This window comes from Acinetobacter bereziniae LMG 1003 = CIP 70.12 (assembly GCF_000368925.1).
Lineage (GTDB): Bacteria > Pseudomonadota > Gammaproteobacteria > Pseudomonadales > Moraxellaceae > Acinetobacter > Acinetobacter bereziniae.
On record NZ_KB849756.1, the window covers coordinates 2,382,416 to 2,843,788 of the forward strand.

General features: G+C 38.7%; 441 protein-coding genes, 15 tRNA genes, 3 pseudogenes and 1 riboswitch (1 of these 460 running past the window's edge). Of the genes and pseudogenes, 264 read left to right on the plus strand and 195 right to left on the minus strand.

The window, feature by feature from the left end:
* The 6 genes from F938_RS20895 to F938_RS20920 form a co-directional block, all read left to right on the plus strand.
* On the plus strand, positions 1-2,397 hold a 2,397-nt coding region (locus F938_RS20895; RefSeq protein WP_005034932.1), incomplete at its 5' end, for a YadA-like family protein.
* Between the two features lie 64 nt (positions 2,398-2,461).
* On the plus strand, positions 2,462-3,256 hold the full coding sequence (gene tpgA / locus F938_RS20900) for a trimeric autotransporter adhesin/peptidogylcan-associated protein TpgA (protein ID WP_005034935.1): 795 nt from the start codon (positions 2,462-2,464) through the stop codon (positions 3,254-3,256).
* Positions 3,257-3,851: 595 nt separating this feature from the next.
* Positions 3,852-5,681 (plus strand): dihydroxy-acid dehydratase, encoded by a 1,830-nt coding sequence (gene ilvD, locus F938_RS20905; RefSeq protein WP_005034938.1) that lies wholly within the window; start codon positions 3,852-3,854, stop codon positions 5,679-5,681.
* Between the two features lie 254 nt (positions 5,682-5,935).
* Positions 5,936-7,291: a hypothetical protein gene (locus tag F938_RS20910; RefSeq protein ID WP_005034940.1), complete on the plus strand. Its 1,356-nt coding sequence runs from the start codon at positions 5,936-5,938 to the stop codon at positions 7,289-7,291.
* A complete protein-coding gene (locus F938_RS20915) occupies positions 7,269-7,559 on the plus strand; it encodes a chorismate mutase (protein ID WP_004825764.1) in 291 nt (96 codons plus the stop codon). Before F938_RS20910 ends, F938_RS20915 begins: the two co-directional genes overlap by 23 nt.
* 56 nt (positions 7,560-7,615) lie before the next feature.
* Positions 7,616-7,993, plus strand: coding sequence for a surface-adhesin E family protein (locus F938_RS20920; protein WP_005034942.1), 378 nt, complete (start codon positions 7,616-7,618; stop codon positions 7,991-7,993).
* A gap of 136 nt (positions 7,994-8,129) precedes the next feature.
* Here F938_RS20920 and F938_RS20925 read toward each other — a convergent pair whose 3' ends face one another.
* The gene (locus F938_RS20925; protein WP_010590824.1) at positions 8,130-9,509 is read right to left on the minus strand and encodes a glutamine synthetase family protein; all 1,380 of its coding nucleotides are present in this window, start codon (positions 9,507-9,509) and stop codon (positions 8,130-8,132) included.
* Positions 9,510-9,716: 207 nt separating this feature from the next.
* On the opposite strand from F938_RS20925, the gene F938_RS20930 reads away from it, so the two are divergent.
* On the plus strand, positions 9,717-10,460 hold the full coding sequence (locus F938_RS20930) for a sulfite exporter TauE/SafE family protein (protein WP_004825767.1): 744 nt from the start codon (positions 9,717-9,719) through the stop codon (positions 10,458-10,460).
* Positions 10,461-10,514: 54 nt separating this feature from the next.
* Here the strand turns inward: F938_RS20930 and F938_RS20935 are convergent, their stop codons facing one another.
* Positions 10,515-11,435: a LysR family transcriptional regulator gene (locus F938_RS20935; protein WP_009585431.1), complete on the minus strand. Its 921-nt coding sequence runs from the start codon at positions 11,433-11,435 to the stop codon at positions 10,515-10,517.
* 313 nt (positions 11,436-11,748) lie between these two features.
* Here F938_RS20935 and F938_RS20940 point away from each other — a divergent pair, with 313 nt between their 5' ends.
* Positions 11,749-12,438, plus strand: a complete 690-nt coding sequence (locus tag F938_RS20940) for an aspartate/glutamate racemase family protein (protein WP_005034947.1) — start codon at positions 11,749-11,751, stop codon at positions 12,436-12,438.
* 72 nt (positions 12,439-12,510) lie between these two features.
* Here the strand turns inward: F938_RS20940 and F938_RS20945 are convergent, their stop codons facing one another.
* From F938_RS20945 to ribF, 4 genes are all read right to left on the minus strand, one after another.
* Positions 12,511-12,996 carry an FKBP-type peptidyl-prolyl cis-trans isomerase gene (locus tag F938_RS20945; protein ID WP_005034950.1) on the minus strand — a complete coding sequence of 162 codons (486 nt, stop codon included), beginning with the start codon at positions 12,994-12,996 and terminating at the stop codon, positions 12,511-12,513.
* On the minus strand, positions 12,989-13,528 hold the full coding sequence (gene lspA, locus F938_RS20950) for a signal peptidase II (RefSeq protein WP_004825774.1): 540 nt from the start codon (positions 13,526-13,528) through the stop codon (positions 12,989-12,991). The genes F938_RS20945 and lspA overlap by 8 nt, the downstream gene beginning before the upstream one ends.
* Positions 13,521-16,361 carry an isoleucine--tRNA ligase gene (gene ileS / locus F938_RS20955; RefSeq protein WP_005034952.1) on the minus strand — a complete coding sequence of 947 codons (2,841 nt, stop codon included), beginning with the start codon at positions 16,359-16,361 and terminating at the stop codon, positions 13,521-13,523. Before ileS ends, lspA begins: the two co-directional genes overlap by 8 nt.
* A 62-nt stretch (positions 16,362-16,423) precedes the next feature.
* The gene (ribF, locus tag F938_RS20960; RefSeq protein WP_004825776.1) at positions 16,424-17,425 is read right to left on the minus strand and encodes a riboflavin biosynthesis protein RibF; all 1,002 of its coding nucleotides are present in this window, start codon (positions 17,423-17,425) and stop codon (positions 16,424-16,426) included.
* Positions 17,426-17,632: 207 nt separating this feature from the next.
* Between ribF and F938_RS20965 the strand changes: the two genes are divergently transcribed.
* Positions 17,633-18,769 carry a TDT family transporter gene (locus tag F938_RS20965; RefSeq protein ID WP_005034955.1) on the plus strand — a complete coding sequence of 379 codons (1,137 nt, stop codon included), beginning with the start codon at positions 17,633-17,635 and terminating at the stop codon, positions 18,767-18,769.
* A gap of 171 nt (positions 18,770-18,940) precedes the next feature.
* Positions 18,941-19,654 (plus strand): nucleotidyltransferase family protein, encoded by a 714-nt coding sequence (locus F938_RS20970; RefSeq protein WP_005034957.1) that lies wholly within the window; start codon positions 18,941-18,943, stop codon positions 19,652-19,654.
* Between the two features lie 46 nt (positions 19,655-19,700).
* Here F938_RS20970 and F938_RS20975 read toward each other — a convergent pair whose 3' ends face one another.
* The 3 genes from F938_RS20975 to F938_RS20985 form a co-directional block, all read right to left on the minus strand.
* Positions 19,701-21,005: a solute carrier family 23 protein gene (locus F938_RS20975; RefSeq protein ID WP_005034960.1), complete on the minus strand. Its 1,305-nt coding sequence runs from the start codon at positions 21,003-21,005 to the stop codon at positions 19,701-19,703.
* Between the two features lie 335 nt (positions 21,006-21,340).
* A complete protein-coding gene (gene ppc, locus F938_RS20980; RefSeq protein ID WP_005034962.1) occupies positions 21,341-24,031 on the minus strand; it encodes a phosphoenolpyruvate carboxylase in 2,691 nt (896 codons plus the stop codon).
* Between the two features lie 495 nt (positions 24,032-24,526).
* Positions 24,527-25,144: a TetR/AcrR family transcriptional regulator gene (locus tag F938_RS20985; protein ID WP_004825785.1), complete on the minus strand. Its 618-nt coding sequence runs from the start codon at positions 25,142-25,144 to the stop codon at positions 24,527-24,529.
* Positions 25,145-25,480: 336 nt separating this feature from the next.
* Between F938_RS20985 and F938_RS20990 the strand changes: the two genes are divergently transcribed.
* The 4 genes from F938_RS20990 (at position 25,481) to dnaJ (ending at position 31,450) form a co-directional block, all read left to right on the plus strand.
* Positions 25,481-26,581, plus strand: a complete 1,101-nt coding sequence (locus tag F938_RS20990) for an efflux RND transporter periplasmic adaptor subunit (RefSeq protein WP_005034965.1) — start codon at positions 25,481-25,483, stop codon at positions 26,579-26,581.
* A 2-nt stretch (positions 26,582-26,583) separates the two neighbouring features.
* Positions 26,584-29,730 (plus strand): efflux RND transporter permease subunit, encoded by a 3,147-nt coding sequence (locus tag F938_RS20995; protein ID WP_005034967.1) that lies wholly within the window; start codon positions 26,584-26,586, stop codon positions 29,728-29,730.
* Positions 29,731-29,866: 136 nt separating this feature from the next.
* Positions 29,867-30,244 carry a hypothetical protein gene (locus F938_RS21000; RefSeq protein WP_004825792.1) on the plus strand — a complete coding sequence of 126 codons (378 nt, stop codon included), beginning with the start codon at positions 29,867-29,869 and terminating at the stop codon, positions 30,242-30,244.
* Positions 30,245-30,337: 93 nt separating this feature from the next.
* Complete coding sequence (dnaJ, locus tag F938_RS21005) at positions 30,338-31,450, plus strand: molecular chaperone DnaJ (protein WP_004825793.1); 1,113 nt, start codon at positions 30,338-30,340, stop codon at positions 31,448-31,450.
* Positions 31,451-31,509: 59 nt separating this feature from the next.
* Here dnaJ and F938_RS21010 read toward each other — a convergent pair whose 3' ends face one another.
* Positions 31,510-31,716, minus strand: coding sequence for a hypothetical protein (locus F938_RS21010; protein ID WP_005034970.1), 207 nt, complete (start codon positions 31,714-31,716; stop codon positions 31,510-31,512).
* Between the two features lie 396 nt (positions 31,717-32,112).
* Positions 32,113-32,304, minus strand: coding sequence for a hypothetical protein (locus F938_RS21015; RefSeq protein ID WP_005034973.1), 192 nt, complete (start codon positions 32,302-32,304; stop codon positions 32,113-32,115).
* A gap of 290 nt (positions 32,305-32,594) precedes the next feature.
* Between F938_RS21015 and dapB the strand changes: the two genes are divergently transcribed.
* Together dapB and F938_RS21025 are read left to right on the plus strand one after the other, a co-directional pair.
* Complete coding sequence (gene dapB / locus F938_RS21020) at positions 32,595-33,416, plus strand: 4-hydroxy-tetrahydrodipicolinate reductase (RefSeq protein WP_004825798.1); 822 nt, start codon at positions 32,595-32,597, stop codon at positions 33,414-33,416.
* Positions 33,417-33,466: 50 nt separating this feature from the next.
* On the plus strand, positions 33,467-34,117 hold the full coding sequence (locus F938_RS21025; protein ID WP_005034978.1) for an START domain-containing protein: 651 nt from the start codon (positions 33,467-33,469) through the stop codon (positions 34,115-34,117).
* A gap of 112 nt (positions 34,118-34,229) precedes the next feature.
* Here the strand turns inward: F938_RS21025 and F938_RS21030 are convergent, their stop codons facing one another.
* Together F938_RS21030 and dkgB are read right to left on the minus strand one after the other, a co-directional pair.
* Positions 34,230-35,396 carry an MFS transporter gene (locus F938_RS21030; RefSeq protein WP_005034981.1) on the minus strand — a complete coding sequence of 389 codons (1,167 nt, stop codon included), beginning with the start codon at positions 35,394-35,396 and terminating at the stop codon, positions 34,230-34,232.
* Between the two features lie 253 nt (positions 35,397-35,649).
* A complete protein-coding gene (dkgB, locus tag F938_RS21035) occupies positions 35,650-36,462 on the minus strand; it encodes a 2,5-didehydrogluconate reductase DkgB (protein ID WP_005034984.1) in 813 nt (270 codons plus the stop codon).
* A 123-nt stretch (positions 36,463-36,585) separates the two neighbouring features.
* Between dkgB and F938_RS21040 the strand changes: the two genes are divergently transcribed.
* The gene (locus F938_RS21040; RefSeq protein ID WP_005034987.1) at positions 36,586-37,476 is read left to right on the plus strand and encodes a LysR family transcriptional regulator; all 891 of its coding nucleotides are present in this window, start codon (positions 36,586-36,588) and stop codon (positions 37,474-37,476) included.
* Here the strand turns inward: F938_RS21040 and F938_RS21045 are convergent.
* The gene (locus F938_RS21045; protein ID WP_004825812.1) at positions 37,436-37,843 is read right to left on the minus strand and encodes a hypothetical protein; all 408 of its coding nucleotides are present in this window, start codon (positions 37,841-37,843) and stop codon (positions 37,436-37,438) included. The two genes, F938_RS21040 and F938_RS21045, sit on opposite strands and share 41 nt — an antisense overlap.
* Positions 37,844-37,953: 110 nt before the next feature.
* On the opposite strand from F938_RS21045, the gene F938_RS21050 reads away from it, so the two are divergent.
* On the plus strand, positions 37,954-39,390 hold the full coding sequence (locus F938_RS21050; RefSeq protein ID WP_005034989.1) for an aminotransferase-like domain-containing protein: 1,437 nt from the start codon (positions 37,954-37,956) through the stop codon (positions 39,388-39,390).
* Positions 39,391-39,645: 255 nt separating this feature from the next.
* Here the strand turns inward: F938_RS21050 and ahr are convergent, their stop codons facing one another.
* From ahr to F938_RS24020, 8 genes are all read right to left on the minus strand, one after another.
* Entirely contained in the window at positions 39,646-40,668 is a 1,023-nt protein-coding gene (ahr, locus tag F938_RS21055) for an NADPH-dependent aldehyde reductase Ahr (protein ID WP_005034992.1), read from the minus strand.
* Positions 40,669-40,697: 29 nt separating this feature from the next.
* Positions 40,698-41,252 (minus strand): DNA-3-methyladenine glycosylase I, encoded by a 555-nt coding sequence (locus F938_RS21060; protein WP_005034994.1) that lies wholly within the window; start codon positions 41,250-41,252, stop codon positions 40,698-40,700.
* Between the two features lie 28 nt (positions 41,253-41,280).
* Positions 41,281-41,526, minus strand: coding sequence for a hypothetical protein (locus F938_RS21065; RefSeq protein WP_004825820.1), 246 nt, complete (start codon positions 41,524-41,526; stop codon positions 41,281-41,283).
* A gap of 29 nt (positions 41,527-41,555) precedes the next feature.
* Entirely contained in the window at positions 41,556-42,104 is a 549-nt protein-coding gene (locus F938_RS21070; protein ID WP_005034996.1) for a M23 family metallopeptidase, read from the minus strand.
* Positions 42,105-42,202: 98 nt separating this feature from the next.
* Positions 42,203-43,237, minus strand: a complete 1,035-nt coding sequence (gene mutY / locus F938_RS21075; RefSeq protein ID WP_005034998.1) for an A/G-specific adenine glycosylase — start codon at positions 43,235-43,237, stop codon at positions 42,203-42,205.
* Positions 43,238-43,439: 202 nt separating this feature from the next.
* Positions 43,440-43,808 carry an HIT family protein gene (locus F938_RS21080; protein WP_004825828.1) on the minus strand — a complete coding sequence of 123 codons (369 nt, stop codon included), beginning with the start codon at positions 43,806-43,808 and terminating at the stop codon, positions 43,440-43,442.
* 46 nt (positions 43,809-43,854) lie between these two features.
* Positions 43,855-44,592, minus strand: coding sequence for a dienelactone hydrolase family protein (locus tag F938_RS21085; RefSeq protein ID WP_005035000.1), 738 nt, complete (start codon positions 44,590-44,592; stop codon positions 43,855-43,857).
* A 198-nt stretch (positions 44,593-44,790) separates the two neighbouring features.
* The gene (locus tag F938_RS24020) at positions 44,791-44,949 is read right to left on the minus strand and encodes a DUF1328 domain-containing protein (protein WP_004825834.1); all 159 of its coding nucleotides are present in this window, start codon (positions 44,947-44,949) and stop codon (positions 44,791-44,793) included.
* A 190-nt stretch (positions 44,950-45,139) separates the two neighbouring features.
* On the opposite strand from F938_RS24020, the gene F938_RS21095 reads away from it, so the two are divergent.
* From F938_RS21095 to F938_RS21110, 4 genes are all read left to right on the plus strand, one after another.
* Entirely contained in the window at positions 45,140-45,592 is a 453-nt protein-coding gene (locus tag F938_RS21095; RefSeq protein ID WP_026040264.1) for a YcgN family cysteine cluster protein, read from the plus strand.
* Between the two features lie 82 nt (positions 45,593-45,674).
* The gene (locus F938_RS21100; protein WP_005035002.1) at positions 45,675-46,604 is read left to right on the plus strand and encodes an alpha/beta hydrolase; all 930 of its coding nucleotides are present in this window, start codon (positions 45,675-45,677) and stop codon (positions 46,602-46,604) included.
* A gap of 70 nt (positions 46,605-46,674) precedes the next feature.
* On the plus strand, positions 46,675-47,949 hold the full coding sequence (locus F938_RS21105) for a replication-associated recombination protein A (RefSeq protein ID WP_005035003.1): 1,275 nt from the start codon (positions 46,675-46,677) through the stop codon (positions 47,947-47,949).
* Positions 47,950-48,079: 130 nt separating this feature from the next.
* On the plus strand, positions 48,080-50,431 hold the full coding sequence (locus F938_RS21110; protein WP_005035004.1) for a glycerophosphodiester phosphodiesterase family protein: 2,352 nt from the start codon (positions 48,080-48,082) through the stop codon (positions 50,429-50,431).
* A 19-nt stretch (positions 50,432-50,450) separates the two neighbouring features.
* Here the strand turns inward: F938_RS21110 and F938_RS21115 are convergent, their stop codons facing one another.
* From F938_RS21115 to copM, 6 genes are all read right to left on the minus strand, one after another.
* Entirely contained in the window at positions 50,451-50,813 is a 363-nt protein-coding gene (locus tag F938_RS21115) for a hypothetical protein (RefSeq protein WP_005035006.1), read from the minus strand.
* A gap of 274 nt (positions 50,814-51,087) precedes the next feature.
* Positions 51,088-51,234 (minus strand): hypothetical protein, encoded by a 147-nt coding sequence (locus F938_RS24390; RefSeq protein ID WP_005035009.1) that lies wholly within the window; start codon positions 51,232-51,234, stop codon positions 51,088-51,090.
* Positions 51,235-51,418: 184 nt separating this feature from the next.
* Positions 51,419-53,821: a TonB-dependent receptor plug domain-containing protein gene (locus tag F938_RS21120; RefSeq protein ID WP_005035012.1), complete on the minus strand. Its 2,403-nt coding sequence runs from the start codon at positions 53,819-53,821 to the stop codon at positions 51,419-51,421.
* 258 nt (positions 53,822-54,079) lie between these two features.
* Positions 54,080-54,268, minus strand: a complete 189-nt coding sequence (locus F938_RS21125) for a heavy-metal-associated domain-containing protein (protein WP_004825842.1) — start codon at positions 54,266-54,268, stop codon at positions 54,080-54,082.
* Positions 54,269-54,351: 83 nt separating this feature from the next.
* Complete coding sequence (gene fdx, locus F938_RS21130; protein ID WP_005035016.1) at positions 54,352-54,690, minus strand: ISC system 2Fe-2S type ferredoxin; 339 nt, start codon at positions 54,688-54,690, stop codon at positions 54,352-54,354.
* A 102-nt stretch (positions 54,691-54,792) separates the two neighbouring features.
* Positions 54,793-55,383 carry a CopM family metallochaperone gene (copM, locus tag F938_RS21135; protein ID WP_005035018.1) on the minus strand — a complete coding sequence of 197 codons (591 nt, stop codon included), beginning with the start codon at positions 55,381-55,383 and terminating at the stop codon, positions 54,793-54,795.
* A gap of 557 nt (positions 55,384-55,940) precedes the next feature.
* Between copM and F938_RS21140 the strand changes: the two genes are divergently transcribed.
* The gene (locus F938_RS21140) at positions 55,941-56,495 is read left to right on the plus strand and encodes a DUF4303 domain-containing protein (RefSeq protein WP_005035021.1); all 555 of its coding nucleotides are present in this window, start codon (positions 55,941-55,943) and stop codon (positions 56,493-56,495) included.
* Between the two features lie 68 nt (positions 56,496-56,563).
* On the opposite strand, the gene purC is transcribed toward F938_RS21140, so the two are convergent.
* The 3 genes from purC to dapA are packed head-to-tail and all read right to left on the minus strand — an operon-like array spanning position 56,564 to position 58,841.
* Positions 56,564-57,283 (minus strand): phosphoribosylaminoimidazolesuccinocarboxamide synthase, encoded by a 720-nt coding sequence (gene purC / locus F938_RS21145; RefSeq protein WP_004825848.1) that lies wholly within the window; start codon positions 57,281-57,283, stop codon positions 56,564-56,566.
* A gap of 37 nt (positions 57,284-57,320) precedes the next feature.
* The gene (locus F938_RS21150; protein WP_005035025.1) at positions 57,321-57,929 is read right to left on the minus strand and encodes a hypothetical protein; all 609 of its coding nucleotides are present in this window, start codon (positions 57,927-57,929) and stop codon (positions 57,321-57,323) included.
* Positions 57,930-57,944: 15 nt separating this feature from the next.
* Positions 57,945-58,841, minus strand: a complete 897-nt coding sequence (gene dapA, locus F938_RS21155; RefSeq protein ID WP_004825854.1) for a 4-hydroxy-tetrahydrodipicolinate synthase — start codon at positions 58,839-58,841, stop codon at positions 57,945-57,947.
* A gap of 627 nt (positions 58,842-59,468) precedes the next feature.
* Between dapA and pncA the strand changes: the two genes are divergently transcribed.
* Together pncA and F938_RS21165 are read left to right on the plus strand one after the other, a co-directional pair.
* Positions 59,469-60,110 (plus strand): bifunctional nicotinamidase/pyrazinamidase, encoded by a 642-nt coding sequence (gene pncA / locus F938_RS21160; protein ID WP_005035028.1) that lies wholly within the window; start codon positions 59,469-59,471, stop codon positions 60,108-60,110.
* 97 nt (positions 60,111-60,207) lie between these two features.
* Complete coding sequence (locus F938_RS21165) at positions 60,208-61,161, plus strand: bile acid:sodium symporter family protein (RefSeq protein ID WP_005035029.1); 954 nt, start codon at positions 60,208-60,210, stop codon at positions 61,159-61,161.
* 61 nt (positions 61,162-61,222) lie between these two features.
* Here F938_RS21165 and F938_RS21170 read toward each other — a convergent pair whose 3' ends face one another.
* Together F938_RS21170 and F938_RS21175 are read right to left on the minus strand one after the other, a co-directional pair.
* Positions 61,223-61,696, minus strand: a complete 474-nt coding sequence (locus tag F938_RS21170; RefSeq protein WP_005035030.1) for a 2-thiouracil desulfurase family protein — start codon at positions 61,694-61,696, stop codon at positions 61,223-61,225.
* Complete coding sequence (locus F938_RS21175; protein WP_005035033.1) at positions 61,693-62,211, minus strand: GNAT family N-acetyltransferase; 519 nt, start codon at positions 62,209-62,211, stop codon at positions 61,693-61,695. Before F938_RS21175 ends, F938_RS21170 begins: the two co-directional genes overlap by 4 nt.
* Before the next feature lie 105 nt (positions 62,212-62,316).
* On the opposite strand from F938_RS21175, the gene F938_RS21180 reads away from it, so the two are divergent.
* Together F938_RS21180 and F938_RS21185 are read left to right on the plus strand one after the other, a co-directional pair.
* Positions 62,317-62,583, plus strand: a complete 267-nt coding sequence (locus tag F938_RS21180) for a DUF4031 domain-containing protein (protein ID WP_026040265.1) — start codon at positions 62,317-62,319, stop codon at positions 62,581-62,583.
* A gap of 119 nt (positions 62,584-62,702) precedes the next feature.
* Positions 62,703-63,023, plus strand: a complete 321-nt coding sequence (locus F938_RS21185) for an ArsR/SmtB family transcription factor (RefSeq protein WP_005035035.1) — start codon at positions 62,703-62,705, stop codon at positions 63,021-63,023.
* Between the two features lie 420 nt (positions 63,024-63,443).
* Here F938_RS21185 and F938_RS21190 read toward each other — a convergent pair whose 3' ends face one another.
* The 9 genes from F938_RS21190 to F938_RS21230 all read right to left on the minus strand — a co-directional run bounded on the left by F938_RS21190 (position 63,444) and on the right by F938_RS21230 (position 73,072).
* A complete protein-coding gene (locus F938_RS21190; protein WP_005035037.1) occupies positions 63,444-64,409 on the minus strand; it encodes a cation diffusion facilitator family transporter in 966 nt (321 codons plus the stop codon).
* A gap of 255 nt (positions 64,410-64,664) precedes the next feature.
* Positions 64,665-66,503 carry a glutamine--fructose-6-phosphate transaminase (isomerizing) gene (glmS, locus tag F938_RS21195; protein ID WP_005035040.1) on the minus strand — a complete coding sequence of 613 codons (1,839 nt, stop codon included), beginning with the start codon at positions 66,501-66,503 and terminating at the stop codon, positions 64,665-64,667.
* A 12-nt stretch (positions 66,504-66,515) separates the two neighbouring features.
* A complete protein-coding gene (gene glmU / locus F938_RS21200) occupies positions 66,516-67,880 on the minus strand; it encodes a bifunctional UDP-N-acetylglucosamine diphosphorylase/glucosamine-1-phosphate N-acetyltransferase GlmU (RefSeq protein WP_005035042.1) in 1,365 nt (454 codons plus the stop codon).
* Positions 67,881-67,901: 21 nt separating this feature from the next.
* Positions 67,902-68,378, minus strand: a complete 477-nt coding sequence (locus F938_RS21205; protein WP_009585439.1) for a phosphatidylglycerophosphatase A family protein — start codon at positions 68,376-68,378, stop codon at positions 67,902-67,904.
* A 22-nt stretch (positions 68,379-68,400) separates the two neighbouring features.
* Positions 68,401-69,318: a thiamine-phosphate kinase gene (thiL, locus tag F938_RS21210; protein ID WP_005035044.1), complete on the minus strand. Its 918-nt coding sequence runs from the start codon at positions 69,316-69,318 to the stop codon at positions 68,401-68,403.
* Between the two features lie 11 nt (positions 69,319-69,329).
* The gene (gene nusB, locus F938_RS21215; RefSeq protein ID WP_004825937.1) at positions 69,330-69,779 is read right to left on the minus strand and encodes a transcription antitermination factor NusB; all 450 of its coding nucleotides are present in this window, start codon (positions 69,777-69,779) and stop codon (positions 69,330-69,332) included.
* Positions 69,780-69,782: 3 nt separating this feature from the next.
* Positions 69,783-70,253, minus strand: a complete 471-nt coding sequence (gene ribH, locus F938_RS21220; protein ID WP_004718750.1) for a 6,7-dimethyl-8-ribityllumazine synthase — start codon at positions 70,251-70,253, stop codon at positions 69,783-69,785.
* A 101-nt stretch (positions 70,254-70,354) separates the two neighbouring features.
* Positions 70,355-71,476, minus strand: coding sequence for a bifunctional 3,4-dihydroxy-2-butanone-4-phosphate synthase/GTP cyclohydrolase II (gene ribBA / locus F938_RS21225; RefSeq protein WP_004825939.1), 1,122 nt, complete (start codon positions 71,474-71,476; stop codon positions 70,355-70,357).
* 291 nt (positions 71,477-71,767) lie between these two features.
* Positions 71,768-73,072 (minus strand): hypothetical protein, encoded by a 1,305-nt coding sequence (locus tag F938_RS21230; RefSeq protein WP_094195001.1) that lies wholly within the window; start codon positions 73,070-73,072, stop codon positions 71,768-71,770.
* 59 nt (positions 73,073-73,131) lie between these two features.
* Here F938_RS21230 and serB point away from each other — a divergent pair, with 59 nt between their 5' ends.
* The 3 genes from serB (at position 73,132) to F938_RS21245 (ending at position 75,786) form a co-directional block, all read left to right on the plus strand.
* A complete protein-coding gene (gene serB / locus F938_RS21235; protein WP_005035050.1) occupies positions 73,132-74,352 on the plus strand; it encodes a phosphoserine phosphatase SerB in 1,221 nt (406 codons plus the stop codon).
* Between the two features lie 425 nt (positions 74,353-74,777).
* A complete protein-coding gene (gene aciT, locus F938_RS21240; protein WP_004825944.1) occupies positions 74,778-75,092 on the plus strand; it encodes a ciprofloxacin tolerance protein AciT in 315 nt (104 codons plus the stop codon).
* A 214-nt stretch (positions 75,093-75,306) separates the two neighbouring features.
* Complete coding sequence (locus F938_RS21245) at positions 75,307-75,786, plus strand: SCP2 sterol-binding domain-containing protein (RefSeq protein ID WP_004825947.1); 480 nt, start codon at positions 75,307-75,309, stop codon at positions 75,784-75,786.
* Between the two features lie 77 nt (positions 75,787-75,863).
* Here the strand turns inward: F938_RS21245 and dtd are convergent, their stop codons facing one another.
* Positions 75,864-76,304, minus strand: coding sequence for a D-aminoacyl-tRNA deacylase (gene dtd, locus F938_RS21250; protein WP_004825949.1), 441 nt, complete (start codon positions 76,302-76,304; stop codon positions 75,864-75,866).
* Positions 76,305-76,576: 272 nt separating this feature from the next.
* Here dtd and pncB point away from each other — a divergent pair, with 272 nt between their 5' ends.
* From pncB to asd (F938_RS21265), 3 genes are all read left to right on the plus strand, one after another.
* Positions 76,577-77,788: a nicotinate phosphoribosyltransferase gene (gene pncB / locus F938_RS21255; RefSeq protein WP_004825951.1), complete on the plus strand. Its 1,212-nt coding sequence runs from the start codon at positions 76,577-76,579 to the stop codon at positions 77,786-77,788.
* 107 nt (positions 77,789-77,895) lie between these two features.
* The gene (locus F938_RS21260; RefSeq protein WP_010590830.1) at positions 77,896-78,744 is read left to right on the plus strand and encodes a sulfurtransferase; all 849 of its coding nucleotides are present in this window, start codon (positions 77,896-77,898) and stop codon (positions 78,742-78,744) included.
* A complete protein-coding gene (gene asd / locus F938_RS21265; protein WP_005035058.1) occupies positions 78,741-79,592 on the plus strand; it encodes an archaetidylserine decarboxylase in 852 nt (283 codons plus the stop codon). Before F938_RS21260 ends, asd (F938_RS21265) begins: the two co-directional genes overlap by 4 nt.
* A gap of 911 nt (positions 79,593-80,503) precedes the next feature.
* Here asd (F938_RS21265) and F938_RS21270 read toward each other — a convergent pair.
* The 4 genes from F938_RS21270 to F938_RS21285 all read right to left on the minus strand — a co-directional run bounded on the left by F938_RS21270 (position 80,504) and on the right by F938_RS21285 (position 83,998).
* Positions 80,504-80,935 (minus strand): hypothetical protein, encoded by a 432-nt coding sequence (locus F938_RS21270; protein ID WP_004825956.1) that lies wholly within the window; start codon positions 80,933-80,935, stop codon positions 80,504-80,506.
* 16 nt (positions 80,936-80,951) lie between these two features.
* Positions 80,952-82,310, minus strand: a complete 1,359-nt coding sequence (gene phoR, locus F938_RS21275; protein ID WP_004825958.1) for a phosphate regulon sensor histidine kinase PhoR — start codon at positions 82,308-82,310, stop codon at positions 80,952-80,954.
* 25 nt (positions 82,311-82,335) lie between these two features.
* A complete protein-coding gene (gene phoB, locus F938_RS21280; protein ID WP_004825961.1) occupies positions 82,336-83,046 on the minus strand; it encodes a phosphate regulon transcriptional regulator PhoB in 711 nt (236 codons plus the stop codon).
* Positions 83,047-83,320: 274 nt separating this feature from the next.
* Complete coding sequence (locus tag F938_RS21285) at positions 83,321-83,998, minus strand: TetR/AcrR family transcriptional regulator (RefSeq protein WP_005035061.1); 678 nt, start codon at positions 83,996-83,998, stop codon at positions 83,321-83,323.
* A 213-nt stretch (positions 83,999-84,211) separates the two neighbouring features.
* On the opposite strand from F938_RS21285, the gene F938_RS21290 reads away from it, so the two are divergent.
* Positions 84,212-85,057 carry an SDR family NAD(P)-dependent oxidoreductase gene (locus tag F938_RS21290; RefSeq protein WP_004825964.1) on the plus strand — a complete coding sequence of 282 codons (846 nt, stop codon included), beginning with the start codon at positions 84,212-84,214 and terminating at the stop codon, positions 85,055-85,057.
* Between the two features lie 205 nt (positions 85,058-85,262).
* Positions 85,263-87,548 carry a YncE family protein gene (locus F938_RS21295; protein WP_005035063.1) on the plus strand — a complete coding sequence of 762 codons (2,286 nt, stop codon included), beginning with the start codon at positions 85,263-85,265 and terminating at the stop codon, positions 87,546-87,548.
* A gap of 61 nt (positions 87,549-87,609) precedes the next feature.
* Here the strand turns inward: F938_RS21295 and F938_RS21300 are convergent, their stop codons facing one another.
* On the minus strand, positions 87,610-88,977 hold the full coding sequence (locus F938_RS21300; RefSeq protein WP_005035066.1) for an MATE family efflux transporter: 1,368 nt from the start codon (positions 88,975-88,977) through the stop codon (positions 87,610-87,612).
* A gap of 124 nt (positions 88,978-89,101) precedes the next feature.
* Positions 89,102-90,256 carry a methionine aminotransferase gene (locus tag F938_RS21305; protein WP_005035069.1) on the minus strand — a complete coding sequence of 385 codons (1,155 nt, stop codon included), beginning with the start codon at positions 90,254-90,256 and terminating at the stop codon, positions 89,102-89,104.
* Between the two features lie 364 nt (positions 90,257-90,620).
* Here F938_RS21305 and F938_RS21310 point away from each other — a divergent pair, with 364 nt between their 5' ends.
* From F938_RS21310 to F938_RS21330, 5 genes are all read left to right on the plus strand, one after another.
* Positions 90,621-92,024 carry an AAA family ATPase gene (locus tag F938_RS21310; protein ID WP_005035072.1) on the plus strand — a complete coding sequence of 468 codons (1,404 nt, stop codon included), beginning with the start codon at positions 90,621-90,623 and terminating at the stop codon, positions 92,022-92,024.
* Positions 92,014-92,652, plus strand: coding sequence for a hypothetical protein (locus tag F938_RS21315; RefSeq protein WP_005035074.1), 639 nt, complete (start codon positions 92,014-92,016; stop codon positions 92,650-92,652). Before F938_RS21310 ends, F938_RS21315 begins: the two co-directional genes overlap by 11 nt.
* 162 nt (positions 92,653-92,814) lie before the next feature.
* Positions 92,815-94,140 carry an ISNCY family transposase gene (locus tag F938_RS21320; protein ID WP_081313053.1) on the plus strand — a complete coding sequence of 442 codons (1,326 nt, stop codon included), beginning with the start codon at positions 92,815-92,817 and terminating at the stop codon, positions 94,138-94,140.
* Positions 94,141-95,172: 1,032 nt separating this feature from the next.
* Positions 95,173-95,457, plus strand: a complete 285-nt coding sequence (locus F938_RS21325) for a CopG family ribbon-helix-helix protein (RefSeq protein ID WP_004825980.1) — start codon at positions 95,173-95,175, stop codon at positions 95,455-95,457.
* Positions 95,457-95,729, plus strand: coding sequence for a type II toxin-antitoxin system RelE/ParE family toxin (locus F938_RS21330; protein ID WP_005035081.1), 273 nt, complete (start codon positions 95,457-95,459; stop codon positions 95,727-95,729). The genes F938_RS21325 and F938_RS21330 overlap by 1 nt, the downstream gene beginning before the upstream one ends.
* 172 nt (positions 95,730-95,901) lie before the next feature.
* Here F938_RS21330 and F938_RS21335 read toward each other — a convergent pair whose 3' ends face one another.
* Positions 95,902-98,103, minus strand: a complete 2,202-nt coding sequence (locus tag F938_RS21335) for a calcium-binding protein (RefSeq protein WP_005035083.1) — start codon at positions 98,101-98,103, stop codon at positions 95,902-95,904.
* 674 nt (positions 98,104-98,777) lie between these two features.
* The gene (locus tag F938_RS21340; protein ID WP_005035086.1) at positions 98,778-99,023 is read right to left on the minus strand and encodes a hypothetical protein; all 246 of its coding nucleotides are present in this window, start codon (positions 99,021-99,023) and stop codon (positions 98,778-98,780) included.
* A 246-nt stretch (positions 99,024-99,269) separates the two neighbouring features.
* Here F938_RS21340 and F938_RS21345 point away from each other — a divergent pair, with 246 nt between their 5' ends.
* The 9 genes and pseudogenes from F938_RS21345 (at position 99,270) to F938_RS21380 (ending at position 105,021) form a co-directional block, all read left to right on the plus strand.
* Positions 99,270-99,824: a PAAR domain-containing protein gene (locus F938_RS21345; RefSeq protein WP_005035088.1), complete on the plus strand. Its 555-nt coding sequence runs from the start codon at positions 99,270-99,272 to the stop codon at positions 99,822-99,824.
* A 3-nt stretch (positions 99,825-99,827) separates the two neighbouring features.
* Positions 99,828-100,634: a hypothetical protein gene (locus F938_RS21350; RefSeq protein ID WP_005035093.1), complete on the plus strand. Its 807-nt coding sequence runs from the start codon at positions 99,828-99,830 to the stop codon at positions 100,632-100,634.
* A gap of 11 nt (positions 100,635-100,645) precedes the next feature.
* The gene (locus tag F938_RS21355; RefSeq protein ID WP_005035095.1) at positions 100,646-101,077 is read left to right on the plus strand and encodes a hypothetical protein; all 432 of its coding nucleotides are present in this window, start codon (positions 100,646-100,648) and stop codon (positions 101,075-101,077) included.
* 147 nt (positions 101,078-101,224) lie between these two features.
* Positions 101,225-101,644, plus strand: coding sequence for a hypothetical protein (locus tag F938_RS21360; RefSeq protein WP_005035096.1), 420 nt, complete (start codon positions 101,225-101,227; stop codon positions 101,642-101,644).
* Between the two features lie 22 nt (positions 101,645-101,666).
* Positions 101,667-101,771, plus strand: a pseudogene (locus tag F938_RS25055) (DUF2515 family protein); the annotation flags it as partial.
* Between the two features lie 96 nt (positions 101,772-101,867).
* A complete protein-coding gene (locus F938_RS21365) occupies positions 101,868-102,893 on the plus strand; it encodes an IS30-like element ISAba125 family transposase (RefSeq protein WP_004994718.1) in 1,026 nt (341 codons plus the stop codon).
* 59 nt (positions 102,894-102,952) lie between these two features.
* Positions 102,953-103,738: a hypothetical protein gene (locus F938_RS21370; protein WP_005035098.1), complete on the plus strand. Its 786-nt coding sequence runs from the start codon at positions 102,953-102,955 to the stop codon at positions 103,736-103,738.
* Positions 103,739-103,851: 113 nt separating this feature from the next.
* The gene (locus F938_RS21375) at positions 103,852-104,367 is read left to right on the plus strand and encodes a hypothetical protein (protein ID WP_005035100.1); all 516 of its coding nucleotides are present in this window, start codon (positions 103,852-103,854) and stop codon (positions 104,365-104,367) included.
* A gap of 18 nt (positions 104,368-104,385) precedes the next feature.
* Positions 104,386-105,021: a hypothetical protein gene (locus F938_RS21380; RefSeq protein ID WP_005035102.1), complete on the plus strand. Its 636-nt coding sequence runs from the start codon at positions 104,386-104,388 to the stop codon at positions 105,019-105,021.
* Positions 105,022-105,093: 72 nt separating this feature from the next.
* Here F938_RS21380 and F938_RS21385 read toward each other — a convergent pair whose 3' ends face one another.
* The 3 genes from F938_RS21385 to F938_RS21395 form a co-directional block, all read right to left on the minus strand.
* Positions 105,094-105,585, minus strand: a complete 492-nt coding sequence (locus tag F938_RS21385; RefSeq protein ID WP_004825996.1) for a flavin reductase — start codon at positions 105,583-105,585, stop codon at positions 105,094-105,096.
* Positions 105,586-105,789: 204 nt separating this feature from the next.
* Positions 105,790-106,818: a methionine synthase gene (locus F938_RS21390; RefSeq protein WP_005035105.1), complete on the minus strand. Its 1,029-nt coding sequence runs from the start codon at positions 106,816-106,818 to the stop codon at positions 105,790-105,792.
* A 23-nt stretch (positions 106,819-106,841) separates the two neighbouring features.
* Complete coding sequence (locus F938_RS21395) at positions 106,842-107,822, minus strand: DUF1852 domain-containing protein (RefSeq protein ID WP_005035107.1); 981 nt, start codon at positions 107,820-107,822, stop codon at positions 106,842-106,844.
* 540 nt (positions 107,823-108,362) lie between these two features.
* Here F938_RS21395 and F938_RS21400 point away from each other — a divergent pair.
* Entirely contained in the window at positions 108,363-108,800 is a 438-nt protein-coding gene (locus tag F938_RS21400) for a hypothetical protein (protein ID WP_005035109.1), read from the plus strand.
* Between the two features lie 200 nt (positions 108,801-109,000).
* Here F938_RS21400 and F938_RS21405 read toward each other — a convergent pair whose 3' ends face one another.
* Positions 109,001-109,438, minus strand: coding sequence for a GNAT family N-acetyltransferase (locus tag F938_RS21405; RefSeq protein WP_005035111.1), 438 nt, complete (start codon positions 109,436-109,438; stop codon positions 109,001-109,003).
* A gap of 151 nt (positions 109,439-109,589) precedes the next feature.
* Between F938_RS21405 and F938_RS21410 the strand changes: the two genes are divergently transcribed.
* Positions 109,590-110,348 (plus strand): SIMPL domain-containing protein, encoded by a 759-nt coding sequence (locus tag F938_RS21410; protein ID WP_004826006.1) that lies wholly within the window; start codon positions 109,590-109,592, stop codon positions 110,346-110,348.
* Between the two features lie 140 nt (positions 110,349-110,488).
* Here the strand turns inward: F938_RS21410 and F938_RS21415 are convergent, their stop codons facing one another.
* Together F938_RS21415 and F938_RS21420 are read right to left on the minus strand one after the other, a co-directional pair.
* Positions 110,489-111,808 carry a DUF445 domain-containing protein gene (locus F938_RS21415; protein ID WP_005035114.1) on the minus strand — a complete coding sequence of 440 codons (1,320 nt, stop codon included), beginning with the start codon at positions 111,806-111,808 and terminating at the stop codon, positions 110,489-110,491.
* A gap of 29 nt (positions 111,809-111,837) precedes the next feature.
* Positions 111,838-112,404 carry a CC0125/CC1285 family lipoprotein gene (locus tag F938_RS21420; RefSeq protein WP_005035116.1) on the minus strand — a complete coding sequence of 189 codons (567 nt, stop codon included), beginning with the start codon at positions 112,402-112,404 and terminating at the stop codon, positions 111,838-111,840.
* 211 nt (positions 112,405-112,615) lie between these two features.
* Between F938_RS21420 and F938_RS24835 the strand changes: the two genes are divergently transcribed.
* Both F938_RS24835 and F938_RS24840 read left to right on the plus strand, forming a co-directional pair.
* Complete coding sequence (locus F938_RS24835) at positions 112,616-112,867, plus strand: dihydrofolate reductase family protein (RefSeq protein WP_005035119.1); 252 nt, start codon at positions 112,616-112,618, stop codon at positions 112,865-112,867.
* 28 nt (positions 112,868-112,895) lie between these two features.
* Positions 112,896-113,144: a dihydrofolate reductase family protein gene (locus F938_RS24840; RefSeq protein ID WP_005035122.1), complete on the plus strand. Its 249-nt coding sequence runs from the start codon at positions 112,896-112,898 to the stop codon at positions 113,142-113,144.
* A 38-nt stretch (positions 113,145-113,182) separates the two neighbouring features.
* Here F938_RS24840 and F938_RS21430 read toward each other — a convergent pair whose 3' ends face one another.
* Positions 113,183-113,722 (minus strand): DUF924 family protein, encoded by a 540-nt coding sequence (locus F938_RS21430; RefSeq protein ID WP_004826015.1) that lies wholly within the window; start codon positions 113,720-113,722, stop codon positions 113,183-113,185.
* Positions 113,723-113,933: 211 nt separating this feature from the next.
* On the opposite strand from F938_RS21430, the gene gshA reads away from it, so the two are divergent.
* The 3 genes from gshA to F938_RS21445 all read left to right on the plus strand — a co-directional run bounded on the left by gshA (position 113,934) and on the right by F938_RS21445 (position 116,637).
* On the plus strand, positions 113,934-115,511 hold the full coding sequence (gshA, locus tag F938_RS21435) for a glutamate--cysteine ligase (RefSeq protein ID WP_005035124.1): 1,578 nt from the start codon (positions 113,934-113,936) through the stop codon (positions 115,509-115,511).
* A 29-nt stretch (positions 115,512-115,540) separates the two neighbouring features.
* Positions 115,541-116,035 carry a disulfide bond formation protein B gene (locus tag F938_RS21440; RefSeq protein ID WP_005035126.1) on the plus strand — a complete coding sequence of 165 codons (495 nt, stop codon included), beginning with the start codon at positions 115,541-115,543 and terminating at the stop codon, positions 116,033-116,035.
* A gap of 86 nt (positions 116,036-116,121) precedes the next feature.
* Positions 116,122-116,637 carry a hypothetical protein gene (locus F938_RS21445; RefSeq protein WP_227567162.1) on the plus strand — a complete coding sequence of 172 codons (516 nt, stop codon included), beginning with the start codon at positions 116,122-116,124 and terminating at the stop codon, positions 116,635-116,637.
* 53 nt (positions 116,638-116,690) lie between these two features.
* On the opposite strand, the gene F938_RS21450 is transcribed toward F938_RS21445, so the two are convergent.
* Positions 116,691-118,022 carry a PGAP1-like alpha/beta domain-containing protein gene (locus F938_RS21450; RefSeq protein ID WP_005035129.1) on the minus strand — a complete coding sequence of 444 codons (1,332 nt, stop codon included), beginning with the start codon at positions 118,020-118,022 and terminating at the stop codon, positions 116,691-116,693.
* Between the two features lie 243 nt (positions 118,023-118,265).
* Here F938_RS21450 and F938_RS21455 point away from each other — a divergent pair, with 243 nt between their 5' ends.
* From F938_RS21455 to urtE, 7 genes are all read left to right on the plus strand, one after another.
* Positions 118,266-118,850, plus strand: coding sequence for a YqiA/YcfP family alpha/beta fold hydrolase (locus tag F938_RS21455; RefSeq protein WP_005035131.1), 585 nt, complete (start codon positions 118,266-118,268; stop codon positions 118,848-118,850).
* A 16-nt stretch (positions 118,851-118,866) separates the two neighbouring features.
* Positions 118,867-120,747 (plus strand): DNA topoisomerase IV subunit B, encoded by a 1,881-nt coding sequence (gene parE / locus F938_RS21460; RefSeq protein ID WP_004826028.1) that lies wholly within the window; start codon positions 118,867-118,869, stop codon positions 120,745-120,747.
* Positions 120,748-121,354: 607 nt separating this feature from the next.
* Positions 121,355-122,644, plus strand: a complete 1,290-nt coding sequence (gene urtA / locus F938_RS21465) for an urea ABC transporter substrate-binding protein (protein ID WP_005035133.1) — start codon at positions 121,355-121,357, stop codon at positions 122,642-122,644.
* 97 nt (positions 122,645-122,741) lie between these two features.
* Positions 122,742-124,391 (plus strand): urea ABC transporter permease subunit UrtB, encoded by a 1,650-nt coding sequence (urtB, locus tag F938_RS21470; protein WP_005035136.1) that lies wholly within the window; start codon positions 122,742-122,744, stop codon positions 124,389-124,391.
* 4 nt (positions 124,392-124,395) lie between these two features.
* A complete protein-coding gene (urtC, locus tag F938_RS21475) occupies positions 124,396-125,466 on the plus strand; it encodes an urea ABC transporter permease subunit UrtC (RefSeq protein ID WP_005035138.1) in 1,071 nt (356 codons plus the stop codon).
* Positions 125,466-126,302, plus strand: a complete 837-nt coding sequence (gene urtD, locus F938_RS21480; protein ID WP_004826035.1) for an urea ABC transporter ATP-binding protein UrtD — start codon at positions 125,466-125,468, stop codon at positions 126,300-126,302. The genes urtC and urtD overlap by 1 nt, the downstream gene beginning before the upstream one ends.
* 13 nt (positions 126,303-126,315) lie before the next feature.
* A complete protein-coding gene (urtE, locus tag F938_RS21485) occupies positions 126,316-127,014 on the plus strand; it encodes an urea ABC transporter ATP-binding subunit UrtE (protein WP_005035141.1) in 699 nt (232 codons plus the stop codon).
* Positions 127,015-127,077: 63 nt separating this feature from the next.
* Here the strand turns inward: urtE and F938_RS21490 are convergent, their stop codons facing one another.
* The 3 genes from F938_RS21490 to F938_RS21500 form a co-directional block, all read right to left on the minus strand.
* Positions 127,078-127,818 (minus strand): hypothetical protein, encoded by a 741-nt coding sequence (locus tag F938_RS21490; RefSeq protein ID WP_005035144.1) that lies wholly within the window; start codon positions 127,816-127,818, stop codon positions 127,078-127,080.
* 162 nt (positions 127,819-127,980) lie between these two features.
* Entirely contained in the window at positions 127,981-128,499 is a 519-nt protein-coding gene (locus F938_RS21495) for a GNAT family N-acetyltransferase (protein WP_005035146.1), read from the minus strand.
* 111 nt (positions 128,500-128,610) lie between these two features.
* Positions 128,611-129,333, minus strand: a complete 723-nt coding sequence (locus F938_RS21500; protein ID WP_004826043.1) for an outer membrane protein OmpK — start codon at positions 129,331-129,333, stop codon at positions 128,611-128,613.
* A gap of 499 nt (positions 129,334-129,832) precedes the next feature.
* Here F938_RS21500 and F938_RS21505 point away from each other — a divergent pair, with 499 nt between their 5' ends.
* The 4 genes from F938_RS21505 to F938_RS21520 all read left to right on the plus strand — a co-directional run bounded on the left by F938_RS21505 (position 129,833) and on the right by F938_RS21520 (position 132,500).
* Positions 129,833-130,186 carry an HPF/RaiA family ribosome-associated protein gene (locus F938_RS21505; protein WP_004826046.1) on the plus strand — a complete coding sequence of 118 codons (354 nt, stop codon included), beginning with the start codon at positions 129,833-129,835 and terminating at the stop codon, positions 130,184-130,186.
* Positions 130,187-130,362: 176 nt separating this feature from the next.
* A complete protein-coding gene (locus tag F938_RS21510; RefSeq protein WP_005035149.1) occupies positions 130,363-130,905 on the plus strand; it encodes an ankyrin repeat domain-containing protein in 543 nt (180 codons plus the stop codon).
* 15 nt (positions 130,906-130,920) lie between these two features.
* Positions 130,921-131,688, plus strand: coding sequence for a transporter (locus F938_RS21515; RefSeq protein ID WP_005035152.1), 768 nt, complete (start codon positions 130,921-130,923; stop codon positions 131,686-131,688).
* A gap of 128 nt (positions 131,689-131,816) precedes the next feature.
* Entirely contained in the window at positions 131,817-132,500 is a 684-nt protein-coding gene (locus F938_RS21520) for a glutathione S-transferase family protein (protein ID WP_005035155.1), read from the plus strand.
* A 9-nt stretch (positions 132,501-132,509) separates the two neighbouring features.
* Here F938_RS21520 and F938_RS21525 read toward each other — a convergent pair whose 3' ends face one another.
* The 3 genes from F938_RS21525 to F938_RS21535 form a co-directional block, all read right to left on the minus strand.
* Complete coding sequence (locus F938_RS21525) at positions 132,510-133,697, minus strand: GGDEF domain-containing protein (RefSeq protein ID WP_005035157.1); 1,188 nt, start codon at positions 133,695-133,697, stop codon at positions 132,510-132,512.
* A gap of 174 nt (positions 133,698-133,871) precedes the next feature.
* A complete protein-coding gene (locus tag F938_RS21530; RefSeq protein WP_005035160.1) occupies positions 133,872-134,477 on the minus strand; it encodes a GGDEF domain-containing protein in 606 nt (201 codons plus the stop codon).
* Between the two features lie 674 nt (positions 134,478-135,151).
* Positions 135,152-136,060, minus strand: a complete 909-nt coding sequence (locus F938_RS21535) for an alpha/beta hydrolase (protein WP_004826058.1) — start codon at positions 136,058-136,060, stop codon at positions 135,152-135,154.
* A 159-nt stretch (positions 136,061-136,219) separates the two neighbouring features.
* On the opposite strand from F938_RS21535, the gene F938_RS21540 reads away from it, so the two are divergent.
* The gene (locus F938_RS21540; RefSeq protein WP_004826060.1) at positions 136,220-136,651 is read left to right on the plus strand and encodes a DUF2147 domain-containing protein; all 432 of its coding nucleotides are present in this window, start codon (positions 136,220-136,222) and stop codon (positions 136,649-136,651) included.
* Positions 136,652-136,722: 71 nt separating this feature from the next.
* Here the strand turns inward: F938_RS21540 and F938_RS21545 are convergent, their stop codons facing one another.
* Both F938_RS21545 and F938_RS21550 read right to left on the minus strand, forming a co-directional pair.
* Positions 136,723-137,079: a Spx/MgsR family RNA polymerase-binding regulatory protein gene (locus F938_RS21545; RefSeq protein WP_004826062.1), complete on the minus strand. Its 357-nt coding sequence runs from the start codon at positions 137,077-137,079 to the stop codon at positions 136,723-136,725.
* Between the two features lie 502 nt (positions 137,080-137,581).
* On the minus strand, positions 137,582-138,400 hold the full coding sequence (locus F938_RS21550; RefSeq protein WP_004826064.1) for an exodeoxyribonuclease III: 819 nt from the start codon (positions 138,398-138,400) through the stop codon (positions 137,582-137,584).
* A gap of 40 nt (positions 138,401-138,440) precedes the next feature.
* On the opposite strand from F938_RS21550, the gene pyrE reads away from it, so the two are divergent.
* On the plus strand, positions 138,441-139,091 hold the full coding sequence (gene pyrE / locus F938_RS21555; protein ID WP_004826066.1) for an orotate phosphoribosyltransferase: 651 nt from the start codon (positions 138,441-138,443) through the stop codon (positions 139,089-139,091).
* Positions 139,092-139,166: 75 nt separating this feature from the next.
* On the plus strand, positions 139,167-139,700 hold the full coding sequence (locus F938_RS21560) for a hypothetical protein (protein WP_004826067.1): 534 nt from the start codon (positions 139,167-139,169) through the stop codon (positions 139,698-139,700).
* A 190-nt stretch (positions 139,701-139,890) separates the two neighbouring features.
* Here F938_RS21560 and F938_RS21565 read toward each other — a convergent pair whose 3' ends face one another.
* From F938_RS21565 to F938_RS24845, 5 genes are read right to left on the minus strand one after another with little or no spacing between them, the layout of a single operon-like run.
* Positions 139,891-140,610, minus strand: a complete 720-nt coding sequence (locus tag F938_RS21565; RefSeq protein WP_005035164.1) for a VanW family protein — start codon at positions 140,608-140,610, stop codon at positions 139,891-139,893.
* 24 nt (positions 140,611-140,634) lie between these two features.
* Entirely contained in the window at positions 140,635-141,330 is a 696-nt protein-coding gene (locus F938_RS21570; RefSeq protein WP_004826071.1) for a class I SAM-dependent DNA methyltransferase, read from the minus strand.
* A gap of 33 nt (positions 141,331-141,363) precedes the next feature.
* Positions 141,364-141,555: a DUF3565 domain-containing protein gene (locus F938_RS23465; RefSeq protein ID WP_051084258.1), complete on the minus strand. Its 192-nt coding sequence runs from the start codon at positions 141,553-141,555 to the stop codon at positions 141,364-141,366.
* On the minus strand, positions 141,556-142,812 hold the full coding sequence (locus tag F938_RS21575; protein ID WP_005034183.1) for a transposase: 1,257 nt from the start codon (positions 142,810-142,812) through the stop codon (positions 141,556-141,558).
* Positions 142,809-143,027 (minus strand): hypothetical protein, encoded by a 219-nt coding sequence (locus tag F938_RS24845; protein ID WP_228129523.1) that lies wholly within the window; start codon positions 143,025-143,027, stop codon positions 142,809-142,811. The genes F938_RS21575 and F938_RS24845 overlap by 4 nt, the downstream gene beginning before the upstream one ends.
* A 92-nt stretch (positions 143,028-143,119) precedes the next feature.
* Here F938_RS24845 and gshB point away from each other — a divergent pair, with 92 nt between their 5' ends.
* From gshB to lpxC, 8 genes are all read left to right on the plus strand, one after another.
* Positions 143,120-144,064: a glutathione synthase gene (gshB, locus tag F938_RS21585; RefSeq protein WP_005035167.1), complete on the plus strand. Its 945-nt coding sequence runs from the start codon at positions 143,120-143,122 to the stop codon at positions 144,062-144,064.
* A 321-nt stretch (positions 144,065-144,385) separates the two neighbouring features.
* Positions 144,386-145,483 (plus strand): undecaprenyldiphospho-muramoylpentapeptide beta-N-acetylglucosaminyltransferase, encoded by a 1,098-nt coding sequence (gene murG, locus F938_RS21590; protein WP_010590909.1) that lies wholly within the window; start codon positions 144,386-144,388, stop codon positions 145,481-145,483.
* A 13-nt stretch (positions 145,484-145,496) separates the two neighbouring features.
* Positions 145,497-146,945 carry a UDP-N-acetylmuramate--L-alanine ligase gene (gene murC / locus F938_RS21595; RefSeq protein WP_004826079.1) on the plus strand — a complete coding sequence of 483 codons (1,449 nt, stop codon included), beginning with the start codon at positions 145,497-145,499 and terminating at the stop codon, positions 146,943-146,945.
* A gap of 83 nt (positions 146,946-147,028) precedes the next feature.
* Positions 147,029-147,958, plus strand: a complete 930-nt coding sequence (locus tag F938_RS21600) for a D-alanine--D-alanine ligase (RefSeq protein ID WP_004826080.1) — start codon at positions 147,029-147,031, stop codon at positions 147,956-147,958.
* Positions 147,959-147,961: 3 nt separating this feature from the next.
* Entirely contained in the window at positions 147,962-148,816 is an 855-nt protein-coding gene (locus tag F938_RS21605) for a cell division protein FtsQ/DivIB (protein WP_004826081.1), read from the plus strand.
* A 63-nt stretch (positions 148,817-148,879) separates the two neighbouring features.
* On the plus strand, positions 148,880-150,142 hold the full coding sequence (gene ftsA / locus F938_RS21610) for a cell division protein FtsA (RefSeq protein WP_004826082.1): 1,263 nt from the start codon (positions 148,880-148,882) through the stop codon (positions 150,140-150,142).
* 163 nt (positions 150,143-150,305) lie between these two features.
* The gene (gene ftsZ, locus F938_RS21615) at positions 150,306-151,499 is read left to right on the plus strand and encodes a cell division protein FtsZ (protein WP_004826084.1); all 1,194 of its coding nucleotides are present in this window, start codon (positions 150,306-150,308) and stop codon (positions 151,497-151,499) included.
* A 125-nt stretch (positions 151,500-151,624) separates the two neighbouring features.
* Positions 151,625-152,527 (plus strand): UDP-3-O-acyl-N-acetylglucosamine deacetylase, encoded by a 903-nt coding sequence (gene lpxC, locus F938_RS21620; RefSeq protein ID WP_009585483.1) that lies wholly within the window; start codon positions 151,625-151,627, stop codon positions 152,525-152,527.
* A gap of 98 nt (positions 152,528-152,625) precedes the next feature.
* Here lpxC and F938_RS21625 read toward each other — a convergent pair whose 3' ends face one another.
* The gene (locus F938_RS21625) at positions 152,626-153,075 is read right to left on the minus strand and encodes a hypothetical protein (RefSeq protein WP_004826088.1); all 450 of its coding nucleotides are present in this window, start codon (positions 153,073-153,075) and stop codon (positions 152,626-152,628) included.
* Positions 153,076-153,180: 105 nt separating this feature from the next.
* On the opposite strand from F938_RS21625, the gene F938_RS21630 reads away from it, so the two are divergent.
* From F938_RS21630 to F938_RS21705, 16 genes are all read left to right on the plus strand, one after another.
* Positions 153,181-153,858 carry a M23 family metallopeptidase gene (locus F938_RS21630; protein WP_004826089.1) on the plus strand — a complete coding sequence of 226 codons (678 nt, stop codon included), beginning with the start codon at positions 153,181-153,183 and terminating at the stop codon, positions 153,856-153,858.
* A 282-nt stretch (positions 153,859-154,140) separates the two neighbouring features.
* Positions 154,141-156,849 carry a pyruvate dehydrogenase (acetyl-transferring), homodimeric type gene (gene aceE / locus F938_RS21635; RefSeq protein WP_005035172.1) on the plus strand — a complete coding sequence of 903 codons (2,709 nt, stop codon included), beginning with the start codon at positions 154,141-154,143 and terminating at the stop codon, positions 156,847-156,849.
* Between the two features lie 2 nt (positions 156,850-156,851).
* Entirely contained in the window at positions 156,852-158,840 is a 1,989-nt protein-coding gene (locus tag F938_RS21640; RefSeq protein ID WP_010590908.1) for a 2-oxo acid dehydrogenase subunit E2, read from the plus strand.
* A gap of 134 nt (positions 158,841-158,974) precedes the next feature.
* A riboswitch (yybP-ykoY riboswitch) is annotated at positions 158,975-159,132 on the plus strand.
* Positions 159,133-159,220: 88 nt separating this feature from the next.
* On the plus strand, positions 159,221-159,799 hold the full coding sequence (locus F938_RS21645; protein ID WP_004826097.1) for a TMEM165/GDT1 family protein: 579 nt from the start codon (positions 159,221-159,223) through the stop codon (positions 159,797-159,799).
* A gap of 216 nt (positions 159,800-160,015) precedes the next feature.
* Positions 160,016-160,813 carry an oxygen-binding di-iron domain-containing protein gene (locus tag F938_RS21650; RefSeq protein WP_004826099.1) on the plus strand — a complete coding sequence of 266 codons (798 nt, stop codon included), beginning with the start codon at positions 160,016-160,018 and terminating at the stop codon, positions 160,811-160,813.
* A gap of 90 nt (positions 160,814-160,903) precedes the next feature.
* Positions 160,904-161,269: a YkgJ family cysteine cluster protein gene (locus F938_RS21655; protein ID WP_026040289.1), complete on the plus strand. Its 366-nt coding sequence runs from the start codon at positions 160,904-160,906 to the stop codon at positions 161,267-161,269.
* Positions 161,270-161,570: 301 nt separating this feature from the next.
* The gene (guaB, locus tag F938_RS21660; protein ID WP_004826103.1) at positions 161,571-163,037 is read left to right on the plus strand and encodes an IMP dehydrogenase; all 1,467 of its coding nucleotides are present in this window, start codon (positions 161,571-161,573) and stop codon (positions 163,035-163,037) included.
* A 117-nt stretch (positions 163,038-163,154) separates the two neighbouring features.
* Complete coding sequence (gene glmM, locus F938_RS21665) at positions 163,155-164,486, plus strand: phosphoglucosamine mutase (RefSeq protein ID WP_004826105.1); 1,332 nt, start codon at positions 163,155-163,157, stop codon at positions 164,484-164,486.
* 33 nt (positions 164,487-164,519) lie between these two features.
* Complete coding sequence (gene pdxH, locus F938_RS21670; protein ID WP_004826106.1) at positions 164,520-165,176, plus strand: pyridoxamine 5'-phosphate oxidase; 657 nt, start codon at positions 164,520-164,522, stop codon at positions 165,174-165,176.
* Positions 165,177-166,880 (plus strand): single-stranded-DNA-specific exonuclease RecJ, encoded by a 1,704-nt coding sequence (gene recJ / locus F938_RS21675; RefSeq protein ID WP_005035180.1) that lies wholly within the window; start codon positions 165,177-165,179, stop codon positions 166,878-166,880.
* 320 nt (positions 166,881-167,200) lie between these two features.
* Entirely contained in the window at positions 167,201-167,743 is a 543-nt protein-coding gene (locus F938_RS21680; RefSeq protein WP_005035183.1) for a PadR family transcriptional regulator, read from the plus strand.
* 22 nt (positions 167,744-167,765) lie between these two features.
* Entirely contained in the window at positions 167,766-168,161 is a 396-nt protein-coding gene (locus F938_RS21685; protein ID WP_004826112.1) for a Fur family transcriptional regulator, read from the plus strand.
* 18 nt (positions 168,162-168,179) lie between these two features.
* Positions 168,180-168,482, plus strand: coding sequence for a DUF3861 domain-containing protein (locus tag F938_RS21690; RefSeq protein ID WP_004826114.1), 303 nt, complete (start codon positions 168,180-168,182; stop codon positions 168,480-168,482).
* A 34-nt stretch (positions 168,483-168,516) separates the two neighbouring features.
* Complete coding sequence (locus F938_RS21695; RefSeq protein WP_005035187.1) at positions 168,517-168,798, plus strand: DUF2798 domain-containing protein; 282 nt, start codon at positions 168,517-168,519, stop codon at positions 168,796-168,798.
* Between the two features lie 264 nt (positions 168,799-169,062).
* Positions 169,063-170,010, plus strand: coding sequence for a pirin family protein (locus F938_RS21700; protein ID WP_004826117.1), 948 nt, complete (start codon positions 169,063-169,065; stop codon positions 170,008-170,010).
* Positions 170,011-170,159: 149 nt separating this feature from the next.
* On the plus strand, positions 170,160-170,558 hold the full coding sequence (locus F938_RS21705; protein WP_005035190.1) for an OsmC family protein: 399 nt from the start codon (positions 170,160-170,162) through the stop codon (positions 170,556-170,558).
* Positions 170,559-170,646: 88 nt separating this feature from the next.
* Here F938_RS21705 and F938_RS21710 read toward each other — a convergent pair whose 3' ends face one another.
* Positions 170,647-171,093: a surface-adhesin E family protein gene (locus F938_RS21710; protein ID WP_005035193.1), complete on the minus strand. Its 447-nt coding sequence runs from the start codon at positions 171,091-171,093 to the stop codon at positions 170,647-170,649.
* A 149-nt stretch (positions 171,094-171,242) separates the two neighbouring features.
* Between F938_RS21710 and F938_RS21715 the strand changes: the two genes are divergently transcribed.
* Both F938_RS21715 and F938_RS21720 read left to right on the plus strand, forming a co-directional pair.
* Positions 171,243-171,884, plus strand: a complete 642-nt coding sequence (locus F938_RS21715) for a glutathione S-transferase family protein (RefSeq protein ID WP_005035195.1) — start codon at positions 171,243-171,245, stop codon at positions 171,882-171,884.
* 28 nt (positions 171,885-171,912) lie between these two features.
* On the plus strand, positions 171,913-172,524 hold the full coding sequence (locus F938_RS21720) for an alpha/beta fold hydrolase (RefSeq protein ID WP_005035197.1): 612 nt from the start codon (positions 171,913-171,915) through the stop codon (positions 172,522-172,524).
* Here the strand turns inward: F938_RS21720 and dinB are convergent.
* The 4 genes from dinB to mdtD all read right to left on the minus strand — a co-directional run bounded on the left by dinB (position 172,516) and on the right by mdtD (position 176,847).
* Positions 172,516-173,571 carry a DNA polymerase IV gene (gene dinB / locus F938_RS21725; RefSeq protein ID WP_010590907.1) on the minus strand — a complete coding sequence of 352 codons (1,056 nt, stop codon included), beginning with the start codon at positions 173,569-173,571 and terminating at the stop codon, positions 172,516-172,518. The two genes, F938_RS21720 and dinB, sit on opposite strands and share 9 nt — an antisense overlap.
* Positions 173,572-173,687: 116 nt before the next feature.
* Positions 173,688-174,431, minus strand: a complete 744-nt coding sequence (locus F938_RS21730) for a glycoside hydrolase family 25 protein (protein ID WP_009585484.1) — start codon at positions 174,429-174,431, stop codon at positions 173,688-173,690.
* 13 nt (positions 174,432-174,444) lie between these two features.
* Positions 174,445-175,413: a hypothetical protein gene (locus tag F938_RS21735; protein WP_005035201.1), complete on the minus strand. Its 969-nt coding sequence runs from the start codon at positions 175,411-175,413 to the stop codon at positions 174,445-174,447.
* 42 nt (positions 175,414-175,455) lie between these two features.
* Positions 175,456-176,847, minus strand: a complete 1,392-nt coding sequence (gene mdtD, locus F938_RS21740; RefSeq protein WP_005035203.1) for a multidrug transporter subunit MdtD — start codon at positions 176,845-176,847, stop codon at positions 175,456-175,458.
* 324 nt (positions 176,848-177,171) lie between these two features.
* Here mdtD and F938_RS21745 point away from each other — a divergent pair, with 324 nt between their 5' ends.
* Positions 177,172-178,980 carry a choice-of-anchor I family protein gene (locus tag F938_RS21745; RefSeq protein WP_005035205.1) on the plus strand — a complete coding sequence of 603 codons (1,809 nt, stop codon included), beginning with the start codon at positions 177,172-177,174 and terminating at the stop codon, positions 178,978-178,980.
* 121 nt (positions 178,981-179,101) lie between these two features.
* Here the strand turns inward: F938_RS21745 and tenA are convergent, their stop codons facing one another.
* Positions 179,102-179,773: a thiaminase II gene (gene tenA / locus F938_RS21750; protein ID WP_005035207.1), complete on the minus strand. Its 672-nt coding sequence runs from the start codon at positions 179,771-179,773 to the stop codon at positions 179,102-179,104.
* A gap of 237 nt (positions 179,774-180,010) precedes the next feature.
* Here tenA and F938_RS21755 point away from each other — a divergent pair, with 237 nt between their 5' ends.
* The 3 genes from F938_RS21755 (at position 180,011) to ssb (ending at position 183,233) form a co-directional block, all read left to right on the plus strand.
* Positions 180,011-181,093, plus strand: a complete 1,083-nt coding sequence (locus F938_RS21755) for a DUF475 domain-containing protein (protein ID WP_010590906.1) — start codon at positions 180,011-180,013, stop codon at positions 181,091-181,093.
* A gap of 139 nt (positions 181,094-181,232) precedes the next feature.
* Positions 181,233-182,597: an MFS transporter gene (locus F938_RS21760; RefSeq protein ID WP_010590905.1), complete on the plus strand. Its 1,365-nt coding sequence runs from the start codon at positions 181,233-181,235 to the stop codon at positions 182,595-182,597.
* 51 nt (positions 182,598-182,648) lie between these two features.
* Positions 182,649-183,233: a single-stranded DNA-binding protein gene (ssb, locus tag F938_RS21765; RefSeq protein WP_004826134.1), complete on the plus strand. Its 585-nt coding sequence runs from the start codon at positions 182,649-182,651 to the stop codon at positions 183,231-183,233.
* Positions 183,234-183,381: 148 nt separating this feature from the next.
* Here the strand turns inward: ssb and F938_RS21770 are convergent, their stop codons facing one another.
* On the minus strand, positions 183,382-184,287 hold the full coding sequence (locus F938_RS21770; RefSeq protein WP_005035213.1) for a DMT family transporter: 906 nt from the start codon (positions 184,285-184,287) through the stop codon (positions 183,382-183,384).
* A gap of 182 nt (positions 184,288-184,469) precedes the next feature.
* On the opposite strand from F938_RS21770, the gene F938_RS21775 reads away from it, so the two are divergent.
* Entirely contained in the window at positions 184,470-185,345 is an 876-nt protein-coding gene (locus tag F938_RS21775; protein WP_005035215.1) for an AraC family transcriptional regulator, read from the plus strand.
* Between the two features lie 173 nt (positions 185,346-185,518).
* On the opposite strand, the gene F938_RS21780 is transcribed toward F938_RS21775, so the two are convergent.
* Positions 185,519-185,854 carry a hypothetical protein gene (locus F938_RS21780; RefSeq protein ID WP_004826157.1) on the minus strand — a complete coding sequence of 112 codons (336 nt, stop codon included), beginning with the start codon at positions 185,852-185,854 and terminating at the stop codon, positions 185,519-185,521.
* Between the two features lie 199 nt (positions 185,855-186,053).
* Between F938_RS21780 and ahpC the strand changes: the two genes are divergently transcribed.
* A complete protein-coding gene (gene ahpC, locus F938_RS21785) occupies positions 186,054-186,617 on the plus strand; it encodes an alkyl hydroperoxide reductase subunit C (RefSeq protein ID WP_005035218.1) in 564 nt (187 codons plus the stop codon).
* Positions 186,618-186,682: 65 nt separating this feature from the next.
* Here ahpC and F938_RS21790 read toward each other — a convergent pair whose 3' ends face one another.
* Together F938_RS21790 and ycaC are read right to left on the minus strand one after the other, a co-directional pair.
* Positions 186,683-187,606 (minus strand): LysR substrate-binding domain-containing protein, encoded by a 924-nt coding sequence (locus F938_RS21790; protein ID WP_005035221.1) that lies wholly within the window; start codon positions 187,604-187,606, stop codon positions 186,683-186,685.
* A 117-nt stretch (positions 187,607-187,723) separates the two neighbouring features.
* A complete protein-coding gene (ycaC, locus tag F938_RS21795; protein ID WP_005035223.1) occupies positions 187,724-188,350 on the minus strand; it encodes an isochorismate family cysteine hydrolase YcaC in 627 nt (208 codons plus the stop codon).
* 276 nt (positions 188,351-188,626) lie between these two features.
* Between ycaC and F938_RS21800 the strand changes: the two genes are divergently transcribed.
* The 3 genes from F938_RS21800 to F938_RS21810 all read left to right on the plus strand — a co-directional run bounded on the left by F938_RS21800 (position 188,627) and on the right by F938_RS21810 (position 192,390).
* Positions 188,627-189,502: a pirin family protein gene (locus F938_RS21800; RefSeq protein ID WP_005035224.1), complete on the plus strand. Its 876-nt coding sequence runs from the start codon at positions 188,627-188,629 to the stop codon at positions 189,500-189,502.
* Between the two features lie 719 nt (positions 189,503-190,221).
* Complete coding sequence (locus F938_RS21805; protein ID WP_010590904.1) at positions 190,222-191,520, plus strand: FAD-dependent oxidoreductase; 1,299 nt, start codon at positions 190,222-190,224, stop codon at positions 191,518-191,520.
* A gap of 54 nt (positions 191,521-191,574) precedes the next feature.
* Positions 191,575-192,390 (plus strand): SAM-dependent methyltransferase, encoded by an 816-nt coding sequence (locus tag F938_RS21810; RefSeq protein WP_005035228.1) that lies wholly within the window; start codon positions 191,575-191,577, stop codon positions 192,388-192,390.
* 113 nt (positions 192,391-192,503) lie between these two features.
* Here F938_RS21810 and F938_RS21815 read toward each other — a convergent pair.
* Together F938_RS21815 and F938_RS21820 are read right to left on the minus strand one after the other, a co-directional pair.
* Positions 192,504-192,579: transfer RNA gene (locus F938_RS21815), tRNA-Thr, on the minus strand.
* A gap of 667 nt (positions 192,580-193,246) precedes the next feature.
* A complete protein-coding gene (locus F938_RS21820; protein WP_004826172.1) occupies positions 193,247-193,474 on the minus strand; it encodes a hypothetical protein in 228 nt (75 codons plus the stop codon).
* 255 nt (positions 193,475-193,729) lie between these two features.
* Here F938_RS21820 and F938_RS21825 point away from each other — a divergent pair, with 255 nt between their 5' ends.
* Positions 193,730-194,077: a hypothetical protein gene (locus F938_RS21825; protein ID WP_005035231.1), complete on the plus strand. Its 348-nt coding sequence runs from the start codon at positions 193,730-193,732 to the stop codon at positions 194,075-194,077.
* 161 nt (positions 194,078-194,238) lie between these two features.
* Here the strand turns inward: F938_RS21825 and F938_RS21830 are convergent, their stop codons facing one another.
* The 6 genes from F938_RS21830 to F938_RS21845 form a co-directional block, all read right to left on the minus strand.
* Positions 194,239-194,823 (minus strand): hypothetical protein, encoded by a 585-nt coding sequence (locus F938_RS21830; RefSeq protein ID WP_005035234.1) that lies wholly within the window; start codon positions 194,821-194,823, stop codon positions 194,239-194,241.
* Between the two features lie 48 nt (positions 194,824-194,871).
* Positions 194,872-195,096, minus strand: a complete 225-nt coding sequence (locus F938_RS21835; protein WP_005035236.1) for a hypothetical protein — start codon at positions 195,094-195,096, stop codon at positions 194,872-194,874.
* On the minus strand, positions 195,097-195,225 hold the full coding sequence (locus F938_RS24895; protein ID WP_009585514.1) for a hypothetical protein: 129 nt from the start codon (positions 195,223-195,225) through the stop codon (positions 195,097-195,099).
* A gap of 3 nt (positions 195,226-195,228) precedes the next feature.
* The gene (locus tag F938_RS24035) at positions 195,229-195,483 is read right to left on the minus strand and encodes a hypothetical protein (RefSeq protein WP_080740844.1); all 255 of its coding nucleotides are present in this window, start codon (positions 195,481-195,483) and stop codon (positions 195,229-195,231) included.
* 646 nt (positions 195,484-196,129) lie between these two features.
* On the minus strand, positions 196,130-196,570 hold the full coding sequence (locus F938_RS21840) for a hypothetical protein (protein WP_005035237.1): 441 nt from the start codon (positions 196,568-196,570) through the stop codon (positions 196,130-196,132).
* Positions 196,571-196,583: 13 nt separating this feature from the next.
* Positions 196,584-197,939, minus strand: coding sequence for an MvaI/BcnI family restriction endonuclease (locus tag F938_RS21845; protein WP_005035239.1), 1,356 nt, complete (start codon positions 197,937-197,939; stop codon positions 196,584-196,586).
* Positions 197,940-198,226: 287 nt separating this feature from the next.
* Between F938_RS21845 and F938_RS21850 the strand changes: the two genes are divergently transcribed.
* Entirely contained in the window at positions 198,227-199,813 is a 1,587-nt protein-coding gene (locus F938_RS21850) for a DNA cytosine methyltransferase (RefSeq protein WP_005035240.1), read from the plus strand.
* Positions 199,814-200,052: 239 nt separating this feature from the next.
* Positions 200,053-201,129 (plus strand): hypothetical protein, encoded by a 1,077-nt coding sequence (locus F938_RS21855; RefSeq protein WP_005035243.1) that lies wholly within the window; start codon positions 200,053-200,055, stop codon positions 201,127-201,129.
* A 128-nt stretch (positions 201,130-201,257) separates the two neighbouring features.
* Here the strand turns inward: F938_RS21855 and F938_RS24900 are convergent.
* A pseudogene (locus F938_RS24900) lies at positions 201,258-201,344 on the minus strand (DUF4102 domain-containing protein); the annotation flags it as partial.
* 181 nt (positions 201,345-201,525) lie between these two features.
* A tRNA-Ser gene (locus tag F938_RS21865) sits at positions 201,526-201,616 on the minus strand.
* Positions 201,617-201,736: 120 nt separating this feature from the next.
* On the opposite strand from F938_RS21865, the gene F938_RS21870 reads away from it, so the two are divergent.
* Positions 201,737-203,617: a potassium transporter Kup gene (locus tag F938_RS21870; RefSeq protein ID WP_004826198.1), complete on the plus strand. Its 1,881-nt coding sequence runs from the start codon at positions 201,737-201,739 to the stop codon at positions 203,615-203,617.
* Positions 203,618-203,665: 48 nt separating this feature from the next.
* On the opposite strand, the gene F938_RS21875 is transcribed toward F938_RS21870, so the two are convergent.
* Positions 203,666-204,013, minus strand: a complete 348-nt coding sequence (locus F938_RS21875; RefSeq protein WP_010590901.1) for a hypothetical protein — start codon at positions 204,011-204,013, stop codon at positions 203,666-203,668.
* Between the two features lie 336 nt (positions 204,014-204,349).
* Here F938_RS21875 and F938_RS21880 point away from each other — a divergent pair, with 336 nt between their 5' ends.
* Together F938_RS21880 and F938_RS21885 are read left to right on the plus strand one after the other, a co-directional pair.
* On the plus strand, positions 204,350-205,396 hold the full coding sequence (locus tag F938_RS21880; protein WP_005035248.1) for a DNA/RNA non-specific endonuclease: 1,047 nt from the start codon (positions 204,350-204,352) through the stop codon (positions 205,394-205,396).
* A 190-nt stretch (positions 205,397-205,586) separates the two neighbouring features.
* Positions 205,587-205,832 (plus strand): hypothetical protein, encoded by a 246-nt coding sequence (locus F938_RS21885; protein ID WP_005035250.1) that lies wholly within the window; start codon positions 205,587-205,589, stop codon positions 205,830-205,832.
* Between the two features lie 115 nt (positions 205,833-205,947).
* Here the strand turns inward: F938_RS21885 and aqpZ are convergent, their stop codons facing one another.
* Together aqpZ and F938_RS21895 are read right to left on the minus strand one after the other, a co-directional pair.
* Positions 205,948-206,640 (minus strand): aquaporin Z, encoded by a 693-nt coding sequence (aqpZ, locus tag F938_RS21890; protein WP_005035252.1) that lies wholly within the window; start codon positions 206,638-206,640, stop codon positions 205,948-205,950.
* A gap of 284 nt (positions 206,641-206,924) precedes the next feature.
* The gene (locus tag F938_RS21895; protein WP_005035254.1) at positions 206,925-207,929 is read right to left on the minus strand and encodes an AraC family transcriptional regulator; all 1,005 of its coding nucleotides are present in this window, start codon (positions 207,927-207,929) and stop codon (positions 206,925-206,927) included.
* Positions 207,930-208,145: 216 nt separating this feature from the next.
* Here F938_RS21895 and F938_RS21900 point away from each other — a divergent pair, with 216 nt between their 5' ends.
* Positions 208,146-208,784 (plus strand): sterol desaturase family protein, encoded by a 639-nt coding sequence (locus F938_RS21900; RefSeq protein WP_005035256.1) that lies wholly within the window; start codon positions 208,146-208,148, stop codon positions 208,782-208,784.
* 636 nt (positions 208,785-209,420) lie between these two features.
* Here the strand turns inward: F938_RS21900 and F938_RS21905 are convergent.
* Positions 209,421-209,690: an oxidative damage protection protein gene (locus tag F938_RS21905; RefSeq protein ID WP_004826212.1), complete on the minus strand. Its 270-nt coding sequence runs from the start codon at positions 209,688-209,690 to the stop codon at positions 209,421-209,423.
* An 11-nt stretch (positions 209,691-209,701) separates the two neighbouring features.
* Entirely contained in the window at positions 209,702-211,132 is a 1,431-nt protein-coding gene (argH, locus tag F938_RS21910) for an argininosuccinate lyase (RefSeq protein WP_004826213.1), read from the minus strand.
* Between argH and F938_RS21915 the strand changes: the two genes are divergently transcribed.
* The 29 genes from F938_RS21915 to F938_RS22055 all read left to right on the plus strand — a co-directional run bounded on the left by F938_RS21915 (position 211,123) and on the right by F938_RS22055 (position 240,249).
* Positions 211,123-212,283: a sensor histidine kinase gene (locus F938_RS21915; RefSeq protein ID WP_026040288.1), complete on the plus strand. Its 1,161-nt coding sequence runs from the start codon at positions 211,123-211,125 to the stop codon at positions 212,281-212,283. The two genes, argH and F938_RS21915, sit on opposite strands and share 10 nt — an antisense overlap.
* 52 nt (positions 212,284-212,335) lie before the next feature.
* Positions 212,336-213,073: a LytR/AlgR family response regulator transcription factor gene (locus tag F938_RS21920; RefSeq protein WP_004826215.1), complete on the plus strand. Its 738-nt coding sequence runs from the start codon at positions 212,336-212,338 to the stop codon at positions 213,071-213,073.
* Between the two features lie 96 nt (positions 213,074-213,169).
* A complete protein-coding gene (gene hemC, locus F938_RS21925) occupies positions 213,170-214,096 on the plus strand; it encodes a hydroxymethylbilane synthase (protein WP_026040287.1) in 927 nt (308 codons plus the stop codon).
* Positions 214,097-214,106: 10 nt separating this feature from the next.
* The gene (locus tag F938_RS21930) at positions 214,107-214,889 is read left to right on the plus strand and encodes a uroporphyrinogen-III synthase (RefSeq protein WP_005035260.1); all 783 of its coding nucleotides are present in this window, start codon (positions 214,107-214,109) and stop codon (positions 214,887-214,889) included.
* Positions 214,886-215,719, plus strand: coding sequence for a hypothetical protein (locus tag F938_RS21935; RefSeq protein ID WP_005035263.1), 834 nt, complete (start codon positions 214,886-214,888; stop codon positions 215,717-215,719). The genes F938_RS21930 and F938_RS21935 overlap by 4 nt, the downstream gene beginning before the upstream one ends.
* A gap of 1 nt (position 215,720) precedes the next feature.
* Positions 215,721-216,914 (plus strand): YfgM family protein, encoded by a 1,194-nt coding sequence (locus F938_RS21940; protein ID WP_005035264.1) that lies wholly within the window; start codon positions 215,721-215,723, stop codon positions 216,912-216,914.
* Positions 216,915-216,923: 9 nt separating this feature from the next.
* Positions 216,924-217,361: an acyl-CoA thioesterase gene (locus tag F938_RS21945; RefSeq protein WP_004826221.1), complete on the plus strand. Its 438-nt coding sequence runs from the start codon at positions 216,924-216,926 to the stop codon at positions 217,359-217,361.
* 226 nt (positions 217,362-217,587) lie between these two features.
* Positions 217,588-217,914, plus strand: coding sequence for an H-NS histone family protein (locus tag F938_RS21950; RefSeq protein WP_004826222.1), 327 nt, complete (start codon positions 217,588-217,590; stop codon positions 217,912-217,914).
* Positions 217,915-218,077: 163 nt separating this feature from the next.
* Positions 218,078-218,821 (plus strand): type II secretion system protein N, encoded by a 744-nt coding sequence (gspN, locus tag F938_RS21955; RefSeq protein ID WP_005035267.1) that lies wholly within the window; start codon positions 218,078-218,080, stop codon positions 218,819-218,821.
* Positions 218,821-219,672, plus strand: coding sequence for a type II secretion system protein N (locus F938_RS21960; protein ID WP_005035269.1), 852 nt, complete (start codon positions 218,821-218,823; stop codon positions 219,670-219,672). The genes gspN and F938_RS21960 overlap by 1 nt, the downstream gene beginning before the upstream one ends.
* A gap of 41 nt (positions 219,673-219,713) precedes the next feature.
* Positions 219,714-221,960, plus strand: a complete 2,247-nt coding sequence (gene gspD, locus F938_RS21965; RefSeq protein WP_005035271.1) for a type II secretion system secretin GspD — start codon at positions 219,714-219,716, stop codon at positions 221,958-221,960.
* Between the two features lie 173 nt (positions 221,961-222,133).
* Positions 222,134-222,892, plus strand: a complete 759-nt coding sequence (locus F938_RS21970; protein ID WP_026040286.1) for an FHA domain-containing protein — start codon at positions 222,134-222,136, stop codon at positions 222,890-222,892.
* 128 nt (positions 222,893-223,020) lie between these two features.
* Positions 223,021-223,689, plus strand: coding sequence for an HAD-IA family hydrolase (locus F938_RS21975; protein WP_005035275.1), 669 nt, complete (start codon positions 223,021-223,023; stop codon positions 223,687-223,689).
* Positions 223,690-223,818: 129 nt separating this feature from the next.
* Complete coding sequence (gene trpE / locus F938_RS21980; RefSeq protein WP_005035277.1) at positions 223,819-225,312, plus strand: anthranilate synthase component I; 1,494 nt, start codon at positions 223,819-223,821, stop codon at positions 225,310-225,312.
* 98 nt (positions 225,313-225,410) lie between these two features.
* Positions 225,411-225,486: transfer RNA gene (locus F938_RS21985), tRNA-Thr, on the plus strand.
* Positions 225,487-225,540: 54 nt separating this feature from the next.
* Positions 225,541-225,624 (plus strand) — tRNA-Tyr (locus tag F938_RS21990).
* A gap of 34 nt (positions 225,625-225,658) precedes the next feature.
* Positions 225,659-225,734 (plus strand) — tRNA-Gly (locus F938_RS21995).
* Between the two features lie 12 nt (positions 225,735-225,746).
* Positions 225,747-225,821: transfer RNA gene (locus F938_RS22000), tRNA-Thr, on the plus strand.
* A gap of 144 nt (positions 225,822-225,965) precedes the next feature.
* Complete coding sequence (tuf, locus tag F938_RS22005) at positions 225,966-227,156, plus strand: elongation factor Tu (RefSeq protein ID WP_004718491.1); 1,191 nt, start codon at positions 225,966-225,968, stop codon at positions 227,154-227,156.
* 51 nt (positions 227,157-227,207) lie between these two features.
* Positions 227,208-227,283: transfer RNA gene (locus F938_RS22010), tRNA-Trp, on the plus strand.
* Positions 227,284-227,357: 74 nt separating this feature from the next.
* Positions 227,358-227,798 carry a preprotein translocase subunit SecE gene (gene secE, locus F938_RS22015; protein WP_004826233.1) on the plus strand — a complete coding sequence of 147 codons (441 nt, stop codon included), beginning with the start codon at positions 227,358-227,360 and terminating at the stop codon, positions 227,796-227,798.
* Between the two features lie 7 nt (positions 227,799-227,805).
* Positions 227,806-228,339, plus strand: coding sequence for a transcription termination/antitermination protein NusG (nusG, locus tag F938_RS22020; protein WP_004718486.1), 534 nt, complete (start codon positions 227,806-227,808; stop codon positions 228,337-228,339).
* Positions 228,340-228,456: 117 nt separating this feature from the next.
* Positions 228,457-228,885 (plus strand): 50S ribosomal protein L11, encoded by a 429-nt coding sequence (gene rplK / locus F938_RS22025; RefSeq protein ID WP_001074682.1) that lies wholly within the window; start codon positions 228,457-228,459, stop codon positions 228,883-228,885.
* A gap of 3 nt (positions 228,886-228,888) precedes the next feature.
* Entirely contained in the window at positions 228,889-229,584 is a 696-nt protein-coding gene (rplA, locus tag F938_RS22030; protein ID WP_004826236.1) for a 50S ribosomal protein L1, read from the plus strand.
* A gap of 362 nt (positions 229,585-229,946) precedes the next feature.
* Positions 229,947-230,453: a 50S ribosomal protein L10 gene (gene rplJ / locus F938_RS22035; RefSeq protein ID WP_004826238.1), complete on the plus strand. Its 507-nt coding sequence runs from the start codon at positions 229,947-229,949 to the stop codon at positions 230,451-230,453.
* A 48-nt stretch (positions 230,454-230,501) separates the two neighbouring features.
* Entirely contained in the window at positions 230,502-230,873 is a 372-nt protein-coding gene (gene rplL, locus F938_RS22040; RefSeq protein ID WP_004826239.1) for a 50S ribosomal protein L7/L12, read from the plus strand.
* 307 nt (positions 230,874-231,180) lie between these two features.
* Positions 231,181-235,269 carry a DNA-directed RNA polymerase subunit beta gene (gene rpoB, locus F938_RS22045; RefSeq protein ID WP_004826241.1) on the plus strand — a complete coding sequence of 1,363 codons (4,089 nt, stop codon included), beginning with the start codon at positions 231,181-231,183 and terminating at the stop codon, positions 235,267-235,269.
* A gap of 144 nt (positions 235,270-235,413) precedes the next feature.
* Positions 235,414-239,607 carry a DNA-directed RNA polymerase subunit beta' gene (rpoC, locus tag F938_RS22050; protein ID WP_004826243.1) on the plus strand — a complete coding sequence of 1,398 codons (4,194 nt, stop codon included), beginning with the start codon at positions 235,414-235,416 and terminating at the stop codon, positions 239,605-239,607.
* An 84-nt stretch (positions 239,608-239,691) separates the two neighbouring features.
* On the plus strand, positions 239,692-240,249 hold the full coding sequence (locus F938_RS22055) for a hypothetical protein (RefSeq protein WP_005035283.1): 558 nt from the start codon (positions 239,692-239,694) through the stop codon (positions 240,247-240,249).
* Positions 240,250-240,336: 87 nt separating this feature from the next.
* On the opposite strand, the gene F938_RS22060 is transcribed toward F938_RS22055, so the two are convergent.
* A complete protein-coding gene (locus F938_RS22060) occupies positions 240,337-241,701 on the minus strand; it encodes an amino acid permease (RefSeq protein ID WP_004826246.1) in 1,365 nt (454 codons plus the stop codon).
* 266 nt (positions 241,702-241,967) lie between these two features.
* Here F938_RS22060 and F938_RS22065 point away from each other — a divergent pair, with 266 nt between their 5' ends.
* Positions 241,968-242,324, plus strand: coding sequence for a hypothetical protein (locus tag F938_RS22065; protein WP_004826248.1), 357 nt, complete (start codon positions 241,968-241,970; stop codon positions 242,322-242,324).
* A gap of 137 nt (positions 242,325-242,461) precedes the next feature.
* Here the strand turns inward: F938_RS22065 and F938_RS22070 are convergent, their stop codons facing one another.
* Positions 242,462-242,950 carry a PaaI family thioesterase gene (locus F938_RS22070; RefSeq protein ID WP_005035285.1) on the minus strand — a complete coding sequence of 163 codons (489 nt, stop codon included), beginning with the start codon at positions 242,948-242,950 and terminating at the stop codon, positions 242,462-242,464.
* Positions 242,951-243,070: 120 nt separating this feature from the next.
* Here F938_RS22070 and F938_RS22075 point away from each other — a divergent pair, with 120 nt between their 5' ends.
* The 3 genes from F938_RS22075 (at position 243,071) to F938_RS22085 (ending at position 246,044) form a co-directional block, all read left to right on the plus strand.
* Positions 243,071-243,940, plus strand: a complete 870-nt coding sequence (locus tag F938_RS22075; protein ID WP_005035288.1) for an alpha/beta fold hydrolase — start codon at positions 243,071-243,073, stop codon at positions 243,938-243,940.
* 130 nt (positions 243,941-244,070) lie between these two features.
* Positions 244,071-245,486 (plus strand): Na+/H+ antiporter family protein, encoded by a 1,416-nt coding sequence (locus F938_RS22080; protein ID WP_005035290.1) that lies wholly within the window; start codon positions 244,071-244,073, stop codon positions 245,484-245,486.
* Positions 245,487-245,648: 162 nt separating this feature from the next.
* Positions 245,649-246,044 carry a hypothetical protein gene (locus F938_RS22085; protein WP_005035291.1) on the plus strand — a complete coding sequence of 132 codons (396 nt, stop codon included), beginning with the start codon at positions 245,649-245,651 and terminating at the stop codon, positions 246,042-246,044.
* Positions 246,045-246,121: 77 nt separating this feature from the next.
* Here F938_RS22085 and F938_RS22090 read toward each other — a convergent pair whose 3' ends face one another.
* Entirely contained in the window at positions 246,122-246,325 is a 204-nt protein-coding gene (locus F938_RS22090; RefSeq protein ID WP_227549151.1) for a hypothetical protein, read from the minus strand.
* 593 nt (positions 246,326-246,918) lie between these two features.
* Between F938_RS22090 and F938_RS22095 the strand changes: the two genes are divergently transcribed.
* The 4 genes from F938_RS22095 to F938_RS22110 all read left to right on the plus strand — a co-directional run bounded on the left by F938_RS22095 (position 246,919) and on the right by F938_RS22110 (position 250,525).
* Positions 246,919-247,530, plus strand: a complete 612-nt coding sequence (locus F938_RS22095; protein WP_005035293.1) for an OmpW/AlkL family protein — start codon at positions 246,919-246,921, stop codon at positions 247,528-247,530.
* A gap of 163 nt (positions 247,531-247,693) precedes the next feature.
* On the plus strand, positions 247,694-248,035 hold the full coding sequence (locus F938_RS22100) for a lysozyme inhibitor LprI family protein (protein ID WP_005035295.1): 342 nt from the start codon (positions 247,694-247,696) through the stop codon (positions 248,033-248,035).
* Between the two features lie 93 nt (positions 248,036-248,128).
* Positions 248,129-250,060, plus strand: a complete 1,932-nt coding sequence (htpG, locus tag F938_RS22105) for a molecular chaperone HtpG (protein WP_005035296.1) — start codon at positions 248,129-248,131, stop codon at positions 250,058-250,060.
* 60 nt (positions 250,061-250,120) lie between these two features.
* Complete coding sequence (locus F938_RS22110) at positions 250,121-250,525, plus strand: hypothetical protein (protein WP_005035297.1); 405 nt, start codon at positions 250,121-250,123, stop codon at positions 250,523-250,525.
* 80 nt (positions 250,526-250,605) lie between these two features.
* Here F938_RS22110 and F938_RS22115 read toward each other — a convergent pair whose 3' ends face one another.
* Entirely contained in the window at positions 250,606-251,757 is a 1,152-nt protein-coding gene (locus F938_RS22115; protein ID WP_005035298.1) for a hypothetical protein, read from the minus strand.
* 644 nt (positions 251,758-252,401) lie between these two features.
* Positions 252,402-253,103 (minus strand): DsbA family oxidoreductase, encoded by a 702-nt coding sequence (locus F938_RS22120; RefSeq protein ID WP_004826262.1) that lies wholly within the window; start codon positions 253,101-253,103, stop codon positions 252,402-252,404.
* 177 nt (positions 253,104-253,280) lie between these two features.
* On the opposite strand from F938_RS22120, the gene F938_RS22125 reads away from it, so the two are divergent.
* Positions 253,281-254,030: a hypothetical protein gene (locus F938_RS22125; RefSeq protein ID WP_005035299.1), complete on the plus strand. Its 750-nt coding sequence runs from the start codon at positions 253,281-253,283 to the stop codon at positions 254,028-254,030.
* A 23-nt stretch (positions 254,031-254,053) separates the two neighbouring features.
* Entirely contained in the window at positions 254,054-254,905 is an 852-nt protein-coding gene (locus tag F938_RS22130) for a DKNYY domain-containing protein (protein WP_227567128.1), read from the plus strand.
* 118 nt (positions 254,906-255,023) lie between these two features.
* Here F938_RS22130 and F938_RS22135 read toward each other — a convergent pair whose 3' ends face one another.
* Positions 255,024-255,377 (minus strand): MerR family transcriptional regulator, encoded by a 354-nt coding sequence (locus F938_RS22135; RefSeq protein WP_005035301.1) that lies wholly within the window; start codon positions 255,375-255,377, stop codon positions 255,024-255,026.
* A 659-nt stretch (positions 255,378-256,036) separates the two neighbouring features.
* On the opposite strand from F938_RS22135, the gene F938_RS22140 reads away from it, so the two are divergent.
* A complete protein-coding gene (locus tag F938_RS22140; RefSeq protein ID WP_005035302.1) occupies positions 256,037-256,546 on the plus strand; it encodes a hypothetical protein in 510 nt (169 codons plus the stop codon).
* An 85-nt stretch (positions 256,547-256,631) separates the two neighbouring features.
* Here F938_RS22140 and F938_RS22145 read toward each other — a convergent pair whose 3' ends face one another.
* The 4 genes from F938_RS22145 to fadB all read right to left on the minus strand — a co-directional run bounded on the left by F938_RS22145 (position 256,632) and on the right by fadB (position 261,330).
* Positions 256,632-257,138 (minus strand): DUF4189 domain-containing protein, encoded by a 507-nt coding sequence (locus F938_RS22145; RefSeq protein WP_005035303.1) that lies wholly within the window; start codon positions 257,136-257,138, stop codon positions 256,632-256,634.
* Positions 257,139-257,222: 84 nt separating this feature from the next.
* Complete coding sequence (locus F938_RS22150) at positions 257,223-257,717, minus strand: DUF4189 domain-containing protein (RefSeq protein ID WP_005035304.1); 495 nt, start codon at positions 257,715-257,717, stop codon at positions 257,223-257,225.
* Positions 257,718-257,991: 274 nt separating this feature from the next.
* On the minus strand, positions 257,992-259,164 hold the full coding sequence (gene fadA, locus F938_RS22155) for an acetyl-CoA C-acyltransferase FadA (protein WP_005035305.1): 1,173 nt from the start codon (positions 259,162-259,164) through the stop codon (positions 257,992-257,994).
* Between the two features lie 12 nt (positions 259,165-259,176).
* Positions 259,177-261,330 (minus strand): fatty acid oxidation complex subunit alpha FadB, encoded by a 2,154-nt coding sequence (fadB, locus tag F938_RS22160; RefSeq protein WP_005035306.1) that lies wholly within the window; start codon positions 261,328-261,330, stop codon positions 259,177-259,179.
* A gap of 433 nt (positions 261,331-261,763) precedes the next feature.
* Here fadB and F938_RS22165 point away from each other — a divergent pair, with 433 nt between their 5' ends.
* The 3 genes from F938_RS22165 (at position 261,764) to F938_RS22175 (ending at position 264,437) form a co-directional block, all read left to right on the plus strand.
* Positions 261,764-262,753, plus strand: coding sequence for a hypothetical protein (locus F938_RS22165; protein WP_005035308.1), 990 nt, complete (start codon positions 261,764-261,766; stop codon positions 262,751-262,753).
* Between the two features lie 215 nt (positions 262,754-262,968).
* Complete coding sequence (lpxO, locus tag F938_RS22170; RefSeq protein WP_005035309.1) at positions 262,969-263,913, plus strand: lipid A hydroxylase LpxO; 945 nt, start codon at positions 262,969-262,971, stop codon at positions 263,911-263,913.
* Positions 263,914-264,017: 104 nt separating this feature from the next.
* On the plus strand, positions 264,018-264,437 hold the full coding sequence (locus tag F938_RS22175; protein WP_005035310.1) for a PH domain-containing protein: 420 nt from the start codon (positions 264,018-264,020) through the stop codon (positions 264,435-264,437).
* Between the two features lie 19 nt (positions 264,438-264,456).
* Here the strand turns inward: F938_RS22175 and F938_RS22180 are convergent, their stop codons facing one another.
* Positions 264,457-265,482 carry an IS30-like element ISAba125 family transposase gene (locus tag F938_RS22180; protein WP_004994718.1) on the minus strand — a complete coding sequence of 342 codons (1,026 nt, stop codon included), beginning with the start codon at positions 265,480-265,482 and terminating at the stop codon, positions 264,457-264,459.
* Positions 265,483-265,863: 381 nt separating this feature from the next.
* Between F938_RS22180 and F938_RS22185 the strand changes: the two genes are divergently transcribed.
* The 6 genes from F938_RS22185 to F938_RS24405 all read left to right on the plus strand — a co-directional run bounded on the left by F938_RS22185 (position 265,864) and on the right by F938_RS24405 (position 271,618).
* Positions 265,864-266,418, plus strand: a complete 555-nt coding sequence (locus tag F938_RS22185; RefSeq protein WP_227567129.1) for a hypothetical protein — start codon at positions 265,864-265,866, stop codon at positions 266,416-266,418.
* A gap of 128 nt (positions 266,419-266,546) precedes the next feature.
* On the plus strand, positions 266,547-268,346 hold the full coding sequence (gene uvrC / locus F938_RS22190) for an excinuclease ABC subunit UvrC (protein WP_005035317.1): 1,800 nt from the start codon (positions 266,547-266,549) through the stop codon (positions 268,344-268,346).
* A 142-nt stretch (positions 268,347-268,488) separates the two neighbouring features.
* Positions 268,489-269,283 carry a thioesterase family protein gene (locus F938_RS22195; RefSeq protein WP_005035319.1) on the plus strand — a complete coding sequence of 265 codons (795 nt, stop codon included), beginning with the start codon at positions 268,489-268,491 and terminating at the stop codon, positions 269,281-269,283.
* A gap of 106 nt (positions 269,284-269,389) precedes the next feature.
* A complete protein-coding gene (gene pgsA / locus F938_RS22200) occupies positions 269,390-269,977 on the plus strand; it encodes a CDP-diacylglycerol--glycerol-3-phosphate 3-phosphatidyltransferase (RefSeq protein WP_004826293.1) in 588 nt (195 codons plus the stop codon).
* A 332-nt stretch (positions 269,978-270,309) separates the two neighbouring features.
* Positions 270,310-271,473 (plus strand): hypothetical protein, encoded by a 1,164-nt coding sequence (locus F938_RS22205; RefSeq protein ID WP_005035322.1) that lies wholly within the window; start codon positions 270,310-270,312, stop codon positions 271,471-271,473.
* Entirely contained in the window at positions 271,466-271,618 is a 153-nt protein-coding gene (locus tag F938_RS24405; RefSeq protein ID WP_154652949.1) for a hypothetical protein, read from the plus strand. Before F938_RS22205 ends, F938_RS24405 begins: the two co-directional genes overlap by 8 nt.
* Positions 271,619-271,821: 203 nt before the next feature.
* On the opposite strand, the gene F938_RS22210 is transcribed toward F938_RS24405, so the two are convergent.
* From F938_RS22210 to F938_RS22225, 4 genes are all read right to left on the minus strand, one after another.
* Positions 271,822-272,040, minus strand: coding sequence for a hypothetical protein (locus F938_RS22210; RefSeq protein ID WP_004826300.1), 219 nt, complete (start codon positions 272,038-272,040; stop codon positions 271,822-271,824).
* Positions 272,041-272,232: 192 nt separating this feature from the next.
* Complete coding sequence (gene blhA, locus F938_RS22215; protein ID WP_005035326.1) at positions 272,233-272,856, minus strand: cell division protein BlhA; 624 nt, start codon at positions 272,854-272,856, stop codon at positions 272,233-272,235.
* Between the two features lie 30 nt (positions 272,857-272,886).
* On the minus strand, positions 272,887-273,294 hold the full coding sequence (locus tag F938_RS22220) for a DNA polymerase III subunit chi (RefSeq protein WP_005035328.1): 408 nt from the start codon (positions 273,292-273,294) through the stop codon (positions 272,887-272,889).
* Positions 273,287-274,735, minus strand: coding sequence for a leucyl aminopeptidase (locus tag F938_RS22225; protein WP_005035330.1), 1,449 nt, complete (start codon positions 274,733-274,735; stop codon positions 273,287-273,289). The genes F938_RS22220 and F938_RS22225 overlap by 8 nt, the downstream gene beginning before the upstream one ends.
* 144 nt (positions 274,736-274,879) lie before the next feature.
* Here F938_RS22225 and lptF point away from each other — a divergent pair, with 144 nt between their 5' ends.
* From lptF to F938_RS22245, 4 genes are all read left to right on the plus strand, one after another.
* Positions 274,880-275,980 (plus strand): LPS export ABC transporter permease LptF, encoded by a 1,101-nt coding sequence (gene lptF, locus F938_RS22230; RefSeq protein WP_010591214.1) that lies wholly within the window; start codon positions 274,880-274,882, stop codon positions 275,978-275,980.
* On the plus strand, positions 275,980-277,050 hold the full coding sequence (gene lptG / locus F938_RS22235; RefSeq protein WP_004826310.1) for an LPS export ABC transporter permease LptG: 1,071 nt from the start codon (positions 275,980-275,982) through the stop codon (positions 277,048-277,050). Before lptF ends, lptG begins: the two co-directional genes overlap by 1 nt.
* A 166-nt stretch (positions 277,051-277,216) precedes the next feature.
* Positions 277,217-278,764 carry a 2,3-bisphosphoglycerate-independent phosphoglycerate mutase gene (gene gpmI, locus F938_RS22240; RefSeq protein WP_005035335.1) on the plus strand — a complete coding sequence of 516 codons (1,548 nt, stop codon included), beginning with the start codon at positions 277,217-277,219 and terminating at the stop codon, positions 278,762-278,764.
* A 28-nt stretch (positions 278,765-278,792) separates the two neighbouring features.
* Entirely contained in the window at positions 278,793-279,965 is a 1,173-nt protein-coding gene (locus F938_RS22245; RefSeq protein ID WP_005035337.1) for a S41 family peptidase, read from the plus strand.
* 98 nt (positions 279,966-280,063) lie between these two features.
* On the opposite strand, the gene F938_RS22250 is transcribed toward F938_RS22245, so the two are convergent.
* Genes F938_RS22250 through gacA form a run of 3 tightly spaced genes read right to left on the minus strand, consistent with a single transcriptional unit; the run spans position 280,064 to position 283,737 of the window.
* On the minus strand, positions 280,064-281,479 hold the full coding sequence (locus F938_RS22250) for a sigma-54-dependent transcriptional regulator (protein WP_005035339.1): 1,416 nt from the start codon (positions 281,477-281,479) through the stop codon (positions 280,064-280,066).
* Between the two features lie 17 nt (positions 281,480-281,496).
* Positions 281,497-283,065 (minus strand): sensor histidine kinase, encoded by a 1,569-nt coding sequence (locus F938_RS22255; protein ID WP_004826317.1) that lies wholly within the window; start codon positions 283,063-283,065, stop codon positions 281,497-281,499.
* A gap of 36 nt (positions 283,066-283,101) precedes the next feature.
* Entirely contained in the window at positions 283,102-283,737 is a 636-nt protein-coding gene (gacA, locus tag F938_RS22260) for a response regulator transcription factor GacA (RefSeq protein ID WP_004718392.1), read from the minus strand.
* 232 nt (positions 283,738-283,969) lie between these two features.
* Between gacA and pbpG the strand changes: the two genes are divergently transcribed.
* A complete protein-coding gene (gene pbpG, locus F938_RS22265; RefSeq protein WP_004826319.1) occupies positions 283,970-285,022 on the plus strand; it encodes a D-alanyl-D-alanine endopeptidase PBP7/8 in 1,053 nt (350 codons plus the stop codon).
* Between the two features lie 221 nt (positions 285,023-285,243).
* Here the strand turns inward: pbpG and thrC are convergent, their stop codons facing one another.
* The 4 genes from thrC to xerD form a co-directional block, all read right to left on the minus strand.
* Positions 285,244-286,383 (minus strand): threonine synthase, encoded by a 1,140-nt coding sequence (thrC, locus tag F938_RS22270; protein ID WP_005035341.1) that lies wholly within the window; start codon positions 286,381-286,383, stop codon positions 285,244-285,246.
* Between the two features lie 153 nt (positions 286,384-286,536).
* Entirely contained in the window at positions 286,537-287,841 is a 1,305-nt protein-coding gene (locus F938_RS22275; RefSeq protein ID WP_005035343.1) for a homoserine dehydrogenase, read from the minus strand.
* A 125-nt stretch (positions 287,842-287,966) separates the two neighbouring features.
* A complete protein-coding gene (locus tag F938_RS22280) occupies positions 287,967-288,779 on the minus strand; it encodes a DsbC family protein (protein WP_004826328.1) in 813 nt (270 codons plus the stop codon).
* Positions 288,780-288,904: 125 nt separating this feature from the next.
* Positions 288,905-289,822: a site-specific tyrosine recombinase XerD gene (gene xerD / locus F938_RS22285; RefSeq protein WP_005035345.1), complete on the minus strand. Its 918-nt coding sequence runs from the start codon at positions 289,820-289,822 to the stop codon at positions 288,905-288,907.
* A gap of 166 nt (positions 289,823-289,988) precedes the next feature.
* Between xerD and F938_RS22290 the strand changes: the two genes are divergently transcribed.
* From F938_RS22290 to F938_RS22300, 3 genes are read left to right on the plus strand one after another with little or no spacing between them, the layout of a single operon-like run.
* The gene (locus F938_RS22290) at positions 289,989-290,258 is read left to right on the plus strand and encodes a FeoA family protein (RefSeq protein ID WP_010591216.1); all 270 of its coding nucleotides are present in this window, start codon (positions 289,989-289,991) and stop codon (positions 290,256-290,258) included.
* Complete coding sequence (feoB, locus tag F938_RS22295) at positions 290,255-292,117, plus strand: ferrous iron transport protein B (protein WP_005035349.1); 1,863 nt, start codon at positions 290,255-290,257, stop codon at positions 292,115-292,117. Before F938_RS22290 ends, feoB begins: the two co-directional genes overlap by 4 nt.
* A 44-nt stretch (positions 292,118-292,161) precedes the next feature.
* Positions 292,162-292,413, plus strand: a complete 252-nt coding sequence (locus F938_RS22300) for a DUF6587 family protein (RefSeq protein ID WP_005035351.1) — start codon at positions 292,162-292,164, stop codon at positions 292,411-292,413.
* A 702-nt stretch (positions 292,414-293,115) separates the two neighbouring features.
* On the opposite strand, the gene F938_RS22305 is transcribed toward F938_RS22300, so the two are convergent.
* On the minus strand, positions 293,116-294,918 hold the full coding sequence (locus tag F938_RS22305; protein ID WP_005035352.1) for an ABC transporter ATP-binding protein: 1,803 nt from the start codon (positions 294,916-294,918) through the stop codon (positions 293,116-293,118).
* A 127-nt stretch (positions 294,919-295,045) separates the two neighbouring features.
* Here F938_RS22305 and F938_RS22310 point away from each other — a divergent pair, with 127 nt between their 5' ends.
* Positions 295,046-295,675 (plus strand): alpha-ketoglutarate-dependent dioxygenase AlkB family protein, encoded by a 630-nt coding sequence (locus tag F938_RS22310; RefSeq protein ID WP_010590788.1) that lies wholly within the window; start codon positions 295,046-295,048, stop codon positions 295,673-295,675.
* 45 nt (positions 295,676-295,720) lie between these two features.
* Here F938_RS22310 and F938_RS22315 read toward each other — a convergent pair whose 3' ends face one another.
* Positions 295,721-296,419: an NAD(P)H-dependent oxidoreductase gene (locus F938_RS22315; protein ID WP_005035356.1), complete on the minus strand. Its 699-nt coding sequence runs from the start codon at positions 296,417-296,419 to the stop codon at positions 295,721-295,723.
* Between the two features lie 318 nt (positions 296,420-296,737).
* Entirely contained in the window at positions 296,738-297,541 is an 804-nt protein-coding gene (locus F938_RS22320) for an IclR family transcriptional regulator (protein WP_004826344.1), read from the minus strand.
* A 495-nt stretch (positions 297,542-298,036) separates the two neighbouring features.
* On the opposite strand from F938_RS22320, the gene F938_RS22325 reads away from it, so the two are divergent.
* The 3 genes from F938_RS22325 (at position 298,037) to F938_RS22335 (ending at position 301,409) form a co-directional block, all read left to right on the plus strand.
* Entirely contained in the window at positions 298,037-300,121 is a 2,085-nt protein-coding gene (locus F938_RS22325) for an FUSC family protein (RefSeq protein WP_005035359.1), read from the plus strand.
* Between the two features lie 2 nt (positions 300,122-300,123).
* A complete protein-coding gene (locus F938_RS22330; protein ID WP_005035361.1) occupies positions 300,124-300,330 on the plus strand; it encodes a DUF1656 domain-containing protein in 207 nt (68 codons plus the stop codon).
* Positions 300,331-300,398: 68 nt separating this feature from the next.
* Entirely contained in the window at positions 300,399-301,409 is a 1,011-nt protein-coding gene (locus tag F938_RS22335) for an HlyD family secretion protein (RefSeq protein ID WP_005035363.1), read from the plus strand.
* A 53-nt stretch (positions 301,410-301,462) separates the two neighbouring features.
* On the opposite strand, the gene F938_RS22340 is transcribed toward F938_RS22335, so the two are convergent.
* From F938_RS22340 to recN, 4 genes are all read right to left on the minus strand, one after another.
* Positions 301,463-302,176 (minus strand): SDR family NAD(P)-dependent oxidoreductase, encoded by a 714-nt coding sequence (locus F938_RS22340; protein ID WP_005035365.1) that lies wholly within the window; start codon positions 302,174-302,176, stop codon positions 301,463-301,465.
* Between the two features lie 14 nt (positions 302,177-302,190).
* Positions 302,191-302,634 (minus strand): Holliday junction resolvase RuvX, encoded by a 444-nt coding sequence (gene ruvX, locus F938_RS22345; protein ID WP_004826353.1) that lies wholly within the window; start codon positions 302,632-302,634, stop codon positions 302,191-302,193.
* A complete protein-coding gene (locus tag F938_RS22350) occupies positions 302,627-303,181 on the minus strand; it encodes a YqgE/AlgH family protein (RefSeq protein WP_005035367.1) in 555 nt (184 codons plus the stop codon). Before F938_RS22350 ends, ruvX begins: the two co-directional genes overlap by 8 nt.
* A 256-nt stretch (positions 303,182-303,437) precedes the next feature.
* The gene (recN, locus tag F938_RS22355; RefSeq protein WP_005035369.1) at positions 303,438-305,099 is read right to left on the minus strand and encodes a DNA repair protein RecN; all 1,662 of its coding nucleotides are present in this window, start codon (positions 305,097-305,099) and stop codon (positions 303,438-303,440) included.
* 528 nt (positions 305,100-305,627) lie between these two features.
* Here recN and ppnP point away from each other — a divergent pair.
* The 3 genes from ppnP to F938_RS22370 all read left to right on the plus strand — a co-directional run bounded on the left by ppnP (position 305,628) and on the right by F938_RS22370 (position 307,808).
* Positions 305,628-305,951 (plus strand): pyrimidine/purine nucleoside phosphorylase, encoded by a 324-nt coding sequence (gene ppnP, locus F938_RS22360; RefSeq protein ID WP_004718357.1) that lies wholly within the window; start codon positions 305,628-305,630, stop codon positions 305,949-305,951.
* A 143-nt stretch (positions 305,952-306,094) separates the two neighbouring features.
* Positions 306,095-306,847 (plus strand): 23S rRNA (guanosine(2251)-2'-O)-methyltransferase RlmB, encoded by a 753-nt coding sequence (rlmB, locus tag F938_RS22365; protein ID WP_005035372.1) that lies wholly within the window; start codon positions 306,095-306,097, stop codon positions 306,845-306,847.
* Between the two features lie 40 nt (positions 306,848-306,887).
* Entirely contained in the window at positions 306,888-307,808 is a 921-nt protein-coding gene (locus tag F938_RS22370; protein ID WP_005035375.1) for a DMT family transporter, read from the plus strand.
* Positions 307,809-307,854: 46 nt separating this feature from the next.
* Here F938_RS22370 and coaE read toward each other — a convergent pair whose 3' ends face one another.
* From coaE to pilB, 4 genes are read right to left on the minus strand one after another with little or no spacing between them, the layout of a single operon-like run.
* A complete protein-coding gene (gene coaE, locus F938_RS22375) occupies positions 307,855-308,454 on the minus strand; it encodes a dephospho-CoA kinase (RefSeq protein ID WP_005035377.1) in 600 nt (199 codons plus the stop codon).
* A 25-nt stretch (positions 308,455-308,479) separates the two neighbouring features.
* A complete protein-coding gene (locus F938_RS22380) occupies positions 308,480-309,361 on the minus strand; it encodes a prepilin peptidase (protein WP_005035380.1) in 882 nt (293 codons plus the stop codon).
* A gap of 2 nt (positions 309,362-309,363) precedes the next feature.
* Entirely contained in the window at positions 309,364-310,593 is a 1,230-nt protein-coding gene (locus F938_RS22385; RefSeq protein WP_005035382.1) for a type II secretion system F family protein, read from the minus strand.
* 27 nt (positions 310,594-310,620) lie between these two features.
* Entirely contained in the window at positions 310,621-312,336 is a 1,716-nt protein-coding gene (pilB, locus tag F938_RS22390; protein WP_026040257.1) for a type IV-A pilus assembly ATPase PilB, read from the minus strand.
* Between the two features lie 278 nt (positions 312,337-312,614).
* Between pilB and tpiA the strand changes: the two genes are divergently transcribed.
* From tpiA to F938_RS22480, 18 genes are all read left to right on the plus strand, one after another.
* Positions 312,615-313,409 (plus strand): triose-phosphate isomerase, encoded by a 795-nt coding sequence (gene tpiA, locus F938_RS22395; RefSeq protein WP_005035386.1) that lies wholly within the window; start codon positions 312,615-312,617, stop codon positions 313,407-313,409.
* Positions 313,410-313,418: 9 nt separating this feature from the next.
* Complete coding sequence (gene secG, locus F938_RS22400) at positions 313,419-313,760, plus strand: preprotein translocase subunit SecG (protein WP_005035388.1); 342 nt, start codon at positions 313,419-313,421, stop codon at positions 313,758-313,760.
* A gap of 53 nt (positions 313,761-313,813) precedes the next feature.
* A tRNA-Leu gene (locus F938_RS22405) sits at positions 313,814-313,898 on the plus strand.
* A 44-nt stretch (positions 313,899-313,942) separates the two neighbouring features.
* Positions 313,943-314,019 (plus strand) — tRNA-Met (locus F938_RS22410).
* Between the two features lie 75 nt (positions 314,020-314,094).
* Positions 314,095-314,171: transfer RNA gene (locus F938_RS22415), tRNA-Met, on the plus strand.
* A gap of 103 nt (positions 314,172-314,274) precedes the next feature.
* Positions 314,275-314,351, plus strand: a tRNA-Met gene (locus tag F938_RS22420).
* A 201-nt stretch (positions 314,352-314,552) separates the two neighbouring features.
* Positions 314,553-315,077, plus strand: coding sequence for a ribosome maturation factor RimP (rimP, locus tag F938_RS22425; protein ID WP_004826368.1), 525 nt, complete (start codon positions 314,553-314,555; stop codon positions 315,075-315,077).
* A 34-nt stretch (positions 315,078-315,111) separates the two neighbouring features.
* Positions 315,112-316,596: a transcription termination factor NusA gene (gene nusA / locus F938_RS22430; RefSeq protein ID WP_005035390.1), complete on the plus strand. Its 1,485-nt coding sequence runs from the start codon at positions 315,112-315,114 to the stop codon at positions 316,594-316,596.
* A 10-nt stretch (positions 316,597-316,606) separates the two neighbouring features.
* On the plus strand, positions 316,607-319,315 hold the full coding sequence (gene infB / locus F938_RS22435; RefSeq protein ID WP_004826372.1) for a translation initiation factor IF-2: 2,709 nt from the start codon (positions 316,607-316,609) through the stop codon (positions 319,313-319,315).
* The gene (locus F938_RS22440) at positions 319,315-319,710 is read left to right on the plus strand and encodes a ribosome-binding factor A (protein ID WP_004826375.1); all 396 of its coding nucleotides are present in this window, start codon (positions 319,315-319,317) and stop codon (positions 319,708-319,710) included. The genes infB and F938_RS22440 overlap by 1 nt, the downstream gene beginning before the upstream one ends.
* Positions 319,711-319,961: 251 nt before the next feature.
* Entirely contained in the window at positions 319,962-320,552 is a 591-nt protein-coding gene (locus F938_RS22445; protein ID WP_005035393.1) for a LemA family protein, read from the plus strand.
* 77 nt (positions 320,553-320,629) lie between these two features.
* Positions 320,630-321,754 carry a TPM domain-containing protein gene (locus F938_RS22450; protein ID WP_005035395.1) on the plus strand — a complete coding sequence of 375 codons (1,125 nt, stop codon included), beginning with the start codon at positions 320,630-320,632 and terminating at the stop codon, positions 321,752-321,754.
* A complete protein-coding gene (locus F938_RS22455) occupies positions 321,748-322,308 on the plus strand; it encodes a TPM domain-containing protein (RefSeq protein WP_005035397.1) in 561 nt (186 codons plus the stop codon). Before F938_RS22450 ends, F938_RS22455 begins: the two co-directional genes overlap by 7 nt.
* Positions 322,309-322,531: 223 nt before the next feature.
* Complete coding sequence (locus F938_RS22460; RefSeq protein ID WP_005035399.1) at positions 322,532-323,017, plus strand: pilin; 486 nt, start codon at positions 322,532-322,534, stop codon at positions 323,015-323,017.
* Between the two features lie 57 nt (positions 323,018-323,074).
* Positions 323,075-324,238: a serine hydrolase domain-containing protein gene (locus F938_RS22465; protein ID WP_151801030.1), complete on the plus strand. Its 1,164-nt coding sequence runs from the start codon at positions 323,075-323,077 to the stop codon at positions 324,236-324,238.
* Between the two features lie 98 nt (positions 324,239-324,336).
* On the plus strand, positions 324,337-324,765 hold the full coding sequence (locus tag F938_RS22470; RefSeq protein WP_005035403.1) for a pilin: 429 nt from the start codon (positions 324,337-324,339) through the stop codon (positions 324,763-324,765).
* 48 nt (positions 324,766-324,813) lie between these two features.
* On the plus strand, positions 324,814-325,551 hold the full coding sequence (tfpZ, locus tag F938_RS22475; protein ID WP_005035405.1) for a TfpX/TfpZ family type IV pilin accessory protein: 738 nt from the start codon (positions 324,814-324,816) through the stop codon (positions 325,549-325,551).
* Between the two features lie 60 nt (positions 325,552-325,611).
* Positions 325,612-327,261, plus strand: a complete 1,650-nt coding sequence (locus tag F938_RS22480; RefSeq protein ID WP_005035407.1) for a PglL family O-oligosaccharyltransferase — start codon at positions 325,612-325,614, stop codon at positions 327,259-327,261.
* A gap of 797 nt (positions 327,262-328,058) precedes the next feature.
* Here F938_RS22480 and bfr read toward each other — a convergent pair.
* The 6 genes from bfr to gmk form a co-directional block, all read right to left on the minus strand.
* Positions 328,059-328,523: a heteropolymeric bacterioferritin subunit Bfr gene (gene bfr, locus F938_RS22485; RefSeq protein WP_004826395.1), complete on the minus strand. Its 465-nt coding sequence runs from the start codon at positions 328,521-328,523 to the stop codon at positions 328,059-328,061.
* 312 nt (positions 328,524-328,835) lie between these two features.
* Positions 328,836-329,030 carry a bacterioferritin-associated ferredoxin gene (locus F938_RS22490; protein WP_004718308.1) on the minus strand — a complete coding sequence of 65 codons (195 nt, stop codon included), beginning with the start codon at positions 329,028-329,030 and terminating at the stop codon, positions 328,836-328,838.
* Between the two features lie 197 nt (positions 329,031-329,227).
* Positions 329,228-329,611, minus strand: coding sequence for a RidA family protein (locus F938_RS22495; RefSeq protein ID WP_004826398.1), 384 nt, complete (start codon positions 329,609-329,611; stop codon positions 329,228-329,230).
* A gap of 91 nt (positions 329,612-329,702) precedes the next feature.
* Positions 329,703-331,814, minus strand: a complete 2,112-nt coding sequence (locus F938_RS22500; protein ID WP_005035409.1) for a RelA/SpoT family protein — start codon at positions 331,812-331,814, stop codon at positions 329,703-329,705.
* Between the two features lie 210 nt (positions 331,815-332,024).
* A complete protein-coding gene (gene rpoZ, locus F938_RS22505) occupies positions 332,025-332,306 on the minus strand; it encodes a DNA-directed RNA polymerase subunit omega (RefSeq protein WP_004718302.1) in 282 nt (93 codons plus the stop codon).
* A gap of 112 nt (positions 332,307-332,418) precedes the next feature.
* On the minus strand, positions 332,419-333,039 hold the full coding sequence (gmk, locus tag F938_RS22510; protein WP_005035411.1) for a guanylate kinase: 621 nt from the start codon (positions 333,037-333,039) through the stop codon (positions 332,419-332,421).
* 134 nt (positions 333,040-333,173) lie between these two features.
* Between gmk and ispH the strand changes: the two genes are divergently transcribed.
* The 12 genes from ispH to rplS all read left to right on the plus strand — a co-directional run bounded on the left by ispH (position 333,174) and on the right by rplS (position 344,341).
* Positions 333,174-334,124, plus strand: a complete 951-nt coding sequence (gene ispH / locus F938_RS22515; RefSeq protein WP_005035414.1) for a 4-hydroxy-3-methylbut-2-enyl diphosphate reductase — start codon at positions 333,174-333,176, stop codon at positions 334,122-334,124.
* A 141-nt stretch (positions 334,125-334,265) separates the two neighbouring features.
* Positions 334,266-334,766 (plus strand): GspH/FimT family pseudopilin, encoded by a 501-nt coding sequence (locus tag F938_RS22520; RefSeq protein WP_005035416.1) that lies wholly within the window; start codon positions 334,266-334,268, stop codon positions 334,764-334,766.
* On the plus strand, positions 334,767-335,315 hold the full coding sequence (gene pilV, locus F938_RS22525) for a type IV pilus modification protein PilV (protein ID WP_026040258.1): 549 nt from the start codon (positions 334,767-334,769) through the stop codon (positions 335,313-335,315).
* The gene (locus tag F938_RS22530; RefSeq protein ID WP_171067105.1) at positions 335,291-336,307 is read left to right on the plus strand and encodes a PilW family protein; all 1,017 of its coding nucleotides are present in this window, start codon (positions 335,291-335,293) and stop codon (positions 336,305-336,307) included. Before pilV ends, F938_RS22530 begins: the two co-directional genes overlap by 25 nt.
* Positions 336,304-337,134 (plus strand): PilX N-terminal domain-containing pilus assembly protein, encoded by an 831-nt coding sequence (locus F938_RS22535; RefSeq protein ID WP_005035422.1) that lies wholly within the window; start codon positions 336,304-336,306, stop codon positions 337,132-337,134. Before F938_RS22530 ends, F938_RS22535 begins: the two co-directional genes overlap by 4 nt.
* Before the next feature lie 15 nt (positions 337,135-337,149).
* Complete coding sequence (locus tag F938_RS22540; RefSeq protein WP_005035424.1) at positions 337,150-340,929, plus strand: VWA domain-containing protein; 3,780 nt, start codon at positions 337,150-337,152, stop codon at positions 340,927-340,929.
* Positions 340,917-341,516 (plus strand): type IV pilin protein, encoded by a 600-nt coding sequence (locus F938_RS22545; RefSeq protein WP_005035426.1) that lies wholly within the window; start codon positions 340,917-340,919, stop codon positions 341,514-341,516. Before F938_RS22540 ends, F938_RS22545 begins: the two co-directional genes overlap by 13 nt.
* Positions 341,516-342,001 carry a type IV pilin protein gene (locus F938_RS22550; protein ID WP_005035428.1) on the plus strand — a complete coding sequence of 162 codons (486 nt, stop codon included), beginning with the start codon at positions 341,516-341,518 and terminating at the stop codon, positions 341,999-342,001. Before F938_RS22545 ends, F938_RS22550 begins: the two co-directional genes overlap by 1 nt.
* 145 nt (positions 342,002-342,146) lie before the next feature.
* Complete coding sequence (gene rpsP / locus F938_RS22555; RefSeq protein WP_004826436.1) at positions 342,147-342,404, plus strand: 30S ribosomal protein S16; 258 nt, start codon at positions 342,147-342,149, stop codon at positions 342,402-342,404.
* Between the two features lie 22 nt (positions 342,405-342,426).
* On the plus strand, positions 342,427-342,975 hold the full coding sequence (gene rimM / locus F938_RS22560) for a ribosome maturation factor RimM (RefSeq protein WP_005035430.1): 549 nt from the start codon (positions 342,427-342,429) through the stop codon (positions 342,973-342,975).
* Positions 342,976-343,015: 40 nt separating this feature from the next.
* Entirely contained in the window at positions 343,016-343,765 is a 750-nt protein-coding gene (gene trmD, locus F938_RS22565; RefSeq protein ID WP_005035433.1) for a tRNA (guanosine(37)-N1)-methyltransferase TrmD, read from the plus strand.
* Positions 343,766-343,969: 204 nt separating this feature from the next.
* Positions 343,970-344,341: a 50S ribosomal protein L19 gene (gene rplS, locus F938_RS22570; RefSeq protein ID WP_004826442.1), complete on the plus strand. Its 372-nt coding sequence runs from the start codon at positions 343,970-343,972 to the stop codon at positions 344,339-344,341.
* A gap of 434 nt (positions 344,342-344,775) precedes the next feature.
* Here the strand turns inward: rplS and F938_RS22580 are convergent, their stop codons facing one another.
* The 5 genes from F938_RS22580 to F938_RS22600 all read right to left on the minus strand — a co-directional run bounded on the left by F938_RS22580 (position 344,776) and on the right by F938_RS22600 (position 350,488).
* Complete coding sequence (locus F938_RS22580) at positions 344,776-345,738, minus strand: lipase family alpha/beta hydrolase (RefSeq protein WP_005035435.1); 963 nt, start codon at positions 345,736-345,738, stop codon at positions 344,776-344,778.
* Positions 345,739-346,167: 429 nt separating this feature from the next.
* Positions 346,168-347,133, minus strand: coding sequence for a lipase family alpha/beta hydrolase (locus F938_RS22585; RefSeq protein WP_005035437.1), 966 nt, complete (start codon positions 347,131-347,133; stop codon positions 346,168-346,170).
* Positions 347,134-347,398: 265 nt separating this feature from the next.
* A complete protein-coding gene (locus F938_RS22590; RefSeq protein ID WP_005035439.1) occupies positions 347,399-348,370 on the minus strand; it encodes an esterase/lipase family protein in 972 nt (323 codons plus the stop codon).
* A 68-nt stretch (positions 348,371-348,438) separates the two neighbouring features.
* Positions 348,439-349,422: an esterase/lipase family protein gene (locus F938_RS22595; RefSeq protein ID WP_005035440.1), complete on the minus strand. Its 984-nt coding sequence runs from the start codon at positions 349,420-349,422 to the stop codon at positions 348,439-348,441.
* Between the two features lie 31 nt (positions 349,423-349,453).
* Entirely contained in the window at positions 349,454-350,488 is a 1,035-nt protein-coding gene (locus tag F938_RS22600; RefSeq protein ID WP_005035442.1) for a lipase secretion chaperone, read from the minus strand.
* Between the two features lie 135 nt (positions 350,489-350,623).
* Between F938_RS22600 and truB the strand changes: the two genes are divergently transcribed.
* The 3 genes from truB (at position 350,624) to F938_RS22615 (ending at position 353,017) form a co-directional block, all read left to right on the plus strand.
* The gene (truB, locus tag F938_RS22605; RefSeq protein WP_005035446.1) at positions 350,624-351,529 is read left to right on the plus strand and encodes a tRNA pseudouridine(55) synthase TruB; all 906 of its coding nucleotides are present in this window, start codon (positions 350,624-350,626) and stop codon (positions 351,527-351,529) included.
* A gap of 82 nt (positions 351,530-351,611) precedes the next feature.
* Positions 351,612-352,379 (plus strand): sulfite exporter TauE/SafE family protein, encoded by a 768-nt coding sequence (locus tag F938_RS22610; protein ID WP_005035448.1) that lies wholly within the window; start codon positions 351,612-351,614, stop codon positions 352,377-352,379.
* Positions 352,380-352,555: 176 nt separating this feature from the next.
* The gene (locus F938_RS22615; RefSeq protein WP_004826456.1) at positions 352,556-353,017 is read left to right on the plus strand and encodes a hemerythrin domain-containing protein; all 462 of its coding nucleotides are present in this window, start codon (positions 352,556-352,558) and stop codon (positions 353,015-353,017) included.
* Between the two features lie 118 nt (positions 353,018-353,135).
* On the opposite strand, the gene F938_RS22620 is transcribed toward F938_RS22615, so the two are convergent.
* Complete coding sequence (locus F938_RS22620) at positions 353,136-354,014, minus strand: EamA family transporter (RefSeq protein WP_004826457.1); 879 nt, start codon at positions 354,012-354,014, stop codon at positions 353,136-353,138.
* Between the two features lie 169 nt (positions 354,015-354,183).
* Here F938_RS22620 and F938_RS22625 point away from each other — a divergent pair, with 169 nt between their 5' ends.
* The 3 genes from F938_RS22625 to F938_RS22635 all read left to right on the plus strand — a co-directional run bounded on the left by F938_RS22625 (position 354,184) and on the right by F938_RS22635 (position 358,603).
* Positions 354,184-355,620 carry an SEL1-like repeat protein gene (locus tag F938_RS22625; RefSeq protein WP_005035451.1) on the plus strand — a complete coding sequence of 479 codons (1,437 nt, stop codon included), beginning with the start codon at positions 354,184-354,186 and terminating at the stop codon, positions 355,618-355,620.
* Positions 355,621-355,635: 15 nt separating this feature from the next.
* Positions 355,636-356,355 (plus strand): metallophosphoesterase, encoded by a 720-nt coding sequence (locus tag F938_RS22630; protein ID WP_005035454.1) that lies wholly within the window; start codon positions 355,636-355,638, stop codon positions 356,353-356,355.
* Between the two features lie 244 nt (positions 356,356-356,599).
* The gene (locus tag F938_RS22635; protein WP_005035457.1) at positions 356,600-358,603 is read left to right on the plus strand and encodes a PKD domain-containing protein; all 2,004 of its coding nucleotides are present in this window, start codon (positions 356,600-356,602) and stop codon (positions 358,601-358,603) included.
* Positions 358,604-358,646: 43 nt separating this feature from the next.
* Here F938_RS22635 and F938_RS22640 read toward each other — a convergent pair whose 3' ends face one another.
* Both F938_RS22640 and serA read right to left on the minus strand, forming a co-directional pair.
* A complete protein-coding gene (locus F938_RS22640; protein WP_005035458.1) occupies positions 358,647-359,516 on the minus strand; it encodes an EamA family transporter in 870 nt (289 codons plus the stop codon).
* A gap of 151 nt (positions 359,517-359,667) precedes the next feature.
* Positions 359,668-360,900, minus strand: coding sequence for a phosphoglycerate dehydrogenase (gene serA / locus F938_RS22645; RefSeq protein WP_005035460.1), 1,233 nt, complete (start codon positions 360,898-360,900; stop codon positions 359,668-359,670).
* 371 nt (positions 360,901-361,271) lie between these two features.
* Here serA and F938_RS22650 point away from each other — a divergent pair, with 371 nt between their 5' ends.
* The 6 genes from F938_RS22650 (at position 361,272) to F938_RS22675 (ending at position 367,186) form a co-directional block, all read left to right on the plus strand.
* Positions 361,272-362,681: an FAD-binding oxidoreductase gene (locus F938_RS22650; protein WP_005035462.1), complete on the plus strand. Its 1,410-nt coding sequence runs from the start codon at positions 361,272-361,274 to the stop codon at positions 362,679-362,681.
* Between the two features lie 138 nt (positions 362,682-362,819).
* Entirely contained in the window at positions 362,820-363,638 is an 819-nt protein-coding gene (locus F938_RS22655; RefSeq protein ID WP_005035464.1) for a DMP19 family protein, read from the plus strand.
* Between the two features lie 78 nt (positions 363,639-363,716).
* The gene (locus tag F938_RS22660; protein ID WP_004826467.1) at positions 363,717-364,088 is read left to right on the plus strand and encodes a hypothetical protein; all 372 of its coding nucleotides are present in this window, start codon (positions 363,717-363,719) and stop codon (positions 364,086-364,088) included.
* Positions 364,089-364,143: 55 nt separating this feature from the next.
* Positions 364,144-365,241: a D-alanine--D-alanine ligase gene (gene ddlA / locus F938_RS22665; RefSeq protein ID WP_005035467.1), complete on the plus strand. Its 1,098-nt coding sequence runs from the start codon at positions 364,144-364,146 to the stop codon at positions 365,239-365,241.
* A 268-nt stretch (positions 365,242-365,509) separates the two neighbouring features.
* Positions 365,510-366,274: a nucleotidyltransferase domain-containing protein gene (locus F938_RS22670; protein ID WP_005035469.1), complete on the plus strand. Its 765-nt coding sequence runs from the start codon at positions 365,510-365,512 to the stop codon at positions 366,272-366,274.
* Between the two features lie 30 nt (positions 366,275-366,304).
* Entirely contained in the window at positions 366,305-367,186 is an 882-nt protein-coding gene (locus tag F938_RS22675; RefSeq protein WP_005035471.1) for a pirin family protein, read from the plus strand.
* Positions 367,187-367,219: 33 nt separating this feature from the next.
* On the opposite strand, the gene F938_RS22680 is transcribed toward F938_RS22675, so the two are convergent.
* A complete protein-coding gene (locus F938_RS22680; protein WP_005035473.1) occupies positions 367,220-367,612 on the minus strand; it encodes a hypothetical protein in 393 nt (130 codons plus the stop codon).
* Between the two features lie 344 nt (positions 367,613-367,956).
* On the opposite strand from F938_RS22680, the gene craA reads away from it, so the two are divergent.
* Complete coding sequence (gene craA / locus F938_RS22685; protein WP_004826478.1) at positions 367,957-369,198, plus strand: chloramphenicol efflux MFS transporter CraA; 1,242 nt, start codon at positions 367,957-367,959, stop codon at positions 369,196-369,198.
* A gap of 59 nt (positions 369,199-369,257) precedes the next feature.
* On the opposite strand, the gene F938_RS22690 is transcribed toward craA, so the two are convergent.
* The 3 genes from F938_RS22690 to yccS all read right to left on the minus strand — a co-directional run bounded on the left by F938_RS22690 (position 369,258) and on the right by yccS (position 372,528).
* Positions 369,258-369,545, minus strand: a complete 288-nt coding sequence (locus F938_RS22690) for a DUF3817 domain-containing protein (RefSeq protein WP_005035475.1) — start codon at positions 369,543-369,545, stop codon at positions 369,258-369,260.
* Positions 369,546-369,793: 248 nt separating this feature from the next.
* Positions 369,794-370,348, minus strand: a complete 555-nt coding sequence (locus tag F938_RS22695; protein ID WP_005035477.1) for a hypothetical protein — start codon at positions 370,346-370,348, stop codon at positions 369,794-369,796.
* Between the two features lie 29 nt (positions 370,349-370,377).
* Entirely contained in the window at positions 370,378-372,528 is a 2,151-nt protein-coding gene (yccS, locus tag F938_RS22700) for a YccS family putative transporter (RefSeq protein ID WP_005035479.1), read from the minus strand.
* Between the two features lie 182 nt (positions 372,529-372,710).
* On the opposite strand from yccS, the gene F938_RS22705 reads away from it, so the two are divergent.
* Positions 372,711-373,934 (plus strand): DUF2252 family protein, encoded by a 1,224-nt coding sequence (locus tag F938_RS22705; protein ID WP_005035480.1) that lies wholly within the window; start codon positions 372,711-372,713, stop codon positions 373,932-373,934.
* Positions 373,935-374,082: 148 nt separating this feature from the next.
* Here the strand turns inward: F938_RS22705 and F938_RS22710 are convergent, their stop codons facing one another.
* The 4 genes from F938_RS22710 to F938_RS22725 form a co-directional block, all read right to left on the minus strand.
* Entirely contained in the window at positions 374,083-375,051 is a 969-nt protein-coding gene (locus tag F938_RS22710; protein ID WP_005035482.1) for an omptin family outer membrane protease, read from the minus strand.
* A gap of 1,013 nt (positions 375,052-376,064) precedes the next feature.
* Positions 376,065-376,619 carry a superoxide dismutase family protein gene (sodC, locus tag F938_RS22715; RefSeq protein WP_005035485.1) on the minus strand — a complete coding sequence of 185 codons (555 nt, stop codon included), beginning with the start codon at positions 376,617-376,619 and terminating at the stop codon, positions 376,065-376,067.
* 201 nt (positions 376,620-376,820) lie between these two features.
* Complete coding sequence (locus tag F938_RS22720; RefSeq protein ID WP_005035487.1) at positions 376,821-377,942, minus strand: AI-2E family transporter; 1,122 nt, start codon at positions 377,940-377,942, stop codon at positions 376,821-376,823.
* 101 nt (positions 377,943-378,043) lie between these two features.
* Complete coding sequence (locus F938_RS22725) at positions 378,044-378,688, minus strand: ParA family protein (protein ID WP_004826486.1); 645 nt, start codon at positions 378,686-378,688, stop codon at positions 378,044-378,046.
* Positions 378,689-378,816: 128 nt separating this feature from the next.
* On the opposite strand from F938_RS22725, the gene F938_RS22730 reads away from it, so the two are divergent.
* The gene (locus tag F938_RS22730; RefSeq protein ID WP_005035489.1) at positions 378,817-379,284 is read left to right on the plus strand and encodes a Holliday junction resolvase-like protein; all 468 of its coding nucleotides are present in this window, start codon (positions 378,817-378,819) and stop codon (positions 379,282-379,284) included.
* Here the strand turns inward: F938_RS22730 and F938_RS22735 are convergent.
* Positions 379,281-379,904 carry a class I SAM-dependent methyltransferase gene (locus tag F938_RS22735; RefSeq protein ID WP_005035492.1) on the minus strand — a complete coding sequence of 208 codons (624 nt, stop codon included), beginning with the start codon at positions 379,902-379,904 and terminating at the stop codon, positions 379,281-379,283. The genes F938_RS22730 and F938_RS22735 overlap by 4 nt on opposite strands.
* 178 nt (positions 379,905-380,082) lie before the next feature.
* On the opposite strand from F938_RS22735, the gene F938_RS22740 reads away from it, so the two are divergent.
* Together F938_RS22740 and F938_RS22745 are read left to right on the plus strand one after the other, a co-directional pair.
* The gene (locus F938_RS22740) at positions 380,083-380,673 is read left to right on the plus strand and encodes a hypothetical protein (RefSeq protein WP_004826492.1); all 591 of its coding nucleotides are present in this window, start codon (positions 380,083-380,085) and stop codon (positions 380,671-380,673) included.
* An 80-nt stretch (positions 380,674-380,753) separates the two neighbouring features.
* Positions 380,754-381,158: a protease inhibitor I42 family protein gene (locus F938_RS22745; RefSeq protein WP_004826493.1), complete on the plus strand. Its 405-nt coding sequence runs from the start codon at positions 380,754-380,756 to the stop codon at positions 381,156-381,158.
* Positions 381,159-381,661: 503 nt separating this feature from the next.
* Here F938_RS22745 and F938_RS22750 read toward each other — a convergent pair.
* On the minus strand, positions 381,662-382,216 hold the full coding sequence (locus tag F938_RS22750) for a hypothetical protein (RefSeq protein WP_004826494.1): 555 nt from the start codon (positions 382,214-382,216) through the stop codon (positions 381,662-381,664).
* Positions 382,217-382,245: 29 nt separating this feature from the next.
* Positions 382,246-383,022 carry a class I SAM-dependent methyltransferase gene (locus F938_RS22755; protein ID WP_005035496.1) on the minus strand — a complete coding sequence of 259 codons (777 nt, stop codon included), beginning with the start codon at positions 383,020-383,022 and terminating at the stop codon, positions 382,246-382,248.
* A gap of 116 nt (positions 383,023-383,138) precedes the next feature.
* Between F938_RS22755 and F938_RS22760 the strand changes: the two genes are divergently transcribed.
* The gene (locus F938_RS22760; protein WP_034715533.1) at positions 383,139-384,401 is read left to right on the plus strand and encodes a hypothetical protein; all 1,263 of its coding nucleotides are present in this window, start codon (positions 383,139-383,141) and stop codon (positions 384,399-384,401) included.
* Between the two features lie 181 nt (positions 384,402-384,582).
* Here F938_RS22760 and F938_RS22765 read toward each other — a convergent pair whose 3' ends face one another.
* A complete protein-coding gene (locus tag F938_RS22765) occupies positions 384,583-385,014 on the minus strand; it encodes a hypothetical protein (RefSeq protein ID WP_005035499.1) in 432 nt (143 codons plus the stop codon).
* Between the two features lie 125 nt (positions 385,015-385,139).
* Positions 385,140-386,243: a fatty acid desaturase gene (locus F938_RS22770; RefSeq protein ID WP_005035502.1), complete on the minus strand. Its 1,104-nt coding sequence runs from the start codon at positions 386,241-386,243 to the stop codon at positions 385,140-385,142.
* 82 nt (positions 386,244-386,325) lie between these two features.
* Between F938_RS22770 and F938_RS22775 the strand changes: the two genes are divergently transcribed.
* A complete protein-coding gene (locus F938_RS22775; protein WP_004826499.1) occupies positions 386,326-387,027 on the plus strand; it encodes a TetR/AcrR family transcriptional regulator in 702 nt (233 codons plus the stop codon).
* Between the two features lie 146 nt (positions 387,028-387,173).
* The gene (locus tag F938_RS22780; protein ID WP_005035504.1) at positions 387,174-388,130 is read left to right on the plus strand and encodes a 2-hydroxyacid dehydrogenase; all 957 of its coding nucleotides are present in this window, start codon (positions 387,174-387,176) and stop codon (positions 388,128-388,130) included.
* A 109-nt stretch (positions 388,131-388,239) separates the two neighbouring features.
* Here F938_RS22780 and F938_RS22785 read toward each other — a convergent pair whose 3' ends face one another.
* From F938_RS22785 to F938_RS22815, 6 genes are all read right to left on the minus strand, one after another.
* The gene (locus F938_RS22785) at positions 388,240-388,905 is read right to left on the minus strand and encodes a hypothetical protein (protein WP_005035506.1); all 666 of its coding nucleotides are present in this window, start codon (positions 388,903-388,905) and stop codon (positions 388,240-388,242) included.
* A 211-nt stretch (positions 388,906-389,116) separates the two neighbouring features.
* Positions 389,117-389,836, minus strand: coding sequence for a hypothetical protein (locus F938_RS22790; RefSeq protein WP_004826503.1), 720 nt, complete (start codon positions 389,834-389,836; stop codon positions 389,117-389,119).
* Between the two features lie 747 nt (positions 389,837-390,583).
* Positions 390,584-390,967: a hypothetical protein gene (locus F938_RS22800; protein WP_005035510.1), complete on the minus strand. Its 384-nt coding sequence runs from the start codon at positions 390,965-390,967 to the stop codon at positions 390,584-390,586.
* A gap of 251 nt (positions 390,968-391,218) precedes the next feature.
* Positions 391,219-393,288, minus strand: a complete 2,070-nt coding sequence (gene glyS, locus F938_RS22805) for a glycine--tRNA ligase subunit beta (RefSeq protein WP_005035513.1) — start codon at positions 393,286-393,288, stop codon at positions 391,219-391,221.
* A complete protein-coding gene (gene glyQ, locus F938_RS22810; protein ID WP_005035515.1) occupies positions 393,288-394,265 on the minus strand; it encodes a glycine--tRNA ligase subunit alpha in 978 nt (325 codons plus the stop codon). The genes glyS and glyQ overlap by 1 nt, the downstream gene beginning before the upstream one ends.
* Before the next feature lie 106 nt (positions 394,266-394,371).
* Complete coding sequence (locus F938_RS22815; RefSeq protein WP_005035518.1) at positions 394,372-394,767, minus strand: hypothetical protein; 396 nt, start codon at positions 394,765-394,767, stop codon at positions 394,372-394,374.
* A gap of 259 nt (positions 394,768-395,026) precedes the next feature.
* On the opposite strand from F938_RS22815, the gene F938_RS22820 reads away from it, so the two are divergent.
* Entirely contained in the window at positions 395,027-396,505 is a 1,479-nt protein-coding gene (locus F938_RS22820; RefSeq protein ID WP_005035520.1) for an FAD-binding oxidoreductase, read from the plus strand.
* Here the strand turns inward: F938_RS22820 and F938_RS22825 are convergent.
* Positions 396,474-396,836, minus strand: a complete 363-nt coding sequence (locus tag F938_RS22825) for a hypothetical protein (RefSeq protein WP_227559280.1) — start codon at positions 396,834-396,836, stop codon at positions 396,474-396,476. The two genes, F938_RS22820 and F938_RS22825, sit on opposite strands and share 32 nt — an antisense overlap.
* Positions 396,837-396,953: 117 nt before the next feature.
* Here F938_RS22825 and F938_RS22830 point away from each other — a divergent pair, with 117 nt between their 5' ends.
* Both F938_RS22830 and F938_RS22835 read left to right on the plus strand, forming a co-directional pair.
* The gene (locus tag F938_RS22830; RefSeq protein ID WP_005035525.1) at positions 396,954-397,367 is read left to right on the plus strand and encodes a lysozyme inhibitor LprI family protein; all 414 of its coding nucleotides are present in this window, start codon (positions 396,954-396,956) and stop codon (positions 397,365-397,367) included.
* Between the two features lie 121 nt (positions 397,368-397,488).
* Positions 397,489-398,589, plus strand: a complete 1,101-nt coding sequence (locus F938_RS22835; RefSeq protein WP_005035527.1) for an HPP family protein — start codon at positions 397,489-397,491, stop codon at positions 398,587-398,589.
* Positions 398,590-398,671: 82 nt separating this feature from the next.
* Here F938_RS22835 and F938_RS22840 read toward each other — a convergent pair whose 3' ends face one another.
* Entirely contained in the window at positions 398,672-398,932 is a 261-nt protein-coding gene (locus tag F938_RS22840; protein ID WP_005035529.1) for a PspC domain-containing protein, read from the minus strand.
* Between the two features lie 345 nt (positions 398,933-399,277).
* Between F938_RS22840 and F938_RS22845 the strand changes: the two genes are divergently transcribed.
* The gene (locus F938_RS22845) at positions 399,278-399,940 is read left to right on the plus strand and encodes a hypothetical protein (protein ID WP_005035532.1); all 663 of its coding nucleotides are present in this window, start codon (positions 399,278-399,280) and stop codon (positions 399,938-399,940) included.
* Positions 399,941-399,963: 23 nt separating this feature from the next.
* On the opposite strand, the gene F938_RS22850 is transcribed toward F938_RS22845, so the two are convergent.
* The 6 genes from F938_RS22850 to F938_RS22875 all read right to left on the minus strand — a co-directional run bounded on the left by F938_RS22850 (position 399,964) and on the right by F938_RS22875 (position 406,317).
* Positions 399,964-400,039 (minus strand) — tRNA-Lys (locus F938_RS22850).
* Positions 400,040-400,200: 161 nt separating this feature from the next.
* Positions 400,201-400,276 (minus strand) — tRNA-Lys (locus F938_RS22855).
* Between the two features lie 90 nt (positions 400,277-400,366).
* Positions 400,367-400,442, minus strand: a tRNA-Lys gene (locus tag F938_RS22860).
* Between the two features lie 88 nt (positions 400,443-400,530).
* Positions 400,531-400,606: transfer RNA gene (locus F938_RS22865), tRNA-Lys, on the minus strand.
* Between the two features lie 130 nt (positions 400,607-400,736).
* Positions 400,737-402,578: a long-chain-acyl-CoA synthetase gene (locus F938_RS22870; protein WP_005035534.1), complete on the minus strand. Its 1,842-nt coding sequence runs from the start codon at positions 402,576-402,578 to the stop codon at positions 400,737-400,739.
* Between the two features lie 331 nt (positions 402,579-402,909).
* Positions 402,910-406,317, minus strand: coding sequence for an Rne/Rng family ribonuclease (locus F938_RS22875; protein ID WP_005035536.1), 3,408 nt, complete (start codon positions 406,315-406,317; stop codon positions 402,910-402,912).
* A 767-nt stretch (positions 406,318-407,084) separates the two neighbouring features.
* On the opposite strand from F938_RS22875, the gene F938_RS22880 reads away from it, so the two are divergent.
* From F938_RS22880 to F938_RS22895, 4 genes are all read left to right on the plus strand, one after another.
* Positions 407,085-408,023 carry an RluA family pseudouridine synthase gene (locus F938_RS22880; protein ID WP_004826533.1) on the plus strand — a complete coding sequence of 313 codons (939 nt, stop codon included), beginning with the start codon at positions 407,085-407,087 and terminating at the stop codon, positions 408,021-408,023.
* A gap of 200 nt (positions 408,024-408,223) precedes the next feature.
* Positions 408,224-408,892: an HAD-IA family hydrolase gene (locus F938_RS22885; RefSeq protein ID WP_005035539.1), complete on the plus strand. Its 669-nt coding sequence runs from the start codon at positions 408,224-408,226 to the stop codon at positions 408,890-408,892.
* 73 nt (positions 408,893-408,965) lie between these two features.
* Positions 408,966-409,676, plus strand: a complete 711-nt coding sequence (locus F938_RS22890; RefSeq protein ID WP_005035541.1) for a helix-turn-helix transcriptional regulator — start codon at positions 408,966-408,968, stop codon at positions 409,674-409,676.
* Between the two features lie 48 nt (positions 409,677-409,724).
* Positions 409,725-410,330: a glutathione S-transferase family protein gene (locus F938_RS22895; RefSeq protein ID WP_005035544.1), complete on the plus strand. Its 606-nt coding sequence runs from the start codon at positions 409,725-409,727 to the stop codon at positions 410,328-410,330.
* A gap of 156 nt (positions 410,331-410,486) precedes the next feature.
* Here F938_RS22895 and F938_RS22900 read toward each other — a convergent pair whose 3' ends face one another.
* From F938_RS22900 to F938_RS22910, 3 genes are all read right to left on the minus strand, one after another.
* Positions 410,487-411,164 carry a DUF1345 domain-containing protein gene (locus tag F938_RS22900; RefSeq protein ID WP_005035546.1) on the minus strand — a complete coding sequence of 226 codons (678 nt, stop codon included), beginning with the start codon at positions 411,162-411,164 and terminating at the stop codon, positions 410,487-410,489.
* 290 nt (positions 411,165-411,454) lie between these two features.
* Positions 411,455-412,360, minus strand: a complete 906-nt coding sequence (gene hcaR, locus F938_RS22905) for a DNA-binding transcriptional regulator HcaR (protein ID WP_005035548.1) — start codon at positions 412,358-412,360, stop codon at positions 411,455-411,457.
* A gap of 291 nt (positions 412,361-412,651) precedes the next feature.
* Positions 412,652-413,101, minus strand: coding sequence for a GNAT family N-acetyltransferase (locus F938_RS22910; RefSeq protein WP_005035550.1), 450 nt, complete (start codon positions 413,099-413,101; stop codon positions 412,652-412,654).
* Between the two features lie 128 nt (positions 413,102-413,229).
* Between F938_RS22910 and F938_RS22915 the strand changes: the two genes are divergently transcribed.
* The 4 genes from F938_RS22915 to F938_RS22930 all read left to right on the plus strand — a co-directional run bounded on the left by F938_RS22915 (position 413,230) and on the right by F938_RS22930 (position 416,544).
* Complete coding sequence (locus F938_RS22915) at positions 413,230-414,168, plus strand: cation diffusion facilitator family transporter (RefSeq protein ID WP_004826547.1); 939 nt, start codon at positions 413,230-413,232, stop codon at positions 414,166-414,168.
* 2 nt (positions 414,169-414,170) lie between these two features.
* On the plus strand, positions 414,171-415,301 hold the full coding sequence (locus F938_RS22920) for an MBL fold metallo-hydrolase (RefSeq protein WP_005035552.1): 1,131 nt from the start codon (positions 414,171-414,173) through the stop codon (positions 415,299-415,301).
* A gap of 24 nt (positions 415,302-415,325) precedes the next feature.
* The gene (locus F938_RS22925; RefSeq protein WP_005035555.1) at positions 415,326-415,826 is read left to right on the plus strand and encodes a hypothetical protein; all 501 of its coding nucleotides are present in this window, start codon (positions 415,326-415,328) and stop codon (positions 415,824-415,826) included.
* Positions 415,827-415,893: 67 nt separating this feature from the next.
* Complete coding sequence (locus F938_RS22930) at positions 415,894-416,544, plus strand: hypothetical protein (protein WP_005035556.1); 651 nt, start codon at positions 415,894-415,896, stop codon at positions 416,542-416,544.
* Positions 416,545-416,546: 2 nt separating this feature from the next.
* Here the strand turns inward: F938_RS22930 and F938_RS22935 are convergent, their stop codons facing one another.
* From F938_RS22935 to F938_RS22950, 4 genes are all read right to left on the minus strand, one after another.
* Positions 416,547-416,945, minus strand: a complete 399-nt coding sequence (locus F938_RS22935; RefSeq protein WP_005035558.1) for a DoxX-like family protein — start codon at positions 416,943-416,945, stop codon at positions 416,547-416,549.
* Complete coding sequence (locus F938_RS22940; RefSeq protein ID WP_005035560.1) at positions 416,923-417,378, minus strand: thiol-disulfide oxidoreductase DCC family protein; 456 nt, start codon at positions 417,376-417,378, stop codon at positions 416,923-416,925. The genes F938_RS22935 and F938_RS22940 overlap by 23 nt, the downstream gene beginning before the upstream one ends.
* 91 nt (positions 417,379-417,469) lie before the next feature.
* Positions 417,470-418,990 carry a catalase gene (locus tag F938_RS22945; protein ID WP_004826559.1) on the minus strand — a complete coding sequence of 507 codons (1,521 nt, stop codon included), beginning with the start codon at positions 418,988-418,990 and terminating at the stop codon, positions 417,470-417,472.
* Positions 418,991-419,518: 528 nt separating this feature from the next.
* Positions 419,519-420,154: a TetR/AcrR family transcriptional regulator gene (locus F938_RS22950; protein ID WP_005035562.1), complete on the minus strand. Its 636-nt coding sequence runs from the start codon at positions 420,152-420,154 to the stop codon at positions 419,519-419,521.
* Between the two features lie 81 nt (positions 420,155-420,235).
* Between F938_RS22950 and F938_RS22955 the strand changes: the two genes are divergently transcribed.
* Positions 420,236-421,894, plus strand: a complete 1,659-nt coding sequence (locus F938_RS22955) for an acyl-CoA dehydrogenase family protein (RefSeq protein WP_005035564.1) — start codon at positions 420,236-420,238, stop codon at positions 421,892-421,894.
* Positions 421,895-422,106: 212 nt separating this feature from the next.
* Here F938_RS22955 and F938_RS22960 read toward each other — a convergent pair whose 3' ends face one another.
* Positions 422,107-422,301 carry a hypothetical protein gene (locus tag F938_RS22960; RefSeq protein WP_004718119.1) on the minus strand — a complete coding sequence of 65 codons (195 nt, stop codon included), beginning with the start codon at positions 422,299-422,301 and terminating at the stop codon, positions 422,107-422,109.
* 385 nt (positions 422,302-422,686) lie between these two features.
* Complete coding sequence (locus F938_RS22965; RefSeq protein WP_005035567.1) at positions 422,687-423,712, minus strand: OmpA family protein; 1,026 nt, start codon at positions 423,710-423,712, stop codon at positions 422,687-422,689.
* Positions 423,713-424,039: 327 nt separating this feature from the next.
* On the opposite strand from F938_RS22965, the gene F938_RS22970 reads away from it, so the two are divergent.
* On the plus strand, positions 424,040-424,228 hold the full coding sequence (locus F938_RS22970) for a DUF7230 family protein (protein WP_004826569.1): 189 nt from the start codon (positions 424,040-424,042) through the stop codon (positions 424,226-424,228).
* 18 nt (positions 424,229-424,246) lie between these two features.
* Here F938_RS22970 and ptsP read toward each other — a convergent pair whose 3' ends face one another.
* Both ptsP and F938_RS22980 read right to left on the minus strand, forming a co-directional pair.
* A complete protein-coding gene (gene ptsP / locus F938_RS22975; RefSeq protein WP_004826571.1) occupies positions 424,247-426,541 on the minus strand; it encodes a phosphoenolpyruvate--protein phosphotransferase in 2,295 nt (764 codons plus the stop codon).
* 81 nt (positions 426,542-426,622) lie between these two features.
* Positions 426,623-427,123 (minus strand): RNA pyrophosphohydrolase, encoded by a 501-nt coding sequence (locus tag F938_RS22980; RefSeq protein WP_005035569.1) that lies wholly within the window; start codon positions 427,121-427,123, stop codon positions 426,623-426,625.
* Between the two features lie 184 nt (positions 427,124-427,307).
* Here F938_RS22980 and F938_RS22985 point away from each other — a divergent pair, with 184 nt between their 5' ends.
* Together F938_RS22985 and F938_RS22990 are read left to right on the plus strand one after the other, a co-directional pair.
* The gene (locus tag F938_RS22985) at positions 427,308-427,958 is read left to right on the plus strand and encodes an HAD family hydrolase (protein WP_005035571.1); all 651 of its coding nucleotides are present in this window, start codon (positions 427,308-427,310) and stop codon (positions 427,956-427,958) included.
* A gap of 353 nt (positions 427,959-428,311) precedes the next feature.
* The gene (locus tag F938_RS22990; protein WP_005035573.1) at positions 428,312-428,554 is read left to right on the plus strand and encodes a DUF2789 family protein; all 243 of its coding nucleotides are present in this window, start codon (positions 428,312-428,314) and stop codon (positions 428,552-428,554) included.
* 65 nt (positions 428,555-428,619) lie between these two features.
* Here the strand turns inward: F938_RS22990 and F938_RS22995 are convergent, their stop codons facing one another.
* Complete coding sequence (locus tag F938_RS22995; protein WP_005035575.1) at positions 428,620-429,477, minus strand: LysR family transcriptional regulator; 858 nt, start codon at positions 429,475-429,477, stop codon at positions 428,620-428,622.
* 208 nt (positions 429,478-429,685) lie between these two features.
* On the opposite strand from F938_RS22995, the gene F938_RS23000 reads away from it, so the two are divergent.
* Positions 429,686-430,555: a glycine-rich domain-containing protein gene (locus F938_RS23000; protein ID WP_005035577.1), complete on the plus strand. Its 870-nt coding sequence runs from the start codon at positions 429,686-429,688 to the stop codon at positions 430,553-430,555.
* 24 nt (positions 430,556-430,579) lie between these two features.
* Here the strand turns inward: F938_RS23000 and F938_RS23005 are convergent, their stop codons facing one another.
* Positions 430,580-430,822 carry a DUF2061 domain-containing protein gene (locus tag F938_RS23005; RefSeq protein ID WP_004826583.1) on the minus strand — a complete coding sequence of 81 codons (243 nt, stop codon included), beginning with the start codon at positions 430,820-430,822 and terminating at the stop codon, positions 430,580-430,582.
* A gap of 531 nt (positions 430,823-431,353) precedes the next feature.
* On the opposite strand from F938_RS23005, the gene leuC reads away from it, so the two are divergent.
* The 4 genes from leuC (at position 431,354) to leuB (ending at position 435,255) form a co-directional block, all read left to right on the plus strand.
* Positions 431,354-432,787, plus strand: a complete 1,434-nt coding sequence (leuC, locus tag F938_RS23010) for a 3-isopropylmalate dehydratase large subunit (protein ID WP_004826584.1) — start codon at positions 431,354-431,356, stop codon at positions 432,785-432,787.
* Between the two features lie 20 nt (positions 432,788-432,807).
* A complete protein-coding gene (gene leuD / locus F938_RS23015; RefSeq protein ID WP_005035580.1) occupies positions 432,808-433,458 on the plus strand; it encodes a 3-isopropylmalate dehydratase small subunit in 651 nt (216 codons plus the stop codon).
* 106 nt (positions 433,459-433,564) lie between these two features.
* Entirely contained in the window at positions 433,565-434,134 is a 570-nt protein-coding gene (locus F938_RS23020; protein ID WP_004826588.1) for a hypothetical protein, read from the plus strand.
* 41 nt (positions 434,135-434,175) lie between these two features.
* Positions 434,176-435,255, plus strand: a complete 1,080-nt coding sequence (leuB, locus tag F938_RS23025) for a 3-isopropylmalate dehydrogenase (protein ID WP_005035582.1) — start codon at positions 434,176-434,178, stop codon at positions 435,253-435,255.
* 71 nt (positions 435,256-435,326) lie between these two features.
* Here leuB and F938_RS23030 read toward each other — a convergent pair whose 3' ends face one another.
* Both F938_RS23030 and infA read right to left on the minus strand, forming a co-directional pair.
* Positions 435,327-435,734 (minus strand): hypothetical protein, encoded by a 408-nt coding sequence (locus tag F938_RS23030; protein ID WP_005035585.1) that lies wholly within the window; start codon positions 435,732-435,734, stop codon positions 435,327-435,329.
* Between the two features lie 379 nt (positions 435,735-436,113).
* Complete coding sequence (infA, locus tag F938_RS23035; RefSeq protein WP_004718087.1) at positions 436,114-436,335, minus strand: translation initiation factor IF-1; 222 nt, start codon at positions 436,333-436,335, stop codon at positions 436,114-436,116.
* Between the two features lie 228 nt (positions 436,336-436,563).
* On the opposite strand from infA, the gene F938_RS23040 reads away from it, so the two are divergent.
* Positions 436,564-437,574: an AraC family transcriptional regulator gene (locus F938_RS23040; RefSeq protein WP_004826594.1), complete on the plus strand. Its 1,011-nt coding sequence runs from the start codon at positions 436,564-436,566 to the stop codon at positions 437,572-437,574.
* Positions 437,575-437,667: 93 nt separating this feature from the next.
* Here the strand turns inward: F938_RS23040 and truA are convergent, their stop codons facing one another.
* The 5 genes from truA to asd (F938_RS23065) all read right to left on the minus strand — a co-directional run bounded on the left by truA (position 437,668) and on the right by asd (F938_RS23065) (position 443,651).
* Positions 437,668-438,465 (minus strand): tRNA pseudouridine(38-40) synthase TruA, encoded by a 798-nt coding sequence (gene truA, locus F938_RS23045; RefSeq protein ID WP_004826595.1) that lies wholly within the window; start codon positions 438,463-438,465, stop codon positions 437,668-437,670.
* A gap of 8 nt (positions 438,466-438,473) precedes the next feature.
* Entirely contained in the window at positions 438,474-439,448 is a 975-nt protein-coding gene (locus F938_RS23050) for an asparaginase domain-containing protein (RefSeq protein ID WP_005035588.1), read from the minus strand.
* A 93-nt stretch (positions 439,449-439,541) separates the two neighbouring features.
* Complete coding sequence (locus tag F938_RS23055) at positions 439,542-440,852, minus strand: hypothetical protein (protein ID WP_005035590.1); 1,311 nt, start codon at positions 440,850-440,852, stop codon at positions 439,542-439,544.
* A gap of 48 nt (positions 440,853-440,900) precedes the next feature.
* A complete protein-coding gene (locus tag F938_RS23060) occupies positions 440,901-442,370 on the minus strand; it encodes a type IV pilus assembly protein FimV (RefSeq protein WP_005035592.1) in 1,470 nt (489 codons plus the stop codon).
* A 162-nt stretch (positions 442,371-442,532) separates the two neighbouring features.
* Positions 442,533-443,651: an aspartate-semialdehyde dehydrogenase gene (gene asd / locus F938_RS23065; RefSeq protein WP_005035594.1), complete on the minus strand. Its 1,119-nt coding sequence runs from the start codon at positions 443,649-443,651 to the stop codon at positions 442,533-442,535.
* A 185-nt stretch (positions 443,652-443,836) separates the two neighbouring features.
* On the opposite strand from asd (F938_RS23065), the gene F938_RS23070 reads away from it, so the two are divergent.
* The 3 genes from F938_RS23070 to F938_RS23080 all read left to right on the plus strand — a co-directional run bounded on the left by F938_RS23070 (position 443,837) and on the right by F938_RS23080 (position 446,134).
* The gene (locus F938_RS23070; protein ID WP_005035596.1) at positions 443,837-444,976 is read left to right on the plus strand and encodes an endonuclease/exonuclease/phosphatase family protein; all 1,140 of its coding nucleotides are present in this window, start codon (positions 443,837-443,839) and stop codon (positions 444,974-444,976) included.
* Positions 444,977-445,289: 313 nt separating this feature from the next.
* Positions 445,290-445,607 (plus strand): hypothetical protein, encoded by a 318-nt coding sequence (locus tag F938_RS23075; protein ID WP_004826606.1) that lies wholly within the window; start codon positions 445,290-445,292, stop codon positions 445,605-445,607.
* A gap of 77 nt (positions 445,608-445,684) precedes the next feature.
* Positions 445,685-446,134, plus strand: a complete 450-nt coding sequence (locus F938_RS23080) for a membrane lipoprotein lipid attachment site-containing protein (protein WP_227565884.1) — start codon at positions 445,685-445,687, stop codon at positions 446,132-446,134.
* A 97-nt stretch (positions 446,135-446,231) separates the two neighbouring features.
* On the opposite strand, the gene F938_RS23085 is transcribed toward F938_RS23080, so the two are convergent.
* Positions 446,232-447,167 (minus strand): LpxL/LpxP family acyltransferase, encoded by a 936-nt coding sequence (locus F938_RS23085; protein WP_005035602.1) that lies wholly within the window; start codon positions 447,165-447,167, stop codon positions 446,232-446,234.
* A gap of 115 nt (positions 447,168-447,282) precedes the next feature.
* Here F938_RS23085 and F938_RS23090 point away from each other — a divergent pair, with 115 nt between their 5' ends.
* Positions 447,283-447,834 (plus strand): O-acetyl-ADP-ribose deacetylase, encoded by a 552-nt coding sequence (locus tag F938_RS23090; protein ID WP_005035604.1) that lies wholly within the window; start codon positions 447,283-447,285, stop codon positions 447,832-447,834.
* 33 nt (positions 447,835-447,867) lie between these two features.
* Positions 447,868-448,845, plus strand: coding sequence for an acyltransferase family protein (locus tag F938_RS23095; protein WP_005035606.1), 978 nt, complete (start codon positions 447,868-447,870; stop codon positions 448,843-448,845).
* A gap of 124 nt (positions 448,846-448,969) precedes the next feature.
* On the opposite strand, the gene F938_RS23100 is transcribed toward F938_RS23095, so the two are convergent.
* Entirely contained in the window at positions 448,970-449,185 is a 216-nt protein-coding gene (locus F938_RS23100) for a hypothetical protein (protein ID WP_010590781.1), read from the minus strand.
* Positions 449,186-449,576: 391 nt separating this feature from the next.
* Between F938_RS23100 and F938_RS23105 the strand changes: the two genes are divergently transcribed.
* Genes F938_RS23105 through F938_RS24565 form a run of 4 tightly spaced genes read left to right on the plus strand, consistent with a single transcriptional unit; the run spans position 449,577 to position 452,616 of the window.
* Positions 449,577-450,107 (plus strand): PAAR domain-containing protein, encoded by a 531-nt coding sequence (locus tag F938_RS23105; RefSeq protein WP_005035611.1) that lies wholly within the window; start codon positions 449,577-449,579, stop codon positions 450,105-450,107.
* 11 nt (positions 450,108-450,118) lie between these two features.
* Positions 450,119-451,132 carry a hypothetical protein gene (locus F938_RS23110; protein ID WP_005035612.1) on the plus strand — a complete coding sequence of 338 codons (1,014 nt, stop codon included), beginning with the start codon at positions 450,119-450,121 and terminating at the stop codon, positions 451,130-451,132.
* Positions 451,133-451,150: 18 nt separating this feature from the next.
* Positions 451,151-452,446 carry a type VI immunity family protein gene (locus tag F938_RS23115; RefSeq protein ID WP_005035615.1) on the plus strand — a complete coding sequence of 432 codons (1,296 nt, stop codon included), beginning with the start codon at positions 451,151-451,153 and terminating at the stop codon, positions 452,444-452,446.
* Complete coding sequence (locus F938_RS24565) at positions 452,443-452,616, plus strand: hypothetical protein (RefSeq protein WP_005035617.1); 174 nt, start codon at positions 452,443-452,445, stop codon at positions 452,614-452,616. The genes F938_RS23115 and F938_RS24565 overlap by 4 nt, the downstream gene beginning before the upstream one ends.
* A gap of 135 nt (positions 452,617-452,751) precedes the next feature.
* Here F938_RS24565 and F938_RS23120 read toward each other — a convergent pair whose 3' ends face one another.
* On the minus strand, positions 452,752-454,659 hold the full coding sequence (locus tag F938_RS23120; RefSeq protein WP_005035619.1) for an ATP-binding cassette domain-containing protein: 1,908 nt from the start codon (positions 454,657-454,659) through the stop codon (positions 452,752-452,754).
* A 35-nt stretch (positions 454,660-454,694) separates the two neighbouring features.
* Here F938_RS23120 and F938_RS23125 point away from each other — a divergent pair, with 35 nt between their 5' ends.
* The 7 genes and pseudogenes from F938_RS23125 to F938_RS23155 all read left to right on the plus strand — a co-directional run.
* On the plus strand, positions 454,695-454,940 hold the full coding sequence (locus F938_RS23125; RefSeq protein ID WP_004826619.1) for a SlyX family protein: 246 nt from the start codon (positions 454,695-454,697) through the stop codon (positions 454,938-454,940).
* A 126-nt stretch (positions 454,941-455,066) separates the two neighbouring features.
* Positions 455,067-455,978, plus strand: coding sequence for a LysR family transcriptional regulator MumR (gene mumR, locus F938_RS23130; RefSeq protein ID WP_004826621.1), 912 nt, complete (start codon positions 455,067-455,069; stop codon positions 455,976-455,978).
* 339 nt (positions 455,979-456,317) lie between these two features.
* Positions 456,318-457,569 (plus strand): annotated as a pseudogene (locus F938_RS23135) (NRAMP family divalent metal transporter).
* Between the two features lie 35 nt (positions 457,570-457,604).
* Positions 457,605-458,363, plus strand: a complete 759-nt coding sequence (locus F938_RS23140) for a LamB/YcsF family protein (protein ID WP_005035622.1) — start codon at positions 457,605-457,607, stop codon at positions 458,361-458,363.
* Positions 458,364-458,375: 12 nt separating this feature from the next.
* A complete protein-coding gene (locus F938_RS23145) occupies positions 458,376-459,182 on the plus strand; it encodes a putative hydro-lyase (RefSeq protein ID WP_005035624.1) in 807 nt (268 codons plus the stop codon).
* An 18-nt stretch (positions 459,183-459,200) separates the two neighbouring features.
* Entirely contained in the window at positions 459,201-460,781 is a 1,581-nt protein-coding gene (locus F938_RS23150; protein WP_005035626.1) for a 5-oxoprolinase subunit B/C family protein, read from the plus strand.
* Position 460,782: 1 nt separating this feature from the next.
* Positions 460,783-461,373: the 5' portion of an acetyl/propionyl/methylcrotonyl-CoA carboxylase subunit alpha gene (locus F938_RS23155; protein ID WP_005035627.1), read on the plus strand. 1,149 nt of this gene lie beyond the right edge of the window; 591 of the gene's 1,740 nt are visible here — the first part of the coding sequence; the start codon lies at positions 460,783-460,785; its stop codon lies off the right edge, out of view.

Here is a 461,373-nt window from a genome sequence, read left to right on the forward strand (position 1 = left end):
GCTGGGGATAATGTTGTCGTTACATCGGGTACCAATGCAGATGGCTCAACAAACTATGAAGTTGCGACAGCGAAAGACGTTAACTTTGACAAAGTAACTGTGGGTAATGTTGTTGTTGATAAGGCAAATGACACGATCCAAGGTTTGAGCAATAAAGATCTAAATTCAAGTGATTTTGCGACCAAAGGTAGAGCTGCGACTGAAGAACAGTTGAAAGCAGTGATTACCAGTAATATCACGGAAGTCGTGGATGGTAATGGCAACAAGGTGAATATTATTGACCAAGTTGTAAATACTAAACCTGACAATAAGAACCAAGATTCATTGTTCTTAACGTATGACAAACAAGGTCAAGAAACCACAGATCGCCTAACGATTGGTCAAACGGTACAGAAGATGAATACTGATGGTATTAAATTCTTCCATACCAATGCCGATACATCAAAAGGTGATTTGGGTACAACAAATGACTCAAGTGCAGGTGGTTTAAACTCTACAGCAATTGGTGTAAATGCGATTGTTGCGAATGGTGCAGATAGTTCAGTTGCTTTAGGTCATAACACCAAAGTCAATGGTAAACAATCAATTGCAATTGGTTCTGGTGCAGAAGCTTTAGGCAATCAATCGATCAGTATTGGTACAGGTAACAAAGTCACTGGTGATCATTCGGGTGCGATTGGTGATCCAACTATTGTAAATGGTGCAAACAGCTACTCTGTGGGTAATAACAACCAAGTACTTACAGATGACACTTTCGTACTTGGAAACAATGTCACCAAAACTGTTGCTGGTTCAGTAGTATTGGGTAACGGTTCAGCTGCAACGACAGGTGCTGGTGAGGCAGGCTATGCCTTATCTGTAGCAACAAATGCAGATAAAGCCGCGATCAATAAAACTACGTCAAGCACTGGTGCTGTTGCAGTTGGTGATGCGTCGAGCGGTATTTATCGTCAAATTACCGGTGTTGCTGCGGGTAGCGTAGATTCAGATGCTGTGAACGTTGCACAGTTAAAAGCGGTGGGTAACCAAGTTGTAACGACTCAAACTACATTGGTGAACAGTTTGGGTGGTAACGCTAAAGTAAATGCAGACGGTACGATTACAGGACCAACTTATAATGTTGCTCAAGGTAATCAGACCAATGTTGGTGATGCATTAACTGCGCTTGATAACGCAATTAATACTGCGGCAACAACATCTAAATCGACTGTTTCTAATGGTCAGAATATTGTTGTCAGCAAGAGCAAAAATGCAGATGGTTCAGACAACTATGAAGTATCAACAGCAAAAGACTTGACAGTTGATTCTGTCAAAGCGGGTGATACGGTTCTGAATAATGCAGGTATTACAATTGGCAATAACGCAGTTGTATTGAACAACACTGGATTAACCATTAGTGGTGGACCAAGTGTTACTTTGGCAGGCATCAATGCAGGTAATAAAACCATTCAAAATGTTGCGAATGCAGTAAATGCAACAGATGCAGTCAACAAAGGACAATTGGACAGCGCAATTAACAATGTGAATAACAATGTTAATGAGCTTGCCAACAACGCTGTTAAATATGACGATGCATCAAAAGATAAAATCACACTTGGTGGTGGGACAACTGGTACAACGATCACCAATGTGAAAGATGGTACGGTTGCGCAAGGTTCTAAAGATGCTGTGAATGGCGGTCAATTGTGGAATGTTCAACAACAAGTAGATCAGAACACAACTGATATTAGCAATATCAAAAATGATATTAACAACGGTACTGTTGGTTTGGTTCAACAAGCAGGTAAAGATGCACCAGTGACGGTTGCAAAAGATACTGGCGGTACAACGGTGAACGTCGCTGGCACAGATGGCAACCGAGTAGTAACAGGTGTTAAAGAAGGTGCAGTGAATGCAACATCTAAAGATGCTGTCAATGGTAGTCAATTGAATACAACCAACCAAGCGGTAGTCAATTATCTTGGTGGTGGGGCAGGTTATGACAACATTACAGGTAGCTTCACAGCTCCAAGTTATACGGTAGGTGACTCGAAATACAACAATGTTGGTGGCGCAATTGATGCATTAAACCAAGCAGATCAAGCATTGAATAGCAAAATTGACAATGTCAGTAACAAGTTGGATAACGCATTCCGTATTACCAACAACCGTATTGATGATGTAGAGAAAAAAGCCAATGCTGGTATTGCCGCTGCGATGGCTCTGGAATCAGCACCATATGTACCAGGTAAATATACCTATGCAGCAGGCGCAGCTTACCACGGTGGTGAAAATGCGGTAGGTGTGACTTTACGTAAAACTGCAGACAATGGTCGTTGGTCGATTACAGGCGGTGTAGCTGCAGCGTCTCAAGGCGATGCAAGTGTGCGTATCGGTATCAGTGGTGTGATTGACTAATTCACTCGACAGGGAAGATCTTCGGGTCTTCCTTTTTCTTCGAAAATTTTTTAAGAGAGAAAAAATGAAAGCATTTAACAAAAAAATTATGTTTGGTGTATTCAGCGGTCTTGTGATGTCATTGAGCCATGCTGCTGAAGTCGAAAGTGCAAATACGCAAGAAATCCATTTTCCTGAAATCAAAGACAGCTATTTAAAACAAGTGAACCGTTATGAATATGACGATGTCGCACGTTTAGACAAGGGATTAACCAAAGATCAGATTCGCCATATTTTGGGAAATCCTCAATTCTCTGAAGGTCTTTTTGCGGTTAAGACATGGAATTATGTATTGGATATTCGTGAGCCTAACTCAAACCAATATAAGCGTTGCCAATTACGCATAGATTTTGATAAGCAATACCGTTCAGACAATCTATATTGGAAAGGTGAACAATGCCAAGGCTTAATGGCTTGGGGGATTAACAATCAGTCTGAGACGGAGCAAACGACTCTAGCCCCTGGTGGGCAGTCTGCAAGTGTTTTGTTTTATTTTGATCATGCGGATAAAAATGGTGTAAAGAACGCTGAAGTGATTCGTAAAATCGCAGATCAGATTAAACAATCTGGTGCGAATAGCCCTGTTTTTGTGGCTGGATATACTGATCGTTTAGGATCATTTCAGTATAACCAACGTTTATCTGCCCAAAGAGCGAATACAGTCGTTGAACTCTTGAAACAACAAGGCATTCGTGGCGAGCAAATTCAGTACAGTGCAGAAAATAAAACAGATGTGTACCAAAAGTGCACAGGGATTAATAAAAAGATCCAGCTGGTTGAATGTCTAGCACCTAACCGTCGTGTGAATATCACTTGGTAAGTCGTACTGCTCCACTATAAATTTCGGTAACGAAAGCAAGAAACGATATGTGTTCCACATTATCGTTTTTTGTTTTTTGAGCAGGTGTTGATTAAAAAATCAAGAAGCTGATGAGATTGCAAAAATTTCCAATTGATTTAAAACAATAAAGTACGCAAATGATGAAAAAACAGTTGTGTTAATGATTGGCTTGGGGTTTACCTTTCTGGCACAAGCATTTGATAAAAAAGTAATGATATTTCGATTATCAATATTTGAGCTTCTATGAATAGAGACCTTTTATAAAATTAAATTTAGTGATTATTGTTAAATGATAAATATTATTTATTAAAAAATAAAAAATTATTCATAGAAGTTTTGTGTCTAATCTGGCGTGTTAGCGTTATATTAAATATCAATATTCATTTATCTCTAAACCCTGTTGAAATATAAGTAAACATGTCTTGTTTAAAAAAAGATCATACTCAAGGTCATTGGTTCTACGTTAACTTATAGTATGATGTGTACATATTTCGACTGATTTATTGCTATATCAGTTTTATTTAGCCAGAGTGAATCTGATTCATTTCAAGCTCAAACAATGTTGGAAATACAAATGCCTGACTATCGTTCAAAAACATCGACACATGGAAGAAATATGGCTGGTGCACGTGGCTTATGGCGTGCAACAGGAATGAAAGATGAAGATTTCGGTAAGCCGATTATTGCGGTAGTCAACTCATTTACCCAGTTTGTGCCTGGTCATGTCCACCTTAAAGATTTAGGTCAACTGGTTGCGGAACAAATCCAAGCAGCTGGTGGTGTGGCAAAAGAATTTAATACCATTGCCGTGGATGATGGTATTGCAATGGGGCATGATGGCATGCTGTATTCATTGCCTTCACGTGATTTGATTGCAGACTCTGTCGAATATATGGTCAATGCACACTGCGCAGATGCCATGGTGTGTATTTCAAACTGTGACAAAATTACCCCAGGAATGTTAATGGCAGCGATGCGCTTAAACATTCCAGTGGTGTTTGTGTCGGGTGGGCCAATGGAAGCGGGTAAAGTTAAAATCCGTGGTACAGAACGTGCAATTGACTTAGTTGATGCGATGGTGGTTGCAGCCGATGATAATTTTACAGATGAAGAAGTAAAAGAATACGAGCGTTCAGCATGTCCAACATGTGGTTCATGTTCTGGGATGTTCACAGCAAATTCGATGAACTGTTTGACAGAAGCATTGGGGTTGTCGTTACCAGGAAATGGTTCAACATTAGCAACGCATGCTAACCGTAAGAAACTATTCGAAAAAGCAGGTCAATTGGTTGTTGAATTGGCAAAACGCCATTATGAACAAGATGATTACACGGTATTACCACGTTCGATCGCAACCAAAGCATCTTATGAAAATGCCATGACGCTCGATATTGCGATGGGTGGTTCAACCAATACCGTATTGCATTTATTGGCTGCTGCCAGTGAAGCAGGTGTTGACTTTACCATGGATGACATTGATCGTTTATCGCGTAAAGTGCCTGTTTTATGTAAAGTTGCTCCTGCAAAGCAGGATGTGCATATGGAAGATGTGCATCGTGCCGGTGGCATCATGTCCATTCTCGGTGAATTGGATCGTGCAGGTTTATTAGATACATCGGTACACACTGTGCATGAGCACACCTTAAAAGATGCATTGGATAAATGGGATATTATTCGTACAGAAGACCCAGTGGTATATGAGTTCTTCCGCTCAGCGCCAGGTGGTGTTCCAACTCAAACTGCATTCTCACAAAATCGTTATTACCAGACTTTGGATGGCAATCGTGAAACAGGTGTGATTCGTAATGCTGAACATGCTTTCTCTAAAGATGGTGGCTTGGCAGTATTGTATGGCAACATTGCTGTAGATGGCTGTATTGTTAAAACAGCAGGTGTTGATGATTCAATTTTAAAATTTAATGGAACTGCACGAGTATTTGAAAGCCAAGATGCTGCAGTAGATTCAATTTTAGGACATGAAATTAAAGCTGGTGATGTGGTTGTGATCCGTTATGAAGGACCACGTGGTGGACCGGGTATGCAGGAAATGCTTTATCCGACTAGTTATTTAAAATCAAAAGGCTTAGGTAAAGAATGTGCTTTACTGACAGATGGACGCTTCTCTGGAGGTTCTTCTGGCCTTTCAATTGGTCATGTATCACCTGAAGCTGCTGAAGGTGGTGTGATTGGATTGGTTGAAGATGGTGATTTGATTGAAATTGATATTCCAAATCGTACCATCAATCTTGCTGTTGATGAGGCGACCTTAGCTGCAAGACGTAAGGTTCAGGACGAGAAAGGTTGGCAGCCTGCTGAACAACGTCCACGCAAGATTTCAAAAGCCTTGAAAGCTTATGCTATGCATACCACCAGCGCTTCAAAAGGCGCAGTACGTGAAATCTAGGCGCTAAAATAAAATAGATCATTAGTTTAAGGTAAGAAGCATCCATAAATGGGTGCTTTTTTATTGAATTGACTTAATGGTTTAAATTTTATCAGGTTTTGGGATATTGATCATTCAGAACCGAATTGTTATAAATTTGCTTATGACTGATCAGCATCAATTTTTTCAGCATCTTCATTGAATGAATGGTATGCTTGAGCGAGTTTCAGTCAGTTTTCTCTCATTTATTTAGTGCTTATTTTGAGGCCCTTCCCATGTCACTGCTACGCCGTTGGTTTGATCCAATCCGATCGAGTTGGTTTTACCAAAAACCGGTTCGCCAAGAGGTGTTATCTACGGAACAAGGGCTGAGTATCTATCTGCGTTTAGATGATGTGTATAGTTATCTTGCGGTACAACAATTAACGCAATTGGATGATATTTTAGCTGATGATTTAAAACCCTTGAAGGTGATTATTTCCAATACATCGGCAGAACCCCCCAATGGGATGACGGTAGAAGAATGGCGCAATTATTGTTTAGAAGATGCCAAAATCTTAGCCAACCAACACCGTTTTAGTTATGATGATGAAAAACCAGAACAACCCTCTCCAGAAGCATTAAAACAAGCAGAAATCATTCTGAGAAATACACCGCTTACAGGTCAGAACTTTCTTTATTTACTCGAAGACGTCTTTCATATGCTGTGGCAACAACAGTATGGAAAATTACGAACGTTGTTTGTTATGGCGAGTCAGCACCAAAAACCACAAAATTTTCCTGAACGCATTTTTAGTCATACTCCTATTTTAGAAAGCTATTTTGAATTTGGTGGGCGAAAGTATCATGCGGTGGATGATTTATTGCGTTTGACTCGCCGTCTAAAACAACAAAAATTATTGACGGGTAATCCGATTTTCTTAATCAATCACATCGAATGGCGTGAGCATTTGATGAGTGATGCAGAAGAGCTTGCTGAAATCCAGTCCATGCATCCAGAACTCGATTTATATATTGCTTTAGAAGACCCAATCAGCTGGTTATTGCTGGCTTATATTAAAGAAGAACTTGCTAATTATTATAATATTCAATTGAATTTGTATCCGTTGAGCTATCACGGTCGAGATGCTTTTGACTGGAGTTTGGCAACACGTCTTTCCAAGCGTTCTGAAGTGAAATTTACACCATTTTGTCGTCCAACGGCTGAAAGCACTTTAAATATGGCACGGCTATATTACAGTGTGCCCGAAGAACAGCGCATAGATGTCATGTATGACATATTGCAAGCTGTGTGGACCAAAGGGCGTGATTTGTCCTTTAAACCTCACTTGCAGCAAATCCAGCAAGACTTAGCAATCGAAAACTTAACAGAGATTGACGTTGAAGCTTTATTAAAAGTGAATGATCAGCAATGCGCTGAAAAGCATCAGCCCGATTTTCCAGTTTTAGAATTGCGTATTGAAGGAAAGCGTTACGTATTTAATAGTCTATATCGCGTTTGGATGATTGAAAGTATTTTTAGTAATGTGTTAGAACATAAATATAAAACTGAAAATGCGTTAGAACGAGCTCAACACATGAGCGAAGCACAGGATGTAGAAAAAACCAATGATCAAAAAAGAGAAGTGTGAATCTTTAGAACAAGTCCGTGATCGAATTGATCACTTGGATCAAGAATTGATTGAATTAATTGCAGCACGCCAATATTATGTGGATCAAGCGGTTCGATTTAAACGTACAGCGGAAGATGTACAGTCACCAGAACGTGTACAGCAGGTGATTAATAAAGTACGTCAAAAAGCCATTGATGTTGGAACGAATCCTGATTTGATCGAAATGCTTTATCGGGAAATGATTCAGCATTTTATTCAGCGAGAATTAAAAGAAATTCGCCCATAATTGTGCAAGAATTTTAAGTTTTATATTTCATCATTTATTTTACTTTAGAGAACGGTATGAAAAAAATTATTTTAATCTGCATAACAACAATGTTGAGTCAGTATGCACTTGCGGAAAATTGGAAATTAATTATTAAAGATCCAGATGGAAGCTTTTATTTAGATACGGATCGCCTGGTGAAAAAAGGCAAAACAGTCGATTATTGGGCAAAGTTTGTTGCTGATGCCGATAATGAAGAACTCGAAATGAAAAAAGGTGACTATACTTTATCGCATAATTTAGACCATTGTGTAGAGCGCACGACCAGCATTAGTTTAGTCGAAGATTACTTAAAAAATGGTGAATTGATTAACCGAGATGATCAAGCTTCTGATCCTAGCACGGTGGATGATGATGAAATCAATTTGGCTTTCTTTCAATCAGTCTGTAAATAATCATAGAAAATCTAGATTCATTTTAACTTTTCAGTATATTTGAAAAAAATCCCTTTTTTAAAAAGGGATTTTTTTATGAATCAATATCCAAAAAATTAATGGATCTAAGCAAGGCAATATTCTTTAGAGTGTGTAATTAAATTCCCCAATCTAGCTCTGTTTGGGTAATTTTATTGATCACGGTTTGATATTCAAATCTTTTACATGCACACCACAACTGCATGAACTCTGTACCAAAATATTGTTTAAAAACAGCATTTTTTTCGAACAACTGCAATGCTTCAAGCTGATGGGTTGGTAAGAAATGTGGTGTATCGATGCCCTGCAATTGTGGGCTAGGTTTGGGTAAGTCGAGTGGGGTATGTAGCCCATGGAGTATACCGACCAATAGGGTTGCGACACAAAGATATGGATTGACATCTGCCCCTGCAACACGATATTCAAGCCGTTGATTGTCTTGATCTGCACAGGGGATGCGAATGGCAACATTACGATTATTCAATCCCCAATTGGCTTGTAGCGGTACATGATGCCCAAATTGGAATCTTCGAAAGGAATTGACATTGGGTGCCAAAATCGCCATGGATGCAGGCATCAAACCAATTAAACCTGCAATGACTTTTTGCATGATCAGGTTCGGTTTTTTAGCTGCATCTAATTGAAAAATATTTTCTTGCCATTGGTTGAGTAGACTCATATGAAAGTGCATACCACTGCCTGCTTTGGACATATTCGGTTTTGCCATAAAACTGGCTTGCAAATGGTGCTCTACAGCAATTTGTCGAATCATGCGTTTAATTGCCATGATGTCATCACAGAGTTTTAAAATATTGTGGCTATGCTGAATATTCAGTTCAAATTGTCCAGAAGCACTTTCAGCCACAATTGCAGTGAGCTCGATATTTTGGCGCTTTGCTTCAAGCTCAATGTGTTGAAGAATACGATGAAAATCATGTGGTGTATCTACATCGAAACATTGGGTCTGATGGGCTTGATTATCTTGTTGTTGATTTGATAAATAAAACTCGATTTCACCTGCCATGACAGGAAAGTAATGCATTTGGTGCAGTGTAGTTAAGATTTTTTTGAGTAGATTACGCGGTTCTAACATACAGTCTGAGCCATCATCCGACTGCATACTTAATAACAGTTGAGCATGTTGGGTGGGCTGATCTGCACAAGGTTTTAAACTGCCTAAAACGGGCATACATAAGCGGTCAGGCTCTCCGATATATTTGCCTAAACCGCTTTCTTCCACCACCTGACCATTTAAATTCATTGCATAAATCGACAATGGGAAATAACAACCTTTGTACAGTGAGTGAAGTGCATTCACCTCAATACGTTTCCCACGAATATGCCCATTCAAGTCATGTAAGCAAATATCAATAAAACGTGTTTCTGGATAATTTTCTAAGTATCGTTGCGTTTCGAGATAAAAATCATTGTTGTCCTGATGCTCACATAATAATGCTGTGGGGAAAATTTTTGTAGAACTGGCAATCGGCATATTCATGGTCAATACATCCAAAATGGGATGGAAAAAGTATAGAAAGCTTGGGTTGAGCAGTAACGTAAAATGATCGTAAATTCTTTGTCTGAGAAAAAGTCTGTCCATGAGGATAGAGCCTCAATATTTAATTGAGGCTCTATCCTAAAAACAGTGATATTTCAAATCCACAGATTGGCGTAGCATGACCTCAGCATAGAGAGGTAAAGCGACATGATGGGATTTGTCATAGGTGTGTTTGCAATTGCAGGGATGATTAAGGGAACGATTGGGCTAGGTTTACCTGCGGTATCGATGGGTTTATTGAGTTTAGTCATCAGCCCATTCCAAGCTGCGACACTGCTGATTATTCCTTCAATGGTCACCAATTTTTGGCAATTATTTGCTGAGGGCAATGTGTGGCGGTTGGTGTGTCGTTTTTATCCATTGCTATTGGGAATCATTGTTGGTTCAATCTGGAGCATTTTCCCGACCTTAGGGCATTCTCATGGCAGCTTTCATAGTGAGGCACTGTTAGGCGCAATGTTGGCTTTGTATGGGCTTTACGGCTTATTTGCCAAGCGAATGCCAAATCTTGCTCCACATGAAAAATGGCTTTCTCCAATCATTGGATATTTAGGCGGTGCTTTGACTGTTGCAACAGGTGTTGTAGTGATTCCAGTTGTACCTTATTTGCAATCTTTGCATTTAAAGCGTGATGATTTGGTACAGTCTTTAGGTTTAGCTTTTACTGTTTCAACAATATGCCTTGCCGTTTTTTTACATCAGAATCCTGTTGAAGATACCCCGATTGACTATAAATTATCACTGATTGCGTTGATTCCATCATTGCTTGGCATGTGGGTGGGGACAAAAATTCGTCATCGAATTCCAGAGCAAAAATTCCGTAAAGTTTTCTTTTGTGGTTTGGTGATTTTTGGGTTGTATTCTGTATTACATCAATTTGGCGTGCTGTAAGTGTCTTTTCCAATGACTTTTTGAGCTGCCGAGCTCAACATGCACTCGTTCAATTTAAGGCTGAGGCATCTCATCCAAAATCAGTTTAGTTTTTTGTGAAATTAAAAATTGCACAAAATGTTGGTAAGCTGTAGGAAGCTCATCAAAATTTTGTGCAGCCAATTGCAATTGGCGCTTTGCCCATTCGCCCACCAATTCGATTTGATGAAATGGATAATGCTGGTTTAACCGGATTGCAGCACGCTTTGGCATAATTGCAATTCCAACGCCGTTGGCAACTACCTGAGCAATTGCGGCAAAATTTGGTAATCTTAATCGATACTGAATGGCACAATTGAGTAATTTTGCTTGATTTTCAATAGATTGTTGTAGTGAATGATATTGCATTAGACCTACGAATGGATAATGCATCGCATCGATTAATTTTAATTGCTGCTGTTGCCCAAGCTCATGATTGGCTGGACAAATCAGCACCAATGGATCATCTGAAAATTCAAGTGTTTGCAACTGATGGTGATTAAAAAAGCTGGAAATTAAGCCCAATTTCGCATTACCTTTTTCAATCGTCTGGATAATTTCATTGCTTTCTGCTTCTCTTAGATCAATCTGGATCTGTGGATTTTCAACTAAATATTGAGGTAACAGTAGCGGTAAATATTCACTTTGCGCAGACGAATTACACCATAAGGTCATATGGTTACTGAGCCCCTGTGTATAGGGTGACATGGCTTGTTCAAGCTGTTTAGCTTGTTGGATCAACCTTAAAGCTTGCTCTGCAAAAGTTTGTCCTGCAATAGTCAGTTTGACACCTGAGGCATGGCGAGTAAAAAGGCGAGTTGTATAGTGTTGTTCAAGTTTTTTAATGCGTTCACTTGCTGCTTGCAATGAAATAGACGAGCGTTCAGCACCTTTGGTTAGGCTTCCTGTGTCCACGATATTGATAAAAAGTTGCAAATCGAAGAAGTCTAGGCGCATGCGAATCATGAAAGGCTGAAATAAGATGAAAGTATAGCTGAATCATCATACAAATATACGCTATCGTAGCGATTGTTTCTGGAATCAATCAGGCGAGATTTCAATTGAAACAATGATAGCGTGATCACGATCGTATTGGATGAGAGTGACGAGATATTTTAAATGATTGTCATGGTGAATACAGGTGCTTTAAGACTTCCAATGAATCATATTGATCATTATTTTATTTGCTCTGTCCTCGCCCAAAACGCAATCCATTGATGAAATATCAACAGATCTTAGAATAGATAAAAAATCTTTGAGAGCAAAAACAGTGAAAACGATTGGTTTATTGGGTGGAATGAGTTGGGAGTCTACAGATTTATACTACCAACAGTTGAATAAAAGCGTGCAACAAAAATTAGGAAAATTACACTCTGCGAAAGTCGTTTTAATCAGTGTTGATTTTGCTGAAATCGAAATATTACAGCGTCAAGGCTTATGGGAGGATGCAGGAATATATTTAAAAGAGAAGGCCGTTCAGTTGGAGCAAGCAGGGGCAGAGGGCATTTTACTGTGTACCAATACCATGCATAAAGTTGCGTCCTATATTGAGCACTCGATTTCTATTCCTTTCATTCACATTGCGGATGCGACAGCGAAAGAAATTTTAAATCAGAACATTCGCAAAGTCGGTTTGTTAGGTACTCGATTTACCATGGAACAAGATTTCTATAAGCAGCGGTTGGAACAGCAAGGCATCAATGTACTCATACCTCACCAAGCGCATCGAAAGATTGTTCACGATATTATTTATGATGAATTGTGTTTAGGCGTGATTAATGAACTATCTCGTCAGAAATATATCCAAATTGTTGAGCAACTCATATTAGAGGGTGCAGAAGGAATTATTTTGGGGTGTACAGAAATTTGTATGCTAATTGGAGACACTCCGTTTTCTGTTCCACTATTTGATACAACATCGATCCATACACAAGCTGCTGTGGATTTTGCTTTGTCGTGAGCTTTTAAAACGCAGTATGGGTATCAATAAAAAAGCTCCAGATGGAGCTTTAATATTGCTATTAGCAAAGGCTTACATGATTTTCACACCTTGCTGACCTGCAGGGGTAACTTTGAAGATTTCAACTTCAAAGGTAATGTTTTTACCTGCAAGTGGATGGTTAAAATCGACTTCGGTGATGTCTTCACCTACAGTTTTAACCACACCAAATAGGCTTTGTTTGGCTTTATCTTCAAACTCAATCATATGCCCTTCTACAGGACGCTGTTCGAATTTTACCGTATCAAACTTTTGTACGTTTTCAGGATTCCACGGACCGAAAGCATCTTCAGGAGGTAAGCTGACAGTACGACGGTCACCAGCACGCAGACCAAATAAGGCTTTTTCAAACCCCGGTAATAAGCTGCCATCACCCATAACTAAACTGACAGGTTCTTCACGGCTACGGGTATTATCAATTTCAACACCACTTTCAATCGCAACAGAAAAGTGCAGTTCTACTTTTGATCCATCCGCAATGCGTGTTTCGTCATTGGGATTAATAATTTGTTCAGTCATTTTGCGCTTCCGCACGTTGAATACGATGCTTTTCTAAAAAGAAGGTATCAATTAACAATAAAATGGTACCGAGGGTAATCGCACTGTCTGCAATATTGAATGCAGGAAAACTACTTCCTTGATAATGCAAATGAATAAAATCAACCACATAACCCAGTGTCATACGATCAATCAAATTGCCTAATGCACCACCAAGAATCAATGCGATTGCAGCAGGTAAAATCAGTGTTGTTTTTGGCATACGCATCAGCCAAAAAATAAAGACGATAGAGACGATACCCGCCAGTCCCGTAAATAAATAATGTTGCCATCCACCTGCATCGGACAAGAAGCTAAATGCTGCGCCGTAATTATGCAGTAATGTCCAGTTCAAAAAAGGCAGTACAGGTACAGGCTGAGCATAAGTCAGATGTGTACTTGCAATGTTTTTTGTCCATTGGTCAATGATAATGGCAAGGACAGACAGTCCAAGCCACATCAAATTATGAGGATAAAACTGGAATAAGCCCTTTTTATTTTGCGGATTAGGCATATTTTCTCTCTTCGCCTTGACCTGTAGGAAGGTTGATAATACAACGAGAACATAGACCTGGATGTTCAAGATGTGTATTTACATCTGGAAGTACATGCCAGCAACGTGCACATTTCTCACCTTCAGCCACCGAAACCTTAACTCGTAAGCCTTCAATATCCGTTACTTCACCTTGTTCAGCATAGTCATAAACAATGGCTTGTGAGGTAATTAAGACAAAACGAAGTTCATCACCCAATTGGTTCAATACTTTTTGTAGATCCGCATTTGCCCAAAGTTCAACCTTAGCTGACAGGTTACTACCAATCAGTTTCACATTACGCGCAACTTCAATCTGTTTATTGACCGCAGATTTAACTTCAATCAAAGTCTGCCAATCCGCTTCAGAGATCAAGTTGCTATTGGATGCAACTGGAATATCATACCAATTTGCAGTAAATACATATTTTTCAGTTTGTTCTGGAATCAACGGCCAAGCTTCTTGTGCAGTAAAGCTCAAGATAGGGCTCATCCAACGAACAAAGGCTTGAACCAAATGATACAACGCAGTTTGTGCTGAATGGCGAGCTGCTGAATCAGCCTTGGTGGTGTATTGACGGTCTTTGATGATGTCTAAATAGAATCCACCTAAGTCATTGATACAGAAATTCGTCAAAGCATTGGTCACGACATGGAAATTCATATCTTCATAAGCTTGTTGAATGGTTTTCTGTACATCAGCTGCACGTTGTAAGATGTATTGATCAAGGGCAATCAATTGATCAACTGGCAAGGCATCTGTTGATGGTTTAAACCCATTTAAGTTTGCCAACAAGAAACGCAAAGTATTACGAATACGACGATAGCTATCACTTACACGGCTAAAGATTTCATTACTTGCCGCAATTTCATAACGATAGTCACTTGAAGCAACATATAGACGTAAGCCATCTGCACCTAACTGTTTGATGATGTCTTCAAGCGGGATAAAGTTACCCAATGATTTTGATAATTTACGACCTTTTTCATCTACTGTGAAACCATGGGTCAACAACGCTTTATATGGCGCACGTTTATGAATCGCAATCGACGTTAACAATGAAGACTGGAACCAACCACGATGTTGATCTGAGCCTTCAAGATATAGATCTGCTGGGTCTTCAAGTTCTGCACGTTCACGTAACACAGCATAATGGGTTGTGCCTGAGTCGAACCAGACATCCAAAGTATCACGGACTGCATTGTACTGTTCAGCATCATCACCGATAAATTCTTTGGCTTCACGGTTATACCAACCATCAATCCCTTCTTTTTCAATCAGTTTTGCAACTTCTTCAATTAATTCAGGAGTACGAGGGTGTAATTCATTGGTATCTTTGTGTACAAAGAATGGGATTGGCACACCCCAAGTACGCTGACGAGAGATACACCAGTCTGGGCGACCTTCGATCATAGATTTGATCCGGTTTTTACCCCAATCAGGGACAAAACCGATGTCATTTTCGATGGCATTTAAAGCATCTTGACGTAGACCATTTGCATCCATGCTGATAAACCATTGTGGCGTTGCACGGAAGATAATCGGTGTTTTATGACGCCAGCAATGTGGGTAGCTGTGCTTAATTGGCAGATGCGCCCATAATTTACCGATACTTGATAAAGTCTCGATGATTTTTGGATTTGCCTTATAGATGTGTTCACCAGCAAAAAGCGGTGAAGTTGGTAAGTAGACACCATTTCCACCTACAGGGTTTTCTACTTTTAAGTTATAGCTTAGACCTACTTTATAGTCGTCTACACCATGTCCAGGCGCTGTATGTACAGCACCAGTACCACTGGTCGCAATAACATGCTCGCCTAAGATGACAGGCACTTGGCGATCAGTAATCAATGGATGTTGTAGTTGTAAATTCTCAAGTTTTGCACCAACAAAATCAGCCAATACTTTTGGATTTTCAAGCTTGTAACGTTCACATGCAGACTCAACCAAATCTTTGGCTAAGATGAGGTTTTGAGTACCACGTTCAGATTGTACTTCAACCAATTGATAGTCTATTTCAGCATGCAGTGCCACCGCCTGGTTGGCAGGCAATGTCCAAGGTGTTGTGGTCCAGATCACGATATCGGTTGGATGAGTAACAGTCAGTCCAATTTTTTCAGATAAGTCAGTCAGGCTGACCACACCAAAGCCGACATCAATTGCATCCGATTTTTTATCTTCGTATTCAACTTCTGCTTCAGCCAGTGAAGAACCACAGTCCATACACCAGTTCACTGGTTTTAAACCCGGTTCAATATGACCTGCTTTGGCGATTTCACCCAAGGCACGGACAATGTCGGCTTCTTGCTTAAAATTCATGGTGAGGTATGGGTTATCCCAGTCACCAAACACACCCATACGGATGAAGTCTTTTTTCTGTAATTCGACTTGGGTATAAGCGTATTCACGACAAGCTTTACGGAAGGTTGAAGCATCAACTTTTACGCCCACTTTGCCGACTTTTTCTTCAACTTTTAATTCGATCGGCAAACCATGACAGTCCCAGCCCGGAACATAGGGTGCATCCATACCATCTAAAGTACGGCTTTTTACAATAATATCTTTTAAGACTTTATTGACCACATGACCTAAATGCAATGAACCATTTGCATACGGAGGACCATCATGCAAAATATATTTTTTCTTACCAATACGCGAAGCACGAATCTGCTGATAAATGTTGTCGGCATACCACTCTTCTAACCATTTTGCTTCACGTACTGCGAGATTTGCTTTCATTGCAAATTCAGTACCTGGTAGGTTTAGCGTGGCTTTATAATCCACTGCATTTTCAGAAGTTTGCTTATCGCTCATGCAAGTTGTCATCCAATATTATCAGCACCATTGCTGACGCGTTTTACAATAAAAAATTAAGTTTAAAAAGGAAATTTGGGGGTGTTTTTACGAAACTCAAGCAATCGTTCGACATCATCATCAATCCCCGCCTGAAGCGCTTCAAGAGATGGGTAATTTAATTCACCATGTAAATAGTCGAGGAAAGTGACTCGCATCAACAGACCATACAGATTAGCAGAAACATCAGGAAAATGTACTTCTAATCGCCATTCTGGGTGCTCTTGCTTAATTGCAGGGCGTGTGCCTACATGACCTGCACCATATAAAGCATCGGTGTGATAGCCAAGGATGCCTTTTTTATCTGGGGATTCCGCTTTAACCTTTTCTGTTAAAGAGGTCGTTTCACAAATCACTTCTACGCCATAGATACCACTTAAACAAGGTCTATGACGCCCAACACGGACATTAATGGTGGGGAAGTTTAAGGTGCGACCAATTTGATCACCGTATTGCACACGACCAATCATGCTATAGGGACGACCCAATAATTTTGCAGCAAGTGAGAGATCACCTGCATGAAGCACTTGGCGAATACGAGTTGAACTCACGCGTTCACCATTAAACTCAATCGTTTTTAAATTCGTGACATCAAAACCGTATTGTTTTAAAAATTCGCTATTTCCTTGACGGTCTTTACCAAAATGAAAGTCGTCACCCAAGATCAAGCTTTGAGCATTGAGTTTGTTTTTTAATAAATCAGCGAAGTTTTCGGCACTTAAACTGCGAAATTGATTATCAAATTTGGCAATAGCAATATAGTCGACACCCAACTCAGTGAGATATTCGACTTTTTCTCTCAGTGAGGAGATGCGAGAGGGCGCTTCATAACCTTTGAAAAACTCTAAAGGTTGAGGCTCAAAGATCATCACCAAGGTTTTTAAGTTATGTGTTTTTGCAACGTCTTTCAGTTGCGAAACCATGGCTTGATGTCCCAAATGGACACCATCAAAATTGCCAATCGTCACTGCGGTTTGGGGCAATTGGAAATTTGGTGCTAAGGCATTTAGACGTAACAGCTGCATGGTTTCAAAATAAGCTTAAAATTTGAAAGGACTATATATTGCCATAATCTCACAGTTTCGTCTTGTTGTTGTGTTTTTATCCAGAAAAAAATATTGAGAATAATTTTTTATATCAGTTAAATTGATTCATTTTATGAAAATAAATCAATTTTATTTATTAATAAGTGATTTTATAATCAATTTATCTGCTGAAATGAGGATGAAGCGATGAAAAAGCCATTTTACCAACTCGAACAAACACGAGATGTGATCCGACAGTTTACGCCAAATTGGTTCACCATGACCATGGGGACAGGCGTTGTGGCACTCATTTTACCTGAATTTCCATTTGCTCAAGGTTTTTTGTGGCAATTGGCAACCCTGCTGTGGCAATTTAACATACTGGTATTTATCACATTTATGACGCTCTATGTTCTGCGCTGGCTGATTTATCCTCAAGAAGCGAAGCAGATCTTTTCCCATCCTGCGATGGCACTTTTTTTAGGTGCAATTCCAATGGGTTTGGCAACGATTTTAAATGGCTTTTTAAAATATGGCGTTGCAATATACGGTGATGCTGCAATCCAAATCGCACAACTGTTGTGGTTTGTTGATGTCATTTTGGCGGTAGGGATTGGGATTCTTGTACCATTTTGTATGTTCCATAAACAAGAGCATCAATTGCACACAATGACTGCAATGTGGTTGTTGCCGATTGTCGCCTGTGAGGTTGCAGCAACCTCAGGTGGTTTGTTGTTAGCGCATATGGAAGCGAGTCAGCAAGCTATCGGTATTTTATTCGCCAGTTATATGCTGTGGGGAATGTCTGTATTGCCAGCGTTTGGGATCCTGACGATTTTGATGTTGCGTCTGGCATTACATAAATTACCAAGCAAAGAATTGGCAATCACAGGTTGGTTGGCTTTGGGACCAATTGGTACTGGCGCATTGACACTCTTGGTTTTAGGTGCTCAAGCACCTCAAGTTTTGACTTTGATCCACTTAGAAAGCCTCGGTGTGTTCTTTCAAAACGCAGGTATTGTCGCAAGTTTTATGTTACTGGGTTTTGGTGTGTGGTGGTTTGCAATAGCTGTTTTAACCACATTGAAGCACGCTGCGACAGAATTACCTTTTAACTTAGGTTGGTGGGGATTAACCTTTCCATTGGGCGTCTTTACTTTAGCGATATTGAATGTAGGGCATCAGTTACAGGTTAATTTTATTGTCGATACAGGTTTAGCATTTGCTGCAATTCTCATGATGCTTTGGCTAATGGTTATGGGCAAAACCGTACAAGGTATTTATCAAGGCAATTTGTTTTTTTCACCTTGTTTAAAAGCATGGTTGGAGCGAGAACAAGCTTAAAAATGCAAAGCTGACATAGACATAGCAATAGATAAAAAAATTAGCTTTTTTAGCAAAATCAAGCCGTACAGGATATAAAAAAACAGTACGGCTTTTTTAATGCTAAGCCGTTTGATATAAATCAGATCTTATGATTTTCTATTCAATCACTCCGTTATATCGACATCTCTCATGATTCAATCTGAATTTGAACCTGTTTTAATGCAAGTGATAAACGTCTTTTGCACCGAATTTCCGACTGAACTGCATAGTGTGTATGTCTATGGAAGTGTGGCAAAGGGCACAGCTGTTATTGGACAGTCTGATCTCGATTTATGTGTGGTCTTTGTTCAGCCAGTCGATGATGTAGAACGAAAAATTTCGCAGATTAAGTCGGATATTATGGCTTTAACCAGCTTTTTTTCTAAAGTTGATGTTGATATTGGTGTATTACAAGATGTTTTAAACGAGAACAATCGAAAAAGTTGGGGAGCATGGATCAAATTCTTTTGCCATCCTCTTTATGGCGATAATTTATCCAGACAGTTTGAAAATGTTGAAATTGATCGAAGTGTGATTCTCGCGATAAATCAGGGATATGATCAAGAGATACAACATTATTTCGAGATGTTGGCGACTACGCGGTTCGACTTACAAGACAGCGTCAATTTAAAAAAATCTTTATTGAAAAGAATCATTCGCTTATTGCCACTGACATGGCTTGAGATCGAACAATGGCCTGTAAATTTAGACAATACTGTACTGCAAGCTCTCCAGAAATATCCAGAACAAAAGCCAATGTTTGAATATCTGTTAAAAGAACTGGAAAATCCTGATGTACTCAGTTGTGATTGTTTGGATCAAGTGCAAGAAATTTATTTGTGGGTCTGTCGTCATATAAAATAGAAATAAAAAAAGCAGCCTTTCGGCTGCTTTAAATATCTTCAATTAATTATTCTGATTTATCGTTTAAACTAAAGAACCAGTTGAGAATCAGTGCCGCAAAGGTTGCAGTACCAATACCACCGAGATTGAAATCACCAAATTGAAGGGCAAAGTCACCTGTACCCAAAATAATGGTCACAGCAGCCACCATCAGATTTTTATTTTTGGAAAAATCGACTTTGTTTTCAATCCAGATTTTTGCGCCCGCAATGGTAATTAAACCAAACACCACAATCGAAGCACCGGTTAAAATCGCAGTTGGGATAGTATGGATAATTGCACCAAACTTTGGTGAAAAGCCTAAGAAAATGGCAAAAACACCCGCAATGACAAAAATAATCGTCGAATAAACACGGGTGACCGCCATCACACCAATATTTTCGCCGTAAGTGGTCATGCCCGGAGCACCCACACCACCTGAAAGTGTTGTTGCAATACCATCAGCAACAAACGCTTTACCAATTTGAGGGTCTAAATTTTCTCCAGTCATGGCACTAACAGCTTTGATATGACCTAAGTTCTCTGCAACAAGAATTAAAGCGATCGGTGCAATGATCAACATGGCATTGATATCAAAAACAGGCGAGTGGAATGTGGGAGTACCAAACCAAGCTGCTTGTTGAATTGGGGTAAAATTGATTGGTGTACCATTCCCCATCACATTGGCAACAATGAAATAGATCAAATAAGCCAACAATAAACCAACCAATAGCAGTAAACGTTGTAATAAACCTTTTGTGAATACAGCAATTGAGCCCATACAAAGTACAGTCACCAACGCCATCCACATATTAAAGTTATTGCCTGCAACCCCTTTTACTGTGACTGGCGCAAGGTTTAAACCGATAATCATGACCACAGCCCCTGTAACCACAGGAGGCATCAGCTTTTCTATCCATTTGGTCCCTGTTGCCATCACAATCAAACCAAAGATTGCATACAACACGCCACACGCCATAATACCGCCTGCTGCATGGGCAATATTTAAATTTGGTGTACCCGTGCCAGAAGCAGCATAACCCGTTGCAGCGATGACGACACCAATAAAGGCGAAGCTTGAACCCAAATAACTTGGGACACGACCACCCGTTACAATAAAAAATAGGATCGTACAGATCCCTGACATCAAAATAGCCAAGTTCGGGTCAAAGCCCATTAAGAAAGGTGCAAGTACAGTTGCGCCAAACATTGCAAAAGCATGTTGAATCCCTAAAACAATGCTTTGTGCAGGAGGTAAATACTCACTGGTACCGACAGGTCTTGCATCAATGCTGCCAGAATACGGACGCCATTTGGGAAACCAGTTGGACATAAATTGAGCACTCGAAAGACAAATTGGACACATCATACGCTTTCTTTTCGAGAGTTTTAATCATTTTAGTCAAACTAAACGCTTGCATTTATTAGGGAAAAAGATTGTTTTGTACCATTTGGTCAAATAATTAAGCGATGTTACTGCGTAAAATCAAAGTATTAAAAAAATTTAATATTAAAAAAAATAAAAAATTAGATGCTTTTTGATTGATTAAAAAAAGTGATTGGTCACTTAAAATATTTGAATCAGTTGGCATTTTTATAAAAACTTAGGAGAATGACAAATGCCATTCTCCTAAACGGGATATAACAAGTGATGAGATCTTCAGTAAATTAACCTGTGTTTCGTAAACCCGCCGCAATACCAGCAATACTCACCATCAGTGCATGATCTACAGGGGTATGTTCAGCCTGAAATTCAGCCAAATAAGCACGACGACGTTTCATGAGCTCAGCTTGCAATAAGTGTAACGGCAACAGATATGGTTTACGTACTTTCATTGCTTGATCAAGCACTTCATTGGAACTGAGAAGTGCTGACTCGCCTTTCATGGCTAAAAGTGTTTGAACAGCATCATGGAGACGTTGACGTAATTCAGCACCGAGCACTTTTAAATCTTCATCATCTGTTAAATGAGATTCGTAATACAGGGCAATATTTGAGTCCGCTTTAGACAGCACCATTTCTAGCATATCAATTAAGGTTTGGAAATAAGGCCATTCAGACAGCATTTCATCCAAAACAGCTTTCTGACCTTGATCAATCACTTGATTGATGGCTGCCCCTGTACCCAACCAAGCAGGAAGCATCAAACGAATTTGTGTCCAAGCGAAAACCCAAGGAATAGCACGTAAGGATTCAATTCCTCCACTGACTTTACGCTTCGCAGGGCGTGAGCCAAGCGGCAACATTTGTAACTCAAGTTCTGGGGTAACGGTGCGTAAATATTTTACAAAATGAGGATTTTCACGCACGGTCTGACGATACACTTGAACAGACAAGTCGGTCATGTTGTGCATCAAATCTCGCCATGCTTGTTTGGGTACAGGTGGCGGTAATAAGGTTGCCTCTAATGTCGCAGCAGCATAAATTTCTAAATTTTGTAAGGCGATTTCTTCCAAACCAAATTTAAAGCGAATCATTTCACCTTGTTCAGTTACTCGGATTGCACCAGAAATTGAGCCAGGTGGTTGAGAAAATAGTGCCTGTTGAGTAGGCGCACCACCACGACTGATGGAGCCGCCACGACCATGGAACAAGGTCAATTGTACGCCGTGTTGTTTTGCAATCGCAGTTAACTCTTCTTGGGCACGATACTGAGCCCAGTTTGCCGACATAAAGCCTGCATCTTTGGCAGAGTCAGAGTAACCAATCATCACCTCATGTTTGCCTTGAATATGCTGTTTATACCAATGCATATTAAATAAGGTCGTCATGGTACTTGCAGCACCATCTAAATCCTTCAAGGTTTCAAATAATGGCACTACACGTAAGGGATGTTCAATTCCCGCTTCTTTTTGAAGTAGCAGTACCGCCAATACATCACTCGGATATTCCGCCATTGAAATGATATAAGCACCTAAACTTTCTTTGGGTTGCTCTGCCAATGTACGCATCGTTGCAAAGACTTCTTGAACATCAGGATGTTCAATCAGGCTATTGGCTGGCTCGTTTAAGTGTTTTGGTAATAATGGGCGCTTGCTTTGTAATTCTTGCAATAAGAAGTTTTGGCGGGCTTGTTCAGTCCATGTCTCAAAATTACCCAAACCAAGATATTCGGTAATTGCGGAGATGGCTTGACGGTGACGACCTGATTCTTGACGAATGTCCAGCTTTAATAATTCAATTCCAAAACAATTGACACGATAGATAAAGTCGAGCAATTTCCCATTGGCAATTTCTGGCAAATTACATGCCATGAGCGAACGATAGCAAAGCAATAGTGGCTGTAATAATTCATCTTTATGACGAATGATTAAACTACGGTCAACGTCTGAGTGCTGACCACGTAATTTATCTGCCAACCATTGACGGGTAGCTTTTAAGCGTTCACGAGTTGCACGTAAATATTCACGATATGGCTCTGGATGGCTATAGCCTAAAGCTTGATGTAATTCATTGGAATACGCCTCAATTGAAAGCTCCCAACGCAAATCTTCTATATCACGAAGATATAAATCGGCGGCTTTCCAGCGAGATAGCCACAAAACCTCTTGTGTAATGTTATGCGTGACATTCGGGTTTCCATCACGGTCGCCTCCCATCCACGATGCAAAGCGAATTGGTGAAATGTCCAAAGGTAAGGCTTGAGCACAGTTGTCTTGAACAAGGTCATCCAACTCACGGATAAATTTGGGTACTGCATTCCACAACGTTTGTTCAATGGTGGTGAAGCCCCATTTTGCTTCATCAATCGGCGTAGGACGGTGTTGACGAATCTCATCCGTTTGCCATGCTGAACAAATCAGTTGTTTTAAATCAGTCAGTACCTCAGCACGTTGTTTAGGCGTGAGTTTTTGCTGATCAAATGTTGAAAGACAGTGATTAATCCCATCATATTTTTGAATTAAAGTACGACGACTGACCTCAGTTGGATGCGCGGTGAGTACCAACTCAATTTTTAATTCACAGATTTGCTGATAAAGCGTTTCAGCCGAAATTTGCTGATCTTTAAACTTGCTAAATAAATGGTCGAGAACATTGGGTGATGGGGCATGTTCATCACATTCACTTTGGCGACGACTACGCACCACATGATATTGTTCTGCGATATTGGCAAAATTTAGAAAGTGTGAGAATGCACGGGTCAGAGGCAGAATTTCATCATCTTTTAAATTTAAAAATAATTGTTCAAGTTGTTTTTCTGCTTCAATTTGACCATCACGGGCGCCTTTGCCTAAAGCGCGAATCTGTTCAATTTGATTAAACAAATCTTGTCCTGCATGTTCTTTTAAGGTTTCACCTAAAAGATTTCCGAGTAAGCGTACATCTTCACGCAGTGGAGCATCAATTTGTTGAACCATTTGTCACTCTCCAGTTCTTGTTATCTTGAATATAACGTGATTCCATCACAATCCAAGGGACTCCCTACAAAAGTATGTAAGTGACTGTGCAAGAAGTCGACTTTGATTTGTTTTTCGTTCGGTTTTATTAGGGTCTGTAGACATTTCATAAATGGCTTGTGTTGTAGGTTAAAATTGAACAGGCATGAGGAGTATACTCTGCAAGGAAACAAAGAGAATAGCGAGACTATTTTCAAGTTTCATAACGTAGCCTGAGATAATTTTAGCCACAACCCTTCGGGACTAGCGTGTTTTTTGCCGCTTCTTCGTTCCGAACTACTTATTTAGAATGACTAAATTTCGTATTTCGCGCCTAGAATCGCCTAAAAAACACACGTAGTCGCAAACATAGACGAATTGTCAACAGACCCCAACTTTTTGGGTCAATTTGCCTATGACACCTTCGAGTATGCCTGAAACAGCAATTGCACATTATTTAGTTTTTTAATAGCACCATCACGGTTTATATTTCAGCATAAATAAATCAATGCTTTCTTTGATGATTTGCTGCTTTTCTTGATCTGTTGGCGTTGGGCGAATTCCCAACAAGACCTCATGATGACGAACACCGAGCAATAATGACAAAATTAAATTGGTCTGTTTTTCGATCTGGTCTGCTTGAATAAATTTCAGGCTCGTGGCTTGTTGAAAAAAGTCTTGCCATACCGAACACATTCTCTGATGAGACGAATTATAGAATTGTAGCGCTAAAGGGTTCTTTTCTGCGGCAAGTTCCAATAGTAAATGATCTAATTTAATAGCTTCAGGCAAATTAATCACATTCATTGCCAATTCACAGGCTTGAAAAAAATGTGCATAAAAATCACTTTCAGCATTGAGACGCAATGGTCGGGCATTAATTGACTGTTCGCAAGTTTCTTCAATGGCACAGCTAAATAAAGTTTCTTTATCTTGAAAATGGTTATATACGGTCAGTTTTGTTACACCTGCTTCTTTGGCAATCTGATTCATACTGGAACCGTGATAGCCAAGCTTTAGAAACAGTTTTTTTGCTGCTTCTACAATGTGTTTACGTTTTTCTAAGTCCTTTGGACGGCCAACTGTTGTTTGCACAATAATTCCCAAAAAAACAAAATTAGGTCAATTACTCAAAACATGATTCACAATTATTGTACCATGCAGTATATTAATTAAAAAATGAGCAACAAACGGGCTTTTGACATTTCATCAATGACTTGTGTCGTTCAGTAAAACTAAGCGGGCAAAGCGTGAAACCTAGAAAATTACTTTTTCAGTTTCGGCATGCTGGCTAAGATTATTTTAACGCCAACCTGCGCAAGAACAAAGTATGGTTTTGTTTGTTTTGCAAGGTGCTAGATGAATCGTCACATGGTCTCAATATCTCATTCTCATTTGCCTGAAAAGGGCATTTAAATAAGAGCCTTGCCTATGCGTAGTATAAAGTTAGTGATCACGAGCCTATTGGTATCGTGTAGTGTCATTCTGGTGGGATGTAGTAAGCCAGCGCCTGAAGTGGAACAGATTCCCTTGGTGATGGTTGCCCAACCGCTGACTTCCCAAGAAGATCAGAAAAGCTATGCAGGCGATGTACAGGCACGGCAGCAAACTGCGTTAGCCTTTCGGGTTGCTGGACAGATCACTGCACGTTATGTCGAGGTTGGCGACCGCGTTAAAGTTGGGCAGGTTTTGGCCAAGCTAGATGTCAAAGATGCCGAATTACAATTGAACTCTGCAAAAGCACAGCTTGAAAGTGCTCAATCCGCTACGAAACTTGCAGCAGATGAGTTTAAACGTTTTCAACAATTATTACCCATCAATGCCGTCAGTCGTTCCCAATACGATAGTGTTAAAAATCAATATGACGCAGCACAGGCAAGCCTTAAACAAGCACAATCCAACTATGATGTCAGTGCCAATCAGACAGGTTATAACCAACTGATTGCCAATAAAAATGGGGTCATTACCCAACGTAATATTGAAATTGGACAAGTGGTTTCGGCAGGGCAAGCGATTTATCAATTGGCGATTGATGGTGATCGTGAGGTGGTTATCGGGGTTCCTGAACAGGCGATTTCTGAAATTAAAGTTGGACAAAGCGCATGGATTACCTTGTGGTCAAAGCCTGAAGATAAATTTGCAGCCTATGTCCGTGAGATTTCTCCTGCCGCAGATCAATCGCGGACATTTACAGTGAAAGTGGCTTTAAAAGAAGCACAGTCGGTCATTCAACTGGGGCAAAGCGCACGTGTGTTTTTCAATCAAAATGTTCAAAATATTTTGAGTGTACCGCTGAGCAGTGTCTCAGCCAATAATAATCAAGCATATATTTGGGTGGTTAATCCTGATCAGACTATTCGTAAAGTCTCTGTGACTTTAGGACCTTACGGGCGTGACAATGTCACGGTATTGAGTGGTTTAAATGCGGGGCAATGGGTGGTGGTCGGCGGTGTTCACTTACTCCGTGACAAGCAAAAAATTAAACCAATAGATCGTGAAAATCGTGCTGTAACTATCCAAAAAGGGGCATGATCATGAGTCTATTTAACTCCTTTAATTTGTCAGAATGGGCGCTCAAAAATAAAGGCTTAGTGCTTTATTTTATGATTTTGCTGGGGATTGTCGGGTTATTTTCTTATTCCAAACTGTCTCAAAGTGAAGATCCTCCTTTTTCCTTTAAGGTGATGGTGGTGCAAACCTACTGGCCGGGTGCAACAGCACAGGAAGTCTCTCTGCAAATCACCGATAAAGTTGAAAAGGAGCTCATGAGTACAGGGCTCTATGACAAGATTATGGCGTACTCTCGTCCTGGAGAGTCCATGGTCATGTTTATGGCAAAAGATTCGTTAGTATCCAATGAACTTCCAAATGTTTGGTACCAAGTACGTAAAAAAGTCGGTGACATCAAGACCCAGTTGCCTTCTGGTGTTCAGGGTCCGTTCTTTAATGATGAGTTTGGCGATACATTCGGGAATATTTATGTTTTAACAGGCAAAGACTTCAATTATGCCACACTCAAAGAATATGCCGATCGGCTACAACTTCGCTTACAGCGAGTAAAAGATGTCAGCAAAGTCAATTTGGTTGGATTACAAGATCAAAAGATTTGGATTGAGATTTCCAATACTAAAGCAGTGCAGATGGGGGTGCCTGTTACAGCAATCCAAGAAGCTTTGGCAAAACAAAATAGTGTGACCAGTGCAGGTTTCTTTGAAACAGGTACAGACCGTATTCAAGTCCGTGTCAGTGGCGCATTAAAAAGCATAGACGATCTGAAAAAAATGCCGTTGCTGGTGGGAAATAAAACTATTCAACTGGGCGATGTGGCTGAGGTTTATCGTGGTTTTAGTGAGCCTGCTCAACCGCGTATGCGCTTTATGGGAGAAAATGGTATTGGTCTTGCTGTATCCATGCGTAAAGGTGGGGACATCATTGCATTGGGTAAAAATCTAGAGACTGAATTTCAAACCCTACAAAAGACTTTACCTTTGGGCATGGAACTGAAAAAAGTTTCAGATCAGCCTGTTGCAGTACAACGTAGTATTCATGAATTCGTCAAAGTATTGGCTGAGGCTGTGATCATTGTTTTACTGGTCAGTTTCTTCTCATTGGGTTTCCGAACAGGATTAGTGGTTGCCTTCTCGATTCCATTGGTGCTTGCCATGACCTTTGCAGGGATGAATCTGTTTGATGTTGGCTTGCATAAGATTTCTTTAGGCGCATTGATCCTCGCATTAGGACTTTTGGTCGATGATGCCATTATCGCGGTCGAAATGATGGCGATCAAAATGGAGCAAGGCTATAGTCGAATGAAAGCCGCAGGATTTGCATGGACCAGTACCGCATTTCCAATGCTAACGGGTACATTAATTACCGCTGCGGGATTTTTACCGATTGCGACCGCTGCATCAAGTACAGGTGAATATACCCGTTCGATTTTCCAAGTGGTTACTATTGCTTTAGTTGTGTCATGGTTTGCCGCGGTGATTTTTGTACCTTATTTAGGTGATAAATTACTGCCTGATTTTAGTAAAGAAGCGCAAAAAGCGCCGTGGTATCAGCGTCTTTATGCAAGATTGCGTAAACAACCTGAACCGCAACCTGTGATTCATCATGCTGGTGAGCATTTTGATCCCTACCAATCGAAATTTTATCAAAGCTTTAGAAAGTTGGTGAATTGGTGTGTGACCTATCGAAAAACGGTGATTTCAATCACTGTGGGGGTATTTGTACTGTCGGTGGTGATGTTTAAGTTTGTACCACAACAGTTTTTTCCACCGTCAAACCGTGCCGAAATTCTGGTCGATTTAAAATTGGAAGAAGGCGCTTCACTCACCGCAACTGAAAATGCTGTGAAAAAAGTGGAAGCGTTCTTATCCAAACAAGAAGGTATTGATAATTATGTCGCTTATGTTGGTACAGGCTCGCCACGTTTTTACTTGCCACTTGATCAACAAATGCCACAAGCCAGTTTTGCACAGTTTGTGGTGTTGGCGTCATCACTTGATGATCGCGATGAAATTCGTAAATCCTTAGATACTCAAATTCGCCAATTATTGCCACAAGTTCGAACCCGTGTCTCATTGTTGGAAAATGGTCCTCCTGTGGGCTATCCATTGCAGTATCGGGTATCTGGTGAAGACATTGCTGTAGTCCGTCAGGAAGCCCAGAAAGTTGCTCAACTGCTGAGCGAAAATCCCAATACAGGCAATGTACATTTGGATTGGGGTGAGCAAAGTAAAATCATTTCTTTACTGATCGACCAAGATCGTGCGCGTCAAATGGGTGTGAGTTCTGAAGATTTGGCGAATTTCTTAAACAGTTCGATTTCAGGTGCGATCATCAATCAGTATCGTGAAAAACGTGAATTGATTGATGTACGTATCCGTGGGGACCAGGCTGAACGGATAAATGTGGAAGCATTATCAAGTTTGGCTGTACCGACAAGCAATGGCACTACAGTACCATTGGCACAAATCGCTACACTACAGTATAAGTTTGAAGATGGTCTAATCTGGCACCGCAATCGTTTACCAACCATTACGGTACGTGCAGATATTCGGAGCAAGTTACAACCCGCAACTGTTGTAAATCAAATGGCAGAGAAAATGGATCAACTTCGCGCAACATTACCAAGTGGTTATTTGGTTGAAGTGGGCGGAACAGTAGAGGAGTCTGCCAAAGGACAAAGTTCTGTGAATGCAGGTATGCCTCTATTCCTAGCAGTGGTATTTACGCTCCTCATGATTCAGCTGAAAAGTATTTCACGCTCTTTCATTGTGTTTTTGACTGCGCCATTGGGTTTAATCGGTGTGGTTTTATTCCTGTTGTTATTTAACAAACCGTTCGGCTTTGTGGCAATGCTCGGTACGATTGCACTATCTGGCATGATTATGCGAAATTCTTTAATTCTGATTGATCAGATTGAGCAGGATATTCGAGCTGGGCATAATCAATGGGATGCAATTTTGGACGCAACAGTACGCCGTTTCCGTCCAATTATTCTTACTGCATTGGCTGCTGTTTTGGCGATGATACCACTGTCACGTAGTATTTTCTTTGGTCCGATGGCTGTTGCGATTATGGGTGGATTAATTATCGCTACACTTTTGACCCTATTTTTCTTACCTGCGCTATATGCGACTTGGTTTAAGATTAAAAAAACTACAGAAAATACATAATTTGTTGTGAATATTAGGTGCGAAAAATTGAAAACTTCAATATAGTAGCACTTAATCTTTAACAGAAAATAACATAGGAAATTTCATTGCATAATAAGTCAATCGGTATGCAATGAATTTGAGGTCAAAAACACCCATGGGGCAAACAAATCCGGAACAGCATCGTAAGTTCATTACGAGCTCTTATTTGTTTATGTTTCTTGCATTATTTACGGTAATTACAGCAGTGCTCGCATATTGGTTAGCGCGCAAAGTAGCAGTAGCAAATGATGCAGAGGTATGGATACATGCACAAGCATTGTGGATTATGCGCAATGCTGTCATTTTTTTGATTTTAGCGGCTTTTGCTGCATTGTGGTTTATCCCTTTAATGTTTTTCTATTGGGACAGTTTCATCTGGGTAAAAGCATGTACGGTGGCAGGTGTCGTATTTAGTGCGATTGCATGGCTATATTTACTCAATATTTGGCTTAAAGGTTTTACAAAATATTTACAGAAAAAAGCAGTTTTTTAAAAAAAACTAGATTTCAAACTTGTAAAAAATAACATCGCCCCCAATTTACTCTGCATAGAAGTATTATCAAATTTTTGTGGAGCATCGCCAATCATGGCTAAACGTGATTATTATGAGGTTTTAGGTATTGCTAAAACCGCTAGTGATGATGAAATTAAAAAAGCCTACCGTAAGTTGGCGATGAAGTATCATCCAGATCGCAACCCTGACAACGCAGAAGCTGAAGAAAAGTTCAAAGAATGTGCAGAAGCTTACGAAGTGCTTTCTGACAGTGAAAAACGCAGCATGTATGACCGTATGGGGCACAATGCCTTTGAAGGTGGTATGGGCGGTGGCGGCTTCGGCGGTGGATTCAGTGCCGAAGATATTTTCAGCCAGTTTGGTGATATTTTCGGTGGTGCTTTTGGCGGCGGTGGTCGTGGTCAACAACGTGCACGTCGTGGCTCAGATCTCCGTTATGTCATGGAATTAACGCTTGAAGAAGCTGTGAAAGGGGTGAAAAAAACCATTACTTTCACTGCACCAGCACCTTGCGATGCCTGTGATGGAAAAGGTTCAAAAAATCCGAATGATGTTGAAACGTGTAAGACTTGTCATGGTGCAGGTCAGGTGCGTATGCAACAAGGGTTTTTCTCAGTCCAACAGACTTGTAGCACTTGTCGCGGACAGGGCAAAATCATTAAAAACCCATGTAATAAGTGTCATGGTTCTGGGGTTTCAGATCGTCAACAAACCCTTGAAGTGACCATTCCAGCAGGTGTGGACAATGGTGATCGCGTACGCTTAACTGGTAAAGGTGAAGCAATTCGTGATGGTCAGTCTGGAGATTTATACGTTGAAGTGGTTGTGCGTGAACATGACATCTTCCAACGTGATGGTGCAGACCTCTATATGGATGTGCCTGTGAGCATTGCTGATGCTGCCTTAGGTAAGGAACTTGAGATTCCAACTTTAGACGGTCGTGTTAGTTTGAAAGTGCCTGAAGGTACACAAACCGGTAAAATGTTCCGTTTACGTGGTAAAGGCGTGAAACCTGTACGTAGTAGCATGCAAGGTGATTTACTTTGCCGTATCGTAGTAGAAACACCAGTGAATTTGACGAGTCGCCAACGTGAGCTGTTGAAAGAACTTCAAGCGACCATGGAAAGCGATGACAATAAATCTTCGCCGAAGAAAAAATCTTTCTTTGATCGTTTATTCGACTAATTAATCTGAACGATTAAATCAATAAAAATGGAGCAACAGTGAGCTGTTGCTCCATTTTTTTATTTTGTCGGTTGATCCGATGAGGATTGGTCAAATTCATGATCATCTGGCGCAGCATCGATTGAATTGTCATCTTGTGGAAGAATCAATGCCGGAGTGGATGAGGCAGCTGTCTGAGGTTCAGCGGGGGCAGTAGAGTCTTGTGCCCAACTGAGCGAAACAGTTGTGGTCATCATTAGCCCTAAAATCATGGTTTTAATTTGCATTATATTTCCTTAAATCTCTCTATTATTTGTATGACTTCCACGCTTTAGAATATTCATTTATTAAGCTTAAATTTTATTTAAAATTGTTTCGTTATTTTAGGGTTTGTGGGCAATTCGTCTATGTTTGCGACTAGGTGTGTTTTTTAGGCGATTCTAGGCGCGAAATACGAAATTTAGTCATTCTAAATGAGTCCTAATTGTAGCTTCAAAATATAATTTTTTTTGATCAATAAAATTGATGTTATGAAAATATTGTTGAATGAGATAAAACTTTCATTGCCACGTTTTACATCTAAAGTTTCAATAGATTAGCGTAGATCATATTGTGAATCTGTGCAGTGATTTCAAGATAGAGGATATAACCCCATATCCTCTAACGCTAAAAACAACCCAAAATTATTCAAGAATCGGAGCGTCAATATCTTCGACACGAACTTCAGTTTGTGTTTCTGAAGGCGTAGTCGCGTTGCCTTGAGAGACCGTTTTTTCTTCAGCAAGTGTAACGGCTGGAGTTGGTGCAGATTCAGCCCAAGCACTGGTCATCATTGTTGCTAATACAAATGCAAAAACCATTTTATTCGAATGCATATTGATCTCCTTATAATCCATATTGTTTTCATTCGTGGCAGTAGTCTGCTGTGTGATTCTTGCACTTTGATGAAATAGATTGAGCAATATTTTAAATTTTTTCAAAGTTTTATCGATATATTTTTTAGTCTTGATCTATTTTTTCGTTGAGTCTACTTTTTTGACCTTAATTGCCGAAGACTTAAAAGAAATCAGAAAGTTCGCAGTATTTTTTAAATGGAGTCGTGGTCTTGGAACTGAGTTTTGTTATAGTAGAGCCAAATTTTCAAATTCAGATTTAGGAAGATCGTATGTCAGCAGCTCCACGTATTGGTATTTTAGGTGCAGGCGGTCGTATGGGCCGTACATTGATTCAAGCGGTACAACAAGCAGGTTATCAGCTTGCGGCAGCGGTAGAGCGTCCAGAAAGTACGTTGATTGGTGCAGATGCAGGGGAACTTGCTGGAATTGGTGCTGTAGGTATCAAAGTCGTGGGCAGTTTGGAAGACATTTTAAAAGATGTTGATGTGGTGATTGATTTCACTGCCCCAGTTGCAACAGAAAGCCATCTAAAATTATGCCGTGATGCTGGTGTTGCAATGGTGATTGGAACAACGGGTTTTTCAGATGAGCAAAAAACCTTGTTAAATCAATCTGCGACACAAACACCCATTGTGTATGCTGCAAACTACTCAGTGGGTGTCAATGTTTCAATTAAATTGCTCGAGCTGGCTGCCAAAGTTTTTGGTGATACAGTGGATATTGAGATTATCGAAGCACACCATCGTCACAAAGTAGATGCACCATCTGGAACTGCTTTGATGATGGGGGAAGCGGTTGCGGAAACTTTAGGTCGTGATTTGAAGAAAGTGGCGGTTTATGGTCGTGAAGGTCATACAGGTCCACGTGAACGTGAAACGATCGGTTTTGAAACGATTCGTGGTGGTGATATCGTCGGTGAGCATACTGTGATGTTCATAGGCGAGGGTGAGCGTGTCGAAGTGACACATAAAGCGACCAATCGTATGAACTTTGCAGCAGGCGCTGTACGTGCAGCAGCTTGGGTTGTCGGAAAAGATGCAAAAAAATACGATATGAAGGACGTTTTAGGCTTAAATGATATTCAAGCTTAAAACATGTTGCGCTAAAATTATAACAATGAGTCAAATTTTGAACATAAAAAATGAAAAAAACAGTGATGTTACTTACTTGTGTAGTCAGTGCTTTTAGCCTGACTACACAAGCAGCTTTACCGAGCAATGCCAAATTGAGTCTAAACAAAAACAACATTAAGGTTTGGACTTATAAAGATACCAATAACCCTGTTCTGTCCTATAAAGCAGAAACAACAATAGATGTACCGATCGAACGGGCTGTTGCTTTAGTTCTGGATGTCAATAATTCACCTAAATGGGTACCCAATGTTGCTAAAGCAGAAGTGCTGTCTCGAGATGATAAAAAGGGCGAATTCAGTATTTATATGGTTTTAGACTTTCCATTTCCTCTAAAAGATCGTGACATGGTGGTGAAAGGAACGATGTCTAAAGACGCGAGTGGCACGATTTATATTAAAAACTCTGCGGTTCAACAAGGCAAAGCACTGAACTCAGATTATATTCGTTTAAAAGATTATGCGGGCGATTGGACATTTCAAAAACTTGGTCCCAATAAAGTGAAAGTGATCACTTCTGGACATGCCAATCCTGAAGGTTCAATCCCGGCAAGTGTGACCAATATGCTGGTTGAACAGCAACCTTATCAAATGCTGCAAAAGATGAAATCTGAATTGGCAAAGAATACCAAGCTTGTTGCCTTACCTGAAATTTTAAAATAATCATTGATTCAGGATGCGTTATTTATAGCTATTTTGAACCCTACACCCTATGAAGGTGCAGGGAAATGAACAATATAATCAATTCAGTCGCAGATGATTTGGTAAGTTAACATTAGCTGAATTGATGCACGGGTTCTTGGCTCATTTTCATTTGGATAAATACCAAGAGCAATCCTAATGCAGTAAGTACTGCGCCTGCAATTGAAACGGCTGAATAACTCATACCCATACTGAGAACTGCACCACCTACGGTTGCGCCTAAAGCATTACCTAAATTAAATGCACCAATATTCACTGAAGAGGCTAGTCCTGGTGCTTCATGCGCAACAGACATCACCCGCATTTGGAGTGGAGGCACAACGGCAAAGGCTGCTGCTCCCCAAACAACAAGCGCCAAAGCTGCACCAAGCGGTGTTTGTGCCAAGATCGGGAACAGTAACATGGACAGCATTAATAACACTAAAAAGCCTGTCAATGTCTTATTCAGTGATCGATCTGCGAACTTCCCACCGAGATGATTCCCAATTGAAAAACCGATTCCGATTAAGACCAACATCAGTGTGATAAACATTGGACTGGCATGGGTGATATTTTGCAAGCTCGGTGCAATATAGGTGTAGAGCGTAAACATCGCTCCTGCACTCATCACAGTCGTCAATAAGGCAAAAAGCACAGGCAAGCGAGTCAAAACTTTCAGCTCAGCTTTTACATTTGGACGCAAACCTGCCACATCTACAGGCAAGGCTTTCCATAATGCCAACATGGTGATGACACCCAAGATCGCAATTGCGGCAAAGGACATACGCCAACCAATATTTTGTCCAATCCATGTTGCTAGAGGTACCCCCCCAATATTGGCAATTGTGAGTCCCATAAACATCATGGCAACAGCACTGGCCTGTTTGTCTTTAGGCACAACACTGGTGGCAACAATTGAGCCAATCCCGAAAAATACACCATGATTAAGACTGGTAATTATTCGAGCTCCCATCAGCCCCCAATAGTTCGGTGCAATGGCTGCAAGAATATTGCCCATAGTGAAAATACTCATGGCCAATATCAGTGCTTTACGCCGTGAAAAATGTCCAAACCACAATGTCATAATCGGAGCACCGATCATTACACCTAGTGCATAAGCCGTAATGAGCATCCCCGCAGTGGGAATCGAAATGTTGAGGTTTTCTGCAATTTGAGGTAGAAAACCCATTGGAGAAAATTCAGTTGTTCCTATTGCAAAAGCGCCTATGGCTAGTGCAAGTAAGGGAAAATTTAATTTCATGAGAGATCTCAAATATACAGAAGATTGAAAAAAGACCGAGTACAGTGGTGCAATCATCAGACCAATATCACAAGCACAATTTTTTGATGTTGATTTCAACAAAAACTTTTAGATCACATTTTGTTTGAGTCAAACACACATCAAAGCTTCGCAACAAAAGATATTGCGAAGCAATTGATGCCTTTCAATCGATCAGAAATGAACAGTGAAAATGTGAGAATAGATTTAGCTGTGATTAAACTGAGCAGCTAAATTAAATATCCCACTTCGGTGCTAAATTTTCTGGATCAACTTCACGACCACTGCGCTCCAATTGTGCAATCATCTGCATTTCTTCAGTAGAGAGTTGAATCTCTTGGGCTTTTAAGTTCGTCATTAAGTTTTCACGCTTGGTTGATGATGGAATAACCGCAAAACCTTTTTGCAATGCCCATGCCAACGCAATTTGTGCTGTTGAAGCTTGATGTTGTTGAGCGATTTCAGCCAATACAGGATCATTTAAAACTTTGCCATAAGCTAAAGTCATGTATGACGTCACATCAATATGTTGTGATTGTAAGAAATCCACTAACTTTGAGTTTTGTAAATAAGGGCTGAGCTCAATTTGGTTTGTTGCAATATTTTCAAGCCCAACAGCATCAATCGCTTGTTGTGACAAGTCAATATTGAAGTTTGAAATACCAATATGTTCAGTTAAGCCAAGCTTTTTAGCTTCTAAAAGGTTATGCATCATTTCAGCAACAGAAATACCTAAACTTGGTGCAGGCCAATGGATCAAAGTCAGATTGACAGCATCAGTGCGCAGTTTTTGTAGGCTCTCTTTCAAGCTTGGAATAAGTTTGTCTGCTTGATAATTGTCAGTCCATATCTTTGTTGTGATAAACAAATCATCACGATGAATATGACTTTCAGCAATCGCCTGACCAACTTCGGCTTCATTGCCATAGATTTGTGCTGTATCTACAGCACGGTAACCCACATCTAAGGCAGTTTTGACTGAGTCAATCACCGTTTGACTGGTTAAACGAAAAGTACCTACACCAAATTGAGGAACGATATTTGTCATGATATGCTTCACTTTATTTTCGGGGATTAGCGCTATTTTGCTACTTTAATTGTTGCGGAAAAATACAGGAATATGCAAAATATTATTGACTATTAATCAATAATAAATCGTGATATTACAGAGATGAAATCGACCTTAGAAGAGTTACAGGCATTTATCAATATTGTGGATAGTGGTTCGATTGTTGCTGCTGCAAGACATCTTGAACAAACGACTTCGGGCGTGAGCCGAGCTTTGCAACGGCTTGAGTCTAAACTGAATGTGACTTTACTTGAGCGAACTACGCGGAAGCTTAAGTTAACTCAAGAGGGGCAATTATTTTTAGAAAAAGCCCGTAAAATTGTGCATGATCTGAATGAAGCTGAAGATGCTTTATTGAAGTCGGACAGCGATACTTCAGGTTTGATCCGTGTCGATTCGGCGACTCCTTTTGTGTTGCATGTGATTGCACCCTTAATGCAAGAGTTTTCTCAGCTTTATCCAGACATTGAAATTGAATTAAACAGTAATGATCAAATTATTGATTTATTGGAACATAAAACGGATGTCGCAATACGTTTTGGAGAATTAAATGACTCCAGCCTACATGCGAGATTGCTGTGTAAAAGTCGTTTATACATTGTTGCCAGCCCTGAGTATTTAGCACGAAATGGTTATCCTGCAACCCCACTCGATATCCTCAATCATGTTCAAATCGGATTTAGTAAGGTCAGTCATCTCAATACTTGGCCCATCCGTGTGAATGGTGAAAAATTGACTGTACAACCTAAAATCAAAGCATCTAGCGGTGAAACAGTACGTCAACTTTGTCTACGTGGGCATGGTATCGCCAGACTTTCAGCATTTGAGGTGCTTAAAGATCTCAGAGCGGGAAGGTTGATCGCGCTATTTGAAGATCAAATAGAAATTTACGAGCAACACATCCATGCAGTTTATTATCAACAAGAACATTTACCTAAACGTGTACGTCTATTTATTGAGTTTTTAGCGCAAAAGCTGTCAAGGTTTCGATAGTCTTTTGTGGTGGTAGATCTAGACTCAATAATGGGGCAGTGTTGGGCTGTTGCGGTGTCACCAAATGAATTTCAAAATGCTGGGCGGAGGTTTGTTGGCATTGGAATTCCAAATTTTTTTGAACAGGCATATTTATTTTAACAGCCTGATCTCCACTGGCACGATAGTGATAATGTCTGACCGCGACAGCCTGATGCAAGGTTGGCTGTAGATGATCAAGCTGATAATTACCCAAACGTTGTGTCTTCAAAAAACCTTCAATCAAAGATTTGCATACAAAATGTTGTTGCTGAGCTGCTTTATTGACTTGTTGAGGCTGGCAGGCGCTGAGTACCAAAGCAAGGCTGATTAGGGCGATGATTCTCATTATTTTCTCCTTTCAAATCAATTATGTTTTAAAAACTGGCTGTAAAAGAAGCATAAATCTGTTAGGTTTACAGATACAGATACAACAAATATTAAAATTTGGGTACAGATATGGCTTTCCAATATCAGATCTTGGCACAACAGATCGCGCAAAAAATTTATTGTGGGGAGCTCGCAGTCGGGCAACGACTGAGTTCTTTGCGTCAATTTGCTGAACTACAAAAAGTGAGTTTGAATACGGCAAAGAGTTGTTATGAATTGCTTGAAGCTCAAGGCTTGATTTTTGTCAAAGAAAAGTCAGGTTATTTTGTACAGGCTTTGCCAAATTCCCCGCAGATTGCTGTACCTGACCATCCAGATTTTCAGTCTAGACCAAGGGAAGTTTCTAATCTGGAATTGCAAATTCAAATTCATGAGGCTGCGATCAATAATAAATTGATTCATCTCGGTTCGATTCAATTGTCACCTAATCTGGTTCCTATCGAAGCCTTACGTCGTTCAATCCAACGTGCTTTAAAGCACAGTAAACCGGAAGATTTTTTATATAACGATCGTCAAGGACATCTGCAATTGAGGGAGGCTTTGTCGGCACACTGGGCTGAAGATGGTTTTTATATTGCAAAAGAAGATATTTATATCAGTAATGGCTGTATGCCTGCACTGTCGATCATGATTCAGAGCCTTACACAAGTTGGTGATAGCGTGATTGTGCCGACACCAAACTATAATGGGCAGTTGCAGTTATTGGCTTTGTTGAAGCGAAAAATTATCGAAATCCCAGCCAATACAGAAGGTTTTGATCTAGATCGTTTAGAGCAAGAAATGCAAAGTCCAGGGGTAAAAATCTGCTTATTGACGGCTAATTTTCAAAATCCTCTGGGTTTTTGCCTCAGCAATGCTGAGAAAGAACGTATTGCACAACTTGCGGCGAAATATCAATGCTATGTGATTGAAGATGATATTTATGCAGAATGTAGTTTTAATGCCAAACGTCCTTTACCTATTAAATATTGGGATCAACAGGGTTATGTGGTGTATTGCAGCTCAGTCTCAAAATCTCTATCAACCTCTTATCGTGTAGGCTGGTTTTGCTTACCGCAGCGCTTACAACATTTACATGCAAGACTCATTTTACAGAATGTTTCGGTGAATACGCCTTTGCAATTGGGGCTTGCTGATATGATTTATAGCAGAGCCTATCGTCAACATCTGAGTGAATTACGTCCTAAACTGATGGCACAGGTTGAGCAGTATCGACAATTTATTCAACAGGCTTTTCATGGCGTGAGTATCCGTTTGAATCAACCGCAGGGGAGTTATGCGCTTTGGCTGCAATTCCCTGAACAAGTAGATAGTTTGGCGTTGTATTACTATGCGCAGCAATACAGTATCAATATTGTTCCGGGTATTATTTTTGGTGAAGATCATCGTTATAACAATTGTATTCGTTTAAATGCAGGACATGAATTGTCTCAGGAGGTTCAGGATGCCATCATGTTATTGGCAGATTGGGTCAGAGGCGAATTGTCAACCAAGAGTGTGGCATAAGCGCACTCAACATGATGACATTCATATCGCCTCACGTTAGAAAAAAACAGTGATGATCCAAAAAATTAAAAATAAATGAATGACCAAGATCTTCTAACACATTCTATAAAAACATAAATTTAATCAGATATGCGTGATTGAAATCAAAGCACTAGTCCGAAGAATCCGACAGTTTGACTAAGGTTTACAAACGGCATGATCCATTGCCCCATTGACGATGATGAATGTCAACGTAAATGGGGTATATTGCATAGATTAAAAATCAGCTTTTAACACAATACGATAACGTGCTTTTCCTGAATGGAGGCGTTCCAAAGCATCATTAATTTTTGACATTGGATACACTTCGATTTGAGGAGCAATATTTTTACGCGCTGCGAATTGCAATAATTGACGTAATGCAAAAGGGGAGCCTGTTGGAGAGCCAGTTACTGATTTTGCACCACTGATCAATGTACCTGCAGGAATGGGCATAGGTTCAAGCACCATGCCTAACATATGAATAGTGCCATTGGGTGCAAGTGTATTCAGATAAGCTTTCCAGTCTAAGCTCACATTCACCGTACAGAGTAACAAATCAAATTTACCACGTTGTGCTTTTAAATCATTTGCATCACGGCTATTGACGATATGGTCTGCGCCCATCGCTCGCAGTTCATCTGACTTATCTAAATTAGAGGTGAATGCGGTAATTTCACAGCCCCACGCTTTGAGTAATTTAATTGCCATATGACCTAAACCACCAATCCCAATGACACCTACATGATGAACAGCTTGAATTTGGTGTTTTAAAATCGGATCAAAAACAGTGATTCCTCCACATAATAGTGGACCTGCACTTTCAGGGTCTAAGTTTTCAGGAAGTGGAATAATCCATTGCCAACCAGCACGAACCTTATCTGCAAAACCGCCAGCATGACCAACGATGGTGGCTTTTTTTTCGCCAGTGCAAAGCACTTGTTGTCCACTGACACATGGGTCACAGTGCTGACAGCTTTCTGCTGTCCAACCGATACCAACACGTTGTCCGACTTTTAAACCTTTTGCTTCTGAACCCAACTGAGTGATCGTTCCAATAATTTCATGACCACCCACTACAGGGAAAACTGCATTTCCCCATTCATTGTTAATCACGGAAACATCAGAGTGGCATAAACCGCAATATTCAACTTTAACTTCAACTTGATGTGGTGCTAAATCGCCAGCATCAAATTGATAGGGTACAAGTTCAGCGCCTGCTTCTAGGGCTGCATAGGATTGAATGATATTGGCTGACATATGAATCCTTCCTGTTTTTTGAGCGAAATTTAGCGCGACATACAATCATTTTCATGGTCATTGACCATTCCAACCGCCTGCATGAATGCGTAGCATGTTGTTGGACCGACAAACTTAAAGCCGTTTTTCTTCAAAGTTTTAGATAACTTTAGGCTGGCTTCAGTTTGCGCAGGTGCTTGTCGATAATCAGGAACATCATTCAGCTGTACCTGTTGATCAACAAAATCCCAAAGCCAATCTACCATATCAATATTTTTTGCTTTCATGTTTTGCCATGCAATGGCATTGTCACGAATAGCGGTAAGTTTACCAATATGACGAATGAGCCCAGTATCTTGGCATTTCAATGCCAAATCTTGTTCAGTCAAGTCAGCAATGGTTTGAATTGAATGATTAAAAAAATGTGTACGATAAGATTCACGCTTTTTTAAAACAGTAATCCAAGATAATCCTGCTTGTTGCCCTTCGAGACACAACATTTCAAATAAATGTTGCTCATTGCGATTTGGTTTACCCCATTCATGATCATGGTATTCGATATAAATTGGATCATCCGAACACCAGCCACAGCGTTTATTGATCATGAAAGATGCTCCATTTTTTTTGATGTAATTAGAGTTTAAATTCGACCCATTGATCTTGTTTGTTATCCCAATATGAAAGTTGGGCAGTTTCTAGGTCAGTAAAATTTATCCAAATATCTTTACCCGCTTTATCTGCAAAGCCAGTACTGATCATGAGGGACTCATTGGTGATTTCCATAATCCAGCCTTGATGGCTTTGCCCTTTGAGGACAATTTTTTGTTGATTGCCTGATTCTGCAAATTCAACTAAACGCTCAAGCAATGCTTCTGACATGGAATATTCCTAAATATCTAATTTAAAATTTAACGTAAATACGGATAAGGATTCACTGCACCTTGTCCCTTACCTCTTAAGTATAGTCCATAGTGTAAATGAGGTGCAGTATGTCGTGCATTTCCTGTATTGCCGACATACCCAATTAATTCACCTTTTTTAACGTAGTCTCCTTCTTTTAAACCACGTCGGTGATCATTGAGATGTGCATAATAATGATAAGCACCACCAGGTCCCATTAACCAAATCACATTACCGCCTAAGTTGTTACTTTTTAAACTGGTAATCACTCCTTCAGTATTACTGTACACTTTGGTTCCACGTGAAGCCATGATGTCAATGCCCTCATGTGCGCGTCCAGCACTTCGGGACGCCCCCCACGTATCGGTGAGATTTTGTGGTTTGACACCATCGACAGGGATCGCCAACCGTGTTGGAAGCGGCATTGCTTTTAATCGGTTAATTTGAGCTTGCGGAAGATGCGGTCTTGTACCACTGGGCTTTTTTGGTGCGGTGGTACATGCGCTCAATATGATTGTAAACAGGGCAATCACACAATATTGGATACGATGCGGCACGAGACATCCTTTTTTTCTAGTTTCAAATTTCAGCTTTGAGGTTTAAAAAGGGTAAATTAAAATTGAAAAAATGATCAGAATACCCGTGCCTGACTATGTCATATTTTGATTGCTGAGATCAATTTTTTCATGGCTGTTGGTATGCCCATTTGTGTAGCTTTTTGTGGCGTGAGCCATTCACCGCCCAGTTCTGCTTGGAGATATTCAGCTTGGTCTTTTTCAACATGAATGATGTGTGCGGTTAATATCCAAGTAAAATGAGTGAAACTATGCGAAATTTGCACAGATTCAACGTTTGAAACCAGCTTTAAACGTTCACAGATCTGTTGCAGTTCAGCCTCACTTGCAAAAATTGGTAAACTCCATAATCCACCCCACAAACCACTATTAGGACGTTGCTCCCACAACCATTGCCCTTGAGACTCAATGAGCAAGACTTTGCCAGTTTTCACTGGAACAGGTTTTTTGGGTTTTTTATAAGGGAGTTCTGTTTCTAACCCTTGCTGATGGGCTTGGCAATGTTGCTGCATTGGGCAATACAGACATAATGGTTTTTTAGGGGTGCAGATGGTTGCACCTAAATCCATAATAGCCTGAGTATAGTCATGATTACGTTCAGTAGGGCACAAACTTTCGGCCAATTTCCACATTTCCCGTTCATGTACAGGTTTACTGAGATCATCTTCAATGGCAAAAAATCGCGATAAAACACGTTTTACATTGCCATCCATAATGACACCATATTGGCGTAACCCAAGTGACATAAGTGCACCTGCGGTAGAACGTCCAATACCTGAGAGCTCCATCCATTGTTCCAGAGTGTTTGGAAAATGTCCTTGTTGACTGACAACCGTCGCAGCTTTATGTAAGTTTCTGGCGCGTGCGTAATAGCCCAAGCCTGCCCAATAAGGTGCAACATCATCCCATGACGCCTGACCCAAATCATCAACGGTAGGGAAGCGTTGAATAAATTTGTCAAAATATTGCAGCACTGTTTTGACTTGAGTTTGTTGCAACATAATTTCAGAGACCCAAACTTTATAAGGATCATCTGCCACTTGCCAAGGCAGATCATGGCGTCCGTGTTGATCAAACCAAGTCAGTAATGCGTCTGAAAATGAAAATTGCGACATATCAATCTAGGGCAAAAATAGGTGGCTCAGTATAACCAAATTCGAATCGATTACAGAAAATTATCTGAATACTGTGCATGAGATTTGTGTGAGTTAAGCCATTTCGAATAGTCAGAATTTAATTTTAAAGTCAAGTTGAATGAAGCAATATATTGAACTAAAAAAGACGCAGTAGCGTCTTTTTTAGTTGACTGGCAAAGGATTAATTTTCGTTGATGATACCCCAACGCTGATCCAGTTTAAGCGGTTCATTTTTATAGCGTGGAATGATATGAATATGAAAGTGTTTATTCTGTTCTTGACCAAAAACATCACCATCATTAAAGGCAATGTGAAAGCCTTCTGGTTGATGACGGAGTTTGAGTTCATTACGTGCCAACTCTAACAACGAAGAAAGACTTTTACGCTCTTTTTCTGAAACCTCAAAAAAAGAATCGATATGGCGCAATGGGATAATGACTGAATGCCCTTTAGACAAAGGATTTTGTTCAGGCAAAATTGCACCAAATTCATTTTTATCAATGATGTCAAATTCTTCAAATTCACAATAAGGGCATTTTATCTCAGTCATTTTAAACTCCTTGTTTACTGGTTGAGTTCATACATCAGATTTAAAATCAAACCAATGTACGATTTAACAACTGATACATAGCAGTTAATCCTGCGCTTTCAGCTTCTGCGTTATAACCTAGATCTACACCATTGGCTTTGGCACGTTCATCTGCTTGTGGGTTACTAAAGCCATGTTTGGCATCTTTAAGGATGATCACTTCAGATTTTACTTGGGCATGATTCATTTCTTGTTTGAAGGATTCAACATCTGCCAAAGACACCATTGAGTCTTTTTCACCATGTAAAACTAAAACCTCAGCTTTAAATTTTCCTGATTGTGCTGGGTTTTGTGCGGAAAGGTTGGCGTGGAAAGTAACGACTGCTTTTAAGTCAGCACCAGAACGAGCTAAATCGAGCATGACTTTTCCGCCATAGCAAAAGCCAATAGCAGCTAAACGATCTCCATCCACCTCAGGTTGAGCAGCAAGTGTAGCAAGTGCAGCAGAGGTACGATCTACAATGGTATCGGCATCTTGGAAAGTTTGCATCATCCATTCATTGGCTTGTGTCGCAACGGTTGTCACTTTTTTATCGCCATACATGTCGATTGCTAAAGCAGCAAAGCCATGTTCTGCAAGCTCTCTAGCGCGTTGCTCAGTATATTCATTGCGTCCCCACCATTCAGGACCCACGATGACACCTGCAACAGGTTGTGTAGATTCAGGGGCAGCAAAATAACCGATTAAAGTTGTTCCATCTTTTGCTTGGTATTGAATTTCACGAGTTTTAATTGCAACAGCCATCTGTTCAATCCTTTTATATTTTTGAGAGCGACATTGATTAAAGCATAAATATAAAGGATTCAAATGGCTAATTTAGGAATATTGAGTATAGAAATGTGAGAAATTATGAATGATGGAATGGGTGCAGAAATGAAAAAAGAAGGACCTAGGACCTTCTTGATCATAAACAGAGACTGTCATAAAAATGTTGAGAAAAGCTTAAACTTTCCCTCTGGAAATAAATCCGACAATTGCAAGAATAACGGCAACAACAAGAAGAATTACTGCAAAGTCTTTAGACATTCCTGCGACACCGCCAAAACCAAATAAACTTGCAACTAACGCGATCACAGCGAAAATTATTGCCCAACGGAACATGATATCCACCTCCATATTGTTTTTATGCAGTTTCAGTATAAGGAGAAAAACGACACGGTCTTGTGAAGTTATGTTTGAAAAGTGTGATAAATAAAGCATTATGTAACTGATTTGTGATGTTTTTTTATTCTCTAGTTCATGTTCTTATGCTGATATAATAACAACATCTCATATGACTTCACTTTATATCATGAGCCTCGAAATACGCCCCCAATTTTGGAAAAACTATCATTTGTCTGAACTCAATCAGGCGGAATGGGAGGCCTTATGTGATGGTTGTGGTTTGTGCTGCTTGGTTAAACTCGAAGATGATGAAACACATGAAATCGCTTATACCAAGGTGTCTTGTAAACTACTGGACTGTCAAACAGCACAATGTTCAGACTATGCTAATCGCTTGAACTATGTCCCAGATTGTATTCAATTGAGTCCTGAAAAATTAGCGCAAATAAATTGGTTGCCTTCAAGTTGTGCCTATCGGCGTGTCAATGAAGGTAAAAACCTTCCGTCTTGGCACTATTTAATTACAGGCTCCAGACAAAATGTGATTAAAGCCAGAAAATCTGCAGCAGGGCGCTGCATCTCAGAGACAGAAGTTGATGAGGAAGAAATTGACGAATATATTGTGCGTTGGGTACGTTAGAAAATGACCATAATTTGGAATTGATAATCATTATCAAATAGTAATATGATAAACCAGCTTTCATGATGTGATCTCATTTAAAATGTCTGGTTTATTTACACGATTGAAAAAAATTACAATGTGCCTATGTGCGATCAGTCTAAGCTTTGTTGCGTGTTCCCTTGCTTATGCCAAGCCTGATCTAAAGCCCTTAGGACCGAATATTGCAGATCATGGTTCAAGTTATTATCAGTTTCAAGTTCACAGCTTTCAGTCAGCCGATCAGCAACGACATTATAAAGTTTGGTTAGGTATACCTAAACAGATCAATAAAAATCAGCCCCGTCCCGCTATTTTTATGCTGGATGGTAATTCAGTCATGGCGCGTTTAGATGAAGCATTATTAAAGCAATTATCAGAACAAGATAGCCCCGTTTTAGTGGCGATTGGCTATCAAACTCAGTTGCCGTTTGAATCTGCTTCACGTTCCGTGGACTATACGCCAGCAGATGAGTCTGGAAAAATATCAGTTGATCCCCGAAATCCTGAGCGCATGTCAGGAGGAAGTCCGCAATTTAGACAAATGATTTTTGAAAAAATCATGCCTTGGGTTTACTCGCAGGTGAAATTGGATGCTCAGCGCACTGCATTGTGGGGACATTCTTATGGGGGCTTATTTGTATTAGATACATTATTGAATCGCCAGCAACATGAGCAGAAATTTTCGCATTATTTTGCAGCAAGCCCATCTTTAACTTGGGCAGATTCCCGATTATTGAAAGCAGTTGAGCAGGTAAAACCTGAATCAGTTAAAGATCAAAAGCTATTGGTGATGGAAGGTGATCTTGTTCCATCTAGCACAGCGAAAATCAGCCCGAATGCTGATCGGGACATGAACCAAAACAATCGAAAATTGGTTCTAGACTTAGCCAGCAAAGGTGCAAATACCAAGCTTTTATTGTATCCACATCTCAGTCATGGTGAAGTGTTTCAGGCTTCACTGATGGATATTTTACAGAATCGATTATTTTAAAATTGAAAGTACAATATTGAATGCTTTCCATAGTAGACTAAGCTCAGCATTCATCAATTAAAAAAGCAGTATGTCAGACACTCAAATTCCACTTCCAGAACGTTTACGTCCACGTGATTTGTCTGAAATTATTGGACAAGATCATTTGCTTGGCGCTGACGCCCCATTACGTCAAATGATTGATCAAGGGCATTTGCCTTCGATTATTTTCTGGGGACCACCTGGTGTTGGAAAAACCACAATTGCATTATTATTGGCACAAGCTGTGGATCGTCCATTTGTCAGTTTATCTGCATTAAACACAGGTGTGAAAGAACTGCGCGAAGTGATTGCTGAAAGTGGTGATTTACTAACACCAGTGGTATTTATTGATGAAATTCATCGTTTCAATAAGTCACAACAAGACGCACTTTTGAATGCTGTTGAAAAAGGTAAAATTACCTTGATTGGGGCAACAACAGAGAATCCCTCTTTTGAAGTCAACAGTGCATTACTATCACGTTGTCAGGTATATACGCTGAATGCGCTCAGTAATGAAGCAATTCAAGAACTGATTCTTCGGGCGATTCAACAGGATAAGTTTTTACAAGAGCGTCATATTCAGATTGAAGAGTTTGATGCCTTAATTCAATTCGCCGCAGGTGATGCACGTAAAGCATTGAATTTAATTGATCTCATTGCCAGCACTTTTGAGTCAGATATTGAAAATATTGTGACAAATGCGATCGTCGTTAAAGTTGCCCAACAAAATATCGCACGCTATGACAAGTCAGGTGAACAACATTATGATCTTGTGTCTGCGTTTATTAAGTCGATTCGTGGGAGTGATCCAGATGCAGCGTTATATTGGATGGCACGAATGCTAAAAGGTGGAGAAGATCCAGTTTTTATCGCTCGACGTATGCTGATTGCTGCCTCAGAAGATATTGGCAATTCAAATCCTAATGCATTGTTGTTGGCAGGAGAGTGTTTCCGCTCGGTTCAAGCCATTGGGATGCCTGAATGCAGAATTATTTTAGGGCAATGTGCCGTTTATTTGGCAACCAGTGCCAAAAGTAACAGTACCTACTTAGCCATCAATAAGGCACTAGAGTTGGCTGAGAAAACCTCGAATCTACCTGTACCTCTACATTTACGTAATGCACCAACCAAATTGATGAAGCAACAGGGCTATGGGGTAGATTATCTCTATCCGCACAATTATCCAGAACATTTTGTGCTACAAGACTATTTGCCACCTGAGTTAAAAGGGACAAAATTATACGAGTCTGCACGAAATAAAAGGGAGGTTGAAGGGGAGCGCTTACAACAACGCCGTTGGCAGCAGGAACAGCAGCAACAATAATTTTCATGTTGGCTTTAAAGTAGCTGATCTATGACAGATAAAGGTTTAAAATATCGGCAAAATTTAAATTAGGCTGATGCCTTTAAAATGTAACTTGCTCAAAATACGTTTTAAATGCGCTAGAAATTTTATGAAACTTTCTATTTTGTCTTGTGCTGTTTTAATTACTTTACCTATGCTCAGTTATGCTGAATTGACAACAAAAATTTCGGCAAAAACTCAGCCTAAAATTACTCCTCCAAAATCTAGAATGTTGTATCAATTGAACTTCGCTCAGGAAGATACAATTCCTCAAGGTTGGCGTATTCCAGGAAATAATCCAGGTCATATTTATATCGAAAATGGCGTATTAAATATTGATGGACGGGCAAATGCAATGAGCCCAACCACAATTTTGTTACCTCAAGGATTTGAAAAATATAAAAATTATAAAATAAATTTTAATTTTACTTTAGATCAACCATTAAATGCTTCTCGTTGGGGAAGCGTGATTTATGATGTCACAGAAACGCAGGGTGTGGTGCCAAGTAGTTACTATCAATTTACCTTAAGGGCAGATACTACAGCGAAAAATGGCACTGAATTTGGTCGTCATAAAGCCAATGCACAATGGGAAGTTAATCAAACTAAAGGGTTTTATGAAAACATTAAAGCGAATCAATGGTATACCGCCAGTGTAGTGGTCTCAGGACAACGGGTTCAACACTATTTAAACCATCAGTTAATGCAGGATGTAGAACTTGACCAAGAATCTACAAAAGGCGGCATTGGTTTTTCCGCTTCAGGTATTGTTTTAAAAATTAAAAATATTCAAGTGTCTGAACAGCTCACTGCCTTACCTGAGCTTACCCATAATAAAGTTACGCAAGTACAAGAAATTCAAACTCATGTAGCTTTAGCACCCACCATTATTCAAAAAATAAAACACCCAAATAGTGCATTAAATTCAAGTAATCAAAAATATTATCAATTAGATACAAAGTTAAATTTACTAGATCAAACTGGGCAAGTGGTCGAAACCTTACAACATTATTTATCCAATCCTCAGCGTAAAACTATTCCTGTGCTAGAGATTAAAGACCCTAAAAGTATTGAAGCATTAAAATTACTGTCTAAATCTCAGGATATTAGTGATATTACGGTGTTATCAAAAAGTGATGACCTGCTTAAATCTGCACATCAAATTATACCGATGGTTCGAACAGCATTGGATTTAAGTCGAGAAAATCTTCAAGATCGTCATCAAGATCTGGTTGAAATTATCCGTCGCAGCAATCAAGCTTATGCACGAATTGTCGTGGTTCCTCAAAGCCTGAGAGAGAAAGCATCGATCAGTTTTATTCAACGTCATCTGATGACAGTTTGGGTGGATACATCTGCTGTTGAAGCTCAGGATGTAGCGCGCGTGTTGACCACAGGTGTAAATGGGGTGATCACCACGCAAAGTACGGTTTTTTCCAGTATATTAAAACAATTTCCAAAAAATACTTTATTGCGTAAACCTTTTATTATTGGGCATCGGGGTGTACCCAGCTTAGAGGATGAAAATACTTTAGAAAGTGCCAAACATGCAGTCGCTTTGGGTGCAGACATTGTTGAAAATGATATTTATTTGACTAAAGATCAGCATCTTGTGGTGATGCATGATGCAACCGTTGATCGTACAACGCGTTCAACTGGAAAAATTGAAGAGATGAATCTTGCGCAGGTTCAACAATTACAATCTAAGCATAAAGCTTATAAAATACCGACCCTTGCAGAGTATTTTAACTTTTTAAAACAGCATCCAAATGTTGTACTGATGATTGAAATGAAAAGTGCCAATCCAGCGTTGGTGGCAAAAATGCAGGATGAGATTAAAAAGTATCAAATGGAAAGCCAAGTGGTCACGACATCATTTAATACCGATCAAATTGTACGTGCACAAACTCAAATGACTGAGATTCCTCGAGGTTTGTTAGTAGGGAATATGCCAAACAGTCGTAACAATTTGGTCAATACTAAACAAATCAATAGCGATGTCCAAAAGTATAACTCTAGTTATAACCCTGCTTATCGGTCTGATTTGATCAATATTTTAGAAGCCTCAAAACATCGTGGCATCAGTTTCTGGCCTTGGGCTTTGAGTGATGACACATTTAACAAGTTGTATGTGGCAGGAACCAATGGGATCACCACCAATTCAGCACAGCTTTATTCTAAATATATCGTGGATATACAAGCACCGAAAAATATTAAAGCCAGAGTAGGACAAGCTGTTTTAATTGATGCTCAAACGACTCAACAAGACGGAGAAAAAGCCAAATTGCAAGTCAACAATTTTGTGGTTTTAGCTGGTTCTCCAAAGCATGAGCTAAAAAATGGGCAGTTGCGTTTTGTTGAACAAGGAATAGCTTATGTTTTGGCGGGCTACAAATATCAGATTGACCCACAAAATGACTATCAAATCTTTTCAGTACCTATCAAGGTGGTGGTGAAATAACTTATCGGGCTGTATGAGTTTAAAAAGGTACTTTGACATTTTTAGGGAAATTGGGAAAAAGAATAAAAAGCATTTTAGGATTTTTCTGTAGTCCTGAACCGTCTAAGTAAGTCCATTGATGTGAATGCTGTGAGCGGATCGCGACCATAAAAGAAGGCGATGCCTTGACTGTTTTGCCTGCCACTTTCATCGTGATGGTTTTTGGCACAAAACAAATTTCTTCTTGGTCGACGATATAGCTGTAGAGAGGTGGATTGGACTCAACCTTTTGAATTTCTAGTTTGGATTCTGCAAACATATTTTGGGCATATTTGAGCAACTTTTGGTAGTTTTCAGGACCACCGACATAATTGATCAGTGAAGGATGGGTTTTTTGTTGCATAAAAGCGTAGGGTCTATTGACACTTCGTCTATGTTTGCGACTATGTGTGTTTTTTAGTCGATACTAGGCACGAAATACGAAATTTAGTCATTCTAAATAAGTAGTTCGTAACGACGAAGCGACAAAAAACACGCTAGTCCCGAAGGGTTGTGGTTAAAATTATCTCAGCCTACGTTATGAAACTTGAAAATAGACTCGCTATTCTCTTTGTTTCATGCCTTGCCTGCTCAATTTTAACCTACAACGCAAGCCATTTATGAAATGTCAATAGACCCTAATCATTATTCTTTAAATCTTGTCCTAAGCGCTGTAGGTCAGGTGCAATGATTTTAGGGTAGTCCTGTTGGCAACTTAATTGTTGTGCGTGGGCAGGGGCTAAAATGGTCAAGAATAGAACGCACGCATAAATTGTTTTTATCATGTTGGATTAAATCCGCATATGTGTTGTTTTGAGTATATAAGTTTGTCAAAAAAAGTTCATCAATCATCCAGACTTAATGATACTTACCTATAGCATATCTAGATTTCGATGGTTATCACTAAGACAATAAGCATCAAACCGAGTTGTTTAACTCGGTTTGATGCGCTTTAACAAGCTTTAGACCTTACCACTTATAATTAATTTTGCCGTAATAGAATGCGCCATTAAAGCCAAAAGGTGAGAACTGACTGTACTGTAGGCTTCCACCCGTTGGTTTGTTGATGTCATAAACATCTTTATCTGGATAAACATTGGTAATGTTGTCACCGCCAAGGGTAAATTTCCAAGCTTTCAATTGATAGCTGAGGGCTAAGTCTAAAAGCCATTTTGCAGAGAATTTCTGATCGCTGGCTGAACCAGAGTTACTGAAAGTTTTGAAGCTGCCATAACGCGTGATATTGGTGTTAATACCAAAATTTCCAATTTTATAATCATTGGCTAAACTGAATTTATGTTCAGGTGTACTGCCTGCCAGTAAACCATATTGTTCACGACGGTCTAAGCGTGTCAAATTGACACCCAATGCATTTAAAATGTCAGGATTTTTATCTACATTGGTGACTTCATTGCGATTAAAGTTATAAGCTAAAGATGTGGTTAACTCTCCATAAGGTAGATTCTGCCATTGATAGTTTGCAACCAAATCCACGCCACGTGTACGTGTATCACTGGCATTATTGAAGAAACGTACACTGCTAAAGTTGGTATTGGTGATGCCTTTTGAGATCAGATAATCACGTACAGCAGGGCTGCTGGCATTGATATTCGAAGACAAGCTAATACGATCATCAATATCGATTTGATAGGCATCTAAAGTCACATACAGATTTGAAGTTGGGGTAAACACAAAGCCAAGACTGTAGTTTTTGGATTTTTCAGCTTTTAAATCCTCAGCACCGAGTAATTGCGCAACTTGAGATGAGCTTGGGAATGTACCTGCTTCAACGAATTGCCCATTGACCAGTTGAGAGGAAGTTTGGGTAAAATACTGTTGTGCTAGACTTGGCGCTCGAAACCCTGTAGAAACTGAACCACGTACAGCAACTTGCGGTAAAAGTTTATAACGTAAGGACAGTGAAGCATTATTGGTATCCCCAAAATCATCATATTTCTCATAACGATATGCGCTAGAAGCAGAAAGCTTTTGGGTAATATCCGTTTCTAAATCTAGATATCCTGCATAACTGTCTCGCGTCCATTTGCCTGCATCAGCTTGACGAAAACCAGATAAACCCGAAGATCCGCTTTTATAATAAGAACCTGGATCTCCTGCTTTAATTTGATATTGTTGGTTTAAATACTGGGCACCAAATGCAATATTCAAAGGGCTTGCAAATGCAGATATGTCATATTCTTTAGAAAGATCAATATTAAAAATAGACTGGCTATTTTTCAGCTTGCCATTATGAAATGAATTGGGTGTTGCCCCTGTGTCTTTGTAGAGATCAACATTAATGGTTCGGGTATTTACATCATATTGGTTCAAACCATAATTTGCAGAAACATCATAACGCCAATCCGCGGCTTCTCCTCGTAGACCTGCAACAGCACTAAAGTCGTCTAATTGACCTCGGATCAGAGGTAAGTAGCCATTCGGGAACAATGCTGGAACATTGTTTGAGGCATTGCTTAAACGATAAAATCCAGCAGTTTCAGCATTTCGATGGCTATAGGTAGAGAAACCATATAATTCGACGGTATCACTAAGGTCAAAGCCAGCATTGAAAGCAGCTTTTACTTCGTCTGATTTTGGGTCACCAAATCGAAATGTCCTTTGCCCATATGTGGTTGCATTTGGGTCACGTAAGTCTAAGCCAGCACGATTGGTTGCTTGATTGTCCTGCCATTCACCTGAAAAAATGGCATAACCATAATCGCCAAGTCGAGTTCCGCCTGAAACATAGGACTGCTTTTGCTCACCATCACCTTTATCATAAATACCGTAGCGTATACCCGCTTCACCCGTCCTAGGGTCAGACTTTAAGATGATATTGACGACACCTGCAATTGCATCTGAACCATAACGTGCAGAAGCACCTTCTCTGAGGACTTCAATACGGCTAATTGCGGAAACAGGTATTGCATTTAAGTCGGTGGGTGCTGAACCACGACCAATTGTTCCGCCCAAGTTAATAAAAGCGCCAGTATGGCGACGTTTACCATTCACCAAAACCAAGACTTGATCTGGGGAGAGTCCTTTCAGTTGTACAGGACGAACCAGTTCCGTCCCATCAACGACAGTCGGGCGGGGAAAATTAATGGAAGGAATAATTTTACTCAGTGCTGTGCCTAGCTCACTGGAACCTGTTCGTTCAGTAAGTTCCTGTGCACTAATCACGTCAATCGGTTGTAGAGAATCAGTCTTAGAACGCTTTAATGAGCGTGTCCCAGTCACCACAATCGTATCTAATGTTTTAACTTCGGGAGATGTATTCAGTTGTTCTTCAGCATGTGCTTGTGGGTACAGTAAGGCTAAGATCAAACTTGCTGTGAGACTGAATGAATATTGTTTTGATAATTTACGCATAACTCTATTTTGAAGCTCTTTTTGTAACTATTTGTAGTGATCATAGTGAGCTTGGCAAGATTTAGAAAACAACTTTTAAAAATATCAATAGAACAAAATCTGCAAAGAGTCTTGTTATTTAAAGCTTTCTATTCATGGCTAAAGCCAATTTTATCAGTCGTGTAGATTGATCACTGGAGCTTGTTTTAGCGTGGGACTGTAGAGGTGTAAAAAAGGCTGTCATCATGACAGCCTCCAGTAAAAAGAATTTTGCACCCTTTAACGTGGTGGAAACCCTGCTTCGGTTAAGGCATCCGCAACTTGTTGCTGTGTTGCTGATGTTTCAACTTGAACACTGCGATTTGGTGGATCAGCAATGACTTTTGCATTTGCATCTACAGATTGGACTGCTTTGGTGACACCACGTGCACAACCGCCACAGGTCATATTTTCAATATAAAATTCCATATCTCACCTGTTTGAAGAAGATTTAAAACCAATATAAACCTTACCATAATTGTAAGGTCAAGCTTTAATACTTGAACTTTCTCTTAATGCTTTTCAGAAACATAGTTTATGGTGTACTTGGGTATTTCTATTTCTAATGGTTCTTCTGGAACTTTTACCTGACAAGAGAGTCTGGATTCAGGGGTAAGCCCCCATGCACGATCTAATAAATCTGCTTCGATATCATCCATTTCAGTTAATTGATTAAAGCCTTGCTTTATCACTACATGACAGGTTGTACATGCGCCAGATAAATCACATGCATGTTCGATGGGTATGCCGTGATCTAATAAGCTTTGGCATAAATTACTTCCACTTTCCACTTCTAAGGTTGCACCATCTGGGCAAATTTTCTCATGGGGAAGTACTTTAATTTTTGGCATACATAACATCCTGAAATAAACCTATAGCTTGCAAATAAGGTGCTTAGCCATCTTATTTTCACTAGAGTGAGCAGAAAAATGATAAGCAGAAACGTGATATTTTTACTGATGATGACTGAGCCAGTTGAGCATCATATTAATTTCAGCCTCTTGTGCAAGAACTACATTCTCAGCAAGTTTGCGCACTTCAGGATAATGACCGTATTGCAATTCTATTTTCGCCATATCAATTGCACCTTGGTGGTGAGGAATCATACCGCGCATAAAATCAATATCTGCATCTCCCGAAAATGAAATCATCATATCCGCATGCATCTTGTCATTTGTTTGACGAAAAGCATCTATAGCAGCTTGAACATGGTTAAGTTCAGAAAGCTGAGCATTGTTTTCTAACCATCTTTGCATGACTTCGATTTCTAGCTCTTGGTCGATAACAATATTTTCAGCTAAGCGCCGTAATTTGGCATCAGCGCCATATTGTAGAACAACTTTTGCCATATCAATGGCACCCTGATGATGCGGAATCATCCCTTTCATGAAATCCATATCTGCATTTCCAGTGAAATCAATTTGCATTTGTGTATGCATACGGTGGTTCACGATCATATAGGCATTGATAGAAGCTTGATTCGGCAGATTTGATCCATTCATATCATGGCGTTGAGAATGGTTTTTGGGGTTATTATTACTCATTGAAGTTCCCTTTAAGTTTTAGATAAAATTTTGCATATTAAAAATCACTGTATCTATCACAATTTTTAGAACAGAAATTTTATGGAGATTGATATTTACCGTAATGATGGAAGTTGTTGATTACTCCATGAACGGTCTCAGGACTCTAGATAATTTAGAGTTGCTTAATGTTTAGTCATCCTAATCTTTACAATCATGTGAAGGTCAAGCACAAAATAATTTGCTTTAAACGTCGCAACAGCGTTTCTTATAAAGTGATGTTTTTAGGTAATTGGCAAAGCACTTTATACCGAATAAGTCATGAAACTTATCCAATACCTGAGCAATGAATTGATGTGTTTTTAAAAGATAGCAATAGCACACTTTATTTTGAATATTGCAAGCTTGGTCTAAGCTTAGTTTGATTGTATAGAGATAAAACCTCATACAATTGATCAATACTTAATTTTTGGAGCGACTTTATTAAAGTCAGTCTTGATTCAACCAAAGCAGATATACAAAATTTGAGCATTGATAGTAAACTCTGGTCTTAAACTTTAGCGCATAAGAACAGGACCATGAGAGAAGATCATTTATATTCAGTTATTTATCAAGATATTCAAGAGGCTTTGGCTGAAATTCAACAATTAACACAAGATCAGCATCTATGCGCCCTTGGTTTGGGAATGGTTGAAGATTTATGTGGTTTCTTTTATGTGGGATGCACCATAGAAAACCTTAAATCTTTTGAAGATGTGTACGAAGCATGGTGGATTTCAGAATGGCAATATTCAAGTACTGCCAATAATCATACACATGATGCGATCATGGCACTCTATGAAGCATTGGGTAAACAATGTACTGATGAACAATATATTGCTTTGAGAGAGCATTATCAAAATACCATCATCCAAGCATTACAAGATTTAAGAGATGCAGGAAAATTAAAAAATAAGCAGGGCGAAGAAATCATGGTGATTATTCAGTATGCTGATTCATTTGATGAGGACTTTGAGGAGAGTAGCTTCGCTCAGATCAATCCTGAGTTTTTGGTACCACTCTTTAAAAATCGCTTTAAACAAAAATCAGGTGAAAATTTATATGATTATCTGTTGCAAAAAATAGCAGTTTAAACACATTTAAAGCGCAATAAAAAAGCTGAGTTCAACAACTCAGCTTTTTTATTGCGACATTATTGATCTTAAAGATCTGAAAGATCAACACCAATACGTGCAGCAACTTCTTCATAAGCTTCAACCACACCACCTAAGCCTTGGCGGAAACGGTCTTTATCGAGTTTTTTCTTAGTGTCTTTATCCCATAGACGGCAACCGTCTGGAGAGAACTCATCACCTAAAACAATACGGTCATGGAACACACCAAATTCAAGTTTGAAATCAACAAGAAGCATGTTGCCTTGAGCAAATAAGTCTTTAAGTACCACATTCACTTTTTGAGTCAATTCTTTCATTTGAGCAAGCTGTTCCGCATTTGCCCAACCTAAAGCAATCGCTTGAGACTCATTGACCATAGGGTCGCCTAAAGCGTCATCTTTAAAGAACAATTCAAAAGTTGGTGGAACAAGTTCTAAACCTTCTTCAACACCTAGACGACGGCATAATGAACCTGCTGCATAGTTACGCATGACGCACTCTACAGGAATCATTTGCAATTTTTTAACCAAAACTTCAGTTGGAGAAAGAAGTTTTTCAAAATGAGTTTCGATACCCGCCGCTGCCAATTTTTCCATGATAAAGGCATTAAAACGGTTGTTCACCTTACCTTTACGATCTAGTTGCTCTATTTTTTCGCCATTGAATGCAGATGCATCATCACGGAAAACTAGAATTAGATGATCCGCGCTATCTGTTTCATAAACAGATTTCGCTTTACCAGTATAGAGCAAGGTTTGTTTTAACATGGGGGAACCTTTTGCAAAAAAAAATTGCCTAGAACGACTAGGCTGGCCAGTTTTGGTAAATCTGGGTCAATAATCCTGCAGCTTTTTCTTTATCTGCAAAACTATTGTCTGCGTTAAACACAGCAAGTGTGTTGCTTGAACCTACTGAGCTAAGTCTGAGTATATAAGTTGAATTATCGATTTTCACAGTTGCCTCATTGGCATTTTTGCTTTGACCGATTAGCTTATAATTTAGACTACTGAGGGTTGCAAGTGTGTACTGCCAAATTGTAGCAGAATTTCCATCAATTTTGATCAATGGATTGCCATTTCCGTCAGTTAAAATTTGAGGTCTGCCCACAGTTTCGGTGCTTGTTGCACTTCCATCTGTTGATGTGTTGACTTGAGCAACTTCTGGGCGAGGCACGTCATAACGATTGCCTTTTTTATTTTCAAATTTAGGTGCATGCTGAAGCGCCAGCGGGTCAACAATAGGAGCTGGATACATAGGCGTTGCAGGTCTAACTGTTGAACCTTCAGGGTACTTAAGCGGCTCTACTGTGGTCGTATTTTTATAATCTAAAGAACCATTATTGATTCCAAGGGAACTACAACCCGCCAAACTTAAAGCTGAAATGGCAAGAGTTAAACCTAAACGTAATTGCATAATACTAAGCTCTTATTAAATGAGACCTACTGCTTTGAGTTCTTCACGCAGAGGCGCACGGTATTTTTCTGCAAGTGGAGTTAATGGTAAGCGAATACCTGTACCAATTAATTCCATTTCATGAAGTGCCCATTTCACTGGAATTGGGTTCGATTCGCAAAATAGAATATTGTTTAATTTTGCAACTTGGTCATCTTTAACTTTTGCAGTACTTGCATCACCAGCAAGTGCAGCCGCACAAAGTTCACTCATGATTTTAGGAGCAATATTGGCAGTCACAGAGATATTGCCTTTTGCGCCTAACTGCATCAGTTCATTTGCTGTCGCATCATCACCAGAATACACCAACATGTTTTTACCTTGTAAACCATCAATCAATTGTTTACCACGTGGTACATCGCCTGTTGCATCTTTAATTCCAACGATTTGAGGAATATCTGCTAAACGAATGGCAGTATCATTATGTAAATCAACGCCTGTACGACCTGGAACATTGTAAAGAATGATCGGTAAATCAACAGCTTCTGCAACTGCTTTATAATGTTGGAATAAGCCTTCTTGTGTTGGCTTGTTATAATAAGGGGTCACTAAAAGTGCGGCATCTGCGCCGAGCTGTTTAGCTTCTTTGGTGAGTTCGATCGCTTCGTGTGTCGAGTTTGCACCAGTACCGGCAATAATTGGAATACGTTTATTGGCTACACGGATAATTTCTTTAATTACTTCTGTGTGTTCTGCCATGCTAAGAGTAGATGCTTCACCAGTTGTACCGACAGCAACAATACTATTAGTGCCTTGTTCTATGTGCCACTCAACGAGCTTCTCGAGACCCTTCCAATCTACGCTGCCATCTTCAAACATAGGGGTGACGATTGCGACAATTGAGCCTTGAATGGTCTGTGCTTGCTGAGTCATTTTAAAAAAATATCCTATTTTTCCATCCGCATGCGTTTGAGTAAACAAGGATTGGGATGGTTGCAGTATTTTGATTTGAGCGAAAAGCAATCATTCGAAAGATTGCATAATGCTTACCCAAATTATGACTGATTCAGCGAGACAGAACAATATGCTTTAGTCAAAGCTTGGAAATTCTTTAAAAAAAGCAACAATTCACTCACATTTAAGTTGAATAAATTTTATTTTTAAATTTTTTATGCCGAAAATACAGGTGATTTTTTGCATATATACTTGCATGAAATTTATACCAGCCTAAGTTTCAAAAATAAAACCCTAAGACATTCTATAGACTGTTTTGTATTCGGTTGTTGGGTTATTGAGAGTTTATTATCGAGTATTGAAATTGTCTTATCAGATTATTAATACACTGGACATACTTTGAAGCTGAGTTTGCTGTGGTGATAGATGCAATGATGGTGTAAATACTTCACCACTTTGAGATCATTTGATCAAGCTGCAAAACTGAATCCTTGATTTTGATAAGAAGCTCGCAAAAGTGAGCTTTTTTATTGTATGTTAGGTCATCAACGCGTGTCATATTGATCATTAGAATAGCTGAGATTTAGCCAGTATAAGGATAGGGAAATGTTGCAAACTGAGCGTAGCGTCTTAATTGTTGTCGATGTGCAAAATGGTTTTACTTCAGGGGGAAACCTAGCGGTTGCCCAAGCAGAAAGAATCATACCGACCATCAATCAATTGGCAGATCATTTTGACAATATTGTACTGACACAAGACTGGCATCCTGCAAACCATATTTCTTTTGTTGAACAACACCCTCAACATAAAGCTTATGATGTCATTCAACTGGACTATGGTCCACAAGTGCTGTGGCCCTCTCATTGTGTGCAAGACACAGAGGATGCTGAATTCCATCCTGATTTAAATATTCCTACTGCGCAATTGATTATTCGTAAAGGTTTTCATTCGCACATTGACAGTTACTCAGCTTTTATGGAAGCAGATCATAAAACCACAACAGGTTTGACAGGGTATTTGCGAGAACGTCAGATCGACACTGTATATATTGTTGGCATTGCGACAGACTTTTGCGTCGCGTGGACTGCAATGGATGCGGCTAGATTAGGGTTTAAGACCTTTGTGATTTCTGATGCAACCAAAGCAATTGATCTACATGGCTCATTACAACATGCATGGCAAGAAATGCTGGCTGCTGGCGTAAAGCGTATGGTTTCAAAAGATATTCTTGATTACCCTCAATCATAAATGACTGCATAAATTTGAGCATTTGAGAAAAGTGATACTGATTTAAACGACATGCTTTAAGATAAGCCTTGATTTTAAACCTATTTGGGTAGGGACAATGTCAGCAATTTTACGCTTTAGTCAGTTTGTGCAAAAAACTTTTGCACTTTGGGTCGTTGTATTTGCATTCATCGCATTATGCTTTCCCGATGCATTTGTATGGATGAAAGCTTATATTCCATGGGTTCTTGGCATCATTATGCTAGGGATGGGAATGACCATGACAGTCGATGAGTTTAAAAATGTATTGTCCAATCCAAAAGCAGTGGTGATCGGTGTGGTGGCTCATTTTGTGGTGATGCCAAGCGTAGCATTCTTTCTCTGTAAGATTTTTAATTTACCGCCGGAAATCGCTGTAGGGGTAATCCTCGTTGGATGTTGCCCAGGAGGGACTGCTTCCAATGTGATTACTTATATGGCAAAAGGCAATACCGCTTTATCTGTCACATGTACTTCTGTTTCAACATTTTTAGCGCCTATTTTAACACCTGCTATTTTCTATGTTTTGGCAAGCCAATGGATTCCGATTGATGCAGGTTCAATGTTTATAGATATTCTTAAAGTGGTGATTTTCCCCATCATCTTGGGTGTGATCTTAAGAAGTGTGTTCAAACAAAAGACTGAACAGTATATCCAAGTGATGCCATTGGTCTCTGTAATTGCGATTGTCGTCATCGTCGCAGCAATTATTGCTGCCAGTAAGGCATCTATTTTGCAATCAGGTTTGCTGATTCTTGGTGTGGTTATTCTACATAACGGACTAGGTTTTTTACTGGGCTATTGGGCAAGTCGTTTATTCAATTTGTCTTACCCAGATTCCAAAGCTGTAGCGATTGAGGTGGGTATGCAAAACTCAGGCTTAGGGGTAACCTTGGCTGCGCTTCATTTTGCTGCGTCTCCTGTGACTGCTGTTCCCAGCGCAATTTTCAGTTTATGGCATAATATTTCGGGTCCAATCTTAGCCACATACTGGGCAGCGAAAGCGGATAAAATGTCGGAAAATAAACCCTAATACCGTACAACTTTAGCGCTCATTTAGAGCGCTGAATTTTAGTTTTTTTATTTACAGTGATTTATTCACTATCGAGTTGTTTTAAAAACTCATCTTCAGTCAGTACAACAAATCCATGTTGTTCCAAGAGGGCAGTCGTGACACCTTTGCCTTGCACTTTTTGCCCAGAGAATGAACCATCATAAATCATATTTGAACCGCAAGAAGGGCTATTGGCTTTTAAAACAATGTGTGTAACTTGATGTTGTTGTGCAAGTTTAAGTGTTTTTTCTGCACCCTGAATAAATGCTGAAGAAACATCGTCACCATTGGCATCTTGTACTTTAGCTTGCCCCAATAAAACAGCATAACCATCACCACCCACAATTTCAGCAGATGGTCGAGGTGTACTTAAACCACCTGAAACTTCAGGGCAAATCACAACAGCTTGTTGATTGTCGAGCAACTGTTTAAGTTTATCGTGTAAACAGTTTTGAGCATCATAACGGACATTTTCACCGACAAGACATGCACTGATCAGGTATTTTGGGGTCATCTTGAGTTTAATTCGAGCTGCATTAAATCCATGCCAATATCATATAAATCAGTTTTAAAGTCGAGACTTAATTGTTCTGTAAAGGCAAATTTTTGATAGAATTTTTTTGCACGCGCATTGGTTTTTAACACTTCTAAGAAGATATAGGCTTGATGATGTTGATTTGCAATCTCAATCATATATTGCATTAAATGTGCGGCTATATGTTTTCCAATGACATCTTTGAGTAAATAAATTTTCTGTAATTCAGCACCCATACGCGCTAAATTGGGCTGGTATTGATTAAGGTTGAGTTTGGCGTAGCCGATCAGTTGAGCATGCTCATTTTCAGCCAATATCCAAATTTGTTGCGGGTCCGCTAGAGATTTCGATAAGTTTTCAAGACTAAAATCTTGGTTGAGAAAATTTTGTAATCCTTGTTCTGTCCAAATATCACTAAAATGTTGGCGATATGTTGTGTTGCCTAGTGCATAAAGTTGATTTGCATGGAGCATCGTGGCTTGGTAAATTTTCATGATGTTTTATCTTAAAATGATGGCTTATTATGATTTGATGCGATGTTCAATCATTGATGATTTTCATGTGATAATCAATCTGAAATATGGGAAATGAATGTTGCTATGAGCGTTTATGTGGATCGTGCAAAAGTACCGTTTAAAGGCAAAGAATGGTGTCATCTCATGGCAGATACACTAGAGGAATTACACCATTTTGCAAACATGTTAGGCATAGATTCGCGTTTATTTCATCGTTCTGCATCTTATCCTCATTATGATATTACTCTGCAAATGCGGGTCATCGCCATTGCGCATGGGGCAATTGATGCTGATCGGAAAACCATTATTGCTTGTGGAAAGCAGCTTAAACTTCAATTAAATCAATCTTGATAAATATTGTGTAGAGAGAACATTTATCAAGATACTTTTCTAGAGATTCAGTCTTGTTCTGATGAGGAGCGCAAGGGTAGAATCTTTGATGACGATCAATGATGAACAATGACAGAAATATGAGTGTTAAAGAAGGTCCAACAGAAATATCACAGGACGACATTATTATTTTGGCTGAAACTTTTCGGCTTTTAGGTGATGCGTCACGTCTGAGAATTCTTATGTTCTGTATGCGTGGACCTCGCCCTGTAGGTGATATTTGTGAGGCACTGGACTTGTCTCAATCCTTGGTCAGCCACCATTTACGTTTATTACGTTCTGCACGATTGGTTAAAAGTGAACGTCAGGCGAAGCAAGTCTTGTATGAAATTGCAGATACACATGTGAGTCATGTTTTGTCTGATATGGCAAAACATATTGCAGAAGAGCAGTGTGGTTAATGTTGGTATTCTAGTTTTTAGAAAATTATACCAATCAATATGATTAACTTAATATAAATGAAAAGGTACGAAAGATTATTTTTATCTTTTCATCTCTAAAAAGTAAAACATCGGCTACACAAATCGATTCAAACTTTAGAAGCATAGGGTAGTATTGCAAGCTTTATACCGTCAAATAACATGTATCATATTGATTTTATTGGTCTAAATTTCATATTTGCTGTGTGATTTTTGAATTGATTGACTATGTTATGCTAGTTTTTTTGATTTGAATCTTTATTTTTATTCATATTTTTGAGTTGGATTTAAACACGAAGAATAAACAAAGACGCTTCAAAACATAGATCCTAAGTTTGAACGTTAACGCCACATGGTTAATGTAATTCCCTTGTGGCGTTGTGTGGTTGATTGATGCAGAACTTAGTGACTATGCCCAGCATGAGGATCAATTTTGACAGGCTTTTCAAGGCTACATGAGCTATCGCCTTGCCAATCAATGGCAACAGTGGGATGTTCAATATCAAATTTGGTTTTTAATTCATGTTCAATTTGTTCGGTGAGGATCTTGATATCTACACCCGCTTCAGGTTGGACGTGTAATGTTGCCATTGCTCTTCCAGACGTGATCATCCATACATGAATATGGCTAATTTTCTGAATGCCTTGAACAGATTTTAATAAGTGCGTGGTGATATCTGTAGTACTGGCATTTGCAGGAGCACCTTCTAATAGGATATGAATTGTTTGTTTAAACAATGCCCATGCGCTACGTAATACCAGTAATGAGACAAGAACAGACAAAATAGGATCAATCGGGGTCCAACCTGTGTACCAGATCACAATCGCCGCGATAATTGCAGCAACAGAACCCAATAAATCACCCATCACATGAAGAACTGCACCCTTAACATTCACATGATCTGTGTCATTACGTGTCAGATACCATAATACAAAGATATTTACCAACATTCCGATAATAGCCACAATGAACATGGGTCCCGCAAGAACGGGTTGAGGTGATTGAAAGCGTACAACAGCTTCATAAACGATCCAACCCACAATCCCAAACAAAGTTAGAGAATTGATTAACCCTGCAATCACTTCGAATCGCATATAACCAAAAGTACGGGATTTATCTGCGGTGCGGCGACCAAAGCGAAAGGCTGCGTAAGCTAAGCCTAAAGCAAGTGCATCTGTCATCATATGTCCTGCATCCGCAAGAAGTGCCAGTGAACCAGATATGATTCCTCCAGCAGCTTCGACGAGCATGAAACTAAAAATAATGAAAAATGAAATTAGAATTTTTTTCTCATTTCCACCATTCGCTTCAGGCGCATGGTCATGATCGCTATGGCTGTTATGGATATGATTGTGATTATGTCCCATAAGGACCTCTACATTATTAGATTGCTTACATATGAATATATGTTCATATGTTTGTTTTGTCAAATGTGTTTATGTTAACTGCTCTATTTTATTATTGATCAAAATATTTAAAGTCTGATGTACTTCTATACAGGCTTATATAAAAAAATCCACACATCCATGCCATTTTCATGCATGAATTGTGTGGATCTTTTACTATGGGTATATATTAGATTTTATCAATCAGATACATATACTCAATATCTAAAATATGAATTATTCAACAGTGACTGATTTAGCCAAATTACGTGGTTGATCTACATCTGTACCACGTAAAACAGCAACATGATAAGACAACAACTGTACTGGCACACTGTAAACAATCGGCGCTAACCATCCGTTGACTGCAGGTACATTAACAACATGTTGGCGGTCTTTATTGACGATTCCACTGTTCTCATCGGCAAACACAAATAATTCACCGCCACGCGCTTGAACTTCTTCCATGTTGGATTTGAGTTTATCCAACATATCATCATTCGGTGCAAGAATAACCACAGGCATATCATTGTCAACCAAAGCCAATGGACCATGTTTCAATTCGCCAGCAGCATAACCTTCAGCATGGATATATGAAATTTCTTTAAGCTTTAAAGCACCTTCCAAAGCGATCGGGAATTCTGTACCGCGACCCAAGAATAAACAGTGTTGTTTCTCTTTGAACAGGTCTGATAAACGTAAAATTTCCGCATCATTTTGTAAGGTATCAAGAATAACCTTTGGAATATGCCATAACGCAGAGGTAATTTGTTCAATAGATTCTGCACTGATACTTTGTTTAACTTGACCGAGTTTTAGCGCTAACAACATCAAAGCGGCAAGCTGAGTGGTAAATGCTTTGGTAGAAGCAACACCAATTTCAGGGCCAGCAAGGGTTAAAAGATGATGGTTGGTTTCACGAACCATTGACGATGTTGCAACATTACAAATGGTCATGGTGCAAATATTTAAGCCTTTTGCCTGCGCGCGTTTTTGGGTGTCACGCAAGGCGGCTAAAGTATCCGCTGTTTCACCTGATTGAGAAATACAGATATACAGGGTATTTGCTACAATCACTGGCGAGCGATAACGGAATTCGCTGGCAATTTCAACTTGGCATGGCAAATCGATCAGTTGTTCAAACCAATATTTTGCAATCATCCCTGCATGATAGCTGGTACCACAAGCAAGAATTTGAATTTGTTGGACATTTTTGAAATCTAATTCAGCATTTTGTAAAAAGTCTTCACGCAATGCATTGCCGTTTAAGGCTTGAGAAATGGTTTGCTGAATTGCTTCAGGCTGCTCATAGATTTCTTTGAGCATATAATGCTTGTATTCACCTTTTGATGCATTGCTTACTGCGGCATCTAACTCCTTAACAGGACGCTTAACCAATTGATCTTTAACAAAAACCTCAATGGTTTCACGGGTTAAACGTGCAATATCACCTTCTTCAAGATAAATAAAACGATTGGTGACAGGTAAAAGCGCCAATTGATCAGAACTGATAAAGTTTTCGCCAATACCTACACCGATGACTAAAGGTGAACCTTCACGCACAGCGATCAATTCATCAGGAAAATCAGTATGTACGATACCCAATGCATAAGCACCTTTCAGTTGAGGAACAACCTCTTCAACTGCTTTCAGTAAACTTGGCGTTGATTTGAGTGCTTCAGAAATTAAATGTGCAACAACTTCAGTATCTGTTTGTGAAGTGAATATATAACCAAGCGCTTCAAGATCATCTTTGAGTTCTTGGTAATTTTCAATAATACCATTATGTACAACAGCCACATGCCCAGAAATATGTGGATGGGCATTATTTTCAGTAGGTTTACCGTGAGTTGCCCAACGCGTGTGTGCAATACCCAGTGAACCTAAAATATTTGATTCAGAAATTGCCCCTTCTAAATTGGCAACTTTACCAACACGACGTTCACGCAAGATTTGACCTTGGTCAACAAGGGCAACACCAGCAGAATCATAACCACGATATTCAAGGCGTTTTAGACCTTCAATTAAAATATTTGTAATGCTTCTTTCAGCAACGCCACCAACAATACCGCACATATTAATATCCTCTTATTTCTTGACCTTTTGGGGACGTTGATAATTTTCTTTAGAAATTTGTTTTGCACGTTCAAATGCAAGACTGTTGTCAGCGACGTCATGGGTAATCACAGAACCAGCACCTGTGGTTGCGCCATGACCAATCTTGATTGGGGCAACCAGAGAATTATTGGTGCCGATAAAGGCATTATCACCAATGATTGTTTTGTGCTTATTGGCACCATCATAGTTACAGGTGATGGTACCTGCACCAATATTGGAGCCTGCACCAATTTCAGCATCACCTAAATAGGTAAAATGATTTGCTTTTGAGCCTAGACCAACTGTGGAGTTTTTAACTTCTACAAAGTTTCCAATATGCACTTCGTCTGCGAGTTGAGCGCCTGGACGAAGGCGTGCAAATGGACCAATCAATACATTCGAACCCACCACAGCATCTTCAAATACGCTATACGCTTGAACTTTAGTGCCTGCAGCGATTTGAGTATTTTTAATCACACAGCCTGCACCGATTTCAACACCATCACCAAAGCTACAATTGCCCTCGATAATCACATTGATATCAATACGAACATCGGTACCCACTGTGAGTTGACCACGTAAGTCAAAACGTGATGGATCGATTAAATGCACACCTTGTTGCATCAACTGTTTGGCCTGATAGTTTTGAAATTCACGTTCCAAAGCCGCAAGTTGGATACGATCATTAACGCCTTCAACTTCAAATGCCAATTCAGGTTGAATTGAGGCAATTTCCATTCCGTCAGCCAATGCCATTGCAACGATGTCAGTCAGGTAGTATTCACCTTGCGCATTGTCATTACTGAGTTGAGGTAACCATTCATGCAGTTTGGCATTGCTGACACAATAAATACCTGTGTTAATTTCTTTAATCTGGCGTTGTTCTTCAGAAGCGTCTTTATGTTCAACGATTGCTTGAATTTTTCCATCTTTACGAACAATACGTCCATAACCGGTTGAATCTTCAAGCGTCAATGTAACTAAGCCAATACCTGTTGTCGTGGACACATCGATTAAACGTTGCAAGGTACTGTGTTGGACACAAGGTACATCACCAGAAAGGATTAACGAAATTCCATCTTTAGGTAAAACAGGTAAGGTCACTTTAACGGCATGCCCTGTACCCAATTGCTCAGTTTGTTCTACCCATTCAACGTTTTCTTGTGCAAATGCCTGTTGAACCAGATCACCGCCATGCCCAAAAATGGTAATAATATTTTTTGCTTGTAATTGTTTTGCTGTTTCAATTACATGACCGAGTAATGGACGTCCTGCTAAAGGTTGAAGTACCTTCGGTAAACGTGAGCGCATACGCGTTCCTTTACCCGCCGCAAGAATGATCACAGTTGTAGACATATCACACCTAACAGATCTGGCTTAAGCCATTTTAAAATATAAATAAATCATGATACATATTGCTGCCCAGACCCCTGCAATAATGTCGTCGAACATGATGCCAAAACCGCCATCGACTTTTTCATCAATAATGCGAATTGGCCAAGGTTTCCAAACATCAAATAAGCGGAACAATGCAAATCCAACCACCACCCATATCCAATTCATTTGTCCAATATAGATCAAGGGAAGAAATGTAATAGATTGCCCTGCAAACTCATCCCAAACGATTCGACCATCATCATGCACATGAATAATGTCTGCCGTTTTTCCACAAATCCAGATGCCGACCAAAGACATAATGATGATTGCCAATATGGCGCCATAAAAGCCAATTGCAAGCCAAATCGGGATAAACAATAGGGCAAAAGCAGAGCCGAAAGTGCCTGGTGCTTTGGGTGCTAAACCAGAACCAAAGCCTACACCACAGAACACAATAAAGCGTTCTGTCCATGTCATATTTTTAAAGACAATCGGAGGTTTATGCAAAGTGTTGGTACCCTTGAAGTTGCAATGAATGGTCTAAGCCATCTTTCTCAAATGCAATGCCACATTGTTGTGTAACTTTTCCAATAATTGTAGTGATTACATTGGGTTGTAATTGCAAAAGTTTATCATAATTTTGCATACTTATTGTAAAGCATAATTCATAGTCATCTCCGCCAGCCAAAGCATATTTCCATTGCTGATTTTCACTTAAATCCCTTAAAGCAGGATTAATCGGGAGTTGATTTAAATTAATTTTAGCACCGACCTTAGAAGCGTCCAAGATGTGCCCAAGGTCTTGAGCTAAACCATCTGAAACATCAATCATGCTTGACGCTAAACCTTTGAGCATTGCGCCAAGTTCACAACGAGGCGTTGGGTAGTCTAGACGTTGTTGAAGGGGATGCCCTAAATGTTGTAGCGCAAATGCGGCATCACCTATGGAACCACTGACCACAATCAGATCATCCACTTGTGCTTGCGCACGCGTCACAGCTTGACCAGTTTCAATCCAGCCAAGTGCGGTTACGGTGATGGTCAGCTGAGGGCTTTGTGTGGTGTCACCACCAATTAAACGTACCCCAAATTGATCACAACAATCATATAAGCCCTGACTAAAATCTTTTAGCCAGTCATGATCGATTTGGGCTAAGCTCAATGCCAGAAGAATGCTATGCGGTTTTGCACCCATGGCAGCAATGTCTGAAAGATTGACAGCGACAGATTTCCAACCAATGGCATGGGCAGAAGTATCTAAGGGGAAATGCCGTCCTGCGACAAGTGTATCTGTACAAATCACCAGTTGGTGATTTAAAGGCGGGGTGAGCAGGGCTGAGTCATCTCCAACACCTAAGTCAACATCAGACTGTTGCTGACGATTGAAATAGCGTTCAATAATTGAAAACTCAGCCATGTAAAAACAACTTATTTCGCTTGTTGTTTTTCTGCTTCACGCAGGCTTGTTGCTAAACGGTCTAATACACCATTGATGTATTTGTGACTGTCCGCACCACCAAAGTGTTTTGCCAATTCAATGGCTTCATCCAGTACCACGCGATATGGAATTTCAAGATGATCTTTGAGTTCATATGCGCCTAAACGTAATGTAGCAAGTTCTACACCGTCTAATGCATCAATCTCACGATCAAGTACTGGAATAAGTAAAGCATCCAATGCTTCATGGTTTGCGATCACAGTAGTGAGCAACTCATGATAATAGCTCAGATCCACTTTATGCATAGCATTTTCAGCACGTGTACGTGCTTCGATTTCATGCACTGGGTTGTGGCTCATTTGCCATTCATAAATCCCTTGTACAGCAAAGCGACGTGCTTTACGTTTCGCTGCATAAGTAGCTTGGAGTGTTTGCGACATGCTTTAAATTGCCTTTAACAGGTTAACCATTTCAATTGCAGTAAGGGCAGCTTCACCACCTTTATTACCTGCTTTTGTACCAGAGCGTTCAATCGCCTGTTCAATACTATCCGTAGTCAATACACCATTAATTACAGGTAAACCAGTATCTAAACCAACTACACCTAAACCTTTGGCACATTCACCTGCAACGAAGTCGAAATGTGGAGTACTTCCACGAATCACTGCGCCAAGAGCGATCACTGCATCAAACTTACCTGAAGCTGCAAGTTTTTTAGCGACAACAGGAAGTTCCCATGCGCCAGGTGCATGAACGACAGTGATATTATCGTCGCTTACACCATGACGATGCAATGTATCAATCGCACCTTCTAATAAATGTTCAACAACAAAGCTGTTAAAACGACCAACTAAAATCGCGTAACGGTCTTCGCTCGCGAGATGTAATAAACCTTCAATTCGGCGAATCGCCATAGCAACCTCGATAATTTTACAGATAAGTTATTTTACAGATTTCTTTGATCAAATGCTTTCTTTCATGGAATCACCCAGATCAAAGAGATCAATTGAAACAATTATGAATCAATCTCTTGTTCAGCGGTAATATACTCAACCACTTCCAGATTAAATCCTGATAATGCATTGAAACGGAGTGGTGAGCTTAGCAACTTCATTTTTTCTACGCCCAAATCACGTAGAATCTGAGCACCTACACCAATCGTTTGATATTGCTGAGAAAGTGCGGCATTTGATTTGGTCGGCTTTGGTTTGCCCAATGCTTCTAACGCTGGACCTAAATCAGATAAATGACGTTGCCCGATCCAGACCAATACACCACGATCACTATGGGCAATCGTTTTCAGTGCTTTATCTAGATTCCACGCAGGCTCACCATCTTTTTTATTGAGTTTAAGTAAGTCGCGAGCAGGATTGAAACCGTGTACACGTACAGTGGTTACACCTTGTTTAGGTTCACCTTTCACCAAAGCCAAATGAATATCTGGGTTACCGATTTCACGGTAACGGTAAAGATCAAATGTTCCATATTCAGTATCAATGCTTTGCTGATCCAAACGTTCTACCGTTTGTTCATTGGTCATTCGATAATGGATGAGGTCTGCAATCGTGCCAATTTTCAAACCATGTTTTTCTGCAAACACTTCAAGATCTGGACGACGTGCCATTGTACCGTCTTCATTGATGATTTCGCAGATCACTGAAGCTGGTTCTAAGCCTGCCAAACGAGATAGGTCACAACCTGCTTCGGTATGCCCAGCACGGTGAAGTACACCACCTGGTTGAGCCATCAATGGGAAAATATGACCTGGTTGTACAATATCAGAAGGTTTGGCATGTGCAGCAACCGCAGTCTGAATGGTATGTGCACGTTCTGCCGCAGAAATACCTGTTGTAATACCGTTTGCCGCTTCAATTGAAAGCGTGAAGTTTGTGCTGTGTTGTGCACCGTTGTGATCGACCATCAATGGTAAATCCAGTTGCTTACAGCGATCACGACTCAAGGTCAAGCACACTAGACCACGTGCATGTGTAATCATAAAGTTGATGTCTTCAGGACGTACATGTGTTGCAGCAATCACCAAATCGCCTTCATTTTCACGATCTTCGTCATCCATCAGGATAACCATTTTCCCTGCACGGATATCTGCTACAAGCTCTTCAACGGTATTGAGCGGCATCAACCTTCACCTTTTTGTTCTGTCGTGTGACATTTTCATTGGATTCATTCGGCACATAGTCTAACGCGTTTTTACGTATTTTGCCTATGCTTATCATCTTCCTTTACCGCTCATAGTTATACACAAGCTTATAGGGGTATGAAAAGAGAAGGAAAATTGATTTATGCAGATTTTGAACAAACATTAAACGCTTATTTCGAAAAAAATAAGATGAGCTTATGAGTATTAAAGCAAGTAAAAATAAAAAAGCGCTCTACCTTTATGGGTAGAACGCTTTTATGCTGATTTGAATTATAGGTCTGAAACAGGTTCAGAACTGACGCTTTGTTTTTTACCTTTTAAAATTTCTGTACGAATATTTTGTGCAAGCTCAGCACACTCATTATTCATTCCATTAATCATAAAGGCGTGGCGTGTCAGTACATTGGTAGGATTTGGCAAAGCGACCAATTGATAGCAATCACCAATATGTTTGAGTTGATCATTGCTTAAGTACAGTGCCATTTCTTTAGCAATTAAATGATTCACCAAACGTTCTGCTGCATGTTTAGCATCCAACTGCATTGCTTCTACAGAAGTGGTCACGGCACAGCGTGTTTGTAAAACGAAGCGTTTGTCTTCGCGATAACGTTTGTACAGAACCTCAGACAGCAATTGGAACACTGAACCAATCATCAGTATGGATTGTGCAGCATCGGGCTTTTCAGCATCAATACTCAAGATCGCCCCGTGTTGATTAAACGCTTGATGAATGACGAAATCTTTAGAATTGAGTTTGAAATGTTGTGCACAAAGTTCAATGCTTTTATTCAGGAAAATCTGACATAAGTTAAAATAAGGTACAGATACAGATTGATTGACGGTATTCATCAATTGTTTTGGATCATAATACTGAATATTCAATGCAAGAATTTCTTGATCATCATCGACAGTAGAAGTGACCGCAACTTTAGGTTCAGGTTTAACTTTGTTTTGAGCCTGTTGCTGTGCCTGAGCAATTGCTAAGGTGCGATTGGCTTTTTCAGCCTCCAAAGCTTCTGTTAATTGTTGAATTTCGTGTTTTAAGCGCGCCTCATTATTGATACGTGCCAAATATTCACTACGCGTTGGGCGTGCAATTGCGCGATAAGCCAACCAAAGAAAAGCGTGGATCAAAAGTGAAACTAAAATCGCAAGCCATTGGGTCCGTAAAATTTCACCAATACTCGGTTTGATTAACGTAATTTCAATCGTTCCGACTTTTTTCTCGTTCTGCAATGCATCACGAACAAATACTTCGCCTTGGCGAGTTTTTGCCATGCCGCTGGTTGCAAGCACTTGTTTTTTAGCATCAAGTATTCGAATCGAAGCAACGCTTGGATTGGTCGCATAACGATTTGCCAACAGTGCCAATGAAACTGTATTCGCAGGTTCAAGCTCAGACAGGCTGTCTGTGACCAGTTGACTGGTCATCAGTTGCCCTTGACTGGCACGGTTTTCATTTAACTGATGTGTTGTTGCAACTACCAATAAAAAGGTATGAAATGCAAAACTTACAATAAGTAGGCTAGCAAATAGCCCTTGTCTTGGCGCATTCAACGTAAACTTCCAAAGCAAAAAATTTCGATTTCGATTATGATTCTTCCAATTGTTGTAGCTCAGACCCGAGTCAATTCATGCGAGAAATCATTCTTATTTCATTTTTAGGACCTGACCAACCCAATCAGTTTACTCGATTAATGCAAGTGTTGTCCGTACATTCTTTGCAAATATTAGATGTAGGGCAGGCGGTCATTCACAATCAATTGACTTTAGGTATTGTAGTGTCGTCAAACGACCAGACTGCAACAGCTTTAGCAATGAAAGACATCCTTATTTTAGCACATGATATTGGTCTTACCGTTCGTTTTAAACCAATTTCAGGTACAGAATATGACCAATGGGTAAGCGAAGGTGGACGTACCCGCTATATCGTGACGGCATTGGCACCTGAATTAACTGCTGCACACTTACAAGCTGTAACAAATATTGTTTCAAGTCAGGGATTTAATATTGAAACAGTGACTCGTTTGTCAGGTCGTCCTGAGCGTGATGGGCATCAAGATATACTCAAACGTTCATGTGTCCAATTTGGTTTAAGTGGACAGATGCTAGATGCACAAGCGATGCGTGCAGCATGTTTACGTCTTTCGGCTGAATTAAACATTGATGTCGCTGTGCAGGAAGACAATGCTTACCGACGTAATCGCCGTTTAGTTTGCTTTGATATGGACTCAACTTTAATCGAACAAGAAGTTATTGATGAGTTGGCGAAAGAAGCAGGTGTTGGAGACAAGGTTGCTGAAATCACCGAACTTGCCATGCAAGGTGAATTGGATTTTCAGCAAAGCTTCCGTGCACGTGTAGCCTTGTTGAAAGGCTTAGATGCTGAGGTTTTACCAAAAATTGCCGCACGTTTAACCATTACTGAAGGGGCGGAGCGTTTAATTTCTACCCTGAAGTCTTTGGGCTATAAAACTGCAATTTTATCGGGTGGTTTTCAATATTTTGCAGAATATCTACAAGAGAAATTAGGTATTGATGAAGTTCATGCCAATATCCTTGATGTTGAAAATGGTCAAGTCACAGGTGAAGTGAAAGGACATATTGTAGATGGTGCACGCAAAGCATATTTATTGACTGAATTGGCTGAAAAAATGGGAATTTCACCAGAGCAGGCGATCGCTGTGGGTGATGGTGCAAATGACTTGCCGATGCTGTCTATCGCTGGTTTAGGCGTGGCATTCCGTGCTAAACCTTTGGTTCGTCAAAATGCCAATCAAGCCATTTCAAGTGTTGGTTTAGATGGTGTACTTTACCTCTTGGGTGTTCATGATAAAGACCTCACTCGTGCTTAAATGCTTTAAATAAGATTGCCAGAACATGAAAAATAGCGACATAATGTCGCTATTTTTGTTTGAAAATGAACCACTTTGCTGTCATCAAATCTAAATAATACTTTTTGAAAAAGAGATTCGTTTTAAAACTTAAATTTTTTTATTTCTATAGAAAAACAACATGTATTTTTTTGTAATGACACTGCATGATTGATGGCAATTAGATTTTGAGAAAAACAGGATTCTTAAAAAATGTAATGACAAATGCATGTTGCGACAAAGTGTGTCGTTTACCCGAAAAACAGCACTTTCCTTCTCATAAAAACCATACATAATGCAATGCATAAGCTTCTATAAGATGGTTAAAGAAAAATTATAAAGCTTGAACTTGTTGTGAAACACCACTTAGACGGTTTATGAGAGACATCATTTTGACGGAGGTTGTTATGGTATCAGCGACATTTGCAACATTGATTGGATTCGCTCTAATTGCTGCAGCGTTGGCTACTGTTTTCTTTTCCCCTTATCGTCATTGGTTAGGGTTTATGTTTGCGGGTATGATCTTCTGGGGCACTCTAGAAGCAATGCGTTACAGCGTACAGAATATTTTCGATCTTTCGGTAGCATATAGTTATTTAACGGCAATCATGCTTGCAATGTCTGCATTGATTGCGTTGTTATTACGTGAAGACAGCCGTGCCCAAAAAGCACTGGCAAATCGTCAATATATTGAACATACCCCAGTCTATGAAGATGAATAAGTATTGAGTGAACAGAATGACAATATGCAAACCAAGATAACAATAGTGACTTTAATTACACGAAAAAAATCAATTTAGACATTTTAAGGTATATCAAAATGGTATACCTTTTTTCAGTTTATACTTTGTTCTCAAAGCCATGTCTAAGAATTGACAAGTTATGCTAGGATGAGCAAATTCGGATCTAATTTAAAAAACAACAGGCTTAAATGTCATGAAACTTTCTGCAATTCCAGTTGTGAAGTTACCAATCGTTGATGCAAGTACAGATCCATTGGATTTACTTGTATTGGGTTTAGCGCTTCGTATGAAACAATTGGCGCGTACCAGCCCAAAATTTATTGAATTGACCCATGATCGTCAGTTCCGTATCCAGATTGGTACAGACTTAGGCGTGGCTCGCCAAATTATTGTCAATAACGGTCAAATTGATACAGTTTCAGGTGCTGAACAAAAAGCGGATTTCGTTTTACAGTTTGCTGACAGTGATCAAGGTGTGAAAACTTTGGTCAAAGGTGATCCAACTGCATTTATGACGGGTATGCAAAACGGCACGATTAAAATGGAAGGTGATTTTAGTTTGCTGGTGTGGTTTAACCAAGTTGCTAAGTTAATCCCACCGAAAGTACCAAAACCTGTCAAAGAAAAAATCAAATTGGCACGTCAGTTCTTAAAGGAAAAGACAGGTCGATAATTGTTTTTCAAACATTAAAAAAGCCCATTCGGGCTTTTTTATATTTTAAACAGTGATTTTGTGTTGTGTATGTGAGCTTATTCGACCTCTAGGTTGAAGGTCACAGGTCCGTCATTGACCAAATGCACTTTCATATCTGCGGCAAAGATTCCTGTTTGTACATTTTCAAATTGTGATTGCGCATATGCAACCAGTTGTTCATACAGTGCTTTGGCTTCAGTGGGTGGCATTGCTGGTCCAAAGTCGGGACGCAAGCCTTTTTGCGTTTGTGCCATTAAGGTAAATTGCGAAACCAGCAAAAGTCCACCATTGGCTTGGCTGACGTTCCAGCCCATTTTTCCTTGTTCATCATCAAAAAATCGATATTTTAAAATCTTATCAATCAGTTTTTGACCCTTTTCAAAGTTATCCTCTTTACCTAAACCTAAAAAAACCAAAATTCCTGTTTGGATTTCTCCTGTGACTTGACCATCAACCACGACTTTGGCTTCTAACACTCGTTGTAATAATGCACGCATAAGAACAATAAGACTAAAATATGATAAGACCATTCTAACAGTTATAGAACAGCAAGATTGTCTAAAAAAGTCCATCTTTAAAACATTATAAATATTTGAATAAGCATGGCTTTTGTTTGATTATTCAGCATTTTCCGATATGAAAAAGACCTAGGTGTTCGATTTTTAAACACTGTTAAATTGCAAATATAGCCATTCACAGCGAAATGATTACGTTATGCACTTCAAAAATATGCTTTAATAAAAAAAGCATAGCGAAATTACAAACAGATATGGCGCCAATCATTCAATCTTTGCTGGATACCGATTTATATAAATTTACCATGTTGCAAGTGGTACTGCATAAATTTCCCCAAACTCACAGTGTCTACCATTTCCGCTGCCGTAATCTGGATGATACCGTTTATCCATTAACGGATATTTTGGAGGATTTGAATGAACAATTGGATCATCTTTGCTTACTAAAATTTAAAGAAGACGAATTACAATATTTACGCAGCATGCGTTTTATCAAAAGTGATTTTGTTGATTATTTAGAATTATTCCAACTGAAACGCCGTTTTATTAAAGCGGGTATAGATGAAGAAGGTCGTTTGGATATTTGGGTAGAAGGTCCAATGGTTCAAGCGATGATGTTTGAAATTTTTGTTCTTGCGATCGTCAATGAGCTTTATTTTAGCCGTATTCGCAATGATGAGGTGTATGCTGAAGGCGAACGACGTTTACAAGCCAAAGTTGAGTTATTAAAGAAACTTGAACAGCAGCAACAGACGGATAAGCCCCCATTCTTGGTATCTGACTTTGGTACGCGTCGTCGTTATAGCTTGGACTGGCAGCGACATGTCATTCAAACGTTCCATGCAGCGGTACCCAATGTTTTCAGAGGAACCAGTAATGTTCTCTTGGCAAAAGAATTAAATATTTATCCAATTGGAACAATGGCACATGAGTTTTTGCAAGCTTTCCAAGCTTTGGATGTGCGTCTAAGAGATTTTCAAAAAGCCGCTTTGGAAACTTGGGTACAAGAGTATCGTGGAGATTTAGGTATCGCCTTGACCGATGTTGTTGGTATGGACGCATTCCTACGAGATTTCGATCTGTATTTTGCCAAACTATTTGATGGTTTGCGCCATGACAGTGGTGACCCTTTTGAGTGGGGTGATAAGGCGTATCATCATTATCGTAAATTAAAAATTGATACCAAAGCGAAGATGTTAACCTTTAGTGATGGTTTAGATATCGAAAGAGCTTGGGCATTGTACCAATACTTCAAAGACCGTTTCCAAGTCAGTTTTGGTATAGGAACCAATTTGACCAATGATATGGGACAAACTCCATTGAACATTGTTTTAAAATTAGTGGAGTGCAATGGCCAGTCTGTCGCGAAAATTTCTGATAGTCCAGGAAAAACCATGACAGATAATGATACATTTTTGGCGTATCTGCGACAGGTCTTTGAAATACCAGAAGTTGTCGAAGCATAGAAAATTCTTATCTGATTTTTTGCTAAAAGAATGTGAAAAATCAGCTTATTGGAAAAAAACACTGTGCTAAGATCATGCATATTCAGGGTCTTAAAATAGAAAAACTTATGACTACACCTGCCTTTAATTTTGAATTACTCATCGAAGCAGAACAACTCGTGCCTTTTTTAGGACACGATAAGATTCGTATCGTCGATTTGAGTCGTAGTTCTGTCTACGAACAATTACATATTCCTCATGCTTTACATGTTAAACCACAATTGTTGGTAAGACAGGAAGAACAAGCTTCAGGGCTTTTACCTGATGAAGACGGTTTAAATGCGTTGATTGAATATTTAAATATTTCTCCTGAGCATCATGTTGTGGTTTATGATGATGAAGGTGGCGCTTGGGCTGGACGTTTGATTTGGAATTTGCATTGCCTTGGCTTTTACAATACCAGTTTATTAAATGGCGGTATTCATGCATGGTTGGCAGAAGGTTTTCCAACCTCATCTGACGTTGAAGTGTTTGAACCAGTAGAAACATTGGTTCCAGTCAATTTAAATCACCTTGAGCAACATCGTATTGAATATGCAAAATTGTTGGAAAAGGTTCAGCAACAAAGTATTCAAGTCTGGGACTGTCGGACATCCGAAGAATATACAGGACAACGTTTGGCAGCTAGACGCGGCGGTCACATTCCAAATGCACAACATTTTGAGTGGAGTACTGCAATTAACCGTCAAAATCATTTAAAATTGCATCCTCTAGAGCGCACGCAACAACGTTTAGAACAATTAGGCTTTCAATTTGATCAACCTGTGGTGGTGTACTGTCAGTCGCATCATCGTTCAGGCTTGGCTTACATTTTAGGTCGGTTATTGGATTGGAATATCCAAGCCTATGATGGTGCGTGGAGTGAGTGGGGCAATCGCCTCGATAGTCCAATTATTACTGGAGAATCACCTGCGTGAGTCTTACATCAAACTTAAAAAAACAAATTTTTATCCAAGCTCAAAAAGTTGTTCCACAGCAACAACTCAGCCGTGTCGTAGGTAAAGTTGCAGCCAGTGAAAATCCGATTATTAAAAATATAGCGATTCAAGCGTTTAAAGCTCAGTACGGGATTGACCTGTCGATCGCTGAACAAACGGATGCATTGAAATATAAGTCGTTTAATGAATTTTTTACGCGTGCCTTAAAACAGGGTGTACGTGAAATTGATACAGACCCGAGTAGTATTGTTTCCCCTGCTGATGGTGCAATTTCACAGTTGGGTAAAATTAAAGATGGAGATATCTTTCAAGCCAAAGGTCAGAGTTTTACTGTAGACCAATTGATTGGTGACCCAAAGTTGGCTGCACCTTTTGTGCAAGGTGAGTTTGCCACAGTGTACCTATCACCACGCGATTATCACCGTGTGCATATGCCATTCGCAGGAACACTGACAGAAACTTTATATATTCCAGGTGAATTATTTTCAGTCAATCAAACCACGGCTGAAAATATTCCGGGCTTGTTTGCACGTAACGAACGTATGGTGTGTTTGTTTGATACTGAACTCGGTCGTATGGCTGTTGTTTTAGTGGGTGCGATGATTGTGGCAGGTATTGAAACTGTGGCAACGGGTAAAGTGAAGCCAACTGGGCGCTTAGAATTAAATCATCATGAATTAGCACTAGAAAAAGGTGCTGAGCTTGGACGTTTCTATTTAGGCTCAACTGCAATTGTATTGTTTGAGCAAGATAAAATGAATTGGGATGCACAATTTAAAGCCAACTCCGTTGTTGTGATGGGTGAAGCTTTAGGGCATACACTTTAATTTGCTTTATTTATAAGGGGTTGTGTTTTTTCATGTAAGAAATACAACTCTTCTTAAATGTTACAGTTGCCTATATAAAACCAAACGTCAAAATAAGTTAACCTGAGTTTGATAAAAATCCTTGATGAAAGATGGTACAGCCAAACCGCCTGATTATTCATACAAGTGATTTGGATGATTCATTTATTTTGTACTTTTGAATCATAGATGGTCTTGCGATCTTGAGGCGACATGGATGTCGCCATGTTGAGTGGGGGTATGAGGATGTACCCTCGCTCAACGAAAGATTTTTGTCACTTTTCATCTCTGAAAAGTGAGGCTCGCCTACGCAAAACAATTTAAACTTTAGAAGTAAAGCGTGGTAGTGCAAGCTTTAGATCATCAAACAATCTATTGATCGCTTTCATTTTATTGATCAAGAGAAATGAAACGCTATTGATGGTTGCGCTTGCGGAGCTCCGCTCCTCATCCTAAAATTTGATGAAAACGCAGCAAGACTCCATAGAGATTTATTATTTTTCAATGAGTTGAAGATTTAATTACATCGAACTCAGGTTAAGTTAAATTCATCAATAGTATGATTGAGAACTTGTATCGTTTAGAGAAGGTATTTTCATAGCCTCATATGTTGAGAAAATTTTTGATCGTTCGCGTAGACGATGCCTCACTTTTCTCACCCCTTTTTTTGTTTAAGCACGTTCTTGTTCATATACCCCTGCTAAACATGGCGAGCCGCAGGCTGATCCAAAAAATGGATGGAAACCCAGCAAGGATCCGGAAAGACTTATTGTTTTTCAATGGGTTGAGATGTAGTTGCATCGAACTCACATTATTTAAATTATGTCGAACTCACGTTAAGTGGATAATATTGATTGGTCTCATATAAAACTTGTTTTAGTTTTTAGAATAAATCAAAATCCATGTGCTTTTAAATAAGACAGTTTTAAAGCCTGTGCATCTGCTAAAGCGTTGTGTGGGTTTTGAGAAGGTACATGAGTTTCGATCGGATCTTGCATCCAAAGTTGCATGGAAAGTGGTGGTGTTCGTATACATTTTCCTGCTGAAAGCACTAAACTCCGCATAAATAAAGCGAAATCTTCAGGCCAATCTGCAATGATTTCAATCTGATCATATTGAAATAGAAAAATCTGCAAACGACTTTGAAATTTTTTGAATTGAATGGGTGGTTGGTTTAAACGTGGTATCACATGATCGTTTACCCAAGGTACAGGGTTTGGGCATTCTAAAACTTCATAAAAAGATTGATGCTGTTCATCGACCAATGCCAATGAAATCAGTTCACCACCAAAACCATTAAATTCACAATCTAAAAATAATTTCATTTGGATTAATCAAAAATCAGCCTGCAAAATCAAGGCGCTCTTTCGGGAACACCACTCTAAAAACTGAACCTTGGTTTTCTTTAGAATCAATTTCAAGATAAGCATTATGTTGCATTAAAACATGCTTTACGATCGCTAAACCTAGACCTGTTCCACCTGTTTGTCGGCTTCTCGCACTGTCTACACGATAAAAACGTTCAGTTAGACGTGGAATATGTTTGGGATCAATCCCAATGCCTGTGTCTTCAACTGTAAAATAACCATGTTCAGTGTCATCATGCCAACCAATCGTCACAGTACCGCCTTTAGGTGTGTATTTAATGGCATTGGTAATTAAGTTACTGAAAGCACTGGCGAGTTCTGCATCTGAACCAATCAGGTCACAATGACTGTCAATATCCAGATTTAAAGTATGTCCATAATCGACGTTATAGGCTTGCGCATCATCAAAAAGCTGATTCATTAAATTGGGCATATCAATAATTTGATTTTTCGCGACCTGTTTATTGCCTTCTAATCGCGAAAGTAACAATAAATCATTCACCAAAGCATTCATACGTCGCGTTTGTGACTGCATCTGTTCAAAGGCGCGTTTCCAACGAGGATTTAGGTCTTCTTGGTCGGTAAAAGTTTCAATATACCCACTGAGTACAGTCAAGGGGGTACGAAGCTCATGTGAGATGTTATCGACAAAGTCTTTACGCATCTGCTCAAGATTATGCACACGGGTTACATCATAAGCGACCAACAAGCGACTTTCACTGCCAAAGCGAGTCAGTTTGATTTGTACATAATGTTCTTCATAGACCGAAGACTTTATTTTTATACCATCAGGTGATTGGTCAATATTATTAAAGTATTCAATAAAACTCGGCTGGCGGATAATGGTTAAAATATTACGACCACGATCTAAAGGTTGAATACCTAAAAGTTTTTCCGCAGCAGGGTTCCACCATTCGATTTGATGGAGTTCATCTGTTAAAACGACAGCTTCAGCCAAAGCCACTAAGGAGGATTGTGCACGATCAATCAAGCCAACCATTTCAGCTTGAACAACGCGTTCTTGGCGTTGTGCGCGATAGACATTAAATAGAAGCGCTCCCCAAATACCTTCGAGATTTGGTGGAGAATCATAAGGACGGTTGGAAATCCATTCATTGACCAAATACAAAGAGCGCAATTGAAATATAAAAAAAACGGCAAAACCGATGGAAATACAAATCCAAAAATAACCGATCCCTAAACCAATAAATCCGCCAATCACCAGTAAAAAAGCCAACAGGCGTAAGTCTTGTTTTGCAAACTCCCATAAACTGCTGTAGCGAAACTTTTTATGTTCACGTGCAAGATCTGGGACGGGATAGGGTTCATACATAGAAATTTATTTACCTTAACAGTGCTTAACCTATAGCGACATCTGCGCGCGTAGAGAAGCGATAACCTGTTCCACGAACAGTTTGGACATAGCGATCTGCGCCATAAGGTTCAAGTACTTTGCGTAAGCGACGGATATGGACATCGATGGTACGGTCTTCAATATAGACATTTCCACCCCAAACTTGGTCAAGTAATTGGGCACGTGTATAAGCACGTTCTGGATGGGTCATAAAGAAAGCCAACAAACGGTATTCTGTTGGTCCCATATCTAAAATACTGTCACCAAAACTTACTCGTTGGCTGACAGGATCAAGCACTAAGCCGTTCGCATCAATGGTTTTTTCACCACTCAATGCATTGGCACGACGAAGTACAGCTTTGATACGAGAAACTAATTCCCGTGTTGAAAATGGTTTGGTCATGTAGTCATCCGCACCTGCATCAAGACCTTGAACTTTATGGTCTTCTTCGCCACGTGCAGTTAACATAATCACTGGAATTTCTGCTAGATTTTCATCTCGTTTTAAGCGGCGACACAAATCTACGCCACTTACACCACCGGGCATCATCCAATCGAGTAAGATTAATGATGGTCGTTGGTCTACGATCATTTGATGTGCTTGTTTTGCATCTTCAGCTTGCAGGCATTGAAAACCTGCCATATCCAGTGAGGTATGGATCATTTCTCGAATCGGAAGCTCGTCATCGACGATTAATATATAGTCATCTTTCACAACGCAATATCCTATGTATGAACGGTGTACCGTCTTTTATTTATGACAGGCTTATTACAAAGATTAATTATGACAGTATCATTGCAAAAACAAGATGTAGACGAATTTTTGCAAAAAAATGTGACAAAAAATGGGCGATGTGATGAAAATTAGATGACATTTTTAAATAATCTTTGCAGCTTCAACTTAAAAAGAACATCAAATTGGTGACTAAAAATGCAAATATGACAGTTTGATGACACTGTTATACTTACTTCACACTACTCAAATCAGTCTAGGGCTGAGGAGCAAAGGTATTAATCAATGACACAAAGACCACTTCACATGCTGAAACAATTTCGTCTAAGGACTGTTTAAAACCACCCATCACCCAACGCACAGCAATTTGTGTAACATAACCATTTAGACCAGTCGCAACCAATGAAATTTCCTGTTCACTTCGTTCAATATGCGGCATCATCAGCGTCACAAAAGAGTGAATTAAGCGATCAAAACGTCCCATAGTTTCGTGAATAGTCGCATGATTATGTAATTCTTGAACCAGCATGGCATCGATATAAATAATACGAGCAACACGTGGGTCATTTTTTAACATGGTAAAAATCGCTGTCAAACCGCCTTTGATCATATTTTTAGGCTCTGGCGCACCTTGCATCACGCCTTGCATCACGGTTTGTTGTAACTGTTCAATCAATTGTAAAAAAATAACTTGAAACAGCTCCTCACTCTTTTTAAATGACTCATAGAAGTAGCGTTCAGTAAGTTTTGCTTCATTACAAATATCTTTAACAGTCACGGAAAAGAAACCATGTGTTCCATATGCCGCGATGCCTGCTTCAATCAATTTTTCGCGACGGGCGAGCTTTCTTTCAGACAAGGACATACCTTTGAATTGGCGTTCTTTTGTGGTTTTATTTATGGTTTTCTTTTCAGTTAAGCGAGATTCAGTCATTGTAAAAAATTACTCGTGTCATGTTCGATTGTCACAAAGAAGTGGTTATTTTAGCAATAAAAGTCATTGAAACCTATTTAAGATTTTTTGTATAAAAAAACAACTGCTCATTCACAATATAATATTGACAATAGTTATTGTCAAAATTATATTGAGTAGGTGAGCTGCACATTATCAGTATTATTGTGTGCGGATTTTAATAAAGGATAGACAATGAAAAATTTTAAAAACAAAGTCGCTGCAATTACAGGTGCTGGCTCTGGTATGGGACAACAGCTTGCGATTTTACTGGCAAAAGCAGGCTGTCATTTATCAATCAGTGATGTGAATGAAAAAGGTTTAGCAGAAACGATCGAATTGGTTAAGCCTTATAATGTTCGTGTTACTTCTAAGAAAGTGAATGTGGCAAATGTCGAAGAAATGCGTACATGGGCTGCTGAAACCGTACAAAATCATGGCTCTGTAAACATGATTTTCAATAATGCTGGTGTTGCTTTAGGTTCGACGGTAGAAGGCGCGACCTATGAAGAGCTTGAATGGATTATGAATATCAATTTCTGGGGTGTGGTATACGGAACCAAAGAGTTTCTACCATATATCAAGAAAACAGGTGATGGTCATATTATCAATATTTCAAGCTTATTTGGTCTAACGGCTCAGCCGACGCAATCTGCATATAATGCATCAAAATTTGCGGTACGTGGTTTTACTGAATCTTTACGTCAAGAATTAGATATCGAAAACTGTGGTGTATCTGCATTATGTGTACATCCAGGTGGTATTCGTACCAACATTGCCAATGATGCACGTATGAATGACAGTTTACGTTCTTTGGGCATGAATCCTGATAAGTCAGCAAAAGCATTTAATAAATTATTACGTATGCCTCCAGAAGATGCTGCTCAACAAATGCTTGATGCGGTGCTCAAAGATAAACGTCGTTTATTGATTGGTAATGATGCAAAAACGTTAGATTTGATTCAGCGAATCTTACCAACGGGTTATCAAAAATTGACAGGTTTTGCGACTAAATTTAGTAAAAAATTAGAACCAAAATAAACCTTTCTATAAAAAGCCGTCAAATTTGGCGGCTTTTTACTTTCTCAGGAAATGTGTCAAGTTCCTTGATTGTTAATAAAAATCTTCATACTTTTACTGTACCGATCATCTACGGATTGGGATTGATAAAATAATTTGTTAAACTGACTTAGAAAATATTAAATTTTTTATTTTTATTATAAAGATAATTTGAATTGAGCATTTTATGAAAAAAGCCATTTTAAGCCTCAGTATAGGTATGATTTTATTTGCATCACATTTAGCCTATGCGTCTACTGATCAAGAGAATGCCAGTATTTTAGATAGCATTGCAGGTGTACCAGAGCATTCAAGCCCTGCTCCAGCAGACGATAAAGAACTTTATAGAGTAGAAGTGGAGCGACTCTATCCACAATATATCAAAGAGGACGAAGGGGATCAGTTATATTCAACGTTCTTAGCAGATTATCAATATAGAAAATTTTGGTCAGCATATTTTGATCGCTCTGTACAATATTTAGATTTATATCAAAGCTTAATTCAACAAGAGCAATTGCGTAAAATCGATCCTGAGCTTTCTAAGCTGGATGCGATGTTATATGCAGATTTAACCCGTATTTATCAGTCACTTGATCAGATTCAAAATCACTTAAAACCCGTGGTTGATTTTAACCGTGTGATTGTCGATCAGATTAAATTTGATCAGCCTTATCCATTGCTGGACGTGGAACAAGGCAGTGCCTATCGTTCGGCATTACGTAACATGAATGATGTTCAGAACGCAGAGAAAAAACAACTCGTTTTACTCGTCCAAATGATCGATCAGTACCAAGATCGAGTAGATGAGTTTGCAAAGATTGTATCAAAACGCGTAAAAAAACAGCATCAGAAAAATATCGATGTGTTGAATCGAAAAGTGGCATTGATTGGGCATTATTTATCTGCTCAACTGCAAGGCTACGATGCATTTAAGGCGACCTATAGTGTATTAGATTCCTATGATGCTGAAGCGCATCCAGCCTATGCTAAAAAATACCAACATGCTGCGCAGTCTGAGCAGAACCTAAAAAAAGTAAATGCGATCATGGCGGTGATTGCTCAAGAACAAAGTCCAGATACAGCGTCATCTGAAGCGCCAGATCAGGTCGGGGCTTTACAGGATTCTAGTCAATATTGTAATTATTTATGGAATGGTGAAGAAAGGGATGAGATTGCAGGTTACTTAGGAAAAACCCAACAGCAATATATTCGGGATTGTCAGGAACAAAAGACCAAGATTCAACAATTTTATAAAAGTCAGGTCTTTTTGGAAGCAGTCCCACAGCAAACTGTTACTTTACCCAATATGAATGCAATGGGAGATTTTCGTCGATATGGGGATGATCTTTACTATACCGAAACAGAGAAAAATGCAGTCTATCGATTTAATCTTATTTCATTCAAAGAGGAACTGCTTTACCAATATGCTTTAGCTGATGATGAAAGCGGTTGTATGCACAATATGTGCCGTGGTGTGGGGGCAACCGATGTGGTGTTAAGCCACGATGGTCAAATTATCTATGTAGCATCTTTAGATTATGACCAAGTTTTTGCAATTGATTTAAAGACCAAGCAGATATTGCAAAAGTTTAAAGTTGAACGTTATCCCCGCAAACTATTATTGGATCAACAGGGTGAAAATTTATATGTTTACAATGGTGTAGGAAACAGTATTTCACGCATCCAGTTGAAATCAGGCAAAATCACCACAGCCGCATTGCCAGCAAATTATCAGGAACACTTTTGTCGTGAAATCGATATGGTATTTGAACCAGACCAAAAAAGCATTCGTATTTTAGGTGATTGGGCAAATCGTCCTTTTATCTATATGAATACTGCCGATTTAAGCTTTTTTGAACTGAATTTTGATGTACCACAAAAAGTGCTCTATACAGTCGATGACTATCGTTCAGTGGTGGAGTTTTATCAAGACTCGGAAAATCAGATCGGAATTTATGACCAACGGATTGCAGATTTGGTCAGTGTGATCAATGTGCAGGATGCACCCTCTCAAGATCAAGATCAAGATCAAGATCAAGATGAGCAAGAAGACAATCGCTATACTTATCGAGATGTCTATACCAGAAGCATACCAGTGATGATGGGATATTTAGCGGATCAATATTTTTATTATGCTGAGAAGGCAAACTTTAATCGATTTAATTCATTAAATAGTGCCTTAGATCAGCAAGACTTAGATATTTATCTGCTGAATCTTGTTGACCAAACTCAAGAAAATCGCCAAAAAGTAGCATTTAAACTGCCGAGCAAACCTCAGCACATCGAACTGCTGGAAAATGGCAAAATTTTAATCTTGTTTGCTGAAAGCTATCTCAATGATCAGAAAATTTTACCGCAAGCCTTAGTCTTTGATCCAAATGATCCTGCAACGCAACAAGTCTTTGCACGCAATAAAACCAAACGCTTAGCACAATCGGAACTGAAAGTGATCAAGCTTCATCAAGAAGATTAAAATCATCTTGGGGTGAGATCATCATGGCTGATTTAAATGCATGAGCACAGGGCTGATGCATTTAAATCAAAATTTCGATGGTTTTCTTTTTCCAAACGAATTGATAATACAGACCTTGCATTACACAGAGGCTGAAAAAGGTTAGCGCAAGTGCATACCAGATGCCTTGTAAGCCAAACCACTGACTAAATAAATAAGCACAAGGCACTTCGATCAGCAAGATCGATAAAATGTTAAAAATCATCGGCACAGTGACCGTACCACTGGCACGCATGATAGAGGCAAAAATGGCACTTGCACCAAAAAATATAATCGACCACAACACAATAAATAACAATTGCTGACCCAGTTCAATCACGGATGGATCGGTAATAAACAACGCCATCAAATATTTTGAACAAATATAGGCCAACAGTACCAATGAACCTGTAATCGCAATATTGCTGACCAGCGCTGTACGGGTTACTTTTGCCAGCAATTCGGATTTGCCTGCACCAATGGCTTGTGCTGCAAAGATTGAGCCTGCAATCGCAATGGATAAGGCAGGAAATTGAATATAGTTAAGCACTTGGTTGACTGCACCATAGGCAGCTGTGGCATGTGCACCATGTTGGTTGACCAGTCCGATCACCACCAAACCTGCAACAGAGTTGGTGACCATTTGGATACCTGTCGGTATGCCTAAACGTAAAATACTGCGGCTAAACTGCGGGTGAAAGCGCACATGTTCGATTAATGCCACATCGGGCTTCAAAGCATGGTCTTTTTTATTTAAATAGACAATCAGAAACGCGAGGGTAGAAATAAAACCTAAACCACTGGCAATCGCTGGGGCAATAATTCCTAGTTTTGGCATACCCAAATAACCCCCAATCAATACAGGAGTGACGATTACACCGACAATAATGGTGAGGCTGGAAGCCATAAGAGGTGTGGTGCTGTCACCGACCCCACGCAAAATGGAGGTATAGGTGATATAGATAAATAAAAATGGGCTACTCATTAACATCCATTGCACATATGGTAGTGCAAGATGCATGATTTTCGGGTCGATTCCCAACAGCAATAAAATCTGCTTCGCGAAAAGCACGCCTAAAAAGGCAATAATGGTTCCGCCAATCAAAGTCATAAATAACAATGCGCCAACAATGGTACGCACTTTTTCAATATCTTTGGCGCCCCAAGCTTGTCCCACCAACACAGTTGCCCCTGTCGAGAGACCAATCACAAAAGCCAGCAATAAAAATAGGATCGGAAAAAAAACTGAAATCGCAGCAATTGCTTCAACACCCAGCATTTGCCCGACAAAAATAGTGTTAATTGTCCCTGACAGATTTTGCAATATATTGGTTAAGATCAATGGACCCAAGAAGATTAAAAAAACCTTCCAGAATTTGGGTTGGTGGAGCATGTCGGGACGAGCTGGCATCTTTTTTTCTACTGTCTATTTTCGAGTATCTTTATCTTATTGATAATATACAACTACTCAGTAAAAAGCCTGAGTATTTGAGTAACTCAAGCTTTATTTTATGAAAATTCAGAATTTATTCGGTTTAAATTCGATTTAAAATTTCACATGCCTGTACTAAAGTTTGATCTTTTTTGGCAAAACAAAAACGAATTAAACGTAAGTTTTCAGGGGCTTTCTGATAAAAAACAGAGACTGGAATTGCCACGATTTTGTGTTCTTCTGCAAGGAATTTACACATCTCGACATCATTTAAATCTGGACGAATTTGGCTGTAGTCAACATTTTGGAAAAACGTTCCTTTGGATGGAATAAAGCTAAATTTTGAATCTTGAATACCTGAATTAAATAGATCGCGCTTTTGTTGATAAAAACTGGCTAAGCCATCGATATGTTCAGGGTGCTGTTGCATAAAATTGGCAAGTGCCATTTGTACAGGTGTGACACCACAGAAGTTGGCAAATTGATAAATTTGACGAAACACCTTCATCAGCTCATGCGAGGCAATGCAATAACCGGTTTTCCAACCCGTCACATGAAAGGTTTTTCCAAAAGAACCCACGACAAAACTACGCTCTCTAAGCGCTGGAAATGACAACGCTGAATAATGCTTTTCGCCGTCAAAAATCAGGTGTTCATAAACTTCATCTGAGAGCACGATGATATTTTTATCTTGAATCAGTTCAATTAAATTCAGCCAGTCTTGCTTAGACCAAATTGCTCCAGTTGGGTTGTGCGGGGTATTTACGATGACCATTCGGGTTTTATCAGTGATTGCAGATTTGACTTGATCCCAATCTACAGAAAACTCAGGTGCATGAAGTGGAATATGAACCGCTTTGCCACCAACCAATTGTACGCTAGGTGCATAACTGTCATAGCTTGGATCAAAAATAATCACTTCATCATCTGGATTGATGATGGCCTGTATGACACTGAAAATCCCAATCGTTGCGCCCGGTGTAATGGTAATTTCTGTAAGTGGATCAAGGTGTAATTGATCTCGTTTTAAAAACAGTTGAGCCAGTTGTTGTCTAAGCTGCAGTAAGCCATCACCCGCTGCGTATTGGTTAAAACCATCTAATGTAGCTTGGCTCAGCGCCTGTAGTAATGCAGGCGGTGCATCAAAGTCAGGAAAGCCTTGTGATAAGTTTAGCGCATTGAGCCGTTGTGCCATTGCGGTCATGATACTGAAAATGGTGACGCCTTGAGCAGGAAGTTTGGAGTGGATTTCGATCATGACCAGACTGTTTTAATGAGGTTTGTAGAGCTGAGTGTAGCAGGTGATTTTTAGTAGCAAAATAGGTTGTTGTGATTTGTGGTGGATCGGAAGGAGTTTGATAGAAGGTAAATTAGAACTAACTTTTGAAACATTTTATTACAATATATACTAAAAGAATTTAAGGTAATCTGAATAGTGGGAGGCCTATAATTTAAAGGGAGATGTAGACTTCGTATAAGAGATTTTATGTTAAATAAGGATCTTGAAATGAGAAAAATTTGTTATAAAAAAAACAAATACGATTGATTAGACATGGATGAAATGATCTAAATGTAAGTAGATAAGATATACTAAAAACCAAATTAAGGTGTACACATAAGTTATGAATTTATTTTTTGAAAATATTGGTGATATCAAACAAGCGTCCATAAATTTTAAGAATTTAACAGTTATTTCTGGTCAAAATGATGTCGGAAAAAGTACTGTTGGGAAATTAATGTTTGCCCTTATTCAATCATGTAATACTTATACTGAGGTTTTTCAAAGAGAAAACCCTAGAAGCAATCTATTATATAATTGGATTTATACCAGATTAAGAGATCATTCATCTTTATCTGAGAATAGAGAAGTTATAGCTTTCTTTTCTAGAATGCGTATGGATTCTAGGAGATATGATCATGAAAAAATTTTAGATAAAGTAGATTATTTTATATTTAATACGAATGATGGCGAAGAAAAAAATTTTCTAGAAAAATTGAAATATATTATCAGTGATTTTTATGAAAAGGATATAAACCATGAATATCGATCATCAGATGGATTATTTGATATTATAAACAATGAATTTCGAAACAATGCTGTTAGATATGGATCTAAAAACTCTAATATTGTTTTAAAATCTATCGAAAATAATGATGAAAATGATAGTTTTTTATTACAATTTAAATTTTCTAGACGGAATCAAACTTTATATGCACGTAATGGTGCACCTAATTTTAGAGATGTAACTATTGTAGAAAACCCAGCAATATTACAATATTTACCAACTATTTTTTCTAACTCTATTCTAAACTCGCTTGGAACCAATAAAAAATTTAGAAACATTGGTGTTCCTTATCACGTAATGGATTTATGGAAAAAATTAAAAAATTCATCTATTCAAGAAGGTCAAGAAATATCTGATGATTTATTTACGCTTCAACTAGAAGATGGATTCTCAATTTCTAAAATAGAGAGTGCGGTTGATTTAGATAAGGATATCAAAAAATCAAAAGACAATGATAAACTAAATACAAGATTTATAAATGATTTTTTTGATGGAAGTTTGTATTACATGCAAAAAGAACATGGATTTGTATTTAAGAAAAAAGATAATAAAATTTTTGATATTAATAATATTTCTTCCGGTGTTAAATCTTTAGCTATTCTAGACTTATTGCTTAATGGTGATTATATAAATAATGATACTTTACTGATTCTTGATGAACCAGAGACGAATTTACATCCAGCTTGGCAAAAAAAATATGCAGAAGTAATAGCTAAATTATGTAGTTCTGGGGCTAATATCTTAATAAATACTCATAGTCCTTATATGGTTGAATCTTTAAGGGGCTATTCAGAAAAATATAACTCACCTGTTAATTTTTATTTAGCTCAACGAGATTGTGATAATAATGAAATTATTTTTTCTGAAAAAAATAAAGATATTTCTCAGATAATTAATGTACTTGCACAACCTTTAAGAGATTTGAATAATGAGTTATCAGGGTTAAAAGATGACTACTAAAGCTAAATTAATTTATGATGAGTTATGTAAGGATTTTTCAATAGGTCCTAATGAAAATATAACTAGTTGTAGTTATGATGATGATAATGATCAGCATTTTATAGAATGTGATGTTGGTATTTTAGATTTTGATAAGATTGATAATCAATGTCAGAATTTAAAGAATAGTAAAAGTAAAAATAGATCTGCAGATTGTCTTATTTATAGAGCTTCTAATGATACGCTTTACTTTTTAGAGTTTAAGTCAGGGAGCTGTAAATATAAAGATATTAGATATAAGGTTATTGATGGATTCACAAATCTATATCATTATGCACTCAAGAAGAAAATTATTTCTTCTAGAGAAGAATATATGGAAATTAATTTTAGATTCTGTTTAGTCAGAAGAAATGCTAGAGAAATTTATTTAAGAGATACAATTTTAGGTGATTTAGAAAGTGGAGAAGAGCTTAGAGGAACAGAAGCATTCAATGATCTTGAAGATTTTTTCCTAAAGAAAGTCTCCATAGTAATGACTCCAGAGAAGGTTCCAGATTTACTTTATACTATTACTGATGGGGTCATTAAGGATATTAACTATCATTATACTGATAAAGTGGTTAAAAAATTAACTACAGCTTTATCTTAGACTATTTCTTAAGATTACCTAAAATTAACATAATACGCCTTATACGAAATGCTTGTGTAACTCCAAAATAGAAATGTCCGGTTTCTCCAAAGTAAAAATGTCCGCTTTTAGAATATGCACTTCTGCAATTTCCTTAGCGGACGGTTTGATATGTTGGTGTCTATGTCGGATAAAGAACTTAAACGATTGTCGGTCTTGCAGGAAATCTGCGATCAACGCATAACTCAATCCCAGGCTGCTCAGCTACTTCATATTTCAGAACGTCAGATCAGACGCTTACTGCAGAAATACAAAGCTCAAGGTCCATCTGCATTAGCCCATGCCGGTCGTGGCCAAATCAGCAATTCTAAACTTCCTGAAGAACTCAGACTCAAGTGCCTCAATATTGTTTCTGACCAACTGCATGGTTTCGGACCCACTTTAGCGCATGAAAAGCTCACCACCGTACATGGATTCGATCTTTCAGTAGAAACCCTGCGTTCTTGGATGATTGCAGCTGACTTATGGATGCCTCGATCCAAGCGCCTGAAACGCCCGTATCAGCCTCGTTACAACCGGGATTGCTTTGGTGAACTGATCCAAATTGATGGCTCACACCATGACTGGTTTGAAGGACGCGCTGCTAAATGCTGTCTGCTGGTGTTTATCGATGATGCTACAGGAAAATTGCAGCATTTACGCTTCTGTGAGTCAGAATCAACCTTTGACTATATGATTTCAACACGCTTATATGTCGAACAGCACGGTAAGCCTTTAGCGTTTTACAGCGACAAACATTCAGTCTTTAGAGTGAATCAAAGCAGCAAGAAAGACACCAAGATTACCCAGTTTGGACGTGTACTCAGCACCCTGAATATCGATATCATCTTCGCTAATTCACCGCAGGCCAAAGGCCGTGTGGAACGGGCCAACAGAACCCTTCAGGACCGTCTGATCAAGGAGATGCGCCTGAAAGGCATCTGTTCGATTGAGCAAGCGAATGTCTGGCTACCCTGCTTCATTGAGCAGTTCAATCAGAAGTTCGCCAAGATGGCTTTTAATCCTAAGAATCTACATCGGTCTATCACTGAAACAGCCGAAGAATTAGATGATATTTTTACTTGGCGTGAACCCCGCAGAGTCACGAATAGCCTGACGATTACTTATGATAAATGCGTATATCTCCTGGAAAACACCGAAGAAAATCAAAGGTTGATCGGTAAGTATCTTGAGTTCCTTGAATACCCGGATGGTACTGTAGCCATCATGCATAATAGCCGAAAGATCAATTACAGCCTCTTCGATAAATTAAGTCAGCTGAATCAGCGAGAGATTGTTGAGAATAAACGGTTGGGTGCTGTTCTGAATCATATTCAACAACAGCATGAAGAACTGGAACAGCAAAACAAACGTAATCGTTCTCAAAAGATGCCAAGCAGACGTGCACAGAAAACAGCAATTCAAGAACGAAATCTAAATCCTGTGCTTGACTTGGAAATGTCCATATAGGACATTTCTATTTGGTTATTAGGTAGGACATTTCTACTTGGGAATAACAGCTTGAACTTTTCATTTTGTATCAATATCTTAATCAAATCCGTTCTAGTATTCAGCGTACTGGAACGGCTTTTTCATGATAATTCACGTTTCACACTTTATTAATCAAATTGTTACAATGTTTAAAAGTATTTAAATCTTTTATGTTACTCAATATTTTCAACATATGATGTCAAAAAAGAACTGTATGATCGCCATGTATATGGCTTAGTTATCAGCCTTTTTACTTCTAAAGGTTCATCCTGAGTATTGGGGACATGCTCAAAGAAATATTTATCCTTACTTTGGAAGAAAATATCAAAGCTTTGACTCATGAGTGGATCACACTGGCTTTGCTTCTGATAAATCACTGCTATTCGATTGATGTAATGATTGATCCAATCCGTTTCATTGTTAAAAGCTGAGTAGTCATTGAGGTCTCTATTAATATGTTGTAAGTCAGTCGTTGTGCCATTGCGGTCATGATACTGAAAATGGTGACGCCTTGAGCAGGAAGTTTGGAGTGGATTTCGATCATGACCAGACTGTTTTAATGAGGTTTGTGATTGTGAGTGTAGCAGGTGATTTTTAACAGCAAAATATATAGTAGGTCTGAGTTGGTAAAAATGTGATGAAACCTATAAGTAAAAGGAAGATGTAGGCTTCGTGTATGACCATTATGTTAAATAGGAGTTCTTAATGTCTTTCATCTTTTTTTAATTTTTCCCATTCAACTGCTGTTCCTCCTCCTTGCTTGTGCCATTTTTGATGTAATGCTCTATCGGCTGGGTCAAGATTTTTGGGATCAGCCATTTTTTTGGTGCATAATTAACTGATTCTTATAATGAACATCTATTGGGCTAAACCAGTCCATATTTTTAATTTTAATCATGAGGGATCAGGGTTCTAGCTGTAGATAGGCCGATTCCTAACTGTTGTTTTGACATGTCATGTTTTTTGTTGTGTTATAATAGAATTCAAATGTAACACATTGGAGTCAAAGCCATGACAGAATCGACTTTCACATTCCGAGTGGATGAATCTTTGAAGCAAGAATTTTCTAGTTTTGCCAAAGATATAGACCGTAGCGGAGCGCAATTATTGCGTGACTTCATGCGTGATTTTGTGAAGCAACAGCAAGAAGCCGCATCTTACGATGCGTGGTATCAAAAACAAGTCCAAATTGGCTTAGACGAAGCAGATGCAGGGCAATTGGTTCCTCAAGAAGAAGTGAAATCCCGTTTTGAAGAAAAACGTGCAAGCCTACTCGCTAAATTGGCAGCTAAATAATGAAAGTGTTTTGGACACCAACTGCTTTAGACGATTTAGAGAGAATTATTGATTACATTACTGAGCGTAATTTGGTTGCTGCAATTGAATTGCACGATCTGATTGAGGAAAAAACAGATTTACTTTCTCACAGCAGCTTGATGGGGCGCTCTGGTCTGGTCAAAGGGACTCGTGAATTAGTGGTTCATTCACACTATGTTGTAGTGTATGACGTTAAAGATACGGTTCGTATTTTAAGAGTTTTGCATACATCACAGCAGTGGGAAGCTTAAAACTTCCATTTTTTATTTGCAACAAGACTTAAGCGTGTATCCAAAATAATAAGATTTACAGGGCAGTTTAGTATCTACGACCTTGCTTGAAGATTCTGAATACACGAAAAATTATTTTCAAATTGAGTCAATATCAACCAACAAAAAATTGAAAAATTTACTTTAGGATAAATTAGAAGTAATAGTGTTGTTGATACTCTAAAGTTTGTAAATCTAAACGATCACCACTACTAAATTGAATAGATTCAACCTGATACTGACTACCCTTAGCAGCATCTTTAATCGTAATTTGATCTGTAGATCCTTTTACTGAAATCACTTGATTTGAGCCAATATATGAAACAATTAAATCATCTATATTAATATCTTTACCGAATTTAATAGTATCGTTACCTCCAGTCTCCTGAATAATATCCTTACCAAAACCTCTTTCAAATTCGTAGGTTTCGTTACCTGAACTACCAATCAATTTATCATTGCCTGTTCCACCATTTAGAACATTAAATAAACCTCCAGTAGCTTCTAGAGTATCATCACCTCCAAATCCATAAAGATGATTGCTTCCAGTATTTCCTTTAATTATATTATTCAATTCGTTACCCGAGCCAGAAATGTCTGTATTGCCTGCTAATGTAAGATTTTCCACATTTTTTGTTAGAAAAAAATGCTTAGCTGAACTAATGACAGTATCAATACCTTCATTATTATGTTCTAAAACAAAATCAGAGTTTGATTGAACATAATAGGTATCATTACCCTTACCCCCAACCAAAACATTAACTCCTGATCCCCCATCTAGAATGTCATTACCCCAACCACCAAATAATAAGTCATCTCCTTTACCACCGTATAACTTATCATTGCCTATTCCACCATTTATGACATCATTACCATTTTTTCCAGTTAATGTTGCACCGAAAGGAGATAATGTAGAAATCACATTGGTATTAGGATTAAGGAAATTAGTCACTACAGCAACTGGTCCAGCTAAATCACCCGCATATGCATAAGCAATTTGAGTAAGTGTATTGACCAATTGATCTTTAGAAGAAAAACCGTTTTGAAATACTTCTCCTTGTATCAATAAATCAATATAATTCAGACCTTCTTTTGTGAATTGACTGATTACATCAATTAAACTTGCTCCACTTTTTAGCGTTTCCTTAACCACATCACCTAATAATTCTAAATACCATGATATGGGACGACTATCTCCACCATTTAGTTCTGAAGTATCAACACCTAAGATATGATCTAAAAGACCAAAAGGTGTAATCCCAGACCAATCTGAAAGTGTGCCACCTAGATTTTGTAGTGCTTGAGTTGCATCCATATGTACAAGACCAAATGTTCCTGCTGCACTTGGAACATAACCAGCAGGAATTATAAGATTGCCATCTGTATCATTCACGCCATACAGTAAATTATCAGCCAGCGTTTTAACTAAAATATTCGATGCTTTATAAAATTCACCATCCGCAAAATAAATCCCTTTATCCCCTAAAGCTTTTTCAGTCCCTAAGCGTACATATTGGTAAAGAATATTTGTCGGATCTGTTGTTGCAACAGCCTCAGCCACATGGAACCAATTGAGAGTGCCTGGATCGATGCCTTCTTTGCCTTTTAGGTCATTAGCAATTAATGAATAAATTGGGCGCCATAAATTATTAACATATTGCGAAGGAGCTTGCTCAAATTGCTGATAGAGTTCAGCCACTTTGTTTAAAACACTGGAGCTTACTTGATAACTTGTTTGTCCATTTTTTTCGTATATTAGTACATGTTCAGCTTGGCTTTGATTTCTCCATTCATTTTCATAATGGTTGTTTTGAGCAGATAAAGTTCCTCCAATACCTTTTCCAGTATTAACAATAATATTTGAAATTTGATTAATAAAAGCATCACCAGCCTTATGTATGGTTTCGAAACCTTTACCAAATATATTATTACCAGCAAGACCTAATGGAGCGACTGTATTCAACAAATCATTCGCAAGATTAGTTCCACCAATTAAGGCATTACCAATTACTTCGCTAGGAACATTTAACAGACCTTTAGTTGTAAGCTCTTTATCTATCCATTCATTTTTGAAATGTGTATCAGCAGGTTTTACTGTTGCGCCTAAAGAAACACCAATATTTGATACAACATTAGAAATTGAACCAATAACTTTATCACCCACTACATGAGCAATTTCAAATGGAGCACCGAAAATTTTATTTCCTGCTAAACCAATTGGAGATGTAATATCAAGAATAGTATTAATGGTATTTGCAGCAGTGACTAACCCATTGGCTACTAATTGAAGTGGGATAGTAAATACTGAACTAAATTTGAAGTTTGGTAAGTATTGATATGTATTAAATAATTTCATGTGATTTCCTTTTATTAATTTTAACTAATAAACAAAAAAATAAAGCAGCACGATATTCACATACAACTCAAAAAGGTGTTTTATTTCTGTAAGACAATTTGGATATAAATTTATATAGATGAAAAATTATAAATCGTAAGAATTTTAATTTTTTATATGATATATAACATAGTTATTGAACTAATATTTTATTTTAAAAATAATAGACATAAATGTATTTTAAAATAATATATCTTTAAGGTTGAAGCATTAAAATAGTTAAAGATGTTCATAAGTTATTTATTAATTTGGAGTTTTATTTATAAAAAACATCTAAAAAATTGGATGCTATTTGAAAAAAAAGCTTGGTGATAAAATTCAGAAGTTATTTTTCAGTTGTTTAATATCATCTTATTATAGTAAAAATTTTTCAATACGAAATCTACAATCTATTACGGATAAAAAGATTTTTTATAGAATTGGTATAATATGTTTCACATGAAATTTTTTAAATTTTATTTTATATATCAATTGATTTTTAAAAAATTTCTTTATAGTATTTAGTAAATTGAATCGGATTATTAGTTGATTTTTTATTTGAATTCTTAGAATTTCTAAAAATTCATAAATTCTTTTGTTACTAAATATTTTTCAAACATACGATTTCAAAACATCGAACTGTATAACGTTCATACTTATGGCTTAGTGACCAGTCTTTTTACTTCTAAAGGCTCATCTTGAGTATTGGGCACATGCCCAAAGAAATATTTCTCCTTACTTTGAAAGAAAATATCAAAGCTTTGACTCATGAGTGGATCACACAGGCTTTGTTTCTGATAAATCACTGCGATTCGATTGATATAATGATTGATCCAATCCGTTTCATTGTTAAAAGCTGAGTAGTCTTTGAGATCTCTATTAAGATGTTGTAAGTCAGTCATTGTGCCATTGCGGTCATGATACTTAAAATGGTGGAGCCCTAAGCAGGGAGTTTGGGGTGGATTTCGATCATGACCAGATTAATTTAATATTTTATTACAAAATATATTATAGGAGACAGAAGGTAGGTATAACGTGAAGTCTATAAGCTGAATGTAAATATAACTTGGAGAGAGTCTTTCAAAGTTTTGTATCTCCTATTTCTTTATGTTTTAATAAAGTCATTATTAATTAAATATAAAATATAAATGAAGGCATTAATTACAATCGGTTGTAAAACAGACCATGGTGGAATCATTATTTTAGGTGATCCATCTTTTTTAGTCGAAGGTAAAGCTGTACACCTTGATGGAATGACACACTTTTGTCCAAAATGTAAAGTTCAATCGCGAGCAATTGCTTCCAATCAAGGCTTTATGATCGTTGGTGGTAAAAGTATTGTCGCTGCTGGTGATACTTCAAGTTGTGGTTCCAAGTATTTAAAAATTTCTGATTTAGCAGTGATGGACAATGGATCTGGTAGGGTAAATTCAAATTTGAACCCAATAGCCGCTCAAAGGAATAGCTTTGTTGATGACGAAAGTAATTTTTATGATGAACAAATACAATTAGAAAATACAAATGGCGAACCTTATGCAAATGTCGAGTATATAGTCACTTTTGAAGATGGTTCTATCTGTAATGGCGTAACTGATAATAATGGTAATACTGAAAGACTAAAAACAAAAACTTCATTGGGAATAGTTTCTGTTGATTTAATTATTGATAGTAATTGCAATGAATCTTGCTCTTGTGGAGAATAAAAAATGGATTTTAAAGTCGTGCCAGATCTACATTTACCAGAAGTTCCCGGATTTAAGCTACCTAATATGCCTGAGTTACCATCAGGAAAATCAGTTATTAGATTTGTAACTGATAAAATCATGACAAATACAACAGCAAAGTCTAAAGTTATTCTTAGAGAGGATCAATCAAAAAAATATAGAACATTGACTGTCGGTGAAATAGCAATGTGTAAAAAAATATTTAAAGACTCGATAGATTACAATAAAGTAAAAATAATAAATAAAGCATTTTTACCAAAACAACAAGTTCCAATGACACCAAGGGGACATGCTCACTATCCAGATGGTCTAGTTGGATCAGATATTTATCAAGATGATTTTTCTGAACCTAAATTTAAAGATAATCCAATTAGGGCGAACGGTAGTGATCTAAGAATTAGGGCAAAGCTAACATTCATTCATGAAATGACTCATGTATGGCAATATCAGAAAGGAATGAATATTTTAGGTAAAGGTTTAATATTACAAAGTTTAGAGTGGACTTTACCTGATTCAATTTATGATCCTTATAACTATGAATTAGCAATAGATACTGACTTTAAAAAATTGAACCCTGAACAACAAGCGAGTATAGTCTCTGATTATTTTGGGCTAATTGAGGGCTATAAAGATATCAACCTAAGTTCTGCTTGGATAAAGCATAGGGATAATAATCTTCAATATATAAAACAGGTGATGCAACCAATCATTAATGATCCAGTGGGATATAAATTAGTTTCAAATATTACTATAATTCCAGCAGTTTCATTTATTTTTTTAATTTACTAAAGTGCATCATAATGAAATATATGGTTTTTTTAGCTGTTTTATTATCAATAGCTGGTTGTAAAGATAAAAAGGTTGATTCTTTTCAATACGAAATTGTAAATAATGAGATAATTTGTTCATTGAAACCGAAAGAAGTTTTTGAGTCTAAAGAATTTGCAAGATTCGATACATTTTTTAAAGATCTGAATGGAAATCCTAATGATGAATTATCAAATAGTATTTATACACAAAGTTTAAAGAATTTATCAAATAAAAAGAGTAAATATATTTTTTGTTTTTCAAAAAAAGACATGAGATCAGATTTTTTAGAAACATATATTCAAGTTGAACTACAAAGAGGAAAAACATTTCGGCAATACGAATTTAGAAATTATTTTTGTTTAAAAAATAATAAGTTAATAAATTTTAGTGATAGAGAAAAAAGTATAGAAATGTGCCAATAATCTAGAATTTAGATATCAATAAGCTCTAGAGAATATCATAACAATATCTTTTTTAAATACAACTTTGTTAGCTTTAGAGTGTAGTAAAAGCTAAAAATTTCAACTGAAAACAAAGATATTTAGTCTTAAAGTTTATAGAGATATAAAATGAAAATTAAATTTATCCTTTTGGCTTTCATATTTTTTGATTTAATAGGTTGTAAAAAAAAATATGAAGATACCTTTGAATATAAAATATTAGATCAAAAAATATGTGCTACAAAAAGTAAAACTATAGGAAATGCTAATAAAATAAACTGGTTATTTCCTGAAGTTAGAAATTTTAATGGTGAAGTGATAAGTGGAAATTTAAAATTTGATAAAGATGACAAAAATTATCTATTTTGTTATAACCTAGACGAATTTAAAAAAGAAGTTGGAAAAGGACCAATTCAATCAGATATTGGCATAGAAATAGATTTAACTTCATCAGTACAAGAATATAATTTAAGAAATTATTCTTGTATTCTTGATAATAGAATAAAGTTAAATATATCTAAAACAGATTTAGCAGAGATTTGTATTTAGTAAAATTAATATAAAAATCTTAAAAAGACGTACTTTTTTAGAAAAAGAATTAGGAATTATTGCGGGATGGGGCGATAGTAAGGCTGACTTCATCGTTAAAAGAGACAGTAATGATGGGAAAATTTAAACATTCTACTTATTCCATAATTATTATTTTTATATGTGGGTAGGCAGAGTAAAACTTGAAGTGCGACATAAACCACCTAATTAATTTAAAGGGTTTATGGAGTATATAAAATTGTCATACCATCATCTTAACTTTGAAGATCGTACTGCATTAATGCTTGAGTCAAGAAAAGAAGGCTTTTCAGCCAGAAAATTTGCTGAACTCATTAAAAGACATCCTAGTACGATCTATCGTGAGCTTAAAAGAAATAGCATCAATGACGTTTATCAAGCTCGATATGCTTCTGATAACACCTTCGCTAGACGTAGACGTGGTCACAGAAAACTCAAAATCGATTCAATCCTCTGGAAATTTATTGTTGAAGCGATCCGTTGTTTATGGTCTCCTCAGCAAATAGCAAAGCGTTTAAAGACATTTCCTGATTTGGATCAAACAATGAATGTAAGCCATACAACGATTTATTCAACGATACGAGCATTACCAAAGGGTGAGTTGAAAAAAGACTTATTATCCTGTCTGCGTCATGAAAATAAAAAGCGAAAAGCTAACGGTGAACCTAAAAAAGATTCTATATTACAGGATATTAAAACTATTCATGAGCGCCCAGCCGAAGTTCAAGAAAGAAAAATACCGGGTCATTGGGAAGCTGATTTAATTAAAGGTAAAGACAATAAAAGTTCGATAGCAACACTTATTGAACGAAATACACGGCTCTGTATCTTGGCAACATTACCTGATGCAAAGGCAGAATCAGTGCGCAAGGCTTTAACTGAAGCTCTGAAATATTTACCTGCAGAACTGCGTAAAACGTTGACCTATGACCGTGGACGCGAGATGTCAGAACATAAAATACTCGAAGAAGATTTAGGCATAGATGTATATTTCTGTGACCCACATTCACCTTGGCAAAAAGGCACATGCGAAAATATGAATGGTTTAATTAGGCAATATTTACCTAAAGGGATTGATTTAAATCAGGCAGATCAGCATTATTTAAATCAAGTTGCCATGTCACTGAATACTCGTCCTAGAAAGGCGTTAGATTGGCTTACACCATTAGAGAAATTTGCTCAGCTTGTTGATTATCATATGGCTTTTGAAACTGTCGCACCTCATGTTTGAATTCGCCGTACTTACTCACGGCATGCCAACCAAAGGCAAAAGACATCGAGAATAACGCAATGAATCAACAGACTTACATTTTGCATTTTGGTCAACAAGGTGTTCAAGATTTTTTGAAATATAATGATGGACAGGTAGATCATCAATCAGCAGGCGCGAGCTTTAGAGAATTAGATTTTTCTCCTCCAAGTCTAGGTCAAATTAAAATAGAAAATGGAACAAATAGCCTAGTCATTGACCATGTTTTTTCCGTACTAGGGACACAATGGAATACAACTGATGGAATTCAAATATTTGATATTGATGCTGGTTTAAATAAGGAAGAATTCGTAAGCCCTGAGCAAGCTTATCACGGTTATGTTGAGTTAATGAAACGCTTAAATCAAGCAGGATGGAATACTTATTTTGCTAGATATAACCCAAGAGTAGCAAAAGAGGACAATATTAGATATTTAATGGAAGGGCATGACATCGTTGATATGAGTTATATATTTAATTTTGAAGAGTGGAAAAAAATTATAAACTCTATAGCAGGTAAAACGATAGGTTACCGTTTATACGCAAATGGTATTCTACTAGATATTAGCCTAAAACAAACTAAAAAAAATGAAGAAGGTAAAGAACAATATATTGTACGTTATAGCTTTCAAACAGTCCGTTATAATGAAAGAAACCTAATGTCTGATACCGATAAGATGACACCTCAAGAATTAGAGAATGCATTCAAACAAAGTTTAATTAAAGATAAACGGTCAAGAGGAATAGATGAAAAAGATATGAGATCTAAAGGTTATCATATAGATGAAAGCTATATAGATCCTGATGTTTGGTTGTATGTTAAATAGTTGATTTTATTTGTGTTAAAAAGATTTATTTATGTTGTCTTTATATTAATGTATTGGTCAGAATCGTTTGTAGGTCTAGTATAATAAACCCCTAAACGAATAAGGATTTAATCATGTTTTTTAAAATTCTTATCGTTCTTATCATAGTAGTTATAACAAATTCATGCTCAAAAATATCTTCACAGAATTATGAAACAAAAGTAGATGTTATCTTTGATAAATCCATAGATAATAAAGATTTAAAAATTGTGGTGAATCCGTATGGATATCTCTTGGATGGATATGAGTTAAAAAAATATATAGGAAAAACTAACAATTATACTGTTTTATTTAAAGAAGGAAGAATGCAAAATTATAAAAAAGAAGATATAAATACTTTTAGTGATTATTATATCTACGCAAAATATAAAAATCAGTATGCAAAAATGAAATATACCAATAGTTTGGTAATGGGAAGTAATCAAACTGATATAAGAATTTTTATTAATATCTTTGATAACCTAGTGTATTTATCTTCAAGTGAAACTGTTTTAAGCCCCGAAGCTATTCATCAAAATTCATTTAAAAATAAACAAGATTTTGATCAAGTTGATACAAAATTTTTAAAAATTTTGGATGATTTAAATTAAGAAAGGTATTTAAGTTTTATGAAAATATTAATTTTGATAGTCATATTCTTATTAGGATGTTCAGAACATATCAAAGAATCTACTCGCTTAAATTTTAACGTGGAAGATCAAGCAAGTTCAGAAAACTTAAATATAAATTTATATACGTATAAAAACTATTTAAATTCAAGGTGGTATGGTTTGGTTAAGAAAGAAACCATTATTAACCAAGGAAAATTGGTGAAAAAGTCTTCACTAAATTCAAATATTTTTTATTATGAATTTTATATATTTACACCTGAATTTAATAAAATTCAGCATACAGAAAATATTTTTAAAGACATAAATGTCGAAAATGACTATGTTTTTGCAAAAGATCATTTAAGTTTTAAAGTTTATAAAAATAAAGAGTTATTTAGCTCTGGTATTTTGTATTACAAAAACTTTGAAAACTCTGGAGTAAAAAAATTTACTTACTATGATCCGAACAAAGCAAAGTTTGAACTTACACAATTAGAGCCTGAGACAATTGCGACTCTAGAATCTATGACATTTGAAGAGTTGTTAGAAACAGACAAGCTATTAAATAAAGATATTTTAAAATTAAAAAATATATCTATGAATGAAAAGAAGAAATTAATAGAAGTGCATAGTTTGAAAAAATTTGAAAATTAACATCTTAACTGCATTTATATAACACAGAAGTCTTTAATCATTTTAATATCACACTACAAATCAGCAAACACACTAAGCAATTTCCGTCTGTCCCACATGGTGGTAAGCACGATTAAAATAAACCAAGCTTTGATCATGTTGGCTCTGTTGAATCGCAACAATACGACAAATCAAGATCGTATGCGTGCCAACTTCTTGCATTTGCTCAATTTCACAATCGAAATTCACCAAAGCATCTTTTAAAACAGGTGCGCCGGTTTCTAACTCGGTCCAAACACCATGTTTAAATCTTTCTTCTGGGCTTAACTTAGACGAAAAAGCTTTAGAAATATGCTGATGATGTGCGCTGAGTACATTGACAGTTAAAATTTTATTTTCAATAAAATGTGCGTGTGAACTAGATGCCTTGTTCATACATACCAGTAAGGTTGGTGGTGTATCAGTCACGCTACATACAGCTGATGCAGTGAATCCGTAACGACCCGACAAGCCCGTTGTTGTAATCACACTGACCGCACTGGTGAGCAAAGACATTGCATCTCTATAGTTTTTTGCTTCAATCATTACATCATTCCTAAATTGAACCGTACCACTTTTAGATTTAGCGATACCTTGCTATTGCGTCTTGTCGACCATTTTAACTGGATCAGATATGCGTAGGGCGGATAATTACACAGGATTAAAAATGGGGGTTATCAGTTTGCGTAGAAATATATATCCAAACAAACTGAAATGGTTCCCCTTTATACCGAATACTACGAATGAAAACTAGCGAGAAAGCTCTTTACGCACAATTTCTGCACCTGCACTTAGGGCATTCAGTTTACCTCGTGCGACTTGACGAGAGAGTGGTGCCATTCCACAGTTGGTTGAAGGATAAAGCTTATCCGCATCGACAAACTGCAGTGCTTTACGCAGTGTATTGGCAACTTCTTCTGGCGTTTCTATGTTGTTGGTCGCAACATCAATCGCACCCACCATCACTTTTTTACCACGGATCAATTCAATCAAATCCATGGGTACACGAGAGTTTTGACATTCTAAAGAGACAATATCGATTTTAGACTGTTGAAGTTTAGGGAATGCCTCTTCATATTGGCGCCATTCTGAACCCAACGTCTTTTTCCAATCTGTATTGGCTTTGATACCATAACCATAGCAAATGTGCACCGCAGTTTCACATTTAAGTCCTTCAAGCGCTCGCTCTAAAGTTGCAACACCCCAGTCGTTAACTTCATCGAAAAATACATTAAATGCAGGCTCATCAAACTGAATAATATCTACACCTGCGGCTTCTAACTCTTTCGCTTCTTCATTGAGAATCTTGGCAAATTCCCAAGCCAGTTTTTCACGGCTTTTATAATGCGCATCATAAAGCGTATCAATCATGGTCATTGGACCAGGCAACGCCCATTTAATCGGTTGCGAGGTTTGTTGACGTAAAAACTTCGCATCTTCAACGAAAACTGGTTTTTGACGAGACACTTCACCTACGACTGTAGGGACACTCGCATCATAACGATTACGGATACGAACAGTTTCACGTTTCTCAAAATCGACACCATTAAGGTGTTCAATAAAAGTCGTTACGAAATGCTGACGAGTTTGTTCACCATCACTGACGATATCAATACCCGCGTGTTGTTGCTCTTGCAATGACAAACGCAAAGCATCTTGTTTACCTTCAATTAATTGCTCATCTTGTAATTTCCAAGGTGACCAAAGTTTTTCAGGTTCTGCAAGCCAAGACGGTTTTGGTAAGCTGCCAGCAGTTGAAGTCGGTAATAAAATTTTCATAATCGATATCTTGTCTATTTAGGTTATACAGCAACGTAGTTTGAAGACCACTGCTCAAGGATGCTTTTGTACGGCTTGATGAATTGTTCTTCAGTAAATTTGCCTTGCTTAATGGCCAACTGGCTGCGCTCTTCTCGGTCATACACAATACGGGTCAGTGAATAATCCTGATGCTTTAAGCTTGGTTGATAAGTCTTTCCAGCAACAGAGTTTGCATTGTAAATTTCTGGGCGATAAATTTTTTGGAAAGTTTCCATGGTGCTGATGGTACTGATCAACTCAAGGTTGGTGTAATCACTGAGTAAATCACCACGGAAATAGAATGCTAATGGCGCAACACTATTCGGCGGCATAAAATAGCGAACCTGCAAACCCATTTTTGCAAAATACTCATCTGTTAGAGAGTATTCATCTTGTTGATATTCAACGCCTAAAACAGGATGTTGATTTGCAGTTTGGTGATAGGTTTTGCTGCTAGAAACACTCAAACAAATTACTGGTGCTTTACTAAAATTATCTTTATAAGTATTCGAATGAACGAATGAATTAAAAATGTTACCGTGAAGCTCACCATAGTTGTCTGGAAGGCTAAATTCAGCTTTATCTTTATTATGTTCTAACAGAAGTACACTAAAATCATAGTCTCGCACATAAGAGGAAAAATTATTTCCAACAATACCTTCAATACGTTGATTGTTTTTGTGATCGATAATATTGGTTTTCAAAATTTCTATTGTTGGGAAAGTTTCACCATTGCCTTCAATATCAATATCCACTGAAATAATTTCAAGTTCGACAGCGTAACGGTCTGCTTTCGGGTTATCCCAATGTGCCAAAGCATTGAAACGATTGTTGATCATCTTCAGAGTATTGCGCAAGTTGTCTTGACGACTCTCACCTCTTGCTAAATTTGCAAAGTTGGTTGTAATGCGCGTACTGTCAGCTGGATGATAGTTTTCATCGAAACTAATGCGCTTAATCGTAAATGTAAACTCTTTACTCATTGTGATAACCCTAATTTCTGAGATAAAAACCTGAATTTATTTCATGCTCTTGTCGACTACCTCAAAGTATTGTTGAAACTTATTCATCCATAGTTTTTCAATATTTTCTTATCTGAACTGCATGAAAAATTGAAAATCAATGCTGATATGGTCTGTAGCGAGGAGCATGGTGTAATTTATACCCCAAACCAGACATGAATAAAAATGATATTAATTCATAAAAAGTTGAATAAAATTCATGATTGATAATTTTATTCAATTAAGAAAGACTTGCGTGATCAAATAGTCTTATCACATCTGAATATTTCACAGCTTAAAACAATGGAATCATTACAAATGAGTCATATACTGAACTGGGTGACTGAATATGTATACAATGATATTTGAGAGGTTTCTTTGCTGAGTGATTGAACGGTTGATTAGGGGATAATAATTTAAGACCATTGATGCTCAGGATCTAAGTCAATAATAATGACATTTTGTCTCTGTAAAATGAGAACTGAAATAGAAAACATATACTTATAAAAGGAGGGTTACTTCATGCATTTCGTTAAGCTATTGATGGGCTGTTTCGTTTTTATCTTAAGTAAACTTGCTGTAGCTGCGGATTTTCCAATCTATCAGCTCAAAGCTGCACAAAATCTTCAAGATGGAATTTGGAGCTGGAAATCAACCATGCGACCACATAAGTCTACAGCAGCAGACCATACTGAACGTGGTTGTATCAAGATTAAAGATTTCATCAAACAACAAACAGATGAGATGCGAGAAAGCATTCCTCAAGAATGTAAAACTCAAATTACCAGTGATCAGCCGAATGAGGGGCGTATGGCTTTACAATGTTCAGGTGCTTTCAGTGTATTTAAAGTCAATTATCGAGTACAGCGTGTTTCAGCAAATCATTTAATTGTTGAAGCGAAAATGCCATCCAATACAACATTAATTCATGAATATAAACGAGAAGGTGTATGTAAATAGTTGATGATTTGAATAAAGAATTTAATCTATCCCAATCCATTACCTTAAAGAAAAATATAGTCATAATTTATTTGTTATTGCTTATATTGATGATGAAGGCGTTAATTATATACAGCCATGATGTTTACGATTCTTTAATCCAAGCTGAATCTGATTTTTAGAATAAACGTCAGATTCATGTATAAATAAATACAATCAAATTATTTTATCCAATGCATTAAAAATTCTTTTGAATTGGTTTCTAAATCGATACCTTCTTCTAAAATTTCAAAACCTAAAGTCTTATAAAATTGTACACTTTTTGGATTTTCTTGATAGACATTTAATTTTAGTTCAGTCCGTATGGCTTGAGCGTATTGGATCAGCCCTGTACCTATACCTTTTTCCTGATATTGCGGTGAGACAAAAATTGCGGCTATTTGGGTGTCTAGTAAAGCAATAAATCCACAGATTTGTTGGTTATGTTCTGCAAGATAAACTTCGGACATAGGAAGATAAACATGCTGCATTTTGAGCTTATGCGCTTTCCAATATGTTTCTGGAATAAAATGGTGAGCGATTAATGATGCTTCAAGCCAGATTTCGGATAAAATATTAAAATCTTCAATATCGGCTTTTCTTATATTAATTAAACTCACTAATTTTCTCTCCGAATTTAAATAAGCATTTATTTTAGCTAGGATACAAGAAGACGATTTATTTAGCATCTTATTCAGTATCATATATGGTTGACTTAGTGCTCATTTATTATTATAAAATCTATATGATAATTTTGATGAAATTAGAATAATGGAAAATAAATCAATTACATATAAAACCTTATGGGTTTTTGCACTGATCCTGAGTTTAGGTTTTATTATTTCGGCAAGTGTATTGGGATATGCTTTTAAGCAATTTGGTGGTGAAAAAAATTCAATTATTGTGAAAGGTTTGGCAGAAAAACCTATCCAAGCAGATTCTGCACGTTGGGAAATCAACCTTCAAACCAGTCGTGCGACGGACAGTGTGACAGCGTCCTATCAATTACTTGATCAAGAAATAAAGACCTTACAATCGTTCTTTGTTGAACATGGTTTTAAAGCCACAGAAATGAAATTAGGCAATAAAAGTTCGCAACCCTATTATCAAGATGTAGATCAGGGTGATGGAAAAACAATTCGTGAATTTAGAGGTTATGTTGCGATGCAGTCGTTGGTGATCAATACCCGCGATATTCAAAAAATTGAAAAAGCTGCAAAAGATGCATACCTACTGGATGAAAAAGGTATTTCAATTGAACAAAAACCACAGTATTTGGTTTCTAATCTAGAAGAAATAAAGATGTCATTGATTGCCAATGCCACAAAGAATGCTCATAGCCGTGCCAATGAATTTGCAAAAGTGGGTGGTGTGAAAGTGGGTGCAATGCGCTCTGCAAGCCAAGGTGCGTTTTATATCTTGCCTGAAAGTGGCTCAGACGATGACAGTGATTATGGCGGTGCATATGACAAAAATACCATCAATAAAATTGCTCGTGTCGTCGTCACGATTAATTATTCAATTGATTAACCAACCCTTAAAAGCTCAATTTGAGCAAATTATGTCTTAACATCATCAATGTTTAAGTAAAAAGAATGGGAGCTCAGCTCCCATTTTTAATTCATTTTATACTTGTGATTGAATGGATTTCATCGTATGCATTGTCATCGTTAGATCGCAAAATCAATCACAGCGCGAATGACACCTAAACTCAAACCAATAAATGCACCTACGACCACACCATTCACGCGTATCATGTGTAAGTCGCCACCGACTTCATTTTCAATTTTAGCAATCATCTCTGTAGAGTCCCATTCATGAATTCGTTGACTAATAAACGTAATCACTTTTTCACTATATTGATCGCTTAGATTGACAGCAATACCGCTGATTCGGTCGTTGAGCAGGTCACGAACCGATTGGTTTTGTACGAGGTTTTCTCCCACTTGTTGAATTGCAACACGCAGGTTCATCGCAATACCTGAGTCTGCTTTAAGCAGGTCAGATTTAATCGCATCACATAAAATAACCACTGCACCAGTAATAAAATTCAAAACAGGTTCACTGTCTAAAAGGGCATTTTTGGTTTCGTTTAAACGTATGCTGGCATTGCTATTATTATCTGCCAATTGCACCATCAGTTGATGTGCTGCTTGTTCTATTTTTTGGCGGATTGGATGCTCTTCATCTGCCAGCATCGACTCAACTTTTTCAATAATTGAATCAATGGTGCGTTGCTCAACATCAATCCCAATCCAGCTTGCACCTTTGGCAAGGCGTGAAACGCCCAGCTCTTTAAACAGAGTTTGTGTGAGTTCACGTGTTCTTTCAGGATGGGTCATCATCCATTCATGGGCAATGTCGAGTCCACGTTGTAACACATCTTGATGGAAATCATTGTCTAAAACTGCACGAAGCATTTCACTGGCAAGTTGGTTCATACGGGTATTACGAACCCATTGCACGCTGTTATTTTGGATAAAACGTCCAATTTGATCCTGACCAACAAATTCAAAAATTTTCGGTACTGTTTGTTGAATCACATCCACCACTTGACCGTTATTTTTTGGATGTGCCAACCATTGACCTACGGCTAAACTCAGGTCAGTATTTTTTAAACTCCGTTCAACGATTTGGGGAGAAAGAAAGTTTTCCTGAACAAATTTACCCATCGATTCCGCAATACGTGCCTTATTACGTGGAATAATTTCAGTGTGATCTTTTAAAAACTTAGGAATAGGGATTTTCCCAAAGGGATTGCGGAACAAGACCGTAATTGCATACCAGTCGGCTAGACCACCAACAACTCCAGCTTCAGCACCTAACATGAGGATATGAATAAACCATGCATATTCAGGGAGCAACTTGGCAGAAATGATTAAAGCAATCCACGCCACGACTGCCACAATCAATGCAATTGTGGCAAAGCGTTTGCTTCGATCTAGGCTGGGAATACTGTTGGCGATTTCACTGTGTTCAATTCCGCTCATTCATTTTCCTAAAACAAGTGTCTTTATCTTTATTGCTTTGATGTTACCGTATCAGGTTGTGGTTGTAGTACCTGTCCTGTCGGACTAACCCCATATTTAGGTCCTAAAGATTGCAAAATCAGACGAGCGTCAAAAGCATCGTTGGGTGATGATTTCTTATCTTTATAACATTCAATCGTATAGGAAATCTGTACGGGATCAATATTGACGACTTGTGGCATATCGTAAAATGGGTCATTCCAGAACATTGGGTGGCGACGATACCCCCAACCATATGGATAGTAGTTTGTGGATGGATAGACCACAGCTTTACGAGGAGGTTGCTGACTTCGATTGCTCGGATCATCTAGAACTTTAAAGTATGTAAAACCATTTAATAGGGTGGTTTGAGCAGCTTTGACGAGATTAATTTCTTCAGCAGTTCCAAAACTCATATTACTATTGCCTTGAAAACTAATGCGATAGCTATGATCATTGAGTGGAACTGTGGTGTATTGTCCAAGTTGGTCAAAGGTGCGTGGTTTGCTTGGTGTAGTGGCACAACCCGTAATGGTGAGTACAGCTACAATTGTCAGACCAATCAGTATTTTTTTCATCTGTTGCTCCTTGTCCATTTTGTGGGATGGAAGTGAATAAATTTCTAAGTGCTATAGTGTTCTAAGTTGATGGACTGACAATGAATTTCAAGAAGATTTTTGTTAAATCGCCATAGAGAAGATTGTAATTTGAAATTAGCTCAATTCTGAAATTGCCCTATGCGCCTATCAAAAGTTGAATATTAAACATAAATTATGTGTAGAGAATTAAATGACGATTCAAATTAGAGGTTATATTGCCACCAGTGCAGATGGATATATTGCAACGCTTGATGGATCCGTGGAGTTTTTGACACCATTTCAAAGTATTGACTGTGGCTATGATGATTTCATCAAGGAGATTGATATTATTCTGATGGGGCGTAAAGCTTATGAGGTGATATGCTCTTTTGGTACTGAATGGCCTTACCCTAATCAAAAAGGGTTTATTGTAAGTTCCAATCCCCCATTTAACATTATGTGATTCATCTCTTTCAGTATGGACAAATGGAGTGAGTGCTTTAATTGATCATCTTCAGCAGAATTATTCTGGCAATGTGTGGGTGGTTGGAGGAACTCAATTACAAAATACATTAATAGAACAAAATCTTATCAATCAGTTAGATGTCTTTATTATGCCTGTTTTATTGGGAAGTGGTATTCCTCTATTTCCTCGCTTTAATACAACTGAACGCCAATTAAAGTCATTACAGGCGGAAATGATTGAAAATAAAATCATTAAGCAAAGCTATGTTTTTTAGTGGCTGATGCAATATGAATTTTACATCAGCCACAGCGATTAAAAACTGCTATTCGGTTGTTTTAAAAACTCAATTTCTTCAGCAGTTGAGGTTCTTCCCAAAATTTGATTACGATGTGGGTAACGTCCAAAACGGTCAATAATCAGTTTATGCTTTTTCTCGAAGTCCAAATTGATTGGATTACCCAACGTTTCAAAAAGCTGTAAAGCCTGAGCATGAATGATTTTCGATTCACTGTGCATAAATGGCATATATAAGAATGAACGTTGTTCAGGCTTTAACGCTTGATCTAATTTAAGCTGAATCGCTTCTTGTGCCAATGCGAGTGCCAAAGCATCCTGAGCAAATGCATTGGCTTGATCTCGATATAAATTACGAGAAAATTGATCTAGAACAATAATTTCAGCAAGGCGACCTTCGGCTGTTGCCCGCCATGTCCATAATTCACACTGTTTGGCTTGATCTAAGGTATGTGCAAAGCGCTCATCTAAGGTTTGATCAAATGCGTCACTTTTGGCGAACCAAAAAGGTTGCGTTTCTGCACTAAACCAAAAATCGATAATTTCTTGATAATTCATAATGTTTACAATTCTTTAATGGTGATTTTTCTATACAAACACAAATTTTTGATGTCTTGTAGTCGAACTTTGTGATAAAAACTTTTTTCGAAATAAAGTGAATAATTGATTTAAAACAACGATGGTTATACGTGTATATCGATAAATAACGTTATACTGCGCGCATCCAAATATTTTATTTTAAAAAATTCTTTAAGATAAGTGAGTAAGTATGAGTCAACCCGAAATGATTTCCCAATTTATCGTGCCAGATTGGGTGGATTCTACCTTATTCAAAGGGATGTTACGTGGCATTGAACGGGAAAGCCTGCGTATGCAAAATAATGGCTTTTTATCACAAGCCGATCATCCGCTGTCTTTAGGTTCTGCTTTGACGCATCCGCATATCACAACAGATTATTCGGAAGCGTTGATGGAATTTATTACGCCTCCAAAAGAAAGTATTGCTGAAGCGCTAAATTTTTTAACGGATATACATGCTGTGGTACATCGCCATTTAGAAAATGGTGAAAAGCTTTGGACATTGTCTATGCCATGCATGTTGGATGAAAAAGAAGAAAATATTCGTTTGGCACAATACGGCACATCCAATATTGGTAAATTTAAAACCCTGTATCGTCATGGTTTGGGTATTCGCTACGGTCGCCGGATGCAGACGATTTCAGGCGTGCATTATAATGTCTCGTTTCCTGATGCTTTATTTGAACAACTACAACAACATGAACAAGACGATGCATTAAAAGCATTGAGTTTACAAGACTATCGAAGCCACCGTTACTTGGGTTTAATTCGTAATTTTATTCGTTTAACGCCGTTAGTGATGTATTTGGTGGGCGCGAGCCCGTCGGTATGTAAATGTTTTATGACCGGACGTGAGCACCAGTTATTGCCATTAATCAAAGGCACTTTATTTTTACCTTATGCGACTGCATTGCGTATGGGACGTTTTGGTTATCAAAATTCTGCTCAAAAACAATTAGGCATTCACTATAACAATTTAGACAGTTATGTGGCTGAATTACAGAAAGCGGTGAATTCACCTTATGCGCAGTTTAGTCATTTGGGGCTAAACAATGCCGAAGGTGAGCCGATCCAAATCAATGATCATGTCTTACAGATTGAAAATGAATACTATAGTCTTGTTCGACCTAAGCAAGTTCCACGAGCAGGGGAAACCCCATCTCAAGCATTGGCAGATCGGGGTATTGGTTATGTTGAATTACGTGCTGTAGATGTCAATCCGTACAGCGCAATCGGGATCAATGAAGATACCGCAGGCTTCTTGGAAGTGGTTGCCTTATATTGTTTACTGCAAGATAGCCCAGATTTATGGGATGAAGAGCAAGATGTGATTGAACAAAACCAAACTGAGGTGGTCAATCGTGGACGTGCGCCGAATGCCAAAATTATTGAGGCAGGTGCTGAATATCCATTGTTAGAATGGTTACAACAACATCTCAATGCCATGCAACCGCTTGCAACTTTACTGAATCAAAGCTATTCGACCGATTTGTATCGTCAAGCGCTCAATGTGATGCAAACACGGATTGATGATGTTGATGAGACTTTATCAGCACAAGTGATTGCCGATACCATGGAGCAAGGTGGGACATGGAGTTTTGGCAGTTATATGGCAAATCAGCATATCGAAAGTTACGAACAACATGTATTAAGTCCTGAAACTTTAGCGTATTTTGAGGGTCTTACTCAAACTTCTCTCGCAGAACAACAGCAACTTGAACAAGATACAAGTATAAGTTTTGAAGATTATCTGAGTAAATTTAGATAAGGCATTGATTATATTAACGAGGAAGCTCCATGCAATGGCGTAGTTATCGCTTCGTAAGTGGTCTTTTATTTTTAGCAAGTGTGGCCGGGATGTCTTTTGCACTCTATTTAGAGCATGTGCAAGGGCTTGAACCATGTCCACTTTGTGTTTTTCAACGTATTGGGTTGATCGGTCTTGGACTGATCTCTTTAATCGCATTTTTACATCATCCTAAAAATAATGTATTGAAACGCATTTATAGTTTCTTGGGTTTAGTGACAATCTCTTGGTCAGTCGGTGTTGCTGCTCGTCATGTGTGGCTGCAAAACTTACCTAAGGATCAAGTGCCAAGTTGTGGTCCTGGTTTGGACTACTGGGTAGATACTTTGCCTTTAAAAGCTGTTTTTGAAAATGTTTTAAAAGGTTCTGGTGAGTGTGCAATGGTGGATTGGACCTTTTTAGGTCAGTCTTTACCTGTATGGTCATTATTGTTCTTTAGTGTTTTGGCACTGATTAGCTTATGGCAGTTGTTTAGAAAGTACTAAAAGCACTATAAAAAAGAGTTGGTATTGCTCAGCTCTTTTTTATGATCTTATTTCATTACAATCACAGTCAATATCGTCTTATTAAAATGATGAAGTCTAAAATATATTTAAGTTGTCTTGGCGCAATTGCGCTTTGTGTATCTACACCCGTTTTAGCCAAGACACCACCACTTGCCAGTCAAGATGTATCCTGTCACTTTAAATCCGAATTTGATGACACCATCCCAGCAGATGTTTCTTATGTCAAATTTGGTGCCCAACCTTTTAAAATGTTTAAGACCAATCCTGATTATTTTTCGAGTCATGTTGAAGACTGCCAATTACATCATGGTCGATACTATGTGTTGTCTGTATCTCAGAGCCATCCAGCAAGAACATTGGCACAGTCTTTGATTGAAGTGACACAATTCGACTTAAACGGTAAAAAAGTTGATCAGAAATTTTATAATCAAGGTTGGACCTGTGAGTTAACACAAGGCTTGATTGCAAAAAATCAAAAATTATTCATTGATACACAATGTACAGAAAAATCAAATTTTGATGAATATGGTGAAATGCTTGACCCTAAGAAAACCAAGTCCTATCGAGTCGAAATCAAATAATCTAAAAAAAGCTGATTAAACATCAGCTTTTTTTAGGGCTAGGTTTTTTACCTTTATGTTTCTACAATGCCCTGCATGCTTTCTAATTTAATCAAATATTTACGGATTTGTTCTTCCGCCAATTCATCATGGCGTGGGTAGAACCACTTGGCGATCTGTTCTGAAACCAAAGGGTGATATTGAATATCAAAATGGTTAAGACCATAGAACACCGCTTTGTGCGATTCTGGCAGTTTTAATTGAAAGCGTGGATTAGGGTGTTCGCCTAAAGCACTCTTTAGACTGACCAAATAATCGCCAATTACTTTTAAGGTTCGATTTTTTCGATTCTCAAACTCTAAGGTGCCAGCAATTAAAAAGGTGTTGATGTGTGAGGGCAGTGGCGCAGGTTTACGGTTATCGTCCATTAAACCGATACGCGCATTATTATGTTCCCAATCATCATCACGAACACTACCATAGCGCAAGTCTAAAATCCCATTACTGCGAATATTCACAACATGGCTGATGATTTTGACGATGGGGAAATGTCCAATCTTTTCTTGGATTGCAAAACCAAAGCGTTCCAACACCGCGCCATGATGCGGAGAACCAATACATACTAGGTTTTCAACCATATGAAACCATTGGTGCATATTCTGCTTGCCATAGAATAAGGCACTACGACAAACCAAACCTCCCATACTGTGTCCAATCAAATCAATACTGGTAATACGTGGATTACGTTTGATGAGGTCTTCTAACAGATTGGCTAACGAGCGTCCATTGGCTGAAATTCTGCGCCCAGTATTGTAGTGAAAATAGAGCATGGTGTTGTTATCACGTTGTGCCAGTAATTTTTCTCCAATACCGCCATTGCCACGGTTGCTCCAATCCTGATAAGTCATACACAAACCGTGTGCGAAAATCACCACACGACCTGCCAGATCACCTTGTTGTAATGCACCGTAATGATCATAAAGTACCGGTGAAAGTGCCAATGGATTATGTGTCGCCAAAAGGTAATCGCCCAGCACACCATTTAAAGCACTGACTAAAAAAGTCATATGCGCATTAAGTGGTTTATCATGTAGATTTGGGAAACGTTCAATGGTTTTACGAAGTACAGGCGCCAACAGGTGACTACCATAATTTTGTAAAGCGTTATAACCGAATTTATAGAATTTATCGACGATTGGACGTGACTGAAAACGTTTAGCTTTTTGCTTACTTAAACCAAAAATACTCAGTAACATTTCACGCTGAATCGACTGGATGAAGTCCTGAACGACACCACTAAGCGGTGTACTCACTAACTGTGCTAAGCCTTCTAATACGTCTGCCTGACTCGGAGGCGAGCGATCCCACTTACAATAGGTTTCGTGTAAAGGGGTTAAACTTGGCATTGTTATTTCCTCATCCATATTGATCTGGAACAAAGACTTTATTTTTGCTCTAGATCCATGTATAAATTCTTAGGCAATCATCTTATCTTGTTCATCCTGAACACTATTTAAAATACCGATAATTGCATTAAAGTTTTAATTTTTTGTCGGACAAGATTCCCAAACATACAAATTAAAACAATTCTGTGATTTGAGTCACATTAAAAATTAAAACATTAGTGGTGAAAAAGCAATCTATTTTCAATGAATATTATTTATTTACATGGTTTTAAAAGTAGCTCGTTGTCTATTAAAGGGCAACAACTGAATGATTACTGTCGATGCCATTCATCGCATAATGTGCATTTACCTGATTTAAATCAACATCCAAAAGATGTGTTGGCGAAAATTTCAGCATATATTGAGCAATGGTCAGATGTAGTCTTGGTTGGCAGCAGTCTAGGGGGGTTTTATGCGACACAGTTGGTCGCAAAATACGGTGTACCCGCTGTTTTAATTAATCCAGCTATGCGACCATGGGAATTGTTTCGTCGTCTTTTTGGAACTGAGCATATGCCTTATCAGGTGACAGAACAATGGACACTGGATCATGCTCAATTGGCGTATTTGGAAGATATTGCTGTACCGTTTGTGCAAGATGCAGACAAAATAATGGTGTTATTGCAACAAGGTGATGAAGTTTTGGATTATCGTGAGGCTGAACGGTATTATAGTACAGCTCCACACACATCCTTGATCATGACAGAAATGCATGGTAATCATGCGATGGAAGATTTTGCAGATAAAATTCCCATGATTGTGGAGTTTTTATCTTACTCCGTAAAATAAAAGGAAAAACTTAAACGTGTCTCAATATACGGCTCAATCACTTGAAGTATTATCTGGCTTAGACCCTGTGCGTCGTCGTCCAGGCATGTATACAGATACCACGCGTCCAAATCATTTGGCGCAAGAAGTTATTGATAATGCGGTCGATGAGGCACTTGCAGGGCATGCCAACAAAATCACTGTCACGGTATATAAAGACGGTTCTTTATCTGTTGAAGACAATGGTCGTGGTATGCCAGTCGATATTCATCCTGAGTATGGACAAAGTGGCATCGAAATTATTCTGACCAAACTGCACGCAGGTGGTAAGTTCAGTACAGACAATTATCAGTTTTCTGGCGGCTTACATGGGGTCGGGATTTCTGTGGTAAATGCCTTGTCTGATCGTGTTGAGGTTGAGGTTCAGCGCCAAGGCAATCTCTATAAAATGGCTTTTGAGCGTGGTGAACCTGTCGCACCTTTAGAAGTTTTAGAAGGTAAAGTTGCTAAACGTGCAACAGGCACAACGGTACGTTTTTGGCCTGAAGCTAAGTATTTTGATTCGCCTAAATTTGCGCTTAAAGCGTTAAAGCACAATTTAAAAGCTAAAGCTGTTTTGGCTGCAGGTTTGCAGATTAATTATATTGATCAGATTAATGACGAGAAAATCGAATGGCAATTTGAAAATGGTTTAGTCGACTATTTGATGGATGAATTGCAAGATCGTGAAATTATTCCTGAACCTGCTTTTGTTGCAACAGGCGAAGCTGAGCGTGCCAGTGCTGAATTTGCAATTTGCTGGAATATCGAAGGTGGAGAGCAGATTCAAGAAAGTTATGTCAACTTGATTCCAACAGCACAAGGCGGTACACATGTGAACGGTTTACGTTCAGGTGTTACCGATGCGATGCGTGAATTTTGTGAATTGCGTAACTTATTGCCACGTAATATGAAATTGTCAGCAGAAGATGTTTGGGATGGTGTGAATTTCATTCTCTCACTTAAATTCCAAGAACCACAATTCTCAGGTCAAACCAAAGAACGTCTTTCTAGTCGTGAAGCATCCAATATTGTCTTGAATATTGCCAAAGATGCTTTTGCCCTGTGGCTCAATCAGAATGCCGAAGTTGCCATGCAATTGGCTGAAATCGTGATTGCCAAAGCTGGTCGACGTTTAAAAGCAGCAAAGAAAGTTGAACGTAAAAAAATCGTTGCTGGACCTACACTACCTGGGAAATTATCAGATTGTGTTGGACATACGCTTGAAGAATCAGAACTTTTTATTGTGGAAGGGGATTCAGCTGGCGGTTCTGCCAAACAGGCGCGTGATAAAAACTTCCAAGCCATTATGCCGATTCGTGGCAAAATCTTAAATACATGGGAAGTGTCTTCGGATGAGGTTTTAGCTTCTCAAGAAGTTCACAATATTGCGATCGCGATTGGTGTGGATCCTGGAAGTGACGATCTTTCAGAATTACGTTATGGCAAAATTTGTATTCTTGCCGATGCGGATTCTGATGGTTTACACATCGCAACGTTGTTGTGTGCTTTATTCGTGAAACATTTCCCAGCAATGGTGGATGCAGGGCATTTATACGTAGCGATGCCGCCTTTGTATCGAATCGACGATAATAAAGATGTTTATTATGCATTGGATGATGATGAGTTAGAAGCTATCTTAAAGAGAGTAAAGTCTAAGAACCCGCAGATCACCCGATTTAAAGGATTGGGAGAGATGAACGCGAGCCAATTGCGTGAAACAACTTTAGACCCAAACACTCGACGTTTGGTTCAGTTGGATTTAGATGATGCACATCATACCGCAGGCTTATTGGACAAATTACTGGCAAAAAAACGTGCCAGTGATCGCAAAGACTGGTTAGAGCAAAAAGGTAATCTCGCAGATTTAACTGTTTAAACAGCATATGCTTTGATAAAAGCTCTTGTAAAAAGATGAGGTCTAGAAGACCTCATCTTTTTTTATCCGCTTTTAAATCCATATTGCCCAACCTATAGTCAAACTGCTTGATTATTCATAAGCGCTAAAGCGTGGCAATAAAAGCTTTAGATCATTCAACAATAAATTCATCGCATTGATTTTATTGATCAAGAGAGGTTCTATTTTACGGTATGAGTTTTCAACAGATTGACGATATTGACTTTTTAAAAGTACAGGAATTGTCCGTTTTTATCCTAACTTATCACACTCAATCTGCACTCTCTTTGCTCATTTTTAAGCGGAAAAATCGCACTTAATTTGATCAGTGTGGACTTTAATCTCGCATTTTTAGATTCGCTATCTCTCCTTTTCTATCCTATTGGATAGGTATTTGTAGAGCATAATTCATCTGCTTTAGAGAAAAAAATAGTACTGATAGTCTTATTAATTTTCAATATGTTATTGCTTTAAGAAAGCTATTCAAAAAAATTAAATTTTCCACTTGGCATAGAAATTGAATCCAGCCTGTTAGGTATAAACAAAATCATGCATTTAAAAATGCACCAAAAGGTTTGGAGAAAAAATCATGTTCCAACAAAAAATGTTTTCAAAAACACTGTTAGTTGCTGCAATGATGGGGAGCATGGTATTGACGGGGTGTTCAAAGCCTGCTGATAAAACTGACGCGAAACCCACTACCGCTGAAAACAAGGCACCTGCTGCAAGTGGCGACACGATCAAAGTGGGTATTTTACATTCACTGTCAGGAACTATGGCGATCTCAGAAACTTCGCTTAAAGACACGGCATTGATGGCAATCAATGAAATCAATGCAAGCGGTGGTGTGATGGGGAAAAAACTTGAACCTGTCGTGGTTGACCCAGCATCAGATTGGCCACTATTTGCTGAGAAAGCGCGTCAGTTGATTACCCAAGATAAGGTGGCGGTGATCTTTGGATGTTGGACATCCGTTTCACGTAAGTCGGTATTACCTGTTGTTGAAGAGCTCAATGGTTTGTTGTTCTATCCTGTGCAGTATGAGGGTCAAGAGCAATCTAAAAATATTTTCTATACAGGCGCCGCACCGAATCAACAAGCGATTCCAGCGGTTGAGTATTTGATGAGTGATGAAGGTGGAAAGGCGCAACGTTTTGTTCTGTTAGGTACGGACTATGTTTATCCACGCACCACCAACAAAATCTTGCGTGCATTCTTAAAGTCTAAAGGCGTCGCCGATGCAGACATTATGGAAGAATACACACCTTTTGGTCATAGTAACTATCAAACCATTGTTGGAAATATCAAAAAATTTGCTGCGGGTAAAAAAACCGCTGTGATCTCAACTATCAATGGCGATTCCAATGTGCCGTTTTATCGTGAATTGGGCAATCAGGGAATCAAAGCTTCGGATATTCCAGTGATGGCATTCTCAGTCGGAGAAGAGGAATTACGAGGTATTGATACCAAACCTTTGGTCGGGCATCTGGCATCGTGGAACTACTTCATGTCGGTGAAGAATCCAGTAAATGCAGAATTTATCAATAAAATGAAACAGTACGCAGTGGAATACAAACTACCGAATGCAAGCAAATTAGTCACCAATGATCCAATGGAAGCAACTTATGTCGGTATCCATATGTGGAAACAAGCCGTTGAAAAGGCTGGAACAACGGACGTGGATAAAGTGCGTGATGCAATGGCAGGTCAAACTTTCAAAGCCCCTTCTGGTTATACATTAAGCATGGATGCCACCAATCATCACTTACATAAGCCCGTCATGATTGGGCAAATTCGCGCCGATGGGCAGTTTGATGTGGTGTATAAGAGCCCTCAACCGATCAAAGCAGAGCCGTGGAGTCCGTATATTCCTAAATAGGCATTTTAAACCCCGAAGCTTGCTGTGTTTCAGCAAGCTTAACCCATGACCAAGATCTAGCGTCATTGTATTTCAACAAGAATAGGGGGAGTTGCGTATGTCGATCAGACTAAGTTTTGCAACACTTTTTTTTATGATTTCCCAGTTGTTCCTGATTCAAACTATTTCTGCTGAATCCTCACATACAGCGCCAATGGGAGCTGCATTAACCACACAAAAAGCTGCATCTCATGATGATGCAATTCAGCAATTTGTACGCGGAGATTTCGCCAGTCGCCGTGCAATGCTCAATCAATGGCCTGCCAGTATTGAACAACTTGACCAGTTGGTTGCTTATGTTGAAAAAGATCAACTCTACACCGATAGTTCAGGCAATACTTATTTGATGAAAGAGGGGGATAAATTATTCAGTTATCCCGATGAGCAAGCAATAACGGATTGGCCGGGTGATTTAAATCAAGTGACTTTGGTCAATACCCTACACAAAGCCTTGAGCTTTGCTCAAGCAAAAATCAAATTACAGTCTACAGATGTTTCACAGCGTCTTGCCGCGATTGATATTCTAGAAAACAACTTAGATGAGCTGGATATAAAAATGATCAATCAGCTTTATCTAGATGAAAACAATAATAAAGTCAAAGCACGTTTAGCACAGCTAAAGGCCAGAATGGATTTTAATAGCCCTGATACTTTGACCAAAATTCAAGCTGCAAAAACCTTAAAAGATTCTAATCGCCCTGATGTTTTAGCCATCGTTGAACAAGCGCTGACACAACCAAACTTAAACCCAGAATTAAAATCAGTATTGGTCAGTGCACAAAGCAGTATCAAAACACGAATCCAGGTCAGTGAATGGACTGGACATGTTTTTTCAGGTTTAAGTACGGCAAGTATTTTACTGCTTGCTGCTCTTGGGCTTGCGATTACCTATGGCTTACTGGGCGTCATCAACATGGCGCATGGTGAGTTGATCATGATCGGTGCTTACACCACTTATGTGGTGCAAAGCTTTTTTAAAACACATTTAGGTGCATATCTGGATTGGTATTTGATTGCTGCCATTCCTGCGGCTTTCCTTGTTAGTGCCTTGATTGGCATGTTGATAGAACGAACCGTGATTCGCCCTTTATATGGTCGTCAATTGGAAACATTATTGGCAACTTTTGGTGTAAGTCTCATCTTGATGCAATTGGTTCGAATGATCTTTGGTGCTCAGAATGTTGAAGTATCAAATATTTCATGGCTTTCAGGCGGTATTTCAATCACACCAAGTTTAATGCTGCCATACAACCGTATTGCGATTATCGTCTTTACCATTGCTGTACTGCTGTTACTGGTCTATCTACTCAATAAAACTCGGTTTGGCTTATTTGTTCGTGCAGTCACGCAAAATCGTCAAATGGCACGGGCTGTCGGGATTCGCTCGGCACGTATCGACATGATGGCATTTGGCTTAGGTTCAGGGCTTGCAGGACTTGCAGGCTGTGCTTTGGCACAAGTAGGTAATGTCGGTCCAGATTTGGGGCAAAACTACATTATTGATGCTTTCCTTGTCGTTGTGGTTGGTGGCGTCGGGCAGGTTTGGGGAGCAGTTTTGGCGGCGCTGGGACTTGGTGTCAGTGGAACAATTCTCGAAATCGGCATGGGTGCTGTGCTGGCTAAAATTATTCTCTTGGTGCTTGTGATTTTGTTTATTCAAAAACGTCCACAAGGTTTATTTGCCATCAAAGGTCGTTTTGTGGAGTAAATATATGAAAATCACTGCATTACTTTCAGATAAACCCTACAGTGCAATCGCGATCGCAATATGCTTTGCAGTGATGCTGATTTTACCGTGGTTCCATGTACTGCCACAGGATTCAAGTCTACATCTTTCAGCGTATTGGGTCACTTTGATTGGCAAAATCATGTGCTTGGCTTTGGTCGCACTGGCGTTGGATTTGGTGTGGGGTTATGCCGGCATTCTAAGTCTGGGGCATGGGCTTTACTTTGCTTTGGGCGGATATGCTTTTGGTATGTACTTGATGCGAGAGTCGGCAGGGGATCAACTTCCCGATTTTATGCGGTTTCTCAGTTGGACTGAATTGCCTTGGTATTGGGTTGGGACTCAACATTTTGTTTGGGCCTTGGTGTTGGTTGTTTTAGTCCCAGGTGTAATTGCCTTTATTTTCGGATTTTTTGCTTTTCGTTCCAAAATCAAAGGGGTGTATTTTTCAATTATTACCCAAGCCATGACCTTTGCAGCAGCATTGTTATTTTTCCGCAATGAGACAGGGTTTGGTGGCAACAATGGTTTTACTGGTTTCAAAACGATTCTCGGAATGGATATTACCTCCGCTTCTATGCGAGCTAGCTTATGCTTCCTGACGGCTGTGGTATTACTCCTGAGCTTTATAGGTTTACGCAGTTTAATGAATAAACCTTATGGTCGAGTACTGGGTGCGATCCGTGACAGTGAAAACCGTTTGCAATATCTAGGTTATCGAACACTTTGGTATAAGTTATCTGCATGGGTCATTTCAGCAGTTATTGCTGGAATTGCAGGTGCATTGTATGTACCGCAAGCAGGCATTATTAATCCAAGCGAAATGAACCCTGTCAATTCAATTGAAATGGCTGTCTGGGTTGCCGCAGGTGGACGGGGTACTCTGATTGGTCCGATTCTCGGTGCAGGATTAATTAATGGGGTAAAAACCTATTTTACAGTTGCCTATCCAGAAGCATGGTTATTGATTCTAGGTGCATTGTTTATTGTTGTGACTATTTTCCTCCCGAAAGGTGTGATCGGGTTATTTGAACGTTTCAAAAAAGGAGATCACTAATGTCAGCACTGTTATCAGACTTAGGTTTAAATGCTCAACATGGTGGTCAAATTGGTGAAGGTTACGGTCGCCCTAAAGCCGAAGGCGCCGATTTTAGCCATGGTATTGCACTGTATTTAGAAAAAGTCAGTGTGTGGTTTGATTCCTTTCGTGCCTTAAATGATTTGTCTCTTTATATTGAAGAAGGTGAATTACGCTGCATCATTGGTCCAAATGGTGCTGGCAAAACCACCTTGATGGATGTCATCACAGGCAAAACACGTCCAACAGAGGGTTCGGCTTTTTTTGGTCAAAACTATGATTTAGCCAAAATGAGTACCGAGCAAATTGCTGAAGCTGGGATTGGTCGTAAGTTTCAAAAACCGACTGTATTTGAAAATTTTACGGTCATGGAAAATCTGCTCCTTGCTGCACCTAAAGATAAAACGGTGAAAAAAAGTTTCTTCAGCAAATTAAGCCCTGATGCACAGTTGGCATTAGATGAATCTTTGCAGCAAATTCGTTTACAAGAGTTTATTCAAAAGCCAGCAGGTTTATTGTCACATGGGCAAAAGCAGTGGCTTGAAATCGGGATGCTATTAATGCAACGCCCAAAACTGATTCTGCTAGATGAGCCTGTTGCAGGCATGACCGATGCAGAAACCGAGCGTACTGCTGAATTATGTTTGGAGTTAAAAAAGAATCATACTTTGTTGGTGGTTGAACATGATATGAGCTTTATCGATACCATTAGTGAAAAAGTCACCGTGCTTGCACAAGGTGCAATACTCGCCGAAGGCACATTGGCAGAAGTTCAGGCGAATGAAGACGTGATTGAAAAGTATTTAGGGCGCTAAGGGGGGACGTATTATGTTGGAAGTTAAAAACATCAATCAATTTTATGGCGGAAGTCATATTCTCCGTGATGTTAGCCTCAATGCGCCAATCGGTGAATGCTCGGTGGTTTTGGGCAGAAATGGTGTAGGAAAAACCACCTTATTAAAATGTTTGATGGGGATCTTACCAATTAAGTCAGGACAGATTCTTCTAGATGGTCAAGATATTGCCAAAATGAATCCTGAACAACGGGTGAGAGCAGGGTTGGCTTATGTTCCACAAGGGCGGGATATTTTTTCTACGCTGACTGTGGAGGAAAATATTTTGATCGGCATGGCAAAATTTTCTGGCGCAAAAACCCGTAAAGTTCCTGAGCACTTATATGAAATTTTTCCAGTTCTCGATGAAATGAAACATCGCCGTGGGGGCGATTTATCAGGAGGACAGCAACAACAATTAGCCATCGCACGTGCTTTGGCTTCCGAACCTAAAGTGTTGATCTTAGATGAGCCTACGGAAGGTATTCAACCCTCAATTATCAAAGACATTGGACGAGTGATTCGAAAATTAGCGGATCGTGGAGAAATGGCGATTGTATTGGTCGAGCAATTTTATGATTTTGCTGAGGAGTTGGCGGATAATTATACGGTGATGGCACGTGGGCAGGTGGTGGCACAAGGTATTGGTGAAGAAATGCCTGAAAAGGGGATTCGAGATTTAGTTGCCATTTAACAAAATCTAGAAAACATTTTGCCCACCTCCCTAAGTGAAGAGAGGTGGGGATTAAGCCCTATATTATCGAGGTTCAACTTTCTGATAATAGCCCGTTGATGAAACATTCATACCAAAGCCACAATCGGTCTGTTCAGTTAATTGTTCCACTTCAATAAAATTTCCTAAAGACGGGCTATAAGTAAAATTGATGGCAATTCGACAATTTTTATAACGATAGCTTGCTTTCTTCGCTTGAAGAGGCATTTCTGTTTCAAACTCACCAATATTAGGACCATAAATTAGGCTTCGAGGTCCCATCCATAAACCAGTGAATTCGATGTGATATTTCTGATCACGCTTTTTAACATTAACCCGATTCCACTCACCAAAACCAGCATAACTGACATATTCTCCGGTAAAGTCACTATTTGCTTGAGGGACTGCTAACTTTTTTAAATTAAATTGACTGGTTTTTGTGGGTTTAATTTGAAACCATGCTCTTGCCCATAAGGGTTGATTGAGTTTGCTATAGGTTAAACCCACATTATTATTGGCAATGTCGATGTCATTGTCTGAAACTTGGACGCCAGTCTCTTCTTGACCAACCGACTGACAAAAATCGCTCCATGATGCTTGCTTTTGAAACTGATCAAGTGCCTTTTTATAGTTTTTCTGGTCGTAAAATTTTTGTCCCAATTTACGATATTGACTAAGTTTGGCACACCCTTGTTTGACATTTGGGTCAACATAGTCAGCAGCGTAACTTGATGTATGAAGGATCAGAGCCAATGGTGCCAGTAGGCTGATTATAATTTTATTCATAGATGCTCAGAAAGTAGGCAATATTATTCATTGTTATACAACAGATTTTGGAAAAGCCAAAAACAAAATGTGTGATTTTTCATCTTGAATTAACATCCAATTCTAATCAAGCGCTTTGGCTATAGAGATATATTTAATTTGCAAGAAACTTATTTTTTAATTTCACATGCTTAATGCTTCATCAAAATTAAGTTGCATCCACACCAAATCACGCCACATGCCAAATTTCTGACCAACCTGAGGCATATAGCCAGTTTGGATGAATCCGAGTTGCTGATGTAGATAGATTGATGCTGCATTTTCGTGATCGATTGCAGCAACCATGACATGTATGCCTTGTTGTTGTGCATGTTCAATGAGTTTGATCATGAGGCGTTTACCCAGTCCTTGCCGTGCATAGCTTGGATCAATATAAACAGAATGCTCTACAGTTTGTTTATAGCCATTGATTGCTCTGAAACTCGCATAATCGGCATAACCTGCAATCGCGTGAGTAGAGGTTTCTTCTGCCACAAACACGGGGAATCGATTTTGTTCCAGTTCTAAAAACCATTGTTGATAATCTTCTAAGGTTTTTAATTGACTATTCCAAGTGGCTAAACCTGTTTTAATTTCTTGATTATAAATATGCATGATCTCAGTCAGGTCTGAGGTTTTCGCAGGGCGGATCTGAAAATTCATGAATGTCGATCAAAAGAAAATTTGTCTGTTTATTTTAAAAAGATTTATTTTTAAGGGCAATAAAAAAGCAAGGTTGAACCCCTGCTTTTTTATCAATACCTAGACGATCAATTAAAAGTGATATTTCACAAGTGCGCTGACGTTATTTTCATCTTTGCCAGGAACGCCATATTTGTTATGCCATACAGAATGTTCAACACCAAGATATAGGCGAGTATCTGGAGAAATGTGTTTACCAGCATTCCATTTCCATTGTGTTGTCCAGTTTAATTCACTTGAGTGAGCAACTTGATCTTTTTCTGCAGTTGACCAATCTAGGAAACCATCTACTAAGAATTCTTCAGAAGCAATTTTGAATGGAATTCCATAAGTGAATGTCAATTGATAGTCATCTTCTTGGATTTCGTTATTGGCACGGTAGAAGTTTAATTGTGCATATTGGAAATATGGAATCGCTAAATCTACGCCAACACCATAGAGGTAGTTGTTCATATCTTTACCACCTTCCCAAGTGGTTGCGATCAATACATCTTTGATTGGACCAAGTTCAAGTTTTTTCCCTGAAACTGCACCTAAACTGAGGCGTGGTGAAACTTCAAAATAAGTGTCTGATTGACCACCACTGTTAGTACGGTCTGCAAATGCAAAAAAATCGCCGTATTTTAGCTTTGCTGCATACTCAAACGTAATTGTAGATTGTTTTTCATCTGGCGTTAATTCATAGTTTTCACCATAAAGACCGGTAATACTAAAATCTTGCCAAACTGGCGCAGCTTGAGCCATAGTTGCAGTTGAAGCGATTGCACAAATCGCAGCGAGATGTGTAAGTTTCATGAAAAATCTTTCCCCCAAGAAAAGCGCTTCAAGGATACAGATTCCGCGATAAAAATAAAGCTAAAAATAGATGGAATGTAAATAAATATGTAAACATCAAGTAGGGAAGTGTGTTGAAAAAGTGAATCTAAAAATAAATTAGAAAATGAACTTTTATATTCACGCAATCATCATCCTTTTATATAGAGTTGATTAATTTACTCAGGATTAATGCTAAAAAATTTAAAAAAATCATTAAATTATAAAGTAAAGTAACAAGATGTCATTTTTCATATTGTTTTCATAAAAAAGTTAAAAATCCGCTTGCATATTTTTCAATATAGCCTGATATTGAAGATATAAGAACACCTATCTGCAGATCATTAAAAGTGTTCATCTTTGCAATAGAGGAGTTAAGGTTCCAATTTATTGAAGGTGAAAAGCTGTTTTAAACAGTAGGCTTTGAATGAGCCAAAAATATAAGTTTTGCACTGTTTTAGATGAAAAAAGAGGTTTTTTTATGAATATTGAAATCCGTACAGATAAAAATATTAGAAATAGTGATCGTTTAATTACTTATGTACGCGACGAGCTAAATCAAGAATTCCAACGTCATAGTGAGCGTATTACCCAATTTTCAGTTCATATCAGTGATGAAAATGGGGACAAAGGTGGGGATGATGATATTCAATGTATGATCGAAGTGAAAGCAGCAGGTCTAAAACCGGTGGTGGTAAAACATCGAGCTAAAAATATAGATCTCTCGTTACATGGTGCGATCGATCGCGTAAAACGTAGCTTAGAGCATGTTTTGGAGAAAACTGAAAATCCACGTGGTGGTAAGTTAGAACTTGCAGATGCGGATGAAGCATGAGTAGAAAAAAGGCCTTAGGGCCTTTTTTTATGAATCAAAACAAAAAATGCGATGCACTTTGTCATAAGTTAACAATAAATGCCATTTAAACCAAAAAAATGAAGTATTAAATTTTTTCAAAGCTATTTTTAAAATATTCGTCATAATGTTGATAGGAATAGAATAGTGAGATCAAAATGTTATCAGCACAACAACAAGTCTTTATACAGGCTTTAGAAGATTTAGACCTTGCTCAAGTGAAACGTTTGCTCGCAGATGGGTTTGACCCTAACTTTATGGAGCCAGAAAAAGGTCCAGCAGTATCTATCTGGTCAGATGGATTATTTAAATGGTGGGAAAAAATCTGTGATGCTTATGAAGCAGGGCAGCCCCTAAGTGCGGAACAAAAAGCTCAAGATTTACAACCACATTTAGACATTTTAAATGCTTTGATTGATGCTAAAGCAAATTTTTATTTATGGGATGCAGAAGAGTGTTATGGTCCTTTATGGGATGCAGCAAGCGCAGCGTGTGTGCCGGTAATTCAAAAGCTGTTAGATCATAAAGTTGATCCTAATACCAAAGATGATGAAGGTAAAACCATTTTGTCATCGATCAGTGATTTGTTTTTTGATTGTGAATTTGATCAAATAGATTGGTCTCAGGCTTTACCTGAAGAGAAAGAATCTTTAGAGTTACTACGTAGTCGCGGTGCGAAAATGTCCAAAGAATTACCTTAAATTTTGAGTCTTCATATGGCAATTTTAAATAGAATCACATTAGCCCTTGCTTCGAGCCTAAGTATAAGCGCAATGGCAGCAGAATTTTCTTTTGATCGTCCTGGATCAGGTTTTGGAACAGGAATTACTCCAGTAGGTCAGTTGGCTTGGGAGCAAGGTCTACCAAGTGCAACCTACACTGAAACCCGAGTAGATGGCGCAAAAGCAAAAACTGTAACCCTCAATGGCGATATGCTACTTCGTACAGGTTTAACCTCAAGTATGGAATTGCAGTTAGGTTGGCAAGGTCCAGCTTGGACACAAACCAAGTATAGAGGCGTGAAAGACGATGACTCTGGTTTGGGTGATGTTTCTATTGGGATTAAAAAAGCCATTGATTTAAAAGATGATAAGTTGTCTATGGCGATCTTGGCAAAAGCATTGATTGCAACGGGCAATGAAGGTTTTTCTGAAGAAGACGATATTTACAGTATTGGAACATCTTTAGCTTACCAGTATAACGATTTGGTTAATACGGGTATCACTATGGACTATGCGGTGCAAGATGGTCATTGGTCAGTCACAGCTATTCCTACAATAGGCTATAAAATTGCAGGCAATCTTTCAGGTTTTTCTGAATTCGTTTATTCAAAAACTGAAAGCAAAAATTATGAATATGGTCTAGGTTCAGGTTTGATCTATGCTGTGAATGAACGCACTCAGCTTGATGGCAGTGTCGGTGTTGATTTAAACGGTCGCGATCGTAGCTATAAAGCAGGTTTTGGTATTTCCTATTTATTCTAAACCAGACCATTCAGAAAAAAGGAGCAGTTAAACTGCTCCTTTTTTTGTTGCCGAGTTTTTATGCTTTTAGATAGGCAAAAACTTGGTTATGCTCTTTTTAAAATGTAAATAAATAGAGGAGGATAAAAATGTTAGAACTCTTTATTGGTGATAAAAACTATTCAACTTGGTCTATGCGTCCTTGGCTTGTGATTCAACATTTTAACATTCCGTTCAAGGAGCGTTTAATCCCGTTTGATCACTTCGACATGGATAGTCAATTTAAGCAAAGTATTTTAAAAATTAATCCTACAGGCAAAGTGCCTGCTCTGGTTGATGATGGCTTTTTAATTTGGGACTCCTTGGCGATTTGTGAATATCTTGCTGAGAAGTTTCCTGAAAAACAGTTATGGCCACAAGAGATCAAACAGCGCGCACGGGCTCGGTCGATGTCTGCGGAGATGCACAGTAGCTTTACTGCGCTACGCAGTACATGTGGTATGAATATTGATGCGGATTTAAAAGATATTGGTTTAAAACTTTGGCAAGATCATCCAGCGCTACAGCAAGATGTGCATCGTATTGTACAACTGTGGTCGGAACGTCCACAGTTGGATGGTTTCTTATGTGGGGAGCATTTTAGTATTGTGGATGCATTTTATGCGCCAGTGGTAATGCGTTTTATGACCTATGGAATTCCTGTAACAGACAACAGTGAACGCTATATTCAAAAAATGTTGACTGTACCAGCGGTGCAACAATGGATTGCTGAAGCACAGGCTGAGTTTAGATTTGTGGCATGTGAAGAACAATATCGAACATTGTCTGACTAAATACCAAAGTTAAGCGATTTCATTGATCGGCGCGTGATACAAGTGCACTTGATTACGCCCAGATTGTTTTGCGCGATATAATGCTTTGTCTGCCAGATGAATAATTTTACTGATATTGTCATCATCTATAGAGGTGGCAATCCCGAAACTTGCAGTCAGTTGCACATAATGATGATCAAGTGACTCAATGACTTGATTTTGGATCGCCAATCGACAACGTTCAGCAAATGCTTGAGCGCTGTCCAATGTGGTGTCAGGTAAAGCAATAATAAATTCTTCACCACCATACCGCGCCACGATATCGGAATGGCGAATTTGTGAAGAGAGCAGTTTGGCAACTTGGCATAATGCTTCATCACCAAAGTGGTGCCCATATAAGTCATTGATATCTTTAAAATGATCAATATCAATTAAAATAATGGCATAGTGGGTTTTTTTGCTTTGCATTGCATCGAGTTTTTCATTAAAAAAACGACGATTATATAAATTGGTGAGTGGATCCGTTTCGCTGAGTTTTTTGATTAAAGACTCTCTATGTCGCCACTGTGACAATAAAATTTCACATAAAATTAAACACACCATTAAAATGGGGATAATAAAATACAACATCGTTCCTACCCAGAACAGATTGTCATGACGATTATTCTCTAATATGCGTATGCTAAAGATGGGTGCATAAGGAATGATGTGCCAATAGGTAAAGAACATCATTGAAATATAAATCACTAGGGCCGTGATGAGTTGAATATAAATAATTTTTCGATTGAATAAAATGAGCCCCAAACCTGAAATACACACGAATGCAAATACTGTTGCAGGGCTATAAATTCCGACTAAAAAACCATCAGTGAGCATTAACATAATAAAAATACTGATGACGATATGGGGTAAGATGGTGTTCGCCCATGTTTTATGTTGGAAAAAATAACAAAATAGGATCAGAAAAAAAAGCAGTAGTGTTGAACCAAGATTGACCATCAACTGCGATTGAATCAAGCTGATATTGACCCATTGCCAAGTTTCTGGGGTCAAAAGGATAAAAACTTTCCATGCAATCCAGGAGAGATGCAGCGCCATAGTGAGGATGAGAATCAGAATACACTTATGCAAACTGCTCCAATTCATAATGATGTTTGAATCAAATTGTGTTTTCAGTTTTTTAAAAAAAAGATTAATGCCTAAATTTGATTCTGCCATCCATATTTATTCCTCTATTCTGTTAGTCAGTCATCATTGTATATTGATCACATTTTCTAAATTATAATGACTAAAATTTATGTTAACAAAACATTATTATGCATGATTTGTTAAAAATTTTTTATAAAAATACACACATTAAAAACAGTGCTTCGATGATTTAAAAACGTTTTGTTAAGATTGAACTCCTGTACTTGAATAAAATTGATGGCGATTGTTTTTTGCCATGTAGAGTGCTTCATCAGCCTGTTGTAAGACTGTACTGCTCATACTGTCTCGCCCCGAGACGGAGACACCACAACTGGTTTTAAGCGACAGGACTTTGTTGTTAATTTTAAACTCATGATTGTTAATCAAATCTGTTAAACGCAATGCAATTTGTTGCGCTTGCGTTTGATTGACATCACTTAAAATTAAAATAAATTCGGACTCACTATAGCGACCGATCAAGTCTGTTTCACGGATATTTTGTGATAGTTCATTAGCAATCGCAGCCAAAGCTTTATTTGCTGTCTTTAAATTATATTGAGTTTTAATCGTATTTAAATTATCGACGCTCAGCAAAATAATCCCATAATAAGATTCACTTTGTGGGTGCAATTCTTTTAAATAGCTATTAATGGCAAATTGGTTATATATGCCTGTTTGTGAGTCAATTTCTAAATCATGATTGACTTGGTTTTTGTGAATAAGCTTGGCAATAAAAGAGTGTTTCAACACTTGATTGAATAATGAGTGAATTTTACGCCGTCTTTCAGAATAAATTTTATTACGCATCATTTAATCCATCCGTGCTTGGATTTTTATTGTGTGATTCTGAGAATGTAGCAATTTATTCAGCCAAACTCAAATTTAAGTTGATGTAAATAATTGATGAATATAAACATAATTTATAAAAGGGTGACTAATTTTGCAGTAAAATTTAACAATATAGTCAAACCATCTGATTATTGATACGAGTAATTTGATTTCAATCATGCATATTCAATATATTTCAGGCTTTTATAAAAATTATTAGAAGCGTTTAGAAATTCATTTATTTTTGTATTTTTGAATCATAGATGGTCTTTCTATCGAGAGAAGGCATGGATATCGCCATGTTGTGTGGGGGATATAAAAAAACAAAGCACTGCTTTGTTTGCAGCGCAAGAATATGGTTAAACAAAAAATGGTTGAGCAATGAGTCTCATTACCTACGCAAATCTATTTAAACTCTAAATATAAAGCATGGCAATGAAAACTTTAAATCATTCAATAATATATTCATCGCATTGGTTGTATTGATCAATAGAAATTATATTTTTACTGTATACTTTTTTAAGCAGATTGACGATAAAAATAGTGTTGAAGCTGTTTGGGTAAGGCTTAAATTTCGTGATTGATATAAATAAAAAAAACAACAGTGAATTCTGCATATTCTCTGTTGTTTTTGGTCTGAGGCAGGGGTTTAAGGGTTAATCTTGATCAATTTTATGTGCAAATTCTGCGAGATCTGCTAAAGATTGCTTTGCTTCCTCAAACCATGGGCTAAACATCTGAAAATTGTGCCACATGCCGGTGTAGAGTTTGTAATTAACCTGAACATTTGCTTCTTTGGCTTTTTCTTCAAAACGTTGTGCATCCGAAAGCAAAATTTCTTTGGAACCAATTTGTACAAGTGTTGGAGGAAGACCTTCAAAATCGCCAAAAATTGGGGATAGCGCTGGCAAAGAACGATCTAGATGTTTCGGAACATAAAAATCAATGCCAGATTCAAGCGCTTCTATAGACAGCAGTGCATCATGCTTTTGGTTATAACGCAAAGACTCTCCTGTGAGCGTTAAGTCTAGAAATGGAGACATCAGGATTAATGCGCTTGGAAGTTGTTGTTTATTTTCTGCTTTAATTCTTAACGCTAATGCCAGAGCTAAATTTGCACCACAAGAATCACCTGAAATGATGATGTCTTTGGGTTGAATGCCTTGATCCAAAAGTTGTTGATAAACATCATAAATGGCGTCACCCGCTTCAGGGAACTTATTCTCAGGTGCGAGAGGATAATCCAGATGTAGCACTTGCATTTGTGTTCGTGCTGCAACTTCGGAAAGAAAAGCACGATGCGTTTTAAGCGATCCTACAAAAAAAGCGCCACCATGGATATGTAGAATCATTTGAGTTGATTGTGCTTGAGGTTTGATCTCTTCTGCTCGAATCCCTGCAATCCGTAAAGGACGTATTTGTACATCTTTACGTTGTGGGAAAACGCGTGCAAGTTGCTCTATCGCAAAGCGCGCTGTAGCAGGAGGAAGATTAAAGCGACTTGGAAATTTGAAGCTGGATTTAAGAATAGATTCTGTAAGATATTGTTTCAGGGCTGAGTTCATCTTCACGTTTATTCCATATTGTTAAATTTTCGACTTTATTTTTGTTGATTTACCAACATTTGTTACAAGGGTACACTATATAGTCACATAGAAGAATTGCTTAATTGACGCAAGTTTTTGATACTATAGATTGTCAATTAGACTAGGGAAAACAAAACAATGAAAAAAATTGTACTCGCATTAGGCGTATTATCGGCAACAGTTCTTGCAAACGCTGCAGATCCACTCAATGGAACAGTTTGGAAAACAATTGATGATACGACGAAACAACCAAAGGCAATTGTAAAATTCACTGAACAAAAAAATGGAACATTGACGGCAACGATCCAAAGTGTTTTAACACCAGGTGAAGAAAACTCGTGCAGCAAATGTGAAGGACCTTATCACAATAAATCATTGAAAGGCGTGACCATTGTTCACGGACTACAAAATGTCGGTGGTAAGAGTTATGACAATGGTACGATTCTTGATCCTAAAAATGGCAAAACCTATAAACTGAAAGGCGAACTCGCTGGGAATCAATTAAAGTTACGTGGCTATATGGGCATCTCGGCTTTAGGTCGTAACCAAACATGGGTACGTGCAAACTAAGACGGACGTTTCTATCATCTAAAAAAGCCTGATCAATCGATCAGGCTTTTTTATAGTTTAGCGTAGAACGTTTATACAGCAGTTTTTAAGGCTCTAATTTGGTCTTCATCATAACCCACCACAAATTGACCATTCTGTTCAATCACAGGACGTTTAATTAAACTGGTATGGGTTGTGAGTGCATCAATTAAATTTTGATCACTGGATAAGGCAAGCTGTTGCTCTTGTTCACTGAGTTTTTTCCATGTTGTCCCCTTTTTATTCAGCACCACATCTTTTCCTAAGCGATCTAGCCATAACTGAACCGTATCTTTGTCGATACCTTGCTTCTTATAATCATGAAACTCATAACTCAAGCCAAGTGTTGTGAGCAAATCAAAAGCTTTCTTCATTGAGTTACAATTTTTGATCCCGTAAATTTTCAACATGTCTTAACCTAACTTACAATTGTGTGATTTAACTGAAAGAGTAACAAAATTGTCGATCTAGACTGTATAGAATAGATAAAATATTTTAAAGCAGAGGGTGTTCTGTCATAAAAAATTAATATAGTAGGATTAATCTTTTGATTAAGTTGGCATGAGATCGACTGAGATAAAAGATTTTTAAAATAACTCAAAAACAAAAAAGCAAAAATAAAAAAGAGAAAACCCGCATCTAATCATCCTGATTATGCGGGTCTCATTACAACGTCCAATGTCACATCCTTGCAAAATAAATATTCAACATATTTATTTCTTTTCGTCCTACGGCGTCCTATCCCTTTGCTGTCATCCTGACAATGTCCCTGTGCCGTGGAAGGTATAATGCGCTTATTGCAGTGAAGAAAATATACGATAACACGACAAATTTTGTAGGTTTTTACCGCATATTCAGTGCACACTTGTAAACTTATTGAGTGGATTTTGAATAAAAACCACTCAAATTGGCTTAAATTTTGTAGTCAATGACCACTGGAGCATGGTCGCTATACCATTCATCTTTATACACCCAAGCATTGACGGTACGCTCTTTCCAGTCAGGTGAGCAAGCATGATAATCAATTCGCCACCCGACATTTTTTGCCCGAGCTTGTCCGCGATTGGACCACCAAGAATATAGTTCAGCTTCTTTACGTACTTCTCGGAAGGTGTCGACATAACCTAAATCATCATAAATATGATCAAGCCAAGCACGTTCATGAGGTAAGCAACCCGAAGATTTTTGATTACCCGACCAATTTTTAATGTCGATACGTTTATGCACAATATTGTAATCACCACAAACAATGATTGATCTGTCTTCATCACGCCATTGTTTTAAAATTTTTGCATATTCTTCTAAGAAATGGTCTTTACGCGCCTGAGCTTCATCACCAGATGAACCTGAAGGGAGATACAATGAGCAAATTTGTACTGGTTTATCTAAACCAAGATCAAATTCAGCTTGGATAAAGCGACCTTGACTGTCTGCAAGCTCAAAACCTAGACCATTGCTGATCGATTTAAAAGGCAAACGACTATAGATTGCAGTACCTGCATAACCTGATTTTTGCGCAGGAAACAGATGGGTAAACCAACCCTCTGGTTTAAATTTATCTGTCCATTGCTCGTGTGTAATGCGGCTTTCTTGGATACAGATTACGTCGGCATCCGACTTTTCCATCCATTCGAGTAAGCCTTTGGTGACGGATGAACGTAAGCCATTTACGTTAATTGAGACAACTCTTAAAATTTTTTGATCACTTGGATAGCTACTCTTTGGTATCATGCGCAGTCATAACCTCAATGTATGAATTTTGGAGCACCTCATGTCAACGCCAGCTCAGTTTAACCCACAAGCTTTTATCGAACTCGCATTATCACGTGGTGTGCTTAAATTTGGTGAGTTTACTTTAAAATCAGGTCGTGTGAGCCCTTATTTTTTTAATGCAGGTTTACTCAACGATGGTGAAGCATTATCGCTTTTAGCTCAAGGTTATGCAGATAAATTAACACAATGTAACAACGTCGAAGTAATTTTTGGACCAGCGTATAAGGGGATTCCTTTCGTTGCTGCGACTGCTGTAGCGCTATCTCAAGTTCACAATCAGAGTGTACCTTGGGGGTTCAATCGCAAAGAAGCAAAAGATCATGGTGAAGGTGGTGTTTTGGTGGGTGCTTCAGTTGAAGGCAAAAAAGTTTGGATTATTGATGATGTGATTACCGCAGGTACTGCGATTCGTGAAGTTGTCACGATTCTTAAAAATGCAGGTGCAACAATTGCAGGTGTATTGGTTGCACTTGATCGCCAAGAAAAAGGTCAAGGTCAGTTGTCTGCGATTCAAGAAGTTCAGAAAGAGCTTGAGATCCCAGTTCATGCTTTAATTACCATGAAAGACTTGATGGATTATCTGGATGCGAAAGGCGACAAAGATGCTTTAGCGAAAATGGAAGCTTACCGTGTGAAATATGGTATATAAGCTGAAAAATTAGATAAGATAAGGAGCATCAGCTCCTTATTTTTATGGTCAATGAAGGATTAGGTACCATATTCAATGTTAATTCTTGTGATAATCGTTGTTGTGGCTGTATTAGGCATTATTTTTGCCAAACAGATCGACCAACGACGCTGGCAACGATACCAATTTGAAAGAGATATTTATTTTCGACAATATCCTTTTCAGTGGAAAGGTTTAGAACAGTTTGAACTGGTTCTAAATATCAATGCGCAAGCGCAAAAAAAATTGATCAACCAACTGATGTTAAGACCGTCAAATGACAGCTATATCAGAAAATCATCCATACAGCGTGAACCAGAATATCCAAGACAACATTATACGATCAAAGTGATGGTACAAGATTTCACGATTGGCTATTTAGAAACAAAATACGCTGAATTATTCGGAGCGAGTCTCGATCAAACGGATTTTGAAATTGGTCGCCCAATTGAATTAAATGCTGAAATTATTGTTTTTGAAAGGGATAATGAAGTTTCCTGTCGTGTAAAACTAGATTTGCCTCGTAATCCAAAAACTGCATATCAATATTTAATTGAAAATAACCAACAACAATTTAAAGAAAAAAATTAAAAATAAAAACAGAGGAAAAGAAGCATCGGGCTGTGACTACGACAGTCCTGCATCACGCTCTTTAATTTGAAACAAGATTTTTTTGATCAACGCAAGGATTTCTATCTGTGTGATTAAGCTCGCACATAGCCTCTCACTGCTTGTAAGGCTCTATTTCGCACAGATAAAGTGTTGGCATGAGCTAGAGAGATTATCTCTCATCATCCATATGTGAATTGAGCAAATAAATACTTTGAACAATATGTTTCTGATTTTGAAAGGTATGGGCGACACGGTGTGTCTGAAACTCTTCAATGGTGAAGTTTAATGTGTATTCTTGAATAACGTCTAAACTCACCAAGTGCGTGATCAATTGATTGTGTTGTCTTAAAACTTGGATTTGAAGAGGAATGTTGAGATTGTTTTGAAACTGCAAATCCTTGTATCCATAGACCACAGTGGCATCACTGCCTAAAGGTGTAAAACGTTCATGTTCTTGATAAATATCTATAGAATGTGAATGCCTTTCTACAATCACTAAACCAGCTTTTAATGCACTGATATAGAGTGAAGACGAAATTTGGCAAATTCCACCTCCAAGATCTTCTGAAATGACCCCATTCACTAGATTGCGTCCTGCTTTATAGCCATTTTTTAAGGTGGGTGCTTTCACCAAATGCCAAAATGAAAAAATCTGCTGTGGTTGAATGATCACGCCATTTAAGGTTTGGATGGCAAGATCAATATTGTGGATTTTATTTGAGAAATAAGCATTCGATTTGATTTCCTGCGACGTTGAAATTTGGTATTCCGATAGCCATAAATTTTGTTGTGTCAACGCAAAATTTGCTGAGGAAAATAGATGTTCTCGGCTATACCTTCGCAACTGCTGATAACGTAATTTCCATGATTTAGGTAAATATTTTTTCATGTAGAGTTATGCTAGTGGGTGAGGTTAAAGAGAGGATTGTTTTTCTAAAACAACAACCAAGTAAGACGCATATTCTTTTAAAAATGAACGGCAGAATAGATTATCCAAGCTTCTGAATAGTGGACGCAAGCGTTTGGGAATACGATGAATGGGGAAGAATAAGAACCCCTGACTGGCAATCAATTTCCACTGGGTGCCTGCAATTTTTTCAATTTCCGACAAAGTCATTTGATGTCCTGCATGCCAGTTTTCTTGTTGGTGTTTGACCACTTGTCTACGCTTGGCGGAAGGAAAGTCAAAAATAAGCTGACCTTTTGATTTTAATTTTTGATGTGCCTCATTTAAAAATTGGATGGTGGTTGCATGATCTTGATGCATGATCACATGAAAGCTATAGATGGCGTTTAAGCGATGGTTAGCTATTGGTATTTCAGTTAAACGACCTTCGAGCAAGTCTTTGTTTGGATATTTTGCTTTAGCAACTTTAAGCATTTCAGGGCTAAAATCCACGCCATAATGGGCATAATCCAATAAACGACCTGTACCACAACCCAGATCCATACACTGCTCAGGTGGTATGGTTTTAAGTATTCGATTGAGAAAATCTCGTTCCTGTTGGTCTAAATACTGCCCATAACTGTTGTTAAAACGATTGTTGTCATAGTCTTCAGCGAGTTTGTTGTAGTAGGTTTTTATTTCTAATTCAGAATGATTCGACATGGGTAGCTCTTTTTATTCGGCGAATAAATTAATTTATAAACTATTTTTGGGGAAATCACACTGTTTACAATCTATAGGCGTTGCAATTTTTTCCTGACGACCTTGTGCACTCATCACCCAAGGTCGATTTTGCCAAGGCGGAAGATGGCGCATATGTTGGCGGTGCCCCATATGCGCCGAGTTAAGCCATAATAACTCTTCAATTATTTGAATTTCATCATAAATTCATTTGATCATAAACTGTAATTTCCGCTTTCGCCTGCGTTCTGACAGGCTATAAAGTATATCCTCTGTAAATTCAGAGCGCATCGGAAACAATGCCATCAAACCTGCTTTAACTTGATTTTGTATTAGAGTGAGTGGTCGCCAAAGACTTAACGGACGTTCATTCCAAAACTCAAATAAAGTTGTATGCGGAAATTTTTGCACAATCAATTTTTCTAATAAGACCGCATAGAGTAACTTACCCAATAAATAAACCTCTGCAAGCATACTTCCTTTCTTAGCGCGTAACTTATCAATATTTAATATACTTTTCAGTCGTTTAAATGCTATTTCAATCTGCCAACGTGCTTGGTAAATATTCTTGATTTGTTCTGCCGAAAGACGTGTTGGTGGCAAAGTACTGATGATCAACATCCAATTAGCCAAATACAATGTGATCGCTTTTGGTGGGTTCTTTGCACACCTTTTACTGGATTGCCTCTTAATTTTTCGACGTACTTGCTCTGCGTCTGCTTCACTTCTAGGAAATGCATGAATATATACTTTGTAGTATTTTTGCTCTGTTTTCGTTCCTCCTATCATCCAAGCTTCTATCACTTGCGGTTGATTAGAATTTTGATTTAATTTTTCTTGCCAATCTATTTGTTTGAACTCTATATGATCGTTTTTTATTATTTTTTCATAAGTCAGCATCGAATTTGGGTTGTACCGAATCACTATTTCTACCCCCATATCAACAACAGGAAGGATGGTTTTTGTGCGACTGTAGCCACGATCGGCAATCACCACATCTCCTTTCTCAAACCTATGATGTTGTAAACTTTCTGCGACTTTACGAGTACTGAGTACAACTTCAAGTAAAGATAAATTCCATAAGTCCATTGCTGTATGTAAGCGATATGTCGCTCCATCTGCACCGCGTTCTTGGATGCTTGTACTATCAACGATTACAAAACGTAAGCTGTCGTCACTTTGTCGGTGTGTGATTTTAAACATATGAATTATGAGTGATTTAATCCAGTTTATGCTCTTACATAATCGTTCTTTAATCGCATCATCGGACAGACGACCATATGTTTGAGCAAACACGCCTGCACAGCTTTTCAATGATAAATCGTGTACACAATACAACATGATAATTTGAAAAAGTTCTTCAGGGCTTTTGATTTTTCTAATGCGTTGAAATGCTTCATGTTGGTAAGCGAGTTCGGAAAAATGAGTAGGAAGGGCTTGCATTAATTGTTCAAATACATTCATGATTGTGACTTAATGATGGTTGTTGGTAAATATTCACAGTAAGAGGTTAATATCTGCCACACCATCATCACAAATTTATTAATGTTTTCCAATGCTTTAACTCTTAACTCGGCGCATATGTGGCGGTGCCCACAAGAAAGCAAAGCAACATAATGATATTCTTCATCTATTTCAAAACCAAGGATAGTTTGCAACATTTTGATGGTCTTATTCACAATTATTGCCAATAGTTTAGCGAAATTTCGAAAAAGAACGGCATAATCTCCGCTATACTGCATGCAATCCAAAAATTTATCAGAGTATCAAAATGCGTGTACTTGTTGTGATGGATCCCATCGAAAGTGTAAACCTCAAAAAAGACTCAACTATGGCGATGCTGTGGGCTGCATCACGTCGTGGACATGAATTGGGTTATGCATTGCAACAAGATTTATATATTGATCAAGGCAAAGCATTTGGTTTGATTTCACCCCTTAAAGTTTTTGAAGACTACAGTCATTATTATGAGTTGGGTGAAAAAACCAAAGAGTCTATCGCTGCTTATGATGTGGTGTTGATGCGTAAAGACCCACCTTTTGACATGAACTTTGTTTATACCACGTATATTTTAGAGCAGGCAGAACGGGAAGGTGCGTGGATCATCAACAAACCACAAAGTTTACGTGACTGCAATGAAAAACTTTTCGCAACACAATTTCCTGATTTACAAGTACCAACCTTAGTCAGCTCACAACAGCGTTTAATTCGTGAATTCTTAAAGGAACATGGTGATGTGATCGTTAAGCCTTTAGATGGTATGGGGGGAATGGGGATTTTTCGTTTATACCAAGATGGGGTAAACATTGGTTCAACCATCGAAATTTTAACTGAAAATGGTACACAACCGATTATGGCGCAACGCTACATTCCTGAAATTGTAGAGGGCGATAAACGCATTTTAATGATCAATGGTGAACCAGTACCTTATTGTTTGGCGCGTATTCCACAAAATGGCGAAGTACGCGGAAATTTAGCTGCTGGCGGTTTAGGTGAAGCGCGTCCATTAACAGAAAATGATAAAGCCATTGCTGCAAAAGTTGGTCCATTTTTAAAAGCAAAAGGTCTGGTCTTTGTTGGCTTGGATGTGATTGGTAATTATGTTACTGAGATCAATGTGACCAGCCCAACCTGTATCCGTGAGATCGATACTCAATTTGGTACTTCAATCGCAGATGATCTGTTTGATGTACTGGAGGCGGGTAAATCTGCTTAAACATCATATTTAGTGGAATGACATTTTATAGTGAGATGATCGATTTATTTTTAAATGATGCTAAAAAATAGAGTCTAGACAGACTCTATTTTTTTGGGTTGAACTGGATAAATCATGCAAAAATAAAAAAAATAACATTGAATTCTACTTTTTTTAGCAGATTAATGACAAAAGTAGTTTAAACTTTCAAAACAGTAGAAAAAAACAATGAAAGGCTTGGTGAAAAAAAGTAAATAAACTTTTCCCCATAGCGGATTGTGATTACAATTGGTTGTTTAAAATATTCGTTAAACATTTATTTTTGCATTGAAGAATTAGACCGTGACCAAACCTCAGCAAAGCACACCGAAACACGTCATGATGATGGCGGCGGGTACAGGCGGACATGTATTTCCTGCACTGGCAGTTGCAAAAGAATTGCAGCAACAAGGCAGCCAAGTGTCTTGGTTGGCAACACCAACAGGTATGGAAAACCGACTTTTAAAACAACACGATATTCCAATTTATCAAATTGATATTCAAGGTGTACGCGGGAACGGAATTGTACGTAAACTGGCTGCGCCCTTTAAAATTTTAAAAGCAACCTTAAGCGCGATGCGTTATATGAAACAGCTCAAAGTTGATGCTGTTGCCGGTTTCGGTGGTTATGTGGCAGGTCCAGGCGGTTTAGCTGCACGCTTATTGGGGATTCCAATTCTGATCCACGAACAAAATGCTGTTGCAGGGTTTACCAATACCCAATTATCACGAATTGCTACAACGGTATGTGAAGCTTTCCCAAATACATTCCCCCAAAGTGCGAAGATTGTGACGACTGGAAATCCTGTACGTGCAGAGATTACGGGGATTTACAATCCATCTTTTCGTTATAAAGAACGAGAAAATGCGCATGAACCATTACATATTTTAATTGTCGGTGGCTCTTTGGGAGCGCAGGCATTGAATGAATGTTTGCCTGAAGCTTTGAAACAGCTCAATGTGCCATTAAACATATTTCATCAATGTGGTCAAAATAAACAAGATACTACCCAAGCGTTATATGCCAATGCTCCCGATAATATGCAGGTTGAGGTTCAACAATTTATCGAGGATATGGCACAGGCTTACAGCAATGCAGATTTAATTATCTGCCGTGCAGGAGCGCTAACAGTGACTGAGGTAGCAACAGCAGGTGTGGCGGCGATATTTGTTCCATTGCCAAGTGCCGTGGACGATCACCAAACTGCCAATGCCAAATTTTTGGAAAAAACGGGTGCTGCGAAAATTTGTCCACAAAGTACCATGACACCAGATTCCCTAAAAGATTTACTCACGCCGTTGATGAACCGTCAGTTATTGATGGAAATGGCAGTTAAAGCCCGTCAACAAGCTCAACCAGATGCGACACAACGTGTGGTTGGTTTAATTCAAGATTTGTAAGTTAGAGTTGATTATGTCTCCAACAAGCCCAGCTGATAAAGCAAAGAACCTGATTAAAATTCCAGAAATGCGCCGTATTAAGCATATCCATTTTGTGGGTATTGGTGGTGCAGGTATGTGTGGTATTGCAGAAGTATTAAAAAACCAAGGTTATAAAGTTTCTGGTTCTGACATTAAAGCATCCAAAACGACAGTACAGCTTGAAGAGAATGGTATTAAAGTTTTTATTGGGCATGCAGAAGACAATATCAAAGGTGCAAATGTACTGGTGGTATCCACAGCAATTGATCCTGAAAACCTAGAAGTCAAAGCAGCAATTGAAAATCGTATCCCTGTGGTACGTCGTGCTGAAATGCTGGGTGAGTTAATGCGCTATCGTCATGGTATTGCTGTTGCTGGTACACATGGTAAAACTACAACGACAAGTTTGGTTACTTGTATGTTGGCAGAAGAAAACATGGACCCAACCTATGTGATTGGTGGTTTGTTAAATCGCACAGGCGTGAATGCTGCATTGGGAGCAAGTCGTTTTATCGTTGCTGAAGCCGATGAATCAGATGCTTCATTCCTTCATTTAGAACCAATGGCTGCGATTGTCACCAATATCGATGCAGACCATATGGACACTTATGGCGGTAGTTTTGATGTATTGAAAGATACTTTCGTGAAGTTCTTACAAAAAATGCCGTTCTATGGTTTGGCTGTGGTGTGTGGCGATGATGCCAATATTCGTGAAATCATGCCACGGATTGGTCGCCCTGTGGTGACCTATGGTTTCAATGAAGATAATGATATCCGTGCGATTGACATTGACCAAACGGGTATGCAGTCAAGCTTCACCGTATTGCGTAAAGGACGTGAACCTTTACGACTAACAATTAACCTTCCTGGTTTACACAATATTCTCAATGCATTGGCTGCGATTGGTATTGCCACTGATGAAGGTGTATCAGATGCGGCGATTGCACGCGCATTAGAAAGCTTCAGTGGGGTAGGGCGCCGTTTTCAAGTTCAAGGCGAATATCCACTCGATGAAGGCACCGTGAAACTGGTAGATGATTATGGTCATCATCCAAAAGAAGTAGAGGCAACGATTAAAGCCGCTCGAGCGAGTCATCCAGATCGTCGTTTAGTCATGATGTTCCAACCGCATCGTTTTAGTCGTACCCGTGATTGTTTTGATGATTTTGTCGATGTGTTGTCACAAGTCGACCAATTGTTATTATTAGAAGTATATCCTGCAGGTGAGAAGCCAATTGTTGGGGCAGATAGTCGCTCTTTGGCACGTAGTATTCGTTTGCGTGGTGAAGTTGAACCGATTTTAATTGACCCTGTAGAAGGTAATTTGCAGAACGTGATACAAAAAGTGTTACAAGCGAATGACTTGTTATTAACACAAGGTGCAGGTAACGTGGGAGCAATTTCTGTAGAATTGGCTCAAAACCAACTGTATTTAAAATAATTGATTTGGCTTTGTTTAAATTTGGATTTGAATAAAGCCTTAAAAATTGAAATTGACTAACTTATAAGTTTAAGGATTTAAACGTGTCAAATGCTTCTAAATTCGGCAAAGTAGCGGTGTTGCTTGGTGGTAAATCTGCTGAGCGTGAGGTGTCATTAGATAGTGGTAAAGCTGTTTTAGAAGCATTATTACGTTCAGGTGTGAATGCAGAGGCTTTCGACCCGCAAGAGCGTAGTGTGACGGAACTTGTGGACTATGATCGTGCATTTATTGTATTGCATGGTCGCGGTGGTGAAGATGGTCAAATCCAAGGTGCCTTGGAATGGATGAATGTACCTTATACAGGGACAGGCGTACAAGGTTCTGCGATTGGTATGGATAAAGTCAAAACCAAACAGATCTGGCAAGGTTCAGACTTGCCGACCGCACCTTATCGTATTATTTCAAAGGATTCTGATCTTAATGAAGTGATTGAGAGTCTTGGATTACCTTTGATCATTAAGCCCGTTCACGAAGGTTCAAGCGTGGGAATGAGTAAGGTTGAAAAAGCAGAAGACCTTATTGCCGCAATTGAAAAAGCCACTGTACATGACGCAGTCGTGATGGCTGAAAAATGGATTACAGGGCGTGAATATACCATTTCCTTTCTGAATGGTTTGCCATTACCAGTGATTCGTTTACAACCTCCAGCAGATGTAGCATTCTATGATTACGAAGCCAAATACAATCGTAATGACGTGGAATATGGTATTCCATGTGGTTTAAGCGAAGCTGAAGAAAAGAATCTTCAAGCGCTCTGTTTGCGTGCTTTCCAAGCTGTAGGTGCTAGCGGATGGGGGCGTATTGATGCGATGTTGGATGAGCAGGGTAATTTTTGGTTATTAGAGGTGAATACTGTTCCGGGGATGACCAGCCACTCTCTTGTACCTAAAGCTGCAAAAGCAGTTGGTTATAGTTTTGATGAATTGTGTGTTGCGATCTTAGCGCAAACACTCACGGAACAAGCTCACTAATTTATGGCTCAACTTCCTGCTTCGATGCGTCGCAAACGTGCGGCGATTACATCAATACACGATAAGCCACCGACACGTCAGGATAAGCTTCTGAACGTGGGTAGCTGGTTGCTTATGGTTGTTGCTATAGCTGTATTATTTGCAGGAATCTATGGTCTTTACAAAGTGATCACCGATGCGCGAGTTGCAACACTTGAAGTGGTGGGGACGAGTTCATCGGTCGAATCGCAAGCGATTACACAACACCTAAAACCTGTTGTGAAAGATAATTATTTCACTTCGGATTTGGAGCAAATTCGAGATAAAGCACTGGAAGTATCATGGGTAGACCGTGTTGTGGTATCACGCGCATGGCCAAATGGTATTCGAGTGCGCGTTATGCCGCGTCATGCAATCGCACGTTGGGGAACAGGGCGATTACTCAGTGATGCTGGAGATGTCTACAGTGAAGCAGTGGTGACCAATCATTCCAATTTGCCATTGCTCCATGGACCACTCAGCCAATCCAAAGTCATGATGCGTCGCTATAATGAAATTAACCAATTATTTCACCCAGTCAATTTACGTTTAAAAGAGCTTTATCTCACTGAACGGATGACTTGGTTTATGCAGTTTGATTCAGGTCTACGTGTGATTGTCGACCAAGATCAAACGATGAGTAAGCTACAACGTCTCAGTCACTTGGCACAAACAGACTTAAAACCCGTGTGGTCGAATATTTCTGCAATTGATTTGCGTTACCGAAATGGTCTGGCAATTCAGTGGAAAAATTCAGTTTCACCCAAAATTACCAACGGTCAGTTTGTTGTAACCAGTAATGACATAGGCGTTGCAGGTGGGATGGTTGCACAGCCATAATATGTGGCTTGAAAAAGAGGCGTAGAGCCAAACATAAACAATGAAGATAATGGTAGCAAAGCGATGAATGAAGCTGTTCCCTCAGTTGTTGCAATTGACATTGGGACACATAAAGTTTCAGTACTGATTGGTAAAGTACATGCCCCTGATAATATTCAGGTTATTGGCATGGCAAGCGCACGTAATAAAGGAATGAATAAAGGCAAAATTGTGAGCCTTGATAAAGTCACAAATGCAATTAAACAAGCCGTTCAAGAAGCTGAAGATATGGCTGAATGTCGTATACATTCAGCATGGGTGTCGATTCCAAGTACTGAATTACAAAGCCATTATGCAATTGGACGTACCCCGATTTCAAACGCAGAACGTACGATTACCACAACTGAGGTGGTACGTGCTCTAGAGTTGGCAAAAGCCAGTCATATGGCAGCTGATCACTATTTGGCGAGTGCTGTACCTTTAGGATTTGAGTTGGATGACTCAACTGAATGGGTACAAAATCCGATTAACTTATCTGCCAATAGTATGACTGCACATTATCAATTGATGATGATGCCGATCAGTACCATGCAGAACTTAGATCGCGCTATGAAAGGTGCCAATATTTCTGTTGAGAAAATGGTGGTTTCGTGTTTGGCAACTGCTGAAGGCAGTTTGCTGAAAGATGAAAAAGAATATGGTGTTTGCCTACTCGATATTGGTGCAGGTACCACCAATATCGCTGTTTATATAGAAGGTCATTTGGCTCTAGCCAGCACCATTCAATGTGGTGGTGAAAATGTCACACGTGATATTGCGACAGTGTTGCAGACCACCACTGAAGAAGCTGAACGGATTAAGTTGCTTCATGGCTGTGTCGATATCCATCAGGTCAAACCTGATCACATGATTCAGTTTGAGGCAATTGATGGTCCGCAAACCATCAGTCGCATAGAACTTGCTGAAATCATTATTGCACGTTATGAAGATATTTTAACTAAAGTGCGCTACGAACTAGAGCAGCGTGGTGCCTTGCAAAGCTTGTATCATGGTGTTGTACTGACAGGTGATGTTTGTCAAATTGAAGGCATGGTGACTTTGGCGCGTCGTATGTTGGGCGTTTCTGCACATCTAGGCAATCCACCTTTACAAGTGGTCACTGACGATCAGAACTTACCTTCATTACGTCGTTCAATGTATGCTACAGCGGCAGGCTTACTTTTATTTAGTCAAAGTGACATGCAAGAGGCGATTGAGGAGCCTGAAGTTCAAGGGGGAAGACCATTCTTTGACCGAATTGTGAATGGTTGGAATGCCTTGAATAACAAATTAAAAGGTATTTTTTAGGTGTATTTTTTTTGGGAATATTGTTAGGAAGTTGTAAGTGTTCTATCCAATACTTGACAAGCTCTGTAATGAACAGCATCCTAAAAACAATTTTTATTATTGAAGATCAAGGCAGTATACGGGCTTAAGTGACTGCCACATTATATTAGGAAATCTAAAGGTCATGGCCTCATTTGAATTTTTAGACGATGGACAAACCGATAACAACGGTCAAGCCCGTTTTACTGTGTTTGGTGTTGGCGGCGGCGGTGGTAATGCTGTACAACACATGGTGCAATCTGACATTAAAGGGGTGAAATTTGTCTGTGCAAATACAGATAAACAAGCCCTAGATCGTATGAATGCACCTTTTAAAATGCAACTTGGGGAGCAAAGTACGCGAGGTCTAGGTGCGGGTGCGAATCCAGATGTAGGTCAAATTGCTGCTGAAGAAAGCCGCGAGCAAATTCGTCAGCACCTTGAAGGTGCAGATATGGTGTTTGTCACTGCCGGTATGGGTGGTGGTACGGGCACAGGCGCTGCACCAGTTGTTGCTGAAATTGCTCAGGAAATGGGAATTTTAACTGTAGGTGTTGTGACTACGCCATTCAATTTTGAAGGTCGTCGTCGCCAGCGTTCAGCTGAAAAAGGCATCGAAGCATTAGAACAGCATGTTGATTCTTTAATTATTATTCCGAACCAACGTCTGCTCAGTGTATATGGTGACATCTCTATGCAAGATGCTTACCGTAAAGCCGATGACGTATTGTTGAATGCGGTTCGTAGTATTTTTGATTTAGTGGTACGTCCAGGTCATATTAACCTTGACTTTGCTGACTTAAAAACTGCAATGAGTACCCGCGGTTATGCCATGATGGGTGAAGGCAAAAGCAGTGGTCCAGATCGTGCTGAAGAAGCTGCACGTTTGGCGATTCGTAGCCCATTGCTTGATAACGTTAACATCATGAACGCTAAAGGTGTGTTGATCAATATCACTGGCGGTGCAGATGTGACATTACGTGAAACAGAAGTGATCACGGATGTTGTCAACCAGATCGTTGACCTTGAAGAAGGTGAAGTGTTCTTTGGTACTGTGTTTGATCCCGATGCGCGTGATGAAATTCGTGTGACAGTGATAGCTACAGGTTTGACGCGTAACGCAAGTGATGCGACTGAAGCGAAACGTAGAACACATGTAAATAGTGCTGCTCAAGCTCATTTACAACAAGCACAACATCATGCTGTAGATGAAGATGATATTCCTGCGATCAATAAACAGCGTCAGGAAGAGGGTGCACCTGTGACGGCGCCGAGTTCAAATGGTCGTTCTACGCCAATGAGTATTCAAGATTATTTGAAAAACCAACAGCGTAAATAATTGATAAATATTAATAATATTTAATATTGTCGAAAAAGGTAGTGAGATTCATTACCTTTTTTGTTTTTTATCAATGGCTAAATGTGCTAACGTATAGCGGATTTGAGAACGAAGACCGAATTAGCATGTTGAAACAACGTACCCTGAAGCGAGTCGTTAAAGCGAGTGGCATCGGACTACATAGTGGACAAAAAGTCATGATTAACTTTTTGCCTCATGTGGCGGATGGGGGTATTGTATTTCGACGCATCGATTTAAATCCACCTGTCGATATCCCTGCGGATGCCATGCTGATCCAAGAAGCATTTATGTGTTCAAACTTGGTCAGTAAAGAAACTAAGGTGGGCACGATTGAGCATGTCACCAGTGCGATTGCGGGATTGGGGATTGATAACCTGATTATCGAAGTCTCAGCGTCTGAAATTCCGATTATGGATGGAAGTGCAGGTCCATTTATTTACTTACTCATGCAAGGTGAGTTGGTTGAACAAGATGCACCAAAGAAATTTATCCGAATTTTAAAACCTGTTGAAGCACTGATAGACGATAAGCGTGCAATTTTTTCTCCTCATGATGGGTTCCAAATCAACTTTACCATCGACTTTGATCATCCAGCCTTTGCTAAAGAATATCAATCCGCAACCATTGATTTTTCAACTGAAACATTTGTATATGAAGTTAGTGGTGCGCGTACCTTTGGCTTTATGAAGGATTTAGATTATTTAAAAGCCAACAATCTAGCATTGGGGGCAAGTTTGGATAATGCTGTGGGTTTAGATGATACTGGCGTCGTCAATGAAGAAGGTTTACGTTTTGCTGACGAGTTCGTGCGTCATAAAATTTTAGATGCTGTTGGTGATTTATATTTGCTTGGACATCAAATTATTGCCAAATTTGATGGTTACAAATCGGGTCATGCACTAAATAATCAACTTTTACGCAATGTGAAAAGTGATCCAAGCAGCTATGAAATTGTAACATTTGATGACGAGAAATTGTGTCCAATTCATTTCGTCAATGTGACATAAGTCATTGTGTTCTCTAGATTGTGTTATAGTGTAACATTAATAAGTGTGAATTGAGTCATATTTTAAACAGTTTCAAATCTTAATTTTATCTATTCTGTTTACTTTTTATTGCTTGCCAAACGTAGTAGAGCTTGGCTAAGCTTAGGGTCGTTCACAAAACTAGCGGCATTTTGTAACATTTCGGATGTTGCGGGTTGCATCGAGCTTACCGTTTTATGGGGTTGTAAGGACGTTTCAGTATTGGTATTTTCAATATGTAATCGGACTTGTAGTTTTTGTAAATCACGTAGTTCATTGATTTGTGATAATTGAGAAATATACTGCTTTTGAAGATAACCGAGTTGACTAATCATGGCTTGATTTTCACCGGTAATCGTCAAAATACCGTATTGATAACAGACAACTCGCCAATTCTCAGGTTGAGGAAGTAGCGGTTGAATTAATTTAGTAAGTTTTTGCCATTCAGCAACTTGCTTTGTAAGAAACGATAAGTTTCCTGTTTTTAAGTGTTGTCTTGTTGGTTGGAAGACGTTTTTGGGTTCAGACATACATTGTTCCTACATATTTATGTCCTATCTTAAGCGCTCGTTTCACCGGATATCAAGGATGAGATCACACAAGAAACTTGACTAAGAACAGTTAAAGAGGTTTTTATGCACACGCGACGTATTTTATTAGCTTTTACACTAGCTGCTTCAGCTGCTACTGCGACATTTGCAGACTTGATTCAAACTCCAGATCGTTTAGAAAAATTATCCAAGACACTTTCTCAAGGTTCTTACAATCCAGATGATTTAGACCTTCCTGCTTCAGCAAAGATGAATGTCACGCTACGTAGTTCAGATGCTCCAATCGAGTTAAACAATGCAAGCATTGCTAAAAAATACGGTTCTAGCTCAAATTCTACTTCTCGTTATTCAGCAAGTTCTCCATATTCATGGTTAGTCACGCATCCTCTTCCAGACATGAAGCGTGTGAGTTCTGATTTTGGTGGTCGTACCATGGGTGGTCGCGCTGAACATCATTCAGGTTTAGACCTTTCTGCACCAAGTGGTACACCAATCTATGCTACAGGTCCTGGTATTGTAACCAAATCAGGTTGGGGTACAGGCTATGGTCAATATGTTGAAATCAACCATGGCAATGGCTATATCACACGTTATGCACATGCCTCACGTCTGATTGCGCGTGTAGGTGATCAAGTCAAAGCAGGTGAGCATATTGCCAATGTAGGCTGTACAGGTCGTTGCACAGGTCCACATTTACATTATGAAGTTGTAAAAGATGGTCAACGCAAGAACCCTTCTTCTTACTTAGCGATGTTGCCATAAAACAATCACGTAATTCATTGAGTGTCTATGTTGGATATTGAGGATGATATTCAGTGTCGCGTTGAATTAAATCCTGTATTCAGACTAGCATTAAATTGAATTTATATTGTATAAAAAACCGCCATTATTGGCGGTTTTTTGTTATTTTAAGTGTCATTTAGTCAACAACTATTTAGTTCCTAAATAATACCTACAATCTGCATTCGTCTGTAACGATAACTTAACAGGGCTAAAACATGATACATATAATATATAGAAAATTATTCAAGGAGTAAGTGGAAAATGGCGTATTACGGTGATAGCGACGCTCAGGAAACACAAGAATGGCAAGATGCCTTTGATTCAGTGCTCCAGCATATGGGGACTGAACGTGCTGCGTTTTTATTAGAAAAATTATATCAGCAAGCCATTTCAAAGCATGTTCCCATTCAGCGTCTAAATACTCCTTACTTAAATACCATTCCTGTAGAAGAGTCTCCAGCAATGCCGGGCGACCAAGATATGGAACGTCGCATTCGTGCATTGATCCGTTGGAATGCCTTGGCAATGGTATTGCGTGCCAATAAAACAGGTGATGACTTAGGTGGTCACTTGGCAAGTTTCGCTTCATCTGCAACTTTATATGATGTTGGTTTTAACCATTTCTTCCGCGCCAATAGTGATAGCTTTGGCGGCGATATGATTTATTACCAAGGGCACTGTGCGCCTGGGATTTATGCGCGTTCATTCTTAGAAGGTCGTTTAACTGAAGATCAATTGAGTAACTTCCGTCGTGAAGTGGGTGGTCAAGGTCTTTCAAGCTATCCGCATCCCTATTTAATGCCTGATTATTGGCAGTTCCCAACGGTTTCGATGGGTCTTGGTCCAATCATGTCGATCTATCAAGCACACATTCAAAAATATTTAATGAATCGTGGTTTGATCAAGGAAGAAAACCGTAAGGTTTGGGCTTATCTTGGCGATGGTGAAATGGATGAGCCAGAAAGCTTGGGTGCGATTTCGCTGGCAGGTCGTGAAAAACTCGATAACTTAATCTGGGTGGTTAACTGTAACTTACAACGCTTAGATGGTCCTGTTCGTGGTAATGGTAAAATTATTCAAGAGCTTGAATCGTTATTCCGTGGCGCTGGCTGGCGTGTGATTAAAGTGGTTTGGGGACGCCATTGGGACCCTCTACTTGATAAAGATACTTCTGGTGCTTTAAAAGCATTAATGGATGAAACTTTAGATGGCGAATATCAACGTTACCAAGTAAAAGGCGGTGCGTATACTCGCGAAAAATTCTTTGGCAGATATCCTGAAGCTGCGGAATTAGTGAAAGGCTTGAGCGATGAAGATATTGATAATCTAAATCGTGGTGGTCATGACCCATATAAAGTTTATGCGGCTTATGCAGCAGCAATGACCAGTAACGGTCAACCTACAGTGATCTTGGCGAAAACTGTAAAAGGTTATGGTTTGTCTGATGAAATCGAAGCAGTCAACAAAACGCATCAAATCAAGAAAATGCAACTTGATTCATTAAAATATGTGCGTGATCGCTTCAATTTGCCATTCAATGATGAACAGCTTGAAGAGTTACCATTCTATCGTCCTGGTGAAAACTCGCCTGAATTGAAATATATGAAAGCTCGTCGTGAAGCTTTAGGTGGTTATCTACCTGCACGTCGTAAAGAAAGCGAAGCTTTGGCGATTCCTGAACTTTCAGTATTTGATGGTGTATTGAAAGGCAGTGGTGGTAAAGAACAATCTACGACGATGGTGATGGTGCGCTTGATTGCAGCATTGTTAAAAGAAAAAGCCATTAAAGACCGTGTTGTTCCAATTGTACCTGATGAAGCTCGTACTTTCGGTTTAGAAGGGATGTTCCGTCAGTTGGGTATCTACGCTGCACATGGACAAAACTATACGCCTGAAGACCAAGAACAGCTCATGAACTATCGTGAAGCAAAAGATGGTCACATGTTACAAGAAGGGATCAATGAAGCAGGTGCGATGAGTGCTTGGTCAGCATTGGGTACCAGTTATTCCACCAATAACTTGCCAATGATTCCAATGTATATGTACTACTCTATGTTTGGTTTCCAACGTATTGGTGATATTGCATGGGCTGCAGGTGACTCTCAAGCACAAGGTTTCTTGTGTGGTGCAACAGCAGGTCGTACAACTTTGAATGGTGAAGGCTTACAACACCAAGATGGTCATTCACATATCTTGGCAGCAACTATTCCAAACTGCGTGGCTTATGATCCTTGCTTTGGTTATGAGTTGGCTGTGATTGTGCATGATGGTTTACAACGCATGTATGTCAATCAAGAACGTGTGTTCTACTACTTGACGCTCATGAATGAAAACTATGATCAACCTGCATTGCCTGAAGGTGCTGAAGAAGGCATCAAGCGTGGTATGTATCTATTCAACCAAGATGAAAAAGCCACAGTTCAGTTGTTGGGTTCAGGTGTAATTCTACGTGAAGTCATCAAAGCGGCACAAATTTTACGTGATGAATACCAAATTCATTCTAATGTGTGGAGCGTAACAAGCTTCAATGAGTTAGCACGTGATGGTATGGCTGTTGAAGAATACAATCGCTTGCACCCACTTGAAGATGGTAAAGAATCTTGGGTGTCTCAGCAGTTACGTGATACCGATGGTATTGTCGTTTCAGCAACAGATCATATGCGCGCATATAGCGAACAGATCCGAGCTTACCTTCCAGATAGCCGTCCATATGTAACTTTAGGTACAGATGGTTATGGTCGTTCAGATACACGTGGCAACTTGCGTAGCTATTTCGGTGTAGATGCTGCTCATATCGTGGTTGCAACATTGAAAAAACTTGCCGATGAAGGTGAAGTGGACGCACGTTTAGTGAAAGATGCGATTTCTTCGTTTGAACTTGATGTTGACCGTCCAGTTGCATGGTTACCTCAAGCACATCCATCTGTGCAAGAAGTTGCAGCTTATACTGAATCTACTGAGGAGAAATAATGATGCAAATTACAACTCCTGATATTGGTGTAGATAAGGCAACGGTTGCCGAAATCCTCGTCAAGGTCGGCGATACGATCGCTGTAGATGACAGTATCGTTTTGCTGGAATCTGATAAAGCCTCTGTTGAAGTGCCTAGCACTTCAGCAGGTGTAGTAAAACGTATTGCGGTTGCTGAAGGTGATGAAGTTTCAGAAGGTGCAGTATTGATTGAAGTTGAATCTGCTGATGCAACTGTGACAGAAGCCGCTGAAGCACCTGCTCAAGAGCCAGCAAAAGCAGAAGCTGTTGTAGAAGTTAAAACAGAGTCTGCGGCGCCTGTGGCAAATTCAGCATCTACAAATACGACATCACAAACAGTTGAAGTGAAAGTTCCAGATATTGGTGTGGAAAAAGCTTTAGTAGGCGAAGTGTTAGTAAAAGTTGGTGATGAAATTGCTGTGGACGATAGCATTGTTGTTGTCGAATCAGATAAAGCAACAGTTGAAGTTCCAAGTACAGTCGCAGGTACAGTTGAAAGTGTTGTGGTGAAAGAAGGTGACAGTGTTAAAGAGGGTGTAGTACTCATTACAGTGAAAACTGAAGGTGGGGCAGCAGCATCAACAGCATCGTCCGTTGAGATAGCGCCACAGCAAACAACGCCAGTACCTCAAGCTGCTGCACAAGAACAGTCCGCTGTGACTCAATCAGGTAAAGTTGAGGTCACTGTGCCAGATTTGGGCGTGGACAAAGCGACTATTTCTGAAATTTTAGTCAATGTGGGTGACCGTGTTGAAAAAGATCAGAGTCTTTGTGTTGCAGAATCTGATAAAGCATCTGTAGAAGTACCAAGTACAGTTGCAGGTGTGGTCAGTGCCATTCATGTGGAATTGAATCAGTCTGTGACTCAAGGTACCGCTTTGGTGACCATTGAAGCAGAAGGTCAAGCAACACCAGCTCCTCAAGCGAAACCTGCAACTCAATCATCGCAAGAAACAGCACCAGTCGCAGCTCAAGCACCGACCACTGCATCTGCAAAAGTTGAGACGCTTACTGCTGTAGACTCATGTGAGAAATTATCAAAAGCACAGCAAGCTGAAAATGCTAAAGTCTATGCGGGTCCAGCTGTGCGTAAACTTGCACGTGAATTGGGCGTTATACTTTCTCAAGTTCAAGCTTCTGGTCCACATGCACGTGTGATGAAAGACGATGTTTTTGCTTTTGTTAAAGCGAAACTGACTGCACCACAAGCAGCGCCACAAACTACAGTTGCTCAGGTTGCTTCAGGTTTACCTGCTTTACCAGACTTCAGCGCATTTGGTGGTAGTGAAATTGCGCCAATGACACGTTTACAGCAAGTGTCTGTACCGCAGTTGTCACTGAACAATTTTATTCCGCAAGTGACACAATTTGATTTGGCGGATATTACTGAGCTTGAAGCTTGGCGTGGTGAACTCAAAGGTAAGTTTAAGCAAGACGGTATAAGCTTAACCATTCTTGCTTTTATTGCGAAAGCTGTAGCGTTCTTGTTGAAAGAAGAACCTTATTTTGCAGGTCATCTTGCTGACGATCAAAAGTCAGTGGTGTTACGTAAGGAAATTCATATGGGAATCGCAGTGGCGACACCAGATGGATTAACTGTTCCTGTATTGCGCAATCCTGACCAAAAATCAATTAAGCAAATTGCGATTGAATTGGGTGAGTTGAGTAAAAAAGCACGTGATAAGAAACTTTCTCCGAAAGATTTGCAAGGTGCCAACTTTACAATTACCAGCTTAGGTTCAATTGGTGGTACAGCATTTACACCTTTGGTGAACTGGCCACAAGTTGCAATCTTGGGAATTTCACCTGCCACCATGCAGCCAGTTTGGAATGGTTCAGGTTTTGATCCGAAATTGATGTTGCCACTGTCATTGTCTTATGACCATCGTGTGATTAATGGTGCGGATGCGGCTCGATTTACCAATAAATTAACCAAGTTGTTATCGGACATTCGTAACATCTTGCTTTAAGTTTTAAAGATGAGGAAACCTCGCTTTATGCGGGGTTTTTTTATATTTAAGCCGATCAAATCTTTTGCTTTGATTGGTGTTTAAGATATTGAATAGTAAAAATTGAAAATAAACTGAAAAGCATTGTAGAATAGTTGTACTTCATTGGGGAGTAGCCGCTGTTTGTTATCAATACGATAATAAATGGGTGATGATCAACATAATTACTCAACAGAGTATGGTCATCATAGCAAAGAACCAATTTAGCTGAAGGCATGTACTCAGCTATCTTTTGTTGGCAAGACCTTTGATTTATCACTCCGCGTTGGATAGGTGACTATTCATATTGGCTAGCAGGAGGGGTAAGTCATCGGTAAATATTGCTAGCCAGAGACTTTGACATGTTAAATGCCTTCCTCATCTCTTTGGTGGTTGTTGCTTTATCCGAAATGGGCGATAAAACGCAACTACTCGCATTACTTCTTGCTGCACGTTTCCGTAAACCTATTCCGATTTTATTCGCGATTCTGATTGCGACATTGGTCAATCATGGCGTGTCAGCTGTGCTGGGGCAATGGATTACCACGGTACTCAGTCCAACTGTTCTGTTATGGATCGTTTCACTTGGCTTTATCGCCATGGCGGGTTGGATGCTGATTCCAGACGAACTGGATGATGAATCTGAAAGCATAAATAAATGGCAGAAATATGGGGTCTTTGGTGCAACATTTGTGTTGTTCTTCCTGGCTGAAATCGGTGATAAAACTCAAATTGCGACCGTAGCACTTGCTGCACGTTTTGACAGTATCGGATGGGTCACTCTAGGGACTACACTGGGCATTATGTTGGTCAATGCACCTGCTGTATTTATTGGTAATAAGTTGGCAGATAAATTACCAATTTCTTTAATTCATAAAATTGGCGCAGCGATATTCTTTATCATTGGTGTTGCCGCATTGGTACAACATTACTTTTTTTAAGGCTGTTTTTTCGATGCAGCTTTAAGCTGTGATTGGATCAGCACCTTTTCAAGATAAAAAACTCAACCTAGTGTTGGGTTTTTTATTATTTTGAGAATAATCACACAAATAATCATAAAACTTAGGTTGTATATTTATTGTAACTTTGAAGAAAACCTTATATGTTGTATGGGATAAATAAAGATTTATTTTAAAAAAGGTTTTGGGGTTCTGGGTATGGCTTTAGATCGCACCACATCGCAAGTTTTGTTTGATAATGGCACACATAAATGTATTAGTTTTACCAGTTTGGTGAAAGGCGAAGGTGTACAAGCCAATCAATTTTTGATTCTCAATAATGAACGTGCAGCAGTTTTGGATCCAGGTGGTGATTTAACTTATGTACCTTTAACTATGGAATTAAATAAATACACACGTTTGCAAAACCTAGACTATGTGATGGCATCTCATCAAGACCCTGACATTATTACCTCAATGCCACGTTGGTTAGTGTATACCGATGCTAAAGTGGTCGCTTCTAAGTTGTGGGCGCGCTTTTTACCTCACTTAAATTCCGCTTTTATGAGTGACCGTATGAAAGGCGGTTGGCTAGAGCGTTTGATTGAGTTACCTGATCAAGGGGGTTCAATTCCTTTGGGTGAAACTCGAATTATTGTCGTTCCTGCACATTTCTTACATTCAGTAGGGAATTTTCAGTTTTACGACCCCATCTCTAAAATTTTATTTTCTGGGGATATGGGGGCATCTATTGTTGATGATGCATCTACACCGATAGATGATTTTAATAGTCATATTCCAAGTATGCGTGGTTTTCATCAACGGTATATGTGTACCAACAGAATCATTCGCTTATGGGTGAAAATGGTGCGTCAGATGGATATTGAGATGATCGTGCCTCAGCATGGCAAACCTTTTATTGGAAAGGAAATGATCAATCAATTTTTAGATTGGATTGAAAATTTACAGTGCGGTGTTGATTTGATGGATGAGACCGTGTTTACCTGTCCTCAATAAAAAAACTCAAAAAATCTATTGTGTTTGGATACGACTTTTTTTAGGATTTTCTTGCCAAAATCTTAAACTGATAACGAGAATCTTAAAAAAATGTTGTCACAAATCTCAGCACAGGATGCATGCTTAAACTGTGGGGCGTGTTGCGCCTTTTTCCGAGTCTCATTTTATTGGGCGGAGGGAGAAGCAATGCCTTCAGATTATGTAGAACCGTTAACTGCAGTATATTCATGTATGCAAGGGACCAATCAAAAACAACCCCGTTGTATTGCATTGGATGGTGTTGTTGGACAGCAGGTCAGTTGTACCATGTATGAACAACGCAGTTCATCTTGTAAAGAGGTGCAAGCTGGGGATGCACAATGTGCCAAAGCAAGGCAGGCACATAATTTAATTCCTTTGATTGATATTGATGTCATGACACCCAGTAATGATGAAGATTTTGATCAGGTGTGCTAATGCTGCAATGGGGAAGTTTAGGATATGAGAAGATTTTTTTTACAAGAGATACAAGCTCTAATCATATATTGAGTCGTTTTTTGACAGTAGCCTAGAGTTGTTTAAAAAGCAGAGACTGTCAGCTGACAGTTTGCTGTGGTGTTAAATCTACTATAATTTTATATTCAAAGCCCATTTTTATTTCAATAAGATACTGAAAAATAAAGGGTGATCGAGAATAAGATAAATCCGCACAATAAAAAATGAAAATTGAACGGAAATTTGTATATAATAGCTCACGGAAATTACCAGCGAGACTGTTATGTTGACCATCGTTCAAGAAGCGTTAACCTTCGATGATGTCTTATTACTCCCTGCCTATTCTACTATCCTCCCAAAAGATGTCTCTCTAAAGACACGCCTCACACGCGGCATTCAACTGAACATACCTATGGTTTCAGCAGCAATGGATACAGTGACTGAGTCACGTATGGCGATTGCAATGGCGCAAAATGGTGGTATCGGTATTTTACATAAAAACATGGATATTTCTGCGCAAGCTGCAGAAGTTCGCCGTGTGAAAAAATTTGAAGCAGGCATGGTGAAAGATCCTATCACCGTGACTCCTGAAACGACGATACGTGACTTGATTGCGATTACTCAAGCCAACAATATCAGTGGTGTTCCTGTTGTTAAAGACGGCAAGGTTGTTGGAATTGTGACAGGACGAGATACTCGTTTTGTGACCAATTTAGAGCAACCTGTAAGTAACATCATGACCGGGCAAGATCGTCTTGTGACTGTTCGTGAAAATGAGTCTAAAGAAAATATTCAAGCATTGTTACAACAACATCGCATTGAAAAAGTGTTGGTGGTGGATGATAACCATGCCTTAAAAGGTTTGATTACTGTCACTGATTTCCGCAAAGCAGAATCTTATCCAAATAGCTGTAAAGACGAATTAGGTCGTTTACGTGTTGGTGCTGCGGTGGGTACTGGTGCAGAAACGCCAAGCCGTGTTGAAGCTTTAGTAGAGGCAGGTGTCGATGCGATTGTGGTAGATACTGCGCATGGTCACTCTGCAGGCGTGATTGAGCGTGTACGTTGGGTCAAAGCCAATTTCCCACAAGTTCAAGTCATTGGCGGAAATATCGCAACAGGTGATGCGGCATTGGCATTGCTTGACGCGGGTGCAGATGCTGTAAAAGTCGGGATTGGTCCTGGTTCAATCTGTACAACACGTATTGTTGCGGGTATTGGTATGCCGCAAATTTCAGCAATTGATAGTGTTGCAAATGCACTGAAAGATCAAATTCCGTTAATTGCTGATGGTGGTATCCGCTTCTCTGGCGATATGGCAAAAGCGATTGGTGCTGGTGCAAGTACCATTATGGTGGGTTCACTCATGGCAGGTACTGAAGAAGCACCTGGTGAAGTTGAATTCTTCCAAGGTCGTTACTACAAAGCTTACCGTGGTATGGGGTCTTTGGGTGCAATGGCAGGTGCAACAGGTTCTGCAGACCGTTATTTCCAAGACTCTAAAGCAGGTGCTGAAAAGTTAGTTCCTGAAGGTATTGAAGGTCGTGTACCTTACAAAGGACCAATGGGTAACATCGTACATCAAATGATGGGCGGTTTACGTTCATCAATGGGCTATACAGGTTCCGCAACCATTGAAGATCTTCGCCAAAATGCAAAATTTGTGAAAATTACTGCAGCAGGTATGCAAGAGTCGCATGTGCATGATGTCACGATTACTAAAGAAGCACCGAACTATCGAGTGGGTTAATCTTTTGTAATATTTTGATTGAAAAAAGCCGTCAGTTTATGACGGCTTTTTTATTTTGGTGTAAAGTATAAACGTGAAAAATTGATTGTTATACAACGCATAATAAGTGGGTAAAAAATGAGTTATTTCGGTACAGACGGGATTCGTGGAAAATTTGGTGAACTCCCAATTACCCCTGAATTTGCACTTAAATTGGGGTTTGCCGCGGGTAAAGTATTAAAGCAAATTAGCCCAAAAACAAAACCTATTGTGGTTTTAGGTAAAGATACACGTTTATCTGGTTATATTCTTGAAGCAGCATTACAGGCAGGCTTAAATGCAGCAGGTGTTTATGTGCACTTGTTAGGACCGTTACCTACCCCAGCGATTGCCCATTTAACACGTGCATTGCATGCCAATTTAGGGATCGTCATTTCTGCATCACACAATCCTTATTTTGATAATGGCATTAAATTTTTCTCAGATGAAGGCAAGAAACTACCTGATACGATTCAAGAAGCGATTAACCGTGAATTAGAAAAAGATATAGTCATTGAAGACACCGCTAACTTGGGTAAAAGTGTACGTGTTAAAGATGCCAATGGGCGATATATTGAATTTTGCAAATCGACGTTCCCGTATCATTTCAATTTACGCCATTTAAAAATTGTTGTGGATTGCGCCAATGGTGCAGCTTATAGCGTGGGTCCTGCGGTGTTCCGTGAATTGGGTGCCAAAGTGATTGCACTTTATAATGATCCTGATGGTTTAAATATCAATAAAGATTGTGGGTCAACACATCCTGAAAACTTACAAAAAGCTGTTGTGGAGCATCAAGCAGATTTAGGCATTGCTTTTGATGGCGATGCTGACCGTGTTGTATTGGTTGATCGTCATGGAAAGCTGGTAGATGGTGACCATATTCTTTATATCTTAGCCACACAGTCTTCACAGAAACCAGCAGGTGTAGTGGGTACAGTGATGAGTAACATGGCTTTGGAATTGGCATTGGAAAAGGCAAAAGTACCTTTTGTACGTGCTAAAGTGGGTGACCGCTATGTTTTACAAAATCTAGAAGAAAACAACTGGGTCATTGGCGGTGAGCCATCAGGTCATATTTTGACTTTAGACAAGAGCACAACAGGTGATGCCATTATCGCGGCACTGCAAGTATTGACGGTGTTGGTTGAGCAAAATAAAGCTTTGGATGAATTGGTCGCCGAGTTTAAAACTTTGCCCAATGTGTTGGTCAATGTACGCCTTGAACAAATGTTTGACCCATATGCAGTGCCTGCCTTGGTTGCTGAATTTGATAAAGCAGAAACATTACTCAAAGGGCGTGGTCGAATTTTAATTCGTAAATCTGGGACTGAACCGATTATCCGTGTTATGGTAGAAGGTGATGATTTGCAAGAAGTCACTGATTTAGCAAATCATTTAGCAGATGCTGTACGCAAAAATGCTGCCTAAAAATAGTATCTAATCTGTAGAAGGTTTGGGTTCATGAGTGATGTGATTAAAGATTTAAGCGAGCTTCGTTTAACCTATCAGAAAGGTGAACTGCATGAGGAACAGGTGGATGCCCATCCACACGAACAGTTTCTCAATTGGTTTAATTTGGCTCTAGAAGCCAAACTTCATGAACCTTATGCAATGTCCTTAGCGACTGCAAATGCACAAGGTCGCCCGCATGTGAGGACAGTGTTATTGCGTGGTGCAACCGAAGCTGGTTATGACTTTTATACCAACTATGACAGTCAAAAAGGTTTGGATTTAGCTGAAAATCCTTTTGCAGAACTTCTCTTTTACTGGCCTGAGTTGGAGCGCCAAGTCCGTGTTAGTGGTCAAGTCGAGAAAATATCTGAGCAAGAGTCTACTGATTATTATCACAAGCGTCCACGCGATAGCCAAATTGCAGCGCATATCAGTACACCTCAAAGTGGGGTGATTGCGAATCGTGAACAACTTCAACAACGCTTTCAAGCACTGTATGATCAAGTTGCGGAGAAAGACCAACTGGTAAAACCTGAGTTTTGGGGAGGCTATCGTTTGCAACCCGACTATTATGAGTTTTGGCAAGGTCGTCCAAATCGTTTACATGATCGTTTAACTTATGAAAAGGTTGAGGGATTTTGGAAATTACAACGTTTGATGCCATAAATGCAAAAAATACAAATTAAACAACGACCACTGTTGACACGCCCTGATCATTTTCAGGGCGTATCACCGTTTATTGCTGAACTTTTGGCAAGACGTGGAGTGCAGTCAGAACAAGAACTTGATTTAAAACTGAAATATTTACTTGCACCCAAAATGAAAGGTTTGGAGCAGGCGATTCAGATCATTGACCAAGCCATAGATGAACAGAAAAAAATCGTCATTGTGGGGGATTATGATGCCGATGGTGCGACCAGTACAGCACTGATGATATTGGCTTTAAATGAAATGGGAGCAAATGTTCAATATTTAGTGCCTGATCGTTTTAAATATGGTTATGGTCTCACCCCTAAGATTGCCGATTTAGCTTTTAAAAAATTTCAACCCGATTTATTGGTCACTGTAGATAATGGAATTTCCAGTCATGCAGGAGTTGATCAAGCGCATTTACTGGGTATGCAGGTCATTATTACCGACCACCATTTGACTACGAAGCAAACACCTCAAGCTGAAGCTGTGGTGAATCCGAATCAACTGGGATGTGAGTTTCCAAGCAAGGCATTGGCGGGTGTGGGGGTTGCTTTTTATTTATTGGCGAATTTAAGTAGTCATCGTGCAAAACTTGCTAAATCGACTGCAAAAATGCAGCAATATTTAGATTTGGTTGCTTTAGGCACTTATGCCGATGTGGCAAGTCTGGATTATAACAATCGGATTTTGGTCGATGCAGGTGTGAAGCGAATTCAGCAAAATCAGTGTCGTGCTGGAATCAGTGCATTGTTGGATATCGCAGGGCGTGATCCAGCTGAGTTAAAAGCTTCTGATTTAGGGTTTGTCTTAGGTCCTCGAATTAATGCGGCAGGACGTATGGAAACCATGGATATTGGGATTGAATGTCTATTGGCAACTGATATGCAAACTGCCTATGCATTGGCGCGTCAGTTGAACGATTTAAATTTGGAGCGCCGTCAAGTTGAATCACAAATAAAGCAAGAAGCACTGACTGAGCTAGAACAACTTGAATTAGACCAAGACAATTTACCCGCTGCGTTGGTGATGTTTGAAGAGCATTGGCATCAAGGCGTGATTGGTATTGTTGCGGGGCGTTTAAAAGAACAATTTCATCGTCCGAGTATTGTATTTGCTGCCGATAAAGATGGCATTCATATCAAAGGATCTGCTCGCTCGATAGAGGGTATCCATATTCGAGATATGATTGAAAAAGTGGCAGAACAGTATCCTGATTTAATTAGCCATTTTGGTGGTCATGCTGCTGCGGCAGGTTTGACCATTCAAAAGCAAGATTTCGAAGCATTTAAGCAGCGTTTTACTGAACTGGTTGCTCAATCAGATGAATCTCTGTTTCAAGCGGTGTTATGGACAGACGGTGAATTACCTGCTCAAGCCTTTCAACTGCAAACGGTTGATACACTCGAACAATTGGGTCCTTGGGGACAAAAGTTTCCTGCCCCTGTGTTCGAAGGGCAGTTTAAGGTGATTGACTACCGCTGGCTGAAAGATGCTCATTTAAAATTGCGTTTGGCTTTAGCAGATGGGCAGGCTGTGGATGCCATTGCATTTAATGTTCGTGATAAATTTAATTTTGATCCGATGCAGGATCGTGTTCGTATCGTCTATGAGTTGGATAAAAATCAATTCAATGGCAATGTGAGTTTGCAATTGCGAATGTTGCATTTGGAACAGTAATTTCAAATGAAAAAGCGCTGATATAGGCGCTTTTTTATTGGCATATGATTAAAAATATAATGAGTAAACTATACGAATAAAAACAAGCCATGTGCTGATTCAATCGGCAAAAGGATTCAAATCTGCTGATATTTCTGAATTGATCATGTCCACTTTAAAAATTGAAAGAATGTCTTTTTCATATCTTAAGCAATATCTCTTTATAAAATTAATTTAATATAAATCAATTAATTATGGTTTATTATAAATATTTTATTGAATTAAGACACATTAAGATATATCTTAATATGTATAAATTAATCAATTTGAGAAAAATAAAGATGAAATCAGCTCAGCATGATCATTCACAGCATGACTTTGAACATCGTGGTCATCATCCAGAAAAAGGCTATGCTGGACGTAGAGGTCGCTTATTTGAATCAGGAAAAATGAAGCTTTTGGTACTTCATCTGATTGAACAGCAAGCCAAACATGGTTATGAAATTATCAAGGACATTAGTGATCTGGTGGGTGGCGGCTATACACCCAGTTCAGGCACTATTTATCCCACACTGACCTATCTTGAAGAAATAGGCTTTGTTCGGGTAGAGAGTACGGCGGATGATCGCAAGCAATATCATATTACTGACGCTGGAAAGTTACACTTAAAAGATCAACAGCAACACATTCAACATTTATTAGCGCGTTTAGAAACGCGTCGTGAAATTCATGAAAATGACCAATATCTGGATGTGCATCGCGCCATGGAAAATTTAAAAACGGCGTTGCGTTTAAAGCTCAAAGGTAAAGATTTTAATGCAGAACAGGTCAGACAAGTTGCTGAGATCATTGATCAAGCAGCTGTAAAGATTGGGCGTTTATAGCATGACATCCAAAAGGTGAGACATGAATATTGAAATCCAACAGAAATTACGTCACGCAAACTTAAAAATTACTCAGGCACGAGTGATTGTATTCAAAGCCTTATCAGATCAAAAAGCACAACTGACGGCTAAACAAATTTATCAGCAGTTATATCTGAACAATCAGCAGATTAGCTTATCCACCATCTATCGTGTAGTGAGTGACTTAGAAAGGGCGGGTTTGGTGAGTCAAAAATTGAATGGTAGAGATGAAGCACGCTATGCCTTGATTAACAAGTCCGAAGCTGAATTTCTCAACATTCATTGTGCTGATCTGAAACAGATCAATAAATCTTCTTTGATTGAATCACTGGAAAAGGTTTTCCAACAATTCAATATCGATATTTTAGAGATTGAATTTAACAACACATTACACTAGAAGGTTTAGAGAAATAGTATGAAACAACATCAATACCACGTGAGTGTACAGCATCTTGCAGATGCCAAAGGTCAACCATCAAACTACAGTGAAAATATCGAATTTAATGTGGGAAACCACGACGATATTTTTGAAATTGTTGAACGTTTAAAAAAAGCTGAGTTTTTTGATGATGAGACAACAAAGGCATTTGCAGTCGGACTCAAATTGTTTTTAGAAGTGATGATTACACATCGTGATCATATTTTATTTAAAGACTTTGAACCCGCAGTAAAACAATTTATGAAAAATTTAAAGCAAAATGTAAAGAAAGAGGCATGATGATTAAAACAGATACATTTAGAGTGTTGGTATAATGCAAGCAAAATCTACAATGATCGTGGGTAAAATTCCCAAATTACCCGCAAAATATGCCACTTGGTTGATGCCATTTTTCCTTTCAGGATTAATGAGTGCCACTATTTCTATGATTAATTTATGGAAAAATGTGGGATGGTTTGATGCATTTTTTACAAAATGGTTCGATGTCTGGCTATTTTCATGGATGATTGCCTTTCCAATGGTATTGATATTTTTACCGATCGTCCGCCGTTTTACTGGACTATTTGTAAATCTCACACCGCCGCCAGCACCTTAAACAAAAGGTTCTGAAAATGGATGGTGTTGGATGGAGATTAGGTGTAGAGCATTTTAAGCGCAAGCCAATATCAGAAAATACAACATCATCAGTTGAGCATCACCATCCTCATAACAAAAACCACACTATTATTGTCCTATTCATAGTATTCAGCGTATTAAGATAGCTATAGGTTGATGGATATAAAACCGCTAGGCTAGATATATTGAAATGGCAGATGTTGAAAGAACATCCTGAGCTGATGAACAACTTTAGGATAACAAAATGACCAATACCAACTATACCGAGATTTCTAATTCTGACGATTGTGAAAAATACGTGAATCAATTTATTCAAGATTTTCCAATTCGCTCAGCAGAAATAGGCAGAGGCACCGTCATTAAACGTGCATTACCAAGTCGTCAGAAACGTATGATAGGAGCATGGTGCTTTTTAGATCACGCAGGACCAGTGACATTTCCTCAAGGAGATGGATTGGATGTTGGACCACATCCACATATCGGGCTACAGACTTTTACGTGGATGATTGAAGGCACAATGATGCATACAGACAGCATTGGCTCAAAACAATTGATTCGCCCAAAGCAAGTTAATTTGATGACGGCAGGTTACGGAATTTCTCATACAGAAGTTGCACCTGATACCGAAACCCGAATGCATGCGGCACAACTGTGGATCGCCTTGCCTGATGATAAAATCAATATGGCACCTCAATTTGACCATTATCCTGTATTGCCTGTGGTCGAAAAGGACAATATTGAATTCACTGTATTAGTTGGTGAATTTATGGATACCGTGTCTCCAGTCCAAGTTCATACAGAATTATTAGGCATTGATTTTTTTGCCAAAGAACAGACTAAAACTCGTATTCCGCTCAATCCTAAATTTGAGTATGGATTTATGGCTTTAGAGGGTGATGCAATCGTCAATGGTCATGATTTAAATAGTGACAATATGGTGGTGCTGGAACCAGGAATCTCCCAGATTGAAGTGGAACTTCCGAAAGGTTCTCGTTTGTTGTTGATTGGTGGAGAACCCTTTGAGTCGCCTATTTTATTGTGGTGGAACCTTGTGGGGCGTACTCAAGAGGAACTGAAAACAGCGACAGAGCAATGGATCAATCAAGATGCCCGTTTTGGAACAATTCCTGATTATGATGGTCCACGTTTAGAAGCCCCAGCATTTCCAGATAAGATGCGACCATCGAAGTAATCGGCGCCATGATTGATTGCTGATCTTGAGACACGAGCTTAAATTAAACAATTTGCGTTAAAGGCTCATCCCTTAGCGCAAATACTGAGCTTACAAAGTTCCATCTAAACGAAGGTTAAATAAAAATTTCAATATTATAGGAAAATAAAATGGCAATTATTGCAAATGCAAAAGTAAAAACTTATCCAGAACCATGGTCTGGCGAAGTCCTCAGTGGTAAGCACCAACTGATTACTGATAAACCTGAATCTTTTGGTGGGCAAGACAAAGGTTTAGCACCTTATGATTTTGTTTGTTCTGGTTTGATTTCCTGTACGATGATTACGTTACGGATGTATGCGCAACATAAAGGTTTTGATTTGGGCGAGTTTACAGTTGAAGCAGATTTTAATGCCAACAAAGAAGGTAAAGAATGGATTGAACGCCGTTTATCATTTGCCAATGCTTTATCAGAAGAGTTGCACCAAAAGGTATTAGACATTTGCCAAAAAACACCTGTCACCAAAACCTTGTTACGTAGTGTAGAAATCAATACCTCGATTATTTGAGTGATATTGAAAAAATAATTTGATTTGGAAAAGACATTTTGTTGAGCAACAAAGTGTCTTTTTTTATATGGTCAATATTGCTGATGACTTATTTACAACTGATGTTATAAATTTGTGTATAAAACTGAGCTTGGTTTAAGGGCTTAAAATCTAAATCATCAAAAGAATAAAACGCAGCACCAGTTTCGCCGTCATGACTCAAGGTAATGTCATCAAATTTTTTTACGAGTTTGCTGTTTGAGGTTTGTCCTGCAAAGTAATTAGCACCTCGAAGGGCAATAGTTTTCCCTTTACAGTCGACAATAAGTTGTTTAATCACAGATTGATAAGGCAGATCAGTGTTTCGTTTGATTGGCGCAGTATATTTTTCGTAGATCACCGCTTGTTTAAATGAATCACGAATCACTTTATTTGCCTTACTGTCAATAAAGGCTTGACCTTGAGGCTCAATAGCTCCAAGCAAAATAAGTTTGGGCTGATAGGAATATGCATTGGCGCATGCCAATAATAGAGTTAAACCGAGTAAATGCTTCATTTTTATTTTTCAGTATGGCTGATATTCAGACAGATTATAAACACAGTCATTCCAGAGCACACTTAAAAAAGTGTTAAAAATATAGCAATTCAATTGTTGAAAAGCCAAGATCAATCTATAGTCAGAACACAATAATTGAGGCAATAAAAATGATTACATTACATCATCTGGATCAATCACGCTCATTACGGATTATTTGGGCTTTGGAGGAGTTGGGGCTTGAATATGAAATTAAGCACTATAAGCGTTTGCCTACCTTTGCTGCACCGCCAGAGTTAAAAGCTGTGCATCCACTTGGAAAATCACCTGTGTTGACGGATGGTGATTTAACAATTGCCGAATCTGCGGTGATTTTGGACTATCTTCAAACGACCTATGATACCCAAAATCAGTTTAAGCCTCAGAAGTCTCAAGATCTGATGCAATATAACTATTGGATGCATTATGCAGAAGGTTCTTTAATGCCTTATTTGGTGATGACTTTGGTGATGACCAATATGCCGAAACATGTACCATTTTTGATTCGACCGATAGCAAAAAAAATCTCCGAAGGGGTACGTGGTGGTTTTATCAATCCACGTTTAAAAGAGCATTCTGCATTTTTGGAAGACTATTTTAGCCAGCATGATTATGCGGCAGGAGAATTCTCTTTTGCTGATATTCAGATGAGCTTCCCTGTGATAGCAATGCAGCAACGTACTCAAAATAAGATGCCTCAAATTGCAGCTTATGCGGAACGCATTCAGCAGCGACCTGCTTATCAACGTGCTAAAGCAAAAAGCGGCGATTAATTATTTGAGAGCTCAAAGTGAAGTCTAAATGAATTTGATCTTTTTACCGGGTGCATCTGGAAGTACTGAATTTTGGCAACCCGTGATGCAAAGCTTGTCGATGAATTATGCAAAAACCGTGATTGCCTATCCAAGCTTTGGGGGATGCCCAGATCATCCTCAAATTCATAGTTTTGAAGATCTACAGACTTATGTTCTTGATCAGATTGAACAACCATCGATATTGATTGCGCAGTCTATGGGAGGCATCTTTGCTGTCCAAGCAGCATTACAAAAACCAGAATGGGTTAAGGGACTGGTATTGGTTGCAACTTCAGGAGGAATCAATTTAGCTCCATTTCATGTGGCGGATTGGCGAGAAGACTATCGTCAAACTTTTGCTGTTCCAAGTTGGTTTATGGATCATCGATCTTATTTGGATGATGTATTAACCCAGATTTCTTGTCCTGTTCTATTAATCTGGGGTGATTCAGATCCAATCAGTCCAGTTAAAGTCGGTGAATATTTACAGGACAAAATCAAAAATTCAATATTACATGTCATTCCACAAGGTGAGCATGATTTAGCTCATGTTTTTGCAGATCAAGTGACAGAATGGGTTGAAGATTTTCTTTCCGAACATGAATGTACTTTACCATAATGACAATTGTGACTCGTCTTGTCGATCTGTGAGTTGATATAGCCCCACGCCAATTAAACGGAATTGAAAATGCTCAGGAATCTGCATTTCATTCAATAAGATTTGAACCACTTGAGTCATTTCTTGTGGTGATTTAAGTGCAGTCTTAAAGCTCTTACTGTGTTGTAGTACCTGAAAATTCTTTAATTTCAGTTTGACGGTCACACCTCGTGCTTGCATCTGTTTCTTTTCTAAACTGAGCCAAACCCGTGAGATTAAATTATCCCAATAGATTGCACATTGTTCGAGATTAAAATCGTCATCAAATGTGGTTTCTTTTGAAATTTGCTGCCGTTGTCGTTCTGCTTGTACAGGTCGATCATCTATGCCTTGAGCATATAAAAACAACTGTTTGCCATATTTACCGAAATGGTGAATTAAGATGTTTTCTTCAATTTTTTGCAAGTCGCCCAATGTTTCTAAATTTAAACTTTTGAGTTTTTCTTGAGTAACTTTACCCACGCCAGGAATTTTTTTCAGGGCTAAATCTTGAATAAAGTTTTGCACTTGGCTGGGTTTAATGATGCAAATCCCATTGGGCTTGTTCCAATCTGAAGCCACTTTGGCAAGAAATTTATTTGGTGCAACGCCTGCAGATGCAGTAAGACCCGTTTGTTGGAAAATATCAGCACGAATTCGTTCAGCGACTTCCGTGGCACTGGGAATATTGAATAAGTTTTCAGTCACATCAAGATAAGCTTCATCTAAAGACAAAGGTTCAATGAGTGATGTATATTTTTGAAAAATTTCATGAATTTGACGAGAAACATCACGGTATTTTTCAAAATTAGGTTCAATCACATAGACTTGTGGGCAACGTTTTTTCGCTTGTGACATCGACATGGCAGAGCGTAAGCCGAACTCACGGGCAGGGTAAGATGCCGCAGCAATCACCGCCCGAGGGTGATGTGAAGAAATCACCACAGGTAAATGCCTCAATTCAGGACGTTCAAGTAGTTCCACAGATGCATAGAATGCATCCATGTCGATATGGATGATTTTTCTCATGAATGACACAGTGTTGCAGCGCTGTGTGTTTATTCTAACCGATCTGGTTTGTTGTAAGTGATGAATTTGGTGTTTGGTAGCGAATCTGCGACAGTCTGTGTCGAGATGAGGGTTGGCTAATTTAACTTATTCTGTTGTAAAAACTGTTTCCACTGTTCAGCATCTCCATAAAAAACATTTAAATCAACATTTTTAGCAATGCCTTGAATTGTTCCCTGATTGGTATTTTGCCAAAAAGTCCATTCACGACCATCTTTTAAATCAGGCTTATCTTTATACTCACGAATCCAAATCGGTGTGTCCTTAAATTCGCCTGTAAGAACCATGTTATAAAATACTTTGGACGTGTAAAAAATGGGTTGTTTAGCATAATGTTGATGCAACTGATCATGTATAATTTTGATTTGTTTCAGTAATTGTTCTTTGGTGTAAGTGTTGATACAGGCACTGTCATATTCCAAGTCGATGACAGGGGGCAAGGCATTACTTTTGTTGGGTACTGTTTTGATAAAGTTTTGTGCTTGAATTGCGCCGTCTCGACACAAACGGAAAAAGTGATATGCACCTACACGCATACCACGTTCACGTGCTTCTAACCAGTAATCCTGAAATTTATCATCTTGATAATCTCCGCCTTCAGTGGCTTTGAGATAAACAAATTGATACTGCTGAGGAGAGATTTTTTTCCAATCGATCTCACCTTGATGATGTGATACATCGAAACCACGAATAACATAATCTTGAGCACCAGCATTTTGTGGATAAAACACAGCCAAGTAACTGGCGATACCCAATAAACTGATACATCCGATACTGGTGAAGATAGAACGATATTTAGGTTGGTGTTTCACAAAAATCATCCTGTTGCCAATGTTATGCAATTTCTAGATTAATCGTCGCGTTGCAGTATTGATCATGTGTTGATTGTACGCGTTTCGCTTTAGGGTGCGTCATTTGACTACCCAATTGTTCAATAAATTTACATGATGCATATTTTTTGGCACGTGCTTGATATTCAGTAATCCATCTGTCTCGGTCAAGCATACGGTTTTCTTGAACTGGCCAAACCCCTAAACGTAAGGCATCTATACCAATTCTCCACGGTTTCGGACTAATCCTTGCTCGGAAACAGTTTTGGTTCTTACACATACGCACATAGTTTGGATCGGCTTGTAGTGCAATAAAAAACTGTTGAGTTTCTTCACTTCGAGGTTCAAAGAGCTGATGCATGACCAAGACCCGATAGCCTTTTGGGGTTTGATAGACACGTAAATGCCAAGTTGGATGTTGCATAGAAAATTGACGAATGGATTTTAAGGCTTGTTGTTCCGGTGAACCCTTCCATTTATTTTGAATACTCAACAATATTTCGGCAGTTTGTTTGCTGAGTACAATGGAAAAAAACACGCCGAATAGCAACACCCACCATGTTTTAAGTAATACAGTACAGACGATACTGATGAAAAAGAGCAATATAAAACTTAAAAAATACAGTCGACTATTCGGCGCATAATTAAAATCAATGTCTGCAAATAAAACATCGGGCGTATTGAGACAGAGTGCACCATAAGAATTACGTGTGATCACCACATCATCGTGTTGTTGAATAATTTCTTCACGAATGGGCAAACCTTCACTGCCATTATAAGGAATTTTATGGTCAAGTTTGCGAATGTTCTGTCCTGATCTAAGTTGCTCAAGTGCCTCTTTAACACGTGTTTCTGCATGTATTAGTGCATCATGCATACTCAAATCTGACCAACCAAATCGTTTGATGGTGACTTGGCGTTTTTCGTATTGTGTTGTTATTTTTGCTTCTGCCCAATATCTTGGAATGATCATATGATGTGTCCTTATTCTTTATTCAGTTTTATTTTGAACAGTTTAATCTCGGGTATCTTTTGGGATCTGAAAGAAAATTAAAGCAGTGATGATATTGATTGCACCTAAGCAGATCAGCGTATAGTGAAAAGCTTGAGTAATATGTGTCTCTGTAAAATATACAGTAAAAGTATTCAACAATGTGCCTGCTAAGGCAATACCAATACTCATTGAAAGCATCATAATCATCGACAAGAAACTGTTACCACTACTGGCGTCTTGTTGAGTTAAATCTTTCAGCGTCAACGTATTCATGGTCACAAACTGCAATGAATTGAGTACACCAAAAACAAAGAAGTGTAGTGTGCGCAGCCAAAGTGGCGTATCGACAGTATGTAAGGCAAAGCTGGCAATACATGCACCAATCAATAAGGTGTTGACCAATAAAAATGGACGATAGCCTGTGCGTTGTAAAATAGGGCGGATGATGGGTTTGGAAAATAATGAGCCCAATACAATTGGTGTCATCATAATCCCTGTCATCAAGGGTTCCATTTTAAAAGCCACTTGTAACATGAGTGGTAAAATAAAAGGCACCGCATTGCCACCAAAACGGGCAAAGAAATTTCCCAATACACCGATGGTATAAATTTTATTTTTAAATAAACGGCTACGAAATAATGCATTCTGATGTGTATGTGCATGATAAGCGTAAATACATGCTGAAATGATGCCAATTAAAAGTAAGCCAATACTGAAGTTTCGAGAGATCTCTTTACTGGCAATATTTTCAATACCGAGTGCCATACCCACCATTGCGATGGCTAAAAGAACAAAACCGCTGAAATCGAAAGATTTCACTGAAGCCTCTTTGACATTGGGCATGGCTTTAAAGGTGACAAATGTCCCTAAAATTCCGATCGGTAAATTGATCAAAAAAATCCAATGCCACGAGGCATATTCAACCAGCCACCCTCCTAAAACAGGACCCATCAATGGTCCGAGTAGCCCTGCCAAACTCATCAGACTCATTGCTGAAAGAAATTGTTCACGAGGAATAATTTTTAACATAGCTAAACGACCTACTGGAACCAGTAGTGCACCACCTATGCCTTGAATGACTCGGAATGCGATCAGCAAATTGAAATTGTTGGATAGCGCACAACCCAAAGAGGCACTGGTAAAAATCACAATTGCGATAAAAAAAGTATTCCGTACTCCAAAGCGATCAGCCAACCAGCCACTCAAAGGAATACAGGCGGCAACAGCCAATACATAGCTGATGACAATACCATGCATTTTTAATGGATTTTCTTGCAAACTTTCCGCCATTGCAGGCAAGGCAGTATTGATAATCGTGGTATCCAAGCCTTGCATGAAAAAGCCGATCGAAACTAAAAAAACCAATAAATAAAATTTAGGCTGTAATTTGCTGTGCGATGGCGTTGCAGTCATAGAACTGAAATAAGTCAATTTTGTGAATAGTTTAAAACAATGCTCAGCTTAAATCTGTATGAAATCGTTGTTGAACCAGCGAGATAAATGAGCTTTGGTACATGAGTCAAAAAATGAGGCATTGTACAGTTGATCTGAATGCACTGATTTCTGTGCAAAGTTAAAATGTGATCACTGAGTAAGCTTCCCCGCATTTAGAATGCTTTTGCCAAAGATACTGTGTCAAAGGTCAAGAAACTGCAATAAAAGTGTAATGTGTTGGTCATGAAATTTACACCCCTAATCCTTATAGTGGTGAAAATTTAAACTACAACGGATTGGCGCATGAACTTAAAGATTTCTGCATTGTGTTTAGCAATGCTTTCTGTGGGACTGGTGGCATGTAATGATGACAATGATCAATCAACACCACCAGTGGTTGAGGAAGCAACACCTGAAAGTATTAGCCTAAGTCTATTAGGTCGTTATGAGACAGGTGTTTTTGCTGAAAGCGCAGCAGAAATTCCTGCTTATGATGCAAGCACCAAACGAGTATTTGTAGTTAACGCCAAAAAAGGTTTGGTCGATGTACTTGATGTGTCTAAGCCAGATGCACCAGTTCATATTGGCGAGCTCTCTGCTCGTGAAGCCTTGGCAGAGTCAGAAGTAAATTCTGTGGCGATCAAAAATGGTATTGTTGCGCTTGCTGTTCAAGCCAAGCAAAAAACTGACAAAGGGTTGGTGGCGTTTTTTGATGCTAAGGATTTAAAACTCATCAGTAAAGTTGAAGTGGGTGCTTTACCAGATATGCTGACTTTTACCCCAGATGGTAAAACAGTTTTGGTTGCCAATGAGGCTGAGCCTAATGATGATTATAGTATTGATCCTGAAGGCTCAATCAGCATTATTGATATCACGAATATTCGTCAGCCAACCGCAACTGTTGCAGACTTCAAAGCATTTAATGATAAAAAAGCAGAGTTGATTAAATCAGGTGTACGAATTTTTGGTCCAAAAGCGACAGTCGCTCAAGACTTAGAACCTGAATACATTGCAGTTAGCCAAGATGGAAAAACTGCTTGGGCAAGCTTACAAGAAAATAATGCCATTGCAAAAATTGATATTGTCGCAAAAAAAGTGACTGATATTTTACCATTGGGCTATAAAGATCATGGTCTGGCAAATAATGCTTTAGATGTCAGTGATAAAGATAAAAAAATTAATATTCAAGCTTGGCCAGGTTTGATGGGAATGTATCAACCTGATTCAATTGCCCACTATCAAGCCAATGGTACCAGTTACTTAGTGACCGCAAATGAAGGTGACTCACGTGAATGGTTAAATGACACAACTGCATATTATGCTGGAGACCAAAGTAAAGGTTTTGCTGAAGCAATTCGAATGAAGCATTTATTCAATGTCAAAGGTTTTAATAATAAAGGGGATTATCCTGCGCATTTGACTCATCTTGTTGCTGGGGTAAAAGGAGCCAAATTGGATGCCACAGTCTTTGCATATTGTGGAGCAACAGCAACTGGTCCAGGTTTATGCCGTGAGGACGACCAATTGGGGCGTTTAAATATTGCATGGAATATGGGGTATGAAACCAATACCGATGGTTCTCCAAAACTAGATGCCAACGGATTATTGACCTATAACAAACTGTATAGCTATGGCGCACGCTCATTTAGTATCTGGGACACACAAGGTAAATTGGTTTGGGACTCAGGCAGTGAGTTTGAACGTAAAGTTGCTGAGTTATTTCCAAATTACTTTAACAGTGATCATGAAGCGGCTGCTTTTGATGACCGTAGTGATAATAAAGGACCTGAACCCGAAGGTTTGGCTTTAGGGACGATTGGTAAGAAAACCTTTGCCTTTATTGGCTTAGAGCGTCAAAGTGGGATTATGGTTTATGATATTAGTAATCCTCAAAAACCTGTTTTTGTGCAGTATTTTAACAACCGCACTTTTAAACAAGATCAAACTTATGTCAATTCCAAAGGTGAATCTATTTTAATTGAAAAGAGTGATCTAGGACCTGAAGGACTGACGTTTGTTTCTGCGAAAGATTCACCGAATGCTAAACCAATGTTGATTGTGGGTAACGAGGTGAGCGGTAGTACAGCAATTTATCAGATTAATTTAAAGTAGAATTTTAAATTAATCCCTTCGTTTTAAAGAGTGCTTTGGCACTCTTTTTTATTACATTTTCAACGCCCACTGCCCCAAACTTAATATGTATAAGGGAGAGTGGGAAGCATATATCTATAAATTACTGATCTAAGCCTAACCATTGTCTTTGATGATAAGCACCATCCCAAAATAACCATTCTAACTCAGCACCTTTGGTATAGGCCTTATGCATTTTCTCAAGTGTTGCGGCATCACAATGTTCAGCAATACGGTCAATAGTTGCCAAAACATTTTTAACCGCTTCATTAAACTCTTCACCAGAATAAGTATCAATCCATGCTTGATAAGGATTATTGGCGACAGATTTGTTGACAATATCTTTACCGACTTCAGCATAAATCCAGAAACAAGGCAGTAATGATGCCAATACAACAGGATAGCTTTCTGACCACGCTGTCGCTGTTAAGAAAGAGGTATAGTGATGGCAAGCAAGCGTCAGTGGTGTGTTTTCAAAATCAGCTTTGCTAATGCCGAAGTTTTGCATAAATCCATCATGCAAACTGCGTTCAACCACAATGGCTTCTTTCGCGCCTTGTGTAAATTGAATAATATCGTCAGCATCAAAGGCTTTTGCACCACAGATAGCCAATGCACGTCCATAAGCCACTAAATAATGGGCATCTTGGATCACATAATGACAAAAAACGTCTTTGCTTAATGTGCCTGTAGCAAGTTCTTGATTAAATGGTAAAGCTAATGTTTTGTTATATAAGGCAAGATTACGTTGCCAAAGCTGTTGAGAAAAACTCATGTTATTTTCCTATGCGATCATTCAAGCAATTAAAGTCATTTTGAACTGGCAAGACTATAGCAACTCTAGGTTGGTTTAGGTATTTGAATGCAGAAAATTCAACTGAGTTTGCATAAAAATATGACAAAGAACTTTTGGAGAAACCTAAAAAAGTCGTCATAATGTGCGCATTAAAAACCCAATTTTTATTTCAGTGTTCTGATTAAAAAACTATTCTCCGTAGGTCGTATTCTCATGATGAAACATTTTGGTTTCTCAATTTTTTTTACGGTTGTGTGTTTGGCTATATCTGCATATTGGGGCTTTACCCATGGTCCCAATGCAGGTGTCCAAGCCATGCTGTCAGCACTGACGATTACAGCGATTTTGGCTGTGATGGAAGTGTCTTTGTCTTTTGACAATGCTGTGGTCAATGCCTCTGTATTACGCAATTGGGATCATTTTTGGAAAATGATCTTTTTAACAGTTGGGATCTTGATTGCCGTATTTGGTATGCGATTGGTTTTCCCTGTTGTGATCGTTGCAGTGACCGCAGATATGGGCATGGTTGAAGTTGTGAAAATGGCTTTAAATGATCCAATCCAATATTCAGCAAAATTATTAGCGCATCATGCAGAAATTGCTGCTTTTGGTGGAGCATTCTTATTGTTGGTTTTCTTAAACTTCTTCTTGGATGAAGGTAAAGACACGCACTGGTTTAAGTGGGTTGAAAAGCGTTTAGCAAATTTAGCCAATGTGCCTGCGATGTCGGTTTTCCTCGCACTCATTGCTTTGTTGGTGATGGCAGCCAATGTTGAAGAGGCAAAACGTCTTGTAGTGACCATGGCAGGTATTTGGGGCATTGTCATTTATATTGGTGTACAAGTGCTGAGTCATTTATTGGGTGGTGAGCCTGAAGTTGATGAAGAGGGCAATGCCGTAGGTCACGATGCCAATGGTGCTCCAACAGGTGTCATCAAAGCAGGTATCGGCGGTTTTATTTATTTAGAAGTCCTTGATGCCTCTTTCAGTTTTGATGGTGTGATTGGTGCTTTTGCAATTACCTCTGATGTGGTCATCATCATGTTGGGCTTGGCCATCGGTGCAATGTTCGTTCGATCAATGACGATTTATCTTGTCGATAAAGGTACACTTGATGCTTATGTCTACCTTGAGCATGGCGCACATTATGCGATTGGTGCTTTAGCTTTTATTATGATTGCAAGCGGTACTGGACTCCATGTACCTGAAGTGGTGACAGGATTGATCGGTGTTGCCTTTATTGTCTGGGCTGTGATCGCATCAATCCAATATAACAAGCGAATTGAACAACAAGATTAATCCTTTTTTAATAAAAGAGATTACAATGGGAGAGCACTTTGAAAGTGCTCTTTTTTATGCGCAATGTTTCCACAAAGTTGCCACAATATGCGATGATGTGTTTGAAAATTAGCTCGCCAGTTTTGATAAGCCAGTAGATATGATGAATCCTTTAGAACGCCGCTCGACCTTTGCATTAAGTAGTATTTTTGCTTTACGCATGTTGGGGCTGTTCATGATTATCCCTGTGTTTTCCGTGGTGGGGCAGTCTTATCAATATGCGACACCAGCCTTGATTGGTTTAGCAGTAGGTGTCTATGGTTTAAGTCAGGCAATTCTGCAAATTCCTTTCAGTTTATGGGCAGACCGTTTTAGTCGAAAACCGTTGATTGTATTTGGGTTACTGTTATTTGCTTTAGGTGGCACAATTGCAGCCATGTCTGAAAGCATTTATGGTGTGATTCTTGGACGGGCGATTGCAGGGGCTGGCGCTGTATCAGCGGTTGTCATGGCATTGCTTGCAGATGTGACTCGCGAAGAAAATCGCACCAAAGCCATGGCTGTGATGGGTATGAGTATCGGCTTATCTTTTGTAGTTGCGTTTAGCCTTGGACCTTGGCTAACCAGTTTAGTCGGTATTTCAGGACTTTTTTGGGTCACGACCGTGATGGGGTTGTTGGCAATTTCAATGTTGTTTTTGGTGCCAAAAACTACTCGTCATCATAAGAACTTTAAACAAGGCTATCTCAATCAGCTCAAACAAGTGTTAAAAATGGGTGATCTGAATCGTTTGCATGTTTCAGTCTTCGCATTGCATTTATTGCTCACTGCTATGTTTATTTATGTGCCTTCACAGTTGATTAACTTTGCAGGTATTCCTTTAGCCAAACATGGCATTGTGTATTTACCACTGTTGGTGATTAGCTTATTTTTTGCTTTTCCAAGCATTATTCTTGCTGAAAAATATCGCAAGATGCGCAGTATTTTTCTCACAGCGATTGCAGGCATTATTGCTGGTCTGGTTATTCTTATATTTGGTTATGAATCCAAATATATTTTATTGCTCGGTCTGGGCTTATTCTTTATTGCTTTTAATGTGATGGAAGCTTTATTACCTTCATGGTTGTCCAAAGCTGCACCGATTCAGTCCAAAGCAACAGCAATGGGTGTCAACGCAAGTGCTCAATTTTTAGGTGCTTTTTTTGGTGGTACACTCGGTGGGCAATTAATTTTGCTCAATAATACAACAATGGGTTGGAGTGTTTTAGCAGCTATTGCTATACTTTGGTTGCTCATTAGCTTTGGGCTGGCTCAACCACGATATTTGACATCAATCGTTTTGCGATTACCTGAGGATAAACAAACCGATAATTGGACTTCTCAGTTATTGTCAATTCGTGGTATTGAAGAGGTCGTGGTAATGTCTGACCAGCAAGTGGCGTATATAAAGGTTGATAAACAGCAGATTGATGATGCTGCGCGACAACATTTAACGCAGTTGTTTGGGAAAGAGGTAGCCATTTAAACATAACTCTTATAAAGTAAAACATAGAATCGAATAGGAAGATAACATCTAATGCGTGGTGTAAATAAAGTTATTTTAGTTGGTACTTTGGGTCGTGATCCTGAGACGAAAACATTCCCAAATGGGGGGTCTCTCACTCAATTTTCAATAGCGACCAGTGAATCTTGGACAGATAAAAATTCCGGAGAAAGAAAAGAACAAACGGAATGGCATCGTATTGTATTGCATAACCGCCTAGGTGAAATTGCACAGCAATATTTACGTAAAGGCTCGAAAGTTTATATTGAGGGTTCTTTACGTACACGTCAGTGGACAGATCAAAATGGTCAAGAACGCTACACAACGGAAATCCGTGGTGAGCAAATGCAGATGTTGGATAACAACCGTCAACAAGGTGAAGCAGGTGAAAACGGGGGCTATAACCAACCACGTTTCAATAACAATCAACAAGGTGGTTTTAATAACAACCAAGGTGGTGGTTATAATCAAGGCAACCAAGGTGGCTATGGTAATGCAGCTCCACAAGGTGGTTATGGCAATGGTGGAAACAATGTTAATCAGGGTTTCCAGTCGCCTAAACCGCAACAAGCGCCGGCAACTGCTCCAGCAGATTTAGATGATGATCTGCCGTTCTAACTTGTACAATATTTAATTATTTATTTGAAGTTGATTTAATTTAAATTTTTTTAAACTCAAATACTTAATTCAATAAATAGCCTCTGTTATTTTGTAAATAAGAGAGGCTATTTTTATTTCATGCAGAGAGTAAGCTATCGTTTTTCACTTAGCTTCGGTTGAGCATGCGAGGGAGTCTAAAATTTGGCAATTTAATAAAGAAAATTGCATTACCAGATAAAATTAAAATTACCCCGATCACAGCATTGATATGCCATTGATACCCTTCCCAAAAGGTCGAAATCACCAAAGCGACCAATGGAAATAACAAGGTACTATACGCCGCTTTAGCTGCACCAATCCGCCCAACTAAATAGAAATAAGCAGTAAAGCCAATCACTGAGCCAAAAATAGCCAAATATAGTAAAGCACTCACTGCACTGAATTGCATATTTGGGAAAAACTCATCCTGCTTGATCACCGCGATCAGTGCCATTAAGATTGAACCGTACAACATGCCATAAGCATTGGTGGTAAAAATATCCAACCCCTTTTTTTGATGGCGTGCACTGATCATATTCCCCAGAGAAAAGCCGTAGGTTCCCAATATACACAGACCTATTCCTATCAGCGTATATTGATTTAAACTATTTCCCACGACATCATGCCAAAACAAGGCAATAATACCTAAACCACCGAGCAAAGCCGCAGGATAAAAATATGTAGAAACCTGTTGTTTAAAGAAAATCTTGGCATTCAGAGTGTTAAAGATCACTGCCATCGAAAAAATGACAGCTTCCAAACCACTACTGATATATTGAACTGCATAATAAAAGCAAACAAAGTTAAAACCAAAAATACAACAAGCTTGCAGCATACAAAATAAATGGTCGTTTAAAGCTAACTTTTGCTTTTTTCGGCACAACATAATCAATGCAAATAAGAACATTGCTGAAATAAAGAAGCGCCAAAACACCGCCACATTGACCGATATGCCACTTTGTTGTTGCAGAGTAATTGCAATCCAAGTCGTTCCCCAAATCACCACGACCAATACATATAGGAGTGCATTCATATTCTTTCAACCAAACTAAACGATCAGCACTATTGTGATTGATTTAAGCCACCTATTTCTTGCACCTGCTTGCGGTGCCTATCATAAGCTTGTGGTTTTTTTCTACTCACATTTTTATATCAATGATAAAATAAATTTATAGTCTTACACTCAATATTCAAATTTGGTACTGCGTATACAAGATGAAATATCAGATTTTCGATCAATTGCAACAGCACAAAGCTCAACTGCTGGATTCGGTCGAGTTGGGTTCTGGTATGCAATTAGCCATGTGGCAAAATAACCAAGATCGTGTAAATGTATGCAGTAACCACCATACCCTGAGTATGTATGTTCAAGGTGGTTATCACAGTTATCAAAAGACAGCACAGGGTTGGCACAATGGCGGTGGACCAGATCATATGTGCTTAATGCCTCAAGATTTTGAGTCAACTTGGGATCTACGAGATCCGCTCACTTTTGCGCATCTTTACTATACCAAGCAACACTTACAACGTGTAGCAGAACAGGTGTGGGATCGTGAGCCGAGTCAAATTATATTAGATCCGCAAATTTTTGTTGCTGATCCACAGATCGCAATGATTTATCGTCATTTTTTATTAAATACGACTTGGCAGCACAGTGAAAATCACTTGCAAATGAGTACAGCCACGACACTGTTGCTCAATCATCTGATTAAAAATTATAGTGCTGCTCAGTGGCAGGCGCCAGAGATCAAAGGGGGCTTGTCGCCTTATACACTCAAACACGTATTGGAATGGATTGATCAGCATATTCAGCAAAGCTTGACCCTATCTGATTTGGCTCAACAAGCTCAACTGAGCGAATATCATTTTGCACATATGTTTAAGCAATCCATGCAGATCCCACCACATCAATATGTGATGCAACGTCGTCTGGAATTGGCTCATCAAGCTTTACAACAAACCAAAGCGAGTATGATGGACATTTCAGAACAATACGGATTCAGCTCAAGTAGTCATTTTAGCAATCGTTTTAAAAAGCAATTTGGGTATTCTCCATCTCAAATGAGAAAAGCTGAAAAAAGTCGTTATTAATATGATCGAGGCTTTGAAATAGAAGCTTTGGGTAATTTACTTATTTTGTAGTTCTCAATCATCACGGGTTTTCTATTCTGAGGCGTTACGGATGTCATAAACAAGGTCGAATGATCAACCTTGTTGTATTATGGGATGACACTAAAACTAAAAGGCAGTATTTTGAAAGCGGCTTAGAAAATACGTGAGCTGTGCATATAGTGATTGCTCACTTGATTATAGCTTTGCATGATCTGTTGGCTATTATTACTGCTCAGTGCTGAATTAAATTGATGCATATAATCGAGTAATTGTGATTTTGCTTTGGTTGCAAACTCAGCAGTGATGGCTTGATCTTCATAGAGTAAAACATAGTTTTTGGCAAAGCCATAAATGATAAACAATGCTGTTTTCTCAAAGTCTGATTCGCAATCAAGAATTTGATCTTCACAGTTTATTTTCAGTTGTTTAAAGGCATCTGTACCAAAAGGAAGGTTTTGGAATTGCTCCAAAATAGCTGAGAACGTCATTTTTTAAAGTCCACGCAAAAAGAAAATCTACAGATTAATTCTTGCGAGGTCAAGCAACTTTGCAAGAACAACATGAAAATCCTTTTAATTCATAAAACCGATTTATTTTATTAAAAACTACAGTTTTACCGATTTAAATATTTTTCGTATAGTGGCTTCACAGATAAGCAATCCCTGAAACGAATTGAAGGAAGACCACATGAGTTTAATCAATACTGAAGTTAAAGCATTCAACGCAACAGCATATAAAAACGGTGAATTTATTGAAGTGTCTGAAAAAGATTTCTTTGGTAAATGGTCAGTTGTATTTTTCTATCCTGCGGATTTTACCTTTGTTTGTCCGACAGAGTTAGGTGATCTCGCCGATAATTATGCAGAATTCCAGAAAATGGGTGTCGAAATTTATTCAGTCTCTACAGATACTCACTTTACCCATAAAGCTTGGCATGACAATTCAGACGAAATCAAAAAGATTCAATATCCAATGATTGGTGATCCAACTTGGGCATTGGCAAAAAACTTTGAAGTGCTGATTGAAGCTGAAGGTCTTGCAGACCGTGGGACATTTGTCATTGATCCTGAAGGTAAGATTCAAATCGTAGAAATCAATGCCGGCGGTATTGGTCGTGATGCACAAGAGCTATTGCGTAAAGTCAAAGCTGCACAATATGTCCATACTCACCCAGGTGAAGTTTGCCCAGCAAAATGGAAAGAAGGTGATGCGACACTTGCGCCATCAATTGACCTGATTGGTAAAATCTAATTGTTCAATCATTTTTAGTCTCAAAAAAAACCAGAAGTGCTACTTCTGGTTTTTTTAAATTGGCTTTAGAGAACATAACCCTCTTGTTGAGGGGCATAAGCACGGATGCCTTCAACAAGATCCTCAATGAGTTTTTCCATCACTAAGCGTTGTCCTTTTCTGGATGCATAAACCAGTTGTACAGTCCCGATATTGGAACACCATTCAGGTAAAATATGAATCAAACGACCCGAAACAATATCTTGTTCTACGGTTAAATAAGGCAGATCGGCAATGCCTAAACCATCCAAAACTGCATAATAGGCACCCATCAAGTCATTGCTCTTGATACGCGGTTGCAGAGGAATATCGATTTCCTCTTGTTGCTCGTTATGATGTAAATGCCAATGATAATGCTGTTTGTCTGTACCTAAAACAATGCTTGGAAATTCACATAACTCGGTGACATGCTGAATTTCACGGTCGCCTAAAAGTTCAGGACTAATGACTAAGCAATGCGTGGTTTTAATAATGTCACGCACAATGATACTAGAGTCTTCATTCATGGTGAAATTGGTACGAATCGCCAAATCAATATCATCATGCAAAACATCGATACGTCGACTGGTCAATGCTAATTCAACATTGACCTTGGGATATTTTTTTAAAAACTGATTTAAAATAGGACGAACTTGGTGTTCTAACATCACGGGAGGGCAACTAATTTTAATCAGTCCCTGCAATTCAACTTTTTGTTTTAATAATACATTCTGTGCAGTATCAGCTTGATCAATAATCTTGGAGCATTCTTCAAAAAATTCTTGCCCTAAAGGTGTGACTTTAAAATGCCGTGTCGAACGTTGAATTAAAGTGACATTGAATTTTGCTTCCAAATCCAAAATACGTCGGCTAAGTTTTGACTTGGTAATGTTACTGGCTTCACTTGCAGCACTAAATCCGCCATGCTTTACAACCAAATAAAAATAATAGTAGTCGTCAAAAGAATGCACAGCTATATCTCTGAATTGGGTTGTTTAGATCATATCACTGATAGGAAAATACACTCAATCATATCCACTCAAAATAGAAATGTAAGCGCTTACATTTCTATTTGAGAGCAGATTGTCTTATTTTTGAGAAGTATTCTGATTGTAACTGTTGATCAGGTTACGGTAGTCAGGTATATGGTTGGCAAATAATGTACCTAAACCTTCGATATCATTGCGCCAGTCACGATGTAATTCACAGGCAGCACCAAACCAAGTCATTAACTGTGCCCCTGCACTGCTCATACGATCCCAAGCTGAATCACGAGTGAGTGGATTGAAAGTGCCAGAAGCATCGGTAATCACAAACACATCAAAGTCTTCTTCAAGGGCTGAAAGGGCAGGAAAAGCCACACAAACTTCAGTCACAACCCCTGCAATAATCAATTGCTTTTTGCCAGTTGCTTTTACAGCTTTCACAAAGTCTTCATTGTCCCAAGCATTGATTTGACCAGGGCGAGCGATATAAGGCGCATCTGGAAAGAGTTGTTTTAACTCTGGTACAAGCGGACCATTTGGACCATCTTCAAAACTGGTGGTTAAAATGGTTGGAAGGTTAAAATATTTGGCTGCTGCTGCGAGTGCCAATACATTGTTCTTAAATTTATCTGGATCAATATCACGTACTAAAGACAACAATCCTGTTTGATGATCGACTAATAATACGGCTGCATCTTCTTTATTTAAACGAACGTAAGGTTTGCCCATTTTTTATATCCTGAATTTAAAAAAGTTTAAATTGTGCTTAAAAACAAAACAAATTGCTTTGTATGGACTTTATCTTAGGGGGTTTATATTGAACAAATAAGTCTAAAAAATGAGATAAATAATCCCATATATAAGATTATTATCGGGCATGTAAGGGGGAGTATTGGGCTTTAATGTCCTATATTTGAGATACAGTGTATTGATGGGTTGCTGTATTCAGCACTTTAAAAAACATAAAATACAATCATATTAAAGCCTAGAGATAGGAGTATTGAGATGAAAAGAATTATCGGTGTATACCGCAATCAAAATATGCATTGGGTGGGTGATGGCTTCCCAGTAAAAAGCTTGTTTTCTTATGATCGTCTAGGTCAGGCAATCAGCCCGTTTTTACTTTTAGACTATGCCGCACCTTACACATTTGCACCAAGTCATGAACAGCATGGTGTGGGTTCGCATCCTCATCGTGGTTTTGAAACCGTAACTATTGCATATCAAGGTGAAGTGACGCATAAGGATTCACATGGCGGTGGTGGAACGATTAAAACCGGCGATGTGCAATGGATGACTGCGGGCGCTGGTTTGGTTCATGAAGAGTTCCATTCACATGAGTTTACCGAAAAAGGCGGTCTGTTTGAAATGGTTCAGCTTTGGGTAAACTTACCTGCGGCAGATAAAATGACTCAACCGAAGTACCAAGCCATTTCTGCACAAGATATTCCTGTAATTCATTTTGATGATGATGCAGGGCATTTGCGTGTGATTGCTGGAAAATATGCTGAACAACAAGGCGCTGCTTCAACATTTAGCCCTGTGAATGTATGGGATGGTCAATTAAAAGCAGACCATACGCAAATTGTTCATGTTCCTGTTGACCATAATGCGTTGGTGGTTGTCCTTGAAGGTGAAATGCTACTCAACGGTACGCAAAAAGTACTCGACAGTTCGATCGTCATGTTTGATCAAGATGGCGATGTAACAATTCAACTTGAAGCGGTGCAAGATGCTAAGTTTTTGGTGTTGACTGGTAAACCGTTGAATGAACCTATTCAGGGTTATGGTCCATTTGTGATGAATACCAAGGAAGAGATCGTGCAAGCTTTTAACGATTTCAATCAAGGTAAATTCGGCGAAATTGCAGCAGAAGCTTAAACAAAGGCGGATTGTAAAATCCGCTTTTTTATACTCGAAATTGTATGAAGTTCGGGTCTGAAAAAGAAAAAAGAGCTTTGATCTCATCAATCAAAAGCTCTCTACGCTGTAGTTTTCTTGTATTCGAAATCGCTATTCTTATATGATGGTTTTAATGTATTGCATGCATCATAATAAATGAAAAATGTGAAGTAAAGCACATATTGGGTTGTTTGCCTAAATTCTGAGCATAATGATAAAAATTGATCAAGGCTTATTATGCGAACAACAGCAAAAATTTTCATCCTATAGGTAAATTTCAAACTGAAAAAAAAGGATCTCTATTCCACACTATAGAGATCCTTTTTGTGCTGTAGTTTCTTTTATTGTCGATATAGTCATAATTATTTGTTTTTATTATAAATGTGATTTGCTTATCATTTTTATGCTGTAAATTTTAAATAAGAAAATACGGTTTGTAAACGATTTTTTAATAAATAGTTAAATTATCTTTATGTTTTTAACAGAATTTTTCAATATATGAAAATAAAAATGAAATATAAATCATGTAGATCGCATACATTCGCAATATTTAGGATTCCGATGAATGGTAAGCTTAAAATGGGCATTTTTTTCTAAAAAAATTCCAACAAAAAAAGTTAAATGTGGAACTTTTTAATACCGTGATTTAATCCGCTATAGCTCATAATAAAAAAAATGGTTACGCACGGATAATAACTTTGGATATTGCAGTGATTGGTAGTGGTATGGCTGGCCTAGCTACCGCAAGAATTCTTAAAGATGCAGGTCATCACATTACCATCTTTGAAGCATTACCTGGTCGTGGGATGGATAGTCACAGTATTGAGTTTGAAGGTGGCTTAATTGATGCACCATTACGTGTGATGAATCCACATTTATGGAAAAACACGCTTAGCCTAGCGACACATTTGGGTATAAAAACATTTCCTGTACGTACTTTTATGGCGTGCAGTTGGTTATTTGAAGATAAAACAGAAACATGGTTGACCACCTCTCGTACTCGGATTGGTAATTTTCCGATTATCAATAACCGCAAAGGCATTAAGCAGTACGGATGGCGTTTGGTGAAAGGGATGTTGCAACTTAAAACAGCAGTTTCTCAGTTTTTTAAATCTAAAAATCAAGAGATTACTCTCGCAGATTTTATCAATCAGAATGAAATCGAAGAAGTATTTTGGCATGGTGCGGTAATGCCAGTGCTCTATACAATTTGTACCTGTGACCCTAAAACGATTGGTGAATGGCCAGCAAAGCCGTTGTTAATCTTTTTAAAGCAATTAACTGATGGCGATGCATTGCTTCGTTTACATGGCGGTACACCTGCTTTTGTCGATAAATTAATCGAAGGCATTGATATACATAGCAGTTCTGAAATTACGCTGGTTGAAGAACAGGGCGAAGCTGTTTTGGTTAAAAATGCCCAAGGCGAGCAATTCCAGTTTGATCGTGTTGTGGTTGCCACCCCGACCAACAAATTGGACAGTTTTTTAAATGTTGAACAGTTTGCTGATGATATTGAACTTTTGAAAAAGTTTAAATTTGAGCAGGGTGAATTGGTCATGCACACCGATCCAACGGTGATGCCTCCAAACCGTAAAGACTGGTCCGTGTTGAGCTATATGATGGACCGTAAATTTACCAAGCAACAGTTCACGGTTTGGCTCAACTCGATTGAACCGAGTCTGGTGGGTAAGTCTCCAGTCTTCCAAACTTGGCGTCCAGTTACGACAATTGATCCTAAGAAAATTATTTCAACAGTGACCTTAACGCGAGCTGTGGTAGACTCTGAAACTGTTGCATTGAATAAAGAGTTGCAAGCGCGCCATAAAGTGGCAAATCGCAAAGTCTTTTATTGTGGTTCATGGTCTTGTGACGGTTTACCTATCCTTGAGTCAGCGGTCACTTCGGCAATGCATATTGCAGAGATATTTAATGCACCATTGCCATTTAAAGGTTTAAAGCCTAATGTTGAGGTCGCACCACAACTCGGTTATTAATGCTAAATCAGATGGGTGGTGTGTCAGCATCACTTTCAGATTGAGCATTTAAACATGAAATGGATTCAAGCAATTCAGCAACAACTTCCCAAACATAAATATGCAATCAATGCAAAGATGTTGGGCGATACCGCTGAATGTGCTTGGACCAATCTCGGCTTGTGGACAGTAACAACGTCTTCCTACCCCCAAGCCTGCCAACAGCTTGCACAAGGACTTGCAGACGCCGTGCAACTTCAATCGCATGATCGTGTGCTAGATTTGGGTTGTGGGCAAGGTGCGAGTTTAAAATATTGGTTAACGCATTATCAGATTCAGCATCTTGAAGCAGTAGAGCTACAACCACACTGCGTCAAGCAAATTCAAAAGCAACTTCCCCGTGTTAAAGCAGTTCATTGCCAATCATTTTTGAATTTAAATAAAAACCTTTTCTCTCAAGCTTTTGATGTGGTGATGTGTATTGATGCAGCCTATCATAGTGATTTGAATTCATTTCTGACTTCAGTTGCACCACTTTTAAATTCAAAAGGACGTTTAGCCTTTCATTATCTGATGCTGTCAGATGTCCATTTAAATTCAAAACAAAAACTCAAATATCAATGCTTACTCAAAGCAGCAGATGTTCGATTCAAAACTTTAAAGACAGAACAGCAAATTCATCAAGGACTAGCACAACATCATTTTAACCAGATTGAGATTCAAGATATTTCTACAGCGGTATTTGCTGGGTTTAGTCAATATATTGCTGCTAGAAAAGACATGGGGCGAGGGCTGGATCAATTCAAAATACAGATGACCGCCAAGCTCTGCGAAACACTATTTAACGAGGGCATCGTGCGTTATATACAGATCAGTGCGATAAAAGTATAAAGATAAGATTTTTTAATTGAAGAAATCGGAAAAAGAAGACCGAATATGACGATGCAAAAAGCATCAGTCAGAAACAACAAAGCCTCACTAAAAAAGCGAGGCTAAGTAAGAAATGGTGCCGGCACACGGATTCGAACTGTGGACCTACTGATTACAAGTCAGTTGCTCTACCAACTGAGCTATGCCGGCAACGTGGCGAGAATTCTACAGAAAAATGATAAGAATGCAAGCCAAAAAATAAGCACTTGAGTGAGTTAAAGTTTTCTTATTTAAAATCAAAGATTTTTAAAATATTTGGGAAAGCTGTGATATTGAAAGAGAGGTTAAAAGAATTAAACAAGTAAATGACGGTTTGTACAATATAGATTGGTTTTTTAAGCAATCTGTCATGTAATTTTAGAATTGTGCTGATTTTAGATACTTAGCCAAAAATTGTCATTGAAAAAACCACACTATTGGCAAGCAGTAAAATTGCAAATAAAACGATCTGGAAGTTTTTCATAGTATTTATTTTTTAGTGTGAAATAATATGCATTATTTTTATCAAAGTTGAATTGATAAGTAAATAGTGAAGCATTTATTATTTCAAAAAAACATATTATTTTTTAAGTATTTTTAAATCCAAACCATATTTTTCTGATCTTGAATGATTTGATTTTCCTTAGAATTGTTGGTTGTGTATCAAATATCTTCTAGGATGGTCTCGTGGGATCAATCACTTAGCAAAAATGAGTTAAAGTGGATGGATGCGATAGAGATGAAATGGTTGTGTACTGGCAAAAAGGCTTACTGAAATGTAAGCCTTATGGTTTTTAGTGAATTTGAATAAATCTTTATCCGATTTAAAAATATAGACTTATTTTCTCCTCAAAATATGATCTAAATCTTGTGCGCATTCTTCTAGAGTGATTGCCATATCAAATTGCATTTGGGGTTTCAATTCGTTTGCGAGTTTTCTCCATTGCTCAATCAACTGGATAGCTTTCTGAATTTTATGTTTATTTACATCCTTGGCAATAGTTGGGGTGTATCCACCACGTTTAGCATTTTTGACTTGTCTTACATAATTGGCGCTGTTATTCATTGTTGCTCCCGAATAGCAGTTTTATGTCATAAACTTGTTTGAATCGCTAATAGGTACTGCATCATCATTATCTAAAGAGAATATTACATCTATATGATTTTTATTTTGTATTTCACCTCCTTTGCATATATCGAGAAGTTCTTTTCACTTGATACTAATTCAAGAAAGTATGAATTGAAATAGGGAATTGTCTGATTCATTCAGTGGATATGTATCTATTTGCTTCAAAAAACAGTCTAAATATCGTATAACTCAATGAAGTCAAAAACAGAACAATTGAGAATGAAAAGATTCAGTATTTTATTATTTTTGGTTTCGGTTGCACATGCTGAAGTTCCGAATGAATGTCAGTTGGTTGAAGAAACCTCCGCAATGTTAATGCAGTTACGTCAAAGTGGTTTGTCGCTGGATGATGTGGACTTTAATCCTGAAGCCTTGTCTGCAAAAGAACAGGTATTGTTAAAAGGTATGATTGACGATGCAAAGGATGTTCCGATTTATCAAATTCCTTTAACCCGTCAAAAAGCCATTGATGATTTCAAAGCCAAGTGGCAAGAGGTGTGTCAGTCAGCAGATGTAGTGACGCCGACTGAAACGAGATAAGCTCTTATTTTTCGATCAAGCTAGCAAGTCTGTTGAAGTGAGTAGATTTTAGTTCGTCCTATTCGATCAGATTGAAATAAAACCGATGTGTCTAAAACAGATCGGTTTCAGTAAAAATTACAGGTTACTTGTGCTTGACGTTCTAAGTAGATCAATCACAGTTAAGTGAACCGATAAACCTGACCTTCTATTTTAAGGTCTACAGATTTGATTTGTTTCACCGGGCAGTGATCTAAAATAATACTTAAGCCTTCATCAGTTAAGTTTTCACCATCCGCTCCCCACGTAACCACTTGACATGATTTGTTATCTTGAGTCGAAATTTTTAATTCGTCGATCCACAGGTCTTTAAATTGATTGGCTTTCATAAATTCAATACTGATTATCTGATCAACATTGGGTCTAGGGTCAGCACTATACATAAACCAAATCAGTGGATATGCAGTGTTAGAACAATCAACACTGTATTCATTTGCTCCACAATGCTGCATTTTAATCACTGAATTTGATGACTTTTTAACGCTTTGTATTGGTTGAGTTGATGAAGTAAGACTAGCGGAAGGCTGTGCAGATACCTTATCTATTGCGACTTCTGATGCTGACTTTTGTGTTGGTTCAGACTGGATGGTTGTCTCATGATCATTTTTTTGTAGGTTTGACTTGGATTGATTGAATAAAATATAAATAATCGCGATCAGTGCGACGATCATTATTAGATTGATGATGATTTGTGGCTGAAGTTTCATGTCATTCTCCTTTTTAGTTTTTTATTAATAGCTGATCAACGCTAAAGTTTATTTAGGCTTGAGCAGTAATCCGCCCACAATCAAAAGAATCAGTACACCACCAATAAATTTACCCACAGAAGGAAACATCACCGCAGGCCAAATCACGCCTTGCCCTAAATGGTAGGCAAATGATTTATAGCTTTGTGATCCCCAATAGTTTTGGTAGAGGGCAAATAGTAAGCCAATGATGAAGTAGCCACGAATGAGCCAAGATGTAATGGATGTATTCATTTATTTTCCCCCAAGTGCAAATTTAAGAAGTAGGTAAAAGAGTCCAAACATGATCATCAAGCCGATAAAGGGAAGCCCTAGAAAACAGATGATCACGATCACACAAACGATTGCTGCTATCGTTCTCATGACTTACTCCCTCAAGCATTGCAGACCGCTTTGCATCAAGTCGTATTGAAATGATTCGCTCTGGGTCAGTGTGTAGAGGTTGTTCTTTAAACTGTCTTCTCCGTATTTGCTTTCGAGTTTTTTATAGGCGCATTTGCATGCGCTGCGGTCCATACCTGTAGACTGACAGCCACTGATAAACTCGCGTTCTGATTTACTGGCGCAACCGAGTGTCAGGAGTGAACAGGTGATGATTAAAATTGAAGTGTGAATGTTCATCATTCTCTCTCTTTTATTGTTGTGGTTATTTTTTAAATTTAGATTCAGCGATTTGATCAAATTCAAGGCGTAGCTTGCCTGTCCAAAGAGCAGTTATGCCTTTAGATCAATCTAAGCTGAAATAAAATCTATAAATTTTGCCAAAGGCAGGGGATATGCCTAAAACGTTTTTGAGAAAGGAATAAAAATAAGAAATGCTTTGTCATGGTTGACTCCTTTTGATTAGAAAGAGTCTTACCAACTTACTGTCAAATAATGGAGGCAAGACTAGAAGGGTTGACAGACTGGTACAAAAGGAAACCAGCGCACGCAAGCGTGCCCCTCCTAGCCTCACCATAAAGGCGTGACTTAGGAGAACGCACAAAAACCAATATCGCGTTGTTGTGCGCCTTTTGTAGAACGGTCTGTCAAAACCGACTGACGATGTAGGTCAGCAGTTGAATGATAAGTTTTGGGGTGGGTTTAGTCAATTGGGTGGGGCTTTTAAAGTGGTAAGAGCGAAACCAAAAACTTTGATAGCATCATTACAGATCAGTTATCAAAATAGGGGGTTCTGACAAACATTGAAAGATCACACAGTGTTGCAAATTAGGCGAATAGACAGGCGAATGAAAATGATTGTCGTTTATGGGGGTATTAAGGTAAATTATTTTCTGAACTTATATATTTCGTCCACAAAATATTTCTGGTTTAGATAGAGTAGTTCAAAAATGTAGATTGGAAAACCAATTACTATGGCACAAATATTATATGTAAGCTTATAATTGTTAATAAAAAATCTGAAATCATTTGATAGAATTGTGAGACAGATAATAAGCCAGAAGTAGGTCATCATACTTAATAAAAAAATTATTAAATATGCATAATTTTTCATAAGTTCTCTTTGAATTTTAGTATCATCTCTGAGAATGACTCTTATTTTCCGTAATCTTTTTAAATCAAAATGCCTAATGGCTCTTCCTAAAATACCTTTTTTACTAAGATGGTATTTAATATTAATTAAGAATTTAAATAATTTAGGGATAATTAACGTAATCAAACCTCCGACTATACCAACAAACCAATTATTATTTAAAATTTCATTCATGTTTAATATGCTCTTAGAGTTGATATTCTTTTTGTTCAGGGAAAAGTAGCATAAGATTTTTAGGACTAATCTTAAATAAAGGGCCTTTTTCTGCCGCTGCTCCAGTTTTATTCTTTCGTTTGATCAAGTGATCCATAGTTATAATGCCTTCATCAAGTAATTGCATAAATTGCCCAACTAAAGGATTTTTAGTATGGATAATTGACTTCAAAATAAAATATTCATGATCATCTATAAAAATTGATTCTGCTTGAATCCAGAAAGTTTCTTTATGTTTTTCAAGTAGGCGAGCACGTAAAATAGCTCCATGCCAATAAGCAACATCACCATCGGTGGTGTGTTTCTCCACCAATAAGTCTTCATTTGCCCTATATTCAAACTGAAGCCCTTGCGGGTTAGGTTTTTGGGTGTTTATTGTGCAATAAAGCCTTAAATCAGCATCTCGCATATAACCATATTTATCAATGATTTCTCCACTATTTTTAAGAGGGCTAATTTTCCAGTCTGCAACTTGTGCGAAAAGAGTTGAACGATTTTTCTGGGCCTTAGCTTTTTCCCTAGCTGACTTAAGCTCAATCCCTTTATAGTCAGGTGTTTTTAAAGAATTAGCTTCAATACCTAATGCATGTTCAATAGTCATGCCAATAGCCATATCACCAGTCTTGATTGCCTTTAATGGTCCTTTTTTAGCTAATGACCTAAGTTTTTCTAACAGTTCTAAGGCTGTCGATTCTTTTTCGGCAACAAATGTTGCTAGTAAATTTTCATAATTTTCTAAATTTATTTTAGATATATTAAAAACATACAGTAAATCATTTACTAGAACCAAGGCTAAAGTATCATTTGGTTCAGCATGTTTATTAAGTTTATAAACCCAAATACGAGGATCACCGAATTTTGTTTTAGGGCGATATAAGCTAACTTGAGTATCTAAAATTGTTGTAGACGTAACAAGTTTTGCTGGCTTTCTTTCAATAATACCTTGTTCTTGAGTTTGATAATTATGATATCCATTTAAGATAAAATATTCTCGTAACGTTGAAACAGCATCCATAATTGATTTGGTTAAACCAGTTGCTGTAATTGCAAGTAGTGAATAATCAATACCAAGTTTGGCTAAAAGTTGTCGGTTATGTAATACGAAGCCAGCATCGCCATTAGAGAATCTTGGTCGTGGAGGTTGGTCTTTTTCTTTCGCATCGGATTCTGAATTAGCTTGTACTAATTCTTGCCAATTGCTGTAACCTTCCGTTTGGGCAATTAGATCTTGTGCTTGAGAAAGTTGAATGTCCTTTTCTTTCTTTAGCTTCTTAGCATCGTCTTTTAAACGAGTGATTGAACGTTTTAGCAGGAGTTTATCTTGGCTCATTGAAAATTACTTTTTGTGCGTATGAATGCTTACCCCGCAACTAAGCACCAGATACAAACAAAAAGGGCTGGTATATTTTCAATGAGATGACCAAAAGGGGTCTTTACAGAATGCGGGCTGAAAGCTTATCTCAGAAGCCTATAGCTTATATTTCCATAGCTTAATAAAAAGATCAACTTACTCAGAACGAAAAGCGACATCTCATGTCGTATGTGGCCTGGACTTTTATTTTTTTTCTGATTACAATGCTTATGCTGTTTTAATGCTTTTAATAGGAACTTCCTAAGTTGAACCATATTGAATTGTTTGCAGGCTGTGGTGGATTATCATTGGGTCTTGAGTCCGCTGGTTTTAAATTAGTGACGGCAAATGAGCTATCGCCTATGGCAGCAGAAACTTTTGCCTACAATTTTTTTAATGAAAACTTAGAGGAGTCATGTCCAGAAAGCCGTGTGATATGGTTAAGCAGTAATTATGACAAGGAAAATAGAAAAGCTCGCCTGAGGGAAGATCCTAGGAAATTTCCAGAATTAGGGGAGAATAAATCAGATTTTTCAGAAGACACTAAATTAAATGGCAAATTAGTAGTAGGTAATATAGTCCAATTAAACCAATGGTTGGAGGAAAACCCTAAGCAAGCTAATGAGTTAAGAAACGCTTATGGGCGTGAGGGTGGACTGGATTTAGTATCTGGTGGCCCTCCATGTCAAAGCTTCAGTATGGCAGGGTTGAGACAATTCAATAATACCCGCAATACTTTACCTTGGGAGTTTGCGAAATTTGTGCAAACAACCCAACCTAAAATTGCCTTACTAGAAAACGTTACTGGTATCTTGAGGGCTTTTGATATTGATGGTAAGAAGTACTATGCTTGGTTTGAAGTCGCAAAAGCATTCGCACAAATAAACTATATTCCATTATGTCTACATATCAATGCTAAGTATGCTGGTGTTGCCCAAAATCGCCCACGCTTTATATTTATAGGGGTTCGGCATGATGTATTTGATAACATTTATTTAAAGTTAAATGAAACTGAAAAAAAACTATATAAACAATCAATAAATTTTGCTAATGATTTAAAGAAAGGTTTTGATGTGGAGTATGGGGCATTATCATATTTTGACGTAGCATATGATGAGCATCAGGAGCTATTTAGGAATACCTTTTTAAGTCCTTTGATCAAATATAAGGGTAAGGAATTTACAGTTAAGAGTGCCATTGATGATTTACGCAACGATGGTTCAGCAAAATCCCGATATGTAAAGTTAATTAATACTTCGCTTATGCAAGATCATAGGGGAAACAAAATTCTTGTGAACCATGACCTGAGAAATAATGGTATCCATGTTCAAAGGCGTTTTAGGATTTACCAGATTCTTCAATTGTTGGATAACTCAACTAAGAAAGAAGCCTTAGATTTATTGAAAGGGAAAATTAACATTGTTTCAGCTTCTACTGCTAAGAAGTTACTGAGCTATGATTACCTTATTGATCTCAATAAATATGCAAGATTTTCTTCGATTGATGAACTTATATCTTATTTCAACGATCATCAAACGAAAAAGCAAACTCAAAAGGCTTTAATTGCAGATCAGCCTGCTCCAGCGGCATTGTCTATTCCTGATGATGCTTGTCACTATCACCATGATGAATTGAGGACTTTGACAGTCCGTGAAATGGCTCGGATTCAGTCTTTTCCAGATCAATTTATTTTTAGATCTAAAGTGACGACAGGCGGACAAATGAGACAATTTGAAGTGCCTCAGTATACACAGGTTGGAAATGCAGTTCCGCCCTTATTGGGCCAAGCATTAGGGTATGTAATAAAGAGCATTCTAGATAAATATACTACTAAGGAAGTAGAGGGCTTTTAATTGATGATAGCAAGATGTAATGTTTAACTAATTTAAAAGTGATTTGTGAAGATTAAAAATTATTTTATTTGAGTAGATCAACTTCTCCAGTCATAAATAGTTACTTTGGGCATAGAGTTCTTCTTTGGTTAATATTAATCATTTCTTTGTATATTAAATTGTTACAATTTGTTTTATTGTAAATCTTTCTTATTGCGTTAATATGAAAATATAATATTTTTAAATTAATAGGTTTTTTAGTGAATCAAGAACAAGATGAAAACTTAGATGCTTTACGGTTAGATATAATTTTTAAAATTATTGAATTAAAAAAACGTGGAGCAACATGTGGTGATATTAATACAGAATTTATGAATATAGGTTTTGATAGTTCCAATACATTTAAATCTTTAATTTCAAAAATTAGTAAAATTGAGTCAGGTGATGTAAAGAAAACCTTATTGAATGCTCGGAAAGTAATTAATAATTTTATATATAAAAGCGTTGCTTTTAATAATAAGCGCACATTTTTTTATGATATACCTGCTGAAAATTTATTAAGATTATTTAATGCATTGCAGGAAGAAAATGAATTTTTTGACTTTAAAGGGCGGCAACAAAATTTTGATTACGAAATTGTAAATCACGACAAAGTCGAAACTGGTATGATTCTGGATGGGGATGATGATTTTAAGGTTATTTACTTAAAAAGTGGTCGTAATCGTATAGAAACGAAACACCCAAAGAATAAGGAGCATTTGTTTGCAGATGAATTTGGTGAAGTTATTGATGTAATTATTAAAGTTCAGTACGTAATGAATGCTTTTGATTTTCTAGTATTTGACTTTAAAAATAACATATTAGTTCTTGGTCTAGATTTGGATGCTATCTTTCCTATAGCTGAAACCAATAAATCACAAGGCAATTATGCACGTGATTTAAGAAAACTAGCAAATGTACAAAGCTTAAAACCTAAAAATTTACGTAATTGTGTTGCTAACTTAGAGGCAGAAAAAGAAGGAAGTGTCTTAAATCATTCATTTATGACAGCTGATCGTGGATTCAATCATGCTGGGAATAGTATTACTACGAATCAAGATATTCGAAATGATGAGTTTCATCAGGATGGTATTAAGGGAAAAAATGCTGACTTTTATGGGATTAAGAAGCTTTTTCCTCTCATTAATGATGAAAAAATGATTTTAACAGTACGAATGACATATAGAGAGTATACAAAGCCAAATGCAGCTATCTATTCAGCAATTTTAGATGAAATAACATCTTATAATGGTTTGAAATCAGCTGTTAGAAAAATTATAGAACATAATTATAACTAGTCTAACTTATAATAAGGAATAACTAGGGCTATAGATTATAGCCTTAGTTATTTTACTGCTTTAATTTTTATTCATTTTAGATAGTTGCCTAAATTATTGAGTAGATTTATTAGTCATCTCTATCTTGGGAGGTCTAGATACATGCCTTTTTCATCAGCGTATTTAGTTTTCTTTTCTAATGGCTTTATTTTTCTGACTTGAGCATCTGTAAGCATTGTAATGTTTCCACAGAATTTGGGGGTATAATTTTGGGGGTAATTTAGTATACCCCCAGTTATACCCCCAATCACATTAAGCTTGCAACAGATAAAGTAGATCGTATCAGACATAAAAAAAGCCTAAACCCTTTGGATTTAAGCTTTTAAAGACATCATGAGATATTGTAAGAATTGAAAATGGCGGTGAAAGAGGGATTCGAACCCTCGATACGCTATAAACGTATACACACTTTCCAGGCGTGCTCCTTCAGCCACTCGGACACTTCACCAAGGCGACGGATAATAACCAAAAAAAAGAATTCTGCCAAGCAACAATTGAGTTAGAGCAAAAAAAATTTCACAGTGATATGATTGCGCAAAAATAGTGTCTAATTTTTGAAGACGAATCTATGCAAAGTACTGCAAAAAAAGCCGCGTTACCTGCGATCACACTCGCAGCATTAGGGGTGGTATTTGGAGACATCGGAACCAGTCCCTTATACGCCCTACGCCAATGTTTTCTCACCGCACACATCGCCATCACTGAAGCAACAGTGCTGGGGATCTTATCGCTGATCTTCTGGTGCATGATGCTCACCATCAGCTTTAAATACGTCACCGTCATCATGCGAGCAGATAACAATGGTGAAGGCGGGATCATGTCTTTGCTGGCGCTCAACTTGCGTTCCAACCGAATCCCAGATAACCGAAAAATCTTTCTGATTGCTTTAGGCTTTATCGGGGCATCGTTATTTTTTGGCGACGGTATCATTACCCCAGCCATTTCAGTGCTTTCTGCGATTGAAGGGCTAAGTATTGCTACACCGATGTTTAACAAATGGTTAATGCCATTGGCGATTGGAATCCTTACCGCACTGTTCCTTGTGCAACGACATGGTACAGGGACCATGGGTAAATTCTTTGGTCCAATCACCCTGACATGGTTTGCATCCATCGGTTTAATTGGTATTCACAGTATTAGCCAAACACCGTATGTACTCACCATGCTGAGTCCACATTGGGCTTTAAACTTTATTTTTCATCAGCCTTTTGTTGCCTTCTTAACGATGGGAGCGGTGATTTTAACCGTAACAGGGGGTGAAGCACTTTATGCCGATATGGGACATTTTGGGCGACTGCCGATTCGTTTAGGTTGGTTTATTATCGTATTGCCGTGCCTCTTACTCAACTATGCAGGGCAAGGGGCGCTGTTGCTACGTGATCCAAGTGCGATCGAAAACCCATTCTACCTACTCGTGCCTGAGTGGGGTTTATATCCGATGATTGCCTTGGCAACAGCAGCGGCAGTGATTGCCTCGCAAGCGGTGATTACGGGCGTATTTTCAATGGCAAACCAAGCCATTCAACTGCGCTACTTACCACGGTTAACCGTACATCACACCTCTGATGTTGAGCAGGGACAAATTTACTTACCATTTATTAATTGGATTTTATTTGTTTCAATCCTGTTGCTTATCGTGATTTTCCAAAACAGTGCCAATCTTGCCAATGCTTATGGTGTGGCGGTCACAATGACTATGCTGTGTGACACGATTTTAATTGCATTTTTAGCTTATGGTTTCTGGCGTTGGCCAAAGTGGAAAGTGGCATTATTTGCGGTGCCATTTTTAGTGATAGACAGTGTTTTTATTGGCTCAACATCATTAAAAATCATCTCTGGGGGATGGGTGCCGATCCTAATCGGTGCAATCGTGTTTACCATTCTGATGACATGGAAAACTGGACGAGAAATTGTCTTTAACCGTTTGGAAAAAGATGCGCTGCCACTGGACTTGTTTATTAAAAGCGTCAGCTTGAGTGATGAAACTCAGTTTGTACCCGGACAAGCAGTATTCTTAACAGGTAACCCAAATATTGTACCGCATGCGATGTTGCATAATATTAAACATAATAAAGTGCTTCATGAACGTAACATCATGGTGACGGTGATTACCCGTGATGTGCCTTATGTACCTGAGCAAGAGCGGATTCGTGTTGAAGTCTTAGATGATCGCTTCCAACGTGTCTTTGTTTATTATGGTTTTAAAGATCAGCCGGATATTCCGAATGCACTTGAGTTGGCATATAAGCAACTTGAAGTTGAGTTCGATATGATGCATATCAGCTTCTTTATTTCACGTGATCGTTTGATTCATACTGTGGGTGAGGGTATGGCACCATGGCGTGAAAAACTGTTTATTTCAATGCAACGTAATACCAGCCCTGTGAGTGACTTCTATCAAATTCCACCGAACCGTGTAGTTGAAATGGGTAGTCAAATCGAGATTTAAAAAGTCTCAAAATATGAAAAGCCAGAAATCATTCTGGCTTTTTTTATTTCAATCATTGGCTTGCGTTGATGTTGGTGCGGACGATGGACGTTGCGAGAGGTCTTGATGTTGAGGAGGTGGGGAAATATCGATAATTCGGCGTGATTCAGTTGAGTTCGGATCTTTCGGGATGGTTTCCAATATGCGTGGAGCAGGTTTAATTGGGGGCACTGTGGTTTTTAAGTGCTGGTGGTGTTGGCTTTTATTCTGTAAATGAGGTTTTATTGTCAGTTTAGACTGCTTTTCAATACTTTGCTTAGCGGTTGGTGAAGCAGCAAAAGCAGCGCAATTTAGCAAAGCACAGAGCAGTATCATTCCATATTTTGCTTGAAGTTTGAATCGTCGGAATATTTGCACTGTCTGTTATTCCATAAACATGATGGATGAATATAAACCCTGCGACAAATTGTGTCGTAAAGCTGTCGAAGATCTGACTTTAACATGCCATAATTTCGATGACAGCAGCAAGTCATTCGATGGAAGTAATTTAATTTCTTAATTTTTTTGCAAGCAATCAATGCTTGAGAAATTTAAAAAATTGTTTGAATAGGTAAAAATTGTAGAAGCTTTATTCAGTTGAATATTCACATAATATCTTTCGTTGCCTGAGCTTGTTAAGCTGTTTTATTGAATTCAAAACCAAGTATGGATTGGTTCTGAATATCTTGTCTGTTATGTGGCTTAGGATGATTTTTGTTGAAAAATTCAGTAGTTAAATTGGTGTTGGGTCTGGTGGCTACTGGAAGCTTTGCGATTGCATTTGGTCAAGAGAAAATTTTGCAGTTATTGCCTTTTACTCAAGGCAGTTCTCTTAATTCTGAGTGCTTAAATCAGTTCTATCGAGATCAACCGCCGATCTTGATGAAAGACAGTTTAAAAAAGAACAGTTATCCTTTGTGTTTTAATGGCTTTAATGTGATGTATTCGGGCATTTCCAAAACACCACTTTGGACAGCGGAGTATTTATCACCACAACGGTTAAGCCAAAAGATTAAACGTGAAGACAGCTTCCATGAAGAGGAGCGAATCAGCAGTCAGCATCGAGCACTACTGTCTGATTATCGTGGTTCTGGTTATGACCGTGGACATATGTCGCCCAATGCCGATATGTCGACCAAAGCCTCTCAGTTTGATAGCTTTTCTTTGGCAAATATGGTGCCGCAAGCGCCTAAAAATAATCAGCAAGTCTGGCGAGAGTTAGAGGAAGCAACACGTGCGATTGTGACCAAACAAAAGAAAGATGTTTATGTGGTTACGGGACCATTATTTAGTGGCAAAAAACTTAAAACCATTGGTCGTGGTGTGATTGTTCCAACCGCTGTCTTTAAAGCGATCTATTTGCCTAAACATGGCATTATTGGTGCTTATTACGCGCCTAATAATAATTCATTGCAGGTCAAAGTGGTCAGCGTGTGTTATTTGGAAGAGCAGCTAGGAATGAACTTATTTCCACAGCTCACCGAAGAACAAAAGCGCAATACCTATAAATTGCCTTTAAATGCCAATCAAGTAAAAGCCAATAAAGAAATCGAATATTCTCATTGGGATGCAGAAAGTCAGTGTGCTGAAGCTGTGCCACAGGATCAGATTACCACGGTACAAAAGCAATTCCAGCCTGCCAGTCGTTCTACATCGACCAGCAATATTGAGTTGCCTAAAGTAGATGAAGAAACCAAAGATGCCTTGGTAAAACAATTGGCTGAAGCTTTGTTGCATTATATTTTACAAATTTTGAAATAATTAAAGCCGTATTAGAGGAGAATCTATCTATACTAGAGCTGTTTTATCCATCAAAAAATGATGATCAAAGCTCAATCATATGGATATTGAAAGTGGCTACTCGCTTTGCGAGAGGCTGGGTATGATGGTGCTTAAAAGAGTATATACAAGCAGGTTTTTGTTTATAACGTTAACAATAGAGAAAATTAAAATGTTTAAAGCTTTTGAAAATGATACGGAATCGCATGCAATTCATGATTTGACCTTAGAAAATCAACTGGATTGTATCAATGTCTATGGCAACTTGCAGATTACTAAGGATCAAGCAGGCTTAAAAGCTGCTAAAGTTTTACAAAGTTATTTGAATGACATTGTGGCAACTTTGGAGAAGCAAAGTGATCTGCCCGCGCAGATTGTTCGTCAAAATGAAGGTGAAATAGAAAATCCGTTTCTTTAAGCGCTATTGATTTAATTTCTATTTAAAGATTGAGATAAAAAACCTGCTTCAGCAGGTTTTTTAAAATTTAACAGACTGAATTAAAGTTCAATGTGTGTGGTTTAAACCAAAGCATTTAACTGCGTGCTTCATTTCCAACGACTTTATAAATAATTGCACCAATTATAGCACCCACGATCGGTGCAACCCAGAATAACCACAGTTGGCTCAATGCAGCGGTTTCTGCAAATAAAGCGACCGCGGTACTGCGTGCTGGATTGACGGAAGTGTTGGTTACAGGAATACTGATTAAATGGATTAGGGTTAGCGCCAAACCAATCGCAATCGGTGCAAAGCCTGCTGGTGCGCGTTTATCCGTTGCACCTAAAATTACGATTAAGAATACTGCGGTTAAAACAATTTCAATGATCAATGCTGAAACCAAAGAATATTTTCCAGGAGACAAATCTCCATAACCGTTGGTTGCAAAGCCACCTGTTCCAGCGAACCCAGCCTGTCCTTGAACAATTAAATATAAGATAAAAGCCGCGAGAATACCGCCGACGACTTGAGCAATGATATATGGAACGAGGTCTTTGGCATCAAAACGACCACCCACCCATAAACCAACACTGACTGCTGGATTGAAGTGTCCACCTGAAATATGACCGAGTGCATAAGCACCAGTAAGTACTGTAAGACCGAATGCCAGTGCTACACCAGCAAAACCTATGCCTAATTCTGGGAAAGCAGCAGCAAGTACCGCGCTACCACATCCTCCAAAGACCAGCCAAAAGGTTCCGATAAATTCTGCAAGATATTTATTCATATTGATTCCTATTTATTTTTTTGAACGGAATGGGTTATGTCGCTATTTTTTAAATAGTTGATAACCTTTCGATGAGGTACAACTTTATATTTTCAGCATTATTATCATAGTTTAAAAATATGAAAATTGAATCACAAATATAATTTTTTGATAATACTATCACTTAATGTTCTGATTTAATTGTGGAAAAAAACTGCAAAGATTTGCCAAAAATATGATCTAAATAAAGTATTAATAGAGGAAATTTAATAAATATTTATCATTTAAATCAGGCATGATGATGTTTAAATATTTCGATTTTGAAGTCGCCATTGTTGCGGTGTGAGCCCAGTCCATTGCTTAAATGCACGTTGAAAGGCACTTTGTTCGGAGTAGCTCAAAAGCAAAGCAATTTCATGTAACCCTAAATAGCGATCCTGCAAATATTGAAAGGCGAGTAGTTGCCGAACATCTTGGACACGTTGTTGATAGGTGGTGTTTTGACTTTGTAAATGACGTTGTAATTGGCGTGTAGACATATTGAGCTGCTTGGCAACTGCCTCAATTTGATAATTATTTTTTTGTAGTCCCAATAAAATACTTTGTTGTAAGCGCTCATCTAATTGGGTGGTATTCGGCAAGCTGTCCAGTAGAGCTTGTGCTTGTTGCATCAGCAACTTTTGTAAGGTTTGGTCACTTTGTTTAACCGGAATGGTTAAAGCAGAAATAGGGAAGATCATCTCAACTTTTGGTTGTTGGAACTTTACTGGACAATTGAAAAAGCTTTCATATGCCATGCTATTTTTGGGTGCTTGGTGAATAAAATTGACTTGATAAAGTTGAATATTGTCAGAAACAAATAAACGTAAAAATTGAATCATCACAGCAATCGCGATTTCATCCGTGATTTGAGTGGTGAAGTGAGCCGGTAGATTTGCCCAACCCACCGAAATATGTTGTTCATCATAGTATTCGACTTTGAGTGGGCTACCATCATAAATTAAACGATGAAAATCATGATAACGGCTGAGGGCTTCTCCTAAACTGTCACAAGACTGTGCAATATAGGCAATAATCCCTATATGCTTCGGTTGTACATAAGGTGCGATTTCTAGCCCTAAAGCAGGGCTTTGTACTTGTGACTGTATCTCATCCAAAATTTCACGCCAAACGGTATAGTCAAAGCGTTCAAGATTTTGAACCTGTTGTAACTTGGGTGAAATGTTTAAGCCTCTAGCTTCGCTAAAGGTATAGAGTAATTGCCCAAGCCCTCCATAAACGGAGCCTGCATAATCCTTTAATAGCATCATTGACACATCTTGTTGTTGTGCGATTTACATCATGTAAGATCAAACTTGGCGCTATTTTAAGCGAGTTTAAATCCAGCAAACAAGTCGCATTTTATGGGGTTGGTGATAGATTTTCTATAGTGTTCATGTCGTGATTTGTCAATGAAAATACTTTTCCATGTCAATATCTTTTTTCAGCACAGTTTTATATTAAAAAATAAGCAGAGGAGAAAAAACATGTTAAAAGGCTTTTTAGTTGGATTGGTCTTTGCGAACGGCTTTGAGTGGATTGCACATAATTATATTTTGCATGGTCAGCACCGTCCTGGAAAGCCACGTTTTAGCCCTGTTCCAAGAAGTATGAAATCGCATTGGGAACATCACCGCGAAGTCCGTAAGCAGGATTTTCATGATGATGGTTATGTGCAAGGTATATCGAATTGGCGCACCAAAAATGAAATTGTTTCATTGGCAGTGGTTGCAGGTGCTGCAAGTTTAATTTTTTATCCGATTTCAAAAGGCATGGTGGCTGCGTCTTTATATAGTGCATGTAATTATTATTATATTCACCGCCGTGCACATTTAGAGCCAGCATGGGCGATGAAGAAAATTCCTTGGCACTATGACCATCATATGAATGCAAATCAAGATGCAAACTGGTGTGTGACCAAGCCGTGGTTTGACTATCTGATGGGAACGCGGGTGATCTCATCCGCAGATTTACAAGAGCAAAATCCGTTGGGAATCACACTACCTCAGCCCATTGCACACTGGGTTTCAACAACCGTTGAAAAGTATTTTCCTGCAAAATGGGTTGAGGAAAAGCCACAAGTGATTGAAGAACATTCGGCGAACCGTGTAGATTCAGTCGCCTGATCTTGTGTTTTGTTAAAGTTTAGCTTTGACTCATCTGATTGGTTTGGAGCGCTATTCTTGTCTCCATTGATCTGAAAGCGCGAATTATCAGTTCGATTGTCGTGATTTGTCACAAAATATGTATGTTTGGTCAATGTATAACATGTTTTCATGATTATACTGGCTAGCATCAAGATATGTTTCAGAATGCAAATAGCTGTCGTTTCTGAAGTTTATAGGAGTCTCCAAGACTCCTTTTTTTATGTCTGCAAAAAACACAAATCGCACTTCTCACATGGCACGATCAGCATAGGTAATGGGATTTGATGAGTATCAAATCAGAGCTAAGCTAGTACAGCTTAATCTATGGCATCCATGTCGCCAAACGCGATAGCGATGCTGGTCAAATTGGTAGAAGGGAAAACAAAATCTTTCTACAACCTAAGCGCTATATAAAATATTTGAAAGAATAGCGTTAAGTTGAACGTATATTAATTTAATCTCATTTCGAGAAATGAGATTAGATTCTGGCAATGTTTTAAGTGCTTTGTTCTTTTGAGTATCAATAGACTATAAAAAAATCCCCATCAGGGGATTTTTTTATGAAGCACAATACACAGGTTGCTTTCAAATGACCATTGTATAGATCTTTGAATACTACTCTGGTTTAAGCCCTTCAGCTTTTTCCAACGATTCATCATTATTGAAGAATTTTTCACGTTGTTCTTCTAAAAACTTCTTAGCATCCGCTTCAAATACATTTAAACGTTTTTCATTAATCAATGTGGTTTGATGCTTTAACCATTCTTGCCAAGCTTGTTTAGACACAGTATCAAATAATTCCTGTCCTTTTGCGCCTGGGAAAGGTGCAAAGTCTAAACCTTCTAACTCTTTTTGATATTTACGGCAAAATACTTGTCGAGTCATATCAAAACTCCTTATGCATAAAGTTTTTCTAAACGTGTATGAGCGCGTTCAATCGCCGCTGCCACTTGAGCAGGTGCAGTCCCACCAATATGGTTACGGGCATTCACTGAAGCTTCTAATGTCAATGCTTTTTCAAATACATCTGCCTGAATTAAATCAGAGAACTGCTGTAATTGTTCAAGCGTTAATTCGGAAAGGTCTTTAGATTCCTGAACACCCAATGCAACTGCCTTACCTACGATTTCATGGGCATCACGGAAAGCGACCCCATTTTTAACCAGATAATCTGCCAAATCTGTTGCAGTAGAGAAGCCACGAAGTGCTGCTTCACGCATTACATCAACATTTGGTACCAGTGCAGGAATCATGTCTGCGAAAGCCATCAATGAACCACGGATGGTATCAATGGCATCAAATAATGGTTCTTTATCTTCTTGATTGTCTTTGTTATATGCCAAGGGTTGACCTTTCATCAAGGTTAACAGGCTCATAAGATCGCCATAGACACGACCAGTTTTACCACGAACCAATTCTGGAACATCTGGGTTTTTCTTCTGTGGCATGATCGAAGAACCAGTACAGAAACGGTCTGGAATATTCACAAATTTAAATTGTGCAGACGTCCAAAGAATCAATTCTTCTGACATACGTGATAAATGCATCATGATCAGTGAAGCAGCTGCGTTGAATTCAATGGCAAAGTCACGGTCTGATACAGCATCTAGCGAGTTTTCAGCAACTGCTTCAAAACCTAATAATTCCGCAGTGAACGCACGATCGATCGGATAGGTCGTACCTGCCAATGCCGCTGAACCCAAAGGCATACGGTTAACACGTTTACGACAGTCAATCAGACGCTCAGAGTCACGTACCAACATTTCAAACCAAGCCATTAAATGATGACCAAAAGTCACAGGCTGTGCAGTTTGTAAATGAGTAAACCCAGGCATGATGGTTTGGGTATTGTTGCTGGCTAAGCGAAGAATACCTTTTTGTAGTTTTTCCAGTAATTTTAAAATTGCGTCAATTTCATCGCGAACATAGAGACGAATATCTGTCGCAACTTGGTCATTACGGCTACGCCCGGTGTGTAGCTTTTTGCCTGTGATACCAATACGCTGAGTCAAGCGAGATTCGATATTCATATGCACATCTTCAAGATCGATGCGCCATTCGAATTGACCTGCTTCAATTTCAGTTTTAATTGTATTCAAACCATTGATAATGTCATCACGTTCTTGTTCTGTAAGCACCCCAACTTTTGCTAACATAGTTGCATGTGCAATAGAGCCAGCAATATCTTGTTTATAAAAGCGTTGGTCAAACTGGACAGAAGCAGTAAATTCAGCAACAAAGGCATCAGTAGCTTCAGAGAAACGACCGCCCCACATGCCTGAAGTTTGGGCTTGTGACGGATTAGAGGAATTAGAAGATGTGGTCATATCGGCTCAGTAGGAAAAAAAGCAGTAGAACTAAACGCAGTATAACAAATTCAGCCTCACTTGCCGAAGTAAAGCACAATCATTCATCAAGAAAATCTACTTCGCATTTTCAGCCTTCGTATTTTTTTAGCAAAATGGGGCATCGTCAGTATTTATTGGAATTATTTATTTCCAGTAATGTATTGGCTTTTTTATTAGCACTGGCAGAAGCACAGTCGTGGAGCAATCTAAATGTTTGGCATGTTTTAGAATATATTTTATATATTAACTGGATATTATTGGCATTTGCTGCCTTTCAAGATCTATTTGCCAAAAGGTTAGCGCAATATACTTATTTGTCGGTGATGATTTTCAGTTTTATACTTTTACAGGTCATCGTCATGTGCACAACTTTGGTGCTGAATATTGTGCATTATTGGGCTGTTCATTTTTCTTTACAAAATATTTCGACAAGCGATATCAGTCATAATCTTATTTTGCATTTAAGTTATGGGATATTACTCGGTGCATTTTGTTTGCGTTATATGTATATTCGCGAGCAAGCCGTTTTACAACAACACAGTGAATTAAATGCACGGGTTCAAGCCATGCAGGCGCGAATTCATCCTCATTTTCTATTTAATAGTTTAAACAGTGTGGTGAGTTTAATTGCAATTGATCCAGATAAAGCAGAACAAATGCTGATTGACTTGTCAAAATTGTTTAGAGCAAGCTTTCAAGAATTAAAATTGGTGACCTTAAAAGAAGAAATACAATTATCGAAACAATATATTGCCATTGAACAAATCCGTTTGGGCGAGCGTTTAAATGTCGAGTGGAATATTCCACAGCCAGGATTATTGGAATATGTGCAAATTCCATTATTAACCCTGCAACCCTTAATTGAAAACAGTATTTTTTATGGGGTCGAAAACCAAATGAAAGATGCCAAGATTGGGATACTGGTTGAAATATTGCAAAATCAAGTCAATATAGTCATTACCAACCCATTTTTACAAGATAGAATAAAAGTGAGACAAGGGCATGGAATTGCTTTAGAAAATGTAAAACAGCGTTTAAAAGCACATTTTGGCGATTCTGTTTATTTTCGGAATTATGCAGGGAATGGATTATTTACAATGGTCATTCAATATCAGTATAAAAATAGATGATTGGGACATGTATTAAAAATAAATAATGTAGGTATTTGGGTAAGGAGGAGCAATGGACATCCTGATTTGTGATGATGAACCGCTTGCAGTGGAACGCTTATCACGGTTGGTGTCGCAACTTGGGCATCAGGTTATTGCCACAGCACAACATGGAAAGCAAGCATTGGAGATGGTTCAACAGTTTGAGCCTGACGTCGTGTTGCTGGATATTCAGATGCCAGAAATGGATGGCTTAAGTTGTGCGCAACATTTGGCGCATTTTAACCCGATGCCTGCAATCGTATTTTGTACAGCGTTTGATGAGCACGCTTTACAGGCGATTCAATCTCAAGCAAAAGGATATTTGTTAAAGCCAATTGCCAAGGATGAATTGGAAACAGTTTTAGGGAATGTGACTAAACTGACGCAAGCTCAATTAACTCAGATAGAAAAAAAAGAACTCATGGAAGAAAAAGTGCAAAGGCAGCAAATTGCTGCAAAAACCTATCGAGGTTTGGAACTGATCCCTGTTGAAAATATTTATTATTTTTTAGCAGATCAAAAATATGTCACCGTTCGCCATAAAAATGGGAGCGTTTTGATTGATGAAACCTTAAAGGATTTGGAAACTGAATTTTCAGATCGTTTTATACGAATACACCGTAATGCACTCATTTCTTTGGATTATTTGGATGGTCTGGAAATGGTTGCTTCAGGACAGTATCAAGCGCGATGCCGTGAGCTTGAGGAGCGTCTGGCGGTGAGTCGTCGACATTTACCATTGCTTAGGGAACGCATGCAGAATTTATAGTTTTGTGTGAAAGATAAATCATTTTGATAATTTACTTGCATTTTTAAGATTGCAGGGTAAGTTTAGAGTGTTTAAAAGTTTGGCAAAACTGAAATGATGAAAACCTTGAAAATCGCAACTCGACAAAGCCCGCTTGCATTGTGGCAGGCAGAACATATTCGTGATCGTTTAGAACAATTGCATCCGCATATCAAAGTAGAGTTGGTGACTTTTGTCACTCAAGGTGACAAAATTTTAGACACGCCCTTGGCTAAGATTGGTGGAAAGGGTTTATTTGTCAAAGAACTTGAAGCAGCATTGATGGATGGACGTGCAGATTTAGCTGTACATTCTATGAAAGATGTCCCTATGCAATTGCCTGAAGGTTTAGAGCTGGCGGTGATCTGTGAGCGTGAAGATCCATTTGACGCCTTTGTTTCAAATCATTATGCAAAGTTTGAAGATTTACCTCAAGGTGCCAAACTTGGTACTTCCAGTCTACGCCGTAAATGTCAAATTCTGAAACAGCGTCCTGATTTGGATGTGATTGATTTACGAGGCAATGTGGGTACACGCTTGTCTAAGCTTGATGCAGGTCAGTATGATGCGATTATTCTCGCCAGTGCTGGGTTAAAGCGTTTAGGGCTTGCACAACGTATCCGTCATAGTCTCGCACCAGAACTCAGCTTGCCTGCTGTGGGACAAGGTGCATTAGGTTTAGAGTGTCGTTCTAATGACCCTGAAACTTTAAATCTGATTCTGCCTTTGATGCACAATGAAACCAATGCGTGTGTACGTGCTGAACGCGCCTTCAATGCTTATCTTGAGGGTGGATGTCAGGTACCAATTGCAGGCTTTGCAACACTGGACAATCAAGTATTGTCTTTAGAAGGTCGTGTTGGAAGTACTGACGGTCAGACATTGCTGTGTAGCAAGGTCAGTGGTACTGCCGAACAAGCAGAGCAGTTGGGTGTAAAACTCGCACAAGATTTATTGCAACTTGGTGCTGGGGATTTACTTAAAGCACTGTATCAAACACAGTAATTGGATTGCGATGCTGTTTATCAATACACGTCCGATTGACCGAGCTGAGCCTTTAACAGCATGCTTGCGTCAATCAGGTTTTACTGTGGTTGATTTGCCTTTATTAGCGTTAAAGCCCCGTCCATATGACAGTACTTTAGCTACACTGTATTCAAAACTTTTAACAACACAGTGTATCGTCGTAGTCAGCCCGATGGCTGTGCAGATTGGGATGCAATATCTACAACAGTCAGGACTCTCACTTGCACAAATTCAACATATTCAATGGATTGCTGTTGGAAAAAAAACGGCTCAATGCTTGGCTGAGTTTGGGATAGCAAGTCATGTACCCGAAGTGGAAAGCTCCGAAGGTATGCTGAGTTTACCGATATTTAACAGCATAGAGAATATTCAGAAAATTGCATTTTGGCGCGGTAAAGGTGGTCGCCAATTTATGATGCAACAGTGCCAAGAACGTCATATTGATGTTTTAAACTTTGTTTTATACGAGCGTTTATGCCCACCAGAAACCCAAATACAGTTTTCTGCTTTGCTCAATCAAATAAATCAATTTGAGCCGCCTTACTGGACTTGTATCAGTAGTGAAGCAAGCTGGCGAAATTGGTTGGCGTTGACAGAAAAGCATCCTCATTTGGTTGATGCCTGTCATTATTTAGTTTTGGGTGAGCGTTTGTATCAATTATTAATGCATGATAAAAATACGACTCAAAAATGTTTTAATATCACTCAAATTTTAACGCTAGAACCAAAAGCAATTCTACATAGCATTGTGCAGTTGCAAAGGAAATTATGAAGAAGTTTATTTATATCTTATTGTTGATCGCTCTAGGATGGCTCATTAAGTTGAGTTATGACTTCTATCATGTTTCACAACAGTTGGATGAGATTCAACAAACACTTCATAAAAGTGAACAAAAAAATGCCAGTTTGAACGATCAATTGGTGGCAGTAAAAAGACAAGCGGATGAACCGAGTCAAGAAACAAGCAAGCAACCTCCTGTACTCAAAGAACCCAGTACGGGAATCAACCCAAGTGTGTTGATTAAACAGCAACTCGAGTTGGTTCAGTTTGCGATACAACAACAGCAATTTGTCTACGCGCTGGAGCATTTAACCCAAATTAACCAATCTTTAGATCAATACGCATTGGCAGAGGCAGTCAAGCAAAGTCTGCATCAAAGCATTGCTCAAGATATGCAGAATATCCAACAGTTTGTGATTGAAAGAAATGCACAGCAAGATCAGTTGGATAGCTTAATCAAACAAGTTGATCAAAGTTTGACTGCAGAACTGAAAAATAATCAACTCAAATTAAATACCAGTCAGAGTGCCCACTTTTGGGAGAAATGGTTCAAGGTCGATGTACTTAGTGCGGATACACCAGAATTGAGCAATCGCCGCTTTATTTTAAAAGAAACTCAATTGAGACTCTTGCTCGCTCAACAACTTCTAGTTAAAGGTCAAAATGTTGAATATAAAGCCATGCTGAATCAGGCGATTCAACAGCTTGAACTGTTGCCTGATGCTGCGAGTCAGAACATCAAACAACAATTATTAAAAATTAAACAGAGCTCACAATCTCCTGTTCCTAAGCTGAATAGCTTGGCAGTGTTGGGGTTGTGAGATGAAACATATTTTCTTGATCTATGCCTTTATTAGCCTGATTATTTTTGCGATTTTAAGTGTACTCAGTTATACCGCAGGGGCAGGTTATGTTTATGTGCTTTGGCATAATATTCAAATCCAGACGAACTTATGGGTGTTGTTATTTTTAGGCGTTATCATCAGCTTTCTTATGCATGTGATGTGGTATGCCTTAAACCGTTACTTACGCCGAGAAAAAAGAAAATTAGAACAGGTTTTAAACTTTAGTGATTTGCATCCCTTTGAACAATTGGGTGTGTTGTGGTTATTAGATGGTGAAGATGAGCAAGAACAGGTTATTCAAAATATTTTTGATCAATCGGGTTTATTAAAAGCGATTATTCAATCCCGAATATTGTTCAAGCAAGGTGATTATGCAGCAGCTTTGCAAGTTTTGGAAAATAGCCCACCCTCAGCATTTGAATTAGCCGAAATTCTCCGTATCGAAATTTATTTGGCGCAGCATGACAGTCAGCAAGCTTTGACACATCTTGAGTTTTTAAATGGTCATGAGTTGTCGCCATGGCTCAGTCAACTTTCAGAAAGTTATAAATTATCAGTACAAAAATTATGGGGACAGTTTGCAATCCAGTCACCTTGGCACTATTTACATTCAAGTCAATTTGGACAGTTGGAAGTCGCGACCAAACAACAATGGTTGATTCAGCTTTTAGGTTGCTATGACCAAGCGCAATTTGAGGACTTGGAGTTATTACAGCACAAGTTTTTTGAAATCGCACCTTTACTTGATCAAATGCCCTATGACACCAAAGTATTATGGTTGAAGTTAATTACTCGTCTACCTGAGCTGGCACAGCAACAGCAACAACTTGCCATTCAATTGCTGGATGAGAAATTCGATCAGGATGTTTTCTACTTATGGTTTCAACAACAGTTGCTTCGGCAAAATCCAGATTATGAATATCTGGAACAACAGATTATTCATCTGGAAAGTAAGTATATAAATATTCCTGTATTTAGTTTTGCAAAGTGGCATATATATACGGCGACACAACGTGAAACAGAAGCGGATCAGCTCTTAGCATTATATCCAAATGATATTTTGATGAATTATTTACGGATTAAAGCCACTCTAAATGGCAATGATGAATTAATTCAGCAATTGAATTCAATTTTTGAAAAAGACAGCAACTACATTCAGTTTAAAATTTGAGAATACATTATGAATCTATTGGCACAATTCCCTATCGTTTATGAACAAAAGGTCGCTTGGGGAGATATGGATGCTTTTGGTCATGTGAATAATGTGCAGTATTATCGTTATATAGAAAGTGCACGTATTGCATATTTTGATCGTTTAAATGTATTTGAACAAGATGTTTTAACTGTGGTTGCTTCAAGTCAATGTAAATATTTAAAACCAGTATTTTATCCAGATGTGCTACATATTGGTGCAGGTATAGCGGAAATGCGCAATAGTGCAATACGCATGCATTATGTATTATTCAGTGAACAGCAACAGGAGATTGTTGCCGATGGTGAAGCGGTCATCGTATTTGTAGATAAAGATTCTATGAAAAAAGCATTAATACCTGAAAATTTAAGAAAAGTTATAATTGATCTCGAAGCAACAGTTCAAAACAATTTGCTGAATTTATAAAAACGCTACAGTTATCATCATTATATTTAAAACGTGTATCAAAAATTACTTTTTGTTGTATGTTTATTTTGACTGGGATAAATAAACATTTTTGGCGTGTTATAATCATTTTTTGTTGTTTTATGTATTTATTGGGGAATATATGTATTGCCAATTGGTATAAATAAAAATACTATTGCTGTGAATTTATTTTAAATATATTTGCGAAGTTTAATGTGGAGTGTTAATGATGCCTGATATTAGTAATTTATCTGTTGAAGAGTTAAGAAAGTTAACAGCTGAAGCTGAAGCTTTAATTGAAAGTAAAAAAGATCAAGCGATCGAAGATGCTTATAATAAGATTGTTGAAATTGCAGAATCTGCGGGTTTAAGCCTAGAGCAGTTTATTGAGTATGGTGCTCAAAAACGTAAAAAGACAACACGTAAAGCTGTTGAGCCACGCTACCGCAATAAGAAAAATACGGCTGAAACTTGGACGGGTCGTGGTAAGCAACCTCGCTGGTTGGTTGCTGAAATTGAAAAAGGCGCTAAATTAGAAGATTTCTTGATCTAATCTTCATCTAAGTGTCATTCAATGACGATAAAATAAAAGAACCAAGCAAAACTGCTTGGTTTTTTTATACGAGTGAATTGGCGATATGAAAAAATTATGCATAATGTATAAACAAGAGGGCATCATCTTGCATGGAAGAATAAATCAATGATGGTAAAGCTGGATGAATAAAAAATCAAAACAGATGACCTGGTGGATTACTGGAGTTGTCGCTTTTTTAATTTTTGTACTTTTACAAGTTCCTGCAACATGGTTAATTGCTAAATTTTATAAAAATAATCAAACCTTACACAATGTTAGTGGCAATATTTGGCAAGGGCAAGCGGATTGGCATAAAGGTAATTTACGTGGGTCAGTTTCATGGCGTACGCGTCCTTGGGATTTAATCTTATTGCGTGTTGGGGCAAATGTTGAGGTTCATAGTGGACAAACGCAACTTAGTGGGGTTGTGGGCTATGGCTTGGGTAAAAAAATCATTGTTAATCAAATGCAAGGTCAGATTGCTCCTGAAACATTGAAAAATATCGCCAACTGGCAATGGCCTGCAAACGCCATACAGATTTCGGACATGAGCCTTCGTTTTAAAAAAGATGCTGGATTTAGTGATGTTGATGGTCAGCTGCATTGGGCTGGTGGTGAACTTCGCTATACTTTTGGTCAACGGCAAGATCAAATGAATATCCCTTCTTTAAATGCACAGCTAAAAGATGAAGCGGGTAAACTGATTTTTGATATTCAAGATCAACGCAGTCAAAAAATGGCGAATATTAGTTTAGATCCAAGTATGATGTTGGATGTACAATTGACCCAAAGAATGTTACTCAATGTTCCATCTTATGATGGAAAAGCTGGACTGGATACATTTGTGATCAGTTCAAGACAACCACTGATTCAAGGTGGTTTCTAATGAATATAAAAGAACAGTTTGAAAACATTTCTTGGAAAAAAGCAGAACATCTCGCACCTGTTGCCTTATTTATATTGATTTTGGCATTGTGTTGGAAATTAGCCTCTATTTTTTGGTGGGTGGTCGCACCGCCTCAAGTGATGCAACCTGAACAAGTGAGTCTAGGCTCGCAACAAGCACAAGTTCCTAATATTTCAAGTTTTTCCTTGTTTAATGAAGTGGGTTTAAGCGCAACAGCAGATGACAGCATTCCAATGGTATTGCAGGGTGTTGTGGTGAGTTATCCTGCACGCTTTTCATCGGCTGTGATTAAAGTAAAGGAAACGGCAGATCGTTATGTGGTTGGTGAAACCATAGAAGGCACCAGTTATCAGTTGTCAGAAGTATATTGGGATCATATTGTTTTAAGCCAAGGTGGCAATAATAGTAAAGAGTTACGTTTTACAGGTTTGGATAATTTATATCAGCCTTTACCTGGGCAGCCTGCAGATTCGAATATGGCAACACCAACCAGTAATCCAGATCAAGCTGTACCGCCACCACAAAATACCAGTCAGAATGCGTTGGGGCAGGCAATTGATCGAATGAATGAAAATCGAGAACAATATCTAAAGAACATGGGGGTGAACACCAATAGCGGACAAGGCTATGAGGTGACAGAACAAACCCCCGCAGCACTTCGAAATAAATTAGGACTTCGGTCTGGGGATCGCATTCTTTCACTCAATGGGCAGTCAGTCGGTCAAGGACAGAGTGATGTTCAACTGCTAGAACAAGCAAAGCGTGAAGGAAAAGTAAAAATTGAAATTAAGCGTGGTGATCAGGTGATGACCATTCAGCAAAGTTTGTAAGTGGCTAGGACTACAAATAAAATTAGGATAGATAATAAGTTATGGCTTTTTTGACTCACAATCGACCACTCTGGGCTATCGTTGCAGCAGCACCCATGATGGTTGCAGTTAGTACAGCAACATATGCTCAGACGTGGAAGATTAACTTACGCGATGCTGATCTCACGGCTTTTATCAATGAAGTTGCAGATATTACGGGTAAAAACTTTGCTGTTGATCCGCGCGTACGTGGCAATGTAACTGTTATTTCAAACAAACCACTCAATAAAAACGAAGTTTATGACCTATTTTTAGGTGTGCTGAATGTCAATGGTGTTGTGGCGATTCCATCTGGTAATACCATTCGTCTAGTGCCTGACAGTAATGTTAAAAACTCTGGTGTTCCTTATGATCCACGCAACAATGCACGCGGTGATCAGGTGGTCACACGGGTAATTTGGTTAGAAAATACCAATCCAAATGATTTAATTCCTGCACTTAGACCGTTAATGCCTCAATTTGCTCATTTGGCAGCCATACAAGGCACCAATGCGTTAATTGTTTCAGATCGAGCGGCAAATATTTATCAACTTGAAACCATCATTCGTAATTTGGATGGTACAGGACAAAATGATATTGAAGCTGTACCTTTGCAGCAAAGTCAGGCTGAAGAAATCATTAAACAATTGGATGCAATGAGTGCGACTGGCGCATCAAAAGATTTCGCAGGGGCACGGGTACGTATTATTGCAGATGTACGCACGAATCGTATTTTAATTAAAGGCGATACAGGTACACGCAAACGTATTCGTAATATGATTGAAATGCTCGATGTGCCATCAGCAGATCGTTTAGGTGGACTAAAAGTATTTAAACTCAAATACGCCAGTGCAAAAAATCTCTCTGAAATTTTACAAGGCTTAGTCACTGGGCAAGCAGTCAATTCAAATTCAAATAATTCTTCGACCAATAATAATTCTAGTAATAGCAGTAATTTAAACAATAACAGTAATAACTCTTCTTCAAATTCCAGCTCAGGGAGCACTATTTCAACACCTGCGATTAATTTAAATAGCAATTCCAATAACAATAATCAAAACAGTGTCACCAGCTTTAATGCTAATGGGGTAAGTATCATTGCTGATGGTGCACAAAATGCCTTGGTGGTCAAAGCCGAACCACAATTGATGCGAGAAATAGAAGCCGCAATCCAGCAATTGGATGTACGTCGTCAACAAGTGTTGATTGAAGCGACTATTCTTGAAGTATCAGGGAATGATACAGATCAATTGGGTGTGCAATGGGCTTTAGGCGATATTAGTAGTGGTGTAGGGGTTGTCAATTTTTCTAATGTGGGTACAAGTTTAGCTAAATTGGCGGCAGGTTATTTGTCAGGTGGTGCGGCTGGTTTAGGAAGTGCTGTCGGTCCAGGCGCATCTCTTATTTTAGGGGATTATAAAGAAGGAGCAGATGGTTCACGCAAGCTATATGGTGCAGTGATTCAGGCATTAAAAGAACGAACTAAATCAAATCTACTTTCTACGCCGTCTATTCTCACTATGGATAATGAAGAAGCGTATATTGTTGTGGGGGAAAACGTACCTTTTGTAACAGGATCGGTATCTACAGGCACGGGCGGAACGGTCAATCCTTATACTTCGATCGAACGTAAAGATGTCGGGGTCACCTTAAAAGTTGTTCCACATATTGGTGAAGGTGGTTCAATTCGTTTGGAAGTCGAACAAGAAGTCTCAGGGGTCAAATCTAGTAAAGGGCAAGCTCAGGATTTGGTGACCAGTAAACGTGCGATTAAAACCACAGTGCTTGCTGACCATGGGCAAACGGTCGTATTAGGTGGCTTGATTTCAGATGATAGCGAACATTCACGTCAGTCTATACCGTTCTTGGGCGACATTCCTGGCTTAGGGCGTCTGTTTAGAGCAGATGGTAAATCGAATATTAAACGCAATCTTTTAGTGTTTATACATCCAACAATTGTGGGTGGCGATACAGAAATACGTCGTTTATCCCAACAGCGTTATGACCAGCTATACAGCTTGCAATTGGCGATGGATAAAGATGGGAATTTTGCCAAACTGCCTGCCAATGTTGATGATGTATTCCAACAGCGCTTGCCTATTACCTCATCACCAAATACTCAGCCTAAACTGATTCAACCACAGCCGACGGCACAGCCATCCAGTCAATATCAGAAAGTACCCGCAGGTGGCGTAGCAACAAATCCAAACAAAAGCAATGCGGTTACAACCCCTGTTGCAGAGGAACCAAATGATATCCGTAAGCAGTAGCGGATATTTTGAGTGTTAAAATTAGATCAGCTGTTTAATTGAATGTTTAAGATTTACAGTTAATTTGTTGCAATGGCTTGTTTGATTCATGAGCTAAAGTATGGTTTTAAGTTGATTTAGAACTCTAGATATGTCGTGTTAAAATAAATGTAAATTGGAATGAGAGAATGACGATGACTTGGAAATTACAAGCAATTTCAGGTGAGCTAGAAGGACAGGAAGTGACAATTGACCGTGACATGTTGGTGGGTCGCCATCAAGATGCGGATCTTTTATTGCAGTCTGCGGAAATCTCACGTCGCCATGCCGCATTTTTATTGAAAGACGATGCATTATGGGTACAGGACTTAAAGTCATCAAACGGAACTTTTGTGAACGATATACGCATCGATCAAGATAAAATGTTGATGGATGGCGATATTGTTCAATTTGCCAGCATTAAATTCAATGTACTTGCACCTGTAAAAGCAGTTGAAGTGGCTGAGCAAGCTATCGTAGAGCCTACATCTATCATTGCAGATGCTGAACCAGCGATTGCACAAGTTGAACCATCAGTTTCACAACCAGCCGAACAACAAGTACAACAGCCTGCTGAGGCTATTGCAACCGCAGAACTTGATACACCTGTATCAGTTGAACCGAGTGCGGCAGAAAAAATGAGTGAACAGGGCATGCCAGAGCTTTCCGCACGAGATAGCAATGTGCAGATCACTCGTGAAGGAATGCCATCAGGCGTAGCTGTACCTAAGCCAGCTCCAATTCCTGAAGGTGTTGACATTCATACGCCAATAAAACCTGACATTGAACAAGTTAAAGCGCCAGAAGCACGCGTTGAAAAAGAGATAGAAACTCAGAAAAATGCCAAAGTTGGCTTGATGACGGTGGTTGTCTTAATCATTTTGGCAATTATTGCATGGCTGTTGTTTAAATAATCTGTGAATGCGATACACTCAAGGCATGCAATCGCATGCCTTTGTTTTATGTAAAGTCTATACAAAGACTAAAGTTGGATTTTATTTTTAGTGCGATAAGTTTTAAAAAATTATTTTAGGTGTACAGCATGAATGTGGCAAAGCTAGACCAACGTGAACTTATTTTATTTGATTTGGATGGAACATTGGTTGATTCAGCATTTGATTTATATCGTGCTATGAATCTGAGTTTGGCACGTTTAAATCTTCCTTTAGTCACTGAGCAACAAGTCCGCGTTTGGATTGGCAAAGGCACATCATTATTTTGTGAAAGTACTTTAAAATATTTAAAAGGCGAGGTTGATCCCGTATTGCATCAGCAGTTGCTTGATACATTTTTGGAAATTTACAATGCCGAACCATGTGTAGATACTCAGCCATTCTCTGGGATTTTAGCGTTTTTAGATTGGGGAATACAAAATAACAAGAAGCTGATTTGTGTGACCAATAAACCTGAACAGCCTGCCAGAAAAATCTTAGAAGAATTAAAAATGGATCACTATTTTGTTGATGTGATTGGTGGAGATCGTTTTGAAGTACGAAAACCACACCCAAAACCATTGTTGTATTGTGTGGAAACATACCAATCTTCAGTCGATAAAACATTGATGATTGGTGACTCAAGTAATGATGTAGAAGCTGCCCGCCGTGCAGAGGTTGATTGTATTGTGGTCAGCTATGGCTATAATCACGGTGAAGATATTCATCTTTGTCAACCGCAACAGGTGGTCGACGATTTAACAGAGCTTTTGGCTTAACCCCTATATTTGAAATTGTTGTGAGAAAAGGAAAGAGGAATGAATGGAAAAGGTACTTTTCGATGGCGTCACTAAGTGAGCTGTATGCAAATCAATACTTAGTAATATCGAAAATAGAGAGAATTCCTCATGACAACTTTAGCGCAATTTGAACAATTAAAATCGGCGGGATATAACCTGCTTCCTGTTTATCGCCAACGTTTAGCAGATACGGATACGCCATTGTCTGTATTTGCACGGTTACAACAGCACCAACAGGCATATTTATTTGAATCTGTCGAGGGGGGCGAAAACTGGGCACGTTACTCGATTATTGGTCTGGGTGAGTCAACTGTATTTTCCTGCAATGCTGGACAACTTACAGTTAAATTTCCAGATGGGCGAGTTGAGACACAGACATGTACTGATCCATTTCAATATATTCGTGACTTTCAGGCACAGTTTAAAGTGCCTACGCAACAAGATTTACCTGCGTTGCCAAATTTTACAGGCGGCTTGGTTGGGTATTTTGGTTATGACGCAGTACGTTATATTGAACCACGCTTAAGCAATGTGCCTGAAGCTGACCCTGTTGGGTTACCTGATTTATGGATGATGCTGTCAAAGACAGTGGTGGTGTTTGATAACTTAAAAGACACTTTGTTTTTGATCGTACATGCAGATGTTAATGATCCACAAGCTTATAACAAGGCACAACAACAACTCGATGCTTTGGAAGCCATATTGGCAACGCCGATCAGTTTGGTTGCAAAAAAACATACAGCACCACATTTTGAATCTTTAACTGGGCATGACCGTTTTCTAGAGTCGATTGAAAAAGTCAAAGCATATATTCGTGCTGGAGATGTGATGCAGGTTGTACCTGGGCATCGAATGGTCTCGGATTTCGATGGTGATCCATTACAGGTTTATCGTGCCTTACGCCATTTGAATCCTTCTCCTTATTTATTCCTAGTACAAGGACAGACCATTGCTGACCAAAAACCATTTCATATTGTAGGTTCGTCACCAGAGATTCTTTCCCGCCTTGAAAATGGTATTGCGACTGTACGACCACTTGCGGGAACACGCCCTCGTGGAAAAACCAAAGAAGAAGATTTGGCACTGGAAAAAGATTTGCTTTCTGATGAAAAAGAAATTGCAGAACATCTAATGCTGATTGATTTGGGGCGTAACGATATTGGACGCGTTTCAAAAATCGGTAAAGTGCAAGTGACTGATCAAATGGTGATCGAGCGTTACTCACATGTCATGCATATTGTTTCCAATGTGCAGGGTGAAGTGTTGGATGATGTTGACGCTTTGGATGTTTTTAAAGCAACTTTCCCAGCCGGGACACTTTCTGGCGCGCCAAAAATTCGCGCGATGGAAATTATTGACGAAGTTGAACCGGTAAAGCGTGGTATTTTTGGTGGCGCTGTTGGTTATTTAGGCTGGCATGGTGAAATGGACATGTCGATTGCGATTAGAACCTGTGTAATTCGTGAAAATAAAGTCTATGTACAGGCTGGAGCGGGGCTTGTTGTGGACTCAAATCCTGAATCAGAGTGGAATGAAACCCAAATAAAAGCTCGCGCAGTGATCAAAGCGGTTGAATTATCATCAAACGGATTGATTTTATGAGTTTTTGGGGTTTTTTTTAAAAAAAACACTTGCAAGGATTCTGAGTTTTGCTAAACTGCACACCGTTCCGATACGAAACGTACGAAACACTAAGAAACGCCGGCATAGCTCAGTTGGTAGAGCAACTGACTTGTAATCAGTAGGTCCACAGTTCGAATCCGTGTGCCGGCACCATCTTAAAGTTTTGTGTTATAATGTAGAGGAACGGCACTGAAAGTAAGTGTAAATGGTGAGATTCCCGAGCGGTCAAAGGGAGCAGACTGTAACTCTGCCACGAAAGTTTCGAAGGTTCGAATCCTTCTCTCACCACCATTAACTTCGATAAGTGGTTAATTACCAACATTAAGCGGGAGTAGCTCAGTTGGTAGAGCGGTAGCCTTCCAAGCTACATGTCGCGAGTTCGACCCTCGTCTCCCGCTCCATCGAAGATGATTGCTCTTATAGCTCAGTGGTAGAGCACTCCCTTGGTAAGGGAGAGGTCTCGAGTTCAAATCTCGATAAGAGCTCCAGATACAATTTAGTAGATTATTCTACACCAGTTTTTAAAAAGCAGGCTTATTAGTCTGCTTTTCAAGTATTAGGTGTCTAGTTTTTTAGACGATTGTCGATGCTGAGTTGTTTAACTCGTGTTCGACATAAACGAGGAAGAACAAATGGCTAAGGCTAAGTTTGAACGTAATAAGCCGCACGTAAACGTGGGTACAATTGGTCACGTTGACCATGGTAAAACAACTTTAACTGCTGCAATTGCAACTATCTGTGCAAAAACTTACGGCGGTGAAGCTAAAGACTACGCAGCAATCGACTCTGCACCAGAAGAAAAAGCACGTGGTATTACAATTAATACTTCACACGTAGAATACGATTCTCCAATCCGTCACTACGCTCACGTAGACTGCCCAGGACACGCCGATTATGTTAAAAACATGATCACTGGTGCTGCTCAGATGGACGGTGCGATCCTTGTATGTGCTGCGACTGATGGTCCAATGCCACAAACTCGTGAACACATCCTTCTTTCTCGCCAAGTAGGTGTACCTTATATTCTTGTATTCCTTAACAAGTGTGACCTTGTTGATGATGAAGAATTACTTGAATTAGTAGAAATGGAAGTTCGTGAACTTCTTTCTACTTATGACTTCCCGGGTGATGACACTCCAATCATCCGTGGTTCAGCACTTGCTGCACTTAATGGTGATGCTGGTCAGTATGGCGAATCTGCAGTTCTTGCACTTGTTGAAGCGCTTGACTCTTATATCCCAGAACCAGAGCGTGCAATCGACAAAGCATTCTTGATGCCAATCGAAGACGTATTCTCAATCTCTGGTCGTGGTACAGTGGTAACAGGTCGTGTAGAATCTGGTATCGTTAAAGTAGGCGAAGAAGTTGAAATCGTTGGTATTAAAGATACAGTTAAAACAACTGTAACTGGCGTAGAAATGTTCCGTAAACTTCTAGACGAAGGTCGTGCTGGCGAGAACTGTGGTGTACTTTTACGTGGTACTAAGCGTGAAGACGTACAACGTGGTCAAGTACTTGCTAAACCAGGTACAATCAAGCCGCACACTAAATTCGACGCAGAAGTATATGTACTTTCTAAAGAAGAAGGTGGTCGTCATACTCCGTTCCTTAACGGTTACCGTCCACAATTCTACTTCCGTACAACTGACGTAACTGGTGCAATCCAATTACAAGACGGTGTTGAAATGGTAATGCCAGGCGACAACGTTGAAATGTCAGTAGAATTGATCCACCCAATCGCAATGGACCCAGGTCTACGTTTTGCGATCCGTGAAGGTGGTCGTACAGTTGGTGCTGGTGTAGTTGCTAAAGTAACTGCATAATCGCTAAAATGTTTATTCTTACCGAGAGTTTCGGCTCTCGGTTTGCTTATTAGGTCAGTAGTTCAATTGGTAGAGCGTCGGTCTCCAAAACCGAATGTTGGGGGTTCGAGTCCCTCCTGACCTGCCAGTTTTTAAATAAAAAACTTGATGTCGGCTAAACTGGTCATATAATAAGTCGCGAAACCTACGACGAGTACAAAAATGTCGAACGATAAATCACGTGACGCAACAGGCGGCGCGGCAATTCCTCAAAGCAACAATTCAGCTGAAATGGTGAAGACAAGTTCTCCATTTGATTTTATTTTGTGGATCATTGCATTGGCTTTATTTGGCTGTGCTTTGATGACAAATCAATATCTTCCAGCGTATTGGGCACCAGCAAATAGTATCTGGGTGCGTATTGGGGTAATTATAGCTTGTATCATCGTAGCTTTAGGTTTATTATACGCCACCCATCAAGGCAAAGGCTTTGTTCGTTTGCTTAAAGATTCGCGTATCGAATTGCGTCGAGTCACTTGGCCTACGAAACATGAAACAGTAACCACTTCATGGCAGGTTCTCCTCGTTGTTGTAGTTGCCGCAATTATTTTGTGGTGTTTTGACTATATCATCGGTTGGTTTATGAAGTTTATTATCGGGTAAGAGAGCTATGAAACGTTGGTACATTATTCATGCCTATTCAGGCTATGAAAAACAAGTGATGCGTTCACTTAATGATCGAATCCAGCGTAGCGCTGTTGCTGATAGTTTTGGTGAAGTCCTTGTTCCTACCGAAGAAGTGGTAGAAATGAAGGATGGTAAGAAACGTAAATCAGAGCGTAAATTCTTTCCAGGCTATGTATTAGTTGAAATGGAAATGAATGATGAAACTTGGCACATTGTTAAAGAATGTCCAAAAGTATTGGGTTTCATTGGTGGTACAGCTGAAAAACCAGCACCAATTACGCAAAAAGAAGCTGATGCGATTCTTGCACGTGTGCACAACAAAGGTGAAGCACCTCGTCCTAAGACGATGTTCGAGCCGGGTGAAGAATTACTTGTTACTGACGGTCCATTCACAGACTTTAAAGGTGTGGTGGAAGAAGTTCAGTACGAAAAATCACGTTTAACGTTGACGATTAACGTATTTAATCGACCAACTCAAGTTGAATTGGAATTTCGCCAAGTCGAAAAAACAATTTAATTTGAATTGTTCAAAAGCGCCCGATTTGTTATGGATCGGGCATTGTTGTTGTAACGGTATCGTTACTTGAAAACTTGGGGAGCTCTAAAAGGCGTTTGTACCCAGAGGTAATTTGAAATGGCTAAGAAGATTGACGGCTATATCAAGCTGCAAGTTCCAGCTGGTAAAGCGAATCCATCTCCACCAATCGGTCCTGCACTAGGTCAACGTGGTGTGAACATCATGGCATTCTGTAAAGAATTCAATGCTGCTACACAAAAAGTTGAACCAGGTCTTCCAATTCCTGTAGTGATCACTGTGTACAACGATAAGTCGTTCACATTCATCATGAAAACTCCACCTGCATCTATTCTTCTTAAGAAAGCTGCTGGTATTCAAAAGGGTTCATCTGTACCAAACAAAACTAAAGTTGGTAAGTTGACTCGTGCTCAATTAGAAGAAATTGCGACTACTAAAGAACCAGATTTAACTGGTGCTGATTTAGACGCACGTGTACGTACCATTGCTGGTTCTGCGCGTTCTATGGGCTTGGAAGTGGAGCTATAAGACATGGCAAAGTTAACTAAACGTCAAAAAGCCATTGCTGCTGCTGTAGAAGCAAACAAAGTTTATACTTTGGAAGAAGCGGTACAAGTTCTTAGCAGCCTTCCTGCTGCAAAATTCAAAGAATCTTTGGATGTTGCGGTAAACCTAGGTGTTGATCCTCGTAAATCTGACCAAGTTGTTCGTGGCGCGACTACACTTCCTGCAGGTACTGGTAAAACTGTACGTGTAGCTGTGTTTGCTCAAGGCGCTGCTGCTGAAGCTGCTAAAGCTGAAGGCGCGGACGTTGTTGGTTTTGATGATCTTGCTGAAAGCATTCAAGCAGGTAACTTAGACTTTGATGTTGTGATTGCTGCTCCAGATGCAATGCGCGTTGTAGGTAAGTTAGGTACGATCCTTGGTCCACGTGGCTTAATGCCAAACCCTAAAGTGGGTACAGTAACTCCTGACGTTGCAACTGCAGTTAAAAATGCAAAAGCAGGTCAAGCACGTTACCGTGTAGACAAAGCGGGTATCATCCACGCTGCGATCGGTCAAGTAGGTTTTACTGCTGAAGCTGTTCGTTCAAACGTTGAAGCACTTATTGCTGACCTTAAGAAAGCAAAACCTGCGACTTCTAAAGGTATCTACATCCAAAAGATCACTTTGAGCTCAACGATGGGTCCTGGTCTTGTTGTAGACGTACAGAACGTTACTAAATAATTATTTTATAGATAATTATTTGCAATAAAAGAATTTTAAAGTCCTGAGTGAAGTTTAAAACATGGTTTTTAAACTTTGCGCAAAATGAGGAAAGCTTCATTCGAGGTTTTCTCATCTTGTGAGTTGGCAAGGTTTACTTGCTGATGGGTTCTCAGGCGGACTTTGAATTGATAGATGTAAGTTTATCAGCGTCAAAGACCTCAGGCGAGGCAGGTCTCAGGATTTGCTTCTTAAAATACCAGTCTGAGTAGACGCGGTGGTGTGATTGATTCCTCCTCCGCGTGTAAGTTGAGAAATTGACTTGCGAATTGGGAGTGCAGTCCATTTGTGGATTGCATAAATCACCGTTAGGAGGTTTTACAATGGCTCTTCTTATCGAAGACAAAAAACAGATCGTTGCTGAAGTAAATGAAGTTGCTTCTGTGGCGTTTGCTGCTGTTGTTGCTGACTACCAAGGTTTAACAGTAGAACAATTGACTACACTTCGCGTAGAAGCTCGTAAGTTAGGTGTTAAAACACGTATCGTGCGTAACACTTTGGCTAAGCGTGCACTTGAAGGTACTCAATTCTCTATTTTAGATGAGAACCTTGTTGGTCCAACTATTCTAGCTTTTTCAACTTCTGAAGACGACATGGGCGCAGCTGCTCGCTTGTTTGAAGATTTTGCTAAAACTAACAAAGCATTTGAACTTAAAGCTGCTGCATTTGATGGCAAAGTTTATCAAGGTGCAGATGTTAGCGTTATCGCAAATCTTCCAAACCAAGAAAAAGCACTTACTATGCTTGCCAATGTTCTTCAAGCTCCTATTTCGAAATTGGGTCGCCTTATTACAGCACTCAAAGAGAAAAACGAGTCAGAAGCAGCTTAAGCTTAAAAATTTTCACACACCATTCAATATCCATTTGGAGTTATTCTCATGGCTTTAACTAACGAAGAAATCTTAAACGCAGTTGCTGAAAAAACTGTTCTTGAACTTGTTGAACTTATTTCTGCTTTCGAAGAAAAATTCAACGTATCTGCAGCTGCTGTAGCTGTAGCTGCTGCTCCAGGTGCTGGCGCTGCTGCTGCTGAAGAGCAATCTGAATTCAACGTTGAGTTGACTTCTTTCGGTGCTAACAAAGTTGCTGTAATTAAAGCAGTTCGTGAAGCTACTGGTCTTGGTCTTAAAGAAGCTAAAGATCTTGTTGAAGGCGCTCCTTCAGTTGTTAAAGAAGCGGTTTCTAAAGAAGAAGGCGAAGAACTTAAGAAGAAACTTGAAGAAGCTGGTGCTACAGTTACACTTAAGTAATCTTAAGGGGAGTCGATTTTTTTATAATCGGCTCCACAAATTGGCTGATGGCTCTTGGGTCATCAGCCTTTTTGCGTTACAATAATCGGCTCGATTTTAGATTGATTGATATAAAAATCATCAATTTTTAAAATAAATAAACATAATCAAACGCTTACCAATATTTTTCAGTTTTAAAAATATTGTTAAGCGTTTTGTACCACTGAAATTTGCAGCATTTGTATAAAAGTGGTGGTCATATCGACCTGCGTAATTCCTTCTAAGTTCGTTCTGCAGGCGGGCTTAGTTTACTTTCCGAGGACTCCAGATGGCATACTCATATACCGAAAAGAAACGGATCCGTAAGAATTTTGGTAAATTGCCCCAAGTCATGCATGCTCCGTACTTGCTCGCGATTCAAGTCGACTCGTACAGAACATTCTTGCAAGATGGCAAAACTCCAAAAAATCGCGAAGATATCGGTCTCCAAGCTGCATTTCGTTCAGTTTTTCCTATTGAAAGTTATTCGGGCAATGCTGCTTTAGAATTCGTTGAGTATAGTCTTGGTAAACCAGAGTTTGATGTTCGCGAGTGTATTCTTCGCGGTTCAACCTTTGCGGCACCAATGCGCGTTAAAATTCGTTTGATCATCAAAGATCGTGAAACGAAATCTATCAAAGACGTACGTGAACAAGAAGTGTACATGGGTGAAATGCCACTCATGACTGAGAATGGTACTTTTGTAATCAATGGTACTGAGCGTGTAATCGTATCTCAATTACACCGTTCTCCGGGCGTCTTCTTTGATCACGATAAGGGTAAAACTCATTCAAGTGGTAAAGTGCTTTATTCAGCACGTATCATTCCTTACCGTGGGTCATGGTTGGATTTTGAATTTGATGCTAAAGACTTAGTATTTGTTCGTATTGACCGTCGTCGTAAATTGTTGGCGACTGTTATTCTACGTGCATTGAACTATAGCAATGAACAAATTCTCAATATGTTCTATGAGAAAGTACCTGTATATCTTGATATGGGTAGCTATCAGATTGACCTTGTTCCAGAACGCCTTCGCGGTGAAATGGCGCAGTTCGATATTGCAGACAATGACGGTAAAGTGATTGTTGAACAAGGTAAACGTATCAATGCACGTCATGTGCGTCAAATGGAAGCTGCGGGTTTAACTAAACTTTCTGTTCCTGATGAATACTTGTATGAGCGTATTACAGCTGAAGATATTACTTTACGTGATGGTGAAGTGATTGCTGCTAATACCATTTTAAGCCATGAAGTATTGGTTAAAATCGCTGAAGGTGGTGTTAAACAATTTAACATCTTGTTCACCAATGATATCGATCGTGGTTCGTTTGTTGCAGATACACTACGTGCAGATACGACAACAGGTCGTGAAGAAGCACTTGTAGAAATCTACAAAGTCATGCGTCCAGGTGAGCCACCAACAAAAGAAGCGGCTGAAAACTTATTCAATAACTTATTCTTCTCTACAGAGCGTTATGACTTGTCTCCTGTAGGTCGTATGAAGTTTAATCGTCGTTTGGGTCGTCCTTATGAAGTCGGTACAGATCAGAAGTCTCGTGAAGTAGAAGGTATTCTTTCTAACGATGACATCATTGATGTATTGAAAACATTGGTAGAAATCCGTAACGGTAAAGGTGAAGTCGACGATATCGATCACTTAGGTAACCGTCGTGTACGTTCTGTTGGTGAAATGACAGAAAACCAATTCCGTGTTGGTCTAGTTCGTGTTGAACGTGCTGTAAAAGAGCGTTTAAACCAAGCTGAAACAGATAACTTGTCTCCACAAGATTTGATCAATGCGAAACCAGTTGCAGCTGCAATCAAAGAATTCTTTGGTTCAAGCCAATTGTCTCAGTTTATGGATCAAAACAATCCATTGTCTGAAATTACGCACAAACGTCGTGTTTCAGCGCTTGGTCCTGGTGGTTTGACACGTGAACGCGCAGGCTTTGAGGTACGTGACGTACATCAAACTCACTATGGTCGTGTGTGTCCAATTGAGACACCTGAAGGTCCAAACATTGGTTTGATCAACTCACTTTCTGTATATGCAAAAGCCAACAACTTCGGTTTCTTGGAAACACCATACCGTAAAGTGGTTGATGGTCGTGTAACGGATGATGTTGAGTATTTATCTGCGATTGAAGAAGTAGGCACTGTAATTGCACAAGCCGATTCTGGTGTAGATAAAGACGGTCACTTGACTGAAGAATTCGTTTCTGTACGTCATCAAGGTGAATTCGTTCGTATGCCTCCTGAAAAAGTGACGCATATGGATGTATCTGCTCAGCAGGTTGTTTCTGTTGCTGCATCACTTATTCCATTCCTTGAACACGATGATGCGAACCGTGCATTAATGGGTTCAAACATGCAACGTCAGGCTGTTCCTACATTGCTTGCTGACAAGCCACTTGTTGGTACAGGTATGGAAGCAAACGTAGCGCATGACTCTGGCGTGTGTGTAATCGCAAAACGTGGCGGACGTATTGAGTTCGTTGATGCTTCTCGTGTTGTTATTCGTGTGAACGAAGATGAAATGATCGCGGGTGAAGCAGGTGTAGACATCTACAACTTGATCAAATACACACGTTCAAACCAAAACACTTGTATCAACCAAAAAGTTCTTGTGAGCTTGGGCGATAAAGTAGGTCGTGGTGACGTTCTTGCTGATGGTCCATCGACTGACGGTGGTGAATTAGCGCTTGGTCAAAACATGCGTGTCGCGTTCATGACGTGGAACGGTTATAACTACGAAGACTCGATCTTATTATCTGAGCGTGTACTTCAAGAAGACCGTTTGACTTCGATTCACATCCAAGAGTTGTCATGTGTAGCGCGTGATACCAAGTTAGGTGCAGAAGAAATTACTGCAGATATTCCTAACGTGGGTGAAGCAGCTTTATCTAAACTTGATGAATCAGGTATTGTTTATATCGGTGCTGAAGTTTCAGCAGGTGACATCCTTGTTGGTAAGGTAACGCCTAAAGGTGAAACACAATTAACACCTGAAGAAAAATTACTTCGTGCAATTTTCGGTGAAAAAGCTGCGGATGTAAAAGACTCTTCTTTACGTGTTTCTTCAAGCGTAAAAGGTACAGTGATTGACGTTCAAGTGTTTACACGTGACGGTATCGAGAAAGATGAGCGTGCTCAAGCAATTGAAAAAGCGCAACTTGATGCTTACCGTAAAGACTTGAAAGAAGAGTTCAAAATCTTCGAAGAAGCTGCTCGTGAACGTATTGTGCGTTTATTGAAAGGTCAAGAGTCAAATGGTGGTGGTACAACGAAACGTGGTGACAAGCTAACTGAAGACGTATTGTCTAACTTAGAGCTTGTTGATCTGTTAGAAGTTCAACCAGCAGACGAAGGTATTGCTGAGCGTTTAACGCAGATTCAAGTGTTCTTGAAAGAGAAGAGCCACGAGATCGATGAGAAGTTTGCTGAGAAAAAACGTAAACTTTCAACGGGTGATGAACTGACAACTGGTGTGTTGAAAGTTGTTAAAGTTTATCTTGCTGTTAAACGTCGTATCCAGCCTGGTGATAAGATGGCGGGTCGTCACGGTAACAAGGGTGTTGTATCAAACATCTTACCAGTTGAAGATATGCCGCATGACATCCATGGTGTTCCAGTGGATGTGGTACTTAACCCACTCGGTGTACCATCACGTATGAACGTGGGTCAGATTCTTGAAACTCACTTGGGTATGGCAGCGAAAGGTCTTGGCGATAAGATCGACAAGATGATGAAAGAGCAACGTACTGTTCTTGAACTTCGTGAATTCTTAGACAAGATTTATAACAAAGTTGGTGGCGAGCAAGAAGATCTTGATAGCTTGACTGATGAAGAAATCTTGGTGTTATCAGGTAACTTGCGTAAAGGTGTTCCTTTAGCTACACCAGTATTTGATGGTGCAGAAGAAGGACAAATCAAAGAGTTACTTGAACTTGGTGGTATCTCACGTACAGGTCAAACAGTATTGTATGATGGACGTACAGGTGAGCGTTTTGACCGCCCAGTAACAGTAGGTTATATGTACATGCTCAAGTTGAACCACTTGGTTGACGACAAGATGCATGCACGTTCTACTGGTTCTTACTCACTGGTGACTCAACAACCGCTTGGTGGTAAAGCACAATTCGGTGGTCAGCGTTTCGGTGAGATGGAAGTTTGGGCACTTGAGGCTTATGGTGCTGCTTATACACTTCAAGAAATGTTAACTGTGAAATCGGATGACGTTGAAGGTCGTACTCGCATCTATAAGAACATTGTAGATGGTAACCATTATATGGATCCGGGTATGCCTGAATCGTTCAACGTATTGACCAAAGAGATCCGTTCTTTAGGTATCAACATTGAACTGAAAAATGGTGACTAAATCCCCCTTGATCCCCCTTTGTTAAAGGGGGGATTTCCCTTCTTTCTTAAAGAGGGGGCAGGGGAGATTCCAAATCTCAGTGAAAAAACAATATTTGTGACCCAGCCGTAGAGAAAATGCCTCTTCGGCACACGGAGAAAAAAATTGAAAGACTTGCTCGATATCATGCGCAAAAAGACGGACTCAGACGGTCATGCTCCAGTAGAGTTTGATCGCATCCGTATTGGTCTTGCGTCACCAGAAATGATTAAGTCATGGTCTCACGGTGAAGTTAAAAAGCCAGAAACCATTAACTATCGTACGTTTAAGCCAGAACGTGATGGTTTATTCTGTGCCAAAATCTTTGGTCCAGTAAAAGATTACGAATGCTTGTGCGGTAAATACAAGCGTATGAAATACAAAGGCGTCATTTGTGAAAAATGTGGCGTTGAAGTAACAACTGCGAAAGTTCGTCGTGAGCGTATGGGTCACATCGAATTGGCTTCTCCTGTTGCTCATATTTGGTTCTTGAAATCATTACCAAGCCGTATCGGTTTACTTCTTGATATGACTTTGCGTGATATTGAACGTGTATTGTATTTCGAATCTTATGTGGTGACTGATCCAGGCATGACGCCAATGGAGAAGTACCAACTTCTTAATGATGAAGAATACTTTACTGCGTTAGAAGAACACGGTGATGAATTCAGCGCTAAAATGGGTGCTGAAGCAGTTCAAGACTTGTTGAAAGATATCGATCTTGAAGCTGAAATTTCTCGTTTACGTGAAGAAATTCCAAACACAACTTCAGAAACTAAGCTTAAAAAAGCGTCTAAACGTTTGAAGTTGATGGAAGCGTTCAAAGAGTCAAACAACAAGCCAGAATGGATGGTGATGAATGTACTTCCAGTACTTCCACCTGATCTTCGTCCGTTAGTACCGCTTGAAGGTGGTCGTTTTGCGACTTCTGACTTGAACGATCTTTACCGTCGTGTGATTAACCGTAACAACCGTTTAAAACGTCTTCTTGACCTTGCTGCGCCAGACATTATCGTACGTAACGAAAAACGTATGTTACAAGAGTCTGTCGATGCATTGTTAGACAACGGTCGTCGTGGTCGTGCGATTACAGGTTCGAACAAACGTCCGCTTAAATCTTTGGCTGATATGATCAAAGGTAAACAAGGTCGTTTCCGTCAAAACTTACTTGGTAAGCGTGTTGACTATTCAGGTCGTTCGGTGATTACCGTAGGTCCATCATTACGTTTGCACCAATGTGGTCTTCCAAAGAAAATGGCACTTGAATTATTCAAGCCATTCATTTTTGCGAAATTACAAGCTTCAGGTCAAGCAACTACCATTAAAGCTGCGAAGAAAATGGTTGAGCGTGAAACACCAGAAGTATGGGACGTTCTTGCATCTGTAATTCGTCAGCATCCAGTAATGTTGAACCGTGCGCCAACACTTCACCGTTTAGGTCTTCAAGCGTTTGAACCTATTTTGATCGAAGGTAAAGCGATTCGTTTACACCCACTCGTATGTGCTGCGTTTAACGCCGACTTCGATGGTGACCAAATGGCGGTTCACGTACCATTAACACTTGAAGCTCAGTTAGAAGCTCGTGCGTTAATGATGTCGACAAACAACATCTTGTCACCTGCAAATGGTGAGCCAATCATCGTACCTTCTCAGGACGTTGTATTGGGTCTTTACTACATCACACGTGATGCAGTAAACGCCAAAGGTGAAGGCATGGTGTTTGCGGACACACATGAAGTAAACCGTGCACTTGCGACAGGTCAAGTTGATTTACATGCTCGTGTTAAAGCGCGTGTACACCAAACAGTGATTGATGACAACGGTAACCGTGAACATCAAACTATTGTTGTAGATACAACACCGGGTCGTTGCTTACTTTGGGAAGTTGTTCCTGAAGGTATGGATTTCCAACAAATCAACGTAGAGATGACCAAGAAAAACATCTCTAAATTGATTAACTCTTGCTACCGTAAATTAGGTTTGAAAGATACTGTTATCTTTGCTGACCAATTGATGTACTTGGGCTTCCGTCAAGCAACACGTTCAGGTGTTTCTGTGGGTATGGAAGACATGTTGATTCCACCACAAAAGCAAGCAATTATTGAAAAAGCTGAAGTTGAAGTTCGTGAAATTGAACAACAATTCGAGCAAGGTTTCGTAACTGCTGGTGAGCGTTATAACAAAGTTGTCGATATTTGGGCGCGTACCAACGACCAAGTTGCAAAAGCGATGATGGATAACTTGTCATTCACAACTGTTAAAAATAAACAGGGTGAAGATGAGAAGCAAAAATCATTCAACAGTATCTACATGATGTCTGACTCTGGTGCCCGTGGTTCGGCAGCTCAGATTCGTCAGCTTGCAGGTATGCGTGGTTTGATGGCTAAACCAGATGGTTCGATCATTGAAACACCGATTAAAGCAAACTTCCGTGAAGGTTTGACAGTACTTCAGTACTTCATTTCAACACACGGTGCGCGTAAAGGTTTGGCAGATACAGCACTTAAAACTGCGAACTCGGGTTACTTAACACGTCGTCTTGTCGACGTAGCACAAGATTTGGTCATTACTGAGCCAGATTGTGGTACTTATGACGGTCTTGTAATGACTCCATTCATTCAAGGTGGCGATGTCATCGAGAACTTAGGTGCTCGAGTATTGGGTCGTGTACTTGCTGAAGATGTCAAGAAACCAGGTACAGATGATGTCCTTCTTCCACGTAACACATTGATCGACGAGAAACTTGCAACGTTCCTTGAAGATAACGGTGTTGACGAAGTTAAAGTACGTTCAGTTGTAAACTGTGCTTCAACATTCGGTGTATGTGCGAAATGTTATGGTCGTGACTTGGCTCGCGGTCACTTGGTGAATCCAGGTGAATCTGTTGGGGTTATGGCTGCACAATCAATTGGTGAACCTGGTACACAGTTAACCATGCGTACATTCCACGTGGGTGGTGCTGCAAGCCGAACTTCTGCTGCAAACAGTGTTCAAGTACGTAACAAAGGTACAGTTCGTTTCCATAACGTTAAAACTGTTCAACATGCCAAAGGTCATTTGGTATCTGTTTCACGTTCAGGTGAAATCGGTATTGCGGATGACTTAGGTCGTGAGCGTGAACGTTATAAACTTCCATACGGTGCGTCTATCTTGATCAAAGATGGTCAACCTGTAGAAGGCGGCGGTATTGTTGCAACTTGGGATCCGCATACACATCCATTGGTAACAGAAGTTGCTGGTAAAGCACGTTTCAGCCAAATTGCTGATGGTGTAACTGCAACATCGAAAACTGATGATGCAACAGGTATGACGACTGTTGAAATCTTACCTGTAACAGCTCGTCCTGCTTCTGGTAAAGATTTACGTCCTGCAATCGTGTTGGATACAACCGATGGCGGCGAACAGTTCTACTTCTTGCCACAAAATACAATCGTGACTGTTCGTGATGGCGAAACGATTGGTGTGGGTGATGTCATTGGTCGTGTACCACAAGAAACTTCACGTACTCGTGATATTACCGGTGGTCTGCCACGTGTAGCTGACTTGTTCGAAGCACGTAAGCCAAAAGAGCATGCGATCCTTGCTGAAATTTCAGGTGTTGTAAGCTTTGGTAAAGAAACCAAAGGTAAGAACCGCTTAGTGATTACACCAGATGATGGCTCTGAAATTTATGAAGAGTTGATTCCTAAATGGCGTACCATTAACGTGTTTGAAGGTGAGCATGTGAACCGTGGTGAAACCATTTCTGATGGTCCACAGAACCCACATGACATCTTACGTTTGAAAGGTGAAGTTGCATTAACCAACTACATCGTGAACGAAGTTCAAGACGTTTACCGCTTACAAGGTGTAAAAATCAACGATAAGCATATCGAAGTGATCGTGCGCCAAATGTTGCGTAAAGTTGACATTACTGATGGCGGCGATACAAGCTTCATCAAAGGCGAACAAGTGGATTACATCCGCGTTGTGGGCGAAAACCAAGCGGTATTGGCTCAGAACAAGTTCCCTGCGAAGTATGAGCGTCAATTGATGGGTATTACCAAAGCATCGCTTTCTACTGACTCGTTCATCTCTGCTGCATCGTTCCAGGAAACCACACGTGTGTTAACTGAAGCGGCTGTAACAGGTAAAGAAGATGATTTACGTGGCTTGAAAGAAAACGTTGTTGTAGGTCGCTTGATTCCAGCAGGTACTGGTCTTGCATACCACTTAGAACGTCGTCGTCAAGAAGCAGAAGCTGCTGAGCATGAGCTTGTAAATGACTTCTCCGAAGTTGATCAAGCATTCTCTCAGGCTTTAAACGAAGATTCTTTCTAAGTTAAACAGCTTTTGAAATGAAGAAGACGCCTCAGGGCGTCTTTTTTTATATAATCAAAAAATGGAAATTAAAATCAATCTAGAATGAAAATAAATACTGTAGTGAAGACCTTAACTTTGATGACGATTTGTCCATTATTGTTCATGATGTTGCTGCCTGTACCTGCATTAGAACATGGTTGGCAAATTGATATGATGCAATGGATCAATCAATTTTTAAAAATTCAAAGTACCACCACAGGTGAGCTGGAACAATTTAGCCTGTTTGTTAAGACCTACCTGAGCTTGCTGTGTCCACTGTGGGCGTTACTGATTATTTATGCGATATATAAAGACGATAAAGTTGAGCAACCTAAACTCAATCAGTTTAAACCTTTAGATGCGGTGATCATTTTTGCTTGTTTCTCATTTTGCATTGGCTTTGCAACGATACTGAGCCTATGGCATTTAAATCCTTCATTGGTGTCTATCCGTGTTAAAAACAGTTATTTATTTAGAATTTTGTATGAGTACAAATTGGGAATTATTTTGGCTGAACTGTTTTACTTTGGCATTCTCCTTTTAGCACTGACAGGGATTATAGGTGTTCTATTTGCAATCATCATCAATATCAAACAACGATTAATGTACAAGTCGGAATGATAAATTTTAATAAATCGCAGAACTAAGGGAACAAAAAAAACCGCTGGAATTCAGCGGTTTTAAGTTCAGTGAAACCCAAATTTTTATTTATGAAGATCGTGGTTTCACCCAGAGTTGATAAGCAACAGCCAATAAAGCAAGCCAAATCGCCCCAACATAAAGTGCAGGACGTGAGGCTGGAAAATAACCAATCATGGCAATGACAAAGACCATAAATGCTGTGGCTAAAATCGGTGCAACAGGCCATCCAACTACAGGGAAATCGAGCTTTTTAATTTCTTCAGCACTGAGTTTTTTCCGCATGCCAAACTGGGCTAATAAAATCATTAACCACACATAAACAGTTGCAAATGTTGCAATCGAGGCAATGATTTCAAACACATTTTCAGGAATCAGGTAATTTAAGAGTACCCCAACCAAAAGCACGCTTGCCATGACGATTACGGTCATAAACGGTACGCCATTTCTTGATGTTTTGGCAAAACTTGCTGGCGCTTTGCCTTTGATTGCCATGCCATACATCATTCGCCCGGCGCCAAAAACATCACTGTTAATTGCAGAAACAGCAGCAGTAATCACCACAATGTTTAGAACGGCAGCCGCTGATTTGATCCCTAGGCTTTCAAATATTTGCACAAATGGACTGCCATGAGAACCGATTTGATTCCAAGGAAAAATCGACATCAGTACAAAAATAGTCAATACATAGAATAGGATGATGCGAAAAGGAACAGCATTGATGGCTTGAGGTATTGCCACTTTAGGATCTTTGGTTTCTCCAGCAGTCACACCAATGATTTCTATACCACCAAATGCAAAAACAACCACAGAAAAGCAGGCAATAAAACCAGCAATACCATTGGGAAAGAAACCACCATGTGTCCAAAGGTTCGATATACCTGAACTAAATTCAGTATGTGGAATATGCAAACCGTAGAGCATGATGCCAAAACCACCCAAAATCATGGCAATAATGGCAGTGACCTTAACGATGGATAACCAAAATTCCAATTCACCATAGACTTTGACATGGATCAGGTTAATCGCACCCAAAAAGAAAATTAGAGACAGAATCCAAACCCAACGTGCAACATCGGGAAACCAAAAACCCATGTAAATTCCAAAGGCAGTGACATCGGCGATCGCAACAATGACCATCTCAAAGACATAGGTCCAACCTGTGGTAAAACCTGCAAATGGACTGATATATTCAGAAGCGTAATGACTAAAAGAATCTGAAACAGGATTATGGACAGCCATTTCACCTAGTGCACGCATCACAATATAAATTGCAATACCGGCAATCATATAAGCCAGTAGTACAGATGGACCTGCTTGCTGTATAGCCGAGGCTGAACCGTAGAATAAACCTGTGCCAATAGCAGAACCTAAAGCAAGGAAACGGATGTGGCGGGTATTGAGTCCCCGTTTTAAAGTGGAAGTTTGTGACATGATAAGCTCCAGTCTTAGCTATAGTTTATAGGAGCTTGATAACGAGTTCATGCTTTTATCCGTAAAATAAGCAATTTACCTTCCATGAATGCACCATTTGTAGCGATTGGATCAAAGCTTAAGTCATTGCCGAGTGTTAAACAAAGTTACAAATGGATGCAATAAAGCAATCATTTCCTCACGAATTTATCTTTACTTTCCATGAGATAATTTCAAGTGGAAGAGCTGTTTGATTGACTTTTTGTAATAACAGAAGGAATAAGAGCATGAAAAAGCAAATAATGACCATGATGTGTGTAGCTTTACCTATCGTGATGCTGACAGGTTGTGAAAACATGTCTGCAAATGATAAGCGTATCGGTTCCGCAGCGCTTGGTGGTGCTGTTGGTGGTGGCTTAGGTAATCATGCAGGTAATGGTATTGGTGCGGCTGTCGGTGCTGGTGGTGGCGCGGCTGTAGGAAGCAAGGCAAGTAATGGTTCAAATCGCAACGCAACTTATAGTGGTGTTGGTGCAGGTATTGGTTCAGTGATTGGTAAAGGTATTCTAGGTGGTGACGCTGGTGCTGCAATTGGTGGTGCAATTGGTGGTGGCGCAGGTGCAGCCATTGAGCAAAACAAATAAGTCACTCAATGAACGATAAAAACGCTATGTTGTATTGATTCAGCATAGCGTTTTTTTATTTCTATCGTTTATATTTAACTTATTTAGTAGACCATTAAACAGGTTTAAACGATATTGAATGTCGTCTACTAAAGTCATTAACGTTTTAACGGATGTGGATTCTTACGACGGATATAAACGGTTTTTTGTACTTCAGCAATTCGTAACCCTGAATCATCAAAAATATTTAATGTGTAGTTACGATACACAGGCTTATAGTTCTGTGCCAGATCTTTAACATGTTCGATTTCAGCAGCATCCAATCGAATATCGGCATAAACCGTACTGCGTCCGGGTGATAGAAAATTAATGCTCGCAGCTTTGTCCCACACCATGTATTTAGGACCAAGGTGATGCATCAAAAGAAGCATATAAAATGGGTCGACCATCGAATATAAACTGCCACCAAAGTGAACCCCAACAATGTTTTGATTGTTGCGTGTCAGTGGCATTTTGACCCGAATATGATAGTTTTTCAGATCAATTTTTTCGATTTCAATTCCTGCACCTTTGTATGGAGAAAAATGATTCAACATAAATCTAGATACAAATGGAATTGTCTGTAGTTTCTTGATTAGCGCATTCATGGTCAATTCTAGTTATCTATTTTTCAACCATAATAAAGAACTCAAGGCAAAGTGGCATTGATCGAAATGCCCTCTAGAGCGAAATCATAGCCAATGGTGAAAACAATAAAAGGTGACTCAATGCAAGCGCAAACTTATTGGATCTCGACGCAGGATAAGCAAAAACTTTATGCAAAAACATGGGGGAATGCTGAAAACCCCGCGTTGGTCTTGGTGCATGGTTATCCTGATAATCAGGAAGTTTGGGAACCGATTATAGAGCAATTGATTTCAAAATTTTATATTGTGACCTATGATGTTCGTGGCGCAGGGCAATCCTCTATTCCAAAACGTATCCGTGATTATGCTTTACCGCGGTTATCGCTAGATTTGGAATGTGTGGTCAATGAATTACTGCCCGAACGTCAGTTTCATTTAGCTGCCCATGACTGGGGGTCAATTCAATCTTGGGAGTCGGTTACTGAAACAAAGTTTAAAAATCGTATTTTGTCTTATACCACCATGTCGGGACCATGTTTAGATCATGCCGCATTTTGGATGCGTGAGCAGTTTTTACATGAAAAACCTAAATTTTTTAAACAATTATTGAAATCTTGGTACATTGTTGCTTTTCAACTTCCGATTCTTGCACCTACCGTCTGGCATTTTTTCAGTCCACAGCGTTGGGGTGCAATTTTAGCGCAATTGGAGAAGACGAAAGATCTACCTTTAAACTCAAATATTGCGAAAGATGGTGAACATGGTATTGGGTTATATCGCGCTAATTTTTTACCACGTTTAGCACGTCCACGTCAGCGTTTTGCGATCTGCCCTGTGCAAGCAGTGGTTCTTTTAAAAGATAAATTTGTCAGTCCTGCGTTGATTGATGAAGTGCCAAAGTGGGCAACTGAATTTGAACGTGTTGAGGTTAATGCAAATCACTGGGCGGTACTGAGTCGACCTCAAGAAATTGCACAATATATTCAAGAATTTGCACTGAAAAATAATTAAAAGCTGATACCCTGAATCGAGGTGATCAATACTGGTTACCTCGTTATTTCACCATCAATTGGATGAATTTACAGCTTCGCTGATATGAATCTGATAAAATATCGCCTTTCAAATTTTCGTAAATTTCTCTATGAATGCTGTCGTTATTGCGATTGCCGTGATGTTTATTTTATCACTGGCACGAGTTTCTGTTGTTTTAACATTGGTCATTTCAGCAATTATAGGTGGTTTGGTCGCTGGTTTAAGCTTAGCTGACACAGTTCAAGCATTTAATGCGGGCTTGGGTGATGGTGCTGAAGTGGCATTGGCATACGCTGTATTAGGTGCTTTTGCTTTGGCATTGTCCAAGTCAGGATTACCTGATTTATTGGCATACAAGTTAATTGGTTTGTTGGGGATGGAAGCGACTCAAAAACAAGCAACAAAAGTAAAATTTTTACTGTTGGGAATTTTGTTGATTGCCGCTATTTGTTCGCAAAACTTGATTCCTGTCCATATTGCTTTTATTCCAGTACTGGTTCCACCATTATTAAAAGTAATGAACCATTTAAAACTTGATCGCCGTGCGGCAGCATGTGTCCTGACATTAGGGTTAGTTGGAACTTACATTTTCCTTCCTGTTGGTTTTGGTGCCATTTTCTTAGAGCAAATTTTGATGGGTAACATCAATAAAATCGGAGCAGCATATCAACTTCATGTAGAACGAAGCATGATGCCTATCGGGATGGCAATTCCTGTGCTTGGTATGGTGATCGGCACTTTGGTTGCAGTATTTATCAGTTACCGTAAACCTCGTCTATATGTTGATCGTGATGTTGCACCCATCACCACCATTGATTTAGACAAACCGCTTCGTGCAGTCAATGTGGAAGAACTCAAAGCAGATGGTATTGCTTTAGGACAGCAAGCCAAACAAGCCCCTGTAATTGCAACGAAAACCATTTTAATGGCTTTGTTGGCAATCGTTTTAACGCTGATCTCGCAACTGTATTCTGGTTCAATGATTCTTGGGGGATTGGTTGGTTTTGCTGTATTGTCCGCGGCAGGAATTTTTAAATGGCAAGAAGCGGATGATGTTTTTGTGCAAGGCATGCGCATGATGGCATTGGTCGGTTTTATCATGATTTCTGCTGCTGGATTTGCCTCAGTCATGACGCATACAGGAGATATCAATCATTTGGTCAATGGTGTGGTACATCTGATCGGTGATAATAAAGCTTTGGCGGCATTTTTAATGCTGTTCATTGGTTTATTTGTGACGATTGGAATCGGTTCATCTTTCTCAAGCGTTCCTGTGCTTGCAGTGATTTATGTGCCATTGTGTGTGCAATTTGGTTTTTCGCCACTGGCAACGGTCGCACTCATCGGTACTGCGGCAGCGCTTGGTGATGCGGGTTCTCCTGCCTCAGACTCTACACTCGGACCTACAGCAGGTTTAGGAGTGGATGGGCAGCATGATCATATTTGGGATACTGTTGTACCTACATTTATCCATTTTAATATTCCTTTATTGGTCTTTGGCTGGATTGCAGCTATGGTTTTATAGAGTGTTATAGCGAATATTTGAGGCTGTTTATGATGCAATCTAAACAGCTTTTTTTGCTGGTTTGATTCAAAAGAACTATTTTTGTCTGCTGTAGTGAGATATCTAATATCTGATTTTCAGATGCGATAAGACATCAATTGTTATCATTGGGAAATCATAAATATGAATATAGACGAATTAGTTAATTATATTGAAGTCGGTATGACTCAGCCTGTTGTCGTAGATCGAACCTTATTAGAAGAGTATGGGCGGTACATAAGGGTTATTGGTTTTTTAAAAAACAATAAAATATTAGTATCTTACTATTTTTATGATGGAAGTGGTGATGACACTGGTGTGGACATTAACCTTCAATATGAGTCACTTGATACAGCAATACAGTCGATTGAGCAATTTCTAGGGCTTTCAATAGATCAGTGGGAAAATTATAATCGAACGGGAAATTATCCAGAGCCTTTAGTGGATTTTGTTGAAGATAAATGGGCTGATTTAATTGCAGGTATTCAACAAGGTACGATGATTCCACAGGGTTATACTGAAATTTATATGAATTTATAGCTTAGTCTGATTTTTTCTTTAATTTTCAAATCACTTTTAAATTAGATTTTTTGCTGAGTTTTCTATCTTTAAATTTTCTAAAAACTGATATCAATATCAATGTGATCTGCAAGGTTAGACACAATATCCTTGCTGGTATTGACTACAATTTTACTCGTTTCAACCACTAGATCGACAAGATCGATAGGATCCGCAGAATTAATTATATCACTTACAGTGCTAGATTCTTTTTGTTCCGATTGTTCTCGTGATTCTAAATTTTCTCTTTCTAAACTATTCATATTTTCTAAAACCATTAAGTAGGTAATTGTGAGACTTTTCAGTAGTTTTCAACACTATTAATGCTTTCAATATGCCTTAGTTATGGAACTGAGGCAATGGACTTAGCTTTTAACTCTTTTAATCGGCGCCAGTGGAATGAGATTGCTCTCAATTTTTGACAGATCAGAATATCATTTTGAGGCAGCATTATCGTTAAGATAGAAAATAAAACGCTACTTGTGATAACGATAAGTTCTTTCACTTTTAGCTTTGTATGGAGTGAAAATGAGTCAAATTAAGTTGGTGGATAATTGGTCAGATTGGTTGAGAATGGTTTTTTAATCCGATCAAATACATTTTATATTTTAAATATAACATGTATTTTGTATGCATTATTAATTTATAATAATAAACTGATTATTTTATGAAAAATTCTCAATAATCTTGATTAATTTGGTTGGTTTTTAAAACCAACTATTTTAATATGATTAAAATAAATTTATTTATATAACAATTGCTTAAAAATAAAGATTATTTTTGTATTTAAATAAATGTTGCAAAATAATTAATACCTATGTTTAATGTTAATTAATAACAACGCGGGGTATTTATAATGTTAAAGCAACTTGCTCTTATTACATTAATGGGAATTTCTTCTGCTTCATTTGCAGACTGGCAAGTCAAAGTTGGTGGTTCGGTGATTTCACCTACTCAAGACACCAATGTTGCAGGTGTTGGTACTGTGAAAGCTGATCATGAATATGCTTTTACACCATCAGTAGAATATTTCTTTGGTGAAACACCATTTTCAGCTGAGCTTTTGTTAGCTGCACCGATCAGCCATGATGTAAATTTGGATGGTGAAAAAGCAGTTAAACTTAAGCATTTACCACCAACTGTTACTTTTAAATATAACTTTAAAAACTCAACACGTTTTACACCATACATTGGTATAGGTGGTACAGCATTTGTTGCGTGGGATGAAGAATCAACTGGCGCTTTAACTGGCACGAAAGTAAAAGTGAAAGATGACTTTGGTTTTGCTGGTCAAATTGGTTTTAATTTCCAACCAGCCGATGCAAAAAACTGGGGGGTTTTCTTTGATGCACGTTATGCGCAACTTAGCCCAGAAGTGAAAGTGACTGCGGATGGTGCAACTGCTGCAAAATTTGACTTAGATATTGATCCAGTAATCTACACTTTAGGTTATAGCTATAGATTCTAAGTAGATACATTAAAAAGCTCGGTACATACCGAGCTTTTTATTTTTAAACCGATCTTTTTTTTGTTTGAAACAAGAAACCATAAAAAATAGTCATTTTTGACTATATAACAATGTACAAAATCAATTTAATCTAAAACTCATCACTTTATTTTTTTGAATGAATATGAAATTACGAATTCCAATAATATTTTTATTTAGCAGCGGCATTTCAATTACTCATGCAGCCAGTTTTAACTGTGATCATGCCCAAACCAAAACAGAGCACCGTATCTGCGAACAACGCAGTCTAAATGATGCGGATGTTAAAATGGCGACAACCTACAACATTATCCGAAAATTAGTTCCTATGGGAACACGTGGAGTCATTCAAGACCAACAAGTGAAATGGTTACAACTGCGTAATCAATGTCAGGATAATGTGCGTTGTTTGACCGATGCATATCAAATGCGACAACAAAAGCTTGAGACTTATATGAATCGAGTCTATGAACAGGGTCCATTTTAAAAAAAATTTGGTTTTACTATTGAAATATGCTCAAACCACTCCATTTCATACAGCATTCGATAAAAAAGCGTTATGAATTTACGGAGTGATTTTATGAGCGAACAGAACGCACAACAAAATTCAAAAAAGCACAGCTTCCAAGCAGAAGTGGCTCAGCTTTTACATTTAGTGACGCATTCACTGTATTCAAATCCTGAAATTTTCCTGCGTGAACTGATTTCTAATGCCTCAGATGCATGTGATAAATTGCGTTTTGAAGGAATTAATCATCCAGAATTTTATGAAAATGATCCGAACCTACACGTACGTGTCAGTCTAGACAAAGATGCGAAAACCATTACGATTTCAGACAATGGGATTGGTTTAAGCCAACAAGAAGCCATCGATAACTTGGGTACGATTGCCAAGTCTGGAACCAAAGACTTTATGTCTAAGTTGTCTGGTGATCAAAAAGCCGATGCACAGTTGATTGGTCAATTCGGTGTTGGTTTTTATTCAGGCTTTATTGTTGCAGACAAAATCACAGTTGAATCTCGCCGTGCGGGTCTGGATGCATCTGAAGGTGTCCGTTGGATCAGTGGTGGAACGGGTGATTTTGAAGTCGCTCAAATTGATAAGGCTTCACGTGGAACAGATATCATCTTGCATTTACGTGATGATGCTCTGGACTATTTAGAAGCCTATAAAGTAAAACAAATTATCAATAAATATTCTGATCATATCAGTTTGCCAATCGAAATGCAGAAAGAGGTATGGCAGGAAGAAGAAGCGGTTGAAGGCGAAGAGAAAAAGCCTGGTCAATACGTTAAAACGGATGAATGGGAAGCCATTAACTCTGCAAGCGCATTGTGGACACGCAGTAAAGGCGACATCACAGAAGAGCAGTATGTTGAGTTTTATAAGAACCTGACACATGATTTCGAAGCACCACTTGCATGGGCACACAATCGTGTTGAAGGAAGTACGGAGTATACCCAACTACTTTATATTCCAAGCAAAGCACCAAGTAATATTTTCACACGTGAAGCGAAAGCTGGCATTAAATTGTATGTAAAACGCGTGTTTATTATGGATGATGCAGATAATTTGATTCCAAACTATCTCCGTTTTGTGCAAGGTGTTGTAGATAGTGCAGATCTTCCATTAAATGTCAGTCGTGAACTTCTACAAGAAAGTCGTGATGTGAAAACCATTCGTGAAGGTAATACACGCCGTGTTTTAACCACATTAGATGCTTTGGCGAAATCTGAAGATGAAGTAGATCAAGAAAAGTTCAAAACTTTCTATGCTGAATTTGGCTCAGTGATCAAAGAAGGTCTGGGTGAAGACTTTGGTAATCGCGAAAGAATTCTTAAACTTTTACGCTTCTCTACATCGACCAATGATGATGTTTCAACTTCATTGGAAGCGTATAAAGCACGTATGAAAGAAGGGCAAAAGGCGATTTATTATGTGACTGCGGATAGCCTTGCTGCTGCTAAAAACTCACCACAATTAGAATTGTTCCGTAAAAAAGACATTGAAGTGCTATTGATGGCAGATCGTGTTGATGAATGGGCAATGGAATTTGTACATGAGTTTGATGGCACACCGATGCAGAATGTCGCAAAAGGAGCTGTTGATCTCGGTGACTTACAAGATGCTGAAGAGAAAAAGGCACTTGAAGCCGCGGCTGAGCAATTCAAGCCAGTGGTTGAGAAACTATCAGATTCTTTAAAAGCCAAAACTAAAGAAGTGCGTGTAACGACTCGTTTAGTCGATTCACCTGCATGTTTAGTCACTAGCGAAGGTGAGCTTTCTCCACAATTGATTCGTATGTTGAAGCAAGCAGGGCAAGCTGTCCCAGAATCTAAACCAATTTTGGAAATTAACCCAGAACATCCTTTGGTGAAAAAATTGGATGGTTCTGCGCAGTTTGATGATCTAGCCAATGTGATTTTCGATCAAGCGGTAATCGCAGAAGGCGGTTTACCAGATGATCCTGCTGAGTATGTAAAACGTATCAATAATTTATTATTGAAATAAATCGTTGTTGTTTTTCAGAAAGCCTATCTTTAAGATAGGCTTTTTGTTGAAAAATATAAAATGATCAAACTTAAAAGAATTCAATTGATCAGCGGTTTAGTCTTGAGCTCTACCCTGATAACCCCAGTATCCGCATATGAGCTTCCTGCTGTTGAAAAACGCCGTGCCAATACTACAGATTTATCTGTACACAATGCGATGTTTCTAAGACAAGGCACTGAAACTTCTGTATTGGGAATATTAAAAAAAAGTGGGAAAAACTATGAATTGGCGAGCTCGGATGGTCAGCGTGGTGGTTCATTTCCCATAGCTGTGCATCCAAGTCTTAAAATAGATGATGATTTAGTGGGAAAAGAAGTCCGAGCGATTGGACGCATGACTTATGAAACGATGTCGATGCCGAATTCAATTGAAACTTTATATAGTTTTAAATTAGAACTTTATACTATAGAAGCTATACGCTAGTGCGGATCAACAGACTTGTCTCAAGCGAAGTGGATAAGTAAGAACTTATCCACAGTTGCGTTTAAATATTCATCTAATGCTTAAAATAACGCTTCTAAACGAACCAAGGCACTTGGAAAGTGGCTACGGTCTTCGCGACGGTCATTAAAATAATTTAAATCACCTTGGACATAGAACCATTCACGCCAAACAGGTTGTCGCCAAGAGATAAACGGTCCCCAACTGTTCAGTTTAAGGTCATTATTATTATAATAACCTCCAGTATAAATACCGTAGTTAAAACGATTGTTTTTAAAGAATTGATGTTGACGATAGGTGCGGTTATCCCAAGTTAGATCATCGTCTTGTTCATCGGCATAGGTCAGATAAAATTGGTTGGAAATAAACGGCTGATTTGGTCGTGCGTGAGTCAATTCTAAGTTGGTTCTTAGGTAGTTCTCACTGTCGATCCCATAACGATAAATCTGTTCAGCGTGGAAGGTAAAATCATTTCCCAAAGACCAGTCTCTTTGTGCTTTTAAGCGCGCATAAACATCATCCCCTGAACGGATACCTAAGTCTGCATCTAAATCAAAGGGCAAACGTTTTGACAGTTGTGACCAACGCAGTGCAATCGAACTATTATCATCTCTGATTTGTTTACCATCGATTCTTTTGTTTGGATCACCATCTGAATGATTATTTGAAATCGCAATATTGTTGGCAATTTCATCATCTAATGAATCATCACCAAAAACCACACTTAAACGATTTTCTAAGGTAGGGAGTTTAATCTTACCTCGGATACGTGGATTTACATCATAGCCATCATGCTTATTCCACTGATTATCAACCAAAATACGTAATGTTGCAGTTGCAGGGCGAGTTGGGTCAGTTTCTCCAAACCATCCATCCATTTTATTGGCTGTACGATCTACCCAATCGCTGAGTTTTTTCTGCTTTTTATCCGCCCATGTCTGGTCTTCTGTGGCTTGTGTTGGAGGCACAATTACTTGATCAGATTGTTCAGGAAAAATCGTTGGTGTTGAGTCAACGATTTTTGGAATATAGTTGAGTAAGCCTTTTTCCTCTGCCTCAATCGAAGATAATGATTTGCTTGAGTCAGCTTTCTTTGCATCGACATTGGCATCGAGACTATGATTTAGCTCTGCAAAAGCAGAATTCCCCAAAAGACCACCTAATAATAAGGCATAAGGTAATTTTGAGAAAATTAACGATGGAATTTTCTTCATATGCATACTTTCTTAAACGTTGAGTCATTCAGTTTTTAATTTTCAACATCACTATGCCTGAAAAAAACAGTAAATTTCAATTCAATACTGAGAATAGGTACAAAAAACATAAAGTATTGATAAATGAAGTGTATAAATCAAAGGGCAGAACCATGCAAAAAGTACATTTCATCAGTAAAACTGATTATTAATTAAAAATGAAGGATTTATTTTGAATATATTTTAAAGTAGAAAAAATCACTTCAATGTCTAAAAATCATTCAGGATTGTGGATAACTTTGTTTTTATCCTCAAGTGATATTTTATCTGGTGATATACAAAAAAGCCTCCCAAAGGGAGGCTCTTCTGTCTTATAAAACAAGAAAAAATAAGAAACTACAGCGCAAGAATTTCGTGGAAACGAAAAATATGTGCTGATCATAATCTAAGAAAAAAAGTCTGAATAGTTGCCTTTTTGCAACGCTGTATTGCAAAAATGACACGTAAATATATCTAAAAAGTCAATTCAAAATAAGTAATCGAAATGTTTGATAATATTGTGCTCTTAGATGCTAATTTATTTTACTTTTCAAATAATGAATATTCAACTTTGATCTAAATATATATTGAAGAACTCCATTTGAAGAGTTCTTCAATATTGCTATTTATTTATTCGGTACATCACAAGCGTCATCATTGCAGACAGGAGCATCTTGTTGTTCAACATCTTCATCACTTGCAGTTTCCAGTGCTTTTTGTAAGACCTGAACAAATACTTCACGAGGTTGAGCACCTGCAAGAGCAACACGTTGATCAAATACAAAGAATGGTACACCTGTGACTTTCAATTGCTCATGGGCAACTTGCTCGTCAAATTTTACAAAGTCGGCATATTCTTCAGAGTCCAATACATCATCGACTTCTACAGGGTTCAAACCTATACGTGATGCTACATCTTCAATGGTTTCACGTTCACCGATCGGTAAGCCTTGTGTCATATAACTATAGAAAAATGCTTCTTCCGCTTCTGAACCAAGTCCTTTGCTTTGTGCAAGATGGATGATGCGATGGGCGTTAAATGTATTTCCTGAGTTGGCATTTTCCCAATTAAATTGAATGCCTTCCTCAAGTGCCATGGTTGCAATATTACGTTGCATGTCTTCAACTTCTGCAATAGTACGACCATATTTTTGCGCAAGACGTTCTGAGTTTGAAACTTCTTGGCGTGGTGGCGCATCTGGATCAAGTTCAAAACTATGCCAATGGACTTCAAGTTCGATACCTGCTTGTTCTGCCGCTGCTTCTAAACGTTTTTTACCGATATAACAGAATGGGCAAACTACATCTGACCAAATATCTACGCGCATAGGAAATCTCTACAATCTAATTACTGCTTATGATGGGGTTCAGTAAGGAAAATTTAAAGTCAAATTTTGATCATCAAAAGTAGACTACGTTATTTATCATAATTTTGTAGAAATAATATACAGAAATGAGTTGCTTAGGATATTCTAAGATATCTATAACATGGTTTGGAGACTGGTATGCGTCGAATTTTGATCGTGTTCGGTATCATTTTTCTGGCAATTATTGGATTTTTCTACTACGACCATACTTCAATCAAAAATGAAGAAGCAAATCGACAAGCATTCGATATGGTCATGACCGACAAGATGCGCCAACTTTCAGAGCAAGCACAAGATCGCGCTAAGCCTGTCAATATTGATATTCACGATGCTCGATTAAAAGGTGACTATAAAATTTTGTCAGAGTTCTTGCTTAAATATTGGATCAAGAATATTGATACACGAAATGCTTATTTAAATCAGCTTGCAGCGGCTAAGTGGGACCATTTTTTAGATGTAAATCGTTTGGATGCAGACCGTAAGCAAAATTATGTTGAAACCACTCAGATGCTAGGAACTGTGCGTCAAGCCATGCAACAATATCAACAGAACAATATGAAAAATAAAAACGAGGCGCTTGCTGAATTAAAAAAATCTACTTTACGTAAAGATCTGAAAAAACCTTTACAAGATAAACTTGAACAAAGTGCACAACTTGATCCTGAAAATGCGTTGATTTTAAATGAATTACAAATTTTAGGAAAAGCTGAAACCATGTTTGACATGCTGAAAAAATATCAATGGCAGAAACAAGGCAATCAAATTTTGTTTAAAGAAGATGCCCAGGTCAAACAGTTTAACCAGTTGTATCAAGACGTCCTTAAACTAAATAGTCAGATCAATCAGAAAAAGGAACAGAATGCTGAGGTGTTACAAGAAGCTTTGTGAACTCAATACATAGAATTGGATCAATGAGAAATATAAAACGATGGATGCCTATTGCAATATTTATACTGCTATTGGTTGGTGGCATAAGTTATGTCTATCAGACGCCATTTTTGGTTAAACAAGACTGCAAAAGTGTTGCATTATATCGTTATCATTTTGGTATCTATCAAATTGATCGTGATCCAATTCTTGGGTTTGATCGTTATAAAAAGGTTTATGGCTGGAAACAGTTTTTAGGTATAGCAGCCATTCTCTGTGCTGAACAAATTGAGTACGACAAATGTGTTAGCGAAGAGAAGCAAGCAGCCTTGAATGCCGAGCAGGAAAATAAACAATGGGTCCATGTACGGGATAATTTATATATCAATGCTCATCATCAATTGGCATTAAAGTTTCACTACGCAAATCGTTGCAGCCATTTATTCTCTGAACATGTTCAGCCCAGCAAGAGTCTGTCTATGTTTAGCGATCGTTTTTATACACATTTCGGTTTCGGTGGGGATAACGAGCTTTCATTGACAGGAACAATTGATAGCTCGACATTTAAGAGATTAAACCCTTCCAACTTTTATCAAGATAAACGTCATGTTTATCGTTATTTCAACATGCTTGATGGTGGTAATTTTTCTATTTTGGAAGATGCAGATCCAAAAACCTTTAAGTTATTAGGCGATTGCTATGCCAAAGATCGCCATCATATTTACGAAGAACGTTTTGGTCAGCTTAAGGATGCTGATTATGCCACTTTTAAAAGTGGCGCTGATGTTGGATGTGTCGCAAAGGATAAAAATGGTTATTGGTTTTGGGATGAGCGAAAATCTTGGAATGATTTGGATTCTGGAGAAAGAGAACGGGTCAGCGTGCTTGAACATTGAAAGTGTAAGCAATGCGATCAATACAGTCATTGATGTATTGATCAGTTTATTTCAATCAAATAACGAATGATCTGAGCGCAATAAAATGAGTGAAAGTGAGTTTTAGAAAATTATATTCTTACTCAACCTTTCCCATGATTAGAAAAGATTTTAATAAGTCTTCTGATTGTTTTAGCTTGAAAATTTTCTCTGAAATATTCTTTAACTCCATGTTTAATGCGTATTTGGCAATTGGACATAAAGTAAATTTTTCCTCACCCAAGTCAAAACAGGGCAGTAAAAGTTTAATGTCTTTTAGATGCATTCCAGCATCGTTGAGCACTTTAATTTTATGAATATCTTCAATATCTTTTTGACTATAAAAGCGATAATGATTTGCTGTTCGTAGAGGATGAATTAATCCTAATTCTTCATAATAACGGAGCATACGAGGACTGATTTGAGTCAGTGCAGCAACTTTAGCAAGGTTCATCATATACCTCTTGACTGTAACAGTACTGTTTGAGTTTATCGTCAATACACTGACCAAACAAGCTGAAGCAATGATGGACTTTGAACAGAAGCAACAACTGATCTGAAAGTCTTTTCAATATATTGAATATCGGTGACCTAGATTAAAAATTACTTGAGCCATATACAGAAGATATTGAATTATTTTTTCCTAAATTTGGACGACATAATGAAAAAGAATCAATTCAAATATTTGCTGAACGATTATCCATATCGCCCAAGATAGGCAGACCATCTATATTTCAATAATATTGACTAGCTTAGAATGCTGTTTTTTGACTAAGCCAAGACGTTTATAAAAGTCGATGAATGAAAATTATAAGCCTAAGGTTATTGAATATTTTAGTTGATTGATCACTTGAAAATGAAAATTTATAAATCTTAAAGATGCCAAAAAATACAACATCTCTCAGTAAAATATAAATGATGGCTTTTTTATTTAGAATGTTTAGTAAGAAAATATATATGATTTTTAATAAGAAAGTTAAACCTCGTTACCGTTTATCTGAGCTTTAGTGAATCCAACTTTAAATTGTTATAGCCTATTTAATAGACAATATTCAACATTTAAAAATCATTTTATTGCATCGATAATTTGATTTATTTTTTTAGGTGAAATGTATGAACTTTATCAAAGTTTCTATACTTGCAACGGCATTGTCTGTTTGGTTACCCACTGTACAGGCGGAAGAGGTTGCGTCATTGCCGACAATTAAAGTGATGGCAGATTCTGAGCTTCGTCAGGAAGCGGTAGGTGTTACGCCTTATCAAGAAGACAAAGCCGTGCGTAGAGCATTGCAACATCAAGTTATTAAAAAAGAGAACGAAATTCAAAATTATAGTATTGGCGATAATATCGGTGTATTGGATATTCAGCCTAAAGCGCTTGAACCTAATTTTAATCAAATTCCTTCAGCATTACTCAGAGAATATGTGTTAGCTGTTGCAAATGGTTTACAGTCTTCTGACCCGACTACAGGTTTATTTACCATGATTGAACCACTTTCAATGGGTATGAACCGTGATAAAGCTTTGGAAGCTGTTCGTAATGGAACGTTTCAGTTGAATTTTGATAAAGCACGTTTAGACTTGATGTTAGGTGATAAGTGGCAAAGTGGTCTGCCTAAATAATCAATATAACAGTGTTCTAAATATATGTTGAAGCCAATCTGTTGATTGGCTTTTACTATTTTAGGCTTTTAATTTATTAATTGAATTAGCGTATTAAAACGGGTTCAGTACAGTTTGAATAAAAGACTTCACATTTTTTTCCTTCATTGAGCTTTGAGCAAGTAGGTAAGGCGAGTTGAGAAGCATATTCAATTGTTTGAGCGCCTTGTGATATTGATGTAACAGATGAAGATTGACCAAACTCTCTAATTGGTTGCGCCATTACAACACATTGATTGTGATAGGCGAGTGATAGTTCACATGCCTTACCACCCTTCGATTTGCAATTACGAATCGCTTCTTTTACTGCAGAGCGACGACTAAATTGACCAGTCGATGTACCGATTTCACGCATCTCTGGAGAAGATGCCATCGCTCCCCACGTTTTTTTCCAGTAAGCCGTATTGACTGGTGGTGCAGTGGAGTAACCAAGTTGATCAGGTGGAACACAACTTGGCGTACCTTGAGGAATGCCTTGTGGGCAGTTTTGGGCAAAGGTAGATAACGATGTAAATGCTGTTAAAAAGGCTAAAACAAATCTCTTTTTATTCATGATTATTGTCCTTTTAAGTCTGATTGACTCGTTGAGAAGTGAATTCTTGTTTTAAACGCTCTAAATCATTGAGCATGAATTGAATTAGCGTATTAAAACGGGTGCTGTGCAATTTGAATAAAAGATTTCACAGGTCTTTCCATAATTAATTTCAGCACAATAAGGTAGTACTAGTTGTGTAGCCTCTTCAATAGTTGCCGCACTTTGATAAGCTCTACGTATTTGACTATTTTCATTAACAGGTCTTGCTGCTACAGCACATTGATTTTGATAAGTAAAAATGATTTGATAGTTTTTACCACCTTGAGATTTACATTTATTTATTGCCTCTTTTGATGCAGCACGTTTGGTAAAATGTCCAGTTGAAGTGCCTATAGGTACATCTGGTGATTGAGCTAAAGCCCCCCACGTTTTTTTCCAGTAAGCGGTATTTACTGGCGGAGCAGTGGAGTAACCAAGCTGATCAGGTGGAACACAACTCGGTGTACCTTGAGGAATGCCTTGTGGACAGTTTTGGGCAAAGACCGACATGCTGGCAGCGAATAAGAATAGAAATAATAATATCTTCCTGAAAATCATAATGTTCACCTTGTATGGATTTATCTTTTGAATGGATTAAGCGTTATTTATCCAATAAAAAATGATGAACACACACTTTATCCATTTTTATAATCAAGACGTTTTTTCTTAGATATTTTAGAAAGTTAGCCAAATAAATATTTTGCTAATTAACATTATTTATATTAATTTAAGATTTTATTAATTCAAAGTTTAAATTTGATTAATGACTTAAATGTAATAAAAAAATCCCCGCAATAAGCGAGGATTTTTTTCGAGGTGTTTTAATTAAAATTTAAACACGTTCGATAATTGTCGCGATACCTTGACCAAGACCGATACACATGGTTGCAAGACCGATTTGTGTATCTTGTTGCTCCATCACGTTCAACAATGTTGTGGTGATACGCGCACCAGAACAGCCCAATGGGTGACCCAATGCAATCGCACCGCCGTTCAAGTTGATCTTGTCTTGCTTGTCATAGATGTTCAAGCCTTTCATTACAGAAAGACCCTGAGCAGCAAACGCTTCGTTTAACTCGATGGTTTGGATATCATCCATCGTTAAGCCAGCACGTTTAAGCGCTTTTTGAGTTGCAGGAACAGGACCATAACCCATGATTGCAGCATCACAGCCTGCAATTGCCATAGAGCGAATCACCGCACGTGGCTTAAGACCTAAAGCTTGAGCACGTTCAGCAGACATCAATAACATTGCAGACGCGCCGTCAGACAATGCAGAAGAAGTCGCAGCAGTTACAGTACCGCCTTTAGGGTCAAATACAGGACGCAATGCTTTAAATGCTTCAATGTTTGCATCTGGACGAATCACTTCATCGATGTCACATAGAATTTTAAAGCCATTGGCATCATGACCTTCAACACCAATGATTTCGTTTTTAAAACGACCTTCTTGGGTTGCAGCCCAAGCACGACGGTGAGATTCAACACCAAATGCATCTTGTTCATCACGGCTAATGCCGTTCATACGACCTAACATTTCAGCAGTTAAGCCCATCATGTTAGATGCTTTTGCATAGTGTTTTGATGCTTCAGGGTTAAGGTCGATGCCATGCATCATACCTACGTGCCCCATATGCTCTACACCACCCACGATGAAGATATCACCTTGGTTTGTTGCAATTTGAGCAGCAGCAGTATGAATAGACTGCATAGAAGAACCGCAAAGACGGTTAACCGTTTGACCACCAACAGTTTTTGGTAAATCAGCCAACAATACGATGTTACGACCAATGTTCATACCTTGTTCTAAAGTTTGGTTCACACATCCCCAAATTAGATCTTCAACTTCATTGACATCAAACTGGTTACGAGCAACTAAAGCACGTACTAATTCAGCAGATAAGCTGTCCGCACGTACATTACGGAACATACCGTTTTTGGTTTTACCCATTGCAGAACGTACGCCATCAACGATGACAACGTCACGTGGATTTAAAGTAGCCATTCACGTTGCTCCTTAACCGTAGAATTTTTTGTTGTTAGCAGCCATGTCACGCAACATTTGTGGCGCTTCATAAGCTTTACCTAAGTGTGCGTATTTGTCGCAAAGTGCTACATATTCAGCTACACCAGTTTGGTCGATGTAACGCGCAGGACCACCACGGAATGGAGGGAAACCAACACCCATGATCATTGCCATATCTGCTTCAGACGCAGTTGCAACAATGTTGTCTTCTAAGCAACGAACAGTTTCGTTACAGAACGCAAGCATCATACGGTCAATAATTTCTTGTGGATCAAACTCATGTTTTTCAGTTGTTGCCATAGTTGCAACAAGATCATATGCAGTTGGATCAACAGTTTTAGCTTTTTTGCCTTTACGATCGAGTTCATATTTATAGAAACCAACGTCGTTCTTTTGACCAAGACGTTTGTTTTCATACATGATTTCGATTGCACCTTTGTAGTCAGGCTTCATACGGTCTGGGAAACCTTCAGCCATAACTTCTGCACCATGAACACCTGTGTCGATCCCTACAACGTCGATGAGGTATGCAGGACCCATAGGCCAGCCGAATTTTTCCATGACTTTATCCACTTGCTGGAAGTCAGCACCATCTTTAAGAAGAAGGTCAAACGCACCAAAGTAAGGGAACAATACACGGTTAACAAGGAAGCCAGGGCAGTCGTTTACAACGATTGGTGTTTTACCCATTTTCTGAGCAAGTACTACAGTTGTGGCAATTGCTTCTTCAGAAGTTTTTTCACCACGGATCACTTCAACCAACGGCATCATGTGCACAGGGTTAAAGAAGTGCATACCGACAAAGTTTTCAGGACGAGCCAAGGCTTGAGCAAGACGTGTAATAGAAATCGTTGAAGTATTCGATGCAATGATCGTATTGTCACGCACTTTCGCTTCAGTATCTTTCAATACAGCTTCTTTGATTTTTGGATTTTCAGTCACCGCTTCAATCACGATATCGACTTCTTTAAACTCGTCATAGCTTAAAGTTGGGCGGATACGTGCAAGCGTTTCCCCCATTTTTGCAGGTGTCATCTTTTTACGTTCAACTTGTTTAGTCAACAATTTGTTCGCTTCAGACATACCCAATGCAAGTTGTGGGTTACCAATGTCTTTCATGATGATCGGTGTGCCTTTGCTCGCCGCTTGGTAAGCAATACCACCACCCATAATACCCGCACCTAAAACAGCTGCTTGGTTAACAGGGTGAGCACCTTTTTCATGCTTTTTAGATGCTTTTTTCACAACTTGGTCGTTGATGAATAAGCCAATCAAAGCACCTGCTTGTGGTGTAATCGCTGCTTTAGCAAATGCTTCAGCTTCAATTTTTAACGCAGCATCACGTTTTTGGCTAACGCCTGCTTGAAGTGAATCAAGAAGAAGTTTTGGCGCAGGGTATTGGGCTGGATTTGCTTTAGCCAGTACCACACCTTTAGATGAGTTAAACGCCATCATTTGTTCAAGCATGTCTAATTTAACAGGCTCTAATTTTTCTTGACGCTTTGCTTTCCAGTCCAAACGACCAGAAATCGCTTGCTTGACAAGATCAATCGCAGCTTCTTGTAATTTGTCAGCAGCGACAACAGCGTCTACTGCACCGTCTTTAAGTGCAGCTTCAGGGCGTTTATTTGCTGACGTTGCAATCCACTCTACAGCGTTATCAATACCGATCAAACGGCTTAAACGAACTGTACCACCGAAACCAGGGATGATTCCCAATTTAACTTCAGGTAAGCCGACAGTTGCAGTCGTTGACATGACACGGTAGTCACACACCAGACACATTTCAAAACCGCCACCCAAAGCAATGCCATTGATCGCAGCAACTTTAGGAATTTCTAAGTCTTCAAACGCATTGAAGATTTCATGAACAGGCATTGCCCATTCTACAATCGCACTTTCGCCTTGCTTAAAGTTATCACCGAACTCAGTGATGTCGGCACCAACGATGAATGTAGATTTACCAGAAGTAACGATTAAACCTTTCACTTCACTGTTATTTTTTACAGCTTCAATAGCAGCTTTAAAGTCTTCAATCGTTGCACGGTTGAATTTGTTAACCGACTCACCTTGTAAGTCAAAGCGGAATTCTGCAATTCCGTCCGAAAGCAATTGGACGGTAATGGCATTGCCAGCGTGGATCATGCCCTGATCTCCTTTTTTGGAGGACTTCTAAGTTGATGTTCTGAAGTGTGTATGCTTTTCCCGCACACATTTCGACTTCACTAATCTTACGATAACTATATCTAAAAATAACCTAACAAGTTGTATCAAGCCGTGACGCAAGGGTCATCAATTTTTTTTGGATATCATATTGATTTAACCTGTTGAATTTTAAGAAATGTAAGTGATTTTTGTGTAAGTGTTTATATTTTATAAATTTAATTTATATTTTATTGAGCATTCTTTCACAAAAGGATTGAACTGAAATATTAAATTAGGTTTGTTATTTCTGTCATTTAGGTCAACTGAGTCTTAAATATGAATTAATTTTTTAGAAATTCTTAAAAAACAATTGAATAATATTTGTTATATATATAATATTTTATGCGACGTTTATCACAAAAAAGAACTAATCATGCCTATACAAAACAAAAAACTCACGCTGATGGCTATTTCTGTATGTCTTCTTGTCGTCGGCTGTGGTGGTGGTGGAGATTCTTCTTCATCAAATTCCTCAAACTCTACAACAACCGAAGACAATTTAGAAAATGGAACTCGATATTATTTTGTCGATTATGAGCTTAATGATGACTCAGATAATTTAACGATGGAGTATTACGAAGTTTTTAATAAACAGTTTAAGAACCTTCAATCAAATACAAGTTTGGATGAATATATTCTTACAGCAAATAAGCTATACACACCACGAGATATTGCAACTAACAAAGTCATATTGAATTCGACCACATCATGGACATCAACATTAATTGGTGATGTAAAAACAGATATTAAGCTCGAAAAAGTAGATATTTCTGGCAGAAATATTTTTGATACGGTTTTACCTGGTTACCGTAGCTTAGGCTTTGACAATGAAAACAATTATGGAGAAGCACGAAAATTGTTAGCTTCATATGGTAAAGAAAACTTTCCAAAAGGCAGCAATTGTTATCGAATTATCTCAACTAAGAATAACCAAGATTATTTTAGCTTTGAGACTAACCAAGAATTTAATCAGGATTTTGAAGACTTCAATCAAGATAATATTGGCTATGTAGATTATTTAAATGAACATTACAAACCTTTAGGTTTGAGTTATCGCTACGAAAGTGGTAATTGGCAAGGGATTCCTTGGACAACGATTTATGAAATTGAACTGGGCATTGGAGACGAAGATGCTGTTGCAGTAAAATATCAAAATAAAACATATTTAGCCGAGTACAACAGTCGTATCGAATGGACCAACGGTAAAGAAATTAGACAGTGGGAAAATCTATTAGGTAGAACCACGACAGATAAAGAAAGAATACCAAAATTGAATATTGAAAGATTAAAAAATGGTTGTACGGTTTATAATTCAACAGCTGCTTCTACTTTAAGTTCATTGAAATTGATTGATTGGAATTAAATTAATAGGTAAGCGTAATTAAGTAAATAAATCCAAACTTCAATGTATAAAAATTATTGTACATTGGAGTTTTTTAAAATAAATATAATAAAAACAGTTGATTACTTGGTTTTAGTTTTTTTGATTTGTAGATTTGATATAATAAAAGTTACGCTATCTAATTCTAATGTTCACAATGCTGTAGAACATCCCGATTTTTTAAAAAAGAGTGCTATATGATTAAATGGATCATATTGGCGATTTTTGTGATTTCTGCTTTGTATATCCAAAATCGCGGTAAAGTACGACATTCGTTTTATCGTCAATTTTTTGATCATTCAACGATACTCGCACCGATTAACTTTCTCATGTATATGTTTTCAAAAGTGCCGAATCAGCCGTATATCGACACGCAATATTTTAAAGATTTAAAAGTATTGGATGAAAACTGGGAAATGATTCGCGACGAAGCGCAAGCTTTATATGCTAAAGGTGGAATTAAAGCTTCAAGTACATATGATGACTTAGGGTTTAACTCGTTCTTTAAAACAGGTTGGAAGCGTTTTTATCTGAAATGGTATGATTCTGCTCATCCATCTGCTGCGGAACTTTGCCCAAAAACAACGGCTTTATTGAAAACTTTGCCGACCATCAAGGCAGCAATGTTTACTGAACTTGCACCTGATAGTCGTCTTGTTCGTCATCGTGATCCTTATGCAGGTTCTTTGCGTTATCATTTGGGATTGATTACGCCGAATGATGACCGCTGCTTTATTGACGTAGATGGTCAACGTTATTCTTGGCGTGATGGTGAAAGTGTGGTTTTTGATGAAACTTATATTCACTATGCCGAAAATACCACGGATCAAAATCGTATTATTTTCTTTGCTGATGTTGAACGTCCTTTAAAAACCAAGTTAATGGAGCGCTTTAACCATTGGTTTGGTAAAAAAGTTATGACGGCTGCCAGCTCTCCAAACGAAGCAGGCGACCAAACTGGCGGTTTAAATAAAGTTTTTGGTTATGTTTATCAAATTCGTATCAAGGCGAAAGCGCTGAAAAAATCCAATCGCTCATTGTACTATTTTTTAAAATGGTTCTTGATGTTGGGTATTTTCTTCCTGATTTTTATTCGTCCTTATATGCCGCAGATTATTGCTTTTATTCAAAAGCTAATCTGATTTAAAGCGCCCATTTTGGGCGTTTTTTTATTGTATAAATAAATGATTCAATGATCATATTTCAGCTAGAATATTATTTTGTAAAACAAATGATAAAGAACGTGATGCAAAAATTTCATACTAAAATTGATTGGTGGGTATTAGGTTTCTTAATTGCAATGACAGGTTTACTGGTTCAATTGCTGTTTACGATGTATGCCAAAGGAACAATGGTTGAATATCCTGAGCATACAATAGTTTATATTCTCACGATTGCTGTGATTTGGTGGCCTGCATTCAATACTCGCTATAGGATTCAAGACCGAATATTGAGTATTTCTTGCTTATTTTTAAAATGGCATATTCCATTGGCAAGCATTCAAAAGATCACACCTACTCATCATTCGATTGCATCACCTGCTTTATCTTTAGATCGGTTAAAAATTGAATATAGTAAAGATGGTGAAATTAAGCAGGTTCTGATTTCTCCAAGAAATCAGCATGCCTTTATTGCGGCTGTAGAGAAACAACAAGCTATCAAATAACGATTGAATCTAGGCGAATTCAAACATGAGGTGCGACAGTTTCAAAAGCCATATGATAATCAACAAGCTGAGCAAATTTCTCTAATGGTGTAAGCCAATCTAACGCCTTTCTAGGACGAGTATTCAGTGACATGGCAACTTGATTTAAATAATGCTGATCTGCCTGATTTAAATCAATCCCTTTAGGTAAATATTGCCTAATTAAACCATTCATATTTTCGCATGTGCCTTTTTGCCAAGGTGAATGTGGGTCACAGAAATATACATCTATGCCTAAATCTTCTTCGAGTATTTTATGTTCTGACATCTCGCGTCCACGGTCATAGGTCAACGTTTTACGCAGTTCTGCAGGTAAATATTTCAGAGCTTCAGTTAAAGCCTTGCGCACTGATTCTGCCTTTGCATCAGGTAATGTTGCCAAGATACAGAGCCGTGTATTTCGTTCAATAAGTGTTGCTATCGAACTTTTATTGTCTTTACCTTTAATTAAATCAGCTTCCCAATGACCCGGTATTTTTCTTTCTTGAACTTCGGCTGGGCGCTCATGAATAGTTTTAATATCCTGTAATATAGAATCTTTTTTAGGTTCACCGTTAGCTTTTCGCTTTTTATTTTCATGACGCAGACAGGATAATAAGTCTTTTTTCAACTCACCCTTTGGTAATGCTCGTATCGTTGAATAAATCGTTGTATGGCTTACATTCATTGTTTGATCCAAATCAGGAAATGTCTTTAAACGCTTTGCTATTTGCTGAGGAGACCATAAACAACGGATCGCTTCAACAATAAATTTCCAGAGGATTGAATCGATTTTGAGTTTTCTGTGACCACGTCTACGTCTAGCGAAGGTGTTATCAGAAGCATATCGAGCTTGATAAACGTCATTGATGCTATTTCTTTTAAGCTCACGATAGATCGTACTAGGATGTCTTTTAATGAGTTCAGCAAATTTTCTGGCTGAAAAGCCTTCTTTTCTTGACTCAAGCATTAATGCAGTACGATCTTCAAAGTTAAGATGATGGTATGACAATTTTATATACTCCATAAACCCTTTAAATTAATTAGGTGGTTTATGTCGCACTTCAAGTTTTACTCTGCCCTACTTCAGTATAGGCATCAGAAAACGCGGCTTAAGCATTAAATTAAACATGAACCATCGAGAACAATAATGATCCCTATTGGTACTTTTAGCTTTCTACAATTCTTTTTGTTATTTATCTGCCCAATATTAGGGGGGATTTCATGCATCATCTTGGTTGTCTTGGGACTGAACTATTTCATTCAAAAATTTATCAATAAGGTTCCAGATCAGCATTTTTTGTCACTGAAAGTAAAAGGTTTTTTAGTATTCTTTGCGGTTTTCAATATCTGGAATATCTATCTGTTTTTTCTGTCAGAACGAGTAAGTGATGAGGTCAATGTATCGATGGAAAATAAAGAAAAACGTAAACGTTTTATATTGCCAGTGGATTATGTTTATGATGGTTTTGTATTTCCTCAAGGAACATTAATCAATGCATATAATGCGCATGACGATGGTGGTCGTTATCGTTATTTAACGCTTTCAGGGCTTGAACAAGCACGTTTTCAACAGCCGGTTTATATTGCTGATGTTTGGGCTAAGGCGATTAAGGTTGACTCAGATTATGAGTTTTTAATTGAACTTTCACAAGATCAATATATTTCACCTGTTTATATTCTAGATGGTCAGGGTGAATATAAAGTAGATTCTGCACGTGCTTCAATACATTGTAAAAAGGATCAAATCGCGCAATATACCGTGAATTCTGATTACTATCCTAATAAAGATTACACCAGTGAAGACTGGTATACACTAGAAGAGGAGCGTTTTGATCCAAAACAATGGCTGTTTAGAGGTTGTTTTTCTGCTCCGCCAATCTATGTCGATCGCCCTTATCCACAAACAAAATTATATGATGAAGAACGAATGAGCGAGGTAACGAATGCCGCAATATTTTAAAAAAAATATTTTAATCGTTAAAGCCTCATTTTTAACAATCAGTTTCAGAATTAAATACAATAAAAATGCTTGAAAATAGACTTTAAAGCATCACATTATGAGGTGTAGAGCGGAACAACAGGTTTAATGTGAACGAAAACGTACGTGCAAATATTGAAAAGATTTTAGCCCATATGACCACCTTACCTGGTGTATATAAAATGCTGGGAAAAGATGGCGAATTGTTATATGTGGGAAAAGCCAAAAATCTAAAAAATCGTGTATCAAGTTATTTTGTCAAAACCATTGAACATCCCAAAACTCAAGCATTGGTTGCACGAATCTATAATATTGAAACCTTGGTAGTTCGTTCTGAAACAGAAGCATTGTTGCTTGAACAAAATCTAATTAAGCTGCATCGTCCACCATATAACATTATGCTGCGTGATGATAAGTCATATGTTTATATCTTTGTATCCGCAGATAAACCTTACCCGCGTATTGCCTCAGGACGAGGTAAAGGGAAACACCAAGTGGGTAAGTTTTTTGGACCTTATCCCAGTGCATATAATGCGCGAGATACCCTGCTCGTTTTACAGAAATTATTTAATGTACGTCAGTGTGAAAATAGCTATTTTTCACAGCGCAAACGCCCGTGTCTACAATATCAAATCAAACGTTGTACTGCACCTTGTGTTGGACTGATTAGCCCAGAAGCCTACCATGAAGACGTTCAGAACTCGATTCGCTTTCTCAATGGTGATACCAAAGAGTTGAATCAGGAGTTGATTCAAAAAATGGAACAGGCTGCCGAGAATCTAGAATTTGAAAAAGCAGTATTTTATCGTGATCGTATGGCTTTACTTAGAGATGTTCAGGCACAACAAGCCATTTATAAAGTGAAAGGCGAGGCTGATATCTTGGCAATTGCCTATCAGGCAGGAGTGACCTGTGTACAGATCATGCATGTGCGTAATGGCAAAATGCTGGGTGGAAAAAGTTATTTTCCAGATATGCTTGGTGATGATCTGGGGCAAATGTTGGCAGATTTTATTGCCAATTTCTATTTCCAAGTGGCAGATGAAGTCCCTGCTGAATTGATTGTGAATGTTGAGGTTTCTGATCGGAAAGAATTAGAAGCAGCATTGCATCAACAATTCGAAAAGAAAATTCAGATTAAACACAATGTTCGAGAAACACGTGCTGAATGGCTGGAGTTGGCTGAAATGAATGTACAGCATGCCATCAAAGGTAAACTTGCCAACCATTTAGAGCTAAATGAGCGTTTTTATCAGCTTGAGCAAGTGTGTGGTCGCCCAATTGACAGTATTGAATGTTTTGATATTTCCCACACGATGGGTGAGGCAACGATTGCTTCATGTGTGGTGTTCGATGCAGGTGGGGCACGTAAGCGCGATTATCGACAATTCTCCATCGAAGACATTACAGGTGGTGATGATTATGCTGCGATGCGTCAAGCACTGACTCGACGTTATAAAAAAGCCATGTTGCCCGATTTATTGCTGATCGATGGGGGCAAAGGTCAGTTACATATGGCGATGGAAGTGATGCAAGAGTTGGGCTTAGAAGCGTTTATGGTTGGAGTCTCTAAAGGTGAGGGGCGTAAACCGGGTTTAGAAACCTTACATTTTACCGATGGTACAAAAATACAACTCCCAGAAGACCATAAAGCCCTGCATTTGATTCAACAAGTCCGCGATGAAGCGCATCGTTTTGCCATCACCAAACATCGCGCTAAGCGTGATAAACGTCGAGGTGGTTCAGTGCTTGAAGCAATTCCTGGTTTAGGACCAAAACGCCGCCGTGATTTACTTACCCATTTTGGTGGTATTCAAGGTGTACTCAAGGCTTCAGAACATGATTTAAAAAATGTTCCGGGTCTTGGTGATGTCATGGCACGTATGATTTATAAAGTTTTGCATGAGTAAACTGCCCCTGTTATCCGTAATACATTGTTATCAGGGATAAGGTACATTTGCCAAAACGACCATTGACGCATGAGTCATTGATCATTTTCATCTTGCTTTAAATATGGAACAGTACAGCAAAGGTCAAAAAATTGGACAGATCATGTCATTAGAATCGCTGTTTCAGCAGATTGAGCAAAAGCAATGGATTGATATTCCTCAAGGATGGTTACAAGGACGTACAATTTTTGGCGGTCTTGTCGCTGGTATGTTGATTCATAAAGCCATCACTACCATTGCTGATACTGGGAAAAAGCTGCTTAGCTGTAGCATTACGTTTGTGGGTCCAGTTGAAGAAGCACAAGTTAAATTAACTGCTGAAATTCTTCGTCAAGGCAAGTCTGTGACAACAATTGAGGTTCGACTTTGGCAAAATGAAGCTGTGCAAAGTATTCTTATTGCCAGTTTTGGAAGTCAGCGCGATTCAAAAATTCAGGTCGCAAGAGAGCCGCAAGTGCCTGATTTTCCATCACTTGATCAAATGAGTATTGTGCCGAAGTATTTACCTTTTCCTGAATGTGTAAAGAATTTTCAATTGGGATGGACCGAGGGTAATTATCCCATGTCAGGCAGTAAGCAACCTGATTTTGCTGGGCGTTGTCGTTTTGACCCTGATCTACACAGTAATCGTGAAATGCATGTTGCAGATCTGTTGACGCTGATGGATGTTTGGCCACCAGGAGTCTTGCCGATGTTTAAAATACCCGCGCCTGCCAGTTCACTCACTTGGCATGTCACCTTGGTTCATCCACTTAACAATCAGTTGAATGATTGGTTTAAATATCAAGTGATCACAGACTTTGCTGAACATGGCTATGCAACAGAGCATGCCTACTTATGGGACGAGCAAAATCGCCTCATTGCGATTGCAAGACAGACAGTTACTGTATTTGCCTAGTCGACAGTTTTATGTGAATCGTATAAAGTATGAATGAAATAGAGCTTTACTCTGCATGATTATTTACCATTAAATTGGGTAAATAGGGGACTCACTGGCGGTGTCTATGACTACAGGTCGTATCCTGAATATTCCAAATATCTTGACGCTTGCTCGGATTGCGTTAATTCCAGTTTTTTTAATCATCGCCTATTGGCCACCTGCAATTGGAGTAGGTGGACATACAGGTGGCATGACACGACATATTATTTTGACTGCAATTTTTGTGATTGCTGCTGTGACGGACTGGTTTGACGGCTATTTGGCTCGAACCTTGAACCAAACCTCAGCATTTGGGCGTTTTTTAGATCCCGTTGCAGATAAATTGATGGTTGCAGCAGCTTTAATTGTATTGGTGCAATGGCAACCTACGATCGCAATGGCGTTTGCCGCAATTGTAATTATTTCTCGTGAGATTACCGTTTCAGCATTACGTGAGTGGATGGCTGAATTAGGTGCACGTACCAATGTTGCGGTATCGACTGTAGGTAAATATAAAACAGCATTTCAAATGATTGCGATCACGGTATTTCTGTTAAATTGGCAACCTCTTGAAATGTTAGCTTACGCATTACTGTATACAGCAGTCATTTTGACGTTATGGTCGATGTTTATTTATCTCAAAGCAGCGTGGCCTTATTTGAAGCAACCTTAAGAAACAAAAGTTGTTGTTTAACTTATGGTCGTAATGGGAAATTAATGTATTTCACCATTACGACATCATTCAAAGATAAAATAATTTACTTTCCCTTTGCTTTTCTCGTTACTCGTGATCAGAACTTATACCATTCAAGAAAACTTGCAACATATAGCTAGTCTGTTAAAAAATTTTTAAGTATTTGATTTTAAATTATTTGCTGTGTACCAAGACTAAAATATAAGATTGACTGTGATCTTATGCTATATTGCTGAAGAACAAGATTAGAAAAAATACTGTTGTGACGTTCTCGTCAACTACATCGTCATCAGTAGAACAAAGGAATATTTATGTCATCATTGTTTTATTTATCAAATCAAAATTTATATTTATTGGATGGAAATAAAAGTATAACCGTACCTTGCCAAGCGATTGACCAATATAAGAAAAATCTAGTTGAGATTCAGCAGCGTAAAGAGTGGAAAACCAAAGGTACCGGTGCTCAGTTTACGGGAAATTTTTCACAAGATGATCAAGTTGATTTAAATTATATTTTTCCAACCGATGTGGTCTTAACATCGGATCATAAAATGATTTATACCGCATGCTTACAAGAAGGAACATCAATTAATGTTAAATCTCTCAATGACTTGCAAGAAACAGAAGGTTTAATACTCAGAAAAAATGATTTTGTGGTTCAGGACATGGCATATGATGAAGCGAAAAAACGATTAGCACTCTCTGTCAATTCAAATGGTTATGAGCGCCATATTTGTATTTTACCTTTAGACGCGAATCGGACACAGTATTTAACTGAAGGCGACTGTCAGGACTCAAATCCATGTTTTGATCCACAAGATACTATGCAACTTTATTATGACTCTTGTGGTCTAGCTTATGGCGAGCATCGAATTGCTTATAGCCCAAAGGAAATCTACCATTTAGATATGGGGACAGGTGAGTTACAAACGGTTGCTTCGGACCCGAAATTTGATTTCTTTAAACCTAAAATGGATAGTTTAGGAAATTTATATTTTATTAAAAGACCTTATTCACGTGATGGTAGTCATCATTCGCCAGTGACCACAATAAAAGATATTATTTTTGCACCATTTAAAATTATTCGGGCAATTGTGGGCTGGTTAGATTTTTTTACACAGCGTTATACAGGGGAATCGTTAAAAACAACATCAGGGAATAATCCTGCCAAGTCTCAACAAAAGTCAGAAGAAGAATTATTTGTTGAAGGTAATCTGATCAAAGCTCAACAAAATTTAGAGCGTAATCAGAAGTCTGGAGAAAAATACCCTGGCATGATTCCAAAGTCTTGGGAGTTGGTTAAAATGTCACCCACGGGTGAAATGACGACATTAAAGCGAGGGGTGATGAGCTTCGCTTTAAAAGATGACACTATTTTTTATTCCAATGGAAAATATTTAATTGAACTTGATGCAGATCAAAATGAGCATCTTAGAATTGAAGCTAAGCTAATTTCAAAGATTATTTGTGGATGATATTGTCATTTTTGAAGTAAAGAAAACGTCATTGAGCGTTTTCTTTATGGAGCGTTTTTTTGAATTCAGCTTAGCAATGTTTTTAAATATGATTCAGCTTGACCAACTTGAAAGTGCTATCATTACATATGGTCAATCTGCTTAAAAACACCTGCAATAAAATATAATGTCTCCTGATCAATAAAATCAATCTATTGTTGAATCATATCAAACTTTTATTGCCAAACTTTGCCGCTAAAGCTTAAATAACATAGGGCTTCATCTAGGTGATGCTTCATTAAAAAGTCCTAAGGATGAGCAGTTGATTTTGACTCAGGTTTGACGTTTCTTTTATCAATACCGCACACATTAATTTTTGATAATGGTGAGTGATGTATGACCAAATCGTGATTTGGTTTGATCAGTATTTTTGAGTGAAAAACTGCCTTTCTCTGATTCTCGACAAAGAAATACCGACAGTGATTGAAAATCTGCACGACTAATGAATAAATCTTGTATAGACAGGGTCCATTTTTCTCCTGAACGCAGTTGAGCAATTCGGGTCGAAATTTGCTTGAGCAGATCCATTTTATTCATCCTGATTAAGGTGATAAATACTTTGCTATAGCATATAAAAATAGTATTTATCACATCATTTATTTTGCCCTAATTGTTACAAGATCATTTATCAAGGCTATCTAGCATGACTATTTTGTGACAAAGATATTGCATTTTCGTGACAAGTCAAAAAGGCTTTAGATATAAAATAGATAAGCTTTTCTATTTTTCTGCTGAGAAATTGGAATTTGCTAAAATATATTCTATTTCATCTTTTGCTGCTGTTTGAAGTTTACTGCGAAAGGCATCTACCGCTTGTTCAATCAATGTTTCAGCTTCTAATTCAAGACGAAGACGGACACTTTCTAGCTCCGAGGTGATCTGTGCATCTGCAACAGCAAATTGACCATTGGCATAGTCGATCGCTGGTGTATCAGGATTCTTGGTATATTTTTCACTATAAATTGAAATTTCAAGATCAATTTGCTGACGTAAATTTTGTAAGTTTAGTGTTTGTTGTTCATATTGCTGAGTTTCATCTTTTTGTAGTTCTAAATTATAAGCATCTTGTTGTGCACGTTTTTCAGCTAAAGCTTTCTCTAGTGCTAATTGTTTACGAACACGGGCTTCTTCGATCAATTGAGCTTTTAAGTCAGCATAAGCTTGTTCTACTTTGAGTTGAGCAACTTGCATTTCACGTTGGTCGTTGCTTAACCACTGTTGTACATCCGTTTTTGGGCTGAGAAGATCACAGATGCGATTGAGGTCATCTACAAAAGTTTGGCGTACAGCCTCAGGCGTGTCTAACCAACGCTTTTTAAAATCTTGACCGACATTTAATGTCACCGCATATCTCCTTGGGAAAATGTTTAAAATTTATAACTTATAGGTTTGAGGCTGAGTACCCATGTGTCGATAGGCTTTGTATTTCTCTCGACCAACTTGCTTAGCAGACTCATCATTTTCGATAATTTCTATAATGTGACTAAATTGTGTCACTTGTTCAAGTGCTTGACTGTTAAAATTAAACACAATCCATTCAGATGATTCGGGAAGTTTGGGGGAAATACAGATCGGTGCATCGACTTGATCAATACCATGCGCCAAAAAACTAGTGGGATCAAAAGACCACAAATATTCATCCAGTTGTTGTTGCATATTCACATCAGGGCAATGCAGCCAAATTTTAGCTGCATTTCGTAGAATTTTACGACATAAACGACAAGCACTTTCAACTTGTCGTTCAGGGCTTTTTTCAAACAAGTAAAAGCTAATTTTAGCCATTAGTTTTTACACGATTGGCAATGAATTGCATGAGTAATGGTACTGGACGACCAGTAGCTCCTTTGTTTGCGCCAGAGTTCCATGCTGTACCTGCAATATCCAAGTGCGCCCAACGGTAATCACGAGTAAAGCGTTCCAAGAAACACGCTGCGGTGACTGCGCCTGCTTTTGGACCACCGATATTGGCAATATCCGCAAATGGCGAGTCAAGTTGCTCTTGATAGTCCTCATAAACTGGCATACGCCATACACGGTCAAATGATGCGTGTCCTGCTGCCGTAATTTCTTCTGCGAGTTCATCATCAGGTGTAAATAAGCCTGAGACAACAGAACCTAGTGCAACCACACAAGCACCTGTTAATGTTGCAATATCAATAACCAGCACAGGATTGAAACGCTTGATATAGGTTAACGTATCGCAAAGTACCAAACGACCTTCTGCATCAGTATTTAAAATTTCAACAGTTTGCCCACTCATGGTGGTGACAATATCGCCAGGGCGGGTTGCATGACCTGATGGCATGTTTTCAGCGGCAGCAATTGCACCGACCACATGAATCGGTAGTTTTGCTTCACATAGGGCACGGATAGTACCCAATACCGATGCTGAACCACACATATCAAATTTCATCTCATCCATGCCTAAGCCTGGTTTTAGTGAAATACCGCCTGTATCAAAAGTAACACCTTTACCAACCAATACAATTGGTGCTTGGTCTATATCTGCCTTATATTCGAGTGTAATTACACGTCCTGGTCGATCAGAACCTTTGCTGACAGCGAGAAAAGCGTTCATGCCTAAATCAGCCAATTGCTGTTCTTCGAGTACAGTCACTTTCAGCAAATCAGGAAATTCAGCGGCTAAAGCACGCGCTTGTTCTGCTAAATATTCTGGAAAACAAATATTTGGTGGGCAATTGCCTAAGTCGCGGGTAAAGTTTTGACCCTTTTGCACAGCAGAGATCAAATGCAGTTTTTCGCTATTTAAATCTGATTGTGTCGCAATAAATTCAATACTTTCTAAGCTAAATTCATTCTTTTTAGATTTATACTCATCATAACCATACGCGGCTTGAGTCAGGCTTAATGCAAATAAATAGTGCAACCCTGAAGGGAGCGCAGAAATATCAATACTGACTTGTTGGAATTTTTTTTGTGACGCTTTGATAATGGTTTGTGCGATTTTTGCTAATTTTGCAACTTTGACATCAGATGCTTTATCTAAACCAATTAAGGTACATTGCGCAACTTGAGTTAGCTTTCCGATCAGTGGTAAAGTTTCATTCAAGCTTGCTTTATATTGAACGCTATCAATCAATGTGTTTAAGTCATTGATTTTATATGTTTCTTGGACCTGTTTTAAGTTTTCAGAATCCACCAGAATAAATAACGCCTGGCGAGATGTAGACGCTGAAAATGACGTGTTAATCGTAAGTTTCATATGTTGTCTTTGTGCCTGTTGTACATTTCAAATCATTAAACCATTGAACCACTTCAAATGGTAGAATTTCAATCTAGTTTTATAATTTTAACTTCGGGTAAACTAGCGCTACGTCATGATACTACCCTTATTTGGAAGATTAATTTGATTATTCGACGCTACCTTGTCAAACAAGTCGTTTCGACCTCCTTAGTGGTGGTTGCATTATTGACACTCATCATGATGGGTGGGCAATTGATTAAGCAATTTGGTCGTGCTGCAATGGGGCGTGTAGACCCAAGTATTCTATTGAGTATTATTGGATTTCGTTTACCTGAGTTCTTGACCTTAATCCTTCCTTTGGGTTTCTTTATTGGGCTGATGTTGGTTTTTGGTCGTTTATATGTTGACCATGAAATGGCCGTGCTCAACGGGAGTGGAATCAGTCGCATTCAGGTTGCTCGATTATTAATTCCATTAACCATTGTTTATTTGCTTGTACAAAGTGCATTAATGATCTGGATTTCACCTTGGGGACTTCGTCAGTATGGGCAATTGGTTTCTACCCAAGCTGTACGAACTGGATTTGATTTAGTTCGACCCAGAGAATTTATTTCATCGGGTGCATATACCATCTATGCTGGTTCTCTGTCTGAAGATCGAAAAAATCTTAAAGATATTTTCTTTTATCAGCGTGCAGAGAAAGAAGGTAAGCCTGATGTCATGATTTTGGCGAAAGAAGCGACCCGTGTGGAAATGGCGAATGAAACTGCAAGTGTTGTGGACTTGGTTCTGGGGCGACGCTATGAAATTTATCCAGGTACGCCGAAATATAGTCAAACTGAATTTCAAACCTACCGTTTACGTTTAGAAAATAATAAAGAAGCAAAGTTTGAAAGTGATGAGGTTGAAGCACTCGGTTTTGGCAAATTACTTGAAAATAAAGATGATCCAGTCATACAAAGTGAATTGGGATGGCGGTTATTTGTCCCATTCTCAATGATTGTAGCTTTAATGTTAGCAACGGCTTTGTGTGAAGTCAGTCCACGTCAAGGTCGCTATCTTAAACTCTTCCCAGCCTTATTGATTTTCGCCAGTTTGATTGTGGCGTTGATGGCGATTAGAACAAGGATCAGTAAAGATGAAGTTGGGATTTGGGCATATCCTGCAATACTCTTGTTCTATGCGATTGCCGCTGCTTTATTTTCAAGAAAGCAGAAGTTGGCACCGAAGATTAAGAAGCAAATACAGCGAGTGAAATCATAATGTTAGCACGTAGAATTGTCGCAAAACATGTGACCAAGACCACAGTACTCGCTATGGTAGGCGCAACAGCTGTGCTTTCCATTTTGCAAATTTTATTTACCTATTTAGGTGAGCTCAGTAGCTTAAAAGACAATTATACAGCGTGGAATGCATTGCAGTATGTTTTGTGGGGGGCACCTCGTTATCTCTATGAAATCCTTCCTATTGCAGCTTTGATTGGTGCCGTTTTGGGTTTAGGCTCTATGGCATCAAATAGTGAGTTAATTGTCATGCGTGCTGCAGGCATTAGCTTATGGCGCATTGTTGGATGGGTAATGCGTTCTGCAATGCTTTTGGTGATTCTTTCTTTTGCTTTGAGTGAATTTGTGATTCCTTATACCAATGAGCAAGCCAAAAGCATTAAAAGTCACCGTAGCGTTGCAGCATTGGGTGAAGTAAAAGGCTATTGGACACGCGAGGGACAACGGTTTATTTATATTGATTATGCCAATTCACAAGGTACGTTGAAACAAGTTCAGGTGGTGGATTTCGATGAAAATTATCGAATGAAATCTTTGCTCAATTCTGAAGAAGGTCAATTTTTAAAAGAAGGGCAATGGAATTTAAAACAGACGGCTCAAGTCAATTTACTTGCCAATGGTCAAGCACAAGTGGTTGATCAAAATCAGCAAAATCTAGCTCTTGCGCTACAACCTAAGTATGTCCATATGGTGACGATTGATCCAGAAGATTTAGCACCAAGTCAGTTGTTAAGTTTTATGGATTATATGCATGAATATAGTCAAGTACCGAAAACCTATTTATTGGCATTCTGGAAAAATGTAGGTTCACCTTTTGCCTTGCTGGCACTGGTTTTGATTGCTTGTTCATTTATTTTTGGACCATTGCGTCAGCAATCTATGGGATTCCGTTTGGTGATTGCCTTATTTGTGGGTTTGGCATTTTATTATGTGCAGGACTTTTTAGGTTATGCCAGTCTGATTTATGCTCCATCACCCGCATGGTTTGTTTTTTTACCGATCGTATTTATGTTTGGTATAGGGAGCTACTTATTGTATCGGGCTCGATAAGAAATCGTTATATAAGAAATCGGTATATAGCAATCAACTACAGCGAATGAGATAAGAATTTTAGATTGTGGCAAACAGTTATTGCCATTGTCTAAGGATAGAGTCTGCCGTAAAAAAACGGTAAGATATGATGATTAATTTGTAAACAGTAAAAAGAGTGTAAATCATGACGGATGCAACTGCTGGCAAAATCCCTCACGTTCTGGTGATTATGGATGGTGTGGGTCATCGTGAAGCGGTCGAAGATAATGCGTTTTTAGCAGCCAAGACGCCAAATCTAACCATGATGCAAGAAAAGCATCCGCATAGTTTAATTTCAGGTTCAGGTGAAGACGTTGGTTTGCCTGATGGGCAAATGGGCAACTCAGAAGTGGGGCATATGAACTTGGGTGCAGGTCGTGTGTTATACCAAGACTTCACTCGTATTACCAAAGACATTCGTACTGGTGCTTTTTTTGAACATGAAGTATTGATTGATGCTGTAGAAAAAGCCAAAGCGGCAAATGGCGCTGTCCATATTATGGGCTTGTTGTCAGAAGGTGGTGTACATTCACATCAAGATCATATTATTGCAATGTGTGAGTTGGCTTTAAAACGTGGTGCAAAAGTTTATTTACATGCCTTCCTAGATGGTCGTGATACTCCTCCACGCAGTGCAAAACCTTCTTTGGAAAAATTGGATGCAGTCTTCGCACAGTACCCTCAACAAGGTCGTATTGCGACAATGATTGGTCGTTACTTCGCAATGGATCGTGATAATCGCTGGGACCGTGTAGAGCAAACCTATCGCTTAATGACTGAAGGTGAAGCTTTGCGTGTTGTTGATTCAGCAACTGAAGGTTTAGAACAGGCCTATGCAGCAAATGAAAATGATGAGTTTGTAAAAGCAACCCGTATTGGCGACATCGCCAAAGTTCAAGATGGTGATAGCATTGTCTTTATGAACTTCCGTGCGGATCGTGCCCGTGAAATCACCAAAGCTTTTGTAGAAAAAGATTTTGCTGGCTTTGAGCGTAAAGTGGTTCCTCAACTGTCAAAGTTTGTCATGTTGACTCGCTATCAAGCAACTATTGATGCGCCTGTGGCTTATATGCCAGAAGAATTAAAAAATTCAATTGGTGAGTACCTTTCATCTTTAGGTAAAACGCAATTGCGTATTGCGGAAACAGAAAAATATGCCCATGTGACATTCTTCTTTAGTGGTGGACGTGAAGATGAATACCCTGGGGAAAAGCGCATTTTAATCCCGTCACCTAAAGTCGCGACTTATGATTTACAACCTGAGATGAGCGCACCTGAAGTCACTGACAAACTTGTCGAGGCGATTAACTCAGGTGAGTTTGATCTTCTGGTCGTGAACTATGCAAATGGTGATATGGTCGGGCATACAGGTGTATTTGATGCGGCAGTCAAAGCAGTTGAAGCAGTTGATGTAAGTTTGGGGCGTTTATATGACGCTGTTATGGCAAAACATGGACATATGTTGATTACTGCCGATCATGGTAATGTTGAGCAAATGCAAGACTATGTAAGTGGTCAGGTGCATACTCAACATACCACAGAACTTGTACCGTTTATTTATGTTGGTCCGACTTCAGCAGCAATTGCAGAAGATGGCGTGCTTGCAGATGTTGCTCCAACAATCTTAACTTTAATGCAGCTTCCTGTACCGAAAGAAATGCAAGGTCGCAATTTAATTACGTTAAAAGTCTAAATATCATTATTCAAATTTAGGTGCGGGAATGGTTCAAGCTTGGAAGTATGTTGCTGTATTAACAGGGTTATTAACTTGTGGAAGCCATTCCGTTTGGGCAGCCGAAAATGCTGCCACACTTGATTTTGATGGTGATGTTAAAGAAAGCATTGCAGAAGTTCCAATTGAATCAATTGAACAATTTGTTCAGATTTATGGGATTGTCAAAGACAACTATGTTCAAGAAAAGCCGGATGATGTACTGTTCCTGCAAGCTATTAAAGGCTTGGTCGGTGGCTTAGACCGTTATTCGCGTTATTTAAGCCCTGAAGAATATAAACAACTGATGCAATATACCGAGAGTGATCTTGCAACAGCAGACTTTGAATTGGGCTTTGATAGCCATATTCATCAGTGGAAAATTCAGAATCTACGAGACAATGCTGATTCATTTAAATTAGGTTTAAAAAATGGATTCACCATTTTTAAAATTGAAAATCAAGAGTTGAAAAATTTAAATGCAGAACAAGTCGAAGATTTGTTGCATGGTTCGATCGGCTCTACATTTCAATTACAACTGAATGAGAAAAGCCCTGCAATCACAGTAGTCAGAAATCGTAAGCTTGATGTTGCTGATATTGAACCTGTGATGTTGCATAATCAGGTTTTGGTGCTTAAAGTTAAAGTTTTTCAACAAGATACTGCGAACGAAATTAAACGATTAATCGAAGAATATAGCACTCAAAAAACCAAGGCAGTTTTATTCGACCTGCGTAATAATCCGGGTGGCTTACTTTCTGCGGCCGTTGAAACAGCCGATTTATTTTTAAATCAGGGAATTATTGTTTCAACCAAAAGTCGTTCCGAAGGAAATCAACAGTTTCAGGCTCTACCCGGTGATGAATTTTCAAATATTAAATTGGGTATTTTGATCAATGGTCGTTCTGCTTCAGCAGCTGAAGTATTTACTGCTGCCATGAAAGAACATCAACGTGCATGGGTGGCAGGTGAGAAAAGCTATGGCAAAGGTGTGGTACAGAAGTTATTTCCGTTGCCAAATGGCGCAGCTTTACAGATGACTGTTTCGCATTATTATACCCCGAATGGCAATATGATTGATGGGCAGGGGATTCGTCCGAATTGGGAATATCCTTGGGCATTGGATCAAAAAGAAGAAACTTATTTAAATAATGTTGCAGACCAATTATTAAAACATCGCTGATCGAATGTGAATGACATAAAAAAGCTGAGTATTTGATGCTCAGCTTTTTTTGATTATGAACAAAATTTATTATTGTTCGAGATCAATATCAGCAGATTCTATTCATCATCAGTATCTAGACCAAACTTTTTCAAACGATAACGTAAAGATCGAAAGGTCATGCCGAGTTTTTTCGCAGCTAAGGTCCGATTCCAATGGGTTTGATTTAATGCAGATAACAAGACTTCTTTTTCAACATTTTCCAAATATTGCTCCAAGCCTTCTTTCGGAATATTCGGTGCTTTGTTTGGAAGTTCAATCGCCGTATGGTTGGTCGGAACAGACTCAAAGGATTCAATTTTGTTAATACTGCTCCGTTGTGGCGCAGGTTGGAGTTGTTGAATATCGATAGAATCCTCATCACACATCGTGATGGCTTTTTCAATAATATTGCGCAGTTCACGAACATTACCAGAATAATGTTGCTGTAAAAGAAATGCTTTTGCTGCATCTGTGAATGATTTGCTCGGAATTCGCCATTCAGTACAAATTTGTTGAATAAAATGATTGGCTAAAATCAAGATGTCACGTTCGCGATCACGTAATGGCGGGAGTGTAATATCCATGACATGGATTCTAAAAAACAAGTCATGGCGGAACTTCCCTTGTTCAACCAGAGCTTCGATATTTTGATGCGTTGCACTGATGATTCGAAAGTCAACTTCTATTTCAGTATCGCTACCCAAAGGACGGATTTTCTTTTCCTGAACAGCACGTAAAAGTTTAGCTTGCATGGCTAAAGACAATTCTGCGACTTCATCCAAGAACAATGTGCCACCATTGGCAGCCTGAACCAAGCCTTGTTTATCTTGCGTTGCGCCAGAGAAACAGCCTTTCTTATGTCCGAAAAGCTCACTTTCCATCAGTTCTTCAGAGATAGCCCCGCAGTTGATTGCAATAAATGGACTATCACTGCGGTTACTGAGTAAATGAATAAGATTCGCAACCACTTCTTTCCCTGTACCAGACTCCCCTGTAATAAAAACAGGTGCTTGTGAACGGGCAATTTTTTTAATCGATTCTCTTAATTTACGAATGATTTGCGAGTCGCCAATGAGCATGGACTCTTCAAGTGGGGCTTTAGTTACAGTTTCACTCAACTGAGGAACATGTAAAGCTTTTTGTAAAAGTTGCTGTAAATGTAGTTGATTGATTGGTTTGCTAACGAAATCAAAAGCCCCAGCTTTAAGTGATGCAATTGCGATTTCCATATTGCCATATGCTGTGAGTACAGCGATTGGCGTTTTAGGATAATGTTGCGATACATGTTTGACTAAATCTAAACCACTCCCATCAGGCAAGTTTAAATCTGTAATACAGGCATCATATTTATATTCACTAAAAAAATATTTGGCTTGCTGTAAATGATGTGCCATATGTGTTTTGATACCCATTCGCGATAGGCTCATTTGCATCAACATACATAAATCTTGTTCATCATCTACAAGTAACACCAATGGTTGTCGTGTAGTCATATCCCCAAAAACCTAATCTAATCCATGCGTGGGCATTCGATACGAAAGCATGCCCCTTGTTGTTTTTGCTCAACGTAAATTAATTTCGCTTGATTTGCTTCGCATATAGTTTGCGATAGGTACAATCCTAAACCAGTTCCATTGATTTCGGTACTAAAAAATGGCTGAAATAATTGTGAAAGGTCTTGTTTTGTGACGCCTTTCCCATAATCAATCACATCTATACAAATATGCGTGTCATTTTTAAACGCCTTGACCAAAACGTATTCCGCATTTTGATCATTATGGCGTAATGCATTACGCAATAGATTGACAAGTACTTGCCTTAATTGAGAATCATCAAAATAAATCACAAGATCTGCTTCAATTTCAGTTTGGATTTTAGCTTGAGCATCACTTAAATCGTGTAACAATAAATCTTCTAAAAATAGTGGTAAGTCGATTTGACTGGCATGGGTTTTTTTGTTTTTTGCCATATCTAAAGTATCTTTGATAATACTGTTAATACGGACAGTCTGCTTGGTAATCATTTGATGGAGTAATGCTTGCTGCTGTTCATCACTCATCAGAAAAAGATCATTTGCCTGCGCAATGGCAGCGAGTGGATTACGAATTTCATGAGCAATACTTGCTGATAATTGTCCCAATGCTGCAAGTTTAAGCTGTTGTACCTTTTGATTTATTTTTTGTGCATCTTCAAGTACAAGAAGTGTCAGCGCCTGATGTGGAACAATCAGTTTTTGTACCCGAATATCAACGGTAAATGAGGATTGCTGTGATTCAAATTGAAAACGCTCACCATCTCGAAACATCGCATCTTTTAGAATTTCATAGAGATCAGGCTGGAAATTGGATAAATGATATTGTTCATGTGCATACAGGGGTGATATTCCTAATAGTGAACATGCGGCAGGATTACTGACAATAATTTTACATTTTTCATCGAGTACCAAATAACCGACTTCGATTTGTTCTAAAATATAGCGGTTGATATTTTGTAGCTTAAAAAGCTCTAAAGATTGGTACGTATTTAAGGACTCAAGAACCTGAAAACGGTTGATTGCAATTTGCCCGATTCCGTACACCATAAAAAACAAGAAAGCCAATAAGGCACTATTACTAATATTATTTAAATTAGAAAAATCAAAATAACTGCCCAGAAATTGCTGATAGATAATGGCAATGACAGACACTAAGGTAATAAATAATGCTTTGTTTTTACTCAGTAAAAAATTTGCAGTAAAGACTGCAATCACAAATAAAATACTGATGGCTAAATTTGGACCATTCAGCGCAAATACCAAGATACTGAGGAATGGAATATCAACAATAAAAAAGCCAATAAACTGCTGTGCAACGCCATGAGGGTAAAATTTCAACAACATCATTTGCAATGCTGCAATGATGGTAAAGGTCGCAATCGAATAAAAATATAAACTTGGGTATTCGTAGTGAACAGGCTGATTTTCTAAGGTAATCAGAAAAATAATGATTAAACAAAAGGCAATAATCAGTCGATAACCTGAGTAAAGTGTGCCTAGACGGTAAATTGTTTGATAAATAGGCACAGATACCGTAGACGACATACTCACACTCAAAGGTAGATCATTGTTTTATAAGATTTATGGCTTAATTAGACCATAACGTATGGCTAGATGAGTAAGTTTGACATCACTATCGAGACCCAGTTTTTCAAAGATACGGTAACGATAAGTATTGACCGTTTTTACACTCACAAAGAGTTTGTCTGAAATTTCTTGAGCGCTGACACAATTCACCACCATCATCGCAACTTGCATTTCTCGTTCTGAAAGTGCGTCGAAGGGTGAAGTTTGGGTATCTGATAAATATGAGCTGGCAAGTTGCTCTGCAATATCTGCGCTAAAGTATTTTCCACCTTGCATGACTTTTTTGATTGCACGGACCATTTCTGTAATGGGTGCACCTTTGGTGATATAACCCCGTGCACCTGCTTTGAGTAGCAGAGACGGGTAGGGTTCTTCAGCTAAACCACTTACCGCTAAAACTTTGGTATCAGGAGCAGTTTGTAATAAACGACGGGTCGTTTCTACCCCGCCAATACCAGGCATATTGACATCTAAAAGAACGACATTAGGGTGTTGCTGCCTTACAATGGTAATGGCTTCTTCACCAGATTCTGCTTGTCCGATGACTTGAATATCAGTCTGATCTTCTAACATTCTGCAGATGCCTGTTCTTACTAATTCATGGTCATCTACCACTAAAACAGTAATCACTTACACCTCCTTAAATTTTCCAATATCAACATTTTTGTTACATAAAGCAAAAAAGACTTGCAATGACATAACAAAATTGGCAATCCTATTCCTAATATCTATTCAATATTTGCGCACAATACATTGTGATTGAAATATTCGTTTTAATATAGTCACGTTTGAGTGTAAATGTAAGTCATATTTGAGGTAATTAGCAAGTTTGTGAATACCTCCCTGAGGTGAGTAAGTTATCGTGAAAAAACCAAAAAAAACGTTAATGCATGTGCTGAGTTTGTCAGTACTACTCAGTTTGAGTTCAACAAGTTTTGCTGAAATCATCATGAATTCAGGGGGAAGCGGACAAGCGAGTGTAAGTTGGTCATCTTCCGACGCAAGCCAATTATTAAATGGCGACTCTGTTGATGATGATGGTGAAGATATTTCACCTAAAGGCTCAACTACTTTAACCACAACAATTCGTCCATCAAATGCTGCACCAACAACACTGACTAACAAGTCTGTGCAGATTTATGATACCAATAGTTATAACAGTCAACCTTCAGTTAATGCTCGTGCTGCACTCGTGATGGATGCAACAACGGGTGAAGTGCTTTACAGTAAAAATACCAATACTTCGATGCCAATCGCTTCTATTACCAAGTTAATGACTGCGGTGATTACAGCAGATGCACGTTTGAATATGTCAGAAGAGATTACACTTCAACAAATTGATTTTGCTGGAGCAGGTGGTAAGAACTCCAGCTCAACTTTAAAAGTTGGCGATAGCATGAATCGTGCTGAAATGTTGCTTGTGGCGTTGATGAAATCTGAAAATCCAGCTGCAGCAGCTTTAGCACGTACCTATCCGGGTGGGCGACAAGCATTTATTGCAGCCATGAACGCGAAAGCGCGTCAATTAGGTATGACGTCTACACGTTATGTCGAGTCTACAGGTTTAGATCCTCATAATGTGTCTTCTGCGCGTGATTTAGGCATTTTGGTGAGTGCGGCATCTCAGTATGGCTTAATTCGTCAATTCTCGACTACAGCGCATTATGATTTCAATTTAGGCTATCGTATCCTGAAGTCAAATAATACCAATGCACTGGTTCGTAATGGTGGATGGAATATCAATATTTCCAAAACAGGATATATCAATGAAGCTGGACGTTGTGTAGTGATGCACACTACGGTGAATAGTCGTCCAGCTGTTGTAGTGTTATTGGGTGCAAGTTCTTCTCAGGCACGTACCAATGACGCAACCAATTTATTGAATTGGGTGAGTAATTTACCAAAACGTATTTAAGTATTTGGGTTTCAAAAACGCTCTTCGACATGAGGAGCTTTTTTTGTCTGTTAGAAACTTAAATCAAAAAGGAATGCCTTTAAATTATATGCGCTTCATCTTAATATGAGTTTATGCTGAATAAGAATAAAACCAAAATGATGAAGTGACTCAAGTAACTGTTGATGTTGGACATAAAAAAACCAGTTGCGAACAACTGGTTTTTTAGTGCGAAGGCGTTATTACATATTTGAAAGAATTGAGTCACGAACTTGATTCAAGGTCGCATCAATCGACAACATAACAGCATCTTCACATTGTTTGATGGCAGTATCTGGATCTTTTAAGCCATTACCAGTTACAGTACAAACAATCACAGAACCTTCCGCAATTTTACCTGCTTTAATATCACGGATAGCACCACCGATTGATGCAGCCGATGCTGGTTCAACGAATACACCTTCATACATAGAAAGTAAACGTTGCGCTTCTAAGATTTCAGCATCAGTTAACTCATCAAACCAACCTTTTGAATCACGTACAACGGCTTTTGCATGATTAAAGCTTTGTGGATTACCGATACGGATTGCTGTTGCAACCGTTTCAGGATTTTCAACTGGGCCACCACGTAGGAATGGTGCAGCACCTGAAGCTTGATAGCCGACCATGATAGGGCGACCTTCAGGATTTGGACCTGTAAACTGATCTGTTTCAGCGTCATAAACCACTTGTTCAAACGCTTCAACGGGTTGGTTCGCCACTGCTTCAGTATAGCCCATCCAATGTGCAGTGATATTCCCTGCGTTTCCTACAGGTAAGCAATGGTAATCAGGTGCACGACCAAGTGCTTCTACAATTTCATAGGCAATGGTTTTTTGACCTTGCAAACGATATGGATTGATCGAGTTTACAATAGTTACAGGCGCTTTATCTGCAACTTCTTTCACTAGACGCATACCATCATCAAAGTTACCACGGATTTGCATGGTAATCGCACCGTACATCATCGCTTGAGCCATTTTACCCATGGCAATTTTGCCTTCTGGGATCAAGACAAATGCTTTGATTCCTGCACGCGCAGCATAAGCAGCAGCCGCCGCTGAGGTATTTCCTGTAGATGCACAAATAATCGCTTTAGAACCTTCTTCAACTGCTTTGGTCACAGCCATGGTCATACCGCGGTCTTTAAATGAACCCGTTGGGTTTAAACCTTCGTATTTCACATAAATTTCAACATTTTTGCCAATAAGACGTGGAATGTTGTCTAATTTAATGAGAGGCGTGTTCCCTTCATTTAAAGAGATAGCACGTGTAGTTTTCGATACGGGTAAGCGGTCACGATAGCGATCAACAAGTCCTGTATAGCGATTGGCATTAGACATGATGGTGTTCCAGTTGTATGTAGAGCAAATAAAGGTATTCTTTCGCCTCTAGCCTCTTATCAAAGAAGCTAAATTCACCATTTGGTCTGTTTGAAATGGCGAATTTATCTGCATCTTTGTTATCGATGCAGATGAGGGGAGGATTAAATCCGATTAGTTATCGAGCAATTCTAAACGAATTCGTACGATTTCGCCATGAATAGCAGGTAAGGCTTGAATTTGTGCAATCGCTTCATTCATTTTTGATTCAACGATTGGATCTGTCAAAATCACAATCGGGATTAAATCTTTTAAACGAGGTTGCTGCATAATTGCATCAATACTGATTCCTGTACGGCTTAAGATAGTGGTGACATCTGCAAGTACGCCTGTTTGGTCTTCAGCATTTAAACGCAAATAGTAACCTGTAGTCATTTCATCACTAGATAAAATAGGCAAGTCTGAAAGGGCTTCAAAAGCCAATTGTGGAATTGTACCTGAGCCATCTTCTGTATATATGATGTCACGAACAATATCGACCACATCAGCAACCACAGCAGAGGCAGTTGGACCTGCACCCGCACCCGCACCATAGTAAAGTGTTGGTCCAACAGCGTTGGCTTGTACCAATACTGCATTCTTGACGCCATTTACATTGGCGATCAATTCTTCTTCAGGAATTAATGTTGGATGAACACGCAATTCAATGCCTTTAGTTGAACGACGTGCTATGCCCAAATGTTTGATTTTATACCCAAGCTCTTCAGCATATTTAACGTCTTGTGCCGTTACTTTGGTAATTCCTTCAGTATAGACTTTGTCAAACTGTAAAGGGATACCAAATGCACATGATGCAAGAATCGTCAGTTTATGTGCCGCATCAATCCCTTCAACATCGAATGTTGGGTCAGCTTCTGCATAGCCTAGCTCTTGTGCTTCTTTGAGAACATCAGCAAAGGCACGACCTTTTTCACTCATTTCTGTGAGGATAAAGTTACCTGTTCCGTTGATGATACCTGCAAGCCATTCAATTTTATTGGCTGCCAAGCCTTCACGAATGACTTTAATAATTGGGATGCCGCCTGCAACAGCTGCCTCATAGGCAATCTGTACATGATGATCATCTGCTGCTTTAAATAACTCATTACCATGTTCAGCAAGTAAGGCTTTATTTGCAGTCACCACTTGTTTACCATGTTTGATGGCTTCCATAATGACTTCATAAGCAGGATGAATTCCGCCCATAACTTCAACCACAACGTCTACATCGGGTTGGCGAACGATCTCTAACAGATCTGCACTTTGCTTCACACTTGCTGGTAAATTTAGATCTGGACGTGGACGACGAGTGCCTACGTGGGTAATTTCAATTTCTCGACCGGTGCGACGTCTAATTTCAGCAGCGTTTTCTTGTAGTAGTTTAAGGGCTCCACCGCCTACGGTTCCTAGACCGAGTATTGCCAGACGAACTGGTTTCACGTCACACTCCAATTATGCATATAAATTATATTAAGCTTAGATCATAGCTAAAAAATGCGCCAAACTCTAGAGTCTGGCGCATCTTTATATTGAGCTATAAATAATAGTAAATTTACTGATAAAAATTATTTATTTAAACGGCTTTCGATTTCATCAGCTGTCATGTAACCGCCCAGATATTCACCATCTGCATTGTAGATTGCAGGGGTACCATTTACGCCCATTCTTAAACCTAAAGCATAAAGGTCACGGACTGGGTTTTTACATGTTGCAGGTGGAAGGGCAGTACCTGCAATGGCTTGATTGAATGCGCTATGGCGATCAGCACTACACCAAATGCTTTCCATGGTTGGAATAAACTGTTCGCCACGAGGCCAAGGGATATAGCGTATTTCAATACCTTTTGCGGTGATTTCACCAATATGTTCATGCAGTTTATGGCAATACGGGCAGCTTGCATCAGTAAACACATAAATCACATGTTTAACTTTACCTTGTGCTGGATAAACCAAGAGGTCTTTAACATTTAAATCAGCAAAGTGTTTTTTATTTTCAGCTGCTTGAAGCTTGTCACCGATACTACTGAGTTTTTCACCGCCTAAACGAATGACATCACCTTGGATTAAAAATTTACCGTCAGCAGTGGCATAGACTGAACTCATTCCTTCCATACTGATCCAATACAGATTTGGCATTTCAGTCGGTTTAGCATCCAAGATTTTAGCATTCACGCCTGCTTTCTTGAAATTGGCTTGTAGTGTTTGGATGAGGCGTTGTTTAGCGTCACGTTCAGTTAAATTTGATGCCTCACCAGTTGCGGGTGCTGTTGCAGTCAAAGTGTCATCTTTTTTTGAGTCTGGCGTTTTTGAACAAGCACTCACTGCCATCGTGCTTGCAATCAGACAAGCCAACATCAATTTTGAACGATTCAATTGCATAAATAACTCTTTTATGTTTCTTCAGCATTATTGTGTGGGGAATTAGCATAGCAAAAAAATCAAAGCCATACTTTAAAACTTGATTAAGGGATGTAAATTATCAGTATTACTTCCATTTGAAAATCTTATGCGCGTGGGTGATATTTTTCATGTAATTGCTGCATACGCACCTGTGCCACATGAGTATAAATTTGAGTGGTGGATAGATCACTATGCCCTAAAAGCATTTGCACCACACGTAAATCAGCACCATGGTTGAGTAGATGTGTTGCAAAGGCGTGGCGGAGTGTATGTGGTGATAACTCTGCTTGAATGTTTGCCTGTAAAGCATAGCGTTTGATGGCATACCAAAAGTTTTGCCGACTCATGATGCCACCATGCTGGGTTAAAAATAAGTAATCGGTTGCTGACTTATACAGCTGCGGTCTAGAGGTATTTAGGTATTGTTCAACCCATTCACAAGCAACCTCACCTAATGGGACCAATCTTTCTTTATTTCCTTTACCTGTAATTCTTAAATAACCCTGTTTTAAATTGATCAAATCGAGTCTTAAATTTAAAAGTTCTGATACACGCAATCCACAAGCATAGAGAACTTCAAACATGGCTCTGTCACGTAAGCCCAATGCTGTACTTATATCAGGTGCTTGGATCAGCGCCTCTACATCTTGCTCAGATAGATCTTTAGGCAATGCTCGTCCAAGTTTGGGAGTTTTATGCATGGCAACTGGATTATCTAAACGAATCTTTTGCTCACGTAAAAATTTAAAAAATGAACGGAGTGCTGAAAGTGAGCGTGCAATCGAGCGTGGGCTTTTACCTTGCTTGGTCAATTCTATGAGGACATCGGAAATATCGTCATGTGTCCAATCGGGTAAATAAGTATTTACACATTCACTACATTGGATTAAGTCGGATAAATAGGCATTTCTTGTATGCGGACTGACCGTTTGAGCAATTAAATAATCACGAAAACCTTGTAAAAAGCTTAAATTTTCAGGAATGGCAACTGCAGTTGGAATACGTGGTTTCTTATTTAACATGGTCTTAGCAAAGTTTAAAGCGTCTCTGTGAGATGAATGTAGACTAAAAAAATAAAGAAGTCGAATACCTAAAGTGAATGAGAATTGTAATGAACCTTACTTGGTAATTATTCTCATTTGTATGTATAATAAACTATATATCGTATTCATTTTAGGGTTAATTGCAGTGCGTTTGTCAGACTTGAAAGTAAAGCAAACTGCCATTATCTCAAAGGTCAGTCGCACCTCAGAAGATAATGTCAATCAGCCAGATTTAGTGGCAAGCCGTTTGGAAACACTAGGTTTTGTGCCTGGCACACGTGTACAAGTGATCACAAAAGGGATTTTTGGTGGTGATCCTATTTTAATTCAAATTGGTTTTACTCGATTTGCTTTACGTAAAGTGGAAGCGCAGAAAATTGAAATTCATCAGGCATTAGAAGGGGCTTCCGCATGAGCGAAACTTTACGTATTGCTTTAGTGGGAAATCCTAACTGCGGTAAAACTTCTCTTTTCAATCACCTTACTGGAACACGCCAAAAAGTTGCCAACTATGCAGGGGTGACTGTTGAACGTAAAGTTGGAGCATTTAATTTACCTTCAGGTCGCGCGGTTCGTGTTTTAGATTTACCTGGAACGTATAGCTTAAATGCAACAAGTCCAGATGAAGCCATTACCCGTGATGTGGTCTTGGGTAAAATTACAGATGAACAAGATCAACAAGCGTTTTTATGTGTGGTCGATGCGACCAACTTAAAATTGCATTTAGGTCTGGTTCTTGAAGTGATTGAACAAGGCAAACCAATTCTACTTGTATTAAACATGATGGATGAGGCTCGTCGCCGTGGTATGCAAATCAACACTCAGAAACTATCACAACGTTTAGGTATTCCTGTCGTTGAAACAGTTGCTGTGCGAAATGCTGGTATTGAAAACCTGATGGCGGCTTTGGAAGATGAGAAATTCCGTACCCCAAGCGCAGAATTGAGTGATGTGAAGCTTTCAGGTTCTAATCATGAAAAAATCGATCAAATCTTAAAGGATGTGGTGGTTTTTGTAGATCATGAAGATAAACGTACTGATTTTCTCGATAAAATTTTCCTGCATCCTGTTTTAGGGCTTCTAAGCCTTGCACTCATGATGTTTGTCGTGTTCCAAGCCGTTTTTGCTTGGGCTGCACCATTTATGGATGGAATTGAAGAATTCTTTGCTTGGTTTGGTGAGTGGATTGGACAATTTATTTCACAGCCATTGCTTAATAGTTTGGTGGTTGATGGTGTGATCGCGGGGGCAGGTAGTGTGGTGGTTTTCTTGCCACAGATTCTGATTTTATTCTTCTTTATTTTGGTCTTAGAAGAATCTGGGTATTTGCCACGTGCTGCGTTTCTGCTGGATAAATTGATGTTTAAAGCTGGCTTAAGTGGTCGAGCTTTTATCCCATTATTATCAAGTTTTGCTTGTGCTGTACCAGGTATTATGGCGACACGAAGTATCAGTGATCCGCGAGATCGTTTGGTTACGATATTGGTTGCACCACTGATGACATGCTCGGCACGTTTACCTGTATATGCTTTGTTAATTGCAGCATTTATTCCGGAAAAAATGGTTTGGGGCTTTCTGAACCTACAAGGCTTGGTGCTGTTTGGTCTGTATATGGCAGGCATTGTCAGTGCACTGATTGTTGCAACTGTACTGAAATTTTTCCAAAAGGATAAATCTCAACATGCGTTATTGATGGAATTACCAAGTTATCGTATTCCTGATATAAAAAGCGTTTGGATTGGGTTATTAGACCGTGCCAAGATTTTCTTAAAGCGTGTGGGTGGAATTATCTTCGCTTTGTCGATCTTGTTATGGTTCTTGTGTACTTTCCCTCAACCGCCTGAAGGCGCAACTTTACCTGCGATTGACTATTCATTTGCAGGGATGCTGGGGCATGTCATGCAACCGATCTTTGCACCATTAGGTTTTAACTGGCAGATTTGTATTGCCTTAATTCCAGCGATGGCTGCACGTGAAGTTGTTGTTGCTGCATTGGGTACGGTTTACGCATTGTCAGCAGCAGATGATGATGCTGTTGCTCAAGGTCTATCTCATTTGATCAGCCAAGGTGACTTGAGCTGGACAGTGGCAACAGGTTTATCATTACTGGTGTGGTTTATCTATGCACCTCATTGTTTGGCGACATTGGCAACAGTAAGACGTGAAACAGGTTCGTGGAAAACTGTGGCAGGTATGACCATATATTTATTTGGTCTAGCATATCTTATGGCATTCCTGACTTATCAAATTGCATCACGCTATTTTGGTCTATAAGGTGAATTAAAAAACCTTAAACCTTTGAGCTAAAGGAGTTCGAGATGATTGAATCATTGATTGTTGCGGTATTGGTGATATGGAGTGCGATCTTTGTGTTTAAGAAAGTATTTCCTAAGTCGGCATATTCGGTATTTTCTAAACTGTCTCAATTCTTTCAAGCGAGAGGTTGGACGCGTTTAGCACAATGGACTCAGCCTGCAATGGTGAGTGGTTGTGGTGGTGGGTGCGGTTGTAGTACCAATGAACCTGATACTTCTAAAAAATCAGAAGTGCAAGCAGTTAAATGGAAATAACTTAATCTGCATGTGCTTTTGAACCATTTCAAAGTTTAAGAGTCATTTTGTCGAAACAAAGAAGCCATTTTCAATTGAGAATGGCTTTTTTTATTGGTCTTATCTTGACCTGAGTTTGATGTAATTAAATCTTCTACTCATTGAAAAATAATAAATCTCTATGGAGTCTTGCTGCGTTTTCATCCAATTTTAGGATGAGGAGCGGAGCTCCGCAAGCGCAACCATCAATAGCGTTTCATTTCTCTTGATCAATAAAATGAAAGCGATCAATAGATTGTTTGATGATCTAGAGCTTGCACTGCCACGCTTTAGTGCTAAAGTTTAGGCGATGCCTCACTTTTCAGAGATGAAAAGTGACAAAAATCTTTCGTTGAGCGAGAGGTACATCCTTATACCCCCGCTCAACATGGCGACATCCATGTCGCCTCACGATCGCAAGACCATCGATGATTCAAAAATACAAAATAAATGAATCATCCAAATCACTTGTATGAATAATCAGGCGTTTTGGATGTATCATCTTTCATCAAGGATTTTTATCGAACTCAGGTTATCTTGTTCTATTTAGGGTTGAAGCTATTCAATCAAATCATTGTTTAATAATTGTATAACATAATGATAGAACGAGACTATTTTCATCATAGTGCGATTGAATACTGAATGTTTAAATACACTGATTTGAACAATAGTCCATCACTATCATTAGCTATGGGTTTCTTCCTCAGTATCATCTTCAAAAGTTTGAGCAATTTTTTCAATATTCAAACTTTTTGCCATGGCATCAAAAATTTCTTTATAAGTGCCATCTTGATGGTAAAGCTCATGATGTTCGCCATGCTCGACAATTTGTCCATCCTTCATGACATAAGTGTAGTCAGCATCAATAATTTGCGAAAGACTATGTGAAATCATGATCACCGTTCGACCTTGCTTGATTTCGTCCAGACTTTGTTTAATTTGTTCAGCCGCGATTGCATCTAAACTTGCTGTAGGTTCATCTAAAAAGATAATGGGTGGATTTTTAAGAAACATACGGGCAAGCGCAATGCGTTGTTGCTGACCACCTGATAACAATAAAGCATCAGCTTCGTAGGCATGTGGCAGTTTTAAAATCTGTTCATGAATTGAAGCTTTTTTTGCAGCTTGTATTACTTCCTCATTACTGGACTGAGGTTTGCCATAACGAATATTTTCTAAAATAGAACCCTGAAAAATATGATTTTTTTGTAGCACTAAACCAATATGTTCACGGAGGTAGTGGGTGTCAATTTCTTCTAAATCAATCCCATCCAGTTTGATACAGCCTGCATTCGGAAGATAAAATTTATCTAATAAACTGATCAGTGTAGATTTTCCTGCGCCTGATAAGCCCACCAATGCAGTGATTTTATTAGGTTGTATGGTCATGTTGATATGATGCAAAGCCTGATAACCATTGGGATAGGTAAAATCGACATGTTCAAGTTCAAATTTGCCTAGAATTTTAGGTTGTCGTGAGCCACTGGCTTCGATCTCATTGTCCGCTTCTAAAATATTAAAGAAGCTTTCGGAGTAAATCATTGCCGAGTTAATTTCATCATAAATACGATGTAAAGAACGAATAGGTGCAGAGACATTATTAAACAACAACACGTGGTACATGATCATACCGATACTCATTTGACCATCTAACACAAAATAAGCTGTTAAAATGATGATGAAAACCACACCCACTTGTTCAATAAACGTTTTCAAACCATCAAAAAGATAGCTGGTTTGGCGGGTTTGCATTTGATTTTCGGTGAGTGATTTTTGTAGATTCAACTGTTTGGTTGATTCAACACTTTCTTTATTAAAGGATTTAATGACAGTAATTGAATTGATAATACTGAGAATGCCTTGATTCTTTTTTTCAAAATTATCGCGCAATGCACGCCGTTTACCAGACAGTTTTTGCGACTGTTTAAAGGTCAACCAGAAGTAAATAGGAACAATAATGGTAGCAACTAAACCGACCCAAAAATTGGCATAATACATTAAAGCTAAAGCGATAATTGCGCTGCTAAATAGCGGTAAAATATCAATAAAAAAGATCTGTACAAGACGAGTCAGTGAGCTGACTCCACGATCAATACGTGTTTGTAATTTGCCTGCTTGATTATTCTGTTGATCGAAAAAAGCCAGCCGATAGGTAATGAATTTCTCAATGATTCCTTGCGAAAGGTCTTGTGAAATTAAAATCCTTAGTTTTTCACCAAATGACTTTTGCCCGAATTGCACAATGGCATTGATGACCTCCTTTCCCAATAAAACAAGGGTGATGGTGATAATGATATGCCATCCATCCGCCAACCCTTGTCCTGCTTGAATCAGCTGATTGATATTGTCTACGGCATATTTAAGGGTCAGTGCATTGACCTGTGCAGTCAGTGAACCGATCAGTGTTAACAGTAAGGTCACGATGACGAGCCAGCGATAGGGACGTACAAAGGGGCGTAGTTTTAGAAATAATTGCCATAAATTCATAAGTTTTTGCTTTTTAGGTTTGCTTTTAGTCTAGAACTGAATAAATTTTGTCACAAGTACTTCATGTGTTTTGAATTGTGAAGCGCTAAAGTAAACTTTAAGTAGACATGTGTATGATTGTTTAGCGATGAATCTAGAACTGTTTGAACCTGAAGCGAAAGATAATTTACTGCCTTGTGATGGGGAAGTGAAGGATTTTGGCTTGATCTTAGACCATGAACAAAGTCAAAAATATTTATTTTATTTCTTACAACATTTGGCTTGGCAGCACGATGAAGTGTATTTGCATGGGCAATATTATCAAACTGAGCGTAAAGTGGTGTGGTATGGCGATGATCATTATCAATATCATTATTCAGGCATGGCAAAACAGGCACATGTTTGGAATCCCGCATTATTCCGACTAAAGCAACATATCGAGCAATTGACTGGGTATACTTATAATTCATGTCTTGCCAATTTATATGAAAATGGCACACAAGGCGTAGGTTGGCACAGTGATGATGAGCCTTCTTTGGAGTCGCCAGAAAGAAATGTTGTGATTGCCTCACTGAGTTTTGGTGCAACACGAAAGTTTAGTTTCAAACACAAATGGAAAGCTGAAAAGGTAGATTTAAGCTTACAAAGTGGACAGTTGATTCTGATGCGAGGAAGGACACAACGTTATTGGAAACATATGCTCGCCAAATCTACACGCGTGGTGGAGCCACGGGTAAATTTGACTTTTCGCTATTTTTATCCAACTGAATCGCAGTAATGATATTTACGAAATAATGGCTTTTTTTATCTCAACGAATACTTGTTAAAGTGGATAAAGTTTGTCATCAAACTGTTCTAGTTTTGGAAATTCTAAAGCTTGTAACTGTTCTAAATTCTGCAAATGTTGCTGATATTGTTGTAATAATTGCTGGCGAGCTTCATCGGTAATATAGGGTACATGATAGGCAATAAATGGAGGTAGTACGTCAAATCCAACATAAGCCAGTGTGCCACGCTGAATAGGAAGCAATAAATCGTCAATAGCGCCATGAATTGCGTTTTGCCCGAACATATGGTCACGACCACCGAGGGTAAAACTGAGCATTGCTTTTTTGCCTAACATACCACCATGATTATAAAAACGTTTACCACCGTAAAAAATACCTGAAACAAAGACTCGATCAATCCATCCTTTTAAAATGGCAGGTACAGAAGTCCAATACATGGGAAAACTGAAAATTAATAAATCTGCTTTTTGCACTTTTTCAATTTCAATTTGAATGTCTTGTGCAAGATCATGGGTTTTCGATGCGTGACGTTGTTCTAAAGCATAATTCAAATATTCTTGGTTGCTTCGACTATCAAAGTCTGCTTGAGATGCAACGGGATTAAAGTTCATTGCGTATAAGTCTGAGACTTCTACAGCATGTCCTATGTTTTCTAAGACTTGCACAGCATGATCTTTAAGTGCTGTGGTAAACGAAAGTGGTTCAGGGTGAGCGTGAACGATAAGAATATTCATAGCAGTCCTTGAAAAATAATGATGATTTTATTGTTTGATATTTGGATTATTTCTAAAAAAGCATGATTCGCCAATCACCTGAATTATTTTTTTTAGGTCATCTGGGTAAATCAAATTTTTAATACAAGTCGTCTAATCATAAATAAACTAGTACGCATAAAAAAGCCTATGTTTAAGGGCATAGGCTTTCTTACTCTGAGGAGGCATTGTTTTCTGAAAAACAATGCCAAAATATCATGGATTACTGAAGAACATAATCATATTATGAGAATGTAAAAACATTATCAAGAGAGAAAAACATTACAAAATGTTAAATTATCAATTTATTCCTTCTTGTGGATGAAAGGCAGAAAGTTGATCATTGGCAGAAAGAGCTTGGTAACGTTTTTCGATTTGAGCAGCTGAATCTTGTAAGGTTTCAATCAGCTTTTGAGTATTGACGTATTCAAAACGATTTTTAGAGGCAAGTACAGTAAGCGCTAAAGGTGCTTCTTTGCTTGAGAATTTAACTGGAATAGACAGACCTGAAACATTTGGATCTAATTCACCTTGCGAAAAATAGAAGCCTTGTTTTTTGATTTTTTTCATTTTATTGATAAAAGTTTCAGCATTTTCAGCAAAGTTGACCTCTGCCAGTTGGGTCGCAAAACGATTGTAATAGTCATGAATTTTTTGCTTAGGTAAATGGGCAATGATCACTTTGGGTGATGAACCCATAAATACTGGACGAGGACAACCACGCCCATAAGATAATAACGTTTCATCACGATAAACCTCATGATGAACATCGATACAGTAGTCATCATTTAAATGTGTCAACAGGCAACACAGTTCTGTACGTTCTGAGATTTCTTGCATAAATGGCTTGCTGATACGCACCAATGGATCTGTCGTTCTAGAAATATAATCCATGACTGCAATTTTAGGACCCAGTGTATAGTCACCTGAGGTTCCATTTAAACGTTGCAAAATATCAGCCGACACTAATTCTTTCAAATAACGATAGCTGGTCGGTTTCGATAGACCAAGCTCTTCACAAATCACATCGACATTAATTACTGGGCGAGACACCGAAAATAAATCTAAGACGGTGAGAATTTTGCCAAAACTTGAAAGTGCCATTGATGACCTACTCAATAAGTGAGAATCAAAAAATAAAAAATTAATGTTACTTTATAACAAATTGTTCAAGAAAAAACAGCCGAATTTGCAATGTAATTGCAAATGATTCTAGATTTTTTACTTTAGTGCTAATTTTGAGAAAATGCACTACATTTAAGTAATGATTTAAACTATATTGTGGTTTATTATCAAAATAAGATATTTTTATTGACTTATTTGAGGTTTTTTGAAAAAATTGTCTACATGAATATCCAATGACGAAATTTATCTATTGAAAAATAGTTTAAATTTTGAGCATAAATTTTCATTGTCAATTGAGTCTTTCTCTACTCAATGGTTGTACTGAGCAAAATCCTAAATTTGTTCCTCTATTCAGTTTTTATTCATCACACTGTTTATTTCTTTAAGCAGTGCGTTTTTTTGGTCGTGAATAAAACAAAAGATAAATCGTACAGCTCAAAAACCAACATTATTCAATCATCGTGAGTCGCAAACATGTTATTAATCAAACCACTATTGGCTTTTAGACCCAATAAACTGGATTGGATTTTTGCGACTAAAACATTTATTGCTGGCATGTTGGCGTTATATATTGCGTTTGAACTCAACCTCAGTTATCCCATTTGGGCGATTGGTACAGTTTTTGTGATTGCTAATCCGTATTCGGGAATGCTGGCATCTAAAAGTATTTATCGGATTTTAGGGACCTTGTTTGGGGCGATTTTTGCAATTGCCGTGATGCCTCATTTGGTCAATACGCCGTGGTTATTTACTTTTGTCTTGGCAGCTTGGGTAGGGTTGTGTCTTTATTTGTCTTTAATTGATCGCTCACCACGCAGTTATGTGGTGATGTTGGCAGGTTATACCGCAGTTATTATTTGTTTTAACTCAATTTTTTACATTGATACCGTTTCAATTTTTGATATGGCAGTGGGGCGATTTTTAGAAATCTCCTTGGGCGTTGTGTGTAGTGCAGTTGTCTCAGCAACGATATTTCCCATGCATATTGGACCTGTTATTCAAATGCGCGTATCTAAAACCATGCAAGACACAAAACAGGCATTTGACTCTATTTTGTCAGATGCTCAACATTCTGAAAATTATACTCAGCTCTTGGCAAATATCACACGTGACACCACTGATATTCATACCATGGCGGTGCATTTAAGTTATGAAACATCTAAATTTAAAGGGATGACCAAGCCATTACAGGAACTATTGCATCAAGTGACGATGTTGGTGGCAAATTTGGTCGCGATGTCTGAAAGAATGAAACAGTTGGATCAAATTGATCTGAACTATCGTCCGTATTTGCAAAAGTTTCATCGTAATGTAGATGACTTTTTAGATAATGAACGTGTCATTCTTGAACATCAGCTAAAACATTTACCTGAGCATTTTGAATCCGATTTTCAAGCCATTGTTGATCATGCATCTCCTGAGCAACAGATTATTCTGGGCAGCTTGAAAATGGATATTCGTCATTTTATTCAAAATGTGCGTGCGGTGAAATTGATTTGGCAATGTATGCAACGGGGAGACAACACCTTACCAGAATCCATTACACCATTAACCACCACCTATCCAAGTTTGCATCGTGATTACGGTGTTGCTGTTCGAGGTGGAATTTCCGCATTTCTCACCACCTTACTTGCTTGTACATTCTGGATTTTAAGCGGTTGGAAAATGGGCTTTATGTTGGCTGAGATGGCGGCAATTACTGCCTGTATTCTGACATTCATGGATGATCCTGTACCTGCATTAAAAATTTTTATTCGTGCCAGTGTTTATGCTGCATTTCTGGTTTTTATTTATGCTTATGGCATTTTTCCTCATGTGACCGCTTTTTGGGAATTAGCTATCGTATTGGCACCTTTCATTATGTTTTGTGTGATGTTGTATTTGCATCCACCTTTACATGCACTGGGCTTGCCGCTGATTATGAGTACTGTCATGGGATTGAATTTACAAAACCGCTATATGATGGATCAAGTCACCTTTTTCGATGCTTCAATTGCAACGGTGATTGGACCAATTATTTCAGTTTGTGTCATGCAAATGGTCCGTTCGATGTCACCTGAAATGACCGTAAAACGCATGTTGACCTTACACTATAAAGCAATGCGTGAAAGTATCACGATGCCTTATGGTACAGGCTTTAGAATTCATTTAAGAAGTATTCTCGATCGTATTGGTGTTTTAAATACCAAGCAGATTCAGTCAGAACAACTCAAAGTAGAAATTAATAACGCATTAATTGAATCAAGTGCTGCAATTGATTTAACCCGTTTACAAGAGCTGGTGCGAAAGCTTTCTCCGGAATCAGCAAGCACAAGATCGATTGTCAAATTACAAGATCTGCTTGAACGGTGGTGGACGGAGAAAAAGCATAGCCAACCTACCGATCATATAAAACAGCAATTGATCCAACAATTTGATCAAGTGATCGATGATGTGCAAGCCGTTGGTGATGAAGACATTCGACATCGTATTGAAATTTCAGTGAATAATATTCGAAGCAGTATGTGTCATATTCAACAGACTGAGCGACAGCCTTCTTTACCTTTACTTGGAGCATAAATATGGGTGAGCTAAATATTTATGGTGTTTATGTCCCAATATTTTTAATCCAAGCTGTTGTGGCTTTTTTGATTTGGAAAATTGTTTGTATTGGTACAGATCGCTTGGTTGAAAAAGAATGGATTGCATTGCCAGGCATCTTCAACATCTGTACCTATTTGATTTTATTGTGGTCAATACATTGGATTTTTATTCAGATCACGACTTAGCGTCTATAGATTGTTGGTTTTAAAGTTTCAGGTTTTAAAAATTTAAGTTTAATGATTGGATTTGTGAAATGAAAACGTTTGATATACGTAAGGCTATACGCCCAATATCCTTAGCTATTGTAATCATTATTGCGATACTTTGCGCACGACATATTTGGAATTATTACAATGCTGAGCCATGGACACGAGATGGTCGTATTCGTGGAGATGTCATTCAAGTATCGTCTGATATTGCTGGATTAGTCACAGAGGTGATGGTTCAAGATAACCAAACGGTGAAAAAGGGACAGGTGTTATTTAAAATTGATGTGGCTCGTCAGGCTTTGGATGTTGAGCAGGCCAAATCCGATCTCGCCAAAGCACAATCTGGACTTGCTGAAGCGGAAGCTGCACTTGCTGAGGCAAAAGCCAATATTGTGAAGTCGAAAGCCAACATTAATCTTGCTGATAAAAATGCACGCCGATATTCGGATTTAATGGATGGTGCAATTTCTAAACAAGAGCAAGATCAAATGTTTGCGACACGAGATCAAACTCATGCTGAGCATCAACAACTTGAAGCTGCTGTGCAACAGGCAGAAGCCAGTATCAAGCAACAAAAAGCCTTGATTGAAGCGGCAAATAGTAGTGTGCACCTTGCTCAACTGAATTTACAACGTTCAGAGGTATTGGCGCCTGCGGATGGAACATTATCTAATTTTGATTTACGCGTCGGAAACTATGTCAAAGTTGGTCAAGCTGTTGCGGCCTTGTTAGATCGAAAACAGTTGTATGTGGTTGGTTATTTTGAAGAAACCAAGCTTAATAAAATTCATTTAAATGATCCAGTGACTGTACAGTTAATGGGTGATTCCATCAAATATAAAGGGCATGTTCAAGGTATTGCATCTGGGATTGAAGACCGTGAGCGAACCACTTCTTCAGGATTGTTGGCGAATGTGAATCCAACGTTCAGTTGGGTACGTTTAGCACAGCGTGTTCCTGTTAAAATTGTTTTAGATGATGTTCCGCATGATTCATTGGCATTTGTTGCAGGGCGTACAGTGACAGTACATATTTTGGAAAAAGATAAGAAATGATCAATTTCAGTCATTAAACTTTAAATTTTAAACCCATCAGATGATGGGTTTTTTTATAGATTCAAATCTGCCATTGCAGGCATATCGATTTCTTTTACACAACTTGCTTTGCTGGTTGATAATATAAATTGAATGGCAAGCACTACGTCTTGCAAAGGGATTAGTTGAGCATCACTCTGCAAAATTACTTCATCTATGGGGGTGCTGATATCAAATTCCGTGGCCAAATAACCTAAGTTTAAAACACTAATCCCAATTTGATCTTTGCGTAATGTTTCACGTAAAGCATGTACAATCCCTCGTAAAGCAAATTTAGTGGCAGAGAATACCACTTCTTTTCCAGAATGGTTATCAAGTCCCCATGTGGAACCAATTAAGATGATTTTGGCATTTGCAGAAAGGCGTAAATTTTCTAGTAAGGACTGAATTGCCAAAATGCAGGATTGAATATTGGTCTGAACTAAATTGGAAATTTCTAAATCTGAACATTGTTCAAATGCATAATCTGTATCAAATGCTTTTTCTTCCCAAATACCGACATTGTAAATCAGATAGTCGACCGTTTGACGCTGGATTTGATGTTTAACAGTATCTCTTGCTTGTTCAGGTTGAGCAAGATCAGCACAAATCCAATGAAAATTTGGCAGATATGATTCAGGTTTTGAACGAGAAACGCCAAAAACCTGATCTTGTCTTTGCGGAATTGTTTGTAAAAGGGCTTGCCCTAAGCCCTTACTGACACCATAAATTACAAAGGTCTTTGACATTTAAATGACTCAAATTATGGCGTAATCCCTTCAGGATTTCGATACCAGCTTTCGATAAATAATGCAGCTGCGATACTGTCAGCGGCTAATTTTTTTGCACGCCCCTGAGCTTGATAATGTTCAAGTTCATCTCGTGCTTCACGGGTGGTCAAACGTTCATCAACCATAACTGTTTCAATGTTGGTTTGATGGCGTAAGCGCCGTGCGAATTTACGTGCTCGGGTTGATAATTCAGATTCAGAATCATCCATATTGAGCGGCAAGCCGACCAAAAATAAATTTGGTTGGTGTTGTTTAACGATTTTTAACAGCTCATCCCAATTGGGGATGCCATCTTTCATCGGGAAAAGTGCAAGCGGTGTTGCACTTTCAATGAGAGATGAACCCACCGCCATGCCCATTTTTTGTGTACCAAAATCAAATGCAATAATGAGTTGCGGTGAATTTAAATCAGGCATGTCCAATCTCAGAAGCTAACCAAGTACGATCAATGCCTATTTTACGATAAGCTGCATCCCAACGGTCGGTATAAGGTAAATTAAATACCAGATCCATATCTGAGTCACAAATCAACCAATCTCCACGAGCAATTTCTTCTTCCAATTGATTTTTAGTCCAACTGGCATAACCCAAAGCAATTTGATAACGCCCGACCCCTTCATTATGGGCAATCGCATCTAAAATATCTTTACTGGTGGTGATACAAAGATTTTCACCCACTGCAATTGAAGAATGCCAAGTCGGTTGTCCAGTATGCAGAACAAAGCCTGCTTCTGGGCGTAAAGGACCCCCTTGTAAAACTTCATGTGGATGGACATTATCTGCTGCGATGTCTAAGTCATTGAGCAATTCTTTGACTTGAATGCCAGAAGGACGATTGATAATAATCCCTTGTGCTCCATTTCCATCATGGCGGGCAATATAAATTACGGTATTCGCAAAGAAATCATCCGCAAGATCAGGAGGGGCGATTAGGCAACGATGAGAAAGATATTGTTTGGTCACCGATATGCAGCTCCTTGTCGAACTCAGGTTAAATATTTTAATTTTGAGAAAATCTATAACTATATAAATAGCACAATTAATATCAATAGGTTGTGAATATTTCAAAAGCCTACAAAAACAGTGAGGTTTTGCAATGGGTTTGGTGAAAAATTAATCAAAAAACATACTTTAAGTTAAATGCTTCTCAATTGAGGAGCATTTATATGGCCGCTCCAAATCATGATTGAAGTAGCAATAGACACTATAAATGCATTTGTTACGAATGCTGGAATTTTAATTGTCGGAGTTGTTTGGCGTGTTGTAATGTGGTTTCACCAATTTCAATACCACCAGTCATGCGTGCCAACTCTAAAATTCGTTGCTCTTCTTCAAGTTCCACAATGGTACTGCTTGCAGGGTCAGTTTGGAGCTTTTTCACCAATAGATGTTGGTCTGATTGTGCTGCGACTTGAGCCTGATGGGTAATACAAAGAATCTGTACATGTTGACCTAAACCAGCCAATAGACGCCCAACAATTTCAGCAGTACCGCCACTAATACCGACATCAATTTCATCAAAAACCAAAACCTCAGCTTCGGTTTTTTCAGCATTCATCACTTGCATGACAAGTGCGATACGTGATAATTCACCTCCAGAAGCAACACGCGCGAGCGGTTGAGGAGGAATGCCTTTATTGGCTGTAAACAGCAGTTGGATAAAGCTTAATCCTTCCGCAGTAACAGGTTCTAAAGGTTCAAATTTAAACTCAAAATGCGCCTCAGGTAGTGCCAGCTGTTTAACTTGTTCAGTTAGTTGTTTGGCTAAAGGTTCAGCAGCTTGGCGACGGATTTGATCTAGATACTGCGCTTTTTCTATAAAAGCTTGATGGGCGTGTTCAACTTGCTCTGCCAATGTCTCAGGGTCTTCAAGTTGATGTAATTGTTCTAATTCATTTTGCCAAGTTTCATATTGCTGTTTAAGCTCATCAGGCTGAACACGATATTTGCGTGCCAGACGATGGAAGACTTCAAGTTGCTTATTGAGTTCATCCATACGCTCAGGGTCAAAGCTTTGACGATCTATAAACTGACGTAAATTGGCTGTTGCATCATCGATTTCACTTTGTGCATTAATCAAAGAGTTGTAGATTTCTGACAATTGCTCACTACGACCCGCATGCGATTCAAGACGACGAATAATAGATGAAATTTCTTGGGTAATATTCTGTTCTGACTCATCCAACACGTTTAAGCTGTATCCACAATCTTGCATGATGTGTTCGTGGTGACTTAAACGGTCAAATTCTTGTTCTATTTCTTTGTAGTCAACCCGAATCACATCCTCAAGCTCTTCGAGTTGCAGTTTTAAAGTATCAATACGTTGCAGGCGATTAGCTTGTGCATCTATAGCTGCTTGATGAATACGAATGTTTTTTTGCCATGTGCTATAGGCATCACGAACATCTTGAGCGGCTTGGTAAAAATTACTATAACGATCTAACCAGTGTTTGGGATAAGGTGGTTCCAAAAGTTGTTGTTGGCTATGCTGGCTATATAATTGTACCAACAAACGTCCTAGTTCTTTCAGTTCAGCAAGGCTACTTGGACGCCCGTTAATCCATGCTTTACTGCGACCTGTGGCAAAAATCACGCGTCTTAAATGAATTTCACCAGATTCATCATCTAATTCATGGGTGGTTAACCATACTGCTTCAGGACTTTCAGGTTGATAACTAAAAACTGCAGTAATATCTGCTTTCTCTGAACCATAACGCACATAATTGGTGTCCGTACGCTCACCTAGGCAGGCTGATAGTGCATCTAACAATAATGACTTACCTGCACCTGTTTCGCCTGTGAGGACATTGAAGCCTTTTTCAATATCAATGGCAAGATTATCCGCTAAAGCAAAATTGATCAGATTTAAGTGTGTCAGCATAAACGCATCCAAGCTGCGAACGGTGAAGTTCTAAGATAGTGAAGTTTTGTTTTAGTCACAAGTCAGAAAATATTCTAATGCGCATATTTTTAAGTATTTTAAATAGATTTAAGCTGAAAATAAAATGTCTTGAGTTTAAACAATCGATAGGCTATGTATAAAGCGAGTATTGAGGTGATATTTCTAAATAAACCTAAGCTTTATCCATCTATCCAATGATGACATTCATAATGCCTTAGAAGTGAGGGAGCCTCGAATAGTTAAGGATAAAGTAGTAAATATCACAATTCTTCAATCACTTTATATCGAACGCAAATTGAGACTATAAATAGGCATATCCTTTGCTTGTATTAGAGTTGCGTTTTCAGGCTTTGCTTCAGTGAAGAGATGAACTGATGACGATTACCCATGTCAATTTGTAAAGGCGCGAAGCCACCACAATAAAATCTTCGATTGATTAGTTTGTAGCACGACATTAAACTACATCGAACATAATTTTTATAAATGCGCATTATCTGGAGAATACGCATGTCAGCTCAGTACGATCACGTATCCGTAGTTAAAAAATCCAATGTATATTTTGGTGGTCTATGTATTAGTCACACTGTGCAATTTGAAGACGGAACAAAAAAGACTTTAGGCGTTATTCTTCCTACTGAGGAAGCTTTAACATTTGAAACACATGTCCCAGAGCGTATGGAAATTATTTCTGGTGAATGTCGTGTCAAGATTGCAGACAGCGAAGAAAGTGAGCTGTTCCGTGCCGGACAATCTTTTTATGTCCCTGGAAATAGCCGTTTTAAAATTGAAACAGATGATGTACTCGATTACGTTTGTCATTTGGAAGGCTAAACACTGTAACAATGCGAGTGTTTTGAAATTAAGCAAAGAATTTCTCAGCTAAATCGGTTAGACTGAATCATCAAATAGAATCCTGTAAAGTTGGCTTTGCAGGATTTTTCATTTCTATCATCCTGTTGTTAATGAGGTTGTTCATGGCGAAGTCCGAATATTATTATGGCGTTCATTCAGTGGAGTCATTATTAGAGTTGGAACCTGAACGTGTTTTAACCTTATTTACGTTAAAAGGGCGTGATGATCAGCGTTTGCAACGTATCTTACAGCTTGCTGAACCGTTTGGGATCAGTGTGCAAAAAGCCAGTCGTGATAGCTTGGAAAAACTTGCAGGACAACCTTTCCATCAAGGGGTGGTCGCGGCAGTACGTCCAAATCCTGTGTTGAATGAAAAAGATCTTGATCAACTTTTAGAAAGCACTGATTCACCATTGTTGTTGGCACTTGATCACATCACAGACCCTCATAACCTTGGTGCATGTATTCGTACAGCAGCAGCGATGGGGGTTGAAGCCGTGATTGTACCGCGTGATCGTTCTGCGACATTGACGCCGACTGCGCGTAAAGTTGCTGCGGGTGGTGCTGAAAAAGTGAAATTTATTCAAGTGACCAATTTGGCGCGAACACTGGGTCATATTAAAGAGCATTATCATGTTCGTGTGGTGGGCACGATGTTAGACGAAAAGGCATTGCCTATTCACAAGTTCGATTTTACAGGAACGCCTGTATGTGTGGTGATGGGTGCCGAAGATACGGGTTTGCGTCCAATTACCCAATCACAATGTGATCAAACTGTATTTATTCCCATGTCTGGGAATTTGCAAAGTTTGAATGTCAGTGTGGCGACAGGTATGGCATTGTACGAAGCATGTCGCCAACGTCAAGCAAGTTAATTCGATCATTGCGATGATTGATCGTATTTGAGAAAACATAATGATGACCGCACGTACCCAAGGCTACATTTATGTGGCAATCACCATGTGTATTTGGGGCGGATTTACCATTACCTCAAGGCTGAATGCGCTTTGGCATATCAGCCCTTGGGACATTACCGCATTACGTTTTTCTTTGGCATTTTGTATTTTGATGCCTATTTTAATTTATAAAAAAGACACAGCTTTTCTATTTAAAAAACAACCTTTTATTTTGGCTATGGTTGGTGGTGTTGTTTATTGCTTAACTTCTTATAGTGCATTCCATTTTGTACCAGCAGCCCATGCCGCAATTTTTCTAAATGGTTGTATTCCATTATGTACTGCCTTAGCGGGTTATTTCCTCTATCGCCAACCTTTTGACAAACATACATGGATCAGTTTGATTATCATGTTATTGGCAATCTCCGTGATGAGTTTCTTGATGTATCAACAAACGGGTGTGGCATTTGGTTTTGGTGATTTGCTATTTTTTCTCAGTGCAATCTGGTGGGGAATTTTTACAGTATTACTGCGTCAGTGGAAGCTTTCTGCATGGCATTCTATGGCAGGTGTAGCGATCTGGTCCGCTATCGTTTATGTACCGATTTATCTATTATTTTTACCAAAACATTTGGACCAAGCGTCAACACCGCATTTATTGCTACAGACACTTTTTCATGGTGTATTTGTCGTGATCGTGGCAACCTTAGCCTATGTAGAAGCGATTAAGCGTCTTGGTGCATTTAAAACAGGCAGTATCGTAACACTGGCACCTTTTATCGCGGCAATAATTGCTGTGCCTTTGTTAAATGAGCCATTAAGTTTGGCAATGATCTGCGGTTTGATTGGTATGGGAATTGGGGCGTTACAGCCTTGGCGTTGGTTTAACCATAAAGACAGTTTGCAACAACGTTTAGATGTTAATAAACATAATCAATGAGTATTTTTAGTTACATATCATTGATTTGGTAAGTGATTGTGCAGAATTAAGCTGTTGCAAGTTCTAGATAGTATTGATGTAAAGGTGCTAATTTTGCATATAAATGATCAATATGACCATCGTTTAAAATAATATCATCTGCATGATTTTGCTTTTCAAGTCGTGGCATTTGCGCTGCAATGATTTTTTCAATTTGCTCAATAGATTGCCCATCACGTTGCGATGCACGTAAGATTTGTAAGTCTTCACTGGCATCTACTAATAAAGTACGTTGAGTCAGTTCGTGCTGATTGGTTTCAAACAACAGTGGAGAAACCAAAATCACATAAGGGCTGCTGGCTGCTTGTAATTGTTGAATGATTGAGACTCGAATCGCAGGGTGGGTAATCGACTCGAGCTGTTGGCGTGCCGAAGCATCTTTAAAAATGTGTTCTCTTAATGCACGACGATTCAGTTCACCATTTGCCGTTAAAGTCCAATCGCCAAATACCTCTTGGATTTTTTTAAGCGCAGGTTGACCCTTTTCAACAATTTCTCGTGCCACTATATCTGCATCAACAACAACAATTCCTTGGGACTCAAACCATTGACTTGCTGCAGATTTACCACTTCCAATGCCACCTGTTAAGCCCAAGATAAAAGTCATGTTGTCATCCTCATCGATGTTTAAATTATTGACCTAAGTAAATCTTCATGATTTGTTCGCCCCATAAGAATGCAATCCAACCTGCAATGGCGATATAGGGTCCAAAAGCAAAAGGAGTATTTTCCTTACGAATTTTTAGCAGGATGATACCAATGATTGCCCCGACAACCGAGGAAAGTAGAATAATTAAAGGCAACATCAACGGTCCCATCCAAGCACCCAGTGCAGCAAGAAGCTTAAAGTCACCATAACCCATGCCTTCCTTACCTGTCACGATTTTAAACAGGTAATAGACAATCCATAGGCAAAGAAAACCAATAATATAACCCCAAATTGCAGCGTTTGCCGTGGTATATATTTCAAATGAGTTAATTCCTAAACCCACAGCCGCGAGTGTTAAGGTAAAACGATCAGGTAATAATTGTGTATCAAAATCAATAAAGGTCAGGGTAATCAGTACCCATGTCAGCAATACGCCAAACACCATTTGCAGTGTTGGTCCATATACTGCAACAACGGTTAAGGAGCCGATTGCTGTCAGTAGTTCAACCAAAGGATAGCGGATACTGATGGGGTTTTGACATGAAGCACATTTACCACGTAACGCCAACCAACTGATCACGGGGATATTTTGATACCAGCGAATCGGTGTTTTACATTGTGGACAGGTAGACGCTGGTTGACTCAGACTCAGTTTTTCTTCGTCAATGACGATCTGTTGAGAACCAGCAAGCAATTGACATTCTGCTTGCCACTCTTGCCGCCATTCCTTTTCCATCATCTTTGGTGTGCGATAAATCACCACATTGAGGAAACTCCCCACACACAGGCTAACTAGACCGACAACAATATAGAGCGCAGTCGATGATTGAATCAGAAGGTTTAAAAAATCGTGAAACATACCCATTATTAACCAACCACTGAACCCATTTGGAAGATTGGAAGATACATGGCAATCACAAGACCACCAACCAAGACGCCTAAGATTGCCATAATTAAAGGCTCCATCATTGAGGTTAAACCGTCCACAGCATTGTCGACTTCATTTTCGAAGTGCGTAGCCACTTTATCGAGCATTGCATCCAGTGCTCCTGATTCCTCACCAATGGCGACCATCTGCACAGCCATAGAGGGAAATTTATTGGTTACACGCATGGCAAAATTTAGTTGTTGACCTGTAGCCACATCTTCGCGAATTTTCATCACAGCTTGTTCGTAAACCACATTGTTGGTTGCACCCGCAGTAGATTCTAGTGCTTCAATGAGGGGAACCCCTGCCGCAAAGGTAGTTGCAAGGGTGCGGCTATAACGCGCAATAATCGCCTTGTAAACCAAATCGCCAAAAATGGGTAGTTTGAGTGCAGTTCGGTCTAGTAAGTCTCGGAATTTTTGACTACGTTTTTTTGCTTCTAAAAAAGAAGCAATACTAACTGCGATAAAGATAATCATAATAAACCAATAGCTTTGCATCCAATTGGACATATTCACCACCATTTGAGTAAAGGCAGGTAGATCTGCACCAAAGGAACTAAATAAGCCTTGAAAGACAGGTACAACTTTGACCATCAAAATAATCGTCACAATGATTGCAACAACAATCACTGTCATAGGATATTTCATGGCTTTTTTAATTTTTTGCTTTAATAATTCACTTTTTTCTTTATAAATCGCGACACGATCCAACATGGTCTCCAAAGCACCCGATTGTTCGCCAGATTCAACCAGAGAGCAAAATAAGCTGTCAAAGTAACGAGGATACTTTTTCAAGGCGCCAGCAAAAGTATTTCCGCCTTCAACTTCACTCTTGATCCCTAGGACAACTTCACGCATAGAAGGGTTTTCTAAACCTTCGGCAACAATTTCAAAACTTTGTACTAAGGGAACACCCGCCTTCATCATGGTGGCAAGCTGACGGGTGAAGATGGTGATATCTAAAGTTGAAATTTTCTTCTTCATTAAGCCTTCGAGAATATTCTTTTTCTTTTCTCGAATGGTTTTAATGGTTATGCCTTGTTTTCTCAACGTGACTTTGGCGAGTGCCATATTGCGTGCAGGCAATTCTCCTTTGACCTTGATTCCTTTACGATCAACCCCGTCATAAGCAAAGGTAGGCATCATTTGCGCTTTTTTAGCTGCCATAACAATTTCCTTAAATATTGATTATATTTATTCACTGGTTACACGGTTGATTTCTTGTAAAGACGTTAAACCATTCATAACCTTTTTTAAACCTGAACGTCGTAAATTATCAAACCCCAATTTCTCAGATGCTGCTGCAATTTGTAGTGCGTTGCCATCTTCCATGATAATTTTTGAAATTTCAGGTGTTACTTTCATCACCTCATAAATACCGACTCGTCCTTTATAACCTTCTCTACATTCAGAACAGCCCATAGGCTGAAAAATCTGTAAATCAGGATGGTTTAAGTCTTGTTCAGTAAAGCCCAGTTCTAACAAACTTTGTTTCGGAATTTCAATAGGTGCTTTACAGTGGTTGCATAAACGTCGAGCAAGACGTTGTGCAATCACAAGATTGACCGATGTTGCAATATTGAAGGATGGCACACCCATATTGCGCAATCGGGTCAAGGTTTCTGGTGCACTATTGGTATGCAGTGTGGACATCACCATATGACCTGTTTGGGCTGCTTTGATTGCAATTTCAGCCGTTTCAAGGTCTCGAATCTCCCCGACCATTATAATATCTGGATCTTGACGAAGAAATGATTTTAGCGCGACTGAAAAGGTCAATCCTGCTTTAAGATTGACGTTTACTTGGTTAATCCCCTCCAAATTAATCTCCACAGGGTCTTCTGCGGTTGAAATATTGGAACTTTCGGTGTTGAGGATATTTAAGCCAGTATATAAAGATACGGTTTTACCAGAACCTGTTGGACCGGTAATCAATAACATGCCTTGTGGTCTTTCTAGTGCTTCCATAAATAAAGCTTTTTGATCTTCTTCATAGCCCAAAGCATCAATCCCTAACATGGCACTGGAAGGATCAAGAATACGCAGAACTAATTTTTCACCAAACAATGTTGGAAGTGAGTTCACACGAAAATCAATAGCTTTGGTTTTAGACAGTTTAAGTTTGATCCGCCCATCTTGAGGAATACGTTTCTCTGAAATATCCATTTGCGACATGACTTTTAAACGGGATGCCAAACGATTTGCCAATTGCAGTGGGGGATTGGTAATGGTTCTCAGTACGCCATCTACGCGATAGCGAACACGATAACTTTTTTCATAAGGTTCAAAATGTAAGTCTGAGGCGCCCATTCGAATGGCATCAATCAACAGTTTATTGATATATTTAACAATCGGTGCTTCTTCTTCGGAAGTTTCCTCATCATCGTCATCTGAAGGTGGAGCATCATCCGTCGCAATAATATCGACATCAAAATCTTCATCGCCAAAATTAAAGCTTTCTTCTACAGTAAAATGCTTTTCTAAATTTTTTAATAATTTATGATGTTCAACGATGATTGGTTCAATGTTTAGACCACAACTAAAACGAATCGCATCAAGTGCCTCGATATTGGTGGGGTCGCTGGTGGCAACATATAAGATATTACCACGTTGCACCAATGGAATCACACTATGTTTGCTGATCAAACCGGCGTCAACAATGTCCTTGGGCAACATTTCAGGGTTAAAACTGTCTAGATCAAAAATAGGCTCGCCGAACTCGGAAGAGATCATTTCAGCGATCAGCAATGGTGAGATCGCTAATTTCTCAATCAAGTAAGGCACCAAATGGGTTTTACTTTTTTGAGCGCTTGTTAAGGCATCTTTCATTTGCTGAGCAGATAAAAAGCCTTCATCGACTAAGCGACGGATATAACCCGAAAACTTAGGTGAACCATTTTGCATAGACATCCCCAAAACACTTTAAATTTAATTTTATAATTGGAATAATAAAATTATACGATGATCCTTAAAAATATCTAGAATTAAACGTATTCTTCTAAAAACATATTTTAACCATAATTTGCGCCAATTTGACTTTTGTTGACGATCTTTGAAACGTTTTATATTTCTAGCGCATATATTCATTGACAGACTTTAGAACAGAAGTGCGAATTGATAAAGAAAAAATACTTTAAAAATCTAAATTCCGTGTAGAATGTGCACATTTTCGATAAAAGGTTAGATGTATGTCGAGTTCGACTATTATTCCTTGGGTTGTCGGCAATTGGAAAATGAACCCAATGCAAGCGAATTCGCAACAGCTCATACAAGACTTAAAACAGTATTTACAACAAAACCCAATTACACAACAACAATGTCATTTGGGTGTTGCGCCGATTTCTATTGCTTTATTGTCGGTACAGCAACAACTTCAAGATGCTCAATCACCCGTTAAGGTTGTTGCTCAAGACTTGTCTCAAATGTCAGGTACTGGCGCATATACTGGTGAAGTGAGTGCAGAATTGCTCAAAGATAGTCAGATTGATTATGTATTGGTTGGGCATTCTGAGCGCCGTGAAATTTTTGGTGATGATGTTGTGAAAGTAAAAGCGAAACTGACCAATGCGCTGAATGCTGGGCTAACTGTTATTTATTGCGTTGGGGAAAGCCTCGAACAACGTGAGACGGGTCAAGCTGAACAGGTGGTTTTACAACAAATTTGTGATCTTGCTGCGGTTGTAAAAGCAGGGCAGTGGCACAATATTGTTATTGCTTATGAGCCAATTTGGGCGATTGGAACAGGCAAGACCGCATCGCCACAAGATGCTCAAGCGATGCATGCAAAAATTCGTGAAGGTTTAACTCAAATTACAGTTGAAGCACAACAAACGGCTATTTTATATGGCGGTAGTGTCAAAGCTGAAAATGCAGTAGAGTTGGCTGCGTGTCCAGATATCAACGGTGCACTGGTCGGTGGTGCATCACTTAATGCAGAGTCTTTTTATAAAATTGCTCAAGCATTTGCTAATACAAAAGAATAGGAGTTCAGCATGCATACATTTGTGCTGGTTGTACATATCATCTTGGCCGTTTTAATGATCGGGCTTATTCTCGTTCAGCATGGTAAAGGTGCAGATGCAGGCGCTTCATTTGGTGGTGGTGGCGCAGCTACGGTATTTGGTGCTTCAGGTTCAGCAAGCTTTTTAACCCGATTAACTGCAATTTTGACGGCTTTATTTTTTATTACCAGCCTAAGCCTAGCAGTCTTTGCGAAAAAGCAAACCACAGATGCTTATGGGTTGAAAACAGTACAAACGACAACCCAAACAACTGCACCTGCAACAACAAATACGGGTGAAACTTCGCCAACTGCACCAAAAACTGGCGAATAATGTCAATTAGTCCTTTCTTTTTCTGAGGGATGCGACTAGAATGCGTCACAGCTGCGGTGGTGGTGGAATTGGTAGACACGCTACCTTGAGGTGGTAGTGCTTTCGGGCGTGGGGGTTCAAGTCCCCCCTTCCGCACCAACAATAAACCAGTATTGTTGGTGCTAGCGGCTAAAAAACATTGTTGCGGGATGGAGCAGTCTGGTAGCTCGTCGGGCTCATAACCCGAAGGTCGTTGGTTCAAATCCAGCTCCCGCTACCAATTTAATTAAGATGCAACTTAATTAAAGGTAATGTAGATCAAAAGTCTATTTTATTTGTGAATTTGTAGTATTGTTGCGGGATGGAGCAGTCTGGTAGCTCGTCGGGCTCATAACCCGAAGGTCGTTGGTTCAAATCCAGCTCCCGCTACCATTTTGATTAAGGTGCAACTTGATCAAGCAAGAAAATAGAATGATCAATGTTTTAATATTGATTGAAAAATTCAAAGTTCTTGTATATAATTTTGCAACGCTGATGCGGGATGGAGCAGTCTGGTAGCTCGTCGGGCTCATAACCCGAAGGTCGTTGGTTCAAATCCAGCTCCCGCTACCAAGTTTCTAAAAAGGGCTCACAGATAGGTGGGTCTTTTTGCATAGTGAATTACGATTTACTGTGCGATAATAGGGGCGATTACGCCCTTTTTTATTGGCTATCGTGTGGTGTGGACATCAATTGGTCAAAAAGACATGCTTCACTATAGTAAGTTGAATAAGTCCAGTGAGCGATTGAATCGCACAAATATGACGAGAGTAAATGAAGCTATCAAATAAAACTCAAGCACTTCAAGATTTAATAACTCCTGCAGTGCAAGCTTGTGATGTAGAACTTTGGGGGATTGAATTCATTCCTCAAGGTAAGCGTTCTTTATTGCGTATTTATATTGATAAAGACGTTGCTGAAAATGCTGAGCCAACCATAAATGAAGATGGTGAGGTTGAGTTGGGTCGTGGTATTGGCGTACAGGACTGTGTGCGTGTGACTCAACAGGTGGGTGCAATCTTAGATGTGCATGATCCAATTTCAGGTGAATATGCTTTGGAAGTGTCTTCTCCAGGTTGGGATCGTCCATTCTTTCAGTTGGCGCAGTTAGAAAAATATATCGGACAACAAGTTGCATTGCGTTTGATTGCAGCCGTTGAAAATCGTCGTAAATTCCAAGCCAAGTTGGTTGCTGTAGATTTAGAAAATGAAATGATTCAAGTCGAAGTTGAAAAACAGCAGGTACTTGAGATAGACAGTAACAACATAGACAAAGCGAATTTGATCTTTCAGGATTAATCCAGAAATAGAAATCTGAATAAATAGGTGACTTATGGCACGTGAAATTCTCACCGTCGTTGAAACGGTTAGTAATGAGAAAGGTGTGAGTCGTGAAGCAATTTTTGAAGCACTTGAACAGGCTTTAGTTGCAGCGACTAAAAAGAAATTCTACGAAGGAACGAATTCGGAAGAAGCGCAGTTGCGTGTAGAAATTGACCGCAAAACCGGTGATTATAGTACTTTTCGTCAGTGGGAAGTGGTTGCAGATGAAGATCACGAAATGCCAGCATGTCAGGATGCGATTTCTGATGTAGATCCTGCAAAATGGTCGATCGGCGATATTCGTGAACTTGAAGTGCCATCAATTGATTTCGGTCGTATTGCTGCGCAAATTGCTAAGCAAGTGATTGTACAAAAAATTCGTGAAGCAGAGCGTGCATTGGTTGCTGATGCTTATGAGTCTAAAGTGGGCGAGTTAATCTACGGTGAAGTGAAAAAACAAACCAAAGATGGCTTTATCATTGACTTGGGTGATAACGCAGAAGCATATTTGGCACGTGAAGAAATGATTCCAAAAGAAATTCTTCGTCCAAAACAACGTATGAATGCGATTCTTTATAATGTGAATCGTGAAGGTCGTGGCGCACAGTTACTATTGTCTCGTGCTAAACCTGAAATGCTGATTGCTTTGATGAAAAAAGAAATTCCAGAAATTTCTGAGGAAATCATTGAAATTAAAGCAGCAGCACGTCAACCGGGTGTACGCGCAAAAATCACGGTCAAAACCAATGACCATCGTATTGACCCTGTAGGTGCATGTATTGGTATGCGTGGTACACGTATCCAAGCGGTACAATCAGAGTTAAATGGTGAACGTATTGATGTTGTGGTGTGGTCTGATGATCCAGCTCAATATATCGCAAGTGCTTTAGAGCCAGCAGATGTATCGGGTATCGTGATTGATGAAGATGCCCACACAGCGGATATTATTTTTGCAACCAGTGATCAACTTGCTCGTGCAATTGGCTCACAAGGACAAAACGTTCGTTTAGCATCAGAGCTGACAGGTTATAAGTTAGATATGATGCTTGAAGATGAGTATCGTGCTCGTCAACAAAATGAAGCTCAACAGTATTTAGATATGTTTGTTACGCGTCTAGATATTGAAGAAGATCTCGCAATGGCTTTGGTAGAAATGGGCTTTACCTCACTTGAGGAAATTGCTTATGTACCTGCGGAAACTTTCGATGAAATCGAATTGGATGCAGATACAGTTGAATTACTACAAAGTCGCGCAAAAGAAGCCGCTTTGGCTGATGCATTAAAACAGCAAGAAGATATTCAGGACCCAAGTCCAGAACTTGTTGCGATGGAAGGTATGACTTCTGAAATTGCACAGGCTTTAGCAGCACGCGGTGTAATCACAGTCGATGACTTGGCGGATCAAGCAACGGATGATATTTCTGATATCGAAGGCTTGGGCGCTGAAAAAGCGGGTCAATTGATTATGAAAGCACGTGAATCATGGTTTAACTAGGAGGTAGTACATGACGGATAAGTCAATTCAAGAGTTAGCAGTCAGTGTAGGACTTCCAGTTACAAAGCTCCTTGATCAGGTGCGTGAAGCTGGGTTACCTCAAAAGCAGGCTGAAGACAAAATTTCTACTGAACAGCAAGATGTGCTCGTGAACCATTTGAAAAAAGCTCATGGTCAAGATACGGGACAAGCAGGACAAATCACGTTGAAACGTAAAACGACAAGTACCGCGAAAGTGGCGAGTACTTCAGGTAAGGCTAAAACTATCAATGTTGAAGTTCGTAAAAAACATACGTTTACTAAGCCAGATCCTGAACAAATTAAAGCGGAAGCTTTAGCAAAAGCGCAAGCGACGGCTCAGGCAAATTCAGCGCCAAAAGCACAGCAAGTGCCTGTGGCAAATGAAGCTGAAAAAACAGAAAGCTCTGCAAAAGCCAATTTAGAAAAAATGCGTGCTGCGGCAAAACAGCAAACCGCAGCAAAAGAAACACCAAAAGCAGCAGTGGTTGTTAAACGTAAGTCGACCAATAAACCGATTACCAAAGCAACTGTAAAAACAATTGAAACACCTGAACAAAAGCGTGCGCGTGAAGCTCAGGCAGCCCAATTAAAAGCTGCTGAGGAAGCGGCTCGTCGTAAGTCAGCAGAAGAAGCACAACAACGTACACTTGAGCAAATGCGTCAAATGGCGTCTAAGTATTCTTCTGATGAAACAACAACGACTATTCGTGTAGTTGATGATTCACCGTTGGCTGCTGGTTTGGTTGGTCAAGCATATGAAGACTCATTTGCAAAAGAAGACCGTGAAATCAAACGTGGTACCAATACTGCAAATACACGTTCTCCGAAGAAAGGTGGTCGTCGTGGTCAGGAAGAACAATCTTTCAGTCATAACCCACATAAACGTGGTTTAAAAACCAGCCAAGCGAATAAACATGGTTTTGAAAAACCTGTTAAAAAGCAAGTGTATGACGTTGAAATTGGTTCAACAATCGTGGTTGCTGACTTGGCTGCAAAAATGGCAGTTAAAGTCCGTGAAGTGATTAAATCACTCATGAAAATGGGTGAATTGGTTACACAAAACCAAGCCATTGATCAAGAAGTTGCAGCATTGATTGTTGAGGAAATGGGACATAATCCAGTTCTTGTTTCTGATACACAAGCTGAAGATAACTTGCTCGAAGCAGCTGAAGGCGCGCGTGGAGCACAAACTACACGTGCACCAGTGGTTACCATCATGGGTCACGTTGACCATGGTAAAACATCGCTTCTTGACCGTATTCGTCGTGCTAAAGTGGCTCAAGGCGAAGCGGGCGGTATCACACAGCATATCGGTGCTTATCATGTAACCACTGATAAAGGGATTATTACTTTCCTTGATACACCAGGACATGCTGCATTTACTGCAATGCGTTCACGTGGTGCGAAAGCTACAGATATCGTGGTATTGGTTGTTGCAGCAGATGATGGCGTAATGCCACAAACTGCGGAAGCAATTGATCATGCTCGTGCTGCAGGTACTCCGATTATTGTTGCAATCAACAAAATGGATAAAGAATCTGCCGATCCAGATCGTGTATTGAACGAATTGACGACCAAAGAAATCGTGCCTGAACAATGGGGCGGTGATGTCCCAGTTGCAATGGTTTCAGCGCATTCTGGTCAAGGTATCGATGAGCTTCTAGATTTAATTTCAATTCAAGCTGAAATGTTAGAGTTGAAAGCATCTGAAGAAGGTGCTGCGCAAGGTGTTGTGATCGAAGCGCGTGTAGACAATAGCCGTGGTGCGGTAACGTCTATTCTGGTTCAAAACGGTACTTTGAAAGTTGGTGATCTTGTTCTTGCTGGTGCATCTTACGGACGTGTTCGTGCGATGACAGATGAAAATGGTCAACGTATTCAATCAGCAGGTCCTTCGATTCCAGTTGAGATTTTAGGTCTTCCTGAAGCGCCAATGGCGGGTGATGAAGTGCTTGTTGTCAATGACGAGAAAAAAGCACGTGAAGTTGCTGATGCTCGTATGGATCGTGAACGTCAAAAACGTCTTGAACGTCAAAGTGCGATGCGTCTTGAAAACATCATGGCATCTATGGGCAAGAAAGATGTGCCTATCGTGAATGTTGTGCTTAAAACTGATGTACGTGGTACCTTGGAAGCATTGCATGTTGCATTGGCTGATCTTGCGACTGATGAAGTTAAAGTCCGTGTAATCGGTTCGGGCGTGGGCGCAATCACTGAGTCTGATGTTACTCTTGCTGAATCTTCAGAAGCTGTACTGCTAGGCTTTAACGTACGTGCTGATAATACTGCACGTCAAAAAGCAGATGCTGATGGTATCGACATTCGTTACTACTCAATCATTTATCAGCTTATTGATGATGTGAAAGCGGCAATGAGTGGTAAACTTGCACCTGAACATCGTGAAACGATTCTGGGTGTTGCAGAAGTTCGTGAAGTATTCCATTCAAGTAAATTCGGTGCTGCTGCGGGCTGTATGGTACTTGAAGGTGTATTGCATCGTAATAAACCAATTCGTGTACTTCGTGATGATGTGGTGGTATTCCAAGGTGAGCTTGAGTCTCTTCGCCGTTATAAAGAAGTGGTTGAAGAAGTTCGTGCTGGTATGGAATGTGGCCTTGCTGTTAAAGGCTATAAAGACATCAAAGCCCTCGATAAAATCGAAGTATATGATGTTCAGTTGATCAAACGGAGTCTTTAATGGCGGGTAGTCAACGTCTTAAGCGCATGGCGGATACAGTACAACGTGAGTTGTCAGAACTGATTCGTCAAGAGCTTAAAGATCCACGCTTAGGTGGTCTTGTGACCATCTCTGCGGTGAAAGTCAGTGCTGACTTGGGTTATGCAGAAGTTTACGTGACAGTTATGGGGCGTGAACTTGGTGATGAGCAAAGCGAAGCAGCAAATAAAGAAACCTTGGATGTGTTAAATAAAGCCTCTGGTTTCTTGCGTCACGAGTTAGGTCGTCGGATCAAAACACGTATAACGCCTCGGTTGCGCTTTCATTACGATAAAACCAATGCTTATGGTAACTATATGTTTGGTTTAATCGCAGAAGCAGTAAAAGATTTACCTGAGCAAAAAGACGAAGAATAAGTATTTGTAGAAAGCCACCTCAGGGTGGCTTTCTTATATCTGAGAAAATATGGCTATCAAGCCCCATCTTTTAAACTATATTCTAAAATAATGAGTAGTTTCGCCTTAACGCACTTTTCTTAAAAAATGTATGTCATTCCCAAAAAGCTTAATTGCGAATAGATAGCAGAAATTAAACAAAACTTTGCCTGAAACTGTATAGAATGCAGATATATCAACAAATACAAATAAATATCTCTGAGGAATAAGCAATGAATTCAATGAAAAAAGGTTTGGTAGCACTGACTTTAGCGAGTACTTTGGCTTTTTCAGGTTGTGGTTATAATACTTTGCAAGCCAAAGATGAGTCCGTCAATGCGGCTTGGTCTGAAGTGGAAAACCAATATCAACGTCGTGCAGATTTAGTGCCTAACCTTGTGAATGTCGTCAAAGGTTATGCAACGCATGAAGAAAAAGTTTTAACTGAAGTGACTGAGGCGCGTGCCAATGTTGCAGGTTTAAAAGTAGATAAAGAAGTATTGAACGATCCAGAATTGTTTAAAAAGTATCAAGAAACACAGTCACAAATGACGGGTGCATTATCTCGACTTTTAGCCGTCACTGAAAACTACCCTGACTTAAAAGCCAATGAGCAATTCCGTGATTTACAAGTGCAATTAGAGGGGACTGAAAACCGAATCAGTACAGCAAGAACACGCTATGTTCAGACGGTACAAGACTACAATACTTATGTACGTCAGTTCCCACAAGCAATGACTGCAAAAGTGATCGGAATGAAAGCCAAACCAAACTTTAGTGCTGAAGCAGGCGCATCGAAAGCACCAACAGTGAATTTTAATTAATCACTGGGCTTTCTCTTATTTGGTGAATCACTCGAAAGAGATGAAAGACCTCTCTATTATTTAAGTAAAGGTGAGTTATGCTTGAACGGAAAGGAAAATCAGCAATTCAAATAATCAGTACATTATTCTATGTGCTTTTGGCGCTGATCCTTTCTGTTCAATCTCAGGTTTGGGCTGAAACAGCAACTGCGACAGATGAACAACAAGCACAAGAAGCCATTGTTCTCGGAAAAGTTGCTCCAAATACCAACTTGCCAAATGTGCTTGGTTCATCACCAGTACATGGTCAAAAGCAAAATCAACCGACAACCACATCTCAACAATCGTCACAGAGCTCTTCATCAAATCAAGCAAAAGTCGCCAATGATATTGCAGAGGGTGAGACAGAAAGAAATATCCCTACATTGAATCAACCCGTGGTTGATCAAGCCAATGTTTTGTCTGCGACTGAAAAGCAAAATTTAGAACAACAAATCCGTAACATTTATCGTCAAGGCAAAGCACAGATCGGGATTATTATTGTTCCAACCACAGGGCAAGAAGGTATTTTTGATTTTGCAATGCGTGTTGCAGAACAATGGAAACTTGGTTCAGCAAAACAAGACAATGGTCTATTGATCGCTGTTGCTGTGAATGACCATAAAATTCATATCGCCACAGGTTATGGTTTAGAAGGTGTATTGCCTGATATTATGGTCAGTCGGATTATACGCAATCAAATTTCTCCAGCATTTAAACAAGGGCAATATGCACAAGGTTTACAAGCTGCTGTGGTAGAAATTGAACGTATTCTAAATTTAGATCCTGAAATTGCGCAACAAGCTGCCGATGAGCTCAAAGAGCGACAAAACCAAGCAATACAAGCGCAAGAAGCAAAGGATCGCACCTTAACTACGGCAATGATTATTTTGGTGGTGGGTATATTTGCTTCATTTATCGTGGGTAATCGCTTAAGTGCAGCAGTAGCTGGGGTGACAGCAACAGCAGCTGGGCTGATATATGGTTCTGGCATTGTGATGAGCCTGATTTTAGGCTTTGGTGTGTTTTTCTTATTGATCACTTCTCTAGCTCAACTAATCCTACAAATGTTTCTCTCTGGCGGTGGGCGTGGTGGAGGCAGCGGTGGTGGTTTTGGTGGGGGGGGTGGCTATAGCGGCGGCGGCGGTGGTTTTGGTGGGGGAGGCGCATCAGGCTCATGGTAACAAAAACTGATACAACAGAAATTTTGACTGAACCAAAATTACAGGAAAAAGTACAGCCGAGTTTTAAACGCTGGCTTAAGCATTGTCTTTATATGCCAGCATCTAAGCGCTACTTTTCCAAGCAGGATCAACATGCAATTGCTCAAGCAGTTCAACAAGCCGAAGAAGGTCATGTGGGTGAAATACAGGTGGTGATCGAGGGGCATATCCCCAGCCATCAAGCCTATCATCAAAATACGCGTCTAAGAGCGCAACAACTCTTTGCCGAGTTGGGGGTATGGGATACCGAATATAACAGCGGTGTTTTACTTTATTTAAACTTGTGTGAAAAAGCAGTAGAAATTGTCGTAGATCGTGGTATCCATCAGGCGACTACACAGCAAACGTGGCAACAGATTTGTGATGAGATGATTGTGCAATTAAAAAATAAACATTACCGTTTGGCAGTTGAGAGTGGTGTGAGTGAAATAGGCAAAGTATTGAATTTGTTTTACAAACAACAAAAACCTGATAATATGAATGAATTGGCAAATCAGCCGATTATTCTGAATTAATGTCAAATAAAAATCGAAATGTTTTTAAACAAGAGTGACAGGAAATGTCACTTTTTTACGTTTAATTACTTAAAAAAAAGAGATGTTAAAAAAAGCTTGTAAACTGTTACATACTCTCTAAAATCGAAGTGTGTAAGTTGGTTGTTGATTTTTTCCACAAAAACAGCCACATAAATTGCTCGAAAAAAGGCTAATAAATTTTTAAAAACATTGGAGAAATGTTATGAATGCTCAAAAAGGTTTTACCTTGATTGAATTAATGATCGTTGTTGCAATTATTGGTATTCTTGCTGCGATTGCGATTCCACAGTATCAAAACTATATCGCAAAATCACAAGTTAATCGTGTTGTTGGTGAATTAAGTACGCTTAAAACTACTGTTGAAGCATGTATTTTAGAAGGGAAAACAGCCATTACAAACACAGAAGCTTCTGCAAATGCAACGACATGTTATGCAGGTGCTACAGTTTCTAATTTATTAGGTGCTGGTACTGCATTATACAAAGGTCTTGAAGTAACTATGCCTGCCGATGCTAAAAGTACAGGTGAAATCAAAGCTACTTTTGGTAATACTGCTGCAACAGCAATTAAAACACAAACTGTAACTTGGGCTCGTGATGTTGCAGGTACTTGGACTTGTTCAACAAGTGTAGAAGAAAAATTTGCTTCAACATCTTGTCCTGCAAAAAAAGCATCAGGAACACCTTAACTTTTAATATATAGCTATATTAATATAACTGAGAGTTTAAAGTTGTTTCGAAAAAGATTGAGTTATAAAGAAATAGTAGTAGTATTTTTCTTCATAATTCTTTCTTTTTTCTATATATATATGTGTGTTATTTATCCTTATAAATGGCAACGCACTTTTTTTAAAATTGAACAGATTTATTCAAAATATCATATTGTTTGTAATGATGGTGCTCCATCATGGATGAATGAATTTTTAGAAAAAAATATCAAAGATAATAAAATACTTGGTAATCAATTGATTTATATTGATAAGAAAAAAATAGTATATCATTGTGAGTCACCAACAGGAATTTTAAATGTTGATAAAATGAGTGTGAAAACACTATTTCGTTATGGAAGTAACACAAAACCAATTACTGCAGCGTATATCTTAAAATTAATTGAAGAAAAAAAAATAAGGTTAGATACGAGTTTGAGTGAAATATTTCCAGAATTAAATAATGGAAAAATAAGAGATCCTCGCATATTAAAAGTTAAAATTATAAATTTATTACAGCATAGTTCTGGTTTTGATCGAATGTTAAGTAAAGATGTAATGTTTGAAGAGGATTCTACACCATGGTGCCCATATAGTATTGATAAATTAAAAAACCAGGTACTTGATTTTTATCCTGGTCAATATAGTGCATATGATAATAGAAATAGTTGCTTATTAGGTATGGTAATAGAAAGAATTTCGGGAAAAAAATATCGAGAAGCTATAAGTCAAGAGTTTAATTTAAAGATGAGGAATATTAATTTTTCAAATGGTCCATATGTAAAAAATGAAGTTAAATATAATTTTTTATATAATGAATATAGATTTGAGGATTATTACAAAAAGTTTGATTTTTATGCTCTATCATCATCTGCTGGATTAATAGGTAATGCATATAGCCTAGCTATACTACTGGATGATATTGTTAGAGATGACAAATATAATAAATTTTTAGCACTCACTGAGAAAGATGTTCTATGTGGAAAAAAAAATTCAGAAGAGTGTTTTAATTATTCTATGAATGTTTTAAGAAAATATAATAATTCTTTTCAATTTAAATATGGAAATTTACCATCATCCAGTTCTTTCTCATTAATTAATAAGAATAAAGAAATAGTAGTTTGGATGGGAAATGCCGAGAGATTAGACTATAGGTTTAAATTTGAAGTTTTTATAGCAGATAAAATTTATTTGTCAAATTAGTATATAAATTGTTAATTTTTGACATTTTTTTCTAATAGTAAGTATATTGTATTCTTTAGTTATACTTTTTACTATAATTATAAAAAAAGGTATTATATATGAGAGAAATAGAAGGCTTTACATTAGTTGAGCTTATGATTATTGTTACGATCATTGGTATTCTTGCTTCTATTGCATTATTGCAGTACCAAAACTTTGTTGTTAGATCTCAGCTTACAAGTGCCATAGCGGAGTTAAATGGTGCACGTCCTCAATATGAATTGATTATGAATGAGGGATCGGTTTCTACTAGTAATGCTTATACTGTTTCAAACATGTTTTTTTCAACATCATCTAAATTTTGTACTTATGCGGTTCAAGCACCAGTTGGAGGCATGGCAAGCCCTGCTTTAGAATGTCACCTTAAAAATGTTGCTTCTGCAATCAAAGGTGAATCTATATTTCTCAACAGGGATAGTGATGGAAAGTGGAGTTGCAGTACATCTTCAGGAATTGCAAACAAATATAAGCCCGTAGATTGTATTTAAATAAACTGGCAACTAAAATTATTTCACATTTAATTTGGTTATATAACAATGTCAAAACGTATAAAATTTTTTTTGGGGCATTTAACGATTTCTTTGGCAATCGCCTTGTTTTTTATTGCTGTTGTATTTTTTATTTGGTACCCAACACCACTCGCTAAAGCAGTAGGTGTCACTCAAATATTCTTGATGTTGATTGCAATTGATGTGGTTATTGGTCCATTTTTAACACTATTAGTCTATAAAGAAGGTAAAAAAACGTTAAAAATGGATTTGGCAGTCATTATACTGATTCAAATTTCTGCTTTAGGTTATGGTGTATTCAATATTGCACAAGGTCGCCCAGCTTGGATTGTCTATGATAATGCAGGTCGTTTTGATTTGGTTCGAAATAATGAGATTGAATTAGATAAAATAGTACAAGCACAACAAGAATATCAGAAAGCGAGTTGGGGGAAGCCACAAATTGTTGCATTAAAAAAAGAAAAAAGCATAGAAGCGCAAAATAAGCGATTATTTGAAGACTTGAGTAATGGGGTGATTCCAACTATGCATCCTGAGCGCTATACGAAATTAAGTGATGCAAAAAATGAGCTACTGCAAAATATTGAAAAAATTGATGTTTTGATAAATTTCAATACAAAAGAGGCTGTTTATAAAACTCTGAGTCAATATCCTGCAGCAAATGCATGGCTTCCTTTAAAATCGACAAATGTTGATATGGTCGTACTCATCAATAAAGAAAAGGGTGAAGTTGTAAAAATTGTTGACTTACGACCTTGGAAATAAATACTTAGATTTCTCAAAACTGGGCTTATAATAAGCTCAGTTTTTCTGTTTACTTTTCATATGAAAGCCATTCCTTATATCCTTTCAGCCTTACTGCTTTTACTTGCTTGGCTTTTGCCGATTCATAAAATGCCATGGACGACATTTGGTAGTGAAGCACTGACTTTTCTCTCAGCATTGGCTTTGTTAAGTGCTTTTTATCATCAAGATTTAAAAATACCCAGACCTCAATTAATTGTATTGCCTGTACTCACAATTCCTCTGATTCAATGGGGCTTTGGCGAGATTCTATACCTGAGTAATGCATTACTCTGCACAGCCTATATTGCCATGTTTTGGTTGATGGTGGTGGTGGGTTATAACTTAGCAATTGGTGGAAAAGGTCAAAGGGAACAGGTTTTTAAAATTTTCTGTCTGGTGGTGTTTACAGGTGGAATACTTTCGAGCTTTATTGCAATCACGCAATGGTTGGATATCAATGAGTATTTTAGACCCCTGGTCAATCTTCTCAATGGTAATCGCCCCTATGCAAACTTTGCTCAACCCAACAATTTAGCGACCTTTATTTGTATGGGCGTATTTGCATGCTTGTACTTTTATGAAAAGAAAATCTTACCCAATTATGTCCTTGTACCGTCTGCTTTTGTCTTACTATTGACCATTGCATTAACCCAGTCACGTACTGCTTGGGTAGTCTGTTTATTCACACTATTTTATTTAACCATTAAGCAATTTGGTCAAACCAAACGTTTTGGTTTTGTAAAACTGCTGGTATGGAGCGGTGTATTCGTTGTTCTTATCACTAGTTTGCCTCTGATTAATCAATGGCTTACTGCGGTATCAACACAAGATATTGTACAAGCTTCTTCAGTGGTGGAGCGGGCAAGTTCGGGTTATCTGCGATTGGATATGTGGAACCAAGCTTTGATTGCGATTTCAGAAAAGCCATGGTTGGGTTATGGCTGGAATCAGACAGGAATGGCGCAAATTGCTGCTTTTGATGTATATCCATCACATGAATGGTATAAAACAGCACATAACGTGATTTTAGATTTATTGATCTGGAATGGTATTCCGCTGGGTGGGTTGATCATTCTCTATGTCGTTTTTTGGTTATATTGGTTAAATAAAGGCATAAAGGAACCCGTTTCAATTGTCGCCAGTTTGATGGTCTGTGCGATTCTGATTCATGCATTATTAGAATATCCGATTCATTATGCTTATTTTTTACTGCCTTTGGGTTTTTTACTGGGGCTGATTCAAGCGCAATATCCTCGACTACCGACTGTGAAGCTGAAATCGTCGATCATTGTGAGTATTATTGTGATCGGTCTGGTATTGGTTGGTGTGATTTATCGAGACTATATTTTATATCGTCAACAAAGTGTTTTTGTGACCAAAAAGACACCTTTAAGTGCTTCACAACAATCAGTGATGAATCAAGATATTTGGTTGCTGACGCAGTTTAAAGAGCGTGTATGGTGGATTGGTTTAAATCCTTATACAACAATGACAGATCAACAATTACAGTCTATGGGGCGTATGGTGGCGAATTTAGCGTCTGCATATGATATTCATAAATATGCACAGGTCTTGGCTTTTAATGGTAAAAAGTCTGAAGCTGAGCATCAATTATGGATTCTAAAGACCTTGCATGGACAAGATAAAAGTTATCAGGAATTATTGCCTGCTTCCATTTCAACACAGTAGAATTCTTTTTTATAAAATGAATTCTTAATTTTAAAACTTGAGTTGAATGGTATATGCAATTTGTTGAAAAACTCATGCAGTAAATATAGCCTGAGTTCGACAAAAGCTCTTGATGAAAGATGATGCTTACTGGTAGTTGACGAGTTTTGCTGTGAGTAGCAATGTTGCTGTACAAGATGATTGCCTTGAGGAGCTTCGCTCCTCATGCAAAAACAAAAGATAGAAGTATGGTTAGCCGCATGCTGATCCAAAACTTGGATGAAAATTCAGAAAGAATCCGCTAAGAACATTGTTTTTTCAATAAGTTAAAAGTGTAGCTGTATCGAACTCATGTTAAATATAATTTCTTGATCAATAAAATAAATGCAATAAATATATTGTTTGATGATCTAGAGTTTGCAATGCCACGCTTTACCTCTAAAGTTTAAATTGTTTTGCGCAGGCATTGACTCACTTTTCAGAGATGAAAAGTGACAAAAATCTTCCGTTGAGCGAGGGTCTTGCGCTGCAAACAAAGCAATGCTTTGTTTTTTGCTCATATACCCCCGCTCAACATAACGACATCCATGTCGCTTCACGATAGCAAGACCATCGATGATTCAAAAGTACAAAATAAATGAATCATCAAAATATTCTAATGAGCATAAAGCTCTTTGGATATCGATGAGTGATATCAGAATCACTTGTATGAATAATCCGGCGGTTTGACTATATTTCATACTTTAAACAAAGCTGTAAATTGTCCCAAATCATAGTGCTAAAAATCCCCAGTTGGGGATTTTTTTAAAGACTCAAACTTACATTTGGCTTTGAATATAATTCTCGATGCCTACACTTTCAGTAAGATCTAATTGAGTAGTGGTCCAATCCCAATACTCTTCTTCTTTTTCTAGAATTTCTTGAACCAAATCACGTGTCACATAGTCTAAATGTGTTTCTGCCAATGCAACGGCAGTTTTTAATGCTTCAATATTTTCTTTTACTTTGCGAACGTCACAATTCAAAACTTCAACAGTATGTTGACCGATATACAGTTTTCCTAAATGTTGAAGGTTTGGTAAGCCTTCTAAAAAAAGAATACGCTCAATAATTTTATCGGCATGCTTCATCTGACGGATAGACTCTTTATATTCAGCTGAGCCCAGTTGTTCAATTCCCCAATCATTAAACATACGAGAGTGTAAAAAATATTGGTTAATTGCAGTCAGGTGATGAAAAAGCACTTGGTTGAGTTGGTTGATAACGTCACGATTGCCTTTCATGGTCAAAGCTCCATTCTAAATTTCTGCCTTAAATCCTACCCAAAATGTTTCACTCAAAAGGATGTCATTGAAATATAGTAATTAAGGCAATCTGATATCAGTCTATATTAATCAACTTTTGAGATGCTGACGAGTTATTTATAGAACGGCAAATGAAAATCGCAATCAAAAACAATAGGGATGTCGTTTTATGATGAGCAACGATCTTAAAAAATGAACCCGCTTTGAGTCGAAGCGGGGGAGGAGAATGATCCGGAGATCATTAGAAAACTTATTTATTATCGTTATAGGAAAATTCTTGGTATTGCTTTGCTAAGCTGCTACAGAAATACGTGCAGCAATTAGTGAAAGTTCTTCATTGATAATGCTTTTTGCTTCAGGTGCGCAACGACCACAGCAGGTACCCAAATCTAATAATTCACGCACTTCACGATAGCTTTCCGCACCATTAGCCATAGCGTCTTTAATATCTTGATCTGTAATACCACGACATAAGCATACGTACATGAAAACTCAACCTAGCGGTTAAATGCGATAACTAATATTATTGATAATTATTATCACTTGTCAATAGTGTTTATTTAAAATACGATAGATCATGATTGGCTTTTTGAATAAAAAAATACCACCTGATCGGTAGTATTTTTTGTATATTTTTAATACATTTTAAATCAATTGCTTAGCTAAAAACGCTTTTTTCGCAATTATTGCGGGATAATCACCACACCATCCATTTCAACCAATGCACCTTTCGGCAATGCAGCAACACCTAGCGCAGCGCGTGCTGGATAAGGTTGAGCAAAATACTCTCCCATGATTTGGTTGACCAACTGGAAATTTGATAAATCTGTCAGGAAAATATTGAGTTTTGCGATATCAGCCAAGGAGCCACCTGCCGCTTCGCAAACCGCTTTTAAATTGTCAAAAACACGTCGAATTTGCGCTTCAATGCCATCAACCAATTCCATGCTGTATGGATCTAAGCCAATTTGCCCTGAAAGATACAAAGTATTGTCTACGAGGATCGCTTGTGAATAAGTTCCAATCGCAGCAGGGGCATTTTCAGTATGAATCACTTGGCGGGACATTGATTTCTCCTTGATTTTTAATCATTTCATCATGACGCATAAACGAGACACCATTCATCAATGAATAACGATAAATAGCGTACAGCTTAATTTAGCATGCTTTTGCTTTCAGTGTTTCATTCATTGCAATGGGCATTGCCAATCGACTGATACGAGGGAAACCAAACTGCATACGGAGCTCACGAATGATTTGTGCAATTTGTTTGCGATTATTCACCACGATATTCACATAAGTTTTATCTTCGTGTGTACGCACTGATTCGACGCCCGTTTTTGCTTTACGGCAGAGATAAATCAATTCCGAAATTTGCTCATCAGTGAGCACCAAGTCAATACTTAAGTAAGCATTGAAGTTTACATCGTCTTCTTGTTCAGAAGTCCAATGGAGCAACATGATATTTTCAGGATGTAAATGTTGTTCATGCAACAGGTTATGACAGCGCTCACGATGAACAATTAAACCACGACGTGATAAATGCCCTTGAATTGGATCACCTAATACAGGGTTACAACAATGCGCATATTTAACATCTACACCATCTGTCCCTTGAATTAAACGATTTGAAGCATGTTCTTCGGTATTTTGCGATTGCGCATATAAATGATTGGCAACCAATTGAGGAAGCAAATCACCTACAGCAATTTGTTCAAATAAGGTGTCTTTATCTTGAATATGACGCCATTCCAACAGATCAGCCCAATCTGCTTCTGATAAATCTTTAATTGAACGATTGAACAATTTTAAAGCACGGTTTAATGCTTGTTGTCCTACCAATCGTTGTTCATCAGGATCTTGATCTCGCAAAATATTTTGGATCGCACGTCGTGCTTTTTGGGTATTAATAAAGCTTAACCAATCTGGGTTTGGCGTTGCCAATACATCTGTGATGATTTCAATCACTTGACCACTGATCAGTGGTGTTGAAAGTGGCTTAATTTCCCCATTGATTTTGGCACCCACAGCATGGTTACCTAAAAACAAACTTGCTGAATAGGCAAAATCAACAGCAGTCGCGCCTTGCGGTAATTCGTGCAATTGACCATGTGGGGTATAAACCCAAATTTTTTCTTGATGTAAATAATCCAATAAGTCGCTAAATGTAGTTTTAGCACATTCATTACCCACCAAGAGATCTAGATTCTTCATGGATGCTTGAATTGCTGAACGGCAAGCTTGCGGTGCATTTTCACCTAGAACCACACCAAATCGTGCTGCTTTACGCATCAATTCAGTTTGAATGGTCAGTGACAGTGTAGTGCGTTCACCTTTGAGCTTGATCATTAAAGATTGATTACCACCAGGGAGTGGGCGACGAATATGATCTTCATAGTCTAAAACTTGGAAGTTTTCCCGTAATGCATCGACCAGACGGTCACAGTCGGCAATGCTTTGTAAAATAATTTCAAAAGCATGGCTATGGGTGAGTTCTTGTAAATCAATTTCATTTTTAACAAAATGGCGCAATAATTCGATATTGTTATTCTTCTTTTTAATACGCCCTTGAATATTATAATTATTCAGCAATTCAGCTAAATTTTGTTCCCAAACAGATTGATATTTACATCGTTCTGGTTTGGTTTTGAGTAGATTCTCTTGGACGTCATTGTACATATCAAGATCAAGATTTTGATAGCACAGATGCTCTAAGTTATCTGCCATTTCATTCATACCCACAAGACGTGCCATAGGTACAAAAATATCAAAGGTTTCTTGAGCAATGCGTGCACGTTTATCTGGGCGTAAAGCGCCGAGCGTGGTCATATTGTGATAGCGATCTGCAAGCTTGATGATAATCACGCGAGGGTCTTGCAAGGTAGCTTGGAGAATTTTACGGAAAGATGCGGCTTTATTATATTCTTTGTCACTGGAATGGCTGAGTTTGGTGACACCATCAACCAATTCTGCAACAGTCTTGCCAAATTTTTCGGTAATGTCTTCTTTGGTAAAATCAGTATCTTCAATGACATCATGCAGCAAAGCTGCCATTAATGTTTCAGCATCCATTCGCATATGCGCCAAAATACAGCTCACAGCAATCGGATGTAGGATATAGGGTTCACCACTTTTACGTGTAATACCATCATGCGCAATATCAGCATAATCACAAGCCGTAAGAACCCGCTCGACATCGCTTGGTTTTAAGTAAGCGTCGATAATTACGTTAAGCTGTTGCTTGGCTTGGCTGACCTCTTGGCCTGGCATAAAAACACCTATCCTAAATTACAAATTTGAAATCTTTTCCTAATGCTTAATGAAAAGCATATTGAGCGACTTGTCAATTTCTAGATCGAAAAAATATTTATTTTTTTAACAAATATTTTGAAATTTGTCGATCAATAGGCGATTTTTGTTGAGAAGCGACTGCAATAAAAAAGCCTAGTTGAAAAACTAGGCTTTTAGAAAAAGCTGATCTTATTGGAAAGAAAAACCTTCAAGATTAAGATTGTTTGCAGATAAAGCAAGGTCAAGACTTGATGTTTGATAATCTTGATCACGTTGTTTCAAAATATCTTTGGTCACATGACCAATCGCAATCTCACGTAATGCAACAACAGTCGGCTTGTCATTGTCCCACTCAACAGTAGGCTCAATACCTTGACGTGCCAATTGACGCGCGCGTTTGCTTGCCACTAGTACAAGCTCAAAGCGGTTGTCTACATGGTCTAAACAATCTTCAACGGTTACGCGTGCCATAGGAATTCTCGTTTGGATACAAAATTTTTAAATAGACTATGCAGTATAAAATGCTTTCATCACATACTCAAGTTTTAATCGAAGCTTATTGAATAAACTTCAACTCAAAAAATTAACTTTGCGGGGTAATTAGCTTTGTAATCAAAGCTTGATGTCGGTTCGCTTGCTGCTCTATTTTTAAGCGATTGGCGTTGATTACAGATTCTAAGTCATGCAAAGCTTTATTGAAATCATCATTGATAATAATGTATTCAAAATTAACATATTGTTGCATGTCTTCAACAGCACAGCTGAGACGGTGCTCAATTACTTCTACAGAGTCAGTTCCTCGATTTGAAAGACGTTGACGTAAATCAAACTGAGTTGGTGGGAGGATAAAGATTTGTTTAGATTCAGGAAAAAGTTTACGAACTTGTTCAGCACCTTGCCAGTCAATCTCTAAAAGCACATCATGACCTTTAGCCAATTGTTCTTTTACTGTTGCTTGTGCAGTACCATAGTAATTGCCAAACACTTCTGCATATTCGATAAAACCACCTTGATTGACTTGGTCAAGAAAGTCTTCTTTAGACGTAAAATGATAATGAACACCGTCGAGTTCGCCAGGTCGTTGACCACGAGTCGTATGAGAAACAGAAACATGTAAATTGCTTACACGTTCAAGTAGCGCCTTCACGAGAGATGTTTTGCCTGTTCCTGAAGCCGCAGAAACGACAAACAATAAACCCGACATGATATTTTTCCTGATATGATAAAATATCTTCTCTATTTTAGAGTAGAGCGCAGACAAACAAAACAGTTTTTACACATTGTTTGTGTTTAATCGCTAAAATATATCCAACCATTGAAGTGAGCAACGAGGATTTTATGGAAATTGTATTGGCTAATCCACGTGGATTTTGTGCAGGTGTAGATCGTGCAATTGCCATTGTCAATCGTGCACTTGAATGTTTTAACCCGCCGATCTATGTTCGCCATGAAGTGGTGCATAACAAATTTGTGGTGGATGATCTTCGTCAACGTGGTGCAATTTTTGTTGATGAGTTGGATGAAGTTCCAGATGATAATATTGTTATTTTTAGTGCACATGGTGTATCCAAAGCCGTACAACAAGAAGCTGAACGTCGTGGATTAAAAGTGTTTGATGCAACTTGCCCGTTGGTCACTAAAGTCCACATCGAAGTCACCAAATATGCTCGTGAGGGCACAGAAGCAATTCTCATTGGTCATGAAGGTCACCCTGAAGTTGAAGGGACGATGGGACAGTATGACAAAAAAAATGGTGGTGAAATTTATCTGGTTGAAGATGAAGAAGACGTTGCATCATTAAGCGTTAAACATCCTGAAAAAGTCGCATTTGTTACTCAAACCACGTTATCTATTGATGATACAGCCAAAGTCATTGATGCCTTACGTCATAAATTTCCGCATATCCAAGGTCCTCGAAAAGATGATATTTGTTATGCCACTCAAAACCGTCAAGATGCTGTACGAGATTTAGCAACCCAGTGTGATGTAGTGTTGGTGGTAGGCTCTCCAAACTCCTCTAATTCAAATCGTTTACGTGAGTTGGCAGAGCGAATGGGGAAACATGCTTATTTGGTGGATAATGCGGACGAGTTGCAACAAGCATGGTTTAGTCCTGAGCATAAAATTGGGGTGACTGCAGGAGCTTCTGCACCAGAGATTTTGATTAAGCAGGTCATCCAGCGTTTGCAGGACTGGGGTGCAACAGCACCACAAGAACTCAACGGTCGTGAGGAAAATATCACATTTAGCTTGCCAAAAGAGTTACGGATTCATGTAACTCAAGCATAAAGATAAGTCTTAATTTTTAAGCAGATAGCTGAATATTTCAGTTATCTGCTTTTTTATGCCTTTTATCCAACTTGTATTGGTTTTGTAAGTGTTTAAGTTATGATTTTAAATAGGGTAAAGTTTTGTTGTGATGGAGTTGTAATGCGAAATAATCGGGGATTCACCTTAATTGAGTTGATGGTGACGATAGCTGTTTTCGCTGTTATTGTTATGATGGCTGCACCCTCATTTAATAAGTTAATTGTCAATCAAAAACTAACTAGCAGTACGCGAGGATTGATCAATGCTTTTAATTTGGCTAAATCTCAAGCCGCAATTTTAAAAAGAGCTGTTGCAGTTTGTCCAAATAAAACGATTGCTGGGGCAAGTTATACTAAATTGGATTGCGCAACATCAGCAATCCCAAACTTTGCAACAATTACAAATGCTATAGAAAAGCAAGATGTGTTAGATAACAGAGTGATTTTAGTACAAATAGATCCAAAAGTAGAATTGAAATCAGGCAGTGTAACGAATGTTGTGTTTAATGAGGTGGGGTCTAGTGGAGCATCGAAAAATATAATTCTATGTGCAGGCAATAATTCAAGAACAATTACAGTTTTGCAACTTGGTAATGTGACGCAAACGACGGGAACTTGTTAAATGATAATAATAAATAATCAAAAGGGTGTGGGGTTAATGGAAGTTCTTGTTGCGCTTTTGTTGCTAGCGATAGGTGTGCTTGGTTATTCAGCATTGCAACTAAGAGCAATAGATGCATCTTCTGAAGCTTTATACCGTTCTCAAGGTATGCTAATTCTTCGCGGTATCGCTGATAATATTCGTGCAAATCCAGCTGGTCAGAGTAATTATCCTACTGCAGTGAGAAGCTATACTTCATCTACAACTGCACCTACAGCCCCAACCGTCAATTGTTTTAATGTCGCTGAAGCACAAAGATGTACTCCAGCACAGATGGCTACTTATGATGCTTACCTTGCTGAAAAAGCAGCTTTTGATTTGGGTATGCATATCACTATGGATGACTGTCCAGGTGTGGCGGCTGCACCTGTGAAACGACAATGTTTGTTTATTGCTTGGGATGATACGACTTTAACGGCTACAGCTACAGCTGCAAATATTAGTAATTGTATGTCTGACGCTGGAGTGTATGTGTCGGGTTCAAAATGTCTCATGATGGAGGCATACTAGTGAAATATAAAAATAATTTGCATGCCCGGAAAGGATTTACACTTTTAGAGTTGATCGTTGCAATAGCAATTGGACTCATCATTGCCGCTGCAGCGATGCAACTTTTTATAGGTGGGTTTTTGACATCACGAATGCAGGAAGCAAATGCAGAATTACAAAACAGTGGTATCTTTGGTTTAGATTATATGACCCGAGATATTCGCCTTGCCAATTTTGGTAATACTCGTCCTGATTTAAACGATCAGACACCTCTTGGTGGAATTATTTTAACGGCAAGAGATGCTGTAGATACAAATACAAATATTACATTTCCATCTTCGGCACCATTTATTTCTAAAGGTTTATTAAGCCATAGCAAAGGTAATCAGGAAGATGTTAGTGGGGTCAAAAATGAGTGGCAAGGTCTATCTAACGTAAACCAAACTAGTGATCAGTTGACGATTCAATTTGTAGCCCCAAATGAAATGGTGAATTGTGAGGGGAATAACGTTCAAGAAGGCGATTATGTGATTCAACGTTATTTCTTAAGACAAGATCCTGCTGATGCGAGTTCTGGAAATAATTTTGCTCTGGCTTGTGATGCGAATACGCCAACAGCTTCAGGAGTAACTCCAGTTGCAAACCCGAGTACAATTTCAGGGTTTGGCGATGCTGGACAAGTGATTATGCCGCGAGTTGATCATTTTGTTGTGCAATTGGGGGTGAGGGACAGTAATAATCGTCTTGCATATTATTCAATCAATCAATATAGAGCTGAAGCCAGCAAGGCAAGAGCAAAAACGCCTGCTGTTGTTCCTCCACGAATTGTTGCTGTAAAAATAGCAGTATTAGTACGCTCCATGGATGATACGAAAAATCAGAATATTGATTTGTCAAAAACTATATCAGTTTTAAATCAAGATATTACATTGAAGGATACATCGACTTTATATGCGCGTCGAGTATATTCAACGACAGTTGCCTTACGTAATGGTTTGGGAGTTCCTAAATGAAAAATAATTTAACAGCAAGAGGGGCATTACGACATCAAAAAGGTGCAACATTAATTGTCGTGTTGATTATGTTGTTACTTGTCACAATTCTTGGTGTTTGGGGGATTCGCACTGCCATGACATCGTTAAATATTGCAACAAATAGCCAAGTTGGACAATTATTGTCGCAAACAGGTGATACACCAAGCAATTATTTTTTGAATACTTCTGATTATAATGATTTAACAAGAATTACAACTGCTGTCGGTCAAGCAATTACATTACACAAAGAAAGGCCAGGAAGAGAAGTCATATTTTGTTATAAGCCAACCTCAAAAGAGATTATAGATACTGCTTTTGATACAACAGTTTTGGTGCCTCCTCAACAATCAGCAAATGATGATACAAAAGCAACAATAGATTCTGTTTATTCAAACCGCGGCGGATTTTGTGATTTAACCAAAGATTTTGGTAGTTCACGTGAAGCTGTTGTGACTCAAGTTGCGGTTAAAATTATCTCAGAGCCAGGTGCTATTGGTGCTGACTTAGAGCGAGGAACGAATCAAGCAGAAGGCGCCACTGAAACTAAAGATAAGGTCGATGCGAAGGTTCGTGTCACAACTACAGCAATCATGCCTAGTTTTGCGCATTCCAACATATCAGATATTCAAAATGACTGTATTGGTAGTGCAGGAACTGTGGGCTATATCAACGATAACTTAGGTACAGAATTGCAAGGTAAAAAAACCGTAGCAGATTGTTTAACTAATTACGGTGTTCCTATTAGCACGCAAGTTCAAGAGTTTGAGATGCGATCTCGTGATATTCAAATTGAAGCACCAATGTAAATTGGGAGAATGAAAATGAAAAAACAGAGAAATTGGTTCATTACTGAATTAAAACTGACTCAATTAAGTCGAGGTGTTTCATTTGTCGCTGGTTTTGTGGGGACAACATTAATCGCATCCTCTGTTGTACAGGCAAGTGATTTACAGATTTATGCAACACCAACAGCTGGGAAAAAAACCATTGTCATGATGTTGGATACATCAGGAAGTATGAGCGGTGGAGACTCTGGTCAATCAGGGTCAAGATTAACGCGTTTAAAAAATGGTATGAACACCTTTTTAGACAGTAATAATCCGATTTTAACCGATGTACGTGTTGGATTAGGACATTATTCTGTAAATGGTGATGGTAAAACAGCAAGAATTTTGGTTGAGGCAAATGCTTTAGGAACTGTAAATTCGAGTCAACGTCAGGCATTGAAGAAAGCTGTTGCTGGTTTATCTGCTTCAGGAAATACACCTACAGCTCATGCGTTTGCGGAAGCAGCTGCGTACTTAATGGGGACAAGTCCCGCTTTAAAGCTTAATAATGCCGAAGTATATTTTAGATATGGTGGAAGTAATTCATCATATTGGGCGAGCTGTTTATCATGGAATAGTGCTAAGACATCATGTACAAGTTGGGGTGGAACGTCTACATCGACACGGAATACAACAGGTTTGAGCTCACAAAGCTGTACGAAATATATTGATGACCAAGGGCGAAGTTATTCAGGTACTTGTTATTCAGGGAGCGAAGTAATTCTTTCATTGAGTGGTTTTAATAACTCAGCAAGTAGCACAAAAAATGGAAATCAATATCTCTCTCCTCTACCTCCAGTTGATGAGCGAGTAAGTTGTGATGGGCAAGGTGTTTATATTTTGTCGGATGGTGAGGCAAATGGTTCAAGTCCATCTGAAGCAACATCTATTATGTCGGTAGTTTTAGATGATAATGGAACTAACTTCTCTTGCCCATCTAATGGATTAAATACTGGATCAGCTGCTTCTTGGCATTGTATGGGGGAATTTGCCAAAAGACTGTTTGATAAAACAAGCAATCCTGCTCAAGTTTCTATTCAAACAGCATTTGTCGGTTTTGGCAGTGACTTTAATAGTTTATCACAGACGCATGTTCAGCAAGCATGTAAACTGAGCTCGCGCACCCAAGCAGATCGTACAGGTGATGATGCTTGCTCACCAGGAAATGGTTCTGTTTCAGTTACGTCTCCAGGTTATGGTAATGGAGGTTTTTTTACGACTCAGTCCGCTCAAGGTGTAACAGATAGTGTTGTTGCATTTATTAATAACTTGGGTAAAGCACCTCTAGAACCCTTAACGACTGGTGCGATTTCTGTTCCAGTGGATAATTTAAACCCTTCTGGACTCCAACCTTATGGATATTTACGAGGACTTGAACCTAATCCCCAATCTTCAGATCTTATTTGGGCGGGGAACTTAAAAAAATACCAAGTCATTCAAACAGGGAGTAATGCCGGTGCATTTGCGGCTATTGGATCAAAACTTGTGTATGACAAACAAGGTGGTTTTAATACAGGAACACGTGATTTGTGGAATAGTTCAAATGTGTATAGTGGCAAGGTTTATAATGATGGAGGGGTAATTCGCTTGGGTGGAGCTTATTCTAAAGTTCCTATGCCAATACTTGGTCAAACAGAAAATCTTGCGATTGATCCTCCGCAATATGCTTATACAGCTAATCCAAATGCTTTACGTAATTTATTTACAGATGTTCAGTCTACTGGTGGGGCAAATTTAACCAATGCCGGCAAAAATGCAAATCTGATTAAGGTGCCTGGTGGTGGTATACCAACGAGTGGAGCGGCAAACTATGTGTTGGATCAATTTAAAAACCAAACAACTTTAAAAGACTTTCCTGTTTTAACCAAAATAAAATTATTAAACTATCTTGGTTTTAGTGTGCCATACGATGAAACAGCTACAACACTACCTACTTCATTGCAAACACCGAATTCGCCTTTCTTAGCTATGGGAGGCAGTATCCATTCACTTCCTGTTCAATTGACCTATTCTGGAACATTAGATGAAACTGGTAATTTAACTTCTACACGTAGTCAATCCGTTTTATATGGCACTATGGATGGTGGATTACATATTGTGGATGGCTCAACTGGAGCTGAACAAATGGCTTTTATTCCAGCAGAGCTCCTAAGAAGTGATACAGGTTCAAAAGCTTTAATTAAAGGGCAGACAGATACAAATGCCCCAGTTTCAGGGACAGATGGTGCTTGGATATCCGATTCCACTTATCAGACTCAACGTGGTTCTGGATCAAACTCAAGTGCTGTTAAAGCGCTGTCAATGAATATCTATGGTGGAATGCGGATGGGGGGATCAAGCTATTATGCTTTGGATGTCTTGAACCCCTCTTCTCCAAAACTGAAATTTAGACTGGGCGCAGACGTTACTGGATTTGGGCGTATTGGTCAGTCTTGGTCCAAACCTGTACTTGCCAATGTCAGATATAATGGTGTTAATAAACGAGTGATGATTGTGGGAGGGGGGTATGACCAGTGTTATGAAAACCCTCAATTTGAACTAGGCAAGGCCGTGTCTAACGCAGACTTCCCTGATACTAGTTGTGATAAGAAAATACAAGCACAAGGTAATGCCGTCTATATGGTTGATGCAAATGATGGGACTTTGATCTGGTCAGCAACATATGGAGCGAATTCAACTGACGACAAAAAGTATCTAAAGCATAGCATTGTTAGTCGTATCAGTGCGATAGATCGTGATGGAGATGGTTTGGTTGATAACTTGTATTTTGGGGATTTAGGCGGACAGGTTTTCCGAGCAGATTTAGATAATTATCAAACTAAATCAGGATCAGCTTACAGTAACTTTGGTGTTAGAGTGAGTCGAATTGCGAATCTTGCAACTAATGATTCTTTGAATAATAAAGATTGGGACTATACTGGCAGTAAAGCACCTAGATTCTATGAAGCTCCAACTTTAACTATCCATGACGAAGGTGCAAATACTTTTCTTGTTGTTGGTTTAGCATCAGGAAATAGAAGTACACCGCTCGATGTTGTTCCAACAGTAGGACGAGAAAAGTTATTACCTACGACAGCGTTATCTGGGCGACCTGTTAATAATGTATACGGTCTGATTGATCGAGACTTCATTGAACCCAATTTAATGAAATCAACATATTCAGTTAAGACGAGTAGTCTAAGCTTAGATCTACTACAGAAAAACCCTCAATTGCTTACAGGTAAAATTGCAAATGCCTTTTTTGGAACAGGTAATTTAAAACAAGGTTGGTATCGTTCATTATCAAGTATGAGCAATGGTACGGAACGAGGTGGGACCGCTTTTCGCGTTGCTGGTGGAATGAAAGCCTATGAAGAACCATTTGCAATTACAGGTAATTTAATTATTCCTGTTTATGATCCACAAGGTACAGGTATTTCTGGGCAAGATCCATGTAAACCGCGTGTAGTCGGTGAAACCGATCGTCAAGTATTTTGTTTACCTTATGGTGCATGCTTAAAAACAGATGGTACTGTGGATGGGGGGGCAGCTGGGCAAGAGTCAAAAACAGGCTTCCAAACCACGACAACGGGTTGCCCTGCTGGTGTTTCTGAGTGTAATGATAATGTCATAGGTACTGGTATTCGAGGTCTAGCAATGGCACCGATTACAAGTTCTACGCCAAATAGTGCTTGCTCAGATAAAACTTTGGCGGGAAATGAAAAAGGGACTGGTAAATGGGCTTGTCAGCAAATCATTAATCCAACTAGATGGTACGATAAATGGCTCAAATAAAATCTTTTATCAACCCTTCAGCTTTTTTTAGAACTTGCCATTATGCAAGTTCTAAAAAAAATAATCAGATCGGATTTACCTTGATCGAATTGATGGTTGTAATCATCATAATTACGATTTTTACGATAATTGCAATTCCTTCATATCAAGAATATGCAAGAAGAGCAGATGCGTCTGCAGCTGAGCAAGAAATTCAGAAAATAACTGAACAAATGGAAAAACATAAAGCTCGAAACTTTACTTATAGATGTTTTGATCCTAAGTATATATATGGAGAGACTGTGAGTACCAGTGGCAGTAATCGTTGTCACAATGATAGCGCTCTGACGAGTATCGTTTTACCAACTGGGGCAACGGGTACAAATATCAAATATACAATTATGATTAAGGATTTAAATGATACCAATCTGGATCTTACGGATAATGATGCTTTAGGGCGTAATTATGCAATAAAGGCTGTTTCTAATTCAGATAAAAACTATACGTATTTATTAACAAGTACAGGCATTCGTTGTAAAAACAAAACAAAAGCTAATGTCGATTATACTTCATGTGGTACCACTGCGACGGGTATGGAGAGTTGGTGATGATTAGTAAAAAAGGTTTTACATTGATTGAACTCATGATTGTGGTAGCAATCATTGCTATTTTAGCTGCGATTGCATATCCATCTTATCAGCAGTATGTAAAAAAAACTAAACGTACTGATATGCAGACGGCTATGATTCAAATTGCTCGAAATTTAGCAAATTATAAAATGGCGAATAATAATTTTTCAGGTCTTGTTTTAACTAATAGTCAGATATTTGGAGGTACGGTATACCCAAAAAGTGGTCCAGCACTTTATGATCTGAAATTAACTGATATAGGTGGGACAAATGCATTATCCGCTAGTGGAGCTAATGTAAACACATGGCTTCTTGTTGCTACGCCAAAGTCATCAGGTCAACAATATGAGGATGGACATATTGTGTTAAATTCCCGCGGAGAGAAATGTTGGACGAAAGGTTCAGATAAGAATAACGGTACGCCATGCACCCCGTCTGCAACCACAAACTGGGACGGTAGATAAAATTTAAATTCAAAATTGTGGATAAATAAAAATTGATCTTTCTTTCATAGACAAGATAACGTAAAATACTGCCCTCTATGAAAGGGGTTTGAAATGTATCGATGGTCGGTGCAAGGATAATCCGTAAAAACTATAAGGTTCTATCATGGTTGTAATTCGTCTAGCACGCGGTGGTGCTAAAAAACGTCCGTTCTATCAAATCATTGTAACTGATAGCCGTAATGCACGTGACGGTCGTTTCATCGAACGTATTGGTTTCTTTAACCCTACAGCTCAAGGTAAAGCAGAAAAACTTCGTTTAGATGCTGACCGTTTTGCTCACTGGGTTTCACAAGGTGCTCAACCTTCTGAACGTGTTGCTTCTTTAGCTGCTCAAGCGAAGAAAGCTGCAGCTGCTGCATAATTTATTCAGCAGTAGGTAGCCCATGACACCAACACAGAATGTGCCCGAAGATCGTATTCAGATTGGACAGCTACGTTCAGCATATGGATTAAATGGGTGGCTCTGGGTCTATTCCAATACTGAACCCATGAGCAACATTTTTGACTACCTGCCTTGGTACATAGAAACCAAAGCAGGTTGGCAAATTATCGATGTAAAACGTTGGAAACCACATGGCAAAGGTCTTGTTGTTGCGCTAAAAGGTGTGATTGATCGCACCGCAGCAGACAATTTGGTTGGCGCTAATATCTGGATTTCAAAGTCGCAACTGCCTCAACCGGGTGTGGATGAGTACTATTGGTCTGATTTAAAAGGTCTAACAGTGTTAGGTTTGAATGATGAAGAGCAAGAAGTAAATCTCGGTAAAATCCATGAACTGTTTGAAACAGGTGCCAATGATGTAATGGTTGTTCGTGCAACAGCAGATAGCATCGATGGTGAAGAGCGAATGATTCCATGGCATAAAGATGTGGTACAACGCGTTGATCTCGAAGCTGGTCGTATCTACGTGAATTGGGGCGTGGATTATTAATCCTTAGGATTGGCACAGCAGGAAAATAGAGGAGTCTGCGGTGTTTTTTGCAGTCATTACGCTTTTTCCTGAAATGTTTGAAGCGATTACAGCGTACGGCATTAGCGGACGCGCGGTGAAACGTGACATTGTACAAGTTCATTGTATCAATCCACGAGAATTTGCCGAGGGCAACTACAAAAGAGTGGATGAACGTCCATTTGGTGGTGGTCCAGGTATGGTGATGATGGCTGAGCCTTTGGCAAAAGCAATACACCATGCCAAACAGCTTGCAAAGCAAGCAGGAGCAGTTCATGTCCCTGTGGTGTATATGTCTCCACAAGGTAAAACCCTAAATGAACCTGCGGTACAGCAATTTATTCATTATGACGGATTGATTGTACTGTGTGGACGTTATGAGGGGGTCGATGAACGTTTGATCCAAAAATATGTAGATCAGGAATGGTCGATTGGAGATTACGTATTGTCGGGTGGTGAATTACCTGCGATGGTTCTATTAGACAGTGTGATTCGACGTTTGCCGAATACCATGTCAGATGAACAGTCAGCAGTGCAAGATTCATTTGTGGACGGTCTACTCGATTGCCCACAATATACCAAGCCAGACCATTTTGAAGGTTTGGATGTTCCTGATATTTTAAAGTCAGGTCATCACGCAAATATTGAAAAATGGCGGTTTTTGCAACGCTATCAACGCACTTTGGAACGTCGCCCTGAGTTGGTGGAAAAAGTTGAGTTGACCAAGCAGCAAAAGAAATGGCTAAAAGATCAGCAAGACTCAGCAAAATGATGCTTGGTTCGAGCACAAGATTGAGAAGCAATGCTTCAACAAATTGATATTTAGCCTTGGTTAAATGTCTTTTATAGGCTCCTTAAACTCTCTCATATTTGAGTGAGGCTAAGGGGAAAGATAAACGGGTTGATATGCGATTTAGCCTCTGTCCCCAGCGGTTGTACAGACCTCTTCTGTTCCGCAAAATCGGAGATTCCCACAATGAGTGGTAAACATCCTTTAGTTCAAGCAATTGAAAACCAACAGTTAAAAACTGACATCCCTGCTTTTGCTCCTGGTGACACAGTTGTTGTCCAAGTAAAAGTAAAAGAAGGTGACCGTGAGCGTCTTCAGGCGTTTGAAGGTGTGGTGATTGCGAAGAAAAACCGTGGTTTGAACTCAGCGTTCACAGTACGTAAAATTTCTAGCGGTGTTGGTGTTGAGCGTGTATTCCAAACTCACTCTCCAATCGTTGCTAAAATCGAAGTGAAACGTCGTGGTGACGTTCGTCGTGCTAAGCTTTATTACCTACGCGAATTGTCTGGTAAAGCTGCACGTATTCGTGAGAAATTACCAGCGCGTAAACAAGGTTAATTTTAACTTTGCTTTACAGCTAAAAATGCGCCTTATTGGGCGCATTTTTTATGACTCATTGATGAATGAAAATAGTATATAGTCAACCTGTTGAAAAATGCACACAGTAAAATATCATTTTTCTTGATCAATAAAATCAAAGTGATCAATAGATTGCTTGAAGATCTAAAGCTTGCACTGTCACGTTTTAGATCTAAAGTTTTAATTGATTTGCGTTGGCGATGTCTTACTTTTTAGAGACGAAAAGTAACAAAAATCCTTTGTTTGACAGGGATCTTGCGCTGCAAACAAAGCAGTGCTTTGTTTTTGCTCATATCGTCCTTGACCGATGGCGGCATCCATGCCGCCAACGGCGATAGCGATGTCAGGTAAAATCTGCTGATGAAAAAGCAAAGACTATTTCAGTTATATTAAGTCAATAAGATTGATTGCTATTATAATCCTTGTAATTTTAAACGGTTGGCTTGTTCACGATAGACTTGTACTGGATCAGGTGCAAAGATTGCACGCAAGCCTAAAACCTGATTGACTTCATCCAAATGATTCCAACGATAATCATCACGAATCGTTTTACCAAATTTGGCACTACAGCGAGAGACAAGTCCATCATTGGTTTCAGGAATATTGCGACTGGTGCTGAGTAAGAATGCATCCGTTAAATCTGCAAGATTTGTTAAAACAGCACTTCCTGTGAAAGAATAAAAATAAATGCCTTTTTCCTGATATGCACCTTCTCCACATGTTGTTGTCGGAACGCCCATTGGAAATTGATGATTGAAAAGAGCAGAGCCTTCGGTGCTTAAACTTTTTGAACCTGCCAATGCATCATGCGGAAACTCTTTGGGATCAAAGCCCTTAGACCAAACAATCATATTGGAAATAAAATTAACCATGTTGACCAATGGACCTTCAGCTGGAGTGCCTTCTGCTCGTAAAATCACATCCGAAAGTGGACTCCCTTTGTTTGGGGAGCCAACAGCTGTTACCGAAGCAACGTTGTTCGGCATCACTCCGGCAACATAACGTGCAGTGGGACCACCATGTGAGTGACCAATGAGGTTGATTTTTGTTTGTCCTGTAATGGCGAGGATATCTTCAACTTGTTGTACCAATTGTTCACCTCTAACTTCTGTTGAGTTAAATGGTGAAACACGTGTGACCCATGTATTTGCACCATTACGTGCTAAGTCAGGTGCAATTTGGTACCAGTAGTCTTGTCCTGAAGCATTGTCTGAACGAATAAATCCAGCCATGCCATGTACCAATACAATAGGATATTTAGTTTTAGCATAAGTTGATGTTGTTTGACTTGTGGTGATTTGCTGAGCATTAGACGCATACACACTGGGTACTAAACAAGCCAAGATTAGACTTGCCATCAATGATCCATATTTCATGGGGAAGCTCCATTTAAAATTGTTATTTATTATTGATTCACTTCTAAGTGAAATTTAAAAATATCAAAATTGTCATGAATTACGAGCGGAAAAGTATGAAAAACAACCTTAAATGTAATATTTTATTTCGTAAAAATGTTTATTCAGTGTTAAATTCATAAAAGCCATTGAAATTTATGGAAAACTTAAAACTAGATCAAAGAATATTCATACAAGTGATTTGATTTCAATCATTCATATCCAATGCGCTTTATGTTTTATAAAAATTGTTAGAAGCTTTGGTGATTGGTTTATTTTGCACTTTTGGATCATAGAAGGTCTTTTAATTGTGAGGCGACATGGATGTTGTTATGTTGAGTGAAGGGATATGAGCAAAACCAAAAGCCATATTGTAAAAGAGATACAATATGGCTAATTTAAGTTGAGAACTTATAAACCTTGTACTTTCAAACGGTTGGCATGTTCACGATAGACTTGTACTGGGTCTGGCGCAAAGAGTGCGCGTAAACCTAAAATTTGATTGATTTCGTCCAAATGATTCCAGCGGTAATTATCTCGAATAGTTCTACCGAATTTTGCACTACAACGTGACACTAAACCATCATTATCATGACCGAGGTTGATCAATAAGCTTGTACCAAGTAGTGCTGAATCCAAGTCTAAAAGATTGGTGACGACTGAATTGCCTGTAAATGAAAAAAATTGAATGCCTTTTTCTTGGTAAGCACCTTCGCTACATGCAGTAGCGCCGACGCCCATTGGAAATTTACGATTAAATAAAACTGAGCCTTCGGTCGTAACACTTTTTCCACTGGCTAATGCATCATGAGGGAAGCTTTTTGGATCTAAGCCTTGCGCCCAAACAATGGTTTTCGAGAATAAATTGACAAGACTGACAACGGGTCCTTCAAGAACTGTACCCTCTGCACTCAAAATGACATCTGCAACTGGGCTGCCTCTTTGTGGTGAACCAATCGCGGTCACGGATGCAACGCGAGTAGGCATGACACCCGCAACATAGCGACTGGTTGGACCACCATGAGAATGACCGACTAAATTGACCTTTTGGCTACCTGTGATGGCTAAAATCTCTTCTACTTGTTGAGCCAGTTGTTCGCCACGCACTTCGGTTGAATTAAACGGTGATACACGTGTCGCCCATGTGCTTGCGCCGTTTCGTGCCAAATTAGGTAAAATTTGATACCAGTAATCGAGTCCTAAAACATCACCAACCCGAATAAATCCTGCCATACCATGAGCAAATACAATTGGGTATTTGGTTTCTGCATAATCAGAACTTACTTTTGTTGCAGTGACTTGTTGTGCATTGGATGCATGTGTCGTGGATAAAGTACATGCGAGAAATAGACCTGTGATCAGATGTCCATATTTCATCATAAATCTCCGTTGGTTTTATTATTGAGGGTTTTTTGGTATGTATCGTTTTTTAACCTAGCAAAGCTGAAGTGAGGTTATCGATGAAATTTGGATGAAAAACAACCTAAACTGTAACTTAATATTTTATTTCTTGGTAAAAAATGAATTGATGTGTTGCCATAACCGTCTTATGGCAACAGGAGTTGAGGGCTTTATTTTTAAATCAAACATAAATAAAATCTACTGTTGTTGACCTCACAGTAAATATTTTAGATTAGAAATATTATAAGCCTTCTAATTTCAAGCGATTGGCTTGTTGGCGAAATTGATCAACTGGATTCGGTGAAAATAATCCGCGTAACCCTAAAATTTGATTGACCTCATCCAAGTGGGTTTGATCATAATTATCTCGAATCACTTGTCCTAAATGGGTATTGCAACGAGTGACTAAGCCATCATTATCTAGATTTTTATATGACAAAGGTGCAAGGGTAGAAATTGCAGCATCAGTCAGATCAAGAACATTGGTCAATTGTGCTTTACCCGTCCATGAATAATGGTAGACACCATTTGAAGTCACTTTTTGCCCCTGACCACAATCTTTGGGAATCGCTGCACTTGGATATTTTGCATTAAATTCAGCTGAACCTTTTTCACTAATACTTTGTAAAGAACGATTTAAGCTGTTGGGTAATGATGGATTATTTTCCAGTAAGGTAATCACCGGCGCTAAAATATATTGACTTACAACGGTTAACAGCGCACTCGCGCCTTGATTACTCAATATATCATCTGCAACTTTAGAGCCTTTTATCGTTCCTGCAACAGCAGTTAAAGATGCTACTTTGGAAGGTGCAACGATTTCAATATAACGAATGGTTGGACCACCATGACTATGTCCAATGAGATTCACTTTGGCTGATCCTGTTAATGCCAAAACCTCATCAACTTGTTGTAAAAGTTGCTCACCACGAACCTCAGTGCTTTCTAAAGGAGAAACCTGTGTTGCATAGACCTTCGCACCATTTCGAGCAAGATCGGGGAGCACCTGATAAAAATAATCTAAGCCAAATGATGATGTACCAAGCCGAGTGAAACCAAACATGCCATGGTTAAATACGATTGGATATTTGGTTTTTGCATAGTCAGAACTGACATAGGTTGGAGTGACAGTTTGTAGCCCTGATGCTGAGACTGTCATTCCACTGAGTCCGAGGACGAGACCCAGCCCGAGTGAACCGATCTTTAATTTCATTTTAAATACTCTTTTTGTTTTAACTGGATAAATAACCCACAATTTCTAGAATTGTAAGTTGGTGTAGATTACAGTCCTTGTAACTTCAAACGATTGGCATGCTGTCGATATAAGGCTACGGGATCTTGTGAGAACCAACCTCGTAAACCAAACATCATATTGGCTAAATCGGTATGATTTAAATCGTAATTATCTCTAATCACTTGCCCAATATGCGTACTACAGCGCGGTACCATGCCGTCATTATCAGTGTTGCCGTACACTAAGGGGGCAAGTTGCATTAATAGGGTATCGATATCTAATAAATTTGTGGTTTGCGCAGTTCCTCCCCAAGAGTAATAATGAATTCCATTTTCTACTTTCGCACCCGTTTTATTACAATCTGTGGCGAGTGCAGTTGTTGGAAATTTGCTGTTAAATGTAGAAGAGCCTGTTTCTGAGAGCGATTTCATCGAGGCATCAAAGTTAATCGCTAAATCTGGATTTTCCTGTGCCCATGTGATCAGTGGACCAACAATATATTGTCCCAAAATATTCATCAAAATTTTACTTGCTTGATTATTTTGAATGCTGTCGGCAACACGAGAACCTCGAAAAGTTCCACCTACACCCGTGATAGACGCGACATATTGAGGTTTAACCGCTGCAACATAGCGGATAGTTGGACCGCCATGACTGTGTCCAATCAAGTTGACTTTGTCCTTTCCTGTGAGTGCTAAAACCTCTTCTACTTGAGTGATCAGTTGTTCTCCACGCACTTCAGTGGTATTGGCAGGAGACAATTGTGCTGCAAATACTGTTGCACCATTACGCGCCATGTCGGGTAAGATCTGATACCAATAGTCAATATTAAAACGCTCATTTCCGATTCGAGACCATCCGAGCCAACCATGTGTCATGACTATAGGATATGCAGTTTTTGCATAATCTGATTTGATTGTATCTTTGATTTGCAAAATGCCTGGAGATGCCTGTGTCAAGCTGGCTAAACCAAGTCCCAACACACAGCATATACTGAGCCCCAAACGATTTTTTATTGTCCTGTTTTTCATTTTTTTTCCTGTTATGTCACAATTTTATTGACTAATTTGCAAACGGTAATTGACCTCCTTGGTCATGTACCGTTTCAAATGTTTGTAATCTAAGTTGTTCTTGTTGATTGGAAAATTGTTGTGATTTGAGTTGTTGTATTGCACTTTGTTTAGCGGAATCACTCATATTGCTGTTGAGAATGGTGTCTCGCTCAGATAAATACTGGTTCACTTTATTTTTCCAGTCACCTCTTTGGACATCTAATGTTTCTAAACGTTGAGTTGCTTCTGGACCAACAAGATTAGTACGCATTTGATGCAGTTCTTGTGCTGAGCCACCGCGTGCTTTAATGTCTGCTGTGAGTTTTCTGAGGTCTTCAAGCTGATTCAGTTGTTGCAGATTTTCTTTCCAATCTTCAGGAAGTTGATCAAACAATGCTTTGAGTTTTTTGGCTTTTTCGCTTGCAGATAAGGATGCGTCATCCATCACAGCCATTCGATCGACGGTATATTGGTCATAGGTATCTTGCGTACCAAATAGACCTTGGATTTCATAATCTGAGAAGAATTTCTTTCTTAAATTTTTGGTATTGTCCACAATCTGTTGATAGTATTTTGCACTTTCCTTGTCCGCATTGGGTGCTTGTAAATCTGCTAATTTACTTCGGTAATCCATGTAGCGTGTCCATAAATCACTCAACTGAGATAGAACAGGCTCTTTATAGCTTGTTTGAAGATAACGCTGGAAATCTGTTTTGATTTGTTCAATTGTTTTTTCACCATACTGGGTAATGAAATATTCAAAACAGTCTTTGGTTTGTTCATTGACAATTAAGCGGTTGGAAGCATCTACTCGAATTTGACAATTAATTTGCGTGTCTTGTTGGCTCTTGCTGGCAAAACTTAGCGCTTCTGATGTTGAAAGCTGAGAAGCGGCAATTTGTCCTTCAGACTGAGTTGTATCGTCCGAAGTCTGATGTGCTTCAGCTGTTTGATGACTGGGTTTAAGCCAGAAAATGACTGCCAAAATCACCACTAAAATAATAAACAACACTATCCCAAGCGTTTTTTTTCTAGATGAATCCATCTAATGTCCTATATTTTTTGTATTTTTATTCAAAAATAATTTGCCATAAAACCGCAAGTTTCAAATATAAAATTTGTAAAAATAGATGAGTGGTTTTTGTTAAAATAACCCATCAACTTATGTATAAAGATCAAGATGTCCTCAAAAGCCCATAAGATTCCACGTCGTCATATCAGTGGTGTATTTTTATTGAATAAACCATTGGGCATTAGTTCAAATGCAGCATTGCAAAAAGTTCGTTGGTTGTATCGAGCACAAAAAGCCGGGCATACAGGTGCACTTGATCCTTTGGCTTCGGGTTTACTGCCGATTTGTTTAGGCGAAGCAACCAAGTTTTCGCATTATTTATTAGATTCGAACAAACGTTATCGTACAACCATTCAGTTGGGGCGCAGTACAACTACAGGTGATGTGGAAGGCGAGGTCTTGTTAGAAAAAGATGTACCTGAATTAAGCCAACCGAATATTGAGCAGGTTTTGAAACAATTCACTGGTGACATACAGCAAATTCCTCCGATGTATTCAGCTTTAAAGAAACAAGGACGCCCATTGTATGAGCTGGCTCGTCAAGGCATTGAAATTGAGCGTGAGGCTCGACCTATCCATATTTTTGCTGTTGAACTTATTGAGTTTACATCGCAGAGCCTGACTTTAGATATCACTTGTTCGAAAGGGACTTATATTCGAGTGCTAGGTGAAGATATTGCCAAAGCATTAGGTACGTATGGGCATTTGACTTATTTACATCGGATTCAGACAGGTCACTTTGATTTAATCCCCGAATATACCATTGAATATTTGGAAAGCTTAACTGAACAAGAGCGAGAAAAGTTGTTGCTTCCTATATATGCACCAATTGATCATTTTTTAAAGGTTCAGGTACCTCAAGGTCGTGCAGAATATTTCTGCCGCGGTATGGAAAGTAATATAGATCATGTTGCAGTCGCAGAAGTGCTTGTATTCGATGGTGAAAAATGTTTAGGGCTGGCTGAAATTACGGATAAGAAGCGCTTAGTACCGAAACGTGTTTTAAATCTTTGATTAGAAATATTGCCTCAAAATTCAGTGGATTGAAGAACGAGCACTGTTCAAATATAGCACCGTTAAAAGATAAGTGAATGTTATGGAATTTGATATTATTCTCAGTTTAGTGTTTTTTGCCTTTTGTGCAGGCGCGATTGATGCTGCTGTCGGAGGTGGGGGACTGATTCAAATTCCTGCTTTGATGGGGGCGTTGCCTCATTATCCGACGGCTACGGTTTTTGGTACTAACAAGCTTGCATCCATTTGTGGAACTGCATCCGCAGCATTTTCTTATTTAAAACAAGTCAAAATTGAATGGAAATTGCTTGCGGTTATCGGGATCACAGCTTTCATCAGTTCATTTGGTGGTGCTGCTTGTGTCTCTTTAATTCCACAGGAAATTTTACGTCCCTTTGTCTTGTTTATGTTGATTGTCATCGCAATCTATACGTTTTTTAAAAAACAGTTTGGGCAAGTACATTTTCAACAGGAAGTCACCCATAAAATGCTGTTGATCGCAGGTATCGGTGGTTTATTGATTGGTTTTTATGATGGAATTTTTGGACCAGGCACAGGCAGTTTCTTTATTTTTTATTTTATTCGTTATTTGAAAGTTGACTTTCTCCATGCTTCGGCACTTTCGAAAATCGGCAATTTCATGACCAATTTTGCAGCATTGAGTTTCTTTATTCCCACAGGGCATGTGCTATTTCAATTGGGCTTAATGATGGCAGTCGCCAATATTTGTGGCTCACTGGTAGGCGTGAAAATGGCGTTGAAATATGGAAGTGGTTTTATTCGAATTTTATTTTTAATTTTAGTCAGTATCTTGATTTGTCGTTTGGGATATCAAATGTTCATGGCTTAAGTTTTATATTCAAAACACCCCACAAAATTTAAGTTTTTTTGATACAAAAAACTCTTAAATTTTGTGGGGCTTTTTTTTGATGCTTTATTTATGATTGATGACTTATTCAGCGAAATTTATCGACTCAATAAAAAAGAAATCAGCGCTCACGTAGAATCAAAAAAAGAGGGATTTTGATGAACATATTCGAGGCTTTACGAGAAAGCCACAGGATTCAGAAGGATTTGTCTGAACAGCTCATTCATACATCAGGTGATACACCTGAACGACGGAAAATTTTTAATTTACTCAAAAATGAACTATTTGCACATGCAGTTGCTGAGGATCGTTATTTTTATAGTCCGTTAATGATGACGGATTCAGGTTTAAATATTACACGTTTGGCGCTTGCTGAATATCAAGAAATGGAGGCGATCTTAGATTCTTTAGAACAAACTGATTTTAGTCATTCACGTTGGTTGGTGTTGGCAAAAAGGTTATCAGATACTGTTGCAGGGCACATCTACCAGAAAGAGCAAAATTTTTTTATGAAAGCAGGGAAAATTTTAGATGAAAATCAGAAAATAACCTTAGCGAAAAAATATTTGTCAGAGTATAAAAAATATAAAGCAAAAGAAATAATGCGTTTGATTGGGTGATCCTACTCAATTCACCTGATCGTAACCACTAAGATTTGATTAAAATCAATTCGACTTAGCTTGACGCTAGATCTTCATACATTGGATAGGGCACGCTTAAAACAATGACTGAAAAAGATCAGTCATTGTTGAGTGCTGCTGGATTTCGTGCAGAACGGAAGGTTACCCCTACAGACGCGGTCATGATACAAATTAAAGCAATAATTTGCCATGTTGTAATATGTTCATTGAGTAAAACCATTCCAGCAATTGCTGCCAGAGCCGGGGATAAGCTGGACAAGGTACCATAGCTCATTTTACTGAGTTGTTTGAGTGCCAGTAGATCTAAAGCATAAGGGATTGCTGTTGCCAAAAGCGCAATCAGTAAGGCTTTACCCCAATATTGAGTTTGTAATAAAGCCTGTGAATCATGTACTGCGCTGATTGGTAACATCACCAGTGCCGAGAGAACAATCGCAATACTGAGCGCATGCATACCTATATTTTGGCGAACCACTTTCTGTCCAAAGTAAATATAACTTGCCCAGCAAATACCCGCACCAAGCGCAAATGCTGCACCAAGATAAGAAAAGTTATGCGCATTGGCATCATGCCAAGGCACCATCAAGGCGATACCTATGATGGCGAGGAATACCCAAATATAATCACTTTTTTGTTTAATCGAGAGTAGTGCTAATGTCAGTGGACCTAAAAACTCGAGTCCAACAGCAATCCCTTGCGGTAATTTGCCTAAAGATGCATAGAACAATACATTCATCAGACATACGGAACCACTATAATATAAAAGTTCTTTCCATCTTAGATAAGGTAAACGTTTGATAATTTTCCATGAACGGAACATCAAAATAATTAAAATGGAAGCAAAACATAACCTTAGAGTCACGACCGTAATGGGATCTAAAACTTCAAACAACTGTTTGGCAAATGAAGCACTGATTTGATAAGCCACCATAGATAAAACCATGAAAAGCACAGCAGTGAGTTGAGAGTTTGGCATGTTTATGGTGTAAAAAAGAATTGGATAGATTTTAACACTTTCTTAAATTTATTTTGGTATTTCGTAAATATATGAATATTCATTTAATATTTTGCTTTGAGATTATGGGTACTCCTCTGTAAGATGTGAAAGATTATACTTGCAATGGCACATGTGTTAGGAATAAAAGATGTCAGAACATACGAACAATACTGAAAATATAGCCTTAAATGGGGCGCAACATTCACAAGCAGAAGCTTGGTATATCGAAGTCCTCAAATTAGAACAACAAGGCTTTGCCCAAACTGAACAAGAGGCTCAGGCACGTGTGGATTTGTTGGTCAATGCATCGAATCAAGACTTTGCGCCCGCAAGTACCTTGTTAGGTCAGTGGCATGTCTTGGGACGTTATTTAAACCAAAGTATTCCTTCCGCCATTCTTTTTTTTCAACATGCCGCAAAGCTTAATCATGGTTTAGCACATTTAGAGCTCGCTTATCTTGGATTGAACCATGCAAGCGATCAGTTGACTCAGGCACAAGCATTGATGCACTTGCAACAAGCTGTCCAATTGAACCATCCAGATGCAATTTTTGTCTATGCACAACAACAACTTGCACAAGATCCGCAAACTGCTTACCAATTGCTTTTAGACAATTATTTAAAAAACCAGCATCAAAATAGCTTGAAGTTTTGTGTCGAGTTTTCTGGATTTGACCCGATCAAAGTACAAAATGAATTACTCAAAATTGCTGAAAAAGATCATTTTGCCTGTGCCTTATTGGCATTTAGTTATTTCACGCAGCACAATCTAGATGCTGCTTTCAAATATGCTGAAATTGCTCAACAACACAATGATCCTTTTGGTTGTTATGTTCGTGCTTTAGTTGAGCAACAACGTGGTCAAGGTGATGCCACGCTTGCTCAAGAGTTTTTACTCAAAGCTGCGAAAAATGGACATATTGAGTCGGCTTACTTAGCCGCAGTAAACTTGCTGAAAAACGCTGAAAATGCCAAGACTGAACAAAAACACCAAGAATATGCCACACTGGCTGTTGAATTATTATCACATGCAGCAGTTGCCGGGCATGTACCCGCACAATATTCGCTAGCCCAATGTTTACGTTATGGTTTAGGTACTGAAAAAAATCTGGATCAAGGTGTTTCTTGGTTAGAAAGAGCAGCAATGCAAAATCATCCGGATGCACAATTTGAACTGTCTATGTTATTGCCTTTGGAACATGAACATCACTTACCCTTATTAAATGCTGCGGCAGATAAAGGGCATATTCAGGCGATGCTGTGTATGTCGATTTTTGAACAGCGTCAAGACAATGCTCAAGGAGCACTAGATTGGTTAAATAAGGCAAAAGAACTCCAAGTACCACGTGCATTTTTTCTACTCGGACAAATGTATCGAGAGGGTAAATGTGTTGATGTTGATTTGAGTCTAAGTGCAGATTTATTTAAACAGGCAGCGGATCATGGTGATATAGATTCTTATTTCGAACTGTTTAAAATTTATAAAGATGGAATCGGTGTACGAAAAAATAAGAAAACAGCCAGTAAATATCTAGATTTAGCAAAAGAAAATCAGCATATTGAAGCGGCATCTATTGAGTTCTAAATCAAAGTTCAGCAGATGAATGATTTATCACATCGCATTTTTGCACATGTAGAGACATATATTCACCATACAGGTCGCTTATTTGTGGTGGGGGATATTCATGGTCACTATGATGCATTGATGCAAAAATTGGCAGATGTGCGCTTTGATTTTCAAACTGATGTGCTAATTGCTGTAGGTGATCTTGTTGATCGAGGTCCTGAGAGTCTGAAATGTTTGAATTTAATTGATGAGCCGTGGTTTAAAAGCATCCTCGGCAATCATGAGGAAATGTGCATTTTATCCCATGTCGATCCCCTGATGAAAAATCTGCACGCCCAACATGGGGGTGAATGGTTTTATGCTTTAAGTTTGCAACAACAAAAACAAGTGATTGAGAAGCTGGAAACATTACCTGTACTTTTAGAAGTCATACATCAAAACAAAAAATATGGTTTTGTGCATGCAGATATTGATCTTAATGATTGGGAAGCTTTTAAATTATCGACAAAAGCGAAAAGTAGAGAGTTGGCACTTTGGGGGAGAGGACGAATTAAAAATAAACGCTTTATGCGTTATTCGAATGTTAAAGGGGTTGAGCAGGTTTTTCTGGGGCATACTGTGGTTGATTATGTGACAAAGAAGCACAATTGCTATTTTCTCGATACGGGTGCTTGTTTTGGGCGTGAATTAACACTTGTTGAAATAGATTGCCAGCTTCCTATAGAAAAACAGCAACGTGTAATCAAATCTTAATCCAATAAAATTCTATGTTGTTTTAAATCAACTTCATTTTAGAATCACTCGTAATATTAATCATCTCATTACACTTTATGACTCTATTGATTGAAATTTATTGTTATTTTGTTGAATAAGTTAGGTACATCATAAGAAAAATAGCATCAAATTTTTGAAATAAAATGCCTATATCGAAAAATAAATACATACTAAACTTAATTTTGTTAAGTGTGTCACAAAATTAGTAAAAAAGGCGATTAAAATGAAAAACTATATAAAATGGGTACTTTTGGCATTCATTGGTCTATTTTTGGTTGCATGTAAGCCGACCGCTAAATTTGAATATAGTCCTGTTGCACCAAGTACAGGCGAAATTGTCAAATTTGATGCGACGAAAAGTACGGTATATAAAGCAAAAGAAGGCAATGCAATCCGCACGTATGCTTGGAATTTTGGTGATGGTACTCAGGGAACGGGTGCCACAGTTGAACATACTTATACGCAAGTGGGGCAATATACAGTGACATTGAATGTCACCGATCTTGCGGGACAAACCAGCTCCACCACACAAAAAATAAAAGTAAAACAGGGTGCAATCACAACCAATAAACAAGTTGCAATTCTGGTTCAAACTGTTAATGGCACATCCATTCCTGATGCAGATGTTACCATACTAGGGCAGCGTATAAAAACGGATCAAAATGGTCGTGCAAGTTTGAACCTTATACTGCCTCAAGCGACAAAAACAGTGGTCGCTCAGTTTGAAAAAGCCGGTTTTATTGGTCAGTCCATCGTGTATGAGGTGGCAAATTTAAAAGCACTATCTGTAAATTTATTGGCGATCAAACAGGTTGTCCCTGTATCTGAAATTTCTATGGCTCAAGTGATTCAATCTCAAAATTTGGGTGCAACCATTACGATTCCTGCAAACGCTTTTGTAAAAAATAATGGTGAGTTGGCAACGGGTGCAGTAAATGTCGAATTTACACCTTGGGATATCACCAATGCTGATCTAAATGCGATGCCTGCCAATGGCGTGGCAAAAGATGCTCAAGGTAACATTGTTGACCTGATTAGCGCAGGGATGATTACCGCAACATTTAAAGATGCCAATGGTCAGCAACTACAACTTGCCAATGGGAAAACAGCAGATATTCAAATGAATTTACCTGTAAAAAGTCTCAATAACCAAGAAATGAAAGCTGGAACTGAAATTCCTATGTGGTATTTCGACGAAAGCAGTGGATTGTGGATTGAGGAAGGTAAAGGTCAAGTCATTACATCAAATCAATCTGCTACAGGTCTTGCTGTACATGCGACAGTGCGTCATTTTTCGACATGGAACTGGGATTTAAAATTTGAAAATGCGGGTTCAGTCTTTGTCCAGTGTCAATCTAGTGGAGAGGCGATTCCATGTTATGTCACGGCAAAAATCACCCTAAATGATGGTTCTGCTTTAACCAAATCAAATACTGTTGCTAAAGAAGGCTTAACCGTAGTGAATATGCCTTCAAGCGGTACAATTTATTGGTCAGCCAAAGACCTCACAGGTACGTTGTTGGGAGAAAAAACTTCAACAACCGCAGGTAATGTGATCATTGATCTCGGAAAACCGACGACGGATCATTTTATAAAATGTGAGCTTCCTAATGGCACAGCACTGTCCTGCTCTGGAAAAATAAATGAGAAGTTTGACTTTTCTGTAGCGCAAGATGGCGGACGCTTGATCACAGGTATAAACGATTCAGATGGACAGTTGGACTGGTCAGCACAAAGCGCTTTAATTTTTGAAACCAATCAATGGGTACGTTACAAAGGTAAACAAGTTTCAGGTTTGAATGGTAATGTGAATATTGTTTTGACTGATCGTGAAGTTGTTTACAGCAGTAGTAAAGGTTTAACTTTCCCTGCCGTTTGTACCAGTTTGATTGATTCTTCAAATGGACCCATTGAACCTAATGGCAATTGGGAAGTTATGCCTGAATTAATTGGAAAGTCTTGCAATATAGAAATTACGGTATATGGCTTAGATGGTGTAGAGGAGGAAACCTTAACGTTTAATGCTATTTATGGAAAACCAGTACAAATTCAACTACCAAATCAATATTCAGGTTTTCTTGCAAGTGGAAAAGGTCCTATTGCTTATTTAAGTATTTATGCATTGATACAAGACAATGGGCAAGAATGGGTTGAGCGAATTGGTTTTGAATCTGAGCCTGATCAGGATGCCATGATCAAACTATTGATGGGTGCACCTGACTGGTAGTTTTTAAATAAAACTCATTAAAACCACCTTTCGAGGTGGTTTTTTAGATTTGCTTTCTTTTTTGGGCAGTCACTGTACAGCCAATTGAAGCACTGATAATGGTGGCTAAAGCTAACCATTGTGTCCATAACAATTGTTCACCTAAGAAAATAAACCCAGAGAATGCTGCAATTGCAGGCTCAAGACTCATCAGTGTCCCAAAACTTAAAGCGGATAAATTTCTTAAAGCAATCATTTCCAAAGAGAACGGCAAAGCACTTGCCAAAATAGCCAATGTAATAAAATAGACTAAATTCGATGGCTGAAAAATTTCAATCGGCATCCCTGAGAACAAGGCAATCGGTAGTAAACACAGTGTTCCCACAAACATGCCCAAACATACGGTGTGATTTCCCGAAACACCAGAGGGACGTTGCCCAGCAACAATATAAACAGCCCAACATGCACCAGCAGCTAAGGCAAAAGCAATTCCAACAGGATCAAGGTGATGTTGTGCTTGGTCAAAAGGAAACAATAAAACTAAGCCGAGAATTGCAAGCCCGACCCAAATAAAATCAAATTTTCGACGCGCATGGAAAAGTGCAACACTCAGTGGACCGATAAATTCAAAAGCGACAGCAATGCCCAACGGAATACGGTGAATAGACAGATAAAATAAAGCATTCATTCCAGCAAGTGCCAAACCGTAACTGATAATAGATGACCATTTGACTTGCTTTAAATTGACCTGCCAGATTTTAAAAATGACAGCTAGAATCAATCCACCTAAAAGCAGACGCATCGCAGAAATCGTCAATACTGGAAATTGTTCAAACAGTGTTTTGGCAAGAGCACCGCTACTTTGCACACTGATCATGGCAAAAAACAGTAAAGCGATCGCTTGTAGATGTGGTGCATTTTTTAAATTGAGCATGCTATGAAATACTTAGAATAAGGATGATATGTATTAAGAATTTGAATTTTTAACGAAGTGCAGTCTTAGAGATGATTGTACATTTGATCTGAAGTAATGACCAATAAAAAAACCACAGGAATGTTCCTGTGGTTTTTCAAGCTTAATAGCCTTAGAACAATACGCGAACGCGGATTGTACCTTCAACTTCATGAAGAGTATCAAGCGCTTCTTGAGATGCAGTTGCGTCTACATCCATTACCAAGTAACCAACGTCACCTTTAGTCATTAAAGACTGACCAGAAATGTTGATTCCATGTTCAGCGAACAGGTTGTTGATCTTAGAAAGAACACCCGGTACGTTTTTATGAATATGCAGTAAACGGTGTTTCCCTTCAGTCAATGGAAGAGCAATTTCAGGGAAGTTTACAGCAGATAAAGTCATACCTTTATCTGAGTAAGCAACAAATTTCTCTGCAACTTCTAAACCGATATTGGCTTGAGCTTCCATCGTTGATCCACCAACGTGTGGTGTAAGGATCACATTGTCTAAGCCACGAAGAGGAGAAACAAATTCTTCACCATTGGCTTTCGGCTCTTTCGGGAATACATCTACTGCTGCACCAGCAATATGACCAGATTTGATCGCATCCGCTAAATCTTCAATAACAACACATGTACCACGTGCTGCATTGAGGAAGATTGAACCTTCTTTCATTTTTGCAAATTGATCTTTTGCAAAGAAATTACGTGTTGAAGGAACATCTGGAACATGTAAAGTAACCACATCAGCATTGGCAAGTAATTCATCTAAAGAACCAACTTGGCGTGCATTACCCATAGGAAGCTTGGTCACAGCATCATAATAAATCACATGCATACCCATGCTTTCAGCCAAAACTGAAAGTTGTGAACCAATTGAGCCGTAACCCACGATACCTAAAGTTTTTCCACGTGTTTCAAACGAGCCGACAGCTGACTTGTTCCAACCACCACGGTGTGTAGATGCAGATTTAGCAGGTACACCGCGAAGTAAAAGAATCGATTCTGCAAGAACAAGTTCTGCAACTGAACGAGTATTTGAATATGGTGCGTTAAATACAGGAATACCACGAATCATGGCTGCATTTAAATTCACTTGGTTTGTTCCGATACAGAAACAACCCACTGCGATCAATTTATTCGCAGCTTCAAAGATTTCTTCAGTTAATTGTGTACGGGAACGAATACCAATGAAGTGAGCATCTTTCACCGCTTCTTTCAACGCTTCACCCTCAAGCGCAGTTTTACGGTAATCGATATTGGTATATCCAGCAGCATTTAATGTGTCGATCGCGTTTTGGTGAACGCCTTCTAACAACAAGAAACGAATTTTATCTTTAGGTAGTGAAAGATGTTGGCTCATTACGGCTCCGCTACAAAGGCCAAATTTAGTCGCAATATGATACCATAGACCTTGTTCTATAGATATTTTGATTGTGACACTACAGTGGATATTTTATCTACGATTTCTGATAAGCATTATTCAAAAATCAAATGAAATGCTAATGCATTGATTTTTATCATGCTTGCTGATGGCTTTATATACAAAGTGTGGATAATGTGAATCAAATCTGTACTTTATCCTGAGCAGTCATCTGGGTAAAATAGTGCTGAAATCGGTGAGATTGAAGATTTAGGCTAAAAAATATGCTGAAAAATTTTCACTGACTGATTTAAAATCTCAAATGTTGTACACGACGCCTTTTATTTACTTCTTGCTAGGTCCGCAAAACGATGAATGCTCCAGTAACGATAGCACCAGAATTATTGACCCAATTGACGCAAATTGTCGGTGAAAACCGAATTAAAACCGATGCGGACAGTTTAGAAAATTGGGGTAAAGATCATACTAAGCATTTCGATCCAAAACCTTCGATTATCGTTTTTCCTTCTAGTACGGAGCAGGTGCAAGCCATTGTTCAATTGGCCAATCAATTTAATGTTGCGATCACACCCTCTGGTGGGCGTACTGGATTATCGGCTGGTGCTGTTGCAGCGAATGGTGAAATTGTCGTGAGCTTCGACAAAATGAACCAGATTTTAGAGTTTTATCCTGCTGATCGTATGGTGCGTATCCAAGCTGGTGTCGTGACTGAGCAATTGCAGAATTATGCTGAAGAACAGGGTATGTATTATCCCGTTGATTTTGCTTCTGCAGGTTCGTCTCAACTGGGTGGAAATATTGGAACCAATGCAGGTGGGATTAAAGTCATCAAGTATGGTATGACACGTAACTGGGTGCTTGGTCTGACAGTCGTGACAGGAAAAGGCGATGTATTGCGTTTAAACAAAGGCATGATCAAAAATGCTACAGGTTATGCAATGCAGCACTTATTCATTGGTGGTGAAGGTACTTTAGGTCTAGTGACTGAAGCTGAAATTAAACTTGAACGTCAACCACATGACTTACAAGTGATGGTACTGGGTGTACCTGATTTTGATGCGATCATGCCAGTATTACATGCTTTTCAAAATAAAATTGACCTCACAGCATTTGAGTTCTTTGGTGAACTTGCGATGCAAAAGGTATTAGACCGTGGTCATGTTCAACGTCCATTTGAAACTGAATGTCCATTCTATGTTTTGCTTGAGTTTGAAGCGCCGTATGAACCGATTATGGATGCGGCGATGGAAATTTTTGAACACTGTATGGAACAAGGTTGGGTACTTGATGGCGTGATGAGCCAAAGTCTCGAACAAGTGCAAAGCTTATGGCGCTTACGTGAAGACATTTCAGAAACGATTGCACCATTTACCCCTTATAAAAATGATATTTCTGTACTGATTACGCATGTTCCTGCGTTTATTAAGGAAATAGATACGATTGTTGCAGAGAATTATCCAGACTTTGAAATTTGCTGGTTCGGGCACATTGGTGACGGCAACCTGCATTTAAATATTTTAAAACCTGCAAATTTGTCGAAAGATGAATTCTTTGCAAAGTGTCAGGTAGTCAATAAATATGTGTTTGAAACAGTGAAGAAATATGATGGTTCGATTTCTGCTGAGCATGGTGTGGGCATGACCAAAAAGCCTTATCTTGATTACACCCGTACTGCTGAAGAAATTGAATACATGAAGGCTTTAAAGAAAGTATTTGATCCAAATGGGATTATGAACCCGGGTAAACTCTTTGATCTTTAAAAGTTTGAACCAAAAACGCTCCTCAGGGAGCGTTTTTTATGGACACACAAAAATAAAAATAAATTTACAGTGTTGTGGTTATTTGTCGTTAAAAATTTGTTATGTTTGTAGCGCTTAAACATTGATAAGAAACTGAAAATGATGCTGATTGATAATATTTTAATTTCTAAACAAAGTTTAGAAAGTGATGATCATTATGATGTGATTATGTCCAATATCGATACATTAAATGGATTATTTGAACACTATATCGAATACGATGAAGTGTCAGCTGAAGCGCTATATAGCTATTTTGTGGATTATTATCTCGCCCAAGTCAATAACGGTGGATTCTCTCAATTTGTGTATAACACGGGGTGGGATGCATTTATGGTGAAGCATGTTCGTGATGGTTTAAAAGCCATGAATGCCACTCAACATTTAGCTTTATTTGAACAAAGCGCTAATTTGATTGAACAATTTTCTGATGAGCAATTTGAACAGTTTTTAGAGGGTGAATATTTTGGTGAGAACCAGCAACGTGATGTACTCAATAGCTTTGATGATAAATTCTTTGCATTGAATGAAAGTGAAGATCTGATTGAAATCAATAGCCAATGGTTAAGACAGCATCCAAAGTTACGAGCAGTGGATGAAGATGAAATATTGACGGTTATTGAACAAGTTTCAGCGAAGATTCCAAATCTGGAACAGCGGAAACAACAGGCAGCTGAAAATCAACCCCGTTATTTTAAAATTATTGAAGAATTGTGTCAGCAGCTTGGTCAAGAGCTGGATCGTATTACTATCGGTGATCCATCGCATCAATATAATGGACAAGAGATTGTCGCTTGGCATTTTCTAACGGAACAAGGGCATTTCTATATGCTGGATTTAGGTGATCAAGCATTGATGTTTGATGATCAAGATCAACAAGTCATTGCTCTCGATATTGCTCATATTGCAGATGAGTCATAAAGTCACAGTTTTTAAATAGTGTAAGTTGAATGTGCATAGCATTATAAAGCGATGCTTTGAGTTTTAAGGATAACCAGAATGAACCGTTTGAGTTTAATTTCAGTATTTTGTTTAGTGACTCTGTCGGGTTGTGCAACAACACAAAATTTAATCAATAAAGTGGGTGGTTCTGAAACGCCATTGAGCCAAGTTTTAAATGAGCGTCCTGATCTGCGCAAAGATTTAGCGACTGTTGAATTACGTCAATATTTTAACCGTGTTGAATCGCCAACAGTCGCTGAGGTGAAATTGACTGAAACGGGTTTGATGGATGATTCAGTTCGTTCAATTCGTACGGTATATAGCTTTAAAAATGTAGATGGTCAGTGGAAACGCATAGACGTACAAAAGGAATATCAGTGTTTACGTGGTAAAAATACCAAGACATTCCAAAAGGCAAAATGTCCTTAATCAATGATTTACCAGGAATTATAGTTTTGAAAAATTAAAAATAGAGAACAACAAAATGGCAAAAACGAGAGTTGGAATAATTTTTGGTGGAAAATCATCAGAGCATCGCGTGTCACTACAGTCAGCACAAAACATCGTGGATGCAATAGATCGGCAAAAGTTTGATCTTAGTTTGATTGGGATAGATCAAGATGGCACTTGGCGTATTTTAGATGCTACACATTATTTAGAATATGGTCACGATCCTAAATTAATTTCTCTTGCCGCACGTGAACAGCAAGATCATTTACAGTCTAAGCCACCTCAAATTTTTGAAATTGAAAATGCACAAGGATTAGCGCCCCTTGATGTTATTTTTCCAATTATTCATGGGACCTTAGGTGAAGATGGTGCATTACAAGGCATGCTTAAAATTTTAGATCTACCATTTGTGGGCTCAGATGTTTTAAGTTCTGCAATTTGTATGGATAAAGATGTTACCAAGCGTTTATTACAAGGTTCTGGTATTGCTGTTGCACCATTTCTAACGATTCATGCTTATGACCTAAATGAGGTAAGTTTCGATGAGGTTCAAACTACTTTAGGTCTTCCTGTATTCGTAAAACCTGCAAATCAAGGTTCTTCCGTCGGGGTGAGTAAAGTTGAAAATGAACAGGAATTTATTGCTGCTTTAGAAAATGCATTTCAATATGACAGCAAAGTATTGATCGAAAAATTTATCAAAGGTCGTGAAATTGAGTGCGGGGTTTTGGGAAATTATTATCCAAGAGCCAGTGTTTGCGGTGAGGTAGTTGTAAAGTCTAGTTTTTATTCTTATGAAGCAAAATATATAGATAATCAATCTTCTGCAGTCGTGATTCCTGCTCCAATTTCAAATGAGCAAAGTAATAAGATCCGTGAGATTTCGATTAAAGCTTTTAAAGTTCTGGGTTGTTTTGGACTTGCACGTGTCGATTTTTTCTTGACTGAAAATGGTGATATTTTTCTGAATGAAGTAAATACTTTGCCAGGGTTTACCAATAACAGTATGTATCCAAAGCTTTGGGAAGCAAGTGGGATCACTTATTCTGAATTAATTACTCAACTCATAGAATTGGCTTTAGAGCGTCATGAAAATTTATTAAGAAATCCAAAATTGGTGTCCAAAGGATAGCTGTTTTTCGCTATTCATATGTTTTATTGAAGAATGGATAAGACATTTGCTTGAGAACGCACCAGATATGATGCGTTTTTAGAATATCAATAGAATCAATTAACGAGAGTGAATTTTTGCTCCCTTGTCTGAGTGATAGTTTCAGTTTAATCAGGCTTCAGCATGCTTAATCAATTCGATAAAAATAGGTATTCAAAAACTAAAGAAAATTCAAAATTCATTGAAATTAATGATATAAAACTTATAGATTACCAAAAATGTGAACATAATGAACATCCAACAAGAAATTCAAAACTTATTCCAAAATCGAGATGAACATCCACTATTTTATATCGAAAGTGGTAGTCGATTATGGGGCATGGCAAGTCCAGACAGCGACTATGATGTGCGTGGTTTCCATTTACCTTCTAAAGCTCAATATTATGATTATCGTCAACATCGTGACTTAATCGAAATCATGGAGGGGGATTTTGACTTTGTTTCATTTGATTTAAATAAGATGTTTGGACTTTTGGCAAAGAGTAATCCTACAGTACTTGAATGGGTACGAGCGCATATTGTCTATTTTAATCAATTTCCTGAGTGGGAAAGCTTTAGAGCAGGTTTGCTGGAACGAATAGACTATAAAGCGCTGTATTATCATTACTTATCGCTAGCGAAAGGCGGTATGCAAGTCATGCAAACGGCAGATAATTTTACTTATAAAAAAGTGTTTTATTCGATTCGTGGTTTGATGTCCGCAGAGTTGGCAACACAACAGATTATGCCTGAACTCCAGATCACGCAGTTGTTCGATCAAATTGATGCCAATGATCCACTCCGTCATTGGGCAGAGGATTATTTAGAAATCAAAAAGCAACAAAAAGAAAAAGCGCAATTACCGGTGATTGAACAAGCGCAGATCTTAAAATTATTGGAAGATAAGATTCAAGCTTTAAATTTAAGGGCAATTGAACCGACCAATGATATTGAAAAATTAAAGCAATATCTCACAGCATATAGCTTCAATTTAAAACAGCATTTTTACGGTTAATGCGTTTACCAATTAGAGAAGATCGACAGTATGAAAACCCTTGCCTTTATTCATCGTAATGATACGCGCTTTGCGATAGGGGATTTTTATCCTGTACTTTCTGTATTTTCATACTATGAATTAGGCAATACCGTCTCTCCCTTTCTGTTACTTGATCACTTGGGACCTGGAGTTTTAAAACCGACCAATTTACACAAAGGCGTGAGTGAACATCCACATCGAGGTTTTGAAACCGTCACGCTGATTTTTGCTGGAGAACTTGAACATCGAGATTCGTCGGGTGGCGGAGGGATCGTTTCTGCAGGCGATGTGCAATGGATGACGGCTGCTTCAGGAGTCCAACATAAAGAAGTGTTTAGTGAGGCATTCTCAAAAACAGGGGGATATTTTGAAATGGTACAGTTGTGGGTGAATTTGCCTGCCAAAGATAAAATGAATCCACCCCGTTATCAAAGTCTGCGCAAAGCGGATATTCCAGTGATTGAACTTAGACATTCCGCAGGAACAGTCAGGGTCATTGCTGGGCATTATGGAAATGCCCAAGGACCAGCCAAAACGCATTCGCCGCTCCAAGTTTTAGACATCGAAGTCCAGCCAGGGCATCGTGTGGTTCTACCTGCGAATATTGGCGACACCACTATGATTTATTTAAGAACTGGTAAAGTTCAATTTCAGCCTGAAGATGAAATTCTCGAAGAACAAGGCTTGGCTGTGATGTCGAGTTTAGGGCAGGATATTGAGATCACCGCTTTACAGCATTGCAAGTTATTGTTGCTGACAGGCAAACCACTTCAAGAGCCGATCAATGGTCATGGTCCATTTGTAATGAACAGCTATGATCAAATTCTTGAAGCATATGATGATATTAAAAATGGTACATTCATCAAGTTTAAAGTGTTAGATGATCAATGACAGCAAGCTCAACGTATAATTTACTGTAAAGTGTTAAATGCCTGTTTGTGGTTTATTTTTTAAACCAATCAGACCTTTGATCAGCAATGCAATTCCAATTCCCACACATAGACCCATCAGGAATTTGCCGAATATACCTAAACCAAGTTCTTTTTGATTGGCTGAGCTAATTGCTTTCGCTGTATCTTCTGCTGAGCCTGTCGCATTGGCTTGAGCGTCCATCATGGCAACAAAACCTGTATCCGTTTTACAGCTTGAGATAATTGAGCCAGAGTTTTCACCATATTTTTTTTGCACTAATTCTTCACATCTGGCTTGATCAGAAGCACTGATATGGGATCCTGAACTCATAAAATAAAGCCCACCACCGACCAGAAGTAAAATAATGCCGATGATGATCAATGAAACTGGATTTTTATTTTTCATTTAATTTATTCATATAGATTTATGTGACATTTAGAGTAGCCTAAGAATATTAAATGTTCAACTTCCTCTCGAAAAATGTCTGTGTTACACTACAAAAACTCAACCCTGTGTGTACTTTCTATAAACTTTTTTATAGTAGGGTTCAGTTATAAATCTCACAAATTTGCTGCAAGCATTACTTTTTTACCTATTGAATTAGACACCTTGTGAATGCGGTGTTGACCCCTTATTCAACGTAAATTCCACAACTTAATATTTAAATTTCAGTGCTTGTCATTGGGATGACGCTTATCTTTAGAAAAATAGTGTCACTCCAGCAAGCCTATAATGATATGTAGAAAACAATGCAAAATTCAGTGCAACAAGAACACACTGCAAGTTTGAGTCGCGCTACGCTCATGTTTCCATTGGCGTTGGTGCTTTTTGAGTTTTCAGTGTATATCGGAAATGATTTGGTTCAGCCTGCTATGCTCGCGATTACCAAGGAATTTGGCGTAAGTAGTGCATGGGCACCGTCGTCGATGTCCTTTTATCTGCTTGGTGGTGCATGTGTCGCAGGCTTATTGGGGCCATTATCTGACCGATTAGGACGAAAAAAAGTCTTATTGGCTGGTGTGGCATTCTTTGTTATCACCTGCTTATTGATCTTACTGACTCATCATATTGAAAGTTTTCTCGCTTTGAGATTTTTACAAGGCTTTGGTTTATCCGTGATTGCAGCGGTCGGTTATGCTGCAATTCAGGAAACTTTTGAAGAACGTGATGCAATTAAAGTCATGGCACTCATGGCTAACATTTCTCTACTGGCGCCGTTAATTGGACCTGTCGTAGGTGCTTTCCTGATTGATCATGTATCGTGGCATTGGGGCTTTATTGGCATTGCATTTTTAGCCTTTCTGAGTTGGTTTGGCTTGAAGGCTAAAATGCCAGCGCGTCGTATCAGTATTCCAAAACAACCCTTGAGTTATATTTGGGATGACTATAAGAAAGTCTTTAAGAATAAGACCTTTATGGGAATGACTTTAGGTCTGCCTATGGTGGCGATGCCTTTAATGCTGTGGATTGCTCTGTCCCCAGTGATGTTGGTTGAAGAACTAGGGCTGACGAGTCTGCAATATGGATTAGCGCAGTTTCCTGTATTGGGCGGGCTGATCTTAGGTAATATTGTGCTGATTCGAGTGATTGATCGTTTGGCGCTTGGAAAAACAGTGTTAATTGGCTTGCCATTGATGCTTTTGGGCACTGTGATTGTGTTCGCAGGTGTGATCTGGCGCGAATATTTTTTATATTGCGTCATTTTGGGCATGACTTTAGTCAGTTTTGGTGAAGGGATCAGTTTCTCCGTGCTGTATCGTTTTGCCTTGATGTCTTCAGAGGTTTCTAAAGGTACAGTTGCCGCTGCTGTTTCAGTCTTGATGATGTTTACCTTTTTCTTTGTCATTGAACTGATACGAATTTTGTACGAGCACTTCCATCTCTGGGCGTATGCTTTGTCATGTTTTGCATTGATTGCGTTATGGTTCACAATTCCACGTGGGTTATTAAAAGCAATTATGAAACAACGTCAGGCAGACGGTATTTTTTAAAATTCAAAAAGCTCCCTCTCCAAAAGGAAAGGGAGCTTTAAAACTGTGCTCAATGGAGATTAAGAAGATTGCGCTTGCTTTAATTTATGATCAAAGACAAAGGGTCCAAAAGGTAAAATTGAAGCGATTAAGCCTAAAATAAACATTTTGAGTGACCATTTTTGCTTTTGACAAACAATGAATAGAACGGCAAGAAAGGCAATAAAGAGTAAGCCGTGTCCCATACCAACGTATTTCACATAGATTGGGTTATCCCAAATATATTTGAGCGGCATTGCAATAAACAGCAGGAGAAGAAAGGAAATCCCTTCAAGAAAACCAACAAGACGTAAAGTTTTGATATTCATGGTCACTTAGTCAAATGAGAATGAATCTTGAGTCTAACCGAATTGTGTTCAAAAGTTGAATATATTTATCACTCTCATCAGTTCCATTAAGTGATGTTATTCAGTGTAAAAAATGACCTCGATCATGTTGTTAAAATATCACAATCGAAAGTCATTATTACACATCAGTTTTTTATGATTTATTGAGAAGTATGCAGAATTGGCATTGCATTAAATCTTTCATCATTCTCGATTTCGATGTTTGTTGATTACTGTGCGGCTTCAAGTGCAGCTTCTTGTTGCTGTTGTTCAAACTCGGAGATATAAACGCAACCCAGATAAGTTTTATTTTCTCCTTCATTGATAACAGGATTGGATTCAGCAAGGGTCAGTTTTCGAACAGACTTTTCAGCGTCTTTGGTCGCAGGATCAGTTTTTACAATTTTTTCGCCTGAAAAATACGGCATATCTTTAAAAAATCGATTTTGAGAAATTTTAAATTTTTCAGCAAGTTCTTTGGTATTGGCATTTTTAAATACAGCCAACATGCCACCAGCAACCAAACTAATTTCATGGCTTGTTTGACCAAAGACTTTGATGGGTTCTTTACTCACATATGAGTAATCTTCCCCTTGTTTGATCCAACCATTCTTTTTTAGATTGTCTTCAAACTCAAAACCTAGACCATAATAATCACTGAGCGTTTTCTTACATTCTAAAAATTGCTCTAAGTTTTGATTAAATTGAGTATCTGCATAACTAGATGTCATGGCACCTAGCGTGAATAAAGCGACGAATAATTGTAAATGCTGTTTAAGTTTCATTTGAACCCTCTCAAATCATGTCGTCATTTCTATTTAATTTCTAATCCAAGTAAAGTTGTTTTAAGTCTTAACAACTCAGGTAAGGTTTCCAATAATAAACTGATTTGTTTTAAGGCTAATAGTAAACCATCTGATAAATTGTCTTGATCACTTAAAGTTTGTATTTCTGCCAATTTCTGGTCAATCGCAGCCTCATTTAAAGGGGCTTGATTGAGTAAAGCCTCATTCAAGGTGTGTTTACACCAAAGCATTAAATCTAAAATTTGTTGATCATGTACCTGTTCACGATGGCTGCCGAGAGCAGATACATAACTGAGTTGACTATGACTATAGACCAAGTACCTAAATGCATGATGAATTAAATCTTGATTGGGATTGGGTTCGGCACTAAGGCTGGAAATCATGGTGGATAATTCAATTTGCGCATTGTGGGCTGCACGACGGGCTTTACGATAATCAATACTGTTTGTGCGTCCTTGTTGATATTGTTCTACCACAGCATCGAAATAATCTAGGCTTGCTTTACTGCTCTTTAGAATATTGTTGGAAATATTTCGGAAATTCCAATCTGGCCAAATAAAGCTGACAGCAAACCATGCGATTAAACAGCCTAAAAGTGTATCTATGATGCGCGGTAAAATGATGGCATAGCCTGCACCTTTAAGATTAAAAATCAACAAGACCATCAGGGTTGCCATTAATGTCGCCATGGCATATTTTTTGGAACGCAAATAGAAAAAATACACCCCAAAAATAATGGTAAGTACCAACTGACCTTCAATACTGGGTACAAAATATAAGATTGGAATTCCTAAAATGACACCTAAAACAGTGCCCAAGGTTCGCATTTTTAAACGGCTTTTAGTGGCAAAGTAGCTGATTTGGCAGACAAATAAGCTGGTCAATAAAATCCAGTAACCATTTTTGGCAAAAGGCAATAAAGACATGGCATAGCCCACAGCGAACACAAAACCAATCCGGACAGCATGACGAAACAGGGCTGACTTTGGGGTTAAATGTTGTTTGATCTTGAGCCAAAGATCTTGTATGCCGTGGATATCGTCATCCAATAAATTTAAATTATCCCGGTGTTGACTGTAGCTTTGTTGATAATTGACCTGTTCAATACTGAGGTTGGTGAACTGGTCTTGAACATTTTTTAAATTTCTTAAAACCAAAACTAAGTTTTTTACTTCTAAATTATGTGGATTTTGTTGAATCCAATCATGCATGGAACTTTCTAAATGTGCTAAGACCGTACTATGGTCTGCATGAACTGTAAAAGTATGACGTTTTAAAATAGACTCAGCGAGCTTTTGACAATGCTGTGCTTGTAAACGTACATTCTTTTGAATTCGATAAATTAAATCGGTACGGCTAAAGTTCTGTTGGATCCTTTCATAATGTAGATAATTGGATGTGGCTTGTTCATGGATATCTTGGGCGAGAAAATATAAATTCAGCCAATAAATGGTATTTTTATTGGCGCGTGAGGCTTTCAAACGAGTCAGTAATGATGCTTTGGTGGTATTTAAGCTGTGTACCACAACACTATTTTTTAATGAAAGATCATATAAAAGTTGTTCAACATTGTCTTTATTATCAGGGTCGAACAGTTTAGCTTTTGCCATGAGTAAATCGCAAAGATTATTGAAACTGTTTGATAAATTGTCCTGTACAGCTTGCGTTGGTTTAAGTAGATAAAAAATAATCGAAGTCAGACCATACCAGAGCGCCCCCATGACAAAGTAACTCGGCTGTTGATACCACTCAGAATATTCACCTAAGCCAAACATGGTATAAATTGAAAGTAACACAGTACCAAAAGAAATGGTGGCATAGCGTTGCCCCAATGCACCCATTAATATAAAAGCGGCACTGGAAAGGGATAAATAAATTAAGAATAAAAGTTTATAGGGATGTAAAAAATCTAAGATACTGCTGACGCTAAAAAATAGAACGCACACCAATCCAAGATTTCTTAAACGAATACTGAGACGATCATCAAAGTCAGTCAATGCTGTTGCAATTGCTCCAAGCGTCAAAGGAACAATCAATTGCTGATAGCCAAGAAAATAAAGCCCCAGCGTTGTTCCTGTGAAAACAATCAAAATCTGTAAGCAATAAATGAATGTTGAATTTGATTTTATATTTTGAAAGATTTGATGAACGCTATTCACAATATCGTTTCGCAGATAGGGAGTCTTTATATTTTACTCATTTATGATACTTTCAGATGCTTTATTCGCTGTGGAAATGTAAAAATTAATAGGAAAATTCAACATTTTATATACAGATTGCCTATTACGCAGCAGATTAAAAACATCCAGAATAAATCATTGAATGCTTAAAAATATCGACAATGTCAAAAAAACAAAACACCGCAATTAAACAACCGCGTTATCGTAATGCTGAGTTAACCGAACGCCGTAATTTAAAAATGGCACGTTCAATCCATGCTTATGTACGAGGCAATACTTCTAAATATTATGATTGGCTCAAACAAGCTGAAATTAGCTCCATTCCTCAAGGTCCTGCAATTTGGATTTGTGGCGATTGCCATACTGGGAACTTAGGTCCTGTTGCCAATGCTGAAGGGAAGATTGACATTGAAATTAGGGACTTGGATCAGACAGTGATTGGTAATCCAGCCAATGATTTGATTCGTTTAGGTTTATCTTTAGCAACAGCAGTACGCAGTTCAGACTTGCCGGGTGTGGTGACTGCACAAATGATTGAAGCGCTGTATGCTGGCTATATTTATGCGCTGGAACGTAGTGGTCGAACAAGTGATCAGTTACAGCGTCCTGCTTTAGTACACAGTGTGATGGAAAAAGCAGTGAAACGATCATGGAAAAGCTTAGCAAAAGAACGTTTGGAAGATGTAAAACCACAAATTACCTTGGGTAAACGATTTTGGCCGTTATTAAAAAAAGAGCAGTTGGAAATACACAATGTTTTTGCTCAACCAGATATAGAAGATTTGGTCAAAATGATTGGGCAGCGTGATGCATCAGCACAGCTCAAAGTGATTGATTCGGTGTACTGGGTGAAAGGTTGCAGTTCTTTAGGCTTATTGCGCTATATCGTTTTAATGGATTCATCCAATCATATTGTCAGAGATGGTAAAGGCTTGTGTTTAATGGATTTAAAAGAAGCCACCACAGCTTTAGCGCCTCGCTATTCAAATGCGCCGATGCCGAAAGACAATGCAATGCGAATTGTGGAAGGTGCACGACATTTATCCCCTTATCTGGGTGAGCGAATGCGAGCAACCAAATTTTTAGAGCGATCGATCTTTATTCGTGAGTTATTACCGCAGGATTTAAAATTAGAAATCGAGGGCATGAATCAAACTGGGGCGAGAGATTTGGCGTTTTATTTGGCTTTTGTGGTAGGACGGGCACATGTTCGGCAAATGGATGATTCAACTCGAAATAGTTGGCTCAAAGAGCTGCAACGAAATCAGTCTAAAACCATAGATGCTCCATTTTGGTTATGGCGCAGTATTGTGGAATTAATCAGTGTACATGAAGCGGGTTATTTGGATCATTGCCGTCGTTATGCACTTGCTCATCAAAAATAAAGTAATATGTGGATAACTGCATGGTTATCCACATATTGTAAAGCTGAATTTTCATCTTCATAGGTCTTGAGTAGTAAGATTTTTAAAGCACAACATCAAATTGGCTTTAACCGAATAGATGAAGATTGTCATTCACGATAAAAAGATATTAGAACGTATAAGCAATACCCAAGCTCACGCTTTGAGATTTATTTGAAATGCCACCGCCATCTTTGGAGCTTGAGATTTCATTGGTTTGATTTTCCATCATGACCGAATCAGTTGTCACATGTTTATATTGATTCCATGCATATTCAGTAAATAATTTTGTATCTGGTCGAATATTATAGCCTGCGTTTACAATTGCTCCATAATACCTTCCATTGCTGGCTTTAGTATCAAATGTAGTATCACGTAAGTAATGATTATCACGATCTGATGCATTGACCCAACGACTATATTTTAGCGTAGTATTCAGTTCAAAATTATTGTATTCAAACTTATTATAGATGCCGATATAAGGCATTTTAAATTTTTGCTTATAGCCAATAAGCTTCTCATTAGGGTCAAACTCTCCGACATTACTAAGTGCTGATCCTTCAATATAATCCCCATCATCATCTTGTTCAGAATAATAATAGGAACCACCCATCGCTGACCATGAGTATCTATTTTGCTGATAACCGAATAAAGTGCCTAACTTATAATGTGGTGTATCCAGTAGATTGATATTGACATTGAAATCAAACTCATTCGCAAAGTTGAGTGGTGTACGATCATGATGAGACCAATCCGTCAGTAAATCTCTATCTGTTTCCGACATCCAGTCATAGTTATTCATCACCGATGAGTTTTTAGATAATGTACTCCAGCCTCTCGCATTAAAAGAAAACTTAGGATGGATTTGCCAATTTATTTCAGCATTGATGATATTCGCGCTGTTGGTGTCCCAAGTGAGTTCGGATGCTTTGCTTTGATCATCCATATAAACCAGTTCTTTGGCTTTGGAGTTCAGTAAAAGCCCAGAAGATAAAGATATAGAAAGATCGCTTGGTGTAAATCGACTCGACCCATTATTTTCACTTGCAAACGTGGAGTTTATACACAGCATAACTATTGGTATTACGATCTTTTTCATTAAAATAAAAGCCTTTTTAAATGAGTTAATTATTTAATTTGCTAAAGTGCGGATTTAATCTATTCGATTTTTACTAGATTGTAAAATTACAAATATTATTTTAATTGCAGATAATGTCTTTTGAATTTAATTGTTAAATATATTTATTTTTTAAATATCAGTGAGTTGTTTGATTGATTTTTAAGTTATATTTATTTTAAAAAAATTCATTTTAAATTTAAATTAGGTTAAAAATTTTTTGTTTGAAGTGTTTGAAATTTTATTTTATCGCATTGGTTTTTCTAAGTGCGTGGTTGGGTAATACTTTATTAGTAAAGTAAAAATGTGTTTTATTTATTATTATTAAACCGTGATAATATTAACATTTTTATTTATTATTATTTAAATTATCTCATATTAACAAAAACCTTTTAGATTAAATTTTTATATACTTTTTGGGGAGGATCTTGAGTAGAATCCGCTATAGTCAAGCTGTTGAAAAACGCATAGAGTAAAATATAGTTTCTCTTAAATAAGAGAATCAATCCGAACGTCACTCTAATCAAACTTTTTTGTTTAACTGCATTTTTGCACTGCCAATAAAGTATTGCTTTTTTGCCGATATCCCTTCGCTCCGCATGGCGACATTCCTATCACCTTATGCTAGACATATTCACGATGATTCAACAGTACAGAATAAAGAAGTCGCCAAGTCTTTCAATAATTTGTATAAAACGATAAAGCGCATTGCATATGGATGATTGAAATCAAATGAGGTGTTTAAACAATCAAGCGCCTTGATTCTATTTCTCCTTTTGATGATGAAGATAAGAAAATTTTAATTTCAATATGATTGATGATGCATCATTTTTTATGATGTAGATACGAATTAAATGTTTTAAAAGTACAAATTACTGATCAACAGAATGATTTGGATGAGTGTCTTTGTGATACACGCTGATAGAAAAACAAGGAAAGATGTGGATAAGTATATCTTTATCCACATCTCTGGCTTTTATAGAATAATGATTTGGTTACTGGATTACACCACAAGCAATACGATCTCCACCGCCACCTAAAGGTTTTGGATGATCAGAATAGTTATCACCACCTGCATGGATCATAATGGCTAAACCTTGTATATCAGCAAGTTTCAATCGTGGGGCAATCAATGTGGTTTTAGCATTCCCATTTGAATCAACATTCAATACAGGTAAATCACCCATATGCCCATCATTTGGTGTGCCATGTCCAGTTTGGAGAGGATTGTAATGCCCGCCAGCAGCGAGGGCAGCCCCCATTTTTCCATCCTTTTCAGCAGGCGCGCAAGAGCCTTTTTCATGAATATGAAAACCGTGAAAACCAGAAGGAAGTTGGCTGAGTTGAGTCGAAATATTTAAACCGTTTGGAGAGTCTTGAAAACTAATTGTACCAATCTTGGCACCAATCCCTTGTGCTGAAACAGCATGAACATCAATCGTTTTTTGAGGTGTTTTGAGTTTAGTTGTGTGCGGTGTTGTGCTACATGCAGCTGTAAAAAGCCCTACACACATACAAAGTATTGATGTTTTAAAAAAAGTAGATGTCATTATTCGCATCCAATAGCTTTAATCATGATTTAAATACTATTCAAACAAAGCATGTATGGATAAACAATGTGAATTAAATATCTGATTGTATAAGTTTATTTAATAACTGGTAAATTGGCATTGATTATGCTGTGCCTTCTAGAGAGGTGAAAACAATCCGCCAAATAAAATATTTGGCGAATCCTGTATCAGGAGAGGGAGTTAATCAGGCTTTTTCAGGTCGTTTTCTTCAATTTCATATGCCATTGTCGCATCAGGCATTAAAATACCAGACTCCGTGGTTTCATGTAGCCATTCACGCCAAATTGCCAATAATATTGCCAAAATAACAGGACCAATAAAGAGTCCAACCAGCCCAAAACTCGCCAATCCGCCCAGCACACCAAACATAATCAATAAGAATGGAATTTTTGTTGCACCTGAAATGACCAATGGACGAATCACATTATCTGCGGTACTGACAATACAGACACCCCAAGCCATCACGCCGATTGCTTCAACTGTTTGACCTTGGGAAAATAGCCATAACGATACTGCACCATAAGCGACAGGTGGTCCAAATGGGATGAGTGCCATCAGGAAAGTGGCAATCGTTAGTACCATCGGATTTGGTACGCCTGCAACAAAGTAGCTGATGCCTGCAAGAATAGATTGTGCAACCGCAGTTAAACCGACGCCATAGACCACAGCACGTGTGGTTTCAGAGATCGTATCCAAATAATGATGGATACGAGGTCCAATTAACATTTGTAATGCCTTGCTGACTTGTTCCAAAATGGTTTGACCATCTCGATAGAAAAAGAACAACGACATGATGGCAAAGCCCAGTTTGACTAAATTTTTGGTGATCTCATTCAGTACAAACTTCCCATAGTTCAAATGTCCTTGAATCCAAAGACCAATGGTTTGAGAAAGCGATGTCGGATCTGCATTTATTTCACGAACAGTTCGGCTGACTTCCTTTCCGATAATAGGGAGTTCACGAATAAAATCAGGAACGGTCAAATGACCCGATGATAATTGGCGTTGTAGGTCAAAATACAAATTTCGACCTTCATGCTGCAAAATAAAAATCGCAAAGGTGAGTGGAATGCCAACCACTAAAACGACTAGCGTAATCATCACTGAGGCACTTAATGTAGGTCGGTTCGGACCAAACATTCTTAATATGCGCTTATACATCGGCCATGTCATATAGGCGATGATACATGCCCATAATACAGGGACAATAAAATATTTGAGAATATCGTAGCCCAAGAAAATCAGGATAAACAATAACCCAAACAATAAGATGCGTTGTAAGTTTGAAGTGAAGTCTTGCACTAACTACTCTAAAAATTGCTGAGTGATTCACTCAATATTAACTGAAAAATCAAATGTGGCAAATTTTAAGCTTGCTTTATCCGACCTGCTTTAGATTGGTTTTAGAACCAATCACTTGGATCATCTATTAAAGCATCAAGCAGTGGTTGCCATTGTTCTTGAATGGTTAAAAAATTCTTTTGGGTCTTATCAAAAATATTTAAGCCCTGCATCGCCAATTGACCATATGCTGTACGTTCTGAAATCCATGCAACGGGTTGCTGATCAATCTTTTCAAAAAATTGTTGAATATCTTTGGAACTCGCACTGTTGGCTTTCATACGATTGGCAATCAAGTGTACCGCAACTTTCCCCTTACGAATTTTTTTAATGTCTTGGATGTGTTTGAGAAAGCGTCGAGTACTGTCGATGTCAAAAAATGAGGGTTGTAGTGGTGTAACCACAGCATGACTTTCACTGATTAACTGTTCAGCGTGTTCACCGGTTAAAGCGCCAGGTGCATCAATGACTAAATAATCGAGATTTTTAGGTGCATCTCCTATTGATTTTTCATGACGCCAATCGAGACTTTGAATTTTCGCTGCTTGTTCAGGGCGCTGTTTTAACCATTGTAGTGCTGACTTTTGCCCATCAGCATCGGCTAATGCAACTTTATAACCTTTTTGTGCCAATGCTGTGGCTAAAGTAATTGCTGTAATTGTTTTTCCACAACCGCCTTTTAAATTTGCAACAAGTATTGTTTTCATCGTATATCAATAATATCTGTCCGCTAGCCCTTGTCTACTTTAGCATTAATTTTAAGCATATAGGTTACACATGACAAAACTTTAGTAGTTGTTTACATTGTGCCAAGGATTTACAGAAAGGAAAGCGCATGTCCATCTGGATGGCGATGTTGATAGGAGCATGTATTGGCATCGTTTTAACGACAATCGTGTTATCGAGTACGCGAAATGGCAAGATTAAAGCAGAGTATGAACAATATATCACTGAGCTTGAACTGGAACATCAACAGGCACTTGCACATGCGCAAAAGCGCAGTGTGAATACCAGTCGTGCTGTTCTAAAAGGAAAGATGGCGGAACAACTCGCGCCAATCATGCCTGAGTTCCAATATTTGCCGAGTGATGCCAAGTTTTTAGGTGATCCTATCGACTATGTGATTTTTGATGGCTATACCGACTTTCGAGATGGTGAAGGCTTGGCTGAAGAGATTGAAGTGGTATTGATTGATATCAAGAGTGGTGGCGCACGTTTAACCAAAGGGCAACAAGCAATTGCCCAAGCCATCCGTGAAGGGCGGGTACGTTTTGAAACTATCCATATTGATTTTGCCGATTAAATTTTTTGTGCTCTTGCCATAAACATACGTCTTCCCACTTTAGGTAGATCTTCCGCATCGAAATAATATTTTTCAGAAAACTTGAAGCCAGCGTTTAATAACTCAAGTTCAATATTGCGATTTAGATGACATCCATCAGCGAGGACTTTTTGAATTGGGGTCAAAAGGTCTTGTAACTTTTTCAAGGTCGAATTGTCATGATACTGAACATGTTCAATCAGGTGTAAGTTGCCTTCAGGTTTTAATACACGATGAATTTCTTGGAGTGCTTGCGTTAAGTCGGCAATACTACACATGGTCCATGTACTGACAATATTTTCAACTGAATGATCTGCAAAAGGTAATTTTTCGGCACTGGCTTGGATATGCTGGATATGAAAGGGAGTATCAAAGATTCGCTTTTGTGCAAGGCGGTATACATCAGGATTTGGCTCAAGTGCATAGAGTTGATCAACTGCTTGATAAAAAGGTAAATTCAAGCCTGTCCCAAAACCAATTTCTAATACTTCGCCACGAATTTTTTTAATCAGTTCTGCACGTCCTTCCATCATGCTGGGTGTTTGCATGACTTGATTAAGCAGGTGAGGAAAAATGCGTTGTTGATAATATTTATAAATCATAATTTGATCATTTTAAGAGTATGATCATGATTCTAACCAATGTGAATTTTGAATATAAGACAAAAATAGGACGAAATTTCTGTATTTTGTTACCGAAACTCGATTTTATTTTAAGTTTATCGGTTAATACTAAGTCTAGATATTTTGCTGGTTGAGTACTGAGTTTGAGGAGCATGTTATGAATAAAAAGTTAGTCTGTGCAGCATTGATGGCACTGAGTGCTTTTCAGGTCAATGCTTTTCAATCTACTGCTGTGCCAAAGGCACAATTATCCAATCCGGCCTTTAATATCGCCAATGGTTTAGCGCCGATTGATCAAAATCAGAAAGTCTCTGTTCTGGAGCCATTCCGTGGAGAATTTCGTATTTTAGGGTCAAAAGAATATCATGACGATGCACAGGCAAAATTCTCACCGATTGATTATGCTGTGACACGGGGATTATTTACTGAACCTGAAATTGCCCGTCAAATTTCAATCAATCAATATGACCGATTCCTCAATTGGAAAATGGCGCGCCCGCCTATTCCTGCACAACTGGCAACTCAATTGGTCAGTAATATGCACATCATTCCTGCCAATCCTGAAATTGCCAAAAAAATCAAACAAGTTAAACGTGGAGACTTGGTTCGTTTAACGGGCGATTTGGTTCAGGTGAATGATAAAGATTTGGTTTGGAAGTCGGCTTTAGATTGGAATGGGGTGGGAGATGGTGCTTGTAAACTGATTCGAGTCAATTCGATTCAATGGTTAGAAAAGCAAAATATCTAAATTCAATTGAGCCAAATCCGAGAAGATGCTAAGGTGAGATGTATAATTTTAGGTCAATTGAACAATAAAGAGTGTGGTAAATGAAAGGTTTAGCGTGTTTTACTTTGTTGGTTTGCAGTTTGGGGCTGGTTGCTTGTCAAAGTCCAAATCCTAGCGTAGGTAAAACACATGAATACACCCTCAAACAAAAGTGCCCAACGCTCATGGATATGAAAGTGGGAGAGGTGTTGTTGTTCAATGCTCCTGAAAATCCAAGCACGGGTTATCAATGGCAATTATTACAGCCACTTAAAATATTTAAAACTGAAGAAACCTATTTACAAAATGACAGTGAAGAAGGTGCTGTAGGTGTGGGTGGAACCAAAACTTTCCGTTTTACAGCAGAGAAACCGGGACAAGATTATATTGAATTGGTTCATATCAGAGCTTGGGAGTCTTCTAAACAACCAGATCAACAATGGCGTTGTCGCATTCGGGTTTCTTAAGCTCAAATCACGCTAATTGTTATTTTAGCTTCTTCTAGACCTTTAAGACTTTTTATTGCAGAGAAGCCTTCCTATACAGGCTTACAATGGAGTAGCGACATCCATGTCGCTTTACGGTAGAAAGCCTACGGGTATTTTATCAATCTTTGAGAGTGCTCAACTTTAAGAGCATCCAAAAATTGAATGCTCATTTTGATGAACATAATAGGGGCTGTGGACATTTCATAAATGGCTTGCGTTGTAGGTTAAAATTGAGCAGGTATGAGGAGTATACTCCGCAAGGAAATGAAGAGAATAGCTAGACTATTTTTAAGTTTCATAACGTAGCCTGAGATAATTTTAACCACAACCCTTCGGGGCTAGCGTGTTTTTTGTCGCTTCGTCGTTACGAACTACTCATTTAGAATGACTAAATTTCGTATTTCGCGCCTAGAATCGCCTAAAAAACACACCTAGTCGCAAACATAGACGAATTGTCCACAGACCCTAGTCTGATTAAAGCATTATTTACTTTCAGTGGTTTGCTTCCAGTGATCAAGCTGTTCATCGGCAGTGAACATTTCTCCCATGCCTTTGACTGCATCACTTGGATTTTTAAGCTCACCATCAGCAGATTGCTTTTTCTCATCATAGACTTTGGCTTGGTTTTCCCAATATTGATAACGTAAACCTTGAATATAGCGCCCTTGTTCTGTTTTAAGATCCAAGTCTTTCAACATATTGAGTGCCGATTCAATATTATCTCGCTTGAGTTGGCGATCAATGTCTTCGGTTAGACTGCCATCAGCAGCACGTTTTTTAAGATCAGCTTCTAAAGCATTATTATTTTCAGTAAATTTCTGATCATATTCGTCGAGCAAGGCAATATCGTGTGCATCATTCGGCGTACTCGGAAAGGCTTTAATCGGTTTGGTTTTCAGTTGGTCCATAACTTCTTGAGATGCATCTTTCGGCTCAGATGAATTGTTTTGTTGACCATCTTTAGGGGAACATGCAGCCATGAAAACGATAGATGTGAGTAAACTTGAAAGAAGCAAAGGGCGAAGTATTAAATTCATGATAAACATTCCTCATTAAAGCGTATCAATTAGCGCAGTTTCCTAAAGTTATAAACATAGGTGACATAAGGGAAGTCTATTTCATCTTGAGCTTGTTTGCCCGTATATTCCGATACAATCTGTTCGAATTTGTGTTTCAATTTGAGTTGTTCTTGTTCTGGCATCGCTGCAATAAAGCTGGTTGAGAGCAATCGTTTACTCACCACATTTTCTACCGTACCTGTGTGTAGCTGTGAAAATACTTTAGCGGTTTCAAGTTGGAACAAAAATTGATTTTCAAATACCTGCTTCCATTGCCCGCTGTGATAGCGAGGGGTATCTCCTTCAAGGGTTGCGAGCAAATCTGCCAATGCTTTCACCCAGTCTATATTCTCGTCTCGTTGATTCCAAACCAAACCTAAATGACCTTCGGGCTTTAAAACATGGTGGATTTCGTTCAATGTTTCGATATTGGCAAACCAATGAAAGGACTGAGCGCACAAAACAGCATCAATACTTTCAGATTCTAACGGAATTTGATCACTCTTCGCTTGAAGCGTTTGTACATCAGGATGTACTATTTTCAACTGCTCCAGCATTTCAGAAACAGGTTCAATTGCAATGATATTGGGCGTCGCTTGTTTCAGATAAGGTAGAAATTTTCCAGTACCTGCACCCAAGTCAACCACCTTTAAATCTGGGCTGAGTGCTAAATCTTCGATGAGCCATTGAACCACAGCCTGTGGATAATTGGGTCTGGCTTGTTGATAGAGTTCAGCAGCCGTACTGAAACCTTTTTGAGCAGCAGGATGTAAGGAATGTGTCATATTTTGCGCTTTTTTATCTGACTAGACTCTATAAAATATGACACTTGAAGCAATCAATAGGCAAGAGCCGATTGATTTAATTTCAGCCAATGAAAGAGCGGATGCTCGGTGTGCGAATGGATAAACAAATAATTTTTGAAGATGATCATATCAGAGCAATCTATTTAACAGGTGAATCTGACACTTTAGTCCTGTCATTTGGGGACTTGATCACTCGCGCCAAAGGGCTTTCAATTAATGCTGAAAAGTCTTTGATGAAATATAACTATGCTGTTGTCGGTATTATGCCTAAGCAAAAGTCTTGGTTTCCTGCATCAAGTATGGCTGCACTTTTACAGCATCTGCAACCCATCTTAAGTCAATTTAAGAATATTGTCGGTTATGGTGGATCGATGGGGGGCTATGCAGCGATCAAATATGCCAAAGATTTAAACATGAATCGTGTAGTTGCTATGGTTCCGCAATATTCAATAGATCCTTCAGAAATTGAAGATAAACGTTATACGGATTTCTATGATGCTGATTTAAACGCAAATATGCGTATTCAGGCACAGGATATTGTTGAAGAATGTGAATACATCATTGTTTATGATCCGTATTTTGAAAATGATAAAGAACATTATTTAAAAATTAAGCCGTTAATTCCTCATCTACATACTCTTCATTTACCCTATACAGGGCATGATGCGATTGCTGTTTTGGCGAACTCTGCCTTATTACATGATTTTATTGAACGCCCCTATGATCAAACTTATTTCTATAAGCAGATTCGTGAGGTCAAGAAGAACAGTAAGTTTTACTATCGCAGTGTGATTGCACGTTTGTTGGGAACACACAATGAAGCATTGGGTAAAATTCTCAAAGGAACTGATATTCAACTGGACAGTACTTTCTTTGATGCCAGTTTAAAGCAGACCATTACCCGTATTTTATTAACCAATAAACGTGTGGATGAGCAAGATCTGCAAAAGCTGGGGATTCAGGTCAATTTTGCATTTGAGGACAAAACTCAGCTACAAGACAACTTTGGTAATATCTTGGTATTTAATGTCATTACCCAGAAACTGGAAAGTTATGATCAACAGGTGATTGATGTTAATGGTAAATATATTATTCCATTAAATGTTGAAAGCAATGGTCTAGCGCAAGTCGAGATTAAGAAACAGACCTATTTGATTTGCATGAATGATCGTCGTGTGACAAAACTCTTTAAACATGATGAAGCGTTGTCATTGGATATGAATCCAATTGTGATCAAGAAAACCCCTGACTTTTATGTGTTGAGTTATAAAAACTTCTATATGAGCTGTGATATTCAAGGTCAAGTCAGTTTTGACGATGAAAGTTTAAATGAGTTTTGTCATTTTAAGATCGCTTAAGCTCAGGCAATTCATCGTATGACTAAATCGGCTTTTGCCAAAGCCTTTTTTAACAGCATCATTCAATAATATAGCTTTTTTTCTCGCCTTCTCTCAAAAAGAGAAGGCATGATCAAGAGCAATATGATTGATTATTTATCATGCTTTCGAATGTATGCAAGTGCTTTAAAAGCACCTTCATTTAAATACATTGCTTTAAATAGCGTGTTGGGAACAATGCTTGATATTTCTTAAATTCACTTTGAACGTTTAAGTCATCGAGTTTATAAGTTTCGCTAGAATGTTGATAAACACCTGTTACCGCCATGAGTGAGCCTTCTTGACCTTCTTTGTAATGATAACGAAAGGTTTTTCGTGAGGCATGTAGAAGTTTTTGATCAATAAATTTATAACTAAATAATAGATTTTCCATTTCTAAATAATACCGAGCTTCTATACGACAACCTCGATTCAATTGAATTAATCTAAAATAATTTCCTTCTGAACTTCTAAATTCTGCCTTATCTAAATTTTGAATCGACTGTAAAACGAGATCTTTTGCATGTGCTGAATATGCAGATAAGCTAAAACAGCTCATCAATAATACCAGTGAGCTTGATTTTGATTGTTTCATTCTAATATCTTTTTAAATTTCATTTGATTGACTATATCGTCTAAGTGCATGTTTGAATATAAAAAAAAGAGGACCCCATGCCGGAGATCCCCATAAACTGAAATTCAACTTGAAAAAAATAAAGTTTAAAATCTACGATTTGCGCGTTTAAAGGTTCCAAAGTCATTAAATCGCACACCATTTTCTTTCATGATTGGATAGCAGTCTTCAGCAATCGCTTGGCGGATATAAAATGGATCACGAACAACAAAGTGATGTATTGCATGAGTACCTGCAAAGTTAAAACAAAATGCCTGCAAAGGTTTCATGCGCCAATCCGTCCAAATCTGGCATTGCTGTACAACATTTCCATCCTCAACATCGCCGTAATAATGCATATTGGAACTGGTGAAGTGTAAACTCAAGGTACGGAGAAAGTTAGGCGCAGCAATACTTACCGCATAAAATTTTGTGCTGCGGTCAATAAACTTCCATAAGCTATTTTTAGGTTGTGCGATGCCAAAAGCTTTCATTGCTAATTTGGCAACACTGATCAATAGAAAGCTATGCCAAAGTGCATAATGAATATGCCCAAATGGTGCATAACTTGCAGATAGCTTTGCCTTTAATTTGAGCTTTTCAGTTTTCGATAAATTCTTCTGCGCATGAATATAGCGGTTGGTGGTTTTCATCATGGTGATGGGGCGTAAATAGACAGCCAACATATTGTCACCTGTCATGATCAAGCGTTTTAAACCCCATTTGTCACCATTGTTAATACCTCGTTCTTCTAAATCTGTTTTTGTACCTGAGGATTTATGGTGATGTAGGTGTACTTCACGACGTATCCACGGATTGACTGTACTTGGACGAAAGGCATACACGGCTGCAAGCATGGCATCATTTATTTTTTTATTCTTACGATAATACATTTGATGAATCAAATCGTGTTCCAGTTCATGCAAAATTGACATCCAAAATGCAGAAAGTGGAATTGCCACATACCAAGCCATTTTCCCGCGAGCGTATTGTGTTATATTGAAAATAATCCCTGTAATAGCAGTGCCCAGAATACTTAAACCGATTTGATCTTGATATTGAACCAGCCAAGGATGGCGTTCTCGTAACTGATTCCCAGCTTCCAAAATCGCTTTACGAATTTGATGACTGCGTTGCTCATCTTCAGGGTCAGCAAAGTTTTTGGCTTTGTTTAGCTTGGATATATGTACATCGGAAAGGGGTAAATTCATTTCCGTTTTCCTCTATATTTTTGTTTGAGAACAAGGAAGTTTTAAAAACCAACATTTGTTGGATTTTTTGAGAGATTATCTGATGATCAAAATAACGTCAACGTCAGTTTTAAAGAAAATGACCAAAAAAGTGAGTCAACCAAAACAAGAACGCTCACAAAAAAGAATGGAAAAGATGTTGGCGACTACGCAAGAATTGTTGTTATCCATTGGAATTGAAAAGATTTCTATTCCTGAAATTGCCAATGCTTCTGGCGTTCCTCGTACCAGTATTTATCAATTTTTTCCGACGAAATACGATATTTTGCGTCATATTGCACTCGCACACTTAAATGATTTGGTGAAACAACTGGGGAAGGCTGCTGTTCGCGTTTTGACGGATAATCCCAAAGCAAGCATCGAAGTATACGGGCAACTGCTTTCAGAAAGTATGATTCGGACCACGGCTAAATTTTTCAATGAATCAGAAATTGCCAGCTTACTGATTCTTAGTGGTCCTTTTACACGGCAAGCTTATCTTGAGTATCAAATCGAGTTGAAAAAAGTCAGTGATGGTGTACGTAAAGCATTGGAAATGATTCAGGTGGATAATTATGTCCCTCAACAACCCGATACTTTAACCATTTTGATGGAATTGGTTTTTACCTGTATGAAGCATGGTTATTACAATGAAAGTTATATTTCTGAAGCCATTATTCAAGAAGCCTACCGTATGACCAATGCGTATTTATTGGCACTCAAAAATAACACCTTTGGTTTTCCTCAAGTATCAACACAATCTTAAAATTATTGAATTGGAAAGGGGTGTTTTTAAAGCTGAATAATGACGGTTTACATTTCAAAATATTCTAAAGAGCTGTATGAAAATCAGTGAAATTTTCATGTTATAAACAAGATTGTGCAAATGATTGAAACCACAAGGTAAAGGCAATGAAGGCTGTATTTTTAGATTATGAATCTCTAGACAAAAATGATTTGGATTTTAGTCAGTTAAACGCAGCTTTTGATGAACTTGTACTTTATCCTTCGACCACGACTGAGCAGGTATTAGCACGTGTAGCGCATGCCGATGTGGTCATCAGCAATAAAGTATTGATCAATGCTGAAACAATTGCGCAATCGAAGCATCTAAAGCTCATTTTAATTTCGGCAACAGGAACCAATAATGTCGATTTAGATGCAGCCAAGTCTAAAGGCATCGTGGTGTGCAACTGTCAGGGCTACGGCACATCAGCAGTTGCACAGCATACGCTGACATTGATGTTGGCTTTAGCAACCTCTTTGCTCAAATATGATGGTGCTGTAAAGAATGGGGAATGGAATAAATCTCCAATTTTCTGTTTATTGGACTTTCCCATTGTAGAGTTGTCAGGAAAAACTTTAGGGATCATTGGTTATGGAGAGTTGGGGCAAGCGGTTGCCAAATTAGCTGAAGCTTTTGCGATGAAGGTTGTTGTCGGGGCATTACCAAGCCGTCCACAGCATGAAGAAAGAATTGCTTTTGCTGAGCTACTTCCACAAGTCGATTTTCTTTCTTTACATTGTCCTTTAACTGATGAAACACGTGACTTGATTGATGCACAAGCATTGGACTCGATGAAGAAATCAGCATTCTTAATCAATTGTGCCCGTGGAGGCATTGTGAATGAGCAGGCTTTGGCGGACGCATTAAGACAAGGTAAGATCGCAGGAGCTGCGATAGATGTACTGTCTGTTGAACCTCCAACGCAGGGAAATGTGTTGCTTGCAGAGGATATTCCAAACTTGATTATCACACCGCATAGTGCATGGGGAAGTGTTGATGCTCGACAGCGCATCGTAAATCAAATGTTGGAAAATTTTGAGGCATTTCAACAGGGCAAAGCGATCCGTCAGGTGAATCACTGAGGTTTTAGAACATCGTTATAATGCTATGGACAAACTTACCACTACAACCTCTCGCTTTAAATTACGATTTTCTTTGATTTTAGCTTTAATGATCTGATTTTAAGATCGTTTATCTTGGTACACCTGCATCATCATCTGTAGATATGCTGGTATCGGTATTTTGATTTGGCTTGGAGTCTGTTGATGACGGACTTGGTGTGTTGGTCTGGTTCTCTATAGGCAAACTTTGTTTTTTGATTTCAAGCTCTGGTTGTTCGGACTGAACATTTTGCGAAGCTTGTGTTTGAAGTGGTGGTTGTGCAGATACAGTCGGCTGATCTGAGATGTTTTGATTAGAAATGTTTGGGACAGTGGCTGTAACTGAGGGATTCGCTGAGTTTGCAGTAGTTGATGATTGACTCAAGCTGCCTTGTTCTATTGGCACGTTATAGCTGTTTTTACCCAGCACACGGTCTTTGGTCTGTTCAACCTTTTTGACAGCGGTATCTATGCCTTGTCGTGTATTGTCTCGGGCAATCGTTGCTTGTTCACTGGTATATTTTTTCGTATTTTCAATGGTTTCATCAAATGAAGGTTTGATTTTTTGAATGCCTTTTTCGGTTGCATCTCCTACTTTTTCAGCCGTATTTTGTACTGCTTCACCTGTCTTATGGGCTAGGACTCTAAATATATTGGGGTTATCACCATAAGGTTGTGTATGAGTGTCTGTTTGAGCATAAAGTGATGATGTTGCACATATTGCAGTGATCATACATAAACTTTTCATCTTCACCATGTTTTCATTCCTTTATGATGATGTCATTAACGCTGTGAATCATATTGAGCAATGGTACTGTTTTATTCAATCACCCGCTTAAACAGTAATAAATCAACGACAGCAAAATATAACAATATATGGTTCGTAATATTACTGAGTATTTGAAAGAAAAGCCCACGGATGTGAGCTTTTCATCTTAATATTGTGGTTTAGAGAACATCAATTGCAATTATTTAGCTGCAACTTTGGCTTCTGTTGATACGCCGACGTTTGCACTACCTACTGGTGTTTTCACATGTGTTTGTGAATTTACTTTAGCACCTGTGTTGGTTGATTTCGGCTTAACCAAGTCTTTGGTTTTTTGCCAAGTTTTACTGGTTGCAGATTTGGTTTTATCTTTCGCTTTTATCGCAGCTTCTTTGGTGTTATGACCTGCTTCTGAACTTAGCTTTTTGGTATTTTCCCAAGCACCTTTGCTGGCTACTTTACCTTTATCGATTCCAGTTTCAACACTTGTACCGACTTTATCAGCAGTATTTTTAGTGCCATCCCAAGCATCTTTAGAGACTTCACGAGTTTTGTCGACACCTTTTTCTACACCAGTACCGACTTTACCTGCTACATTCTTGGTACCATCCCAAGCATCTTTTGACACATCACGGGTCTTATCGACACCTTTTTCGATACCATCACCGACTTTAACGGCAGTATTTTTTGTACCATCCCAAGCATCTTTTGAGACTTCGCGAGTCTTATCGACACCTTTTTCAATACCATTACCAACTTTGTCTGCTGTATTATGGATTCCTTGACCAATATTGCTGAGTAGACCTCCACCATTTGCATTGACTTCAGCTGATGCATTGGCGCTGACATTTGTATTGGCGAAAATAAGAGGAGAGCTAGCTAAAAGGGCTGTAGCGATCACTGTTGTTTTAAGCATTTTCATAATTAGTTTTATCCTATACCTGAATGAGTTCAAGTTTGAGTGTTGCCTATCATAATGTGAAATTTGAGTGAAAATAGTCTTAGAGATAAAATAGCAACAGCTTATCTACACAGTTTTAACAATAATGTAAAAATTGTGAATAAAGATTAAGATCGAGTTTCTATGAAAAATTTTTTATTTTTTATTTTAAAATTCTGATACTTATAAATGAAAACTCACGACTCTAAACGTTGTGTTATTCACATCGTCATCTTGTCATTGAAACAAAAAACACATAAGCTTTGGAATCAATCTATATCTTATTCCTATAATGAACAATATAAAAATCTTAGTGTTGTTGAGTATATTTTTCAGTTTTAGACCGAGTTTTGCCTGTGCTTGTGGGGAAGAAGTCCCTTTCAGTCATCAAATGATTGGCTGGGTTACAACGGCAATCATATTTCTCATTTATTTGATTCCTAGTTTTTATTTTGTAAAATATTTTAAGAAATATCAGCTATCTATCCTACACCTCGTTTTGCCTCATATATTGATGTTAGGCATGCTTTACGCTTTGTTGAATTCTTTTAAATTGGGTTTAAATCCAATTTATTATTGGTTTGCGGATTACCTTCCGAATAGCTTAATTTTTATTGCGATTGGACTCATTGGTGTGATTTTTTGGCTCTATCCCGTGATTTATGTTGTTAAAAAGAGCTAAATGGTTGTGTATTTAGCTCTACGGACAGCGTAAGTCAAGTGCTGAGATTAGTTACATTTTTCCAGATTTGCTGCTTTAAAGTTGTTTTTGAGTGAATTGAAGTTTTTTAGCTTTTCAGCATCTTTAGGATCAAAAACTGTCTGCTTCTGTTCAATATCCGCATCGACATTTGAAAATGCTGAAATCAATTGCTCTCCTTTAAAAATCCAATGTTCAGTTGCTTTTCCTTTTTCAAAGTTCCCTGTAAATTCAATCACACAGTTATCTGTTTGGCGAATGAGTCGAGCAAGATTGTGTTTGGTGTTGGGCTCTGCTGAGATATTTTTGTGTTGTTCTAAAACAGTCGGTGCGTTTGGATTAGTGGGTGTCGTTGAGCAGGCGCTGAGGGCGAGTGTCATGAGTATTGCGGGGAATATGATTTTTTTAGTCATTACTGTTACGCTCAGATTGAAAGGTTGATATTCAGTGTATACAAATCATTGGATAGATTAAGCTTTATTTAGTTTTTGATTGTTAAAGACTATTTTGAAAATTTACATATTTTGTTTTTATTTTATTCATTTAAAAAGCATCATTTCAATGGGAAAAGAGGACGACACTTTTTCCTTTATTAATTTTGTTTTGTGCTTGAAAAATAAAACCTGCCAAAAGGCAGGTCTTATTTTTTCAGTGATTTAACTTCTTAATGTTGTAACACTGAAATATCCGCAACGCTTGTAAATAATTCTCGCAACTGAGCAAGTAAACGTAAACGGTTTGCTTTTAACTCGGCATCATCCGCCATGACCATAACACCTTCAAAGAAAGCATCAATTGGTGCACGAAGAGCTGCCAACTTGGAAAGCGCAGTGGTGTAGTCTTTTGCATCTAAAAGCGGCTGAACAACAGGAAGGATATTTTGAATCTCGCTATAAAGTGCTTTCTCTGCATCTTCTACCAGTTTAGCTTCAATAATCTCACCAGTAGGTGTAGCTTCTTTCGCCAAGATATTTGCAACACGTTTATTTGCAGCAGCAAGAGCAGCAGCTTCTGGTAAATCACGGAAATGATTCACTGCGGTAACACGCTTATCAAAATCTAAAGGTGATTTTGGTGAAAGGGCTTGAACAGCCTGAATCACATCAACGGCAACACCTTGGTCTTCGTATTTAGCACGATAACGACCTTCAAGGAATGCCACAGCATCGGCTAAAGTCTTCGCATGATCTTTCAATACATCGCCATAAGCAGCCAAAGCTAACTTGATGAGTTCTTCAATCGAAACATCAAGATTATTTTCAGTCACTAAACGCAAGATACCAATCGCAGAACGACGTAAAGCAAATGGATCTTTCGAGCCTGTTGGTGCTTGACCAATACCAAAAATACCTGTGAGGGTATCTAAACGGTCAGCAAGCGCAAGCGTTGTACCTGTTTTGGTTTTTGGTAGAACATCGCCTGCAAATTTAGGCAGATATTGCTCACCTAAAGCTTCAGCAACTTCATCATTTTCGCCTTCAATGCGTGCATAGTAAGTACCTGCAATCCCTTGCAGTTCAGGGAATTCACCGACTAATTCAGACGTTAAGTCACATTTAGCAAGCAGTGCGGCTTTTTCAACATCCGCAGGGTTTGCACCTGTGATTGCAGATAATGCCACAGCCAATTTAGCAATACGCTCAGACTTATTCCAAAGTGTTCCTAACTGTGCTTGGAACACCATATTGGCTAATTTATCTTTACGTGATGCAAGTGGCTGCTTTTGATCTTGTAAGAAGAAGAATTCAGCATCAGACAAACGTGGACGTACAACTTTTTCATTCCCTTCAATAATTTGAGTTGGATCTTTAGACTCAATATTTGAAACAGTAATGAAATAAGGTTGTAATTTATTGTCAGCGTTGACCAAACAGAAATATTTTTGGTTGTCTTGCATGGTCGTGATCAAAGCTTCTTGAGGAACAGCAAGGAAACGTTCTTCAAAACTTGCACGAAGCGAAACAGGCCATTCCACCAATGCTGTCACTTCATCACGAAGATCTGCCGGTACAATCGCAGTCGCATTCACTTCATCTGCCAAAGCTTTGACTTGTTGATCAATGATCGTTTGGCGCTCAGCAAAGTCAGCAACAACATAAGCCTGACGTAGTGCATCTAAGTACGCATCTGGGTTTGCCAATACAATAGCTTCTGGTGCATGAAAACGATGACCATAAGTCACATTGCCTGTTTTGTGATCTTGAATCGATGCATCAATTACAGCATTGTCTTTCAGCAATACTACCCACTTCACAGGACGGACAAATTCGGTACGGCTTGCAGCAGAACGCATGCGTTTAGCAATTGGCAGGTTATCTAATGCTGTTTGTAAAATTTGTGGAAGTAAAACGTCAAGGCTTTGACCTTTTACATCTTTTAGGTAACAAACTTTTTCAACTTTACCGGCTTGGAAAGTTGATACTTGATCTGCTGTAATGCCTTGACCACGCATAAAGCCTTCCAAAGCTTTGGTTGGTTTGCCTTCAGCATCATAAGCCGCTTGAACAGCAGGGCCATCAAAACGCTTTTGGGTGTCTGCTTGAGCAGCATCCACATTGACGATCTTCAAGGCCAAACGACGTGGTGCAGCGTAAGCTTCAATAGCTTCAAATGCCAAACCCGCTTCATTTAGCCCTTTTTCTGTTTCTGCTTTTAAGGCATCACGTAACGTTTTTAGGCTTTTAGGTGGTAACTCTTCACAGCCAAGTTCGAATAAAACAGTATGTTTAGACATTATTTATTCTCCTCAGCTTTTGCTTCTGCTTCAACTTGCGCCTTTAACTGTGCTAATACTTCATCACGTAAATGTGGTTCCGCCATTGGGAATCCTAATTTTGCACGGGCAGCCACATAGCTTTGCGCAATAGAGCGAGCCAAAGTACGGACACGTAAGATATAACGTTGACGCTCAGTGACTGAAATAGCACCACGGGCATCAAGCAAGTTAAAACTGTGGGATGCTTTGATGACTTGTTCATATGCAGGAAGCGGAAGCTCAGCTTCCATTAAACGCGTTGCTTCAGTTTCATAAAAGTCGAACAGCTCAAACATTTTTTCAACGTTGGCATATTCAAAGTTATAGGTCGATTGTTCAACTTCGTTTTGATGGAAAACATCACCATACGTCACTGTACCAAACTGACCTTTGGTCCATACCAAATCGTAGACAGAATCTACGCCTTGTAGGTACATTGCCAAACGTTCAAGTCCATAGGTAATTTCACCAGTCACTGGATAACATTCAACACCACCTACTTGTTGGAAGTAGGTAAATTGAGTGACTTCCATCCCGTTTAACCACACTTCCCAACCTAAACCCCAAGCACCCAGTGTTGGAGATTCCCAGTTGTCTTCTACAAAACGAATGTCATGGGTTAAAGTATCAATACCGATTGCTTTTAACGAGTCTAAGTAAAGCTGTTGGATATTGTCAGGGTTCGGTTTAAGTACAACTTGGAATTGATAATAGTGCTGTAAACGGTTTGGGTTTTCGCCATAACGCCCGTCTTTTGGACGACGTGATGGTTGAACATAGGCTGCGTTCCATGTTTCAGGACCAAGTGCGCGTAAGAATGTTGCAGTGTGGAATGTCCCTGCACCCATTTCCATATCGTAAGGCTGTAACACCACACAACCTTGTTCAGCCCAGTAGTTTTGTAAGGCAAGAATTAAGCCTTGGAATGTATCAATATGCGATATGGCGCGACTCATGCAGCATCCACTATAAGTATTAGAAAAAATTGGTTCTAAGTATAAGGATTTTGCGGAGGTGTGGCAAAGGTTAGTCTACAAATATTGACGCTCATCGCAGATCAGTTCAGGTACATTTTTTAAGATTTTCTTTTGAGATCAAATTTTTCATTTGATTGGCCTCTTTTCTTATTTTCATTTCCTGAATATGTGCCTCGATTTCTGCATCTGGGGAGTCTGTATCTATGCTGGGTTCTGAGGTAGAGTTCTCAGAAATTAAAATGAGGCCATCTCTAAAAAAAGCCCAGTCTTTTTCAATGGGCGGGGTATTCTTTACACTTGTTTTTGTTTTTAATAGACAGATTTTACCTTTCTTGATCAGTGTGAGTTCAAGTACGCTTAAAGGGTTGTTTGCAATTTCAATCTGTTGAGTTTCTAAAATTACAGGTTCATTCGATGAAAGGCAGGCGCTAAGAAAAAGACAAGAAGTTAAAGTGATTATAAGGGGTGTTTTGCTCATCATTCATAATTAAAAAGTTAAATTATATATTTGATATTAACACAAAAAAAATAAATTTATTAACTTTTGGATTGTGAACTGTCTTTTGAGTGTTAGATATTAAGCATGGATCAGGGGGATACGATGAGGCTTTATTTCATGTTAAATAAATGAATTATTTTAAGATATTTACCATGACATTTTTGAACCTTCGTTTTATATTTAAGGCTAAAATTTTAATTCAGAACTTCAATCACAATAATTTTTAATAGAATTGATCAAGATGCAAAAACAATATCGAAACAAACTTTGGATAAGCCTTTTACTTATTTTAATTGCTGTCATTTCAATCCCATCCATTCATCTAATTAAGACTAAAATGAATGAACATCAAGCCATGGAACACATTCCAACAGGCTATCGAGATGATGCTAGTCATCTGAATCTAACTAAAGTACATGGTGTAGTGGACGTTGAAACCTCACCACAGGCAATTCAGAGTCAATTAAAAACATTGCTTCAGTATGCCAATGAAAGACATTTAAAAATCTCAATTGCCGGTGCAAAACACAGTATGGGAGGACATACCATCTATCCGGATGGTATTACATTGAATATGTTGCCTTATCGCCATATGAGTCTCGATGAAAAGAATAATATTTTAACCATCGGCTCTGGCGCAACTTGGGAAGAGGCACTCCGTTATTTAGACCGTTATGGTAAATCAATTGCGGTCATGCAATCTTTTAGTAATTTTTCTATTGGCGGTTCAATAAGTGTAAATGGACATGGTTGGCAAAAAAATTCGCCTCCAATTTCGTCTAGCATTGAATCATTTACATTGATGAATGCGCAGGGGGAGATATTAGAATGTAGTCGTAGAGAAAACCCTGAACTGTTCAAATTGGTGATCGGTGGTTATGGATTATTTGGCATAATTCTCGATGTAAAATTAAAAGTGGTAGACAATGTTGCTTTGGTATTTAACTCTATTGCTGTTTCACCAAAGGATTATTTAGAACAATATCAACGGATTGTGAGTGAAGATACAAACGTGCAGTTTGCATATGGACGGTTACGTATCTCAGATAAACACTTTTTAGAACAAGCCACTTTAAATTATTTTGAAAAAATAGATAAAAAGCCTTTAGCCTTATCACAACAACAAAGTAAAAATGCCGAAACTAAACGTATTGTGTTTCGTGGTTCTGTAGATAGCGAGTATGGTAAGCGTCTCCGTTGGGATCTTGAAAGTAGTCTTAATTCAATATCGCCTTATACAACATTCAGCCGCAATGAAATTCTAAGTGAAGATGCCTCATTGATTGAAAATAAAGATCCGAACTCAACAGATTTATTACATGAATACTTTATTCCAAAACGCTATTTGGCACAGTTTGTTCAAGATTTAAAGCCTGTTTTAAAACATAAAAAAGTCGACCTACTCAATATTACTATTCGAGAAGTCGAATATGATCCTGATGCTTTTATGAATTATGCAAGAGAGGACGTTTTTGGTTTGGTTTTTTTATTCAACCAAAAGAAAACACCACAGCAGGAACAGGATATGCAACAACTGACACGGCAATTGGTCGATATTGTTCTGAAAAATCATGGCACATATTATTTACCTTATCGTTTACATATTCGTCCTGACCAGATGCGACTGGCATACCCACAGGCAGATGCATTTTTCAGTTTGAAGAAAAAATATGATCCTGATGAGCTTTTTAGTAATCAGTTCTATCTACATTATCGCTAACAGAGTGTGGTTGAGAGGAAAGTACTTGTAAAAATGCCCAATAACAGCAACCTGAAAATATTGCAATTGCATAGAAAAACCAATCACTGAATAATTTCCAGATGGGCGTTGGGAACGCGCCCGTAAAAACCAAATAACCAATCATAGTAACAATTAGCCACATCAATAATGAACCCGCGAAAATACTGAAAAAATTGAGCCAATATTTATGTGCAAGCCATAAAGAAAGCGCATATGCAATTGGAATGACGATCACACAGTAAATCAAATAAATCATTAAGCTAATGCCGAATACGGTCAGTAACGACTGCACATCATATTGATGATTCATGAAAAGAAAAAAAGTGATTAATAGGATTAAGCTAATACTCGGCGCTAAAAATAAAGCTTTTAAAATAGATTTATTGCTATATTGAACCATGATCAAAACAACAAAAGAGATTAAATAATGAAATCATGCCTAAAAATGATTATTTTTTCTACTGTGATTTTTTCCACTTTGCTATATGCGGAAAATCAAAATGTACAGATAGATGTATACAATAAATGTGTTGATCAAACCATAGAAGAACTTGGATTGGGCAATATTAATAATGCTGTTGTAGAAATATGTAGTCATCAAGGCAAAGCATTCTATGAAAAAGAAATTGTTAAAGTGTTGGATCAGATTAAAAAACAAAGTCAAAAAGACAATCAACAAGAACGTTATACGGACCTGATGAAATCTCAACGCTTATGGAAAGCATATGTTGATCAGGAGTGTCAAAACGCAGGGCGTTATATTGGTTCACCGATGTATGAATTTTGCCCTATGCAAGAATATGGCAAAAGATTAGAGCAGTTAACTGAATATACACGATAAAAAATCACTGTGTGAGAAATATAGTAGAAAAATTTATACAGCTAAGATGGATAATAAATACATCTTATAATCACAACAACGTATAATTCGCACTTCAACAGTGCAAAAGTGCAGGATCGTCGTGTTTCATACGCAACTTGAATGGTTAAATACCTTAAAACCCAATTTTAAAGTGTTACCCCTAAAAGATCGGTTACTTTGTGGCTTAGGCGCACTTTTAGGCTTGGCGATATCTTCACTGATCTGTTGGTATGTATTAGGTGGCTTTAACGCATGGTATATCGCACCGATGGGAGCATCCTCTGTATTGCTATTCGCAGTGCCCGCAAGTCCTTTGGCGCAACCATGGAATATGGTGGTTGGAAATACCATTGCTGGTCTGATTGGTGTGACATGCGCACTCTTGATTTCCAATCCAACGGAAGCATTTAGTATAGCCGTTGCATTGTCGATCTTCTTAATGATGAGCACCGATTCATTGCATCCGCCAAGTGGAGCTGTGGCAATTACTGCTGTATTGGGCGGTGATTCGGTACACCAACTGGGCTATCATTTTATTTTCTATCCCGTGTTGATCAACTCTGTATTTTTGTTGGCTATCGCAATTATTTTTAACAGAATGCTAGGCAAACAATATCCCCAAAGTGCACAGCTCAATGTTCGATCTAAAGACCCAACACCAACACAGAAGGTCACCATCCAACCCCAAGATATTCAAGAGGTCTTAGAGTATCAAACTCAGCTTTTAGACATTAGTGAATATGATTTACAAAAAATCATTTTAGAAGCACAAGAGAAAGCCAATGCACGTGCAGTTCATGAGTTTCTTTGTCAGGATATTATGAGTAAAGATGTGATTCGTTTAGACGAGCAGGACGATATTCACCAAGCTTTGGACAAATTCAAACGGGTAAATTTAATGAGTTTACCTGTGGTCAATGCCGCACATGAATTGGTGGGTACATTGGCGCTGTATGAAATTGTGGAATGGTTTAAACGAGCGGCTGATCCACGAGCCTCATGGGAGCACTTTGTCAAACAAATTATGAATCGACAGGTCGTAACTGTACAACCAACACAGCCGATTCAAGATCTTGTGCCATATTTTGTGGAACGGTCTTTTAACTACATTCCTGTGATTGAAAATCAGAAATTGGTGGGAATTATCAGTCGCGCAGATATGATCGCCGCATTGCAACAACAGTTAAATCATCAAAAATAAAGTGATGTTGAATAAAAAAAGCTACAACAGTTTGGGGGAACTGTTGTAGCAGAAAAGGGAAAAGTGTTTAAAAGAATGTTAATTAATGGGTTTTCTCTTCATAAATGGTACGTACGGGACGCTGATAACCTTGATGATCATTCAAACGTAAATTCTGTTTAGGCATCAGTAACCAAAGAATTAGATAGACCAGAATACCTGGGAATGCAGCACTCATACATGAAACAATCACGAAAATGATGCGCAGCAAAGTCACATTCCAACCAAAACGTTCAGCAATACCGCCCATAACACCGGCGATCATATTATGTCGGCTTGAACGATATAAACCAGAATTGGTCATTTAAATCTCCTTAGAAAGTTATCTGTTACAGATCATGCTTTAGCACTATAAGAACAATCTCTGTACTTTTAATAATGGAGTTCTGACACAATTCTTCAAGTAAAGTGCCGATAAAAATTGTTAATACTGTGTAACAATGTTTCTTAAATTATTCAAAATACTGTAAAAAAGCGGACGTAAAGCAAGTGCTGACGAGTTGAAAAAAAAGTGTTTTTTATACTTTTGTAAAAAAAATACCGTGAAGATTTCGAGAAGTGGTACAACGCAATACTATATGCGCATGTAGATGAATGTTTGACATGTTTTTTACTCAGTATATTTGGGTTATTGGGATTTATGCATTTGATGGTTCATAAAACAAGCTTCCTTGGAATTTTAGGTATAGGTATCTGTAGCCTATTGAGTGCTTGTGATTCTTCAAAATCGAACAGTAAGCAGCAGGGATCTTCTGATTCACAGAATTCATCTAGTGAGATTGCTTTGCAGGAAGCAACACAAGCTGTACCTGCCAGTGATGGCAAGAAGTTGAGTGAAGTTGCGGGGCAGGCGACCTTACCTGCAATGGCAGAGATTAAAGGTTTTGCACCACAGCGTGAAACCTTACCATCCAAAGCTGAAGAGTTTGTTGGACGCTATCATGTGCAAATCAGCTGTGATGATCCATTTGCCAAGTGTGAACAGGGTAGTGCAGAGTTTATTATCAACTTACTCGCAGATGGAACAGCGCATCGTACATTTGTATATATGGGCAAAATAAGCAATGAAAATAGTGATGTAAAATCAAATCGAAGCTATCAAAAAAATACATGGATTTATGATGACGCGCAGCATGAAATCATTGTAAATCGAGTCGAAGGAATTCAATTTTTTTATAAAGTGGATGAGAAAAATAATTTGGTGATGGATATTGATAAAATTCTTAATGGAACTGAAGAGAACCGTTTGTATTTTGCTCAACACCATACAGCGCCAATGAAAGCGTATGTCTTAAAGCGTTTTGAGAATTAAAACAGATAGATCGTTTTTAAATTTGGTGGGTTGTGTGGGGTTCGAACCCACGACCAATAGATTAAGAGTCTACTGCTCTACCAACTGAGCTAACAACCCAATACTTGTCTAAAAGTGTTTAAACAAAAGTAAAAGATCAAGTAAAATTTCGAGAACGGCGAAGCATCAAAAAAGATGATGTTTTGTCTAGGTCGGAATATTTGCAGGTTTCGTTTCTAGTATAGTACTTAAACAGTACAGAAAGAAGCCCGAAGAAAGAATGGTGGGTCGTCCGCGATTCGAACGCGGGACCAACGGATTAAAAGTCCGCTGCTCTACCAGCTGAGCTAACGACCCTGAGTCTGGATGTATAAAGTATCACTTTATCCGAATCAATGAAAATCTAGATTTTCATTCGGTATCCATGTTCAGATTGAAACATATAGATGGTGGGTCGTCCGCGATTCGAACGCGGGACCAACGGATTAAAAGTCCGCTGCTCTACCAGCTGAGCTAACGACCCTGAGTTAGGATGTAAAGTAAAACTTTACTTAAAGCGACATGAAAATCAGTAATTTTCATTCGATATCCATACAGGTCAAAACAATAAGTGGTGGGTCGTCCGCGATTCGAACGCGGGACCAACGGATTAAAAGTCCGCTGCTCTACCAGCTGAGCTAACGACCCTTTTGTTTTGATGGAGCGTATTTTAGCAAGATATTGATAGAGCGCAAGTAAAAATTAAGAAAGTTTGCAACGTTCGGTTATAAATAACACAAAATCAATTAAAAAAGCCCTGAAAACAGGGCTTTTATTTCTAGAAACGGTATTTATAAGCTTCGATATTGGCATAAACTTCAGCTGTGACATCACAATATGCTGTCGCACTTGGCAATAAAACCAGTAAACGATCAGAAGTTTTTTCAGGATTAAAAGCCTGTTCCTTCAATTTATTCTTCTGATATTTAAATGTTCCAGTCGTTTCTACAATCTGTTGAATACGTAAAAAAACTGGAACTGCATAAGCAGGTAAGTTCTTTTTAAAATCTGTAACCATCTGGCTTAAATCTTGTTCTGTCAGCTGTTCGCCTTCATGCAAGGTGATTGCTGCCATACCGGCACGACCATTGGTATTTGGAATCTCAACGCCGTAAACCACTGCTTCTGTAATCTTGGGATAGTCGCTACAGATATTTTCAACTTCTGTGGTAGATACATTTTCGCCTTTCCAACGAAAGGTATCTCCCAGACGATCAACAAATTGAGCATGACGAAAACCGATATCACGAACCAAATCACCTGTAATGAAATAAGCATCGCCCTTTTTAAAGACATCTTTCATGATCACGGATTTGTTTTTTTCGGGGTCTGTATAGCCATCAAAAGGAGAACGTTTGGTAATTTTACCAATCAGTAAGCCCACTTCACCTTTTTTGACTTTTTGGCAGTAGCCATCTGCGTCACGTACTGCTTCGTTACTTTCTTTATCAAACTGTACAATCGCATAAGGAGTAGGTGAAAACCCAACAGTATTATCAAAATTGAAGATATTACTGAACCCCACATTGCCTTCACTTGAAGCGTACAGTTCAAGAATTTCTTCTACGCCAAAACGCTGTTTAAACTTGTTCCAGATATTTGGACGCATGCCATTACCGATCATTTTGGTAACGCGGTGTGAATGATCAAGTTCTGATGGGGCTGCATCCATAAGATAGCGACAAAGTTCTCCTACGTACCCAATTGCAGATGCGTTAAATTTTTTCACATCTGACCAAAATGCAGAGGTTGAAAATTTACGTCGAATTGCCAAAGCCGAACCACCTGCAATGACGCCACACCAACATACCACCATGCCTGTTGCATGGTAGAGCGGTAAAGTACAGTACATTACGTCATCTTCACCTAAATTTAGGATGTGACCATAGGTTCCATAAGCGAGTGTCCAACGACTGTTGGTGAATATAACCGCTTTAGGTAATCCCGTTGTTCCAGAGGTATAGATATAAAATAATCCATCTTTACCTTTAACATTGTGGGTTGTTGCTGGATTAAATTTAGGGAATGCATCAATTTGCTGTGCAAGATTGATATAGCCTTGTGGTGCACTACCTGGTTCTTTTAAGGTGTCTTGATCTGCAAACCAGTGTAGGCGATCTGAAGCGATGTTTAAATCTTGACGAACTTCATCCACAGCAGCACGACATTCTTCTCCCACAACAATTGCCACAGGATTAACGAGGTTGACACTGTGTGTGAGTACTTTGCCTGTTTGTGAAGTGTTCACAAGTGCAGAGGTTACGCCAATTTTTGCTAAAGCGATCACTGTTGCAATCAACTCTGGACGATTCTCGATCATCACAGTGATCACATCGCCTTTTTTTATACCAAGAGAAAGATAGAAATGTGCAATTTGATTTGCCCAAGCATTCAGTTCTTTATAACTGTAGCGTTGGTTTTCAAATAATAACGCATCTCCATATGGATTACGTTTGACCGCACGCTCAAAAGCTAGACCTAGCCCAGCAGGTGTGTTGGGCGTTCTGATATAAGCTTGTTTAAGTCCAGTCAGGATATTTGGAAGCTTATTGATGAGCTGTGGTAAGCGCTCGGCTACATCAGCAAATCCGATGAGATCGGTCTGTGTTGTTTGACTCATATCAATCCTATTTTTTTTTCGTAATCCGATACAATTTCTTAGTGTGTCATTGATCTGCATAAGGTACACATCAACTTTCATGTCATGTCTGCATTTAAATAAACATGTATACATGATCAGTAGATATTATTCTTAGTTCCAGATTCGAGAATCAAATTGGAAATAAAAACCACCTTATCGTTTAGACATTTGTCTTTTTAATCGTTTAAGACTAGTGCAATCAACCTAATCTGACAAATGTCTTTAAAATCTATTCAAAATAGCAAAAAAACCTAGCCATCGAAATGACTAGGTTTCCTTTAATCGCTATATTTTAAGCAAATTTGCTGAATTACTCCGCAGCAGGTGGTGTCGCTTTTTTCGGTGGACGTCCACGAGGGCGACGAGGGCGAGCAGGCTTTTCTTCTGTTGCCGCAACATCTGTCTTAGATGTTTCTGCCTCATCAGAAGTTGCTGTTGTATCTAAAGCCAAAGCTTGCTGTGCTTTTTGTGCTTTCTCTGTCGCAGCTGTTGCGCTTTTAGACGGTTTTGTTGCTACTGTTTCAGTTGCTGTAGTTGTTTTAGCTGCAACAGGCGCTACTGGGGTTTCTACAGTATTTTCTGTTGGTGCTTTTTCTTCAACAGCTTTCGGTGCAGAAACATCTACAGTTGCTGTGTCTTCTGCTTTAGCTTCAGCTGGCGCTACAGGTTGTGCTTGTTCTTGATTTTGCTCAAGTTCAGCCTGATGCTCTTGCTTTGCTTGTACCGCAGCCTGTTTTGCTAAACGACGACGTTCGCGAGGGTCATTGGCTACACGACGGTCATTTTCAGGTTTTGGTGGAGTTAAGTCTAACACTTCAGCAGGTTGTGCTTCTGGTGCTGCTTTTGTAACAGCAACATCACGTGTCACAGGTTGCTTCGCAGGTTCAGCAGTTTCTTGAACCGTTAAGGTTGCAGAATACTCTTCTGTGAACTTAAGCAATGCACGATTGAATGTTGGAATTAGACCAAATTGTTCAATCAATACCGCACAATCATCACCATAGACATGGCGAATCAAAGAACCAACTGAGTACTGGTTTAATGTCGGTACTTGTGAAGGTCTGATCTTTGGTGTTGCTGCTTTTGCTTGTGCTGCTTCACGCTGTTGACGACGTTTTTGACGAGGATCATTGCTCGCACGTTGAACAGGTTGCTGTACTTCAGCTTTTTCAATACTGAGTTCCGGTTCAGCCTGTGCATGCTGATTTTCTTCAACAGGCTTAGCCACAGGTTGAGTTTCAGCAGGGCGAGGTGCTTTTGCGACAGTTTCGCCTTTTTCATGACGATCATGTTTCTTCGCTTTTGCAGGTGCTGTGGCTTGTTGTGGTGTCAATGCAACAATTTCACTTTGCGCCTGATCAAGATTGACCACCAATGCAGTTGTCATTGACGCATGTTGTGGTGCATCAATAATTTCAACTTTTGGTTGTTTCTCTTGAGTTTGAGCTAACTCTACAGGCGCGTTGTGAGGCGCTGATTGTTGCTCATCATTAAATACGCTGCTGTCGCGATGGCGATTTGGGCGATTTGGGCGTTGTTGATGATTGCGATCACGACGTGGAACAGCTTGCTCATTGTTGCTATCAGCCTGTTGATCGTGTTGTGAACGCTGTTGCTTTTGTTGGCGACGTTGATCACGTTGCTCTTGACGCTGTTCTTGGCGTTGCTCTTGACGAGTCACTTGAACAACTTCTTCGATCACTTGATGCTGATCATTCGCTTGTTCACGAGACTCTTTATGCTTATTGCGATTTTTGTTTTTATTGTTGCGTTGAGATTTTTCTTCTTTCTCAACATGCTTTTCATATTCACGCGGTTCTGACTTTTGAACAGGTGTATGTGAAAGATAAGCATTTGTTTCAGGAACAATCTGAGCTTCAATCGCTGTTGAAGCATGCTGATTGATTTGACCAAACTGACCACGGCTGACAGCTCCACCATTAATCATTTGCTCAATTGCTGCTGCTGCATTATTTGCAGTGCGTGATTGATCAATGGTTGCAGCTTGTTTTTGTACAAACAAGTTTTCTAACCAAGCGCATGGGCTTGATGATGTTTGAGCAATTTGTGCTGGTACTGCTTTTTGAGCTTGAGCAGGTTGTTGCTTTCTATTTTGCTTATTGTTTTGAGCTTGAACAGGTGCTGTATTTTGCTGAGTCTGTTCTTCTTCCAAATGCCATTCAGAAGATTGGTAACCCAATTCTTTTTCACTTGAACGTGTTGCTTCTGTACGCTCATAGCTTGTCGGCGCAAAGCCTTCTGGGTTATACGAAATTTCGTAATGCGGTGTTTCTAAATGCGGGTGAGGGAGTACAGTCACGCGTACATTTGAGGTTTGCTCTAAGTAAACTAGGCTGTGACGTTTCTCATTTAATAAGAATGCCGCAATTTCAACAGGCACTTCAACTTGAACTTCACCATGACGTTCACGAAGCGCGATTTCTTCAACCTTACGCATGATTGAAAGAGACAGTGAGCGTAAGTCACGTACCATACCTGTACCGTGACAGCGTGGGCAGACATAACCTGTTGCTTCTTCCAATGAAGGACGTAAACGTTGACGGCTCATTTCCATCAAACCAAAACGTGACAATTGACCAAACTGGATACGTGCACGATCACTTTGTGTTGCTTCACGAAGTTTGGCTTCAACCATACGTTGGTTACGTTCTTTGGTCATATCAATAAAGTCGATTACAACCAAACCACCGATATCACGTAAACGTAATTGGCGCGCAATTTCTTCAGCAGCTTCTAAGTTGGTGCTTAACGCAGTTTCTTCTACGTCGTGACCACGTGTTGATTTTGCTGAGTTGATATCAATTGAAACCAATGCTTCAGTTTGGTCAATGACAATCGAACCACCTGAAGGAAGTTTGACTTCACGTTCATAAGCCGTTTGAATTTGGCTTTCAATACCAAAGTGAGCAAACAATGGTTCATTCAAGGTATAGGTTTTGAGTTTATCCAATTGATTTGGCATTACTGCTTTAACAAAGTTATAGGCTTCGTTATATGCTTGCTCTGAATCAATTAAAATTTCTGCTACGTCATCACGTAAGTAATCACGAATTGCACGTGTTACCACACCTGCTTCTTGGTGAACCAACATTGGTGATGGACCAGAGTTCGCTGAGTTTTGAATTTGCGCCCAAAGGTCCAATAAATGTTGTAAGTCGAGTTGTAGTTCTTCTTGTGAACGACCAATCCCCGCAGTACGTACAATGACACTCATACCACGTGGAGTGTTCAATGATGCCAACATCTCTTTCAATTCTTCACGAACTGATCCAGAAATTTGACGACTGATACCGCCACCTTTTGGATTGTTTGGCATAAGCACCAAATAGCGACCAGCAAGTGAAATATACGTCGAAAGCGCAGCACCTTTATTGCCACGTTCTTCTTTTTCAACTTGAACTAAAAGTTCAGTACCTTCTGTGATTAACTCACGAATATTTGAAGTTTGACGAGGGTCTGCTTTGTAGTATGTATTGGCTATTTCGCGCATCGACAAGAAACCTTGACGACCTGCACCATATTCTACAAATACAGCTTCTAAAGAGGGTTCTACGCGAGTGACATGCCCTTTATAAATATTGGCTTTCTTTTGCTCACGGGTACGATTTTCTAAGTCGAAATCATAAAGACGGTGACCAGTGATGAGTGCAACGCGAACTTCTTCTGCATGTGTTGCATTAATCAACATACGTTTCATGGGTGTAACACCTAATAGTGATTCACACCAACAACTCGCTATCTGTTTAAGTGAAGCGAACATCTGAATATTGGATCAAAACTCAAACCATCAGTACATCTATATGATTTCAGTAATGAACCCACTTGTTTTGAGCAAGCTTGGGCTTTTGATACCTGTATTGATGCTGCAATACTTCTTTAATCTTTGCACAATTAAAGTTTTGAGGCTTTCACTGGTACTCAAAGTGGTGCATTGGATGACTGATTTGTTCGTCTTTCACTATCACATTGCTCGAAGAGTCTCTCAACTTTGGTGAGAGCGTCTTGATACGGAATGATCATCGTATCTTTACAAATTGTGCAGTTCCAATGCCTCAAACACTTATGTCCTGAAAAACACTCTAAAGCGACTTGTCTGATGTGTATCAGTTTATGTTTAAAAACCAACGTCTGGGTTGGCGACATATATTTTTAAACAAACCGATTTCTGTACTTTAAGTACAATTAAACGCAACAGTTTGTCTTTTTGCCGATATAATAAAGCCTTCGGCGTCGGCATATTCTTTTGGGACCTTTCCGCATCTGTCGTGAGGTTTACCTTTTATATTCCATTTTCAATGGGTGAAAGGAACATAATAAACTTCACTTACGGTGGTATCCGTGCGCTGACTATAGCAAACCTTGAATCATCTGCCTATGGGCTATACACTTATTTTGTATGAAAAGTATAGTCTAAATGATCAGTTTTTAATCAAATTTTAGTTTTTTATTGGATCACGTAACTGTATGAATTCTACGCAACAATGGCAAAGTGTCACTTGGTTTGAAGTGGACGAGCATCAAGAAGGTCAACGCATAGATAATTTCTTGTTTACGCGTCTTAAAGGTGTGCCAAAAAGTCGGATCTATCGCTTAATTCGTGAAGGGCAAGTACGCGTCAATAAAAAGCGTATTAAGGCTGAAACTAAATTGGCAATTGGTGATCAAATCCGTGTTGCTCCCATTCGATTTGAACAGAAAGATGAAACGGATGCTCCTGTGTCTGATAAAGTCGCACAGAGTTTACTCAGCCGTGTAATTTATGAAGATGAAGGGTTGATGGTGGTCAATAAACCTTCTGGAATTGCTGTACATGGGGGGAGTGGCGTAGCGTATGGTTTGATTGAAGGCTTGCGTGCGGCAACAGGCAAAAAATATTTAGAGCTGATTCACCGTATCGACCGTGATACTTCTGGTTTGGTCATGGTCAGTAAAAAACGCAGTACATTAAAAACACTACAAGACTTGCTGCGGGAGCATAAGATTCAAAAAACTTATGCCGCAATCGTGAAAGGACAGGTCAGTCTGGATCGTCAACTTATTGACCAACCATTATTGCGTTATGAGTTATCTAATGGCGAACGTCGTGTACGTGTGTCAAAAGATGGTAAAGAATCTAAGACGCAGTGGAATGTTGCTGAACGTTTTATGCATGCCACTTTGGTCTATGCGTCACCTCTTTCAGGGCGTACCCATCAAATTCGTGTGCATGGATTAAGTATTGGTCATCCTCTGGTTGGGGATGAAAAATATGGTCATGAGACAGAATATCGCGGACCAAATCCACGTCGCTTATGTTTGCATGCGATGCGCTTGGAAATTCCGGGTTATCCTGTGATTGAAGCGCCTTTACCCGAAGATATGCAGAGTTTGGTTGCACAGCTAAGAGCACAAAAGAAAGATTAATTGGATCAAACGATCCTATTCTTTTGCTTTATAGCATGTGGAAATTTGATGATCAAAATTTCCACATGTTTAAAATAAGTGATGACTTTAACCTGTCAAGGATGAAAATAAATCAATATCACCTCTCTTGGTCTGTGATACGGTAACCTTTATCGGGAATGTAAAGACCCAATCAACGGAACACATATTGGAAGTAATTCATGCAAAAGCCTGTAGAACTGATTGTCTTTGACTGGGATGGAACATTATTTGATTCAGTTGGGCAAATTGTTGAAAGTTTATTATTTGCTGCAAAAGTCTATGAACAACCCTTAACGCCTGAAGCAGCTAAAAGCATTATTGGTTTAGGGTTGCCTGAAGTGGCACAAGTGCTATTTCCTCAAGTTCCTGAATTGCACGCAGATATTTTGAAGTGTTATGGCGATCATTATGTTGAACACTCTAAAGATGATCAGTGGTTCGATGGCGTTTCTGAGATGTTGTACGATTTAAAAAATCAGAATATTAAATTGGCTGTTGCAACAGGAAAAAGCCGTCGTGGTCTAGATCGAGTTTTAGCTCAAACACAGAGTCTTGAATTATTTGAAGTCATGCGCGCAGCCAATGAGACTAAATCTAAGCCAGATCCTTTAATGTTGACTGAAATTTTAAATTACACGGGGATGGATGCTACACAGGCGATTATGGTGGGGGATACCTCATATGATTTGGAAATGGCGCAAAAAATTGCAATGCCGCGTGTGGGTGTGAGTTATGGTGTACATAGTGTTGATGTACTCAAAACATTTAATCCCTTGATGATTGCCAACAATGTGACTGTTTTACATCAATTTTTAAAGACGCAAATCAATACTTCTGAAGTTGCTTAGCTGTCGACTACGTTGTTTGCTGTTGGCGAACAACGTCAGCTTATTTAAAGCGTATATAACAAGAAAATTTATTATGAGTCGTTCTATTCGATTATTGACACTGTTGCAGCTTTTGCGAGAGCAACGTTACCCTATTACCGCACAGCACCTGTCAGCGCATCTAGAGATTAGCGTAAGAAGTGTGTATCGGGATATTGAAAGTTTACGAGATCAAGGTGTTCATATCGAAGGCAGTGCAGGTTTAGGTTTTCAGCTCAAAGAAAACTTTTTGCTTCCCCCGATGAGTCTGGATGAAACAGAAGTTGAAGCAGTGTTTTTGGCATTGCATTGGTTAAAATCTGTGCCAGATCCCGCATTAAAAAGTGCCTCACATTCCGTCTTAACGAAGCTCAATGCAGTACTTCCAAAAAATAAACAGGAATTAATTAATGAAACCATGCTTCGTTCTATCAATCACTGGCTGGCTGTTGATGAAAAAACTGTAGAACAGGTGCGTTTGGCAATCCGCTATCAAGTCAAAATTGAAGTCGATTATTTAGATGAAAAACAGAATATTTCTACACGAGTACTTTGGCCATTTGTGTTGGGCTATTTTAACGACAAAATGCTTTTGGCTGCGTGGTGTGAATTACGCGAAGACTTTCGAAATTTTCGTTTAGATCGCATTCAAAAAATGCATGTGACAGAAACGGTCTATCCTGAATTTAAACGTCATCTTTTTCAGGCATGGTGGCAAAAAGAGCAAGAAAGGAAATCAAACACAAACGCTCCTGACAAAAACTGACACAGCCCATGACTATAGTTAAAGGACCACAATAAAGGAATGGAAAAAATGGGCTTAAAACTATATACCAACGCACAATCTAGAGGTCTTGTGATTGAGTGGCTATTGATTGAACTTGGTGCTGAATTTGAAAAAATTGAGTTGGCTTTTTATACTGAGATGAAATCAGAATCTTATCTAAAAATTAATCCATTTGGGAAAGTGCCAACTTTGGTTGATGGCGATATTGTGATTTATGAAATGGCGGCAATTTGTGCTTATTTGGCAGATAAATTTTTTGATCAGGGTCTTGCACCTGCATTAGATGATCCAAAACGTGGTTTATATTACCGTTGGTTACTCTTTGCTGCTGGGCCGTGGGATGCAGCTAATTCGGATCGCGCCTTAAAGGTTGAAATTGCTGATGAACAAAAAAAGCATATTGGCTATGGGAATTTTCAGGATACCTATACGGCTTTAATTCAGGGCTTGGAACAAGCTCAACCCTATCTTTGTGGTGAGCAATTTACGGCAGCGGATGTTTTTGTGGGCTCGATGCTATTTTGGCAATTAAAGATGGCAGAGATTGAAAGTCATCCAGCAATTGAAAAATATCTTGATGCAGTCAAAAGTCGTAAAAATTTAAAAAATCCTCAATCGCTTTTTGCAGAGTAACTTTCAAGACCATGCAAAATCAGAAATTAGACTGGTTTTGCATCATTGTCTCGGAAAATTGAGGCGTTGTCGACAAATGAGAAATTATATTTTACGGTATGAGTTTTCAACAGTTTTACGATGACATTGATTCGAATTCATGTCGCTATTCAGTATTTAGATAAAACCTGCGGCAACGTTAATACAGATCGCCAAAATTGTAGTGTTAAAGCCATAGGCCAAAAGGATATGTAAAATATTTAAGACACGCATTGAGCGAGAAGTAATGGATACATCAGCGGTTTGTGCAGAAGTACCGATCACATAACTAAAATATAGAAATTCAGGATAGGTTGGTTCAAGTGTTTTGGGAAAATCCAATCCGCCATCTTGATGCTTTGCCACAGCCAAATAAAAATCATGTGCATAATGAATGGCAAACACAGTATGCATAAATAACCATGCGAAAATAATGGTCAATATCGCCAAGCTCAAATGCCCAAATTTAAACATTGTATTACTGGGCATATGTGAGAGTTCAACCACAATTGCAATGAAGCACATCACTAAAGCAAAGATGACCAAAAGTAAAATAATCCACTTACTGGCATCCTGTTGTTGGGCTCGCTTGAGAATGTGGGTTTGATGGGTTGCCCATAAAGTTTTCATGGTCAGTACTAGATAGATCATGATTGCGATATTCCAACCGAATAACAATTTGGTTGACCATACCCAATCTGTACTTAGCCCCAATACAGCATAAACCGCAAAAGTGATAAGAAAAGTAATAAAAAAATAGGGACGAGATTGAATCCCTGTACGAATATGATGAAATGTCGATATCGCCACAATCATTCAGCCTTTACTATCATTGTTATGATTATTCAGAAATATCTTAACTGAAATAGCATCAGATGATGAGACTTATGTTGTCGTTCTTGATTAAAGAAAGTGAAAAGCTTCTAACACTTTGGAGGATATTTTTCTCTAAAATGAGAAACATATGCGATTGAAAGTAACTTATTCAAGTGTATTTGTTGCTTTCAACGATGAATAAGTTTCGCTGTTTGTAAGCAAGAGAATGTCTTAAGCACTCTGTGCGATGAATCATGTAAATACAGCATGAATTTATTCCATAGCAACATTTAATTGTCTATACGGTTGATATCAAGATGGAACGTTTTTGTCAGTAAAGCCATAAATTTTTGTACTGTAACAGCGTGGCTAAGTTTCTTATAGCTGACATATAAGTCTAAATAAGGAAGTTCAACATCTAATGGACGAATGACGGTATTACTCATTGCCAATGGAGCGATATAGCCAGGCACAATACTACAACCGAGCCCCATACCCACAGAATTGATATGAGATAAAATATTGTCTACTTTTTGCACAATATTAAATTCAATATGATGCTGCTTCGCAAAGTCTAAAATAGAATTGTGTAATGTACCTGATGGCTCTTCCGCAGGAATCACAAAATCAACGCCATTGAGTGCTTTTACTGGAATACGCTCGTATTGTGCCAGTGGATGGTCTTTAGGCAAAATAAAAATGAGTGGTTCACGCAATACAAATTTACTTTCGATTGTATCATTATGAAAATTATGCCGAGTAAAGCTGATATCCAAATCACCTTTTTTGATGGCACGTATTTGTTCGTGATTGTCTAAGCTGAGTAGCTCAATCTTTAAATCAGGGTTTTGAACTCTGAGATTGGGTAACACATAAGGGAAGACTTTCATTTCAGCAACAGGTACAAAACCTATGCGTAGTAATTGTTGTTTTGCCTTAGAAACTTGTCGAGCCATGGCAACAGCCTTATCTGCTTGTGCCAAGGTGAGACGTGCTTGCTCAAGAAAAACAGCACCTTCTTCTGTCAGTTCGACTTTCCGTTTGGTTCGATGCAATAGTTTGACACCGACATCTTCTTCAAGATCTTTGATTTGTTGGCTGAGTGAGGGCTGTGCAGTATAAAGCCTCAATGCTGCTTTACTGAAGTTCAGCTCTTCAGCCACAGTAATGAAGTATCTTAGGTGTCGTAATTCCATATAACTCGTCCAAAGAATAATCCAAAAAAAGTCTTATTAAGATTTTGCAAGAGTATAATCGATAAACAATGATCAGGTGAAGATGGTTATAGTATTTAGAAAATAAATGGATTATTAAAACCCATAGATATTTCAATATAGAAAATCCTCTTTTAAATAATTCTTAAAATATATTAATGAACAGCAATTCAATATTTAATCATTATTCTTTTAACTACAACTTTTTGAGCTTATTACCGTATGAGATGATCTAGATTTATCTCATACGGTATACAGGCTTTATCGTCTTGATTACTTTTTCAGTTTCAAATGCAAAATTGGAAAGGGATTACCTTCCGCATCAAGTTCAGAGCGCGCCATTTGTTGAAAATTATGTTTAAGATAAAACTCTAAAGCGCGAGTATTTTGTTCATTGACATCCACTTCATCCGCACCTAATTCAAAAGCTTTTTGAATCAACAGTGAGCCAATACCTTGATCAAAAAAAATAGGGTTTACAAATAGCATTTCAATTTTTTTATAAGCTAGCCCCATAAAACCTGCAATTTGCTGTTCGCGTTCCACATGAAACAATTTTACATGGTCAAAGTAATGGTGCTGAATGATTAATTCTTTAATTTGCAGAATATGTTGTTCATTTAAAAAATCATGTGTTGCACGTACAGATGCCTCCCAAATTTCTAATAATTGTGGGTGGTGCTTTGAATGAGTCATTAGAATAGGGGTTAAATCAGATTGCATAAAAAGATTCACTCAATTGTGAAAAGCAACAAAAAATAAAAATAAATCACAAGTTGTTTGGTTAATATGAGGCAGGATAGGTATAAAAATCAAATTGATGTATTTGATGATAAAAAGCAGGACAATAAATGTCAGATTCCAACAAAATTGTTGTATATGCAGCACTTTTGGGCAATTTAGCAATTGCTTTGGTAAAGTTCATCGCCGCTTATATCACCAATAGTTCGGCTATGTTGAGTGAGGCTGTTCATTCCGTAGTCGATACACTCAATGAAATTTTATTATTGTATGGCTTAAAGAAATCTCAGCAACCTGCAAATTATCAACATCCTTTTGGCTATGGTCGAGAGTTATATTTTTGGGCATTTATTGTTGCATTGTTGGTTTTTGCATTGGGTGCAATGGTTTCAATTTATCAGGGTATTCAACATATTCGTCATCCAGAAGTTATAGAATCACCTTTGGTGAATTATGTTGTACTTGGATTTGCAATGCTGTGTGAAGGAACTTCGTGGTTTATTGCCTTAAAAAGCTTTAAGAAAATGAAAGGAAAAATGGGCTATTTTGAAAGTTTCCGCCGCAGTAAAGATCCTACGACATTTACAGTGCTTTTTGAGGATTCTGCAGCATTGATCGGCTTGATCATTGCCTTTGTTGGTATATTCTGCGCACAACAGTTTGATTTACCTATATTGGATGGTATTGCTTCAATATTGATCGGTGTGGTTCTTGCAATCTCTGCTTTACTTTTAGCCAGAGAGACGAAAGGACTACTGATGGGTGAAACTGCTGATCCAAAACTGCGTCATAATGTATTAGAAGTTGCTCAGGAAGATCCTGCCGTATATTCAGCAAATGGTGTATTGACTGAACAAATGGGTGCTCATCAGGTGATTGCATCATTAAGCTTAGAGTTTAAAGATGGTTTAACCTCTGATGAGATTGAAGCATGTGTCAACCGAATTGAAGTAAAGATTAAAAGTATTCATCCCGAAATCGTGGCATTATTTGTCAAGCCACAAACACAGCAAGTTTGGCTTGAAAGAATGAAAGGGCGTTTAGAGTAATCATGTCGAAACAAGAGCCAATCGTCCGTTTGGATGATAAAACGGTACAAGACCATACAATGCAAGAAAAGACAATTCAATCTGAGCATATACAGCAATTGCATTATCGAATTGATACTGAAAATTGTTTGTCACACACCTGGTATAAACCTGTATTTAGTGTAATTGGTTCTAAGCAACACAATGGCGAACGTTTCTTTAATGAAGTACCTAAACCACAAGGTCGTAGCCGTTGGGATCTTATGAAGTGGCTGGGAACACGTAAATCCTATACTTGGAATGTAGACACTCAAAAAGAAGCAGCAGAGTTTTATGCAACTAAGCGGCTACTTCCGCAAAATCGCCAAGAAGTCGATGATCACGATTGGCAAGTCTGGTTTGTGAGTCATGCCACGGTGTTGGTACAAATAGGTCCTTATAATTTCTTAACTGATCCTGTTTGGGCAGATTATGTCAGTCCAAAACATGGTCGTGGTCCAAAACGCGTTATTCCTGCAGGAATTGCTTTAGAACAACTTCCAGAAATTCATGCTGTTTTATTGAGTCATAATCACTATGACCATATGGACTTAGCAACATTGAGATGGTTGCATAACAAATTTGCGATGCCGATCTACACGGGTTTAGGCAATGCCAGTTATTTACCTAAAGAATTTCATGTGATTGAAATGGATTGGTGGCAATCTGCACTTTTTAAAAACTTAAAAATCGTTTATACGCCAGCACAACATGGTTCTGGTCGTGGTTTACGTGATCAAAATATTGCTTTGTGGGGTGGATTCTCGGTCGTGTCTGAGCATGGTCATTTCTTTTTTGCAGGCGATACAGGCTATGGACCACATTTTAAAGAAATTCAAAAGCGTTTAGGTGCACCACGTATTGCATTATTGCCTATTGGTGCATATGAACCGCGCGCGTTGATGAAATATATGCACATGAATCCACAAGATGCATTTCAGGCACATTTAGATTTACAAGCTAAACGCTCTTTGGCGATACATTACCGTACTTTCCAATTGACTGATGAAAATCGTGATCAGCCTGAACTTGATTTACAAAAGGCCATGAAGAATTCATCGAAAATGGTGAATCCATTCTATTGCATTCGTGAAGGACGTAAATTGGTGGTCTAACTTATATCAATGGTTGAGATAAAAATGATAAAAATAGCTTTAAGTATACTGTTATTGAGTTTGACATTCACTTCGGTTGTGGCAAAACCTGCATCAGTTGCAGCAACTGATGCAACAGATTGTGTTTCAGATGAGCTGTGTGCTGTTGCAGAACAGTTGCGTTCATCATCTGATGATTCTGAACGGATTAAGCCTCTTCATGAAAAATATGATTTAGACACAGGGGATGAATGGAAATTAATTCATCAGCATGCAGATACTCAATTTTTTGAAAGTATCACCACCATATTTGATGGTAATCAACTTATCCAAGCTTGGGTGAAAAGTGTGCATCCGAAAAAACAATATACAATTAATTATTATCAACTATTATGTAAAGATCGGACATTTACTCGACTGGAACAATTTAAGAGTCGAGATGATCAGGATTATAAACGGGTCAAAAGAGTAGAGCATTATCGTCAAACACAACCTTTTGATCAGGCAGGTGAATTGCTTCCAGTTTTAGAAAAGTTATGTTTATAAATTAAAATGGATGAACTTAATTAGAACATAATATTTATGCCTGATTAAAAAAAGAGGGAGCTGAACAATGAATAAAATTCAATGTTTCCTGTTATCACTAGCATTATCTAGCACTGCTTTTGCAGAGAATCAAAATCTAAAGATTAATCAAACTGTTTTTGAGTTAAAAAGTGCCTCGAATCAAGATGATGTTGACCTTATCCGTAATGATATTGAATTTTATCGGCATGGCAAAAAACTTTTAACGCATACCCTATATGCAACATCTGGCGACTGTAGTATCACTCAAATCGAAGTAGGTGATTATGCAGTCAAAGATAATCAGATTATTTTTTATAGTTACTGGGCTGCCGCGGATCGACAGGGGATATGGAGTTATCCCTATGGCGTCCGTAAACAAACTTATACTGTAGATGCAAAGGGAAATGTTAAACTAGTAAGTGCGTTACTTTACATTGAAGATGTCATGGATGATCCATTAAAGATAAATCCTGACGAAGGCTATCTGCAATTTCTACATCACCCACCAAAAACCAAGCAACAGCAACGTATATTGAATGATTATGTTCAAACTATGCAAACCCAATATAAAGGGCGTTTTGTTCATGGACAGGAACGGGCTTTGCTAATTAAAGAAGTAAAAACCAGATTGGCGAAACAAATTGCTCGTGAAACTCAGGGATGGAAAGAACAGTTTGGCAACAATGCCCGTATGTAAATTTACGAATGTTTAGCAGTGTCCAAAAGCTGTAATGCAACAATCGACAGTGCAGCCATAGCTGTATTCATGATAAAGGGATTAAAACCCTGAACAAAATAGTGTGGATAAACAACTCCAACCACAACGATAAAGAACAGCATTGCCATGATATTTAAATAATGTAGTACCTTTGATTGTCTAAAAATTAAAAACAATATGCCAAATATGATTTCTCCAACGCCAGAGAGTTGAATTAAGCTTGGAATGTTCAGGAATTGAATCCCTGTAAATTCCCAAAACTGCTGTTCTTCAATGACCTTATATATGACTTTAGGCACCAAGCCTTGATAAATCCATAATACAGCTAAAGTGATTTGAATACTCAATAAGGCATGGCTAATTGCTTGAAGTGGATTCATAAACAACATGTTCCAAAAAATGGTGTTGATGATGTGAAGAAATGAATAGGCATTGATCTGTGGTACCAAATAGGCGATAGCGATTTAAAGCGATTCGGCGATACACAAAGTTTCGGATAAACTTTGGAATTAAATAGCCAATTTTTAAAGCAGAAAACGGAAAGCCTAGTTCTTCAATGACTTTTAAAAATGCTGTAGATTCACGGCTTGCTTGTCCATTTTTAATCACCAACATGGTGTCAAAGTGTTCAGTGGGCATTTGATAGTAGTTTAAAATGGCTTGACCCAGTGGAGATTGAACGGAAGCCAACTTAAATCTTGCTTGAGTATCATGCTGGATTAAAAACTTTGCCCAAGCATTGCATAACACACAAATTTCATCGAATAATATAATGTCATATTGTTGAATGATCTCTTCAATTTTCTGTTGCATGTTTTCACTCTAGATGGGAGCTTTTTTTCAATATAGTTGATTTATAGACAATAAAAAACCACCCGAAGGTGGTTTTTCATGTTTCAATCAATTATAGAAAACCAGGATGCCCTTTAGCAGGATCACTGTCTCGAGCAGCTTGCGCATCGGCAACACTGAGCCCTAATGCTTTTGCAACACCTTCGCCGTATGCAGGATCACATGCATAGCAGTTACGGATATGACGATACTTGATGAAGTCTAAGGCATCGCCCATTGCACCCGCCGTATTGTCAAACAAAGCTTGTTTCTGTGTATCATTCATTAAGTTGAACAAGGCACGCGGTTGGCTAAAATAGTCTGCATCATCCTGACGGAAATCCCAATAATCGGCATCACCACTGATTTTTAATGGAGGTTCTTTAAACTCAGCCTGTTCTTGCCATTGACCAAAACTATTCGGTTCATAGTGCGGTAAGCCACCATAGTTGGCATCTACACGACCTTGACCATCGCGATGATTGGAGTGGACAGGGCAACGTGCAGCATTGACTGGGATCTGTTGATAGTTCACACCAAGACGGTAACGTTGCGCATCTGCATAGTTAAAAAGTCGTGCTTGTAACATGCGGTCAGGTGAGACGCTGATTCCTGGCACTAAATTACTTGGTGCAAACGCGGATTGTTCAACATCCAAAAAGAAGTTTTCAGGATTTTTATTCAGCTCAAATTCACCAACATCAATCAATGGATAATCTGCATGTGGCCAAACTTTGGTGAGGTCAAATGGATGATAAGGAACTTTTTCTGCATCAGTTTCAGGCATGATTTGAACTTGAAGTTTCCACTTTGGAAAGTTGCCATTTTCAATTGAATCGAATAGATCACGCTGGTTACTTTCGCGGTCTTTTGCTACGACTGCTTCAGCTTCGGCATCAGTTAAATTTTCAATACCTTGTTGTGTACGGAAATGAAATTTCACCCAAAAACGTTCGTTGTTTGCATTGATGAAGCTATAAGTATGACTACCGAAACCATGCATATGACGGAAGCTTTTCGGGATACCGCGATCAGACATTACAATCGTAACTTGATGCAACGCTTCTGGTAATAATGTCCAGAAATCCCAGTTATTGGTTGCACTACGTAGATTGGTTTTAGGATCACGTTTTACGGCTTTATTTAAGTCAGGGAATTTACGTGGGTCACGCATGAAAAATACAGGGGTATTGTTTCCGACAAGGTCCCAGTTACCTTCTTCAGTATAGAATTTTAATGCGAAACCACGAATATCTCGTTCTGCATCTGCTGCACCACGTTCACCTGCGACTGTTGTGAAACGAGCGAACATTTCTGTTTTCTTACCAATGTGTGAAAAGATTTTAGCGCGTGTGTACTGTGTGATGTCATGAGTGACAGTAAATGTACCAAAAGCACCAGAACCCTTGGCATGCATGCGACGCTCTGGAATTACCTCACGTACAAAGTTAGCGAGCTTTTCATTTAACCATAAATCTTGTGCAAGCAGAGGACCTCGTGCGCCTGCCGTTAAACTATTTTGGTTGTCTACAACAGGTGCACCAAAAGCAGTTGTTAGGTGGGTGACAGGGCATTTTTTTGAGTCTTGGCTCATTCTATTTCTCCATTTTTAATTAATCATGTATTCATTTTTGAATAGATGGAATAGATAAAGAATATTCGCTATTACATGACATTAACTGTATTTCAAAAACCAATATAGTGAACAATTGTTAAATCTATTTGTCCTTAAATTAAATGATTAATCTTTTAATTTAAGACACAGGGCAGTACTAGATATCTGCTTTAAATACACAGCTTCTATACGAAGCGTTGTGTGCTTTTTTAAAAGAGACAATTACACTTTAAGTTGAACTTTGATATTTGTAAAATTGATAAAAATATTATATTTGATTTGTTTTTGCGATTAAATGGTTGTGTATACCCATTTACCAGCTAGGAAGAATGAATCAATAAATTTTTGCAATATTGAAATCAAAATACAGCTTCAGTTGGGATAGTGGTCTCTTCTTTAAATCTGAAAGTTAAGATAATCCTGTAGAATTTCCTATAAAACATAAGATATTTCGCCTAAGAAAAGTGAATGGTAAAAATGAAGAGTCATGCGACTATCCTCTTCTTTTTAACTCAGCGATCCTCCCTTATCTGAAATTACGCTGAGTTGCTGAAGGATTTCATTTTCTAAAACTTTCCAATCTTTAAACTCAGGTTCAATCAACAATGTCTGAGAGACAAAACCATAGCAAATCCGTTGTACGTTTAGACTGATCTGTTCGAGTTGTTCATTATCCTGAATAAAAGGTTTAAGTATGTTTTGCCACATCTGTATCATCATGGCATAACTTTTTTGATAAGTTTCTATACTTGAAATCTGCCGTTCTAAGAGAAAAGACTGCGCCCATAAAAACTGTTGGGATTGGATTTGCTCAAGTTGAAAATGAATAATTTGCGCTAAATAGTCAGTAAAACTCAAATCTGTGGATAAGTCATATCTGCTTTGTGCATAACTTTTAAGAGTTTCAGCATTGTTTTTAACATGTTGATAGATGGTTAACGCTATCAAATCTTGCTTTTTAGAAAAATACTCATAAAAGGTACCTAAACCAACACCAGCAATATCGGTAATTTCTCGAATGGTAATTTTATGAGCAGGATGTTCATGTAAAAGCCGAACAAAGCTTTCAATCAACGCTTCTTGCGTGATACGAGCCCTTGATTGGCGAGGTTTACGACGTACATTGATTGTAGGTAAAGCCATAAAAATAATCCGAACATCCTTGAAGGTATTTTCTTCTATACTGAATGTAATTGGTTAAAACAACAAGATAGGATTTTCAGGATGAACACGCTACAAAATTGGCAAACCCATGAAATCAGTAACCAGTTTGACGAGTTACAAGCTTACAATCTATTTGAAACGGATCAGGTGTTGCAGGAAATATTGCAACGTTATGGCAGTACAGATCAGCAAAACCTCAGTCAACTCGCGCAGATTGTGGGTTCCACAGAATATTATCAATATGCCGATTTAGCCAATCGCCATACCCCTGAATTACATGCTTTTGATGCTCGTGGTCGTCGTAAAGATTTCTTAGAATTTCATCCAGCATGGCACCAATGGATGAAGCTCAATCGTCAATTTAATACCCATGCTTATCCATTTAATCATCCACAATCGAGTACCAAATGGGTGGATTGGGCAGCACGTTTCTTTCTGAGTGGACAAGTTGAGTGTGGCAATTTATGTCCAAATTCGATGACTTTAGGCAGTATTCCACTCATTCAAAATGAACCTGAATTATGGGCAAAAGTGGGTGAAAAACTATTATTTACTGAATATGATGAACGAGATTTGCCAATTGCTCAAAAAAAGTCAATTTGGTTAGGTATGGGGATGACGGAGAAGCAAGGTGGTTCAGATGTTCGAGCCAATCAAACCATCGCAGTACCTGTTGCTGAATCAGGTCGTGGACAGGCTTATCTACTGACAGGACACAAATGGTTTTTCTCAGCTCCCATGTGTGATGCACATTTAGTTGTTGCGAAAACTGAACAAGATGGTTTGGCGTGTTTCTTTGTTCCTCGTTGGTTGGAAGATGGCACGAAAAACAATATCCATGTGCAACGTTTAAAAGATAAAGTGGGTAATCGTAGTAACTCAAGTTCAGAAGTCGAATTTAAAAATGCTTGGGGCATCATGATCGGAGAAGCGGGACGGGGCATTCCAACCATTATTGAAATGGCAAATTATACGCGCTTGACTTGTTCTGTAGGCTCAAGTGCGATGTTAAGACAAGCATTGGTGCAGTGCATTGCCTATACGCGCCAACGAAAAGCTTTTGGTAAACATTTGGCAGAACACCCTTTGATGCAAGCGGTGTTAGCCGATTTAGCCTTGGAAACGGAAGCAGCCATGCAATTGAGCTTTCATTTAGCGCATTGCTATGAAAATACAGATGAATTATCACTGGCGTGGAAACGGATCATGACCCCAGCCGCAAAGTTCTGGATATGTAAACGTACTGTGGAATTGACTGGCGAAATGATGGAAGTTTTTGGTGGCAATGGTTATGTTGATACAGGAATTATGGCGCGTATTTTTAAAGAAGCGCCAGTGAATACGATTTGGGAAGGCTCTGGTAATGTGATGTGCTTGGATGTATTACGTGCCATTCAACGTGACCGCGATTCAATTGAAGTCTTATTTAAATCATTGGCACAAGTCGCATCTCAAGATTCAATTCTACAAAATGAATTACAAGCTTTATTTAAATTATTTAATGGCTTACAAGCAGATGAATTGCAATTTATGGCACGTAGCTTAGTCAGCCGATTAGTTATTTTGGCACAGGCTATTTTGCTGAAACAACATGCACCCGGTTTTGTTGCGGATGCTTTTATTGCAACACGTTATAGTGCGTTTTATGGAAGGGTGGTTGGAATGCTGGATGCCAAATCGGTAGATGTAGAAAGATTATTAGGTAGAGCTTTTGCCTAATTTCTTTAGCCGTGTAAAAAGGGCATTATTTACATAATGCCCTTCTTTTTAAGCGACTTTTATCAAAGTTCAAACTTAAAATAGGTTATCGGAATTACTTCTGCTTTTTAAGCTTTTTCTTGAGCTTTTTTAATTTACCTTCGTGTTTGGAGATTTTTTCCAAACGTGCTTTGATTTTCTGCTTTAAAGATTTAACTTGCTTAGACATCATGTTACTCCTTAGTTTGAGTATCCGTTGGCTGATGTTTTTTGATAAAACTACGGATAAATTTTCTTAACTCACGTGCTGCGCTGGTGTCCATCGTTTCACAGAGTTGTAAAAACTGATCACGCTCAGCACTGTTAATGCGAATTAAGAGTTGCCCATCTTTTTTATTCACCTTTGTCTTTTTGGGTAATTCAGCCATGACGTATATCCCCAAAGGTGATAATCAAAAATGTATATACAATATATATGCATTTTTTAAGTTAAGCAAATTTATATTATTGAAAATATTTAATATTTTGTGTTTTATTGATTTTTTTTGTAATTTATCTTTCTTTTATGTTGATAAGTGATTGTTACTAAAACTTTTATTTTTTGAATCAAAAAAGATTTGAAAAATAGCAAATCAATCGCAGGTTATAAGTGGATGATTTATCGTTTTAGAACATCATTTGACTATTTACTTGATTATTCTAGGCAGCATTTTGCTAAGTGTGTTGCATATGCAAGAAATAGATCTTAAACAAAACCCATTGATTTAAAATGGGTTTTGTTAATTTGAGAAATTCAATATTTCATCAGAAAAATTAATGAGACTTAATCAGCTCAACTCGGCGATTTAAAGCTTTACCATTTTCTGTTGAGTTTTCTGCAACTGGTTGAGTATCACCAAAACCTTTTGCAGTTAATCGATTTTGTTGAATCCCAGTATTATCGGTGAGGGCTTTAACAACAGCATTTGCACGCTGTTCTGAAAGGGCTTGATTGTGTTTTGCATCACCTGAACCATCGGTATGACCATTAATAGTTAATTTGAGTTCAGGATTATTTTTTAACAATTGAATGACTTGTTCTATTTGAGTCTGAGATTCAGGCAAAATGTTGGCTTGATCTGTGGCGAAGTTGACCTCGATATTGACCTTATTTTCTTTGTCTAAAGCAGTTTTTAATTGATCAGGATTTAATACTTTTGCTGTAATTTCAACAGGTTTTGTTTCAGCAACCAATAAGCCTGCATTTCCATTTCCTGTTTGAGTAAGTTGAAACCAGATATTCTTATTCGCTTGACGAACGACAAAGGTCTGGGTTGGGTTATTAAAAACATCTCCTAAACCAGCAACATAATCTACTTGGAACTTTTGTGGAAGCTTGTCTAACGCTTGTTGAGGAATTTTACTCATTGTAATTTGCTTGCCCCCCAACTGTTGAATTACATTTTCCAAATTACGTTGTAACTCTAAGAAGCTACCTTCTTTGTAATCCTCATTTTGTTGAATAGCTGCGCTATATAATTGCCCTTCAATGTTTTGAATATGTTGACCTGTCCAAAACGGTATTTTCTCAAAATTTACTTTGATTGCGTCATGAAACTGATAGCCATTCGGCAAGGAAATATAGGGGAATTGACCGAGCGTAATATTTGAAATTGGAATCTGTGAAAGATCAAAAGTGTTTTGAATAGATTCGGTTTTTACTGTTTCTGAGGCAACAGAACTTGCACTTGATTCGGTTGTAATGACTTCAGCTTTCTCAGGTTTACTACATCCCATTAAGCCGAAGGTTGGAAGCACCAACAAGAGTAGAACACTTGATAATTTTTTTTGATTGAACACATTATTCTCCAATTTTAACTTATGACCCTATGTTGTATTGAGCATGTTTATATTCAAATTTATGTGCATACTATAGAGAACGGTGTTTAAAATTTATACGTGATTTTTAATTTGATTTGTAAAACTTTAATTGAATTCAAAAGATATCGGCTGGTGAATATAATCAATTTAAGATCAATCTAAAAGATTGTCTCAATATAATATATACAAGGATTAGGCATTAAATAGTGACAAAGCTGATTAATTTAAATACTTGTATTCTGCACAAAAAAGCGTAATATCACAGTCCCACTCATGAGGTGGTAAATCATAAAATAGGTAAATAAAATGGCAAAGAAAAAAGTCATGCCTGAGGTTGTGATTCACAACTTTGTGGCAAAACACATGCACGAAGTCAACAAGAGCCAAGTGTTTGTAGATCGTAAAAAGAATGCAAAACGCGGTTATGATAAACACAAAAAAGGTCGATATTCTGATGATTATCGACCTTTTTTGTGGACTACGATTTTTGCTTAATCTTAAGAAAAATAAGAATTAAATATTCACTAAACGATTTGATTTTACCATGTCAGCTAGACCATGATGTTTAAAGTAATACTCCATCCAGCTTTTCACCATCAATGGGTTATTCATTGCCACAACTTCTTCAAGTAGCTTTTCTGCATCACTCATTGAAACGTGACAAATCGCCTTACGCACACGTAAGATATTGCTTGAACTCATCGATAAAGTATTGAAACCCATTGCCATCAGCAGAATTGCAGACAATGGATCTCCCGCCATTTCTCCACAGATACTGATTGGTTTATCGTATTTATGACACTCTTGAACCAAACGTGTTAAAGCACGCAAGATGGACGGGTGAAAGTGTGAGTAAACACTTGAAACACGTGGGTTATTACGATCGACAGCCAGCAGATATTGGATTAAATCGTTTGAACCCACCGAGAAGAAATCAACCAATTCCGCAAATTCACCAATTTGTAAAAGCACACTTGGTACTTCAACCATGATACCAATTTTAGGTTTGGTAATTTTAACCTGTTCTTCTTCTTGAACTGCAATCCAGTCTCGCTCTAGTAAATAGAGGGCTTCTTCAACTTCACTGACACTGGTTACCATCGGCAGTAAAATATGAAGATTATTCAAGCCAATGCTGGCTTTAAGCATGGCACGAATTTGCGAAGAAAAAATTTCAGGGTGGTCAAGGGTAAAACGAATGCCTCGCCAACCCAAAGCTGAGTTTTCTTCTTCAATTTGGAAGTAAGGTAAGTCTTTGTCAGCGCCAATATCTAAGGTGCGCATCACCACAGGTTTATTGGCAAAATGGCTCAACTGTTGACGATAAATAGCACGTTGTTCTTCTTCGCCAGGAAAGCGCTCGCGTAACATAAACGGAATTTCAGAACGATAGAGTCCTACACCTTTGGCGCCACGTTGAACACCACGAACTACATCAATCATCAAGCCTGTATTGACATAAAGCTTTACAGCAACGCCATCAGGCGTGATGGCATCTTTGGTTTCGTATTGCTTTAAATCTTTGGCAATTTGTTCTTCTTCTTTTTGAATTTCTTTATATCGTGTACGTAGACGGCGTGGTGGGTTAACAAAAACACGTCCTTGATATGCATCCACGATCATTTCAACATCATCAAGGGTATTGACGGGCAATTCAGTGACACCCACTACAGTTGGAATACCGAGTGCACGGGCGACAATCACCATATGTGAGTTAGCTGCACCTTCAGAGGTGACGATTGCTGCAATCTTATCGACAGGAAGCTCAACTAATGCAGCAGTGCTAATCTCATCTCCGATCAGAATACTTTCAGAGGTGATTTCCTTATGACTGGTATCACCTTCTTGTAAGGCTGCTAAAATTCGCCGTCCTAAATCTTTGAGATCAGAAACACGTTCTCGTAAATAATCATCTTCCATTTGAGCAAAGAGAGCAACGTGACGGTCAATCACATGCTTTACAGCACCTTGCGCCCAACTGCCATCTCGAATAATTTCTTTGATTTCAGTAGGCAAAGCATTTTCATCTAGCATGCGTAAAAACACACTAAACAACGCTCGTTCTTCAGCCATAAGTGAGTCTTGCATTTTGTCATCAAGTGATTGAATTTCTTCACGTACAGAAGCAATCGCATGATCTAAAAGCTTGAGTTCTTCACTAATGTCATCGGCATCACGATCTGGAACAGCCGCAAGGTCCGCGGGAGGATAAAGAATAATGGCACGACCTAGAGCAATTCCTCCTGCACCCGATGAACCTTGGAACGTTTTATAATTAGAGGAGTTACTTGGCTTGCGGAATACGTCAATATTTCCAACAGCATGAGCATGTGCAATAACGCCTGATAGCTGCGCACACAAAGTCACTAAAAAAGATTCCGCTGCTTCACTAAAGTCTTGAGGTTCAGTATTTTGAACCACCATTACGCCCATTACTTTGCGGCGATACATGACAGGTACGCCAAGGAACGAATTATAAATTTCTTCTCCCGTTTCAGGGAAATAGGCGAACCGTTCATGCTTAAATGCATTGTCTAAATTGACAATTTCTTCACGTTGACCGACTAAGCCAACGAGACCTTCACCTAATTGTAGGGAAACATTGCCAACAGACTCCTGATTTAAACCTTTGGTTGCCATGAGTACATAGCGTTGATTACGTTCATCTAACAGATAAATCGAGCATACATCTACATGCATTGCTTCAGAAACTTGATTGACCATGATTTCTAAAGATTCATGCAAACTGACCGATGCATTGATCTCTTGTACAATGCGTCTTAAGGTGTCCAGTTGCATGTTCGACATAGGTGTATGCTCCTAATCTAAGCTATGTTTTAAAGCGTTTTCATCAGTATTATTTATAACAGCACTACTTTGAAAAATCATTCATATTTTTGAAGAAATTTCAGGGGTGTAGTGTGGCATTTGCATACATAACTCCATCATCGCTTTACGATAAACATCTCGTTTAAAATTAACCACTTGACCAAGTGGATACCAATAACTGACCCATTGCCATTGATCAAACTCGGGCGGATCAGAGAGATTCAACTGAATATGTTTCGTTGAAGCTGTGAGTTTGAGTAAAAACCATTTTTGCTTTTGTCCAATACAAATCGGATCGGAGTCCGAACGAATGTATCGAAGTGGCAAACGATAATGCAACCAGTCATCTGTCTGGGCAATTATTTGGACGTGCTCGGGTAAGAGCCCAACTTCTTCACGTAGTTCTCTAAAAAGAGCTTGCTCAGGAGTTTCTCCAAATTGGATACCTCCTTGAGGAAATTGCCATGCATTGTGCCCAATGCGCTTTGCCCATAAAACTTGTCCAATATCATTTGCCAAAATGATCCCGACGTTGGGTCGGAAACCTTCTGAGTCGATCATTTGGCTACCTAAAATTTGTTAATTTCATCTGACTTTATATATGGGGACTGACACTCTTTTGTCCAACTCGATAAAGTCAAAGTAATAATGTTGTAAAATTGCTATGATCTTAACGAATTTCTATCGACTAGCGGTGATAGATTTACAATTTTTTTCTTAAATTTCAGTTTAAACGAGTATTTTCATGAAATTGGCGCTGTTTGACTTAGATCACACCTTATTAAATACAGATTCGGACCACTCTTGGGGAGAGTTTTTGGTCAATGAAGGCTTGGTCGATCCAGTTCGCCATCGTGCGATGAATGATCAGTTTTATGAAGATTATAAAGCAGGGCAACTTGACCCGATTGCTTATAATGAGTTTGTTTTTGAGTTTTTGACTCAACATGATAATGACTATTTAACTGAATTACATCAGTTGTTTATGAAAAAAGTCATTCGCGCACAAATGCGCCCGAAAGGCTTTGCTGCGATTCAAAAACACAAAGATTTAGGGCATGCTTTAGTAGGGATTACAGCAACTTCTGATTTTATCACTGCGCCTATTTTTCGTGAATTTGGAATTACTGAAATTATCGCAACCAATGCAGAAGTTAAAAATGGACAATACACGGGCAAAGTCACCAATATCCCATGTTATCAAAAGGGCAAATTAGCACGTTTGGATCAATGGCTTGAGAGACGTGATGTGACTGAATCCTGGGCATATTCAGATTCGATCAATGATCGCTTTTTATTGGAGTATGCAGATCATGCGATTGCGGTAAACCCAGATGATCGTTTAGAAGTGTTAGCCAAAGCACAAGGTTGGGATATTCAGGATTGGTCGATCTAATCCAGCTTGTTCGTTATCAGCAGCACTTCGGTGCTGTTTTTTTATAAAAATCTAGTAAAAATACAGCAGCAGAGTCTGTCATTTAAAACCCAGCAACAATAAAAAAATACAGCATGATTTGTGATAAAAAGGTAACTTTTGAACTAGATTTATGATTGATTTGCAGCGTTATTCAAGCAATGTATTCGGTCCAATCCTGTTCAAATCACTGAATAGAAAATGCTGAATGGGTTGCTAAATTTGATCTGTTCATCAATTGTAAATATTTTTATAAATGAATATTTTGTGCTTCATTTTCAGTGTAAAAATGCTATGTTGAGCTGAGAACTTTTAAAACTGATGGAGATTAAATAATGAGCCAGACACGTCCAAGAATGACCAATTTATTTGAACAACTTGGTTTAGACTCTAGCGAACAAGCAATTCAAAATTTTATTGAAAATCATCAGTTAGATGCCGACACATTTTTGACTAAAGCTGAGTTTTGGACCGATGCACAACGTCAGTTTTTAGATGAAAAATTGAGTTCTGATGGGGAGTGGGCAACCATTGTTGACCAATTAAATGAGTCTTTGCATGAAGATTCAGTCAAATAAGGCTGTGGATATTCTCAACCTAAATAAAGCGCTCATTATTCAAATAATCAGCGCTTTATTTTTTTTTATTTCATCATTTCAATTAATTCCTGAACAGCTCTGGATTGAGTACGTGCAGGATGCCAAACCATTCCCAATTGACGGTTCATCTCGAAATGAAGATCCAACTGTTGTAAATCTTGATTGAGCAAGGTTTTGGGTAAAACAGACCAACCTAAACCGATTGAAACCAGCATGCGAATAGATTCTAAAGGGTTGTTACTCATGGTGGTTTTAGGTTTTAAGCCTTTCTTTTCAAACTCAGCTAAGGTGATCTGACTGGTATACGTCTGTGCAGCTGGCAATAAACTTGGGTACTCAATTAAATCTTCAAGTTTAAGATTTCTTTTTTGCGCCAAAGGATGAAAAGGAGCCACAACAAAAACCAAAGGATCATTCCAGATGGTGATGTAACTTAAACGTTCATCTCCTTGAGGGGGAAGGGTTAAAAAAGCAAGTTCCAAGTCGCCTGCCAGCACTTGTTCATGCGCTTGTTCAGAGTCGACAAAATGTACATCCAGTTTAACTTCTGGAAAAAGTTGTACATATTTTTTTAAGTGCTGTGGTAAATGATGTAAACCAATGTGGTGACTGGTTCCAATTTTGAGTTTTCCTCTTACTTCACCTTGCTCATGGCTGAGGGTATGGTGAATATCCCCTAATTCATTGAGCCAGTTTTTTACTTTGGGCAATAGTGAATGTGCTGCATGTGTTGCTTGAACACCACGTCCTGCGGATTCAAATAGTTTGACACCAAAATATTCTTCTAGACTGTGTATCCGTTTGGTCACAGCAGGTTGGGTAATAAATAGATGTTCTGCTGCCATCGAAATAGAACCAGTTTCCATAACTTTGACAAAAGCTTCAAAAGCAGCGAGATTCATGATCTTTCCATCCATAAAGAATTTTTATGCGTATTTCATTATTGAGAAGTTTTAAGAATTAATCAAAGTAATTTTCACTTTTTTTCGATTTTGGCTATTGTGATCTGTGCTTGGTTACAATGATAAAACTTTCATACAGGTTTAAACTGTACACAGCTAAGTTGACTGATTTATAGTGTGACAATAAAAATAATCAAGGAAATATTATTTGACTCAACCTACTCGAAGCACCATTCATGACTTTCAACAACGCGCTCGTGACACATTGCCAATATCTTGGGGAAGATTTCTTGTGATTATGCTGATTCTCGGGGGAATCAGTTTAGTATTGTTATATTTATTCCAAATTTATTTTCTTGCCATTCTTGTCGGCATCATCGGTATATTTTGGTTGAGAGCACGCATACACAGACTACGAAAAATCCGCGCATGGAATGATTTTAAAATTCCTGCTGAAGTTTGGCGGGTATTTAAACAGCGACATCCCAATATTGCGACATCATCATATCCTTATATTGAAGAGGGTTTTAAAGATTATTTAGCGATTCATCTTTTGCGTAAAGATGCGTATGCTATGCCTTCTCATTCTGTAGATGCCTTATGGCATGTATTAATTGAAGAGTTTGATACATTTTATCGAACGATGTGCCTAAACTTCTTAGGTTATGAATTAATTCATCAACCCCATGATCCACTACCGACAGAAGCACAAAGAGCCTCTCAAAAAAAACAATTGCTCAATACATGGCAAAGTACATGCCATTTACATGGTTTAAATCCAGAAAATACTCAAGTTTTACCGAGATTGTTTCAAGTCGATGGTCATATTCGTTGGGAAAAAGGACTGATTTTTAGTTTGCCGTTCATGCTTGGAATGTATAGTCAAATGATGAGCTCCACATCAGACGCTTCTTCTACAGCCACGACATCCTCTTGTTCATCTTCAACCTCGTCATGTTCTTCAAGTTCCTGTTCTGGTTCGAGTTCTTCACATGATTCTGGACACTCTCATAGTCATAGTTCAGACTCTTCATCTTCTTGTAGTAGTTGTAGTAGCTGTGGAGGTGGTGGTGATTAACACCTCCCGCTACAGTCAATTTATCTAAGCTTTCACTTCTGTTCTTTGAGCAATTTTTTGATCTCTTTTATTCCAGACTTTTTCATGGAAAAAGAATGCAAAGGCTTGAACTGTAGGTTCGAGTAGACTTAATGTCACAGCCATCCAAAAGTTACCTGTCACCACATAAGCAACCAACATTGCGACAGTAATGTGCATGATGTAGTAGCTTAATGTTTTCTTGAAAACGCGTTGATTGTTTTGTAAAAAGTTTTGAATATTCGCCATCAGGTTCACCACTTATTGATTCATTATTTAAATAATAATCATTATCAATTGTAATGTAAAAAGGTTTTTTTGACTCATGCTGATTGGATTTCTAAATAAACAATAAAGAATAATTGAAAAGAGGTTGTTAACCGCCTAGATTAAGGTGAAATAAATCGATGCTCACTTTTATCATTCTATTTAAAAGTTCTGGGAAAAGTGAAAGTTAGGTCATGGTGTAATCGGTGATCTAGCAAACTGATTTCATTGGAGAGCTAGGGTTGATGAGGATTAAACTTTTAACTTCATTTAAGCTTATCTACAATGAATCTTTGAATTTTGATCATGCCTATTATTTGAAAATATGATTTTTTGAGCTGAAAATAGAGCATGATTTCAAGTCATTTATCTGGCAAAGAATGATATGGAAATAGTTTTAATGGATTCCAAAAAGTTTTTAAACTGATAAAAATGATAAATTAGATTTATGTAAAAACGTGGTTATAATCGACATTAATGAAAGAATTACCCAGTCCAGTGGAGCACATCGACATGGCAGGCGAAAACCAAAAAGCAAAAACCTTATATGATAAATTATGGGATGACCATCTAGTAAAACAACGAGATGATGGCTCTGCATTACTTTATATCGATCGTCATCTATTGCATGAAGTAACCTCTCCTCAGGCATTTGAAGGTCTGCAGCTTGCTGGGCGTAAACCATGGCGTTTGAGTGCCAATGTCGCGACTCCTGACCATAACGTACCCACTTCAACCAAAGAACGTTCTGAAGGAATTGCTGGAATTGAAGATGATACTTCACGTATCCAAGTTCAAACTTTAGATGATAACTGTAAAACATTTAATGTGGTGCAATTTGACATTAATGATATTCGTCAAGGGATTGCACATGTGGTTGGTCCAGAGCAAGGTTTGACTTTACCAGGAATGACGGTGGTATGTGGTGATTCACATACAGCCACACATGGTGCATTTGGTTGTTTGGCACATGGAATCGGAACTTCAGAAGTAGAACATGTATTGGCAACACAATGCTTAGTTCAAAAGAAAATGAAGAATATGCTGGTTCGTGTCGATGGTACATTGGGTCAAGGTGTGACGCCTAAAGATGTGGTGTTAGCCATTATTGGTAAAATTGGGACTGCTGGCGGTACAGGTCATGCGATTGAATTTGGTGGTCAAGTCTTCCGTGATATGTCGATTGAAGGTCGTATGACGGTGTGCAATATGGCTATCGAAGGCGGTGCGCGTGTCGGTATGGTAGCTGTTGATGAAAAAACGATTGAGTATGTAAAAGGTCGTCCTTATGCACCACAAGGTGAGCAATGGGATGCTGCTGTAGCTTATTGGAATACTTTGCATTCTGATGATGACGCGCACTTTGATACAGTTGTGGTTTTAAATGGTGAAGAAATTGAACCACAAGTGTCTTGGGGAACGTCTCCAGAAATGGTCATTCCAGTCTCTCAAGCGGTTCCAACTTTAGAACAAGCCAAAGATGACGTGCAACGTAATGACTGGACTCGTGCTTATCAATATATGGGTTTAAATGCTGGTCAGGCGTTGGCAGATATTCAATTGGACCGTGTTTTCATTGGTTCTTGTACCAACTCTCGTATAGAGGATATTCGTGCAGCTGCTGCTGTAGCCAAAGGTAAAAAAGTGGCTTCAAGTATTAAGCAAGCGATGGTTGTACCGGGTTCTGGTTTAGTGAAACAACAAGCAGAAGCTGAAGGTTTAGATAAAATCTTGATCGAAGCTGGATTTGAATGGCGTGAGCCGGGTTGCTCGATGTGTTTAGCGATGAATGCGGATAAGTTACAGCCTGGCGAACACTGTGCATCAACTTCAAACCGTAACTTTGAAGGTCGTCAAGGGAATGGTGGTCGTACTCATCTGGTGAGTCCAGCAATGGCAGCAGCTGCGGCGATTGCAGGTCACTTTGTCGATGTTCGTTCATTCTAAGCTGGGGTAAGGAGCAAACTATGAAAACTTATACCGTTGAACAAGGTATTGTTGCACCATTAGACCGTGCCAATGTTGATACAGATTTAATTATTCCAAAACAGTTTTTAAAATCGATTAAACGTACGGGTTTTGGTGACAATTTATTTGATGAATTGCGTTATTTGGATGAGGGTTATCCTGGGCAGGATAATGCTAAGCGTCCTAAGAATCCAGATTTTGTTTTAAACCAGCCGCGTTATCAAGGTGCATCGGTTTTAATTTCTCGTGCAAACTTTGGCTGTGGTTCAAGTCGTGAGCACGCACCTTGGGCATTGGAAGAGTTCGGTTTCCGTACCGTGATTGCACCAAGTTATGCAGATATCTTTTTCAACAACAGTTTTAAAAATGGCATGTTGCCAGTAATTTTGTCTGAAGAAATTGTTGATCAATTATTTAAAGAATGTGCTGCTACTGAAGGCTATCAGCTCACGATAGATTTAGAAGCACAGGAAGTCCGTACACCAAGTGGTGAGGCATTCAAATTCGAAGTAGATCCATTCCGCAAGCACTGCTTATTGAATGGTTTGGATGATATTGGTTTGACTTTACAGGCAGCAGATGAAATTCGTGCTTATGAAGAAAAAACCAAGCAATCACGTCCTTGGGTATTTGCTGAAATTCAAGGTTGATTTTCAGTGAACATTTTACTCGTAGCGTGAATGCCTAACTCTTGCTAACATGCAAAGCATAACAAAATGAATGTTGGCTCGGTAATGCAAGGGTTGGGGTTGAGCGATGACTAAGTTTTTAGTTCGTGGTGTTTTAATCAGTTTGACAGGTTTAATCTTGAGTGCATGCCAATCAGCACAAATGGTTGATTTGGTTCGTATTAAACAAGCTGAAAAAAATCAGATGAGCCAAAATACAGTTTCAGTTTATTGCTCAGGTGCAGAGCATTGTGAATTTGCGCGATTAAATGATTTGATTATCATGCAGGAAAATACACAGCGTGCGAATCGTAAAGCCATTGATAAAGGTTATCTAAAGCTAACAGGTAAGCCTTTAGATCAAATTGGTGTGTATTTAACGATTCCACCGCAGCAATATGAAATGGTGGTTCGGTTCTATCCAATTACCAAAGATCATGCTGAAGTTTTTCATGTGATTCATGATTTTAAAGCAAATCAAAAATATACATTTAAAATGTATCGCCAAAGATCACAGGGTGCAGGAAGCTTATTGAATGTTTCCTCACCAACACCACTCTGTGTCGATATGCTTCAAGAAACTCGAACAATTCGCCGTTTCTGTCGTCCTCATAATGCAGTGACAGGGGTGAGCGAATTTGTTGAGCAAAAAATTTAATCTCAAATCAGTATAGATGCTGAATAAAAATGGAACTGCAAATGTCTAAACAAATTTTGATTTTGGCAGGTGATGGTATCGGTCCAGAGATCGTTGCCGCTGCTGAAAAAGTACTTACACGTGTCAATGAAAAATTTAATTTAGGTTTAACATGGGAACATGGTTTATTGGGTGGTGCTGCAATTGATGCTCACGGTGAACCTTATCCAGCAGTCACAGCAGAACAAGCAAAAAAAGCAGATGCAATTTTACTCGGTGCAGTCGGTGGTCCAAAATGGGACACGATTGAGCGCTCGATCCGCCCTGAACGTGGTTTATTAAAAATTCGTAGTGAATTAAACCTATTCGCAAACTTACGTCCGGCAATTCTTTATCCACAGTTGGCAGATGCTTCAAGCCTTAAGCCTGAAATTGTCGCAGGCTTAGATATTCTGATCGTTCGTGAACTCACAGGTGGTATCTATTTTGGTCAGCCGCGCGGTATTCGTGAGCTCGAAAATGGTGAGAAGCAGGGTTATAACACCGACGTCTATGCAGAGTCTGAAATTAAGCGTATTGCGAAAGTTGCTTTTGAAATGGCGAATTTACGCGGCGGTAAAGTCTGCTCGGTGGATAAAGCCAACGTTCTTGAAGTGACTGAGCTTTGGAAACAAACCGTCACTGCATTGAAAGAACAGCACTATCCAAATATCAATCTTTCACACATGTATGTAGATAATGCAGCAATGCAATTGGTACGTGCACCAAAGCAATTTGATGTGATTGTTACAGGTAATTTGTTTGGTGATATTCTTTCAGACGAAGCTGCGATGCTCACAGGTTCGATTGGTATGCTTCCATCTGCATCTTTAGATGAAAATGGCAAAGGGATGTACGAACCATGTCATGGTTCTGCACCTGATATTTCTGGTCAAAACGTGGCGAATCCGCTGGCAACAATTCTTTCTGTCGCAATGATGCTTCGCTATACCTTCCGTGAAGAAATGGCTGCAAAAGCAATTGAAGATGCTGTAGGGCAAGTGTTGGACCAAGGTTTACGTACAGGCGATATTATGTCGGAAGGGATGACCAAAGTAGGTACTGCTGAGATGGGCACAGCTGTGGTTACAGCGATTGCTTAAGTCTAGATTTTAGATCACTTTCAAAAACACAGCCTAGGCTGTGTTTTTTATTGCGTTGTGATCAAATACATTTAACAGGCTCTCCCCATATATTCAACGGACTCGGCAATATCATTGTTTAATTTAAAGCTGACTTTGCAATTAAAGTTAACATCGTAACTCGGTGTGCTTGCCGTGTCATAGCGAATGACAGGCATTCCCATTGCATTTGAGCCGACCGTTGCATTGCTTCCTGTCATCGGGATATTGATAGGGCGAAGGATGGTATATGTTAATGTGTCATTGGTGGTTTGGATATGATCACTGACTTGATAACCTAAAGCTTTAAAGTTTAGTTCGGCTTGTATTTCAGCGCTGGATTTACCAATAAACTGTTGTAAATATTGATCTAAATTTGCAGGTCGGGTATCAACACTCTGACAGCCTGCAATACTGAAAGCGATCGAAACAAATGTAGAGATGTATAAATATTTTTTCATCAGCTTCACCCAATCAAGTGAGAGTTTGATTTGAAACGCTCTATGCAATGAGTTTAATCAATCTACAAGCAAGTGTCTGTAGACAGATTGCGAAGTTGGATTGAACCCCTAAGCTTAAATTTGAAATGCGATTAAGGGAAAAGTGACGAAGATGTTGAAAATACACCACAAATAATTAGAGGCAGTGTAAAAATGAGAATTTTACGGATAATTATAAATTGATGACATGTGACGTATGGCAATCAATAAACAGATTTAACAATAGATTTTAGCGTCAGGAACGTAATAACTAGACAATAACAATGTATCGTAAGCCAGATGGTATATTGTATAGATATTGAAAAAGCCACCTAATAGTGGCTTTTGCTTACACTAAAACTTAGCGTGCACGATAAGTAATACGACCCTTAGTTAAGTCATAAGGTGTCATTTCTACTTTTACATTATCGCCAGTTAAAATACGAATATAGTGTTTACGCATTTTACCAGAAATGTGAGCAATCACTTCGTGACCGTTTTCTAAACGTACACGGAACATAGTATTAGGAAGCGTTTCGGTGACAACGCCTTCGAACTCGATAAGTTCCTCTTTATTGGCCATAGCCTACCTGATGATCAAATTGGAAAGGCGCAAATTATAGGCAATTTTTTATAGAAAAACAAGATTATTCGGCATGGGAAGGTGGCAGATGACTTGAAAATAGGCGAACATATTGTTAAACAATTTCTACAAAAAAAAGCGGATAAATATTGTCAGTTCGGTCAATCGACGGTAATCTAAATCAAAGGTTTTAAGTATAAATGAATAACATACAAGGAAGGGCACTGCGTGAGCCAGCTAACTGATGCTTCGGTTGTTTTACGATTAGGCTATCAAGCGATCCGTCGTGCAGGATTGCCGACAGAAGAAATATTATCAAAGGCAGGCGTGGCATTGGGTCAGGTTGATCAAAATGCACGAACGCCATTAAATGCACAATTTGCATTTTGGGTGGCTGCCGAGGAAGTCAGTAACGATCCAGATATTGGTTTACATCTCGGAGAACATTTACCCCTTTATCGTGGGCAGGTGATTGAGCATTTATTCATTTCAAGTGAAAACTTTGGTGAAGGGCTCAAACGAGCACTTGCGTATCAACGTCTGATCAGTGACGCTTTCCATGCGAAGTTGGTGGTTGATGACAATGGACGTTGTTATTTAACCAATGGTGAACAACCCTGGGGCGAAAATATTGTCAACCGTCATTTTTCTGAGTGTGCCATTTCGGGGATTTTACGCTTCTTTAAATTCATTACTGAAGGACGCTTTGAACCGATCTACATCGATTTTAACTTTTCTCAAGGTGCTTCAGATGGTGAGTATTATCGTGTGTATGGCTGTCCTGTAAGTTTGGGGCAAAAAGAAACACGGTTGTATTTTGATCCTTCAATTTTAGACTATCCATTGTGGCAAGCTGAACCAGAGCTGTTACAGCTACATGAGCAGTTGGCAATTGAAAAACTTCAAGAATTGGCACGTTATGATTTGGTTGGCGAAGTTCGCCGAGCAATTGGTTCAACTTTGGAGAGCGGTGAAACAACCTTGGAAACAGTGGCGGCTCAACTGAGCATCACCCCTCGTCGGTTACGCACCCAATTGTCAGAAGCCAATACCAGTTTTCAGCAAATCCTTTCAGATTACCGTTGCCGTTTAGCCAAAAAATTATTGGCGAATACCAATGAAAGTGTTGAGCGTATTGTATATCTCACAGGTTTTTCTGAGCCAAGTACGTTCTATCGTGCCTTTAAACGTTGGACCAATGAAACACCTGTTGAATATAGAAAACGTAAACAGCGTTAAGTGCAACGTTTTAATTATTGAGAAATTTTAAACTGCTTTCTGGATAAAAAATCCTTCAATTGTGAAGGATTTTTTATCTCATTTGGAAAAGAGTTATTCGGGCATATTTAGCCAATGTGGTCCTAGAGGTGGTCGCGGTAATTCAAACTGTTCTGGATAATCTGCATGAATGAAATATAGACCGTCAGGAGGGGCTGTAATCCCAGCGGCTTTACGGTCTTGTGCGGCAAAAATTTCGTCAATGTGATCAATTTCATACAAGCCCTGACCAATTTCAAGTAGACAGCCCATAATGTTGCGAACCATGTGATGCAAGAAGCCATCAGCCTGAATATCCAGAACCAAATAATTGCCATGACGAATTAAACGACAGTGTTTAACATGGCGTACAGGTTGATTGGATTGACATGCCGCAGCACGGAAACTTTCGAAATTATGTGTTCCTTCAAATTTTTGCGCGGCTGCAATCATCTTATCGACATCAAGTGGATAATAAGCATGGGTAACTTGCTTGTGTAATAAAGCAGGGCGATTCGCTGATTGATAGACAACATAGCGATAACGACGTGCTTGTGCCTTAAAACGAGCATGGAAATCACGATCCATCTCTTTGATCCACTGGATAGAAATATCTTTGGGTAATTGGCTATTAGATCCCATTAACCAGCCACGCATGGGACGAATCGCATTGGTATCAAAGTGAGCAACCATATTGGTGGCATGGACACCTGCATCAGTACGACCCGCACCGTGTAAGATAATGGGTTCATCCGCGATGGTGCTTAGTACTTTTTCCATTGTCTCCTGAATACTACGTACGCCAGGCTGTTGAGTTTGCCAACCTTTATATCGAATGCCACAAAACTCAATACCAATTGCAAAGCGTTGCATAAATACCTCTATTCAGGATGATCATACCAATGGTCATGCCATTGTTGCGAAGTTGGGTATTGTAAATAAATTTTTAGAATTTTGGCATAAAGATCTGCTTGACTGAGTGCATCACTGACTAAAATTTTTGAGTCCTGAATCCATTGGCTAATCGCATAACGTTGATCCATACCGCCTAGAGGGACTTGAGTTGATAAAATAATTTGGCAACCTTTGGCTTGTAAGTTTTTAAAACTTTGGATAATCATTTCATTAACCGCTAAATTTCCAACACCATAAGCCTGAATCACTAAAAATTCTGGAGGCTGTTGAATGAGGCTGTTGAGATTATTTTCAAACTGTAATAATTCAGTGGGTACCATCATCCAATTCACGATATTTAATGATTTGGCTTTTTCAATATGGGATAGCTGGATTTGAATAACAGTTGAGTCATGATCAATAGGTTCTTCCGCTTTTAAGCCTCTGAATGCGTCCAAAGCAGTACTATGGGTTTTTAACGCAGTACGAGCATGAATCACTTGATGGAAGAATGTGAGATAAACACCTACAGGTAACTTGGTGATGGCATCGAGTGCTGTATTTAAATTATCAATCGCATCGGTAAACTCACGTGTGTCATCGCCTTGAAGGTTGAGTAAAGGATATTGGCTTCCTGTAAGAATGACATGACATGATTCAGCGAGGAAACGAGATAAAGTTGCAGCAGCATAGCTGAGGGTATCAGTCCCATGAATCACAACAAAATGTTCAAAATTTTGTAGTTGTAAGCTTTGAATTTGTTGAATCAGCATTAACCAATCAATTGCAGTACATGCACTACTGTCTTTAATACTGGGCGCTTTAAAGCATTCAATTTTCAGTTGAGGTGGGAGAATCCGTTTGAGCTGTGGAATGAATTGATGTTCAGGCATGGGAGCTAAAGGCTCACCAATACACCCAAAAGTTCCACCCATGTAAATTAAAGCAATTTTTTTGTTCATAATAAAAAGCAGCCATGAATGACTGCTTTATCTTAAATCGCTTAGTGATGTCTGACAATTCGTATTATCAAATTGCAACAGACAATAACCTCATCAAGCGATTTGGTTCAATAAATTTTGTGATTGTTGGCGTTGCTCAGCCGTATATACAGACTCATCCTGTGACAATAATGCACGTGCTGAAGCATAAGCACCTAGATGAATATATTGCTGGGCAAGATCTAAATTAAGCTGAATTTCATTGACTTGAGCAAGCTCAGGAAATGAAGTTAGCAATGGATCAGTTGTTTCAACAGGCGTAACTGCTTCAACTTGGCTAGGTACTTCTAAATTCAACTGAGAAGCTACCGATTCAGGTTCAACACTTTCTGATTTTATTTCTTGATCAAAAACAAAAGCAGGCTGTGTTTCAACAGGTGTTTCAGCTTCTGTTGGTGTTAATTTAAATTCGAATGCTTGAGGCGCTGCCATCTGTTCTTTTTCTGGAGTTGCAACAGGCTCAGCAAAATCTAGTTTAAATTCAGGTGCAATTTCAATTTCGACAGGCTTTTCAACTGGCGCAACGATAGGCTCATTAGGTGTAAAACTAAATTCTAAAGGCGTTATGGTTTCTTTTGCAGTCTCAGTTGTTGGTTTAACTGTTTCGAAAGAAAACTCTACAGGAGGCTCTGTCTGTGTCTGTGGGGATGAATCTAAATTAAATTCGAGTGCTTGTGCTTGTGGCTTTTCTTCTGATTTTTCTTGAGCAACTGATGGGGTGAAGTCAAGTGTCTCAACATCATTGCGAGTAGGTGTTTCTAAAGTTGCAGTAGATGGTGTTGGGGGTGTTTCTATATTGCCAATCAAAGCATCGAATGCAGCAGTATTCTTGACTTCTGGAACAGCAGGCTCTGGTGTAGTTGGAACAAAAGCAATCGACTCAATCGGGCTTTCAGTTTGAGTAGCTTTTTTCTTTTCTTCAGCCTGAGCAACAATATCATCAAGACCCAATGAGCGAATATGGTTAATCAATTGATTCACTGCAAATTCATCTTTTTGTGCTAAATGCACATCCAAGAGGTAAAGATAGAGCTCATGTTGAGCATTATCTTGATTGAGTGCTTGATTGATTTTTGCTTCAGCTGAAAAATAGTTTTTTGCAGCAATCAGTTTTTCGATACTACTTTTTAATTCAGGGCTTAATGGTTTTGTTGCTTGTTGCACCACAACTTCGTTTTCAACAACAGCTGTGCGTTGTTGTTTTTGCGAGGTACGTGCAGTACGTGCTACATTCTTTTTTGACGATTTTTTATTGTTGGTCTTTTTACTCGTCGTATTGGTATTTTCTTTATTGGCATCTTCACGTTTCTTTAAAACGATGGCAACCACCAACAGTAAAACAAATGGAATCACATACAACAACATTTTATTTCCCCTTCATTGAGCACAATGAATCAATTTCCTTAATATATCCTAACTATTTGGCTTCTTTACATTTTGCTGTTGTAATTGCTGTTGCAATTGAGCAAGCCGAGCATTTAATAATTGAATTCGCTGATTCTTTTCTTGTAAAGCCGATGCAAGTTGGGTCACATTCTTCTGTAATTTAACTGTTTTTTCACGAGATGTCATAACTTTTGTAGATAATTCAGCAGTTGTCTGATTCACCTGTGTATTTTGTTTTGCAGAACCTTGTGCAGAAGATTGCTCGTTATCTGCAACCAAACTCATCTCCGCCTGATCTAAACGGTATTTGGCAGAACCAGATTGCTTTTTGGCAATCTGAGGTGCCTTAGGTGGAACTTTAGATTTCGGTTGTGGAACTTGTTGATAACTTGCAGCTAAATTCAATGCAACACCTCGACGGATACGATTGATGTCCCCTTGAATAAAGGCATCTGCATTATTCTCTTTGATTTGACGCATGACTTCAGGAACACTTTGATGTGTTTCTGCTGCGATACGAGATGCAATTTTCCAAAGTGATTCGTTGGCACGAACAACATGTCTTGGTGCTTTGTCTAAACTATTATTGGCGGTCGGTTTATTTTGTTGGGACGCTTTTTGAGTGTCAGTTTTAGGCTTGATCGTATTGGCTTTTTCAGATTTATGTTCAGCAGCAGTTTTTTCTATTTTTTGTGGTTCAGCTTTTGGTGCCGGGGTGTGTGCTGTTTGAGTCTGTTGGGATGATTTTTCAGGTTGTGCAATAGGTTTGGGTTGGATCACCACTTGCGGATTTGCAACAACAGTAGAATGAGTGTCGTCTTTATTGACCGCTACAGAGGTGGTGTTTTGCGAACTTACGCTATTGGTCACCGCAGTTTTTTGCTCAGTTTTTAGTGGGGGAGGTGCAATAACACTGATTGCCAATGATTGTTGAGTATCCGGCACTACATTAGATTTTTTGATTGTTGGTGATGTTACCGTTTGTGGTGTTGTAACTTGGTATTGAGTGCTGGTTGGCAAATTCAATGCAATGTCTTTTTCACTCACAATAATTTGAGGTTTAAGTGGCTGTTCTTTAGCATTGGCATTTACCATAGGTGCAGGAATGTTATTGCGTCCACGTGTTAAAGGTGTTCTTACTTGTTGAATATGTGTAGCACTGCCTTCTTTAATCTTGAGTAAGATATTGAGTTCAGACTCAACAATGGGGCGAGAAGAAGTAATGACGATAACCCCAGTCCCATCGCCAGAACGACGCGTATAAAAATTTAAATGTCCAGGTGCCTGTGTGGTAATTCCAATATGTTGTATATCGTCTGCATCTGCCAAACCCACTTCTATTTTTTCATTTGGATTGGCATTGCTAAATTTCATTTCTGCGTACAGAAGATCCCCAGACCCCGATTGAACTTGAATCGGATCTATCGTAATCGCACTGATTGTTTGCGACGTCATGATGGCTAAAATGGCAATTTTTAATTTGTTATATACAGTCATCTCTATCCATTGCTCTGACAAATTTCAAGGCATCCCAATGATACAATATTTCGCTGTAGTCTATATGTAAATTATTAACATTAGAGTTACACAAATATAGTTACATAAAAAAGCCGATCAAGATAGATCGGCTTTTTCAATGTTTAAGGCTTTTTTGTGACTTTAAGCATTTTTATAGTCAATTAAGATACGTAACATCCGACGTAAAGGTTCAGCTGCACCCCAAAGTAATTGGTCACCCACAGTAAATGCGCCTAAATATTCTTTACCCATATTTAATTTGCGCAGACGACCTACAGGCACAGAGAGCGTTCCTGTAACCGCTACAGGCGTAAGATCATTCATTGATGCTTCACGTGTATTGGGTACAACTTTTGCCCATTGGTTAGACTGACGAATCATATCTTCGATTTCATCAAGCGGCACATCTTTCTTCAATTTCAAAGTCAATGCTTGAGAGTGGCAACGCATTGCACCAATACGTACGCAGTGACCATCAATCGGAACAATTTGAGCATTGCCTAAGATTTTGTTGGTTTCAACTTGACCTTTCCATTCTTCTTTTGACTGACCACTTTCAAGTTGCTTGTCAATATAAGGAATTAAAGAGCCAGCTAAAGGTACGCCAAAGTTGGCTTTCGGGAAACCTTCACCACGTTGTAATTCGGCAATCTTACTGTCAATATCTAAAATCGCAGAGCGAGGATCATCTAACAAGTCTTGAGTATTGTTATATAAATAGCCCATGCCTGTAATCAATTCACGCATGTTTTGTGCGCCAGCTCCAGAAGCTGCTTGATAGGTCATCGCAGTCATCCATTCCACCAAGTTGTGTTGGAATAGTGAACCCATACCCATCAACATCAATGAAACCGTACAGTTGCCACCGACAAAGGTTTTGATCCCATTGACCAAACCATCTTTGATGACATTTAGGTTTACAGGATCAAGGACAATGATTGCCTCGTCATCCATACGTAGAGTAGACGCTGCATCAATCCAGTAGCCTGACCAACCTTCAGCTTTAAGCTTTGGGAAAACTTCAGAGGTATAATCACCACCTTGACAGGTAATAATGACATCCATTTGCTTCAGACTGGTAATGTCCGTCGCTTCCATAAGTGCTGGAGCAGTTTTACCACCAAAAGCAGGGGCTTCACCACCTGCATTACTGGTAGAGAAATAGAATGGCTCAAAATGAGCAAAATCATTCTCTTCAACCATACGTTGCATAAGGACGGAACCAACCATCCCGCGCCAACCGACCAGACCTACTTTCATGTCACTTTGCCTCGGTGCGTTAAAAAATTAAAAGGGGTTTGAGTGTATCAAAAGGACGTGTAACTGCAATAGCGTACACAATGAAAACACAACTATATTGTGCAATATATCTTGTTTATGATACATGCAAAATTGATATTAATTTATGAATCATGCAAAAATTAAGAATATAAGAGTGACAAAATATGATTTGGATAGAAATCCTTGCTGTGATCGTGATTTGGCTCAGCTTCTGGTCACTGATTCCACGAGATGAATGGTGGTTTAGGGGTGCAGATTTTCCACGACTACAGATTTTATGTGTGGGTTTGACTGCTTTGGTGTTATTGCTATTTTGGGATGCACCTTGGGACTTGGCGCGTGAGATTATTTTATTTTTATTGATTGTTGCTTTAGCTTTTCAGTTAAAAATGGTTTTGCCTTATACCTTTATCTGGAAAAAGCAAGTTCAACATGTGCAACAAGATCAATTGAATCCAGATCAACAGATTTCAGTCATTGTATCGAACGTACTAACGCCAAATCAGCAATATGATTTACTGATTGAGCAAATCGAAAAACATCAGCCTGATCTCGTGCTTACGCTTGAGACGGATCAAACATGGCAAAATGAGTTAGCGAAGATCGAAAAAGACTATCCTTATCGTGTGCCTGTTCCTTTAGATAATTTGTATGGAATGCATCTCTATAGCAAGTTAAAGCTGGTCGATAGCGAGGTTAAATTTATTCTCAGCGATGAAATTCCTTCAATCCATACCACAGTGATTTTGCCTTCTGGACAGGCTGTACAATTGTATTGCCTGCATCCAAAACCACCCAGCCCGACAGAAGCCAAAGATTCAACTTTACGAGATGCTGAATTATTGATTGTGGGTGATCAAATCAAAGATTTAGATGAAAGCTGTATCGTGATGGGGGATTTAAATGATGTGGCTTGGTCTCGAACAACACGATTGTTTCAACGGATCAGTGGTTTGCTTGATCCTCGTGTGGGGCGTAGATATATCAACACTTTTCATGCCGACTATAAGTTTTTAAGGTGGTCATTGGATCACTTATTTCACAGTACAGATTTTGCTTTAGTACATATGGAGCGCTTGCCTCATATTGGTTCAGATCATTTCCCAATCTATGTGGTGTTACAATCAAGTCGTATTTTTGAACAATGTCAAGAGGAGTTGGAACAAACTGACTCTGATGAGCAAGAAGCTCAAGAAGCTATTCAGGAAGGTATTGAAAAAGCAGAAAAAGAAGAGAAGATCGTGACCGATGAATTGGCTCAAGACTATAAAATGGACATGTCATTGTCTAACAATAAATCTTGAAAAAGGCGATTTTTTGTAAGCAATTTCTTACGTGGATTTAGTCTCTAAGCGGGTAGTATCTGCACACGATTCGTTTTAATCTTTACTCATCGACACAGGGAATGAGAACGGAAAATCTCACTAAGGAAGACGAAGTCGATGGAGCAATCATCAAGGATTTGATGTTGGAATGGATAACCACAGTAAAATAACAATAAGATTTGAAAGCACAACCTCATAAACCCGAGTTTTGCAGGACGCAGAACTCGGGTTATGCTTTATTTATAGTATATAATTTGTGATAGACAAGATCGAAAATAAAAATTGAGTCCTTATGTTGCTATCAAAAATCCAAGAATTTGCACTGAGCCTTAAACATTTTACAGGTTTAAGTAGTGATGCTTTGTTTGTCTATGCAGGTTTAATCTTGTACTTTATTGTCGCTGCAATTCATAAACGCCAACTGAAATCCAATATTGCTATGATTCTCACGGTTGTCTTGGCTTTTAGTATTGAGATTTTTAATGCGCGAGCAGATATTTTTGGTAAGGGGTATTGGCGAATTTGGAGCAGTATTCATAGCATCGTTAATATGATTTTTTGGCCTTATGTGATTTGGGCAATGGCTCGCTTTAGAATATGGAAAGGTTGATGACTTCAACCTAAAAATTATATGTATTGATTTTCAATTTTTTAAATACGCTGACTTGAATGATGATCCACAATCAAATGAAAAAAATAATTCTACTATTTTGCTTAAATTTAATTTTAACAGGCTGTGAAAAGTCGAGTGTTGAGGTTCAAAAGTCTCAAGAGGTTGAACAACGGCAAGAGAACAAACAGAATTTAAATGATTTACAATCCAGCGAGATTTGGGAACGTCTCAATCGCCGTATTTATCATTGCCAGCAACCTTGTTCACGCAAAGATTTAACCGAAATCAGTTTTTCTCAAGCTTCGTCTTATTATTTGCTCATCACTCAAAATCAAACAGGATTTATCGAAGCATTGAACTCAACTCAAGATGGCATACAAATGAGCATTCTATGGGATGATGGTTCAGGCAAGTCAAAAAATGAAGATTTAGAAATCATATCACTGGATAAACAACAGCTCAAAATAAGAGACCAATATAGCCATATCAATACATATCAATTTGTGAAATTTGATGATGATTGAATCGGCTATATTTGTTAGCCCATGTTTGAAACGATATTACAGGATATTTAACTTTGCTTTTTTAATTTTAAAATTCGAGCCAAATTAAAGTAAGAACTTAATAAATTTTTTCATAACCTTCTGGACGGGTTTTAAAACGACGATGGAACCACATATATTGTGTTGGTGCGATCCGAAGCTGATTCTCGATGATTTTATTGACACGAATAGCATCATCCAATTCATCATCACTCGGTAAGGGCTCGACGGCAGGTTCAATCAAGACATGATATTTGGGATTTTTAATATCTCCATGACGATAAAAATACAAAGGAATCGCCACAGCTTTTGATATTTTTAATAAGCGTCGATGTGCGGTTACTGTTGCCGCAGGTGTACCAAAAAATGGCGCCATCACGCCTTGTTTCAGTCCAAAATCTTGATCAGGGCTGTACCAAATCGCATCGCCATCCTTGAGGTGGCGGATCAATCCCCGCATATCGTCATGATCAATCTGTGCCTTATAAATGGTTGCACGGCAACGATAAATCAGCATATCTAACAAAGGATTATTTTGCGGACGATACACCACATCGGGTTCAAAGAATTGGGCACATAAATAACCACCTGCATCGAGCATTGTACTGTGTGTACCTAAAAGTAATATGCCCTGACCTTGTTGTTTTGCAGTTGTAATATGTTCTAAGCCTTCGATACTGACACGATTTTTAAACCACTGCGGGGAATACCATGCATTCAGTGTTTCAAATACACCTATCATTTGGTCAACAAAGACTTGTCTTGAATTTTCAAATACTTGCTCCGATGACCATTCTGGAAAGCAGACTTCCAAATTGCGCACAGTTGTTTCACGGCGTGATTTAAGTCGATCAAAGGCAATATTTCCTAATACCGTCGCGAGTCGGTGTTGAATTGCCCAAGGTAAGATCGCTAGTAACATCAAGAACACAATTGCAATCCATATTCCCCAATATTTTGGATGTAAAAACGCCCAATAAAATTTTCCAGGTTCGTATTGAAGCTTTTTACTCATAGCAATTTTGTAAATTTGGGGGTGGTTAAAACTGAAAGAAGTGTAGCATGAAGCCGTTTAAAGAAGAAAACTCGAGATGTGAATCATCATCAACAATGATGAGCAAGGAAGTAAAATGAAAATTATTCGATTAGTTCAAGGTGATATTACGCTGCAAAAGGTTGATGCGATTGTAAATGCTGCAAATACCTCTTTACTTGGTGGTGGTGGTGTAGATGGAGCAATTCATCGGAAAGGTGGGGAAGCAATATTAACTGATTGTCAAAAAATCCGTGCCAGACAAGGGAGATGTGCAGTAGGTGAAGCCGTAATCACAACAGCTGGACAATTACCCAGTCGCTTTGTTATTCATACTGTAGGACCGACTTGGCAAGATGGGCAACAAGGAGAAGCTCTACTGCTTGAATCCGCTTATACCAATAGTCTGAAACTGGCGGAACAACAGCAATTGAATACACTGGCATTTCCCAATATTTCTACAGGAATCTATCGTTTTCCAAAAAATGATGCAGCATCGATTGCGATCAAAGCCACGACAGATTTTTTGGAGCAAACAGCACATTTACAAGAAGTCAATTTTGTCTGTTTTGATTTAGAAAATTTTAAAATTTATCGACAGCTTCTTGCTGAGATTGAGCAAAATCAATTACAGATTTTAGGTATATAATGATGATCAATCATTATTCTCGACCATTTGATCATGAGAGATACTTACTTAGACAGTTGTAAGGCAACCCTTATATTTCTTGTGGTTCTCGGACACTTCCTCGAACGAATGATTGGATGGGATGACCCATTTAACCATGCCTTGTTGGGGACTATTTATTTTATACACATGCCTGCATTTATTTTTATTTCAGGCATGTTGTTTAACGAAAAAAAATGGCGGAAGAATATTTTATTTTTTATTTCGCTGTATCTACCTTTTCAAATTTTATTTCCTGCCTTTGATGCCATCTGGTCTGGGCAGTTCCAAATCAATTGGAATTTATTTGAACGCCCTTACTGGATTCTATGGTATCTGTTGGGCATGATTGCATGGACAATGATTACCCACTTTTTGATAAAAACAAAATTTCCCCTATTGATTGCACTGATTTTTGCTTTATGTATTGGTTTAAGCCCTTGGAACAATTATCAATATTCAATTGGACGAATTTTTACTTTCTTGCCCTTTTTTGTTGTTGGTGCACTATATGGAAAAGAGATTTTAGTCAAAATTCAGCAAAGTCACTTTAGCCAAGTTGTGAGCCTATCACTTTTAGGGGCGATCGCTATTTTGGTCTATTTTACGCAACTGAATCCATTTTGGTTATATGGCAGTTTGAGTTATTCGCAACTTAAAGTCAGCATACCTGTAGGAATCGGAATGAGACTAGCATGTCTGCTCATTTCATCGTTGGGGATTTATGCGACTTTTGTATGGATTAAAAGTTTAAATCAGCACTTTGTACACTTGGGGCAAAATACACTGGCTGTTTATCTATTACATGGATTTGTGGTGATGTTGGTTGCACGTTATTGGCAATTGGATTTCAATCTTTTTATTGAAGTGAGTATTTGTATCATTTTATCTGTTTTGACCTGCTGGATTTTACAACAGTCTATATTTGATAGAGGATTAAGAAGATTATCATTGTGGCTGATCAAGCCTGCTGAAAAATTGGGGTTTAAGTAGAGCAAAAGTTTTAAAATGATCTCTATCTATATTATTTCTAGCGATAAAAATTTAAAAGCTACATCATTGATGTAGCTTTTAAGCATGAGGATCATTGATTTATAAAGTGTTTAAATTAACTCGATTATTTAGTTGCAGCTTTATCCTCTACTTTTTTTGCTGTTGCTGATTTATGAGCAGCTGCATGATGTTTTTTGGCATGTCCAGCTTTATGCTGTTTTTGAACCTGATGTGTTTTCACTGGTTGAGATGAATGTTGTGCTGGTGTTGCTGCCATTGCAGAACCTGCAAAAACTGCTGTTGTAAATGCTGCAATAAGTAATGATGTAACTTTTTTCATGATCATATTCTCACTAAATAATTCGAGATCTGAATTAGATTCGATAGTTGTATATTCAGGCATTTATATGGAAACATCATGAAGTGCTTGTAGCGAAAATCAGTATAAATGCAATGATGTAGAGTGAGATGATAGGGGAATGGTAAGTGTTTTAATTTTTTAAGATTTATTTAATTTTAATCCTTAAAGTATCGCGTTCATTTATTCTTTAAATAAGATTTGTTGTCTTTTGAACTTTCAAATTAACAATGAAAAGTCTGTTTTTTAATGCTATTCTTAACTTAACTATTGCTCTTGATAGTAATGTTTATTTTATGTCATTGTTAATAAAATAATTTTTTTATTTGATGTTTTTTTATTATTAGAATATCTAAAGAGAGAACAAAATATAATGGTTAATTATTATATCTGTATTGGTGATCGCACTTCGGGTGGTGGGGTCGTGGTTGAAGGTAATGTGAGTAATATCATTTTAGGGCGACCTGTCGCTTCAGTGGGAATGAAAGCAATTTGCTGTAATCGTCCTCAAACCATTCAACAAGGCTGGATAGGACATCTCGATCAAGATAGACAGATTGCTTATGATGGTTGTGTACTGAGTTGCGGGCATACGGTTAAAGCCAGTCAGAACTTAATGGGATGGAGTGATGGACGTAGCGATACAAGCATTCCAGAACAATTGATTTCTAAACCTCAAAAGTATTATGAATTTTTCACCCTGTATGACCATGATAATCACCCAGTCGTCAATCAAAAATATCGTTTAACGTCAGAAGACGGTTCTTTCATTGAAGGTTATACCAACGCACAAGGGCAAACAGAACATTTGTGGACTCATGAAGAATTGCCAGTCAATTTTGAAACGCTTGACGATGATGAAGATACTGATTTCGATAAATACCACATCACAGATAAAGAATAAGGATAAGAAAAATGGCTGGACGTCATACAGGTGGTTCAGGTTCTACCAGTCCCAATAAAACCAAACCATCAACGACAAAACCCAGTACCAAAGGTACGGACATTAAATTAGAAACGGGTATGAATAAAACCTATTTATGTGCACATATTTGCGCAGCCAGTAAAGCCCCTAAAATTGGAGCAATTGGACAAAAGCTTTACCAACAAACCGTTACAACCGCGATTCGTGCCGAAGCTGATTTAAACTTTGGGGTATGGGCATATCTTGCTGAAGTCGGTTATAACATGAAGACCAAACCTCCAAAGCCTTTAATGAGTGATAACCCTGAACGGATGCATCGTCCTTCTACATTTCCACTTGGTGTAGCACAAAAACAAATTGAAAACCTTGCCAAAGGTGATTTTCGTATTCCTGACCTGACCATTTTAACCATTAAAGCCACAGAGATTATTGAAATGCGCATGTCAGGGATGATTGATTGGAAGCGTTTCTATCCTGAAGGGAAAAGTATTGAGCGTTTGGTTGAAATTAAGTTTGGCAAGGATGATTGGGCTAAAGGTCAATATGAAGCCTATGAGGAAATTGCTGAAGGAAAAGTAAGAGAAGTCACCGATAAAGATTGTCGTTGTGATACCCGAAAACCACCCAGTGGCGGAACAAAAATTCCAGTTTATCCACCGATTAAAAATCTAGCTCCGTATAAAAATGCCATATTTCGTCCAGCAACTATAGCTTTAACTCCTAAAAAGGGCATTCCAAGTATGCTCGGTGCTTTAGGTAAGTTGATTGCGCCACCCTCACCTCAAGTACAGTTTTATAGAAAGTTTGTACCGCTTCAAGAATATCAAAGCATGATGATTCCAATTACCGCCAGTGTTGGGGTTGCAGGGGCATTTATTTGTGGAACAGTGGTTTTGGCAGGCACAGCAGGTGGGGCAATGGCTACAGCAGGGGCAATCGGTGCAAGTGAGGCAGTGGGTGGTGGTTTACTGATTACAGGTTTTGCTACTTTGGCACATTCATAAAAAATAGGAAACAACAGTATGATCAACAGCTATGCAGATTTAGAACCGCATTTAAAGGATTTTCAATGGTTAGAACACAAAAAAGATCAACCCTCCTTATTTATTACGGGTGCTGAATTTCAGGCACATTTTTTATATTTTGCAGGGCATACTCCTGAAAAGCGCCAAGCTTTAGCCGAATGTATTGAAGCTTATAACCAATATTATGCAGAGCATTTCACTTGGGGCATTGATTTTGATAAGAATGGAAAAATCCATTATACCGATATTATAGAAATGCCGAGTATTCGTGAAGTTCTTAAAAAGAATCCAGATCCAGATGATCAAATTGAATGGTACTGCGCATCAGGTGAACGTGATGAGGCACCAGAATATGCACTGATGGCATTTACCAATCGTGGTTGGGAAGGGCATAAACTATATAGTTCAACATTAACTTTTCATGTACCTAATCAATTGATTTTTGATCCTGAACAAAAGCAAATCCTGATGTCTTTAATCCAAATGTGTATTGATAAGCTTGGGGTCTATCATGCAGTGGCTGGTTTTCAAGGGGTTTTACCCTTTAAGCCAATGGGCGTTGGTGATTATTCATTGGCACAAGGCGAACGCTTTTGGGGGATTTATCAAGGAGCAGACATAAAAGAAAGAAGACAAATTGAAAATGGAATTAAAAGTATAGACTGGCTGACCTATATCAGTCATAGCTTGGTACAACGAATTTGTGAAGTTAAAACTTTCCCCAAATATTGTGAACATTTCAATCTTCGACCACAGCAACAACAGGACGGTTTTTTATTCCAACTCGAAGAATTTCCTCAATTACTGCCAAGCAATCAACCTGTTTTAGACAGTTATTTTAATCTCAATAAAGCATTACGCCCTTTACGGAATGGTGCATGTCTTTCAATTAGTTGGGATGTTGGGAATAACTATCAAGTTTTAGATGTTGATGAAAGTCGTAAATGGATTCGACGTTTAGATGCACCTGATATTTTCCCTGATCGTGGGCATTATCAAGAGCGTAAACCCCAAAAAAAGAATATTTACTTGGAATCTGGACGACCATGCGAGATTGATGGTATCTATCGCTATGATGAACAGTTAGATTTAGATGGTCAGCCTATGTATGTTGGCTATGATGATCGTAATGATTATGAGCAAAATGATATTTATGACTACCGCCAACATGTAGTTTTATTGAAAGGCGATATTGCTCCTCGTTTTTTAGAATGTTACGACCATATGGTTTTAAAACAAGCCAAGAAAATTAAATGGCATCTGGTGAGTGAGATTGTACGAGTAAAAGAATGATCAACAGCTATGCAGATTTAGAGCCTTATTTAAAAGATTTTCAGTGGTTAGAACATCGAAAAGATCAACCCTCCTTATTTATTAGGGGTGCTGAATTTCAGGCACATTTTTTATATTTTGCAGGACATAGTCCTGAAAAGCGCCAAGCTTTAGATGATCTATACGCTTAATACTTATCAAGGAATGCTAGCGATTTATCCTGATGGGAATACCTACAGTGAAAACTGTGCTGATTTTATTGGAGCATTGCTACAATAAAAAAACTCCGCAGATTTACGGAGTTTTTTGGAAGAAACAATAAAAAATTAACTTTTGGTCATCTCTTCTAATTGATCCCAACGCTCCATTTTTTCCAACAGAAGATCATCGATTTCAGCCAAGCGTTGAGAAGCTTGTGTTGCTGCATCGGCATCTGTGACAAACCATGAACCGTCTGCGAGTTTTTCTGAGAGTTCAGACTGTTCTTTTTCCAATGCCTCAATTTCGGCAGGCAATTGTTCTAAAGCACGTTGGTCTTTATAACTCAGCTTTACTTTCTTGACTGGTGCTTCAACGGCTACTGAGGCTGCTTCAGCTTTCGCAAGGGCTTTTTTTACATCACTCTTTTGGTCTACAACTTTTTGATCAGGACGTTGCTCAAGGTAATCTTGATAACCACCAATATATTCATCAATATTGCCTTTACCATCAAATACCCAAGTCGATGTCACCACATTGTCCATAAAGGCACGGTCATGCGAGATCAACAACAAGGTCCCTTTATAGTCACTGAGCATTTCTTCAAGAAGCTCTAAAGTTACCATATCCAAGTCATTGGTTGGTTCATCCATGACGATCAGATTGGATGGTTTGAGCAATAGTTTTGCCAGAAGAATACGATTTCGTTCGCCACCCGAAAGTGCTTTAACGGGTGTGCGTGCACGCTCAGGAGAGAATAAGAAATCTTGTAAATAGCTGTAGATATGACGGCGACCACCGTTAACATCCACAAAGTCTGAGCCTTCCGACACATTTGCCATGACTGATTTTTCAAGGTCTAGCGCATTACGCAGTTGATCAAAATAAGCCACTTCAAGTTGTGTACCTGTTTTAACCGAACCACCATGTTCAAGTTCACCCAGTATAGCTTTTACCAATGTCGTTTTACCGACACCGTTATCACCCACCAAACCGATTCGATCACCACGCAGAACCAATGCAGAAAAATCTTTGATGATTGGGTAGCCATCATATTCAACACGTAAATGTTCAATATCGAAGACTAACTTACCTGAACGATTGGCTTCTTGCGTTGCCATACTGACTTTGCCTTGCTGCGAACGACGAGCTTTAGACTGTTCACGTAAATCTTTTAATGCACGAACACGACCTTCATTACGGGTACGTCGTGCTTTAATGCCTTGACGAATCCAAGCTTCTTCCTCAGCCAGTTTTTTATCAAATAAAGCATTTTGTTTTTCTTCTGCTTCCATTTGTTGGGCTTTTAAGTCGAGATATCTTGAGTAGTTGCCTTCATAACTGCGTAAAATACCACGATCTAATTCAACGATACGAGTTGCAATACTGTCGACAAAAGCACGGTCATGCGAAATAAATAACAGCGTGAGATTATTTTGGTCGAGTAAGAATTTTTCTAACCATTCGATACTTTCAACGTCTAAATGGTTGGTCGGTTCATCAAGTAATAAAACATCAGGTTGGGTAAGTAAAGCACGTGCCAACAAAACACGGCGTTTACGACCACCAGATAAATCTGCCAAATCAGCTTCTGGATCTAAGCCCATTTTACTGAGAATAGCATTAACTTTGGTTTCTAAAGCCCAACCATCAAGTAGGTCAAGCTTATGTTGCAAGTTGCCCATGCGGTCACAAGCATCCATATCACCTAATACACAAGCATCACTCGCTTCATGGTATTCTTTGAGGACTTGAGCAGCTTCACCTGCACCCTCAGCGACAATATCCGCAACCTTGCCAGAGTCCATAGGGACATCCTGAGCAAGCATAGAAATGGTGATTCCGTTTTGTAAGGCAATTTCACCTTGATCGGGTAATAAACTTCCCTCAATCAGTTTGAGTAAAGTAGACTTACCTTCACCGTTACGGCCAATCAAACAGACTCGTTCGCCACGTTCTAAATTGAAGTTTGCGCCATCGAGCAGGGCAGGTCCACCAAACGCAAGTTGGACATCCCTTATAGTAATATAGGCCATACGGTTTCCTAAACATCCCACAGTGAGGACTAAAAATGACTAAACATAAAAATCTTGATGATCAGGCGTCATTTTCCGCACCTATCGAAGATTTGCAAGTCCGAATTGCATTTTTAGATGATTTAGTCGAACAATTAAATGATCAAGTTGTGCAACAGAGCTTGGAAATTGCTGATTTAAAAAAACAAATGCAATTACTTTATCAACGTGTAGAGTCCGCTGATTTGTCAGAAGGTATTGCTGCTTTTGATCCAATGACCAATCGTCCACCGCATTACTGAGGAGATAAAATGTAATTTGAGTGTTGCTGGCATGATTTAAACTGCTTATGCATTTACACAATTATCCGTTACGCTGGCAAAGGATTTGCATACCGTCATCATTCATACATAAGGTCAAGATGGATCATGAACTTAAAAAACCTTGAAGCATTTTATTGGGTGGTGACTTTAAAAAGTTTTAATAAAGCAGCGACCAAACTTCAAACTACACAACCCGCAATTTCACAAAAAATTACTGCGATTGAAAATGACCTTGGCTTTAAAGTACTGGATCGTAGTTCTCGTCAAATCAAAGCCACCCATAAGGGAACCACATTATTCAAGTATGCTGAAAAATTTATGCGGCTTGAAACAGATCTGGTTGCCGAGCTTACTGAAAGCCAATATTTAACAGGTACAATTCGTTTAGGTGTCTCTGAAACCATCGTACACACATGGTTAGTGGAATATATGGAGCAAGTCCAAAAAGAGTTTCCTAAAGTTTCTATCGAAATCGTGGTGAGTTTGACTCCTGATCTGCAAGAAGGTGTACGCGTAGGGGATTTGGATATGGCTTTTTTGCTTGGACCGACTTTACCCTTTGAATGTATTGAACGTTCACTGTGTGATTTTGAATTAAGTTTTTTAGCATCCCCTTCCTTTAAAGGAGGCATCGGACAAATGTCATTTCGTACATTGATGTCGCATACTATTTTGACTTATCCAAGAATTACTTATCCTTATAAAGAACTCAAAGCTCGAATGAAAGAACAGGCAATAGATGAACCACTTTCAATTACGAGTTATTCATTGGCAACCTTATTACGTTTAGCTGAACAAGGTTTAGGAATAGCTGTTGTCCCTAAATTGACTGCACTCAAGGAAATTTTAGATGGTCGCTTGGAGATATTGGATACCCCGATTCAGCTCAAGACTTTTCATTTCACTGCAATTTATACTCAGGGAAATAATACTGCTCTAAAGGAAAAACTAACGGATTTGGCGGTGTTGATCTCCGATAAAGCAATGAAAAAGTTGAATGATAAAATTAAAAATTAAGTAATTATTACTGTTGTACTTTATTTTTGATTCATAATTTGATCTTTTAAAGTTCCAAAATTGTCACATTATTGATAATTAGAACTTATCGGTATCTATAATGAATCATTATTAAAATGATATTATTAAAATAAAACATATTAAATTCAATATTTTAAAATTTTATTGCTAATCTTTTTGGCTGATTGTTCTGGCTCATTTCCTATGCTTTTATTTCAAATATAGATTTGGTAGGGCACTACCAAAAAAATCTTCAAGATTTAAAGGATAAAAGAATTTCATATTTTCAGAAAAATTGATGTTCTTTGTTTAACTTGAAATAGCGTTGATTAAGCTCAAATGGATGAGGAACGCATACATGTCTTTATTGAAATCTTCTATATTATCTGACCGTCAATGGGCAATTGTTGCATCGATATTTATGATGGCAACTTCTGCAATGGGTCCGGGGTTCCTTACACAAACTGCTGTATTTACAGTGAAATTAGGTGCAGCATTTGGCTTTGCGATCTTGATTTCTATTCTGATTGATTATGTGGTTCAACAAAATATTTGGCGTGTGGTCACCCTGACTCAGATGCGAGCCTCTGATATTGCCAACAAGGCTTTACCCGGCAGCGGTTATTTACTTGCATTTTTGGTCATTCTTGGCGGCTTCTTCTTTAGTATCGGGAACATTGCAGGTGCAGCACTTGGCTTAAATGCCTTATTTGGTTTAGATACCAAAGTTGGTGGTGTACTCAGTGGTGCATTGGCTATTCTTATTTTTGCTTCCAGAAAAGCCACACTGGTGATGGACAAAAGTATGATTGTTTTGGGTTTGCTCAAAATTATTCTAATTGTCATTGTCGCCTTTATTGTCATGCCACCCGTGGGACAAGCTGTTCAACAAACTTTTGCGCCTGACCAAATTGATTTTGCGATTATCACCACGATTGTCGGTGGAACCGTCGGAGGCTATATCTGCTATGCAGGTGCACACCGTTTACTCGATAAGGGTGCTGTTGGGCCAGAAAACATTGATGAAGTTGCAAAGGCAGCAACCAAAGGGATCGTGGTTGTTGGGATCATGCGCTATGTTTTGTTCTTAGCATTTTTAGGTGTGGTGGTAAGTGGTGCAACAATTGATCTAGCCAGCCATGATGCCAATCCTGCAGCACAAGCATTTCAATATGCCGCAGGTACTTTTGGGTTTAAACTGTTTGGTTTGATTTTTTGGGCAGCAGGGATCAGTAGTACTATCGGTGCAGCCTATACATCAGTTTCATTTATTTCAGCTTTTAAAAAGAATCTAAATGCTAAACAAACCAACTATATCACCATCAGCTTTATTTCTTTGGCATTACTGTTGTATGTAGTTTTAGGTGCAACACCAGCTGGATTATTGATCTTTGTCGGTGGTTTTAATGGGCTGGTTTTACCGATTGGTTTGACAATTTTTGTCTATGTCGCTGCATGTCGTAAAGATCTCATGGGCAATTATAACTATCCAAAATGGTTATTGATTTTAGGTGTGCTGACCTGCTTACTAACATGGTGGATGGGATATATGTCATTCACAACAGTATTTAATTATCTCACTAAACTGTAATCAATCTAGCACTCAATTAAAAAGGAAGTACGCTGATGTTTGTCGATTTAAATAGTGACTTGGGTGAAAGTTTCGGTTCATGGAAAATGGGCAATGATGAGCAAATTTTGCCTGTGGTCAGTAGTGCCAATATTGCTTGTGGTTTTCATGCAGGTGATCCATTAGGGATATTACAAACATTAAAGCAGGCTGTGCGATTAAATGTGTGTATCGGTGCGCATGTTGCTTATCCTGATTTAGTCGGTTTTGGTCGTCGCAATATGGATTTGTCTCAGGATGAGCTGATTGCTGATGTGCTCTACCAAATTTCTGCATTGGATGGGCTTGCCAAAGTGGCTGGTTCGGCAGTGAGCTATGTTAAACCACATGGTGCACTTTATAACACGATTGCCAAAAATGCAGTTCAGGCTGAAGCCGTCATTGCAGCGATAAAAATGTATAACCCCAAGTTGGTATTGGTCGCTTTAGCGGGGTCTAATCTGGTCGATCAGGCGCGTCAAGCAGGGCTAACAGTGGTTTCTGAAGCATTTGCAGATCGTGCTTATAACCGAGATGGTTCATTGGTTTCACGCCGTTTGCAAGGTGCGGTGCTGCATGATGCTGATTTTGTCGCTCAACGCGTGGTGTCTATGCTGAAAAACGGTGGAGTTGAATCCATTGATGGGGTATTTACCCCGATCCAAGCCGATACGATTTGTTTGCATGGTGATACGGCTGGTGCTTTAGAAATGTCTGCTGCGATTAAAGCTGAACTGTTAAAAAATGATATTCATATTCGTTCATTTTGTGGATAAAGGAAGATACACATGTTGAAAAATATCAAAGTTGATCCAGCGCAGTTAAAAGCGACACGTGAAGCAAGACAACAAATTCGTGCAGGTTTTGATCGACCTACGGCTGGTATGGCACCGGGTATGACCCAAGTGAATATGATTTCTGTACCCAAAGATTGGGCTTATGATTTCTTATTATATGCGCACCGTAATCCTCAAAGTTGTCCTGTTCTCGATGTTCTAGAAGAAGGTGTTTATGCCACAAAATTGGCATCGGATGCAGATATTCGAACCGATTTTCCACGCTATAGAATTTGGAAAGATGGTGAAATGGTCGATGAAGTGACCGATGCAACTGAGATTTACAATGATCATCCAGATTTGGTGACATTTTTAATTGGTTGTAGCTTTTCTTTTGAAACGGCATTGCAAGATGCTGGTATAGAAGTCCGTCATATTCATGATAAAACCAATGTACCCATGTATTTGAGCAACATTAGTTGCGAACCAGCAGGGCGCATTTCAGGAAATATGGTGGTTTCCATGCGACCAATTCCTGCGGATCAAGTTTCAGAAGCTGTGAAAATTACCGCACGTATGCCAAGTGTGCATGGTGCACCTGTGCATATTGGACATCCTGAAAGTTTAGGTATTCATGATATTAATCAACCTGATTTTGGTGAAGCATCTCGTATTGAACAGGGCGAGATCGCTGTATTTTGGGCGTGTGGTGTAACACCTCAAGCAGCTGTAATGAACTCAAAAATTCCATTTGCAATTAGTCATGCACCGGGACACATGTTGATTACCGACATTCCAGATCGTGTCTGGATGGGTTAAAAAAGAAAGGATCAGTAAATGCGATTTTTATCAGTAAATTCCGATAGTTTCTTGATTGAACTTGCCAGTTTGCAAGAAACTTTGGCGTTATACAGCAAATTGCAAAATTTACACTTGAAAGGAATCAAAGATTTAATTCCTGCTGCAAAGACGATTTTGGTGTTTTTTGATGAGATCAACACTGACTTCAAAACCTTATTGACTTTAATCGGTAGCTTAAATATAGATTTAGATATTCAGCGACATTGCCAGCAAGTGATTATTCCCATTCGTTATGATGGTGAAGATTTAGCACAAGTGGCAGAGTTACAGGGCTTATCTGTCGCAGATTTGATTCGTAAACATCATCAAAGTACTTGGGATGTCGCATTTATTGGCTTTGCGCCTGGTTTTGCCTATATGAATAGTCCTGACCAGCCGTTTACGGATATTCCGCGTTTAAAAACGCCTCGTAAAAAAATTCCATCAGGCTCTCTAGGTTTAGCAGGTCAATATTCAGGCATTTATCCGAAGGATAGCCCTGGCGGTTGGCAATTGATTGGTACAACAACTGAAAAAATGTGGGATTTGGAACGCTCGAATCCTGCACTGTTAAGACCCGGAATGACTGTAAATTTTGAAGATGTGACACGTCATCCTATTTCTGTAGATGTACCAAAACAGATCACCTCGGTGCAAGACAATTGTTCAAAATTACCTTTATTTAAACTGACTGCATCTGGACTGCAAACTTCGATTCAAGATGAAGGTCGCTTTCAACAGACCAGTATTGGTGTTGGGACAGCAGGTGCGATGGATATTGATTCTATGCACAGTGCCAATCGAATTGTGGGTAATCCAACTGACACACCCGTAATTGAGATTTTAAATGGCGGTTTAAAAGCAAAAATGCAACATTCAGCGGTTATTGCTGTGGCGGGTGCAATTTCAAATATTCATGTGAAATTTGCAGATGGTCAAAACGCTGATTTTGAGTGTTATCAACCCATCGCATTAGATTGTGGTGATGAGTTTCACATACAAACTCCTCGTGCTGGACTACGAAATTATCTTGCAGTTCGTGGTGGTTTCGACATTCAGCCTGTTTTAAATAGCTGTTCTTTTGACAGTTTAGCAATTCTTGGTCCACATCCCTTAAAAGTGGGGGATGTGCTTTACCAAGGTCAAGTTGTCCCATCCAATATCACGATCAATGACGTGGCAAAAGCCAATCTCCCTCAACTTGGCGACACGGTTGAACTGGATATTGTGATGGGACCCCGCACGGATTGGTTCGATCAAGACAGTATTGAGAAACTGTGCAATCAATCCTGGTTAGTCACCAATGAAAGTAACCGTGTTGGTTTGCGCTTGTTGGGTAAACAACCACTCAACCGTAAAGTGACCCATGAGTTGGAAAGTGAAGGTACCTGTATTGGCGCTTTACAAATTCCACCAAATGGTCAGCCGGTCTTGTTTATGAACGATCACCCACTTACTGGTGGTTATCCCGTGATTGCCTCGGTTGCTAAACACCATTGGAATCTGGTGGCGCAAATACCTGCAGATTGCCATGTCAAGTTTAGAAAAATTGCCGAATTTGTAGAGATAGAGAATTGAAATGAACAAGCAAAATTATGCCAATGAAAAACTATTAATCGCCAACCGTGGCGAAATTGCTGTACGTATTATTCAAGCGTGTCGTGATATGGGTATCACATCTATTGCCATGTATGCAGATGATGACATCGGCAGCTTACATGTCGAGCTTGCAGATGAGGCATGGGGTTTAGCGGGAGCAACCGCTAAAGAAACCTATTTAAATATCGATGCCATCATTGATGTTGCTAAGAAATCTAAAGCTACGATGGTGCATCCTGGTTATGGTTTTTTATCAGAACGTGCAGAGTTCGCTCAAGCAGTAATTGATGCTGGTTTAAAATGGGTAGGTCCATCTCCAACTGCGATTCAAAAATTAGGAGATAAAATTGAAGCACGTAAAATCGCAGCTTCAGTCGGCGCACCTCTGGTTCAAGGTACACAAGATCCTTTGAATAATGCAGAAGAAGCATTAGCCTTTGCCAAACAGCATGGTTTGCCTATTGCAATTAAAGCTGCTTTCGGTGGCGGTGGTCGTGGTCTAAAAGTGGTTTGGAAACTTGAAGAAGTGAAAGAGCTCTATGAGTCTGCGGTTCGAGAAGCCAAGGCTGCA

Excerpts from the sequence above, each read along its gene's own strand:
- F938_RS21510 (WP_005035149.1), top strand. The coding sequence starts at position 130,363 with ATGTTATCAGCACAACAACAAGTCTTTATACAGGCTTTAGAAGATTTA.
- F938_RS22995 (WP_005035575.1), bottom strand. The coding sequence starts at position 429,477 with ATGAATCTCGCTGCTTTTGAAGCTTTTGTCAAAGTTATGGAAACTGGT.
- F938_RS23100 (WP_010590781.1), bottom strand. The coding sequence starts at position 449,185 with ATGAAAAAAGTTACATCATTACTTATTGCAGCATTTACAACAGCAGTT.
- F938_RS22695 (WP_005035477.1), bottom strand. The coding sequence starts at position 370,348 with ATGAAACTTAAACAGCATTTACAATTATTCGTCGCTTTATTCACGCTA.
- rplS (WP_004826442.1), top strand. The coding sequence starts at position 343,970 with ATGAGTGGTAAACATCCTTTAGTTCAAGCAATTGAAAACCAACAGTTA.
- F938_RS21970 (WP_026040286.1), top strand. The coding sequence starts at position 222,134 with ATGACTTGGAAATTACAAGCAATTTCAGGTGAGCTAGAAGGACAGGAA.
- F938_RS22100 (WP_005035295.1), top strand. The coding sequence starts at position 247,694 with ATGAAATTACGAATTCCAATAATATTTTTATTTAGCAGCGGCATTTCA.
- hcaR (WP_005035548.1), bottom strand. The coding sequence starts at position 412,360 with ATGGAATTACGACACCTAAGATACTTCATTACTGTGGCTGAAGAGCTG.
- craA (WP_004826478.1), top strand. The coding sequence starts at position 367,957 with ATGCAAAATTCAGTGCAACAAGAACACACTGCAAGTTTGAGTCGCGCT.
- F938_RS22620 (WP_004826457.1), bottom strand. The coding sequence starts at position 354,014 with ATGCCAAACTCTCAACTCACTGCTGTGCTTTTCATGGTTTTATCTATG.
- F938_RS21535 (WP_004826058.1), bottom strand. The coding sequence starts at position 136,060 with ATGAACTCAGCCCTGAAACAATATCTTACAGAATCTATTCTTAAATCC.
- F938_RS22885 (WP_005035539.1), top strand. The coding sequence starts at position 408,224 with ATGCAAAAGCCTGTAGAACTGATTGTCTTTGACTGGGATGGAACATTA.
- ftsA (WP_004826082.1), top strand. The coding sequence starts at position 148,880 with ATGAATGAAGCTGTTCCCTCAGTTGTTGCAATTGACATTGGGACACAT.
- F938_RS22655 (WP_005035464.1), top strand. The coding sequence starts at position 362,820 with ATGATGCTGATTGATAATATTTTAATTTCTAAACAAAGTTTAGAAAGT.
- ptsP (WP_004826571.1), bottom strand. The coding sequence starts at position 426,541 with ATGTCGAACATGCAACTGGACACCTTAAGACGCATTGTACAAGAGATC.
- F938_RS21565 (WP_005035164.1), bottom strand. The coding sequence starts at position 140,610 with ATGAAAAAATATTTACCTAAATCATGGAAATTACGTTATCAGCAGTTG.
- F938_RS20975 (WP_005034960.1), bottom strand. The coding sequence starts at position 21,005 with ATGTCCAACTGGTTTCCCAAATGGCGTCCGTATTCTGGCAGCATTGAT.
- F938_RS21930 (WP_005035260.1), top strand. The coding sequence starts at position 214,107 with ATGCTGTTTATCAATACACGTCCGATTGACCGAGCTGAGCCTTTAACA.
- pyrE (WP_004826066.1), top strand. The coding sequence starts at position 138,441 with ATGTCAACGCCAGCTCAGTTTAACCCACAAGCTTTTATCGAACTCGCA.
- F938_RS22450 (WP_005035395.1), top strand. The coding sequence starts at position 320,630 with ATGCTTGAACGGAAAGGAAAATCAGCAATTCAAATAATCAGTACATTA.
- F938_RS21325 (WP_004825980.1), top strand. The coding sequence starts at position 95,173 with ATGACAGAATCGACTTTCACATTCCGAGTGGATGAATCTTTGAAGCAA.
- F938_RS21365 (WP_004994718.1), top strand. The coding sequence starts at position 101,868 with ATGGAGTATATAAAATTGTCATACCATCATCTTAACTTTGAAGATCGT.
- copM (WP_005035018.1), bottom strand. The coding sequence starts at position 55,383 with ATGAGTAATAATAACCCCAAAAACCATTCTCAACGCCATGATATGAAT.
- lptG (WP_004826310.1), top strand. The coding sequence starts at position 275,980 with ATGTTAGCACGTAGAATTGTCGCAAAACATGTGACCAAGACCACAGTA.
- F938_RS22705 (WP_005035480.1), top strand. The coding sequence starts at position 372,711 with ATGTCAAAAAAACAAAACACCGCAATTAAACAACCGCGTTATCGTAAT.
- mumR (WP_004826621.1), top strand. The coding sequence starts at position 455,067 with ATGAACTTAAAAAACCTTGAAGCATTTTATTGGGTGGTGACTTTAAAA.
- F938_RS23060 (WP_005035592.1), bottom strand. The coding sequence starts at position 442,370 with ATGACTGTATATAACAAATTAAAAATTGCCATTTTAGCCATCATGACG.
- F938_RS22320 (WP_004826344.1), bottom strand. The coding sequence starts at position 297,541 with ATGGCACTTTCAAGTTTTGGCAAAATTCTCACCGTCTTAGATTTATTT.
- glmM (WP_004826105.1), top strand. The coding sequence starts at position 163,155 with ATGAGTTATTTCGGTACAGACGGGATTCGTGGAAAATTTGGTGAACTC.
- F938_RS22055 (WP_005035283.1), top strand. The coding sequence starts at position 239,692 with ATGAAAATAAATACTGTAGTGAAGACCTTAACTTTGATGACGATTTGT.
- F938_RS20925 (WP_010590824.1), bottom strand. The coding sequence starts at position 9,509 with ATGAATATGCCGATTGCCAGTTCTACAAAAATTTTCCCCACAGCATTA.
- F938_RS21330 (WP_005035081.1), top strand. The coding sequence starts at position 95,457 with ATGAAAGTGTTTTGGACACCAACTGCTTTAGACGATTTAGAGAGAATT.
- secE (WP_004826233.1), top strand. The coding sequence starts at position 227,358 with ATGTCGAACGATAAATCACGTGACGCAACAGGCGGCGCGGCAATTCCT.
- pilV (WP_026040258.1), top strand. The coding sequence starts at position 334,767 with ATGATAATAATAAATAATCAAAAGGGTGTGGGGTTAATGGAAGTTCTT.
- ahr (WP_005034992.1), bottom strand. The coding sequence starts at position 40,668 with ATGTCAGCCAATATCATTCAATCCTATGCAGCCCTAGAAGCAGGCGCT.
- F938_RS21520 (WP_005035155.1), top strand. The coding sequence starts at position 131,817 with ATGTTAGAACTCTTTATTGGTGATAAAAACTATTCAACTTGGTCTATG.
- F938_RS20995 (WP_005034967.1), top strand. The coding sequence starts at position 26,584 with ATGAGTCTATTTAACTCCTTTAATTTGTCAGAATGGGCGCTCAAAAAT.
- F938_RS21355 (WP_005035095.1), top strand. The coding sequence starts at position 100,646 with ATGAAATATATGGTTTTTTTAGCTGTTTTATTATCAATAGCTGGTTGT.
- aceE (WP_005035172.1), top strand. The coding sequence starts at position 154,141 with ATGGCGTATTACGGTGATAGCGACGCTCAGGAAACACAAGAATGGCAA.
- F938_RS22820 (WP_005035520.1), top strand. The coding sequence starts at position 395,027 with ATGCAAAAACAATATCGAAACAAACTTTGGATAAGCCTTTTACTTATT.
- F938_RS22710 (WP_005035482.1), bottom strand. The coding sequence starts at position 375,051 with ATGAAAAAGATCGTAATACCAATAGTTATGCTGTGTATAAACTCCACG.
- F938_RS21170 (WP_005035030.1), bottom strand. The coding sequence starts at position 61,696 with ATGACCCCAAAATACCTGATCAGTGCATGTCTTGTCGGTGAAAATGTC.
- F938_RS22875 (WP_005035536.1), bottom strand. The coding sequence starts at position 406,317 with ATGAAACGTATGTTGATTAATGCAACACATGCAGAAGAAGTTCGCGTT.
- F938_RS21360 (WP_005035096.1), top strand. The coding sequence starts at position 101,225 with ATGAAAATTAAATTTATCCTTTTGGCTTTCATATTTTTTGATTTAATA.
- F938_RS24565 (WP_005035617.1), top strand. The coding sequence starts at position 452,443 with ATGATCAACAGCTATGCAGATTTAGAGCCTTATTTAAAAGATTTTCAG.
- F938_RS21290 (WP_004825964.1), top strand. The coding sequence starts at position 84,212 with ATGAAAAATTTTAAAAACAAAGTCGCTGCAATTACAGGTGCTGGCTCT.
- rpoZ (WP_004718302.1), bottom strand. The coding sequence starts at position 332,306 with ATGGCACGCGTAACCGTTGAAGATTGTTTAGACCATGTAGACAACCGC.
- F938_RS22440 (WP_004826375.1), top strand. The coding sequence starts at position 319,315 with ATGGCGGGTAGTCAACGTCTTAAGCGCATGGCGGATACAGTACAACGT.
- F938_RS22110 (WP_005035297.1), top strand. The coding sequence starts at position 250,121 with ATGATCAAACTTAAAAGAATTCAATTGATCAGCGGTTTAGTCTTGAGC.
- F938_RS22255 (WP_004826317.1), bottom strand. The coding sequence starts at position 283,065 with ATGTCGTCTACGGTATCTGTGCCTATTTATCAAACAATTTACCGTCTA.
- F938_RS22825 (WP_227559280.1), bottom strand. The coding sequence starts at position 396,836 with ATGAATCATCAATATGATGTGCAGTCGTTACTGACCGTATTCGGCATT.
- F938_RS22060 (WP_004826246.1), bottom strand. The coding sequence starts at position 241,701 with ATGTCACAAACTTCCACTTTAAAACGGGGACTCAATACCCGCCACATC.
- serA (WP_005035460.1), bottom strand. The coding sequence starts at position 360,900 with ATGAGCCAACATCTTTCACTACCTAAAGATAAAATTCGTTTCTTGTTG.
- F938_RS23050 (WP_005035588.1), bottom strand. The coding sequence starts at position 439,448 with ATGAACAAAAAAATTGCTTTAATTTACATGGGTGGAACTTTTGGGTGT.
- F938_RS20945 (WP_005034950.1), bottom strand. The coding sequence starts at position 12,996 with ATGACTGAACAAATTATTAATCCCAATGACGAAACACGCATTGCGGAT.
- F938_RS22205 (WP_005035322.1), top strand. The coding sequence starts at position 270,310 with ATGTCATCATTGTTTTATTTATCAAATCAAAATTTATATTTATTGGAT.
- lpxO (WP_005035309.1), top strand. The coding sequence starts at position 262,969 with ATGATTAAATGGATCATATTGGCGATTTTTGTGATTTCTGCTTTGTAT.
- F938_RS21270 (WP_004825956.1), bottom strand. The coding sequence starts at position 80,935 with ATGAAATTATTTTTAGATTGTGAATTTAATGGTTTTGGTGGTGAACTG.
- F938_RS21495 (WP_005035146.1), bottom strand. The coding sequence starts at position 128,499 with ATGAATTTTCAGATCCGCCCTGCGAAAACCTCAGACCTGACTGAGATC.
- F938_RS22535 (WP_005035422.1), top strand. The coding sequence starts at position 336,304 with ATGAAAAATAATTTAACAGCAAGAGGGGCATTACGACATCAAAAAGGT.
- F938_RS22250 (WP_005035339.1), bottom strand. The coding sequence starts at position 281,479 with ATGACTACACGACAACCATTGGTGTTACTTGTAGATGATGAACAAGAT.
- F938_RS22480 (WP_005035407.1), top strand. The coding sequence starts at position 325,612 with ATGAAAGCCATTCCTTATATCCTTTCAGCCTTACTGCTTTTACTTGCT.
- F938_RS22740 (WP_004826492.1), top strand. The coding sequence starts at position 380,083 with ATGAATAAAAAGTTAGTCTGTGCAGCATTGATGGCACTGAGTGCTTTT.
- F938_RS21110 (WP_005035004.1), top strand. The coding sequence starts at position 48,080 with ATGAAACTTTCTATTTTGTCTTGTGCTGTTTTAATTACTTTACCTATG.
- trpE (WP_005035277.1), top strand. The coding sequence starts at position 223,819 with ATGACAACTTTAGCGCAATTTGAACAATTAAAATCGGCGGGATATAAC.
- F938_RS21385 (WP_004825996.1), bottom strand. The coding sequence starts at position 105,585 with ATGATTGAAGCAAAAAACTATAGAGATGCAATGTCTTTGCTCACCAGT.
- dtd (WP_004825949.1), bottom strand. The coding sequence starts at position 76,304 with ATGCGTGCATTATTACAACGAGTGTTAGAAGCCAAAGTCGTGGTTGAT.
- F938_RS22500 (WP_005035409.1), bottom strand. The coding sequence starts at position 331,814 with ATGCCAGGCCAAGAGGTCAGCCAAGCCAAGCAACAGCTTAACGTAATT.
- F938_RS21695 (WP_005035187.1), top strand. The coding sequence starts at position 168,517 with ATGCAAGCAAAATCTACAATGATCGTGGGTAAAATTCCCAAATTACCC.
- F938_RS24835 (WP_005035119.1), top strand. The coding sequence starts at position 112,616 with ATGACGATTCAAATTAGAGGTTATATTGCCACCAGTGCAGATGGATAT.
- F938_RS22800 (WP_005035510.1), bottom strand. The coding sequence starts at position 390,967 with ATGACTAAAAAAATCATATTCCCCGCAATACTCATGACACTCGCCCTC.
- ispH (WP_005035414.1), top strand. The coding sequence starts at position 333,174 with ATGGAAATTGTATTGGCTAATCCACGTGGATTTTGTGCAGGTGTAGAT.
- fadA (WP_005035305.1), bottom strand. The coding sequence starts at position 259,164 with ATGGCTACTTTAAATCCACGTGACGTTGTCATCGTTGATGGCGTACGT.
- phoR (WP_004825958.1), bottom strand. The coding sequence starts at position 82,310 with ATGTATGAACCCTATCCCGTCCCAGATCTTGCACGTGAACATAAAAAG.
- tfpZ (WP_005035405.1), top strand. The coding sequence starts at position 324,814 with ATGTCAAAACGTATAAAATTTTTTTTGGGGCATTTAACGATTTCTTTG.
- ilvD (WP_005034938.1), top strand. The coding sequence starts at position 3,852 with ATGCCTGACTATCGTTCAAAAACATCGACACATGGAAGAAATATGGCT.
- F938_RS22545 (WP_005035426.1), top strand. The coding sequence starts at position 340,917 with ATGGCTCAAATAAAATCTTTTATCAACCCTTCAGCTTTTTTTAGAACT.
- recJ (WP_005035180.1), top strand. The coding sequence starts at position 165,177 with ATGCAAAAAATACAAATTAAACAACGACCACTGTTGACACGCCCTGAT.
- tenA (WP_005035207.1), bottom strand. The coding sequence starts at position 179,773 with ATGAGTTTTTCTCAACAGCTTTGGCAACGTAATCTTGCCTTATATAAC.
- ddlA (WP_005035467.1), top strand. The coding sequence starts at position 364,144 with ATGGCAAAAACGAGAGTTGGAATAATTTTTGGTGGAAAATCATCAGAG.
- F938_RS21100 (WP_005035002.1), top strand. The coding sequence starts at position 45,675 with ATGTCTGGTTTATTTACACGATTGAAAAAAATTACAATGTGCCTATGT.
- F938_RS23020 (WP_004826588.1), top strand. The coding sequence starts at position 433,565 with ATGACTAAGTTTTTAGTTCGTGGTGTTTTAATCAGTTTGACAGGTTTA.
- urtD (WP_004826035.1), top strand. The coding sequence starts at position 125,466 with ATGTCAGCACTGTTATCAGACTTAGGTTTAAATGCTCAACATGGTGGT.
- F938_RS21605 (WP_004826081.1), top strand. The coding sequence starts at position 147,962 with ATGGCTCAACTTCCTGCTTCGATGCGTCGCAAACGTGCGGCGATTACA.
- F938_RS22585 (WP_005035437.1), bottom strand. The coding sequence starts at position 347,133 with ATGAAATATGGACATCTGATCACAGGTCTATTTCTCGCATGTACTTTA.
- F938_RS22615 (WP_004826456.1), top strand. The coding sequence starts at position 352,556 with ATGAACATATTCGAGGCTTTACGAGAAAGCCACAGGATTCAGAAGGAT.
- F938_RS21530 (WP_005035160.1), bottom strand. The coding sequence starts at position 134,477 with ATGATGCGTAATAAAATTTATTCTGAAAGACGGCGTAAAATTCACTCA.
- F938_RS21720 (WP_005035197.1), top strand. The coding sequence starts at position 171,913 with ATGAATTTGATCTTTTTACCGGGTGCATCTGGAAGTACTGAATTTTGG.
- F938_RS23075 (WP_004826606.1), top strand. The coding sequence starts at position 445,290 with ATGTTGCTATCAAAAATCCAAGAATTTGCACTGAGCCTTAAACATTTT.
- F938_RS22085 (WP_005035291.1), top strand. The coding sequence starts at position 245,649 with ATGAATATAGACGAATTAGTTAATTATATTGAAGTCGGTATGACTCAG.
- mutY (WP_005034998.1), bottom strand. The coding sequence starts at position 43,237 with ATGTCGCAATTTTCATTTTCAGACGCATTACTGACTTGGTTTGATCAA.
- F938_RS22950 (WP_005035562.1), bottom strand. The coding sequence starts at position 420,154 with ATGGCTTTACCTACAATCAATGTACGTCGTAAACCTCGCCAATCAAGG.
- F938_RS22140 (WP_005035302.1), top strand. The coding sequence starts at position 256,037 with ATGAACTTTATCAAAGTTTCTATACTTGCAACGGCATTGTCTGTTTGG.
- lspA (WP_004825774.1), bottom strand. The coding sequence starts at position 13,528 with ATGCCTAATCCGCAAAATAAAAAGGGCTTATTCCAGTTTTATCCTCAT.
- F938_RS21175 (WP_005035033.1), bottom strand. The coding sequence starts at position 62,211 with ATGAAAATTTACCAAGCCACGATGCTCCATGCAAATCAACTTTATGCA.
- F938_RS22070 (WP_005035285.1), bottom strand. The coding sequence starts at position 242,950 with ATGAATGCGCTAATCAAGAAACTACAGACAATTCCATTTGTATCTAGA.
- F938_RS24020 (WP_004825834.1), bottom strand. The coding sequence starts at position 44,949 with ATGTTCCGTTGGGCAATAATTTTCGCTGTGATCGCGTTAGTTGCAAGT.
- F938_RS21915 (WP_026040288.1), top strand. The coding sequence starts at position 211,123 with ATGTGGTCATATCGGCTCAGTAGGAAAAAAAGCAGTAGAACTAAACGC.
- F938_RS21080 (WP_004825828.1), bottom strand. The coding sequence starts at position 43,808 with ATGACTGAGATAAAATGCCCTTATTGTGAATTTGAAGAATTTGACATC.
- F938_RS21800 (WP_005035224.1), top strand. The coding sequence starts at position 188,627 with ATGAAAAGAATTATCGGTGTATACCGCAATCAAAATATGCATTGGGTG.
- F938_RS21245 (WP_004825947.1), top strand. The coding sequence starts at position 75,307 with ATGAAACTTTCTGCAATTCCAGTTGTGAAGTTACCAATCGTTGATGCA.
- F938_RS24390 (WP_005035009.1), bottom strand. The coding sequence starts at position 51,234 with ATGATAAAAACAATTTATGCGTGCGTTCTATTCTTGACCATTTTAGCC.
- F938_RS21050 (WP_005034989.1), top strand. The coding sequence starts at position 37,954 with ATGGCTTTCCAATATCAGATCTTGGCACAACAGATCGCGCAAAAAATT.
- F938_RS21545 (WP_004826062.1), bottom strand. The coding sequence starts at position 137,079 with ATGTTGAAAATTTACGGGATCAAAAATTGTAACTCAATGAAGAAAGCT.
- ribBA (WP_004825939.1), bottom strand. The coding sequence starts at position 71,476 with ATGCCGCTCAATACCGTTGAAGAGCTTGTAGCAGATATCCGTGCAGGG.
- F938_RS22750 (WP_004826494.1), bottom strand. The coding sequence starts at position 382,216 with ATGAATTTAATACTTCGCCCTTTGCTTCTTTCAAGTTTACTCACATCT.
- F938_RS22245 (WP_005035337.1), top strand. The coding sequence starts at position 278,793 with ATGGTTCAAGCTTGGAAGTATGTTGCTGTATTAACAGGGTTATTAACT.
- F938_RS21085 (WP_005035000.1), bottom strand. The coding sequence starts at position 44,592 with ATGGCTGTTGCAATTAAAACTCGTGAAATTCAATACCAAGCAAAAGAT.
- F938_RS21000 (WP_004825792.1), top strand. The coding sequence starts at position 29,867 with ATGGGGCAAACAAATCCGGAACAGCATCGTAAGTTCATTACGAGCTCT.
- gspD (WP_005035271.1), top strand. The coding sequence starts at position 219,714 with ATGGCTTTTTTGACTCACAATCGACCACTCTGGGCTATCGTTGCAGCA.
- urtA (WP_005035133.1), top strand. The coding sequence starts at position 121,355 with ATGTTCCAACAAAAAATGTTTTCAAAAACACTGTTAGTTGCTGCAATG.
- F938_RS21190 (WP_005035037.1), bottom strand. The coding sequence starts at position 64,409 with ATGGGACATAATCACAATCATATCCATAACAGCCATAGCGATCATGAC.
- F938_RS20930 (WP_004825767.1), top strand. The coding sequence starts at position 9,717 with ATGATGGGATTTGTCATAGGTGTGTTTGCAATTGCAGGGATGATTAAG.
- F938_RS21975 (WP_005035275.1), top strand. The coding sequence starts at position 223,021 with ATGAATGTGGCAAAGCTAGACCAACGTGAACTTATTTTATTTGATTTG.
- F938_RS21770 (WP_005035213.1), bottom strand. The coding sequence starts at position 184,287 with ATGAATGCACTCCTATATGTATTGGTCGTGGTGATTTGGGGAACGACT.
- mdtD (WP_005035203.1), bottom strand. The coding sequence starts at position 176,847 with ATGACTGCAACGCCATCGCACAGCAAATTACAGCCTAAATTTTATTTA.
- F938_RS21380 (WP_005035102.1), top strand. The coding sequence starts at position 104,386 with ATGAAAATATTAATTTTGATAGTCATATTCTTATTAGGATGTTCAGAA.
- F938_RS21950 (WP_004826222.1), top strand. The coding sequence starts at position 217,588 with ATGATGCCTGATATTAGTAATTTATCTGTTGAAGAGTTAAGAAAGTTA.
- F938_RS22600 (WP_005035442.1), bottom strand. The coding sequence starts at position 350,488 with ATGGATTCATCTAGAAAAAAAACGCTTGGGATAGTGTTGTTTATTATT.
- gspN (WP_005035267.1), top strand. The coding sequence starts at position 218,078 with ATGAATAAAAAATCAAAACAGATGACCTGGTGGATTACTGGAGTTGTC.
- F938_RS20920 (WP_005034942.1), top strand. The coding sequence starts at position 7,616 with ATGAAAAAAATTATTTTAATCTGCATAACAACAATGTTGAGTCAGTAT.
- F938_RS22640 (WP_005035458.1), bottom strand. The coding sequence starts at position 359,516 with ATGCTCAATTTAAAAAATGCACCACATCTACAAGCGATCGCTTTACTG.
- F938_RS22870 (WP_005035534.1), bottom strand. The coding sequence starts at position 402,578 with ATGAGTCAAACAACACAGACCGATCTCATCGGATTTGCTGATGTAGCC.
- F938_RS21455 (WP_005035131.1), top strand. The coding sequence starts at position 118,266 with ATGAATATTATTTATTTACATGGTTTTAAAAGTAGCTCGTTGTCTATT.
- F938_RS22830 (WP_005035525.1), top strand. The coding sequence starts at position 396,954 with ATGAAATCATGCCTAAAAATGATTATTTTTTCTACTGTGATTTTTTCC.
- dapB (WP_004825798.1), top strand. The coding sequence starts at position 32,595 with ATGTCAGCAGCTCCACGTATTGGTATTTTAGGTGCAGGCGGTCGTATG.
- F938_RS22330 (WP_005035361.1), top strand. The coding sequence starts at position 300,124 with ATGGGTGAGCTAAATATTTATGGTGTTTATGTCCCAATATTTTTAATC.
- F938_RS22335 (WP_005035363.1), top strand. The coding sequence starts at position 300,399 with ATGAAAACGTTTGATATACGTAAGGCTATACGCCCAATATCCTTAGCT.
- F938_RS22310 (WP_010590788.1), top strand. The coding sequence starts at position 295,046 with ATGAATCTAGAACTGTTTGAACCTGAAGCGAAAGATAATTTACTGCCT.
- F938_RS21315 (WP_005035074.1), top strand. The coding sequence starts at position 92,014 with ATGACTACTAAAGCTAAATTAATTTATGATGAGTTATGTAAGGATTTT.
- F938_RS23005 (WP_004826583.1), bottom strand. The coding sequence starts at position 430,822 with ATGGCGAATATTCAAAACTTTTTACAAAACAATCAACGCGTTTTCAAG.
- F938_RS22935 (WP_005035558.1), bottom strand. The coding sequence starts at position 416,945 with ATGAATCCACTTCAAGCAATTAGCCATGCCTTATTGAGTATTCAAATC.
- F938_RS21260 (WP_010590830.1), top strand. The coding sequence starts at position 77,896 with ATGACTACACCTGCCTTTAATTTTGAATTACTCATCGAAGCAGAACAA.
- F938_RS22300 (WP_005035351.1), top strand. The coding sequence starts at position 292,162 with ATGATTGAATCATTGATTGTTGCGGTATTGGTGATATGGAGTGCGATC.
- F938_RS22690 (WP_005035475.1), bottom strand. The coding sequence starts at position 369,545 with ATGAATATCAAAACTTTACGTCTTGTTGGTTTTCTTGAAGGGATTTCC.
- F938_RS21410 (WP_004826006.1), top strand. The coding sequence starts at position 109,590 with ATGGAAAATAAATCAATTACATATAAAACCTTATGGGTTTTTGCACTG.
- F938_RS23105 (WP_005035611.1), top strand. The coding sequence starts at position 449,577 with ATGGTTAATTATTATATCTGTATTGGTGATCGCACTTCGGGTGGTGGG.
- F938_RS22165 (WP_005035308.1), top strand. The coding sequence starts at position 261,764 with ATGCCTATACAAAACAAAAAACTCACGCTGATGGCTATTTCTGTATGT.
- F938_RS21310 (WP_005035072.1), top strand. The coding sequence starts at position 90,621 with ATGAATTTATTTTTTGAAAATATTGGTGATATCAAACAAGCGTCCATA.
- F938_RS21515 (WP_005035152.1), top strand. The coding sequence starts at position 130,921 with ATGGCAATTTTAAATAGAATCACATTAGCCCTTGCTTCGAGCCTAAGT.
- F938_RS22925 (WP_005035555.1), top strand. The coding sequence starts at position 415,326 with ATGATAAAAATAGCTTTAAGTATACTGTTATTGAGTTTGACATTCACT.
- F938_RS22325 (WP_005035359.1), top strand. The coding sequence starts at position 298,037 with ATGTTATTAATCAAACCACTATTGGCTTTTAGACCCAATAAACTGGAT.
- feoB (WP_005035349.1), top strand. The coding sequence starts at position 290,255 with ATGAGCGAAACTTTACGTATTGCTTTAGTGGGAAATCCTAACTGCGGT.
- F938_RS21505 (WP_004826046.1), top strand. The coding sequence starts at position 129,833 with ATGAATATTGAAATCCGTACAGATAAAAATATTAGAAATAGTGATCGT.
- nusB (WP_004825937.1), bottom strand. The coding sequence starts at position 69,779 with ATGTCGCAAACACTCCAAGCTACTTATGCAGCGAAACGTAAAGCACGT.
- F938_RS23085 (WP_005035602.1), bottom strand. The coding sequence starts at position 447,167 with ATGAGTAAAAAGCTTCAATACGAACCTGGAAAATTTTATTGGGCGTTT.
- F938_RS21045 (WP_004825812.1), bottom strand. The coding sequence starts at position 37,843 with ATGAGAATCATCGCCCTAATCAGCCTTGCTTTGGTACTCAGCGCCTGC.
- F938_RS22895 (WP_005035544.1), top strand. The coding sequence starts at position 409,725 with ATGGGCTTAAAACTATATACCAACGCACAATCTAGAGGTCTTGTGATT.
- leuC (WP_004826584.1), top strand. The coding sequence starts at position 431,354 with ATGGCAGGCGAAAACCAAAAAGCAAAAACCTTATATGATAAATTATGG.
- F938_RS22920 (WP_005035552.1), top strand. The coding sequence starts at position 414,171 with ATGTCGAAACAAGAGCCAATCGTCCGTTTGGATGATAAAACGGTACAA.
- F938_RS21680 (WP_005035183.1), top strand. The coding sequence starts at position 167,201 with ATGAAATCAGCTCAGCATGATCATTCACAGCATGACTTTGAACATCGT.
- rplK (WP_001074682.1), top strand. The coding sequence starts at position 228,457 with ATGGCTAAGAAGATTGACGGCTATATCAAGCTGCAAGTTCCAGCTGGT.
- F938_RS22745 (WP_004826493.1), top strand. The coding sequence starts at position 380,754 with ATGAAAGGTTTAGCGTGTTTTACTTTGTTGGTTTGCAGTTTGGGGCTG.
- F938_RS21450 (WP_005035129.1), bottom strand. The coding sequence starts at position 118,022 with ATGCCAAGTTTAACCCCTTTACACGAAACCTATTGTAAGTGGGATCGC.
- F938_RS21845 (WP_005035239.1), bottom strand. The coding sequence starts at position 197,939 with ATGAGCCAAGATAAACTCCTGCTAAAACGTTCAATCACTCGTTTAAAA.
- F938_RS22080 (WP_005035290.1), top strand. The coding sequence starts at position 244,071 with ATGAATGCTGTCGTTATTGCGATTGCCGTGATGTTTATTTTATCACTG.
- pncB (WP_004825951.1), top strand. The coding sequence starts at position 76,577 with ATGGCGCCAATCATTCAATCTTTGCTGGATACCGATTTATATAAATTT.
- F938_RS22890 (WP_005035541.1), top strand. The coding sequence starts at position 408,966 with ATGAGTCGTTCTATTCGATTATTGACACTGTTGCAGCTTTTGCGAGAG.
- hemC (WP_026040287.1), top strand. The coding sequence starts at position 213,170 with ATGAAAACCTTGAAAATCGCAACTCGACAAAGCCCGCTTGCATTGTGG.
- pilB (WP_026040257.1), bottom strand. The coding sequence starts at position 312,336 with ATGTCTATGCAAAATGGTTCACCTAAGTTTTCGGGTTATATCCGTCGC.
- F938_RS21420 (WP_005035116.1), bottom strand. The coding sequence starts at position 112,404 with ATGAAAAAAATACTGATTGGTCTGACAATTGTAGCTGTACTCACCATT.
- F938_RS22445 (WP_005035393.1), top strand. The coding sequence starts at position 319,962 with ATGAATTCAATGAAAAAAGGTTTGGTAGCACTGACTTTAGCGAGTACT.
- F938_RS22210 (WP_004826300.1), bottom strand. The coding sequence starts at position 272,040 with ATGGATCTGCTCAAGCAAATTTCGACCCGAATTGCTCAACTGCGTTCA.
- F938_RS23145 (WP_005035624.1), top strand. The coding sequence starts at position 458,376 with ATGTTGAAAAATATCAAAGTTGATCCAGCGCAGTTAAAAGCGACACGT.
- F938_RS21300 (WP_005035066.1), bottom strand. The coding sequence starts at position 88,977 with ATGCCAGCTCGTCCCGACATGCTCCACCAACCCAAATTCTGGAAGGTT.
- F938_RS21735 (WP_005035201.1), bottom strand. The coding sequence starts at position 175,413 with ATGATCATTCCAAGATATTGGGCAGAAGCAAAAATAACAACACAATAC.
- F938_RS20915 (WP_004825764.1), top strand. The coding sequence starts at position 7,269 with ATGATCAAAAAAGAGAAGTGTGAATCTTTAGAACAAGTCCGTGATCGA.
- ppnP (WP_004718357.1), top strand. The coding sequence starts at position 305,628 with ATGTCAGCTCAGTACGATCACGTATCCGTAGTTAAAAAATCCAATGTA.
- F938_RS21500 (WP_004826043.1), bottom strand. The coding sequence starts at position 129,333 with ATGAAACTTACACATCTCGCTGCGATTTGTGCAATCGCTTCAACTGCA.
- gshA (WP_005035124.1), top strand. The coding sequence starts at position 113,934 with ATGAGTCAACCCGAAATGATTTCCCAATTTATCGTGCCAGATTGGGTG.
- F938_RS23080 (WP_227565884.1), top strand. The coding sequence starts at position 445,685 with ATGAAAAAAATAATTCTACTATTTTGCTTAAATTTAATTTTAACAGGC.
- F938_RS22590 (WP_005035439.1), bottom strand. The coding sequence starts at position 348,370 with ATGAAATTAAAGATCGGTTCACTCGGGCTGGGTCTCGTCCTCGGACTC.
- F938_RS22580 (WP_005035435.1), bottom strand. The coding sequence starts at position 345,738 with ATGAAATATGGATCATTGATGGCAAGTCTAATCTTGGCTTGTTTAGTA.
- urtC (WP_005035138.1), top strand. The coding sequence starts at position 124,396 with ATGAAAATCACTGCATTACTTTCAGATAAACCCTACAGTGCAATCGCG.
- leuB (WP_005035582.1), top strand. The coding sequence starts at position 434,176 with ATGTCTAAACAAATTTTGATTTTGGCAGGTGATGGTATCGGTCCAGAG.
- F938_RS22785 (WP_005035506.1), bottom strand. The coding sequence starts at position 388,905 with ATGGTGAAGATGAAAAGTTTATGTATGATCACTGCAATATGTGCAACA.
- F938_RS22455 (WP_005035397.1), top strand. The coding sequence starts at position 321,748 with ATGGTAACAAAAACTGATACAACAGAAATTTTGACTGAACCAAAATTA.
- F938_RS23120 (WP_005035619.1), bottom strand. The coding sequence starts at position 454,659 with ATGGCCTATATTACTATAAGGGATGTCCAACTTGCGTTTGGTGGACCT.
- F938_RS21205 (WP_009585439.1), bottom strand. The coding sequence starts at position 68,378 with ATGACATGGACAGAACGCTTTATTGTGTTCTGTGGTGTAGGCTTTGGT.
- urtE (WP_005035141.1), top strand. The coding sequence starts at position 126,316 with ATGTTGGAAGTTAAAAACATCAATCAATTTTATGGCGGAAGTCATATT.
- F938_RS24895 (WP_009585514.1), bottom strand. The coding sequence starts at position 195,225 with ATGAGAACGATAGCAGCAATCGTTTGTGTGATCGTGATCATCTGTTTT.
- F938_RS21335 (WP_005035083.1), bottom strand. The coding sequence starts at position 98,103 with ATGAAATTATTTAATACATATCAATACTTACCAAACTTCAAATTTAGT.
- F938_RS21150 (WP_005035025.1), bottom strand. The coding sequence starts at position 57,929 with ATGCAATTACGTTTAGGTTTAACTCTTGCCATTTCAGCTTTAAGTTTG.
- F938_RS20970 (WP_005034957.1), top strand. The coding sequence starts at position 18,941 with ATGATTCAATCTGAATTTGAACCTGTTTTAATGCAAGTGATAAACGTC.
- asd (WP_005035594.1), bottom strand. The coding sequence starts at position 443,651 with ATGAAAGTAGGTCTGGTCGGTTGGCGCGGGATGGTTGGTTCCGTCCTT.
- F938_RS21560 (WP_004826067.1), top strand. The coding sequence starts at position 139,167 with ATGTTAATTCTTGTGATAATCGTTGTTGTGGCTGTATTAGGCATTATT.
- F938_RS21030 (WP_005034981.1), bottom strand. The coding sequence starts at position 35,396 with ATGAAATTAAATTTTCCCTTACTTGCACTAGCCATAGGCGCTTTTGCA.
- F938_RS22970 (WP_004826569.1), top strand. The coding sequence starts at position 424,040 with ATGGCAAAGAAAAAAGTCATGCCTGAGGTTGTGATTCACAACTTTGTG.
- F938_RS21945 (WP_004826221.1), top strand. The coding sequence starts at position 216,924 with ATGAATCTATTGGCACAATTCCCTATCGTTTATGAACAAAAGGTCGCT.
- ribF (WP_004825776.1), bottom strand. The coding sequence starts at position 17,425 with ATGCAGCTGTTACGTCTAAATGCCTTAGCACCAAATTTCCAATTGCCC.
- F938_RS21940 (WP_005035264.1), top strand. The coding sequence starts at position 215,721 with ATGAAACATATTTTCTTGATCTATGCCTTTATTAGCCTGATTATTTTT.
- F938_RS21445 (WP_227567162.1), top strand. The coding sequence starts at position 116,122 with ATGATGAAGTCTAAAATATATTTAAGTTGTCTTGGCGCAATTGCGCTT.
- F938_RS22755 (WP_005035496.1), bottom strand. The coding sequence starts at position 383,022 with ATGACACATTCCTTACATCCTGCTGCTCAAAAAGGTTTCAGTACGGCT.
- F938_RS21960 (WP_005035269.1), top strand. The coding sequence starts at position 218,821 with ATGAATATAAAAGAACAGTTTGAAAACATTTCTTGGAAAAAAGCAGAA.
- F938_RS21705 (WP_005035190.1), top strand. The coding sequence starts at position 170,160 with ATGGCAATTATTGCAAATGCAAAAGTAAAAACTTATCCAGAACCATGG.
- gshB (WP_005035167.1), top strand. The coding sequence starts at position 143,120 with ATGCGTGTACTTGTTGTGATGGATCCCATCGAAAGTGTAAACCTCAAA.
- F938_RS21350 (WP_005035093.1), top strand. The coding sequence starts at position 99,828 with ATGGATTTTAAAGTCGTGCCAGATCTACATTTACCAGAAGTTCCCGGA.
- F938_RS21105 (WP_005035003.1), top strand. The coding sequence starts at position 46,675 with ATGTCAGACACTCAAATTCCACTTCCAGAACGTTTACGTCCACGTGAT.
- htpG (WP_005035296.1), top strand. The coding sequence starts at position 248,129 with ATGAGCGAACAGAACGCACAACAAAATTCAAAAAAGCACAGCTTCCAA.
- ftsZ (WP_004826084.1), top strand. The coding sequence starts at position 150,306 with ATGGCCTCATTTGAATTTTTAGACGATGGACAAACCGATAACAACGGT.
- ruvX (WP_004826353.1), bottom strand. The coding sequence starts at position 302,634 with ATGCCTGATTTAAATTCACCGCAACTCATTATTGCATTTGATTTTGGT.
- F938_RS22630 (WP_005035454.1), top strand. The coding sequence starts at position 355,636 with ATGAATGATTTATCACATCGCATTTTTGCACATGTAGAGACATATATT.
- F938_RS22315 (WP_005035356.1), bottom strand. The coding sequence starts at position 296,419 with ATGAATATTCTTATCGTTCACGCTCACCCTGAACCACTTTCGTTTACC.
- F938_RS22380 (WP_005035380.1), bottom strand. The coding sequence starts at position 309,361 with ATGGGTATGTTTCACGATTTTTTAAACCTTCTGATTCAATCATCGACT.
- gpmI (WP_005035335.1), top strand. The coding sequence starts at position 277,217 with ATGACGGATGCAACTGCTGGCAAAATCCCTCACGTTCTGGTGATTATG.
- F938_RS23055 (WP_005035590.1), bottom strand. The coding sequence starts at position 440,852 with ATGTTGTTGTATGTGATTCCATTTGTTTTACTGTTGGTGGTTGCCATC.
- pdxH (WP_004826106.1), top strand. The coding sequence starts at position 164,520 with ATGAGTGATGTGATTAAAGATTTAAGCGAGCTTCGTTTAACCTATCAG.
- ileS (WP_005034952.1), bottom strand. The coding sequence starts at position 16,361 with ATGAGCGATAAGCAAACTTCTGAAAATGCAGTGGATTATAAAGCCACG.
- F938_RS21305 (WP_005035069.1), bottom strand. The coding sequence starts at position 90,256 with ATGATCGAAATCCACTCCAAACTTCCTGCTCAAGGCGTCACCATTTTC.
- F938_RS22775 (WP_004826499.1), top strand. The coding sequence starts at position 386,326 with ATGATCAAAATAACGTCAACGTCAGTTTTAAAGAAAATGACCAAAAAA.
- F938_RS20910 (WP_005034940.1), top strand. The coding sequence starts at position 5,936 with ATGTCACTGCTACGCCGTTGGTTTGATCCAATCCGATCGAGTTGGTTT.
- truA (WP_004826595.1), bottom strand. The coding sequence starts at position 438,465 with ATGCAACGCTTTGCAATTGGTATTGAGTTTTGTGGCATTCGATATAAA.
- F938_RS21570 (WP_004826071.1), bottom strand. The coding sequence starts at position 141,330 with ATGTCGAATCATTCTGAATTAGAAATAAAAACCTACTACAACAAACTC.
- F938_RS22125 (WP_005035299.1), top strand. The coding sequence starts at position 253,281 with ATGCGTCGAATTTTGATCGTGTTCGGTATCATTTTTCTGGCAATTATT.
- thrC (WP_005035341.1), bottom strand. The coding sequence starts at position 286,383 with ATGTCTAATGCCAATCGCTATACAGGACTTGTTGATCGCTATCGTGAC.
- recN (WP_005035369.1), bottom strand. The coding sequence starts at position 305,099 with ATGCTGACACACTTAAATCTGATCAATTTTGCTTTAGCGGATAATCTT.
- rpoB (WP_004826241.1), top strand. The coding sequence starts at position 231,181 with ATGGCATACTCATATACCGAAAAGAAACGGATCCGTAAGAATTTTGGT.
- F938_RS23125 (WP_004826619.1), top strand. The coding sequence starts at position 454,695 with ATGACTAAACATAAAAATCTTGATGATCAGGCGTCATTTTCCGCACCT.
- gmk (WP_005035411.1), bottom strand. The coding sequence starts at position 333,039 with ATGTCGGGTTTATTGTTTGTCGTTTCTGCGGCTTCAGGAACAGGCAAA.
- F938_RS22650 (WP_005035462.1), top strand. The coding sequence starts at position 361,272 with ATGAATGCTCCAGTAACGATAGCACCAGAATTATTGACCCAATTGACG.
- F938_RS21825 (WP_005035231.1), top strand. The coding sequence starts at position 193,730 with ATGAAGTCAAAAACAGAACAATTGAGAATGAAAAGATTCAGTATTTTA.
- F938_RS21440 (WP_005035126.1), top strand. The coding sequence starts at position 115,541 with ATGCAATGGCGTAGTTATCGCTTCGTAAGTGGTCTTTTATTTTTAGCA.
- F938_RS22195 (WP_005035319.1), top strand. The coding sequence starts at position 268,489 with ATGTCATTAGAATCGCTGTTTCAGCAGATTGAGCAAAAGCAATGGATT.
- thiL (WP_005035044.1), bottom strand. The coding sequence starts at position 69,318 with ATGGCTGAGTTTTCAATTATTGAACGCTATTTCAATCGTCAGCAACAG.
- dapA (WP_004825854.1), bottom strand. The coding sequence starts at position 58,841 with ATGACTCAGCAAGCACAGACCATTCAAGGCTCAATTGTCGCAATCGTC.
- F938_RS21430 (WP_004826015.1), bottom strand. The coding sequence starts at position 113,722 with ATGAATTATCAAGAAATTATCGATTTTTGGTTTAGTGCAGAAACGCAA.
- xerD (WP_005035345.1), bottom strand. The coding sequence starts at position 289,822 with ATGTTAAATAAGAAACCACGTATTCCAACTGCAGTTGCCATTCCTGAA.
- secG (WP_005035388.1), top strand. The coding sequence starts at position 313,419 with ATGCATACATTTGTGCTGGTTGTACATATCATCTTGGCCGTTTTAATG.
- tuf (WP_004718491.1), top strand. The coding sequence starts at position 225,966 with ATGGCTAAGGCTAAGTTTGAACGTAATAAGCCGCACGTAAACGTGGGT.
- F938_RS21065 (WP_004825820.1), bottom strand. The coding sequence starts at position 41,526 with ATGTCAGAAGCATTGCTTGAGCGTTTAGTTGAATTTGCAGAATCAGGC.
- rplJ (WP_004826238.1), top strand. The coding sequence starts at position 229,947 with ATGGCTCTTCTTATCGAAGACAAAAAACAGATCGTTGCTGAAGTAAAT.
- pncA (WP_005035028.1), top strand. The coding sequence starts at position 59,469 with ATGTTGCAAACTGAGCGTAGCGTCTTAATTGTTGTCGATGTGCAAAAT.
- F938_RS21730 (WP_009585484.1), bottom strand. The coding sequence starts at position 174,431 with ATGATTTTTGTGAAACACCAACCTAAATATCGTTCTATCTTCACCAGT.
- rplA (WP_004826236.1), top strand. The coding sequence starts at position 228,889 with ATGGCAAAGTTAACTAAACGTCAAAAAGCCATTGCTGCTGCTGTAGAA.
- F938_RS21140 (WP_005035021.1), top strand. The coding sequence starts at position 55,941 with ATGAGAGAAGATCATTTATATTCAGTTATTTATCAAGATATTCAAGAG.
- F938_RS22880 (WP_004826533.1), top strand. The coding sequence starts at position 407,085 with ATGAATTCTACGCAACAATGGCAAAGTGTCACTTGGTTTGAAGTGGAC.
- F938_RS21920 (WP_004826215.1), top strand. The coding sequence starts at position 212,336 with ATGGACATCCTGATTTGTGATGATGAACCGCTTGCAGTGGAACGCTTA.
- F938_RS22930 (WP_005035556.1), top strand. The coding sequence starts at position 415,894 with ATGAATAAAATTCAATGTTTCCTGTTATCACTAGCATTATCTAGCACT.
- F938_RS22985 (WP_005035571.1), top strand. The coding sequence starts at position 427,308 with ATGAAATTGGCGCTGTTTGACTTAGATCACACCTTATTAAATACAGAT.
- F938_RS21685 (WP_004826112.1), top strand. The coding sequence starts at position 167,766 with ATGAATATTGAAATCCAACAGAAATTACGTCACGCAAACTTAAAAATT.
- F938_RS21830 (WP_005035234.1), bottom strand. The coding sequence starts at position 194,823 with ATGAAACTTCAGCCACAAATCATCATCAATCTAATAATGATCGTCGCA.
- dinB (WP_010590907.1), bottom strand. The coding sequence starts at position 173,571 with ATGAGAAAAATCATCCATATCGACATGGATGCATTCTATGCATCTGTG.
- aqpZ (WP_005035252.1), bottom strand. The coding sequence starts at position 206,640 with ATGAATAAATATCTTGCAGAATTTATCGGAACCTTTTGGCTGGTCTTT.
- F938_RS21540 (WP_004826060.1), top strand. The coding sequence starts at position 136,220 with ATGAAAAAAATTGTACTCGCATTAGGCGTATTATCGGCAACAGTTCTT.
- F938_RS21935 (WP_005035263.1), top strand. The coding sequence starts at position 214,886 with ATGAAGAAGTTTATTTATATCTTATTGTTGATCGCTCTAGGATGGCTC.
- F938_RS23140 (WP_005035622.1), top strand. The coding sequence starts at position 457,605 with ATGTTTGTCGATTTAAATAGTGACTTGGGTGAAAGTTTCGGTTCATGG.
- F938_RS22145 (WP_005035303.1), bottom strand. The coding sequence starts at position 257,138 with ATGAATAAAAAGAGATTTGTTTTAGCCTTTTTAACAGCATTTACATCG.
- F938_RS21625 (WP_004826088.1), bottom strand. The coding sequence starts at position 153,075 with ATGTCTGAACCCAAAAACGTCTTCCAACCAACAAGACAACACTTAAAA.
- F938_RS22990 (WP_005035573.1), top strand. The coding sequence starts at position 428,312 with ATGAGCCAGACACGTCCAAGAATGACCAATTTATTTGAACAACTTGGT.
- F938_RS22150 (WP_005035304.1), bottom strand. The coding sequence starts at position 257,717 with ATGATTTTCAGGAAGATATTATTATTTCTATTCTTATTCGCTGCCAGC.
- F938_RS21165 (WP_005035029.1), top strand. The coding sequence starts at position 60,208 with ATGTCAGCAATTTTACGCTTTAGTCAGTTTGTGCAAAAAACTTTTGCA.
- F938_RS21885 (WP_005035250.1), top strand. The coding sequence starts at position 205,587 with ATGTTTAAAGCTTTTGAAAATGATACGGAATCGCATGCAATTCATGAT.
- dnaJ (WP_004825793.1), top strand. The coding sequence starts at position 30,338 with ATGGCTAAACGTGATTATTATGAGGTTTTAGGTATTGCTAAAACCGCT.
- F938_RS22495 (WP_004826398.1), bottom strand. The coding sequence starts at position 329,611 with ATGTCCCGCCAAGTGATTCATACTGAAAATGCCCCTGCTGCGATTGGA.
- argH (WP_004826213.1), bottom strand. The coding sequence starts at position 211,132 with ATGACCACATCTTCTAATTCCTCTAATCCGTCACAAGCCCAAACTTCA.
- F938_RS22940 (WP_005035560.1), bottom strand. The coding sequence starts at position 417,378 with ATGCAACAGAAAATTGAAGAGATCATTCAACAATATGACATTATATTA.
- F938_RS21295 (WP_005035063.1), top strand. The coding sequence starts at position 85,263 with ATGAAAAAAGCCATTTTAAGCCTCAGTATAGGTATGATTTTATTTGCA.
- F938_RS21895 (WP_005035254.1), bottom strand. The coding sequence starts at position 207,929 with ATGATGCTATTAAAGGATTATGCAGGCTCCGTTTATGGAGGGCTTGGG.
- guaB (WP_004826103.1), top strand. The coding sequence starts at position 161,571 with ATGTTGACCATCGTTCAAGAAGCGTTAACCTTCGATGATGTCTTATTA.
- F938_RS22840 (WP_005035529.1), bottom strand. The coding sequence starts at position 398,932 with ATGACCAATTCTGGTTTATATCGTTCAAGCCGACATAATATGATCGCC.
- F938_RS22120 (WP_004826262.1), bottom strand. The coding sequence starts at position 253,103 with ATGCGCGTAGATATTTGGTCAGATGTAGTTTGCCCATTCTGTTATATC.
- F938_RS21905 (WP_004826212.1), bottom strand. The coding sequence starts at position 209,690 with ATGACTCGACAAGTATTTTGCCGTAAATATCAAAAAGAGTTAGAAGGT.
- F938_RS21370 (WP_005035098.1), top strand. The coding sequence starts at position 102,953 with ATGAATCAACAGACTTACATTTTGCATTTTGGTCAACAAGGTGTTCAA.
- F938_RS21575 (WP_005034183.1), bottom strand. The coding sequence starts at position 142,812 with ATGAATGTATTTGAACAATTAATGCAAGCCCTTCCTACTCATTTTTCC.
- F938_RS22815 (WP_005035518.1), bottom strand. The coding sequence starts at position 394,767 with ATGATGAGCAAAACACCCCTTATAATCACTTTAACTTCTTGTCTTTTT.
- aciT (WP_004825944.1), top strand. The coding sequence starts at position 74,778 with ATGGTATCAGCGACATTTGCAACATTGATTGGATTCGCTCTAATTGCT.
- F938_RS23030 (WP_005035585.1), bottom strand. The coding sequence starts at position 435,734 with ATGAAAAAATATTTATACATCTCTACATTTGTTTCGATCGCTTTCAGT.
- F938_RS22470 (WP_005035403.1), top strand. The coding sequence starts at position 324,337 with ATGAGAGAAATAGAAGGCTTTACATTAGTTGAGCTTATGATTATTGTT.
- infA (WP_004718087.1), bottom strand. The coding sequence starts at position 436,335 with ATGGCCAATAAAGAGGAACTTATCGAGTTCGAAGGCGTTGTCACCGAA.
- F938_RS21390 (WP_005035105.1), bottom strand. The coding sequence starts at position 106,818 with ATGAAAATTTTATTACCGACTTCAACTGCTGGCAGCTTACCAAAACCG.
- F938_RS21095 (WP_026040264.1), top strand. The coding sequence starts at position 45,140 with ATGAGCCTCGAAATACGCCCCCAATTTTGGAAAAACTATCATTTGTCT.
- truB (WP_005035446.1), top strand. The coding sequence starts at position 350,624 with ATGTCCTCAAAAGCCCATAAGATTCCACGTCGTCATATCAGTGGTGTA.
- F938_RS21125 (WP_004825842.1), bottom strand. The coding sequence starts at position 54,268 with ATGGAATTTTATATTGAAAATATGACCTGTGGCGGTTGTGCACGTGGT.
- rpsP (WP_004826436.1), top strand. The coding sequence starts at position 342,147 with ATGGTTGTAATTCGTCTAGCACGCGGTGGTGCTAAAAAACGTCCGTTC.
- F938_RS22780 (WP_005035504.1), top strand. The coding sequence starts at position 387,174 with ATGAAGGCTGTATTTTTAGATTATGAATCTCTAGACAAAAATGATTTG.
- F938_RS21395 (WP_005035107.1), bottom strand. The coding sequence starts at position 107,822 with ATGAGTAAAGAGTTTACATTTACGATTAAGCGCATTAGTTTCGATGAA.
- F938_RS21745 (WP_005035205.1), top strand. The coding sequence starts at position 177,172 with ATGAACTTAAAGATTTCTGCATTGTGTTTAGCAATGCTTTCTGTGGGA.
- F938_RS21760 (WP_010590905.1), top strand. The coding sequence starts at position 181,233 with ATGATGAATCCTTTAGAACGCCGCTCGACCTTTGCATTAAGTAGTATT.
- F938_RS22980 (WP_005035569.1), bottom strand. The coding sequence starts at position 427,123 with ATGATCGACTCAGAAGGTTTCCGACCCAACGTCGGGATCATTTTGGCA.
- lpxC (WP_009585483.1), top strand. The coding sequence starts at position 151,625 with ATGTTGAAACAACGTACCCTGAAGCGAGTCGTTAAAGCGAGTGGCATC.
- F938_RS20990 (WP_005034965.1), top strand. The coding sequence starts at position 25,481 with ATGCGTAGTATAAAGTTAGTGATCACGAGCCTATTGGTATCGTGTAGT.
- F938_RS22065 (WP_004826248.1), top strand. The coding sequence starts at position 241,968 with ATGAAAAAGCAAATAATGACCATGATGTGTGTAGCTTTACCTATCGTG.
- F938_RS21025 (WP_005034978.1), top strand. The coding sequence starts at position 33,467 with ATGAAAAAAACAGTGATGTTACTTACTTGTGTAGTCAGTGCTTTTAGC.
- F938_RS22095 (WP_005035293.1), top strand. The coding sequence starts at position 246,919 with ATGTTAAAGCAACTTGCTCTTATTACATTAATGGGAATTTCTTCTGCT.
- glmS (WP_005035040.1), bottom strand. The coding sequence starts at position 66,503 with ATGTGCGGTATTGTTGGTGGCGTTGCTGAAAGAAGCATTACAAATATT.
- F938_RS22670 (WP_005035469.1), top strand. The coding sequence starts at position 365,510 with ATGAACATCCAACAAGAAATTCAAAACTTATTCCAAAATCGAGATGAA.
- coaE (WP_005035377.1), bottom strand. The coding sequence starts at position 308,454 with ATGACTTTTATCTTGGGCTTAACAGGTGGCATTGGAAGTGGTAAATCT.
- F938_RS21060 (WP_005034994.1), bottom strand. The coding sequence starts at position 41,252 with ATGATCAATAAACGCTGTGGCTGGTGTTCGGATGATCCAATTTATATC.
- infB (WP_004826372.1), top strand. The coding sequence starts at position 316,607 with ATGACGGATAAGTCAATTCAAGAGTTAGCAGTCAGTGTAGGACTTCCA.
- F938_RS21630 (WP_004826089.1), top strand. The coding sequence starts at position 153,181 with ATGCACACGCGACGTATTTTATTAGCTTTTACACTAGCTGCTTCAGCT.
- F938_RS22370 (WP_005035375.1), top strand. The coding sequence starts at position 306,888 with ATGATGACCGCACGTACCCAAGGCTACATTTATGTGGCAATCACCATG.
- urtB (WP_005035136.1), top strand. The coding sequence starts at position 122,742 with ATGTCGATCAGACTAAGTTTTGCAACACTTTTTTTTATGATTTCCCAG.
- F938_RS22540 (WP_005035424.1), top strand. The coding sequence starts at position 337,150 with ATGAAAAAACAGAGAAATTGGTTCATTACTGAATTAAAACTGACTCAA.
- F938_RS22635 (WP_005035457.1), top strand. The coding sequence starts at position 356,600 with ATGAAAAACTATATAAAATGGGTACTTTTGGCATTCATTGGTCTATTT.
- F938_RS22115 (WP_005035298.1), bottom strand. The coding sequence starts at position 251,757 with ATGAAGAAAATTCCATCGTTAATTTTCTCAAAATTACCTTATGCCTTA.
- F938_RS21700 (WP_004826117.1), top strand. The coding sequence starts at position 169,063 with ATGACCAATACCAACTATACCGAGATTTCTAATTCTGACGATTGTGAA.
- F938_RS23090 (WP_005035604.1), top strand. The coding sequence starts at position 447,283 with ATGAAAATTATTCGATTAGTTCAAGGTGATATTACGCTGCAAAAGGTT.
- F938_RS23110 (WP_005035612.1), top strand. The coding sequence starts at position 450,119 with ATGGCTGGACGTCATACAGGTGGTTCAGGTTCTACCAGTCCCAATAAA.
- F938_RS21040 (WP_005034987.1), top strand. The coding sequence starts at position 36,586 with ATGAAATCGACCTTAGAAGAGTTACAGGCATTTATCAATATTGTGGAT.
- F938_RS22550 (WP_005035428.1), top strand. The coding sequence starts at position 341,516 with ATGATTAGTAAAAAAGGTTTTACATTGATTGAACTCATGATTGTGGTA.
- F938_RS22530 (WP_171067105.1), top strand. The coding sequence starts at position 335,291 with ATGTCTCATGATGGAGGCATACTAGTGAAATATAAAAATAATTTGCAT.
- F938_RS22175 (WP_005035310.1), top strand. The coding sequence starts at position 264,018 with ATGCAAAAATTTCATACTAAAATTGATTGGTGGGTATTAGGTTTCTTA.
- rimM (WP_005035430.1), top strand. The coding sequence starts at position 342,427 with ATGACACCAACACAGAATGTGCCCGAAGATCGTATTCAGATTGGACAG.
- F938_RS21320 (WP_081313053.1), top strand. The coding sequence starts at position 92,815 with ATGTCGGATAAAGAACTTAAACGATTGTCGGTCTTGCAGGAAATCTGC.
- F938_RS22845 (WP_005035532.1), top strand. The coding sequence starts at position 399,278 with ATGGTTCATAAAACAAGCTTCCTTGGAATTTTAGGTATAGGTATCTGT.
- F938_RS22735 (WP_005035492.1), bottom strand. The coding sequence starts at position 379,904 with ATGATTTATAAATATTATCAACAACGCATTTTTCCTCACCTGCTTAAT.
- F938_RS21010 (WP_005034970.1), bottom strand. The coding sequence starts at position 31,716 with ATGCAAATTAAAACCATGATTTTAGGGCTAATGATGACCACAACTGTT.
- serB (WP_005035050.1), top strand. The coding sequence starts at position 73,132 with ATGCGAGAAATCATTCTTATTTCATTTTTAGGACCTGACCAACCCAAT.
- F938_RS22725 (WP_004826486.1), bottom strand. The coding sequence starts at position 378,688 with ATGAAAACAATACTTGTTGCAAATTTAAAAGGCGGTTGTGGAAAAACA.
- F938_RS22770 (WP_005035502.1), bottom strand. The coding sequence starts at position 386,243 with ATGAATTTACCCCTTTCCGATGTACATATATCCAAGCTAAACAAAGCC.
- F938_RS21285 (WP_005035061.1), bottom strand. The coding sequence starts at position 83,998 with ATGACTGAATCTCGCTTAACTGAAAAGAAAACCATAAATAAAACCACA.
- leuD (WP_005035580.1), top strand. The coding sequence starts at position 432,808 with ATGAAAACTTATACCGTTGAACAAGGTATTGTTGCACCATTAGACCGT.
- F938_RS22490 (WP_004718308.1), bottom strand. The coding sequence starts at position 329,030 with ATGTACGTATGCTTATGTCGTGGTATTACAGATCAAGATATTAAAGAC.
- rimP (WP_004826368.1), top strand. The coding sequence starts at position 314,553 with ATGAAGCTATCAAATAAAACTCAAGCACTTCAAGATTTAATAACTCCT.
- F938_RS22955 (WP_005035564.1), top strand. The coding sequence starts at position 420,236 with ATGAACACGCTACAAAATTGGCAAACCCATGAAATCAGTAACCAGTTT.
- glyS (WP_005035513.1), bottom strand. The coding sequence starts at position 393,288 with ATGTCTAAACATACTGTTTTATTCGAACTTGGCTGTGAAGAGTTACCA.
- F938_RS22135 (WP_005035301.1), bottom strand. The coding sequence starts at position 255,377 with ATGAACCTTGCTAAAGTTGCTGCACTGACTCAAATCAGTCCTCGTATG.
- F938_RS21900 (WP_005035256.1), top strand. The coding sequence starts at position 208,146 with ATGTTAAAAGGCTTTTTAGTTGGATTGGTCTTTGCGAACGGCTTTGAG.
- F938_RS22385 (WP_005035382.1), bottom strand. The coding sequence starts at position 310,593 with ATGGCAGCTAAAAAAGCGCAAATGATGCCTACCTTTGCTTATGACGGG.
- F938_RS21490 (WP_005035144.1), bottom strand. The coding sequence starts at position 127,818 with ATGAATAAAATTATAATCAGCCTACTGGCACCATTGGCTCTGATCCTT.
- F938_RS22460 (WP_005035399.1), top strand. The coding sequence starts at position 322,532 with ATGAATGCTCAAAAAGGTTTTACCTTGATTGAATTAATGATCGTTGTT.
- F938_RS21345 (WP_005035088.1), top strand. The coding sequence starts at position 99,270 with ATGAAGGCATTAATTACAATCGGTTGTAAAACAGACCATGGTGGAATC.
- F938_RS22900 (WP_005035546.1), bottom strand. The coding sequence starts at position 411,164 with ATGATTGTGGCGATATCGACATTTCATCATATTCGTACAGGGATTCAA.
- F938_RS22610 (WP_005035448.1), top strand. The coding sequence starts at position 351,612 with ATGGAATTTGATATTATTCTCAGTTTAGTGTTTTTTGCCTTTTGTGCA.
- F938_RS21870 (WP_004826198.1), top strand. The coding sequence starts at position 201,737 with ATGCAAAGTACTGCAAAAAAAGCCGCGTTACCTGCGATCACACTCGCA.
- F938_RS21550 (WP_004826064.1), bottom strand. The coding sequence starts at position 138,400 with ATGATACCAAAGAGTAGCTATCCAAGTGATCAAAAAATTTTAAGAGTT.
- F938_RS21400 (WP_005035109.1), top strand. The coding sequence starts at position 108,363 with ATGCATTTCGTTAAGCTATTGATGGGCTGTTTCGTTTTTATCTTAAGT.
- F938_RS21840 (WP_005035237.1), bottom strand. The coding sequence starts at position 196,570 with ATGAATGAAATTTTAAATAATAATTGGTTTGTTGGTATAGTCGGAGGT.
- F938_RS21710 (WP_005035193.1), bottom strand. The coding sequence starts at position 171,093 with ATGAAGCATTTACTCGGTTTAACTCTATTATTGGCATGCGCCAATGCA.
- F938_RS21820 (WP_004826172.1), bottom strand. The coding sequence starts at position 193,474 with ATGAATAACAGCGCCAATTATGTAAGACAAGTCAAAAATGCTAAACGT.
- purC (WP_004825848.1), bottom strand. The coding sequence starts at position 57,283 with ATGTTAAAACAAACCTTGCTCTATACTGGTAAAGCGAAATCTGTTTAT.
- dkgB (WP_005034984.1), bottom strand. The coding sequence starts at position 36,462 with ATGACAAATATCGTTCCTCAATTTGGTGTAGGTACTTTTCGTTTAACC.
- fdx (WP_005035016.1), bottom strand. The coding sequence starts at position 54,690 with ATGCCAAAAATTAAAGTACTTCCCCATGAGAAAATTTGCCCAGATGGT.
- F938_RS21640 (WP_010590908.1), top strand. The coding sequence starts at position 156,852 with ATGCAAATTACAACTCCTGATATTGGTGTAGATAAGGCAACGGTTGCC.
- F938_RS22915 (WP_004826547.1), top strand. The coding sequence starts at position 413,230 with ATGTCAGATTCCAACAAAATTGTTGTATATGCAGCACTTTTGGGCAAT.
- F938_RS22075 (WP_005035288.1), top strand. The coding sequence starts at position 243,071 with ATGCAAGCGCAAACTTATTGGATCTCGACGCAGGATAAGCAAAAACTT.
- F938_RS21715 (WP_005035195.1), top strand. The coding sequence starts at position 171,243 with ATGATTACATTACATCATCTGGATCAATCACGCTCATTACGGATTATT.
- F938_RS24035 (WP_080740844.1), bottom strand. The coding sequence starts at position 195,483 with ATGAACATTCACACTTCAATTTTAATCATCACCTGTTCACTCCTGACA.
- F938_RS22960 (WP_004718119.1), bottom strand. The coding sequence starts at position 422,301 with ATGGCTGAATTACCCAAAAAGACAAAGGTGAATAAAAAAGATGGGCAA.
- F938_RS21775 (WP_005035215.1), top strand. The coding sequence starts at position 184,470 with ATGAAATATCAGATTTTCGATCAATTGCAACAGCACAAAGCTCAACTG.
- F938_RS22185 (WP_227567129.1), top strand. The coding sequence starts at position 265,864 with ATGGAAAATAAAGAAAAACGTAAACGTTTTATATTGCCAGTGGATTAT.
- F938_RS22220 (WP_005035328.1), bottom strand. The coding sequence starts at position 273,294 with ATGGCTAAAATTAGCTTTTACTTGTTTGAAAAAAGCCCTGAACGACAA.
- F938_RS21375 (WP_005035100.1), top strand. The coding sequence starts at position 103,852 with ATGTTTTTTAAAATTCTTATCGTTCTTATCATAGTAGTTATAACAAAT.
- F938_RS20965 (WP_005034955.1), top strand. The coding sequence starts at position 17,633 with ATGAAAAAGCCATTTTACCAACTCGAACAAACACGAGATGTGATCCGA.
- F938_RS23070 (WP_005035596.1), top strand. The coding sequence starts at position 443,837 with ATGATTTGGATAGAAATCCTTGCTGTGATCGTGATTTGGCTCAGCTTC.
- F938_RS21185 (WP_005035035.1), top strand. The coding sequence starts at position 62,703 with ATGAGTGTTAAAGAAGGTCCAACAGAAATATCACAGGACGACATTATT.
- F938_RS22305 (WP_005035352.1), bottom strand. The coding sequence starts at position 294,918 with ATGAATTTATGGCAATTATTTCTAAAACTACGCCCCTTTGTACGTCCC.
- murC (WP_004826079.1), top strand. The coding sequence starts at position 145,497 with ATGTCTCCAACAAGCCCAGCTGATAAAGCAAAGAACCTGATTAAAATT.
- F938_RS21180 (WP_026040265.1), top strand. The coding sequence starts at position 62,317 with ATGAGCGTTTATGTGGATCGTGCAAAAGTACCGTTTAAAGGCAAAGAA.
- F938_RS21650 (WP_004826099.1), top strand. The coding sequence starts at position 160,016 with ATGGCTTTAGATCGCACCACATCGCAAGTTTTGTTTGATAATGGCACA.
- ycaC (WP_005035223.1), bottom strand. The coding sequence starts at position 188,350 with ATGGGCAAACCTTACGTTCGTTTAAATAAAGAAGATGCAGCCGTATTA.
- F938_RS22090 (WP_227549151.1), bottom strand. The coding sequence starts at position 246,325 with ATGAATAGTTTAGAAAGAGAAAATTTAGAATCACGAGAACAATCGGAA.
- F938_RS20935 (WP_009585431.1), bottom strand. The coding sequence starts at position 11,435 with ATGCGCCTAGACTTCTTCGATTTGCAACTTTTTATCAATATCGTGGAC.
- F938_RS22760 (WP_034715533.1), top strand. The coding sequence starts at position 383,139 with ATGGATAAACAAATAATTTTTGAAGATGATCATATCAGAGCAATCTAT.
- F938_RS22945 (WP_004826559.1), bottom strand. The coding sequence starts at position 418,990 with ATGAGCCAAGACTCAAAAAAATGCCCTGTCACCCACCTAACAACTGCT.
- F938_RS22595 (WP_005035440.1), bottom strand. The coding sequence starts at position 349,422 with ATGAAAAACAGGACAATAAAAAATCGTTTGGGGCTCAGTATATGCTGT.
- F938_RS22280 (WP_004826328.1), bottom strand. The coding sequence starts at position 288,779 with ATGCAATTGAATCGTTCAAAATTGATGTTGGCTTGTCTGATTGCAAGC.
- bfr (WP_004826395.1), bottom strand. The coding sequence starts at position 328,523 with ATGAAAGGCAATCGTGACGTTATCAACCAACTCAACCAAGTGCTTTTT.
- F938_RS22130 (WP_227567128.1), top strand. The coding sequence starts at position 254,054 with ATGAGAAATATAAAACGATGGATGCCTATTGCAATATTTATACTGCTA.
- F938_RS23150 (WP_005035626.1), top strand. The coding sequence starts at position 459,201 with ATGCGATTTTTATCAGTAAATTCCGATAGTTTCTTGATTGAACTTGCC.
- F938_RS22910 (WP_005035550.1), bottom strand. The coding sequence starts at position 413,101 with ATGCAATCTGATTTAACCCCTATTCTAATGACTCATTCAAAGCACCAC.
- F938_RS22660 (WP_004826467.1), top strand. The coding sequence starts at position 363,717 with ATGAACCGTTTGAGTTTAATTTCAGTATTTTGTTTAGTGACTCTGTCG.
- F938_RS21780 (WP_004826157.1), bottom strand. The coding sequence starts at position 185,854 with ATGACGTTCTCAGCTATTTTGGAGCAATTCCAAAACCTTCCTTTTGGT.
- F938_RS22790 (WP_004826503.1), bottom strand. The coding sequence starts at position 389,836 with ATGAAAATGCTTAAAACAACAGTGATCGCTACAGCCCTTTTAGCTAGC.
- F938_RS23115 (WP_005035615.1), top strand. The coding sequence starts at position 451,151 with ATGATCAACAGCTATGCAGATTTAGAACCGCATTTAAAGGATTTTCAA.
- glmU (WP_005035042.1), bottom strand. The coding sequence starts at position 67,880 with ATGTCTACAACTGTGATCATTCTTGCGGCGGGTAAAGGAACGCGTATG.
- F938_RS21835 (WP_005035236.1), bottom strand. The coding sequence starts at position 195,096 with ATGAATACATCCATTACATCTTGGCTCATTCGTGGCTACTTCATCATT.
- F938_RS21340 (WP_005035086.1), bottom strand. The coding sequence starts at position 99,023 with ATGACTGACTTACAACATCTTAATAGAGATCTCAAAGACTACTCAGCT.
- nusA (WP_005035390.1), top strand. The coding sequence starts at position 315,112 with ATGGCACGTGAAATTCTCACCGTCGTTGAAACGGTTAGTAATGAGAAA.
- F938_RS22680 (WP_005035473.1), bottom strand. The coding sequence starts at position 367,612 with ATGAAAAATAAAAATCCAGTTTCATTGATCATCATCGGCATTATTTTA.
- F938_RS21015 (WP_005034973.1), bottom strand. The coding sequence starts at position 32,304 with ATGCATTCGAATAAAATGGTTTTTGCATTTGTATTAGCAACAATGATG.
- pgsA (WP_004826293.1), top strand. The coding sequence starts at position 269,390 with ATGACTACAGGTCGTATCCTGAATATTCCAAATATCTTGACGCTTGCT.
- ahpC (WP_005035218.1), top strand. The coding sequence starts at position 186,054 with ATGAGTTTAATCAATACTGAAGTTAAAGCATTCAACGCAACAGCATAT.
- F938_RS21525 (WP_005035157.1), bottom strand. The coding sequence starts at position 133,697 with ATGGCAGAATCAAATTTAGGCATTAATCTTTTTTTTAAAAAACTGAAA.
- ppc (WP_005034962.1), bottom strand. The coding sequence starts at position 24,031 with ATGGTTCAACAAATTGATGCTCCACTGCGTGAAGATGTACGCTTACTC.
- tpiA (WP_005035386.1), top strand. The coding sequence starts at position 312,615 with ATGTCGAGTTCGACTATTATTCCTTGGGTTGTCGGCAATTGGAAAATG.
- F938_RS21690 (WP_004826114.1), top strand. The coding sequence starts at position 168,180 with ATGAAACAACATCAATACCACGTGAGTGTACAGCATCTTGCAGATGCC.
- rplL (WP_004826239.1), top strand. The coding sequence starts at position 230,502 with ATGGCTTTAACTAACGAAGAAATCTTAAACGCAGTTGCTGAAAAAACT.
- fadB (WP_005035306.1), bottom strand. The coding sequence starts at position 261,330 with ATGATCCACGCTGGCAATGCCATTACCGTCCAATTGCTTTCGGACGGA.
- rlmB (WP_005035372.1), top strand. The coding sequence starts at position 306,095 with ATGGCGAAGTCCGAATATTATTATGGCGTTCATTCAGTGGAGTCATTA.
- F938_RS21120 (WP_005035012.1), bottom strand. The coding sequence starts at position 53,821 with ATGCGTAAATTATCAAAACAATATTCATTCAGTCTCACAGCAAGTTTG.
- ssb (WP_004826134.1), top strand. The coding sequence starts at position 182,649 with ATGCGTGGTGTAAATAAAGTTATTTTAGTTGGTACTTTGGGTCGTGAT.
- sodC (WP_005035485.1), bottom strand. The coding sequence starts at position 376,619 with ATGACATCTACTTTTTTTAAAACATCAATACTTTGTATGTGTGTAGGG.
- F938_RS22625 (WP_005035451.1), top strand. The coding sequence starts at position 354,184 with ATGTCAGAACATACGAACAATACTGAAAATATAGCCTTAAATGGGGCG.
- F938_RS23095 (WP_005035606.1), top strand. The coding sequence starts at position 447,868 with ATGAGAGATACTTACTTAGACAGTTGTAAGGCAACCCTTATATTTCTT.
- tpgA (WP_005034935.1), top strand. The coding sequence starts at position 2,462 with ATGAAAGCATTTAACAAAAAAATTATGTTTGGTGTATTCAGCGGTCTT.
- F938_RS22675 (WP_005035471.1), top strand. The coding sequence starts at position 366,305 with ATGAAAACCCTTGCCTTTATTCATCGTAATGATACGCGCTTTGCGATA.
- F938_RS21415 (WP_005035114.1), bottom strand. The coding sequence starts at position 111,808 with ATGAGCGGAATTGAACACAGTGAAATCGCCAACAGTATTCCCAGCCTA.
- F938_RS22180 (WP_004994718.1), bottom strand. The coding sequence starts at position 265,482 with ATGGAGTATATAAAATTGTCATACCATCATCTTAACTTTGAAGATCGT.
- F938_RS21655 (WP_026040289.1), top strand. The coding sequence starts at position 160,904 with ATGTTGTCACAAATCTCAGCACAGGATGCATGCTTAAACTGTGGGGCG.
- F938_RS21645 (WP_004826097.1), top strand. The coding sequence starts at position 159,221 with ATGTTAAATGCCTTCCTCATCTCTTTGGTGGTTGTTGCTTTATCCGAA.
- F938_RS21810 (WP_005035228.1), top strand. The coding sequence starts at position 191,575 with ATGAAATGGATTCAAGCAATTCAGCAACAACTTCCCAAACATAAATAT.
- F938_RS21755 (WP_010590906.1), top strand. The coding sequence starts at position 180,011 with ATGAAACATTTTGGTTTCTCAATTTTTTTTACGGTTGTGTGTTTGGCT.
- F938_RS22520 (WP_005035416.1), top strand. The coding sequence starts at position 334,266 with ATGCGAAATAATCGGGGATTCACCTTAATTGAGTTGATGGTGACGATA.
- nusG (WP_004718486.1), top strand. The coding sequence starts at position 227,806 with ATGAAACGTTGGTACATTATTCATGCCTATTCAGGCTATGAAAAACAA.
- glyQ (WP_005035515.1), bottom strand. The coding sequence starts at position 394,265 with ATGAGTCGCGCCATATCGCATATTGATACATTCCAAGGCTTAATTCTT.
- F938_RS22730 (WP_005035489.1), top strand. The coding sequence starts at position 378,817 with ATGTCCATCTGGATGGCGATGTTGATAGGAGCATGTATTGGCATCGTT.
- F938_RS22225 (WP_005035330.1), bottom strand. The coding sequence starts at position 274,735 with ATGAAACTTACGATTAACACGTCATTTTCAGCGTCTACATCTCGCCAG.
- F938_RS22765 (WP_005035499.1), bottom strand. The coding sequence starts at position 385,014 with ATGAAACAATCAAAATCAAGCTCACTGGTATTATTGATGAGCTGTTTT.
- ribH (WP_004718750.1), bottom strand. The coding sequence starts at position 70,253 with ATGGCGATTCGCCGAATTGAAGGTTTATTACATCTCGCGAGCGAAGAC.
- F938_RS22340 (WP_005035365.1), bottom strand. The coding sequence starts at position 302,176 with ATGTCAAAGACCTTTGTAATTTATGGTGTCAGTAAGGGCTTAGGGCAA.
- F938_RS21115 (WP_005035006.1), bottom strand. The coding sequence starts at position 50,813 with ATGCAACAAAAAACCCATCCTTCACTGATCAATTATGTCGGTGGTCCT.